Source organism: Flavobacterium sp. 20NA77.7 (assembly GCF_031326205.1).
Lineage (GTDB): Bacteria > Bacteroidota > Bacteroidia > Flavobacteriales > Flavobacteriaceae > Flavobacterium > Flavobacterium nakdongensis.
In genome coordinates, this window is the sequence record NZ_CP133721.1 from 57,672 (window position 1) to 519,044 (window position 461,373).

At 32.8% G+C, this 461,373-nt stretch carries 382 protein-coding genes and 10 tRNA genes (2 of these 392 running past the window's edge); 218 read left to right on the top strand and 174 right to left on the bottom strand.

Features of this window, described 5'->3' with window-relative positions; translation table 11 throughout:
- The 10 genes from RF683_RS00275 to uvrC form a co-directional block, all read right to left on the bottom strand.
- Positions 1-301, bottom strand: partial view of a TonB-dependent receptor gene (locus tag RF683_RS00275; protein WP_309532244.1) — the 5' end (the start) only. It extends 2,471 nt beyond the left edge of the window; 301 of the gene's 2,772 nt are visible here — the first part of the coding sequence; it begins with the start codon at positions 299-301; the stop codon falls past the left edge of the window.
- Positions 302-408: 107 nt separating this feature from the next.
- A complete protein-coding gene (pgi, locus tag RF683_RS00280; protein ID WP_309532245.1) occupies positions 409-2,049 on the bottom strand; it encodes a glucose-6-phosphate isomerase in 1,641 nt (546 codons plus the stop codon).
- 3 nt (positions 2,050-2,052) lie between these two features.
- A complete protein-coding gene (locus RF683_RS00285; protein WP_309532246.1) occupies positions 2,053-3,282 on the bottom strand; it encodes a M23 family metallopeptidase in 1,230 nt (409 codons plus the stop codon).
- Positions 3,283-3,301: 19 nt separating this feature from the next.
- Positions 3,302-4,225: a tryptophan 2,3-dioxygenase family protein gene (locus RF683_RS00290; RefSeq protein WP_309532247.1), complete on the bottom strand. Its 924-nt coding sequence runs from the start codon at positions 4,223-4,225 to the stop codon at positions 3,302-3,304.
- Positions 4,226-4,231: 6 nt separating this feature from the next.
- The gene (locus tag RF683_RS00295; protein WP_309532248.1) at positions 4,232-5,002 is read right to left on the bottom strand and encodes a DUF3108 domain-containing protein; all 771 of its coding nucleotides are present in this window, start codon (positions 5,000-5,002) and stop codon (positions 4,232-4,234) included.
- Between the two features lie 380 nt (positions 5,003-5,382).
- Positions 5,383-6,546: a 4-hydroxyphenylpyruvate dioxygenase gene (gene hppD, locus RF683_RS00300; RefSeq protein ID WP_309532249.1), complete on the bottom strand. Its 1,164-nt coding sequence runs from the start codon at positions 6,544-6,546 to the stop codon at positions 5,383-5,385.
- Positions 6,547-6,573: 27 nt separating this feature from the next.
- Complete coding sequence (locus tag RF683_RS00305) at positions 6,574-7,731, bottom strand: homogentisate 1,2-dioxygenase (protein WP_309532250.1); 1,158 nt, start codon at positions 7,729-7,731, stop codon at positions 6,574-6,576.
- A gap of 213 nt (positions 7,732-7,944) precedes the next feature.
- Positions 7,945-9,591 (bottom strand): amino acid permease, encoded by a 1,647-nt coding sequence (locus RF683_RS00310; protein WP_309533173.1) that lies wholly within the window; start codon positions 9,589-9,591, stop codon positions 7,945-7,947.
- 63 nt (positions 9,592-9,654) lie between these two features.
- Positions 9,655-11,907 (bottom strand): patatin-like phospholipase family protein, encoded by a 2,253-nt coding sequence (locus RF683_RS00315; protein WP_309532251.1) that lies wholly within the window; start codon positions 11,905-11,907, stop codon positions 9,655-9,657.
- Between the two features lie 3 nt (positions 11,908-11,910).
- Positions 11,911-13,704, bottom strand: a complete 1,794-nt coding sequence (uvrC, locus tag RF683_RS00320) for an excinuclease ABC subunit UvrC (protein WP_309532252.1) — start codon at positions 13,702-13,704, stop codon at positions 11,911-11,913.
- 125 nt (positions 13,705-13,829) lie between these two features.
- Here uvrC and RF683_RS00325 point away from each other — a divergent pair, with 125 nt between their 5' ends.
- The 3 genes from RF683_RS00325 (at position 13,830) to RF683_RS00335 (ending at position 15,390) form a co-directional block, all read left to right on the top strand.
- The gene (locus RF683_RS00325; protein WP_309532253.1) at positions 13,830-14,393 is read left to right on the top strand and encodes a 5-formyltetrahydrofolate cyclo-ligase; all 564 of its coding nucleotides are present in this window, start codon (positions 13,830-13,832) and stop codon (positions 14,391-14,393) included.
- 68 nt (positions 14,394-14,461) lie between these two features.
- Positions 14,462-14,884, top strand: coding sequence for a hypothetical protein (locus tag RF683_RS00330; protein ID WP_309532254.1), 423 nt, complete (start codon positions 14,462-14,464; stop codon positions 14,882-14,884).
- Positions 14,885-14,937: 53 nt separating this feature from the next.
- On the top strand, positions 14,938-15,390 hold the full coding sequence (locus RF683_RS00335; RefSeq protein WP_309532255.1) for a septal ring lytic transglycosylase RlpA family protein: 453 nt from the start codon (positions 14,938-14,940) through the stop codon (positions 15,388-15,390).
- 11 nt (positions 15,391-15,401) lie between these two features.
- On the opposite strand, the gene RF683_RS00340 is transcribed toward RF683_RS00335, so the two are convergent.
- Positions 15,402-15,869: a CYTH domain-containing protein gene (locus RF683_RS00340; RefSeq protein ID WP_309533174.1), complete on the bottom strand. Its 468-nt coding sequence runs from the start codon at positions 15,867-15,869 to the stop codon at positions 15,402-15,404.
- 90 nt (positions 15,870-15,959) lie between these two features.
- On the opposite strand from RF683_RS00340, the gene dinB reads away from it, so the two are divergent.
- The gene (dinB, locus tag RF683_RS00345) at positions 15,960-17,036 is read left to right on the top strand and encodes a DNA polymerase IV (protein WP_309532256.1); all 1,077 of its coding nucleotides are present in this window, start codon (positions 15,960-15,962) and stop codon (positions 17,034-17,036) included.
- On the opposite strand, the gene RF683_RS00350 is transcribed toward dinB, so the two are convergent.
- A complete protein-coding gene (locus RF683_RS00350; RefSeq protein WP_309532257.1) occupies positions 17,033-17,725 on the bottom strand; it encodes an SIMPL domain-containing protein in 693 nt (230 codons plus the stop codon). The genes dinB and RF683_RS00350 overlap by 4 nt on opposite strands.
- Before the next feature lie 156 nt (positions 17,726-17,881).
- On the opposite strand from RF683_RS00350, the gene lepA reads away from it, so the two are divergent.
- Together lepA and RF683_RS00360 are read left to right on the top strand one after the other, a co-directional pair.
- A complete protein-coding gene (gene lepA / locus RF683_RS00355; RefSeq protein ID WP_298659188.1) occupies positions 17,882-19,678 on the top strand; it encodes a translation elongation factor 4 in 1,797 nt (598 codons plus the stop codon).
- Positions 19,679-19,786: 108 nt separating this feature from the next.
- Positions 19,787-23,968, top strand: a complete 4,182-nt coding sequence (locus tag RF683_RS00360; RefSeq protein ID WP_309532258.1) for a T9SS type B sorting domain-containing protein — start codon at positions 19,787-19,789, stop codon at positions 23,966-23,968.
- 49 nt (positions 23,969-24,017) lie between these two features.
- Here the strand turns inward: RF683_RS00360 and pyk are convergent, their stop codons facing one another.
- From pyk to RF683_RS00385, 5 genes are all read right to left on the bottom strand, one after another.
- A complete protein-coding gene (gene pyk / locus RF683_RS00365; protein WP_309532259.1) occupies positions 24,018-25,448 on the bottom strand; it encodes a pyruvate kinase in 1,431 nt (476 codons plus the stop codon).
- A 3-nt stretch (positions 25,449-25,451) separates the two neighbouring features.
- On the bottom strand, positions 25,452-25,928 hold the full coding sequence (locus RF683_RS00370) for an IPExxxVDY family protein (RefSeq protein WP_309532260.1): 477 nt from the start codon (positions 25,926-25,928) through the stop codon (positions 25,452-25,454).
- Between the two features lie 103 nt (positions 25,929-26,031).
- A complete protein-coding gene (rnc, locus tag RF683_RS00375) occupies positions 26,032-26,784 on the bottom strand; it encodes a ribonuclease III (RefSeq protein WP_309532261.1) in 753 nt (250 codons plus the stop codon).
- A gap of 3 nt (positions 26,785-26,787) precedes the next feature.
- Positions 26,788-28,041, bottom strand: coding sequence for a beta-ketoacyl-ACP synthase II (gene fabF / locus RF683_RS00380; protein WP_309532262.1), 1,254 nt, complete (start codon positions 28,039-28,041; stop codon positions 26,788-26,790).
- 199 nt (positions 28,042-28,240) lie between these two features.
- The gene (locus tag RF683_RS00385; RefSeq protein WP_188621718.1) at positions 28,241-28,477 is read right to left on the bottom strand and encodes an acyl carrier protein; all 237 of its coding nucleotides are present in this window, start codon (positions 28,475-28,477) and stop codon (positions 28,241-28,243) included.
- Positions 28,478-28,715: 238 nt separating this feature from the next.
- On the opposite strand from RF683_RS00385, the gene purN reads away from it, so the two are divergent.
- The 5 genes from purN (at position 28,716) to RF683_RS00410 (ending at position 33,309) form a co-directional block, all read left to right on the top strand.
- A complete protein-coding gene (gene purN, locus RF683_RS00390; RefSeq protein WP_309532263.1) occupies positions 28,716-29,297 on the top strand; it encodes a phosphoribosylglycinamide formyltransferase in 582 nt (193 codons plus the stop codon).
- 2 nt (positions 29,298-29,299) lie between these two features.
- Entirely contained in the window at positions 29,300-29,779 is a 480-nt protein-coding gene (rnhA, locus tag RF683_RS00395) for a ribonuclease HI (protein ID WP_309532264.1), read from the top strand.
- Positions 29,780-29,830: 51 nt separating this feature from the next.
- Positions 29,831-30,289 carry an SsrA-binding protein SmpB gene (gene smpB, locus RF683_RS00400; RefSeq protein WP_309532265.1) on the top strand — a complete coding sequence of 153 codons (459 nt, stop codon included), beginning with the start codon at positions 29,831-29,833 and terminating at the stop codon, positions 30,287-30,289.
- Positions 30,290-30,377: 88 nt separating this feature from the next.
- Positions 30,378-31,304 carry a PfkB family carbohydrate kinase gene (locus tag RF683_RS00405; RefSeq protein ID WP_309532266.1) on the top strand — a complete coding sequence of 309 codons (927 nt, stop codon included), beginning with the start codon at positions 30,378-30,380 and terminating at the stop codon, positions 31,302-31,304.
- 106 nt (positions 31,305-31,410) lie between these two features.
- Positions 31,411-33,309: an amidophosphoribosyltransferase gene (locus RF683_RS00410; RefSeq protein WP_309532267.1), complete on the top strand. Its 1,899-nt coding sequence runs from the start codon at positions 31,411-31,413 to the stop codon at positions 33,307-33,309.
- Positions 33,310-33,572: 263 nt separating this feature from the next.
- On the opposite strand, the gene tyrS is transcribed toward RF683_RS00410, so the two are convergent.
- The 4 genes from tyrS to RF683_RS00430 form a co-directional block, all read right to left on the bottom strand.
- Positions 33,573-34,877 carry a tyrosine--tRNA ligase gene (gene tyrS / locus RF683_RS00415; RefSeq protein ID WP_309532268.1) on the bottom strand — a complete coding sequence of 435 codons (1,305 nt, stop codon included), beginning with the start codon at positions 34,875-34,877 and terminating at the stop codon, positions 33,573-33,575.
- Positions 34,878-34,902: 25 nt separating this feature from the next.
- Entirely contained in the window at positions 34,903-37,323 is a 2,421-nt protein-coding gene (locus tag RF683_RS00420; RefSeq protein WP_309532269.1) for an efflux RND transporter permease subunit, read from the bottom strand.
- Positions 37,324-37,385: 62 nt separating this feature from the next.
- A complete protein-coding gene (locus RF683_RS00425) occupies positions 37,386-39,605 on the bottom strand; it encodes a carboxypeptidase-like regulatory domain-containing protein (RefSeq protein WP_309532270.1) in 2,220 nt (739 codons plus the stop codon).
- A 108-nt stretch (positions 39,606-39,713) separates the two neighbouring features.
- Complete coding sequence (locus RF683_RS00430; RefSeq protein WP_309532271.1) at positions 39,714-40,322, bottom strand: superoxide dismutase; 609 nt, start codon at positions 40,320-40,322, stop codon at positions 39,714-39,716.
- Between the two features lie 107 nt (positions 40,323-40,429).
- Between RF683_RS00430 and RF683_RS00435 the strand changes: the two genes are divergently transcribed.
- From RF683_RS00435 to RF683_RS00450, 4 genes are all read left to right on the top strand, one after another.
- Positions 40,430-43,576 (top strand): UvrD-helicase domain-containing protein, encoded by a 3,147-nt coding sequence (locus RF683_RS00435; RefSeq protein WP_309532272.1) that lies wholly within the window; start codon positions 40,430-40,432, stop codon positions 43,574-43,576.
- Between the two features lie 18 nt (positions 43,577-43,594).
- Positions 43,595-44,785 carry a glycine C-acetyltransferase gene (gene kbl / locus RF683_RS00440; protein WP_309532273.1) on the top strand — a complete coding sequence of 397 codons (1,191 nt, stop codon included), beginning with the start codon at positions 43,595-43,597 and terminating at the stop codon, positions 44,783-44,785.
- A gap of 122 nt (positions 44,786-44,907) precedes the next feature.
- A complete protein-coding gene (locus RF683_RS00445) occupies positions 44,908-46,311 on the top strand; it encodes an OmpA family protein (protein ID WP_309532274.1) in 1,404 nt (467 codons plus the stop codon).
- 63 nt (positions 46,312-46,374) lie between these two features.
- Complete coding sequence (locus RF683_RS00450) at positions 46,375-49,161, top strand: PD-(D/E)XK nuclease family protein (protein ID WP_309532275.1); 2,787 nt, start codon at positions 46,375-46,377, stop codon at positions 49,159-49,161.
- A gap of 1 nt (position 49,162) precedes the next feature.
- Here the strand turns inward: RF683_RS00450 and RF683_RS00455 are convergent, their stop codons facing one another.
- Positions 49,163-49,945 (bottom strand): alpha/beta fold hydrolase, encoded by a 783-nt coding sequence (locus RF683_RS00455; RefSeq protein WP_309532276.1) that lies wholly within the window; start codon positions 49,943-49,945, stop codon positions 49,163-49,165.
- 256 nt (positions 49,946-50,201) lie between these two features.
- On the bottom strand, positions 50,202-51,494 hold the full coding sequence (locus RF683_RS00460) for an aminopeptidase P family protein (RefSeq protein WP_309532277.1): 1,293 nt from the start codon (positions 51,492-51,494) through the stop codon (positions 50,202-50,204).
- Between the two features lie 100 nt (positions 51,495-51,594).
- Between RF683_RS00460 and RF683_RS00465 the strand changes: the two genes are divergently transcribed.
- From RF683_RS00465 to RF683_RS00485, 5 genes are all read left to right on the top strand, one after another.
- The gene (locus RF683_RS00465) at positions 51,595-54,189 is read left to right on the top strand and encodes a VPS10 domain-containing protein (RefSeq protein WP_309532278.1); all 2,595 of its coding nucleotides are present in this window, start codon (positions 51,595-51,597) and stop codon (positions 54,187-54,189) included.
- A 166-nt stretch (positions 54,190-54,355) separates the two neighbouring features.
- Entirely contained in the window at positions 54,356-55,285 is a 930-nt protein-coding gene (locus RF683_RS00470; RefSeq protein ID WP_309532279.1) for a succinate dehydrogenase cytochrome b subunit, read from the top strand.
- A gap of 6 nt (positions 55,286-55,291) precedes the next feature.
- The gene (locus RF683_RS00475) at positions 55,292-57,301 is read left to right on the top strand and encodes a fumarate reductase/succinate dehydrogenase flavoprotein subunit (RefSeq protein WP_309532280.1); all 2,010 of its coding nucleotides are present in this window, start codon (positions 55,292-55,294) and stop codon (positions 57,299-57,301) included.
- A 53-nt stretch (positions 57,302-57,354) separates the two neighbouring features.
- Entirely contained in the window at positions 57,355-58,113 is a 759-nt protein-coding gene (locus RF683_RS00480; protein WP_298660976.1) for a succinate dehydrogenase/fumarate reductase iron-sulfur subunit, read from the top strand.
- A 257-nt stretch (positions 58,114-58,370) separates the two neighbouring features.
- A complete protein-coding gene (locus tag RF683_RS00485; RefSeq protein WP_309532281.1) occupies positions 58,371-59,138 on the top strand; it encodes an amidohydrolase in 768 nt (255 codons plus the stop codon).
- Positions 59,139-59,143: 5 nt separating this feature from the next.
- Here the strand turns inward: RF683_RS00485 and RF683_RS00490 are convergent, their stop codons facing one another.
- Both RF683_RS00490 and RF683_RS00495 read right to left on the bottom strand, forming a co-directional pair.
- Entirely contained in the window at positions 59,144-60,748 is a 1,605-nt protein-coding gene (locus RF683_RS00490) for an Ig-like domain-containing domain (protein ID WP_309532282.1), read from the bottom strand.
- Positions 60,749-60,826: 78 nt separating this feature from the next.
- Complete coding sequence (locus tag RF683_RS00495) at positions 60,827-61,531, bottom strand: ComF family protein (RefSeq protein WP_309532283.1); 705 nt, start codon at positions 61,529-61,531, stop codon at positions 60,827-60,829.
- 41 nt (positions 61,532-61,572) lie between these two features.
- Between RF683_RS00495 and RF683_RS00500 the strand changes: the two genes are divergently transcribed.
- Positions 61,573-62,382: a hypothetical protein gene (locus RF683_RS00500; protein WP_309532284.1), complete on the top strand. Its 810-nt coding sequence runs from the start codon at positions 61,573-61,575 to the stop codon at positions 62,380-62,382.
- 47 nt (positions 62,383-62,429) lie between these two features.
- On the top strand, positions 62,430-63,971 hold the full coding sequence (locus tag RF683_RS00505) for a glycine--tRNA ligase (protein ID WP_309532285.1): 1,542 nt from the start codon (positions 62,430-62,432) through the stop codon (positions 63,969-63,971).
- A gap of 66 nt (positions 63,972-64,037) precedes the next feature.
- Here the strand turns inward: RF683_RS00505 and RF683_RS00510 are convergent, their stop codons facing one another.
- Together RF683_RS00510 and thiL are read right to left on the bottom strand one after the other, a co-directional pair.
- Complete coding sequence (locus RF683_RS00510; RefSeq protein WP_309532286.1) at positions 64,038-64,583, bottom strand: hypothetical protein; 546 nt, start codon at positions 64,581-64,583, stop codon at positions 64,038-64,040.
- 69 nt (positions 64,584-64,652) lie between these two features.
- Positions 64,653-65,699: a thiamine-phosphate kinase gene (thiL, locus tag RF683_RS00515; RefSeq protein ID WP_309532287.1), complete on the bottom strand. Its 1,047-nt coding sequence runs from the start codon at positions 65,697-65,699 to the stop codon at positions 64,653-64,655.
- Positions 65,700-65,818: 119 nt separating this feature from the next.
- On the opposite strand from thiL, the gene RF683_RS00520 reads away from it, so the two are divergent.
- The 12 genes from RF683_RS00520 (at position 65,819) to RF683_RS00575 (ending at position 96,740) form a co-directional block, all read left to right on the top strand.
- Positions 65,819-67,567, top strand: a complete 1,749-nt coding sequence (locus tag RF683_RS00520; protein ID WP_309532288.1) for a helix-turn-helix transcriptional regulator — start codon at positions 65,819-65,821, stop codon at positions 67,565-67,567.
- A 283-nt stretch (positions 67,568-67,850) separates the two neighbouring features.
- The gene (locus RF683_RS00525; protein ID WP_309532289.1) at positions 67,851-68,405 is read left to right on the top strand and encodes a hypothetical protein; all 555 of its coding nucleotides are present in this window, start codon (positions 67,851-67,853) and stop codon (positions 68,403-68,405) included.
- On the top strand, positions 68,402-73,915 hold the full coding sequence (locus RF683_RS00530) for a beta strand repeat-containing protein (protein ID WP_309532290.1): 5,514 nt from the start codon (positions 68,402-68,404) through the stop codon (positions 73,913-73,915). Before RF683_RS00525 ends, RF683_RS00530 begins: the two co-directional genes overlap by 4 nt.
- Positions 73,916-73,926: 11 nt before the next feature.
- A complete protein-coding gene (locus RF683_RS00535) occupies positions 73,927-74,571 on the top strand; it encodes a hypothetical protein (protein ID WP_309532291.1) in 645 nt (214 codons plus the stop codon).
- 17 nt (positions 74,572-74,588) lie between these two features.
- Positions 74,589-76,025 (top strand): PA14 domain-containing protein, encoded by a 1,437-nt coding sequence (locus RF683_RS00540; RefSeq protein WP_309532292.1) that lies wholly within the window; start codon positions 74,589-74,591, stop codon positions 76,023-76,025.
- A 359-nt stretch (positions 76,026-76,384) separates the two neighbouring features.
- A complete protein-coding gene (locus RF683_RS00545; RefSeq protein WP_309532293.1) occupies positions 76,385-77,284 on the top strand; it encodes a fibrinogen-like YCDxxxxGGGW domain-containing protein in 900 nt (299 codons plus the stop codon).
- A complete protein-coding gene (locus tag RF683_RS00550) occupies positions 77,272-78,567 on the top strand; it encodes a phage tail protein (RefSeq protein WP_309532294.1) in 1,296 nt (431 codons plus the stop codon). Before RF683_RS00545 ends, RF683_RS00550 begins: the two co-directional genes overlap by 13 nt.
- Positions 78,568-78,570: 3 nt before the next feature.
- Complete coding sequence (locus tag RF683_RS00555) at positions 78,571-80,163, top strand: hypothetical protein (RefSeq protein WP_309532295.1); 1,593 nt, start codon at positions 78,571-78,573, stop codon at positions 80,161-80,163.
- Positions 80,164-80,172: 9 nt separating this feature from the next.
- Positions 80,173-81,453, top strand: a complete 1,281-nt coding sequence (locus tag RF683_RS00560; protein ID WP_309532296.1) for a tail fiber domain-containing protein — start codon at positions 80,173-80,175, stop codon at positions 81,451-81,453.
- A gap of 8 nt (positions 81,454-81,461) precedes the next feature.
- On the top strand, positions 81,462-83,060 hold the full coding sequence (locus RF683_RS00565) for a discoidin domain-containing protein (RefSeq protein WP_309532297.1): 1,599 nt from the start codon (positions 81,462-81,464) through the stop codon (positions 83,058-83,060).
- A 140-nt stretch (positions 83,061-83,200) separates the two neighbouring features.
- Positions 83,201-95,839, top strand: coding sequence for a LamG-like jellyroll fold domain-containing protein (locus RF683_RS00570; protein WP_309532298.1), 12,639 nt, complete (start codon positions 83,201-83,203; stop codon positions 95,837-95,839).
- A 16-nt stretch (positions 95,840-95,855) separates the two neighbouring features.
- Complete coding sequence (locus RF683_RS00575; protein WP_309532299.1) at positions 95,856-96,740, top strand: PorP/SprF family type IX secretion system membrane protein; 885 nt, start codon at positions 95,856-95,858, stop codon at positions 96,738-96,740.
- Between the two features lie 47 nt (positions 96,741-96,787).
- Here the strand turns inward: RF683_RS00575 and RF683_RS00580 are convergent, their stop codons facing one another.
- The 3 genes from RF683_RS00580 to pyrH all read right to left on the bottom strand — a co-directional run bounded on the left by RF683_RS00580 (position 96,788) and on the right by pyrH (position 98,637).
- Positions 96,788-97,216 carry a regulatory protein RecX gene (locus RF683_RS00580; RefSeq protein WP_309532300.1) on the bottom strand — a complete coding sequence of 143 codons (429 nt, stop codon included), beginning with the start codon at positions 97,214-97,216 and terminating at the stop codon, positions 96,788-96,790.
- A gap of 120 nt (positions 97,217-97,336) precedes the next feature.
- The gene (gene frr / locus RF683_RS00585) at positions 97,337-97,900 is read right to left on the bottom strand and encodes a ribosome recycling factor (protein ID WP_309532301.1); all 564 of its coding nucleotides are present in this window, start codon (positions 97,898-97,900) and stop codon (positions 97,337-97,339) included.
- Positions 97,901-97,929: 29 nt separating this feature from the next.
- The gene (gene pyrH, locus RF683_RS00590) at positions 97,930-98,637 is read right to left on the bottom strand and encodes a UMP kinase (RefSeq protein WP_309532302.1); all 708 of its coding nucleotides are present in this window, start codon (positions 98,635-98,637) and stop codon (positions 97,930-97,932) included.
- A gap of 222 nt (positions 98,638-98,859) precedes the next feature.
- Here pyrH and RF683_RS00595 point away from each other — a divergent pair, with 222 nt between their 5' ends.
- The gene (locus RF683_RS00595; protein ID WP_309532303.1) at positions 98,860-99,465 is read left to right on the top strand and encodes a thioredoxin family protein; all 606 of its coding nucleotides are present in this window, start codon (positions 98,860-98,862) and stop codon (positions 99,463-99,465) included.
- Positions 99,466-99,467: 2 nt separating this feature from the next.
- Here the strand turns inward: RF683_RS00595 and RF683_RS00600 are convergent, their stop codons facing one another.
- Genes RF683_RS00600 through RF683_RS00620 form a run of 5 tightly spaced genes read right to left on the bottom strand, consistent with a single transcriptional unit; the run spans position 99,468 to position 102,801 of the window.
- Complete coding sequence (locus RF683_RS00600) at positions 99,468-100,088, bottom strand: YiiX/YebB-like N1pC/P60 family cysteine hydrolase (RefSeq protein ID WP_309532304.1); 621 nt, start codon at positions 100,086-100,088, stop codon at positions 99,468-99,470.
- Complete coding sequence (gene truB, locus RF683_RS00605) at positions 100,078-100,776, bottom strand: tRNA pseudouridine(55) synthase TruB (protein ID WP_309532305.1); 699 nt, start codon at positions 100,774-100,776, stop codon at positions 100,078-100,080. The genes RF683_RS00600 and truB overlap by 11 nt, the downstream gene beginning before the upstream one ends.
- The gene (locus tag RF683_RS00610; protein WP_309532306.1) at positions 100,776-101,585 is read right to left on the bottom strand and encodes an undecaprenyl-diphosphate phosphatase; all 810 of its coding nucleotides are present in this window, start codon (positions 101,583-101,585) and stop codon (positions 100,776-100,778) included. The genes truB and RF683_RS00610 overlap by 1 nt, the downstream gene beginning before the upstream one ends.
- A gap of 54 nt (positions 101,586-101,639) precedes the next feature.
- Complete coding sequence (locus RF683_RS00615; protein ID WP_298658359.1) at positions 101,640-101,876, bottom strand: DUF3098 domain-containing protein; 237 nt, start codon at positions 101,874-101,876, stop codon at positions 101,640-101,642.
- Positions 101,877-101,925: 49 nt separating this feature from the next.
- Complete coding sequence (locus RF683_RS00620; protein WP_309532307.1) at positions 101,926-102,801, bottom strand: cell division protein FtsX; 876 nt, start codon at positions 102,799-102,801, stop codon at positions 101,926-101,928.
- Positions 102,802-102,918: 117 nt separating this feature from the next.
- On the opposite strand from RF683_RS00620, the gene RF683_RS00625 reads away from it, so the two are divergent.
- From RF683_RS00625 to RF683_RS00645, 5 genes are all read left to right on the top strand, one after another.
- Positions 102,919-104,616, top strand: a complete 1,698-nt coding sequence (locus tag RF683_RS00625) for a hypothetical protein (protein ID WP_309532308.1) — start codon at positions 102,919-102,921, stop codon at positions 104,614-104,616.
- Positions 104,617-104,619: 3 nt separating this feature from the next.
- On the top strand, positions 104,620-106,149 hold the full coding sequence (locus RF683_RS00630; protein ID WP_309532309.1) for a toxin-antitoxin system YwqK family antitoxin: 1,530 nt from the start codon (positions 104,620-104,622) through the stop codon (positions 106,147-106,149).
- Positions 106,150-106,323: 174 nt separating this feature from the next.
- Positions 106,324-109,410 (top strand): leucine--tRNA ligase, encoded by a 3,087-nt coding sequence (locus tag RF683_RS00635; protein ID WP_309532310.1) that lies wholly within the window; start codon positions 106,324-106,326, stop codon positions 109,408-109,410.
- Positions 109,411-109,538: 128 nt separating this feature from the next.
- The gene (locus tag RF683_RS00640; RefSeq protein ID WP_309532311.1) at positions 109,539-109,724 is read left to right on the top strand and encodes a hypothetical protein; all 186 of its coding nucleotides are present in this window, start codon (positions 109,539-109,541) and stop codon (positions 109,722-109,724) included.
- Positions 109,725-109,807: 83 nt separating this feature from the next.
- Positions 109,808-110,497 (top strand): zinc metallopeptidase, encoded by a 690-nt coding sequence (locus RF683_RS00645; protein WP_309532312.1) that lies wholly within the window; start codon positions 109,808-109,810, stop codon positions 110,495-110,497.
- 59 nt (positions 110,498-110,556) lie between these two features.
- On the opposite strand, the gene RF683_RS00650 is transcribed toward RF683_RS00645, so the two are convergent.
- Positions 110,557-111,927, bottom strand: a complete 1,371-nt coding sequence (locus tag RF683_RS00650) for a saccharopine dehydrogenase family protein (RefSeq protein WP_309532313.1) — start codon at positions 111,925-111,927, stop codon at positions 110,557-110,559.
- Between the two features lie 148 nt (positions 111,928-112,075).
- Here RF683_RS00650 and RF683_RS00655 point away from each other — a divergent pair, with 148 nt between their 5' ends.
- Both RF683_RS00655 and pckA read left to right on the top strand, forming a co-directional pair.
- Positions 112,076-112,459, top strand: coding sequence for a DUF423 domain-containing protein (locus RF683_RS00655; protein WP_309532314.1), 384 nt, complete (start codon positions 112,076-112,078; stop codon positions 112,457-112,459).
- 73 nt (positions 112,460-112,532) lie between these two features.
- Positions 112,533-114,158 (top strand): phosphoenolpyruvate carboxykinase (ATP), encoded by a 1,626-nt coding sequence (gene pckA / locus RF683_RS00660; protein WP_309532315.1) that lies wholly within the window; start codon positions 112,533-112,535, stop codon positions 114,156-114,158.
- 69 nt (positions 114,159-114,227) lie between these two features.
- Here the strand turns inward: pckA and RF683_RS00665 are convergent, their stop codons facing one another.
- Complete coding sequence (locus RF683_RS00665) at positions 114,228-114,986, bottom strand: uroporphyrinogen-III synthase (protein ID WP_309532316.1); 759 nt, start codon at positions 114,984-114,986, stop codon at positions 114,228-114,230.
- A 12-nt stretch (positions 114,987-114,998) separates the two neighbouring features.
- The gene (locus tag RF683_RS00670) at positions 114,999-115,664 is read right to left on the bottom strand and encodes a DUF4271 domain-containing protein (protein WP_309532317.1); all 666 of its coding nucleotides are present in this window, start codon (positions 115,662-115,664) and stop codon (positions 114,999-115,001) included.
- A 98-nt stretch (positions 115,665-115,762) separates the two neighbouring features.
- Between RF683_RS00670 and RF683_RS00675 the strand changes: the two genes are divergently transcribed.
- From RF683_RS00675 to RF683_RS00685, 3 genes are read left to right on the top strand one after another with little or no spacing between them, the layout of a single operon-like run.
- Positions 115,763-116,485: a polyprenol monophosphomannose synthase gene (locus tag RF683_RS00675; protein ID WP_309532318.1), complete on the top strand. Its 723-nt coding sequence runs from the start codon at positions 115,763-115,765 to the stop codon at positions 116,483-116,485.
- 9 nt (positions 116,486-116,494) lie between these two features.
- Complete coding sequence (locus tag RF683_RS00680; RefSeq protein ID WP_309532319.1) at positions 116,495-117,838, top strand: dihydroorotase; 1,344 nt, start codon at positions 116,495-116,497, stop codon at positions 117,836-117,838.
- A gap of 38 nt (positions 117,839-117,876) precedes the next feature.
- Positions 117,877-118,206 carry a DUF4296 domain-containing protein gene (locus tag RF683_RS00685; RefSeq protein ID WP_309532320.1) on the top strand — a complete coding sequence of 110 codons (330 nt, stop codon included), beginning with the start codon at positions 117,877-117,879 and terminating at the stop codon, positions 118,204-118,206.
- A gap of 1 nt (position 118,207) precedes the next feature.
- Here the strand turns inward: RF683_RS00685 and RF683_RS00690 are convergent, their stop codons facing one another.
- Entirely contained in the window at positions 118,208-119,203 is a 996-nt protein-coding gene (locus RF683_RS00690; RefSeq protein ID WP_309532321.1) for an NAD-dependent epimerase/dehydratase family protein, read from the bottom strand.
- Positions 119,204-119,740: 537 nt separating this feature from the next.
- Here RF683_RS00690 and RF683_RS00695 point away from each other — a divergent pair.
- The 6 genes from RF683_RS00695 (at position 119,741) to RF683_RS00720 (ending at position 125,572) form a co-directional block, all read left to right on the top strand.
- The gene (locus RF683_RS00695; RefSeq protein WP_309532322.1) at positions 119,741-120,862 is read left to right on the top strand and encodes a DUF262 domain-containing protein; all 1,122 of its coding nucleotides are present in this window, start codon (positions 119,741-119,743) and stop codon (positions 120,860-120,862) included.
- A gap of 1 nt (position 120,863) precedes the next feature.
- Positions 120,864-121,352, top strand: coding sequence for a HEPN domain-containing protein (locus tag RF683_RS00700; protein ID WP_309532323.1), 489 nt, complete (start codon positions 120,864-120,866; stop codon positions 121,350-121,352).
- A gap of 99 nt (positions 121,353-121,451) precedes the next feature.
- Positions 121,452-121,763 (top strand): hypothetical protein, encoded by a 312-nt coding sequence (locus RF683_RS00705; RefSeq protein ID WP_309532324.1) that lies wholly within the window; start codon positions 121,452-121,454, stop codon positions 121,761-121,763.
- Positions 121,764-121,879: 116 nt separating this feature from the next.
- On the top strand, positions 121,880-123,313 hold the full coding sequence (asnS, locus tag RF683_RS00710; RefSeq protein WP_309532325.1) for an asparagine--tRNA ligase: 1,434 nt from the start codon (positions 121,880-121,882) through the stop codon (positions 123,311-123,313).
- A gap of 174 nt (positions 123,314-123,487) precedes the next feature.
- Complete coding sequence (gene rpoN, locus RF683_RS00715; protein WP_309532326.1) at positions 123,488-124,954, top strand: RNA polymerase factor sigma-54; 1,467 nt, start codon at positions 123,488-123,490, stop codon at positions 124,952-124,954.
- A gap of 156 nt (positions 124,955-125,110) precedes the next feature.
- Positions 125,111-125,572 (top strand): hypothetical protein, encoded by a 462-nt coding sequence (locus RF683_RS00720; RefSeq protein ID WP_309532327.1) that lies wholly within the window; start codon positions 125,111-125,113, stop codon positions 125,570-125,572.
- Here the strand turns inward: RF683_RS00720 and RF683_RS00725 are convergent.
- The 8 genes from RF683_RS00725 to RF683_RS00760 form a co-directional block, all read right to left on the bottom strand.
- Positions 125,560-126,246: a porin family protein gene (locus RF683_RS00725; protein ID WP_309532328.1), complete on the bottom strand. Its 687-nt coding sequence runs from the start codon at positions 126,244-126,246 to the stop codon at positions 125,560-125,562. The two genes, RF683_RS00720 and RF683_RS00725, sit on opposite strands and share 13 nt — an antisense overlap.
- Before the next feature lie 16 nt (positions 126,247-126,262).
- Positions 126,263-126,350 (bottom strand) — tRNA-Ser (locus RF683_RS00730).
- Complete coding sequence (locus RF683_RS00735) at positions 126,349-127,335, bottom strand: asparaginase (protein WP_309533175.1); 987 nt, start codon at positions 127,333-127,335, stop codon at positions 126,349-126,351. The genes RF683_RS00730 and RF683_RS00735 overlap by 2 nt, the downstream gene beginning before the upstream one ends.
- 46 nt (positions 127,336-127,381) lie before the next feature.
- Positions 127,382-128,524: a 1-acyl-sn-glycerol-3-phosphate acyltransferase gene (locus RF683_RS00740; RefSeq protein ID WP_309532329.1), complete on the bottom strand. Its 1,143-nt coding sequence runs from the start codon at positions 128,522-128,524 to the stop codon at positions 127,382-127,384.
- A gap of 58 nt (positions 128,525-128,582) precedes the next feature.
- Positions 128,583-129,350: a TatD family hydrolase gene (locus tag RF683_RS00745; RefSeq protein ID WP_309532330.1), complete on the bottom strand. Its 768-nt coding sequence runs from the start codon at positions 129,348-129,350 to the stop codon at positions 128,583-128,585.
- Between the two features lie 8 nt (positions 129,351-129,358).
- On the bottom strand, positions 129,359-130,360 hold the full coding sequence (locus RF683_RS00750) for a LuxE/PaaK family acyltransferase (RefSeq protein ID WP_309532331.1): 1,002 nt from the start codon (positions 130,358-130,360) through the stop codon (positions 129,359-129,361).
- A 91-nt stretch (positions 130,361-130,451) separates the two neighbouring features.
- Positions 130,452-132,344, bottom strand: a complete 1,893-nt coding sequence (locus RF683_RS00755; protein WP_309532332.1) for a T9SS type A sorting domain-containing protein — start codon at positions 132,342-132,344, stop codon at positions 130,452-130,454.
- A gap of 100 nt (positions 132,345-132,444) precedes the next feature.
- Complete coding sequence (locus RF683_RS00760; protein WP_309532333.1) at positions 132,445-132,777, bottom strand: T9SS type A sorting domain-containing protein; 333 nt, start codon at positions 132,775-132,777, stop codon at positions 132,445-132,447.
- Between the two features lie 257 nt (positions 132,778-133,034).
- Between RF683_RS00760 and gdhA the strand changes: the two genes are divergently transcribed.
- The gene (gene gdhA, locus RF683_RS00765; RefSeq protein ID WP_309532334.1) at positions 133,035-134,378 is read left to right on the top strand and encodes an NADP-specific glutamate dehydrogenase; all 1,344 of its coding nucleotides are present in this window, start codon (positions 133,035-133,037) and stop codon (positions 134,376-134,378) included.
- Between the two features lie 182 nt (positions 134,379-134,560).
- Here the strand turns inward: gdhA and RF683_RS00770 are convergent, their stop codons facing one another.
- The 4 genes from RF683_RS00770 to RF683_RS00785 all read right to left on the bottom strand — a co-directional run bounded on the left by RF683_RS00770 (position 134,561) and on the right by RF683_RS00785 (position 137,463).
- Entirely contained in the window at positions 134,561-135,199 is a 639-nt protein-coding gene (locus tag RF683_RS00770) for an HD domain-containing protein (RefSeq protein WP_309532335.1), read from the bottom strand.
- A 42-nt stretch (positions 135,200-135,241) separates the two neighbouring features.
- Positions 135,242-136,231, bottom strand: a complete 990-nt coding sequence (locus RF683_RS00775) for an acyl-ACP desaturase (RefSeq protein WP_309532336.1) — start codon at positions 136,229-136,231, stop codon at positions 135,242-135,244.
- A 2-nt stretch (positions 136,232-136,233) separates the two neighbouring features.
- Positions 136,234-136,968 (bottom strand): lysophospholipid acyltransferase family protein, encoded by a 735-nt coding sequence (locus tag RF683_RS00780; RefSeq protein WP_309532337.1) that lies wholly within the window; start codon positions 136,966-136,968, stop codon positions 136,234-136,236.
- An 84-nt stretch (positions 136,969-137,052) separates the two neighbouring features.
- On the bottom strand, positions 137,053-137,463 hold the full coding sequence (locus RF683_RS00785; protein WP_309532338.1) for a BrxA/BrxB family bacilliredoxin: 411 nt from the start codon (positions 137,461-137,463) through the stop codon (positions 137,053-137,055).
- Positions 137,464-137,610: 147 nt separating this feature from the next.
- Between RF683_RS00785 and RF683_RS00790 the strand changes: the two genes are divergently transcribed.
- A complete protein-coding gene (locus RF683_RS00790; RefSeq protein ID WP_309532339.1) occupies positions 137,611-138,423 on the top strand; it encodes a hypothetical protein in 813 nt (270 codons plus the stop codon).
- Here RF683_RS00790 and RF683_RS00795 read toward each other — a convergent pair.
- Positions 138,420-139,565 (bottom strand): lycopene cyclase family protein, encoded by a 1,146-nt coding sequence (locus tag RF683_RS00795; RefSeq protein ID WP_309532340.1) that lies wholly within the window; start codon positions 139,563-139,565, stop codon positions 138,420-138,422. The genes RF683_RS00790 and RF683_RS00795 overlap by 4 nt on opposite strands.
- Positions 139,566-139,648: 83 nt before the next feature.
- Between RF683_RS00795 and RF683_RS00800 the strand changes: the two genes are divergently transcribed.
- The 4 genes from RF683_RS00800 to RF683_RS00815 all read left to right on the top strand — a co-directional run bounded on the left by RF683_RS00800 (position 139,649) and on the right by RF683_RS00815 (position 146,569).
- Positions 139,649-140,032, top strand: coding sequence for a hypothetical protein (locus RF683_RS00800; RefSeq protein WP_309532341.1), 384 nt, complete (start codon positions 139,649-139,651; stop codon positions 140,030-140,032).
- 63 nt (positions 140,033-140,095) lie between these two features.
- Positions 140,096-144,427 (top strand): CusA/CzcA family heavy metal efflux RND transporter, encoded by a 4,332-nt coding sequence (locus tag RF683_RS00805; protein WP_309532342.1) that lies wholly within the window; start codon positions 140,096-140,098, stop codon positions 144,425-144,427.
- A 95-nt stretch (positions 144,428-144,522) separates the two neighbouring features.
- Complete coding sequence (locus tag RF683_RS00810) at positions 144,523-145,644, top strand: efflux RND transporter periplasmic adaptor subunit (protein WP_309532343.1); 1,122 nt, start codon at positions 144,523-144,525, stop codon at positions 145,642-145,644.
- 106 nt (positions 145,645-145,750) lie between these two features.
- Positions 145,751-146,569 (top strand): ZIP family metal transporter, encoded by an 819-nt coding sequence (locus tag RF683_RS00815; RefSeq protein WP_309532344.1) that lies wholly within the window; start codon positions 145,751-145,753, stop codon positions 146,567-146,569.
- Between the two features lies 1 nt (position 146,570).
- On the opposite strand, the gene RF683_RS00820 is transcribed toward RF683_RS00815, so the two are convergent.
- The 3 genes from RF683_RS00820 to RF683_RS00830 all read right to left on the bottom strand — a co-directional run bounded on the left by RF683_RS00820 (position 146,571) and on the right by RF683_RS00830 (position 149,923).
- Complete coding sequence (locus tag RF683_RS00820; protein WP_309532345.1) at positions 146,571-147,407, bottom strand: hypothetical protein; 837 nt, start codon at positions 147,405-147,407, stop codon at positions 146,571-146,573.
- A 170-nt stretch (positions 147,408-147,577) separates the two neighbouring features.
- Complete coding sequence (feoB, locus tag RF683_RS00825; RefSeq protein ID WP_309532346.1) at positions 147,578-149,683, bottom strand: ferrous iron transport protein B; 2,106 nt, start codon at positions 149,681-149,683, stop codon at positions 147,578-147,580.
- Entirely contained in the window at positions 149,684-149,923 is a 240-nt protein-coding gene (locus RF683_RS00830) for a FeoA family protein (protein WP_309532347.1), read from the bottom strand.
- Between the two features lie 129 nt (positions 149,924-150,052).
- On the opposite strand from RF683_RS00830, the gene RF683_RS00835 reads away from it, so the two are divergent.
- The 4 genes from RF683_RS00835 (at position 150,053) to RF683_RS00850 (ending at position 152,802) form a co-directional block, all read left to right on the top strand.
- The gene (locus tag RF683_RS00835) at positions 150,053-150,787 is read left to right on the top strand and encodes a metallophosphoesterase family protein (protein WP_309532348.1); all 735 of its coding nucleotides are present in this window, start codon (positions 150,053-150,055) and stop codon (positions 150,785-150,787) included.
- A gap of 76 nt (positions 150,788-150,863) precedes the next feature.
- A complete protein-coding gene (locus RF683_RS00840) occupies positions 150,864-151,439 on the top strand; it encodes a PhnA domain-containing protein (protein WP_309532349.1) in 576 nt (191 codons plus the stop codon).
- A 243-nt stretch (positions 151,440-151,682) separates the two neighbouring features.
- Positions 151,683-152,114, top strand: coding sequence for a hypothetical protein (locus RF683_RS00845; protein WP_309532350.1), 432 nt, complete (start codon positions 151,683-151,685; stop codon positions 152,112-152,114).
- A gap of 76 nt (positions 152,115-152,190) precedes the next feature.
- The gene (locus RF683_RS00850) at positions 152,191-152,802 is read left to right on the top strand and encodes a hypothetical protein (RefSeq protein ID WP_309532351.1); all 612 of its coding nucleotides are present in this window, start codon (positions 152,191-152,193) and stop codon (positions 152,800-152,802) included.
- A 153-nt stretch (positions 152,803-152,955) separates the two neighbouring features.
- Here RF683_RS00850 and amaB read toward each other — a convergent pair whose 3' ends face one another.
- From amaB to RF683_RS00865, 3 genes are all read right to left on the bottom strand, one after another.
- On the bottom strand, positions 152,956-154,509 hold the full coding sequence (amaB, locus tag RF683_RS00855; protein ID WP_309532352.1) for an L-piperidine-6-carboxylate dehydrogenase: 1,554 nt from the start codon (positions 154,507-154,509) through the stop codon (positions 152,956-152,958).
- A gap of 96 nt (positions 154,510-154,605) precedes the next feature.
- Positions 154,606-155,136 (bottom strand): 3-hydroxyanthranilate 3,4-dioxygenase, encoded by a 531-nt coding sequence (locus tag RF683_RS00860; protein WP_309532353.1) that lies wholly within the window; start codon positions 155,134-155,136, stop codon positions 154,606-154,608.
- Positions 155,137-155,194: 58 nt separating this feature from the next.
- Positions 155,195-156,292, bottom strand: a complete 1,098-nt coding sequence (locus RF683_RS00865; RefSeq protein WP_309532354.1) for an endonuclease/exonuclease/phosphatase family protein — start codon at positions 156,290-156,292, stop codon at positions 155,195-155,197.
- Positions 156,293-156,513: 221 nt separating this feature from the next.
- Here RF683_RS00865 and RF683_RS00870 point away from each other — a divergent pair, with 221 nt between their 5' ends.
- From RF683_RS00870 to RF683_RS00880, 3 genes are read left to right on the top strand one after another with little or no spacing between them, the layout of a single operon-like run.
- Entirely contained in the window at positions 156,514-159,285 is a 2,772-nt protein-coding gene (locus RF683_RS00870) for a TonB-dependent receptor (RefSeq protein ID WP_309532355.1), read from the top strand.
- 11 nt (positions 159,286-159,296) lie between these two features.
- A complete protein-coding gene (locus tag RF683_RS00875) occupies positions 159,297-159,917 on the top strand; it encodes a choice-of-anchor J domain-containing protein (RefSeq protein ID WP_309532356.1) in 621 nt (206 codons plus the stop codon).
- Between the two features lie 9 nt (positions 159,918-159,926).
- Positions 159,927-161,225 (top strand): DUF5689 domain-containing protein, encoded by a 1,299-nt coding sequence (locus RF683_RS00880; protein ID WP_309532357.1) that lies wholly within the window; start codon positions 159,927-159,929, stop codon positions 161,223-161,225.
- Positions 161,226-161,269: 44 nt separating this feature from the next.
- Here RF683_RS00880 and RF683_RS00885 read toward each other — a convergent pair whose 3' ends face one another.
- On the bottom strand, positions 161,270-162,085 hold the full coding sequence (locus tag RF683_RS00885) for an NAD-dependent epimerase/dehydratase family protein (protein WP_309532358.1): 816 nt from the start codon (positions 162,083-162,085) through the stop codon (positions 161,270-161,272).
- The gene (locus RF683_RS00890) at positions 162,086-162,436 is read right to left on the bottom strand and encodes a hypothetical protein (RefSeq protein WP_309532359.1); all 351 of its coding nucleotides are present in this window, start codon (positions 162,434-162,436) and stop codon (positions 162,086-162,088) included.
- Between the two features lie 178 nt (positions 162,437-162,614).
- Here RF683_RS00890 and RF683_RS00895 point away from each other — a divergent pair, with 178 nt between their 5' ends.
- Positions 162,615-162,983, top strand: a complete 369-nt coding sequence (locus tag RF683_RS00895) for a four helix bundle protein (RefSeq protein WP_309532360.1) — start codon at positions 162,615-162,617, stop codon at positions 162,981-162,983.
- A 77-nt stretch (positions 162,984-163,060) separates the two neighbouring features.
- A complete protein-coding gene (locus RF683_RS00900; RefSeq protein WP_309532361.1) occupies positions 163,061-163,381 on the top strand; it encodes a single-stranded DNA-binding protein in 321 nt (106 codons plus the stop codon).
- 44 nt (positions 163,382-163,425) lie between these two features.
- Here RF683_RS00900 and RF683_RS00905 read toward each other — a convergent pair whose 3' ends face one another.
- From RF683_RS00905 to metG, 3 genes are read right to left on the bottom strand one after another with little or no spacing between them, the layout of a single operon-like run.
- The gene (locus RF683_RS00905) at positions 163,426-164,049 is read right to left on the bottom strand and encodes a chloramphenicol acetyltransferase (RefSeq protein ID WP_309532362.1); all 624 of its coding nucleotides are present in this window, start codon (positions 164,047-164,049) and stop codon (positions 163,426-163,428) included.
- On the bottom strand, positions 164,046-164,732 hold the full coding sequence (locus RF683_RS00910; protein WP_309532363.1) for an HAD family hydrolase: 687 nt from the start codon (positions 164,730-164,732) through the stop codon (positions 164,046-164,048). Before RF683_RS00910 ends, RF683_RS00905 begins: the two co-directional genes overlap by 4 nt.
- Before the next feature lies 1 nt (position 164,733).
- On the bottom strand, positions 164,734-166,836 hold the full coding sequence (gene metG, locus RF683_RS00915) for a methionine--tRNA ligase (RefSeq protein ID WP_309533176.1): 2,103 nt from the start codon (positions 166,834-166,836) through the stop codon (positions 164,734-164,736).
- A gap of 97 nt (positions 166,837-166,933) precedes the next feature.
- On the opposite strand from metG, the gene RF683_RS00920 reads away from it, so the two are divergent.
- The 3 genes from RF683_RS00920 (at position 166,934) to RF683_RS00930 (ending at position 168,960) form a co-directional block, all read left to right on the top strand.
- The gene (locus RF683_RS00920; RefSeq protein WP_309532364.1) at positions 166,934-167,830 is read left to right on the top strand and encodes a S66 peptidase family protein; all 897 of its coding nucleotides are present in this window, start codon (positions 166,934-166,936) and stop codon (positions 167,828-167,830) included.
- 39 nt (positions 167,831-167,869) lie between these two features.
- Positions 167,870-168,232: a YraN family protein gene (locus tag RF683_RS00925; RefSeq protein ID WP_309532365.1), complete on the top strand. Its 363-nt coding sequence runs from the start codon at positions 167,870-167,872 to the stop codon at positions 168,230-168,232.
- Between the two features lie 65 nt (positions 168,233-168,297).
- On the top strand, positions 168,298-168,960 hold the full coding sequence (locus RF683_RS00930; RefSeq protein ID WP_309532366.1) for an aspartate kinase: 663 nt from the start codon (positions 168,298-168,300) through the stop codon (positions 168,958-168,960).
- A gap of 22 nt (positions 168,961-168,982) precedes the next feature.
- Here RF683_RS00930 and accC read toward each other — a convergent pair whose 3' ends face one another.
- From accC to pdxA, 6 genes are all read right to left on the bottom strand, one after another.
- Positions 168,983-170,332 carry an acetyl-CoA carboxylase biotin carboxylase subunit gene (gene accC, locus RF683_RS00935; protein WP_309532367.1) on the bottom strand — a complete coding sequence of 450 codons (1,350 nt, stop codon included), beginning with the start codon at positions 170,330-170,332 and terminating at the stop codon, positions 168,983-168,985.
- A gap of 111 nt (positions 170,333-170,443) precedes the next feature.
- Entirely contained in the window at positions 170,444-170,917 is a 474-nt protein-coding gene (gene accB, locus RF683_RS00940; protein ID WP_309532369.1) for an acetyl-CoA carboxylase biotin carboxyl carrier protein, read from the bottom strand.
- A 36-nt stretch (positions 170,918-170,953) separates the two neighbouring features.
- Positions 170,954-171,949 carry a beta-ketoacyl-ACP synthase III gene (locus tag RF683_RS00945; RefSeq protein WP_309532370.1) on the bottom strand — a complete coding sequence of 332 codons (996 nt, stop codon included), beginning with the start codon at positions 171,947-171,949 and terminating at the stop codon, positions 170,954-170,956.
- 150 nt (positions 171,950-172,099) lie between these two features.
- Complete coding sequence (gene rpmF, locus RF683_RS00950) at positions 172,100-172,294, bottom strand: 50S ribosomal protein L32 (protein WP_014389594.1); 195 nt, start codon at positions 172,292-172,294, stop codon at positions 172,100-172,102.
- Positions 172,295-172,300: 6 nt separating this feature from the next.
- Positions 172,301-172,840, bottom strand: coding sequence for a YceD family protein (locus RF683_RS00955; protein WP_309532371.1), 540 nt, complete (start codon positions 172,838-172,840; stop codon positions 172,301-172,303).
- 83 nt (positions 172,841-172,923) lie between these two features.
- Positions 172,924-173,973, bottom strand: a complete 1,050-nt coding sequence (gene pdxA / locus RF683_RS00960) for a 4-hydroxythreonine-4-phosphate dehydrogenase PdxA (protein WP_309532372.1) — start codon at positions 173,971-173,973, stop codon at positions 172,924-172,926.
- A gap of 46 nt (positions 173,974-174,019) precedes the next feature.
- Between pdxA and RF683_RS00965 the strand changes: the two genes are divergently transcribed.
- Positions 174,020-174,607 (top strand): riboflavin synthase, encoded by a 588-nt coding sequence (locus RF683_RS00965; protein WP_309532373.1) that lies wholly within the window; start codon positions 174,020-174,022, stop codon positions 174,605-174,607.
- 36 nt (positions 174,608-174,643) lie between these two features.
- Here the strand turns inward: RF683_RS00965 and RF683_RS00970 are convergent.
- Together RF683_RS00970 and mce are read right to left on the bottom strand one after the other, a co-directional pair.
- Positions 174,644-174,717, bottom strand: a tRNA-Ile gene (locus RF683_RS00970).
- A gap of 135 nt (positions 174,718-174,852) precedes the next feature.
- A complete protein-coding gene (gene mce / locus RF683_RS00975; RefSeq protein ID WP_309532374.1) occupies positions 174,853-175,257 on the bottom strand; it encodes a methylmalonyl-CoA epimerase in 405 nt (134 codons plus the stop codon).
- Between the two features lie 101 nt (positions 175,258-175,358).
- Between mce and rbfA the strand changes: the two genes are divergently transcribed.
- The 3 genes from rbfA to RF683_RS00990 are packed head-to-tail and all read left to right on the top strand — an operon-like array spanning position 175,359 to position 177,470.
- Positions 175,359-175,751: a 30S ribosome-binding factor RbfA gene (rbfA, locus tag RF683_RS00980; protein WP_309532375.1), complete on the top strand. Its 393-nt coding sequence runs from the start codon at positions 175,359-175,361 to the stop codon at positions 175,749-175,751.
- Position 175,752: 1 nt separating this feature from the next.
- The gene (locus RF683_RS00985; RefSeq protein ID WP_309532376.1) at positions 175,753-176,952 is read left to right on the top strand and encodes an ABC transporter permease; all 1,200 of its coding nucleotides are present in this window, start codon (positions 175,753-175,755) and stop codon (positions 176,950-176,952) included.
- Entirely contained in the window at positions 176,949-177,470 is a 522-nt protein-coding gene (locus tag RF683_RS00990; protein ID WP_309532377.1) for a nuclear transport factor 2 family protein, read from the top strand. Before RF683_RS00985 ends, RF683_RS00990 begins: the two co-directional genes overlap by 4 nt.
- Before the next feature lie 12 nt (positions 177,471-177,482).
- On the opposite strand, the gene RF683_RS00995 is transcribed toward RF683_RS00990, so the two are convergent.
- Positions 177,483-178,433: an NAD-dependent epimerase/dehydratase family protein gene (locus tag RF683_RS00995; RefSeq protein WP_309532378.1), complete on the bottom strand. Its 951-nt coding sequence runs from the start codon at positions 178,431-178,433 to the stop codon at positions 177,483-177,485.
- Positions 178,434-178,605: 172 nt separating this feature from the next.
- On the opposite strand from RF683_RS00995, the gene RF683_RS01000 reads away from it, so the two are divergent.
- The 26 genes from RF683_RS01000 (at position 178,606) to RF683_RS01125 (ending at position 203,632) form a co-directional block, all read left to right on the top strand.
- Positions 178,606-179,223, top strand: coding sequence for a hypothetical protein (locus RF683_RS01000; protein ID WP_309532379.1), 618 nt, complete (start codon positions 178,606-178,608; stop codon positions 179,221-179,223).
- Between the two features lie 48 nt (positions 179,224-179,271).
- On the top strand, positions 179,272-182,628 hold the full coding sequence (gene mfd, locus RF683_RS01005) for a transcription-repair coupling factor (protein ID WP_408733685.1): 3,357 nt from the start codon (positions 179,272-179,274) through the stop codon (positions 182,626-182,628).
- A 120-nt stretch (positions 182,629-182,748) separates the two neighbouring features.
- The gene (gene porW, locus RF683_RS01010) at positions 182,749-185,364 is read left to right on the top strand and encodes a type IX secretion system periplasmic lipoprotein PorW/SprE (RefSeq protein WP_309532380.1); all 2,616 of its coding nucleotides are present in this window, start codon (positions 182,749-182,751) and stop codon (positions 185,362-185,364) included.
- Between the two features lie 2 nt (positions 185,365-185,366).
- Complete coding sequence (locus tag RF683_RS01015) at positions 185,367-185,723, top strand: bactofilin family protein (protein WP_309532381.1); 357 nt, start codon at positions 185,367-185,369, stop codon at positions 185,721-185,723.
- Between the two features lie 155 nt (positions 185,724-185,878).
- The gene (locus tag RF683_RS01020; RefSeq protein WP_309533178.1) at positions 185,879-186,031 is read left to right on the top strand and encodes an AtpZ/AtpI family protein; all 153 of its coding nucleotides are present in this window, start codon (positions 185,879-185,881) and stop codon (positions 186,029-186,031) included.
- Between the two features lie 4 nt (positions 186,032-186,035).
- A complete protein-coding gene (locus tag RF683_RS01025) occupies positions 186,036-186,416 on the top strand; it encodes a hypothetical protein (RefSeq protein ID WP_309532382.1) in 381 nt (126 codons plus the stop codon).
- 103 nt (positions 186,417-186,519) lie between these two features.
- Entirely contained in the window at positions 186,520-187,692 is a 1,173-nt protein-coding gene (atpB, locus tag RF683_RS01030; protein WP_309532383.1) for a F0F1 ATP synthase subunit A, read from the top strand.
- A gap of 75 nt (positions 187,693-187,767) precedes the next feature.
- Positions 187,768-187,959: an ATP synthase F0 subunit C gene (gene atpE, locus RF683_RS01035; RefSeq protein ID WP_298658448.1), complete on the top strand. Its 192-nt coding sequence runs from the start codon at positions 187,768-187,770 to the stop codon at positions 187,957-187,959.
- A 78-nt stretch (positions 187,960-188,037) separates the two neighbouring features.
- Complete coding sequence (locus tag RF683_RS01040; protein WP_309532384.1) at positions 188,038-188,538, top strand: F0F1 ATP synthase subunit B; 501 nt, start codon at positions 188,038-188,040, stop codon at positions 188,536-188,538.
- A 3-nt stretch (positions 188,539-188,541) separates the two neighbouring features.
- Positions 188,542-189,075, top strand: a complete 534-nt coding sequence (atpH, locus tag RF683_RS01045; protein ID WP_309533179.1) for an ATP synthase F1 subunit delta — start codon at positions 188,542-188,544, stop codon at positions 189,073-189,075.
- A 25-nt stretch (positions 189,076-189,100) separates the two neighbouring features.
- Positions 189,101-190,675 (top strand): F0F1 ATP synthase subunit alpha, encoded by a 1,575-nt coding sequence (atpA, locus tag RF683_RS01050; protein WP_309532385.1) that lies wholly within the window; start codon positions 189,101-189,103, stop codon positions 190,673-190,675.
- Between the two features lie 72 nt (positions 190,676-190,747).
- Positions 190,748-191,602 (top strand): ATP synthase F1 subunit gamma, encoded by an 855-nt coding sequence (gene atpG / locus RF683_RS01055; protein ID WP_309532386.1) that lies wholly within the window; start codon positions 190,748-190,750, stop codon positions 191,600-191,602.
- A gap of 94 nt (positions 191,603-191,696) precedes the next feature.
- Positions 191,697-192,125, top strand: a complete 429-nt coding sequence (locus tag RF683_RS01060) for a GNAT family N-acetyltransferase (RefSeq protein ID WP_309532387.1) — start codon at positions 191,697-191,699, stop codon at positions 192,123-192,125.
- A gap of 72 nt (positions 192,126-192,197) precedes the next feature.
- Positions 192,198-193,664 (top strand): lipopolysaccharide biosynthesis protein, encoded by a 1,467-nt coding sequence (locus tag RF683_RS01065; protein WP_309532388.1) that lies wholly within the window; start codon positions 192,198-192,200, stop codon positions 193,662-193,664.
- The gene (gene dut / locus RF683_RS01070) at positions 193,664-194,098 is read left to right on the top strand and encodes a dUTP diphosphatase (RefSeq protein WP_309532389.1); all 435 of its coding nucleotides are present in this window, start codon (positions 193,664-193,666) and stop codon (positions 194,096-194,098) included. The genes RF683_RS01065 and dut overlap by 1 nt, the downstream gene beginning before the upstream one ends.
- Positions 194,099-194,223: 125 nt before the next feature.
- Positions 194,224-195,237 carry a sugar nucleotidyltransferase gene (locus RF683_RS01075; RefSeq protein WP_309532390.1) on the top strand — a complete coding sequence of 338 codons (1,014 nt, stop codon included), beginning with the start codon at positions 194,224-194,226 and terminating at the stop codon, positions 195,235-195,237.
- Between the two features lies 1 nt (position 195,238).
- On the top strand, positions 195,239-196,549 hold the full coding sequence (locus RF683_RS01080; protein WP_309532391.1) for a tetratricopeptide repeat protein: 1,311 nt from the start codon (positions 195,239-195,241) through the stop codon (positions 196,547-196,549).
- A gap of 4 nt (positions 196,550-196,553) precedes the next feature.
- Positions 196,554-197,324: a lipoprotein insertase outer membrane protein LolB1 gene (locus RF683_RS01085; RefSeq protein WP_309532392.1), complete on the top strand. Its 771-nt coding sequence runs from the start codon at positions 196,554-196,556 to the stop codon at positions 197,322-197,324.
- A 68-nt stretch (positions 197,325-197,392) separates the two neighbouring features.
- Positions 197,393-198,667, top strand: a complete 1,275-nt coding sequence (locus RF683_RS01090) for a murein hydrolase activator EnvC family protein (protein WP_309532393.1) — start codon at positions 197,393-197,395, stop codon at positions 198,665-198,667.
- Between the two features lie 20 nt (positions 198,668-198,687).
- The gene (locus RF683_RS01095; RefSeq protein ID WP_309532394.1) at positions 198,688-199,383 is read left to right on the top strand and encodes a Bax inhibitor-1/YccA family protein; all 696 of its coding nucleotides are present in this window, start codon (positions 198,688-198,690) and stop codon (positions 199,381-199,383) included.
- 84 nt (positions 199,384-199,467) lie between these two features.
- A complete protein-coding gene (gene dusB, locus RF683_RS01100; protein WP_309532395.1) occupies positions 199,468-200,472 on the top strand; it encodes a tRNA dihydrouridine synthase DusB in 1,005 nt (334 codons plus the stop codon).
- 102 nt (positions 200,473-200,574) lie between these two features.
- On the top strand, positions 200,575-201,528 hold the full coding sequence (locus tag RF683_RS01105; protein ID WP_309532396.1) for a 2-hydroxyacid dehydrogenase: 954 nt from the start codon (positions 200,575-200,577) through the stop codon (positions 201,526-201,528).
- A gap of 88 nt (positions 201,529-201,616) precedes the next feature.
- On the top strand, positions 201,617-201,958 hold the full coding sequence (locus RF683_RS01110; protein WP_309532397.1) for a TM2 domain-containing protein: 342 nt from the start codon (positions 201,617-201,619) through the stop codon (positions 201,956-201,958).
- Positions 201,959-202,006: 48 nt separating this feature from the next.
- Positions 202,007-202,411 (top strand): DUF2752 domain-containing protein, encoded by a 405-nt coding sequence (locus RF683_RS01115; protein ID WP_309532398.1) that lies wholly within the window; start codon positions 202,007-202,009, stop codon positions 202,409-202,411.
- Between the two features lie 2 nt (positions 202,412-202,413).
- Positions 202,414-202,860 (top strand): hypothetical protein, encoded by a 447-nt coding sequence (locus RF683_RS01120; protein WP_309532399.1) that lies wholly within the window; start codon positions 202,414-202,416, stop codon positions 202,858-202,860.
- A complete protein-coding gene (locus RF683_RS01125) occupies positions 202,844-203,632 on the top strand; it encodes a M48 family metallopeptidase (RefSeq protein ID WP_309532400.1) in 789 nt (262 codons plus the stop codon). The genes RF683_RS01120 and RF683_RS01125 overlap by 17 nt, the downstream gene beginning before the upstream one ends.
- Positions 203,633-203,669: 37 nt before the next feature.
- On the opposite strand, the gene RF683_RS01130 is transcribed toward RF683_RS01125, so the two are convergent.
- The gene (locus RF683_RS01130) at positions 203,670-205,460 is read right to left on the bottom strand and encodes a lysophospholipid acyltransferase family protein (RefSeq protein ID WP_309532401.1); all 1,791 of its coding nucleotides are present in this window, start codon (positions 205,458-205,460) and stop codon (positions 203,670-203,672) included.
- 190 nt (positions 205,461-205,650) lie between these two features.
- On the opposite strand from RF683_RS01130, the gene RF683_RS01135 reads away from it, so the two are divergent.
- From RF683_RS01135 to RF683_RS01145, 3 genes are all read left to right on the top strand, one after another.
- The gene (locus RF683_RS01135) at positions 205,651-206,415 is read left to right on the top strand and encodes an exodeoxyribonuclease III (protein ID WP_309532402.1); all 765 of its coding nucleotides are present in this window, start codon (positions 205,651-205,653) and stop codon (positions 206,413-206,415) included.
- 40 nt (positions 206,416-206,455) lie between these two features.
- Complete coding sequence (locus RF683_RS01140; protein WP_309532403.1) at positions 206,456-207,421, top strand: OmpA family protein; 966 nt, start codon at positions 206,456-206,458, stop codon at positions 207,419-207,421.
- A gap of 129 nt (positions 207,422-207,550) precedes the next feature.
- Positions 207,551-208,588 carry an aldo/keto reductase gene (locus tag RF683_RS01145; RefSeq protein WP_309532404.1) on the top strand — a complete coding sequence of 346 codons (1,038 nt, stop codon included), beginning with the start codon at positions 207,551-207,553 and terminating at the stop codon, positions 208,586-208,588.
- 1 nt (position 208,589) lies between these two features.
- On the opposite strand, the gene radA is transcribed toward RF683_RS01145, so the two are convergent.
- The 5 genes from radA to panC are packed head-to-tail and all read right to left on the bottom strand — an operon-like array spanning position 208,590 to position 213,333.
- Positions 208,590-209,951, bottom strand: coding sequence for a DNA repair protein RadA (radA, locus tag RF683_RS01150; RefSeq protein WP_309532405.1), 1,362 nt, complete (start codon positions 209,949-209,951; stop codon positions 208,590-208,592).
- Position 209,952: 1 nt separating this feature from the next.
- The gene (locus tag RF683_RS01155) at positions 209,953-211,095 is read right to left on the bottom strand and encodes an alpha/beta hydrolase (RefSeq protein ID WP_309532406.1); all 1,143 of its coding nucleotides are present in this window, start codon (positions 211,093-211,095) and stop codon (positions 209,953-209,955) included.
- Positions 211,096-211,126: 31 nt separating this feature from the next.
- Positions 211,127-212,092, bottom strand: coding sequence for a lysylphosphatidylglycerol synthase transmembrane domain-containing protein (locus RF683_RS01160; protein ID WP_309532407.1), 966 nt, complete (start codon positions 212,090-212,092; stop codon positions 211,127-211,129).
- Positions 212,093-212,094: 2 nt separating this feature from the next.
- Positions 212,095-212,445, bottom strand: a complete 351-nt coding sequence (gene panD / locus RF683_RS01165) for an aspartate 1-decarboxylase (protein ID WP_298657774.1) — start codon at positions 212,443-212,445, stop codon at positions 212,095-212,097.
- A 42-nt stretch (positions 212,446-212,487) separates the two neighbouring features.
- Positions 212,488-213,333 (bottom strand): pantoate--beta-alanine ligase, encoded by an 846-nt coding sequence (panC, locus tag RF683_RS01170; RefSeq protein ID WP_309532408.1) that lies wholly within the window; start codon positions 213,331-213,333, stop codon positions 212,488-212,490.
- A gap of 102 nt (positions 213,334-213,435) precedes the next feature.
- Between panC and RF683_RS01175 the strand changes: the two genes are divergently transcribed.
- The 10 genes from RF683_RS01175 (at position 213,436) to RF683_RS01220 (ending at position 224,827) form a co-directional block, all read left to right on the top strand.
- Positions 213,436-214,242, top strand: a complete 807-nt coding sequence (locus RF683_RS01175) for a glycogen/starch synthase (protein ID WP_309532409.1) — start codon at positions 213,436-213,438, stop codon at positions 214,240-214,242.
- 53 nt (positions 214,243-214,295) lie between these two features.
- Positions 214,296-216,107 (top strand): DUF4270 domain-containing protein, encoded by a 1,812-nt coding sequence (locus tag RF683_RS01180; protein WP_309532410.1) that lies wholly within the window; start codon positions 214,296-214,298, stop codon positions 216,105-216,107.
- 2 nt (positions 216,108-216,109) lie between these two features.
- On the top strand, positions 216,110-217,957 hold the full coding sequence (gene glmS / locus RF683_RS01185) for a glutamine--fructose-6-phosphate transaminase (isomerizing) (RefSeq protein ID WP_309532411.1): 1,848 nt from the start codon (positions 216,110-216,112) through the stop codon (positions 217,955-217,957).
- A gap of 151 nt (positions 217,958-218,108) precedes the next feature.
- Positions 218,109-219,620 (top strand): F0F1 ATP synthase subunit beta, encoded by a 1,512-nt coding sequence (gene atpD, locus RF683_RS01190; protein WP_309532412.1) that lies wholly within the window; start codon positions 218,109-218,111, stop codon positions 219,618-219,620.
- A 76-nt stretch (positions 219,621-219,696) separates the two neighbouring features.
- On the top strand, positions 219,697-219,978 hold the full coding sequence (locus tag RF683_RS01195) for a F0F1 ATP synthase subunit delta/epsilon (protein ID WP_298658108.1): 282 nt from the start codon (positions 219,697-219,699) through the stop codon (positions 219,976-219,978).
- Between the two features lie 91 nt (positions 219,979-220,069).
- Positions 220,070-221,221: an aminotransferase class I/II-fold pyridoxal phosphate-dependent enzyme gene (locus RF683_RS01200; RefSeq protein WP_309532413.1), complete on the top strand. Its 1,152-nt coding sequence runs from the start codon at positions 220,070-220,072 to the stop codon at positions 221,219-221,221.
- A gap of 12 nt (positions 221,222-221,233) precedes the next feature.
- On the top strand, positions 221,234-221,635 hold the full coding sequence (locus tag RF683_RS01205; RefSeq protein WP_309532414.1) for a putative signal transducing protein: 402 nt from the start codon (positions 221,234-221,236) through the stop codon (positions 221,633-221,635).
- An 87-nt stretch (positions 221,636-221,722) separates the two neighbouring features.
- Positions 221,723-222,340 (top strand): dethiobiotin synthase, encoded by a 618-nt coding sequence (gene bioD / locus RF683_RS01210; RefSeq protein WP_309532415.1) that lies wholly within the window; start codon positions 221,723-221,725, stop codon positions 222,338-222,340.
- A gap of 70 nt (positions 222,341-222,410) precedes the next feature.
- Positions 222,411-223,688 (top strand): adenosylmethionine--8-amino-7-oxononanoate transaminase, encoded by a 1,278-nt coding sequence (gene bioA / locus RF683_RS01215; protein WP_309532416.1) that lies wholly within the window; start codon positions 222,411-222,413, stop codon positions 223,686-223,688.
- Positions 223,682-224,827: a beta-ketoacyl synthase N-terminal-like domain-containing protein gene (locus RF683_RS01220; protein ID WP_309532417.1), complete on the top strand. Its 1,146-nt coding sequence runs from the start codon at positions 223,682-223,684 to the stop codon at positions 224,825-224,827. The genes bioA and RF683_RS01220 overlap by 7 nt, the downstream gene beginning before the upstream one ends.
- A 26-nt stretch (positions 224,828-224,853) precedes the next feature.
- On the opposite strand, the gene RF683_RS01225 is transcribed toward RF683_RS01220, so the two are convergent.
- From RF683_RS01225 to aspS, 16 genes are all read right to left on the bottom strand, one after another.
- On the bottom strand, positions 224,854-226,221 hold the full coding sequence (locus tag RF683_RS01225; RefSeq protein WP_309532418.1) for an NADH-quinone oxidoreductase subunit N: 1,368 nt from the start codon (positions 226,219-226,221) through the stop codon (positions 224,854-224,856).
- A 12-nt stretch (positions 226,222-226,233) separates the two neighbouring features.
- Positions 226,234-227,664: a complex I subunit 4 family protein gene (locus RF683_RS01230; RefSeq protein WP_309532419.1), complete on the bottom strand. Its 1,431-nt coding sequence runs from the start codon at positions 227,662-227,664 to the stop codon at positions 226,234-226,236.
- A 6-nt stretch (positions 227,665-227,670) separates the two neighbouring features.
- Positions 227,671-229,545: an NADH-quinone oxidoreductase subunit L gene (nuoL, locus tag RF683_RS01235; RefSeq protein WP_309532420.1), complete on the bottom strand. Its 1,875-nt coding sequence runs from the start codon at positions 229,543-229,545 to the stop codon at positions 227,671-227,673.
- A gap of 7 nt (positions 229,546-229,552) precedes the next feature.
- The gene (gene nuoK / locus RF683_RS01240) at positions 229,553-229,870 is read right to left on the bottom strand and encodes an NADH-quinone oxidoreductase subunit NuoK (RefSeq protein WP_298655978.1); all 318 of its coding nucleotides are present in this window, start codon (positions 229,868-229,870) and stop codon (positions 229,553-229,555) included.
- Between the two features lie 2 nt (positions 229,871-229,872).
- Positions 229,873-230,376 carry an NADH-quinone oxidoreductase subunit J family protein gene (locus RF683_RS01245; RefSeq protein WP_298655979.1) on the bottom strand — a complete coding sequence of 168 codons (504 nt, stop codon included), beginning with the start codon at positions 230,374-230,376 and terminating at the stop codon, positions 229,873-229,875.
- Between the two features lie 2 nt (positions 230,377-230,378).
- Entirely contained in the window at positions 230,379-230,924 is a 546-nt protein-coding gene (locus RF683_RS01250) for a NuoI/complex I 23 kDa subunit family protein (protein WP_309532421.1), read from the bottom strand.
- Between the two features lie 11 nt (positions 230,925-230,935).
- On the bottom strand, positions 230,936-231,967 hold the full coding sequence (gene nuoH / locus RF683_RS01255) for an NADH-quinone oxidoreductase subunit NuoH (protein ID WP_309532422.1): 1,032 nt from the start codon (positions 231,965-231,967) through the stop codon (positions 230,936-230,938).
- On the bottom strand, positions 231,967-232,986 hold the full coding sequence (locus tag RF683_RS01260) for an NADH-quinone oxidoreductase subunit G (RefSeq protein ID WP_309532423.1): 1,020 nt from the start codon (positions 232,984-232,986) through the stop codon (positions 231,967-231,969). Before RF683_RS01260 ends, nuoH begins: the two co-directional genes overlap by 1 nt.
- A gap of 4 nt (positions 232,987-232,990) precedes the next feature.
- Positions 232,991-234,355: an NADH-quinone oxidoreductase subunit NuoF gene (nuoF, locus tag RF683_RS01265; protein WP_309532424.1), complete on the bottom strand. Its 1,365-nt coding sequence runs from the start codon at positions 234,353-234,355 to the stop codon at positions 232,991-232,993.
- A gap of 4 nt (positions 234,356-234,359) precedes the next feature.
- Positions 234,360-234,890, bottom strand: a complete 531-nt coding sequence (locus tag RF683_RS01270; RefSeq protein ID WP_309532425.1) for an NADH-quinone oxidoreductase subunit NuoE family protein — start codon at positions 234,888-234,890, stop codon at positions 234,360-234,362.
- 4 nt (positions 234,891-234,894) lie between these two features.
- Positions 234,895-236,130 (bottom strand): NADH dehydrogenase (quinone) subunit D, encoded by a 1,236-nt coding sequence (nuoD, locus tag RF683_RS01275; RefSeq protein WP_309532426.1) that lies wholly within the window; start codon positions 236,128-236,130, stop codon positions 234,895-234,897.
- Positions 236,131-236,140: 10 nt separating this feature from the next.
- Positions 236,141-236,662, bottom strand: a complete 522-nt coding sequence (locus RF683_RS01280; protein ID WP_309532427.1) for an NADH-quinone oxidoreductase subunit C — start codon at positions 236,660-236,662, stop codon at positions 236,141-236,143.
- Positions 236,663-236,664: 2 nt separating this feature from the next.
- Positions 236,665-237,216 carry an NADH-quinone oxidoreductase subunit B gene (locus RF683_RS01285; protein ID WP_309532428.1) on the bottom strand — a complete coding sequence of 184 codons (552 nt, stop codon included), beginning with the start codon at positions 237,214-237,216 and terminating at the stop codon, positions 236,665-236,667.
- A 13-nt stretch (positions 237,217-237,229) separates the two neighbouring features.
- A complete protein-coding gene (locus RF683_RS01290) occupies positions 237,230-237,595 on the bottom strand; it encodes an NADH-quinone oxidoreductase subunit A (protein WP_309532429.1) in 366 nt (121 codons plus the stop codon).
- Between the two features lie 176 nt (positions 237,596-237,771).
- Positions 237,772-237,972 (bottom strand): cold-shock protein, encoded by a 201-nt coding sequence (locus RF683_RS01295; protein ID WP_298655265.1) that lies wholly within the window; start codon positions 237,970-237,972, stop codon positions 237,772-237,774.
- Between the two features lie 73 nt (positions 237,973-238,045).
- Entirely contained in the window at positions 238,046-239,800 is a 1,755-nt protein-coding gene (gene aspS / locus RF683_RS01300; protein ID WP_309532430.1) for an aspartate--tRNA ligase, read from the bottom strand.
- 137 nt (positions 239,801-239,937) lie between these two features.
- Between aspS and RF683_RS01305 the strand changes: the two genes are divergently transcribed.
- The 5 genes from RF683_RS01305 to RF683_RS01325 all read left to right on the top strand — a co-directional run bounded on the left by RF683_RS01305 (position 239,938) and on the right by RF683_RS01325 (position 246,878).
- Positions 239,938-240,927 carry a TlpA family protein disulfide reductase gene (locus RF683_RS01305; protein ID WP_309532431.1) on the top strand — a complete coding sequence of 330 codons (990 nt, stop codon included), beginning with the start codon at positions 239,938-239,940 and terminating at the stop codon, positions 240,925-240,927.
- Positions 240,928-241,025: 98 nt separating this feature from the next.
- Positions 241,026-242,015, top strand: a complete 990-nt coding sequence (locus RF683_RS01310) for an aspartate-semialdehyde dehydrogenase (protein WP_309532432.1) — start codon at positions 241,026-241,028, stop codon at positions 242,013-242,015.
- Positions 242,016-242,064: 49 nt separating this feature from the next.
- Positions 242,065-242,358: a hypothetical protein gene (locus RF683_RS01315; RefSeq protein WP_309532433.1), complete on the top strand. Its 294-nt coding sequence runs from the start codon at positions 242,065-242,067 to the stop codon at positions 242,356-242,358.
- A gap of 171 nt (positions 242,359-242,529) precedes the next feature.
- Entirely contained in the window at positions 242,530-244,740 is a 2,211-nt protein-coding gene (locus RF683_RS01320) for a TonB-dependent receptor (RefSeq protein ID WP_309532434.1), read from the top strand.
- Between the two features lie 83 nt (positions 244,741-244,823).
- Positions 244,824-246,878, top strand: coding sequence for a prolyl oligopeptidase family serine peptidase (locus RF683_RS01325; protein ID WP_309533180.1), 2,055 nt, complete (start codon positions 244,824-244,826; stop codon positions 246,876-246,878).
- A 59-nt stretch (positions 246,879-246,937) separates the two neighbouring features.
- On the opposite strand, the gene mtgA is transcribed toward RF683_RS01325, so the two are convergent.
- Together mtgA and RF683_RS01335 are read right to left on the bottom strand one after the other, a co-directional pair.
- Positions 246,938-247,669 carry a monofunctional biosynthetic peptidoglycan transglycosylase gene (gene mtgA / locus RF683_RS01330; RefSeq protein ID WP_309532435.1) on the bottom strand — a complete coding sequence of 244 codons (732 nt, stop codon included), beginning with the start codon at positions 247,667-247,669 and terminating at the stop codon, positions 246,938-246,940.
- Complete coding sequence (locus RF683_RS01335) at positions 247,670-248,782, bottom strand: NAD(P)/FAD-dependent oxidoreductase (protein WP_309533181.1); 1,113 nt, start codon at positions 248,780-248,782, stop codon at positions 247,670-247,672.
- A gap of 113 nt (positions 248,783-248,895) precedes the next feature.
- Between RF683_RS01335 and RF683_RS01340 the strand changes: the two genes are divergently transcribed.
- The 5 genes from RF683_RS01340 (at position 248,896) to RF683_RS01360 (ending at position 250,642) form a co-directional block, all read left to right on the top strand.
- Entirely contained in the window at positions 248,896-249,291 is a 396-nt protein-coding gene (locus tag RF683_RS01340) for a hypothetical protein (protein ID WP_309532436.1), read from the top strand.
- An 89-nt stretch (positions 249,292-249,380) separates the two neighbouring features.
- Positions 249,381-249,641, top strand: coding sequence for a hypothetical protein (locus RF683_RS01345; RefSeq protein ID WP_309532437.1), 261 nt, complete (start codon positions 249,381-249,383; stop codon positions 249,639-249,641).
- Positions 249,642-249,924: 283 nt separating this feature from the next.
- Positions 249,925-250,047 carry a hypothetical protein gene (locus RF683_RS01350; RefSeq protein WP_309532438.1) on the top strand — a complete coding sequence of 41 codons (123 nt, stop codon included), beginning with the start codon at positions 249,925-249,927 and terminating at the stop codon, positions 250,045-250,047.
- A 176-nt stretch (positions 250,048-250,223) separates the two neighbouring features.
- Complete coding sequence (locus tag RF683_RS01355; protein WP_309532439.1) at positions 250,224-250,418, top strand: hypothetical protein; 195 nt, start codon at positions 250,224-250,226, stop codon at positions 250,416-250,418.
- Positions 250,415-250,642, top strand: a complete 228-nt coding sequence (locus RF683_RS01360) for a hypothetical protein (protein ID WP_309532440.1) — start codon at positions 250,415-250,417, stop codon at positions 250,640-250,642. Before RF683_RS01355 ends, RF683_RS01360 begins: the two co-directional genes overlap by 4 nt.
- A gap of 62 nt (positions 250,643-250,704) precedes the next feature.
- Here RF683_RS01360 and RF683_RS01365 read toward each other — a convergent pair whose 3' ends face one another.
- On the bottom strand, positions 250,705-251,424 hold the full coding sequence (locus RF683_RS01365) for a DedA family protein (protein ID WP_309532441.1): 720 nt from the start codon (positions 251,422-251,424) through the stop codon (positions 250,705-250,707).
- Positions 251,414-252,655, bottom strand: a complete 1,242-nt coding sequence (locus RF683_RS01370; protein WP_309532442.1) for a dicarboxylate/amino acid:cation symporter — start codon at positions 252,653-252,655, stop codon at positions 251,414-251,416. The genes RF683_RS01365 and RF683_RS01370 overlap by 11 nt, the downstream gene beginning before the upstream one ends.
- Positions 252,656-252,775: 120 nt before the next feature.
- Here RF683_RS01370 and RF683_RS01375 point away from each other — a divergent pair, with 120 nt between their 5' ends.
- Together RF683_RS01375 and RF683_RS01380 are read left to right on the top strand one after the other, a co-directional pair.
- Entirely contained in the window at positions 252,776-254,674 is a 1,899-nt protein-coding gene (locus tag RF683_RS01375; protein WP_309532443.1) for a S9 family peptidase, read from the top strand.
- Between the two features lie 30 nt (positions 254,675-254,704).
- On the top strand, positions 254,705-255,916 hold the full coding sequence (locus RF683_RS01380) for a BaiN/RdsA family NAD(P)/FAD-dependent oxidoreductase (protein WP_309532444.1): 1,212 nt from the start codon (positions 254,705-254,707) through the stop codon (positions 255,914-255,916).
- Positions 255,917-256,038: 122 nt separating this feature from the next.
- Here RF683_RS01380 and RF683_RS01385 read toward each other — a convergent pair whose 3' ends face one another.
- A complete protein-coding gene (locus RF683_RS01385; protein ID WP_309532445.1) occupies positions 256,039-256,515 on the bottom strand; it encodes a TspO/MBR family protein in 477 nt (158 codons plus the stop codon).
- Between the two features lie 92 nt (positions 256,516-256,607).
- Between RF683_RS01385 and mvaD the strand changes: the two genes are divergently transcribed.
- The 11 genes from mvaD to RF683_RS01440 all read left to right on the top strand — a co-directional run bounded on the left by mvaD (position 256,608) and on the right by RF683_RS01440 (position 271,144).
- On the top strand, positions 256,608-257,693 hold the full coding sequence (gene mvaD, locus RF683_RS01390) for a diphosphomevalonate decarboxylase (RefSeq protein ID WP_309532446.1): 1,086 nt from the start codon (positions 256,608-256,610) through the stop codon (positions 257,691-257,693).
- A gap of 57 nt (positions 257,694-257,750) precedes the next feature.
- Complete coding sequence (locus RF683_RS01395) at positions 257,751-258,689, top strand: mevalonate kinase family protein (RefSeq protein ID WP_309532447.1); 939 nt, start codon at positions 257,751-257,753, stop codon at positions 258,687-258,689.
- Positions 258,690-258,764: 75 nt separating this feature from the next.
- Positions 258,765-259,685 carry a geranylgeranylglycerol-phosphate geranylgeranyltransferase gene (locus tag RF683_RS01400; RefSeq protein ID WP_309532448.1) on the top strand — a complete coding sequence of 307 codons (921 nt, stop codon included), beginning with the start codon at positions 258,765-258,767 and terminating at the stop codon, positions 259,683-259,685.
- Positions 259,686-259,792: 107 nt separating this feature from the next.
- A complete protein-coding gene (locus RF683_RS01405; protein ID WP_309532449.1) occupies positions 259,793-260,647 on the top strand; it encodes a pseudouridine synthase in 855 nt (284 codons plus the stop codon).
- 56 nt (positions 260,648-260,703) lie between these two features.
- Positions 260,704-261,153, top strand: a complete 450-nt coding sequence (locus RF683_RS01410) for a DUF6252 domain-containing protein (protein WP_309532450.1) — start codon at positions 260,704-260,706, stop codon at positions 261,151-261,153.
- Between the two features lie 153 nt (positions 261,154-261,306).
- A complete protein-coding gene (gene dnaE, locus RF683_RS01415) occupies positions 261,307-265,815 on the top strand; it encodes a DNA polymerase III subunit alpha (protein ID WP_309532451.1) in 4,509 nt (1,502 codons plus the stop codon).
- Positions 265,816-265,943: 128 nt separating this feature from the next.
- Positions 265,944-266,261 carry a thioredoxin gene (gene trxA, locus RF683_RS01420; protein ID WP_309532452.1) on the top strand — a complete coding sequence of 106 codons (318 nt, stop codon included), beginning with the start codon at positions 265,944-265,946 and terminating at the stop codon, positions 266,259-266,261.
- Between the two features lie 122 nt (positions 266,262-266,383).
- The gene (locus tag RF683_RS01425) at positions 266,384-267,322 is read left to right on the top strand and encodes a DUF58 domain-containing protein (RefSeq protein ID WP_309532453.1); all 939 of its coding nucleotides are present in this window, start codon (positions 266,384-266,386) and stop codon (positions 267,320-267,322) included.
- A gap of 85 nt (positions 267,323-267,407) precedes the next feature.
- Positions 267,408-267,481, top strand: a tRNA-Asp gene (locus RF683_RS01430).
- 305 nt (positions 267,482-267,786) lie between these two features.
- Complete coding sequence (locus RF683_RS01435; protein ID WP_309532454.1) at positions 267,787-270,492, top strand: DUF7619 domain-containing protein; 2,706 nt, start codon at positions 267,787-267,789, stop codon at positions 270,490-270,492.
- Positions 270,493-270,670: 178 nt separating this feature from the next.
- Complete coding sequence (locus RF683_RS01440) at positions 270,671-271,144, top strand: hypothetical protein (RefSeq protein WP_309532455.1); 474 nt, start codon at positions 270,671-270,673, stop codon at positions 271,142-271,144.
- A gap of 2 nt (positions 271,145-271,146) precedes the next feature.
- On the opposite strand, the gene RF683_RS01445 is transcribed toward RF683_RS01440, so the two are convergent.
- Positions 271,147-272,073 (bottom strand): hypothetical protein, encoded by a 927-nt coding sequence (locus tag RF683_RS01445; RefSeq protein ID WP_408733686.1) that lies wholly within the window; start codon positions 272,071-272,073, stop codon positions 271,147-271,149.
- A gap of 53 nt (positions 272,074-272,126) precedes the next feature.
- Here RF683_RS01445 and ruvC point away from each other — a divergent pair, with 53 nt between their 5' ends.
- The 5 genes from ruvC to RF683_RS01470 all read left to right on the top strand — a co-directional run bounded on the left by ruvC (position 272,127) and on the right by RF683_RS01470 (position 275,962).
- Entirely contained in the window at positions 272,127-272,705 is a 579-nt protein-coding gene (gene ruvC, locus RF683_RS01450) for a crossover junction endodeoxyribonuclease RuvC (protein ID WP_309533182.1), read from the top strand.
- 4 nt (positions 272,706-272,709) lie between these two features.
- Positions 272,710-273,924 carry a radical SAM family heme chaperone HemW gene (hemW, locus tag RF683_RS01455; RefSeq protein ID WP_309532457.1) on the top strand — a complete coding sequence of 405 codons (1,215 nt, stop codon included), beginning with the start codon at positions 272,710-272,712 and terminating at the stop codon, positions 273,922-273,924.
- Positions 273,925-274,030: 106 nt separating this feature from the next.
- Positions 274,031-274,789: a cyclase family protein gene (locus tag RF683_RS01460; RefSeq protein WP_309532458.1), complete on the top strand. Its 759-nt coding sequence runs from the start codon at positions 274,031-274,033 to the stop codon at positions 274,787-274,789.
- Positions 274,790-274,797: 8 nt separating this feature from the next.
- On the top strand, positions 274,798-275,157 hold the full coding sequence (locus tag RF683_RS01465) for an MmcQ/YjbR family DNA-binding protein (RefSeq protein WP_309532459.1): 360 nt from the start codon (positions 274,798-274,800) through the stop codon (positions 275,155-275,157).
- 130 nt (positions 275,158-275,287) lie between these two features.
- Positions 275,288-275,962: a PH domain-containing protein gene (locus tag RF683_RS01470; protein ID WP_309532460.1), complete on the top strand. Its 675-nt coding sequence runs from the start codon at positions 275,288-275,290 to the stop codon at positions 275,960-275,962.
- A gap of 36 nt (positions 275,963-275,998) precedes the next feature.
- Here the strand turns inward: RF683_RS01470 and RF683_RS01475 are convergent.
- Positions 275,999-276,071 (bottom strand) — tRNA-Phe (locus RF683_RS01475).
- A 101-nt stretch (positions 276,072-276,172) separates the two neighbouring features.
- Between RF683_RS01475 and RF683_RS01480 the strand changes: the two genes are divergently transcribed.
- The 6 genes from RF683_RS01480 (at position 276,173) to pth (ending at position 281,754) form a co-directional block, all read left to right on the top strand.
- Entirely contained in the window at positions 276,173-276,904 is a 732-nt protein-coding gene (locus RF683_RS01480; protein ID WP_309532461.1) for a type III pantothenate kinase, read from the top strand.
- Positions 276,901-278,157 (top strand): hypothetical protein, encoded by a 1,257-nt coding sequence (locus RF683_RS01485; RefSeq protein ID WP_309532462.1) that lies wholly within the window; start codon positions 276,901-276,903, stop codon positions 278,155-278,157. Before RF683_RS01480 ends, RF683_RS01485 begins: the two co-directional genes overlap by 4 nt.
- A gap of 10 nt (positions 278,158-278,167) precedes the next feature.
- Entirely contained in the window at positions 278,168-278,713 is a 546-nt protein-coding gene (gene lptC / locus RF683_RS01490; RefSeq protein WP_309532463.1) for an LPS export ABC transporter periplasmic protein LptC, read from the top strand.
- A gap of 16 nt (positions 278,714-278,729) precedes the next feature.
- A complete protein-coding gene (locus RF683_RS01495; protein WP_309532464.1) occupies positions 278,730-278,921 on the top strand; it encodes a hypothetical protein in 192 nt (63 codons plus the stop codon).
- 77 nt (positions 278,922-278,998) lie between these two features.
- Complete coding sequence (locus RF683_RS01500) at positions 278,999-281,110, top strand: peptidylprolyl isomerase (RefSeq protein WP_309532465.1); 2,112 nt, start codon at positions 278,999-279,001, stop codon at positions 281,108-281,110.
- A 77-nt stretch (positions 281,111-281,187) separates the two neighbouring features.
- Entirely contained in the window at positions 281,188-281,754 is a 567-nt protein-coding gene (gene pth / locus RF683_RS01505; RefSeq protein WP_309532466.1) for an aminoacyl-tRNA hydrolase, read from the top strand.
- A gap of 50 nt (positions 281,755-281,804) precedes the next feature.
- On the opposite strand, the gene RF683_RS01510 is transcribed toward pth, so the two are convergent.
- Positions 281,805-284,519: a zinc-dependent metalloprotease gene (locus RF683_RS01510; RefSeq protein WP_309532467.1), complete on the bottom strand. Its 2,715-nt coding sequence runs from the start codon at positions 284,517-284,519 to the stop codon at positions 281,805-281,807.
- Positions 284,520-284,639: 120 nt separating this feature from the next.
- On the opposite strand from RF683_RS01510, the gene RF683_RS01515 reads away from it, so the two are divergent.
- Both RF683_RS01515 and bioB read left to right on the top strand, forming a co-directional pair.
- Positions 284,640-285,578 (top strand): bifunctional riboflavin kinase/FAD synthetase, encoded by a 939-nt coding sequence (locus RF683_RS01515; protein WP_309532468.1) that lies wholly within the window; start codon positions 284,640-284,642, stop codon positions 285,576-285,578.
- Position 285,579: 1 nt separating this feature from the next.
- The gene (gene bioB / locus RF683_RS01520) at positions 285,580-286,665 is read left to right on the top strand and encodes a biotin synthase BioB (RefSeq protein WP_309532469.1); all 1,086 of its coding nucleotides are present in this window, start codon (positions 285,580-285,582) and stop codon (positions 286,663-286,665) included.
- A gap of 33 nt (positions 286,666-286,698) precedes the next feature.
- Here the strand turns inward: bioB and RF683_RS01525 are convergent, their stop codons facing one another.
- Together RF683_RS01525 and RF683_RS01530 are read right to left on the bottom strand one after the other, a co-directional pair.
- The gene (locus tag RF683_RS01525; RefSeq protein WP_298656198.1) at positions 286,699-287,961 is read right to left on the bottom strand and encodes an aspartate kinase; all 1,263 of its coding nucleotides are present in this window, start codon (positions 287,959-287,961) and stop codon (positions 286,699-286,701) included.
- Positions 287,962-288,039: 78 nt separating this feature from the next.
- Entirely contained in the window at positions 288,040-288,519 is a 480-nt protein-coding gene (locus tag RF683_RS01530) for a GNAT family N-acetyltransferase (RefSeq protein ID WP_309532470.1), read from the bottom strand.
- 208 nt (positions 288,520-288,727) lie between these two features.
- On the opposite strand from RF683_RS01530, the gene fbp reads away from it, so the two are divergent.
- From fbp to RF683_RS01550, 4 genes are all read left to right on the top strand, one after another.
- On the top strand, positions 288,728-289,729 hold the full coding sequence (gene fbp / locus RF683_RS01535; protein ID WP_309532471.1) for a class 1 fructose-bisphosphatase: 1,002 nt from the start codon (positions 288,728-288,730) through the stop codon (positions 289,727-289,729).
- A 63-nt stretch (positions 289,730-289,792) separates the two neighbouring features.
- Entirely contained in the window at positions 289,793-290,386 is a 594-nt protein-coding gene (locus RF683_RS01540; RefSeq protein ID WP_309532472.1) for a HupE/UreJ family protein, read from the top strand.
- A gap of 13 nt (positions 290,387-290,399) precedes the next feature.
- On the top strand, positions 290,400-290,831 hold the full coding sequence (locus tag RF683_RS01545; protein ID WP_309532473.1) for a deoxycytidylate deaminase: 432 nt from the start codon (positions 290,400-290,402) through the stop codon (positions 290,829-290,831).
- A complete protein-coding gene (locus RF683_RS01550; protein ID WP_309532474.1) occupies positions 290,824-292,389 on the top strand; it encodes a S41 family peptidase in 1,566 nt (521 codons plus the stop codon). The genes RF683_RS01545 and RF683_RS01550 overlap by 8 nt, the downstream gene beginning before the upstream one ends.
- 15 nt (positions 292,390-292,404) lie before the next feature.
- Here RF683_RS01550 and RF683_RS01555 read toward each other — a convergent pair whose 3' ends face one another.
- Both RF683_RS01555 and RF683_RS01560 read right to left on the bottom strand, forming a co-directional pair.
- On the bottom strand, positions 292,405-292,599 hold the full coding sequence (locus RF683_RS01555; RefSeq protein WP_309532475.1) for a hypothetical protein: 195 nt from the start codon (positions 292,597-292,599) through the stop codon (positions 292,405-292,407).
- 18 nt (positions 292,600-292,617) lie between these two features.
- Complete coding sequence (locus RF683_RS01560; RefSeq protein ID WP_309532476.1) at positions 292,618-293,190, bottom strand: MarC family protein; 573 nt, start codon at positions 293,188-293,190, stop codon at positions 292,618-292,620.
- 97 nt (positions 293,191-293,287) lie between these two features.
- Here RF683_RS01560 and RF683_RS01565 point away from each other — a divergent pair, with 97 nt between their 5' ends.
- The 6 genes from RF683_RS01565 to RF683_RS01590 all read left to right on the top strand — a co-directional run bounded on the left by RF683_RS01565 (position 293,288) and on the right by RF683_RS01590 (position 302,077).
- Positions 293,288-293,854 (top strand): DUF3109 family protein, encoded by a 567-nt coding sequence (locus RF683_RS01565; RefSeq protein WP_309532477.1) that lies wholly within the window; start codon positions 293,288-293,290, stop codon positions 293,852-293,854.
- A 269-nt stretch (positions 293,855-294,123) separates the two neighbouring features.
- Positions 294,124-295,101, top strand: a complete 978-nt coding sequence (locus RF683_RS01570) for a ribonucleotide-diphosphate reductase subunit beta (RefSeq protein ID WP_309532478.1) — start codon at positions 294,124-294,126, stop codon at positions 295,099-295,101.
- Positions 295,102-295,150: 49 nt separating this feature from the next.
- Positions 295,151-297,541 (top strand): ribonucleoside-diphosphate reductase subunit alpha, encoded by a 2,391-nt coding sequence (locus RF683_RS01575; protein WP_309532479.1) that lies wholly within the window; start codon positions 295,151-295,153, stop codon positions 297,539-297,541.
- Positions 297,542-297,618: 77 nt separating this feature from the next.
- A complete protein-coding gene (locus tag RF683_RS01580; RefSeq protein WP_309532480.1) occupies positions 297,619-297,843 on the top strand; it encodes a hypothetical protein in 225 nt (74 codons plus the stop codon).
- Between the two features lie 78 nt (positions 297,844-297,921).
- Positions 297,922-299,265, top strand: coding sequence for a deoxyguanosinetriphosphate triphosphohydrolase (locus tag RF683_RS01585; RefSeq protein ID WP_309533183.1), 1,344 nt, complete (start codon positions 297,922-297,924; stop codon positions 299,263-299,265).
- Positions 299,266-299,353: 88 nt separating this feature from the next.
- Positions 299,354-302,077 carry a T9SS-dependent M36 family metallopeptidase gene (locus RF683_RS01590; RefSeq protein WP_309532481.1) on the top strand — a complete coding sequence of 908 codons (2,724 nt, stop codon included), beginning with the start codon at positions 299,354-299,356 and terminating at the stop codon, positions 302,075-302,077.
- Between the two features lie 67 nt (positions 302,078-302,144).
- Here the strand turns inward: RF683_RS01590 and RF683_RS01595 are convergent, their stop codons facing one another.
- Together RF683_RS01595 and sppA are read right to left on the bottom strand one after the other, a co-directional pair.
- Positions 302,145-304,724 (bottom strand): AsmA-like C-terminal region-containing protein, encoded by a 2,580-nt coding sequence (locus tag RF683_RS01595; protein ID WP_309532482.1) that lies wholly within the window; start codon positions 304,722-304,724, stop codon positions 302,145-302,147.
- Between the two features lie 97 nt (positions 304,725-304,821).
- Positions 304,822-306,594 carry a signal peptide peptidase SppA gene (gene sppA, locus RF683_RS01600; RefSeq protein ID WP_309532483.1) on the bottom strand — a complete coding sequence of 591 codons (1,773 nt, stop codon included), beginning with the start codon at positions 306,592-306,594 and terminating at the stop codon, positions 304,822-304,824.
- A 149-nt stretch (positions 306,595-306,743) separates the two neighbouring features.
- Between sppA and folK the strand changes: the two genes are divergently transcribed.
- Complete coding sequence (gene folK, locus RF683_RS01605) at positions 306,744-307,889, top strand: 2-amino-4-hydroxy-6-hydroxymethyldihydropteridine diphosphokinase (protein WP_408733687.1); 1,146 nt, start codon at positions 306,744-306,746, stop codon at positions 307,887-307,889.
- 163 nt (positions 307,890-308,052) lie between these two features.
- On the opposite strand, the gene RF683_RS01610 is transcribed toward folK, so the two are convergent.
- Entirely contained in the window at positions 308,053-308,580 is a 528-nt protein-coding gene (locus RF683_RS01610; protein ID WP_309532485.1) for an RNA methyltransferase, read from the bottom strand.
- 222 nt (positions 308,581-308,802) lie between these two features.
- On the opposite strand from RF683_RS01610, the gene mutS reads away from it, so the two are divergent.
- The 4 genes from mutS to RF683_RS01630 all read left to right on the top strand — a co-directional run bounded on the left by mutS (position 308,803) and on the right by RF683_RS01630 (position 312,208).
- Positions 308,803-311,370, top strand: coding sequence for a DNA mismatch repair protein MutS (gene mutS, locus RF683_RS01615; protein WP_309533184.1), 2,568 nt, complete (start codon positions 308,803-308,805; stop codon positions 311,368-311,370).
- A gap of 140 nt (positions 311,371-311,510) precedes the next feature.
- Positions 311,511-311,583, top strand: a tRNA-Gly gene (locus tag RF683_RS01620).
- A gap of 26 nt (positions 311,584-311,609) precedes the next feature.
- Positions 311,610-311,695 (top strand) — tRNA-Leu (locus tag RF683_RS01625).
- A gap of 147 nt (positions 311,696-311,842) precedes the next feature.
- Positions 311,843-312,208, top strand: a complete 366-nt coding sequence (locus RF683_RS01630; RefSeq protein ID WP_309532486.1) for a DUF1508 domain-containing protein — start codon at positions 311,843-311,845, stop codon at positions 312,206-312,208.
- A 63-nt stretch (positions 312,209-312,271) separates the two neighbouring features.
- Here the strand turns inward: RF683_RS01630 and RF683_RS01635 are convergent, their stop codons facing one another.
- The 3 genes from RF683_RS01635 to RF683_RS01645 form a co-directional block, all read right to left on the bottom strand.
- Entirely contained in the window at positions 312,272-312,472 is a 201-nt protein-coding gene (locus RF683_RS01635; protein WP_309532487.1) for a hypothetical protein, read from the bottom strand.
- Between the two features lie 138 nt (positions 312,473-312,610).
- Positions 312,611-314,767 (bottom strand): S46 family peptidase, encoded by a 2,157-nt coding sequence (locus tag RF683_RS01640; RefSeq protein ID WP_309532488.1) that lies wholly within the window; start codon positions 314,765-314,767, stop codon positions 312,611-312,613.
- Positions 314,768-314,778: 11 nt separating this feature from the next.
- Complete coding sequence (locus tag RF683_RS01645; RefSeq protein ID WP_309532489.1) at positions 314,779-316,041, bottom strand: 3-deoxy-D-manno-octulosonic acid transferase; 1,263 nt, start codon at positions 316,039-316,041, stop codon at positions 314,779-314,781.
- Between the two features lie 143 nt (positions 316,042-316,184).
- On the opposite strand from RF683_RS01645, the gene RF683_RS01650 reads away from it, so the two are divergent.
- Complete coding sequence (locus RF683_RS01650; RefSeq protein WP_309532490.1) at positions 316,185-317,315, top strand: DegT/DnrJ/EryC1/StrS family aminotransferase; 1,131 nt, start codon at positions 316,185-316,187, stop codon at positions 317,313-317,315.
- Between the two features lie 51 nt (positions 317,316-317,366).
- Positions 317,367-318,386, top strand: coding sequence for a UDP-glucose 4-epimerase GalE (galE, locus tag RF683_RS01655; RefSeq protein WP_309532491.1), 1,020 nt, complete (start codon positions 317,367-317,369; stop codon positions 318,384-318,386).
- Positions 318,387-318,427: 41 nt separating this feature from the next.
- On the opposite strand, the gene RF683_RS01660 is transcribed toward galE, so the two are convergent.
- The 8 genes from RF683_RS01660 to RF683_RS01695 all read right to left on the bottom strand — a co-directional run bounded on the left by RF683_RS01660 (position 318,428) and on the right by RF683_RS01695 (position 324,582).
- Complete coding sequence (locus RF683_RS01660) at positions 318,428-318,679, bottom strand: hypothetical protein (RefSeq protein ID WP_309532492.1); 252 nt, start codon at positions 318,677-318,679, stop codon at positions 318,428-318,430.
- A gap of 75 nt (positions 318,680-318,754) precedes the next feature.
- The gene (gene fabD, locus RF683_RS01665; protein ID WP_309532493.1) at positions 318,755-319,624 is read right to left on the bottom strand and encodes an ACP S-malonyltransferase; all 870 of its coding nucleotides are present in this window, start codon (positions 319,622-319,624) and stop codon (positions 318,755-318,757) included.
- A 66-nt stretch (positions 319,625-319,690) separates the two neighbouring features.
- Positions 319,691-319,903, bottom strand: coding sequence for a putative antibiotic biosynthesis monooxygenase (locus RF683_RS01670; RefSeq protein WP_309532494.1), 213 nt, complete (start codon positions 319,901-319,903; stop codon positions 319,691-319,693).
- The gene (locus RF683_RS01675; protein ID WP_309532495.1) at positions 319,887-320,309 is read right to left on the bottom strand and encodes an AtaL-like protein; all 423 of its coding nucleotides are present in this window, start codon (positions 320,307-320,309) and stop codon (positions 319,887-319,889) included. The genes RF683_RS01670 and RF683_RS01675 overlap by 17 nt, the downstream gene beginning before the upstream one ends.
- Before the next feature lie 9 nt (positions 320,310-320,318).
- Positions 320,319-321,032: a pirin family protein gene (locus RF683_RS01680; RefSeq protein ID WP_309532496.1), complete on the bottom strand. Its 714-nt coding sequence runs from the start codon at positions 321,030-321,032 to the stop codon at positions 320,319-320,321.
- Positions 321,033-321,046: 14 nt separating this feature from the next.
- Entirely contained in the window at positions 321,047-322,216 is a 1,170-nt protein-coding gene (purT, locus tag RF683_RS01685; RefSeq protein ID WP_309532497.1) for a formate-dependent phosphoribosylglycinamide formyltransferase, read from the bottom strand.
- A 43-nt stretch (positions 322,217-322,259) separates the two neighbouring features.
- Positions 322,260-323,447 carry a pyridoxal phosphate-dependent aminotransferase gene (locus RF683_RS01690; RefSeq protein WP_309532498.1) on the bottom strand — a complete coding sequence of 396 codons (1,188 nt, stop codon included), beginning with the start codon at positions 323,445-323,447 and terminating at the stop codon, positions 322,260-322,262.
- A gap of 37 nt (positions 323,448-323,484) precedes the next feature.
- Positions 323,485-324,582, bottom strand: coding sequence for a fatty acid desaturase family protein (locus RF683_RS01695; protein ID WP_309532499.1), 1,098 nt, complete (start codon positions 324,580-324,582; stop codon positions 323,485-323,487).
- A gap of 101 nt (positions 324,583-324,683) precedes the next feature.
- Here RF683_RS01695 and rsmG point away from each other — a divergent pair, with 101 nt between their 5' ends.
- Complete coding sequence (gene rsmG / locus RF683_RS01700; RefSeq protein ID WP_309532500.1) at positions 324,684-325,304, top strand: 16S rRNA (guanine(527)-N(7))-methyltransferase RsmG; 621 nt, start codon at positions 324,684-324,686, stop codon at positions 325,302-325,304.
- 34 nt (positions 325,305-325,338) lie between these two features.
- Here rsmG and pruA read toward each other — a convergent pair whose 3' ends face one another.
- From pruA to gldB, 11 genes are all read right to left on the bottom strand, one after another.
- Positions 325,339-326,964 carry an L-glutamate gamma-semialdehyde dehydrogenase gene (gene pruA / locus RF683_RS01705; protein ID WP_309532501.1) on the bottom strand — a complete coding sequence of 542 codons (1,626 nt, stop codon included), beginning with the start codon at positions 326,962-326,964 and terminating at the stop codon, positions 325,339-325,341.
- A gap of 131 nt (positions 326,965-327,095) precedes the next feature.
- Positions 327,096-327,482, bottom strand: coding sequence for a Co2+/Mg2+ efflux protein ApaG (apaG, locus tag RF683_RS01710; protein ID WP_309532502.1), 387 nt, complete (start codon positions 327,480-327,482; stop codon positions 327,096-327,098).
- A gap of 55 nt (positions 327,483-327,537) precedes the next feature.
- Complete coding sequence (locus tag RF683_RS01715) at positions 327,538-328,779, bottom strand: type IX secretion system plug protein (protein ID WP_309532503.1); 1,242 nt, start codon at positions 328,777-328,779, stop codon at positions 327,538-327,540.
- A gap of 38 nt (positions 328,780-328,817) precedes the next feature.
- On the bottom strand, positions 328,818-329,588 hold the full coding sequence (locus RF683_RS01720) for a class I SAM-dependent methyltransferase (protein ID WP_309532504.1): 771 nt from the start codon (positions 329,586-329,588) through the stop codon (positions 328,818-328,820).
- Positions 329,585-330,406 carry a type I methionyl aminopeptidase gene (gene map, locus RF683_RS01725; RefSeq protein ID WP_309532505.1) on the bottom strand — a complete coding sequence of 274 codons (822 nt, stop codon included), beginning with the start codon at positions 330,404-330,406 and terminating at the stop codon, positions 329,585-329,587. Before map ends, RF683_RS01720 begins: the two co-directional genes overlap by 4 nt.
- Positions 330,407-330,439: 33 nt before the next feature.
- Positions 330,440-331,846: a TolC family protein gene (locus RF683_RS01730; protein WP_309532506.1), complete on the bottom strand. Its 1,407-nt coding sequence runs from the start codon at positions 331,844-331,846 to the stop codon at positions 330,440-330,442.
- The gene (locus RF683_RS01735; RefSeq protein ID WP_309532507.1) at positions 331,824-333,179 is read right to left on the bottom strand and encodes an HlyD family secretion protein; all 1,356 of its coding nucleotides are present in this window, start codon (positions 333,177-333,179) and stop codon (positions 331,824-331,826) included. The genes RF683_RS01730 and RF683_RS01735 overlap by 23 nt, the downstream gene beginning before the upstream one ends.
- 2 nt (positions 333,180-333,181) lie before the next feature.
- Positions 333,182-334,840, bottom strand: coding sequence for a peptidase domain-containing ABC transporter (locus tag RF683_RS01740; protein ID WP_309532508.1), 1,659 nt, complete (start codon positions 334,838-334,840; stop codon positions 333,182-333,184).
- Positions 334,841-334,844: 4 nt separating this feature from the next.
- On the bottom strand, positions 334,845-335,519 hold the full coding sequence (locus RF683_RS01745) for a TetR/AcrR family transcriptional regulator (protein WP_309532509.1): 675 nt from the start codon (positions 335,517-335,519) through the stop codon (positions 334,845-334,847).
- Positions 335,520-335,815: 296 nt separating this feature from the next.
- The gene (gldC, locus tag RF683_RS01750) at positions 335,816-336,154 is read right to left on the bottom strand and encodes a gliding motility protein GldC (protein ID WP_309532510.1); all 339 of its coding nucleotides are present in this window, start codon (positions 336,152-336,154) and stop codon (positions 335,816-335,818) included.
- Between the two features lie 47 nt (positions 336,155-336,201).
- Positions 336,202-337,164, bottom strand: a complete 963-nt coding sequence (gldB, locus tag RF683_RS01755) for a gliding motility lipoprotein GldB (RefSeq protein ID WP_309532511.1) — start codon at positions 337,162-337,164, stop codon at positions 336,202-336,204.
- A gap of 77 nt (positions 337,165-337,241) precedes the next feature.
- Between gldB and nadE the strand changes: the two genes are divergently transcribed.
- On the top strand, positions 337,242-338,057 hold the full coding sequence (nadE, locus tag RF683_RS01760; protein ID WP_309532512.1) for an NAD(+) synthase: 816 nt from the start codon (positions 337,242-337,244) through the stop codon (positions 338,055-338,057).
- Positions 338,058-338,133: 76 nt separating this feature from the next.
- Positions 338,134-338,763 (top strand): response regulator transcription factor, encoded by a 630-nt coding sequence (locus tag RF683_RS01765; RefSeq protein WP_309532513.1) that lies wholly within the window; start codon positions 338,134-338,136, stop codon positions 338,761-338,763.
- Positions 338,764-338,768: 5 nt separating this feature from the next.
- Here the strand turns inward: RF683_RS01765 and dnaG are convergent, their stop codons facing one another.
- From dnaG to RF683_RS01790, 5 genes are all read right to left on the bottom strand, one after another.
- Positions 338,769-340,748, bottom strand: a complete 1,980-nt coding sequence (gene dnaG / locus RF683_RS01770) for a DNA primase (RefSeq protein WP_309532514.1) — start codon at positions 340,746-340,748, stop codon at positions 338,769-338,771.
- Between the two features lie 134 nt (positions 340,749-340,882).
- Positions 340,883-341,926, bottom strand: a complete 1,044-nt coding sequence (locus RF683_RS01775; protein ID WP_309532515.1) for a cell envelope integrity TolA family protein — start codon at positions 341,924-341,926, stop codon at positions 340,883-340,885.
- Between the two features lie 22 nt (positions 341,927-341,948).
- Positions 341,949-342,638, bottom strand: coding sequence for a hypothetical protein (locus RF683_RS01780; RefSeq protein WP_309532516.1), 690 nt, complete (start codon positions 342,636-342,638; stop codon positions 341,949-341,951).
- The gene (locus RF683_RS01785; RefSeq protein ID WP_309532517.1) at positions 342,625-343,191 is read right to left on the bottom strand and encodes an RNA polymerase sigma factor; all 567 of its coding nucleotides are present in this window, start codon (positions 343,189-343,191) and stop codon (positions 342,625-342,627) included. Before RF683_RS01785 ends, RF683_RS01780 begins: the two co-directional genes overlap by 14 nt.
- A 98-nt stretch (positions 343,192-343,289) precedes the next feature.
- Positions 343,290-344,270: a polyprenyl synthetase family protein gene (locus tag RF683_RS01790; RefSeq protein ID WP_309532518.1), complete on the bottom strand. Its 981-nt coding sequence runs from the start codon at positions 344,268-344,270 to the stop codon at positions 343,290-343,292.
- 104 nt (positions 344,271-344,374) lie between these two features.
- On the opposite strand from RF683_RS01790, the gene RF683_RS01795 reads away from it, so the two are divergent.
- Positions 344,375-345,262, top strand: coding sequence for a hypothetical protein (locus RF683_RS01795; protein WP_309532519.1), 888 nt, complete (start codon positions 344,375-344,377; stop codon positions 345,260-345,262).
- 55 nt (positions 345,263-345,317) lie between these two features.
- Here RF683_RS01795 and rlmN read toward each other — a convergent pair whose 3' ends face one another.
- Positions 345,318-346,358, bottom strand: coding sequence for a dual-specificity RNA methyltransferase RlmN (gene rlmN, locus RF683_RS01800; protein WP_309532520.1), 1,041 nt, complete (start codon positions 346,356-346,358; stop codon positions 345,318-345,320).
- Positions 346,359-346,448: 90 nt separating this feature from the next.
- On the opposite strand from rlmN, the gene RF683_RS01805 reads away from it, so the two are divergent.
- Positions 346,449-347,090: an O-methyltransferase gene (locus tag RF683_RS01805; protein WP_309532521.1), complete on the top strand. Its 642-nt coding sequence runs from the start codon at positions 346,449-346,451 to the stop codon at positions 347,088-347,090.
- Here the strand turns inward: RF683_RS01805 and RF683_RS01810 are convergent.
- The 5 genes from RF683_RS01810 to RF683_RS01830 form a co-directional block, all read right to left on the bottom strand.
- The gene (locus RF683_RS01810) at positions 347,074-347,640 is read right to left on the bottom strand and encodes a phosphatase PAP2 family protein (protein ID WP_309532522.1); all 567 of its coding nucleotides are present in this window, start codon (positions 347,638-347,640) and stop codon (positions 347,074-347,076) included. The two genes, RF683_RS01805 and RF683_RS01810, sit on opposite strands and share 17 nt — an antisense overlap.
- Before the next feature lie 3 nt (positions 347,641-347,643).
- The gene (gene tatA / locus RF683_RS01815; RefSeq protein WP_309532523.1) at positions 347,644-347,976 is read right to left on the bottom strand and encodes a twin-arginine translocase TatA/TatE family subunit; all 333 of its coding nucleotides are present in this window, start codon (positions 347,974-347,976) and stop codon (positions 347,644-347,646) included.
- A gap of 116 nt (positions 347,977-348,092) precedes the next feature.
- On the bottom strand, positions 348,093-350,360 hold the full coding sequence (locus tag RF683_RS01820; protein WP_309532524.1) for a M1 family metallopeptidase: 2,268 nt from the start codon (positions 350,358-350,360) through the stop codon (positions 348,093-348,095).
- 2 nt (positions 350,361-350,362) lie between these two features.
- A complete protein-coding gene (locus RF683_RS01825; RefSeq protein ID WP_309532525.1) occupies positions 350,363-350,863 on the bottom strand; it encodes a DUF6702 family protein in 501 nt (166 codons plus the stop codon).
- Complete coding sequence (locus RF683_RS01830; protein WP_309532526.1) at positions 350,856-351,644, bottom strand: hypothetical protein; 789 nt, start codon at positions 351,642-351,644, stop codon at positions 350,856-350,858. The genes RF683_RS01825 and RF683_RS01830 overlap by 8 nt, the downstream gene beginning before the upstream one ends.
- A gap of 83 nt (positions 351,645-351,727) precedes the next feature.
- Between RF683_RS01830 and pepE the strand changes: the two genes are divergently transcribed.
- Positions 351,728-352,435: a dipeptidase PepE gene (gene pepE, locus RF683_RS01835; RefSeq protein WP_309532527.1), complete on the top strand. Its 708-nt coding sequence runs from the start codon at positions 351,728-351,730 to the stop codon at positions 352,433-352,435.
- Between the two features lie 28 nt (positions 352,436-352,463).
- Here pepE and RF683_RS01840 read toward each other — a convergent pair.
- Positions 352,464-352,539: transfer RNA gene (locus tag RF683_RS01840), tRNA-Gly, on the bottom strand.
- A 34-nt stretch (positions 352,540-352,573) separates the two neighbouring features.
- Positions 352,574-352,646, bottom strand: a tRNA-Gly gene (locus tag RF683_RS01845).
- A gap of 130 nt (positions 352,647-352,776) precedes the next feature.
- Between RF683_RS01845 and RF683_RS01850 the strand changes: the two genes are divergently transcribed.
- A complete protein-coding gene (locus RF683_RS01850) occupies positions 352,777-353,217 on the top strand; it encodes a GNAT family N-acetyltransferase (protein WP_309532528.1) in 441 nt (146 codons plus the stop codon).
- A gap of 4 nt (positions 353,218-353,221) precedes the next feature.
- Entirely contained in the window at positions 353,222-354,823 is a 1,602-nt protein-coding gene (locus RF683_RS01855; protein ID WP_309532529.1) for a L,D-transpeptidase family protein, read from the top strand.
- Here RF683_RS01855 and RF683_RS01860 read toward each other — a convergent pair.
- Positions 354,812-355,519 (bottom strand): murein L,D-transpeptidase catalytic domain family protein, encoded by a 708-nt coding sequence (locus tag RF683_RS01860; RefSeq protein WP_309532530.1) that lies wholly within the window; start codon positions 355,517-355,519, stop codon positions 354,812-354,814. The genes RF683_RS01855 and RF683_RS01860 overlap by 12 nt on opposite strands.
- Positions 355,520-355,772: 253 nt before the next feature.
- Between RF683_RS01860 and RF683_RS01865 the strand changes: the two genes are divergently transcribed.
- Positions 355,773-358,208 carry a DUF5916 domain-containing protein gene (locus tag RF683_RS01865; RefSeq protein WP_309532531.1) on the top strand — a complete coding sequence of 812 codons (2,436 nt, stop codon included), beginning with the start codon at positions 355,773-355,775 and terminating at the stop codon, positions 358,206-358,208.
- Between the two features lie 81 nt (positions 358,209-358,289).
- Positions 358,290-359,810, top strand: coding sequence for a 2,3-bisphosphoglycerate-independent phosphoglycerate mutase (gpmI, locus tag RF683_RS01870; RefSeq protein WP_309532532.1), 1,521 nt, complete (start codon positions 358,290-358,292; stop codon positions 359,808-359,810).
- 40 nt (positions 359,811-359,850) lie between these two features.
- Here the strand turns inward: gpmI and yihA are convergent, their stop codons facing one another.
- Positions 359,851-360,468 (bottom strand): ribosome biogenesis GTP-binding protein YihA/YsxC, encoded by a 618-nt coding sequence (gene yihA / locus RF683_RS01875; protein WP_309532533.1) that lies wholly within the window; start codon positions 360,466-360,468, stop codon positions 359,851-359,853.
- A gap of 42 nt (positions 360,469-360,510) precedes the next feature.
- Complete coding sequence (locus RF683_RS01880; protein WP_309532534.1) at positions 360,511-361,266, bottom strand: alpha/beta fold hydrolase; 756 nt, start codon at positions 361,264-361,266, stop codon at positions 360,511-360,513.
- 334 nt (positions 361,267-361,600) lie between these two features.
- On the opposite strand from RF683_RS01880, the gene mraZ reads away from it, so the two are divergent.
- From mraZ to RF683_RS01955, 15 genes are all read left to right on the top strand, one after another.
- The gene (gene mraZ, locus RF683_RS01885) at positions 361,601-362,071 is read left to right on the top strand and encodes a division/cell wall cluster transcriptional repressor MraZ (protein ID WP_309532535.1); all 471 of its coding nucleotides are present in this window, start codon (positions 361,601-361,603) and stop codon (positions 362,069-362,071) included.
- A complete protein-coding gene (gene rsmH / locus RF683_RS01890) occupies positions 362,058-362,954 on the top strand; it encodes a 16S rRNA (cytosine(1402)-N(4))-methyltransferase RsmH (protein ID WP_309532536.1) in 897 nt (298 codons plus the stop codon). The genes mraZ and rsmH overlap by 14 nt, the downstream gene beginning before the upstream one ends.
- A gap of 13 nt (positions 362,955-362,967) precedes the next feature.
- Positions 362,968-363,327 carry an FtsL-like putative cell division protein gene (locus RF683_RS01895; protein ID WP_298655964.1) on the top strand — a complete coding sequence of 120 codons (360 nt, stop codon included), beginning with the start codon at positions 362,968-362,970 and terminating at the stop codon, positions 363,325-363,327.
- The gene (locus RF683_RS01900; protein WP_309532537.1) at positions 363,318-365,300 is read left to right on the top strand and encodes a penicillin-binding protein; all 1,983 of its coding nucleotides are present in this window, start codon (positions 363,318-363,320) and stop codon (positions 365,298-365,300) included. The genes RF683_RS01895 and RF683_RS01900 overlap by 10 nt, the downstream gene beginning before the upstream one ends.
- Positions 365,301-366,764 (top strand): UDP-N-acetylmuramoyl-L-alanyl-D-glutamate--2,6-diaminopimelate ligase, encoded by a 1,464-nt coding sequence (locus RF683_RS01905; RefSeq protein ID WP_309532538.1) that lies wholly within the window; start codon positions 365,301-365,303, stop codon positions 366,762-366,764.
- 18 nt (positions 366,765-366,782) lie between these two features.
- Positions 366,783-368,003, top strand: a complete 1,221-nt coding sequence (gene mraY, locus RF683_RS01910) for a phospho-N-acetylmuramoyl-pentapeptide-transferase (protein WP_309532539.1) — start codon at positions 366,783-366,785, stop codon at positions 368,001-368,003.
- A gap of 1 nt (position 368,004) precedes the next feature.
- Entirely contained in the window at positions 368,005-369,336 is a 1,332-nt protein-coding gene (gene murD / locus RF683_RS01915; RefSeq protein WP_309532540.1) for a UDP-N-acetylmuramoyl-L-alanine--D-glutamate ligase, read from the top strand.
- Between the two features lie 8 nt (positions 369,337-369,344).
- Positions 369,345-370,700: an FtsW/RodA/SpoVE family cell cycle protein gene (locus RF683_RS01920; RefSeq protein WP_309532541.1), complete on the top strand. Its 1,356-nt coding sequence runs from the start codon at positions 369,345-369,347 to the stop codon at positions 370,698-370,700.
- Positions 370,701-371,789 carry an undecaprenyldiphospho-muramoylpentapeptide beta-N-acetylglucosaminyltransferase gene (gene murG / locus RF683_RS01925; protein ID WP_309532542.1) on the top strand — a complete coding sequence of 363 codons (1,089 nt, stop codon included), beginning with the start codon at positions 370,701-370,703 and terminating at the stop codon, positions 371,787-371,789.
- Between the two features lie 31 nt (positions 371,790-371,820).
- The gene (gene murC, locus RF683_RS01930) at positions 371,821-373,158 is read left to right on the top strand and encodes a UDP-N-acetylmuramate--L-alanine ligase (RefSeq protein WP_309532543.1); all 1,338 of its coding nucleotides are present in this window, start codon (positions 371,821-371,823) and stop codon (positions 373,156-373,158) included.
- A gap of 69 nt (positions 373,159-373,227) precedes the next feature.
- Complete coding sequence (locus RF683_RS01935) at positions 373,228-373,950, top strand: cell division protein FtsQ/DivIB (RefSeq protein ID WP_309532544.1); 723 nt, start codon at positions 373,228-373,230, stop codon at positions 373,948-373,950.
- A gap of 12 nt (positions 373,951-373,962) precedes the next feature.
- On the top strand, positions 373,963-375,327 hold the full coding sequence (gene ftsA, locus RF683_RS01940; RefSeq protein ID WP_309532545.1) for a cell division protein FtsA: 1,365 nt from the start codon (positions 373,963-373,965) through the stop codon (positions 375,325-375,327).
- A 29-nt stretch (positions 375,328-375,356) separates the two neighbouring features.
- Positions 375,357-377,342: a cell division protein FtsZ gene (ftsZ, locus tag RF683_RS01945; RefSeq protein WP_309532546.1), complete on the top strand. Its 1,986-nt coding sequence runs from the start codon at positions 375,357-375,359 to the stop codon at positions 377,340-377,342.
- A gap of 168 nt (positions 377,343-377,510) precedes the next feature.
- Complete coding sequence (locus tag RF683_RS01950) at positions 377,511-377,960, top strand: GatB/YqeY domain-containing protein (RefSeq protein ID WP_309532547.1); 450 nt, start codon at positions 377,511-377,513, stop codon at positions 377,958-377,960.
- Positions 377,961-377,977: 17 nt separating this feature from the next.
- Positions 377,978-378,051, top strand: a tRNA-Arg gene (locus RF683_RS01955).
- An 84-nt stretch (positions 378,052-378,135) separates the two neighbouring features.
- Here RF683_RS01955 and rpe read toward each other — a convergent pair.
- The 8 genes from rpe to RF683_RS01995 form a co-directional block, all read right to left on the bottom strand.
- Complete coding sequence (gene rpe, locus RF683_RS01960; protein WP_309532548.1) at positions 378,136-378,795, bottom strand: ribulose-phosphate 3-epimerase; 660 nt, start codon at positions 378,793-378,795, stop codon at positions 378,136-378,138.
- A gap of 136 nt (positions 378,796-378,931) precedes the next feature.
- The gene (locus RF683_RS01965) at positions 378,932-379,795 is read right to left on the bottom strand and encodes a sigma-70 family RNA polymerase sigma factor (protein WP_091466213.1); all 864 of its coding nucleotides are present in this window, start codon (positions 379,793-379,795) and stop codon (positions 378,932-378,934) included.
- Between the two features lie 140 nt (positions 379,796-379,935).
- A complete protein-coding gene (locus tag RF683_RS01970; RefSeq protein ID WP_309532549.1) occupies positions 379,936-382,086 on the bottom strand; it encodes a polyribonucleotide nucleotidyltransferase in 2,151 nt (716 codons plus the stop codon).
- A gap of 134 nt (positions 382,087-382,220) precedes the next feature.
- Positions 382,221-382,490: a 30S ribosomal protein S15 gene (gene rpsO, locus RF683_RS01975; protein ID WP_309532550.1), complete on the bottom strand. Its 270-nt coding sequence runs from the start codon at positions 382,488-382,490 to the stop codon at positions 382,221-382,223.
- A 98-nt stretch (positions 382,491-382,588) separates the two neighbouring features.
- On the bottom strand, positions 382,589-383,881 hold the full coding sequence (locus tag RF683_RS01980; RefSeq protein ID WP_309532551.1) for a DASH family cryptochrome: 1,293 nt from the start codon (positions 383,879-383,881) through the stop codon (positions 382,589-382,591).
- Complete coding sequence (locus RF683_RS01985) at positions 383,878-385,413, bottom strand: cryptochrome/photolyase family protein (RefSeq protein ID WP_309532552.1); 1,536 nt, start codon at positions 385,411-385,413, stop codon at positions 383,878-383,880. The genes RF683_RS01980 and RF683_RS01985 overlap by 4 nt, the downstream gene beginning before the upstream one ends.
- Positions 385,414-385,442: 29 nt before the next feature.
- On the bottom strand, positions 385,443-386,831 hold the full coding sequence (locus tag RF683_RS01990) for a cryptochrome/deoxyribodipyrimidine photo-lyase family protein (protein WP_309532553.1): 1,389 nt from the start codon (positions 386,829-386,831) through the stop codon (positions 385,443-385,445).
- A gap of 165 nt (positions 386,832-386,996) precedes the next feature.
- Positions 386,997-387,449, bottom strand: a complete 453-nt coding sequence (locus RF683_RS01995) for a GAF domain-containing protein (protein ID WP_309532554.1) — start codon at positions 387,447-387,449, stop codon at positions 386,997-386,999.
- A 72-nt stretch (positions 387,450-387,521) separates the two neighbouring features.
- Here RF683_RS01995 and xrtF point away from each other — a divergent pair, with 72 nt between their 5' ends.
- The 9 genes from xrtF (at position 387,522) to RF683_RS02035 (ending at position 395,726) form a co-directional block, all read left to right on the top strand.
- Positions 387,522-388,082, top strand: a complete 561-nt coding sequence (gene xrtF / locus RF683_RS02000; RefSeq protein ID WP_309532555.1) for an exosortase family protein XrtF — start codon at positions 387,522-387,524, stop codon at positions 388,080-388,082.
- Positions 388,069-388,512 carry an exosortase F system-associated membrane protein gene (locus tag RF683_RS10265; protein ID WP_408733688.1) on the top strand — a complete coding sequence of 148 codons (444 nt, stop codon included), beginning with the start codon at positions 388,069-388,071 and terminating at the stop codon, positions 388,510-388,512. Before xrtF ends, RF683_RS10265 begins: the two co-directional genes overlap by 14 nt.
- Before the next feature lie 30 nt (positions 388,513-388,542).
- A complete protein-coding gene (locus tag RF683_RS02005) occupies positions 388,543-389,361 on the top strand; it encodes a restriction endonuclease (protein ID WP_309532556.1) in 819 nt (272 codons plus the stop codon).
- A gap of 10 nt (positions 389,362-389,371) precedes the next feature.
- Positions 389,372-390,727, top strand: coding sequence for an MBL fold metallo-hydrolase (locus RF683_RS02010; protein WP_309532557.1), 1,356 nt, complete (start codon positions 389,372-389,374; stop codon positions 390,725-390,727).
- 40 nt (positions 390,728-390,767) lie between these two features.
- Positions 390,768-391,187: an HYC_CC_PP family protein gene (locus tag RF683_RS02015; protein ID WP_309532558.1), complete on the top strand. Its 420-nt coding sequence runs from the start codon at positions 390,768-390,770 to the stop codon at positions 391,185-391,187.
- Positions 391,188-391,250: 63 nt separating this feature from the next.
- Complete coding sequence (locus tag RF683_RS02020) at positions 391,251-393,479, top strand: TonB-dependent receptor (RefSeq protein ID WP_309532559.1); 2,229 nt, start codon at positions 391,251-391,253, stop codon at positions 393,477-393,479.
- 133 nt (positions 393,480-393,612) lie between these two features.
- Positions 393,613-394,002: a heavy-metal-associated domain-containing protein gene (locus RF683_RS02025; protein WP_309532560.1), complete on the top strand. Its 390-nt coding sequence runs from the start codon at positions 393,613-393,615 to the stop codon at positions 394,000-394,002.
- Between the two features lie 42 nt (positions 394,003-394,044).
- Positions 394,045-394,524: a DUF1761 domain-containing protein gene (locus tag RF683_RS02030; protein ID WP_309532561.1), complete on the top strand. Its 480-nt coding sequence runs from the start codon at positions 394,045-394,047 to the stop codon at positions 394,522-394,524.
- A gap of 56 nt (positions 394,525-394,580) precedes the next feature.
- Positions 394,581-395,726, top strand: coding sequence for a GNAT family N-acetyltransferase (locus tag RF683_RS02035; RefSeq protein WP_309532562.1), 1,146 nt, complete (start codon positions 394,581-394,583; stop codon positions 395,724-395,726).
- A gap of 29 nt (positions 395,727-395,755) precedes the next feature.
- Here RF683_RS02035 and RF683_RS02040 read toward each other — a convergent pair whose 3' ends face one another.
- On the bottom strand, positions 395,756-397,669 hold the full coding sequence (locus tag RF683_RS02040; RefSeq protein WP_309532563.1) for an ABC-F family ATP-binding cassette domain-containing protein: 1,914 nt from the start codon (positions 397,667-397,669) through the stop codon (positions 395,756-395,758).
- 64 nt (positions 397,670-397,733) lie between these two features.
- Here RF683_RS02040 and RF683_RS02045 point away from each other — a divergent pair, with 64 nt between their 5' ends.
- Positions 397,734-398,129, top strand: coding sequence for a DUF983 domain-containing protein (locus RF683_RS02045; protein ID WP_309532564.1), 396 nt, complete (start codon positions 397,734-397,736; stop codon positions 398,127-398,129).
- Here the strand turns inward: RF683_RS02045 and RF683_RS02050 are convergent.
- From RF683_RS02050 to topA, 7 genes are all read right to left on the bottom strand, one after another.
- Entirely contained in the window at positions 398,126-399,193 is a 1,068-nt protein-coding gene (locus RF683_RS02050) for an NAD(P)/FAD-dependent oxidoreductase (protein WP_309532565.1), read from the bottom strand. The genes RF683_RS02045 and RF683_RS02050 overlap by 4 nt on opposite strands.
- A 66-nt stretch (positions 399,194-399,259) precedes the next feature.
- Positions 399,260-400,156: a type IX secretion system ring subunit PorN/GldN gene (gene porN / locus RF683_RS02055; RefSeq protein WP_309532566.1), complete on the bottom strand. Its 897-nt coding sequence runs from the start codon at positions 400,154-400,156 to the stop codon at positions 399,260-399,262.
- A 16-nt stretch (positions 400,157-400,172) separates the two neighbouring features.
- Positions 400,173-401,723 carry a type IX secretion system motor protein PorM/GldM gene (porM, locus tag RF683_RS02060; protein WP_309532567.1) on the bottom strand — a complete coding sequence of 517 codons (1,551 nt, stop codon included), beginning with the start codon at positions 401,721-401,723 and terminating at the stop codon, positions 400,173-400,175.
- A gap of 62 nt (positions 401,724-401,785) precedes the next feature.
- On the bottom strand, positions 401,786-402,421 hold the full coding sequence (gene porL / locus RF683_RS02065; RefSeq protein ID WP_298659437.1) for a type IX secretion system motor protein PorL/GldL: 636 nt from the start codon (positions 402,419-402,421) through the stop codon (positions 401,786-401,788).
- A gap of 55 nt (positions 402,422-402,476) precedes the next feature.
- The gene (gene porK / locus RF683_RS02070) at positions 402,477-403,865 is read right to left on the bottom strand and encodes a T9SS ring complex lipoprotein PorK/GldK (RefSeq protein WP_309532568.1); all 1,389 of its coding nucleotides are present in this window, start codon (positions 403,863-403,865) and stop codon (positions 402,477-402,479) included.
- 133 nt (positions 403,866-403,998) lie between these two features.
- Positions 403,999-405,144 (bottom strand): formimidoylglutamase, encoded by a 1,146-nt coding sequence (locus tag RF683_RS02075; RefSeq protein WP_309532569.1) that lies wholly within the window; start codon positions 405,142-405,144, stop codon positions 403,999-404,001.
- Between the two features lie 6 nt (positions 405,145-405,150).
- Positions 405,151-407,637: a type I DNA topoisomerase gene (gene topA / locus RF683_RS02080; RefSeq protein WP_309532570.1), complete on the bottom strand. Its 2,487-nt coding sequence runs from the start codon at positions 407,635-407,637 to the stop codon at positions 405,151-405,153.
- Between the two features lie 267 nt (positions 407,638-407,904).
- Here topA and RF683_RS02085 point away from each other — a divergent pair, with 267 nt between their 5' ends.
- The 8 genes from RF683_RS02085 (at position 407,905) to groL (ending at position 417,282) form a co-directional block, all read left to right on the top strand.
- Positions 407,905-410,586 (top strand): DUF7619 domain-containing protein, encoded by a 2,682-nt coding sequence (locus RF683_RS02085; protein WP_309532571.1) that lies wholly within the window; start codon positions 407,905-407,907, stop codon positions 410,584-410,586.
- A gap of 151 nt (positions 410,587-410,737) precedes the next feature.
- On the top strand, positions 410,738-412,189 hold the full coding sequence (miaB, locus tag RF683_RS02090) for a tRNA (N6-isopentenyl adenosine(37)-C2)-methylthiotransferase MiaB (RefSeq protein WP_309532572.1): 1,452 nt from the start codon (positions 410,738-410,740) through the stop codon (positions 412,187-412,189).
- A gap of 76 nt (positions 412,190-412,265) precedes the next feature.
- Positions 412,266-413,534, top strand: coding sequence for a sigma-54 interaction domain-containing protein (locus RF683_RS02095; RefSeq protein ID WP_309532573.1), 1,269 nt, complete (start codon positions 412,266-412,268; stop codon positions 413,532-413,534).
- Between the two features lies 1 nt (position 413,535).
- Positions 413,536-414,039, top strand: a complete 504-nt coding sequence (locus RF683_RS02100; protein WP_309532574.1) for an LptE family protein — start codon at positions 413,536-413,538, stop codon at positions 414,037-414,039.
- A gap of 4 nt (positions 414,040-414,043) precedes the next feature.
- Positions 414,044-414,838 (top strand): tetratricopeptide repeat protein, encoded by a 795-nt coding sequence (locus RF683_RS02105; protein WP_309532575.1) that lies wholly within the window; start codon positions 414,044-414,046, stop codon positions 414,836-414,838.
- Between the two features lie 6 nt (positions 414,839-414,844).
- On the top strand, positions 414,845-415,186 hold the full coding sequence (gene secG, locus RF683_RS02110; protein WP_309532576.1) for a preprotein translocase subunit SecG: 342 nt from the start codon (positions 414,845-414,847) through the stop codon (positions 415,184-415,186).
- Between the two features lie 142 nt (positions 415,187-415,328).
- A complete protein-coding gene (locus RF683_RS02115; protein WP_309532577.1) occupies positions 415,329-415,604 on the top strand; it encodes a co-chaperone GroES in 276 nt (91 codons plus the stop codon).
- 52 nt (positions 415,605-415,656) lie between these two features.
- On the top strand, positions 415,657-417,282 hold the full coding sequence (gene groL, locus RF683_RS02120) for a chaperonin GroEL (protein ID WP_309532578.1): 1,626 nt from the start codon (positions 415,657-415,659) through the stop codon (positions 417,280-417,282).
- Between the two features lie 56 nt (positions 417,283-417,338).
- On the opposite strand, the gene RF683_RS02125 is transcribed toward groL, so the two are convergent.
- The 6 genes from RF683_RS02125 to RF683_RS02150 all read right to left on the bottom strand — a co-directional run bounded on the left by RF683_RS02125 (position 417,339) and on the right by RF683_RS02150 (position 425,339).
- Complete coding sequence (locus RF683_RS02125; protein WP_309532579.1) at positions 417,339-418,061, bottom strand: hypothetical protein; 723 nt, start codon at positions 418,059-418,061, stop codon at positions 417,339-417,341.
- Positions 418,062-418,068: 7 nt separating this feature from the next.
- On the bottom strand, positions 418,069-418,839 hold the full coding sequence (locus RF683_RS02130) for a DUF2490 domain-containing protein (protein ID WP_309532580.1): 771 nt from the start codon (positions 418,837-418,839) through the stop codon (positions 418,069-418,071).
- Between the two features lie 32 nt (positions 418,840-418,871).
- A complete protein-coding gene (locus tag RF683_RS02135) occupies positions 418,872-420,500 on the bottom strand; it encodes a SulP family inorganic anion transporter (RefSeq protein ID WP_309532581.1) in 1,629 nt (542 codons plus the stop codon).
- Between the two features lie 18 nt (positions 420,501-420,518).
- Entirely contained in the window at positions 420,519-422,390 is a 1,872-nt protein-coding gene (locus RF683_RS02140; protein ID WP_309532582.1) for a proton-conducting transporter transmembrane domain-containing protein, read from the bottom strand.
- Between the two features lies 1 nt (position 422,391).
- Positions 422,392-424,893 (bottom strand): YbcC family protein, encoded by a 2,502-nt coding sequence (locus tag RF683_RS02145; protein WP_309532583.1) that lies wholly within the window; start codon positions 424,891-424,893, stop codon positions 422,392-422,394.
- Between the two features lie 68 nt (positions 424,894-424,961).
- A complete protein-coding gene (locus RF683_RS02150) occupies positions 424,962-425,339 on the bottom strand; it encodes a hypothetical protein (RefSeq protein WP_309532584.1) in 378 nt (125 codons plus the stop codon).
- A gap of 115 nt (positions 425,340-425,454) precedes the next feature.
- Between RF683_RS02150 and RF683_RS02155 the strand changes: the two genes are divergently transcribed.
- The 3 genes from RF683_RS02155 (at position 425,455) to RF683_RS02165 (ending at position 427,912) form a co-directional block, all read left to right on the top strand.
- A tRNA-Met gene (locus RF683_RS02155) sits at positions 425,455-425,527 on the top strand.
- A 496-nt stretch (positions 425,528-426,023) separates the two neighbouring features.
- A complete protein-coding gene (locus tag RF683_RS02160; protein ID WP_309532585.1) occupies positions 426,024-426,884 on the top strand; it encodes an RHS repeat-associated core domain-containing protein in 861 nt (286 codons plus the stop codon).
- Positions 426,884-427,912 carry a WD40/YVTN/BNR-like repeat-containing protein gene (locus tag RF683_RS02165; protein WP_309532586.1) on the top strand — a complete coding sequence of 343 codons (1,029 nt, stop codon included), beginning with the start codon at positions 426,884-426,886 and terminating at the stop codon, positions 427,910-427,912. Before RF683_RS02160 ends, RF683_RS02165 begins: the two co-directional genes overlap by 1 nt.
- A gap of 390 nt (positions 427,913-428,302) precedes the next feature.
- Here RF683_RS02165 and RF683_RS02170 read toward each other — a convergent pair whose 3' ends face one another.
- The 4 genes from RF683_RS02170 to RF683_RS02185 all read right to left on the bottom strand — a co-directional run bounded on the left by RF683_RS02170 (position 428,303) and on the right by RF683_RS02185 (position 444,433).
- Positions 428,303-429,310 (bottom strand): PorP/SprF family type IX secretion system membrane protein, encoded by a 1,008-nt coding sequence (locus tag RF683_RS02170; RefSeq protein ID WP_309532587.1) that lies wholly within the window; start codon positions 429,308-429,310, stop codon positions 428,303-428,305.
- Between the two features lies 1 nt (position 429,311).
- Positions 429,312-440,795, bottom strand: a complete 11,484-nt coding sequence (locus RF683_RS02175) for a PKD-like domain-containing protein (protein ID WP_309532588.1) — start codon at positions 440,793-440,795, stop codon at positions 429,312-429,314.
- A gap of 145 nt (positions 440,796-440,940) precedes the next feature.
- Complete coding sequence (locus tag RF683_RS02180) at positions 440,941-441,573, bottom strand: response regulator transcription factor (RefSeq protein ID WP_309532589.1); 633 nt, start codon at positions 441,571-441,573, stop codon at positions 440,941-440,943.
- Positions 441,574-441,577: 4 nt separating this feature from the next.
- Positions 441,578-444,433, bottom strand: a complete 2,856-nt coding sequence (locus tag RF683_RS02185; RefSeq protein WP_309532590.1) for a two-component regulator propeller domain-containing protein — start codon at positions 444,431-444,433, stop codon at positions 441,578-441,580.
- A gap of 276 nt (positions 444,434-444,709) precedes the next feature.
- On the opposite strand from RF683_RS02185, the gene RF683_RS02190 reads away from it, so the two are divergent.
- The 7 genes from RF683_RS02190 to RF683_RS02220 all read left to right on the top strand — a co-directional run bounded on the left by RF683_RS02190 (position 444,710) and on the right by RF683_RS02220 (position 459,980).
- Positions 444,710-445,120: a hypothetical protein gene (locus tag RF683_RS02190; RefSeq protein ID WP_309532591.1), complete on the top strand. Its 411-nt coding sequence runs from the start codon at positions 444,710-444,712 to the stop codon at positions 445,118-445,120.
- 148 nt (positions 445,121-445,268) lie between these two features.
- Positions 445,269-447,014: a sensor histidine kinase gene (locus tag RF683_RS02195; protein ID WP_309532592.1), complete on the top strand. Its 1,746-nt coding sequence runs from the start codon at positions 445,269-445,271 to the stop codon at positions 447,012-447,014.
- 2 nt (positions 447,015-447,016) lie between these two features.
- A complete protein-coding gene (locus RF683_RS02200; RefSeq protein ID WP_309532593.1) occupies positions 447,017-447,664 on the top strand; it encodes a response regulator transcription factor in 648 nt (215 codons plus the stop codon).
- A 222-nt stretch (positions 447,665-447,886) separates the two neighbouring features.
- Positions 447,887-455,512, top strand: coding sequence for an HYR-like domain-containing protein (locus RF683_RS02205; RefSeq protein WP_309532594.1), 7,626 nt, complete (start codon positions 447,887-447,889; stop codon positions 455,510-455,512).
- A gap of 25 nt (positions 455,513-455,537) precedes the next feature.
- Positions 455,538-456,467, top strand: coding sequence for a PorP/SprF family type IX secretion system membrane protein (locus RF683_RS02210; RefSeq protein ID WP_456305792.1), 930 nt, complete (start codon positions 455,538-455,540; stop codon positions 456,465-456,467).
- Complete coding sequence (locus RF683_RS02215) at positions 456,418-458,427, top strand: OmpA family protein (protein WP_309532596.1); 2,010 nt, start codon at positions 456,418-456,420, stop codon at positions 458,425-458,427. The genes RF683_RS02210 and RF683_RS02215 overlap by 50 nt, the downstream gene beginning before the upstream one ends.
- Positions 458,428-458,504: 77 nt before the next feature.
- Entirely contained in the window at positions 458,505-459,980 is a 1,476-nt protein-coding gene (locus RF683_RS02220) for a hypothetical protein (RefSeq protein WP_309532597.1), read from the top strand.
- A 97-nt stretch (positions 459,981-460,077) separates the two neighbouring features.
- Here RF683_RS02220 and RF683_RS02225 read toward each other — a convergent pair whose 3' ends face one another.
- A protein-coding gene (locus RF683_RS02225; protein ID WP_309532598.1) for a DUF642 domain-containing protein crosses the window boundary here: on the bottom strand, positions 460,078-461,373 show its final stretch. It continues 4,677 nt past the right edge of the window; 1,296 of the gene's 5,973 nt are visible here — the last part of the coding sequence; its start codon lies off the right edge, out of view — the gene reads right to left on this strand; its stop codon occupies positions 460,078-460,080.

Consider the following 461,373-nt stretch of genomic DNA (forward strand, 5'->3'; position numbering starts at 1 on the left):
AAGACGTGTTAGATTGTAGGGAAATAGATCCTAAGTCTTGACTACCTGAGAATGCATATTCTTTTGCATCAAAACCGATAAATGAAACTACAAGAGTTCCTTTACTTTCTTTAGAAGTAATTTTAAAACTTCCATTCTCTGAAGTCAATACAGAAATTGAACTTCCTTTTACTTTTACTGTAGCGCTAGCTAAAGGTTTGTTAGCATCATCAACTACTGTACCAGTTACAGTTGTTTGTGCAATTGCCATTGATGAAAACATCATTACCAATGCGAAAAACAAAAAGTTAATTTTTTTCATGTTGTTAGTTTAAAAATTTTCAGCAAAAGTAGTATAATTTTTTTAATAAATGTTAACTTAATATTAACAAAAAAAAATCAAGCGGGAAGGCTTGATTTTATTGGTATCTATTTCGTTTTAAACCGTTTAATTAGCTGTTTAGTAGAACTGTCATGGGCGCTAATTTCTTCCGATTCGATGTCTTTTAACACGGAATTAGCTAATTGTTTTCCAAGTTCAACGCCCCATTGATCATAACTATAAATGTTCCAAATAACACCTTGCACAAAAATTTTATGCTCATAAAGCGCCACTAATGCACCTAAGGTTTCAGGTGTTAATTTATCAATTAATAAGGTATTGGTAGGTTTGTTTCCTTCAAACACTTTAAAAGGAATTAATTCTTTAACTTGTTCCTCTGTTTTGCCTTGTGCTTTAAATTCGGCAATAACTTGTTCTTTTGTCTTACCCATTAGTAAGGCTTCGGTTTGTGCAAAGAAGTTAGACATCAATTTATTATGATGGTCTTGTTCACCATATAAAGGATGTATGAAGCCTATAAAATCAGTGGGAATTAATTTTGTTCCTTGATGAATTAATTGGAAAAACGCATGTTGGGAATTGGTACCAGGTTCTCCCCAAACTATTGTTCCTGTTTGATAATTTACAGGCTGACCATTTCTTGCTATTGATTTTCCATTACTTTCCATAATACCTTGTTGCAAGTAAGGTGCTAGTTTTTGTAAATATTGGGTATAAGGAATCAATGCTTCTGTTTCGGCACCAAAAAAATTATTGTGCCAAATGCTTAATAAAGCTAATAGTACAGGAATATTTTTGTCAAACGAGGTTTCTTTAAAATGGGAGTCCATTTTAGTTGCGCCTAGCAATAGTTTGTCAAAATTGTCAAATCCTACAGCGAGTGCTATTGAAAGTCCAACGGCACTCCATAGTGAAAATCTTCCGCCAACCCAGTCCCACATTGGAAAAATGTTGTCAGGGGCAATTCCGAATTCGGTAACTTTTTCTAGATTTGTAGAAACAGCAACAAAGTGTTTAGCCACATCTTCTTGATTTGCGTGTTGTAAAAACCATTTTCTTACGGTTTCTGCATTTGTCAACGTTTCTTGGGTAGTAAATGTTTTTGAAGCAACTACAAATAGTGTTGTCTCAGGATTTATTTTTTTTAGAATTTCTTGTACATGATCTCCATCTACATTAGAAATAAAATGGGTTTGTAAAGAAGACTTGTAAAATTGTAACGCTTCTACAATCATGGCTGGACCTAAGTCAGAACCGCCAATACCAATATTCACGACCGTAGTAAAAGATTGGTTTGTATAGCCTTTTCTTGCTCCAGAAAGCACTTCATTTACAAATACTTTCATTTTGTTTTTAGTATGCTGAATGTCTTCTGTAATATTTGTTCCATCAACAATGAACGACTCATTAGAAAAACTTCGTAAAGCCGTGTGTAGTACAGCTCTATTTTCTGTTTCATTTATTTTTTCTCCAGAAAAATAACTTGATATGGCGTTCTTTAGTTCTACTTCTTCTGCTAGTTGAAGTAATAAGTTAATCGTTTCTTGCGTCCAATTGTTTTTTGAATAATCGACAAAAAAATCTTCCCATTCAATTGAAAATTTAGCCGCACGATTGCTGTCGTTTTGAAATAATTCTTTTATTGATTGTTTTTTTTGTTCGGCATAATGATCGTTTAATTTCTTCCAAGCGGTCGTTTCTGTGGGATTAATTTTTGCTAAAGCCATAGTTTATTCTTTAAAGGTTTTTGAGGAAATATCGTCTAGTTCTTTTTTTAGTGGTTTAATATAGGTTAAATAAGCTCCCTTTTGTTTTTTAGACATGGGTTCGGTATTTGGTAATTTTAGTCGAAGTGGATCTACTTGTACGCCATTTTTCCAAAAGCGATAACACACGTGAGGTCCAGTGGCTAATCCCGTACTTCCTACACGTCCAATAATTTGTCCTTGCGAAACACGTTGTCCTTGTTTCACTAAAATTCTGGACATATGTAAATACTGTGTTGCATACATGCCGTTATGTTTAACTTTTACAAAATTACCATTACCTGCAGTGTAGCCTGTTTTTTCAACAACACCTGTAGCGGTAGTTTTTATAGGTGTACCGTGTGGGGCAGCATAATCTGTACCGTTGTGTGCTTTCCATCTGAGCTGAACGGGGTGAAATCGCATACGGGTAAAACGAGAAGTTAGTCTAAAATAGTCTAAAGGCGCTTTTAAAAACATGTTTTTTAGTCCTTTTCCTTCGTCGTCGTAGTAGTCAAATTTTTTATATTTTTCGTCTAATTTGTATGGAAACGCATAGATTTTTTTGCCTTTATATTCAAAGTAACAGGCTTCAATTTTATCTACACCTAAATATTCTCCATTTTGAAAATATTTTTCCTGAATGGTTACGGCAAATTTATCTCCTTTTTGAATTTTAAAGAAGTCAATCGTGTAGGCATAGATTAGCGCTAATTGATTAGCTAAAGTAGCACTTACCTTATTTCTTTCTAATGTTTCTGACAATGAGCCGTCAAGAGCTGCCGCCACCGTTCTTCGTTTTGTAATGGTTGGTTTTTGTTTCAGTTGAACAACAATACTGTCTCTTAAATCGACTACTAAATAATTTGTTTTGTCTTGCACATAGACTAAAGCTTTGAGTGCTTTTTTATTTTTTTTATCGGAAAAAGTGAAAATAGCTTTACCCGCCCGAATGTTTTTTAAATTAAATGTGTCTTTAATTTTTTCAGTAACATCATGAATTTTTAAGCTGTCAGGTAAGCTGTAGTTTTCTAAAATGGTGCTAAACGTATCTCCTGCGTGCAAGGTATCGGTAACCACTGAAAAATCATTAAAAGTAAAGCCGAAATCTTTAATTATGGGCTCTTTTTTAATTTTTTTAGTTGTGTTAGTTTCACTTTTTTGATTGCAAGAAACGCTTAATAAAGCTAGAAAAATGTAAATTATATAGTTCAATAGTTGTCCCTCCTTGTTTTTATTCGCCCCAGTTGTCTAATTCTTCTTTAGTCCATAATTCAGGGAAAAATATTCTTTTTTGGTATTTTGGAAGCATGTATTTTTTCCAATCACTTCCGCCAGTTGCTTCACCCGTACCATGTCCGCTTTCAATATATTTTTTAGCCGCATTAAAATGGCCCATTACCCATGTAATATTTACGGTTTTGTCATAGTGTCTCATGGCAGCAACTAATTCAGGGTTTTTTTGATCTTCTTCGGGAAGTTGCTTGAACTTTTTCCAAATATTTATAGTATTATACGTTTCCATATGTCGTAAAAATTCGGCTTTGTATTTGCGTTCAAATTCGAGAATTAAATAACTTTTTTCGCCTGTTTGATAATCTTTTCCAGCAGCTTGCCAATACAAATGTTCAAATGCATGTTCGTAAGGTGTATTTCTGTCAATGGTTGCTCTAAATCTATTGTCAATAAGATTGATTAAGTCTGTAGATGAAAATTCTATTAAACGGTATTGTGCGCTTTGAAAGCCACTTGCAGGAGTTAAAGTGTTTCTAAATTTCATGTATTGTTCTACCTCCATTCCGTCTCCCATAATGTCAAAAGAAGTAGTAAGCATGTCAAAATATCTAGAAATACGTCGCATTTTTTCTGTAAAGAAAGCCCTAGTCAATGTGGTGGCATGGCACACTTGTTCAATTTCCCAAAGAATCATTTTGAACAACAATTCATTGACTTGATGGTACATTACAAACACCATTTCGTCAGGCAATGTGGTTCTTTGTATTTGAAGGTTTAGTAAGGCGTCTGTTTGAATATAATCCCAATATGTAATGGGTTTTGCCCAAAGCAATCCTTCTAAATGCGTGGCTGTTTTTTGATTGATATTTTTGAATTTTTCATCTAAAAGATCAATTTTTTCTTTTATCTCAGGTGTTAACATGCTGTGTTATTTAAATTTTATAGGATGCTTCAGTCCTTTATATTCTTCTAAATCTGCTTTTAATGAACCTACAGCCAAGCTTGCTTTTATTCGAACAGGAATTTTATTATTGTCGTCTGATATCCAAACGGTTAAACTTTCTTCTTCTTTAAAAACTCTTCCCGCTTGAACGAAAGGTTTAAAAACCATACAATTGATGTCTCCAAATTTAGTGTTTATATTTTCTTTACCAATAAATTTTAGTTTAAATTTAAAGGTTTCATCGTCAAAAAACATATCAATGGAAATAGATTCGTCAATTTTTAGTTCGTCTACTTTTGGATGATTTCTTAAGTGATAAAAAGAAGAAATGATGTCTTGAACTTCTTCCGGGACTTTAAATGTTTTTTCAGTATTGTTTTTATAGTCTTTTACCAAAACGGTGTTATTTGCTTGGTTAAAATACCCTTGCTGATTTTTAGTATAGCCTCCTTCGTTAATTTTTCTAATAAAAACATAAGGTTTGTTGGTTTCTTTGTCAAAATAACTTTCATAATTATCGTCTACTTTGAAAAAAAATTTTGTCATTCCTGTTGTATAACCCTTTCCTATAACATGATGCATTTTTTTGCCAGCTAAAGTCGCATCTTTTACTTCTAATGTTGCATGACCAGCATTTACCAAACCATAATGTATGCGAAATTTAAGAAATTCACCTATTGAATAGGAGTCAATTTCTTCTGTGTTGAAAGAATTTATTAGAATAAATAGGATGGAAAGCGAAAAAATTCTTTTCATTTTTTAGTTGTTTATTGATTATAAACACGTATAAACAATTATTGTTCCAAAAGTACAAAAACAAAAAAACTCAGTCAAAATAAATGACTGAGTTTTTATGCTATTAACCAACCAAAAAACTATAAATTATGAAAAACTTATAACAATATGAGTCTACTACCTCTCAGATTGCGAATGCAAAATTAGGTTCAATGTTGTGAAAAATTCAACAAAAATTCAACTTTAACACTTTTAACAGAAAAATAATTGAAATAATTGCTTAAAATTTAATAATACAAAAAAATAATTAAGAATTTTTGTAAACTTAACAATAGAGGTTGTTTTAAATATAACAAAAAAAGGCTAAAAAATTAAATTTTAGCCTTTTTTCTGTTCATAAATTATAATGTTCCTCTCAATTCTTGTTCGCGTTCAATAGATTCGAACAGTGCTTTGAAGTTACCGGCACCAAATCCTTTTGCCCCCATTCGTTGTATAATTTCAAAGAACAACGTTGGTCTGTCTTCTACGGGTTTGGTAAAAATTTGCAATAAATATCCTTCATCATCCGCATCAATCATAATTCCTAATTTTTGAAGTTCAGTAATGTCTTCTTTAAACTTAGACATGTGGTCTTTTAATCGTTCAGGAATTGCATCATAATAGGCTTGAGGAGGAGTGCTTAAAAATTCAATTCCTCTTTCACGCATTTTTGCAACAGTAGAAATAATATCATCAGTAGCAACTGCAATATGCTGTACCCCTTCATCTTCATAAAAATCTAAGTATTCTTCAATTTGTGATCTTTTTTTACCGTTAGCAGGTTCATTAATTGGAAATTTTATTCTACCATTCCCGTTACTCATTACTTTAGACATCAAAGCAGAATATTCGGTAGTAATTTGTTTGTCATCAAAAGATAAGAAATTAACAAATCCCATCACGTCTTCAAACCATTTTACAGCTTCATTCATTCTGTTCCATCCTGTGTTTCCAACCATGTGATCAATATATTTTAAACCAACTGGTTCAGGGTTATACTCTGATTTCCATTCGTTATAACCTGGTAAAAATACGCCGTTATAATTTTTACGTTCTACAAAAATAAAAACGGTTTCTCCATAGGCACCATAGATACCCGCACGAATAACTTCTCCGTTCTCGTCTTTTTCTACAGTTGGTTCAAAGTAAGGTTTTGCACCGCGTTTCGTTGTTTCTTTAAAAGCATTTTTTGCATCTTCAACCCAAAGCGCAATCACTTTTACTCCGTCACCATGTTTTTTTACATGTTCTCCAATAGGTGAATTGCTGTTTAATGCGGTTGTTAAAACTAAACGAATTTTGTCTTGTTTCAATACATATGATGCGCAGTCTTTCACTCCTGTTTCTAATCCTGCATAGGCTAAAGATTGAAAACCAAAAGCGGTTTTGTAAAAATGAGCCGCTTGTTTTGCGTTGCCCACATATAGTTCCACATAGTCTGTTCCTAATAAAGGTAAAAAGTCTTGTGCTCCTTCAAATATTTTTTCTAAGCCGTATTCGACTGATTTTATTTCTTGTGACATTTTTTTAATTTTTTGATGATTTAGATTTTAATCTAACCAAGATTGATAATATTTTTCATCTGCTATTTTCATAGCCTCTTCTGTAACCATTAAAGGTTTAAATGTGTCAACCATAACTGCCAATTCTTGCGTTTCAGTTTTTCCAATACTTCTTTCAACAGCTCCTGGGTGTGGACCGTGCGGAATGCCTGCTGGATGTAATGAAATATGACCCGCTTCAATGTCGTTTCTGCTCATGAAATCACCATCTACATAATACAACACCTCATCGGCATCAATATTACTATGATTGTATGGTGCAGGAATAGATTGTGGATGATAGTCATACAACCTTGGCACAAAAGAGCAAATTACAAACGCATCGGTTTCAAATGTCTGATGAATAGGAGGTGGCAGATGAATTCTTCCTGTAATTGGTTCAAAGTCATGAATAGAAAAGGCATAAGGATAATTATAACCATCATATCCAACAACATCAAATGGATGTGTGGCATAGATCATATCAAAAATTTCATCTTTCTTTTTGATTTTTATTAAGAAATCTCCTTTTTCATTATGTGTTTCTAATTCTTCAGGACGACGAATGTCTCTTTCGCAAAAAGGCGAATGTTCTAGTAATTGACCAAACCAATTTCTATATTGTTTAGGCGTGTAAACAGGTCTTCTGGATTCTACTATGAATAGGCGGTTGTCTTCTGTGTCGAAGTCTATTTTATAAATCATTCCACGTGGAATAACCAAATAGTCACCATATTTAAAATCTAGATTTCCTAGCATGGTTCTTAATTTTCCCGTTCCTTTATGGATGAAAATCACTTCGTCAGAATCTGTGTTTTTATAAAAATAATCTGTTGTTGATTTTTTTGGTGCGGCCAATACAATATGGCAATCAGCATTAGTCAACACTATTTTTCTACTTTCTAAAAAATCGTCTTGTGGCGCTACTTGAAACCCTCTTAGTCTGTAAGACTGAATATTGTTTGCTTTCGCAATTTTTGGAGCTACATCATATTGTTTTTTTATTTCTTTGACTTGTGTAGGTCTATGTTCGTGATACATGTTGGTTGACATTCCGTCAAAACCAATAGTACCAAACAATTGTTCATAATATAAGTCGCCATTTTCTTTTCTAAATTGAATATGGCGTTTATGAGGAATTGTTCCTAATTTATGATAAATAGGCATGGTTTTTTTGTTTAAAAGGTTAAAGTCTAAAAGTTTAAAGCTATTCTAAAAACTTTACTCAATAATCAACAAAAGGCATCTCATTCAGGATTTCTCTTGATGAGGAATTTTAAGTAGGCTAATAAATCTTTATAAATAAGAGGCATAGATTTATTTTAGTGTAACAAATATCGGAAAAAAAATAAAAAAGCCACTAAAAAGTGGCTTAATTTTTTATGATTCTTTTTCAAGATTTGAGTGGCGTTTACTATATAATAAATATACTATAATACCAAACGAACCCCATATTAAAAAAGTATACCAAGTTTCAGTTCTAACCTGAGTCATTAAAAATATATTAAAACAAACACCTAAAGTTCCCACAACATATACGGCAGGAGTTTTATAAGGTCTTTCTAATTCTGGTTTTTTTACTCTAAGAACCATAACTGCCATACACACCATTGCAAACGCAAGTAAGGTTCCCATAGAACACATTTCAGAAACTTTTTCAATAGGTGTTAACGCTGCTACAATAGAGATTATTAACCCTATTAGAATGGTGCTTTTATGTGGAGTTAAAAATTTAGGGTGTAAATCTTTAAAAAACGAAGGAAGTAGTCCGTCTTTAGACATTCCTAAAAATATACGTGTTTGTCCTAACATCATTACTAACATTACCGACATTAAGCCTGCAGTTGCAGCTACTGTAATAAGTAAAGTTGCCCATTTTAAACCAACACCACTAAATGCAGAGGCCACTGGCGCAGCTTTATCTAATTGGTCAAAACGAACCATTCCGGTTAATACTAAAGAAACTAATATATATAGTACGGTACAAATAATTAAGGAAGCAATAATTGCAAAAGGTACATCTTTTTTAGGATTAATAGCTTCGCCCGCTTGAGTGGAAACGGCGTCAAATCCAATATAAGCAAAGAATACAATCGTTGCAGCAGTAAGTACACCGCCAAATCCAAAATTAATTTTTTCTACTCCATCAACTATTGTTGTGGTTTCTTCAGGAATGAAAGGCACCCAATTAGTCGTATCGATATAAAAAGCTCCTACAATGATAACAAATAACACGACTGCAATTTTTATGATTACAATGATATTGTTTGTTTTTGCAGCTTCTTTAATCCCTTTAACTAGGATAGCAGTAATTAACCAAGTAATTAAAAATGCAGGAAGGTTAAAAACCAATCCAGATAAGTCTATAGAAGAATAATGTTCTGCAAATTTAGCCACTCCTTCGCCCGTAGCAAAGTTTTGAAAATCTTTAAGGGAAGTCAAACTTTTAAAAGCACCAGCAAATTCTGCGTTTGCAAATGCACTTTTTATTTGTTCAAACGTAGCATTTGTATGAGTAGCAAGGTACTCTTTTACTGCATCTACTGCTTTTGCATGATTTAATTTTTCTACGGCTGTTGCCTTATCAGATAATAAACTGAGGGGAAGTCTTACGTGAAAAAGACCTAATAATTTGGTGAAATATCCACTCCAAGCTACCGCTACGGTTGTGGCTCCCATCATGTATTCTAGAATTAAATTCCAACCTATGAACCAAGCAAAAACTTCTCCAATAGTACCATAAGCATAGGCATATGCCGATCCTTCTACGGGAAGTACAGAGGCAAATTCTGCATAACAAAGAGAAGCAAATAAACATCCAATACCGGCAATTACAAAAGACAAAGCTAATGCTGGCCCTGCATAATCGTGAGCAGCAATACCCGTCAATGTAAAAATTCCACCTCCAATAATTGCTCCAATTCCTAATGAGGTAAGTCCCCATCGTGTAAGAACGCGATTTAAACCGCTTTTTTTCATGTCTGCTTCAAATGCTGAAACAGGTTTTACTCTCCAAATTGACATAATTTTAGTTTTTTAGTTTTCAAATATATGATTTTTTAATAAAAAATAAAGATTTTAAAAAAGGGTTTAAAAAACAAAACCTAAATTAAACCATAAATTATTGTTTCCTGTTTCTGGGGACCAACTGTATTTAATCTCAATGGGGCCAATAAATGACTCATAACCATAGCCAAAGGCAAAACCAGAATAGGAAGGACGGTTAATCCAATCTTGGGTAGCATTAAAAATAAAATTTCCAATATTTGCTGCGTTATAGGAAAAATTGACATGATTTTTTCTGTAAAATTCATGATCAACCGTTGCAGAAGTTTTTACATAACTATTTCCTAAAATGCTTAAATAGTTGTAACCATAAAAAGATTTTATATTATTTACCTCTCGAAAACCATACCCGCCAAATACAAAATCAAAATAAGGAGAACTGTTGGTGCCTATTTTGCTTCCTCCTTCAGCTTGCACTAAAAAAGATAGCTTTTTTAAGGGAGAAAATGCAATACCAAAATCAAATTTACCTATGGAGAAGCGATCAAAATTTCCAGAATAATCAGACGAGTAAACAAAGGTTTTAAAGTTGCTTTTTACGTACCAGCCTTTAGTGGGAAAATATTTTTTATTAAAACTGTCGTGTGTAATGTTTCCAAAGAAAGATAAATAATCACTATTCTCAATAATACCATTATTTATTGAAAAATTTTGTGTTTTCATTTTTAAATGCTGCCATTCTGTTCCTAAACTTATGGTGAATTTTTTTGAAAAAATTGTTTGAATAAAAAATTGATTACTTAAACTACTATAATCTAAATTAATAGTCCGTAAGTCGGGACTATTAAATAATTGGCTAATCCCAAAATCACTTGAGATGTTTTTGTTAAAAGTTACAAAACTTGAATTGAAACCTACGCTCCAATAAAATCCATTATCGATAAGGTAATTTAAATCATATCTAAAATTGTCGCCTAATATTAAATCGACTGAAAAAACGTCATTTTTAGAAATAATTTTCTTTTGTGTTATATTTATTAACGCCCCACTTTTAAAAAAATCGTCATAATGTAATCCGAATTTTAAAAACGTATTGACCGGATTTTCTTTAAGTTCAAAGTTTAGGTTTTCGGCATCAAAATGGTATTTAATGGAGCTAAAATTTTGGGTAGCGGTTAAGTTTTGAATTCCTTTTTGAAATTCTGAATAGTTAATTTTAGAGTTAGAGCGAAGTTTTAATTTACCCAGTAAATAAGCACGAGTGTAGTTTTTAGTTTCATTAAAGTTAATTTCCTTTATTGAAAGGACTTTGTTTTCATTAACTAAGTCAGGTTTTTTATATTCTTTGTTTTGAAGTAAAATCAATTTTTGAATCTGTTTTTTAGCTTCAGTCTCTCCTATAGTTATAATTTTTTTTCCATCATCGAAAGATAAAACCGAAAATCCATTAATATTGGGTTTAATATAAATATCTGTCAGCTTTAATTTATCTTGCATTTTATCAAGTGTACTAAAATTTGAAATTTGCAATAAAATAGTGGTTACTCCATTTAAATCTTTTCTTGTTTTTAACTCATCTTGTACATCAACTCCAATAATATAATCTGCTCCTGCAGCTTTTAAATTTTCTATGGGATAATTGTTTTTAACCCCTCCGTCAATTAATAATTTATTATCAATTTCTATAGGATTAAAAAGAGAAGGAATAGCCCCGCTAGCTACAAGCGCTTGGGCTAACACGCCTTTGTCTAAAATAACTTCTTCACCATTTTCAATGTTTGTTGCCATACAAAAAAAAGGAGTAGGTAGTTTACTAAAATCACTAATATTTCTTACGTGATAGGTAAGTTGTGATAATAAGTTGTAGTTATACATTCCTTTGGATAAGGCGCTAGGCGTTCCTAGTTTTAATTTATTAAAAGGAAGTGTAAACGCGTAGGTTTCGTCATTTCTTTTTTCGAAAAATGATTTTGAACTTCTAGGAATATAATCTTGAATAAGCGCATCAATATCTATAGTAGTGAAAATAGAATCGAGTTGTTTTGCGTTGTACCCTGATGCATATAAACCACCTATAATAGCTCCCATACTTGTACCGCCGATATAATCAATTTTTATACCTAATGAATCAATTACTTTTAAAACACCAATGTGAGCCAGTCCTTTTGCTCCACCACCAGAAAGCACTAATCCAATTTTTGGTTTTTTTAAAGTTTCTTGTGCGTTTCCGCTTAAAGGAAAAAGGAAAAAGGAAAAAATAAAAAGACATACATAAAGATAGCATTCACAACAGTGAACCTTTTTTTTGTTTCCTCTATTCTCTTTTTGCTTTAGCATATATTATTCATTTTTGTAAAAGTCGGAAATTTTTTTGGCTTTTGAAACACCTACAACTTCAGAAATTTGTTTTTCTGTTGCTTCTTTAATTCTTTTTACACTTTTAAATTGTTTTAAAAGGGTAATCATTGTTTTTTCTCCAATACCAGGTATGGTTTCAATACTTGTTTGAAGTGCGGCTTTACTTCTTTTATCGCGATGATGTGTAATGCCAAATCGATGCGCTTCATTACGTAAATGTTGAATAGTTTTCAGTGTTTCTGATTTTTTGTCTAAATACAACGGAACAGGATCTTCGGGATAAAACAACTCTTCAAGGCGTTTAGCAATACCTATAATGGCTATTTTTCCTCGAAGTTCTAATTGTTCTAAACTTTTTAGCGCAGCAGACAATTGCCCTTTACCTCCATCAATAATAATAAGCTGAGGCAAAGGCTCGTTTTCTTCTAGAAGACGCTTGTATCTTCTGTAAACCACTTCTTCCATAGACGCAAAATCATTTGGTCCTTCTACTGTTTTTATATTAAAATGGCGGTAGTCTTTTTTGCTTGGTTTACCGTCTTTAAAAACTACGCAAGCCGAAACAGGGTTTGTTCCTTGTATGTTTGAGTTATCAAAACACTCAATGTGTCTTGGCTCTACAGAAAGTCTTAAATCTTTCTTCATTTGAGCCATTATGCGATTAGTGTGCCGGTCTGGATCAACAATTTTAATTTGTTTTAATTGGTCTAATCGAAAATATTTTGCATTGCGCTCAGATAAATCTAAAACGGCTTTTTTATCCCCTAATTTAGGTACATTAATTTTTATATTTTCTCCTAAATCAATTTCAAAAGGGACTACTATTTCTCTTGAAGTTAACTGAAAACGTTCGCGCAATTCAATAACCGCTAAAGGCAATAGTTCTTGGTCAGTTTCATCAAGTTTTTTCTTTAATTCTAAGGTATGTGACCTGATGATGGCCCCGTGTGAAATTTGAAGAAAATTAACATATGCCATGCTTTCATCTGATACAATGGAAAACACGTCAACGTTTGTAATTTTTGGATTTAAGATAGTTGATTTGGCTTGGTAATTTTCTAAAATTTCTATTTTTTCTTTTATTTTTTGCGCTTCTTCAAACTGCATATTGACAGCTAATTGTGTCATTACATTTTTAAAATCCTTAAGACTTTCTTTAAAATTTCCTTTTAAAATTTCACGAATCGCTTGAATTTGATTTTGATATTTGTCTAATGATTCATAACCTTCACAAGGTCCTTTGCAGTTGCCTATATGGTATTCTAAACATACTTTGTATTTATGACTATCAACGTTGTTTTTTGATAAATCATAGTTGCATGTTCTGAGGGGGTAAAGTTCTTTAATTAATTCTAGAAGCGTATTTACAGTTTTGAAATTTGTATAAGGGCCAAAATATTCCGAACCGTCTTTAATCATTTTTCTTGTCGAAAAAACGCGTGGAAATGGTTCTTTTTTAATGCAAATCCAAGGATAGGTTTTGTCGTCCTTTAATAATACGTTATAGCGAGGTTGTAATTTTTTGATTAAATTATTTTCTAATAAAAGCGCATCCGTTTCGGTAGGAACCACGATGTGTTTAATGTGCACAATTTTTTTTACTAGTACTGCTGTTTTGTAGTTATCATGCTGTTTTGTAAAATAAGATTGCACTCTCTTTTTAAGGTTTTTAGCTTTTCCTACATATAAAATCTTACCTTCTTTGTCATAGTATTGGTATACACCCGGACTGTCGGGTAAAGTTTGAATTTGAAGTTCTACGGGATTAAGCGTCATGAAAAAGAGTTATTTCTTTTACAAATTTATAGAATTTAAATCTAAACGTGGCTAACTATTTTTAAAAAGGTTCTTCATTTAGTTTAGGTATAATTTTAGTACATTCGCAAAAAGGAGTCTTAAAAATGATTAAAAAAGAAGTGAGACAAAAGTATAAATTGTTGCGACAAGAATTGCCTACAGACCAAGTAGAGGAAAAGAGTTTAGCAATTGCTAATCAAGTATTACAACTTGACTGTTGGGATAAAACCACCTACCATATTTTTTTACCCATTGTTTCGCAAAAAGAAGTTAATACAGAATATATATTGCAAATATTAGCAGGAAAAGATAAAAATATAGTGGTGTCTAAAGCCGATTTTGAAACTAGAGAAATGACACATTTTTTATTGACCGATGCTACTAAAATTAAAGAGAATCATTATCAAATTCCAGAGCCTGTTGATGGTATTGAAGTCCCAAGTTATAAGATAGACGTGGTGTTCGTCCCTTTATTAGCATATGATGGAAAAGGAAATAGAGTAGGTTATGGAAAAGGATTTTATGACAAATTTTTAGCTTCTTGCCGGCCCGATTGTATAAAAATAGGCTTGTCTTTTTTTACACCAGAACAATCCGTTGAATCGGTTGATTTATTGGATGTTAAACTTGATTTTTGTGTTACACCAGACACCATTTATCGTTTTTAACAGTTGTTTCAAACAGATCATATAAATATATTTTACTATATTTGTTCATAACCCTTAAAAATTAAACTATGTTACAAATGTTTCATTCTACAATAGCTTATGCGGTTTTAGCATTGTTATTGGTTTCCACAATTAATGCCTTTATGGGTATTTCAGCAAAAAGAAATTTTACAAAAAAAGACAGAAGTTTAGCTTTAGTAGCGTTAATTTTTAGTCATATTCAATTGGTTGTTGGATTAGCGCTTTGGTTTAATTCTCCTGTTGGTAAAGCAGCTTTAGGACAAATGTCAAATCCTGCATTAAGATTAACAGCTATGGAGCACCCGTTAATCAATATTATTGCACTAGTACTGATTACAATAGGTTGGTCAAAACATAAAAAAGAAGAAAGCAGTAACGGAAAATTCAAGAAAATTGCTTATTTATATGCTATAGGTTTAGTGCTGATCTTATCAAGAATTCCATGGAATTTATGGTTTCCAGCGTCTTAAATTAAATTTCTTTTACGTTCGTTTTTGTGCGCAAAATGCCTAAACAGTTTAAAATGAAAAAATTAGTATATATACTTCCATTACTTTTTGTGTTCTTTCAACAAAAGGATAAAGTAAAAACAACGACTGATGCTCAAAAATCTGGAGTGAAAATAGTTGTAGATACGATTAAAAAAGACACCTTAAAAGCAGTTGAAAAACTAGAGATGTACCATAAAGGCGCTCACGCATCTTATTATGCTAATCGATTTAATGGAAGACGTACGGCAAGTGGTGTTAGGTTTAGTAATAAAGGGCTTACTTGTGCGCATCGAAAATTGCCTTTTGGAACCAAGTTAAAAGTAACAGGAGTAAAAACAAAAAAGGTTGTTTATGTTACGGTTACTGATAGAGGACCTTTTCACAAGAATCGACACATTGACTTAACAAAAAAAGCTTTTGACATGATAAAGCCAGCGTCATATGGCGGCCACATTGAAGTGGATATTGAATTAGTTAAGAAATAATAAAAAGCCTTTTACCATTCCGTAAAAGGCTTTTCACTTAAATAGGCATTGTAGTAACGCTCATCATGGGTTACTTCTTCTCCAAGCCAACTTGGTTTTTCAAAATTTTCGTCGGCAGTTGTAAGTTCTATTTCTGCAACAACCAAACCTTTATTTGCCCCTTCAAACACATCCAGTTCAAACACATGTGTTCCTTTTTGAATGGCATAACGTGTTTTTTCAATAACTCCTTTTTCGCAAAGCAAAAGTAAGGCCTCGGCTTCATGTAATTGAATTTCTTTTTCCCATTCAAAGCGAGTAGTGCCCGTGGCGTCACTTTTTCCTTTTATGGTTAAATAGCCTTTATCGTTTTTTATTCGAACTCTAACCGTGCGTTCAGGATTACGATTTAAATACCCTTGCGCTATTTTGGCTTCAGCATATGCTTCTGAAATACCCGCTAAAGAAGTAACTAAAAATTTTCGTTCAATTTCTTGCATCTTTTTTAAATCTAAAAAATCAAAATAACGGAAAAAATTAGAATAAACAGCTGTTTTTATACCTAAAAATTTCTGTAATTTGTGCAACTTATGGAAGTTTTACAACGAAAAATAATACATATTGACATGGATGCTTTTTATGCTTCTGTGGAGCAACATGATTTTCCAGAATTAAAAGGAAAACCCATTGCGGTAGGTGGAAGCGAAGTGCGAGGTGTAGTAAGCGCTGCCAGTTATGAAGCACGAAAATTTGGCGTAAGAAGCGCCATGAGTGGCGTGCAAGCTGCTCGTTTATGTCCGACATTAATTTTTGTAAAACCCCGTTTTGACAGGTATAAAGAGGTTTCAAAACAAATTAGAGAAATTTTTTTAGACTATACCGATTTAGTTGAGCCGCTTTCGCTTGACGAGGCCTATTTAGATGTTACCGAGAATAAAAAAGGCAATCCTAGTGCTTCTTTACTTGCCCAAGAAATTAGAAATAGAATTTTTGAAAAAACCGGATTAACTGCTTCAGCAGGGATTTCAGTTAATAAATTCATTGCAAAAATAGCTAGCGATTACCATAAACCCAATGGACAAAAAACGGTTTCTCCTGATGAGGTTGAAACGTTTGTTGAACAGCTTGATGTTAAAAAATTTTATGGAATAGGAAAAGTTACGGCTGAAAAAATGTACCAACTGGGCATTTACACGGGTAAAGATTTAAAAAGCAAAACACTTGACTATTTGGAACAACATTTTGGCAATAGTGGGCAGTCCTATTATAATTTATCGAGAGGGATTAGTTACAGTCAAGTAAAACCAAACAGAACGATTAAATCGATAGGTGCTGAGCGAACCTTTAATGAAAATTTATCTTCAGAAATTTATATGGAAAGCCGTTTGGAAAACATTGCCCATGAATTAGACAGACGGATAAAGAAATATAAAATTGCAGCTAAAACAATTACACTGAAAATAAAATATTCTGATTTTACACAGCAGACAAGAAGTAAAACACTCGCTTATTTTATTGCCGATCAAAGTTTAATCTTTGATACGGCTAAGGAATTATTATATCAAGAAAAATTAAAAAATTCTGTACGCTTGTTAGGCATTTCTTTGTCTAATTTAAATACCAATCAAAAAAAGCAAGTGGTGGTACAATTGAAATTTGAGTTTTAGTCATTAATTTCTGTTTCTAATGATACCCTAACAATATATTCAATAAGTTGGCCGCTTGAACTAACACCCCTTCCGCCCATTGCTTTTCCATAGGTTTCAAATTCATTGTGTTCAGTAGAATATTTTTCTTCATGAGCACTGCTATTTGTGCTCATCCGTTTGATGCTGCCTGTTTTGATGTTCGCACTTGTTGCCAGTCTTTTTGTAATGTCTATAGCGTCTTTAACTGCAAGGTCTTGTGCTTGTTTTAATAAATCTTCCGAATTAGTGTTAAAATAAGAAACAGTTTGAATTTTATTGAATTTTGTTTTTAAAAGTTCTTCCGTTACATCTTGCATTTTGGTTAAATCTAACAAGGTAAAAATAATTTTTTGAGAAGATTCAAACCCTACAAATACTTCTTTACTTGTTTTGTTGTCCCATTTGTAAGATTTATTTGTGGCAATGAGACTTACTTTTATGTCAGTTGTGTCTTTAACGTATTTTTTTATGCAATTTTTTACTGCTTCAGTTGTTTTTTGATTTTCGGTTACAGCCTCTCTAAGTGTGGGCTTTATGTGTTCAAGCTGTATGGTTAAGGTCGCTGCATTTGGAAAAGCAGAGGTTTTACCTAGTCCATTCACTTGAATGGTTTTTTGGGCGAATGTGAATTGCGTAGCTAAAAGAATAAGGAAAACGAGTTTTTTCATAAAAGTTGTTTTTTTATTGTAAACGAAATGTAACTATTTATATTGTGGTTTTGTATAAAATATAATTTCCTTAAATCGGGTAAATCGTCTATATTTGCAGATTAATAGCTTCTATAAGCTGCTGGTAACATTTGAACTTGATATTCGATTTGAATAATGAAACACATTAGAAATTTTTGCATAATTGCACACATTGATCACGGAAAAAGTACGCTTGCTGACAGATTACTTGGAGCAACTCAAACGGTAACTGCTCGTGAAGAGAAAGCCCAATTGCTTGACAACATGGATTTAGAGCGTGAACGTGGTATTACCATAAAAAGTCACGCCATTCAAATGGAGTATACTTACAAAGGTGAGCAGTATATTCTAAATTTAATTGACACTCCTGGTCATGTGGATTTTTCATATGAAGTATCTCGTTCTATTGCTGCTTGCGAAGGTGCTTTGTTAATTGTTGATGCCGCCCAAAGTATTCAAGCGCAAACTATTTCAAATTTATACTTAGCATTAGAAAATGATTTAGAAATTATCCCTGTATTAAATAAAGTAGATTTGCCTTCTGCTAATCCTGAAGAGGTGAGTGATGATATTATTGATTTACTAGGGTGCAAACTTGAAGATATTATTCATGCTTCTGGAAAAACAGGTTTTGGTGTAGAAAATATTTTAGCTGCTATTATTGAAAAAATTCCTGCTCCTAAAGGAAATAAAGAAGAACCATTACAAGCTTTAATATTTGATTCTGTTTATAATCCATTTAGAGGAATTGAAGTTATTTTTCGTGTAGTTAATGGTGAAATCAAGAAGGGTCAAAAAATTAAGTTCATGGCTACCGGGAAAGAATATTTTGCTGATGAGGTAGGAACGTTAAAACTGAATCAAGTACCCAAGGAAAAAGTATCAACAGGCGATGTTGGCTATTTAATATCAGGCATTAAAGAAGCGAAAGAAGTAAAGGTGGGAGATACCATTACTGACGCTAAAGAACCTACTCAAAATATGGTTTCTGGTTTTGAAGATGTAAAACCAATGGTGTTTGCTGGTATTTATCCTGTAGATACAGAAGATTATGAAGAGTTAAGAGCATCTATGGAGAAACTTCAATTGAATGATGCTTCATTGGTTTTTACAGCAGAAAGTTCGGCTGCCTTAGGTTTTGGTTTCCGTTGTGGTTTCTTAGGAATGTTACATATGGAAATTATTCAAGAACGTTTAGAACGTGAGTTTAACATGACTGTTATCACTACTGTTCCGAACGTTTCCTATTTGGCTTATACTAAAAAAGAACCTGAAAAAGCTATTGTAGTAAACAACCCAAGTGATTTACCAGAACCAAGTAAGTTAGACCGCGTAGAAGAACCCTATATCAAAGCAACTATTATTACGAAATCTGATTTTGTGGGTAACGTAATGAGTTTGTGTATTGAAAAAAGAGGATTGATTACAAATCAAACATATTTAACTACAGAGCGCGTGGAGTTAAATTTTGACATGCCTTTGGCAGAAATTGTATTTGATTTTTATGACCGCTTAAAAACGGTTTCTAAAGGATATGCTTCTTTTGATTATCACCCAATAGGCATGCGTGAATCTAATTTAGTTAAAATGGATATTTTGCTGAATGCAAATCAATTAGACGCTTTATCTGCCTTAATTCATGCTGACAATGCCTTTACCATAGGTAAAAAAATGTGTGAAAAATTAAAAGAATTAATTCCTCGTCAGCAATTTGAAATACCTATTCAAGCTTCGATTGGAGCAAAAATTATAGCACGAGAAACTATAAAAGCTTTACGAAAAGATGTAACAGCTAAATGTTATGGTGGAGATATTTCGCGTAAGAGAAAATTATTAGAAAAGCAAAAGAAAGGAAAAAAACGCATGCGACAAGTAGGTAATGTTGAAATCCCGCAAGAAGCATTTATGGCGGTATTAAAACTGAATGACTAAACAGGTGTTAAAAAAAGTTAAAAATAAAATAAAACTAATTTTTATTTACAAAACCTAAATTTAACATAATAAATTTATTACATTTATACAGAAAAATAGTTAGATGTAATGAATGGGATGAAAAAGTTATGGATAGGTTTTTTTCTTTGTTCTTTTTCTGTTTATTCTCAAACAGTTAGTGTTGATGACGTATCTTATTCTTCGTCACAATTAGTGAGTTTATTACTAGGTAATTCTTGTGTTGAGGTTTCAAATATTAGCACTTCTTCTCCTCAATCGGTTGCTTTTTTTACAAACAACGGCTCTAGTTTTCCTATTAATCAAGGTATACTTATAAGAAACGGCATTGCAACTCACACACAGGGACTTTATAGTGGCTCTAATTTAAGTAGTCAAATCAATACAAATAACGATGCGTATTTACAAAATTTAAGTAATTCTGTTGGACAAACGGCTTCTATAACAGACGTGGGGTTTTTAGAATTTGATTTCATACCCCTTTCAAGTACGTTTAGCTTTGATTTTTTATTTGCCTCAAATGAGTATGGCCAATACCAATGTGGTTTTAGTGATGTTTTTGCATTTGTATTAACGAATTTAAGCACTGGCGTTTCAACAAATTTAGCCGTTATCCCTGGCACCTCAACACCTGTGACGGTAAAAGACATTAGAGATGCCGCTTACAATGCTGCATGTGCCTCTTCAAATTCAACTTTTTTTAGCGTATATAACCCAACGAATGTAGTAGCTTCAACTATTAATATGAGAGGGCATACAGTAGTAATGAATGCATCTTCAAACGTAATTCCTAATACGCCTTATAAAATTAGACTTGTTATTGGAGATTATAATGATTCGGGATATGACTCAGCAGTATTTTTAAAAGCAGGTAGTTTTACAACAACATTAAATTTGGGATCAGATAGAATTATTTGTAATGGAGATACGTTTACCTTAAATACTAATTTAGACACCTCATTTTCTTATACTTGGTATTTAAATGGCACCCAAATTAATGGCGCTACCAATTCTTCTTATCAAGTAACACAATCAGGCACGTATACTGTAGAAGCTACAAAGGGCTCATGCATTATTACAGACACTATAGTCTTTTCTGATTTGGCAGTTTCAAATCCCATGAATTTACAAACATGCAATACGGGCGCTGCCGTTTATAGTTATGATTTAACTGTAAATAATGAGACACAATTAGGAATAGATCCTGCGACGTATGATGTTTTTTATTACGCTTCTTTAGCTGATGTTGCAGCTAATACTCCTATTGGCACACCTAATGCTTTTTCAAGTATTGGAGGGGAAATCGTTTATCTTAAAATAAAAAACGTTCAAACGGGTAACTTCTGTGACGCTGTTTATTCTTTTTTATTACTTGTAAATAATGTTGCCACTGCCACTCAGCCTGCTACAGTTAATTTATGCGATAATTCGACCACTATAAACTATACACTTAATGCTTTAGATTTAGAAGTTTTAAACGGATTACTTCAAACAAATTACACCGTATCGTATTATGCTACTCAAGCAGAAGCGACTACCGGAATGAATCCAATTACCGTTTTGACAATTTCAGCAGGAACTACAACTGCAACCGTTTATATTAGAATGCATGACAATTTAAATCCAAATTGTTTTGATACAACTTCGGTCAATTTTACAGTAAATCCGTTACCACTAGTTTCTGATTTTCCTGACCCTATTGAATGTAGTTCTTTTACCTTACCAGTTATAGAACATGGAGAATATTATTCGGGCACAGGGGGCACAGGGATCCATTATAATCCTGGCGATGTATTAACTAATGGAGGAACGTATTATATTTATTCAGGACCTGATACTTCTGGATGTACAAATGAGACTACTTTTACATTATTCTTGATAGATGAATATCAATTAGCTTTAAACAATTGTGGTACGTTTACAGTTCCTTTTCCACCATTCAATATTGGTGCTTTTTATACGGCTTCAGGTGGGCCTTCAGGCGGAGGAACATTAATTGCCCCAGGTACAGAATATGTGAACACAACACAAACAAATCAAACGCACGATCTTTATTATTACGCTGAATTAGACGGTTCTTTTTGTAGAGATGAATTGTTTACTATAAATGTTCGCCCTATTCCTTTAGTAGATGACCCTGCAGATGTTATTACTTGTGATTCTTATCAATTACCAGCGTTAGTGAATGGTTCTTATTTTTCAGGCACTGGAGGAACGGGAACACCTCTTTTTGCAGGACAATTCATTACATCTTCACAAACGGTTTATGTGTATGCAACAAATGGTTTTTGTTCAAAGGAAAATTCGTTCGAAGTAAAAATTGTAGACACTTCTCTCTACACTACTATTCATGCTTGTGGCCAATATATATTGCCCCCCATTACTTTTGGAGGTTATTTTACACAGCCATTGGGAGGCGGCATTGCAGTAAATCCTAGTATGCCTATAACAAATTCTCAAGCGATTTATTATTTTGCTACTACCACTACTTTGCCTAATTGTACAAACAATCTAAAATACGATATTATTATCCACGAACTACCTTTAGTTGATACGATTACAAGCGGCACATTTTGTGGGCAATTTATTTTACCGCCATTAACAAATGGAGTATATTTTACCTTACCTGGGGGACCATCAGTCGTTGGGCAAACCCAACTTTTTGCGGGACAAATAATTGATTTAACGGGCACACATTTAAATCCTGGCACATATTATATTTATAAGTCTCCAGACGCGAATGGATGTGCTAATCAATCTGCTTTTACTATAAATTTAAATCCCTATCCATTAACAGACGGCGTGTTAGACAGAGTCGTTTGTGTTCCTTATTCAATCCCAACACCTACTAATGGAACCATTTATACTTTGCCAGGCGGTCCAAATGGAGGAGGAAGCGCTGTGCAATCAACAGATGTTTTTTCAGAGACCAAAACATTTTATTTATACAATATTGTTCCAGCGACGGGTTGTGAGATAAATAAGCCCTTTACGGTTACTTTTGGAGGGATAAATCTTCCTAATTACCCAGATGTTTTTGTTTGTGAATCACAGAATTATATGTTGCCCGCTTTGTCACATTTGCCCCCCACACCTGTGAACTATTCAATAGGGTATTATTTTAATCCGGGCGGAGTTAACCCTGTTCCTAATGGATTTGTTTTTAATTCTCCTAATACCGACATTACTATTTATGTATATGCAAAAAATGGCGATAGAGTTATTTGTACACAAGAAGATAGTTTTGTTGTTCATGTTTCTCAAACACCATCATTACCAATGCTTGTTACCTTTAATGAATATTGTGGCAGTTATACACTACCACCTTTACCTACTGGAAACTTTACCGTTGGTTATTATACGCAATCAGGAGGAAACGGGTTAATTAATCCTTCAGATTATACATTTTCTACTCCTGGTAATTATATTATATACATGTATGCAACCGCAATTAATAATGTAAATTGTTATGACGAAAAACCAATTACATTTACTATACACCCTTTACTAGAAATTGATTTACAAGATGGTTTTATTTGTGTAAATCCATATACAAATGAAACGCTACAAAATTATACAGTAGATACGGGATTGAACAACGCTCTTTTTACCGTAAATTGGTATCTTAATGGAGCTTTAATTAGTACAGGACCAAGTTTTACAGCTAATCAAGCGGGCATATATGATGTTAAATTTATTAAACTAACCCCCGAGAGCGGTACAGATTGTAATTATCACGACACAACGGTTACTGTAACGGCCTCCAGCGCTGCTATTGCTTCATTTACAGTAAGTTCTGCTTTTGAAGAAGAAGCTTATATTCAAGTAAATGTTACGGGAGGCTATGGACAATATAGTTTTCAGCTACAATACCCAGATGGATCACTAGGTGCTTTTCAATCAAATACTATTTTTTCGAATTTAGAATCAGGAACGTATTATGTTTGGATTAGAGATGATTTAGCGGGATGCAATAGTGTAAAAATTGGACCAATACACATTATTAATTATCCCTTGTTTTTCACTCCAAATGGAGATAGTTATAATGATTTTTGGAACATTTGGGATTTGAAATATCAACCAAATGCTACTATTGCTATTTTTGATAGATATGGTAAATTAATTAAACAATTTTCTCCAGCAAAACAAAGTTGGGACGGCACATATAATGGTAAAAATTTACCGTCTACAGATTATTGGTTTACTGTAGAATATTTTACAGACGACAATCAAAAGGTTATTTTTAAATCACACTTTACTTTGAAGAGATAAAAAAAGGAGGCAAATTTTGCCTCCTTTTTTATGTATAGTATAAAATTTATTATTCCATTTCAGAAACACGAAGTGTATTTACCATTCCTTTGTTTGCAATTGGCATCGCTGCAAGGTTGATAACCATGTCGCCTTTTTTAACGTATTTTTTCTCTTTACAAATCTGATTAATTTCTTCAATGGTATCGTCAGTGCTTACAAATTTATCATAGTAAAAAGCCCTTACGCCCCATAATAAATTTAGTTGGGTTACAATTCTTTTGTTTGATGTAAACACTAAAATATGAGATTTTGGTCTCCAAGCAGAAATTTGAAAAGCAGTATATCCACTGTTTGTTAATGTTGTGATTGCTCTAGCATTAATATCATCGGCCATTAATGCCGCATGAAAACATACAGATTTTGTAATAAATCTTGAATTTCTAATGTTTGGCGCATTATGAGGAACTTGAATTAAAGAAGAGTCTTCTACACTTTGAATAATACTTGACATGGTTTCAATAACTTGAACAGGATAATTTCCTACTGAAGTTTCTCCTGAAAGCATTACAGCATCTGCTCCATCCATCACAGAGTTTGCTACGTCATTAACTTCAGCACGTGTAGGCGTTAAGCTTGTAATCATAGTTTCCATCATCTGTGTAGCTACAATTACAGGAATACGAGCGGTTTTTGCTTTTAGAATTAATTTTTTTTGAATTAGAGGCACTTCTTGCGCAGGCACTTCTACCCCTAAATCACCTCTAGCTACCATTAATCCGTCACAGTTTATGACAATTTTATCAATATTTTCAACTGCTTCTGGTTTTTCTATTTTAGCTACAATCGGAATTTTATGATCTGAATGTTTAGCAATAAGGTCTTTTAAATCTTGTAAGTCTTTTGGTGTTCTTACAAATGATAATGCAATCCAATCTACATCATTTTCAATTGCAAAAATGGCATCTTGAATGTCTTTTTTGGTTAAAGCAGGTAAAGAAACTTTTGTATTAGGAAGGTTAACTCCTTTTTTAGATTTTAAGGGACCACCTTGAATTACTTTTGCAACAACTTCTGTTTTTTTATCTGTAGCAACAACTTCAAATATTAGTTTTCCATCGTCTAATAAGATACGTTCACCTGGATTTACATCTTTTGGAAATTCTTTGTAATTCATATAAACTCTTTCTGCAGTACCTAAAACGTCTTCTGCAGTAGTAAAAGTAATGATGTCGTCTTTTGATACAACAACGTCTTCTTTCATTACACCCACTCTAAGTTTTGGTCCTTGTAAGTCAGCTAATATGGAAGTTGTATATCCAAATTCATCGTTTAATCCTCTAATGATATCTATTCGCTCTTTTACATCTGAATAATCAGCATGAGAAAAATTGATTCTGAAAACATTTACACCTGCATTTATCATGTCTTTTATCACTTCTTTAGAGCTACATGCAGGGCCTAATGTGGCAACAATTTTTGTTTTTTTACTCGTATGCATTTTTTAAAAAATTAAATTGTTAATTGATTTTATATTTTCTGCATCTACAATATATGTTGTAGAAATCTGGTTTATTTCACTTATTTTACGTATCACTTTTTTAGTATCAAACCGATAATCTAAATTTTCAATTTTCAACAAATAATCGGCTTTTTTTAATTCAGGAATTAAGTGCATTTGTAAAGCAAAAGCTGTTTCATTGAACAAACCAATATTTAGTTGTTCTGAAGCAACAGCTGTTTTATTTGCTAATAAATTCCATTCTAAATCATGTTTACTGTCATCATAACAGAACCAAGAAAAAACCCCTATTCCCTCATTTGATTTTATAGAAATTTCTTTTTGACTTTTTGACAAGGAAAGTTCTAAAGTTTTATTAATATGAAAAGCTAGTTTATAGTCCTCTAGAGAGGTATGAATGGCAATTAACTCAAAATCACTTGAGTAAAAATCATCAATTGTAAGTTTTAAGTTTGCCATTTATATGAAATAATCGTAAAGATATAATATATAAATCTTAGAAATGTAAAAATTTAACGACTAAATTGCAAAAAACAAAATTCAAACGTTTTAGTTAATAAATTTAATTGTTTTTTCTTGAAATTTTTTCTTGAAAAGCAAAGTAAGCTCTTTGTGATGCTTTTTCTTCGGCTTTTTTCTTGGATGTTGCTCTAGCCTTGCCCACCACTTGTTCGTCAAAATATAATTTTACCCCAAAAAACTTTCCCCCTTCATTTCCATTGTCTTCATAAATGTCATATCGGAAGTTTATTTTTTCTTTCTGACACCATTCAATAATTAAGCTTTTATAGCTAATTACTTTGCCTTCTAATTTTGAAATATCAACATATCGTTTAATAATTTTTTGTGCAATAAATTGTTCACAATACCCATACCCTCTGTCTAAAAATATAGCTCCAATAAACGCCTCAAAAATATTTCCATGTATGTTTTCGCCAAAATGTTGTGGACTTACTTTGCTTTCTACAAATTGAATTAAATTAAAGTCTCTGCCCAATTCATTTAAATGCTCTCTACTCACTATTTTAGAACGCATTTTTGTTAAATAGCCTTCGTCTCCTGTAGGGACTTCTTTGTACAAGTGAGCCGCAATAACACTACCTAGCATGGCATCGCCTAAAAACTCTAAACGTTCATAGTTAATTTGGTTTCCTTGTGCATCTGTTTTATTTGTAGATCTATGTGTAAATGCTTGTTCATAATAGTTTAAGTTTAGAGGAGTAAACCCAAGAATAGCACTAATTTTATCAAAAAAAACCCCATCTTGATTAGAAGAAGGGGACTTTTTAAATATTTTTTTAATGATTTTTCGCATGTATTATTCCTCTAATTTTTTGAATAAAACACAAGCATTATGTCCGCCAAAACCAAAAGTGTTACTCATAGCCACTTTAATATTGCGTTTTTGAGCCACATTAAGGGTTAAATTTAATGAAGCATCAATATTTTCGTCAAATGTTGTATGGTTAATTGTTGGAGGAATTATTCCGTGTTTCATCGCTAAAATGGAAGCAATAGATTCAATTGCTCCTGCCGCACCTAACAGGTGACCTGTCATTGATTTAGTCGAATTTATGTTAATTGTTTTTGCATGTTTACCAAAAACAGCATTTATTGCTTTTAGTTCGGCTACATCACCTAGAGGCGTAGAAGTTCCGTGCGTATTAATATGGTCTACATCTTCTGGTTTCATACCAGCGTCATCTAAACAATTTTTCATTACAGCAATAACGCCTATTCCTTCAGGATGTGGTGCGGTTAAATGATACGCATCAGAAGACATTCCGCCTCCGCCAATCTCACAATATATTTTTGCGCCACGTGCTTTTGCATGTTCATATTCTTCAAGTACAAGAGCTCCTGCGCCTTCGCCTAAAACAAATCCGTCTCTGGTCGCATCAAAAGGTCTTGAAGCGGTTTCAGGAGAATCATTTCTTGTCGATAACGCATGCATTGAATTAAAACCACCCATTCCAGCAATAGTAACTGCCGCTTCTGATCCGCCAGAAACTACAACATCACACATGCCTAAACGAATGTAATTAAATGCATCTATTAAGGCGTTTGCCGAAGAAGCGCATGCTGAAACCGTAGTATAGTTTGGCCCCATAAACCCATTTCTCATAGAAATATGAGCAGGTGCAATATCAGCAATCATTTTTGGAATAAAGAAAGGGTTAAATTTTGGTGTTCCATCTCCTTTTGCATAATAAAGCACTTCGTCTTGAAAAGTCTCTAAACCGCCAATACCAGCACCCCAAATCACACCAACTTTATATTTATTAATTTTTTCTAAATCTAAATTAGAATCTTTTATTGCTTCATCACTGGCAACAATAGCATATTGTGCAAATTTATCTAATCTTCTAGCTTCTTTTCTATCGATATATTCTTCGATATTAAAGTTTTTTACCTCACAAGCAAATTTAGTTTTATGCTTTTCCGTATCATAATATGTTATTGGCGCAGCGCCACTTTTTCCGCTAATTAAACCTTGCCAATACTCCTCAATGTTATTGCCAATAGGAGTTAATGCTCCAAGTCCTGTTACTACTACACGTTTTAACTGCATAAAAAAAGTTTTAAGTTATATAAAAAAAACCCATAGTGCTTTTAAGAATAGTTAAAAGAAACAATGGGTATTACATAATGTCTTATTTAATATGATTGTAATACAATCAATTGTTTTTACAAATCTATAAAAAAGATTTTTAAAAACAGAAACAAAATAACAACATCCATGAGAAAGATTCTCACGGATGATTGTGTTATTATTTCTTAGCTTCTTCGATGTAAGAAATTGCTTGACCTACAGTAGAAATGTTTTCAGCTTGATCGTCTGGAATTTGAATATCAAATTCTTTTTCGAATTCCATGATAAGTTCCACAGTGTCTAATGAATCAGCACCTAAATCGTTAGTGAAGCTTGCTTCTGCTACAACTTCGTTTTCGTCAACACCTAATTTGTCCACGATAATCGCTTTTACTCTTGATGCAATGTCTGACATAATCTTGTAATTTTAGTTTTAATTTGTTGGCAAAAATAAAAAACTTTATTTTAATACAACATTTTTTAGACGTAAATCTCCAAACGAATTTATAAAAAATCTGGTAGCACCTTAAATTTTCTTGTTTTTCGGCGTATTTTTAAATTTATTTTTTTTCTTTTGCGTAATGAAAAACAGTAGAATTTTATAGTTTTTCTATGATTTCAAAGCTACTAATTAGAGAAAAAGCATCATAAAAATGAAAAAAATCGTACTTTTTGCTTCTGGAAATGGAACGAATGCTGAAAACATCATGAATTATTTTAATCATTCTGCTGAAGTTAAAGTAGTTGGCGTTTTTTCAAATAATGAGCAAGCAAACGTAATAGAACGAGCTAAAAAATTTTCTGTTCCGTGTTTTGTCTTTTCCAAAACTGCATTGCAAAATGACGACGTTTTAAATGAATTAAAAAAAACAGATCCTGATTTAATAATATTAGCAGGTTTTTTACTAAAATTTCCTTCCCATATTATTGACCAATTTCCAAATAAAGTGATTAATATTCATCCAGCATTATTGCCAAATTATGGAGGAAAAGGCATGTATGGTATGCATGTTCATCAGGCAGTTTTAGCAAATAAGGAAAAAGAGACAGGAATAACTATTCATTATGTGAACGAACATTTTGACGAAGGAGAATTTATATTTCAGTCCCAAGCTAACATTGAAAATTGTACTTATGCAGAAGAAATTGCTCAAAAAGTACATGAGCTTGAAATGAAACATTTTCCATCTATAATCGAAGATTTGTTACGTAAAAATAATTTTTCAAACCGCTAATCATGCAAAACCAAGTTTATTTATATACAGATGGCGCCGCAAAGGGAAATCCTGGGCCTGGAGGATATGGAGTTTTGTTAGAGCTAGCAGGTTCGTCTTATAAAAAAGAGTATTATGAAGGATTTAGACGCACCACAAATAACAGAATGGAATTGTTAGCCGTAATCGTTGGTTTAGAAAAATTAAGAAAACCTAATACACAGGTTTTGGTTGTTTCTGATTCTAAATATGTAGTTGATGCGGTAGAAAAAGGATGGGTTTTTTCCTGGGAAAAAAAATATTTTTCGGGGAAAAAGAACTCTGATTTATGGATGCGTTTTCTTAAGGTGTATCGCAAACATCAAGTTAAATTTCAATGGATTAAAGGGCACAACAATCACCCTCAAAATGAGCGTTGCGACCAGCTTGCCGTCATGGCTTCTCAACAAGAAAAATTAGCGGTAGACGCATTTTATGAAAGAGAAGAAGAAAAATTGCTATAACTAATTTTCTTCATTTGCAATCTTCCTAATTTTGTTCATACCTTTGCCTCGATGCAAAAAACAGTAAACATACTTAATAAGCGTGCTAAATTTGATTACGAAATTCTCGAAACCTATTCGGCTGGAATTGTATTAACAGGCACCGAAATTAAATCTATTCGTTTAGGAAAAGCCGGAATTGCAGAGAGTTTTTGTGAATTTCATGGAACAGAATTGTTTGTGATTAATTCCCATATAGAAGAATATGCTTTTGGCACACATTATAATCACAAAACTAAAAGTGAACGCAAATTACTTTTAAACAAAAAAGAACTTAAAAGTTTAAACAAAAGCATTCAAAATAAAGGTTTAGCAATTATACCCTTGCGTTTGTTTACTAATGATAAAGGCTTGGCAAAATTAGATATTGCGCTTTGTAAAGGAAAGAAAAACTACGATAAAAGAGAATCTCTAAAAGAGCAAGACACAAAAAGAGATCTTGACAGAATTAAGAAAGAATATAAAAAATAAAACAGCGTTCTTTTTAACTTCCTTATAAATCCATTTTGAACTTTACTGCCTAAAATGTATCTTTGTCGCTTATTTCAAATTAAACTAAATGAGCAAATTATTAATTGTTGGAACAGTAGCTTTTGATGCTATTGAAACACCTTTTGGAAAAACAGATAAAATTTTAGGAGGCGCAGGAACATTTATAGGGCTTTCTGCCTCATTTTTTAATGTAGATTCGGCGATTGTATCTGTGGTAGGAGAAGATTTTCCACAAGAATATTTAGATTTATTACAACAAAAAAACATCAATATAGAAGGAATAGAAGTGGTTAAAGGCGGAAAAACGTTTTTTTGGAGCGGACGCTACCACAATGACATGAATTCTCGTGATACACTAGCTACTGAGTTAAATGTGCTGGCAGATTTTAATCCTGTTGTTCCACAAGCTTACAAAGATGCTGAAATAGTTATGTTGGGCAATTTACATCCTTTGGTACAATCTAGCGTTTTGAATCAAATGACGCAAAAACCAAAGTTAGTGGTATTAGACACGATGAATTTTTGGATGGATTGTGCATTACCCGAATTACTTGACGTGATGAAACGTGTAGATGTAATTACAATTAATGATGAAGAAGCACGACAATTATCGGGCGAATATTCATTAGTAAAAGCAGCAGCTAAAATTCATACTATGGGACCTAAATATGTTGTGATTAAAAAAGGAGAACACGGTGCATTATTGTTCCATAACAAAGAAGTGTTTTTTGCACCAGCGTTACCGTTAGAAGAAGTTTTTGATCCAACAGGAGCGGGAGATACTTTTGCAGGTGGTTTTTCGGGCTACATTGCTCAAACTGGCGATACGTCTTTTTCAAACATGAAAAACGCAATTATTTATGGATCTAATTTAGCATCTTTTTGTGTAGAAAAATTTGGAACACAAAGAATGGAGCAATTGCAAAAAGAAGAAGTGTTGAGTAGATTACAACAATTTAAATCATTAACACAATTCGAAATAGAATTAGAATAGAAAAATATGCCTCGATTTTTCGGGGCTTTTTTTATACCTTTACACAAAGAAATAACTACAGCAACTAAACCAAATTTGACCCAAATTCAAATTAAACACAACAACAATGAGCGACGCTATTAAACACGAATGTGGAATTGCTTTACTTCGACTACTTAAACCATTAGAGTATTACAAACAAAAATATGGTACTGCTTTTTATGGCATACAAAAAATGTATCTCCTCATGGAGAAACAACATAATAGAGGTCAAGATGGAGCAGGTTTTGCAAGTATAAAACTTGATGTAGAACCAGGAGAACGATACATAAGTCGCATTCGTTCTAATCAGTCTCAACCTATTCAAGATGTTTTTGACCAAATTAACCAACGCATCAACGAGGAATTAGTAAATAATCCTACGTATCAAGATAATGTAGCGTTACAAAAAGCAAATATACCTTATGTTGGGGAGCTTTTTTTAGGGCATGTGAGATACGGAACTTTTGGTAAAAATAGTATTGAAAGTGTACACCCATTTTTACGTCAAAATAATTGGATGCATAGAAACTTAATTGTGGCTGGAAATTTCAACATGACAAATGTTAAAGAACTATTTCAAGATTTAGTTGAGGTTGGACAACATCCTAAAGAAATGGCAGATACAGTTACTGTTATGGAAAAAATAGGTCATTTTTTAGATGATGAGGTAACCAATTTATATCTAGATTGTAAAAACGAAGGTCTTACAAAACAAGAGGCTTCTCCAGTAATAGCCGAACGATTAAATATTGCTCGAATACTTAAAAGAGCTTCTAAAAACTGGGATGGCGGTTATGCAATGGCTGGGTTACTAGGTCATGGAGATGCTTTTGTGGTAAGAGATCCGGCAGGTATAAGACCAGCATACTATTATCATGATGACGAAATTGTTGTTGTGGCTTCGGAGCGACCAGTTATTCAAACGGTCTTTAATGTACCTTTTGAAAAAGTGGAAGAATTAGAAGCAGGTGATGCTATTATTGTTAAGAAAAACGGAACGGTTTCTTTTGAAACAATTAGAGAATCGGGAGTAAAAAAAGCGTGTTCATTTGAACGTATTTATTTTTCTAGAGGAAGCGATGCTGAAATTTATCAAGAACGAAAATTGTTAGGTAAATATGTTTTTCCAAATGTGTTAAAAGAAATAAATAACGACATTTTAAATTCGGTGTTTTCGTATATACCAAACACAGCCGAAACTTCTTTTTACGGTATGGCCGAAGCAGCTCAAAAATTTCTAGATGAGCAAAAAGTAAAAACTATTATTGAGAGAAGAAACACATTAGACGAAGCAGGATTAAATGCTATTTTAGGTGAAAAAGTACGCACAGAGAAAATTGCCATTAAGGATGTAAAATTGCGAACATTTATAACTGAAGATAGTAGTAGAGATGATTTAGTTTCACATGTTTATGATGTAACGTATGGTGTAGTAAAACCAACAGATAATTTAGTTATTATAGATGATAGTATTGTTAGAGGCACTACATTAAAGAAAAGTATTATTAAAATTTTAGATCGTTTAAACCCTAAAAAAATAGTAATTGTTTCTTCGGCACCTCAAATTAGATATCCAGATTGTTATGGTATTGATATGAGTACATTAGAAGGTTTTATAGCTTTTAGAGCTACATTAGAACTTTTAAAAGACACAAATCAATATCATATTGTAGATGAAGTGTATCAAAAAGCAAAGGCACAACAAGGCCTAAAAGACACCGAAATTGTAAATTATGTAAAAGAAATTTATGCCCCATTTACAGACGAACAAATTTCAGATAAAATGGCAGAAATGCTTACATCACAAGATATAAAAGCAAAAATTAAAATTATTTTTCAAAAGGTTGAAGATTTGCATAAAGCGTGTCCAAAAAACCTAGGAGATTGGTATTTTACAGGAGATTATCCTACATCAGGCGGAAATAGAGTGGTAAACACTGCCTTTATTAATTTTTATGAAGGAAATGATGCTAGAGCGTATTAAAAAAGGAATAAAACAGCGTAATTTTAATTAAAAACATGCAGTTTAACGATTTTTTAAGTAGTACAACAATTTTTTGTACAAGCAATCTAAAAATAGTTATACTTTAGTACTACCAGAAAATTAGTAGGTTAAGTTTTATGGTAGATTTGGGGCAAAAGGGTGAAACTAAGGTTTCACCTTTTTATTTTTAAATACTTTTCTTTTTATAAAAAAGGCCGTCTTTTACAAAACAGCCTTTCTTAAAATAAATATAAAATCTTTTTTTATTCTATTTTCAAAAGGTAATAATTCTTTTTCCCTTTTTGTAACAATACAAATTTATCATTAAGTAAATCGGCTGTGCTAATTGTGTACGATTCTGTAACTTTTTGTTTGTTCACAGAAATGGCATTTTCTTTTAATGCTCTTCGTACTTCACTATTTGAAGCTAAAAAACCATTACTCGCAAAAGCTTCAATAATTCCATAACCCGCTTCAATCTCTTTTTTTGCTACAATAGCTTGGTCTACGCCATCAAAAACAGCCAAAAATGTTTGCTCGTTTAACGATTTTAAATCTTCTGTGGTAGCATTTCCAAACAAAATAGATGAAGCTTTAATAGCATTTTCTAATTCTTCTTTACCATGAATCATGATGGTCAATTCTTCTGCAAGTTTTTTCTGTACTATGCGTAAATGTGGCGCTTCTTGATGGGCAAGAATAAGGGATTCTATTTCTTCTTTTGGTAAAAAAGTAAAAATTTTAATATATTTTTCAGCATCAACATCTGTAGTGTTTAACCAAAATTGATAAAACTCGTAAGCCGATGTTTTATCCGCATCTAACCAAATATTCCCTTTTTCAGATTTTCCAAATTTTGAACCGTCTGCTTTAGTAATTAACGGACAAGTCATGGCAAAAGCTTTGCCTTCTTTGTCGGTATCTACGCTCATGCGTCTAATTAATTCTGTTCCGGTTGTTATGTTTCCCCATTGGTCGCTACCGCCCATTTGTAACAAACAGTTGTGCGTTTTATATAAATGGTAAAAATCATAGCCTTGAATTAATTGATAGGTAAATTCTGTGAAGCTCATACCATCTCCTGTTTCACCAGACAATCGTTTCTTTACAGAGTCTTTACTCATCATATAATTAACGGTGATACGTTTACCAATATCTCTAGCAAATTGAATAAAAGAAAAGTCTTTCATCCAATCATAATTGTTTACAAGTACAGGAGCTTGTGCATCTGTAGCATTAAAATCTAAAAATTTAGAAAGTACACGTTTTATACCTTCCACGTTATGGTTTAACGTTGTTTCGTCTAACAAATTACGCTCATTAGATTTTCCTGAAGGATCACCAATCATACCAGTTGCACCACCTACTAAAGCATAAGGTTTGTGGCCAAAATTTCGTAAGTGCATTAATAATATAATCGGTACTAAACTACCGATGTGTAAAGAATCTGACGTTGGATCAAAACCAATATATACAGAAGTAGGTTCTTTTAGTAATTGCTCTTCTGTTCCTGGCATAATATCGTGTACTAAACCACGCCATTGTAATTCTTCGACTAAATTTTTCATTTTATTTCGTATTTATTCACAAAACTTATATAGGTTCTTTTTCAATCTCTTTTTCAATCTCAGCATCATCAACAATAATGTCGAGAGTAGGTTCTTTTAGTTCTTGTTGGTTTGCCAAGGTTTTATTTAACGAGAGCACTAAACTAGGCAATAAAATTAAATTAGTCAACATGCCAAATAAAAGTGTAATAGAAACCAACCCGCCTAAAGCTATTGTTCCGCCAAAATCGGATAAGGTAAACACTGAAAAACCAAATAACAATACAATAGAAGTATAAAACATACTTGGACCTTCTTCTTCTAGTGTTTTAAAAATGGATTTCTTTATTTTCCAATTGTTTAGTTTTAATTCTTGACGGTATTGTGCGAGGAATCGAATAGTATCATCAACAGATAATCCAAAGGCGATTCCAAAAACTAATATGGTTGATGGTTTTATAGGAATGCCTAAATAACCCATTAATCCTGCAGTTGAAAGTAAAGGAAGTAAATTAGGTATCAAGGCAACTAAAATCATTTTAAACGAACGGAATAAAAAGAAAATTAAACCAGCGGTTAATAGTACAGCAAAAATTAAAGATTCTATCAGATTGTCTAAAAGATAACTTGTTCCTTTTTGAAACAATAATGCTTTTCCTGTAATGGAAACCGTATAACGTTCTTCGGGAAATAATTTAGTTATTTTTTCATTTAATTTTTCTTCTATTTTTTTCATTTCGTCTGTTCCTACTTCTTTCATAAAAGTTGAAATTCTACCATATCGACCTGTTTTATCTACATAGGTTTTTAAGGGATTATCTGCCGTATTTTTTGATGCATTTTTTAAGTAAGGCAAAATAAAAGCCTGTTCTTGTGAATTGGGCAACGCATAAAAATCAGGATTTCCATTATAGTAGGCTTGTTTAGCATATTTGACTAAATTAACTACAGAAACAGGTTTTGAAAGTTCAGGAATTTCTTCAATAGCTTGTTGCAATTCGTCCATTTTTTTCAATGTACTCATTTTCATTACACCTTTTTTATGTTTGGTGTCAATCATAATCTCTACTGGTAATACACCATTGAATTCTTTTTCAAAAAAGCGAATGTCTTCAAAAAAAGCAGTTCCTTTTGGCATATCTTCTAATACACTGCCTGAAATCTTCATTTCATACACCCCTATAATTCCTGCAATTAGAACAATAATAGCTACAGAATACACCTTAACATTATGGTACTTTACTTGTCTAATAATCCAATCTCTGAAACCTACTAAATAATTTCGTTCTAAATGCTCCAAATGCTTTTCTTTTGGAATCGGCATGTAACTGAAGAAAATAGGTATTACAAATAAACTAAGTACAAACAAAGCCATAATATTTATGGATGTAACAATACCAAATTCTTTAAGTAAATCATTGTTTGTAATAATGAATGTAGCAAAACCCACAGCTGTTGTCACATTAGTAATAAACGTAGCGGTTCCCACTTTGGTTAATACACGTTGAAGCGCTTTTGCTTTGTTTCCATGAGCTCTAGCTTCTTGATGGTATTTATTGGTTAGAAAAATACAGTTTGGAATACCAATAATTACAATTAATGAAGGCACTAAAGCAGTAAGAACGGTTATTTCATAGCGCAACAATCCTAATAATCCAAACGACCACATTACCCCAATCAGTACAACAAAAATAGCCATTAAAGTAGTGCGAAATGACCTAAAAAAGAAATAAAAAATTAAAGAGGTTATGAATAAAGTAGCCCCAATAAACAAACTTATTTCACTAATAATAGCTTGTGCATTAAGCGTTCTAATATAAGGCATTCCCGAAACATGTAAATCAACACGTGTTTTTGCTTTAAAAGTTTCAATAGCGGGAAGTAATTTTTTTAATACAAATTCTTTTCGAGCAGGTTTGTTAACAATATTCTTTTTTAAATAAATGACACTTCGTATTGTGCCTGTCTTTTTGTTAAACAATAAACTTTCATAGAAAGGCAATTCTTTAAACAAAGTCTCTTTTTTAGTATTCAAATAACTAATTTGGCCTACTTTTGAAAAATCAATAAAAGGGTTAAGTTCAAAAGACTGTGTGCTGTCATTTTTTACTAATTGTTTCAGTTCTTTGAAGGAGACAACCAGTTCAACTTCTTTGTTTTTTTGAATGGAAGTCATCATGTTGTTCCATTCTTTAAAATTTTTAATTGTAAAAACAGCTTCTTTATTAACGGCCAGTACAATTACATTACCTTCTTCGCCAAAAGTTTTTAAAAAGTTAGCATAAGCTATATTGTCTTTGTGATCATCTGGAAGTAGATTCGCTTCTGTTTGTGTAAAACGAATGTATTTCCATTGGGAAGCCATAAAAACTGTAAAAGCAACAATTAGTACAATTACCCAAATACGGTTTCTTAAAAGTTGGCGTGCAACAAAATTCCAAAAGCTAGTGTTTGACCACTTTGACATGCTAAAAAAAATTAAGAGGCAAAGGTAAGAATATTTGTTAGAATATGAAGTAGAAAAACAGACTACAGCCCTAAATTCAGCGTAAAAGAAATTTTCACAGCCAAGTTGTCTTCAAATCGTGCAAGTTGGTAAGGGCCGTAGCGGTAATAAGCAGAAAGGCCAAAACCTTTAAATATATTTTGTAATTCTAACCCGCTTTCAAAAAAACCTTTTTCCATTGTTTTAAACACAAGACCTTGGTGCAATTCAGGATTTGACAAGCTCCCAAAAGCCACTTTGCTTCCTAATACTAGTGTGGGTTTGCAATTTTTAGCTAGCATAAGTTTGTTGAAATAATGTTTCAATTGAAAAAAGGCATATTTGTCTGAAAAAAATTCATTAAAATACATCGTTTCAAACGCGGTTTTACTCGCAAATATAACACGCTGAATTAATCTAATTTTATCTAAATTATTAGGCGCCACACTATATAAATGTGAGAGAGGCGTGTTTCCAAAACTCATTCCGCCTTGCCATAAAAAAGTGGTTTTTTGACCCGAAATAAATTTTGTTTCTTGTTGGATACGTAAATCTATTTTGGTAAAATTTAATTCGTTTTCTAATATGTTTGGAATCGATTTCGTAAGCTGTACAATTACTTTAGGATAATTTTTTTCCACTTCTATGATTTGTTGCGGGCTTTGTAAAAATCTACTTTTTGGAGACCATTCAAAACTAGCGTTAAATAAGGTCAAATTATATAATTTATAAGGTTTTCCATTTGCTATAAACGTATACTCAAAGAGAGGATTAACCCTTGATTTTGTTAGAGACAATACGGTTTCAAGTGTGGGTATTGCCTTTGTTTCATAAGAAAACGTATAATTTTGATAATTGTAAAACGTGGAAATATTAAAAGGGCGTGGATCGTATAGTTTATATTTTTTGGAATCAACCAAAAATGTAATATCTGCAAATTCGGTTAAATCATCTGTAAAAGAACTAGTTAGCCAAGAGTCTGAATTTTTAGAGACTCGAAAAGAACCTCCAATTTGACTCTTAAAAACACCGTCTTTTGTTCCATAAGCACCATAACCAAATAGTTTAAAAGAGTGAAATAATTTTTCATTTGTTGACAATCCTAAACCCATTCTAAATCCTTCATAATTATTATATTTTAATAATTCACGAGCTCGAATATCAAATATTCCAATAGGAATTTGCCCGTTTATTAATTTTTTCCCAAAATAAATTTTTTGTTCAATACGTTCATTGGTCACTAAACTGTCTAATGATTTATAGGTGTTTAAAACACGTGAATCTATAGTGTCTGTTTCAAAAAATCGTAAAAAGGAAGCATTATTTGTAACGGCATTTTTTGCTATTTGAATTGCATATCGTTGTGTAGTTGTTGAAGGCAAAAAAGTATAGTCTAAATATTTTCTCGAAAGCGTAAAAAATAAATCTTGTGTATAATCATATTTTTCGCTGTTGCCATTTTTGTTGTTTTCAAAGCGAATGGTTTCCCCTAAAATAGCTATATTATATTTGTTAACGCCTTTATTTACTTCTAATTTTTGTGTTTTAGGTAACCAAATTTTTTGTGTTTTTTCACAAAAATAGGTTGTCGTTGCTCTAATGTTTATAATTCCTTTAATTATAAAAACAGATTTTTGAATTCCAAAAGTTTCTTTGTCCAAAAGAAAGTACCCCGAAACGGTGTTGTTTTTTTGTTCTTTTAAACTTGAAAAATTAAGCTTAATACTGGAGGTAAAATTAGGATCAATAGTCAATAAATAGGACTTATTTTTACTAAAGTACAAAGGGTTTTTAATGGTAAAAGTTAAAAATTTTAAATGCTTTTTGCTCCATTCAAAAGGGATAAACTCTTGTCCCATTAATTCATAAATGGGTTGTTTTAATCCTGCCATTTTTAATCCTAAAATTTCTTCTTTTTTGTTTGTGTTTTTAACAGAAACATTTGATACTTTTTCAAGCAGATATAAATGTTGCTTCGTTAGTAAGTTTTTAAATTTAAAACCCGAAGAATCTATGGTAAATTTGGTGTGTTTTTTGTTTTTGAAAAGAGTGTCAATTGTACCATTAATTGAATCAGGATGTGCAGATATTATCGATTTTTCGTAAAAAGAATACGTAAAATTTCGAAGTTTTTTCTTTTGAATTGCCTGTTGTTCTTTTCCTTTTTTAACTAATGTTTCTATGGCTGTTTTTTTAGAAGGGTAGTCTTCTTGAGCAAAAAACACAAGAGGAAACAACAGAAAATAGCTAATAAGAAACCGCATCAATACTATATTGGGAATAATTAAGACTACAAAAATAGGTATTATTCTTTGGATGTGTTATAAAAATAAAAAAGTCGCTAATTAGCGACTTTTTTACTATTTTAGTTATTATTTTTCAACTGCAAATCTTCGAGCAACTTCTGTCCAATTAATTACGTTAAAGAAAGCTTCAATATAATCCGGTCTCCTGTTTTGATAATTTAGATAATACGCATGTTCCCAAACGTCTAAACCTAAAATTGGCGTTCCTTCACAAGCAATACCTGGCATTAAAGGACAATCTTGATTTGCAGTGCTGCATACTTCAAGTTTTCCACCTTTATGCACACACAACCAAGCCCATCCTGAGCCAAATCGCGTAGCAGCAGCTTTTGCAAATTCTGATTTAAACACTTCAAACGAACCAAAATCTCTTTCAATAGCTTCTAGTAAATCACCTGTTGGCAATCCCCCTCCGTCCGGAGACATAACAGTCCAAAAAAGGTTGTGGTTGTAAAATCCACCCCCATTATTTCGCACAGCAGTGTTGTTCATGTCTAAATTAATTAAAATGTTTTCAATGGTTTTACCTTCTAAATCGGTGCCTTGAATAGCTGCATTTAAATTTGTAGTATAAGCATTGTGGTGCTTAGTATGGTGAATTTCCATTGTTCTTGCATCAACATGTGGTTCTAACGTATCATAAGCATACGGTAATTGTGGTAATTCAAAAGCCATAATATATTATTTTAAGGATTAATTATTTTTTTCAAATTTATAAATTTAACTTTGGAAATAAAAATAGAAAGAGTTAATTGTTTAGATAAGTTTTTTATAAAAAATAGATGAGTTTTAAAGTTTATAACGCTTCGGCGGGTTCTGGAAAAACCTATACCCTTACTAAAGAGTATATAAAAATACTCTTAACCGCACCTTCAAATGATAAATATCGTCGTATTTTAGCCATAACCTTTACTAATAAGGCGGTAGAGGAAATGAAATCTAGAATTGTAGAAAGCTTAATTGCCTTTAGCAAAGAGGTCGTTTCAGATCAAACGGATTCGTTTATGAAGGAAATTTCTACGGAAACAGGAATTAGTTTGCCAGAAATTAAGGAGAAAACAAAAAAAATTGTAAAAACAATTATTCACAATTATGCAGCTTTTGATATTTCTACAATAGATAAATTTACACATAGAATTATACGAACATTTACCCATGATTTAAATCTTCCTGCCAATTTTGATGTTACTTTAGAAACAGACACATTGCTCAGGAATGCAATTGATACCGTAATTGCAAAAGCCGGTGACCAGGAAGATTTAACAAATGTATTAGTTTCTTTTGCAAAAAGTAAAGCAGATGATGATAAGAATTGGGATGTAACCCTTGATTTATATGCTGTTTGTAAATTATTGTTAGTCGAAGAACATTTTTTTAATTTTAATCAACTACAAGAAAAATCAATTGAAGATTTTAGTAAAATTACTTCAAAGATTAAAGAAAAAACAGAAAGTCATAAACAAAAAATTAAAGAAATTACTGGAAGTATTCTTGAGGATTTTGCAACCAATCAATTAACGTCTGATGATTTTTCAAGAAAAACATTCTATAACCATGTAATTGCTTTAAATAAAAATGGAAGAAAAATAGATGACTACGATTATGTGTATACTAAAGCTATAGAAGTACCAAAAAAGTCCAATAAACAAGAAGTCATAGAATCACTTAGTTCTTCTTGGAAAGAAAAATTAAAAATTATATATACATTAAGTTATAAAATTGATTTATATGAATTAGTAGCATCAAATCTTGTTCCTTTATCTTTAATTAATACCGTTTATCAAGAGTATAAAAAACTGCAAACTGAACAAAATGTATTGTCTATTTCTGACTTTAATGCCATTATTCATAATCAAATTAAAGACCAACCCGCCCCTTTTATTTATGAACGACTTGGTGAAAGGTATAGACATTATTTTATTGATGAGTTTCAAGACACATCAGAAATGCAATGGCAAAACTTCATTCCGCTTATTGATAATGCATTAGCAAGTGAAGAATTAGATGGCACAAGAGGTTCGTTAATGATTGTGGGCGACCCTAAACAATCTATTTACAGGTGGAGAGGCGGGAAAGCCGAACAATTTATAGAGCTAAGCACCGCAGCAAATCCGTTCTCTAATGATGTTAAAGAAGTAAAAAATTTAGAAACTAATTATAGGAGTTATGATGAAGTCATCCGTTTTAATAACGACTTTTTTGAAAATATTGCCAATGAATTTTCAAACGAAACCTATAAAAATTTATATACCACCACAGCTACACAAAAAACAACTACTAAAAAGGGAGGCATAGTTTCCATTCAGTTTTTAGAAGATAATGATTTATTTGAAGAGGATTTTGAAGACGATGCCCTAACCGAAAAGGATAAAAAATACTTAAGCAAAACGCTTGAAACAATTGAAAAAGTTGTTAAAGAAGGGTTTACGTATCAAGACATCGTTTTGTTGACAAGAAAAATAAAACATGGAATATTATTAGCTAATTATTTGACAGAAAAAAACATTCCTATTCTTTCATCTGAAACCCTTTTAATTCAAAATGCTTCAGAAGTAAAATTTATCATTAATTTTTTAGCTTTCTTGAATAGCTCTTTTGATCAAGAAGCACGAATTAATTGGTTATATTTTGTGGCTTCCAATACAGTTAAAAAAGAAGAAATACATCAATTTTTAATTGAGGCTAAAGAGTTAAACGAGTTAGATTTAGAGGTGTTTTTAGCTCATAAAGGATATAGCTTTTCATTTGAAGCGGCACGAAAAAAATCGCTTTATGAAGCGGTTGAAACAATTATTGCTGTTTTTTTGACCCATAAAGCAACTAGTTCATACGTGCAGTATTTCTTGGACTTAGTACTTGAAAGAGATATGAAATATCAATCTAGTATTACCGATTTTTTAGAATATTGGGAACGAACAGGGTTTAAACAAAGTATTCCTTCTCCTGATGGTGTTGAGGCTGTACGTATAATGACTATTCATAAATCGAAAGGACTGGAATTTCCAGTAGTTATTTATCCTTTCGCAGATGATAACTTAAGACCCATTGATCCTAAAGTATGGATTCCATTAGATGAAACAGACATAGGGTTGTCACAATCTTTAGTACAGAAAAATAAAAAGTTGGAACAAATTAATACACAGACTAAAGAAGTGTATGACATAAAAACACAAGAGGAGCTATTAGACATAATAAACGTTTTATATGTCGCTTTAACAAGAGCTAAAGAACAATTGCACATTATATCTAGTTTTAAAGTAAACAAAGAAGGGGAATTAGTAAATCAAAATGCGCTATCTTCATTTTTTACGAGTTATTTAACACAAAAAAGCCTATTTAATCCACAACAATACTTATATGTATTTGGAAATCCTACACGAATTTCAACACCCGAACCATTTTTACAAAATCAACAAACAATTCAAAACGTCGCGGAGCATTTAGATTTTAGTTCTGTTAAAATCGCAAAAAAGGAAGCGTTAATGTGGGGGACACATCAACAAGAGGCTATTGCTTTTGGAAATATTTTACATGAAATTATGGCAAATATTACGTCAAAGACAGCCATAGAAGTTGCAATACATAAAGCTGTTGAAGAAGGCGTATTGCTTGATTCACAAAAAGAAATTGTTGAAGAAAAGGTGTTAAAAATAGTAAACCACCCCGATTTGTTAGAGTTTTTCAATGAAAATTATTTGGTACTTAACGAACGAACAATTGTTTCAAATGGAGAACCAAATGTAAAACCAGACCGAGTAGTTATTCATGAAAATCAAGCGTTTATTTTAGATTATAAAACAGGAGATTACCAAGAAAAACACGAAAGACAACTCAATAATTATGCACGAATTATAGAAAAAATGAATGTTAAAGTCGCAAAAAAAATATTGGTTTATATTGATGAAGATATAAAAATAATACATTTGTAGTGAAAATAAAAGAATACTATGTACGGGAAAATCAAACAACATTTACAAAACGAGTTAACTACCATTGAAGAAAATGGGCTGTATAAAAAAGAACGTATTATTACGTCTCCACAAGGTGCAGAAATAACTGTTAACGGTAAAACGGTATTAAATTTTTGTGCAAATAATTATTTAGGCCTTTCTTCACATCCAGAAGTGGTTCAAGCAGCAAAAGACGCTTTAGATTCTCATGGTTTTGGTATGTCTTCTGTTCGATTTATATGTGGAACACAAGATATTCATAAACAATTAGAAAAAGAAATTGCTGATTTTTATGGTACTGAGGATACTATTTTATATGCAGCAGCTTTTGATGCTAACGGCGGCGTTTTCGAACCCTTATTAGGAGAGGAAGATTGTATTATTTCCGATAGTTTAAATCATGCTTCAATTATTGATGGCGTAAGGTTGTGTAAAGCGGCGCGCTACCGCTATGAGAATAATAACATGGAAGATTTAGAACAACAATTAATACAAGCCACACAAGCAGGCCATCGTTTTAAGTTGATTGTAACTGATGGTATTTTCTCAATGGATGGCTTGGTCGCTCCTTTAGATAAAATTTGTGATTTAGCAGACAAATATGATGCCCTTGTTATGGTAGATGAATGTCATGCCGCTGGATTTATTGGTAAAACAGGAAAAGGAACCTTAGAAGCAAAAGGCGTGATGGGGCGTGTAGATATAATTACAGGAACATTAGGTAAAGCATTGGGAGGTGCAATGGGAGGCTATACAACAGCAAAAAAAGAAATTATTGAAATTTTAAGACAAAGGTCTAGACCTTATTTATTTTCAAATTCATTGTCTCCAGCCATAGTGGGCGCATCTTTAAAAGTGTTTGAATTGTTAAAAAAAGACACAAAATTACGTGACCAATTAGAGTGGAATACCAATTATTTTAAATCAGGTATGAAGAATGCAGGGTTTGATATAATTGATGGAGATTCTGCAATTGTACCTGTTATGCTATATGATGCCAAATTATCTCAAGAAATGGCAGATGAATTATTGCACTTGGGTATTTATGTAATTGGTTTCTTTTTTCCAGTTGTTCCTAAAGGAAAAGCAAGAATTAGAGTGCAACTTTCAGCAGCACACACACAAATACATTTAGACAAAGCAATTGAAGCGTTTACTATTGTAGGTAAAAAATTAGGAGTTATTTAACCTAAATCGCGCAAATATCTTTTAAAATAAGGAAAAAATACACAATTGTTTTGCGGATTACAAAAAACGTCTTACTTTTGTGGCAATTATTTAACATGCATTTTAATTAAATTAATAAAAGTATGAAACATCTTAACAAACTTTTTGCTGGAGTTTTATTATTAGCAGGTTTAGCTACTAATGCTCAAGACAGCACAAACCCATGGGCGGTATCATTTGGTGTTAATGCAGTTGACACTAAAGTTAGCGCTTCAGACCCTCTTAAACAACAATTTTCAGAATTCTTTAATGTTAAAGACAATTGGAACATTGTTCCTTCTGTATCTTACTTTTCAGTTTCTAAGTATTCTGGAGATGGATTTACTTTTGGTTTAACAGGATCTTTTAACAAAATTACTAGATGGGTAAACAAAGTGCCAAATACTGGAAACTCTTATGAAGTGGTTAATCCAGGGAACTTAAATTACTATGCTATTGATGGAACTATAAGTTATAGTTTTATGAATATGTTAAAATCTAAAGTAATTGAACCATCTGCTCACATTGGTGGAGGGTATACATTTTTAGGTGATGCTTCTGCAGGAACTTTAAATGGAGGTTTAGGTTTAACTTTTTGGTTCGCTAAAAATGTTGGTCTATCATTCTCTTCAACTTACAAACATTCATTTGATGATACAAGAGTTGCTAATGCTGATATTCCTACTCACGTATTTCACCAAGCAGGTATAAAATTCAAATTTGGTGCTAAAGACACTGATAATGATGGTGTTATTGACAAAGAAGATTCTTGCCCAACAGTTGCTGGTTTAGAGGCTTTCAAAGGTTGTCCTGATACAGATTTAGACGGTATTCAAGATTCAGAAGACACTTGTCCTACTGAAGCTGGAACTCCAGAAATGAATGGTTGTCCTGATAGAGATGGTGATGGTGTTGCTGATGGTAGCGATGCTTGTCCAGATGATGCTGGTATCAAAGTTTTAGGAGGATGTCCTGATACAGATGGTGATGGTGTTGCTGATAAAAATGACAAATGTCCTTCAGTTAAAGGAGATAAAGCTAATGGCGGTTGTCCATGGCCAGATACAGATGGTGACAAAGTTTTAGATAAAGACGATAAATGTCCTACTGTTGCTGGAACTGTTGCTAACAATGGTTGTCCAGAAGTATCTGAAGATACAATGAAAAAATTAAATGATTATGCTAAAACTATCTTATTTGATAGCGGTAAAGCATCATTCCAAAAACAAACTATATCTGTATTACAAGCTATGGTGGCTATCTTAAAAGAATATCCATCTGCTAAGTTTGCTTTAGAAGGTCATACAGATTCTGATGGTAAAGACGCAATGAACTTACAATTATCTAAAGATAGAGCTGCTGCAGTTAAATCTTTCTTAATTGAAAATGGTATCGCAGCTGATAGATTATCATCTGAAGGATTTGGAGAAGCTAAACCAGTTGCTTCTAATAAAACTAAAGCTGGTAAAGCACAAAACAGACGTGTAGAAGTAAAATTAGTAAAATAATTATATAACAAATAAATTTTAAAACGTCCCGAATTTTCGGGACGTTTTTTTTATATTTATACCATGAATAAAACATTTCTTGGTACAATAGCAGCTCAACTAGTAACGCTACCTTTAGAGGAGTTACAAAATAGTATTGTAGTTTTGCCCAACAAAAGGGCTAAACTTTTTTTATTAAAGGAATTAAAAAAGCATACAAACGCTACTTTCTTTGCCCCACAAATAATAAGTATTGAAAACTTAATTGAGTCAATAGCAGGTTTAAGAACTATAGATGCTATTGAGTTATTATTTGAGTTTTATAATGTATATTTAGATTTAGTAGAACAGACTTCTGCCCAAGATTTTGAATCATTTTCAAATTGGGCTAAAACACTTCTTCAAGACTTTAATGAAATTGACCGGTATTTGTTAGATCCAAATGATTTGTTTGAGTATTTATATGAAATAGAACGAATAAAACATTGGACCCCAAATTTAGAAAAACAAACAACGTTAATTGAAAATCAACTGATTTTTTGGAAAAAATTGCCAGATTATTACCAAGCATTACAATCGCATTTAGAAGAAAAAAATCTCGGTTATTCAGGTTTAATTTATAAAAAAGCGGTTCAAAATTGTACCGCTTTTATAGCCAATATAGAAACTGAAAAATATATTTTTGCGGGGTTTAACGCACTAAATAAAGCAGAAGAAATACTTATTCAAAAACTTATAGAATCAAATCACGCTACAATTTATTGGGATATTGACAAAACGTTTCTTGAAGATGATTTTCATGATGCAGGTTATTTCATTAGAAAAATTCAAAAGACATGGCAAGTTTATTCAAAAAAACCTTTTAATTGGATTGTAGATGAATTTTCAAAAGAAAAAAATATTGAAATAATTGGCACGCCAAAATCTATTGGCCAAGCAAAAATTGTAGGTTCTATTGTTGAAAACATTCTCAAAGAGTCACCTAATCTTGACCAAACAGCTATCGTATTGGGTGAAGAAAAATTAGTTATTCCAATACTGCATGCGCTTCCAAAAGAAGTTGCAAATTTAAACATCACTATGGGGTATTCTAGTAAAAATAACCCCGTTCAAATTTTAATTCACAAATTATTTAAGTTGCATTGTAATGCACAAGCGCGTAATGCAAAGCAAAGTGTTTTTTATTACAAAGAATTGTTAGAAATACTTAATAATCCATTACTAACACCTATAATTAATGGAACTAAAATTATTCAAGCTATACATGCTTCAAACAGTACTTTCATAACAGCAACTAAATTAGAGGATTGGTTTAAACGCTTTAATGGAGATGCTCAACAAGATATTTTTCAACTTCTTTTTTTGAATTGGACGAATTCAACGGGAGAAATTTTAGCTAAGTTACAGCAATTGTTACTTCGTTTAAAAGAAAGTTTGTCTTCTGCAAACGAACAAGATAAAATAACGCGAGCATTTGTTTTTTCGGTATATACAATCATTCAAAAGATAACTAATTATTATCAAAAATACCAACGAATAGAGTCTTTAGAAGCACTTTTTTCATTGTACAAACAAGTTATTGATCAAGCCGAAGTTTCTTTTGAAGGAGAACCTTTAATCGGCTTACAAATTATGGGAATTCTTGAAAGCAGAACGCTAGACTTTGAAAACGTAATAATAACATCATTAAATGAAGGGAAATTACCAGCAGGTAAAGCAACACAATCATTTATTCCGTATGATGTGAAAATTGAAAAAGGCTTACCAACTTATAAAGAAAAAGATGCTATTTTTACGTACCATTTTTATAGATTATTACAAAGGGCAAAAAATATTTATTTGCTTTACAACACCTATTCCGAAGGTTTAGACGCTGGAGAAAAGAGTAGATTTTTGACTCAGTTAGAAATTGAAAAACAACCGCTGCATCATTTAAAAACAACCTATTATAATGCATATTTGCCAGATAAGGTAAGTGCGCCTATGGAAATTATTAAAACGAATGCTATTCTTGAAAGGCTAAAAGAAATTGCTACAGATAAAGGTTTTTCTCCTTCTTCGTTAACAAATTATCTTCGAAACCCTATTCAGTTTTATTACCAACGAATATTAGGTATTAAAGAAGCAGATGAGGTTGAAGAAAGTATAGCTGTAAATACATTAGGAACAATTATTCATGAAGTTTTAGAAAAAATGTACCACCCTTTTGAAGGAACAAATAAACAAGTTCATACTTCAGACGTCGATATAATGATTCAGAATATTGAAACCATAACGTTAGAAAAATTTAGTGAAGTTTATAAAGAAGGAGATATAAAAAAAGGAAAAAACTTGATAGCTTTTGAAGTTGCGAAACGCAATGTGTATAATTTTTTACAACAAGAAAAAAGCCATATTGAAAACGGTGATGAGTTATTTATTTTGTCTTTAGAACAGCCACATGAAACTATAATTGAACACCCAAGTTTGCCATTTTCTGTAAAAATTGCCGGAAAAGTAGATAGAATAGAATTAAGAAACAAAACCGTTAGAATTATTGACTACAAAACAGGAAAAGTTGCTGCCAATTCATTAAAAATTAACACTTTTGAAGGATTGACATTAGATTTAGCACATGATAAAATTATTCAATTATTGTGTTATGCTTTAATGTATTCAAACAATCCGTTAGTAGAAGGATGTTTATTAGAAGTTGGAATTATTTCTTTTAAAAATATGAAAGCTGGATTTATGCCTTTTGGTTTTGGCAAAGGAAGAGGCGTTGTTGCTGAAACTCAAATTTCAAATGAAATACTTGATAATTTTAAAGAAGAGTTAGTGTATTTGATTAATGAAATATTGAATAAAGAATTGTCTTTCAAAGAAAAATAAATTATAGTTCTTTTAAAAAACTGAGTACCAATTGTTCAACTTCTTTTTTGTTTTCAATATGACTCATATGTCCATCGTTTAATGTAATTAATTTAACAGCTGTATCTTTAATTTGTTCGATGTTTTCAGCATACGCAAGTACAGGGTCTTTTTTTCCAAGCACAAGCGTAATAGGGTAAGGGGCAAAATGCAAAATAACTTCTCTATCTTTTCTTGTTTTCATTCCTTCTTGAGCAGCAATTATTCCTTGTAAAGGAGTTTTTAGTGCTTCGTTTCTTACCCACTCAATTTCGTTAGTTAGCTTTTCTCTGTTTTCTTCACTAAACAAATTAGCAATTGACATTCTTACAGCCGCAACATAGTTTTGCTTAACAGCCTTAATAGCGCGCGTTCTATTTGCTATACGTTCATCGCTATCTGCTCTTGAGGTGGAATTTAGCAACAGCAACCCTTTCATCATTTCGGGGAATAGTTCTGCAAATGCTAAGGCTACATAGCCCCCCATAGAATGTCCAATGAATACTGATTTTCTAATTTTTAATTCGTGCAGTACAAAATGAACAGCATCGGCCATGTCTTCCATGGTATGCATATAACCTAGATTGTCGGTTTGTCCATGACCTAATAAATCGATACAAACTACACGATATTTTATTTCTAACACAGGCGCTAAGTAATTCCACATGGTGCTATTTTCTAGAAAGCCATGTAACAAGACCACTGCCGTTCCTTTTCCTTTGTCGGTATAGGCTATTTTCGTGTTTTTGAAGGTTGTGGTTTTCATATATACAAAGGTAAAGGTTAAACGTAAATTTCGAAACCTTGGAACCAAAATTTTTTCACGAAGTACGCAAGAATAATATTTTTAAACATTTTGTCATTTCGACCTAAGGAGACTCGAGCGAAAGCGAATAGATGAATAAATCATATTATCTGCATGCGTTATGTGATTCTTCCTGTGTCGGAATGACAAGTTTGAACATAAAAAAAACGGCTCACTTTCGCAAACCGTTTTTTTTCTTTTATTATCTTTTCTCTAGTTAAGCATTCATAATTGATTCAATTTCATCTGCCTCAATAGGAATAGTTGCCATTAGATTGAATGGCTCACCTGTTTGTTGGATAACCACATCGTCCTCTAATCGAATGCCAAAACCTTCTTCAGGGATATAAATGCCAGGTTCTACAGTAAATACCATATTTGCTTGCATAGGTTCATGAAGCAATCCATAATCATGTGTGTCCAGTCCTAAATGGTGAGAAGTACCGTGCATAAAATATTTTTTATAAGCAGGCCATTCAGGATTCTCATTTTGTACATCTGCTTTATCAATAAGTCCTAAGCCTAATAATTCTGACGTCATAATTTTGCCTACTTCCACATGGTATTCTTTCCATAAAGTACCCGGAACCAATAGTTTGGTAGCTTCATTTTTAACGTTTAATACTGCGTTGTAAACGGCACGTTGCCTGTCTGTGTATTTACCAGAAACAGGAATTGTTCGGGTTAAATCACTTGAGTAGTTTGCGTATTCGGCACCTACGTCTAGTAAAAGCAAATCGCCAGCTTTACATTCTTGATTGTTTTCTATATAATGTAATACATTGGCATTATTTCCAGAAGCAATAATAGGCGTATAAGCAAAACCTTTAGAACGATTTCTTATAAATTCATGAGCAAATTCGGCTTCTATTTCATATTCTGTCACCCCAGGTTTTACAAAATTCAAAATACGTCTAATCCCTTTTTCAGTTATGTTACATGCGTTCTGAATTAAATCTAATTCAATTTGGTCTTTTACCGAGCGAAGACGTTGCAAAATAGGGTTCGATTTTTCTACTTTATGTGCAGGATATTCTGCCTTCCACCATTTAATAAATCGGTCTTCACGAGTTTCGGTTTCTACTGATGAACGATAATGCTCGTTCGTATTGATGTACATCGTATCAGCATACATCATTACTTCTTTAAGAATTTTTTTGAAATCTTGTAACCAATATACCGATTTAATGCCTGCTACTTCAAAAGCTCTTTCTTTCGTTAGTTTTTCACCTTCCCAAACAGCAATATGCTCATTAGTTTCTCTTAAAAATAAGATTTCTTTTAAATGTTCATAGGGCGCATTAGGGAATAATAATAAGATGCTTTCTTCTTGATCTACACCGCTCAAATAAAAAATATCACGATGTTGTGCAAAAGGCAGTGTGCTATCAGCAGATACAGGATAGATATCGTTCGAATTAAAAATTGCCACGCCATTCGGCTTCATTTGAGCCATAAAGTTTTTACGATTTTTAATAAAAAGTTCTCGACTAATTGGTAAATATTTCATTAAAACAAGTGTTATTAAATACAGACTTCAAAAATAATAACTTTCAAACGAAAAGTTGTCAAATTATTCTTTTAATTTTGAAGAAATCAAATAATATAAAATGAAAAAGCTATTTGTTCTATTCTTTATTTTAAATTCATTCCTTTCCGTATCACAAGAAAGTAATTTTCAAGCATTGAAATTTCAAAATATTGGCCCAACAATTATGAGTGGCCGAGTGGTTGACGTAGCTGTCAATGCAAATAATCCAACAGAATTTTATGTGGCGTATGCTTCAGGTGGTTTATGGTACACCTCAAATAATGGTACTAGTTTCGAACCCGTTATGGACAGTGCTCCAACGCAAAATATTGGTTGTGTAGCGGTTGATTGGGAATCGGGTTTAATTTTGGTTGGAACAGGTGAAGTGAATTCTTCTCGTTCATCTTATGCGGGAATTGGTGTTTTGAAATCTACAAATAAAGGTAAAACATGGACAAATATTGGTTTAACAGATAGTCATCATATTTCTAAAATTTGGATAAATCCGAAGGATAATAACGAAATTGTTGTGGGCGTTTTAGGTCATCTGTATTCGAAAAATGATGAGCGGGGAGTATTTAAAACTACAGATGGAGGAAAAACATGGAAAAAAACCTTGTTTATTAATGATGAAACAGGAATTATTGATATTAGTTTTGCTCCTAGCAACCCTAAAATAATGTTTGCCGCAGCTTGGGAACGGGAACGAAAGGCGTATAATTTTAAAGGAAATGGAAGTAATTCTGGAATTTATAAAAGTGAAAATTCAGGCACAACTTGGGTAAAAATTGAAGAAAATTCAGGGTTCCCAAGTAATAAAGGGATAGGAAGAATTGGTTTAACTTCTTTTAGTGAAAATATAACTTATGCTATTGTTGATAATCAAAACGTAAGACCAAATGCTACAGGTAAAATGCCAAAAGACGCTAATGCCGCCTTGTTTGAAGCTGAAGTTATTGGTGCTGAAATTTATAAAACCGTTGATAAAGGAAAAGCGTGGACAAAAACACATGATAAATTTATTAATGATGCTTTTTATTCTTACGGCTATTATTTTGCAGATATTACGGTAGATGAATCGGATGAGAATAGACTTTATATTTCGGCCGTTCCTCTTTTGTTTTCTAACGATGGCGGAAAAACCTTCGCGTCATTAAGCAAAGACAACGTTCATTCAGATCATCATGTATGTTGGATAAATCCAAAAAAACCTAACCACATAATTAATGGAAATGATGGTGGAATAAATATTACTTACGATAACGGAGAACATTGGATAAAATGTAACAATCAAGCGGTTGGGCAATTTTACGCAGTTAACGTGGACGATAAAGAAAACTATGAAGTATATGGCGGGTTACAAGACAATGGAGTTTGGGCAGGCCCAAATAATTATGTACACAATGTAGAATGGGTACAAAACGGAAAGTATCCGTATGAATTTTTAAGCGGAGGAGATGGGATGCAGGTTCAAATTGATACACGAACAAATCAATTGGTATACACAGGCTCTCAATTTGGTAATTACACAAAAATTAATAGAAATACTGCAGAAAGAGATTATATTACCCCTCGAGCAGAAAAGAAAGAAGAACCTTATCGATTCAACTGGCAAACACCTATTTTGTTGTCTTCTCATAATCAGGATGTTGTATATTTGGGTGGCCAATATGTTTTTCGTTCCATGAATCAAGGCAAAAAATGGCAAAAAATATCACCAGATTTAACCAAGGGGAAAGTAGAAGGAAATGTTCCTTTTGGGACAATTACCTCTTTAGCGGAAAGTACATTTAAATTTGGACAAATTATTGTTGGGACGGATGACGGAAATATTTATATAACTAAAGATAGCGGAGAAAATTGGACAAAAGTTTCGTCTAATTTGCCACAAAATTTATGGGTTTCTCGAGTGCGTTTTTCTAATTTCAATAAAAATCGTGTATATGCAACATTAAACGGATATAGAAACGACGATTTTACTACTTATGTATTTGTTTCTGAAGATTTAGGCCTTACATGGAATTCATTGACGGAAAAATTTAATGAAAATGCAGCCAATGTAATTTTAGAAGATACGGAAAATGAAAATATACTTTACTTGGGAACAGATAACGGTCTTTTTATTTCGATAGATAAGGGAAAAATCTGGCAAGATTTTTCTTCAGAAATACCAAATGTTGCTGTTCATGACTTAGTGATACAAAAAAGAGAAAAAGATTTAATTGTAGCTACTCACGGACGTTCTTTATATAAATTGAATATTTCAAATCTACAGCAAATAGATGAAAACAATAAATTATTTAAAACGGAAGAAATAGTTTTTTCAAAAAACTGGGGAAATAAAAACTATTCTTGGGGTAAAGAAAACACACCAAACGTTGAAATTTGGTATTATGTAAAAGAATTTACAAATCCTATTTTAACAATAAAAAATAAAGAGGGAATCGTTGTTTTTACCCATCAAGGCAAAGCTGAAAAAGGAATGGTTAAATTAGATTTTGATTTAAGTATTGATGAAAAAATGAAGACCAGCATTGAAAAAAAGAACACTAAAATTAAAATTAACCAAGCAGATAATAAAAAATATTATTTACCAATTGGAAAATATACAATTGAACTTGAAGCTAATGGAAAAAAAGAATCCCAAATCTTAGTAATAAAAGAAAAAAATTAACTTTTGTTTGAAATTTTTATCAAATTAGTTCTTAAACTATTGATATTCAACAAAAGTTAAACTCATTTAAAATCATTATAAATTATATCTAAAAGGTTGTAAGTTCTACTTATAACCTTTATTTTTGCTTGGTTTTATATATTTCAAATTAACAACAACTATAATTATGGCAAAATCGGCATTTTTAAAGTCATCTATCGCAAAAAAATATTGGATGGCACTAACAGGATTGTTCTTATGCTTGTTTTTGGTAGGACACTTATTGGGTAACCTACAATTACTAGCAGGTAGAAGTACAGAAGCTGCATTGCAATTTAATAAGTATGCTTTATTCATGACCTCAAACCCTGCAGTAAAAGTACTTTCTTATCTAACGTATCTTTCAATTCTGTTTCATGCAATTGATGGAATCTTATTAACAATTCAAAACAAAAAAGCTAGACCAGTAGCTTATGCTAAAAAGGATGATGCTGCAAGCAGTAATTTTTCTTCTCGAAACATGGCTGTGTTAGGAACATTAATCTTGGTTTTCTTAGCTACACATATGGTTAACTTCTGGGCAAAAATGCATTTTGATAAAAAAATGCCGTTACAAATGATTTCAGCAGAAAACATGGGGCAAAAAGTTAATTTTATTGTTTCAACAAATAATGGATTGGCTGGTAACGATGCTTTTTTAGGTAAATTTATTCCAGAATCTGCTATTGATGGTAAATATTATTTTATTGAAGGAAATGTAGTTTATTTACAAAGAGAGTTTAAAGACGTTAATGATGGTAATAAACTTAAAAAAGAAAAAATTAAGATTGCAGAAGGGTACAAAGATTTACATAAAATTACGGTTGACTTCTTTAAAAGTAAAGGAAAGCTGTTTAGTGTTATCCCAAATGAAGGATTAGTATTTACAATTTTTTATGTATTTGCTATGCTTGTTTTAGGATTCCATTTATGGCATGGTTTTCAAAGTGCCTTCCAGTCATTAGGCGTAAATAATAAATTTACACCCGCTATTAAATTATTTGGAAAAGCGTTTTCGGTTTTAGTACCTTTATTATTCGCTGTTATTCCAGTTTATATTCACTTTATACTAAAATAAAAACATATGGCATTAGATTCTAAAATACCTCAAGGTCATATTTCTCAAAAATGGACAGACCATAAAGACCATCTTAAATTGGTTGCGCCAAATAATAGACCAAAAATTGACGTTATCGTTGTAGGTACAGGTTTAGCTGGTGCTTCAGCAGCTGCATCTCTTGGAGAGATGGGGTACAACGTAAAAGCATTTTGTTTCCAAGATTCTCCTCGTAGAGCACATTCAATTGCCGCTCAAGGAGGAATCAATGCAGCAAAGAATTATCAAAACGACGGAGATAGTATCTACAGATTATTCTATGACACCATTAAAGGAGGAGATTATCGTGCTCGTGAGGCAAACGTTCACCGGTTAGCAGAAGTTTCAGGTAATATCATAGATCAATGTGTAGCTCAAGGTGTTCCTTTTGCTCGTGAATATGGTGGTTTATTAGATAACCGTTCATTTGGTGGAACACAAGTACAACGTACATTTTATGCTGCAGGTCAAACAGGTCAGCAATTGTTATTAGGTGCTTATTCTGCTTTATCAAGACAAATTGGGCTTGGACGTGTAAAAATGTACAACCGCCACGAAATGTTAGATATTGTTAAAGTTGATGGAAAAGCACGTGGTATTATTGCACGTAATTTAATTACAGGCGAACTTGAAAGACATTCGGCTCATGCCGTAATTATTGCAAGTGGAGGGTATGGAAATGTTTATTTCTTATCTACTAATGCAATGGGAAGTAATGTTACCGCGGCTTGGAAAGTACACAAGCAAGGCGCTTATTTTGCAAATCCTTGTTTTGTGCAAATTCACCCAACATGTATACCTGTTCATGGAACCAATCAATCTAAGTTAACATTGATGTCAGAGTCATTGCGTAATTCAGGTCGTATTTGGGTGCCAAAAAATATTGAAGATGCAGAAGCAATTAGAGCAGGTAAATTAAAACCAACCCAAATTACAGAAGAAGATAGAGATTATTTCTTAGAAAGACGTTATCCTGCTTTTGGTAATTTAGTTCCAAGAGACGTAGCTTCACGAGCAGCAAAAGAGCGATGTGATGCTGGGTATGGAATTGAAGCAAATGACACAAATGAAGGCGTATATTTAGATTTCTCTACTGAAATTAAAAATAAAGGAAAACAAGCAGCTTATGCCCAAGGAAATCATAACCCATCTGAAGCAGAAGTAATCGCTTTAGGTAAAAAATGGGTAGAAGAAAAATATGGAAACTTATTCCAAATGTATGAAAAAATTACAGCGGAAAATCCATATGAAACACCAATGAAAATATATCCAGCAGTACATTATACTATGGGAGGTGTTTGGGTTGATTATAACTTAATGTCAACTATTCCAGGTTGCTTTGTTGCAGGAGAGGCAAACTTTTCTGATCACGGAGCAAATAGATTAGGTGCTTCTGCATTAATGCAAGGCTTAGCAGACGGTTATTTTGTATTACCATACACCGTTTCGAATTATTTAGCAGACGAAATTAGAACAGGAAAAATTTCTACTGATTTACCAGAATTTGTGGACGCAGAAAATAATGTTCGTCAAACTATTGATAGATTCCTTAATAATAACGGGACAAAATCTGTTGATTATTTCCACAAAAAATTAGGTTTAATTATGTGGAATAAAGTTGGTATGGCAAGAAATGAACAAGGCTTGAATGAAGCAATAAATGAAATTGCCGAATTAAGAGAAGCATTTTACAATGATGTGTATGTACCAGGTTCAGCAAACGAATTAAATCCAGAATTAGAAAAAGCACTTCGTGTAGCAGATTTTCTAGAACTTGGTCAATTAATGGCAAAAGATGCTTTATTACGAAAAGAATCTTGTGGAGGTCATTTCCGTGAAGAATATCAGGATGCAGAAGGAGAAACATTACGCGATGATGAAAACTTTTCATATGTAGCGGCATGGGAGTACCAAGGAAGTGACGCAAGTAATTCAGAACTTCACAAAGAAGAATTGAAATACGAGTTCATTAAAATAGCTGCAAGAAATTATAAATAGTAATTGAAGATGTTAAAAAATGAAATTTTTAAACATCACTAAAAATAAAAGTTATGGCATCTAAAAATATTAATATTAAATTAAAAGTTTGGCGTCAAAAAAGCGGACAGACTAAAGGAAAATTAGAAGATTATACCTTAAATAATGTTTCTACAGATAGTTCTTTTTTAGAAATGATGGATCAATTGAACGAACAATTGATTAATGAAAAGAAAGAACCAATTGCATTTGATCATGATTGTCGTGAAGGAATTTGCGGAATGTGTTCTATGTTTATTAATGGTAGAGCTCATGGTCCGGATTCTGCAGTTACAACTTGTCAATTACACATGCGTTCGTTTAAAGATGGAGACACAATTTATGTAGAGCCGTTTAGAAGTAAAGCATTCCCGGTAATTAAGGATTTAGTAGTTGACAGATCAGCTTTTGATAGAATTCAACAAGCAGGAGGATTTGTTTCTGTGAATACTTCTGGAAATACTATCGATGCAAATGCAACACCAATTCCTAAAGCAGATGCAGATAAAGCCTTTGAAGCAGCAGCATGTATTGGATGTGGTGCGTGTGTAGCAACTTGTAAAAACGGTTCAGCCATGTTGTTTGTTGGAGCTAAAGTTTCTCAGTATGCATTGTTGCCTCAAGGAAAAGTAGAAGCAACTAACCGTGTATTAAACATGGTACGTCAAATGGATGAAGAAGGTTTTGGAAATTGTACCAATACTGGAGCTTGTGAAATTGAATGTCCAAAGGGGATTTCTCTTGAAAATATTGCTCGTATGAATAGAGAATATTTAAAAGCAAGTTTAAAGTAATTACATACAATATTTGTATAAAAACGCATTCAATCGAATGCGTTTTTTTGTTTCATATATGTTAATGTGTGAAAAAGTATTTTTTTTTTAGTATTTTTAATTATAAATTTTTAGCCTATAAAATCGCCATTAACAAAAAGTTTGCGCAAGCAATTTAAAATCATCGAACACAAATGAAAACAACAAAATTGTGAGATAAACACAAATGAAAATAAAGCGATACCATATAACCTTAAAAAAACAATAAATATTTACATATGAAAATTGCATTACTTCAGTCTGAATTAGTTTGGGAAAATGTCCAAGCAAACCTAGTACATTTTTCAAAACAAATTCAAGCAATTACAGAGCAGGTAGAATTGATTGTATTGCCTGAAATGTTCACTACAGGGTTCACTATGAATCCAGCGAATTGTTCTGAAACAATGGATGGTGAAGTCATGAAATGGATGAAAAAAATTGCTCAAGAGCGACAAGCAGCAATAACCGGAAGTTTAATAATTAAGGAACAAGACACTTATTTTAATCGACTCATTTTTGTTTATCCCAATGGAGAGTATAAGTTTTATAATAAACGACACTTGTTTGCGCTTGCAGGAGAAGATAAAGTATATGGTAAAGGAAATGAAAAAATAAGTATTGATTATTTAGGGTGGAAAATATGCCCTTTAATCTGTTATGATTTACGATTTCCAGTTTTTTCTAGAAATGTAGAAAAATTCGATTTGTTGATATATGTAGCCAGTTGGCCCGATGTTAGAATTCAAGCTTGGGATATACTTTTAAAGGCTAGGGCAGTTGAAAATCTTTCTTATGTTGTTGGCGTAAATAGAGTAGGAGAAGATCAAAATAACTTATTTTATCCAGGACATTCTCAGGTTATTGATCCATTAGGAAATTACCTTATTGAGCCTTATGAAAAAGAGATGTGCAAAATTGTTAATTTAGACAAAGAAAAACTTCAAGAAATTCGTTCCAAGCTAAATTTTCTGGATGATAAAGATGAATTTACACTTAATTTGTAGACATGTTAATTAGTTAATTCAAATTCTTGGTCAACATCCCAATTAGCTCTTACGTCAATTTTTCCAGGCATATAAAAGAGTGGTTCAGGTTGTCTTTTTTCTAATAAATTTCCTGTATCCCATTCTTTATTCTTGTTTTCATCATAATAAATCCTAACAGTATAGAGACTTGGTTTTATGGACTCAAAGAACACAGAGGTTTCCTTTTCACAATAGGCTGTGCCTACAACGGTTTTGTCGTCTGCTAATAGTTCTACAACAAACGGAAATTTTTTACAATTCTTTAAACGAAGATTTAAATTGCCATAATCACTTAATTGCCCCGAAGCAAAAGTAAATTTTAAGGAATCATTTTTAGATTCATAAATGTCTTCAATTGCATTTGGAAATAGCTTAAGCGTATAGTTTTCATTTTCTTCTTTATCAAAAATTAATTCTACTTCCTGATTGTAGGTATTTATCTTTGTTGAAAAAGTTACTTTGCTAGAATCTTTTCGAATTAAATGAATAAGCGATTCGTTAATTTTTTTTATGGGTGTAGATGTTTTTAATTTTGGCAAGTCTTTATAGGTATTATGTGTTGCGTCCTTTAATGTAATTAATAAAGAATCAGCTTCTTTCAGATTATTAATTTTTACATTATAAGTTTTGCTATATGACTCTCTTTCTATCAAAACAGCAATCGAATCTTTTATGTTTTTTGGGATAAATAGTTGAAGGGTGTCTTTATTTTCTCCAGGATGTCGAGTATGTAGTAAAGGTTCTACAACGCCATTTTTCTTATAAGATATTTTTAGGTTTTTAGGATCTCCTTCAAAGCCTAAAAATAGTTTATTATTTGATTCTTGTGTAGGTTTAAATGTTTTTAATGGCTGTTTTTCTTTAAACAATTTTAGCGTATATTGTTCTTTACTAGGCAGTTTGATAGGTTCTTTTAAAAAAGCAATTTTTTCTGATTTTGCTTGGAATTTAAAATCGTTGTTTTTGTCTTTTAGCGCTGCAATATAATAGGTCCCTTCTTTTATATTTTCAAGTGAAAAGGAAGTGTTTTTTTCTAACGTATTGGTTACATAAACGGGCACATCTTTATAAATTGTAGAATCTTTAAATGTAGTTGCTTCATATAACATTACATTTACAAAATCTTCCGTGTTTTCTTCAAAAGCGTCTTCAACTTTTCCTATTACTTTTAAAGAATCTACGTAGTTTCCTGTAGAAAAAACATATTTAAATTGTGAGTAAGGGTTTCCTTCATTATAGTCAGTAATACTTTGTCCAAAATTAAAGCTATAAGTTGTATTTGGTTTTAAAGAATCTAAAATTTCAATGGCAATATATTTACTAGCACTTCCTTGAGGTGTGATGTTTGGCTTTTTAGCCATAGGAGGCGAAATAATAAGTTGCTTGTTAATGTCCTTGATTTTTATGTATTCACTAAAATCAATTCGAATGGTTTTTCCAGTAAAATTAGTTTGGTAATTCTTCGGATTACTTTTTACAATTTCAGGCGCAATAGTATCTTTTGGACCACCTGTTATATAGCCTCTTTTAGCACAACCTACTAAAAGTGCTGAAAAAAGAAGCGTTACTATAAAAGAGTGTAATTTCATTTGTTATTACCTATAATCTTAATTAAAAACGCAAAGTAACAATTATAATTAGAGCAAACATAATGATTTAAAAAAAAATTATGATTGTGCATAGGCAATTGTTAGGATACTTACAGTAGCATTAGGAATTTTTAATAATTCTTTTGCGCACGCTTCTATAGTTGCTCCACTTGTAATTACATCATCAACTAGCAAAAAATGAGGAGCAGAAAACTCATAAGGTATTCGAACAGCAAATAAACTTTGTTTTATAGCCGCTCTTTCTGTTTTTGATTTTTTAGTCTGTGACTTAGAATAGGTATTCCTATATAACACGTTTTTTTCTAAAGGGATGTCTAATGCTACTGCCAAACTTTCACAAAAGGCATCAATTTGATTATACCCCCGTTCATGGAGGCGTTTTTTATGAAGTGGAACAGGGATAAGATGTGTGACGTTTTTTATTCTTTCAAAATCTTTTAATTCTTCAGCATATAATGCCCCTAAAAAAGTTCCAATTTCTTGCTTGTTTTTATATTTGAGATTATGAATGAGGTTTTGAACAATCCCCGATTTGTGAAAATACAACATCGATATACAAAATGAAAAAGGCAGTATGCCATAAAACTTTCTATCTATTTCATTTATTTGCGTTTCGTGATGAAAAGTATAAGGTAATTCATGTAAACATGAAGTACAAATGATAGCTTCTCCTTTTACTAATAGCTTATTGCACCCGTTGCAAACATCTGGATAGATAAGTTTTAACAGATTTTCTTGTATTTTATCGAAAAAATTAAACATAAATAAAGATAATAGTATACTTTAGATGAAAATTTTGTTTCATGCCACAAAAGAAAAACAATTCTTATCGACTTGTTATATTGATTTTATTGTTATTGTTGTTCCTTTTATTATTTAAAAATTATAAAGATAATAAAAGAGCAGATGAATTACAAAGCAGTTTAAAACAAGAAAGTTATCTTACACAAACACAATTAACAGAAATGCTTAAAAAGTATGACTCTGTATTAGTGATGTATAACTCTGTGGATGAAAGTTTGTCGCAAATTAGTGAGCAAAATAGTAAAAAGGAGGCTTCTCAAATACAATATGTTAACCCTACAAATTTGAAACAAGTTAGCTGCCAAATAGAAACAATTAAAGATTCAATAGGAAAATTAACAGAACGCTTAAGATTGCTAGAAAAATTTAAGGTAACTGCAAAAAAAACAAACCCTACCGATTTTGTTAAAACACCCATCTCTAGCCATTTAGTAGTTTCAAATATTCAAGCAAGAGGGGTTAAGTTTTTAAAAGATAATACGCTTAGTTCTGATAAAAAAGACATTGAACAAATAAGAGTTTGTTTTACAATAGATAAAAATGACCTTGTGGATAAAGGTGATAAAGAGATTTTTGTTCAAATTGTTAATCCAAAAAATCAGATAATTTCAGTAGAAAAATTGAAATTTGAATACAATAATGTGATCTTAAATTACAGTAAAAAAGTCAAATTCTTCTATGGGCAACAAACCACAGATGTTTGTTCGTATGTAGACCTTGAAAAAAGTAAAATTTTTAAAGGAAGATACATCATTAACATCTATTCAGGTGTAGATAAAATTGGAACAACTATCTTCAATTATAATTAATCTCGAAATTCTTTTAATATTTCCTTTCCTATCGTTATTTTTGCAACATGGCAAAACAAGAAGATTTATTTAAAAATGTAATTTCGCACGCAAAAGAATACGGATTTATTTTTCCGTCAAGCGAAATTTACGATGGTTTAAGCGCAGTGTATGATTACGCGCAAAACGGGGTAGAATTAAAAAAAAATATACGTGAATACTGGTGGAAAGCCATGGTTCAAATGCATGAAAATATTGTAGGTATTGATGCTGCAATTTTTATGCATCCAACAACATGGAAAGCTTCTGGTCATGTAGATGCTTTTAATGATCCGTTAATTGATAATAAAGACTCCAAAAAAAGATATCGTGCCGATGTGTTGATAGAAGATTATTGCGAAAAAATTTATCAAAAAGCACAAAAAGAAATTGACAAAGCCCGCGAGCGTTTTGGCGAGACATTTGATGAAGCACAATTCATTGCAACAAATCAACGAGTAGTAGAATATTTAGCTAAAAAAAAGACCATTCTGGAGCGCATGGCAAAAGGATTAGATTCAGGTGATTTAGCAGATGTAAAAGCGCTTATTGAAGAATTAGAAATCGCTTGTCCAGAATCAGGTTCAAGAAATTGGACAGAAGTGCGTCAATTCAATTTAATGTTTGGCACAAAATTAGGTGCTTCGGCCGATTCAGCAATGGATTTGTATTTAAGACCAGAAACCGCACAAGGTATTTTTGTTAATTTTTTAAATGTACAAAAAACAGGCCGCATGAAAATTCCATTCGGAATTGCTCAAACCGGAAAAGCTTTTCGTAATGAGATTGTAGCGCGCCAGTTTATTTTCCGCATGCGTGAATTTGAACAAATGGAAATGCAGTTTTTTGTTAAGCCAGGCGAAGAAATGAAATGGTATGAATACTGGAAAGAGACACGCTTAAAATGGCATTTATCATTAGGTTTAGGCGCTTCAAATTATCGTTTTCATGATCATGAAAAATTAGCCCATTATGCAAATGCCGCGGCTGATATTGAGTTCAATTTTCCGTTTGGATTTAAAGAACTAGAAGGTATACATTCTCGTACCGATTTTGACTTGAAAGCACATGAACAATATTCTGGTAAAAAATTACAATACTTTGACACTGAAGAAAACAAAAACTACGTTCCTTACGTTGTAGAAACTTCAGTGGGACTAGACAGAATGTTTTTAGCTGTTTTTTCAAAATCATTACAAGAAGAAACCCTTGAAGACGGTTCAACACGAATAGTTTTACGTCTACCTTCGGTATTAGCACCAACCAAAGCAGCTGTTTTACCGTTAGTTAAAAAAGACGGTTTACCAGAATTGGCAAAACAAATCGTAGAAGATTTGAAATGGGATTTCAACGTAGCTTATGATGAAAAAGACGCAGTTGGAAGACGTTACAGACGACAAGATGCGTTAGGAACACCATTTTGTATTACAGTTGACCATCAATCTTTAGAGGATAAAACGGTAACTATTCGTCATAGAGATACTATGCAACAACAGCGTGTATCGATTTCTGATTTGAGACAATTGATTTCAGACGAAGTTTCTATGCGAAACTGGTTGTTGAAAATGTAATTGAAAGAACTTAGTATAAATAAAAAAAACCAAATTTCAGTTTAGAAATTTGGTTTTTTTATTTATTTAAAAACGATATCCTATACTTAAATCACCTCTTAAAAATGCATCAGGTGCATACGTATTATTACCTAATGTTCTGCCTACTCCAAAAAGTGTTTCTAGAACAAAACCGGAATGATTTACCCATTTTTTACCAACAGATAGGCCTAAAACGCCTACTGTAAATTTTTTACTTTCATAGGTGTTATTGGAAAAATTAGTACTTACCACATAGTTATCTCCAGATGCAAATTTACCAAACCCTTCAACAAAGAAACCTTTTGCGCCATATTCTTGTGTTTCTTGAAAATAAAAACGAGCAAAAGGAGTTATTGAGAAATTTTCATACCAATCATTGTTTTGTTGAAAATCAATGAGAACAGAGGAACCAAAAGTAAAGTCTTTGGAATAGATATATTCATAAGTTCCCTCTAAAATAGGTCCGGCTAATAATTTAATTGCCCCTACTTTTATTTCATGCTTTTTGGTGTCTAATGATTTGTTTTCTTTTTCTTGAGCAAAAGTAAAAAAGCAGCATAAAAAAGGAATAACTAAAAAATAATGTTTCATAGATTAAATTTTAAATAATTTGTATAAAAATAGGATAAATAGTTTAATCTAAACAAGGTTCACAATAATTTAACTTTCTATTGCATTCCATCCTCTGGCCTTTAAAGTAATTTGTGTATTTGCTCTTGTTATTAAATGGGCTCCTTCACTTTCGGCTACCATATGACCAATAACGGTAAAATTAGGGTTGTGTTTAATTTTTTCAAAATCGGTCATTTTTATTGTGAAAAGTAATTCATAATCTTCTCCACCATTTAACGCAATAGTAGTGCTATCAATATTAAATTCTTCACAAACATTGATTAATTGAGGATCAATTGGAATTTTTTCTTCATATAAGTGGCAACCCACGTTACTTTGCTTACACAAATGTAAAATTTCTGATGACAAGCCGTCAGAAATATCAATCATTGATGTAGGTTTAATTTCTAATTTTTCAAGTAATTCTTTAATATCATTTCGAGCTTCTGGTTTTAATTGACGTTCTATTAAGTAGGTGTAGTCGTCTAAAACAGGCTGGTTGTTAGGATTAACTTGAAACACTTGTTTTTCTCTTTCTAATACTTGTAAGCCCATATAAGCAGCCCCTAAATCACCCGAAACAACAAGTAAATCAGTTTCATTAGCTCCATTTCTGTAAACAATATCTTCAAATTTAGCTTCCCCAATTGCAGTTATACTAATAATCAAACCCTTTTGTGAAGATGTTGTATCTCCGCCAATGACATCTACTTGATAACGATTTGCAGCTAAAGTGAATCCCTCGAAAAGTTCTTCAAGAGCTTCTAATGGAAATCTATTCGAAACAGCAATAGAAATTGTAATTTGAGTTGGGACACCGTTCATTGCGCATATATCAGAGATATTAGCTACAACAGCTTTATACCCTAGATGCTTTAAAGGCATGTAGCTTAAATCAAAATGAACACCTTCAATAAGTAAATCTGTGGAAATAAGAACTTTATTTTTTGAAAAATCCAAAACAGCAGCATCATCCCCAATTGCTTTTAAGGTGCTTTTTTGATTAATTTGAAAATGTTTTGTTAAATGATTAATAAGTCCAAATTCACCTAGCTCACTTAATGACGTTCTTTTTTGATTTTTATCTTCTAGCATGTCTTTTTTTTGCAAATATAGTAAATGTGGTGCGCAAATACTTTCTTTTTCTTAATTGTAGGGATGCAAAATAGATATAATCAAGTTTCATTATATTTGTAAAGTTAATTTGAGTGAACATGAAAATCTTACTAATGTTGTTTCTTTCGTTGTTACTTTCCCAATGCACGAATAAGCACGAAAAAGCTATTGTATCCCATACTGATATAGAGCAAAAAATCAACGCTGCAGCAAAAATTACAAATCCAAAACAAGCGATTAGACAATATATAATTTTACTTGAAGAAGCTAAAAAAGCAAAGAATGTTAACGATGTTTTTAACTGTGAATTTCAATTAGGTAATTTATATTACAGTGAAATGAGATATAGTGAAGCTATTAAGCATTGGCTTTCAGCATATAATAAGACAGATAGATTAAACAAGTTAAACAAACAAAAAGCGCCTGGTTTACAAACAAATATTGGCGCTTATTATATGGGAGTTGGTTACATAAAAACAGCTATCTCTTATTTTTTACAGGCAAGAAAAACAATGGACAAACTAGGTGTAAAGGATGATAGTCATTGGAAAAATTACATTAATTTAGGCGTAGCATACATGCAATTAGAACAATATGATTATGCAGCTCTACAGTTTGAAAAAGTTGATAAAAATTTTTCGCCTGTAATTACATTTTTATATTTTCTCAATACAGCTAAACTAGCTGCCCTTCAAAACAATGCTTCAGAATTTTATACTAAAATTGAAAAAGCGGCAACTTTGTTAAAGCAGAATTATTTATATCAAAATGTATTCGAAGAAGTGCAGTTAGAATATTATGTTAAATTTAACGATAAACAACGTGTTCTACCAATTTTAAAATTATATTTAAACGGATATACTCAAAAATCTCTATATACAAAATTGTTGTTAAATAAAGCTTCACTGTGTGTTTATGGAAATTTAATTGAACCCATTGATAAGTTAAATTTATATTTTAATCAAGTAAAGCAAGATGCAGATTGGTATCAAACCATTTTGTTTTATGAAGTTCAAGCAAGTTATTACAAAACTAAAGGAGATTATGAAAAATATTCAACATTTTTAGTAAAAGGCCATGAGGTTGAAAATAAATTAAGACAAGTAAATAATAATTTATTGCTTCAAGATTATGAGTTAATTGCTCAGCAAGATGAATTTAAAGCAGAAAATAAATTGTTAAAAGCGGAAAATGAATTAGCCTCTGAACGCTTACAGACTCAAAAATATATGATTTATATTTTTATTGTTTCTATTTTGTCTGCTATAGGCCTATCTGTTTTGCTTTATAAAAATGTAAAAAAAGCACGAAACCTAAAAGAGATTGAACTGCAAATTGCTAAATCTTCACTAGAGCAAACACAAATTAAACAAAAAGAGCTTCAAAAACAGTTAGAATTTCAAGACTATAAACTGAAAGATGTTGTGAAGAACAGCAAAAAAATTGCAGTGCTTAAAAAGCAGATAGAAGCATTTTTAAAGGATTTAGAGAATAACATTTTAGAATCAAATCAAAGACTAGAATTTAAAAAAGCAAAAGTAAGTATTGATGCTTTTTTTGCTAATTATACGGACTTGGCCGTTATAGCCTCTGCTACTGAAAATTCATTAATAAAAATCCAAAATCTTCAAATTTATTTTCCTCAATTAAATGAGAAAGAGGTTCAGGTTCTTGCTTTAATTATTAATAATTTTACAAGCAAAGAAATCGCGATTTTACTTTCAAAAAGCGAGAAGACCATTGAGTATGTTCGAACTCAGATTAGAACAAAACTTGAAATTAGCACAGAAATACCATTGTTAGCAGCCGTTAACAAAATCTTAAACAATCAAAATGCAAATGTGTAATTAATATTGTTGGGCTAAAAAACGTACAAAAAAATGTGTATTTTATGTGTATTATTAATAATTTTACTATACATTTGCCTGGTTAAAAATTAGCTTGTTAATCATTGGAAACAAACGAGTTTAATTTTTTGTTTGCTATTCTATTTATTAAGATAAAATAATAGGTATAGCATGTTTGTGTAATTAACAGTTCCTCAAAATAATTATAATGATGAAAAAAGTATGCCTTGCACTTATTTTTTTAATTTCTAGTGCAATTTACGCTCAGGGAGTTTTTTTTAAAATGGGAAAAAATTTTACTTCGTTTTCTTATAAAAACACAACACCTTTCACAGATAAAATAAAAATTAACGGAACCGGAAGTACCTACGAACTAGGTTATGCTATGCCATTAAAAAAATTTAAAGATTTTTCTTATTTAGGAAGTATTACCTTAAATGATTACAATGCCACAGGAGAATCTGATTTAAATAATTTAGACTGGAAAACGTCATATATTGGAATTCAAAATGTTGTTGATTACCGTTTTTATGATTCGTTTTATTTTTTCATTAGCGCACAAGCAGGTTTAAACTTATCCACCATCCTTTATGGAAAACAACAATTAAACAATTCGACTTATAATTTAACTAAAAATAAAGATTTTTCAGGTATAATTTTACAACCAGTAGTTGGTATTAATGCTAAATATTATATATCGAAATCAGGGTTTCTAAGTCTAGGATGCAACTTCACAAAAAGTATTTCACTTAACCCTACACCAGAAAAAGTTTCATTCAATACATTCCAAATTTTATTTGGAGGTTATTTCGATTTGATAAAAGATAAACATTTATGAGAAAATTATTTTACTTTTTAGTATTTTCCACATCATTTTTTTATGCACAAACAAGTGGAATTACATATCAAGCAGTAATTTATTATCCTAGTGGACAAAATGTTCCAGGAGTAAATATTCAAAACAGCCCAATGGCAAATAAGCCTGTTTGTTTACAATTTGCTTTGTTAGATAATTTATCGCAGGTAGAATATCAAGAGACAATTCAAACAACCACAGACGCTTATGGAATGGTTAACTTAGTAATTGGTTCTGGAAATCAAACGGGAGGCTATGCCAGTTCATTTAATGCAGTTGTTTGGAATACAACGAATAAATCATTGAAAGTAGAGCTAGATGCTAGTGGATCTTGTCAACAATTTATGTTATTAAGCAATAATCCGCTTTCGTCTGTCCCATTTGCTTTTGCTTCTGTTACAGCAAATAATGTTTCAGGAGTAGTTGCTGTCCAAAATGGAGGGACCGGAGCCACAAATGCGACAGATGCTAAAATTAATTTAGGTTTAGGTAATGTTGACAATACATCAGATTTAAACAAGCCTATTTCAACGGCTACACAAACAGCATTGGATACAAAAGAGAATACGGCAAATAAATCGACTACTACAACCTTAGGTACGAGTGATGTTTTATTCCCGACACAAAACGCAGTAAAAACTTATGTAGATACACAAGTAGCATCAGCAACTATTCCAGACGCTACTTCTACTACTAAAGGTAAGATACAATTATCGGGAGATTTAGGAGGAACGGCTGCTTCGCCAACAGTTCCAGGATTGGCAACTAAAGAGAATACGATTACCGCTGGTACTACTGCTCAATATTATAGAGGAGACAAGACATGGCAAACGTTGGATAAGACTGCTGTTGGTTTAGGTAATGTTGACAATACATCAGATTTAAACAAGCCTATTTCAACGGCTACACAAACAGCATTGGATACAAAAGAGAATACGGCAAATAAATCGACTACTACAACCTTAGGTACGAGTGATGTTTTATTCCCGACACAAAACGCAGTAAAAACCTATGTAGATACACAAGTAGCAGCAGCAACTATTCCAGATGCTACTTCTACTACTAAAGGTAAGATACAATTATCGGGAGATTTAGGAGGAACGGCTGCTTCGCCAACAGTTCCAGGATTGGCAACTAAAGAGAATACGATTACCGCTGGTACTACTGCTCAATATTATAGAGGAGACAAGACATGGCAAACGTTGGATAAGACTGCTGTTGGTTTAGGTAATGTTGACAATACATCAGATTTAAACAAGCCTATTTCAACGGCTACACAAACAGCATTGGATACAAAAGAGAATACGGCAAATAAATCGACTACTACAACCTTAGGTACGAGTGATGTTTTATTCCCGACACAAAACGCAGTAAAAACCTATGTAGATACACAAGTAGCAGCAGCAACTATTCCAGACGCTACTTCTACTACTAAAGGTAAGATACAATTATCGGGAGATTTAGGAGGAACGGCTGCTTCGCCAACAGTTCCAGGATTGGCAACTAAAGAGAATACGATTACCGCTGGTACTACTGCTCAATATTATAGAGGAGACAAGACATGGCAAACGTTGGATAAGACTGCTGTTGGTTTAGGTAATGTTGACAATACATCAGATTTAAACAAGCCTATTTCAACGGCTACACAAACAGCATTGGATACAAAAGAGAATACGGCAAATAAATCGACTACTACAACCTTAGGTACGAGTGATGTTTTATTCCCGACACAAAACGCAGTAAAAACCTATGTAGATACACAAGTAGCAGCAGCAACTATTCCAGACGCTACTTCTACTACTAAAGGTAAGATACAATTATCGGGAGATTTAGGAGGAACGGCTGCTTCGCCAACAGTTCCAGGATTGGCAACTAAAGAGAATACGATTACCGCTGGTACTACTGCTCAATATTATAGAGGAGACAAGACATGGCAAACGTTGGATAAAACTGCTGTTGGTTTAGGTAATGTTGACAATACATCAGATTTAAACAAGCCTATTTCAACGGCTACACAAACAGCATTGAACACAAAAGAAGATATAGCTAATAAATCTATTGATGTTACAATAGACGGCGCTTCTGATGTGAAATATCCATCTGTAAAAGCAACAAAAGATTATGTTGATTCTCAAATAGCAGCAGGCGTTGTAGATGCGACACCAACCGTAAAAGGTAAAGTTCAATTATCGGGAGACTTAACAGGTTCTGCCGCTTCCCCATCGGTAGCTGCGGGGGCAATTACAACAGCCAAGCTTGCTAATGATGCAGTGACTTCAGCAAAAATTACAGACGGAACAATTGTAGTGGGAGACTTAGCAGACGATGCAGTTGAAACAGCGAAGATAAAGAATGCTAATGTAACTACAGCTAAGTTGGCGGATAATGCGGTTACTACAGCAAAAATTACAGATGCCAATGTAACAGATGCTAAATTAGACAAGTCTAATATTCCCTTAAGTGGATTTGCAGCAGCAGCAGCAGCTGTTGATTTAGGTTCGAATAAATTAACAAATGTAACAGATCCTACATCGGCACAAGATGCTGCGACGAAGAATTATGTAGACACTTCTATTTCGACAAACGCTACACCCGATGCGACACCAACCGTAAAAGGTAAAGTTCAATTATCGGGAGACTTAACAGGTTCTGCCGCTTCCCCATCGGTAGCTGCGGGGGCAATTACAACAGCCAAGCTTGCTAATGATGCAGTGACTTCAGCAAAAATTACAGACGGAACAATTGTAGTGGGAGATTTAGCAGACGATGCAGTTGAAACAGCGAAGATAAAAGACGCAAATGTAACTACAGCTAAGTTAGCGGATAATGCGGTTACGACAGCAAAAATTACAGATGCCAATGTAACAGATGCTAAATTAGATAAGTCTAATATTCCCTTAAGTGGATTTGCAGCAGCAGCAGCAGCTGTTGATTTAGGTTCAAATAAATTAACAAATGTAACAGATCCTACATCGGCACAAGATGCTGCGACGAAGAATTATGTAGATACTTCTATTTCGACAAACGCTACACCCGATGCGACACCAACCGTAAAAGGTAAAGTTCAATTATCGGGAGACTTAACAGGTTCTGCCGCTTCCCCATCGGTAGCTGCGGGGGCAATTACAACAGCAAAGCTTGCTAATGATGCAGTGACTTCAGCAAAAATTACAGACGGAACAATTGTAGTGGGAGACTTAGCAGACGATGCAGTTGAAACAGCGAAGATAAAGAATGCTAATGTAACTACAGCTAAGTTAGCGGATAATGCGGTTACGACAGCAAAAATTGCAGATGCCAATGTAACAGATGCTAAATTAGACAAGTCTAATATTCCCTTAAGTGGATTTGCAGCAGCAGCAGCAGCTGTTGATTTAGGTTCGAATAAATTAACAAATGTAACAGATCCTACATCGGCACAAGATGCTGCGACGAAGAATTATGTAGACACTTCTATTTCGACAAACGCTACACCCGATGCGACACCAACCGTAAAAGGTAAAGTTCAATTATCGGGAGACTTAACAGGTTCTGCCGCTTCCCCATCGGTAGCTGCGGGAGCAATTACAACAGCAAAACTTGCTAATGATGCAGTGACTTCAGCAAAAATTACAGACGGAACAATTGTAGTGGGAGATTTAGCAGACGATGCAGTTGAAACAGCGAAGATAAAAGACGCAAATGTAACTACAGCTAAGTTAACGGATAATGCGGTTACGACAGCAAAAATTGCAGATGCCAATGTAACAGATGCTAAATTAGACAAGTCTAATATTCCCTTAAGTGGATTTGCAGCAGCAGCAGCAGCTGTTGATTTAGGTTCGAATAAATTAACAAATGTAACAGATCCTACATCGGCACAAGATGCTGCGACGAAGAATTATGTAGATACAAAAGCATCAGACATTACAACTTTAGCAGACGGCAAGATATATGTAGGAAATGCTTCAAATGAAGCAACAGAGGTAACCCCAACAGGAGATGTAACGATGACAAATGCAGGCGTTACGGCTATTGGTACTGGTAAAGTAACTTCTTTAAAAATATTAGATGGGACAATTGCTGTAACTGACATTGCTAATGATGCAGTTGAAACAGCGAAGATAAAAGACGCAAATGTAACTACAGCTAAAATTGCAAATGATGCTATTACAACTACTAAAATTACAGATGCTAACGTGACTTATGCTAAAATACAAAACGTAAGTGCTACAGACAAAGTTTTAGGGCGCGTTAGTACAGGTGCTGGAACAATTGAAGAAATTGCAACTACTGGAACAGGTAATGTTGTTCGTGCCACATCGCCAACTTTAGTAACGCCAAACTTAGGAACTCCCTCGAATCTAGTATTAACTAATGCTACTGGTTTACCGTTAACAACTGGAATTACAGGAATTTTACCGGAAGCTAATGGGGGAACTGGTTCTTCTACTAAAAATTTTGTGGACTTAACAACTGATCAAACTATAGCTGGAGTAAAAACCTTTTCGGGGAGTTCAACTATTGTGAATCAAAATTTAACGGTTAATGCTGCAGGTACAACAGGTCAAGGAATTATATTATCAGACGATGGGGATATTGTAGATAATAATGATGGAGCCGCAACATTTCGTTTCACTGGAGGGGTAAAAATTAATAATGGTAACGGAAGTGCAGGAACTACAACAAAAATAACTTTAGCTAATAATGGAAATATTACAGCTTCAGGAGGTGTTACAGGAAGTCAATTAACTTCAACTGTTGCTATAGGAACAGCACCCTTGGTAGTAACATCAACTACACCTGTGGCGAATTTAAATATTGGAGGAAATGCAGCAACGGCTACAAAACTTGCCACTACAAAAAACATCAACGGCGTAGCATTTGATGGTAGTGCTGATATTACAATTGCAGCAGCAGCAGGAACTTTGACAGGAACGACCTTAGCATCTAATGTGGTAAGTTCAAGTTTAACTAGCGTGGGCACAATAACAACAGGTACTTGGAATGGGACGACCATTGCGATTGCTAATGGGGGCACAGGTCAAACCACTAAAACAGCAGCTTTTGATGCTCTGTCGCCAATGACAACCTCTGGAGATATTATCTATGGAGGGACAAGTGGTACAGGAACACGTTTAGCAAAAGGAACTGATGGACAAGTATTAACTTTATCAAGTGGTGTACCAACATGGTCATCAGGGGTTTCTACAATCACATCTAAAACGGCAAGTTATACATTAACTATAAGTGATAATTATGTAATTGCATCCTCAGGATCGGGTATTACTTTTACTTTACCTACCGCAGTTGGTAACACAGGAAAAGAATTTACTATTAAAAACATTAGTTCTAATGTGGTTACGATAGCAACAACAAGCTCACAAAAAATTGTTGTAGACGCAGCAAATAATACAGCTACATCTGCTACATTAGGAATAGAAGCTTCTAATAACTGGATTCGCGTTATTTCTGATGGGACACAATGGATCGCATTCAGATCATTATTCTAATAAAGGACAGTATGAAAAAATGGATAGTAATAATAGTATTGTGTTTGGTATTCTATAAAGGAAGTGCCCAAACCGGTATTGGTACTACTACACCAAACGCTTCAGCAAAGTTAGAGGTTTATGCTACTGATAAAGGATTTTTACCACCTAGAGTAGCTTTGACTGCAACAAACACTGCAGGACCTATAACTTCACCTGCCACAGGTTTGCTAGTTTATAATACAGCAATATCAGGAACAGTTCCAAATAATGTAGCTCCAGGTTATTATTATTGGAACGGATCGACTTGGATTGCGATAATTGGCACTACAACGGTCAGTAGCATAACGGGAAATGGAACCACAAGCACGTTATCTAATTTTAGTTCAGCGATGAACGATCAAACAGGAACGACCTATACTTTAACGAATGCGGATAATGGCAAAGTACTCACTTTTTCAAATGGAAGTGCTATTACTGTTACCGTTCCTTCTTTATCAGTAGGATTCAATTGTATGATCATACAAAAAGGAGCTGGGCAGGTGAGTTTGTCACCTTCTGGAGTAAATATATTAAACAGATATAATTTCACCAAAACAGCAGGTTCGTATGCTATTATGAGTTTGGTTTGTATAGAAAATAACAAATACATTTCGTCAGGCGATATGTCAAATTAGTATTGGGTATGAAAAAAATGCTTATCCATATAGTATTGTTTTGTTATATAGGTGTTCAAGCACAAATTTTGACGCCTTATCAGCCGGTACAGAAACAGCCCCGTGTGCAATTTGATTACTGGGTAATGAATACCCATGCTGGCAATGGATCTCCATCTCAATATCCAGTGACACCGACAACTAGATCCGAGATGGATAACATTTTCAATTCCACTAATTCTAATACCACGGTATATCAGACTGGAAAAACCAACTCAGCTAAAATTTTAGATTGGCAAAACGCGTCTGAATTAAGCACTATTGGGATTAATTTACCTAATGGGGGTAATTATTTTGCTTTCAAAATACAGGGTACTTTTATTCCTCTTGAGTCAGGAAATTATACGTTTACTTTAGAATCGGATGATTCTAGTGATTTAACTATTGAAGGGACTCCTGTCATTTCTACATATTCAGCTCAAGCACTACCCTCTTTAGGAACTCATACTGGTGCCATTAACTTAACCGCTGGAAAAGCTTATGCCTTTGAAGTGCGCATGCAACAAGGATCAGGAGGGTTTGGGTTACGTTTGTATTGGAAATCCCCTTTTCAAAATAGCGTACCAAGTTACTACTCAAGTGTACTTCCTGTCTCAACCTACTACCAAAGCTGGACACAAAATGTACAAGAGATAATTACAACTCCTTATATGGATGGCAGTTCTGCAGCACAAGCAGCACCTAGTGCGAAGTATATTCAAACGGCTTTTGGTAATTACAACGATGGTGTTTATTGGATTAATTTGCCCTATGTAGGACCTACCCAAGTCTATTGTTTATTGAACCCAGCAACTGATGGAGGTGGTTGGATGATGGCTATGAAAGCAACTACTGGAACAACATTTAATTATTCTAGTTCGTATTGGACAACTGCTAATACTTTAAATACAAGTTATTTGGATCGTGGTAATGCAGATGCTAAGTTTAATACCATGAATTATTATTACGCTAAAGATATTATGGCATTATGGCCAGATATTTCTTGGAATTATGGTTCAAGTACAACAGGAGGTAGCCTAAATTTGAATGGGACCTATAACGTTTGGTGTTGGCTTCAAAATAATTTTAATAATGGTATTCGAATAACTCCTATCAATTTTTTTAGTTCAGCAAGTAATTTATTTTTTGGTGACGCTAGTAATTTTGCAGGAAAAGGGACAGCTTTTTCATCTCAGGTTGATGTACGCTTCTATGGATTTAATTATAATTTGAATGCAATGGGAACTAATAGATGGGGTTTTGGGTGGAACGAAAACGGAGGAGGCTTGTATCCTAATGGGAATCAGGCTTCAAATGATGTGTATACGGGTATAGGTATGGCGTATGGAAATTATTCTGCAGGCGATTTCATTGCTTGTTGTGCAAACACTACAGGAATTAATAGAAGTGCCAGAGTAGAAATTTATATTCGATAATATGAGAAAGATATATTTATTAGTGGTCTTCTTAGGTTTCGTTAGCGCTGCCCAAACGTATAGCGAGATAACAAATCCATCTAGCCTAAAACTTTATGCAAAGCTGAACATTTCCTTCTCTCAGTTAAAAAGTACCAATCATAGTGATGATGATGTTTACTCACAAGGAGTATCAATACGTTTTAGTAAGATTAAACCCCAATGTTTAAATACAAATTATTTAAAGATTTTTGGTGAAATTCTAACAAGTTCCCTTAGTAGAGAAATTAGGATTAACCCTGGAATGAACTCACAAAGTAGAACCGCAATAAAAAAAACAATAAATGAGAAGTAAAATGCTAAATTGTATGTGCATATGCATGTTATTTCTGTCAATACCTTCTTTATTTTCACAGACGGCTACAACGACTATTGGTCCTATAAATTTTAATTTGACTTCTGCTTGGACAATACCAACTCAAGTTGCAAATGGAGTAACCATACAGGACGGACATACAATAAATGTAGGAGATAGCAAAGTATTCTACAGCAATCGAATTGATTTTTCAGGTACAGGCAAATTGGTTTTAAATGGTACAGGCAAATGGCAACCTGGACCAGTAATTACAAGTTTAAAAAATTGCAAAGAAATAATTACGTATTATCCCATGTCGCCTTCAGGGCAATATACCATTGATCCAGATGGAATAGGAGTTTTACCTAGCATATCTTGTTATTGTGACATGACTACTGACGGTGGAGGATGGACATTAGTATTGAATTATTTGCATCGTGGAGGAACAAATCCTTCGCTTTTAGTTAAAACAAACAATCTGCCTTTATTAGGCTCAACCGTTTTAGGCACTGATGAATCAGGTTCGACAACCACTTGGGGGCATACTTCTCCAACTTATTTAAACGCCTTCAGTTTTACAGAACTTCGTTTTTATGGAGCTACATCGGGTCATAGTAGAATAGTTCACTTTAAAACAACTCATGCAAATACTATATCCTATTTTAGAACAGGTTCAGGTAGTATGTCAGGAATTAATAGTAGTTATTCTGCATTAGTTTCTCATTCGGCTTATATTCCTAATAGTGCTGTAAGTAATTTTGCAAATGAAGGGAATTTGGCTATGACCAATTTCCCATTTTGGTTGGGAGCTAATTACCATTGGGGGATAAAAGGTCAAGATTACCGATGGGAAGTAGATGATTATGCAGCAAGTATTGGGAATGGATATCAATTTCACACCTACAATCAGATATGGATACGATAATAAAAACAATTAAATTAGCAGTTGTAGTATTATTTATAAATATTAGTGCGGCTCAAACGGGTATTGGTACTACAAATCCTGATGCTTCAGCAAAGTTAGACGTCTATGCAACTAACAAAGGTTTTTTGCCGCCACGTGTAGCATTAACAGCTACAAATTCAGCGAGTCCTATAACAAATCCTGCCAATGGTTTAATGGTATTCAATACGTCAACTGCAGGGTCAAGTCCGTATGCTGTTGAACCGGGTTATTATTTTTGGGATGGAAACGGACAAAAATGGGTGAGTATTGCAGCAAGTATTGGAAATGTTCAAGCACAAGCGGTGTTCAGATCAACTTCCAATACCACCGCAGGAGCCGCAGTTTCTTCTTGGAATTCTCGTTTCAACAACCTTTCTTCTGGAGACCTAATTGTGAGTTCAAATACTACCTTTGCGCTTTCCAATGGAATTTACAAATTAGAATGGGGGCTTCCTCACCAACAAACAAATACTTATAATGCTATGCAATTGCAAGAATATACAAGTGGTGTTTGGAATGCTTGGATGAATGATGGGAATCTTGGAAATATTGCAAATGGAGGAGGGACGGATTGGGGAGGTACGACTTTTATGACCGATATAATAGATTGCAGTGCATCCACACGCACCTTGAGATTTACAAATAGTGATGGTTATCGAAATTTGTATTACGGAGCATTTTTTACGATAACTAAATTAAATCCAAGCAGTACAACCTCCATCAATTCAGGTTCTAATGGACAAGTTTTAACCACTAACGGAAGCGGTGTAGCCACATGGGGTACTGTTCCCCCAGCGGGTGTCATCATGGCTTTTGCAGGGAGTACTGCTCCAAGCGGTTATTTAATTTGTGATGGCTCTGCGGTGAGTAGATCAACCTATGCTAATTTATATGCCGTAATTGGGACTACCTATGGTGCAGGCAACGGAAGTACTACTTTCAATTTACCCGATTTGACCGGTCGGGTTCCTGTAGGTAAAAATGCAGGTACATTTGCAACATTGGGTTCAAAAGGAGGTGAAGAAACTCATACAATGACTGTAAATGAGATGCCTGCACACAAACATACAACCTCTGTTAACTCTGCAGTGGAAAATCCTTCAATTGGTGGATATGCAGTTGGGGCACAATCCATGTTTTTTGGTACAGATAGGGGCGGTACAACTAGAAATTGGGATACTGCCATGCAAAATACTGGCGGAGGTGCTGCATTTAATGTTCTGCAACCTTATACCGTTTTAAACTACATAATTAAGTATTAGTAAATGAAAAAAGTATTTTTAAGTTCTCTATTGCTAGTCATTACAAATTGGTCCTTTGCTCAAACTGGTATTGGTACTACAAATCCTGATGCGTCAGCAAAATTAGAGGTAAGCGCTTCAAACAAAGGATTTTTACCTCCTAGAGTAGCATTAACAGCTACAAATTCAGCGAGTCCTATAACAAATCCTGCCAATGGTTTAATGGTTTTTAATACGGTTACTGCTGGGACTAATCCTTATCAAGTAGTGCCTGGTTATTACTATTGGGACGCTACAGGACAACAATGGGTGAGTTTATCTACCACTGTGGGGAACGTTCAAAATCAAGCCATATTTAGATCCTCTTCGAATACTATTGGATATACGGTTGTTTCAACTTGGGACGCACGTTTTAATAATATAGCGGCGGGTGATTTAACGGTGACTTCTAATACTTCTTTTGCACTTTCTAATGGGGTTTATAAAATACAATGGGGTTTGCCATACCAATCCTCTCAAACATATAATGCAGTACAATTACAAGAAAATGTTAGTGGTACTTGGGGTGCCTGGAGAGGTGATGCCAATCTAGCAGGTTTAGCTAATGGTGGAGGTACAGATTGGGGAGGGACAACTTTCATGACAGACTATATTGATTGTAGTACTGCTACTCGAACGTTACGTTTATATAATCCCGATTCACGTACGCTCTATTATGGTGCCTCCTTTATTATCACAAAGTTAAATCCATCGATAACTACCTCTACCACTGCAGATAATTTAGGGAATCATACCGCTACTAAGAATATCCAGCTTTCAGGGAATTATATTTCAAATGATGGCGATAATGAAGGGATCAGAATTACTAATAATGGACAAGTTGGTATTGGTACGAGTACACCAGTTGTACCTTTGGATGTAAATGGAGCAATAAATGCGAGTACTTTAAGTTTGTCTAATTCTTCTTCGGGAGCCTCGCTAACATTAAAAAATGGAGACGCTGCGGCAGCATTTAATGATAATGCACAGATTAAAATGGGTTGGGCTGGTAGTTCAGCAGGAACAAGCCAATACGCACAATTCATTCACACTAGACATAATGCAGGAACCACCGAAAATGCTATTGATTTTTATTTATCAAATGGTACAGCTAACAATACAATTACATCTGGATCTACAAAAGCCATGTCAATTGAAAGTCCAGGCAATTTGACCGTTGCTGGTAAAATTAACCTGACTGATCCAACAGGGAACGTGGCAGTAAAAGCAGCTGGGTATGTTAATGCAGGATCATTTGTAACACTAGATAATATAAAAGCAACTGTCGCAACTAGCGGAAATAGAGGTTTATGTATTGCGACCACGTCAGGGAGCATCGTCACTTATATGTCTGGCACCTATGGTATGACAGGAGGTAGCAGTGGTGGTGCATCAAATACAGCTATAACGTTTAATACCTCTTTATCCTCATCTATTTTTGGTTGGAGTTTTGGAAGTGTTGGGGATACACCAGTGTATTACATGAATGACACAACGAATAATAGATTTTATCGTATCACATTAATGATTGGTTACGGATTTAATAATAACTTTATTGCTATTGAACGATTATTTTAATATTGCTATATGAGATTAACTTTTCGACACATTTTTTTAATCCTAAGTTGTGGGATTATTTCGGCACAATCTGGAGTTGGAACCACTACTCCTATTAACAAATTTCAAGTGGAAACTACTACGGCAGATCCTGCTTCTTCAGGGTCAGCCTCAAACGGAAATTTGCGTTTAAGCGGGACATCTGGTTCACATGTGCTTGATTTTGGATTAAGTAGTTCATCTACTTTTTCATGGATTCAGGCACGTTCAAAATCTGCATATGGTACAAATTATAATCTTCTATTAAATCCAAATGGTGGAAATGTAGGAATTGGAACATCAAATCCAACAGCAAAACTTAATATTGTTGGAGGAGGCGTACGCATTTTTTCTGGAATTGGAAATAACGTATCGCGGCCAGCAATTAATACAACTGTGATTGGGAATTATGAAATAAGAGGTGTTGGTTCTGCGGGAACTGCATCACAAGCAGATGGAGGTGATGATGGTTTTTTACGTTTATCTGCAGGGGGAGGTACAAATTCAAATACTCAAGCATCAATTGATATTTCGGGTTTTTCATCAGTTGCCGATATGAATTCTAATGTTTTATTTCGAACTACAGGAGTAGAACGAATGAGAATAGATAATTCGGGCAAAGTTGGAATAGGTACCCTTAATCCTTCAACAACACTAACTGTCGGGATGTCTGACGGCACCGTAAGCGGAGAAATCACTTTAAATCCTTCTAATTCTGCTAATGAAGGAGGTCAGCTTACATTTAAAAAGTCTATAACGAATAGCACTTATGATTGGACGATAGATCAAGTAGGCGATGCTACTAGTCCACGGTTTAGAATATTTCCTGGAGGAGCAGAAACCAATGGAATAGTAATAAAGGAAAATGGTTATGTGGGTATAGGGAATGCTAACCCTACAACTAAATTGTATGTTAATGGCGATATAACAGCTAATTCTGTAGCCGGAACTTCTGATGCTCGTTACAAAACCAATATAAAACCCGTAACGGGTGCCTTAGAAAAAGTAAAAGCGTTACAAGGAGTTTATTTTAACTGGAATCAAAAAGCATTTCCTCAGAAGGAATTTGGCAATCAAGTAGAACTTGGATTTATTGCTCAAGAAGTAGAAAAAATTGTACCTGAGGTAGTAACAAAAGAAATAAATAATGAAGAGTATAGAGCAGTGAAGTACGATAAAGTTGTAGCATTATTAGTTGAAGCAATAAAAGAACAACAGAAACAGATAGATGAATTGCAAAAAAAAGTAAAAGAATTGTCAAAAAAAAACTAAATAAGTAAATGAAACAGAAACTGTTTATACTCTTTTATTTTTTTGGTTTAGTAATGAATGGACAAATGATTTCTGTACCATCTTCATTGACAATTGAAGCAAATACAGCAAATACAGATGCGGGGAATTTTGTAATCAATTGGGCAAACAACACAGATAATTTGTTAATTAGTTTAAGCTTAGAATATCAAAACGGTGCTACCTTAAGTTTTCCAACTACAACAGGTCTAACGCGTAATTATGGATACTCCTCATGGACTAATGTTACTAGTATTGTTTTTTATGGAACTCGAGATTATATTAACGCAGGTTTAGCCGCAATGACTATTTCAATCGGGAGCATAAAAACGGCAGTTAAAATTAATATTGAAGTATCCCAATACGATTCTAGTTATGTATACAATCCAGTAAATAAGCATTTTTACAAATTTATAAGTGGTGCAGTAACATATACAAATGCAAAAGCAGGTGCAGCTGCACAGCCTTCATTTAAAGGAAAAACACCTTATTTAGCCACTATTACCTCTCAGGCAGAAAATGATTTTATAAATAACAATCTTTCTTATACTAATATTTGGGTAGCTATGTCGGATGCTGCTACCGAAGGGCGGTGGGTTTATGATGCTGGACCAGAAGCAAACACTAATTTCTGGAATACATCGGTGGCTGGGGTAACCAATACCACATATACATCATATGCATCAAATGGAACAACTGTATCTAGTCAATATTCCAATTGGTGTTCGGGAGAGCCTAATAATTCAGACGGTTCTAGAAATGGAGAGGATTGTATTGTGGCTAAATCGGGTGGGGCTACTTGTTGGAATGATTTAGCGGATGGAAATACAGGTAGTGTAAGTGGTTATTTAGTAGAAATTAGTGCTGATTTTCCAGCAGGTTCAGACTATACAGGAGTGTATTCAGCTTATGTGGTACATAATAATGATATGGCATTTACCTTAAATTCAACAAGTACTTTAACAACAAGTACTATTTCTAATTTACCTAATTTGTATGGGGGGCTACAGGTCAATAACGGACATACAGTTACAGTACCATCAGCTACCACAGTGAACTCTAATAAAATTGTTTTTTCAGGTACCGGTAAAATGGTTTTTACAGATGCTACAAGTAAGTGGACTCCGGGTACGGCAAGTACTACTAATACATTTACGCATAGTCCTGCTACGAATGCAAATCCTACTTACTGGTCAGCTTCAAGTGTTTGGGTAAATGACCCTTTTAATGGAGGAGCTAGTTATCCTCATTATTCGCCATGGATTAATTCATACCAAGGTTGGTCTGCGGGGGTAAACGATTATAATCAATATATTGTTCTTAGTTATAGTACACCGGTTTATATTACAGGAATTGTAACACAAGGCAGAGCTAATAGTGCTCAATGGGTAACAGCGGGAACAATAGAGGTTAGTTCAGACGGAAGTACTTGGAGAACTATACTAACAAATACATCTTTAAATTCAGATCAAACTACCATAAAAACCATATTGTTTCCAAATGTAGAATATGCACAATACGTTAGAGTAAGACCAACTAATTGGTATAATCATATCTCTATGCGTTTAGGTTTGTTAATCAAACAATAAGATTTTTAGTAAAAGCTCCTTTTTTATTTCTAGTTTTTAAAAATGTGTAAAAACAAATACACCTTAAAATGTGTAAAAATTGTATTTTGTACTTGTTTTTTAAGTATATTTGCGAAATTTTCACAATAAAAACGATTACGATGAAAAATACATTTTTCTCAAAAATTCTCAAACAATTATTGTTTATTAGTGTATTGTTAACTTTTGGTTTTTCTCAAGGTCAAACTAAACGAGTGTTGGCAAATTGGATGGGAGGTAATGCTTCTTCAATTTCTTTTCCATACAATGGGGATTATTCAAATCCTATAACTAATGGTTGCAGTATGAATTACTCGGGTATTACACCACAAAATGATAATAGGTTTTTTTTCACTGCAAACCCTTCTTCAACTTTAAATACTAGTACAAGTCCCTACATTTCATTTACAATAAATGCTGGGTCAAGTTCGATTGATTTGGATCGAATAGTATTTCAGTCTTATGCTGGTGCTTCATTAAATACATCATTAAGATATAGTGTTGATGGATATGCTAGTAATCTTGGAAGCATTACAGCTAACGGGAGTAGTTATTCACTTACTTCAGTTGATTTAAATTCTTTAGCTAATATTTCAGGAACAGTAGAATTTAGGATGTATTTTTATGGGAATGCCTCGGCTACAAGTATTATGTTAGGAAGTACAGGTTCTGCATATTCCTCTGTAGATGGTACACCTAGTTCCTATGGACCAACTCCAGTTGCTCCGCCAACGGGGTACTCTTGGTCATCAGTTTCTTTTTGGTATAATTACTTCGCTCCAGTAATTACAACTAGTTCAAGTTTAACTACCTTTTCAAAATGTACTGGGCTAGCATCAAACGCACAAACATTTTCGGTTTCAGGAACAAATTTAACTTCAAATATTACTATTGCCGCTTTAACAGGTTATGAATATTCTTTAGACGGTATTACCTATACTTCAACTCTAAATATTTCTCCAAGTTCAGGTTCAGTAGCTTCTACACCTGTTTATGTTCGTTTAACGACGGCAAGTACAGGCTCTCCTTCCGGTAATATTTCTATAAGTGCAACAGGGGCAACAACTCAGACAATAGCGGTAACAGGAGTAGTTAACTCTTTACCAACTATAACAATAGGAAGTGTTTCAAATGTTTTTCAATCGGCAACATCTTTTATTATTCCATATACAGCAACAACCAACTCCCCAACACTATATTCAGTTTCTGCAGGAACCAATGCATTAAGTGGGTTTACTCCTGTTTCTGATGTAATATTTTCAGGTAGTTCAGGAAATTTAACGGTTCCAATTCCTACTAATAGTGCGCTTGGAACGTATGATTTTGTATTAAAGGTAAAAAATGCAACAACTTTATGTGAAAGTACTTTAGTTAATTTTACTATGAAAGTTGCTACTGCACCACCAACTATTACGTCTTTTTCGCCAATAAGTGGAGCTGTTGGATCTACAGTAACGATTACTGGTACAGGGTTTAATACTACGGCAACTAATAATATAGTTTCTTTTGATGGAGTGTCAGCGACAGTTACATCAGCGACAGCAACTTCATTAAATGTAACAGTACCTTATGGTACAACTGGGTTTTCAAAGATAAAAGTATTGAATACAGCAACAGGAATTGCCTACTCTAAGGGTTCTTTTTCGACTACTTTTCATAATGGAGGTTTTGGAAATGGAGATTATAACTATGGTACAGGCACTTTTAATGGTGCAGTAACTTTTACAACAGCTGCTTCTTGGCAAACAACAGCTGATTGGAAATCAATTAATCTTTTGGTAGATTATAATAATGATGGTTTTCCAGATTATACGTCTATGTCTAACAGTTCTTCAAGTATTTATATTTACAAGAATACGATAACGACTCCAGGCACTACAGTATCTACAAGTACATTTTCTACAACTGCAGTAACATTAACGGCAACTACAACCCCTTCGGCTATTTTTTCGGAGGATATTAACGGTGATGGGAAAATGGATCTTATTGTTCCAACGGGAAGTTCTATAGATATTTTTATCAATACGTCTTCGGCAGGCACAATTAGTTTTGCAACTAAACAGACATTTACATTAGCATGTTCTAACAGAGTTCGTTTTGTTGATATAAATAAAGACGGTATGCTTGATATATTTAGTTATTCTGGAGCGGCTTTCAAATATTTATTAAATACAAGTACTCTTGGGGCAGCTACGATTAATTTTGGTACATCTATTTCACTTACTACAGCTACAACACCATTAGATTTTGACATGGCTGATTTTAATAATGACGGATACTTAGATATATTATTTTCATATGCTAGTGGATACTATATTTCTTTAGGATCTAATACTGGTTTTGGTGTATTTACTTCAAATGCAAGCTCTTTTTCGTCAGGAAATATAGTTAGTGGAGATCTAGATAACGATGGAGATATTGACTTTGTTGTAAAAACTTCGACTAGTGCGATTAATTATTTTACCAATAATGGTTCAGGGGTATTTACAAGTTTAAGTTCTAGTGTTGGAAGTCCTTCAGGTATTTTAAATGGTTTTGATTTAGCGAATTTTAACGGAGATGCCTATCCAGAAGTTTATTCGTCTAATGCTAATTCAGGACCCTATATTGCTATTTTTAACAACACTACAACAAGTAATACTTTAAGTTATGCAAATTCAACTAATGCTTACTCTTCTTCAAACCCTATGGGGCTAAAAGCGACCGATGTAAACGGTGATGGGAGACCAGACATTGTTGCTCCAGGATATTACAACACAAGTTATTATGTGAATCAAAACATTATAGGAATTCCGACAATTTCTTCATTTACTCCTACTTCTGGAAGTGGGGGCACTTCTATTACAATTACAGGAACTTATTTTACAGGTACAACCGATGTTAAATTCAACGGTATTTCTGCTACGTCATTTACGGTTAATAGTTCTACTTCAATTACAGCCATTGCTCCGATTGGCACAACAGGAACTGTACAAGTAATAACTCCAGGCGGCACAGTAACAAGTGCATCAAATTTTACTTATTCACCAACAATAGTAAGAACTGGAACACTGACTGCATTTTCAAAATGTTCTGGTTCTGTTTCTGCGGCTCAAACATTTACCGTTTCTGGAACAAATTTAACCGCAAACCTTGTTGTTGCAGCATATACGAATTTAGAATATTCATTAGATGGCACTACATATTCTTCAACGCTTTCAATAACACCTACCTCTGGTACAGTAGCAACAACGACAATATACGTTAGAATGACAGCCGCTAGTGCATCTTTGACTACAGGTAATATATCAATTACTTCAACAGGCGCTACGAATCAAACTATAGCAGTATCTGGAACGGTAAGTATTGTTACCGCAATTTCAGCTCATCCCTCTACTGCATCTCAATCAGTGTGTCAAGGTGCCACTTTGACAGCGCTGACTGTAACAGCAAGTGGGACAAGTTTAACGTATCAATGGTATTCTAATACTATAGCTTCTACAACTGGTAGTACTTTAATTACTGGAGCCACAAGTGCATCCTATACTCCGACTAATTCAGTGCCTTCTACATTTTATTATTATTGCGTAGTTACAGGTACATGTGGTACATTAACTTCCAATTTTTCTGGACTAATTACTATAAATGAAACACCTGTTGCAGGAACAGCAACTATATCTGCGACAAATATTTGTCCTGGTAACACGGTAACTCTTTCTTTAACAGGAAACACAGGAAGCATTCAATGGCAATCATCACTAAATAACAGCACTTGGAATAATATTACTGGAGCAACAACTGCGACTTATACGACTGCTGCATTAACTACAACAACGTATTATAGAGCCGCTATTACTAGTGGCGTTTGTACAGTAGCAAATAGTAATGTTCTTACAGTTACTGTTCCAACTGCCCCTTATCCATTTGATAGAGCTGTTAATTTTACTTCTGGAGGTCATTTAACAAAAGCAGCAGGAACTTCAATCAATTTAACGAATTGGACTGTTGAAGCTTGGATTTATCCAACAGCATGGAATTATCTTGCAGGGATTGTAAGTAAACGAGATTTTCAATTCATGACAAATTCAAATGGCGCACTCTCAGTGATGATAGAGCGTGACTGGTCATGGGAATTAACAACGACCGCAAATAATGTTGTTATATTAAACAAATGGCAACATGTTGCCGCTAGTTATAATGCTACTTCTAAAGTGGTTAAAATATATGTTAATGGAGTTTTAGTACACACATTTACACGTGGTCAATCTTTTGTTCCTGATTTTAATAGCTATGATTTTAAAGTCGGATATAATAATGGTATCGGGAATGGAACACCTAATCGAACTTTTGCTGGAAATATTGACGAAGTTAAGGTTTGGAATACTGTAAGAACGGATGCCGAAGTTGCTTCAAATTTTGCCACACAATTAATTGGAAACGAAAGCGGTCTAGTAGCTTATTACAAGTTTGATCAAGGTGTTGGGGGCGCAAATAATACTGCCATTACAAGTTTAATAGATGCAACAGCAAACGGGAATCATTTGACACCAGCTTCTTCTTCCCCTGTATATGCTATGACTGGTGCAACAAATAATATTGTTCAAGCTGGTCCTGCGATTTTAACTTCGCCAAACATTTGTTTAAATGCAACAACAACCTTAACTCATACAGTTTCTGGCGGAACTTGGTCTACTTCAAATGCATCAATTATTTCTATTGATTCAAGTACAGGCGCAGCAACTGCTAATGCAGAAGGATCAGCTACTATTACCTATTCATTCACAGATAACGGTTGTAATTATTCTAGCACAAAAGTATTTTCAGTTTTAGGATTACCTGCAATTACAACACAACCAGCCGCTACCGCCCAAAACATTTGTTTAAATGGAACAGCTACGGCACTTTCTGTAACTGCAACAGGTGCTGGTTTGACGTATCAATGGTATAAAAATATAACTGCGTCTAATACTGGTGGGACTTCAATTTCAGGAGCAACTAGTGCAAGTTACACACCGCTTAGTACAACAGCCGGAGAGGCTTACTATTATTGTATTGTAAGTGGTACTTGTACACCAGCTGTAACAAGTAATGTCTCTGGATTAATAAAAGTGTACGCACCTTCTGTGGCGGGTACCATTAGTTCTTCTGTAACAAGTATTTGTGATTCAGGATCAACAACATTAACATTAGCAGGAAATACAGGAACTATTCAATGGCAACGTTTTGATAATCCAGTTTGGACTGATTTGTCAGGAGAAACAAATACAACATATACGACACCAATTTTAACTCAAAATACAGTTTACAGAGTAGTTGTAACAAACGGACTTTGTTCAAGTGTCACAAGTTCTGATTTTACAGTTCCAGTAAATACTTCACCATCAGCTCCAACTTCCACAACTACAATAAACTATTGTCAAGGCGCCACAGCTACAGCTTTAGTAGCTACTCCAATTAGTGGTTATTCGTTACAATGGTATACTACTGCGACAGGTGGCACAGCGAGTACAACTGCCCCAACACCATTGACCACTTCTGTTGGATCAACGATTTATTATGTGAGTCAGAAACAAAATTCTTCTACAGTCACAACAACAACAAGTGCGGGTGTTACGGCAAGTTATGTTTCTGGACTCACTTTCGGACAAACATTTCAAGTAAGTACTACTAGCAGAATAAATTCATTAGCTATTGGTCAAATATTTGCATATTCACCTGTAATTAATCTTAAAATTTATAATGGATTTGGTGGAGCATTATTGGGAAGTGCAGATGCAACTATGACCGGATCAGGTTATTTTAATCCTATATTCACATTTGTAAATTCAAATATTGTTTTAAATGCGAATCAAACATATTATTTTGAAGTAACTAGTACTAATAGTGTCTCAATATATTTGATGTCGGTAAAAAACAATACAACCCCTACAGGTGTCTTGTATCAAAATAATGTTGCAAATTCAGCATTAGATTTTGATTTTACATTGACATCAACCTCTATTGCTAACCCATGCGAAAGCCCACGAACGGCTATCACAGTTAATGTAAACGAAGTTCCAACCATTTCAGGTATTCAAAACATGACGGTTGGGGGTAGTACAATTACTTTAACAGGTTCTGGTACACCAGACAACACAACACCTTGGACTTCATCAAACACTGCTGTGGCTACTATTACTTCTTCAGGAGTAGTTAATGCAGTAGGAGGTGGTACTACTACCATAACTTATTTAACAGCTAGTGGCTGTTCTAAAACAGCGATGCTTCGAGTTGTCGATTGCTCGCAACCTTTTGGAAATGCTTTAGCTTTTGGTGTAGGTTCAACTGCAGCCACTGCTGATTTTGTGAATATTCCTTCTAGAATATTTCCTACTCAATCCGTAGCTAATTTTACGATTGAAACTTGGATAAGACCCGCTGCTTCTGATATAATGTCTGGAACTCCTGGAAATAGTTGGTTGTCCTTTTTAGGGTATACAGGTACAAAAAGAAGTCCATCAATATATATAACCAATAATGGGGTTTTACATGCGTCTTGGTCTGAAGGCTCAACATTAATCGGAACGCCAGTTTCTGCTAGTAGTCCAACTTCCTTGGTAGCTAATAAATGGACTCACGTAGCTTTAGTAAAAGACGGAACAACTATGCGTTTATTCGTTGATGGTATCCAAATCCAATCGATAACTTGTGCGGCAAATTTAGATCTTCCAGATAATGCCTATTGGTTAGGAAAATCGGATCAACAATTTAGTGGAGCATTAGACGAGGTTCGTTTTTGGTCAACGACTCGTACTCAAGCTCAAATTCAAGCTACTATGAATGCCGAGTTAGCTGGAACAGAAGCAGGTTTATTAGCCTATTTTGACTTCAATGAAGGTATTGCTGGTGGAACAAATACATCTATTACTTCGATTATTAACAAAGCAAATAATACTTTAAATGGTACCTTAACTAATTTTACAAGAACTGGAACGACATCTAATTTTGTTGGAAATTCAGTTTCAAGTAGTGATATTACAGGTGCAGCAACAATTTGTGGTAATACTACTGCACAGTATACACATCAAATTCCTGGAGGAACTTGGTCGGTATCTAATGGAGCTACTGCTACTATAAGTACCTCAGGATTACTTACTGCCACAACAAATGAAAATATAACCTTATCTTATACATACGCGTTAAATGGCTGTTCGTTTACAGCAACAAAAACAGTTGCGATAAATTCTCCTGCTGCTCCTGTGACCAATACCACAATTAATTTATGTCAAGGCGCCACAACTTCGGCATTAACGGCAACGGCTTTATCCGGTCATACGCTTCAATGGTACACAGTTGCTACCGGAGGAACGGCTAGCTCTACAGCGCCTACACCAAGTGTAACTACTTTGGGTACAACAATGTATTATGTAAGTCAAAAAAACAACACAACGAATTGCGAAAGTGCACGAACAGCAATTACGGTTACTATCAATGCAGTGCCTACAATTTCAGGTGCACAAAGCATAACTGTAGGAGGTACACCACTTCAATTAACAGGCTCAGGTACAGCAGATACTTTAACGCCTTGGACTTCTTCCAATACAGCGGCAGCAACTGTTTCATCAACAGGAGTGGTAACTGCAGTTGGGGCAGGATCCACTATCATAACCTACACTGCTGCTAATGGTTGTACAGCAACCGCAGTAATTAGTGTCGTAGACTGTAGCCAACCATTTGGTAATGCATTACAATTTGATGGGGTTGATGATTCGTTTTCTACCGCTTCTAATTTAAGTGCTTTAAATATTACCGGTAACATCACGCTTGAAACTTGGATTAAGTTTGATCAAGTTCATTCAGATTATGTAAGAGTTATAGGGAAAGGAGATAATTCGAATAGAACATATGGCCTATGGTTAGGAACAAATGGCAAATTATTGTTTCAAATTTGGAGTAGCTTTGGTTCAGGTTTAGGTTTAGAAAGCACAACAGCTTTACAACCGGGTGTTTGGTATCATATTTCGGCAACAAGAAGTGGAAATACAGCCAAAATTTATATTAACGGTATCGAAGATGCTTCTACAAGTACAACTGTAACTCCACAAACTAATACCCTCCCTTTAACGGTTGGTTATGGGGGTATACATACATGGTTAAAAGGAGCTTTAGATGAAGTAAGAGTTTGGAATGTTGCCCGTTCGCTTTCTCAAATTCAACAAGGCATGTACAATGCATTAGTTGGAAATGAAACAGGACTAGTAGCATATTATGACTTCAATCAAGGAATTGCAGGAGGTAATAATTCAACTATTAATGCAGCTCTTGATAGAACTACGAATGTTCTTCACGGTACGTTAACCAATTTTGCCAAAACAGGAACGGCATCAAATTTTGTTGGAAATACAGCAGCTAATTTTGTAATTACAGGTGCTGCAACCTTATGTGCTAATAGTACTTCACAATATACACACCAAGTATCTGGCGGAACCTGGTCGTTATCAAGTGGTGCTAATGCAACCATTAGTACATCAGGATTGTTAACGGCTGCAGCCAATGAAGATATTACGGTATCGTATACTTATGTGGTTAATGGTTGTACATTTATTGCTACAAAAGCAGTATCAATTGTAACACCTGCGATAACGGTTCAACCCTCTACAACCTCACAAAACGTATGTGTTAATGGTATAACAGCAACACTTGCAGTTACGGCTACGGGATTAAATAATACATACCAATGGTATAAAAATACAACAGCTTCAACTACAGGAGGAACATTGATTACGGGAGCTACAAACTCTGTTTATATGCCTTCTAACACATTAGTTGGTACAACATATTATTATTGTGTAGTGAGCAATACGTGTTCGTCACCTATGACTTCTAATGTTTCGGGAGCAATTACTATTTCTCCTGTTTCAGTAGCAGGAACAATAACTGGTACAACTTCTATTTGTAGTGGTGCTACAACCACATTAACACTTTCGGGTAATGTTGGTACTATTCAATGGCAACGTTTTGACAATCCTGTTTGGACTGATTTAACAGGTGAAACAAATACTTCATTTACAACACCAGTACTTACTCAAAATACAACTTATAGAGCGGTGGTTATTAGTGGTTATTGTTCTTCTGCAATGACTTCAAGTTTCAATGTAGTTGTTAATCCGCTGCCTGTAATTTCAGGAACAACTTCTGTAGGTACAGGAGAATCAATAACGCTTTCAGCTACAACTACGGCTGCAAGTTCAAATGCATGGGTTTCATCAAATACTGTGGTAGCAACGGTATCTAATATGGGTGTAGTAACGGGATTAACAACGGGTACTACAACTATTACATATACAAATAATAACGGCTGTTCAGATACTGAAATAATTACTGTAACATTAGGCACAACAATAGCACCGGTTTTAACATCTCCTGTTACAAATACAACAGGTGCTACCACATTAAATTTTAATTATACATTACCCGAACCACCATTAGCAGGTTCTGTTGCTTTAATTTTTACACCAACAGGTGGTGGTACACCAATTCTTTGGACAATGACAAATGCAACTTCTGCTACCTTTAGTTATGTGGTAGGGACTAATCCAACCACACTTCCAAATGTAGTTTCAGGTACAGCGCTAGGATTTACAACATATGATGTAACGCTAATTTATCAAGATGCATTTAGTAACCCAGCAACATCAGTTACTAATACTAATATTCAAACATTAGCACCACCAAGTATTAGTTTTGCCAATACTAATTATACAGGTATAATCAATCAATCAATAGCAATCCAAACAGTAAATGCAGGAGGAGGAATGGTTACTTATTCTATTTCCCCAATATTACCTACAGGATTAAGTTTAAATACAGCAACTGGAGTAATCTCAGGAACTCCAACTGTAACGTTAGCACAAACTTCGTTTACAGTTACAGCTACAAATGCAGCAGGTACTGATTCAGAATCATTTAATTTATTTATTGATGCGGATACAGACGGCGATGGAATAGGAAATGCGACAGATACAGACATTGATGGCGATGGAACAGCTAATGGACAAGATACAAATCCTACAAATCCATGTATTGGATATAATTCTAGTACAGCTAGTTCAACTTGGCAAACAGCAGATTGTGATGGGGATGGTATTCTTAATGGATCAGACGCAGATGTTGACGGGAATGGAACAATTGATAATGGTACGGATATAGATGGAGACGGAATAAATGATGCGAATGATCCAGATATTGATGGGGATGGTATTCCTAATGGAGCTGATTCAGATCCAGATGGTAATGGAACTATAAATAATGGTCCAGACACTGATGGTGATGGTATTAATGATGCGAATGATCCAGATATTGATGGCGATGGTATTCCTAATGGAGCTGATTCAGACCCAGATGGTAATGGAACTATAAATAATGGTCCAGACACTGATGGCGATGGTATTAATGATGCGAATGACCCAGATATTGATGGCGATGGCATTCCTAATGGCGCAGATGCTGACGCAAATGGTGATGGCACTATTGATAATGGTGCTGTTGATACAGATGGAGATGGAATTGTAGATGGAGCAGATAGTGATGTGAATGGAGACGGAGTTATTGACAATGGCCCAGATACAGATGGTGATGGTATTAATGATGCGAATGACCCAGATATTGATGGCGATGGCATTCCAAATGGTGCTGATGCAGATCCAGATGGAGATGGAACTATTAATAATGGCCCAGATACTGATGGAGATGGAATAAATGACGCTAATGACCCAGATATTGATGGCGATGGAGTTCCAAATGGTGCTGATGCAGATCCTGATGGTAATGGAACTATTAATAATGGCCCAGATACTGATGGTGACGGAATAAATGATGCCAATGATCCAGATATTGATGGTGATGGGATACCAAATGGTGCTGATGCAGATCCTGATGGGGATGGAACGATTAATAATGGCCCAGACACTGATGGCGATGGTATTAATGATGCAGCCGATGCAGATCCTGATGGTAATGGAACTATTGATAACGGTCCAGACACTGATGGCGATGGTATTAATGATGCTAACGATCCAGATATTGATGGCGATGGCATTCCAAATGCAGCCGATGTTGACCCAGATGGAAATGGTACAAACAACAATGGTACTGATATGGATGGTGATGGTATTAATGATGCAAATGATCCAGATATGGATGGAGATGGTATTCCGAATGGAGTGGATAATTGTCCAAACATTGTGAATCCTTCAGTTATAACTCAACCAAGCTCACAAGTAGTAAATATTTGTCCAAACGGTACACCACCAACATTAACGATTCAGGCAAATGGACAACAATTAGAATACCAATGGTATGTGAATACAATAAATTCCAATGTAGGAGGAACACCAATAACAGGCGCGACAAGTACATCATTTGTACCAAGTAATGCTTTGGTTGGACCTCATTATTATTATGTAGTTGTTAATGGTACTTGTGGAATGTCTAAGTCTGAAGTTTCTGGAGCAATTACAGTTCAAGATATTACATTACCAACAGTTGTTACACAAAACATTTCGGTTGCATTAAATGCTTCAGGGACAGCGACCATTACGGCAGCACAAATTAATAATGGTTCAACAGATAACTGTAGTATTGCCTCGGTGACAGTTAGTCCATCATCTTTTACGTGCGCAAATATTGGAACTAACACAGTTACTTTAACCGTAACAGATGGAAATGGAAATGTAAATACAGGAACAGCTACGGTAACTGTAACAGAAAGCACATTACCAACAGTTGTTACACAAAACATTTCGGTTGCATTAAATGCTTCAGGGACAGCGACAATTGCGGCAGCACAAATTAATAATGGTTCAACAGATAACTGTAGTATTGCCTCGATGACAGTTAGTCCATCATCTTTTACGTGCACAAATATTGGAACTAATATAGTTACTTTAACCGTAACAGATGGAAATGGAAATATAAATACAGGAACAGCTACGGTAACTGTGACAGATACTATTTTGCCAACAGTTGTTACACAAAATGCATCTGTAACATTAAATGCTCAAGGAACCGCAACAGTAACAGCAACTCAAGTGAATAATGGTTCATTTGATAATTGTAGTATAGCAACCATAACTGTGTCTCCAAGTTCATTTACATGTGCTAATATCGGAACCAATACTGTAACGGTAACCGTAACGGATGCTAGTGGTAATGTAAGTTCAAGTACTGCAATAGTAACAGTTGTTTTAGATAATTCTATATCAGCAAATAATGATTTAGATGCTATACCAGACAATTGTGATGATGACGATGATAATGATGGAATTTTAGACGTGAACGATAACTGTCAATTTATTGCAAATCAAGATCAATTAAATACAGATAATGATACGATGGGAGATATTTGTGATCCAGATGATGATAATGATGGTATTGATGATGTGTATGATAACTGTCCAAAATCGTATAACCCTTATCAAGAAGATAGAGATAACGATGGGCAAGGAGATAGTTGTGATACCATAGAAATTAACGTCTCTGATGCTATTTCACCAAATGGCGATGGAATTAATGATACATGGGTAATTTATAATATTGAAAATCATCCAAATGCTGTAGTAAAAGTGTTTAATAGATGGGGTAAAGAAGTATTTAAAGCAAGACATTACCAAAATAATTGGGGAGGTGAATTTGGAACAAATACGGAGACTTTACCAGAAGGCGGATCATATTACTACCAAATCGATTTGGATGGTGACGGATCAATAGATAAAGATGGTTGGTTATATATTTCAAGAAAATAAAATAAATCTAATGAAGATGAAAAAAATAATATTTATGAGTTCGGGATTACTAGTTTTATTGACTAGTAATCTTTGGGCGCAGCAAGAAAGTATCTTAGCGTTCTATAAAACACACTTAAACTTGGTAAATCCTGCGGTTGTAGGTGTAGAAGAAGAAACTATTTTTACTTCAACAGTAAGAAAACAATGGACAGGTATTAAGGACGCACCTGAAACACAGGCTGTTTCCTTTATGACACCATTAGAAAACAATTTAAGTTTTGGTGTTTCGGTAATTCGTGACAAGGTGTTTATAGAAACGCAAACTTATATGTCAATTGATTTTTCGTATAAAGTAAAATTAAATGACGATTTAGATTTATTTATGGGCGTAAAAGCGGGAGCCAACAACTATGAAGTAAATACTTCAGGATTGCAGACTTACAATATAGCTTCGGATCCAAGTTTAGGAAATATTTCAAGAATGCATCCAAATTTTGGAGTAGGATTCTATTTAAAAAACAAAGATTATTTTGTATCGTTATCAACGCCGAAAATGTTAAGTTCAGAACGAGCTAAAAATGTGGAAGGTTATGGCACAGTAACAACAGACAGAACCCATATTTATTTAAGTGGAGGATATACCTATCAAATCAATGAAGAGGTTACGTTTTCTCCCTCTTTTATGTTTAGATATGTAAATGGAGCTCCTTTGTCAACAGATTTTACAGCAGCTGTAAACGTAAGCGAGTTAGCTGATTTTGCCTTAACGTACAGAACAGATAATGCTATTGCCGGAATGACGTTGTTTAAAGTAAATAAAAACTTTAAATTAGGATATGCTTATGAATACATTACAAGCAAAGACTTGTTGGGGAGAGCAAATGGCACACATGAATTATTGTTAAGGTATCAACTATAATTCTATTCCATATAATTAAAAAAGCCTGAGAATATTTTCAGGCTTTTTTAGTTGTCAAACTCTTTTAGTTTGTCATAAATTAAATAAGGCTCAAAACCTTTTCTAAGTAAATAATCTACAAATTTTTTATTTTTCTTTTGTCCTTTGCGTTCTTTTATAGTTAACCAATGTTTTTCAGCAAGGGCATTAAAACGAGTAATATACGCTTCTGAATCAATTTCTTGAAGCGCTATTTCAATCAATTTTGAAGAAATATTTCTAAATTTTAATTCTTGAATAATTCTATTTTTACCCCAATTTTTATAGTTATGCTTACCTCTGACAAAACTTTTAGCAAACCGTTCTTCATTAATAAAATTATGTTCAATTAGGTAAATTAAAAGTTGTTCTTTTTCCGCGGCAGTTAATTTAAAGCTGTATAGTTTTTCTTCTACTTCTTTGTAACACCTTTCTTGATACGCACAATAGTATTCCATTTTGCTCTGAATTTGCAACAACGTAAAAGTTATATTTGGAGATGTTTTCAATAGAGATGTAGCGTTATATATAAATCAAAAAGGCTAGTAAAACCAGCCTTGTTATTTTGTAAATTATACCTAAACTTTCATGATTTCGGCTTCTTTTCCAACTAATAAATCATCAATTTTTTTAATATAACTATCTGTTAATTTTTGAATGTCTTCTTCGGCTTTTTTACAAACGTCTTCAGAAGTTCCTTCTTTTTCTTCTTTCTTGATGTCGTTGTTAGCGTCTTTTCGGGCATTTCTAATCCCTATTTTAGCTTCTTCAGCTTCGGCCTTTGCTTGTTTTACTAAATCACGTCTGCGCTCTTCAGTCAATGCTGGAATGTTAATAATAATATTATCACCATTGTTCATTGGGTTAAGCCCTAAATTAGCAATCATAATAGCTTTTTCAATAGGCTGTAACATGGTTTTTTCCCAAGGCGTTACAGTTAATGTTCGAGCATCAGCAGCATTAATATTTGCTACTTGTGATAAAGGCGTTTGCGAACCATAATAATCAACAAAAACACCACCTAACATTTGAGGAGATGCTTTTCCTGCTCTAATGTTTAAAAATTCTTTTTCTAAATGCGCAATAGAACCATTCATCGATTCTTTAGCGCTATCAATGATAAAGTTAATTTCTTCAGTCATCTTGTTATGTTTTTAAATCGTATTTTTATTTAAATAGTTACTGTTGTTCCAATGGTTGCACCTTCACACACTTTTAATAAATTTCCAGGTTTGTTCATGTCAAAAACAATAATTGGAAGTTTGTTTTCTTGACTCAATGTAAAAGCTGTAGTATCCATTACATTAAGACCTTTAGCAAGTACATCTTCAAAAGAAATGTAATCAAATTTAACAGCATTACTGTCTTTTTCTGGGTCTGCTGTATAAACACCATCTACTCGTGTGCCTTTTAAAATTACATCGGCATGCACTTCAATTCCTCTTAAAACAGCAGCCGTATCGGTAGTAAAATAAGGGTTTCCTGTTCCGGCACCAAATATTACAATTCTTCCTTTTTCTAAATGACGTGTAGCTCTTCTTTTAATATAAGGTTCGGCAATAGATTCAATTTTAAGTGCGGTTTGAAGACGTGTTTGCATTCCTGCGTCTTCAAGAGCGCCTTGTAAAGCCATTCCATTAATGACAGTAGCTAACATGCCCATGTAGTCACCTTGCACACGATCCATTCCACTACTAGCACCCGCTAATCCTCTAAAAATATTTCCACCACCAATAACAATGGCAATTTCAACACCTTTATTGTGTATTTCTTTAATTTCGGCAGCATAGGCAGCTAACATTTTAGGATCAATACCATATTGTTGATCACCCATTAAAGCTTCGCCGCTTAGTTTGAGAAGAATTCTTTTGTATTTCATAGTATGAAGGTAATTTCTTTGCAAATATACTATTTATCCAAGAAAATTATAAAAATGTAAAAAATAAACTTTAATGGTAAAGTATGTGCCTCTTTAGCCAGATTCAAAATCATATTGTTGTGTACTATTTTGCCACAAATTTTGGTAACATTTATTACGGGAGTTTATTTTTGAAAACCGTATTTTTGATTTAAATTTAAAACAGTTAAATTAATTTTGATAATGAAAAAAGAAATAGAACAAAGTTTGTTACACAGCTTTACGTATCCAGAATATAGAGCCCATATTGCACAATTATTAACAGAAGGAATGGCCACGGGTCATGAACAAAATGCAGATTTGGTTCATTATTCGGAGTTAAATCAGGCAAGAATGCATCGATTAGACAAAACGATTCAAGTACTACCAGAAGTTGTCGATTTTTTTTCAAAATTAACAATAAAACAACTATGGGTAGTCTTAGCTGAAGGTTGGTGTGGCGATGCCGCTAATTGCATTCCTGTTTTGCATAAAATAGCGGAAGGAACTTCTTTAATTGATATGAAAATTATTTTGAGAGATGATAATGATGCGGTAATGCAACATTTTTTAACTAATGGCGCTAGAGCAATTCCTAAATTACTCATACTCGATGCTGAAACTTTAAACGTTATTGCAAATTGGGGTCCAAGACCTGAACCAGCAAAACAGTTAATCCTTGACTATAAAGCAACATATGGCATTGTGGATGAAACGGCTAAAATAGAATTGCAAAAATGGTACTTACAAGACAAAGGAATTGCTATTCAAAATGAGATTTTAAAAATCTATGAGCAAATACACGTATAATTTTATTTAATTGTTCCAATAATAGTCAACTTATCAGAAGTGGAAATGCCCCCAGGGTTACAGCCTAGTTTTCCTTCGGGTATTTCTATTTTTAATTGTGCATAATACGCAACCCAAACAGGAAAAAATGAATTAGTTTCAGGAGATTTAAAAGTCATGGGTTGTAACTCAAAAAAAGAAGCGCCATAAGCGTTCAAAAAAGCATCGTAAATCAACTCCGAACAATAATAGCTTCCATTATTATATAAATAAGCATCATCATACGGCATGCCTATTTGTAAAAGAGTAAAAGCAATGGCATTTGGAATATATTTTCTGTATTTTCGTTTTAATCTACCTACAAACATAGGCGAATCGGTATAGTTTGAAAATACATCTAAAGGCGTCATTTTTACTGCTTTCCCCGAGGCTTCTAATACAAAAGTGCTATCGTTTTTTATATAAATCAACCCCATATGGCTAAAGTCCTTACCTTGATACCCTTCAGTTACTTCGTTTATAGCATCACATAACGGCCCACAATTCATCGATTGAAATAGTAAATCACCTGTTTTAAGCCGTTTAACTTCTTGACTAAAAACAAGTTGCGAAACAATAATAAAAAATAAAAACCTATAGTTCATGTTGTAATTGATTTACAAATTCTATGGGACAAAAGGCTTCAGAAACAGTGTAATTGCCAATTTTCGTTCGGCGCAAAGCCGTTAAATGACCTCCAGAGCCTAATGCCTTTCCAAAGTCAAAAGCCAAAGAGCGAATATAGGTTCCTTTACTACATGTTATTCTAAAATCAATCTCAGGTAAAGCTATGCGCGTAATTTCAAATTCGTAAATGGTCGTTTTTCTTGCTTTAATTTCAACATCTTCTCCCGCACGAGCATGTTCATATAAGCGTTTTCCATCTTTTTTGATGGCAGAAAAAACAGGAGGTTTTTGATCAATTTCTCCCATAAATTCTTTTGTGATTTCAAAAATTAACGCTTCTGTAATATGTTCGGTTGAGAATCTGGCGTCAATTTCGGTTTCTAAATCGTAGGAAGGTGTTGTGGCACCAACAAAAATTGTTCCTGTATACTCTTTTTCTTGCGCTTGAATTTCTGTAATTTTTTTAGTGAATTTTCCTGTGCAAATGATTAACAAACCTGACGCTAAAGGATCTAAAGTGCCCGCATGTCCAATTTTGAATTTTTTTGGCAATTCAAATTGGCGTTTTAAGGCATATTTTAATTTATTGACTGCTTGAAAAGAAGACCAAGTTAATGGCTTATCTATGAGTAGTATCTGTCCTTCTAAAATAGATTCGGTGTTCATTATTTTAGAAAATTAAAATAAACTAATAAAAGAAACCCTGCAATAATTCTGTACCATCCCCAAGGTTTAAACCCATATTTTTTTATAATTTCTATAAAAAATTTGATGGCTAAAACCGCAACAATAAAAGCTACCACATTACCAATGATAAACATTTTTGTGTTTTCCGATGATTTTAAAATGAGTTCATACCCTTTCATTTGAGTATCTTCATACGTTTTAATAAACGTCGAATAGCATGTTACAGCTAACATGGTAGGAACGGCTAAGAAAAATGAAAATTCAGCAGCGGCTTGTCTAGTTAAGCCTTGTTGCATACCGCCAATAATACTTGCAGCACTTCGGCTTGTTCCCGGCATCATGGCTAGGCATTGCCAAAAACCGATGGTAATTGCCTTTTTGAACGTAATATCTTCTTCTTTATGTATAGTAGGATTTGTAAAAAAACGATCTACAACTAATAAAATAATGCCTCCTATAATTAAAACTATTGCAATAGGAGTTGGATGTTCTAGTACAGTTTCAATTTTTTCGTCAAATAATTTTCCTAAAATTAAGGCAGGAATGACGGCAAATCCTAATTTTAAAAAGAATTGGAATTTAGTAAAGTCAAAAAACTTACGCCAATACAATACAACTACAGCTAAAATGGCTCCAAATTGAATAGACACTTGAAATAATTTTGTAAAAGCTTCCTTTTCTATTCCAAAATAGGAACTCGCAAAAATCATATGTCCCGTTGACGAAACAGGTAAATATTCCGTAATACCTTCAATAATGGCAAGAATGAGAGCTTGAAGTAAATCCATTTATTTAGTGTTTAGTGAATTGTGAAGAGCGATTAACCAGACAAATAAGTCTAATTACTTTTTACTTTTCACTAAAATCGAATAAATAGTAATTCCAAATCCTAGTAAAACAACTGTTGGTGCTAAACGAATTCTTCTAAAATTAAAAACATCTTCATTAAACACATTTGGGTCTTCATTGGCACCACCGCTCATTAAAATAAAACCTAAAGCAATAACGGCTAATCCAATTAATAAAAATTTATAATTTTCTTTCCCAAAAAGAAATTCAGATTTGTTGTTGTTTTCCATGTTATATTTTTTAAAATTCACTGCCTTGTAACTAGTCAATAGTTCTTTACTAATACAAGTCGTCTGTTCTTAAGTTTAAAAATCGAGTGGTGGCAAAAAATGTACTGATAAAAGTAATAAGCACACCAACAAGTATTACGCCTAAAGCAATACTAACAAAAGACACCACGTCTTTGGCAATGCCAAGTGTTGGGAACAAACTGTCTACATATAACCAAGCAACTAATAACGAAATAATAGCTAAAACAGAACCTGCCAAACCTAGTAATATGTTTCGTATGATAAATGGTTTTCTAATGAAAGATTTTGTTGCGCCTACCATTTGCATAGTTTTAATGGTAAAACGATGTGAATAAATTGATAATCGAATGGAACCATTGATAAGCAACATAGCTATAACAGTTAAAACGCCACTAATGATTAATATCCAAAAACTTATTTTTTCAACATTTTCATTTACTAAATCCACTAATTCTTTAGGATATATAACATCAGAAATGTAAGTGTTTCTTTTGAATTGCATTTCAATTTTTTTAATTTCTTCTGAAGTAACATAATCGCCTTTCAAGTGAATATCAAACGAATTTTGCAACGGATTAAACCCTAAAAATTCTTTAAAATCTTTACCCACAATATCTACATTATTTTTAGCAGCTTCATCTTTAGTGATAAAATCATATCTTTTTACAAACTTTGCATTTTTTAATTCGGTATCAAACTGATTTAATACCGTATCATTTGCTTCGTCTTTAAAATAAACATTCATAGGAATGTTTTCTTTAAAGTCGTTTGATATTTTTTCCGAATTAACAACGAAAAGCCCTAACGCTCCTAGTAAAAACAATACTAAAAAGATACTGAATACTACTGAAAAATAAGAAGAAATAAGCCTTCTTCTTTGATATTGTTCAAATGATAATGCCATAGGTATAAAAATATTATGCCGTAAAAATACTAAAGAAATTTTGTTTACACAGAATATAACAACAAAGTTTTAACTTTAGTATTATAAAATGTATTTTTGTTTATTAAATTCTCTGCCATGAAATTCAAAATCAATCTGATTTTTTTTATTTTTTTACTAAATATAGGTTTCACCTTTGCACAAGAAATTGCAATACCCTATCGCGATGGCAACAAATGGGGTATGTGTAATCAAGAAGGTGAAATAATTATTATACCTAAATATGACAAACTCGAATTTCAGCAAGATTATTCTATAAACCATGAAATAGTAATTCCAAAAATCAAAGATAAACGGGGGTTAATTAGCAATGGACGTGTGTTATTTGAAGCAATTTATGAAAATGTGTATGAAATAAATGGCATTTATGTCTTGGTTTCAGAAAATAACAATGTAAAACAAACGAACATTGTAACTCTAGAAGGTAAATCCATTTTAAAAAAACCAATAATTCAAATTATTAGTTCTGAAACCTGCAATGCTTCTTCTACACTTTTTCATCTTTTAAATGCAGATTTTACAGAGAGTGTTTTTATTTATGATAGTCACACAAAATCTATCGCTTGTTGGCTATATGAAGATTACTATTCTATTAGTATTTTAGAAAGACAAAATAACATGAAAGGTGTTGTTTTTGCTCTGAAAAAAGCTAAAACCGACGCGTTAATTATTGAGAATTGGGATTTTTCTAAATTACCAAAAGAAAAAATAAAAACAAAACTGACATATAAAACAGAACGGGATTATTTCAACCGTTTTGTAGAAAAGTCACATACCTATTCTGATACCTATGGAACCGGTTCAGGAACCGGTTCAGGCAATTATCGCTACGATGAAGTAGTTGTAATGGAAGATAGAAGGGGCGATCCCATTTATGATGTACAAGCAGCAGAAGTTCCACCAATAGCACACGACGGCTCAAACACTTATACGCCACCAACGTATTATACACATTCTTTTAAACGAGTGGATAATCAACTAGTATTTGAAAAATCAAATCAATACAATTCAAAAGAGCTAAAAAAAAGTATTCCTGTAGATTTGAAAATTCCTATATCAGCAATTGAAATTAAAAGCTATTACAATACAACCCGACATAATGATACGATAGATAATTATCAAAATTTTATTATTTATAAAAAAAGAAATAAACAAGGACTATTATTTACTTCTGATAGTAAGCAAGCTGTTGAATTTGATACAATCTGTAAAACATTTGTAACTTTAAATAGTTATAGCGATGCTTCTTCCGAGGTTGTTTTTATTGTAGGCCAAAAAGAGGCCAAAACCAATCATATTAAATATAGTTTTTATTCTAATATAAAAGGGTTGCTTTTTCCATTCCAATACGACGAGTTATTACCTCTAAAAATGTATACTAATCAAGGGAACATTTCCTATCAGTCGAGAATAGGTAAAAAAATTGGCATTGTTCAAATGAACGGCAAGGAGTTATTAATGCCTCAATATGATGAGATAAAACAATTACCACAATCGTCATCTGGACATGTTACTAAATTGTACCAATTGAGGAGAAATAACAAATTTGGAATAATTTTCCAAAACACTAATACACAGAAAATCGAAGTAATTGATGCTGTTTTTGATTATGAAATAGGAGAAATTTATTTGAATTATCCAAAGACTGAATATAAAAAATCAACAGAATTAAATGCGACCGTCTCTCCAAAAATAACCCTTTTGTCTTTAAAAGATAAATACGGAAATTTAAAAGGCTATGCAAATAGTAATGGCACATTGTATTATAAAAATTAAATTATGAAACAACTATTTATCTTTTCTATGTTCTTAATTTCAAGTGTTTTAATGGCTCAAAATGCATATATAAACAATGAATATGATATAGAAATCAGAATGCCCGATATAAGAAATATGGCTAGTTTCTTTTATAGCGAATGGGAGTTAGATCCAGCAGATATGTCAAATAAATTAACGGATGTGGAAACATTAAAAAAGTCAAATAAGCAAACTAATATTCGTTATGACATCACTAAAAATAGATTAGAAGGTACTGTTGTTAAGGTGTATATAAATTCAAAAATTTATTCTGAGGCAACGTATAAAAATGGTCTTTTAGAGGGTAAAAAAACAATCTATCATGTAAATGGATCTACTTTTCAAGAGATGGATTTTAAAAATGGAAAAGCAAATGGTGTTTGTAATATTTATGATGACCAATATCATTTAGTTATTGAAACACACTACAAAGACAATATTAAAAATGGAATTCGCCGTTATACGTATCCAAATTACGACAAAAAAATACTGGAAGGGAATTATGTAAATGGAAATTTAGTGGGAAATTTAAAATTTTATGAAGGTAAAAATCTTTATATTTTACCTAATGATTTTAAAAAAGGCAACGTACAGCGTTTTGTAAATGATAAATTAGTTACCGAATACAGCATTATTAATACTAGAGAAATTCATGGAGATGCTAAAGTCTATAATTATGATACGGGAACTTTAAGTGTGAAAATTCCATATTATCTAGGTAAAAAACACGGATTTGTAGAGTTTTATAATGCAAAAGGAGAAATCACTTCAACATATGAATACCGATTTGGAAAAAAAATAGGCGAGCATAAAACATTTTCTAATGCTAAAAAACTACTTAAAGAAGAATACTATGACCAGCAAGGATTAAAAACCGGAACTTGGAAAAATTACAATGCGGGAGGAGAAATTGAACGCGAACAAAATTTTAAAAATGACAGTTTGAATGGCCAAGTTATAAATTATAAAAATGGGAAAATAACGAGTGTAACAACATATAAAAACAACAAAAGAAATGGTTATATTCTTTATAATAAAGACAATAATTTAAAATCTTCAGAAGCGATTTATGAAAATGAGGAATTGGTAAAAGAAACAGCATATTATGCTAATCAAGCCGTTTTTTATATTCATGAAAAAGATACAAATACGGGGCTTTATAGCATAAAATATTACGATAAAGCTGGAAAACTGTTGCATGAAAATAAATACAACACTAAAAAACTCCCAGTTGGAATTAATAAGTTTTATACCCTTAAAGATGATGAGCCTACCTCAACTAATGAAACACATTATGATGCAAATGGCAGAAAAATTAAATATATCTATAAAATGTATGGTGGAGGTGTCGTGGAAACGAATTATAGAAACGAAGTAATGCATGGTGTAAAAATTATTTTTGACGAAAAAACAAATACCGAAAAAAGAGAATATTATTACGAATCGCAAGGAAAGTCTAAACTAGTAACAAAGGAAGAGTTCGAAAGCCTTATAAAAGCAGAAAACAAATAGCTTTTTTTCAAACTTTCAACTTTGATATATAAAACGTAAATTCGCAACCGAATTTTTGTTTCAAGTTTAAGGTTTCAAGTTTTATATGACTTAATCACTTTTAACCTGAAACCTAGAACAAATGACTTGAGCTTGCGAAAGCATGAGGGCATTAAAAAATAATAAGAGCGACGAATGAAATACCACCACGAAAAAATCGAAGCCAAATGGCAACACTATTGGGCAGAAAACCAAACTTTTGCTGCATCTAATCAATCGGAAAAACCTAAATACTATGTATTAGACATGTTTCCATATCCATCGGGAGCGGGGTTGCACGTTGGGCATCCGTTAGGGTACATTGCATCAGATATTGTAGCGCGTTATAAAAGACACCAAGGTTTTAATGTGTTGCATCCGCAAGGGTATGATTCATTTGGGTTACCAGCTGAACAATATGCGATTCAAACAGGGCAACATCCTGAAAAAACTACGCGTGAAAATATTGCCCGTTACCGCGAACAATTAGATAAAATTGGGTTTTCGTTCGATTGGAGCAGAGAAGTTCGTACGTCAAATCCAGACTATTACAAACATACACAGTGGATTTTCATACAATTATTCGAATCTTGGTACAATAAAAACTCGGATAAAGCAGAAAGCATTTGCGCCTTAATGCAAGAATTTGAGAAAAACGGAAATACACAAGTTAATGCCGTTTGTGATGATAACATCACTTCGTTTTCTGCAGCCGAATGGAACGCTTTTTCATCTGAACAACAACAAAAAATCTTATTACAATACAGATTAACCTATTTAGCCGAAACCGAAGTAAACTGGTGTCCTGCTTTAGGGACCGTTTTAGCGAATGACGAAATCGTAAATGGCGTTTCAGAACGCGGCGGCCATCCAGTTGTTCGTAAGAAAATGACTCAATGGAGTATGCGAATTTCTGCATATGCGGAGCGATTATTACAAGGTTTAAATGATATCGATTGGAGTGAATCCATCAAAGAATCACAACGAAATTGGATTGGTAAATCAGTCGGAGCAATGGTTTCGTTTAAAGTCAAAAGTCAAAAGTCGGAAAGTCAAACACAATCTGAGTCTTTAGACTTTAGACCTTCGACCTTCGACCATATCAATGTGTTTACGACTCGCCCTGATACGATTTTCGGAGTAACATTTATGACATTAGCACCCGAACACGAATTGGTGGCACAAATTACTACTCCAGAACAAAAAGCAGCGGTGGAAGCTTATGTAGAAGCCACAGCAAAACGTTCAGAAAGAGAAAGAATGGCCGATGTAAAAACCATTTCAGGAGTATTTACAGGCGCATATGCCGAACATCCTTTCACAAAAGAACCTATTCCAATTTGGATTGGCGATTATGTCTTGGCGGGTTATGGAACAGGTGCTGTTATGGCGGTTCCTTGTGGCGATGAACGTGATTATGCTTTCGCGAATTTCTTCAAAGGAACACACGGAATGCCAGAAATAAAAAATATTTTCAACCAAGATATTTCAGAAGCGGCTTATGGTGAAAAAGGCGGATTCGAATTGGTAAATTCTGATTTCTTAAACGGATTAGATTACAAAAACGGAACGAAAAAAGCCATCGAAGCTTTAGAAAAAATAGGTGCAGGAAATGCTAAAGTAAATTACCGTTTACGCGATGCTGTTTTCTCTCGTCAACGTTATTGGGGCGAGCCTTTTCCAGTATATTATGTGAATGGTTTACCACAAATGATAGACAAAAAACACCTGCCAATTGTGTTGCCAGAAGTAGAAAAGTACTTACCCACAGAAGACGGGCAACCGCCATTAGGAAACGCAACTATTTGGGCTTGGGACGTTGAAAAGTCGGAAGTAGTGAGTTGTGAGTTGATAGATAACGTGAAAGTTTTTCCTTTAGAATTGAACACGATGCCAGGTTGGGCAGGTTCTTCTTGGTATTGGATGCGTTATATGGATGCGCAAAATGAAAACGATTTTGCAAGCGAAGAAGCATTAAACTATTGGCAAAATGTAGATTTATACATTGGTGGAAGCGAGCACGCAACCGGACATTTATTGTATTCTCGTTTTTGGAACAAATTCTTAAAAGATAGAGGTTTCGCCCCAACAGAAGAACCCTTCAAAAAACTAATTAATCAGGGAATGATTTTGGGAATGAGTGCGAAAGCATATATTTTAAAGATTAATATTATTTCCAAAAATGATGAAGAATATAAAAAAGAAGTTAATGATTTTGTAAATAATTATAAACAGTATTATATATCTGCAACTTATTCGGCATTATTAAAATCTGAAGATTATATCAAATTAAATCAATTAGGAAATGATTTAATAGAAAAGGTAATGAATATATTAATTAGAGACTTTTCCTTTAAAACAATTACTAAAGACGATATTTTATTAAAAATTGATAGTGAAAGTTCAATTAATATTGATTTGATATATGTTGAGGAAAATGGAAATTTAAGAACAATTGATTTTGAAAAGATAAAAAAATCAGAAGACTTAAGATATTCTAAATTAGAGGTTAACTCAATAATGGGAATGGATAATAAATTTCATTGCTTTTCAGAAGTAGAAAAAATGTCAAAATCAAAATACAACGTAGTCAATCCAGATGATATTTGTAATGAATACGGTGCCGATACGCTACGTTTGTATGAAATGTTTTTAGGGCCATTGGAACAAGCAAAACCTTGGAATACAGCAGGTATTACAGGGGTTTACGGTTTCTTGAAAAAATTATGGCGTTTGTATTTTGATGATAACGGTTTAGTTATTGTAAACGATGAACCAACAGCAGAAATGTATAAATCGTTACATAAAACTATCAAAAAAGTAACCGAAGACATTGAGAATTTCTCATTTAACACATCGGTTTCTCAATTTATGATTTGCGTGAATGAATTACAACAATTAAAATGCCATCACAGAGCCATTTTAGAACCATTAGCCCTTTTAGTTTCTCCTTACGCGCCTCATATCGCTGAAGAATTATGGAGTGCTTTAGGTTATGAAGGTTCTATTTCAAGGGTTTCTTTTCCAAAATTTGAAGAAAAGTATTTGGTAGAATCTGAAAAAGAATACCCAGTTTCATTCAATGGAAAAATGCGTTTCACGATTAAATTACCATTAGATTTAACCGCTGCTCAAATTGAAGAAATCGTAATGGAAGATGAGCGCACACAAGCACAATTACAAGGCAGAACGCCTAATAAAGTGATTATCGTTCCTGGTAAGATTATTAATTTGGTGGGGTAATTTCACCACAATTTTGTCTTTTCGACGTAAGGAAAAATCACAACCTTAAAAAAATCCCAAACCTAAAAGTTTGGGATTTTTTTGTAACATTTTTCATTTTTTACGTATAATAAATAAATATTAAAGTAATGAAACAACACGAAGTTCACATTTTGAAAAAGAGCACGGGTTTTGGAAGTACCAAAGATGAGTTAGCAAAACAAGTTGAGTTATTTCTTAATAAAAAATCGGCAGCAGGTTATGAAGTCATTAATGTGTCGTTTACTTATTTTGAGGCACAAGAATTGATTGCATTTGTTACCATTTGTAAATAAATGCCAACTTGTCATTTTAGGTTGAAAATTTAAAATGGCCTATAATTTGCTACTTTTTAAGTATAATTTTAAAAAAGACAACTATGTTTGATACAGGTTCTATGTTAATAGGTGTAGTAATGATGTTGATTAGTTGGTTGGTATCTAGTAGATTACAATCAAAATTCGATCATTATTCTAAGGTTTATTTGCGAAATGGCATGTCAGGTGCCGAAATCGCTGAAAAAATGCTTCACGATCATGGTATATATGATGTAAAAGTAATTTCGACACCTGGGCGATTAACAGATCATTACAATCCAATGGATAAAACAGTCAATCTATCAGAAGCCGTGTATGGTCAACGAAATGCTGCTGCTGCTGCCGTTGCCGCTCATGAAGTTGGACATGCCGTTCAACATGCACAAGCATACAGTATGTTAGAATTACGCTCTAAATTAGTGCCCGCGGTACAAATTTCTTCTAGTTTGGTGCAATGGGTTTTATTAGCTGGAATATTGATGATAAATACATTTCCTAATTTATTATTAATAGGAATTGTGCTGTTTTCTGTAACTACTTTATTTTCAATTATTACGTTACCAGTTGAATATGATGCAAGCAATAGAGCTTTAGCATGGTTAAAAAACAAGAACATGCTAGGGCAAGAAGAATATGCAGGAGCTGAAGATTCATTGAAATGGGCAGCAAGAACGTATTTAGTAGCAGCTATTGGTTCTATAGCAACGTTATTGTATTATGTAATGCGATATGTAGGTGCGAGTCGTGACTAGCAAGATAAAAAGTACGCTCAAGGTCAATCCTGAATTTGGGCGTACTCCTATTAAAGATACTAATTTTCTACATTTAAAGGGTTGTAGCCTAAATAAGGCACTTCCATTTCGTTGAAAATAACGCCATACGTTTCAAGTTCTTTCAAAACAGGTTCATATACTTCTTTACCAATAGGCAATTGTACCCCTGGAGTTGTAATTTCTCCCTTAAGGATTTTTAAAGTTGCAATAGCTACAGGAAGTCCTACTGTTTTTGACATGGCAGTATAAATTTGGTCATCACCTATGCAAACCATAGTAGCATCGATTTGCTTTTTCTCACCGTTTAATTCGTAACCAAATTTGTGATACATGACTATCATGTCTTTGTCATGTGGTTGTAACGTCCATTTTTCCGTTAATATTTTTTCTAATATTTGAGCAGGAGTAGCATTTTTTAAGCCTACTATTTTATCAGAACGGAATAAATCTAGTTCAACTAGTTTGTCCCATATGATATCGTCTTGGTCAATTTTTTGTGCATGTCTCAATTTAATTTCTACAGTATCAGTAGGATGATAAGGTAAAAAAGAATTGGTAAATTCTCTATACGTCATGTGTTCCGAATCTTCCATGGTATACGTGTCATCTGTCATGCCCAGTTGTACTAAAATATCCCAAGCTCTTGAGTAGCCCACTCGTCGTATGGTTCCTCGGTAACAAGTCAAGGCTTCATCTAAACCATATACACTTCTATATTTCAACGAATCTCTATTGGCATAGGCTTCAAATCTACCAAAACCATCTACTTCTAAAAACTCTGTTCTTCTAAATAATTTTGAATAAGGAATGTATTTATATTTTCCTTCTTGAATAAATTTTGCCGCGCCACCTTGACCTGCCAATACTACATTTCTTGGATTCCAAGAAAATTTATAATTCCATAAATTAGTATCGCTCTCAGGAGCTACTAATCCGCCACAGAATGATTCAAAAAGAATAATGTTGCCACCTTTAGCTCTAATTTCGTCTAATACTTTCATCGCACTCATGTGATCAATACCTGGGTCAAGCCCAATTTCATTCATTAAAATTAGATTATTAGCTTTAGCCTCTGCGTCTAGTTCTTGCATTGCTGCACTAATATAGGATGCTGTTACCATGTGTTTTTTAAAAAAAATGCAATCTTTAGCTACTTCAATGTGCAAGTGAGCGGGCAACATAGAAACAACAATATCTGCATGTTGAACAGCATTTCTTCTCGCTATTTCATCAAAAATATCTAACACAACAATCGCGGCATTAGGATGTCCATTTGCTTTTTTCTTAGCTAATTCTTCAGACAAATCGGCTATAGTAATATGTAGTTTTTCTGCGTCAGATTTGTCTAAAAGATATTTTATGAGTGAAGAAGCTGATCTTCCTGCTCCTATGATTAATATATTCTTCATTTACTCTATTTTTATTAGCTTGAAAATGTGTTTTGTGATTATTATAACACGAAGATAGTGAAATGTTATATTTATAAAAAACACTTCGAATAAAAATAGCAAAAAAAGAAATTTAAGTTCAGTATCTTTGTAATTAAATGGAGAAAAAATGGAGAAAAAGATAATATTGGTTGGATTGCTTTTAGGAGTAATAGCTATAGTATTAGGGGCTTTTGGCGCACATGCTTTAAAAAAAACACTAACGGCAGCACAGTTAGTCTCTTTTGAAACGGGTGTAAAATATCAAATGTATCATGCGCTATTCTTGGTTTTTGTTGCATCTACATCCTTTTTTAATACGAATGAAAAGACAATTGCTTTTTATTTGACTCTTTTTGGCATATTGTTTTTTTCAGGTTCAATTTATTTGTTGACAACGGCAAGCATTACAGGAATAAAAACAAAAATTCTAGGGCCAATTACGCCTATTGGAGGAATGTTACTCATTAGTGCTTGGGGCTATCTAATTTTCAGACTTTTAGCTAAAAAATAACTATTTTCAAGTTGAATCTGAAAATTAATTTATAATTTTGCACTTTTAAAACAACAACATAACTCATTTAATTATGGATACATACGCCCAATCTACGAAATCGATTTCGTTAGAAAAATATGGAATCAAAAATGTCAAAAAAATCGTTTACAATCCTTCCTACGATTTACTATATAATGAAGAACTTAGCACATCGCTTCAAGGTTATGAAAAAGGGCAACTTACAGAATTAGGAGCGGTAAATGTAATGACGGGTGAATTTACAGGTCGTTCTCCAAAAGATAAATATATAGTAAAAGATGCTGTTACAGAAAACACGATTTGGTGGAATTCTGATAAAGCAGCTAACGACAACAAGCCCATTTCACCAGAAACCTGGAATGCCTTGAAAGAAACTACTGTAACACAATTGTCTGAAAAGCGATTGTTTGTGGTAGATGCGTTTTGTGGTGCCAATGAAAATACGAGATTAAAAGTCCGTTTTATTATGGAAGTAGCTTGGCAGGCACATTTTGTAACCAATATGTTTATTCGTCCTACTGAAGATGAATTAGCAAACTTTGGAGAGCCAGATTTTGTTGTTATGAATGGCTCGAAAACCAGTTTTAAAGAATATGCAGCACATGGATTAAATTCTGAAGTATACGTAGCTTTTAATTTATCTGAAAAAATGCAATTGATTGGAGGAACTTGGTATGGTGGTGAAATGAAGAAAGGTTTGTTTTCTATGATGAATTACTACTTGCCTTTACAAGGAATTGCGTCTATGCATTGTTCGGCTAACAAAGGAAAAGACGGAGATGTGGCTGTGTTTTTTGGTTTGTCAGGGACAGGGAAAACAACCTTGTCAACGGATCCAAAACGTGAATTAATTGGAGATGATGAGCACGGATGGGACAATGATGGTGTATTTAATTTTGAAGGAGGTTGTTATGCAAAAACAATCGATTTAAGTGCTGAAAATGAGCCAGATATTTATGGCGCAATTAAAAAAGATGCACTTCTTGAAAATGTTACTGTAGATGCTAATGGAAAAATAGATTTTATAGACGGTTCAGTAACACAAAATACACGTGTTTCGTATCCTATTTATCATATTCACAACATTGTTAAACCTGTTTCAAAAGCAGGACATGCTACAAAAGTAATTTTCTTAACTGCAGATGCGTTTGGTGTGATGCCTCCTGTATCTAAATTAACTCCCGAACAAACAAAGTATTATTTCCTTTCAGGTTTTACAGCTAAATTAGCTGGAACAGAAAGAGGGGTTACACAACCTGAACCAACTTTTTCGGCGTGTTTTGGAAAAGCATTTTTATCCTTGCATCCCACAAAATATGGAGAAGAATTAGTTAAGAAGATGGAAGCACATCACGCAACGGCTTACATGGTTAACACAGGATGGAACGGAACAGGAAAACGTATTTCTATAAAAGATACACGTGCTATTATTGATGCCATTTTAGATGGTTCAATTGAAAAAGCAACTACTAAAGTAGTGCCAATTTTTAATTTTGAAGTTCCAACAGCGCTACATGATGTTAATTCAGCAATTTTAGACCCAAGAGACACGTATGCAGATGCAACCGAATGGGAAACGAAAGCAACAGATTTAGCCTCAAGATTCATTAAAAATTTCGTTCAATATACAGACAACGAAGAAGGAAAATCTTTAGTTGCAGCCGGACCACAATTGTAATTTAATGTACTACATAAAAAAGCCCAAAGTGAAAACTTTGGGCTTTTTCTTTTTGATGTATGTGTACTATTATTTTCCTTTATTTACTTCTGCAACATATTTTTCAAGAGCACCTGTCATTGATGGTGTACCTGGAGCTGGAGCCATAATGTCAATGCGAAGACCGTGATCTAAAGCTTCTTTTTTAGTTGTTTCTCCAAAAACAGCAATTCTTGTGTCGTTTTGTTTAAAATCTGGAAAATTCTTAAACAAAGATTTAATTCCTGTCGGACTAAAAAACGCTAAAATATCATAATAAACATCTTTTAAATCAGATAAATCACTCATTACGGTTCTGTAAAATATACCTTGTTTCCAATCTACTTTTAGGCCGTCTAATGTTTGAGGAACATCTGCATTTAATTGGTCCGTATTTGGTAATAAGAATTTTTCGTCTTTATATTTTTTAATTAAAGGTGTTAAATCTGCAAATTCTTTTGGCCCCACATAAATTTTACGTTTTCTATACACCACATATTTTTGAAGATAAAAAGCAATAGCTTCAGATTGACAAAAATATTTTAAGTCTTCAGGTACTTTATAGCGCATCTCTTCAGCTACTCTAAAGAAATGGTCTACCGAATTTTTACTTGTAAAAATAATAGCAGTAAAATTATTTAAATCTATTTTTTGTGCCCTAACCTCTTTTGCCGAAACGCCTTCCACGTGAATAAAAGGTCTAAAGTCAACTTTAACCTTCAATTTGTTTTGTAGTTCATAATAAGGGGAATTTTCCACCTTTGGCTCTGGTTGTGAAACCAAAATAGTTTTCACTTTTAAATTTGACATATCTAACAAATACTATTTTTTTGTTATCCAATAATACATGAAATAATATGGTGCTATTTCAAGGGTGCAAAGATACAAAATAAAATAAAATAATTTGCCTAAGATTAATTTTTGATAGGTCTTAATTAAAAAATAATACGTGATGAGGTTATATATGACAAAAACAGCCAAAATAATATAAAATGCAACTTGTAAAGGAGTGTGATTGTAGTATAAAATAATATTAACAGGTAATAATAGTAATCCAAAAAAAGCTCTATAATTTACTTTTACCAAATTAAATTGATCTACAAATCCTTCTGCATTTAATGTGTTCCCAATGATTTTTTCAATTAAGAATTTAGATAAAATAAAAACAAATAAAAAGGTAATAATTTGAATGAATGTAATGTAATTTGAAAGTTCTGAATACCCAAAATAGCTTAAAAGTAATAAGATGAAGAATGAAAATGAAATAAGTTGAATAACAAACATAGAAACCGTAAACCAGTTTAATAAATTACTGGTGTCTTTATAAATCTTGTGATATTTATCGGAAACACCAATTTTTATAAATTCATTAAAACGAACTTCAAACACCGTTTTGTTTGCGGCAATAATTACCAAAGCTAGTATAAACAACACAGTTGCCCAATCTTTGCTAATTAAAATTCGTTCGCTTAATAGTACTACATTCATAATGCAAATGTAGCAAAAAATAGTAGTACCAATAATTATAAAATTATTAAGATATTTAAAATAAAAATAGCTTAATTTTGTGCCACAAATAAAAGTATATGTCCGCAGGAATTGTAATTATCCCCACGTATAATGAAATTGAAAACATAGAACGCATTATCCATGCGGTGTTTCAGTTGCCCTCTACCTTTCATGTATTAATTGTAGATGACAATTCGCCAGATGGCACAGCTTCAAAAGTTAAAGAATTACAAAAACAGTATACGGACAAACTTTTTTTAGAAGTTAGAGAAAAGAAAGCAGGTTTAGGAACGGCTTATGTGCATGGTTTTAAATGGGCTTTGCAACATGATTATCCGTTTATTTATGAGATGGATGCCGATTTTTCACATAATCCAACTGATTTAGAAAAATTATACACTACTTGTCAAAATGGAGCTGATTTAGCCATTGGGTCAAGGTATTCACAAGGTGTAAATGTGGTCAATTGGCCCCTAAGTAGAGTATTGCTTTCTTATTTTGCTTCGGTATATGTGCGTTTGATAACAGGTATGAAAATTCATGACGCTACGGCTGGCTTTGTTTGTTACAAAAGACAAGTACTAGAAGTGATTGATTTAAATAAAATAAAATTTGTAGGCTACGCGTTTCAAATTGAAATGAAATACCGCGTTTTTGTCAAGAAATTTAAAATACAAGAAGTACCTATTATTTTTACAGACCGCACATTAGGCGAGTCTAAAATGAGTGGAGCTATTATAAGAGAAGCCGTGTTTGGCGTGTTACTATTACGCATAAAAAATATTTTTAAAAGTTTATAAAATCCCCATATGAGTACCTTTTTAATTAAAAATGCTAAGATTGTAAATGAAGGCAAAACCTTCGAAGGTGATGTATTAATTGAAGATGAACTAATTACTCAAATTGACACAAGCATTAGCGCAAAACCCAATTATACGGTTTTAGACGCAGAAGGGAGTTATTTATTGCCAGGTGCGATAGACGACCAAGTGCATTTTAGAGAACCTGGGTTAACACACAAAGGGACAATCGCTTCGGAAAGTAGAGCAGCCGTGGCAGGTGGAATTACTTCATTTATTGAGCAACCTAATACAGTTCCAAATGCTGTAACGCAAGAATTATTAGAAGACAAGTATCAAATAGCTGCGACATCTTCTTATGCAAATTATTCGTTTATGATGGGCGGGACTAACGATAATTTGGAAGAAATTCTCAAAACAAACCCTAGAAACGTTGCGGGCTTGAAGTTGTTTTTAGGCTCGTCAACAGGAAATATGTTGGTTGATGATCAAGAAACGTTAGAAAAAATATTTTCGTCAACAAAGCTTCTCATTGCGGTACATTGTGAAGACGAAGGTACAATTAAAGCTAATTTAGCCGCCTATACAGCAGAATTTGGCGAAGATATTCCTGTAACAAAACACCATTTAATTAGAAGCGAAGAAGCATGTTACTTATCTTCATCAAAAGCCATTGAATTAGCTAAAAAAACAGGTGCGCGTTTGCATGTTTTTCATTTGTCAACTGCAAAAGAAATGGAATTGTTTACCAATAAAATTCCGTTAGAAGAAAAACAAATTACGGCCGAAGTATGCATACATCATCTGTGGTTTACAGACGAAGATTATGCAACAAAAGGTAATTTTATTAAGTGGAATCCAGCGGTAAAAACAGCAAAAGACAAAGACGCTCTTTGGAAAGCATTGTTGAATGACACCATTGATGTCATTGCAACAGATCATGCACCACATACGTTGGAAGAAAAAAATCAAAAATACACAAAAGCACCTTCGGGAGGACCATTAGTGCAACATGCTTTAGTTGCATTATTTGAAGCGCATTATCAAGGGAAAATTTCGGTTGAAAAAATAGTAGAAAAATTTTGCCATAATCCAGCAAAAATTTTCAAAATAGAAAAAAGAGGTTTCATTCGAGAAGGCTATTATGCCGATTTAGTTTTGGTACAACCGCAACAACCTTGGACCGTTAAAAAAGAAAATATTTTATATAAATGTGGTTGGTCGCCATTTGAAGGAGTTAATTTTAAAGCACGTATTTCGCATACCTTTGTAAATGGCAAATTAGTGTATCAAAACGGAAAAGTTAAAGAAGTAGTAGCAGGTAAAAGATTGCTTTTTGATAGAGAGAAATAAATTGCGAATTATCAATTATGAATTATGAATTATCAATTATGAATAAAACAGTCTGGATAGTTAGCGTTATTTTATTGTTTTCATGCACAAGCAATCCTGTGTCAAAACCCAAAAATTTACTTGATGAAGACACCATGGTTGCTATCATGTATGATGTAGCCGTACTTCAAGCAGCATCAGCAAATGCACCAGACCAATTACACCAAAAAGGGATTGACGCCAAAAATTTTATTTATAAAAAATACAAAATTGATAGCGCTACCTATCATCAAAACAGCCGTTATTATGCAGGCGATGTAAAACACTACAAAAAAATGTATAAAAAAGTATTGGAACGTTTAGAGCAAACTCCAACTACAAAACAATGAATTACCGATGTTTTTCAGCTAATGCCGTTAGGTAGTGTTTCATTGGCAAAAAAGAAAACGAAAAAGTAGCTTGCAATTTCCCTGAATCCAAATAGCTTTTATCGTATAACGCTAAGGCTGTAGCATGTGTCAAGAGTCGTTTTTTGGCAAAAAAAGTTCCTAAAAACCAATCCACTTTCCATAGCAAACTCGTTAACCAAGGTTTTGCTTCTATAGTTGGCTTTTTAACCTGAAGCGCAGTAGCTAACGTATCAAAAAGTTCTTTGTAGGTCCAGTTTTCAGCTACCACAATAAAACGTTCGCCAGTACTATTGCTGTTCATTGCGGCCAACATACTTTTTACTACATCTTCCACCGCAACAATGCCTACAGTTCCTTGCGTATAAAAAGACATACCTTTTTTTATCTTAGAAAAAAATAAACTACTCCCCGAAGTATAAAACCCATCACCAAAAATAACTCCGGGATTGACTACCACTACGTTTAAACCTTCTTGTTGGCCTCGCCAAACTTCTAGTTCGGCACCATATTTCGTAATGGAGTAATCACTGTGAATGAGCTCCATATTTCGTTCAGTCTCCTCAGTAACACACCAGTTTGCAGTGTTGCCCGCGCCAAGCGTAGCAATAGAACTCACATGGCATAATTTTTCTACATCGTGAGCCAAACACAAATTTACCACATTTGCCGTGCCAATAATATTCGTTTGATACAACGCGCTTTCGTCTTTAGGGTCAAAAGAAATCAGTGCCGCACAATGATACACCTGCGTTACTCCTTGAAACGCTTCTTCTAGTTTAGGGATGTCTAAAATATCAGCTTCTACCCACTCTATTTTTTCAAAAGATGCCGTTAAGCCTTGCGTAGCAAACAAATTATAAACATGTTCTTTTTTAGCAGCATTGCGGTAAATGGCACGTACAGCTTTACCTTCTTTGGTCAACTCAAGAAGTAAATGAAACCCAACTAAACCCGTAGCGCCTGTAACTAAAATCATGTTGTAAAAGTACAGAAAAAATGCTAAATAATTTGTCAATGAATTAATTTGAAAATTTGGAAGTGTTTTTCCCATTACCCATTCCTCGTCACTTCGAGTAGCAAAGCGTATCGAGAAGCCAATCTAAAAGTAAAGAGTGAAAAGTTTAAATTACGATATAAAATTAACGAATTTTCAAATTTTCAAATTAATCCATTACCCTCCGTCACTTCGAGTAGCAAAGCGTATCGAGAAGCCATCACCCAAAACAACCACATCTTTATGCGTATTGTAAGTTTAGTACTAAAATATTAGGTTTGAAAAACAAATGAGTTAATCAAAAAAATGCGAATTTTTGATAGGTAATCGCAATTTTCGTATAGTAGTTATAAAATAAAGAAATTAGTTTTGAGCTATCTTAATAGATCAAGATACTCAAATTGTATAGAAAAAAGCGAAATAAAACGTTCGCCAATTATGCAAAAAGGTGATAGTAGTTTCGCATATATACAAGTTGGCGGTAATTTTATGAAAACCGAAATTTAAAAAATATAAATTATGATTGAAGAAGAAAATAATATTGAAAATTTAACAGAAGAAATAAACGATGATTATGTAAATGATGATTTATATAATATTAATTCTTGGGGTGCAGATTATTCATTTCGAGAATTAATCTCAATGTATGATGACGGTGATTTAGAAAAACCAGAATTACAAAGAAAATATGTTTGGGGTAAACCAGAAGCAAGTAGATTTATAGATTCTGTTCTTCTTGGGCTCCCAATTCCGAGTATATTTCTCGCAAAAACTCACGATAATAAGATGTTAATTATTGACGGTTACCAAAGGTTAATGACTATTTATGATTATATGAGAGGAATATGGTCAGGTGATAATAAAATATTTCGATTATCAAATATTCCTGAAAAAATAAATAATCGTTGGAGAAATAAAGCATTTACGGAGTTATCTGATACAGAACAAAGGAAAATTAAAACGACAACAATTCACGCAATAATTTTTGAACAGAAATCACCAATTGATGGTGACACAAGTTTGTATCAAATTTTTGAGAGAATTAATACAAGTGGAAGAACTTTAATGCCACAAGAAATTAGAAACTGTGTTTATCAGGGCAAATTTAACTCATTACTTTTTGAGTTAAACATTAATTTACAATGGAGACACTTATTTGGTAGTGAATTAGAAGACCCAAGAATGAGAGATTTAGAATTCATTTTAAGATATTTCAGTTTAAATACTGATTTTATAAGAAATTATCCAAAATCAAACATTTCGTTAAAAAAGTACTTAAATGAGTTTATGGGTAGCAAAATTAATAATACTGATGATGCAATAAGTCATTTTAGAAATGATTTTTCGCAAACAATTAACAGTGTTTACAATACTTTTGGAGATAATGCTTTTTATAATGTTCAATCTACAGATTTAACGACAATTAGAAAAAGATTTTATCCTACAATTTTTGATGCTATTATGATTTCTACATCAATTGCAATTAAACAAGGTGTTGATGTTTCAACTTCAAGTGAAAAAAGAAGATTAAATTTACTAAAAGACATAAATTTTAGAAAGTATATTTCTGAAGGAACTATGCAAACAGAACATATTAATGGAAGAATAAATCTTGCTTTAAACTATTTATACGATTTATAATATGAATAATTTAGTTGCAAAACAAAGCATTGACGATTGTAGTCTGGAAATGGAAGAGATTCAAAAAATTATTGATGTTTTTGGTCAATCACATTCTATTGTTCCATATTTAACAAATTATGCAATAGTAAAGTGTTGCGGAACTATAGAAAACACATTCAAAGCAATTTTATCTGACTTCCATAACACATTACCTATCCAAGCAAAAAATTACATAGAAACAACTTTTACAAACAGTTCTATGAATCCAAGTAAGGAAAACATCTGTAAAAGTTTAAAAAGATTTGATGAAAATTGGAATACTGAATTTAAACATAAACTTGATTTAGAGCCGAACAAATCGCAAATTGATAGTTCACTAAAATCATTAAATGATGCTAGAAATGAATTCGCACACGGAGGATATCCTAGAGTTTCATTTGGTAGTGTAAAAACATATTTTCACGATTCAAAAAAAATAATTGAAATAATAGACGATGTTGTTAAATAATAAAAACTGCTTACAACAGCAGTAATCGTTTAACAACACTTTCATTTTAAAGAATCAAAACATTAAAATAACAATCTTAAGGAAAAACAGAAAAGAATTATGAAAAAATACGCAATCTTAACTTATTGGGCAAAAGGTACGTCAAACGGAACAGCACCTGATGGTAATGGTCCAGCAAGATTAAACGAAGGTCTATATAATTCGTCGCATAAAATGAGTGACAATACTGTTGCAGATTTAATACGAAATGAAGAAGGGAAAGTTATTCAATTTATTTCTCAAGTTGATGCTCTAAATTATTGTATAAAGCTTGGTTGGAATTTGGAACAAACACTCTTTGAATCTCACGAAGGATTCAATTCAAGAGACCCATATAGTAGTTATATTTTTATTTTATCAAAACAAGAATAATTAAAAACGCCCACACTTTCATTACCAACAAAATCCCTTTGATTTGTGCGAAGTAACATTTCAAAAACTCAAATTTTAGCCCTATATTTGCATTTTAATGCATATACAAACTTACAATGAGCCACATTAAAATTGTTGATTTAGTAAACAACACTAAAACGTTGCAGGAAGTAACCGCTAAAGGGTGGGTGCGTACATTTAGAAATAACCAATTCATAGCGTTGAACGATGGTTCAACCATACAAAATATACAGTGTGTCGTAGATTTTGAAAACACACCAGAAGAAATTTTAAAACGCATCACTACAGGTGCCGCTGTTTGTGTAAAAGGGACGCTAGTAGAAAGTCAAGGTGCTGGGCAAAAAGTAGAAATACAAGTATCAAAAATTGAAATTCTAGGCGACTCAGATGCCGAGAAATTTCCGATGCAACCCAAACGTCATTCGCTGGAGTTTTTAAGAGAAAATGCCCATTTACGTGTGCGAACCAATACTTTTGCTGCTGTAATGCGTGTGCGTTCGGCATTATCATTTGCGGTGCATAGCTATTTTCAGCAAAAAGGTTTTTTCTATGTCAACACACCCATTATTACAGGTTCAGATGCAGAAGGAGCAGGCGAAATGTTTCAAGTAAGCGCCTTGCCTTTTGACAATACACCTCGTACCGAAGAGGGAAAAGTAAACTACAAAGAAGATTTTTTTGGCAAACAAACCAACTTAACCGTTTCAGGTCAGTTAGAAGCTGAAACCTATGCCATGGCATTGGGTCAGGTGTATACGTTTGGGCCGACATTTAGAGCGGAAAATTCAAACACCTCACGTCACTTAGCAGAATTTTGGATGATTGAGCCCGAAGTAGCTTTTAATGATTTAGACGCTAACATGGATTTGGCTGAAGATTTTATTAAGTATGTGGTTAACTATGCCGTGGATAATTGTACAGATGATTTGAAATTTTTAGAGGATAGATTAGCACAAGAAGAAAAACAAAAACCACAAGCCGAGCGTAGCGAAATAACCTTGCTTGAAAAATTAAATTTTATCTTAGAAAATAACTTTAAACGTGTTTCGTACACCGAAGCTATTGATATTCTTAAAAATAGCAAACCAAATAAAAACAAAAAATTCCAATACCTTATTGAGGAATGGGGTGCCGATTTACAAAGTGAGCACGAGCGTTTCTTAGTAGAAAAACATTTTAAATGTCCGGTAATTTTATTTGATTATCCAGCAAAAATAAAAGCATTTTATATGCGTTTAAATGAAGATGGAAAAACTGTACGTGCTATGGATATTTTATTCCCAGGCATCGGCGAAATCGTAGGAGGTTCACAAAGAGAAGAACGTTTAGACGTCTTGGTTGAAAAAATGAAGGCTCTAGGTATAGATGAAGAAGAATTATGGTGGTATTTAGACACAAGAAGATTTGGTTCGGCAGTTCACTCAGGTTTCGGATTAGGTTTTGAGCGTTTGGTATTGTTTGTTACAGGTATGACAAATATTAGAGACGTAATTCCATTCCCGAGAACACCACAAAACGCAGAATTCTAAAAAATAGTTGTTTCAAGTTTCAGGTTGTCTTTGTTAAGCAACTTGAAACCTGAAACAAAACAAAATTAGAATTTGAAAATTTAAAATTCAACTTAAAACCAGATAAAGGTAGAAGCTTGACTTTCGACTAGAAAAACTTTCGACTTTCGACTAGAAAAACTTGAAACAAAAATAATGTTAAAACACAGTTTACAGTTTAAATTATCTCAAAAATTATCTCCTCAACAAATACAGTTGATGAAGTTAATTCAATTGCCGCTACAAGCTTTTGAGCAACGCTTGCAAGAAGAGTTAGTTGAAAACCCAGCGCTTGAAGGCGGTATGGACGAGCAAGTAGATTCTTTTGATGAGTATGATAATACGGATGCTGATAACTATGACGACTATGATAACGACCATATCGATACAGGCGATATTAACATTGACGAGTATTTAAGCAATGATGAAACACCCGATTATAAATACCAAACCAATAATTATAGCGATGATGATGAAGATAAATCCTTACCCATTGCTGCGCAAATCAGTTTTCATCAAGATTTAGTAAACCAACTCAATACGTTTATCTTGTCTGATGAAGACAGAGAAATCGCCGAATTTTTAGTGGGAAGTATTGAAGATTCGGGATACATTAGAAGAAGCATTCAAGACATCGTTGATGATATGGCGTTTACTCAAGGAATTTATACGGATGAAAAAGCAGTGGAACGCGTACTTCAAATTGTACAACAGCTCGAACCTTCTGGTGTAGGGGCAAGAGATTTGCAAGAATGTTTACTGATTCAATTGAAGCATAAAACACCAACCGATTCCATTCAATTAGCAGCGCTAATTATAGAAAAACAATTTGAAGCATTTACCAAAAAGCATTATGACAAATTGCTTCAAAAATTTGATATTTCAAAAGACCAATTAAAAAAAGCCATTGACGAAATAGAAAAGCTAAATCCAAAACCAGGAGGAAGTTTTGACAGCAGTAGTAGAACGGTTGAGCATATTGTCCCAGATTTTACTATAAAAGTAGTAGATGGCAAATTAGAGTTGTATTTGAATGCTAGAAACGCTCCTGAATTGCATGTTTCAAAGGAATATCAAGACATGCTTCAAACGTATAAAGATACTGGAGATAAATCAGCTTCGCAGAAAGATGCGGTACAGTTTATTAAGCAAAAATTGGATTCGGCAAAATGGTTCATTGATGCCATTAAACAACGTCAGGAAACCTTATTGGTTACCATGAATGCCATCATGCATTTTCAATATGATTATTTTTTAGATGGTGAAGAAGCCCGTTTGAAACCCATGATTTTGAAAGATATCGCAGATAAAGTGGGCTTAGATATTTCAACAGTTTCTCGTGTAGCAAATAGTAAATACGTAGATACGCCGTATGGCACAAAATTGATTAAAGAATTCTTTAGTGAGGCCATGAAAAACGATCAAGGCGAAGATGTATCTACAATCGAAATTAAAAAAATTCTTGAAACAGTTATTGCTGAAGAAGATAAAAGCAAACCACTTCCCGATGAAGATTTGGCACAAATTTTAAAAGAAAAAGGATATCCTATTGCCAGACGTACCATAGCCAAGTATAGAGAACAGTTAGATATTCCCGTGGCACGTTTACGAAAAAAAATATAGCAATTGTTACAGCCGAAACATTTTTTAGTACCCTTTTCCTATGTTTTTCACCCTATTTTTAGTTCTATATATGGGGCACTTTTCTTTTTTCTTTTCACAAGTACTTTTTCGCATACGCTTGCTTTTTATGTGACCTTTCTACAAATTTGTGTTTATATGGTAGTTTTACCGCTATTGTTTTATGCTATTTTACGAACAACAAAAGCCATACATTCTTTTACCGAAGCCAGTTTACAAGAACGAAAAAAGCCAATTTTTATACAATTGGTATTGTTTTATGCCTTAGTTAATTTTGGCATTGTAAAACAAACATTCCCTGAACTCCATTTGTTTTTTATAGGTGGTTTTGTGAGTACGTTTTTAGTACTGGCGGTAACAACATTTGGGTATAAAGCAAGTCTTCACATGATAGGAATTGCTTCATTGTTTCAGTTTGTACTTATGTTTTCTAGTTATTTTAATCTTGATACTACGTACACGGTAGCGTTTCTTATGATTTGCATGGGCTGTGTCGCTTCGTCTAGATTATATCTAAAATCGCACACACCTCTTGAATTAATTGTAGGAATGCTAATTGGAATCGTGCCCCAATATTTAGTTTGGTTTTACAGAATATAAAACTGAAAACCAAGATTAAACGAATTCATTTTTAGGGGTTCGTCTACAAGGGTTGCATTTTTAAATATTGGTTTTAGCGCATAGTAAGCGTAAATATTAATGGTATTGTATCCCATTGTAATATAGGGCCCTACGATAACTTTATTCAAATCGGGATTGTTTTTAAAGGTATATTTTTCAGTAAAAGTATCAAAAGAAGACTTACTGCCTACTAAATAACTTATTTTAAAACCGGTATAAATGCGCCAAAATTTATGTGATTCGGGTGTTGAATTTCGCCATCTCACTTCAAGAGGCAATTCTAGATAATGCAATACTAATTTATTATTTGTATTTTCTCCAATATATGAATAATAGGTAGCGTCTAAAGCGTCAAAATATTCTATTTGTATGTTTTGTTTTAAATTATTATACGAATAGCCTAGTCCAGTAGCAATTGCCCACGTTCTTTTTTTGTTTAGCGGCATATCTCTTAAAAAGCCAAAAGTGATACCAGAGGAAAAACCATTTTGAGCAAAATCGGAAGGGGTATTTTTGACTAAATTATAACTCAAAGAAGCATAAAATTGATCTTCTCTGTATAGCGAATCTATGACAGAAACTGTTTTTTCTACTGGAGTTTGTTGTGCCAATAGAAATAAAGGAAAAAGTAAAAAGAAATGAATTTTCTTCATGATTATACTTATTTTGCAGAGAGGAAGGGATTCGAACCCTCGATGCCCTTTTGGAGCATACACACTTTCCAGGCGTGCGCCTTCGACCACTCGGCCACCTCTCTAGTTAATTTCGCTTATTTCGCCTCTTAATGAGGTTTCAAAAACGGTTTTAAATTCTTGTTTTTCAATATTTTGACCCAACAAATACATTAATTTTGTAATAGCTGCTTCTGTGGTAATATCTCCCCCTGAAATCAACCCGAGTTCTTTTAATTTGGTACTCGTTTCATAAGTTCCCATAATAACACTTCCTCCACTGCATTGGGTAACATTCACAATATATAACCCTTTGTCAATCGCCTGCTTCAATTCGTTGATAAACCAATCGTGTAAAGGTGCATTTCCTGCGCCATAGGTTTCTAATACCACACCTCGTAAATCAGGTATTTGCAATACAGAACGCACAACGTGTTGATTAATACCTGGGAAAAGTTTTAAAATAAACACATGATCATCAAAGGATTTATTGACTTTTAAAGGTAAGGATTTTTCACCAACAAACAACGCTTCTTGATTGACTTTTAAATGCACCCCTGATTCTGCTAATTCTGGAAAATTAGGTGAGGTAAAAGCATTAAAATGTTCGGCGCTAATTTTGGTTGTTCGGTTGCCTCTATATAATTTATATTCAAAATATAAACACACTTCTTTGATGATGGGTTTCCCATTTTCTTGCAACGATGCAACTTGAATAGCTGTTATTAAGTTTTCTTTTGCATCGGTGCGTAAATCGCCTATAGGGAGTTGAGAGCCTGTAAATACAACGGGTTTTTCTAGATTTTCTAGCATAAAACTCAACGCAGAGGCACTGTAAGACATCGTATCTGAACCATGAAGTATGACAAATCCATCATATTTTGTATACTGGGAGGCAATTATTTCGGCCATTTTTTCCCAATCTTCAATTTGCATAGTTGAAGAATCAATAGGATGTTCAAATGAAACGGTTTCAATACTACAATCTAGTAATTTTAATTCAGGAATACCTTTTACTAATTGGTTAAAATCAAAAGCTTTCAACGCACCCGTGTCAGCATCTTTCACCATTCCGATGGTGCCGCCTGTGTAAATTAACAATATGGCTGGTTTTTGCTTAGACAGGTTCAATGGTAGTATATTTTAATTTATTGATAACCGGATTGGCATACATAGCTAAAAAACTCTCTTTTTGTTTAGCATCATCTGCATTGATTCGCAGTTCTAAACGACGCTCAAACAATTGTTTTTCTTTTTCCGTGTATTTTGAGCTATAGATTGAGGTAGCATGCAACAAATCATAGGCAATAAAATTGGTAGGCCAAAGTTTGTAGGATTGCAAGATAGAATCGTCAATTACTTGTGCTAGGGCTTGTATTTGCTTGTTGGCATTATCTGTCGCTGCTTTTATAGTGTCAATTTCATGATTAAGGCAATCGCCCACATGAATGTGAATGCGTTTTTTTTGTCCAATAATACCACTTAATAGCGTAATAAAATCTTCGTTTTTTTCCTTAATATAAATTTGATCGTTTGCTTCTGCCATGAGTTGAGGCATTTTCAAAGCGTCTGTGGGATCATATTCATAGGAAATAGAAACAGGAATCAACTTAATTTTTTTGAAAAAATCCATCGTATTTGCTTCGTCAGAAGCCATTGCTATCATTTTTAAAACACCTTGGTGTGTAGCGTCATTGCCGTCTTTGGTTCTTCCTTCTCGCTGCGCAATCCATACCGAACGATTTTCACGAGAAATTAAATGATACATATATTCGGCAAGTAATTTTGAACTTTGTAATAACTCACGAGGCGGTAAATTACGTTGCACTAAAAAATTCCTATTTAATTTAGATAATTTAAGTAGAAAATCCTTTTTTACTAAATTATCTCCAATAGCCGACGCAGTCATTACCAAACCATGATCAAATAAACACACATTTAATAAGGAAGTGTCTAATATAATATCACGGTGATTAGAAATAAAAAAATAAGCAGTATTTGGCTCTAGTTTTTCAAATCCAGAAGTTGTTAATCCATCAGAGGTTGTTTCAATGATTTTTTTAACCGCCTGATACGCAAAATTGATTTGAAAATCTCTAATGGAGTGTGTACGAAGCAGTTGCTCTTTCCAAATAGATTCCTCTACATCTGGATAAGCAAATTGCATCATCGCTTTCATCATTGGATGCTGTATGGCTTCGCGTAAAGCACCATTTACTTCAGCATCATAATAAGGACGTATTTTATCAAATTTGGACATGCTCTATTTTCTACATTACAAAAAAACAAAAAAAAAGGGAAATAGCAATTATTTTCTGCTAAAATCCGAACACTTCTTTTGAATTTTCTGTAGTGATGCGAGCAATTTCTTCTACAGGAAGTTGATATAGAGTAGCTAATTTTTCGGCAATTAGAGTAATATAACTGCTTTCATTTCTTTTTCCTCTGTGCGGGACTGGGGCTAAATAGGGAGCGTCTGTTTCTAATACAATATGTTCTAACGGAATTTCGTGTAAAAACTGATCTATTTTGCCGTTTTTAAAAGTGGCTACACCGCCAATTCCTAATTTCATACCACAAGCTATAGCACGCAAAGCCTGATTTTTATCTCCCGTAAAACAATGAAAAATTCCAACTAAATCAGGGCCTTTTTCTTGTTCCAATATTTCAAAAATTTCATCAAAAGCGTCTCTGCAATGGATATTTATGGGTAACTTGTATTTTTTGGCCAATTGAATTTGGTGTTGAAATACCAATTGTTGTTCTTTTAAATAGGTTTTATCCCAATACAAATCAATGCCAATTTCGCCAATGGCTGCAAATGTTCGAGCAGCGAGTTCTTTTTCAACATGTGCTAATTCTTCTTGATAATTTTCTTTTACATAGCAAGGATGCAATCCCATCATTAAAAAAACATGTTGAGGATATTGGTTTTCCAAGGCATACATGTGCGAGGTATAACTACTGTCAATGGAAGGCACAAATAGTCTGCTGACGCCTTGGCGAATAGCGCGTGAAATCATTTCGTCTCTATCGTCATTAAATTCTTCTGAATATAAGTGCGTATGTGTGTCTGTAAATTGCATACTATCGTTTATTCAATTAATAAATTACAGCCTCTAATGTCGCTGTTGTCAAATCTGCCTAATACCTCAAAGGTTTGATTGGTATATTTTTTTCCAAGGTCTTGTGTGGCAATAAAGGAACACGAATTTAGGTTTGCTAAATCAATCACATTAATTCCTCCCGTTTTTCCATATCCTTCATAACTTAATGCGTCTTCAGTGTCTCGTATCAAAACGTCCATCCACAGGGGGCATTCAAAAATACCATTTCCTAGTGAATAGGCTTGTGAAAGGAGTTCCGTCATGCCATATTCTGAATGGATGCACTGCACGCCAAATCCTTCACATAGTTTTTGGTGTAATTCTTCTCTAATTAATTCTTTGCGTTTTCCTTTCATGCCTCCTGTCTCCATTACGATTAAAGATTTTCCTATTTCATGAAGAGGGAATGAATGCAATGTTGCATATTCAATTAAGTCCAATAGAGCATAGCTAACTCCAATAAGAATAACATTTTGTCCTTCTTTATTTAGTTTTTCAATTTTTTGTAAAAGGTCATTATAATTATTCAAATAAAATCCTGAATCTTCATGGTTGCTACTTTGAATTAAATCTTCAACCATATAAATTAAAGATGAGCCCTCTCGTTCTAAATAAGAAGGCAAAAGTGCTAATACACAATAATTTTCAATAGTTCCATAAAAGTTTGAAAAACCTAAGCGATAACTCATTTCATACCAACTCACATCTGTTACTAAATGTTTGCTAGGTTGCATGCCTGTTGTGCCGCTGCTCGTAAAAATCTGTTGTACGGGCGCGTTTGAACTTAATATGGTATGACTTTTAAAAAATTGTATCGGTAAAAAAGGGATATCTAGTACGCGTTTTACATGCGCAGGTGTTTTTTTTAAATGAGTACAAAAAGAATGGTACACTAAATTGTTTTCGTATTGGTAACGAAAAATTTTCAGTGTCATTTTTTCAAATTCTTTTTTTGAAGCAATAGAAAAGATATCTTCTTGTGTAATCAAGGTGTTTAATTTTATGCAAAAATAAAAAAAGCATCAACATGGTGTTGATGCTTTTAAGATTATTATGTTTGTTTTTACAACAAAACTAGGATTAATTTGTAATCATTAATTTTTTAGAAGTTGTTTTACCTTCTTCAGTAACCGTTACTACATATACGCCAGAAGTTAATTCTGAAACGTTAACTGCATTATTTGTTACAGTAGTATTTAGCACTTGCTTTCCTACGATATCATAAATAGTTACGTGTACATTGTTGTTTAAAGCTGTTTCCACATATAACGTACCTCCTTTAACTGGATTTGGATATAATTTTAATCCGTCAATTTGAGAGAAAGAATCGTTACCTAATGTAAAGTTTAATGATGTATCAATTGTTAATTCATCAATAGATAACGCTGTTGGAGTTAATGTTGCAGAATCTTGTCTAAATACAAAACCTCCAATACCACTAATTGCTGTAGTAGGCGTGTAAAGCGCTGTAGGAGAAGCTGTTCCTCCAATTGTAGGATTTACACATAAAAACACTTGATTATTAGCAAAATCATAACCAAGAACTAAATACTGTGTTGTTCCTGTATTGTATAAAGTAGTATCCCAAACCGCATCGGTAGTAGCTGCACCAATTCCATATTGAATTTGTGTGCCGTTTTTTCTAACCCATAGTCTCGCATTCGTTAGAGTGCTAGCATTGTCAGTTAATATTGCAAAATAAGCGCCTGTTAAATCAGTAGTAATACCTGTAATATCTGTTACAGAAACCAACATTCTTGCATTAATTGTTCCCGTAGTTGTGTTTGTAAATAAAGTTTTTGATTCTGCTCCAGCACCTCCAAAAGTGATTAAATTTCCAGATGAAGTGATACCTGTATAACTTAAGTTTCCTGTTGCAGTTACAATGTTATCTCCGGTATTTAATATACTCCATTTTTGTTCTCCATTTAAAGAGTTGCCAACCGTATATGGAAATGAATCAGTGAAAGGTAATGTGTTTACTGGTTTGCATTCAGGAGCCGTAATGGTTTTTACGATGTTACATCCTCCAGAAATTGTTAATGTATTATTTGTGCCTTCTGTTACACCAGAAATAATAATATTACCAGTTGCCGATGTAGAAGGGTTATCTCCACTAATTGTTCCAGTAGTAGCACTTAGTGTATATGTTGCCGTTCCACCACCAGTAAAAGGTATGGTTGTGGTATATGTATCTAATGATAATGTTGTAGCATCACAAGATCTTGTTTCAGCGTTTAAAACTAAACTGCAAGGAGCAGCGTTAAACCATGTTGAATAAATTCTTATACCATCAACAGTTATGTTTTGTGTCGTTGCATATTGTCTTAAGAAGAACCCAGATGCACTTGCTGGCACAGTTCCTGAAGTGGTAACTTCTGGAGCGCCTGCTGCTGCTTCAGTAGCAGGAATACCTGCTGCTTTAATCCACATACTTGCATTTCCAGTTGTGGTTACATCATATTTTACAATTATAAGATAAGTTGTATTTAAATCAAAATCTGTAGGAGTTGTTGCATACACACTGGTACTTGTATTTGATAATCCAAAATTAATTTTTCCAGTAGTAGCTGAAGGTTTAACATATACTCGATTACTAAATGTTGTTCCTGAAGACAATAACCCTGCGAAATAACCCGCATCTCCAGAGGCAACATTAACTAAAAAGGTGTAATATAAACTTCCAGAAGTAACACTAGCTGAAAAATTTTTGTTTATATCTTCTCCATTGTTATCAAGTCTTGCAGCGTTACCAACAACAGCACCAGTAAATCCTGTTGTGCCTGAATAGCCAGTATACGTTAAACCATTAGAAGCGCCTACATCAACAGCAGCTGTCCCTCCACCACTAAAAGCTGTCCAGCCATTTGCGCTTAATAGCGCATTGTCAGCGTAATTAAAATCTTCTGAAAATATTTGTCCAAAACTAGTTACTGAAATTAGACAAGTAAGTAAAAAGTAAATTTTTCTCATGTTATAACTATTAAATTTTTACAAAGATAAAAAATAATAGTTTGCTAAGACACAAGTATTGCGTAAAGTTCGTGTAAAGTTACTAACAAAAAAAGGTTAATTAATTGACAATGAGTTTTCTGGTGGCAGAAGCGTCGCCTTCTTTAATTTTGATAATGTATACGCCCGGGTTTAGTGCGCTAATGTTTAATTCTCTGGTATAAAGCATAACATCGATTACTTTTTTACCCAATACATCAAAAATTTCGACTTTTTTTTCTAAATTTTGACGAGAAATAATAGTTACTTTTCCGGTATTGTTTGGATTTGGATATACACTTAGCCCTTCAATAGTTGGGTCTTGTGAACGCGACACATTGTTTCTGCTTTCTTGCGCAATAGCTAAGAAAGAGAAGCATAAAAAGAATACTAAACAAATGTAATTTTTCTTCATTTGGTAACGTTTGTGGTGTAAAGTTAGTAAAATAAATCAATTAGTATGCCAAAAAACAAAAAATTTAGAATATATATGCCGTTGTTTTTTTCTGAAAACGTTTTCGTATAAATTACATAATTGCAAAATTTTAGACTCATTTTTAAGTCTTCAATTTGAATTTGATAAAAAAAGCATTAAATTTTTGTTATATTCTTCGAAAATTTTATGATAAAATGTATATTTGTCCTCAGAAAATTTTACTAAAAAAATATATTATGAGTCAAAGTGTTAATGCATTTTTAGAAGCAGTTGCTAAGAGAAATGCCAACGAGCCAGAATTTATGCAAGCCGTAAGAGAAGTAGCTGAAACAGTTATTCCTTTTATTGAAAAAAATCCTAAATACCAAGGAAAAATGCTTTTAGAGCGTATGGTGGAACCAGAAAGAGTAATTATGTTTAGAATTGCTTGGATTGATGATGCAGGAAATACACAAGTGAATAGAGGATTTAGAATTCAAATGAATTCTGCTATTGGACCCTACAAAGGAGGAATTCGTTTTCATCCTTCTGTAAATTTAAGTATTTTAAAATTCTTGGCTTTTGAACAAGTATTTAAAAATTCATTGACAACGTTGCCAATGGGTGGTGGAAAAGGTGGTTCTGATTTTGATCCAAAAGGAAAATCTGACAACGAAATCATGAAGTTTTGCCAAGCATTTATGACCGAACTACAAAGACATATTGGTGCGGATACGGATGTTCCTGCAGGAGATATTGGTGTAGGTGGAAGAGAAGTAGGATACATGTTTGGTCAATATAAAAAACTAAGAAACGAATTTACAGGGGTATTAACAGGTAAAGGTATTAGTTTTGGTGGTTCATTAATTCGTCCGGAAGCAACAGGTTATGGTGATGTGTATTTTGCACAAAACATGTTAGCTACAAAAGGACAAAGTTTTGAAGGTAAAACAGTAGTCGTTTCTGGTTCAGGAAATGTAGCGCAATATGCTATTGAAAAAGCAACACAATTAGGCGGAAAAGTAGTAACAGCTTCAGATTCTTCTGGATATATTTATGATGCAGACGGAATTACTACAGAAAAATTAGCTTACATTATGGAAATTAAGAATGTAAGATATGGAAGAATTAACGAGTATGTAGCAAAATATCCAAATGCTAAATTTGTTGAAGGAAAACGCCCATGGGAAGTAAAATGTGACATCGCATTACCATGTGCTACTCAAAATGAGTTAAATGGAGAAGAAGCAAAAATGTTAATTGCTAATGGATGTATATGTGTGGCAGAAGGCGCAAATATGCCTTCTACTCCAGAAGCCGTTGAAACATTCATTGCTGCTAAAATATTATTTGCTCCAGGAAAAGCGTCAAATGCAGGCGGTGTGGCAACTTCAGGATTAGAAATGTCACAAAACTCATTACGTTTAAGCTGGACAAGAGAAGAAGTAGATCAAAGATTACACAAAATCATGAGTGATATTCACGAAGCTTGTGTAAAATATGGTACAGAAGCTGACGGATTTGTGGACTACGTGAAAGGTGCAAATATTGCAGGTTTCGTAAAAGTAGCAGATGCTATGTTAGCGCAAGGTGTAGTATAAAAAATACTTCAAACAATAAAAAAGCAGTGTTCTTCTAGAATGCTGCTTTTTTTTGTCAACAATGAGTCAATGTACCAATGAGCTAATTTGAAAATTTGAAAATTCAACTTGAATCAACAAAAAAACTTGAAATTTGAAACAAATCTTTCAGACTTTTGACTTTCATGCTTTCAACTAAAAAATCACCCATTCCATTCGCTATAAAATTGGTTTAAAAATAATTCCATAAAAGCATGTCGTTCTGCGGCTATTTTTTTACCTGTAGGCGTATTCATTTTGTCTTTTAACAACAATAATTTTTCATAAAAATGATTAATTGTTGGTGCAGTAGTATTTTTATATTCTTCTTTACTCATGCTAAGATTTGGGTTAATTTCTGGATCATAAATGGCTCTATTTTTAAATCCGCCATAATTAAAAGTTCTAGCAATTCCTATGGCTCCAATTGCATCAAGTCTGTCTGCATCTTGAACAATATCTAATTCGATAGATTGAAATTTTTGTTCAAAATTACCGCCTTTAAAGGAAATGTTTTCAATAATAGCAAGCACGTGCGCTATCGTTTCTTTGCTTACATTTTCTTGTTCCAAGAAATTTTTAGCGGTTTTTGGGCCTATGGCTTCATCGCCGTCATGAAATTTACTATCAGCAATATCATGAAGTAAAGCGGCTAATTGTACCACTTCAAGATCACATTTTTCTTCCTTAGCTATTAGTAGTGCGTTTTTATACACGCGTTCTATATGAAACCAATCATGGCCGCCTTCCGCATTTTCTAATTGTTTTTTTACAAAAAGTACTGTCTTTTCTAGTAGTGTCATAATAATAAAAATCCTTTCACAAAGGAAAGGATTTTTATTGAATTATTTTACTAAAGCAGGTTGTACCCATTTAAAAATAAATGTTTCATCAGGAATACTTAGTCTTTCAGAAATTCGTTTCATTCTGTTTGGAAGATTCATGATAAAATCTCTTGCTTTTTCTGCTTCATCCGTTAAGCCAGTAATTTTATCTATTTCCCATTTCTGAATTAATTTTTGCATGATATCCACATAATCCGCTGCCGTATACACGCCTAATTTTTGCGCAGCATTTGAAAAATGTTCAAAAGCAGTACTAATTTTTTCTCCAGATTCTCTTAAAAAATGAGCCGGCATTGTAATTTTTAACTTTAACATATATTGAAAAGCTAGCATCATCTCGCTTGGATCTACTTTAAAAATTTGAGTAACAAATTCACTATAGGCTAAGTGATGACGCATTTCGTCACCAGCAACTAGGTTGCATAATTTATGTAATTTTTTATCACCATAATTTTTTGCAATTTGCGCCACCCTATTGTGTGAAATATAGGTTGCAAGCTCTTGAAAACTGGTATACACAAAGTTTTTGTAGGGATCTCTACCTGTGCCAATGTCAAACCCATCGTTAATTAAATGATGAGTCGTTTGTTCTACTTCGCGCATATTCACTCTTCCAGAAAGATATAAATATTTGTTTAACACATCGCCATGTCTATTTTCTTCTCCTGTCCAATGACGAAACCATTTGCTCCAACCATTTTTGCCTAAATTGTTAACACCTTCAATTTCCATCAGCCAAGATTCATAAGTGGGCAATGCTTCTTCTGTAATAGTATCTCCTACTAATACAACCCAAAATTCATAAGGTAAGTCTTTTGCAATTTCTCTTAATTCGGTAACTTCATCTAAAAAATTTTCAGTACCAGAATGAGGAAGTAAGTCGGTGGGTTGCCAAATTTTTTCTACTGGGATTAAAAATTCTTCCATGAAATAATCCACTTTTTTTTCTAGAAGTTGCATTACTTCAAGGCGTACATTTTTTATAGACATGTTTAGTTTTTTATATGTTTTGTTATTGTTTGTTCTGTTTTTTCAAAAATTTCTTCAAAGCTGTAGTCTCCTATTTTTAGCGCTTCATGCATGTGAAATTCAATGTTATTTCCTAGTCCTAACGGAAATTGTCCGAAACGCGTCATTTTCCAGGAATTATTTATCGTAACCGGAAGGAAATAGGCATCAGGCGCATACTTGTATAACATTTTTAACCCATTTACAGCAAATGGTTTGGGTTGTCCTGTTTTACTTCTTGTTCCTTCAGGAAAAATAACTACGGAATAGTTTTTTGTATTAACTAATTCGGCAATTTTTTTTATTTCTGGAAGGGCTTGTTTGGGGTCTTTTCTATCAATTAAAGCCGAACCACCATATTTTAAATTAAATGACACGCTTGGAATCCCTTTACCTAATTCTTTTTTGCTGATAAATTTTGGGTGCCAATTTCTCATAAACCAGATATAAGGAGGAATGTCATATAAACTTTGGTGATTTGAAACGATTATTAGAGGAACATTTTTTGGCACACTATCCAAACCTTTAATAGAATAAGTTGTTCCTAAAATATGTGTACTTCTAACTAAAAACCAATTCAATATTGCTACACTCCATCGGTGTGCTTCATACCCAAATTGGTTGTAACATACCCATTGGATAGGATGAAAAAAAACTAACCAAAAGCCAAAAACCAAATAATACAAAAGGGAAATGGGGATAGAAATAATTTTTTGCATGCTTCTAATTTTTTTCAAAGATATTTTATAAAAAAACAAAAACCATCAATTTTGATGGTTTTTATAGTATGCTAGCATAGAAAACTAACAAAATTCGTTGTAAGCGTCTTTTAAATTTTCAGCTATTAATTCTGCTGGACGGCCTTCAATGTGATGTCTTTCGAGCATGTGTACTAATTCGCCATTTTTAAACAAAGCCATACAAGGCGAAGAAGGAGGAAATGGGAACATGTGTTCTCGTGCTTTATCAACCGCTTCTCTATCTACTCCTGCAAAAACGGTTACTAACTGTGTAGGAACTTTAGCGTTGTCTAAACTCATTTTTGCACCTGGACGCGCATTTCTTGCTGCACAACCACATACTGAGTTTACAACTACAAGAGTTGTACCTTCTTTTGCTAAGGCTTGTTCTACATCGTTAGCAGCATATAATTCTTGGAAACCTGCATCTGTTAACTCAGCACGCATTGGTTTTACTAATTCTTCTGGATACATAATTTTAAGTATTAATAGTACAAAGGTACTAAGAAATTTAGTTTTACAGAATTTACAATTCATAAAGATTTGTTATTGTTTTATGATTAGGACTTCTGCGTTTAATTAGACATCAAAAATTTATGTAAGTTTGTCAAAATTAATTTTATGTTTAAAAGAATTTTGTTTTTCGTTTTGGTGGTTAATTTTTGCTTTTCCCAAAAAGAAGTTGAAATTGAGACAGTTGTTGTAAAAAGAATACCAAAAATTGACAACATTCTTAAAAAACTTCAAAAGCAATTGGTAAAAAATTGCGACACTACAACCCAATCCTTTTTATTGCGACAAGTGAACTTGCAAAATAGCGATACTATTATTTTTAGAAACGAGGAACAAGTAATTAAAATTAATGCGTTGGATGGAAAATTTACTAAAAAAAATAGTATTGAAAATAAGAATAATTGGTTTACCAAAGTAAAAGAAACGTTCAAATTATATGACGCTTCTGAATCTCCAATTGGCTGGATTTCAGGCTTTCCTATTCGAAAAAATTTAACTGTTTCAAAATTTGATTTTTTAGTCAACAGCAAAAATTATATGTATGAAGTGGAATGGACAGCCGATAATAGCATTGAAGTTAAGTTTGAAACACCTGGTTTTTATAAAGGACGTTTTGTTGTAGATAAAAATTATAATCTACTGCATTTAGAATATGAAACCACTGTACCGTATCCTTTTTATTACACTAGTGCGGAGAGTGTAGGGAAGTATCATAAATTTACCTCCAGTTGGATTTATCAGCGTGAAAAAGTCAGTTTAGATTTTGCTGTAGTGAATAAAAAAATGATACTTACTGCTCTTTCTATAGAAGAAAAATTGCGAGATTTTCTATTTAATCGTTATGATAAAGAGGGTGTAATTTTTACGGATAGAACTAATTTTACCACTTCAATAGAATTGCAAAATAAGCTCAGCCGTTAAAATCCTTTTACGATTCGTTTTGCAAGTGCTTTTATAAATAATTTTTTTGGACACATCCAAATCACTTGCAAGTCTTCCCAAAAAGAAGTCTCTTCATCTAAAAATTTGAAAATTAAAGGTGCATTTTTACGCTCAAAAAGGGCATTAAAAATAGATTTTCCGTGTTGGTTGGTCTCAAATAAAATGTCAATTAATAATAAATCATAAAACCAAAAGCGATTTTTTTTGTATAATTTTCTAAAATCTGTACCCTCCATAATGGCTTTGGCTAAAGGTTTAGATTTTTTCATGGAATTTTTGAAAGTAAAACCAGTGCTTGCTTTCGTCCATCCGCCAGCCGAACCAATATGTATAATGTTTTTTGTGTTATGTTTCCAAAAGGGATAAGAGGTCATAGGAATGTTTCCGTGTTCTTTTTCAAGAATTTCATAGTCAGTTACACCTAATTCTTTTAAATACTGTTGAATAGCTTCTTCATATTCTTCCTTCTGTAATAGATCTTTCGAAAAAAGGGTATATTCTACCAATGCTTCTGTGCTTGACTGTGGTAAAATGTACATGAATCGTGTAGTCTGTTTTTGTTTGACAGAAAAATCCATAAAAGTGGCACATTTTTCTGTAAAAACAGGTTCTTTCGTTTTTACAAACCAACCTATAAAATGTTGTTGTACCAAAGGATACCGCGATTGAGAAGTTACCCAATTGGAATGAAATACACTATTCATAATTTTAGAACATGAGTAAGTGGCTTTTGTTGTTTTAACCATACATCTATTTTGTTCTTCAAAAAAATCAAGCACTTTTTCGTTGCTAAATTCTATGTTATGATGATTTTTAAGTGTTTCATGTATGGAAGCATAAAAAGCCTGACTTCGAATCATTTTATAGTGATAAGGCGTAAGCGGAAGTAGGTTGTTGAGTTGTTCTGTTTTGAACCAAACTTGATCCCATTTTTGAGAAGAAATTTCATTAAAAGTAGTATTTGAATCCCAAAAACACCACGTTCTGTCGTTTGTGTTTTTTGTTTCACTATCTATAACTAAAATAGTGTAAGACGCACATGATTTATTTTTTACTAACTCAGAGAGTGTTAGTAAAGCAGCTAGACCTCCGCCTGTAAAAATAATATCGTAGTGCTTCATGTTTTTTTTGTAAAAATAAGGTTTAAATTATTTAAGAAAAAATTAATGTTAATTACTTTAATTATTTTTTAACTTTGTAGCAAATGAGAAAATATATAGCCATAGCCTTAGTAAGCATTTATGTGTTTTCAATGACTGAAGTACATCAGTTGTTGAAAACGCCCTTATTAGTGGAACATTATTTAGCTCATAAAAACACTAATAAAGAATTGTCTTTACTTTCCTTTTTAGAAATGCATTATTTAAACGGCAGTCATATGGATGCAGACAGTACGCACGACATGCAATTACCTTTTAAAAATATGCAAGACAATCACCCTAATGTGGTTGTTACACTACCAAATGACTTCTTTTTTTTTGAAATAGTACCTAGTATAAAACAGCATGGTTCTATTATTGTGAGTAAAAGTCAAGTTTTAGAATCAAATTACCTGAAATCTATTTGGCAACCGCCAAAAATTGCTTAATAACAATACACAGACTATAGTGCTGTCAACTTTTTAATTGTTAATAAATTAAGCAAAAATTCTATGTTAAATAAAATTATTGAGTTTTCTGTAAAGAATAAACTCATCATTGCATTATTTACTTTCGCTCTAATTGGATTTGGAATATATAATGTACAAAAATTACCTATTGATGCTGTACCTGATATTACAAACAATCAAGTACAAGTGATTACCATTGCACCTTCTTTTGGTGCAACCGATATTGAACGATTAATTACTTTTCCGATAGAGCAAGTCAATACTAATATTCCTGGCTTAAAAGAAATTAGGAGTTTTTCACGTTTTGGCCTTTCGTTGGTTACTATTGTTTTTGAAGACGATGTAGATGTTTATTGGGCCCGACAGCAAGTGGCAGAACGATTGCAGCAAGTGCAAAGTCAGCTTCCACAAGGCATGGGAACACCCGAGTTAGGTCCTGTTTCTACTGGTTTAGGAGAAATTTATCAATATGTTGTTCGCGCCAAAAAAGGCTATGAAAAACAATATAACGAAACAGAATTGCGCATCATTCAAGATTGGATTGTAAAAAGACAACTTTTGGGCGTTAAAGGAGTTGCAGAAGTGAGTAGTTTTGGAGGTAAATTAAAACAACTAGAAATTAGTATTCAGCCAAATAAACTTCATGCTAATGGCATTACAATTACTGATGTTTTTAATGCACTAGAGAAGAACAACCAAAACACGGGGGGCGCCTATATTGAAAAAGAAGCCTCTGTTTTATTTATTCGAAGCGAAGGATTATTTACGTCTAAAGAAGATATTCAGAACACACCGATAGAAACACCGTCAAAAATACCTTTGTTAATTAAAGATGTTGCCGAAGTAAAAGACGGTTTTGCTACACGATATGGCGCCATGTGTTATGATGATAAAGGAGAAGTTTCTGGAGCAATTGTAATGATGCTAAAAGGGGCTAACAGTAGTGAAGTAATTAAAAATGTAAAGGAGCGGATTCAACAAATTCAAAAAACGCTGCCCGAAGGTGTTGTTGTTGAACCTTTTCTTGACCGCACTAAAATGGTAAATAATGCCATTGGAACGGTAGAAAAGAATTTACTTGAAGGTGCACTTATCGTTATTTTTGTTTTGGTTCTTTTTTTAGGAAATTTTAGAGCGGGTTTACTCGTAGCGTCGGTAATTCCGTTAGCGATGCTTTTTGCCATTATTATGATGAATATATTTGGCGTTAGCGGCAATCTGATGAGTTTAGGCGCGTTGGATTTTGGTCTTATTGTAGATGGAGCCGTAATTATTGTGGAGGCAGTCGTACATCAAATTTTTATCCATCATAAGAAAGAAAATGCCGTAGCATTAACGCAAGAAAATGTAGATAATGAAGTAAAATCTTCTGCTAAAAAAATGATGAATAGCGCTGTTTTCGGTCAAATAATTATATTGATTGTCTATTTGCCTATTTTTTCTTTACAAGGTATAGAAGGAAAAATGTTTAAGCCAATGGCACAAACAGTTGCTTTTGCATTAATAGGGGCTTTTATTCTCTCATTAACCTATATTCCGATGATGAGTGCACTTGTCTTGAAAAATATAACCTACAACCCAAAGCATTTTTCAGAACGAATGATGACGTATCTAGAGCGAATGTATCAAACTAGATTAATACAGGCACTGCAAAACAAAAGAAAGATACTACTAATTACAGGCTTTACATTTATTACAGCACTTATTAGTATGAGTCAATTAGGAGGTGAATTTATTCCTGCATTAGAAGAAGGAGATTTTGCGGTAGATACACGCGTACTTACAGGTAGTAACATATCCACAACCATTGCTGCCACACAGAAAGCCGCTCATATTCTAAAAACCCAATTTCCTGAAGTTGAAAAAGTGGTAACGAAGATAGGAAGTGGAGAAGTGCCCACAGATCCTATGCCTATGGAAGCCAGCGATATGATGGTTATTTTGAAGGATAAAAGTGAATGGACTTCAGCCAAAACGTTTAATGAACTATCCGACAAAATGAGTGCAGCATTAAAAGCAGTGCCAGGAATTACAGCAGGCTTTCAGTACCCCGTACAAATGCGCTTCAACGAATTAATGACAGGAGCAAGACAAGATGTTGTTTGTAAACTATATGGTGAAGATTTAGATACATTAGCTAAATATGCCGCAAAAATTGGAAAAATTGTACAGACGGTTGAAGGAGCAAAAGATGTATATGTAGAACCAGTTGGAGGTATGCCTCAGGTCGTTATTACTTATAAACGCGCAGTTATTGCTCAGTATCACTTAAATGTAGAGGCAATTAATAAAGTAGTAAATGCTTCATTTGCAGGACAAAGTAGCGGGTTGCTTTTTGAAGGAGAACGAAGGTTTGATGTTGTTGTACGTTTACAAGCAGATCAAAAACAAAATGTAGAAGACATTCAAAATGTATTGATTCCTACTTCTACAGGCATTCAAATACCACTACACGTTGTGGCAGATGTAAAGATAATCAATGGACCAAATCAAATTCAAAGAGAAGATACCAAAAGAAGAATAGTTGTAGGCTTTAACGTTCACGAAAGAGATGTACAGTCTTTAGTTGAAGAGATGAAAACTAAGGTAGAACAAAAAATCAAATTTCCAGCGGGTTATTATATCACGTATGGAGGAAGCTTTGAAAATTTAAATGCGGCAAAAAATAGGTTAATGATAGCCGTACCAGTATCGTTGTTATTGATATTTTTAATGTTGTATTTTGCCTTCAAGTCTGTTAAACAAGCTTTACTTATTTATACGGCCATTCCATTATCTACTATTGGCGGTATATTGTTTTTAGCGGCAAGAGGGATGCCTTTCAGTATCAGTGCAGGCGTTGGTTTTATTGCGCTTTTTGGTGTAGCCGTTTTAAATGGGATTGTATTAATTGCCGAATTTAATGCACAAAAAAGAAACGGACTAACTGATGTAAAAGAAATCGTTTTACACGGAACAAAAAAGCGATTAAGACCTATACTCATGACAGCTTTTGTAGCTTCATTGGGCTTTTTGCCTATGGCTGTTAGCAATGGTGCAGGAGCTGAAGTTCAAAGACCTCTTGCAACAGTAGTAATTGGTGGTTTATTAATTGCTACTTTTTTAACTTTATTCATTTTACCAATATTGTATATGCTTTTTGAAAAAAAATCAACCATAAAACTTCCAAAAAACGGGATCACTACCTTAGTTTTATTATTTTGCTGTATGGGTTCTGCCCAAACTAAAATTACACTTAAACAGGCTTTAGAACAAGGAATTGCTACTAATCTTACCATTAAAAATGAGAGCCAACGAGCCGAAGCAACTAAGGTTTTAATCAAGTCAGCTAATGAAATTCCTGCGTTAAATATTGTTGGAGAATATGGCCAATTGAATAGCGCTTACAACGATAATCGAATTGGAATTACTCAAAACATTAGCTTCCCATTTTTAAATGCAAAGAAAAAAAATTGGTTTCAAGCACAAAGTGAATTGGCCATACTCAATTACAAAGTTGCTGAAAATGAACTAAAAAGAAGCATATCCCAAACGTATTATGATTTGATTTATGTTGTAGAACGAGAAAAAGTTTTACAACACACAGACTCTATTTATAAAGAGTTTTTAAGTAAAGCAAAACTTCGTTTAAAATTAGGCGAAACAAATCATTTGGAAAAAAACGGTGCCGAATTAGCGGTAGCTAAAATAGCAGCCGACAGGAGACGAAACCAAGAACAAATATTTGAATTGCAGCTTCAATTACAGTATTTGTTACAAACAAAAAATTTGTTTTTACCGGATTATTCTGATTTAAAAATAGCATCGGCAGATGTAACTGATTTTCTGTTAAAAAACAGTCAGCTTCAACGACTTGAAAAAGAAAAAATAGCAAATGAAGCCGCTATAAAAGTTGAAAAAGCCTCTCTAATACCTGAAATTACTGCCGGATATTATAGTATGACAATGAAAGGGATGGGCGCAGATGAAGTGTTGTATTCAGGAAGTAACAGGTTTCAATCATTTCAGTTAAATCTTGGAATTCCAATTTTCACAGGGGCTAATAAAGCAAAAAGAGAAGCCTATAAAATACAGGGTGAAATTTTAGAAAATCAAATGGTTTTACAAAAAAAGGAACTTGAAAATAGTTTGCAAACTTTTGAAAATAAAAGACAAAATGATGAATTAATTTTAAAGAATTATGAAGATAACGTATTGCTAGGGGCAAAATCTATGATTACCACAGCGACTAATCAAATGCTAAAAGGCCAAATTAATTATATGGAATGGTCATGGATTATGAACCAAGCCTTAGAATCAAGACTGGATTACTTAGATAAGGTAAAATCCTATAATGATGGAATTATTCAAATATTATATCAAACTATAAATTAAACATAATGAAATCGCCATACACAAAAACGGTTGTATATAAACACCCATGAAGAAAGGCGAAAATATATCCTTTAAAAACAAATAAATATCTACATATGAAAAATATATATGCTTTATTGTTAGTTGTTTTTGTTTTTGGTTGTCAATCAAAAAACGAAACAACAACAGAAAAAAAAGTTGATGAAAACCAAATTACATTAACCGCAAACCAATTTAAAAATGCCAATTTGACTATTGGTACTTTAAAAGAGCAAGCTATTCACACTACATTAAAAGTTAATGGAAAGATTACACTTTCTCCACAAGCTATTGCTAGTGTGAGTATGCCGTTAGGAGGTTATATTAAGGAAATAAAAGTTATGCCGGGCATGTATGTAAATCAAGGGCAAATTTTAGCAGTTATTGAAGACCAATCCTATGTGCAGCTACAACAAGAATATTTAAGTATGAAACAACAATTAGCTTTTTCATCTAAAGATTACCAACGTCAGAAAGAGTTAAATGCCTCACAAGCTAGTAGTGATAAAACGTATCAATTAGCCGAGAGTGAATATACTAAGAACAAAATTACCTTAAAGGCGTTGTCTGAAAAATTGAAATTGATTGCTATTAATCCGAATAATTTAACTGAAAAAACAATTTCTAAATCAGTCTGTATTAAAGCTCCAATTAGTGGAATGGTTACTAAAACAGGGGTAAATATTGGCAAATATGTAACAGCTACAGATGAACTTTTTCAGATAATGAATGCGAAAAGCATGTATGCCCAATTGCATATTTTTGATAAAGATGCAGCGTATTTATCTATTGGTCAAAAGGTAAAAGTATATACGAATGCCCAGCCTGATGTTGTTTATAATTCTACAATTCAGTATGTGAATAAAAGTTTTGACAATTCAAACAATGCTATTGAGGTGTATGCAAAAATTGTTAATTCAACAGGTAAATTAATTCCAGGAAATTATGTAAATGCCCAAATCGAATTAAGTAATAATCATGCTTATGTGATAAATGAGGACGCAATTGTCACTTTTGAAAATAAAAACTATTTATTTGTGGTTCAAAACGATCAATCGTATAAGATGGAAGAAGTAAAAGTGGGTATTACATCGGAAGGAGTTACAGAAATTTTGAATTCAGAAGCCTTTTCAGATAAAAAAATAGTAACTAAAAATGCCTATACTTTATTAATGGTTCTCAAAAACAAGGAAGAATAATTGCTATATGTATCAAGCCTCAATAGTTGAAGTTTTATAAATAAATCTTAAATTTTATTTAAACGAAATATAATTTCTTTACTTTGTATCATCAAAAAAGGAAGAAATGTATCAAGATTTAATTGCTTATTTAGAGCGTATTGACCCTGTTTTAGCAGCCCTTTATGCTACTACTTTTACGTGGTTAGTAACTGCTGCTGGCGCTTCATTTGTGTTCTTTTTTAAAAACATGAACCGAATTGTATTAGACGGTATGCTAGGTTTTACAGGTGGTGTTATGGTTGCGGCAAGTTATTGGAGTTTACTTTCGCCAGCGATAGAAATGAGCAAAGGAGAGGGATTTGTAAAAGTTATGCCAGCAGCAGTTGGATTTCTATTAGGCGCACTATTTTTATTTGCATTAGATAAAACATTACCCCATTTACATATTAATTTTAAAGAAACAGAAGGAATAAAGTCTCCTTGGCAACGAACTACTTTATTAGTTTTAGCCATAACCTTACACAATATTCCAGAAGGTTTAGCAGTAGGTGTTCTGTTTGGCGGCGTGGCAGCAGGAATTCCAGAAGCTTCTATTGCAGGAGCGGTAACATTAGCTATAGGGATTGGGATTCAAAATTTTCCAGAAGGAATTGCGGTTTCTATGCCTTTACGAAGAATGGGGATGAGTAGAAGAAAAAGTTTTATGTACGGACAATCGTCTGCTTTGGTTGAGCCAATCGCAGGTGTATTAGGTGCTGTTGCAGTAACATTTTTTACACCTATATTGCCTTATGCTCTTGCATTTGCCGCAGGAGCCATGATATTTGTAGTGGTAGAAGAAGTAATCCCCGAAACACAACAAGATAAGAACACAGATATAGCTACACTTGGCTTTATAGGAGGCTTTATCGTAATGATGAGTTTAGATGTTGCACTTGGGTAGTTTAAAAATATAATCCACCTCCAAGGGTTAAATAATTATAATTTGGAGAGGCTATTTTTAAATTTTCATATCCCATGGAAAAAAAATAATTTTTTTTATGATATTTTCCTTTAAATTCAAATGAATTTACGGGTTTTCCATTGATTTTGCTCCATTGCATAGCGCTCGTGAAGCTCATGTTTTTAAAGGCAAAAAAAGCCGTATGTAGTCCATAAGAGAAACCTGCTTTATTCACGTCTGATGCTATATAACTTGAGCCAATTGTCCAGCCTAGATTAAATTTCTTAAATCGTAAACGGTCATATGCAATAGAAAAATGATAAAGCTGTAAATTAGATAGGCTATTGGTAAATTGATTTTTTTCTACTAATACTCTATAATCGCCTTGTATATAAAAGAATTGAAAAGGATGCCATTTTGCTTTGAAATGATTTCCAAAAGAAGAGCTAGTGCTATACAAAAAATGGTTTTCGAAGTCAAAACGCATGTTGTTTTTTGATTCAGAAACATCGTTTATTTTTACATAATCACCTGAAGCTCCATCAGCATATGGATAAGAAGAAAGATTATTGTATAAATGAGTTTCAGTTCTATAATCGCCAATAGTAGTATATAAGCCCGTATAAAAAAATAATTCTAAAAAAAAGCCACCAATTCCAAAATGATTATTCGAATTTGATGCGGAACGTGAGGTGTTAGAGGAATTAGTCGTAGTACTAGTAGTGCTAGTTGAGGTATTATTTGATTTTAATTCGTTTTTCGACTTGTCAATTTTTTGAGCAAATAGCGCTGTTTGTAAAGAAAGTAAAACAACAATAGCGAGTATTTTATGCTTCATAAACTTAGTTTTTCTTTTTTTGATTCAAAAATTATGCCGACTACTTACAATCACAATTTTCACCGCATTTTTTTTCAGTATGTTTTTTTTTGAAAAAGAATTTTTTCAGCAAAAAGACGATGGCTAAAAGCAAGGTCACATACACTAAAATTTCTTGTATCATGATTATGTTATTTTAATAATTGATAAGCAATTAAAGCAACTACATAAGCAAATCCACTCATGCCTATTAATTGTGCCAAAGGCCATTTCCAAGAATTAGTTTCTTTTTTCACTATAGCTAATGTACTGATACATTGCATGGCAAAAGCATAAAATAAGAGTAAGGATATTCCTGTTGCAAAATTGAATATTTTTTCACCTGTTTCTGGGTTTATATCCGCTGCCATTTTATGTTTAATGGTAGCGTTGTCTTTACCTTGACTACCCACACTATAAATGGTGGCTAGTGTGCCAACAAAAACCTCTCTAGCGGCAAATGAACTCACGATTGCAACACCAATTTTCCAATCATACCCTAATGGTTTTATCACGGGTTCAATCGATTTTCCCATGTAGCCAATATAGGAATGTTCTAGCTTGTATTCGGCTACTCTGTCAGGAATTACGGAAGGATTAATAGGAATAGCGCTTGTATATACTTCCTGTTCAATAATTTCTTGTGCCTTGTCAAAGTTTTCGTTTGGTCCATGAGAACCTAAAAACCATAAAATAATGGATAAGGCTAAAATAATTTTTCCCGCTCCAGTTATAAAGGCTTTTGTTTTTTCTAATACGTTTATGGCAACGTTTTTAAACATAGGTATTTTATAACTAGGCATTTCTACTACAAAATAAGATTTACATTGTAATTTTAATACTTTGTTTAATATATATGCCGAAAGTATAGCCATGATAAAGGCTATAAAATACAAACTCATCAGTGTAAGTCCTTGTAAACTAAGTCCCCACACTCTTTTTTCTGGAATAATGAGTGCAATAAGTATGGCATAAACGGGTAACCTTGCAGAACAAGTAATGAGCGGTGTAACTAGAATTGTTACTAATCGTTCTTTCCAGTTTTCGATATTTCTAGCGCCCATAATAGCAGGAATAGCACAGGCTGTACCCGAAATTAGTGGTACAATGCTTTTTCCTGATAATCCGAATTTTCGCATAATTTTATCCATCAAAAATACTACCCGACTCATATAACCGCTTTCTTCTAAAACAGAAATAAACAGAAATAAAAACGCAATTTGAGGAATGAAAATAACAATGCCTCCAATTCCTGGAATAATGCCATCAGACACTAAGTCTGTAAATTTTCCAGCAGGCAAGCTTTCTCTGGCATATGCGCTTAAATTGGCAAATGTATTATCTATAAATTCCATAGGTATGCTACTCCAATCAAATATGGATTGAAAAATGAGTAAGAGAATGCCTAGAAAAATAACATAACCAAAAAATTTATGGGTAAGCACACGGTCTAATTTGTTTTGAATGTCTGTTGCTTTTGTTTTGTCAATTCTTTGGCCAATTTTTAAGGTATCATTAATGAATTGGTATCTTTTTATGGTTTCTTTTTGTTGTAATTTTTTTAATTCGGCGTGGGTTTTTGTAAATGAACTTTGAATTGCATTTCGTTCCAAGTTTAAAAAATTCACATCTTGTGTAATGACTAACCAAAGTTTATAGAGTAATTGATTTGGAAATGCTTTTCTAAGTTTATTAAAATAGTCAGGATCTATTGAACTGGCATGTAAACAAGGTTCAGTAGATAAATTTTTATAGTTTAAAATCAATTCTTTTAAATAGTCAATACCAATATTTTTTCGCGAACTGACTAAGGCAATTTTTGTTTTTAACTCACGCTCTAATTTAGGAATATCAAGCTCTATACCTTTTAATTTCATGCGGTCAATCATGTTAATGACAAGTAACGTAGGTATTTCAAGATCTTTAATTTGTGTAAAAAGCAGTAAGTTTCTTTTTAAATTTTCTACTTCAGTAACTACAATAGCTACGTTTGGAAAATCTACATCGTTTTTATTTAAAAGCAATTCAATAACTACATTTTCATCAATAGAACTTGCATTTAAACTATACGTGCCGGGTAAGTCGATAATGTGCGCTTTGACAGTTTCATTTAATTTAGTAACCCCCATTTTTTTATCTACTGTAATTCCAGGGTAGTTTCCCACTTGCTGATTTAACCCTGTGAGTTGGTTAAATACAGAAGTTTTGCCCACATTTGGGTTACCTATTAGCGCAACTTTTATACTGTTTTTCCCCATTTATTGCAGTGATTCTATGTGAATGTAAATATAAGAGGCGGTACTTTTTCTAATAGCAACCTTTGCATCATTAATGGTGAAAAAAAAAGGATCGCCTAATGGAGCAATTTGTATTAATTCAATATTATTTCCAGGAAGACAGCCCATTTCTATCAATTTCAATGGAATTTCATTGATATCAATAGCACTTATTTCTGCTTTTTGGCCTTTGATTAATTGACTTGCGTTATATTTTTCCACAGCCTTATTTAGATTGAATTAAAATACAAATGTACGCAATTGTAGCCACAATATCCTAACATTTATCATCTTTTTACTTGTTTACTAAATTCGTACATTCGTAGCCAATAGATTTAAAACAATACAGTCATGCGCACATTAGTTATAGGCGATATACATGGAGGATACAGAGCCCTTTTACAGGTGCTTGAACGAGCAAATGTTACAGCAACAGACCAATTGATTTTTTTAGGCGATTATGTTGATGGTTGGAGTGAATCTCCACAAGTTATTGATTTTTTGATGGAATTAAACCAAATACAATCTTGTGTTTTCTTAAGAGGAAATCACGATGAGTTGTTGTTAGACTATTTAGAAGTAAATGTTGAAAATATTGACGAAAATTTGTGGTATAAACATGGAGGTAAAACAACAGTTGTAGCTTATTCTACTGTTTCAAAAGAAAAAAAAGCTACCCATATTGCCTTTTTGAAACAGTTAAAAAATTATTATCTCGACGAAAAAAACAGACTATTTGTTCACGCGGGGTTTACTAATTTACAGGGTGTAGCTTTTGAGTATTTTCCTAAGCTGTTTTATTGGGATAGAACCTTATGGGAAACGGCTTTGGCTTTAGATGAAAAATTAGAAAAAACAGATTTGTTATACCCAAATCGTTTAAAAATCTATTCTGAAATATTTATTGGGCACACGCCTACTACACGTATTGAATCCATGAAGCCTGTGCAAAAAGCCTGCGTTTGGAACATCGATACAGGTGCTGCTTTCAAAGGGAAACTCACGCTTATGGATGTCGACACTAAAGCATTTTGGCAAAGCGATTTGTTGCCCGATTTATATCCAGATGAAAAAGGACGAAATTAATTGCTTTTTTTTATGTCATCTTATTACAATTTATACCTTTGTCTCAAATTTTTATAGTAAGTAAAATCCATTCAAAATGAGTGTAATAGAAAGAAAACTAAAAGACCGTAGTGGTTCAGTATGTGAAATTAGTGGTACAGAACATGATTTGGTTGTTTATGTATTGCCGCCAACAAATGAAAGAACGGTTGAAAATAGTGTGTTAATTGCAAAACACTTAAAAGACCAAATTGAAAACCCAGAAACCATGAATGAAAACGATTGGAGAGGTTTGTCTGATAGCATGTGGAACGAACATTTACCGGTTCAAATTTTATCTTGGCGCATGCTAGCCCGCTTGAAAAATAACGATTTACTAGACATGATGTACCTAGATGAAGAAGCACTAGAATGGGCAAAAGCAACAGGTGAAGGCGAGGAGGAAGACGAAAATAAAATTGTACACAAAGACAGTAATGGTGCCATTTTACAAGATGGTGACTCGGTAGTATTGATTAAAGATTTAGATGTAAAAGGCGCAACTTTTACTGCAAAACGTGGAGCAGCCGTGCATAACATTAAATTAGTTTGGGACGACGCCAACCTTATTGAAGGTAGAGTAGAAAACCAAAGTATTTATATCTTAACGCAATACGTGAAGAAAACGAAGTAATTTTCAATGTGTCGATGTGACAATATGCCGATGTGGCAATGTGATAATAGAAAACCCTGCAAATTTGAATTGTGGGGTTTTTCTATTTCATGCAAGTTTTTTTTTTGACCTTGTAGGCATAAATAAATTGATGTTATAAAAAAAGATAAAATTATTTCAGTAGCTTTGTTTTAAAGTCGCTTGAGGGAACGGAATACAATTCAGCGCGATCGGGTTTCCGCATAACAATACTAACACTGATTAATGGAAACAATATTTGATATTATATCATTAACGCTTTTGACAGCACTATTTATAAGCCCATTTTTTATTATTTGGTGGCTTAATAGACTTGCTATTCGTTACAAGTTTATAATCTATTTGACAATTGGTGTCTTGACAACAGCTATTATTTTTTTAACTTTTGGGTGGTGGGTTGACATTTCTGACCAAATGCTTTTGGAACATTATGGATATGATTTCGACGCAATGAACTACACCGAAAGATTTGGAAAAGTATCTCCTGAAAATATGGAACGAGTAAAAAATCTTGAAATGAGCATAATGGGAATAGGTTGGCCATTAAAAGTAATTTTGACTTACATTTTTTATTTTCCGTATATATTAATTGTATATTTATTGACTTATTTTTTTAATAAAATACGACTAAGAAAGCAAACAAAAACGAATAAGTGAAAAAGATTTGGTGTATCTTTACTATATAATAAGATATCAGTTTGAAAGTTTTGGGTTTAACTAGTGGGGAGTAATTATGAAAATTGAAAATAAAAAAGATAATCATATAAAAATCAATAATTTCATATTGAGAGTGATTTTAGTTTTTCTTTGTGGGATTAATTTTTCTTGTTCATCTTTTAAAACCGTAGAAGACAATAAAGAAACATTATACTTAACTAAAGAAAATATTAATTTACTTGATGGAGTTTATTTGAATAATGCTGAAATTAAAGGATTTACAACGGATTGTTTTTGGGGTAAGATTTATACAAATAAAGAGTATGAGTCGGTTTATGAATTGGTATATGAACAAAAAAAGCCCTATTTTATTAAATTAAAAGCATTGAATGAAAAACAAATTCAGATAACAATTTATGTTGATAATAAATTTCTAAAATCATTTGTTCTTAAAGGGAAATTAAAAAATGGATATTTTGAACAAAGCAGAAGAATTTATATTATTCCTATGGTTATTTTTAATATGTATCATAACTCGAAATTTAGAATTGGAAAACTTAAAAACGAGAATGTAATTACAGACTATAATGAAAAATCTTTTGCACACTATGTATTTGAATTTAAGAATAATAGTCAAAATTTATTGAACATTGAACATATAAAATTGAAAAATGATACAATAAAATAATTACTGCCAATAGCATTTCCTTAATTTGATGTTTCTAATACAAAGTAAATTTAAAATTCTTTTAACATAAAAAAACCCTGCAATCGTCTTGCAGGGTTTTTCAATATCCAAAAAGTAACTAATTACTAATTACCTTTCACTAATCACTTAATTTTACAAATCAAACTTAATGCCTTGTGCTAAAGGTAAGTCAGTGGTATAATTAATCGTATTAGTTTGTCTCCTCATATACACTTTCCAAGCATCAGAGCCAGATTCACGTCCGCCACCTGTTTCTTTTTCACCACCGAAAGCACCGCCAATTTCCGCACCAGAAGTACCAATATTAACGTTTGCAATTCCACAATCTGAACCAGCGTGCGATAAAAATGCTTCAGCTTCTCTTAAATTATTAGTCATAATAGCAGAAGATAATCCTTGTGCCACATTGTTTTGCATTTCAATAGCTTCATGTACATCGCCACTATATTTTAATAGGTATAAAACGGGTGCAAACGTTTCGTGTTGTACAATGCTAAATGAATTTTTAGCTTCTGCAATGGCAGGTTTTACATAGCAGCCACTTTCATAACCAGCGCCAGTTAATACACCGCCTTCAACTAAAATTGTTCCTCCTTCGGCTACTACTTGTTGCAATGCTTTGTTATATAATGCAACAGCATCTGTGTCAATAAGTGGGCCCACATGGTTGTTTTGGTCTAGTGGATTTCCAATACGCAATTGTCCGTAAGCGGCAACTACAGCATCTTTAACTTTATCATAAATACTTTCGTGAATAATTAATCTTCTTGTCGATGTACAACGTTGACCAGCAGTTCCCACAGCGCCAAACACGGCACCTATAACAGTCATTTTTATATCTGCATCTGGCGTTACAATGATTGCATTGTTGCCACCTAATTCTAGCAATGATTTACCTAAACGACCAGCAACTGTTTGCGCTACAATTTTACCCATTCGTGTTGAGCCTGTTGCAGAAACTAAAGGCACACGAGGATCTTGTGTCATCAATTCGCCTACTTTATAATCGCCATTTATGATGCAAGAAATCCCTTCTGGCAGGTTGTTTTCTTTTAATACTTCAGCGATAATATTTTGACAAGCGATAGAACATAATGGTGTTTTTTCAGATGCTTTCCACACACAAACATCTCCACAAATCCAAGCTAAAGCTGTATTCCATGACCATACAGCTACAGGAAAATTAAAAGCAGAAATAATTCCTACTACACCAAGTGGGTGGTATTGTTCATACATTCTGTGGCCAAAACGTTCAGAATGCATAGTTAAACCGTGTAATTGACGAGATAAGCCTACAGCAAAATCGCAGATATCAATCATTTCTTGAACTTCGCCTAAACCTTCTTGATAAGATTTCCCCATTTCATAAGAAACTAATTTTCCAAGAGGTTCTTTATAATATCTTAATTTTTCTCCAAATTGACGTACAATTTCACCGCGTTTCGGCGCAGGCATTACTTTAAACGTTTTAAAAGCTGCTGTAGCCGCTTCCATAACTTTTTCGTAATCTGCTGCTGTAGTTGTTTGAACAGTACCAATTAAAGCACCATCAACAGGTGAATAAGAAGAAATTGTAGTTCCGTTTGCAAACCAATTCGAACCTGTTGAGGTTCCTAAGTTTGTTGCTTTTACACCTAATTTTTCAAGTGCTTCGGTAATTCCGAATTGTGAGGCTATTGTTGACATTGTAACTTTTTTTTAAAATTTTGTTATAAATAATGTATTGCAAATGTATGCTTTTTTAGTTAGTTTTTTAAATTGAAAGTTGTAATCTAAATGCTTCTAAAGATATTTTGGATTTGTTTCCATGATAGTGCCACATTTTTTACAGGTTCTTTTTTCTTCAGACGAATAGAAATCTTTGAAATGAGGAAGAAAATCAGTTTCGATGTCTTTTAATTCAAAATAGACTTCGTGTAAGTTGTGGTTACACGTGTCACAAAACCAAAGTAACCCGTCTGTAAAACCTTTTCCAGCTCTTTTTCTTTCGATAACTAGACCTATAGAATCAGCACTTCTTGAAGGCGAGTGGGGGATTTTTGCAGGGTGTAAATACATGTCGCCTGGTCCAAGTTCCATGGCTTTTTTTTCACCATTTTCTTGAATGTAAACGGTAATATTGCCTTCTAATTGATAAAACAATTCTTCCGTTTCATTGTAATGGTAGTCTTTTCTCGCATTGGGTCCTGCAACAAGCATTACAATATAATCTTCAGATTCTATATACAAATTTTTGTTTGCTACAGGAGGTTTAAGCAAATGTTTATTTGACATTAACCATTCGTTCAAATTAAAGGGTTTAGCGGTAGCCATATGTAATGATTTTGACTATAAAGATAAAAAAAATTCCCGATTTCTCGGGAATTAAGTATTAAGGTTTAATTTCTTTTATTAAGTAAATATAAGAAGGGAAATGGTCTGAAAATCCGGGTTCAATGGAAGAATTTCTTAAGGCATACCCTTTATACTGACCTGTTTGTTGTATCATGAAAGGTTTGTTGAAAACACCCATTTTCCAGTAGCGCCATGAACTGTAGTCTTTTCTTAAAAGCGGTTCAGAAATAATGATTTGGTCAAAAAAGTCCCAAGCATCTCTGTGAGCTAGCGTTCCAATTCCTTTATTCATCATTTTTTCGGCAGGATTGTAAAGTCCTAAGGGTTTAACTTCTTTTTCATCTCCTTTTGCCCCAAGTACTTCTTTGATACTTTTGTTAAAAGGTCCGTCGTTTAAATCCCCCATGGTAAAAATTTTAGCATTTGGATTGATAGCCTGCAAGGAATCTATAATTTTCTTATTTAAAGCAGCAGCAGCTTCACGTAATGGACTACTTCTTTTTTCACCACCTCTTCTTGACGGCCAGTGATTTACAATAAAATGCATTTCTTCACCATCTAATAAACCGGTCATTAAAATTTGGTCGCGCGTGTAAATTCTTTTAGTTGTGGCGTCCACAATATTGTCGTCTGTGTCGTCAATTTTTTCTTTTTCTTTGTCTTTAGCTTTTTTATCTGTATTGTCTTCCGTAATAATTAAAGGGAAGTTTTTAAAACTTGTGGGTGTAAAATGTTTCTTTTGGTAGAGAAAACCACAATCAATACCTCTCATGTCTGGTGAATCAAAATGAATTACACCATAATTTTTATCTGCAATTTGTGGGTTTTTAACCAAGTCTTCTAATACCGTTCTGTTTTCTATTTCGGCTACACCAATTACAACTGGCGAATTGGTAGGGTTTTCACCAGTTCCAATTTGTGAAATGACACGAGCCATATTGTTTAATTTTTTAAGATAATTTTCTTTGGTGTAAATAAAATCTTCGTCGTTTTTATAAGGATCGTTGATGGTATCAAACAAATTTTCTAAATTATAGAAAGCAATAGTGTTAATTGCAAATTTTTTTTCTTGTGCTTGTCCAAAGGATAGACAAATTAAGCAGCTAAAAAGAATAAAAAAAGATTTAATTTTCATGGTTTAAAGGTGTTGTTTTTTTAAATAGTATAGTATTTTATGCTTGTAAAAGGTTTACGCTGAACGTTTTGGTGTTAAAAATTCTAGATTTATTCTAATTTTTAGTTTTTTTTAACAAATTCAGTTCCAAAGGTAAATAATTATATTAAATTATTGTACATTTGTTCGCATTTAGTTTTTGTAAACTAAGTGCAAGTTATAGTATTAATTTATAATTAAGTATGAAAAAACTTGCATTAAGTCTCTTATTTTTATTTCAAGCTGTTTTAGTAATGGCTCAAAATCATTCAACTGTTAAAGGTAAAATAGTTGATTCTAAAACGCAAAATCCGCTTGGTGGCGTAAAAGTAATGGTTCAGTTAACCGAACAATCTGTTGCTACAAATAATTTAGGTGAATTTCTTATTAAAGAAGTGCCCGTAGGACAACAAATTTTAGTAGTTTCTCAAAATGGATACATTGCACAAAATTATCCTATTGAAGTTGCAGAAAAGCAAATTTTAGATTTAGGATTAATTTTATTAGAAGAAGATATTACTTCTGAACAGCAATTGAGTTTAATTACAATTACAGAGAACGACTTAGGCGATGATAATAGTGGCTCGGAAAGTACTGCTGGTTTATTACAATCTTCAAGAGATGCTTTTCAACAAGCAGCAGCTTTCAACTGGGGACAAGCTCGTTTTAGAATGAGAGGTTTAGACAACGCATATGGAACTACCATGATTAATGGCGTGGTAATGAATAAAATATATGATGGCAGACCACAGTGGAGTAACTGGGGTGGGTTAAATGATGCTACACGTAATCAAGAATTTACATTGGGTTCTTCTCCTTCAGATTATACTTTTGGAGGTATTTTAGGAACGCAAGAAATTAATACTAGAGCTTCTCTGTATAGAAAAGGAAATCGAATTTCTTTTTCGGGGACAAACACAAATTATTCTTGGAGAACAATGGCTACTGCCAATTCAGGATTAATGAAAAATGGTTGGGCTTATAGCATTTCTGCTTCAAGAAGATGGGCAAAAGAAGGGTTTTTTGAAGGAACAGATTATGCGGCAAATTCCTTTTTTGCAAGTATTGAGAAAAGATTTAATGATAAACACAGTTTAAATTTCACAAGTATTTATGCTCAAAATAGCAGAGGAAAATCATCTCCGAATACAACAGAAGTAAACAACATTAAAGGATTCAAATACAATTCGTATTGGGGTTGGCAAAACGGAAAAAAACGTAATTCAAGAGATAAAGATATTGAAGAGCCAATTTTAATGTTAACGCATTATTGGAAACTTTCTGACAAAACTAATTTAACTACAAATGTAGCTTATCAGTTTGGTTCAGTAGGAAATACAAGAATTGACTACCAATTAGCTAATAATCCAGATCCTACGTATTATAAAAGATTGCCAAGTTACTATTTAAATTTAGGTGATCAAGCAAATGCAAATTTAGCATTGCAAAATTTTATGGCAGACGGGCAATTAGATTGGAATGCCATGTATATTGCTAATCAAAACTCTGTTTATTCAGGTAGAAGTTCTTATGCTTTATATGAAGATAGAACAGATGATAAACAATTAACAGCTAATTCATTCATTTTCTCTGATTTGTCAGATAACATCAAATTAAATGCAGGATTGAGTTTTAAAAAATTAAAGTCTCATAATTTCCAAAACATGCTTGATTTATTAGGAGGTCAATATTTCTCAGATGTAGATCCTTTTTATACGGGTGACGCTACACAATCGGACTTAAATAATCCAAATAGACAAGTTGTAGTTGGCGATACATATGGTTATAATTACAATTTAAACGCAAATGTAATTGATGCTTTTACACAGTTTAAATTTTCGTATAAGAAAGTTGACTTTTATTTAGCACAATCTTTTTCAAGAAGCGAATACCAAAGAGAAGGACTATATAGAAATGGAATTTATGCCAACAACTCTTTCGGAAAAAGCACAAAAAAGACGTATGAAAACTTTGGCTTTAAAGGTGGTTTAACATATAAAATTACAGGTCAACATTTAATAGACTTTAATGGAGCTTATATGACAAAAGCACCAGGAATGAGAAATGTGTTTTCTAATGCAAGAATCAATAATAATATTACAGATAATTTATCTAGTGAGTCCGTTGCAAGTGTTGATGCTTCTTATATTATTAGAACACCAAAATTCAAAAGCAGAATTACAGGGTATTTTTCTAAAATTCAAAATGCAGCAGATTTAGCCTTTTTCTATGGGGAAGGTTTATTTGATGAAGCATCTGTAGGGGCAGGAAATGAAGATTCATTTGTAAGTGAAATAGTTACAGGAATAGACAAACGAAATATGGGTATCGAATTAGGTATGGAATATCAAATTACTTCTACCATTAAAGCTACATTAGCAGCAACGTATGGAGAATATATTTATGCTAATAATCCTAATTTAAAAGTAAATGATGATGCACAAGCATCGTTAACGAATACAAATCCGGTAACAGACTTTGGACAAGCTTATTTAAAAGGATATAGAGTGGGCGGTTTACCACAACAGGCTGCTTCATTTGGTTTGGAATATAGAGATCCTAATTTCTGGTGGATTGGTGCTAATATTAACTACATAGGTGGAAATTACATTGATATTTCAAATATATTACGTACACAAAACTTTGTAGTAAATCCTGCAGATGGTTTAGGGTATCCGGGAGCAACACCTGACGTAGTTAGAAATACATTGAAACAAGAGAAATTTAACTCATTTAATTTGTTAAACCTTACAGGTGGAAAATCTTGGAAAATTGATAACACAACTGTTGGTTTCTTTGCCTCTATAAATAATGTATTAAATACTATTTACAAAACAGGTGGTTTTGAGCAATCAAGAAAAGCAACCTTCCCAGATTATCAAGCAGATTATGCTAATGGTACACCCTCATTCGGACCTAAATATTTTTATGGCTACGGAAGAACGTACTTCTTAAATGTATATGTTAATTTTTAATATAAGTCACAATGAAAAATATAACTAAAAGACTAACACTATTTGTTTTTGCAGCTATAACTTTAGTCGCATGTACAAAGGAAGAGGATGTAGCTATTGCACCTTTTAAAGCATTGATTTTTTCTCAAAATTTTGAAACACATCCCTATGGAAGTGGTGCAACAGAAATTCCAATTAGTTTAACTGGCTGGGTAAATTACAACACGTCTAGTACTAGAACATGGAGTTGTAAATTGTTTAGTAACAATCGTTATGCAGAATTTTCTTCGTATTATTCTGCTGCAGGAACAACAGATAATACATGGTTAATTTCTGCGCCTTTAGATTTTACAAAAACTTCTAATGAAACTTTACTGTTTTCAACTAAAACAAGATTCTCTAATGGTGCTCAATTAAAAGTATATGTGTCTACTAATTATGATGGCACACAAGCAGGTATAGCTACTGCAACTTGGACGCAAGTAAACGCAGCCATGCCAATCGCGGACGATGTTTCTACCCCAAGTGGAGTACTAAATTTAAGTGCTTTTGAAGGTACAAATGTTAGAATAGCATTTAAATATGAAGGAAGTAAGTTGACAAATAAAACGACAACATTCCAAATAGATGATATTAAATTATATGAAAATTAATCAGTTATTATGAAGAACTTAAAAATAGTATTCAGTACCCTATTAGTTGTCACTTTATTTAGTTGTGTAAATAGTGACGATTACAATGCTCCAGATTTATCAGGAGATTGCAGCACATTAACGGCTACTAAAACAGTACAACAAGTTAAAGCGACAGCTACAACTACGGCGCAACAATATGTAAATGATGACATCATTGAGGCATATGTTACTTCAAGTGACGAAGGAGGAAACTTCTATAAATCGATTTCTATGGTTTCTGTAGATGGTGTTCAAGGATTTTCTATTCCTGTAGATGATTATAACTTATATACAAAATATGAACCAGGAAGAAAAGTATATATTAAGTTAAAAAACAAATACTTTGCTAACACTACAAATACAGCTTCTTTTGATATTGGAAATTTATATAATGCAACTCAAATTGGAAGATTATCAGGAGTAGAATATGAAGAGGTTATTAAACGTGGATGCGCTAAAGTTGATGAGTCAGTTATTTTAAATAGCTTATCAATTCCTGCTGCAAAAAACAATGCAAATATTAATAAATTAATTGAATTAGATGCGGTTCAATTTGCGGATGAGTCTTTAGGAAAAACATATTATGATGCTACGTTAAATAGTTTAGGCGGCGCAACAAATCATATTGTTAAAGATGCTGCAGGAAATTCAATTATCGTTAGAATTAGTGAATTTGCAAATTTTGCTGCTAAATCAGTAGCTTCTGGTAATGGTAAAATTAGAGGAGTATTAACAAAATATGGCTCTGATTACCAATTCATGGTACGAACAGAACACGATATTCAATTAACTTCTCCTAGAGTTGTACCTTTATTTGAAGAAACATTTACCACTAATTTTCCTAACTGGACAAAGTATAGTGTAACAGGAGCTCAAGTATGGACATTGGATACTACGTATGGTAACCCAGGATCTTGTGCCAAAATGTCGGGTTATTCAGGAGGGAATCTTGCTAATGAAGATTGGTTAGTATCTCCAGCAATTAGTTTAGCAAATATTTCAAACGCTACATTAACTTTTGATACGGCAACTAAATTTGCTGGGAATGCATTACAAATTTATATTTCAACAAATTATAATGGCTCAGCAAATCCTAATACCGCAACATGGACACAAGTAAACGGAACATTGTCGCCAAGTACAGGCAACTATGTTTGGACTGCTTCTGGACCAATAAATATTTCTTCTTTCGCAGGGAATACTATTTATGTTGCATTTAAATATACATCTACAACAACTGCAGCTGCAACGTGGGAAGTAGATAATGTTAAGATTATTGGACAATAATTTATAAAATAAAACAGTAAAAAAGCCACTTTTAAGTGGCTTTTTTATTTGATTACCTTAAAAGTGTAATTTAATTCCTTTTCTATTTTTTTAGATAGAATATGCTTGCCTTTACTTGCTATTTTTTCTTCAAAAATGGGATTTCGAATTCCTAGTTCTTTAGCTTTAGCTGTATAGTAAGCCCTTCTAGTAAGGGTATTAATGCCTGATGCCTGATAAACTTCATTCCATTTTTCTTCTGCAAGTATTGTTTCTATAATTCCAATACAATCCATTTGATGAATTAAATTGATAGGTGCATCTGGATTTGGAATGGTTTTATGCTGTAATTGATTTATCGGATTTCTGTCTTCTCCTATTAATCCACCAAAACGAATTACAGTAGTTTTAAAATGCGGATTCGATTGTAAAAGTGTTTCGGCAATAGCTAATTGTTTGCCGCTTTCCGTATCTGGATTTGGTATCGTTTCTTCAGTGATTTCTACAATCGGAAAACGGTCTCCAAATACTGAAGTAGAACTCACAAAAAGAACTTTCTGAATCCCTGATTTTTCGATAAATCGAATTAATGTTTTTACTTTATTTACAAATGTCATTTCCTCTAAAGTCGAGTTGACTTTTCTCAAACCTGGTGGAATAGCAATTAGTAGAACATTCGTTTCATTCAAAAACTCTTCAACAGTTCCAATAATTTGATGTGCTTCTAATTGAATTTGAAAAGGTAAAATTCCAACATTTTTAAAGACTTCTAATTTGCTTTTAGAAGTCGTGGAGCCTTTTACTTCATAACCTTTTAAAAGCAATGATTTAGCTAAAGGTAAACCGAGCCAACCGCAGCCGAGTATCGAAATTGTTTTCATTTAGGCTTCTTTTTTGACTAATACATACTGTTCATTTTCTATTTCCATATAGCCATAATCATAAACGAAATAATAGGTATTGCCTGTTTTTGTTTTTAATATGGAAGTAAATAATTCAAAATCAAATCCTTTATTACTCATTTTATTTCGAGTTGTTTTGGTTTTGCCTTCTGGATTTAATTCGCAAAGAATACGATAATTTTTACGCAATTTGTTATTAATGTTGCGCATCATGTTATTTTGATCTTTGTTCATTTTGTTATTAAAGGCATTACGACAGCCATCTGAACAAAACTTTTTATCTTCTCGGCCTATTATTTTATCGCCACATTCTAAACAGGTTTTTGACATAATTGCTTTTTTTTCAAATATACAAAATTTCCGTTTACAAACGCTTACAAATAGTTACAACCGAAAGTAAATAACTAACTACCGAATAGCATATTTTTTTTGCCACATCTTTGCACTGTCGAAATGAAAGAGTGATGAGTCACAGTTTTCAGTCACAGTTTTCAGAAAAATTAATAAAATGGATTTCAAAAAATTATTAGCCTATCAAAAAGCTTTTTCATTAGCTATGGAAATTAAAAAAATATCTGATTCATTTCCAAAAGATGAAAAATACGCATTAACAGATCAAGTTAGAAGATTGTCAAGAAGTGTATGTGCCAATATCGCAGAAGCTTACAGAAAAAGAAGATATATAAATCATTTTATAAGTAAGCTGACCGATTCTGATGGTGAAAATTCTGAAACTTCCGTTTGGTTAGATTTTGCTTTAGAATGTAATTATTTATCAAAGTCTCAATATGTTGATTTGGTAAATAAGTCGGAAGAAGTTGGTAAAATAATTAATTATATGATTTTAAATCCAACAAAATTCGGTTGTAAATCATAAATTAAATGACTGAGACTGAAAACTGCGACTGCGACTAAAAGAGTAACATAATTATTAACATTAAATATTTACACGCCATGAAAAACAGAGTACAATTAATCGGACACGTAGGACAAGAACCAGAAGTTAAAACAATTAACAACAAGAAAGTAGCAACGCTTACTATTGCTACAAATGATTTTTATTACAACGAAAAAGGAGACAAAGTAGAACAAACCGAATGGCATCGTGTAACGGCTTGGGGTAAAACAGCAGAGATCATTGAAAAATATGTTACTAAAGGGAAAGAAATTGCTGTAGAAGGGAAATTAACCCACAGAAATTATGACGATAAAGACGGAAACAAACGCTATGTGACTGAAATTCTTGTAAGCGAATTGTTGTTGTTAGGGAAGTAATTCTTTAAAATTTTGGTTCTATAAACCACTGAGCAATCAGTGGTTTATTTATTTAACTCCGTTTGTAAAATTTCTATAAATAACCCCATATGGTATCCATCAATCAGTCCATGGTGTGCCATTACTGCCATAGACATTGTTTTTTGCCCATTTTCATCTATTAATTTTCCCCATGAAACTTTTGGACAACTATCTGGTAACGTATAACTTCTAGAATGGGTTAGACCTGTAAAGTTAATCCATGGAATTGCTGAAAAATGAATAATATTTCCGGGGAATTCCCGTGTAAAAAGCCCAGGTGTTACTTGAATGCGTTTAATTTCAGTTTGTACAATTTTAGTAAATTCATGAATATCTGAGTTAAACTTCATAAATGAAAAGCCAAACGTTTTATCTTCACGCATAATCGTGGAAGAAGCATCTATTTCGTCATAAAGTACCACTTCGTTTTCTTCTATTCGATACCTGAAATTTTCCACTTGATTAACCGCAGCAATCGTTTTATGTAAATAATAAACAAAAAACGGAATTTGAATGGCTTTCGCTTTTTCATAAGCAATAGTCATATCTATAGGTGTGGTAATTCCAAAAAACGGCTCTTCAAAAGTTGAAAAAAATTCAAAGTGCTCTTTACGGTTCCAAGTAGCGAGGTCTATTGTTTGTTTCATTTTAGTAAGGTTAAAATTTCAGTAATTTGGGTAACGGATTTGAAATTTTTATGTTCAATCTCAAAATCAATTTTTTCGTATTCCCAAGTTGTGTGATAAGGGATATGAATAGCGTGTCCGCCAATTTTTAACACAGGCAAAACATCTGATTTTAAGGAATTTCCAATCATTAAAAAATCTTCTGCTTTGCAATCTAAACGACCTAACATTTTTTCGTAATCAAATTCGGTTTTATCGCTCATCACTTCAATATGATGAAAAAAAGCGCCTATTCCAGAATCGTGAAGCTTACGATGTTGGTCTTTTAAATCGCCTTTTGTAGCTACGACCAATTTATATTTTCCTTGCAATTGTTCTAAAACAGCAGTGATATTTGGAAGTAATTCTACGGGTTTTTGCAATAAATTTTTTCCAATAGCTAAAATTTGCTCAATTCCTTTGCCCGAAATTTGATGATTAGTCAATTCCAAAGCCGTTTCAATCATCGATAATGTAAACGCTTTGATACCAAAACCATACAACGGCAAATTATTGACTTGATGATTTAAAATTAAACCTAAAATTTCTTGATGTGACGCATAATCTTGAAACAACACACAAAAGCGTTCTTGTGCCTCATCGAAATAGGGTTCGTTGTGCCAAAGGGTGTCGTCTGCATCAAATGCGATTACTTTAGGGTTCATACTAAGAAATCATCGCACCATTAATTACACCTTCCGTACCTGTACTGAGCGTTGTCGAAGTATCTGGATTTACGAAAACCAATTTACCTTCTGCAGTATTGGTTAATAATAACATACCTTCACTTTCCACACCACGTAAAGCTCTAGGGGCTAAGTTAACTAAAACTGTTACGCGTTTTCCAATAACTTCTTCTGGCATAAAATGCTCTGCAATTCCAGAAACGATGGTTCTTACATCAATTCCGGTATCTACTTTTAAGACCAATAATTTGTTGGCTTTCGGCATTTTTTCGGCTTCAATAATCGTCCCGATTCGTAAATCTACTTTGGCAAAATCTTCAAAAGTGATGATTTCTTTTTGAGGTTCCATAACTTGTGCTGAGTTTATCGAAGCATTGGCTGTTTTAGTTGCTTCTAATTTATCTAATTGTTTTTGGATTTCGGCATCTTCAATTTGGGCAAACAAAATTTCCGCTTGACCAATTTGATGCCCAGGTTTTGTTAAAGACCAATTTTCAAATTCTAAATTCCAATTATTGACTTTAATCTGTAAAATGTTGCACAATTTAGCAGATGTAAACGGTAAAAACGGTTCAGAAAGTATCGCTAATGCAGAAGCAATTTGCAATGCTATATACATTTGCGTTTGTACTCTTGCCGGATTTTCCTTAATCATTTTCCAAGGTTCTTCGTCGGCTAAATATTTATTCCCTAAACGGGCCACGTTCATTAATTCTACTAATGCTTCTCTGAAACGGTAACGTTCAATTGAACTTGAAATCACTGCTGGATAAGCTTTTAGTTCGGCTAATGTTTGCTCGTCAACTTCCGAAAATTCGTTTGGAGCAGGAACAATTCCGTTGTAATATTTATTGGTTAATACCACCACACGATTGATGAAATTTCCAAAAATCGCTGCTAATTCATTATTATTTCTCGCTTGAAAATCTTTCCAAGTGAAGTCGTTGTCTTTCGTTTCTGGCGCATTTGCCGTTAATGCATAACGTAACGAATCTTGTTTTTCTGGGAAATCTTGTAAATATTCGTGTAACCAAACTGCCCAGTTTTTAGAAGTCGATAATTTATTTCCTTCTAAATTCAAAAATTCGTTTGCAGGAACATTATCTGGTAAAATATAACTTCCTTCTGCTTTTAACATCGCTGGAAAAATAATACAATGGAATACGATATTGTCTTTTCCAATGAAATGAACCAATTTTGTATCGGCATCTTTCCAATAAGGTTCCCAATCTTTTCCTTCGCGAGCTGCCCATTCTTTGGTTGCAGAAATGTAACCAATAGGCGCATCAAACCACACGTATAATTTTTTTCCTTCGGCACCTGGAACAGGCACATCAATTCCCCAATCTAAATCACGTGTTACGGCTCTTGGTTCTAAACCACCATCCACCCATGATTTTACTTGTCCGTACACATTCGGTTTCCAATCGTTTTTATGACCTTCTAAAATCCATTCTCTTAAGAACGATTCGTAACGATTTAAAGGTAAAAACCAGTGTTTTGTCGATTTTAATATAGGCGTTTCACCAGTAATAGTCGATTTCGGATTGATTAAATCGGTTGCATTTAAAGTCGAACCACATTTTTCACATTGGTCGCCATACGCTTCTGGGTTGTCGCACTTTGGGCAAGTTCCAGTAACGAAACGGTCTGCTAAGAATTGGTCTGCTTTTGCATCGTATAATTGTTCGGTAGTTTCTTCAATGAAATCACCGTTATCGTACAGTTTTTTGAAAAATTCCGAAGCTGTTTTATGATGAATTTCCGAGGAAGTTCGGGAATAATTATCAAAAGAAATCCCAAAATCTAAAAACGATTGACGAATAATTCCGTCATATTTATCAATTACTTCTTGTGGCGTGATGCCTTCTTTTTTAGCTTTCATTGAAATCGCCACACCGTGCTCATCACTTCCGCAAATGAAAGCCACATCTTTTCCTTGTAATCGTAAATATCTTGCATAAATATCAGATGGCACGTAAACACCTGCTAAATGTCCAATGTGAATAGGGCCATTTGTGTAGGGAAGTGCCGCAGTAATCGTATATCTTTTTGTTTCGCTTTGCGTTGGATTTTCAAACATATCGTCATTAAATTTAATGCAAAAATAATTCATTTGACAGGAATAGACGAATTTTTCTATTCAAATTCCTTATTTTTGAATTCTTATTGAATTTTATATGATTACACCACCATTTTTAAAGGCTGAAGATACCGTTGCACTTGTTTGTACGGCGCGTAAATTTTTTCCTGAAGACGCAAAACCAGCTATTGATTTATTAGAATCTTGGGGACTAAACGTAAAATTGGGAACCACAATAGGCTTAGATAATTTTCAATTAGGAGGTACTGATTCCGAAAGAGCGGCAGATTTTCAAACTCAATTAGATGATGAAAACGTAAAAGCAATTTGGTGCGCTCGAGGTGGATATGGAACGGTGAGGATTATAGATGCGTTAGATTTTACAAATTTCAAGCAACATCCTAAATGGATTATGGGCTTCTCTGATGTAACCGTTTTGCATAGCCAATTAAATGTAGAACGTGTAGCGTCTTTACATTCCATAATGCCATTTACGGTTCCAACCGCACCTGAAGAAGTAAAAGAAACTTTGCGAAAAGCACTTTTTGGCGAAACGATTTCATATATAATTCCTTCGAAAAATTATGATGTTAAAGGAACTGCTTCGGGTGAATTGGTTGGAGGCAATCTTTCTATTTTATACAGTTTATTAGGTTCAAAATCAGCAATAAGTACAAAAGATAAAATTCTATTTATAGAAGATTTAGACGAATATTTGTATCATATTGACCGAATGATGTATAATTTAAAACGTAATGGTTATTTCGAAAATGTAAAAGGAATTATAGTAGGAAGTATGACGGATATGCACGATAATGAAATTCCATTTGGGCAAAATGAAGTGCAAATTATTACAGATATTGCTAAAGAATATCATATTCCATTTGCTTTTGATTTTCCTGCGGGACATCAATCGGATAATCGAACTTTGATTCTTGGTAAACATGTAGATTTTGAAGTGAATGAAAAAGAAATAAAACTTCAATTTATATAAAATTGGCAAATCGACACATTGAAATTGACACATTATAAAATGGCAAATCATAACGATTTAGGAAAAAAAGGGGAAGAAATCGCGGTAGATTTTTTAAAGCAAAACGGCTATGAAATCTTAGAAACAAATTGGACGTTTCAGAAAGCAGAAGTTGATATTATTGCACTTAAAGGTAGCGTATTGGCGGTTGTGGAAGTAAAAACGCGTTCAAGTTTAGATTTTGGTTTACCGCAAGATTTTGTGAAACCAAAAAAAATAAAATTGTTAGTTAAAGCCATAAACGAATATGTTATTTCACGGGATTTAGATGTTACAGTACGGTTTGATATCATAGCTATCCATGCTACTGCTAACGAATTTTCTATTGAGCATATTGAAGAAGCATTTTATTACTTCGATTAGTATTTACAACATTAAGTTATATTTGTAACAAAATTAGTATATTTGCAAAAATAAAATCTAAACACATGAAAACAGTAGCTTCCGTTGTAGAACAATATTTAAAGACAAAACCGTTTTTATTGAGTTCGTTGTCAGAAGGAATTATTAATTTAACTTCTTTGGCAAGAGTTATTATGCCTGAAATAGAAATTCATTTAGGGAAAGATATTAAACAAGGTGCTGTTGTGATGGCATTGAAACGCATTTCTGAAGAATTAGATTTTAGAATAAGTCATAAAGTTTCAAAAGTTTTACAAAATATAGGGGAAATAACTGTTCGTTCATCTTTAACAGATTATACCTTTATTACTTCAGATTCATTATTAGATAATCAAGCTAAACTTATTTCGGAAATCAACAAATTAAAAGACGTGTTTTATACTTCTTCACGAGGGGTTAATGAAACGAATATAGTAGTTAGTTCTTCTGTACATGCATTAGTAGAAAATCTGCTCAAGACAGAAAAAGTGCTAAATAAAAAAGAAAATTTATCTTCAATAACGGTTAAACTTCCGCAAGAAAATGTTTCTGTACCAGGGGTTTATTATTATATATTTCAATCATTAGCTTGGGAAGGGGTTATTATTAATGAGGTTATTTCCACTACTAATGAGTTTACAATTATTGTAGATGAAAATCAAATAGATATTGCCTTTAAAGTAATGAAAGACATAAAAAAAATAAGCTAATCATTGATTAGCTTATTTTTTGTTATTCTGCAGGGTCATCCATAACCCAAGATTCCATAAATTTAGTTGTATAGTTTCCTGCAACATAATCAGGATGATCCATTAACTGTCTATGAAAAGGAATAGTAGTTTTGATTCCCTCTATATAGAATTCATCTAAAGCGCGTTTCATTTTGCTAATTGCTTCTTCTCTTGTTTGAGCAGTAGTAATCAATTTAGCAATCATTGAATCGTAATTAGGTGGTATAGTATAACCAGCATAAACGTGAGTATCTAAACGAACACCATGTCCTCCTGGCGAATGCAATACAGTTATTTTGCCTGGTGAAGGTCTAAAATCATTGTAAGGATCTTCAGCATTAATACGGCATTCAATAGAGTGTAACTGCGGGTAATAATTTTTTCCTGAAATAGGCACACCCGCTGCTACTAATATTTGTTCACGAATTAAGTCATAATCCACTACTTGTTCAGTAATAGGATGTTCTACTTGAATACGTGTGTTCATTTCCATGAAGTAGAAATTTCTGTGTTTGTCTACCAAAAACTCAACTGTTCCAGCGCCTTCATATTTAATATATTCTGCTGCTTTTACGGCTGCATTACCCATTTTTTCTCTTAATTCAGGAGTCATGAACGGGGAAGGTGTTTCTTCCGTTAATTTTTGATGGCGACGTTGTACAGAACAATCTCTTTCTGAGAGGTGACAAGCTTTTCCAAATGAATCCCCAACGACTTGAATTTCAATATGTCTTGGTTCTTCAATTAATTTTTCCATGTACATACCGTCGTTTCCGAAGGCAGCACCTGCTTCTTGACGAGCACTTTCCCAAGCTTTCTCTAAATCTTCTGGTTTCCATACCGCACGCATTCCTTTACCTCCACCTCCAGCAGTAGCTTTTAGCATAACAGGATAACCAACTTCTTTAGCTAATTTTTGCGCTTCTTTAAAATCTGCAATAATTCCTTCAGACCCAGGAACACATGGCACGCCAGCTGCTTTCATAGTTGCTTTTGCAGTTGCCTTATCTCCCATTTTGTCAATCATTTCAGGAGAAGCTCCAATAAATTTGATGTTATGTTCTTGACAAATTTTAGAAAACTTTGCATTTTCTGATAAGAAACCATATCCCGGGTGAATTGCGTCTGCATTTGTAATTTCTGCAGCAGCAATGATATTAGCCATTTTTAGGTAAGATAAGTTACTTGGTGCAGGACCAATACAAACGGCTTCATCGGCAAATTTTACGTGTAAACTTTCTGCATCAGCAGTAGAATATACCGCAACAGTTTTAATGCCCATTTCTCTACATGTTCGTATAACACGTAGTGCAATTTCACCTCTATTTGCTATTAATATTTTTTTAAACATGTTTTTTTAATTAGATAATTAGACAATTTGTCAATTAGACAATTATAAAGAAAGAAACTTTCTAAATTCTTGTCATCCTGAGCTACGTCGAAGGGCTAACTTCTAACTTTTTTATGATGGGTCAACTAAAAACAAAGGTTGGTCAAATTCTACTGGTGAAGAATCATCTACCAATACTTTTACGATTTTACCTGAAATTTCAGCTTCAATTTCATTGAATAATTTCATAGCTTCTACTACACACACTACATCTCCTTTTGAAATTGTACTGCCAACTTCTACAAAAGGTGCTTTGTCTGGTGCAGGTTTTCTATATAAAGTACCAATCATTGGCGATTTAATTACCACATATTTTGAATTGTCTTCTTCTGCTGGAGCTGCTGGAATTACCGGCGCATTTGCAGCAACAGGAGCAGCAACTTGTTGTACGGGTTGAGCAACAGGAACGTGTTGAACATAAGTTGATTCAGTTCCTTCTGAAGTGGTTTTAATGGTAATTTTAAAATCATCCATTTCTAATTTAACCTCTGTAGCACCTGATTTAGCTACGAATTTAATTAGGTTTTGAATTTCTCTGATATCCATAATATTGAAATTTGTAGTTTAGTTTGTTTGTTATTTTTATTTATTATAAGCCCATTTTAAATAGATAGCTCCCCATGTAAAGCCACCACCAAAAGCTGCAAAGATGATATTGTCTCCTTTTTTGAAAAGATGTTCAAAATCACATAGTACTAAAGGTAGTGTAGCAGAGGTTGTATTGCCATATTTTTCAATATTTACTAATACTTTTTCGTCTTCTAATCCCATTCTACTTGCCGTGGCATCGATAATTCGTCTATTAGCTTGATGTGCTACTAGCCAATTGATATCGTCTTTTGACAAGTTATTTCGTTCCATGATTTTTTCACTCACATCTGCCATTCCAGAAACAGCATATTTAAATACCGTTTTACCATCCTGAAAAACATAGTGTTGTTTGTTATCTATTGTTGCTTGACTAGGGGGTAAGATAGAACCACCCGCTTCAATTTTTAAATATTCTCTTCCGATGCCGTCGCTTTTTAACAGTTCATCTTGAACACCTAGGCCTTCATGATTTGGTTCTAATAAAACAGCACCTGCACCATCTCCAAAGATGATACAAGTTGCACGGTCTGTATAATCAATTATTGAAGACATTTTGTCGGCTCCAATTAATAATACTTTTTTATATTTTCCAGAGGCAATATAGGCCGAGGCATTTGATAATCCATATAAAAAGCTAGAACAAGCGGCGTGTAGGTCAAACGCAAACGCATTAACAGCTCCAATTTGAGTTGCTACATATACCCCTGTTGAAGCTACAGGCATATCAGGCGTTGCAGTTGCCATGATCACCAAATCGATTTCTTTGGGGTCTAATTGTGCTTTTTCTAATAAATTTTGAGCGGCTTTTATGGCAAGGTATGAAGTGCCTTTTCCTTCTTCTTTGAGTATTCTTCTTTCTTTAATGCCTGTTCTTGAAGTAATCCATTCGTCATTAGTGTCTACCATAGATTCTAATACTTGGTTAGACAAGACAAAGTCTGGGACATAAGAACCAATGGCTGTAATTGCGGCAGTAATTTTATTCATAAATAAATAATTTTCTTTGCAAGAATTCATTGCGAAAAGCGGTGGAAATTACAAAAAAATTTCCAAAACTAACCTATATTAGTAAAGATAATTGGCTATTAAATAAAAAAACTCTCACAGCGTGAGAGTTTCTCAATATTTTTCTATTACTTAAGCTACAGCTTCAGTTTTGTCAATTACTACTTGACCTCTATAATACATTTTACCTTCATGCCAATAAGCTCTGTGGTATAAGTGTGCTTCACCTGTTACTGCACAAGTTGCAATTTGAGGAACTGACGCTTTGTAGTGTGTTCTTCTTTTATCTCTTCTCGTTTTCGACTGTCTACGTTTAGGATGTGCCATTTTATTCTATTTTTTATCCGTTAATAGTTTTTTTAAATTTTCCCATCTAGGGTCTATATCTTCAGTTTCTTTTATTTCTCTTTCTGTTGGAGCGTACTTTTCTAATTGTACTAATGCATCAGATTGTAGGGTTCCATCCTTAACGCCTGGATGTGTTTTTTTTGTAGGAACAGACAATACAATCATTTCATACACATATTGTGCAATATTTACTTGAAATTCACCATGAGGCAAAATGATAAAACTTTCATTTTCGTCATTAAACTCATCACCAAATTTTACTATAAGATTTAATTTTCCTTTAATAGGTAAATCAAAATCTTCATTCGTTAAATCACAAGGAACATTTACTGTTCCTGCGTGTGAAAAATGAAGTTCAAGCATAGTGCTTTTCTTCTCTAACAGTAATTTTACTTTGATTTCAGAATGGTTAAATTCTTCAAAATCAAAATGCTTAAAGAACGTATCGTTTACTAGAAACTCAAACTGGTGTTTGCCTAATTTTAATCCAGAAAATTGAACTAAAAATTCTTTCATATTGTCCATAACAACAGCTTTTCCTTTTCTTTTAAGGTGTGCAAAGATACAAAAATATTGTAAATACAATACTTTTACATACTTTTTTTTAATTATTCTTTACTAGCGCTAATTTTTAATGGATTGTGCGTTAGTTCATTATATTCATTTCTATTTTTAAAAATATCTATAGCACTATATACAGCTTCTCTAAATGAGCTTTCGTGTGCTACATTTTTACCAGCAATGTCAAAGCCTGTGCCATGGTCTGGTGACGTTCTAATTTTAGTAAGGCCTCCTGTATAGTTAACCCCTTCGCCAAAAGATAATGTTTTAAAAGGGATTAATCCTTGGTCGTGATACATGGCTACTACAGCGTCAAATTTTGCGTGTTGATTTGAGCCAAAAAAACTATCTGCCGCAAATGGACCAAAAACTTGAATGCCTTTTTTAAATAAACGTTCAAGCGTGGGTTTAATAATTTCAGCATCTTCTTTGCCAATAACACCATTGTCACCACAATGCGGATTAAGACCTAAAACGGCAATTTTTGGTTTATTGATTCTAAAATCTTTACGTAAAGTTTCGTTGATTGTATTGATTTTTTGTTCAAGCAATGCAGGTGTAATGTGTTTGTTCACTTCTTGTATAGGGACATGGTCTGTAACCAAACCTACTTTAATATCTTCATGAATCATAAACATTAAAGCATCACCTTCTAATTGTTCGTTAAGGTAATCTGTATGTCCTGCAAATTTGTAATTCTCAGCTTGAATGTTGTATTTATTAATGGGCGCAGTTACGAGTACGTCAATTTTATTGTTTTTTAGTGCTTGTGTAGCCGCTTGAAACGATTTGATGGCATACGTGCCAACAGCGTCATCAAGTGTGCCAAATTCTACATTTACCCCTTCACGCCATACGTTTAATACATTAATTTTGCCAAGTACGAGTTGGTCTAATTTGTCAATTCCGTGTATATTAGCAGTAAGGTTAAATGTTTTTTTGAAAAAAGAAACAATTTTTGCATTGGCAAAAATAACAGGTGTGCATACCTCTAGCATTCTAGAATCTTCAAAAGTTTTTAGAATTACTTCTGGTCCAATTCCGTTCATATCTCCAATAGAAACCCCAACAATGATATTTTCTGAATGTTTTACCATTTTTTCTTTTTATTTTTGATGCAAATTTATAAAATATTTACGTGATATGTTTACAGGAATCATAGAAACCTTAGGAATAATTGAAGAGATTACAAAAGAAGACGGAAATATTCATTTAAAAGTAGCGTCTGCCATTGCTTCTAAATTAAAGATTGATCAAAGTGTAGCGCACAACGGCGTGTGCTTAACGGTAATTCAATGCGATGAAAAAAGTCACGTAGTAACGGCCATACAAGAAACCATAAATAAAACAACTTTAGGGACTTGGAAAGTAGGCGATGTAATTAATTTGGAACGCGCTATGAAACTTGGCGACCGACTTGATGGGCACATTGTGCAAGGACATGTAGATCAAACCGGAGTGTGTACTTCAATAGAAGAGGCTAATGGAAGTTGGATATTTACCTTTCAGTATGATGCCAGTTTGACGAATATTACCATTGAAAAAGGTTCTATTACGGTAAACGGAACGAGTTTGACAGTTGTAAATTCTGAACGCAATCGCTTTAGCGTGGCAATTATTCCTTATACTTTTGAGCATACTAATTTTAAAACTATACAAATAGGTACAAGAATTAATCTAGAATTTGATGTAATAGGGAAGTATGTAGTAAGGTTGACTTCTTTAAGATAAAAAAGCCCTACATTTCTGTAAGGCTTGATTTTGTTGTGGTCCCACCTGGGCTCGAACCAGGGACCACCTGATTATGAGTCAGGTGCTCTAACCAACTGAGCTATAGGACCGGTTTGCTTCACAGATGTTCGTTCTGTATGTAGCGAATAAAACCTTAGCTTTATTTGGAGGTGCAATATTACTGCTTATTTCTTTTTACTGCAAATTTTTTTACTGCTTCTTTTATATTTTCTACTAAAAGATTGCTATTCAGCGATTTCTTGACATAGCTCTATCAACACGCCGTTTGTTGTTTTTGGATGTAAAAAGGCTACTAATTTGTTATCAGCTCCTTTTTTTGGTGTTTCGTTTAAAACCGTAAAACCTTCTTTTTGTAAGCGTTCTATTTCGGTGTAAATGTTTTCTACATCAAAAGCAATATGATGAATGCCTTCACCTTTTTTCTCTAAAAATTTTGCAATTGGGCTGTCGGCATTCGTAGCTTCTAAGAGTTCAATTTTATTAGGGCCATTCTTAAAAAAAGAAGTTTTTACACCTTCACTCGCTACTTCTTCTTCTTTGTAAGGGGGGTGTCCAAATAGTTTTTCGAAAAGAGTATTTGATTCGTCTAAATTTTTAACTGCAATTCCTATATGTTCAATTTTTCTCATCTTGTTATTTTTTGTAAAATTATAAAATTAAATAGAATACAAAATTTCAAAAATCTAAAATCGGTCATCTTCAATCAAAAATCTTATTGTATTTTTGCCACATGGAAACAAATAGACAAAAGAAAATAGGAACCTTATTACAAAAAGATTTAGTAGATATTTTGCAAGGCGAAGTGAGAAAAAACGCCCTTTCAAACTTACTTATTTCTGTTTCAAAAGTAAATGTAACTTCCGATTTATCCATTGCTAAGGTATATTTAAGTATTTTTCCTTCAGATAAAGGCGCAGAATTGTTAACAGCTATCAAAACAAATGCTCCTTTAATCAAACACGATTTAGCTCAACGCGTAAGACAACAACTAAGACGCGTCCCAGAGTTAATTTTTTATTTGGACGACAGCTTAGATTATATCGAAAAGATTGATAATGCTTTAGCAGGGAATGAAAATCCTATAGAAAACCCCGACCTTTTAATCAAAAGAAAAAAATCATAATTTGAACTTCCCATTTTACATAGCAAAACGATATGCGGTTAGCCTAAGTAAAAGTACAGCTATTAACGTGATTACTGTAATAGCTTCATTGGGGATTATTGTAAGTGCCATGGCTTTGTTTGTGGTGCTTTCTGTTTTTAGTGGATTACGTGAATTTAGTTTAAGTTTTTCAAATGCTACGGATTCTGATTTAAAGGTTGAACCTATCTCTGGCAAGAATTATTTTATAACGCCTGGACAAATTCAAGCATTAAAAAACTACAAAGGCATTACGAGTTACAGCACTGTGATAGAAGAGCGTGCTTTGTTTTTTTATGACCAAAAAGAACAAGTGGCTCAATTAAAAGGGGTAGATACTCGATTTAATAGCGTGAATGATTTTCATAAATACTTATTTGCAGGCTCTTGGATTGAACCACAAACTAATGAGGTTGTTGTAGGAGCTGGAATAAGTAGGAGGTTAGCTTTAGGCTTATTTGATTACAATCATAGATTAGAAGTGTTTGTGCCTAAACCAGGTAAGGGGTTAATTGAAAATCCAGATGAAGCTTTTAGTAAAGCAGGATTAGTAGCATCGGGAATTTTTCAAGTGAGCGAAGATGTGGACGACAAGTATATTTTTTGTGATATAAACTTGGCGCGTGAGTTACTGCGTTTTCAACCGAATCAAGTAACGTATGTAGAGGTTAAAATAGCGCCTAATTATTCAGAAGCTGATGTTGTTGCCCAACTTCAATCCATTTTTAATAATAAAGTTAAAGTAAAAAATAGAGCACAATTAAATGATGCGTTGTATAAAATGTTAAATACAGAAAATGTGGTGGTGTATTTAATTTTTACTTTAGTGATAATTATTGCCTTGTTTAATCTTATAGGCGCTTTAATTATGATGATTATTGAAAAGAAAAATAATTTAAGAACCCTTTATTTTTTGGGTACAGAACTTAAACATTTGAAAAATATTTTTCTTTTTCAAGGCAATATCATAACTGTTTTTGGTGGATTACTAGGTTTGTTGTTAGGGATGGGTTTAGTAGCATTACAACAACATTTCGAATGGATTATGATTTCGCCCTCATTGCCTTATCCAGTAAAATTTGAATTAAAAAATTGTATTATTGTTATCCTTACTATTTTAATTTTAGGGTTTTTAGCCTCTAAAATTGCAAGTAGTACGGTATCTAAAAAATTAGTAGAATGAGAAAATTAATACCTGTTGTACTAGGCGTACTTCTGTTTGGATGTAAATCACAGCAAACTACTCAAGAGGATAAAAAATTAGCTAGGTATGAAATTGATTTGCTATTAAATTCATGGCACAAAGCAGCTGCAGAGGCTAATTTTAATGATTATTTCAATGCCTTGACAGATGATGCAATTTTTATTGGAACAGATGCAACAGAAAACTGGAATAAACAGGAATTTATCTCGTTTGCAAAGCCTTATTTTGATAAGGGTAAAGCTTGGAATTTCAAAGCTTTAGAAAGACATGTCTATTTTTCTTCGGATATGAAAATGGCTTGGTTTGATGAGTTATTAGATACCCATATGAAAATTTGTAGAGGAAGTGGTGTTTTAGTTGATCAAGGAAATGGTCAGTGGAAAATAAAACACTATGTACTGTCTATGACTATTCCAAATGAAAATGTTGATGAAATAGTGAAAGCAAAATCTATTTTAGAAGATAAAGAAATTGAAAAATTAAAAAAAGGGAAATAATCCCTTTTTTAGTTATAGACCGTTTTTTTTTAAGTTTTTGAACATGTCAACCGTCATGTTTTCAATGTCAAAATCATTTTTCCAACCCCAATCTTCTCTAGCAGCAGAATCGTCAATACTTGCAGGCCAACTGTCAGCAATTTTTTGTCTAAAATCTGGTTCATATGTAATCTTGAAATCGGGATAATGTTTGCTAATTTCTTCAGCTAATTCTTTGGGTGTAAAACTCATCGCAGCTAAATTATACGAAGATCTAATTTTTATAGCGTCTGCATCAGCTTGCATGATTTGAATCGTAGCTTTTATAGCATCGTCCATATACATCATCGGCAACGCAGAATTTTCCGCTAAAAAACTTGTGAATTTTCCGTCTGTAATTGCTTTGTGATAAATATCAACTGCATAATCAGTTGTTCCGCCACCTGCTTCTGTACTCCAACTAATCAGACCAGGATAGCGAATGCTTCTAATGTCTACACCATATTGTTTGTGGTAATACTCTGCCCAGCGTTCGCCTGTTTGTTTTGAAATTCCATACACTGTACTCGGCTCCATAATCGTATATTGCGGTGTATTATGTCGAGGTGTTGTGGGTCCAAAAACAGCGATACTTGATGGCCAAAATATTTTTTTAATTTTTCCTGCTTTCGCTAAATTGAGCACGTGAAACAAAGAATTCATATTTAAATCCCATGCAAATGCAGGATTTTTTTCGGCTGTTGCAGAAAGTAAAGCTGCCATTAAATAGACATCGGTAATATGATATTTTTCTATTAAATGTTCAATTTGATTATAGTCTAACGCGTTTACTACTTCAAATATACCATTCTTAACCACATCATTTTCTAGTTTTCTAATGTCTGAAGCAATTACGTTTTCTACCCCATAAGTACTTCTTAATTTTGCAGTTAGCTCGGTGCCAATTTGACCACAAGCGCCTATAATCAATATTTTGGTTTGCATAGCCTTAGTTTTTCTATCACAAATATAAATAATTAGCAATAAATAAAGGGAATTTTGACACATATTTTTAAAATTCTCAACTAATGCTAGTAAAAATTGTCAAAAATATATTTAACGGAATTTTCTGAAAAATATCCCGAACATTTGTAAATTTGCTTTTTATTATATAAAAATGAATCACACTATAAAAAGTAGCCTATTTGTTTTAGCAACTCTTCTTTTTTTGGCTTGTAAGCAAGAAGATGAGCAGCAACTTTTAGTCGAAATGGAACAAAAAAATGCATTGGTTTTTGCTCAGGTTAATAAAGCTTGGACACTTACTATACCGGTGGCTACTCCAACTGTTCAAATGGAATTGAATAAATGGAAAGAATGGCAAAGTTTTGAACAAGAACTAAAACAAAAACCTCAAGCATCGATTAGTGCTTTTAAATTAAAAGTTCAAAATTTAGCAAAAAAATCAGATAGCTTGCATTTGTCCTTGCCCGCTTTGCTCAATAAACCTCAGGTAAGAAGTAGATTAGTAGCCATGCAAACAAAAATACAAGCATTAGACACCTATTTTTCTTTAGATGTACTTCCAAAAGAGAAAGTAGAAACCTTAATTCTTGCCATTAATAAAGAAATTGTTGCTTTTTACGCACAGTGTGAAGAAATTGTCATTAAAAATAACATTCCACTTGAACTAGGTGAAAAGGAAATGATTAATGCACTAGATACAACTAGAAATGCTAAGAATGTCAATTTTGATGAATTAGAAAAACAAGAAGTAAAAAACAAGAAGGACTAAGTATAGAGATACAAGTCTGTTTTATTACTTTTTTTCAAAACAAGTACTTTGAGTAAAACAACTATAATAAACACCTATGAACAGTTGCCAAAAATAGCGCAACTAGCAGCATCATTACCTAACAGAGGAAAGTTTAACGCGACAGGTTTAGTGGGTTCGTCACTTTCTTTTGTAGTTCATGCCTTATTTAAAAAATCAGAACTTCCATTTTTAGTCGTGTGTAACGATAAAGAAGAAGCGGCCTATTATTTAAATGATTTAGAGCAATTAATTAATGATCAAGATGTATTGTTTTACCCAGGTTCATACAGAAGACCTTATCAAATAGAAGAAACAGACAATGCAAATGTATTGCTTCGTGCTGAGGTGCTAAATCGTATTAATTCTAGAAAAAAACCAGCCATTATTGTTTCGTATGCAGAAGCGATTTTTGAAAAAGTGGTGACTCGAAAAGAACTAGAAAGAAATACCTTAAAGGTTAATATAAACGATAAATTATCAATCGATTTTATTAATGAAACCTTATTTGAATATAGTTTTAAACGTGTTGACTTTGTTACTGAACCAGGTGAGTTTTCGGTTAGAGGTGGAATTATAGATGTTTTTTCCTTTTCAAATGATGTTCCGTACCGTATTGAGTTTTTTGGTGATGAGGTAGATAGTATTCGTACGTTTGATGTGGAAACCCAACTCTCCAAAGAAAAAGTCAGTAAAATAACCATTATTCCAAATGTGGAAAATAAACTGTTGGAAGAAAAAAGAGAAAGTTTTTTAGACTACATTAACGAAAAAACCGTTTTAATTTTACAAAATACAGGATTTATTGGCCAACAATTAAATCGATTATTTGAAAAAGCAACAGAAACATTTTCAAAATTAAATACTGAAATTAACCACGCTACTCCTGAAGAATTATTTGTAAATGAAGCCGCTTTTTTAAAAAAAGCATTAGATTTTTCAGTCATTGAATTGGATAAAAATCCTGTTTTTAAAACAGAGAAAACTATCACATTTCACACCTTACCACAGCCTTCATTTAATAAACAATTTGATTTATTGCTTCATAATTTGCATAATAACGAAGCAAATGGTATTAAAAATTATTTGTTTTGTTCCAATGCTAATCAAGCCAATCGATTTAAAGAAATTTTTGCAGATATTGATGAAGAAAATCATGAACAAACAACGAATAAATATCAAGCCGTTGTATTTCCATTGTATCAAGGTTTTATAGACGAAGAACTTCAAATAGCGTGTTACACAGACCATCAAATTTTTGAACGTTACCACAAATTTTCAATCAAAAATGGCTATTCAAAAAAACAAACCATAACACTTAAAGAATTAACTTCATTAGCCGTTGGAGATTATGTTACGCATATAGATCATGGCATTGGTAAATTTGGAGGATTACAAAAAATTCAAGTTGAAGGCAAAACCCAAGAAGCCATAAAATTAGTTTATGCAGATAACGATATAGTGTACGTAAGTATTCATTCATTGCATAAAATTTCAAAATATAATGGAAAAGACGGTGCGCCGCCTAAGATTTATAAATTAGGAAGTAATGCATGGAAAGCACTCAAACAAAAAACAAAAGCCCGAGTTAAACATATTGCGTTTAATTTGATTCAATTGTATGCAAAAAGACGTTTAGAAAGAGGATATGCTTTTGGACCCGATACGTACATGCAAAAAGAATTAGAAAGTTCGTTTATTTATGAAGACACACCAGATCAAATAAAAGCCACAGCAGATGTTAAAATGGACATGGAAAACGACAGACCTATGGACAGATTGGTTTGTGGCGATGTTGGTTTTGGAAAAACAGAAGTAGCCGTAAGAGCAGCTTTTAAAGCGGTTGACAATGGTAAGCAAGTAGCTATTTTAGTACCCACAACGATTTTGGCTTACCAGCATTATAGAACGTTTTCTGAACGCTTGAAGAACATGCCCGTAACGATTAATTATTTGAATCGTTTTAAAACCGCTAAACAAAAATCTGAAACGATCAAAAACTTGGCAGAAGGAAAAGTTGATATTATTATTGGTACGCATCAATTGGTAAATAAAGATATTAAGTTTAAAGACTTGGGATTACTTATTATAGATGAAGAACAAAAATTTGGCGTAAATGTAAAAGATAAATTGAAAACCATTGCACCGAATGTAGATACTTTAACATTAACGGCAACACCTATTCCTAGAACGTTGCAATTTTCATTAATGGCTGCTAGAGACTTATCGGTTATTTCTACACCACCACCAAATAGGTATCCTGTAGAGACTCACGTAATTAGATTTAATGAAGAAGCTATAAGAGATGCAGTGTCTTATGAAATTGAACGTGGCGGTCAAGTATTTTTCATCAATAATAGAATTGAAAACATAAAAGAGGTTGCCGGAATGATTCAGCGATTGGTACCAAATGCTAAAATAGGTATTGGTCACGGTCAAATGGAAGGTAAAAAACTAGAAGAATTAATGTTGGCGTTTATGGAAGGCGAGTTTGATGTATTAGTAGCTACAACAATTATTGAAAGCGGTTTAGATGTACCAAATGCGAATACTATTTTTATCAATAATGCCAATAATTTCGGATTGTCTGATTTACACCAAATGCGTGGTCGAGTAGGTAGAAGTAATAAAAAAGCCTTTTGTTATTTTATTACGCCTCCTTATTCGGCCATGACTGATGAAGCTCGAAAAAGAATTCAGGCATTAGAACAATTTAGCGAACTAGGAAGTGGCTTTAATATTGCTATGAAAGATTTAGAAATTCGAGGTGCAGGTGACTTATTAGGAGGCGAACAAAGTGGATTTATCAATGAAATCGGTTTTGATACGTATCAGAAAATCATGAACGAAGCCATTGAAGAACTAAAAGAAAATGAGTTTAAAGAGCTATATCCAGAAGAAGCGGATGTAGAAACTAAAGAATTTGTCAAAGAAATTCAAATTGATACTGATTTTGAATTGCTATTTCCAGATGAATACATCAATAACATTTCAGAGCGTTTAAATTTGTATAATGAATTAAGCACTATTAAAACCGACGTAGAATTACAGGCTTATGAACAGCGATTAATTGATCGTTTTGGAGCATTGCCAAAACCTGCTTTGGCGCTGTTAAATAGTGTCCGAATTAAATGGAAAGCAGCCCAATTAGGTATAGATAAGCTTATTTTTAAACAAGGAAAAATGATTGGCTATTTTTTAGGCGATCAACAAAGCGATTTTTATCAAACGCAACGTTTTATGACCGTACTAAAATTTGCACAGCAAAACCCAATGCTTTGCAAAATCAAAGAAAAAGAAACTAAAAATGGCCTGCGTTTACTCATCAGTTTTGATAATGTAAAATCAGTAAACAAAGCCTTAGAATTGATTACTAGTGTTGCGTAATTTCTCTTTGAATAAATTGTTAAACCCATCAAAATACTTTTTTTTATCAAAAAATAGCTTATTTTTACGCTTTGATATACTAAAATATAACTTTGTAAGTTAGTACTAAAAACAGTAAAATTGAAAGTAATTCGTTTAAAATATATCTATTTTGCTTTTGCATTTTTTTTCTTGTGGGCTTGTTCTACCAAGAAGAACAACTTCGCTACCCGAAATTTCCAAGCACTAAATACTGAATATAATGTTTTGTATAATGGTGGTGTGGCCCTTGATAAAGGAATGGCGGAGGTCAACGCAAATTACAGTGATGATTTTTGGGAAATTCTTCCCATAGAACGCATGCAGCCACAACCTGAAGAGTCAAAATCAGACGAAAACACAGCAAAATCTAAAAATCCAAATTTTGAACGCGCTGAGGACAAAGCAACTAAAGCCATTCAAAAACGTTCCATGAATATTGGCGGGTATGAGCGAAATCCTCAAATTGATGAGGCTTACTTAATGCTAGGCAAAGCAAGATATTATGAATACAGATATTTGCCTGCTCTTGAAGCGTTTAATTATATTCTGTACAAATACCCAACAAGTAACAATGTGTATCAAGCTAAGGTTTGGCGTGAAAAAATAAACATTAAAATGGACAACGAGGTTTTAGCTATTAAAAACCTTAAAAAATCATTAAAAGACACCCGATTAAACGGGAAAGATTTAGCAGATATTCAAGCAGTTTTAGCAGAAGGCTATATCAAAATAAATGCGTTAGATTCTGCTGTTACGTGTATTAAAGTAGCTAAAAAAGAAACTAAAGTTAATGAAGAAAAAGCAAGATATGCCTTTATCTTAGGACAATTATATGAGAATTTACAATATAAAGATAGTGCTTTTGCTGCTTTTCAAGAAGTGATTGATTTAAAAAGAAAAGCACCAAAATCGTATACCATTTATGCACACATCAAACAAGCGGGTCAATTTGATGTTGAAAAAGGTGATACGTTAGCTTTTCATAAAAAATTTGATAAATTTATTGAAGACATAGAAAATAAACCTCATTTAGATGTATTATACCATCAAAAAGGGAAATTTTATGAGGCAAAGAAAAATGAAAAACAAGCCATTCTTTTTTACAATAAGTCTAATAAAACCCAGCCTAAAAACACCTATTTAACGGCTTCAAACTATAGAAATATTGCTACAATATATTACAGCAAGCAAAATTTTCATTCAGCCAAAAAATATTTCGATTCTACCTTAGTCGTTTTAAAACCCACACACAGAGAATACAAGCCCCTCAATAAAAAAAGAAATACCTTAGTTGATGTGGTTAAATACTTAGATATTTGTAATGCTGCTGATAGTATTGTTCAAATTTCTAAAATGTCTGAGGCAGAAAAAACAAAATATTTTAAAACGTATATAACCCAGTTAAAGACAAAAGATTCTTTAAAAGCAAAAGCTGAGTTGGATAAACAAACGGCAGCAAAATTGGCGTTGGATACGAAGCAAAACGATTTTACCTCTATTGATGACACAAAAAAACAGCCCATGCAAGCGCAACCTATTGCTGCGGTAAAAGGTGATGTGTTTCAAAGTACGTTTTATTATTACAATGCCGTTACAGTAGCACAGGGAAAAATTGAGTTTCAAAAAAAATGGGGGACGTTTGATTTGGTTGACAATTGGAAATGGGCAAAAAAAACAACAAGTTCAGACACACAAGATGTTTCTGACGTAGCAGATACACCAGATAAGAGTGATGAGGGTAAAGCATTGGATGCTAAAGAATCCAACCCACAATATACCACAGCATTTTATTTGGAAAAATTACCTAAAAATCAAAAAGTAATTGACAGTTTGCAAATTGAAGCCAATGATGCGCGTTTTAAAGTAGGCGAATTATTTAAAGAAAGCTTAAAAGAGTCGGCACTAGCTACATCAACATTTGAGACACTTTTGCGTAATAATCCGCAAGCGAAATTGATTTTGCCAACGTATTATAATTTATACCAGTTGTATGCAGGAACAAATACTGAAAAAGCAACGTATTACAAAGAAAAAATTATTTCAGAATTTCCAAATAGTAGGTATGCGGCTATGTTAACGCATACAAACGCCAAACAAACCGAAGTTGATGCCGACACCGAATTTAATTTGTTGTATAAACAAGTCGAAGAAGGGCAATTCAGGGAGGCTTATGTTGCTATTCAACCGTTGATTAAAAAATATGACGGCGATGAGCTAAATGCAAAATTTGATATGCTAAATGCAAAAATTGAAGCTCGATTATTTGGTGTGGAAGCCTATAAAAAAGCACTTCAAAAAGTGGTTAAAGAGTATCCTAAAAATGAAGAAGCAAAACGAGCAGCCACTATTTTAGCTTCTGAAATTCCACAGTTAGAAGCATTTAATTTTGGCAAACCCTCTCGTACTTATAATTTAGTGTTTGTTACGAGTTATCCAAACGAAGCAACACATAAACAGCTCTTACAAAAATTGAGTAAATTTGTAAATGACTCAGGTAACAAAGAGTTATTTGTGTCAAATGACATTTATGATTTAGATAAAAATTGCATTGTTATTCATGGTTTTATAACAGACGATTTAGCTAAAGCAAGTTATGCCTATTTAAAACTTCAAAAAGAATATAAAATTAAAGATGAAGCATATGTAATTTCAAATGAAGACTACAAAGTGATTCATGTAAAGAAAAATTTAGAGACTTTAATTTTAAAAAAATAAACATGTTTGATAAGAATTCAAAGTCAGATTATGCCTTACTCGGACGAACAAATCGAATCGTAGAAAACACGATTATGCATGGGGATATTACCTGTGCGGCTGATTTTAGATTAGACGGAGAATTGACAGGAAATATCACGTGTGAAGGCAAAATAGTTTTAGGTCCAAAAAGTAAAGTAAAAGGTACAATTACTTGTAAAAATATTGATGTTGAAGGTTGTTTTGAAGGGAAGTTAGATGTTGAAGAGTTATTAGCTATTCGAAAGACAGCTTCTATAAAAGGAGATGTTTTTGCTAGCAAACTTGCCGTTGAGCCAGGTGCTGTTTTTGAAGCCAGCTGTGAAATGCGTAACTTGTGAAGCATTCAACGAATACCAAAAAAATTATTAAGTCAGTAGTTAAATGAGAAATTTATAATTTCGAATTCAACCAATCCCAAGAAAAATCTAAAAAAATGAGTTCTAACGAAAAACAATCCAATAAATGGCTCATATTTCTTACGATTCCATCTCAAATGGGAGTTACAATTTTTCTATTTAAGTGGTTAGGCTCATTATTAGATGAAAAATTTCATGTACATTTTTTAATGAATATAAGTGTTGTCTTGGGAGTTTTTATTTCCTTATATTTAGTGAATGAACAGGTAAAAAAAATAAACAAATCATAGATAAATGAAGCTTTTAAAATCCGTTTTGTGGTTAACATGTATGTTCGTTGTTCTGTTGCTTTTCAGTTGGATAGGAAGTTATTGTTTTTTAAATCAGACTTCTTTTGTTCAAATGAGTCAAGTGTGTATGGGTAATTATGCGGTCAGTTTAGTTTATTTGTTTTTACACACATATTTTTATAAAACCAAGCCCTATGCATTTGGATTTATTGCTATGATTACCCTAACTATTAAGTTTGTACTAGCTTATGCTATTATAAGATTAATTTCAAATAGCTTGCAAGATCAGTTGTTTTTAAAATTCATATACTTTATCGTTTTCGCTGTTTTTATGATTGCAGATGTAGTGTATTCAGCAATTTTGCTTAATAGCACTAAAAAATAGATTTTATTTTAAAAGTTTTCTTTGATTACGCTTTGTGATTTTAATTAAAATTGTAATTTTGCAAAAAATTTTAGAAACCTTAAAATTTAAGATCAATTAAGTTATGGTGATTTTTAAAAAACCAGTCCATTTTATAGTTGCATTAGTGTTCGCTTTGGCGCCAGTTACAAACTTTGCAAATCCTTCAGAAGAAACTACTGCTCACGGCGCTCATGAAGCTCACAAAACAGAAGGCGCTACTCACGAAAAAGGACATGAAGAAGGTCACTCAGAGCCTACAGATATTAAGTCTCAAATTAAAGCTTTCACCAAACACCACGTTTTAGATTCTCACGATTTTTATTTATGGTCTGATAATAAGGAAGGAAAACATTTTGGTTATATTCCCTTACCAATTATTTTATGGGATAATGGTTTACAAGTATTTTCGTCTTCAAAATTTCATCATGGAGAAAGTGTTGCTGAGTCGAATGGTAATTATTATGTATTGAATCATCATGATGGTAAAATATATAAAACAGATGCTAAAGGAACGTTAACTGAAGATGAAAAAACAGGTCATCCAACAAATGTTAGACCAATTGATTTTTCAATAACTAAAAGTGTAGTATTTATTATCATTACCGCTTTAATCATGTTTTTCTTGTTTTCTTCATTAGCAAAATCATACAAGAAAAATGGAGGTATTGCTAAAGGAGCTGGAAGAATATTTGAGCCATTGGTAGTTTTTGTTCGTGATGAAATTGCTATTCCTAATATTGGTGAAAAAAATCACAAGAAATATATGAGTTATTTGTTAACTATATTTTTCTTTATACTATTCCTAAATGTTTTTGGTTTAACGCCGCTTGGAGTTAATGTTACTGGTAATTTAACCATTACGTTCTCGTTAGCTATATTAACTTTTTTAATTACAAATTTAACAGCTAATAAAAACTATTGGGGACACATTTTTTGGATGCCAGGGGTTCCAAAATTAATGCGAATAGTATTGGCGCCAATCGAATTATTAGGTGTAGTAATTAAGCCGTTCTCATTAATGATACGTTTGTATGCAAATATTTTTGCAGGACACATTGTGTTAATGAGTATTATCGGGTTAATGTTTATTTTTAAAAGTTGGTTAGGAAGTTCACTATCTTTCGGTTTAGCATTTGTACTGTCTTTACTTGAGATTTTAGTTGCCTTTTTACAAGCTTATATTTTCACTATGTTATCTGCACTTTATTTTGGTTCTGCCAATGAAGAGCATCATCATGAAGAAGCGCATCATTAATAGTGAGTTAGAAATTAGTGTTTTAAATTCTAATTTCTTAATTATACATAGAATGTTTAATTTAATATATATATTATGACAGGTTTAAATTTTATTGGAGCAGGATTAATTGTTATCGGAGCAGGATTAGGTATTGGTAAAATTGGTGGTTCAGCAATGGACGCAATTGCACGTCAACCAGAAGCTTCAGGAAAAATTCAAACAGCAATGTTGATTGCTGCTGCCTTAATTGAAGGTATTGGTTTCGCAGCATTATTTGCAGCGTAATTAAAAACTCAAAACAATAGTTGCAACGGTTGGTTGTAACTATTGTTTTATTCATTAAAAAAAGTAAAAACACATATAATGGAAAAATTAATAAATCAGTTTGAGTTCGGATTGTTCTTTTGGCAAGTATTAATATTTGTTGGCTTAATTCTTTTATTGAGAAAATTTGCATGGAAACCAATTCTTGATGCAGTTAATGAAAGAGAAGAAGGAATAAAAGAAGCTATGCTTGCTGCAGAAAACGCAAGAAAAGAAATGATGGCTCTAAAATCTGATAATCAAAAATTATTAGATGAAGCACGTTCAGAAAGAGATGCAATGATAAAAGAAGCGACGGCTATTAAAGATAAAATGATTGCTGATGCAAAAACTGAAGCACAAGTGCAGGGCGCTAAAATGATTGAGCAAGCTAAAGCAACAATCGAAAGTGAAAAAAATGCAGCGGTTGCCGAAATCAAAAATCAAGTTTCTTCGTTGTCGTTAGAAATTGCTGAAAAGTTATTAAAAGAAGAATTAACTAACAAAGATTCTCAAACTAAATTAGTTGAGAAATTGTTAGGTGATGTTAAATTAAATTAATCAATCGTTATGTCAAGAGCTGCGATTAGATACGCAAAAGCAATTTTAGATATCGCTATCGTTAATAAAACGGCCGAGGCTGTAAATAACGATATGAAAGCTATTATTGCTGCAACTAGTGAGAATGCTGAACTAAAAGATTTTTTTGCAAATCCTACTATCAAGGGAGAAGTAAAATTAAATGTAGTAAAAGAAGTATTTTCATCAGTTCAAAATGAAACAAACGGCTTGTTTCAATTACTTTTAGCTAATAAAAGATTTGAAATTTTACCAGCAGTTGCTTCACAATATTTGGCACAGTTTGATAAAGCAAACGGAATTGAAACAGCGATAGTTACAACAGCTTTTCCAATTACTGCTGAAATTGAAGCGCAAGTTTTAAATAAGTTAAAAGAGTTCTCTAATGGAACGATTACCATTAAAAATGTTGTAGATTCGTCAATAATCGGTGGTTTTGTTCTTAGAATGGGAGACAAACAATATAATGCATCAGTTGCAAACAAATTGCAACAATTAAAAAGAGAATTTAGTTATTAATTTACCATTACTAATTATATAAAAAATGGCAGAAATAAAACCAGCTGAAATTTCAGCTATATTAAAAAAACAACTAGCTGATTTTCAATCAGGAGCTACATTAGAAGAAGTAGGTACAGTATTACAAGTAGGAGACGGTATTGCTCGTGTTTACGGATTGTCAAATGCACAATATGGTGAGTTAGTACAATTCGATAACGGATTAGAGGCTATCGTTCTTAACTTAGAAGAAGACAATGTTGGGGTAGTACTTTTAGGTCCATCTACTGGAATCAAAGAAGGTTCAACTGTTAAAAGAACAGGAAGAATTGCTTCTTTAAAAGTAGGTGAACAAATGGTAGGCCGTGTAGTTGATACATTAGGAAATCCAATTGATGGTAAAGGTCCTATTGGTGGAGAATTATATGAAATGCCTTTAGAGCGTAAAGCACCTGGGGTTATTTTCCGTCAACCGGTAACAGAACCATTACAAACAGGTATTAAAGCTATTGACGCCATGATTCCTGTAGGACGTGGACAACGTGAATTAGTAATTGGTGACCGTCAAACAGGTAAATCATCAGTTTGTTTGGATACTATTCTTAATCAAAAAGAATTTTATGATGCTGGTGAACCAGTATTCTGTATATATGTAGCTATTGGACAAAAAGCGTCTACAGTAGCAGGTATTGCAAAAACATTAGAAGAAAAAGGCGCAATGGCTTATACCGTTATTGTTGCTGCAAATGCTTCTGATCCTGCTCCAATGCAAGTATATGCGCCTATGGCAGGAGCAGCTATTGGAGAATATTTCCGTGATTCAGGACGTCCTGCATTAATTATTTATGATGATTTATCTAAGCAAGCAGTTGCTTATCGTGAAGTATCGTTATTATTAAGAAGACCACCAGGTCGTGAGGCTTATCCTGGAGACGTATTTTACTTACACTCTCGTTTATTGGAAAGAGCTTGTAAAGTAATTAATGACGATGAAATTGCTAAGAACATGAATGATTTACCAGAGTCTATCAAAGGAATCGTAAAAGGAGGAGGTTCATTAACAGCTTTACCAATTATTGAAACACAAGCAGGAGACGTTTCGGCTTATATTCCAACAAACGTAATTTCGATTACAGATGGACAAATTTTCTTAGATGGGGATTTATTCAACTCTGGGGTTCGTCCTGCAATTAACGTAGGTATTTCGGTATCTCGTGTAGGAGGTAATGCACAAATTAAATCTATGAAAAAAGTATCTGGTACGTTAAAATTAGACCAAGCTCAATTCCGTGAGTTAGAAGCGTTTGCAAAATTTGGTTCTGATTTAGATGCAGTTACTTTAAATGTAATTGAAAAAGGAAAACGTAACGTGGAAATCTTAAAACAAGGTTTAAATGACCCGTTTCCAGTAGAAAATCAAACCGCAATTATTTATGCTGGAACTAAAAATTTATTAAGAAATGTTCCTGTAAATAAAGTAAAAGAATTTGAAAAAGATTATTTACAATTCTTAAACTTAAAACATAGAGATACTTTAGATGCTTTAAAAGCTGGTAAATTTGATGATGCTATCACAAATGTATTAGAAGAAGCTGCAAAAGAAATTTCTGCAAAATATTAATTCAAGTGTAAAGTAAATAGTAATTAGTTAAAAGCTTATTACTATTTACTTATTACTATTTACTAAAGTAAAATGGCAAACTTAAAAGAAATACGTAATAGAATTACATCCGTATCGTCAACGATGCAGATTACTTCTGCCATGAAAATGGTTTCTGCCGCAAAGCTTAAAAAGGCTCAAGATGCTATTACGGCTATGCGTCCTTATTCTGAAAAGTTAACAGAACTAATTCAAAGTTTAAGTGCTTCTTTAGAAGGAGATGTAGCTTCAAAATACACGACTCAAAGAGAAGTTAAAAAAGTTTTAGTAGTTGCTATTACTTCAAATAGAGGTTTGTGTGGAGCACTTAATTCAAATGTTTTAAAACAAGCTAGGCTTCTTGCTGAGCAATATGGTCATGACAATGTAGGTATTTTTGCTATTGGTAAAAAAGCTAATGATGGTTTGCATAAAACAAATTTTGTTGTTGCAAATAGAAGTGATATTTATGATGATTTGACTTTTGAAAATGCTGCACATATAGCGGACTCATTAACTCATTTATTTATAGATGGTGAATACGATAAAATTGAATTAGTGTATAATCAATTTAAAAATGCAGCTACACAAGTTGTAGTAACAGAGCAATTTTTGCCATTAGCACCTATTCAAGGGTCAACAACAACATCAGATTATATTTTTGAACCATCCAAAGTAGAAATCGTTATGGAGTTGATACCAAAATCATTACGTACACAATTGTATAAAGCAATAAGAGATTCATTTGCTGCAGAGCATGGTGCACGTATGACGGCTATGCATAAAGCAACCGATAACGCAACAGAATTAAGAGATCAATTAAAATTAACATATAATAAGGCGCGTCAGGCCGCAATTACTGGAGAGATTTTAGAAATTGTAGGCGGTGCAGAAGCTCTTAACAGCTAATCATTTTCAAAATTGTTAATTATAATTCTTATAGATTAAGTCCCGATTTATCGGGACTTTTTTTTAACTTTGAAAGATACAAAAATCAAGTATAATGAATGTATTGCGATGCACTTCTTTTGAAGACTTGGCTTCAAATTACCTTGTAATCAAACAATTGTATGATGCGACTTTTACCTATGAAAAATATTGTTCGTTTCTTCCTGAAATGATTTCAAACGGATATAGCCAAGTTGCTCTATATGATAAAGAAAAATTAATTGCGGTTTCAGGATATTGGATTAATACTAAACTTTATACAGGGAAATATCTTGAAATAGATAATTTTATCGTAGACAACGCTCATCAATCAAAAGGAATTGGTAAACTATTAATTGCTGAAATTGAGAAAATAGCTCAACAAAATAAAGCTAAGGCTATTGTATTAGATGCATTTACAACTAATTTCGGTGCGCATAAATTTTATTTTAACCAAGGTTATGTGCCTAAAGGATTTCATTTTGTAAAGTTTATAAATGAATGAAAAAACTATTAATTACTCATTTGATATAAAATAAATCCAAAGATTAACTATTTTTGTTAAAAATATCCCGATTTGACAGCCTATAAAAATTTATTCAAGCAAACAATAATATATGGTATAGCTACCGTTTTGCCTCGTGTAATTAGTTTTTTACTCGTGGGTTTACATACTCAAATGATGCCAAAAATATCGTATGGTGAAATTACTATTTTACTGTCTTATATGATATTTTTTAATGTGATTTTGTCTTATGGAATGGAAACTACTTTTTTTAGATTTTACCACAAAGAAACTCAAAAAGACGAAGTAATCAGTACCGCTTCAGTTTCTATTTTTTGGAGTTCAATTTTATTTTTATGTGGCGCCTTATTGTTTCAAAAAACCATTTCAAATTATTTAGAAATAAATAAAGAATATGTTAATTATGCTATTTGGATTCTTGCGTTAGACGCTTTGGTAATCATTCCTTTCTCAAAATTAAGAGCAGAACAACGTCCTATTAAATATGCGACAATTAAAATCGCAAATGTATGTATTAACATGCTCTTGAATATTTTTCTTTTGGCTATATTGCCAAAATTAGCGATAGCTAATCCTACAGGATTTTGGAGCAGTATTTATGTGCATGATTACCAAATAGGGTATGTATTTCTAGCTAATTTAATGGCGAGTTTGTGTACTTTTTTGTTTTTTATACCAAATTATATTCAGTCTAATTGGTTATTTAATCCTATACTTTGGAAGCAAATGATGCGGTATGGTTGGCCTATATTGTTTGCGGGCTTAGCTTTTGGTATAAACGAGCACTTTGACAAAATATTATTAAGTAAATTATTGCCCGAATCTATTGCAAAGGCTGAAGTGGGTGCGTATGCTGCGTGTTATAAAATAGGCTTGTTTATGGTGCTATTTAGAACGGCATATACACTAGGAATAGAACCTTTTTTCTTCAGTCAAGCAGGAAACAGTAACGCACCTCAAACGTACGCTACTGTAACTAAGTATTTTGTAATCTTAGGTTCGTTAATTATGTTAGTAGTTATTGTTTTTGCAGATGTAATTAAATTCTTTTTAGTACGTCAACCCGAATATTGGGAAGCTATGTCTATAGTTCCCTTAATAATAATAGCCAATTTCTTTTTGGGTATTTATACCAGTTTATCGGTTTGGTATAAACTAATTGATAAAACCATAATTGGCGCTTATATTTCGGTAGTGGGAGCGGTGCTCACCTTACTTTTAAATTATCTTTTGATACCAACAATGAGCTATATGGGTTCTGCAATTGCTACACTTGTAGCGTATGGTTCCATGATGCTTTTTTCTTATTTTTTAGGCAAAGAAAAATATCCAATTCCTTTTGAAATGAATAAAATAATGGCCTATTTAGGCGTGTCTATAACATTGGCATGTTTGTCTTTTTACATTGATATTTTTAGGAAAACATATATTTTTGGTATATTAGCCATTCTAGGTTTCTCCTTTTATATTTATAAAAATGAGAAAGATGTAATTTTAAAAACGTTTAAACTAAAATAATGCAAATTAAAATTATCAATACCTCACAACACGAATTGCCAAACTACGAAACTATTGCTTCGGCAGGAATGGATTTGCGTGCCAATTTAACCGAATCAATTAGCTTAAAACCGTTAGAAAGAACATTAGTAAAAACTGGGCTTTTTATAGAATTACCAATTGGTTATGAAGCGCAAGTGCGACCAAGAAGTGGTTTGGCAATCAAAAAAGGAATTACAGTACTTAATTCACCAGGAACAGTAGATGCAGATTACAGAGGCGAAATAGGTGTTATTTTAGTAAATTTATCAAATGAACCTTTTGTAATTGAAAACGGTGAACGTATTGCACAATTAGTAATTGCTAAACATGAAAGAGCAGAATGGCTAGAAGTTAACGAACTATCAGAGACATCTAGAGGTGCTGGCGGTTTTGGTAGTACGGGAGTGAAATAGAGCCCCCTAACCCCCAAAGGGGGAATGGACAAAATTGCATATATAGTTTATAAAAAATGTTGAATTCATAAAATCCTATTGACCCCTAATAGGAATTTGCCCCCTTTGGGGGTTAGGGGGCTTATATGAAAATAATAGTACCCATGGCAGGTCGTGGTTCACGTTTGAGACCACATACATTAACAGTTCCAAAACCATTAATTCCTATAGCAGGAAAACCAATAGTACATAGATTAGTAGAAGATATTGCCAAAGTAATCCAACATAATATTGAGGAAATAGCTTTTATTATTCATAAAGATTTTGGTGTAAAAGTAGAGCAAGATTTAATTGCAATTGCTGAAAAATTAGGCGCAAAAGGAACAATTTATTACCAAAACGAAGCCTTAGGAACAGCACATGCAATTATGTGTGCCAAAGAATCGATGTCTGGACCAGTTGTAATTGCTTATGCAGATACACTTTTTAGAGCCGATTTTTCGTTAGATACTTCAGCAGATAGCGTTATTTGGGTAAAGCAAGTAGATGATCCAAGTGCGTTTGGTGTAGTGCAATTGAATGAAGCAAACGAAATTGTTGATTTTGTAGAAAAGCCAAAAGAATTCATTTCAGATTTAGCTATCATAGGAATTTATTTCTTTAAATCAGGTGAAAAACTTCGCGAAGAATTGCAATATTTATTAGACAATAACATTCAAAAAGGGGGTGAATATCAATTAACCGACGGTTTGGAGAATATGAAACAAAAGGGCATGAAATTTGTACCTGGAAAAGTAGATGAATGGATGGATTGCGGAAATAAAAATGTAACTGTAGAAACTAATTCTAGAATGTTACAGTTTATTGCTCAAGATGCTGAAGAAAATTTGATTGCTCAAGATGTTCGAATTGTAAATTCAGAAATCATTCCACCTTGTTTTATTGGACAGGGCGTAAGCTTGATTAATGCTATTGTTGGGCCGAATGTTTCTTTAGGAGCACATTCTCATATAGAAAACAGCAAAATAAAAAATAGCTTGATACAAACGCATTCACATATAAAAAATGCTAAATTAGACAACGCCATGATTGGGAACCATGTTCATTTTGATGGCGAATTTACAAGTATTAGTTTAGGCGATTATAGCACATTAGAATAATATGATTCGACTTTTAATTTTTTACTTCATTACAACCATTTCATTTGCTCAAGTTAATCCTGAGGAGGCAGACTTGGCTATAAATGAATTGGAAAATAATTTCTATGAAGCACTAAAACAAAAAAGTATAGAAAACTATGACAAAGCCATTATTTCTCTAGAAAAATGTTTAGAGAAAGATCCTAAAAATGCGGAAGTTTATTATCAATTAGGAACCAATTTTTTGGCACAAAAAAAATATTTGGATGCCGAACAAAATTTTCAAAAAGCAATTGATATCACGCCTAATCAAAGATGGTACTGGAACGGCTTGTATGATGTGTACTACCAAACAAGAGCTTATGAAAAAGCCATTCCAATTGTAGAAAAATTAGTTGGTTTTGACATAAATATGAAAGAAGATTTGGCTTCACTCTACATGAATACAAATCAGTTTGAAAAAGCTAAAAAAGTAATTGACGATATAGAAAACACCACCAATTTGTCTAAAACAATGGAGTTGTATAAAATGCAAATTCAAGCGATGCAGCGTCAATCAAAGCCACAAGTAGAAACGTTAGTACAAGCTATTGTTGACTTTCCTAAAGTGGAACAAAATTATTTAGATTTAATTTACACCTATTCGGTTGCTAATCAAGAAGATAAAGCATTTGAAATTGCCAAAAAATTAGCTATAGAATTACCCACATCTGATATGGCACATGTGAGTTTGGTAAAGTTTTATATCGCTCAAAAAAACACAGAATTAGCTACAGAATCATTTAAAAGAGTGAGTAAAAGTGCTAAAATTGATAGTAAAATTAAGCATAGAGTATTAAATGAATTTTTAATTTTTGCCACTCAAAACACGAGCTTATATAACGAAATAGATCAAGTTCTAGTTTATTTTACGAATGATTCGGGATTAGACGTGTATAAAGAATTGGGTAAATTTTTTTATAAAAAAGAGCATTATCTTTTAGCTGAAAAATACCTAGAAAAAGCCCAATTAAATCCTGAAATGATGGATTTACTTTTAAATGTCTATGATTTCAATCAGTCTTTTGATAAAATGGCTAAGTCTGCCACACAATGGATTGATTTATATCCCACAAAAGCGAATCTCTATTATTATGCTGCCAAAGCAACTAATAAATTGAAAAAGTTTAAACAAGCGAAAGAATTTTTAGACTTAGGCATGGATTATGTAGTAGAAGATAAAAATTTAGAAGCAGGTTTTTATAAACAATATATGCTTGCTGCAGACGGGTTATCAGACCAAAAATTAAAACAAGATTTTCAAAAAAAATTAGACCAAATCAACACGAAATAAATACATGCGACACATCTCAATTTATATAGTAACCGCTTTTATCTTACTTTCTTGTAAGCCAAAACAGCTTGTTGTAGCAGAGCAAGCCGCTAAAGAAGATAACAAGTCTATAGAAGTCATTCAAAAACACTATGAAAATAAATTAGTTTTTGAAACAGCTTCAATTCGCACAAGTGCCTCGTATCAAGACGCTAAGCAATCTTTAAGCATTAATGCCGATTTAAGAATTAAGAAAGATGAAATCATTTGGATTAATTTGAAATTTTTAGGTTTTCCAGCAGCAAAAGCATTCATTACGCCAACACGTGTGAGTTATTATGAAAAAATAAACAATACCTATTTTGATGGCGATTATTCAACATTATCTAAATGGTTAGGCACGGATTTAGATTTTAAAAAAGTGCAAAATTTATTATTAGGCCGACCTATAGATAACCTTACTAAGGAAGTGTTTCTTATGCAAATTGTAGATAATTTATTCCAACTAAAAAATAAGAATACTGCACAAACTCAAAAAACATTTTCATTTGAGAGTGGTAATTTTTTATTAAAAAAACAAGTGGTTAGTCAGCCAGTTAATCAAAGAAGTGTAACGGTTACTTATCCAGCCTACCAAAACATAGAGACCACTTTTTTACCAACAGGAATTCAAATTGAAGCTATCCAAAAAGATGCCGTTAAAATAGATTTAGAATATAAAAAAATTACCTTTAACGAAAATTTAACCTACCCATATGAAGTACCAAATGGGTATAAACAAATAATAATTGATTAAATTCGCAAAAAAATAGTTTTTATAACAAATGTTTATAATTGGTTTTTAAAAACAATAATTAGTAAAAAATGAAAAAAATATTTCCTATACTTTTTGTTTTATTGTTCTCTTTTATGTCTTATGCACAAGAAGATGAGCAACAAAAATTAGAAAAAAGAAAAGAACAATTACAACGTGAACTCGAAGAAAAAAGAGCACGTTACTTGGCTGAAAAAAAGAAGGAAAAAAATGTTTTGAAAGAAATTGCAAAACAAGATGAGCAAATAAAAATTAGTGAAAAAATCATTAATACAATTTCTAAACAAACCCGTTTGTTAAGCGATGATATTTATTTGACACAATTAGAAATCAATAAAATGAACAAAGAGCTAGTGGTCATGAAAGAAGACTATGCTAAAATGATTGTAAAGTCATATAAAAGCCGCTCAGATCAAAGTAAAATTATGTTTATTTTGTCTTCAAGTAGTTTTTTACAAGCCTACAAGCGTATTCAGTATATGAAACAATATGCAGGATACAGAAAAATGCAAGCCGAAGAGATAAAAATCAAACAACAAAAATTAGCCGGAGCTGTTGAACATTTGCAAGGAAAGAAAAAAGAAAAAGAAGTGGTTTTGGTAGAAAACACGAAAGCAAAGCAAGAACACGAATTACTTAAAAAAGAGAAAGTACAAACGGCAAAACAAATTCAGAAAGGCAAAAAAGAGTTAGCCGCAGAAATTGAAAAAATTAAAAAAGAGTCTAAAGATATTGACCGAAAAATTAAAAAAATGATTGCCGATGCTATTGCGGCTGCTAATAAAAGAAATGCAGAAAAAGCAAAAGCGGCAGCGGCTGCCTCAGGAAAGACAACGACAACGACAACCACAAAACCTGTTGCCGTTTCTTCCACAAAAATTGATTTAACACCAGAAGGACAAATTGCTTCAGATAATTTTAAATCAAACAAAGGAAGATTACCTTGGCCAGTGGAAAAAGGTTTTATTTCGTTGGGTTATGGAGATCAGGCGCATCCTGTTCATAAGAATTTAACTATTCATAACAGTGGAATAGACATCACAACAGATGCAGGTGCCTCAGCAAGAGCTGTGTTTTCAGGCGAAGTGACTAATATTCAAGTGAGTCAAACAACAGGAACCTATACGGTTTTGGTTATTCATGGGGACTTTTTCACGGCGTATAGTAATTTAAGTTCGGTATCCGTGAGTAAAGGACAAAAAGTTAGCGCAAAACAGGCATTAGGTAAAATTAAAACAAATGCTTCTGGCGCCACAGTGTTAAAATTTTTAGTAAACCAAAATACAACAACCTTAAATCCTAAATCTTGGATTGCACCAAAATAAAAATCAAAAATTAATAACCTATGGAATCAAGACAATTTACAGAAGAACAAATCAAAATTGAACAGGCAAACTTTATTGCTAAAGTGTACGGCTGGATGTCTGCGGCACTCGTACTTACAGGATTGACCGCATGGTATGTAGCACAAACAGAAGAAATTATTTTAGCATTAATATCCAATAAAATTTTATTTTATGGCTTATTAATTGGTGAAGTCTTATTAGTAGGGTATATTTCAAAAGCATTACCTACTATGAATGTAAATACAGCTAAAGCCTTATTTTTCTTATACGCTATAGCTAATGGCGTTACGCTTTCTTTGATTTTTGTAATTTTTACAGCAAGTTCTATTGCTTCTTCATTTTTTATCACAGCAGGAACTTTTGCCGTAATGAGTGTGTATGGCTATTTTACAAAATCAGATTTAACCTCAATGGGAAAAATTTTGATGATGGCCTTAATCGGATTGATAATTGCTTCCATTGCAAATATATTTATGGAAAGCAAAATGTTATATTGGATTGTTTCTTATGCAGGGGTTTTCATTTTTACAGGGTTAATCGCTTATGATACCCAAAAAATTAAAGAAATGAACATTATTGGCAACGAAGGAACGGACGAGGACATTAAAGAATCGTTAGTAGGAGCATTAACCCTTTACTTAGATTTTATCAATTTGTTTTTATTTATTTTACGAATTTTCGGAGATAGAAAATAAAAGACAAGGCGAACTTCGGTTCGCTTTTTTTATTCTTTTTTAGGAATGACTAAAAATAAGTACTTTTGCCAAAAAAATAATTAAATGGTCAAAATAGGCAACATCATTTTACCCGAAAACCCTTTACTACTTGCTCCTATGGAAGACGTGAGTGATCCGCCTTTTCGTAGGTTATGTAAAATGCACGGCGCTGATTTAATGTATTCTGAATTTATTTCCTCAGAAGGGTTAATTCGAGATGCCATGAAAAGTAAAATGAAATTAGACATTTTTGACTATGAACGACCAGTAGGCATTCAAATTTTTGGAGGTGATGAAGAAGCGATGGCATTGTCTGCAAAAATTGTAGAGGCCGTTCAGCCCGATTTAGTAGATATTAATTTTGGATGTCCTGTAAAAAAAGTAGTGTGTAAAGGTGCAGGTGCAGGCGTATTGAAAGATATAGATTTAATGGTGCGACTCACAAAAGCAGTTGTAAAATCCACCCATTTGCCCGTAACGGTAAAAACACGCTTGGGTTGGGACGAAACCTCAATTAATATTGATGAAGTAGCCGAGAGACTACAAGATGTAGGTATTCAGGCACTCACTGTTCATGCCAGAACGAGAGCACAAATGTATAAAGGACATTCAGACTGGACGCATATTGCTCGAATTAAAAACAATCCACGTATTCACATTCCAATTTTTGGCAATGGAGACATTGATTCCCCAGAAAAAGCATTGGAATATAAAAATAAATTTGGTTTAGACGGCATGATGATTGGCCGAGCCGCTATTGGTTACCCATGGATTTTTAATGAAATTAAACAATTTTTCCAAACAGGAGAACATTTAGCACCCCCTACAATTGCAGATAGGGTTGAAGCGGCTAAAAATCATCTAATTTGGTCAATGGAATGGAAAGGCGAGCGTGTAGGAATTGTAGAAATGCGTCGTCATTATACCAATTATTTCAAAGGCATTCATGGTTTTAAAGAATACAAACAAAAATTAGTTACTACAGATGGTTATAACGATTTATTTGTTGTTTTTGACCAAATAAATGAAGTGTATGCCAATTATGATATCACAACTATAGGCCATTAACCCAAATTAGTTTAATTGAATATTATGTGTTGAGATGGAGCAAATTAAGTTTGTTTTTACATCAAATAATTTTCCGTAAATTCACAACGTAAAAACGATTACATGCAACATTTATCCGAAATAAAAATACTTCATTTAGACACCAATCATCCGTTACTTTGGGAGCAGTTAGAACAAGTTGGATTTACAAATGAAGCGGATTACACTTCTACAAAAGAGGAAGTAGAAGCTAAAATTCATCAGTATCAAGGCATTATCATTCGTAGTAGATTTAAAATTGATCAGACATTTTTAGATAAAGCCACCAATTTGCAATTTATTGCCCGTGTGGGAGCGGGCTTGGAAAGCATTGATTGCGAATATGCCCAACATAAAAACATTCAACTTATTGCTGCGCCCGAAGGAAATAGCAATGCCGTAGGTGAACACGCATTAGGGATGTTATTAAACCTTTGTAATAACTTAAATAAAGCCGATAGAGAAGTCAAACAAGGGCAATGGAATAGAGAAGCAAATAGAGGTTTTGAATTAGAAGGAAAAACAGTAGGCATTATTGGTTATGGCAATATGGGTAAATCGTTTGCCAAAAAATTACGTGGTTTTGATGTAAAAGTGCTTTGTTATGATATTTTACCTCAAGTTGGAGATGAATATGTTACGCAAGTTTCTTTAGAAGAACTACAGGCTAAAGCTGACATCTTGAGTTTACACACACCATGGACGCCCGAAACAAATAGAATGATAAATTCAGAATTTATTAATCAATTTAAAAAACCTTTTTGGTTCATCAATACGGCAAGGGGCAAAAGTGTGGTTACAGCCGATTTAGTTCAGGCTTTACAAACAGGTAAGATTCTAGGAGCAGCACTTGATGTTTTAGAATATGAAAAACTGTCTTTTGAAACGCTGTTTGAAGCAGAAACTCCTGAGCCACTCAAATATTTAGCACAAGCTTCTAATGTGCTTTTAACCCCTCATATTGCAGGTTGGACAAACGAAAGTCATATAAAATTAGCACAAACCATTGTAGATAAAATTATAAACAACTATAAATAAATGCAGAAAAGTTGTACGTTTTTTATTTTTATAAATAATTTTTCTATATTCGTAAAACAAACTAATAACTAATTAAACTATAATTAAAATGGATGCAAACAAAGTAGACATGTTCATGATGTCAAACACAAAGTATTTTGAAGGTCATAATTTACACGCAATCAGAGAGCGTTTATTAGCTCTTGATGATGATAAATGGCCAATGATTCAAATGGTTCAATATAAAGATCCTACAACAGCTTTATTAATCTCAATTTTTGCTGGAGCTTATGGTATTGATAGATTTTATATCGGCGACACAGGTATGGGTGTAGGTAAATTATTGACTTGTGGTGGATTAGGTATTTGGGCTATTGTTGATTGGTTTTTAATCCAAGGGGCTACAAAACAAAAAAACTTAGAGCGTTTTAATCAAGCTATGATGTACTAAAATAAAAAGGTTGCCTTTTGGCAACCTTTTTAAAAACGATTAATAGAAATGAAGAGAAACCAATTGTATATTTTTCTGTTAATTGTTATTGGATTAGGATATTGCTGGCTGATTTATTCAAGTACAAATCATTCAACCACAAAACCTTTAGGTTGTTTTTTTAAAAAAATAACTAGATATCCTTGTCCTTCTTGTGGCACAACAAGATCCGTGTCGCTTCTTTTTCAAGGAGATTTTTTCCAAGCGTTGTTGTTAAATCCGTTTGGAATTATTGTATGGATAGCCATGTTGGTAATTCCTATATGGATTGTTATCGATTTCAGTAAAAAATCAGCCAGTTTTTATGCTTTTTATAAGGCCGCTGAACGATATATTTCTAAAAAACCAATAGCTTTATTTTTAATCCTGTTGGTGTTACTAAATTGGTATTGGAACATTAAAAAAAATATTTAAGTATGATTTCAAACACAACTTTTTATTACAGGCCAAATGAATCGGAATTAGAGCGAGCATCCAACAGTTACTTAATGTCATTAGTTGCTGTTATTGGAGGATTGCCTTTGCCTATTTTAAATTTATTAGCCTCTATTTTTTTCTATTTAGGGAATAGAAAAAGCACGCCATTTGTGAAATGGCATTGCACACAAAATCTTTTATCTCAATTTGGGTTGTTTTTTTTAAACAGCACAGGGTTTTGGTGGACGGTTTCCATAATATTTGATGACGAAAAAGCTACAAACGTATATTTTGGATATATGATTGCATTAGTACTTTTTAATATTGTAGAATTTATTTCAACTATCATATTGGCTTCTAGAACAAGAAAGGGAATTCATGCCCAATTATTTTTTTTCAGTGATATTGCTAATTTAATTGTGAAGAAAGATGAAAATTATAAGTAAAGCACTCGTAGTGTATGGGAGTTTCTTTTTGTGTTGGTTTTTATTAGCACAATTAGATTATGTTTCTTATTTTGAGATTGAAAAAAATAAAATTTTTGCAGAAGACAAATTAGGCGACATCATTTGGAACGAAATGGAACGCAAAGAAGATGTTATTTATGACGATAGTACTGTTCGCGTCTTAGATTCTTTACTAAAGCCTTTGTGTGAAGCAAATGCTATTGAGAGAGATAGTTTAAAAGTACATATTGTAAAAAATAGTCAAGTTAATGCTTTTGCAATGCCCGATAATCATTTAGTAGTATATACCGGATTGATTGAAGCGAGTAAAAATGAACAAGCATTGTTAGGTGTTTTAGGTCATGAAATAGCACATATAGAAAAAAACCATGTAATGAAAAAACTATCTAAAGAAATTGGTTTTTCAGTATTGGTTTCTTTAGCTACTGGGGCAAATGGCACTCAACTAGCGAGTGTGATTAATACCCTTACTTCTTCTGCGTATGATAGAAGTTTAGAGCGAGAAGCAGACATGGAGAGCGTAAGATATATGTTAAAAGCATCAATTGACCCTCGTCCTTTTGCTGATTTTATGTATGATTTATCGTTAGACAATGAAATACATAAGTATACTTATATTGTTACCACGCATCCAGAATCAGCTGACAGAGCAAAGTACATTCTCAATTATTTGAAAGGGAAAAAGATTAAATCAAAACCGATATTAACTAAAGAAGCATTTGAGAAATTTAAAACGAATGTTTCAAACTAAAAAGAATATTTTATACTAAAAAAGGCTAATCAACTGATTAGCCTTTTTCTTTTCGCTCTAATTCTGCTTGAAATTCTTCCATAACAGGTTTTACGGTGCTTTCTGGTAAATCGGCAATTCGAATATACATTAAACCATCTACAGAGTTATTAAAAAGTGGATCTACGTTAAATGCCACTACACGTGCATTTTGTTTGATGTATTTTTTAATAAGTACAGGTAATCGTAAACTCCCTGGTTCTACTTCGTCAATGATTTTATCAAATTTATTTAAATCGGCCTCCGTTTCATTGAATACAAAATCTTTGTCGGCGTCTTTTAGTTTTACTTTAAATTCTTTTTTAGGATGCACATATTGTGCTACATAAGGATCATAATAATGTGACTTCATAAATTCAATCATCAGCGATTTTGAAAAATCAGAGAATTGATTACTAATACTTACGCCACCTATTAAATATTTATGTTCAGGATGTCTTAAAGTGGTGTGAACAATTCCTTTCCAAAGTAAAAAGAGAGGCATAGGTTTTTGTTGGTATTCCGAAATAATGAATGCTCTGCCCATTTCAATAGATTGACTCATCATACCATGCAACTCAGGTTCAAAACGGAACAATTCATGTAGATAAAAACCTTCTATACCGTGTTTTTTATAGATATCATCTCCAAGTCCCATTCTGTAAGCGCCAGCAATCATTTGAGCCTCGTCGTCCCATAAGAACATATGGTGGTAATATTGATCATATTTGTCCAAATCAATCGCTTCATTAGTACCTTCGCCCACTTCTCTAAAAGTAATTTCTCGAAGGCGGCCAATTTCATGTAAAATATTCGGAATTTTTTCAGCTGTCGTTAAAAAAACTTGGTAATTTTTACTTTGCAACAACCTGAAATCACCTTCTTTTAAAGCATTTATTTCTTCAATAATTTCACTATGATTTGCTGGTTTTACAATTTGCTTAGGAGGCTTTGGAATAGAAAGCTTAGGCAATTGTAATTTACTTTCTTCTTCAAAAGCATGAGAAAGCATGTAGGTTTTTCTGCGTAAGAATTCACAAAAATCAGATATTTCAGGATATTCTGCCTGTTCTGCAACTGAAATTGGCTTACCAATTCTAACTTTAATTACTCTCTTTTTTTGTGTTAATAATTCACTAGGTAATTTTGCCGTTCGTAAGGTGTCATTGATTTTAGAAAGCGTATAAAATAATTTACTGTTTTGTGCATGAAAATAAATAGGCACAACGGGCACATTGGCTTTTTTTATTATTTTTATAGCACCTTCTTCCCAAGGTTTATCTACAATAAGTTTACCGTCTTTGTAGGTAGATACTTCACCTGCAGGAAAAATTCCTAAGGGTTTTCCGTCGCTCAAATGTCTTAATGTTTCTTTGATGCCTACTACGCTTGATTTGCTATCCTTGTGATTCTCAAAAGGATTAACCGGCATAATATAAGGCTTCATAGGCGCTATGCGATGCAATAAGAAATTGGCAATGATTTTAAAGTTAGGCTCGCGTTCTAGCATTAATTTTAAAAGCAAAATACCATCTATGCCTCCCAAAGGATGATTTGAAACTGTTATATAAGGACCTTCTTTCGGCAAACGTTTTAAGTCTTCTTCGGGAATTTCGAATTTAATTTGAAATTCATCTAAAATAGCATTTAGAAATTCTAATTCACTCAAATGTTTGTGTTTGTCGTAGATTTTATTGAGTGTAGATATTTTTAGCACTTTCATTAGCAACCAGCCTGAAAATGTTCCTAAAAAACCATATTTATCCGTATTTATTACTTTGGCTACTTCTTTAGCAGTAACTAATCCCATTTAGTACAAATTTATGCAAGAAACAAAGATACTAATTCTAATCAATTTGAAAGCGATTTAGTACATTAATCACAAATTAATCACAAATTTTTAATTTTTTTCAATTAACTATGATTTTTTTATAAAATGGGCTACATTTGAAAAGTATTTTTTGAATATAATTAGTAATTTTGAACATTTCCCAATCCGAATGAAGATAATTTCATATAATGTAAACGGTATTAGAGCTGCAATTACAAAAGGTTTTTTAGAATGGTTGCAACAAGCCAATCCCGATGTAATTTGTCTGCAAGAAATTAAAGCAACAGAAGATCAAATTCCTAAACTAGAAATAGAAGCAGCGGGCTATCCGTATCAATATTATTATCCAGCTCAGAAAAAAGGCTATAGTGGGGTGGCTATTTTATCAAAAATAGCTCCGAAAAAGATAGTTTTTGGTACAGGAATTGATTATATGGATTTTGAAGGAAGAAATGTGAGGGTTGATTTTGATGAGTTGTCGGTGATGAGCTTATATTTACCATCGGGAACAAATATAGAGCGATTAGATCATAAATTTAAGTATATGGACGATTTTCATAACTATATAGTAAAATTAAGAAATGAAGTTCCTAACTTATTAGTTTGTGGTGATTATAATATTTGTCATCAAGCAATTGACATTCATGATCCTATTAGAAATGCAAAAATTTCTGGATTTCTACCCGAAGAGCGTGCTTGGCTAGATCAATTTATTACTAGCGGTATGATTGATACATTTCGTCATTTAAATAAAGAACCCCATCAGTACAGTTGGTGGAGTTATAGAGCAAATGCACGTGTTAATAATAAAGGTTGGCGTATTGATTATTGTTTAGCAGCCGAACCATTAAAAGATAAAATAAAAAGAGCTTTAATTTTGCCAGAAGCAAAACATTCCGATCATTGTCCTGTTTTTGTCGAAATTGAGTACTAACCAACCAAATAAAAAAATAACGTCTTATTAAATAAAAAGTATGATTAAGAAAATTGTATTAGTAGCCACTTTAATGGCACTTTCAACCTCTTGTGTAACTAAAAAAGTGTATCAAGATTTAGAAAATAAATTTGCAGATCTTAAAAAAGAGCGCAACGCTTTAGCAGATGAAAATGAAGAATTGAAAAAGGATAAAAGCAATCTTCAATCTGATTTAGATAAAGTAAAAGCGGAAGCTGATAAATGTAAAACAGAACGTGATAAGTTAGCAGCGGATTATGCGGCTACCAAGAAAAGTTTAGATAATTTGAAAGCCTCTTATGCTGCTTTAGAAAAAGATAGTAATGAAGCATTAGAAGTTAATATTAAGAAAAATAGAGAATTATTAGCTGAATTAGAAGCCAAACAAAAAGCATTAGCTTCAGAGCAGGAAAAATTTAACAAAATCAAAAAAGATTTTGAAACAAATGCACAACGATTAAAAGAGTTAGAAGATTTAATTGCTGCAAAAGAGGCAGGAATGAAAAAACTAAAAGACGCTTTGTCAAAATCGTTGAAAGCGTTTGAAGGTAAAGGTCTAACCGTAACTGAAAAAGACGGAAAAGTATATGTTTCAATGGAAAACAAATTGCTTTTCGAATCAGGAAGTTGGACAGTTGGTGCTGAAGGAAAAAAAGCCGTAGATTTAGTAAGTAAAGTATTAGCTGAAAACCCAGAAATTTCTGTTTTAATTGAAGGGCATACAGATAATGATAAAATTACAGGAACGATTGGTGGAGGTGTAGAAAACAATTGGGATTTATCAACAAAACGTGCGACAGCCATAGTTACTATTTTAACGGCTAATCCAAAAGTAAACAAATCTAATATTACGGCTGCAGGAAGAAGTGAATATGCACCATTAATGACAAACGAAACAGCAGAAGGAAAAGCGAAAAATAGACGAATAGAAATTATCTTAACACCTAAATTGGACGAAATTTCTAAATTGTTAAATGAGTTGTAATGTACATTTTTGTCATTTAATGACAACATCATATTTTTCAAAAAAAATAAAAGTTCGAAGAATTTCTTTGGACTTTTCTTTTTTTAATATACTCTACTACTTGTATCTTTGTATCTTTGAAACTTAAAAATGAACTACACAACATTACCACATACCAATTTAAAAGTCAGTGAAATATGCCTCGGTACCATGACTTTTGGAAATCAAAATTCCGAAGCCGAAGCGCATTTCCAATTGGATTATGCCATTGAAAGAGGTATAAATTTTATAGATACTGCCGAAATGTATCCTATTGGAGGTAACGCACAAATTTTTGGAAGTACCGAAAAATTTATTGGTACTTGGTTGGCAAAAAACAAACACAAACGCCAAGATTTAGTTATTGCAACAAAAATCGCAGGACCAAACAGAGGCTTAGATTACATTAGACAACCATTAGATTTTTCTGAGAAAAGCTTAACGGAAGCCGTTGAATTGAGTTTAAAAAATTTGCAAATTGACTGTATTGATTTGTACCAATTGCATTGGCCTGAGCGTATCATGAATATGTTTCAAAAAAGAGGTTTAGAAAAAATAGATTCGCAATGGCAAGATAATATATGTGAGGTATTAACCGTATTTGATGCGTTAATAAAGCAAGGAAAAATTAGACACATCGGTATTTCAAATGAGAATCCGTGGGGCTTGATGAAGTTTTTAAATGAAAGTGAAAAACATGGATTGCCAAGAATTGCCACGATTCAAAATCCTTATTCATTATTAAATAGACTATTTGAGGTTGGGCTTTCTGAAATTTGTATGCGTGAGCAAGTAGGTTTATTAGCGTATTCACCTTTAGGGTTTGGATTTTTATCGGGTAAATATTTAAATGGATTTCCAGAAGGTTCTAGAATGAAATTATTTCCGCAGTTTACACGTTATACAAATGAAAATTGTTTTAAAGCCACTAAGTTATACCAAGAGTTAGCAACCTCTCTACACTTAACTTTGACCGAATTAGCTATTGCGTTTGTACAGCATCAATCTTTTGTTACATCAACGATAATTGGCGCAACTTCAATAGTTCAATTAGAAGAAAATATCAATGCATTTGAAGTCCGATTAACAAATGAAGTTATTGCAGAAATTGATAAAATTCAAGAGTTAATACCTAATCCAGCGCCATAGATTATCCAAACAATTCACTTACCAAATCTTCAATTTTTGCAACTAAACGCACATCAATTTTAAAATCTTTTGGTGAGATTTTATTATGTTTAGAAACAAAAATGGTTGAAAAACCTAGTTTTTCTGCTTCTTGTATACGTTGTTCCACTCGGTTTACAGGTCTTATTTCCCCCGTTAAACCTACTTCTCCAGCAAAACAAAAATCTTTATCAATTGTAAGGTCTTCATTAGATGATAATATAGCTGCCACCACAGCTAAGTCAATCGCAGGATCATCAACCGTAATACCTCCTGTAATATTTAAAAACACATCTTTAGCACCTAATCTAAATCCGGCTCTTTTCTCTAATACGGCCAATATCATATTCAGCCTTTTTAAGTTGTAACCTGTAGTACTTCGTTGAGGTGTTCCATAAACGGCAGAACTAACTAAAGCCTGAATTTCAATTAGTAACGGGCGCATGCCTTCTAAAGTTGTAGCAATTGCTGTGCCAGAAAGATAGTTGTCTTTATTCGATATAAGTATTTCAGATGGATTTGCCACTTCACGCAAGCCATTGCCTTGCATTTCATAGATGCCTAATTCGGCAGTAGAGCCAAATCTATTTTTTAAAGAACGAAGTATACGGTATACGTGGTTGCGGTCCCCTTCAAATTGCAATACAGTATCTACCATATGCTCCAAAATTTTTGGTCCTGCAATGGTGCCGTCTTTTGTGATATGACCTATTAAAATAACAGGAACATTCGTTTCTTTAGCAAATTTAATGAGTTCGGCAGTACATTCTCTAATTTGAGAAATACTTCCTGCAGAAGATTCAATATAGTCTGTTTGTAAGGTTTGAATAGAATCTATGATTACTACTTCTGGTTCTATTTCTTCTATTTGTCTAAAAATATTTTGTGTTTTTGTTTCTGTTAAAATGAAGCAATTTTCACTTTGATGTGCCATTCGTTCGGCACGCATTTTTATTTGTTTTTGACTTTCTTCTCCAGAAACATAAAGCGTTTTATAAGGTAATTTTAGAGATATTTGTAATAACAGTGTGCTTTTTCCAATTCCAGGTTCACCCCCTAATAAAGTCAAAGAACCAGGTACGAGTCCACCGCCTAAAACACGATTCAATTCGTTGTCGGTAGTATTCATTCGAATTTCTTCGTTAGCACTAATTTCTTTTATTCGTAAAGGCTTAGGTGCTTTTAGAGTGGTGTTTGATTGCGAGCGCCAAGCTTGTTTTTCTTCTTTTTGGATAACTTCTTCGGCAATTGTGTTCCATTGTTTACAAGAGGTGCATTGTCCTAACCATTTAGAAAAGTTGGTGCCACAATTTTGGCAATAAAAAGAGGTTTTAAGTTTTGCCATTTTATTTGGATTGTTTTAGCGCGTCTGCACGTTCCAACAAGTAGTTTTTTGTTAAATGCCCAATTTCTTGTTGAGAATATCCCTTTTGATACTCTTTAATAGCCTTGCTTAAGTCGCCCGTTTTTTCATAAAACAAGGCTTTTTCATACGTGCCCAACATAGTTTTTGGATATTGTTTAGTAGCATACTCAGAAAGAGATTCTAATTCGGCATAAGCTTTATTCTTTAAAATAGCGGCTTCAATTGCTTTAAAATCAGATAGTCGTGGTTGTACTTGTATGCCAAATTTTTGTTCAATGACTGTGTATTTATCTATCAAATATTTTGTATAGCCGCTTTCTAGGGTTAAAATTTTATTATTGAATTCTGCTTTTGAAATGGGTTGATAGCCTTCAAAAATAAAATATAATGCATTTGGAATAGCTTTTGCTACAAGTGAATAATGAGAAGTATTGTTTAATATATCGTATTGGTAATATAAATTAGGTTTTTTATTGTTTTTTACGACATCGTCTACTTTTTTTGTGTTTTCTTGAATTTCTTCTAAATCCCCAGTAGATGTGGTATGATAATAAAAAATGCGTTTTGGCAAGGAAGTTAATCGGTCCGCAAGGCGATCTTCCATTTCAGGCGCCATTTCAGGAGAAATGCTAATATAGGCATTAAAAATCGGTTCATCTTTGTACAAATAGCAATTTAAAAATCCCGCCGTTGTGTCGTGTCCCGCAATCATTCTAAAAGGAAGGGTACGGTATTTTTTTTCTACAAATGGAATAAGTTCAGACCCTATAAATTCAAAAAAGCTGGCTCCTGTTTTTGTTGGAAATCCATTATCATCATATTCACTATCGTTAAAACGGGTTTCTCCATAATTTTGATGGATAGCAACGATTATCATTTCGGGTAAATCGTCCCAATAGGCGCCGTATTTTAAAATTCCTGAAAAAGGATCTAGTAAATATTCTCCATCTAAAAGATAAAGAACGGGATATTTTTTACCCACATTTTTTTCATAAGATGTAGGAAGTAAGATACTAAAATTACGTTTTTCATTTAATTTTTTTGATTCAATAGTTTCTTCTACTTTTTGACTGAATGCGAATAACGTAGTGAATGCAAAAACTAAGATAAGTTTAAGTTTCATTTTTTTGGGTTTAAAATAGATTAGCAAGTTACTACTTTATTTTTTTATTTAAAATAGGCAGTAATAAATAAGACGATAATCCTAAAAAAATGGTAAGTAACGTTTGTGAAGTCCATACTAGCCATCCAAAAGCCGTTCCTACGTCTTTTGAAATGCCATATAATGAGAAAATCATCGCGATAGCAAGTGGGTAAGCACCTAGACCGCCATTAGTAAAACCTACGGCAATACTGCCAAATACAAATCCCATAACGACTACGTCAAAACTCATACTTGCTGTTTCTGGTAGCGCATAAATGGTTACATAAAACATCATTAAATAGGAAAACCAAATAAAAAATGAATGAAAAATATAGTTCCATTTGTCTTTCATTTTATAAATACTTTGCATACCTTCTAAAAGCCCTGAAAGTTTTTCTTTTAATTTGATAATGATTTTCCACTCAGCATAAATCCATAAAAGGATAAATCCGACTCCCGCTAACACGCCTAATGCTATAAACAATAGAATTTTTTCAATAGAGATTTTTTCACAAATAAAAGCGTAAAGTTTTTCAAACTGAAGAACAAACGCTAATCCAACAAATAGTAAGAATAGTAATAAATCTACAATTCTTTCGGCTACTATGGTTCCAAAACCTTTGTCAAAAGGCACGTTTTCATATTTTTTAAGTAAGGCAGCTCTAGAAATTTCTCCTGAACGTGGAATAGTTAAATTAACTAAGTAAGACACACAAACGGTTAAAAAATCATTTTTAAAATGCGTTTGATAGCCTAAATGGTTCAATGAAAATTTCCATCGATAAGCTCTTGACCAATAGCCAAAAAGAGAAATAAGAAGTGATAAATAGATGTATAAATAATCCGCCTTTTGAAAACAAATTTTTATTTTTTGTAATTCTTCAGAACTTAATGTAGTATATTGATAGTAAATAATACCTAACCCTAGAAAGAGAGGAATAATTAAACTTAAAATTTTGCGAATAGAAGCTTTCAAAATTAAGTAAGCGAATTGTCTTTTTCGTTAGGAAAAACTAACCACGGTTTAAATGTTTTGGCCTCTTCAAAATCAAGTAATGCGTAAGAAATAATAATAATTATATCTCCTCTGTGCACCTTTCTCGCAGCTGGACCATTAAGTGTAATTTCGCCAGAATTTCTTGGGCCTTTAATAGCATATGTTTCTAGACGTTCGCCGTTATTTATGTTGACAATATGTACTTTTTCTCCTTCAATTATGTTAGAGGCTTCCATCAAAGCTTCGTCAATAGTAATGCTGCCAATATAATTTAAATCGGCACCAGTCACCGACACACGGTGTATTTTAGATTTTACTACTTGTATTTGCATGTTGCAAAGTTAAATAAATGATTTAAAAAAATAATAGGTTTTTTAATAAAAAGGTAGATTATCAATAAGTCGGATATTTTCAATAAATACAGCAATAAAGCCTCTATATTTTTGAGATGCTATTTTTTCATCAATTGACACTAAAGTTTGTTCGTCTGCAAGGGTAAAATACTCTAATGTGAAATTTGGATTTGAATTGAAAATACTCTCCACCCATGTTGTTGTTTCTTGAACAGTATGAGTTTGAAAAAACTGTTTCGCTTCAGTTAGTGTTTGAAATATAATAGCTGCCTCTTTTCTTGCTTTTTCCGAAAGGCGTTCGTTTCTTGAACTCATAGCTAAGCCATTAGATTCTCTGTGAATGGGGCAACCTATAATGGTTACATTGAGGCGGTGCTTTTCAACTAATTTTTTTACGATTTGTAACTGTTGAAAATCTTTTTCGCCAAAATAAGCATTTTGAGGTAAAACAATTTCAAATAATTTTTTCACAATAGTGCCCACTCCGTCAAAATGACCTGGTCTATGTTTGCCTTCCATCTGAAATTCTAATCCATCAAAATCATAGTGAAAAGATTGCATTTTACCTTCATAAATATCCTCAACCGATGGTGCATAGACAATTATATTTGAAGAGATTTCGCGAACTAATTTTAAATCATTCTCTAATGTTCTCGGATAATTGTGTAAATCTTCGAGGTTGTTAAATTGGGTTGGATTTACAAAAATGCTAAGCACGGTAAAATCATTTTCAAGTAAAGATTTTTTAAGCAAAGATAAATGACCTTCGTGTAAAGCCCCCATTGTGGGTACGAAACCAATTTTTCTTCCTTTTCGTAGAGATTCTAGAAAAGTTTGCAAAGCATTTTTTGTATTAAATAAGTGCATGTCAAGTCTAAATGAATTGCAAACTTACTATTATTAGTGCATAAGTCCATAAAAATTTGTAAATTTGCGAATTGAAAATACAAATACTAATATTTTTTATTTATGACTGATAAGAGGATATTGTATGTATCATCTGAAGTAGTGCCATATTTGGCTGAAAATGAGGTGTCGTTACAATCATATGAGTTGCCAAAAATTATTAATGAATTAGGAGGGCAAATTAGAATTTTTATGCCTAGATATGGTAACATTAATGAAAGGAGACATCAATTACATGAAGTGATTAGGTTATCAGGGATGAATCTTGTTGTAAACGATATGGATATGCCTTTGATAATTAAGGTAGCTTCTATTCCAAAAGAAAGAATTCAGGTTTACTTTATTGATAATGATGAATATTTTAAAAGAAAAGCCACTTTTTCTGATGAAGAAGGAGTGTTATATCCTGACAATGATGAACGTGCTATATTTTTTGCAAAAGGAGTTGTTGAAACGGTAAAAAAACTAAATTGGGTTCCTGATGTTATTCATGTACATGGTTGGATGGCTTCGCTTTTACCTGTCTATTTAAAGCATTACTATAAAGATGAAGGGATTTTTGAAGATACAAAAATCATTTCTTCAATTTACAATCAGTCATTTGATGGTACGTTAGACGTGGAACTTATTAAAAAATTAGCTTTTGATAATCTTCCAGAAGATGCTATTGCTTTATATGAAAGTCCAACGTATGAAAATTTAATGAAAGCAACTATTCTTCATTCTGATGCTATATTAGTAGCGTCTGAAGAATTGTCCTCAGATTTAACAAAATATATAGAAACATCAAAAAAACCTTTTTTACCTTTCGAGCCTAAAGAAAGTTTTAAAGAAACCTACATCAATTTTATAAAAAAACAGGTTTTATAACAAAAGCAAATTTGCTTTATAGTTTAATTAAAAAGGACACATTACTAAATTTTATGATGAAAACATATTTTAAAATTCTATTTCTATTTTTAGCATTCATTTTTATTTCTTGTGATAAAGAATTTAATACTGTTGGTTCAGATTTAATAGGAGATGAGCATTTTGTTCATGATGTAGATGAAACGGCAACAATTAAAGCTTATACCGTTCCTACAGGTGAGGTGCAAACAAATAATTTACCAACAAATCCTCTAGGAATTTACGAAAATGACGTTTTTGGTACAACCAAAGCAAATTTTGTTACACAATTAACTTTAAGCACAGGAAATCCAGATTTTGGGACTAACGTGCAAATTGAAAATGTAGTTTTATATATTCCTTTATTCAGCACGGTAGCTACAAGTTCAACAGACGGATCAAAAACATATACATTAGATTCTATCTATGCTAAAAATTTTATTTTAGACCAACATATCGATGATTTAGATGATAAAAAATTTAAATTAAGTGTTTATGAAAATGGATATTATTTAAATACTACTGATCCAAACGATGATTTTTTATCCAATCAAAAATTTTATTCCGATTTAGATGCTACAATAAATACATGGAAAAAAGGGCATGATGGCAATGGAAATTCTGTTGCAAATGGAATGAGATTAAATGATAGCCCAAATGCTTCACAAAATGATCAATTTTATTTTAATAAAAACGAAATTATTGTTTATAAAAGAAAGTTAATAAACGGAAATTATGTTTATGTAGATGCTAATGATGTCCAATTAGCTGATCAAAATGATGTGTCGGTAAGAGTAGTTAAAGAACGTTTAGCACCTGGAATTTATTTGGAATTAAATAAAGAATATTTTAAAAAGAAAATATTACAGGCGTCTTCCGCTAATATTTATAACAACAATGCATTTAAAGAATATTTTAGAGGGTTGTATTTTCAAACTGAACAAATATCTGGCGTAGATCCTGCTATGGCTATGTTAAACTTTTCAAATGCTAAATTGAATATTGATTACACTTCCATTTCTACTGGAGCAACAGACGCATCATCAAAAACTTTTACTATAACAATGGGAATCAATGCTGGGGCAAATACAGTATCCTTACAACAAAACAATTTTAGTTCCGATTACATAACTCATTTAGGTAGCGCTTCAAATGATATATCTCTACCAAATAATACGGTTTTAGGTCAAAATGCTAATTTATATTTAAAAGGGGGTAAGGGCTCTGTTGTATATATTGATTTGTTTGGGAATAACAATATAGATGCATATGGAAGATCTGCTGAGTTAAGGCAATATAGAGAAAAAGGATGGTTAATAAACGATGCTTATCTTACGTTCTTTATTGACCAAAATAAAATGGCGGCTTTGGAAAAATCAGAAGAACCTTTACGATTATATTTATTTGATGCTACAAATCAAAAAGCATTAATTGACTATACTTTTGATACATCTACAAATACGAATGTTAAAAAAAGTAAAGTTGTACATGGCGGAATTATTGAAGTCGATGCAAACGGAAAAGGAACACAATACAAAATTAGAATTACAAATTATATCAATAACTTGTTTAATAGCAAAGAAGTGGATGCTTCTAAAGATATAAATAAAAATGTAAGATTAGGCTTGTGTATTTCTGAAACGATTGCGACAACCTCAAATTATTATTATAAAACAAGTAAGAACTTGCCTAATTTCCAGTCTCAAACAACTGGTCAGGTTCAAGAAGTGAAATATTTCCCAGCTGCATCTATAATGTCTCCTATGGGAACAGTTCTTCATGGAACAAATGCTACTGACGCAGCTAAACGATTAAAGTTAGTTATAAATTATACAAAACCAAATTAAATATGTGTGGAATTGTAGGTTATATTGGTCATAGAGAAGCGTATCCAATTATTATAAAAGGATTAAAAAGACTTGAGTACAGAGGATATGATAGTGCTGGTGTGGTTTTGTATGATGGAAAGGATTTAAAATTAGCTAAAACAAAAGGAAAAGTTTCAGATTTAGAAGCACGTGTTTCAAAAGAAATTACAACAAATGGATCTATTGGTATGGGTCACACGCGTTGGGCGACACATGGTGTCCCAAATGACGTGAATTCTCATCCTCACTTATCAAATTCGGGAAATTTAGTGATTGTTCATAATGGAATTATTGAAAATTATGAGCCATTAAAAAAAGAATTAATTAAAAGAGGTTATACGTTTAAATCAGATACGGATACGGAAGTATTAGTAAATTTAATTGAAGAAGTTCAAAAAAAAGAGAAATTAAAACTTGGGAAAGCTGTACAAGTAGCTTTAAATCAAGTAGTAGGTGCTTATGCAATAGTTGTGTTTGATAAAAACAAGCCTGACGAATTGGTGGCAGCACGTCTAGGTTCGCCTTTAGCAATTGGAATTGGAGAAGAAGAGTTTTTCATTGCGTCTGACGCATCACCTTTTATTGAATATACCTCAAATGCCATATATTTAGAAGATGAAGAAATGGCAATTATTCGCCTTCATAAACCAATGAAAGTGCGAAAAATAAAAGACGATTCATTAGTAGATCCATATATTCAAGAACTTCAAATGAATTTGGAGCAAATAGAAAAAGGTGGCTATGAGCATTTTATGCTCAAAGAAATTTATGAACAACCTAATGTAATTAAAGATACGTATAGAGGTAGATTATTGGCAAACAAAGGCATTATTCAAATGTCGGGTATCGAAGATAATTTAGAAAAATTTTTAAATGCAAAACGGATACTAATTGTTGCTTGTGGCACTTCGTGGCATGCAGGATTAGTGGCTGAATATATTATAGAAGAATTTGCTAGAATACCCGTTGAGGTAGAATATGCTTCCGAATTTAGATACAGAAACCCAATTATTAATAAAGACGATATTGTAATTGCTATTTCCCAATCAGGAGAAACAGCAGACACGTTAGCCGCAATCAAATTAGCGAAAGAAAATGGCGCTTTTGTTTTTGGAGTTTGTAATGTTGTAGGATCTTCTATTTCAAGAGAAACACACGCTGGAGCTTATACACATGCAGGGCCAGAAATTGGCGTGGCGTCTACTAAGGCGTTCACGACACAAATTACAATATTGACGCTTATTGCATTGCGTTTAGCAAAAGCAAAAGGCTCAATGAATCATGCCGATTATCAAAGGTATTTATTAGAATTAGAAATGATTCCTGAAAAAGTACAAGAAGCGCTGTTGACAAATGAATCGTCAAAAGCTATTGCATCTATTTATAAAAATGCTACAAATTGCTTGTATTTAGGAAGAGGATATAATTTTCCAGTTGCCTTAGAGGGTGCTTTAAAACTAAAAGAAATATCGTATATCCACGCTGAAGGGTATCCGGCTGCAGAAATGAAACACGGACCTATAGCTTTAATAGATGAGCAAATGCCAGTAATAGTAATTGCACCAAATAAAGGACATTACGATAAAGTTGTGAGTAATATACAAGAAATTAAATCTAGAAGTGGTAAAATTATCGCTGTGGTAACGAAAGGAGATACTCAGGTTAAAGAATTAGCAGATCACGTTATTGAAATTCCAGAAACTTCAGAAGCATTAACACCGCTATTAACCACAATACCATTGCAATTATTATCCTATCATATTGCGGTATTAAGAGGGTGTAATGTGGACCAGCCTAGAAATTTAGCAAAATCCGTTACAGTAGAATAAAAAAATTAAAGCGAAATGATTCATTTCGCTTTTTTATTTGTAAAAAAATTCAAAAATAAATTGCAAAATTAATTCTAAAAAAACTATCTTTGCACCCGAAAAAACATGATTTTTTTCAACTCTAAATAGCTATTAAATAAATACATAAGCAATGTCTAAAGTTACAGGAAAAGTTGCACAAATTATTGGACCAGTAGTAGATGTAGTGTTTAACACTGCAAATGCAGAGCTTCCAAAAATTTATGATTCATTAGAAATTACTAAAAAAGACGGTACTAAATTAGTATTAGAAGTACAATCTCACATTGGTGAAGATACCGTGCGTACTATCTCAATGGACTCTACTGACGGTTTGTCAAGAGGTACAGAAGTGGTAGCTACAGGAGCGGCAATTCAAGTGCCAATTGGGCAAGAAGTGTTCGGTCGTTTATTTAACGTAATTGGTGATGCAATTGACGGATTAGGTAATTTACCTAAGGAAGGGTCAAATGGTTTGCCAATTCATAGACCAGCGCCAAAATTTGAAGATTTATCAACTTCTACAGAAGTTTTATTTACAGGTATTAAAGTAATCGATTTGATTGAGCCTTATGCAAAAGGAGGAAAAATTGGTTTATTTGGAGGTGCTGGAGTAGGTAAAACGGTATTGATTCAGGAGTTAATTAATAATATTGCAAAAGGTCACGGAGGTTTATCAGTTTTTGCCGGTGTAGGTGAAAGAACACGTGAAGGAAATGACCTTTTAAGAGAAATGTTAGAATCAGGTATTATTAAATATGGTGACGATTTCATGCACTCTATGGAAAATGGAGGATGGGATTTGTCTAAAGTTGATAAAGCAGGAATGAAAGAATCTAAAGCTACTTTCGTTTTTGGACAAATGAATGAACCACCTGGAGCACGTGCACGTGTAGCCTTATCAGGTTTAACTATCGCTGAATATTTCCGTGATGGAGCAGGAGATGGACAAGGTAAAGACGTACTTTTCTTTGTTGATAACATCTTCCGTTTTACACAAGCAGGATCTGAGGTATCTGCGTTATTAGGTCGTATGCCTTCTGCAGTAGGTTACCAACCAACACTTGCAACAGAAATGGGTGCAATGCAAGAACGTATTACGTCAACTAAAACAGGTTCTATTACTTCTGTACAAGCTGTATATGTACCTGCCGATGACTTAACTGACCCTGCACCTGCAACAACGTTTGCTCACTTAGACGCAACAACAGTATTGTCTCGTAAAATTGCTGAATTAGGTATTTATCCTGCAGTAGATCCATTAGATTCTACTTCACGTATTTTAGCTCCAGAAATTTTAGGTGATGACCACTATAACTGTGCACAACGCGTAAAAGAAATTTTACAACGCTACAAACAATTACAAGATATCATTGCTATCTTAGGTATGGAAGAATTATCAGAAGAAGATAAATTAGTTGTATCACGTGCTCGTAGAGTACAACGTTTCTTATCACAACCTTTCCACGTAGCTGAACAGTTTACGGGTATTCCAGGAGTACTTGTTGATATTAAAGATACTATCAAAGGATTTAATATGATTATGGACGGTGAACTAGACCACTTACCTGAAGCAGCATTCAATCTTAAAGGAAGTATCCAAGATGCTATTGAAGCAGGAGAGAAAATGTTAGCAGAAGCTTAATTTAGTATTCAGTATTCAGTCACAGTATTCAGTTACTTGCTAATCACTAATTACTAATCACTAATCACTAAGAAATATGATTTTAGAAATAGTATCGCCAGAGGCAACGTTATTTAAAGGAGAAGTTACTTCAGTAGCTGTTCCTGGAGTTAATGGTGAGTTTCAAATGCTGAATAATCACGCACCAATAGTGTCAATTTTAACAAAAGGAAGTGTAAAAATTAATGCTTCTCAAATTTCAATTGATCCCGTGCATGAAGCTAAATTTACGAAAGTGAATCAGCAAAATTATTGGTTGCCTATTCAATCAGGAACCCTAGAAATGAAAGACAATAAAGTAATAGTATTAGCCGACTAATTCGTTATTTTATTTCAAATATAAATCCCATAGTGTAAATCTCTGTGGGATTTTTTATTTTTGATGGCTAAACTTTATTTGCTGCTTTATTATGAAACTTCCTCATTCACTTCAAGAAAAATTAAATTTAAGGGTCCAAAAACAGGCACTAAGAAGTCTTTTGCTTCATAGTGAAGAGATCGATTTTTCATCTAACGACTATTTGGGTTTTGCTAAAAATGAAGAAATATTTGAAGCAACGCACAAATATCTAGTAGCTAATAACCAAAAAATTAACGGGGCAACTGGTTCCAGATTAATTTCAGGGAATCATAATTTATATGTTGTTACTGAAAAATATATTGCAGAGTTTCATCAATCAGAAGCAGCTTTGATTTTTAATTCGGGGTATGATGCTAATGTAGGGTTTTTTAGCGCTGTGCCGCAAAGAAATGATGTTATTTTATATGATGAGTTGTGTCATGCTTCCATTCGTGATGGCATACAAATGAGTCACGCTAAATCGTATAAATTTCAGCATAACGATTATGAAGATTTGGAAAACAAAATTATCAAACTTCAAATCCAAAATGCCAAACAAGAAACAATTTATATCGTAACAGAATCCGTTTTTTCTATGGATGGTGATACGCCTAATATAGAAAAATTAGTCCAACTTTCAGAAAAATTTAAGGCACTCTTAGTTGTAGATGAAGCGCATGCTTTAGGTGTGTTTGGAGAAAAAGGTGAAGGTGTAATACAATCGCAACAATTTCAAAATAAAGTATTTGCCAGAATTATGACGTTTGGTAAAGGCTTGGGTTGTCATGGTGCGGCTATTTTAGGAAATGCTGATTTAATAGAATATTTAGTTAATTTTGCTCGAAGTTTTATTTATACAACCGGACTTTCCCCTCATTCGGTTGCGACAATTTTAGTAGCGTATCAAAATTTAAATCAGTCGACTGAACTTCAAAAATTAAAAGATAATATTAGTTTTTTCAATCAGCAAAAACAGTTTTTAGGAGTCAAGCCACTTTTTGTATATAGTAAATCGGCGATTCATTCGGCTATACTTCCCGGTAACCATAAAGTAAAAAAAATAGCTTCTCAATTACAAGAAAAAGGATTTGAGGTGAAACCTATTTTAGCACCAACCGTTCCAGAAGGTCAAGAACGATTGCGGTTTTGTTTGCATTCATACAATACTGAAAGAGAAATGCAAGAAGTTTTGTCAGCATTGAGTAATTTTGTATTTGATTAATCCTCTTTATATATGTCAAAATTCCAACAAATCGCAACTTATCAATATTCATTAGAGGCTTATTTAATTAAAGGCAAGTTAGAATCTGAAGGTATTGAAGTGTTTTTGCAAAATGAAAATACAATCAATACAGATCCATTATTGAGTAATGCTTTAGGCGGGGTAAAAGTATTTGTACATTCAGAAGATGTACTAAAATCAAGACAAATTTTAGATTCTATTCCAAAATACGCTGTTGATAATAAAGGCGAATTATTATCTTGTCCTAACTGTGGTTCTCAACATGTCAATATGGTTACCACTATTAAAGATGTTAAATCGTTTTTAGCATTTATATATGCTTTGTTTACTTTATCCATGCCCTTATTTACGAAACAAAGGTATAAGTGCGAAAGCTGTCATTTTGAATTTTAGTTTTAGATACACAGATTTAAAAAAAATTAATAGATATTTTTAAGAACCTTGTGAAATCTTTGCGAACTTTGCGGTTAAATAAAAAAAATGAAAGTATTTATTACAGGAATAGGAACAGATGTTGGCAAAACAGTTGCTTCTGCCATAGTAGTTGAAGCATTAGAAGCAGATTATTGGAAACCCATACAGGCAGGAGATTTAAATTTTTCAGATTCCGATAAAATAAAATCCAAAATCTCAAATTCAAAATCTCAAATTTTAACAAATGCATATGCCCTAAATACTCCAGCAAGCCCTCATTTAGCTGCAGAACGAGACGGAATTACCATTGATATTAAAAAAATTAAAGAACCCAAAACTACAAATCATTTAGTTATTGAAGGTGCAGGGGGGATATTGGTTCCATTAAATGAAGAACATACAATTTTAGATTTAATTCAACCTGACTATAAGGTAATTGTAGTTTCTCGACATTATTTAGGAAGTATTAATCATACCTTATTGACTATAGAAGCTTTAAAAAGTAGAAATATTCCTGTGGCAGGGATTATATTTTCAGGGGATGAGCACGCTTCTACTGAACAAATTATACTTGCTAAAACAAATGTTCCTATGATAGGTCGTATAGAACAAGAGCCTTATTTTGATAAAAATGTTGTATGTTATTATGCCGATTTATTTAGAGATAAGTTGCTGAAATTATAAATAAAAGCTAGGACTTTAATACCTTTGCATTCAGAATAATTTAAATCTCTGAATACAAATCTCAATTTTCATGACGCTTTCAGAAAAAGATAACCTCTATAATTGGCATCCTTACACTCAACATCAGTTGCAGTCAAACTTTCCAGCTATTGTTAAAGGAGAAAATGAGTTTTTATGGGATGAAAATGGCAAACAATACATAGACGCAATAGCCTCATGGTGGGTCAATCCTTTTGGACATGCTAATCCTTTTCTTGCACAAGCAATTTACACACAATTAACAACATTAGAACACGTATTATTTGGTGGCTTTACACATAATAAAGTGGTAGAACTTGCTGAAAAATTAGTCCAAATTTTACCCTCTAATCAAAAGAAATATTTTTATTCTGATAATGGTTCTACAGCTGTGGAAGTAGCTATAAAAGCTTCGCTCCAATATTTTTATAATAAAGGCATAAAAAAGAATACAATAGTTGCATTTGAAGATGCTTTTCATGGTGATACATTTGGCGCAATGGCTGTAAGTGGTATAGGTTTATTTACGGAAGCTTTTCAAGACGCTTTACTTCATGTTATTCGAATACCTGTTCCTGTAAAAGGAAAGGAAGAAGAATCTAAAAAGGCATTACAAAAAGCACTAGCTGAAAATGAAGTGGCTGCATTTGTCTTTGAACCCCTAGTTTTAGGCGCAGCTGGAATGGTCATGTATGAAGCGTCAGTATTAGACGAATTACTAGAAATTTGTAAAAAAAACAAGGTTTTTACTATTGCAGATGAAGTGATGACGGGTTTTGGTAAAACAGGGAAATTATTCGCTTGTGACTATTTGAATATGCAACCTGATATGATGTGTCTGTCAAAAGCATTAACGGGAGGTACAATTCCTATGGCAATTACTTCGTTCACACAAGAAATTTTTGATGGTTTTATAAGCGAAAACACGAATCATGCTTTTTTTCATGGGCATACATTTACAGCAAATCCCACAGGGTGTGCAGCGGCTTTGGCAAGTATTCATTTATTAGAACAACCTGAAACTAAAAAAAATATAGATCGTATTCATGCAAATCATCTAGTTTTTGAACACAACATACGATTAAATAACAATGTTGCTGCTACGAGAGTGAAAGGAATTATTTTTGCTTTAGAAGTTAAAGTAGCCGAAAAACAAGCCTATTATGGTGCATTAAGAAATAAGCTATATGATTTTTTTATAACTAATGGTGTTATTTTACGTCCCGTTGGTAATACTATTTATATTTTACCCCCTTATTGTATTTCAGATGAAAGTTTACATACGGTTTATGAATTAATTGAAAAAGCGTTAAATGAAGTAGTATGTTAAAACAACCCGTTTATATTCATTCGTTGGCTTCTATTTCAGCATTAGGCAGTTCTAAAGAAGAAGTTTGGAAAAATTATTTACATCCAAAAGCATTATTTAGCACTTTGGAAGCAAATGAAAAGGACTATTTGGTTTCAAAACTTTCAATTGAAGACAATGCGTACCTGACAAAAATTGCTTTAGAATCAAAATATAAACATATAGATAAAACTGTATTATTAGGATTAGCCGTTGCCCGAAAAGCAATTTCACAAATAGAAATAGGAATGCCAGACCTTGGCGTAAATTTTAGTTCTTCACGGGGCGCTACATCTTTATTTGAACAGTATTTTGAAGAATTTTATACGACTAAAAAAGTAACTACTTATACTTCACCTGCTACTACATTAGGAAATATTTCAAGTTGGATTGCGCATGATTTACAAACTCGAGGCCCAGAATTATCACATTCTATTACGTGCTCTTCAGGTTTACATAGTATTTTAAATGCTATTGCGTGGTTGCAAGCAGGTTTAGTTCATTCTTTTTTGGTAGGTGCCAGTGAAGCACCACTAACTCCGTTTACGTTAGCTCAGTTAGAAGCTTTAAAAGTTTATACACAGGAAAAAAATGATTTGCCTTGTAGAGCATTAGATTTTGAAAAGACTAAGAATTCGATGGTTTTAGGCGAAGGAGCTGTAGCTATTGTATTGTCTCTAAAAGATTCAACTTATTTAGCAAAAATAGTGGGTATGGGCTATGCTACTGAAGTATTGTCTAGTGCTACATCAATTTCTTCTGAAGCCGAATGTTTTCAAAAGTCTATGAAAATGGCTATTGGCAATTTACCACTTGAATCTATTGATGCGATTATCATGCATGCGCCTGGAACTATTTTAGGAGATCAATCTGAGAGAGAAGCGATAGTAAAAGTATTTGGACAACAACAACCCTTACTTACGTCAAATAAATGGAAAGTTGGGCACACTTTTGCCACTTCTGGGTTATTAAGTATAGAATTAGCAATTTTAATGCTTGAAAAGCAACAATTTATTTCTTCTCCTTTTTATCCACAGCAAATAAGTAAACCCTTGAAAAGAATTTTAGTAAATGCGGTTGGTTTTGGAGGGAATGCAGTAAGTATTTTGATAGAAAAATAAAAGCCTCAATTTCTTGAGGCTAATCTTTATACTAAATTCAGAACGTAATCTGGGAATAAGCCAATAAGCACAAGTAAAACTGTAGCTACTATACCCACGATATAATATTCAGAATGGTTTGCTAATTCATTATCTTCTGACTCTTCTTTCATATACATAGCAATAATTACTTTGAAATAATAAAAAACAGCTATCATAGAGTTAATAATGGCAAATATAGCTAAGGCTAAATACCCATCTTGAATAATTTGTCCAAGAATAAATAATTTGCCAAAAAATCCCGCTAAAATTGGTATTCCAGCCATTGACAACGTAGCAATTGTCATAATAAAGGCCATTAAAGGCGATCTTTTTGCTAAGCCGTTAAAATTTTCAATTTTACAATTGTCTTCTTTTTTAGTAACAAATAAAACTACTGAAAATGCGGCTAACCCAGCAATTGCATACGACAGGGTATAAAACAGTAAATTGTTTTGTGCATGCTCAATGTTTAAAAGTGTCATAAGCATAAATCCAGTGTGAGAAATACCAGAATAAGCTAAAATTCGTTTTAATTTTTTTTGGCGTAATGCCATTACATTACCGAAAAACATGGTTGCAATGGTAACTACCACAATTACTTCTTTGTACTCATCGTACATATAGGTGTTTAATATTCCTACTAATTTAAAGAATGAGGCCATAGCTGTTACCTTTGCTAAGGTGCTCATTAAAGCTGTTACTTGTGTAGGTGAGCCTTCATATACATCGGGAGCCCAAAAATGCATTGGGGTAGCAGCGACTTTAAATAACATGCCTATAGTTAATAAGATGACACCGATATAGAACCAATATTCCGTAGTAGCTGATATAGATGCCTCACGCAATGTTGGCACATCAAACGCACCCGTAGCGCCATACAACATGGCAATACCAAACAATAAAATACCTGAAGCAAATGATCCCATTAAGAAATATTTCATTCCAGCTTCATTACTTTTTATGTTTAAGCGATCACTTCCTGCTAACACATAAAGACCAATGGACAAGACTTCAATTCCTAAAAAGAACATGGAAATGTTATTAAAACTTACCATCGCTACAGCCCCTGAAAGCATAAATACTTTAATAGAGATAAAGTCTGATACTTTTGAACTTTTAGCGTAGCTAGGTGCACTTAAAAGAACTAAAAGCGCAGTTAGTAATATAAATAAACTTGAAAACACATTAGCATATGAATCCATTACTATCATAGATTCATAACCTTGTATTTGGGGTAAGTTATGGGTAATAGTTAAACCAAACAACGCCATAAGCGAGACAATGGTTATAGGAATAATAACTTTTCTTAAGTTAATTATTTCTAATAATAAACAAAGTATCCCGATTCCTACTATAGCTATTAATGTACTCATTTCTAGTGATTCTTAGTTAATTTGGTTTAATATATTTAGTAAACTTGGTTTAATTAAATCAATTATGGGCTGTGGAAATAGACCAAAGAAAATGGTAGTACCAACAATAATTAATAAAACTAAACTTTCTGAAAAAGTAATTTCTTTAAATGCTTTTGTGCTTTCGCCCAGCATACTTTTTTGGAACATGCGCAACATATAAAAAGCACCTAAAATGATAGTAGTACCCGCTACAACTGCATACCAAACGTTTACTTTAAATAAACTATAAAGTAAATTAAATTCTCCAATAAAGTTAAAGGTTGTAGGCAAGGCAACAGAGGCTAATACTACAATCAAGAATAATGAAGCAAATTTGGTTGCTTGAGTTCGAATGCCTCCCATTTCATTTATGGAATAAGTTTGATATCTATTATAAATAATTTCAATACAATAAAATAAGGCTACAATAATTAATCCATGCGAAAGCATTTGTAACACTGCCCCTTGGAACCCTTCATAGGTTAAAGAATATAATCCTGCAGCAATTAATCCTACGTGAGAAAGTGATGAATAAGCTAAGAATTTCTTGCTGTTTTTTTGTTTTAGTGTTAGGATAGCGCCATAAATTATGCCAGCAATACATATAGAAACAATAATAGGTACGTGTGCCTTTGCAGCACCATCAGACAATGGTAATTGCCATCTTAATATACTATATAATCCCATTTTAAGCATAATACCAGACAATAGCATGGTGCCAATTGCTGGCGCTTTACTATACGTATTTGCTTGCCATGTATGGAAAGGTATTATAGGAATTTTAATCGCATAAGCCAAAAAGAAAGCTAAGAAAATATATGTTTTTTCAGTACCTGTTAGCGATAAGGCATATAATTTATCAATGGCAAAACTTGCACATTTACTATACATGTAGATAAATGCTATTAACATAAATAATGAACCAGCAAAAGTATAGATGAAAAATTTTAAGATTGCTTTTCTGCGTTCTTCAATTTCACCATTACCCCATCGTAAGGCAATAAAATAAATTGGAATTAAAGCAATTTCCCAGAAAATATAATACACTAATCCGTCTGCGGCTAAAAAAGTACCAGCCATGGCTGTGCCCATTACTAAAATTAATGCATAGATTGATTTTTCGTTTTCAAATTTTGTGATAAAACCTGTTCCAATAATTAGAGGTAACAAACCTGTTGTTAATAAAAGCATGGCTAATGCCAATCCATCAACATGCAAGGCAAAAGTAACTTCAGGCATACTTAACCACGGCAAATTTACATTTAAGTTTTCACCTGCTAAAAAATTAGTTAAAGCTAAAATTGTCAAGGCAAAAGCACCTAGACTAAAAGCAATTGCTACTCTTGAAGCCCATTTGTTTCCTGAAAAGTAAGTGAAAATCGCACCTACTAGTAAAACTATTAATACAATACTTATATTCATTACTCTTTATTGACGATTTAAAAATAAATAAAACAAAAAACCACAAATTCCTAAAATAAAAGCGAACAAATACACGCCAATATTTCCATTTTGAATTCTTTTCCCTTGCAGCGATAAGCCATAAGCAATATTAGCTGTTCCAAATACTAGCTTAGAAACAAAACGCTCTACATATTTTTTGCAAAATGCAGATAAGGCATAAATTGGTTGTACAACAATAGCCATGTATAATTCATCTAAATAGAATTTATTTGCTAAAATTTTATGTAAACCTTGTGCTTTTTCATCTGCTTCAGGAACTTGTTTTTTATTGATGTACATACTATAAGCAATACCAATACCGATTAAAGCACCCGCTGTTGCGAGACCCATTAGCATATAGGCGGTGCCATTTAAATGATGTGCTTCATGTCCTTTAAATAATGGTGCTAAATAATGATTTAACCAATTACTTCCAGGTAAATTAATTACTCCGCCAATTGTTGCTAAAACCGCTAAAATTACTAATGGAATTGTAATTAAAGCTGGGCTTTCATGTAAATGATGTTTTTGTTCTTCCGTTCCTCTAAATTCACCAAAGAAAGTAAGAAATATCAATCTGAACATGTAAAAAGCAGTCATAATAGAAGCAACTGAGCCTAAGACCCATAAAATAGTATTATGATGGAAAGCGGTTAATAATATTTCATCTTTTGACCAAAATCCTGCAAATGGAAAAATTCCTGAAATAGCCAAAGTAGAAATCATCATGGTCCAAAATGTAATAGGCATACTTTTTTTAAGTCCGCCCATGTTTCGCATATCTTGTTCGCCATGTAAGGCATGAATCACAGAACCTGAACCTAAGAATAAACATGCTTTAAAGAAAGCGTGAGTTATAACGTGAAAAACAGCCACTTCATAAGCGCCTAAACCTAAGGCTAAAAACATTAACCCTAATTGTGATACGGTTGAATAAGCCAATACTTTTTTAATGTCATTTTGAACCAAACCAATGGCAGCAGCAACTATAGCTGTTATTGCACCAACGATAGCAATTACCGATTTTACATCTGGTGTGAGCTCAAATAAGAAATTCATTCTTGTAATCATGAATATACCAGCCGTTACCATCGTAGCTGCGTGAATCAATGCCGATACAGGTGTTGGTCCAGCCATTGCATCGGGTAACCAAGTGTAAAGTGGTAATTGTGCTGATTTTCCCGTAGCACCAATGAATAAACAAAGCGCGGCAACTGACAATAGAGCAGGAGTAATTACATTAGTACCTAAAGCGGCTTTGATTTCCATAAAATCTAATGTATTTAAATAGAAACCTAATACAAAAATTCCAATTAAGAAACCTAAGTCTCCTATACGGTTCATAATGAATGCTTTTTTAGCCGCATCATTATACTCTTGGTTTTTATACCAGAAACCGATGAGTAAATAAGAGCATAAACCTACACCTTCCCAGCCTATAAACATGATTAATAGGTTGCTTCCTGCTACCAATGTAATCATAAAGAAAATAAACAAGTTCAAATAAGAAAAGAACTTATGCATATTTTCATCATCATGCATATAGCTAATAGAATATAAGTGGATTAATGAACCTATTCCAGTAACAAATAATAACCATAAAACAGATAATTGGTCAAAAAGAAAATCAAAATTAACTTTAATTTTTCCTAATGTAAACCAATCTGCTAAATGAAATTTTGGAATTGTTTCACCAGCATTGATTTGAGAAAACAAACAAAGCGTACATAAAAATGATAGTACTACAGCTACTGTTCCAATACTTCCTGATAGGGTTTTACCTAGCATCTTTCCGAAGAAAACGTTGATTAAAAAACCAACTAAAGGCGCAAATAATAAAAGTAAAATAGTTGTCTCCATTAGCTGATTATCCTTTTAAATTTTTTAAATTATCAATGTCAATATTTCCAATATTTCTAAAAATAGAAACTAGAATTGCTAGTCCTACAGCTACTTCTGCTGCAGCAACTGCCATTGTAAAAAACACAAATACTTGACCACTTGGATCTTGATGGTAAACCGAAAAAGCAACAAGTAGTAAGTTTACTGCATTCAACATAATTTCAATAGACATGAACATAATAATGGCATTACGTCTATATAATAAACCAAAGGCTCCAATACAAAATAGCAGCGCAGCTAAAATGATGTAATTTTGAATACCTATTTCTTGTAATACATTCATAGTTATATTTTTTCTTCTTTTTTAGAAATTAATACTGCACCAATCATAGAGACTAGAAGTAACACAGAAGCAAATTCAAATGGAACTTGATATTCGTTTAGCAATACTTTTCCCAATACTTTGATGGACTGAAAATCTTCACCTGTAGTTGTATAATCTAGCATTTCTGGTTGTGCAGATTTTAGAGCAGCAATTAATACAACGCCAAGTACACAAGTCGAAATTAAAGCAGCAAATACAGTCCATTTAGGCTTAGAGGTTTCATCTTCTTTGTTTAAGTTCATTAACATTAGAGTAAATAGTAATAATACCATAATGGCACCTGCATATACAATAACATGAACAACAGCTAGAAATTGTGCATTAAATAACACATAGTGTCCTGCTAAGGTGAAGAAACATACCACTAAATAAATAGCGCTATGAATGGCATTTTTACTGTAAACAGTTAAAAAAGCTGTTCCTAGTGTTATTGCCGATAATATATAGAAAACAATCTCTAACATAATTAATTAATAGTATTTGTTACTGTATTTTGAATAGCCATTTCTAGAGGCATGACTAATTTATCTTTGCCATAAATGAAATCTTCTCTGTCATAATCTGCTTTTACAATTTTCTTTGATTTGGTTAAATAGATAGCTTCTTTTGGGCAAGCCTCTTCACATAAACCGCAAAAAATACAACGCAACATGTTGATTTCATAAATTTCAGCATATTTTTCTTCTCTGTACAAGTGTTTTTCTTCAGGTTTGCGTTCTGCAGCCTTCATAGTTATAGCTTCTGCAGGGCAAGATAAAGCGCATAAACCACACGCAGTACATCTTTCTTTGCCTTCATCATCGCGCATGAGCATATGTTGTCCTCTGTAAACCGGACTAAAAGCACGAACTTCTTCTGGATATTTTATGGTTACTTTTCTTCTAAATAAATGTTTAATTGTGGTTAACAATCCTTTGATAATTGCCCACAAATACATTTTTTCAATAAAAGTCATTTCTTTGTTAGAAACTACTTTTTTTCTTCCCGATAATGATAGTTGTTCTACTGACATAATCCTTTATATTATTTAAATACAACCATTACAATTCCAGTAACAATAATGTTAATTACAGCTAATGGTATTAATATTTTCCATCCTAAATGCATCAATTGGTCATATCTAAATCTTGGAATCGTCCATCTTACCCACATGTAAAAGAAGATGAAGAAACAAAGTTTAGCAAATAGAGATAAAAAGCCTAATAAAGCAGCAATGTTTACGCCCCAATTTTCTGATACCCAATTCATACCCGGGAAATGATAACCACCCAAAAACACTATAGCTAAAATAGTTGATGAAATAAACATATTAGCATATTCTGCAAATAAATAGAATCCCATTTTCATAGATGAATATTCGGTATGGTAGCCCCCAATTAATTCTGATTCACATTCTGCTAAATCAAAAGGAGTTCGGTTTGTTTCTGCAAATGAACAGACTAAGAAAATGATAAATGCTACAGGTTGATATAAAATATTCCAACCATTTTGGGCTTGGTATTCTGTAACTTCTTTAAGGGATAAAGAACCTGTCATCATCAATATGGCAATCATAGCTAATCCCATGGCTACCTCATAAGAAATCATTTGAGATGACGCTCTAACTGCTGACATTAAGGAGTATTTGTTATTTGAAGCCCAAGCTCCAATCATGATGCCATACACACCTATTGATAGTACGCCAAAAATATATAAGATAGATACATCAATATCAGTTGCTTGTAAAAGAACGGTTCTGCCAAATACTTCGATTTTATCTCCCCATGGAATAACTGCACTTGTAATTAAAGCCGTACTCATCGCAATTCCTGGGCCTAAGATGAATAAAAAGCGGTTAGGTGTATTTGGAAAAAATTCTTCTTTTGAAAATAATTTAGCTCCATCAGCAAGCGGTTGTAATAAACCACCCCAGCCTGCTCTGTTTGGTCCAACTCTGTCTTGTAAAAACGCAGCTACCTTTCGTTCTGCCCACGTTGAATACATCGCCATTAACATTGTTAAAGCAAAAACAGTAACTATGATTACACTTTTTTCAATAATAAATGCGCTTTCCATTAGTTATCTTCTTTTTTAAGTGGAACTCCAGCCATACTAATTTTTTTTCGGTCTTCTTCTCGACCAAACAAAATGTGACTTTCTGTATTAATTTCTACTTTGTCTAGTTCTCTAGTGTAGTTATTTTGATTGATTACAGAATCTTTTTCAAATTTTCTTGGTCCTTCAATTACCCAATCAGATACCTCTTTTTTGTCAAAACGACAGGTGTTGCAAATAAATTCTTCTACTTCACCATATTCATCTTTTCGACCAGTAACACGTTGAATTTCGTTTCCAAACATCCAAACCGTAGTTTTACCACAACATTTGTCGCAATCTCTATGTGCATTGTAAGGTTTATTAAACCAAACTCTTGATTTAAAACGGAATGTTTTGTCGGTTAAAGCTCCTACAGGGCAAACATCAATCATATTACCCGAAAATTCATTGTCAATAGCCGCTGAAACACAGGTAGAAATTTGAGCATGATCGCCTCTATTTAATACGCCATGTACACGTCCATCTGTAAGTTGGTCTGCAACCTGAACACAACGTTGGCATAAAATACAACGATTCATGTGGAGTTGAATTTTATCGCCTATATTTTCAGGTTCAAACGTTCTTTTTTCTTCAATGAAACGTGTTTGGGCTTTACCATGTTCAAAACTCAAGTCTTGTAGATTACACTCACCTGCTTGGTCACAAACAGGACAATCTAAAGGGTGATTGATTAACAAAAATTCAGTTACTGCTTTTCTAGCTTCGGTTACTCTTTCCGATTTTTTACTATTAACTTCCATACCATCCATACAGCCTGTAACACAAGAGGCCACAAGTTTTGGCATAGGTCTAGGGTCTGCTTCGCTACCTTTGCTTACTTCTACAAGACAGCAACGACATTTTCCACCACTTCCTTTTAATTTTGAATAATAACACATGGCTGGTGGCACTAAATCACCACCAATCATACGAGCAGCTTGCAGGATGGTTGTTCCTGGTTCTACTTCTACGCTTTGTCCGTCTATGGTTACTTTCATTTGTTTATACAGTTTGATTACTTACTAGGTGACGAACTTTTTCAAATGGTTCATGCACAAAGTGATCTCTATTTTTTATTTTTTCTGGGAATCGTATGTGGTATTCAAATTCTTCTCTAAAATGGCGAATTGCTGCAGCAACTGGCCAAGATGCAGCATCTCCTAGAGGACAAATAGTGTTGCCTTCAATTTTACTTTGAATACTTAATAATAATTCGATATCTTCTTCACGACCGTGACCATTTTCGATACGATGTAATACTTTTTCTAACCAGCCAGTTCCTTCACGACATGGGGTACATTGGCCACAACTTTCATGGTGGTAAAATCTTGAGAAATTCCAAGTGTTTCTTACAATACAAGTGGTATCATTATAAACGATAAATCCTCCAGAACCTAGCATTGAACCTGTAGCAAAACCGCCATCAGATAACGATTCATAAGTCATTAATCGATCTGTTCCTGCAGCAGTTTTATAAATTAAATGAGCAGGTAAAATAGGTACTGATGAACCTCCAGGAACTAAAGCTTTTAAAGGTCTATCATCAATCATACCGCCACAATACTCGTCTGAATTGATGAATTCTTCAACAGAAACACCTAATTCAATTTCATACACACCAGGATTTTTAATATGCCCTGAAGCAGAAATTAATTTGGTACCTGTTGAACGCTCAATACCAATTTTAGCATATTCAGCACCAGAATTTAATACAATCCATGGCACTGCTGCAATGGATTCTACATTATTAACTACTGTAGGGTTAGCCCACAAACCACTGATTGCTGGGAATGGAGGTTTTATACGAGGATTTCCTCTTTTTCCCTCTAATGATTCAATTAAAGCTGTTTCTTCACCACATATGTAGGCACCAGCACCACAGTGTACGTGAAGATCTAAATCATAACCCGAGCCCTGAATATTTTTTCCTAACCATCCAGCAGCATATGCTTCTTTTATTGCTCGTTCTAGGGTTTTAAAAACCCACATATATTCTCCTCTAATATAGATATAGGACAAGTTTGCACCCAAAGCATAACTAGCAGTTATCATTCCTTCAATTAAAAGGTGAGGAATGTATTCCATTAAATAACGATCTTTGAACGTGCCTGGTTCAGACTCATCTGCATTACAAACTAAATGTCTTGGTTTACCAGATTTTTTATCGATAAAACTCCATTTCATTCCTACAGGAAATCCTGCTCCACCTCGACCTCTTAGACCTGAAGTTTTTACTTCTTCAGTAACTTCATCAGGAGTCATTTTAAATGCTTTTTCCACTGAAGTGTATCCTCCGTTTTGACGGTAAACTTCATAGGTTTTGATACCCGGAATAGTTATTTTTTCTAATAATATTTTTCTCCCCATGGTATTATTTATCGTGTAAGGTTATTTTACCAGCTTTACAATCTTCAATCAATTGGTCGAATTTTTCTTTAGATAATTTTTCGTGATAGAAATCACCTAATTGTAACATAGGTGCATATCCACAGGCTCCTAAACATTCAACACCAACAAATTGAAATAATCCGTCTTTAGAAATTTCACCTTCTTTAACGCCTAATTTTTCACAAGCGTAATCCATTAAATCTTCTACACCACGAGTAGCACAACAAGATGTTCTACAGAATTCGAACATATATTTTGCAACGGGTTTTGTATTAAACATGGTATAAAAAGTAACTACTTCATAAACCTCAATAGGTTGAATTTCTAAAATTTCTGCTACTTTGTTTTGCAAATCAACACTCAACCAATTATCATGAGCATCTTGTACTTCATGTAATACAGGGATTAAAGCAGATTTCTTTTTATCGGCAGGATAATGACCGATCAATTCATTAATTCGAGCCATTAATTCTGGCGTGATACTAATATTTTGCGTTGCGTTTGATACTTCCATTTTTTTAAGCGTCTAATTCGCCAGCGATTACGTTTAAACTTGATAATATTGCAATTGCATCTGAAAGCATCGCTCCTTTTATCATTTCAGGATAGGCTTGGTAATAAATAAAGCAAGGTCTTCTGAAATGTAAACGATAAGGGGTTCTACTTCCATCGGTTATTAAATAGAATCCTAATTCTCCATTACCACCCTCTACTGGATGATACACTTCAGCAACTGGGACAGGAACTTCTCCCATAACAATTTTAAAGTGATAAATTAAGGCTTCCATGTTGTTATATACATCTTCTTTTGGTGGAAGATAATAATCGGGTACATCTGCGTGATAAGGACCTTCAGGTAATTTGTCTAAGGCTTGACGAATAATTTTTAGGGATTCCCAAACTTCTGCATTTCTAACACAGAATCGATCGTATGTGTCCCCTGATTTACCTACAGGCACGTCAAATTCAAAATCTTCATAAGAACTATAAGGTTGTGCTATACGGACATCATAATCTACGCCAGCAGCTCTTAAATTTGGACCTGTAAATCCATAACTAATTGCTTTTTCAGCAGAAATTGGACCTACATTTACCGTTCTATCAATAAAAATTCTGTTTCTTGTAAATAGACTTTCAAATTCTTCCCATGCTTTAGGAAATTCTTCTAAGAAAGTATTTAATTTTTCAAATGCAGCGGGACTCCAATCTCTTTCAAAACCACCTATTCTACCCATGTTTGTAGTTAAACGAGCGCCACAGATTTCTTCGTAGATTTCATAGATTTTTTCACGAAATTGAAACACATATAAGAACCCAGTATATGCTCCTGTATCTACACCCAAAATTGAATTACAAATTAGGTGGTCTGCAATACGAGCTAATTCCATTACAATAACACGTAAATATTGTGCTCTTTTTGGGACTTCGATATTAAGTAATTTTTCTAATGTCATCCACCAAGCCATGTTGTTTATTGGTGACGAACAATAGTTCATACGATCGGTTAAGGGTGTAATTTGATAAAACGGACGATTTTCGGCAATTTTTTCAAAAGCTCTATGAATATAGCCTATTGTTGGCTCTGCATCAAGGATTCGTTCACCATCCATTAAAAGGATATTCTGAAAGATACCATGTGTAGCAGGGTGTGTTGGACCAAGATTTAGAATAGCTAATTCACTTCCATCTTCATTATGACGCTCTTCTATATATTTGTAATAGCGATGATCTGCTGGTAATACTACTTTCCCCATTTCTTAAAAATTAAGCATTATTGATTGTTCTTCCGAAGAAACGGTCATCTTTATCTGTTCGTCCAGAATCTTCCATTGGGAATTCTTTTCTTAGTGGGAACGATATCATTTCGTCCATATTTAATATGCGGCATAGATTTGGGTGTCCATCAAAATGAATTCCATAAAAATCATATGTTTCTCTTTCTTGCCAATCGGCCGAAAGGAATAAATTTGAAACAGTTTCAATATGTGGGTGTTCACCACTTAAAAAAGCTTTGATTCTAATTCTTTTGTTTTCAAACCAATTGTGCATGTGATAGACCACACAAAATTGTTCTTCCACAGGGCTTTCTGGATAGTGTACCCCACAAACATCTGTTAAAAAATTAAAATTTAAAGAAGGATCTTCTTTAAGATATCTCATTACTTCAACAATAGAAGGTGATTCCACTTCAAAAACGAACATATCATATTCAGTTCTAAAGTGTTTCACTTTTTCTCCAAAAGTGTCTTGTAATTTATTTTGTATGTCTAATGATTCTAAAGCCATTATTACTCTATGTTATAGGAAGCTAGTAATTCTTTATATTCTTCAGAATTTCTTCTGCGTGTTGATTCGTTTTTCACTAATTCTTGTAATTGCATTACGCCATCTACAATTTGTTCTGGTCTTGGTGGGCATCCTGGAACATATACATCCACAGGTAATACTTTGTCAATTCCTTGTAGTACAGAATAGGTGTCAAATATTCCTCCTGATGAAGCACAAGCACCTACTGCAATAACCCATCTAGGTTCTGACATTTGTTCGTATACTTGTCGTAGTATAGGCGCCATTTTTTTGGAAATAGTCCCCATAACTAATAACATGTCTGCTTGACGTGGAGAGAAACTCACACGCTCTGAACCAAATCTTGCCAAATCATAATGTGAGGCCATAGTTGCCATAAATTCAATTCCACAACATGATGTAGCAAAAGGTAGAGGCCAAAGCGAATTAGCACGAGCTAAACCAATAACTTGGTCAAATCGTGTCGCAAAAAATCCTTCTCCTTGAATTCCTTCAGGAGCATCTGCCATTTTAACATTTTCTGATTTTTCCATTTTTTGCAAATATTTATTCCCACACTAATGCTTTCTTCTTAATAACATAGAAGAAACCTATTAGCAATAAGATCATGAAAATTCCCATTTTTACTAATCCATCAATTCCCATTTCTTTAAAATTAACGGCCCATGGATACATAAATATAACTTCTACATCAAATAATACAAAAAGTATGGCTACTAAGAAGTATTTTACAGAGAAAGGTATACGTGCGTTACCTACGGATTCGATGCCGCATTCAAAACTTTTATTTTTATTTTCGGAAGATCTTTTTGGTCCTAATAAATTGGAAATCAATATAGTTCCTCCAACAAATCCTACAGCAAGCAGTACCTGCATAAAGATGGGTATAAAATCGTGTTGTGAAGTTTGCATTTTTATGCCATTTTAAATGAGCCACAAAATTAATTTGTCTATATGTATTATCAAAATTTTATACCTAAATACGAAACATATTTTGGTAAAATATGATTATTTAAATTCAATCTAAATAATATTGAATAAAGGCATAAAAAAAACGCTCCGTTTAGGAGCGTTTTTCAGGTAATAAATTAATCGTTTATGATGACTACATTAGTTGCTACAATTCCTTTTCTACCTTCTTCTTCTTCGTAACTTACGCGGTCTCCCTCGTTTAAATTGTCTACTTTAATTCCTGTTACGTGTACAAAGATGTCTTTGCCTGTTTCTTCGTTAGTGATGAATCCAAAACCTTTAGATTCATTGAAGAATTTTACTGTTCCTGTTTGCATTATTATGCGTTTAAAATAATTAATAATGCTCAAATATAGTCATTTAGAATTACTATCCAAGAAAATGTTGTAATTATTTTAAAATATTCAATTTAATATGCAATTCATCGAGTTGTTTTTCATCTATAAAAGAAGGTGCATCAATCATTACATCTCTTCCAGAATTATTTTTAGGGAATGCAATAAAATCTCTGATTGTTTCTTGTCCGCCAAGTATTGCTACTAATCTATCTAAACCAAAAGCTAATCCTCCGTGTGGTGGTGCCCCATATTGAAAAGCATTCATCAAAAAGCCAAATTGATTTTCTGCTTCTTCTTTCGTAAAACCTAACAATTCAAACATTCTAGCTTGTAAATCTTTATCATGGACACGAATAGAACCCCCACCAATTTCATTACCATTTAACACCATGTCATAGGCATTGGCTCTAATTTTTCCAGGCTCAGATTGCAGTAAATGCAAATCTTCAGGTTTGGGAGAAGTAAATGGATGATGCATAGCATGATATCTTTTACTTTCTTCATCCCATTCTAACAAAGGAAAATCTACAACCCATAAGGGAGCAAATTCATCCGGTTTTCTTAAACCTAATCGGTTGCCTAATTCCATGCGCAATGCGCTCAATTGTGTTCTTGTTTTATCTGCTGGTCCTGATAAAACTAAAATTAAATCTCCTGGTTTGGCACCCGTTAGTTCTGCCCATTTTTTTAAGTCTTCTTGGTCATAAAATTTATCCACGGAAGATTTAAGCGAACCATCTAATTCATATTTACAGTACACCATTCCGCTTGCTCCAACTTGAGGGCGTTTTACCCAATCAATTAACCCATCAATTTCTTTTCTGGTAAAAGCGGCGCAATCTGGAACGGCAATACCTACTACTAATTCCGCAGCATTAAATACACCAAAATCTTTATGTTGAGCCACGGTGTTTAATTCCCCAAATTTCATTCCAAAACGAATATCTGGTTTGTCATTACCATAGGTTTTCATGGCGTAGTCATACGTTATTCTTGGAAACGTAGCAACATCAATTCCTTTTATTTCTTTAAGTAAGTGACGGGTAAGTCCTTCAAATGTGTTTAGTATGTCCTCTTGTTCTACAAAAGCCATTTCACAATCAATTTGTGTAAATTCTGGCTGTCTGTCGGCTCTTAAGTCTTCATCGCGAAAACATTTCACAATTTGAAAATATTTATCCATTCCACCCACCATTAACAATTGTTTGAAAGTTTGTGGCGATTGTGGCAAAGCATAAAATTGTCCTTCGTTCATTCTACTCGGCACTACAAAATCACGAGCACCTTCAGGTGTAGATTTTATTAAATAAGGCGTTTCTACTTCACAAAAATCTAAATCAGAAAGGTATTTTCTTACCTCCATGGCTACTTTATGACGGAATAATAAACTGTTTTTAACAGGATTTCTTCTGATGTCTAAGTAACGGTATTTCATTCTAATGTCTTCACCACCATCTGTTTCATCTTCAATAGTAAAGGGCGGAAGTTGCGCTTCATTCAAAACAACTAATTCGGTAACAAGTATTTCTATATCTCCAGTTGGAATGTTTTTGTTTTTAGATTCACGTTCAATCACAGTTCCTTTTACTTGTATAACAAATTCTCTACCAAGTGTTTTTGCTTTTTCGAATACATCTTTCGCAGTTCTACTTTCATCAAAAATTAATTGGGTAATTCCATAGCGATCTCTTAAATCAACCCAAATCATAAATCCTTTATCACGAGATTTTTGCACCCAACCGGCAACGGTAACTTCTTGACTGATGTGTGATGCATTTAATTCACCACAAGAATGACTTCTGTACATTTCTATTATTTTTTTGCAAAAGTATAATATTTTTAATTTTTTGTGGTTGTATTAATTAATAATCTTAACAAGAATTTTTAATTTAGTATGCTAAAAAAAATTATTTTTACACTTTAAATAAATCTAAATCGACACAAATGAAAAACAAAATCACATTTTTTGGGACATTAGTGGTTACACTTTTCTCTCTTACCTCTTTTGCACAAGCAAAACTTACAATCAACATGTTAAATAAGCCCTCAGATACAATATATGTAAGAGGAAAAGGGTTTAACCAGATGATTGTTGCAGATAAAAAAGGAACTTTTAGCGCATCATTTGCTGTCACAGATGGATTTTATAAATTAGATACAGGCGAACAGTATGCGGATTTATATTTAACAAATAAATCAAATTTAAAAGCAACATTAGACTATTCTAAATTTGATGAAACCTTAAAATTTGATGGAACAGATGCTGCAGAAAATAATTTTTTAGCACAACAAACGCTAACACAAGAAGCGGATATGGAATTATTATTTACAGCAACTGACGAAGCAGATTTAACTAAAAAAAGTGAAAATTTTAGAAGTAATGTTATGAACAGATTAGCTTCTAATTTGAATGCAGATTTTGTTACTAAAGTTAAAGAGTCTACTGAAAAAAATATTAAAGGAATTACTGAATATATTAAAAGTTCTTTAGAGGTAAAGAAATTGAACGGTTCTGTTTCACCAACATTTGCGTATGAAAATGTTGAGGGTAAAATTATTAAATTAGAAGATTTTAAAGGAAAATATGTCTATGTAGATGTTTGGGCAACATGGTGTGGTCCTTGTAGAGCTGAAATTCCACATTTGAAAAAAGCAGAAGAGGCTTTTCATGGAAAAAACATTGAATTTGTCAGTATTTCTGTTGATGTGCTTAAAGACAAAGAAAAATGGAAAAAATTTGTTACTGAAAAACAATTAGGAGGTGTACAAGTGCTAGCAGATAAAGATTGGCGTTCCGATTTTGTAACAGGATATAAAATTCAAGGAATTCCAAGATTTATTTTAATTGGCCCTGATGGAAAAATTGTGAATGCAGATGCACCAAGACCTTCATCTTCTGAATTAACAAATTTATTAAATACTATAGTAAAATAATAGAGCTGCCTTCGGGCAGTTTTTTATTTACTAACAAATAAATTGATTAATGTTGACTATTTCTTTTTAATTTTGCACAACTTTAAAATTTATATAAAATGAAAGTAGCCGTAGTAGGAGCCACAGGAATGGTGGGAGAAGTTATGTTACAAGTTTTAGCAGAACGAAATTTTCCAGTAACAGAATTAATTCCTGTTGCTTCAGAAAAATCTGTTGGAAAAGAAATCACTTGGAAAGGGAATACATATAAAGTAGTAGGTTTAGCAACAGCCGTTGAAATGAAACCAGAAATTGCTTTGTTCTCTGCTGGAGGTGATACTTCAAAAGAATGGGCCCCAAGATTTGCGGCTGCAGGAACAACAGTGATTGACAATTCGTCAGCGTGGAGAATGGATATTACCAAAAAATTAGTGGTTCCAGAAATCAATGCTTCAGTGCTTACTAAAGAAGATAAAATTATTGCCAATCCTAATTGCTCTACCATTCAAATGGTAATGGCATTAGCGCCTTTACACCAAAAATATGGTATCAATAGAATTGTTGTTTCTACTTATCAATCCATTACAGGAACAGGAGTTAAAGCGGTTCAGCAATTAGAGAATGAATACAAAGGCATACAAGGCGATATGGCATACAAGTATCCAATCCATAGAAATGCTATTCCACAATGTGATGTGTTTGAAGAAAATGGATACACTAAAGAAGAAATGAAATTAGTTCGTGAAACTCAAAAAATTCTTGGAAATGATGCTATTCAGGTAACTGCAACCGCTATTAGAATTCCAGTAGTAGGAGGACATAGTGAAGCCGTTAATGTAGAATTTACTAAAGATTTTGATGTTAACGAAGTGCGCAATTTACTGCACCATACCCCAGGTGTTACGGTACAAGATAATTTGGACACTTATACTTATCCTATGCCAATATATGCTGAGGGTAAAGACGATGTATTTGTAGGTAGAATTAGAAGAGATGAAAGTCAACCTAACACATTAAACATGTGGATAGTAGCCGATAATTTAAGAAAAGGAGCGGCCACAAACACGATTCAAATAGCAGAATATTTAGTAGCAAATAGTTTAGTGTAATTAAATGAAATACAAGTATGTAAAGATTAATTTTTTAGTACTGATAGTAATGATATTTGCCATTTGCTATCAGTCTTTACATATTTTTATAGATGAAGCACATCATCATCTCCAAGCAAAACATTCGAACAATGTAAAAACAATCGCTTACAAAAAGCTATACACAGAGAAAGAAGAATGTCCAGTCTGCGAATTTGAGTTTGCTGCATTTCTTTCTTCAGAAATTTTTACATTTAAATTCATAAATCTTCAATCCAAATTCCATTTTATTGACAACTATATTTCTATAGTTAAAGAAAAGGAGTTTTTATTTTATTCTCATAGAGGTCCACCTTTAGTTTAAGTTTTTTTATTTTGAACTTGTTTACTTCGTCAATTCGTAAGCTCGGGTCAGAATCGAATAAATATTGCAGCCACTTATTACACAGATTGACAGGGATTTTTAAAAATCCTTATTAATCCTATAAATCTGTGGCAAGAAATAGCAATTTAAATCAATAAAATTTAAACGTATATGAAAAAATATATTTTTCTCATCTTTTTGATGAGTTATTCGTTTGTGGCATTTGCTCAAAATTCAGTTTTTGGGACACTAAAATCAGAAACCAATAAACCAATTATAAACGCAAAAATTACCGTTTACGAATCTAATAGTTATACATTTTCAAATCAGAACGGAGATTTTTTACTTACAAATATTCCTGTTGGAACATGCACTTTACTTATAGAAAAAGAAGGATTTGAAATAAAATCAGAAACATTTCAACTTGCGGTTAATGAAAACAAAAAAGTTGAAATTACGTTACAAACACATGCACATCATATCGATGAAGTACTTGTTTCTTCTGTTTTTAATAAGACACAAAAAGAGAATGTCATGAAAATAGATCATTTGACATTAAAAAATTTACAGAGTCAAGGAGTCGTTAATCTCTCGGATGCTTTAGCTATTCATCCTGGTGTAAGTCAAATAGCAACAGGTAATTCTATTGGCAAACCCATTATTCGAGGCTTGAGTGGCAATAGAGTTTTGACCTATGCGCAAGGCATTCGATTAGAAAATCAACAATTTGGAGAAGAACATGGTTTAGGATTAAATGCAAATGGTTTAGAGAGTGTAGAAATAATTAAAGGTCCGGCTTCATTGTTATATGGCTCTGATGCTATGGGTGGCGTGCTCTATTTTAATCCAGAAAAGTACACCATGAGTGGAAAAACAAATATGGAATTAAATCAAATTTTTCATTCTAATACACAAGGGTCCAATACTTCTTTTAGTGTTAAATCGTCATCGGACTCGTTTAAATTTTTGTGGCAAAATAACTATACTACATATGCCGATTATAAAACACCAAATGGCGAATCTGTTGTTAATACTCGATTTATTGAGAAAGATATTAAATTAGGCACGGCGTATGAAACATCAAAATATACGGCAGATTTACGCTATAATTATAATTATTTAAATCTAGGATTGCCAGAACGTAATCTGGTTGATGTACAATTTAGAACGCCTTTATTTCCAAGTCAGCGTATTGATAATCATATATTGAGTTTAAATCAAAAAATATTTTTTACTAAGTCACGTTTAGAGTCAACAATTGGTTATGTTTTCAATAATAGAAAAGAAATTGAAAGTCCAGATGAGGTAGCGTTAAACATGAAGTTAAAAACATTTAATTATAATATACGCTATTATTTACCAACTTACGGTAAGTTTGAAAATATAATTGGTATCCAAGGACTGCATCAAAAAAATATGAATTATGGAGCAGAACGCTTAATTCCAGATGCAGTGATGTCTGATATTGGTCTTTTTGCAACAACTCAGGTTAATTTTTCCAAAAATGTGCTTCAGCTCGGTTTACGTTACGATCAAAGAAAAATAAATGCTTCAACTTTTGGCGAGGAAGGCGAAGAGGGATTTTTTCCTACCGTAAATAGAAAATTTGAAAGTTTTAATGTTGCATTTGGCGTAAAATCAAAATGGAATGACGCAGTTGTTACAAGATTTAATGTAGCAACAGGATTTAGAGCGCCAAATTTAGCCGAACTAACTTCAAATGGGGTACACGAAGGTAGCAATCGGTATGAAATAGGTAATGTTGCCTTGAAAAACGAACAAAATGTGCAATTTGATTTAAATGTTGATTACACAAAAGAGCACTTTGATTTTTTTGTTAATGGTTTTTATAATCATATTACGAATTACATTTTTATTCAACCAACGGGTACTGAAATTGATGGTAATGTCGTTTACAAGTACACTCAAAACAATGCCGCTTTATTTGGTGGCGAAGCAGGAATACATTTTCATCCACATCCTTTCGATTGGTTACACATAACGAGTAGTTATGAAATGGTTATTGGCCAACAAAGAGGTGACTTAAATTTGCCTTTACTTCCCGCTAATGTTTGGAAAAATAATTTTAAAGCTAGTTTTAACATCAATTCAACGTTCAAAAATGCATATGTATTTGTGCAAGCAAATTATACATTGGCACAAAACAGAATCAGCAGCTTTGAAACGCCTACACCTGATTATTTACTTCTCGGTTCGGGTATAGGAACCGATGTGCATTGGAATAAAGTAAATTTTAAACTGTTTGTATCGGGGACAAATGTTTTAAATAAAGAATATATTGCCCATTTGTCAAGATTAAAATCTGAAGCAATGTATAATATGGGACGGAATGTAATTTTTGGTTTAAATTTTAGTCTATAGATTTAGTATATTTGTGATTCATAATTAAAAAATTGAAAATGAAAAATATTATTTTACTCACAACACTATTAGCCTCATCAACAATGATAGCTCAACATTCTATTCAATATCCAAAAACAAAAAAAGCAGCACATAAAGATGTTTATTTTTCTAATGAAATTGAAGATCCTTACCGCTGGTTAGAAGACGATAGAAGCGTTGAAACCGAAAATTGGGTAAAAGAGCAAAATAAGGTAACATTTAGTTATTTAGATCAAATTCCTTTTAGAAATCAACTAAAAGAGCGTATGCAAAAGCTGTGGAATTATGAAAAAATTTCAGCGCCCTTTAAAGAAGGAAAATATACTTATTTTTATAAAAATAACGGCTTACAAAACCAGTCTGTATTATATAGAAAAGATAATACAGGAAAAGAAGAAGTCTTTTTAGATCCAAACTCATTTTCAAAAGACGGTTCAACTTCTTTAGCGGGACTTAATTTTACCAATGATGGAAAACTAGTTGCTTATTCAATTTCAGAAGCAGGAAGCGATTGGCGAAAAGTAATTGTCATGAATGCCGAAACAAAGGAAATCATTGGCGATACATTAGTCGATATCAAATTTAGTGGTGTTTCCTGGTATAAAAATGAAGGGTTTTATTATTCGAGCTATGACAAACCAACGGGAAGTGAACTTTCTGCCAAAACAGACCAACACAAACTATATTATCATAAATTAGGTACAAAACAGTCATTAGACAAAGTCGTTTTTGGTGCAGATTTTAAAAGACGTTATGTAGGAGGCTCAGTAACTGAAGATAATCGTTATTTAATAATTACGGCTGCAAATGCTACAAGCGGAAATGAATTATATGTAGTTGATTTAAACAAACCTACTTTTGTAATTCAAACGCTTATTGATTACATGAACTATGACTATGATGTAGTAGATAATAAAGGAAATTTATTTTTTATTAGTACAAATGAAGATGCACCTAATAAAAAGTTAATTGCTTTAGACGTAACGAATCCCGTTAAATCAAATTGGAAAACAATTATTCCAGAAACAAAGAATGTTTTATCTATTTCAACAGGAGGAGGTTATATTTTTGCACAATACATGAAAGATGCTTTGTCATTTGTTAAGCAATACAACTATGATGGTACTTTAGTAAGAGAAATTAAATTACCAGGAATTGGAACAGCTAGTGGTTTTGGGGGCAAAAAAGAAGCAAAAACACTGTATTTTTCTTTTACAAATTATGTAACACCTGGAACAACCTACGCATATAATGTTAGCAATGGGGAATCGACTATTTATCAAAAACCTAAAGTCGATTTTAATTCCGAATTATACACTTCTGAACAAGTATTTTATCCTTCAAAAGACGGTACAAAAATACCTATGATTATTACATACAAAAAAGGCCTAAAACTAGACGGCAATAATCCTACTATGTTATACGGTTACGGTGGTTTTAATATAAGTGTTACACCATCATTTAGTATTGCCAATGCGGTTTGGCTTGAAAATGGAGGTATATATGCTGTCGCAAATTTAAGAGGTGGAGGCGAGTATGGAAAAGAATGGCATGACGCTGGCATTCAACAAAAAAAACAAAATGTATTTGATGATTTTATTGCAGCTGCAGAATACTTAATTCAAAAACAATATACATCTTCAAACTTTTTAGCTATTTCCGGAAGATCAAATGGTGGGTTATTAGTTGGTGCATGTATGACACAACGCCCCGATTTGTTTAAAGTTGCCTTACCAGGTGTTGGGGTATTAGACATGTTACGTTACCATACATTTACAGCAGGTGCGGGTTGGGCATATGATTATGGAACAGCAGAGCAAAGTCAAGAAATGTTTACCTATTTAAAAGGCTATTCACCTGTACATAATGTAAAAAACGGAGTTGCTTATCCAGCGACGTTAGTTACAACAGGTGATCATGATGATAGAGTAGTACCCGCACATAGTTTTAAATTTGCGGCTAATTTACAGGAAAAACAAGCGGGTTCCAATCCAGTATTAATTCGTATTGATGTAAATGCTGGTCATGGAGCGGGAAAATCTGTTAGTTCTACTATAGCAGAATTTGCAGACATGCAGGCTTTTACCTTATATAATATGGGAATAAAAAAGTTGTAAATAAATACGATTTATAAAATACTATTTTAAAACCTGTAAAGTCACTTTTACAGGTTTTTTTAATAACTTAATTTAGTCATTAAAATAAAACGTGCAATTTTAGCTTTTCTAGTATTGATGTAGCCACTACCGCTATTGGGTTTATACTTTCTTGGATTAGGTAATATGGCAGCAATGCCTGCAGCTTGTACACGAGTTAAACTTTTACAATCTTTTCCATACCAATGCTGACAAGCGGCTTCGGCTCCATAGACACCATCGCCCATTTCGATGCTGTTTAAATACACCTCCATGATGCGTTCTTTTCCCCAAATGATTTCAATAAGTACTGTAAAATAGGCTTCAAGCGCTTTTCTAAAATAACTTCTTCCTTGCCAAAGAAATACATTTTTTGCAGTTTGTTGCGAAATCGTACTTCCGCCCTTTAATCGTTTTCCTTTAAAATTACCCATAGCTGCTTTTTGCATCGCTTTAAAGTCAAAACCGCTATGGTGGCAAAAGTTACCATCTTCACTCGCAATTACTGCTTTTTGAAGGTTTTTAGAAATTGCTTCAATGGGCACCCAAGTGTGTTTTGTTTCTATATCTTTCCCATCAAATGAATTTTCAAAATGCCTTATCACCATTAAGGGTGTAAAAGGAACGGGTACAAATTTATAGAGGATGACAAAAAATAAACTGATGATATTAAACCAAAGAATTGTTTTCCAAATCAATTTGAATATTCTTTTTTTTAAAGACACTTTCCCTTTTGTAGGCGTTGATTTTGTGTTTGATTTTGTAGCTGCCATTTATATTAAATCTGCTAATTCTTTACCAATTAAACTTCCTATTGCTACACCCATTCCGCCCATTCTAACACCACAATATACATTGTTGCTAAGTTGTTTTACAATCGTTTTTTTTTGTAAACCTACTCCCATGGTACCACTCCAGCGATGCGCAATTTTATAAGGTGTATCTGGCAAAATTACATTTTTTAAAACATCTTCCAAATGTTGCTGAATCAATTCGGTGGTGTCTAATGAGGTTGTTGTTTCACCATCAATATCTAAATTGCGTCCGCCACCTATTAAAATGCGATTATTTATATTTCTAAAATACGTGTAACCTTTATCAATATGAAACGTGCCTTTAATGTTTAAATTCTCAATAGGTTCAGTAATTAATACTTGCGCACGAGCAGGTAATACTTCATTATTAGTTAATTCACGAGCAAATCCGTTAGTGGCAAAAAGTAATTTATGCGTAGTAAAGGAAAGGTCGTTTGTGACCACTTCAACGCTGTCATTTCCTTCTGTGTAGGCGCTCACGGTTTGATTGTTTAAGATAAGAATTCCATTTGCAATTGCTTTTTTAAGTAGCGCCTCCATCATATTACCTGTATCTAATTGCCCTTCAAACGAGTTAACTATAAAGGAGTCAAAGCAGTTTTTAAATTGAAAAGGGTTGTTTTGTATATGATAAACGGGTTCTTTAAACAAGGGTTTAACCAATTGGTTAATTTTTGGAATACTGTGTACACACGTTTCAAAAGTACTTTCGTTTTTGGTTAAAAAAACTTCATAACCACCATATGGTTTATAGTCAATCGTTTTGTCGCCTAAGTTTTTTCGAAGCAATTGCAGTCCTTCGTATCTTTTTTGTATCAATTGGAATACTTCTTCTTCAGAATGTGTTTTTAAGTCGTCAAGAATCTCGGAAATACTGCCAAAACAAGCAAAACCTGCATTTTTTGTGCTTGCTCCTTGGGGTAAAATCCCTTTTTCAAGTACTAAAATTTTGGCAGCAGGGTATTTTTCTCTCAGTCGCAAAGCGGTGTGTAACCCTACAATGCCACTACCCACAATAGTGAAATCTACCTGCGTAAACCAATTTTTAAGTTCCCAATAACTGAGTTGCATGTACATTTATTTAGAATGTAAAAATAAGAATTTGTTTGACGTATCGTATAAAAATACTAAATTGCGTTATCAATAGGGTTTTCTTAAGCAAGCAAAATCAATAAAAGTAGCCAATGATACAATTAAATTTGAAAAAGATTTTTATTATTTTATTTTATTCATGTTTGATAAGTGCACAAAACAACACAAATCAGAATTTAGAAAAAGAACTATTAAAGGTAAAAAATCAAGCCTTTTGTGATTGTTATTATCAAGCTACTACAAATGAACCTGTAAAATATAAAGATGGTTCTACCTACATACAGCTAATAAATTTAAAAGGAGAATATATTTTTCAAAATGAAGATTATTCTAAAATGATAACGGATTGGAATAAAAAAGAGTATAAATCTTATGATTCTAATAATAATTTATATTTAATGAAATGTTTGGATTTTTATAACAGCGAGGAGTTAAAAAAATTTATTAATTCAATAAGAGAGAATGAATTAAGATTAATGAAAAACTAATTTAATCCCCACTGCCTCACGGTTCCTTTCGCGTGGTAACGCAGAAAATAAATTTTGGCAAGATTTAGTTAAAACAATTACAAAACAAAATGGAGAAAATAAAAATAAAAACAGTTTTATATTTATTAGCTTTTATAGGGTCGTTAATAATAGAATATTATCTAATTGGACTATCTTTTTTTGTTTTTTTTGGGAAAAAGAGAACTATTGACTACTCTGGAATTTCTTATTTAGATTATTTGATGATTTTTTTAGATACTTTTGTTTTTGTATTAATTATTATCTTTTTTTATAAGTTTATTAGAAGTACAAAAAAATCTGATAACTTAGATATGTCCTCTAACGGATAGCGACCCCCGCTCCCGCGCGAATCTTTCGCGTGGTTCTAAATAAAAACTGATTTTATTATATTTGATAAAAAATCAGATATGAGTAGAAATTATAAATGCCCGATAGCGCGGATTTGCACACGAACGAAGTGAACTGGTGAAGTAATAGATAGAAAGAAGAAAAATCAAGAAAAAGGACACAACAATTAATCTAAATATAACTATTATGAATTATCTATTAGCATTTTGTAATCTAATTTTAGGCATATATATATTGTATTATGTTTATAAAAAACCTTCTCCTATGTCAAATACAAATTTCAAAGGTTACATCGGAGGTGTTGGTTTTGTTTACGTAGGTATTATGGGGCTTTTGGGTAAAATGGATTTAATTCAAATATTTAAGGATATTTTTAACATAAAATAAATACCCTATAGCGCGGATTTTAATCCGTGCCCACAAAGTGAAAACAAAAAACAGCGACCCTGATGGCGCGGATATGTCATCTAACAGATAGCCCCGCTCCGTAAAGTCGGCAGAATTTGCTGAGGGTTAAACCCTAATAAAACAAACCTAGCTTTTGCTAGACAAATAAAATAACAATGAAAAAAATAGAGTTTTGGGCAAAGGCTTCAAATTATTCAATTGCTATATGCGGTGTAGTTTTGATTGCCAAAATGTTTTTTAGAAAATACCTTGAAAATATTATTGTCCCTGTATTGTTTGTAGGCGGAATTGCATTAATTGTATTCATTTTTTCGGAATTAATGAAGTTTATTTTAAAAAGAAAGGCATGAAAAATTATTGGAAGCGATTTAGCGATTTAGATAAAGGATTAACAGTGTTCTTTATGATTAATCTTTTTTTGGATATTCTCAATAAAAATATTTTAAACTCAGTAATACCGATTGAAATAGTAGGCTATCTGTTTTGGCTTAGTTTGGGATTGTTTTTAGGATTTAAGTTATGCAAATATGAGTATAGTCGCACATTAAGAAAACAATCAGAAGAACAAAAATAATAAAACAAAAAACCAGCATCTCGTGCTGGTTTTTTTATTGTCTTTTATTATTCACTTTTCAATTAGTTATTCTTCCTTGCTCTTATCGCTTTCATCACTAGTGGAAAGGTAGTAATGGCAATGAGTAGTAATACAATAGTTTCAATGTGTTGTTTGAGGTCAATATTAAATTTGGTTAAAAATAAATCATATAAAAAATGACCTGCAAAAACAAGAGAAAATGACCAAAGTAGCGAACTTATAACATTATAAAGCATAAACTTGCTTTTCTTCATGTGTACAATTCCCGCAATAATAGGTACAAATGTTCGTACTACTGGTAAAAAACGGGCAAAAACAATAGCTTTTCCACCATGTCTTTCAAAAAATACTTGTGACTGTTCTAAATATTTTTTCTTAAATAAAAGGCCATCTTTTTTTTGATATAAGCCTCTTCCACTTGTGGCACCAAACCAATATCCGAAAATATTTCCAATAATTGCCGCTAATGCTATGGCTAATGCTACTACGGTAACGTCAGAATAGGTATCTGGAATAAAGCGTAAGGGTGCAGCTAATTTTTCAGCATAAATACCCGATAAAAAAAGTAAACTATCTCCTGGTAAAAAAAAGCCAGCAAATAAGCCTGTTTCTGCAAATACAATAAAAAGTACCATGTAAATTCCAATAGGAACGCCACTATATTCTAATGTAATGTAAAATTCAGGGTTAAAAAGCTGTGTCCATTTAAATTTTTGGTCTGTTTCTACAGCTTGAATAATAGTGTTAAAATTAAATTTCATGTCGCTCTGGTTTGGTTTCCCATTTGTCAATTACACTTGTAGCCAAAGCATTTCCTAACACATTTGTCATACTTCTTGCCATATCACAAAAATGGTCAATTGGTAAAATTAAGGCGATACCTTCAGGAGGAATTCCAAACATAGCACAGGTTGCTACGATTACAATTAAAGAGGCTCTTGGCACGCCTGCAACACCTTTACTGGTGAGCATTAATATTAATAACATCGTAATTTGTTCACCTAAATCTAGCGGAACATTATACACTTGAGCAATAAAAATACTTGCAAAAGTCATGTACATCATACTCCCGTCAAGGTTAAATGAATAACCTAAAGGTAAAATAAACGAAACAATTTTTGGTTGGCAACCAAAACGTTCTAACTCTTCTACCATTTTAGGAAATACCGCCTCGCTACTCGTGGTAGAAAACGCAATTAATAACGGACTTTTTATTCTTTGTAATAAAGTAAACAATCGTTTGCCAAGAATTAAATAGCCTAAAAGCAATAGAACAATCCATAGAACAAGAATGCCAACTAAAAAGGCACCTAAATATTTTGCATATAACGTAAACACTTCAAAACCATGTTTTGCAATAGCACCAGCTACAGCTCCTAATACACCTAAAGGTGCTGTCCACATAATATAAGTTACCATTTTTAGTACCACATGAGCTACAGCATCTAAAAGTTTAATGATAGGCTTGGCTTCTTTTTTGCTAAATGCACCTAATGCAAGTCCAAACAATATGGAAAAAATAACAATTTGTAGAATTTCATTGTGTGCAAATGCTTCAAATAAACTCTTTGGAATAACATGATTAACAAATTCCTCTAAGGAAAATTCATGGGTTTTTTCAACCAATTCTTTAGCTCCTGACGTGTCTCTCAAATCAATATTTGTACCTTTTCCTGGTTCAAAGAAATTAACTAAAAGCATACCTAATAATAGCGATATGGAAGAGGCAGATAGAAACCATATCATCGCTTTTCCTCCTACACGACCCACCATTTTCATATCGCCCATTTTAGCAATCCCAACAACCAAAGTAGAAAAAACCAATGGCGCAATGATCATTTGTACCAAACGAATGAAAATTGTACCTAGTAATTTAATGTTTTTAGAAAAAGATGGAATAGCATCAGGAAATTGATAATGGATAATGCCCCCAAGAACTACACCAACAAGTAGTGCTATAATGATGAGTAAGAAAAGCTTATTGTTTTTCATGTGTAAAATTTGATTTTAATAAAAGTACTATGTTGTGTAAATAAATTTATTTGTGTGTGAAAATACACATTTTTTTTTAAAAATGTACTACTTTTAGCATCGTATTTAAATTTTTTAAAAATGAAAAAATATATTTTACTCGTTATCAGTATGATTAGTATTACTACATCCGCACAAGAGATTTTAACGCCAGAAAAACTTTGGCAGTTAGGCAGAATTAATCCATTGGGAATGACCAAAGATGGCAAAAACATACTTTTTAAAGTAGGCATTCCAAGCATTCAAGAAAATAAAATTGTCTCTACTACGTATACTATACCTGTAAATGGAGGCAAGGCGGTGCAAATTGTTTCTGCGGAAGGGTTAATACACGATAAAAATGTATCAAAAGACGGAACCAAAAAAATATTTGATAAAGCGGTAAAAGTGGAAAAATTATTAGGAACAGATTTGTATCCTGAATTAACTAGAACAACCGCACAAGTATATTCAGAATTAGATTATCGCCATTGGGATACGTATAATGATGGCACGCATAATCATGTGTTTTATAAAGATTTGGTATCGGGTAAAGAATTTGATATTATGCCTGATGAGCCTTATGACGCTCCTCAAAAACCACATGGAGGAGATGAAGACTATACTTGGTCGCCCGATGGTACAAAAATCATTTATGTATGTAAAAAATTAGCCGGAACGGCTTATGCAAAAAGCACAAATACCGATTTATATGAATATGATTTAGCAACTGGTAAAACAGTAAATTTAACACCTACTAATAAAGGATACGACACACATCCTCTTTTTTCACCTTTGGGTGAATTATCTTGGTTGCAAATGAAACGCGATGGTTTTGAAGCGGATAAAAATGATATTATAGTAAGACACAATACTATTGATGTTAATTTAACCGAAAATTGGGACGGTACTGTTGATAGTTTTGTATGGTCTAAAGATGGGTATGAAGTCTTTTTTATAGCTCCTGTAAAAGGCACAAAACAACTCTTTAGTGTTGCATATATTGGAGTTTCTAAAAATGCACATAAAGTAATTCAACTTACAGATGGCGATTTTGATGTTAATGGAATTGTTGGTTTTACTGAAAATTCAGTAGTAGTATCAAGAACAGATCACAACCATGCAGCAGAGATTTTTTCTTTTGATTTAAAAAAGAAAGATTGGAATCAACTCACACATGTAAATGATGAAGCCTATGCAAAAATCGGAATGTGTACATCAGAAAAGAGATGGGTAACGACCACAGATGGAAAAAAAATGTTGGTTTGGGTTATTTTACCACCTAATTTTGATAAAACAAAAAAATATCCAACGCTTTTATATTGTCAAGGCGGACCACAAAGTGCTTTAACGCAATCGTATTCATTTCGTTGGAATTTTCAATTAATGGCTTCGCAAGGGTACATTATAGTGGCACCAAACCGAAGAGGTATGCCAGGACATGGTGTAAAATGGAACGAACAAATTTCGGGAGATTGGGGCGGACAAGTCATGGACGATTATTTGTCAGCCATTGATGATATCACTAAAGAATCGTATGTAGATAAAAACCGTTTAGGTGCTGTGGGTGCTAGTTATGGTGGCTATTCGGTATTTCAATTAGCAGGAATTCATAAAAATAGGTTTAAAACATTTATTTCTCATTGTGGTATTTTCAATACAGAAAGTATGTATGGCACAACAGAGGAAGTCTTTTTTACAAATTGGGATGCAGGTGGTGCCTATTGGGAAAAAGAGAATAAAACAGCGCAAAAAACCTACAACGAATTTAATCCTATTAAGTTAGTAAACAATTGGAATACCCCGATACTAATTATTCAAGGGGGGAAAGATTATCGTGTGCCAATAGGACAAGGTCAAGAAGCATTTCAAGCGGCGCAATTAAAAGGAATTAAGAGTAAGTTTATATTGTTTCCAGACGAAAACCATTGGGTATTAAAACCACAAAATGCTTTAGTATGGCAAGGGGAATTTTTTAAATGGTTGAAAGAAACGTTATAATAAGTCAAATAATTAGGTAATCTATAACGTGTGAATCATTTCGACATCATTATTATTGGCGGAGGTGCAGCCGGATTTTTTTCAGCTATTAATATAGTAGAAAAAAATCCGAAACTTCGTGTTGCTATTTTAGAACGTGGAAAAGAATGTTTGTCTAAAGTCAAAATCTCTGGTGGTGGTCGTTGCAATGTAACTCATGCCTGTTTTGTGCCAAATGATTTGGTTAAGTTTTATCCGCGAGGTGAAAAAGAACTGAAAGGCCCTTTTCATCAGTTTTGCTCGGGAGATACGATAGAATGGTTTGAAAAACATGCTGTCCAACTTAAAATTGAAGAAGACGGCCGAATGTTCCCTGTTTCAAATTCTTCGCAAACTATTATAGATTGTTTTGAAAAAGAAGTTCAAAAATTAGGTATACAAGTCATTACTTCTCAAAGCGTTCAGTCGTTATTTCATAATGGAGAAATTTGGAAAATAGAAACACAAAACAATTCGTATAAAGCGAAAAAATTAGTTATAGCAACGGGTAGTAATCCTAAAATTTGGGAACTGTTTCATAAATTAGGACATACTATTGTTTCACCAGTTCCATCACTTTTTACATTCAATATCAAAGATGCTCGAATAAAAGATTTAATGGGTGTTTCTGCTGAGGTTTCGGTAAAAGTAAAAAACAGCAAATTAGTCGCTTCTGGGCCCTTATTAATTACGCATTGGGGAATGAGTGGTCCTGCCATATTGAGACTTTCTGCTTGGGGAGCTCGAGAATTATTTGATACAAATTACCAATTTGCCATTCAAATTAATTGGTTAAAAGACCAAAATTTTGATGAGGTTTTGGCGATGCTTCAAGAATTAAAAATAGAAAATGCCAAGAAAAATTGTGCTAAATTTTCTCCTTTTGCGTTGCCAAAACGACTTTGGGAAAGTATTTTAGAGGCTGCTACTATTTCTTTTGAAACGAAATGGGCCGATTTAACTAAAAAACAACTCAACAAATTAGCCGAAGAACTTACAGTAGCAACCTATCAAGTGAATGGTAAGAGTACGTTTAAAGAAGAATTTGTAACCGCAGGTGGTATTGATTTAAAGGAAATCAACTTCAAAACCATGCAAAGTAAAATTTTACCTAACCTCTTTTTTGCAGGCGAAATACTAAATATTGATGCAATTACAGGTGGATTCAACTTTCAAAATGCTTGGACGGGAGGGTTTATTATTGCTGAAAATATTATAAAATAATTTCTTTAACCACAAAGTACCCTAATTGTTCACCAAGAACACTAGGTTTCTTAATCTCAATAGTATAAAAAACTTAGCGAAACTTTGCCTTTACTTTGAGTTACTTTGTGCAACCAACCTACCTATCTATTCAAAAACCAAATACTCCAAGTCAATATACTTGCAAAAGAAACCCAAGCTATATAAGGAAGGAGTAAATAACCCGCATTTTTGTTAATGGGTTTAAATTTTACATAGGTTTCATAAATCATTAATAAAAGTAAAATGACTTCAACTGCTGCTAAAAACAAATTTTGAAGGCCAAAAAATAAATACGACCACAATGCATTAAGAGCCAATTGAATAACAAAAAATTTCAAGCCTTGTTTTACTTCTTTCTCTTTCGAATTAATTTCGTTCCAAATTAACCCTGCTGCAATTCCCATAAAAATGTAAAGCGTTGTCCAAACCGGTGCAAAAATCCAATTTGGCGGATTAAATATAGGTTTTACAAGTGTCGGATACCAAGTAGTTATAGACGATTGTGTGACCTTTCCAGACAAAAATCCAACAACTAAACAAATTGTAACACAGTAAATAATTCGAAGGTATTTTTGCATTTCTTTAAAATTTTAATCAAAGATAGTAAAACTTCTGCTTCTGATTTCTAAGTTCTTACTTTCCTTTTTTATCTTTGTCAAAAATTGCAACGATGTTCACAGAACAAGATTTTATACAAACAAATTTTTCTACCATAGATAAAACTGCTTTTGCGTGGAGTGCGCCAAGCAATATCGCCTTAGTAAAGTATTGGGGTAAAAAAGAAAACGGGGAGCAAATTCCAGCTAATCCATCAATTAGTTTTACCTTAAAGCATTGTAAAACGATCACATCCGTAGAGGTAAAAAGAAAAGAAATGAATGAATCGTTTTCTTTTGATTTGTTGTTTGAAGGGCAACCTAAAGAAGAGTTTAAACCAAAAATTCAAAAATTTTTAGAACGAATAGAACGGTTCTGTCCTTATTTGAAAAATTTTCATTTAGTAATTGATACAAAAAACACATTTCCTCACAGTTCAGGCATAGCGTCATCTGCATCAGGAATGGCGGCATTAGCAATGAATATCATGAGTCTTGAAAAAGCGCTTGTTCCAGCTATTTCAGACGATTATTTTTATGCAAAAGCTTCTTTTTTAGCACGTCTAGGAAGCGGAAGTGCTTGTAGAAGTATAAAAGGAGAGGTTGTAACTTGGGGAGAAAACCAAAGTATAAAAGCAAGTTCCGACTTGTTTGGTGTAGCATTTGAATCGTTACATGAAAATTTCAAACAGTATCAAGACACTATATTGCTTGTAGATAAAGGAGAAAAAGTGGTATCGAGCACACTTGGACATGATTTAATGCATGGGCATCCTTATGCCGAACGAAGATTTGAGCAAGCACACGACAACCTAGCTGCATTAAGCACAATTTTAAAGGAAGGTGCAATTGAAGACTTTATTAAAATTGTTGAAAGTGAAGCATTGACATTACATGCCATGATGATGACATCCATGCCTTATTTTATATTAATGAAACCTAATACGCTTGAAATTATTACCAAAATTTGGCAGTTTAGAAACGACACTAAGTTTCCTGTTTGTTTTACATTAGATGCAGGTGCGAATGTACACGTTTTATATCCAAATAATGTAAAAGAGAAAGTGTTGCAATTTATTAAAGATGAATTAGTTGGCTATTGTGAAAATGGTCAGTATATTTGTGATGAAATTGGGAAAGGTGCCACTTGTTTAAAATAATTTGTATCTTTACACAAAACAACTGATTACTAAATACTGTAAACTGTAAACTAAAAAATGAAAGGACCGCTTTTTTATTCAAAAATATTACTCTTCGGAGAATATGGAATTATACAAGATTCAAAAGGTCTTTCTATTCCCTATAATTTCTATAACGGGGCATTAAAAACAGATGCTAATCCTTCAGAAGAAGCTAAAAAATCAAATGAAAGTTTAGTAAAGTTCACGGTTTATTTACAGCAATTGCAAAAGAATCAGCCTTCATTGGTTTCTTTCAATTTAGAAGCGTTGCAAAAGGATGTTAATGCCGGAATGTATTTTGATTCTAGTATTCCTCAAGGCTATGGAGTAGGAAGTAGTGGCGCTTTAGTAGCAGCCATTTATGATAAGTACGCATATGATAAAATCACTGTTCTAGAAAATTTAACTCGAGAAAAATTACTGCAATTAAAATCTATTTTTGCTCAAATGGAATCTTTTTTCCACGGCAAAAGTTCAGGTTTAGATCCGTTAAATAGCTATTTAAGTTTGCCTATTTTAATTAATTCCAAAGATAATATTGAACCAACTGGTATTCCAAGTCAATCTACTTCTGGGAAAGGAGCCGTTTTTTTAATTGACTCAGGAATTGTAGGTGAAACCGCGCCTATGGTAAATATATTTATGGAAAACTTAAAAGACAAAGGTTTCCGTAATATGTTAAAATCTCAATTCATTAAATATACGGATAAATGTGTGGAAAATTTCTTGCATGGTGATGTTAAAAATTTATTCCAAAACACAAAAGAATTATCAAAAGTAGTTTTAAATAATTTCAAACCAATGATTCCAGAACAGTTCCACCAAGTTTGGCAAAAAGGAATTGATACTAACGATTATTATTTAAAATTATGTGGTTCTGGCGGTGGTGGCTATATCTTAGGTTTTACCGAAGACCTAGATAAAGCAAAAGTTGCATTAAAAGACTATAAATTAGAAGTTGTATATCAATTCTAAAATCAAAATTTCAAGTTTAGGAATTTTATTTCAATTTATTCGTTAAACTTAAACCTTAATCTTGAAACCAATTCCATGCTCAATCGCAAAACCAAAATACTGCTCACTAAAATCTTGAGTTTTTTCTCTGTAGTGCGTGGCTACAATATTTTTGTTATTGCATTGGCACAGTATTTAGCTGCTATTTATATTTTGGCTCCCGAAAAAAGAGCACTTGACGTTTTGTTAGATTGGCGCTTGTTTTTATTAGTAATGGCTTCTACGTTTGCCATTGCTGGAGGGTATATTATCAACAATTTTTATGATGCAAAAAAAGACATCATTAACCGACCAAAAAAATCCTATTTAGACCGTTTGGTAAGTCAAAAAACCCAATTACAAGTTTATTTTACGCTTAATTTTATTTCGGCATTATTGGCTTTTTTTGTATCGTGGCGAGCTGCCATTTTTTATTCCGGTTACATTTTTTTGCTTTGGTATTATTCACATAGGTTGAAAAAATATGTAGCAATAGGTAATCTTTCCGCCGCTCTTTTAGCGGTACTTCCTTTTTTTGGGATTTTGTTGTATTTTAAAAATTTTTATCAGGTAATTTTTGTACATGCCACCTTTTTGTTTCTTATTATTTTAATAAGGGAAATGATTAAAGATTTAGAAAATATATCAGGAGATTTAAGTAATGATTACCAAACATTACCAGTTATTTTTGGCGAAAGATTCACTAAATGGTGTATCACATTTTTATTAGCTTTAACACTAGTTCCTGTTTATTTTTTAGTTACCATTTATGAGGTAGGTTACATGGATACCTATTTTTATTGCAGTTATTTTTTCTTGCTTTTTTTCCTATGGAAATTATGGTGTGCAAGCCAAAAGACAGCTTACATAAAATTGCACATTCTACTAAAATTAATTCTCGTTGCAGGTGTAATTTGTATTATTCTAATTAAACCAACTGTTCTTGAAAACGGACAAAAATTATTGCTTAAAAAGTAATATAGGGCTAATAGAAATAGCTTTTTTGTCCAAATAAAAAAAAGATTCTGATTTCTAAACTCTAAATTCTAATTTTAAACAAGTACTTTTGCAAAAAAATAAAACCTATGAGAAAAGCATCTGGAGACAAAAGAAAAGGAAAAGTTTCGGAACCTAAAAAAACAGAAACGGCAAAATCTTTTTCTAAAGATAAAAAGCCTTTTCAAAAATTTACTAAAACCACAGATAAACCAAAAGCTACACCCAAAAAGGAATCTGACGAATTGCGTTTAAATAGATATATTGCAAATTCGGGAGTTTGTAGTAGAAGAGATGCAGATATTTACATTCAGAGTGGAAATGTAAAAGTAAATGGAGAAGTGATTACAGAAATGGGCTATAAAGTAAAGCTTACGGATGTTGTCAATTTCGATGGAGTAGTCATTACACCTGAAAAAAAAGAATATATTTTGTTGAATAAGCCTAAAAATTTCTCTACAGAAAAGAACGAATTAGGCGCAACAAATGTGCTGAATTTAGTATATAGCGCAACAAAATCAAAGATTGAACCTGTGGGAAGAATGGATAAAACTACAACAGGATTGCTTCTTTTCACAAATGATACAGAAATGGTGAAAAAATTTACTTCGCCAAATCAACGTTCTTCCAAATTATATCAAGTATCATTAGATAAAAACTTGAAATATGAAGATTTAGAGAAAATCCAAAATGGAATTCACATTGACGGGCATAAAGTATATGTAGAAGAAATTACCTATATCGAAAATCAGCCTAAAAGTGAAATTGGTGTAAAAATGAAAACAGCGAATGTGAAAATTGTACGAACTATTTTCGAACAATTAAAATATGATGTTATTAAATTAGATCGAGTGATGTTTGCGGGTTTGACTAAGAAAAATTTACCAAGAGGAAATTGGAGATTTCTAACGAGTCAGGAAATTATTAATTTGAAAAACAGTTAAAAAATAATTGAAATTAAAAAAATAATGCTATTTTTGATTTTAAATAAGTACAAAAAATGAAAAAGTTATTCTCTCTAGTTGCCGTTTTGTTTGTGTTTCTTTCTTGTCAACAAGAAATAAAAACAAGCACACCTTCTTTTCAAGCAGAAAAAGACAACGTATTTTGGAGAGCTAAAGATGCAAAAGTAAACTACAATTCTAATGGTTCAATCACAATTAGTGCTTATTCTTCATATGAAATTGTAACACTTACGCTGCCTTCTCCAAACCCAGGAACATATACATTAGGAGTAGATACAAATTCATATGCAACCTATACCTACACTCTAAACGGTATCACAAAACATTATGAAACTGGGGTGAGTATAGGAAATGGACAAGTTATTATTAAACCAAGTACGGCTCCCGGAACATTTACAGGAACATTTAGGCTTAATGCTGAAGATGAAGACGGAGAAGTCATCAACTACAATAAAGGTGTTTTTTATCAAATACCCGTTTTTTAATACATACTTGAAAATATACCATAACCACTTCAAAATGAAGTGGTTTTTTGTTTTTGTTAATAACTAAAATTGGCTCAAAAAAAGAAAAATTGTATTTTTGAGAACTTCCTTTTTTTAGGATTTTTTTTTAATCATAATATCTTTTGACGCCTTATGTATTTAATTTTTGATACGGAAACTACGGGATTACCTAAAAGTTGGTCTGCACCTATTACAGATACTGATAATTGGCCACGTTGTGTACAGATAGCTTGGCAATTGCATGACGAAATGGGTAATTTAGTTGAACATCAAGATTATTTAATACGTCCTGAAGGGTTTAATATTCCATACGATGCCGAACAAGTGCATGGTATTTCTACAGATTTAGCAACTGCTCAAGGTATTTTGTTAACCGAAATGCTTGAAAAATTTAATGTTGCCTTGTCAAAAGCATCTTATGTGGTGGGACAAAATGTTGGTTTTGATATTAACATTATGGGTTGTGAATTTCACAGAGCAGGACTACAAACGCCTTTATTGGGCATGAATGTTTTGGATACCTGTACTGAAACTACCGCAGAGCTATTGCGTTTACCAGGAGGGCGAGGAGGAAAGTTTAAATTACCTACTTTAACAGAGTTACATGAATATCTTTTTGGACAAAAATTTTCAGAAGCTCATAATGCTACTGCCGATGTGGAAGCAACAACTCGTTGTTTTTTAGAATTAGTAAAACGCGGTACTTTTTCCGAAAACGAGTTGCCAGTTGATGCAGATTATTATAGAAGATTTAAAGAACAAAATGCTTCAGTTATACAGCCCATAGGATTAAAACATAGTAACTTAAAAACAGCTTCTGAAGCTTTAAAACAAAAATTAAAAGAGCAATTATCCGAAGGAATTAAATTAAGTTCGGAAGAACGAATAGATTTAACAAACATTTCTTTTGCTCATCTTCATAATCATTCTCAGTTTTCTGTTCTGCAATCAACAATTTCTATTCCAGCGTTAATACAAAATGCAGTAAAGCATAAAATGTCAGCAGTTGCATTAACCGATATTGGTAATATGATGGGTGCTTTCCAATTTGTAAGTGGTATCTTGACACATAATAAAACGGCAGAATTAAAAAATAAAGAAGCCATCGAAAAAGGAGAAGAACAAACAGAGACCATAATCAAACCAATAGTAGGTTGTGAATTTTTTGTATGTGAAAACCGTTTAGATAAGACTAAAAAAGACAATGGTTATCAAGTCGTTTTTTTAGCGAAAAATAAAAATGGCTATCACAATTTGGCCAAACTAGCTTCTTATGCTTATACAGAAGGAATGTATTATGTGCCAAGAATTGATAAAGATCTTGTCCAAAAATATAAGGAAGACATCATTGTTTTAACAGGAAGTTTATATGGCGAAGTTCCTAATAAAATTCTAAATGTTGGCGAAAATCAGGCTGAAGAAGCCTTGTTGTGGTGGAAAGAACAATTTGGCGAAGATTTGTATATAGAAATTATGCGTCACAATCAACAAGATGAAGATGCTGTAAATCAAACCTTAATACAATTTTCACAAAAACATGCTATTAAGTTAGTTGCAACTAATAACACCTTTTATATAGCTAAAGAAGATGCAAATGCACATGATATTTTATTGTGTGTAAAAGATGGCGAAAAACAAGCTACACCTATAGGTAGAGGTAGAGGCTATAGATACGGATTACCTAATCAAGAATATTATTTCAAGTCGGCAGATGAAATGAAACAGCTATTTGCTGATTTACCAAGTGCTATTATTTCAATTCAAGAAATTATTGATAAAATCGAAATTTATTCCTTGTCACGAGATGTGTTGCTTCCAAAATTTGATATTCCTGCAGAATTTCAAGTGGCAGAAGACTTAACAGATAAAGGTGTGCGTGGAGAGAATAGTTATTTAAGGCATTTAACCTATAAAGGAGCCGAACAACGTTATGGTGAAATTACAGAAGAGATTAGAGAACGTTTAGATTTTGAATTATTAACTATAAGTAATTCGGGCTATCCAGGGTATTTTTTAATTGTACAAGATTTTATTGCCGAAGCTCGTAAAATGGGAGTATCTGTAGGTCCGGGACGAGGTTCTGCCGCTGGTTCTGCCGTTGCTTATTGTTTAGGAATTACAAATATTGACCCCATTAAATATGATTTACTTTTTGAGCGGTTTTTAAATCCAGATAGGGTATCTATGCCAGATATTGATATTGATTTTGATGATGAAGGAAGAGGTAGAGTTATGGACTATGTTATTCAAAAATATGGAGCTAATCAAGTGGCGCAAATTATTACCTATGGTAAAATGGCAACAAAATCTGCTATTAGAGATACAGCAAGGGTCTTAGATTTACCGCTTTTCGAAGCAGATAAATTAGCAAAATTAATTCCAGGAATGATGCCAGGAAAATGGAATTTAGCAAGATTTTTATCAGAAAAAGAGGAAGAAGTAAAAAAAGTGCTTCGTAGCGAAGAATTTGATAGAGTTAAAGAATTAATAGGTATCGCAAGCGAACGTAATTTGTCAGGAGAAACCATTCAACAAGCAAAAGTTATTGAAGGGTCTTTACGAAATACGGGTATTCACGCTTGTGGAGTAATCATTACACCAGATGATATTACAAACTTTGTACCAGTAACTACTGCAAAAGACTCCGATTTGTATGTAACTCAGTTTGATAATGCAGTTGCAGAAAGTGCAGGTCTGTTGAAAATGGACTTTTTAGGACTAAAAACTTTAACGTTAATAAAGGATACTGTTAAATTAGTAAAATATAAAAAAGGAATTGACTTAGATCCAGACAATTTTCCTATAGACGATAAAAAAACCTATGAATTATTTCAAAGAGGTGAAACAGTAGGTATATTTCAGTATGAGTCCCCAGGAATGCAAAAATATATGAAGGAATTAAAGCCTACAGTTTTTGCAGATTTAATTGCGATGAATGCATTATATCGTCCGGGACCTTTAGAATACATTCCAAGTTTTATCAAGCGTAAAAACGGGGAAGAGTCTATAGTGTATGATTTAGATGCCTGTGAAGAATATTTAGCAGAAACCTATGGCATTACCGTTTACCAAGAGCAAGTAATGCTTTTGTCCCAAAAATTAGCAGATTTTTCGAAAGGTGATGCTGACGTTTTAAGAAAAGCAATGGGTAAAAAAATGCTAGATGTGCTTGAAAAAATGAAGTCTAAATTTATTGAAGGGGCTGTTAAAAAAGGACATCCAGAAGATAAATTAGAAAAAATTTGGAAAGACTGGACAGCATTTGCACAATATGCTTTTAATAAATCACATTCTACTTGTTATGCTTGGATTGCTTACCAAACGGCTTATTTAAAAGCCCATTATCCAGCAGAGTATATGGCAGCTGTGCTTTCAAATAACATGAATGATATCAAGCAAGTTTCTTTCTTTATGGAAGAATGTAAACGAATGGGATTAGAAGTATTAGGACCAGATGTGAATGAGTCATTTTATAAATTTACAGTAAATGATAACAACGCTATTCGTTTTGGAATGGGTGCCATTAAAGGTGTAGGTGAAGGAGCTGTACAAACAATTGTACAAGGAAGAAAAGAGGCTAAGTACCGTTCTATTTTTGATTTGGCAAAACGAGTAGATTTACGTGCGGCTAACAAGAAAGCTTTTGAAAATTTAGCTTTAGCAGGAGGATTTGATTGTTTTGAAGGAACGCATAGAGCTCAATATTTTCACACTGAAGGTGATGGAATTTCGTTTCTTGAAAAAGCAATGCGATATGGAGCAAAATATCAAGAAAATGAAAATTCATCACAAGTAAGTCTTTTTGGTGAAGCGGCAGATGTGCAAATTCCAGAACCTGTTGTGCCTCCATGTGAAGATTGGAATACTATGGAAAAGCTGGCTAGAGAAAGAGAAGTTGTTGGGATTTACATTTCAGGCCATCCTTTAGATGATTACAAATTTGAAATGAAATATTTTTGTAATACAAGATTAGAAGCCTTCAAGTCATTAGAAAGTTTAGTAGGTAAAAATTTGTCTTTTGGAGGAATTGTTAACGATGTGCAACATTTGACAGCTAAAAATGGTAAAGGTTGGGCTAAATTTACAATAGATGGGTATGACGAGTCTCATGAGTTTAGAATATTTGATGAGGAATATTTAAAATTCCGACATTTTTTGGTTCAAAATACTTTTGTGTACATGAAAGTAGGTATAAAAGAAGGTTGGACAAACAGAGAAACAGGAAAAAAATCAGATCCAAAAATAGTATTTACCCACGCGCAATATTTACAGGATGTATTGCGAGATTTTGCTAAAAAATTAACGATTCAACTCCCAATAGAAGAGTTAAAAGAACAATTATTGCAGCAATTAAAAGATTTATTTCAAACACATCAAGGAGAATTTAATGTGAATTTTGAAATTCTTGAATTAGAAAAAGTAAAGCGTCAAGTAGAACGAAAAGCTGAATTTGATGAAGAATTTATTTCAGATGAAGAAGAAAGTTCAGAGATTTTAGTTGTTGAAAGTCAACTGGAAGAAATTGAGGAAACGATTATAAAAAATAAATTAGAAATGCCCTCTAGAAAATTAAAAATTGCCATTTCAAGGCCTCTTTTAGAAGAATTAGAAAAAAAACAAATCCATTTTAAATTAAATTAAGTAGCACATAAAATTTAATGATGTGTAAATAGTTAAAACAAATAGAACGTATAAGTTCAAAAAAAATAATTAGTTATCTTTGCATTAATAATATTTAAAAAACATTAAACTTTTAAACAAAAATATATATGGCATTAGCAATTACAGATGCTACTTTTGAAGAAGTGGTATTACAATCAGACAAACCAGTAGTAGTAGATTTTTGGGCAGCTTGGTGCGGACCATGTAGAATGGTAGGTCCGGTTATCGATGAAATCGCAACAGAATATGAAGGCAAAGCAATAGTAGGTAAAGTAGATGTTGATGCAAATCAAGAATTTGCAGCTAAATATGGTGTAAGAAATATTCCGACCGTTTTGGTGTTCCAAAAAGGAGAAGTTGTAGGAAGACAAGTAGGAGTGGCTCCTAAGAAAACATATACAGACGCTATCGATGCTTTGTTGTAATAGCTAAAAAAGAAAAAAATGAAAGGTTCAACGAGAGTTGAGCCTTTTTTTTATTTATCATCTTTTTCCATTTGCCCTTCACCATTTGCATAAAATAAAAAATCTTTGTTACCTTTGAAATTATGAATTTAGATACCCAAATTGAAAAAATAGCAAGTTTTAAGCATTTAGCACTTTTAGCTAATCAAATAGTTGAAGGTTTTCTTTCGGGTATGCACAAGTCTCCTTTTCACGGTTTTTCGGCCGAATTTGCAGAGCATAAAACATACAACCAAGGAGAAAGCACAAGACATATTGATTGGAAATTATTTGCTAAAACAGACCGATTGTATACCAAACGCTATGAAGAAGAAACAAATTTGCGTTGTCATTTAATTATAGATAATTCATCATCAATGCATTATCCGCAATTACAAGCGCAACAAAATTTTTATGAAAATAAAATAGGTTTTTCTGTTTTAGCTTCGGCGGTTTTGATGAATTTATTAAAAAAACAACGAGATGCTGTGGGCTTAAGTGTTTATTCTGATACATATGAATATTATGCGCCCGAAAAAGGAAGTGAGCGCCACCATAGCATGTTGCTTAATCAATTTGAAGAATTATTAACAACTTCTAAAAAGTCAAAGCAAACCGATTCTATTTCTTTTTTACATCAAATTGCAGAAAATATTCACCGTCGTTCTATGATTGTTCTTTTTACAGATATGTTTCAAAAAAATACGTCTAAAGAAGATCAAGATAAATTATTTAAAGCACTACAGCATTTAAAACACAATAAGCATAAGGTTGTTTTGTTTCATGTGTATGATGAAAAAACCGAATTTCTTTTCGATTTTGACTCTACACCTAGAAAATTTATTGATACAGAAACGGGAGAAGAAATTAATTTGTTTGCAGAAAATGCGAAGGAAGCTTATGAAAAAGCCATGCATGAATATTTTTATACTATTCAACAAAATTGCACGGCTTATCAAATAAAATATGTTCCTGTTTCTGTAGGAGAAAATTTCGAAAAAATAATTACTACATATTTAGTTGAAAAACAGAAGTTTGGCTAATTCAATATTGCTTTTTAGTGTTTTTTACAGAAAAATGTTTGTAGATATAAAAAAGTGTTCTATATTTGCACTCGCATTAAAGCAAGGTTTGGTAGTTCAGTTGGTTAGAATACATGCCTGTCACGCATGGGGTCGCGGGTTCGAGTCCCGTCCAGACCGCTAAAATTTGGGAAGCATTCTGAGAAATCAGAATGCTTTTTTGCCCAAAAAAAGCATCAAAAATAGTTGTGTTGTTTAGCCTAGAAATAGGCGCGGTTTAGTAGTTAGACCAATGAAAAGCTCTCCAGACTTGGTAGGGCTTTTTTGATTTTTATGTTTGTTTATATCACTTTAGCACAGAAAAGGTGTATTTCATAGGTTTTTTTTTCATTTAATCTTGTTTTTTAACAAAGATGTTTTTTTTATAGATAATTTACTTATATTTAGCCACTTAATATTTCAATTAGAAAATTAAACTCCCTAAAATGAAGAAAAAAATACTTTTATTATTAGTGCTTTTAAATGCGGTTATAACTTCTTTATATGCGCAATGCACAACCCCTAGCAATGTTTTTGTTTCAGGAATAACAAATAATTCTGCAACAATTTCATGGGTGCAAAACACTACATCTGCTGATTATAACATTCAATTATTTATGAATGGTGTAACAGCTGGTACTTTTGCAACTCAAACAAGTCCTTATGTTCTAACTGGACTTCCATGTGGAGTTACTTGTTCGATTCAAATTGTAGCTGTTTGTGCGACAAACGTAATAAGCAATCCAAGCACGTCAGTTACTTTTACAACTTTGCCTTGCCCGCCACAATTTGGTCAGCCTCAAAACATGACAAATTGTGTGGTGAATGGTTTTGGTTGTTTTGATTTAGCTACTAATACGCCTGTAATTTTAGCAAATCAGCCATCAAATCAATATACAGTAACTTATCATTCTTCTCAAGCCGATGCAGTTTCAGGTGTTAATCCACTAGTGAGTCCACATTGTGTAAATCAAGGTACATATACAGTTTATTCAAGAGTAACAGAGATTTCATCTGGGAATATGATGCAAGTTAGTGGTTTTACAATAAATGCTGTTGATTATCAAGTTATGCCAGCATTAAATCCTATGGTGCAATGTGATGATAATAACGACCAACAAGTAATTTTTGATTTAACGACTTCACAAGCAGTAATTAATACAAATAATGTCTTAGTGTATTATCCAACTTTAACTGCTGCACAAAACCAAGTAAATCCCTTAACACCAGCTACTAATTTTGTAGTTCCTGTTTCAGCATCAAATAGTACTATTTTTATTAGAGAAATTATTGCTAATGAATGTGATAAAATATATCCAAGAACAGTTTTCGCGCAATCTAATTGTAATTTGGCTTCATCTTGTGCAAATGCTAATTTATTGTGTAATTCATTAGGGATTCCTTTTTCTAATACGATAAGTGCAGCAAGTACTGGTTCAGCAGGATGTTTAGGTTCAACACCGAACCCAACATGGTTTTATTTGCCAATCAGTACTTCTGGAAATATTAATTTAGTAGTAACACAAGGAAATAATGCGCCAAGTTATAATAATTTGGATATTGATTACGTGGTATACGGGCCATTTACAAGTGGCACTACAAGCTGTAATTTAGTGAGCACAGCTAACATTGTTAGTTGTAGTTATTCTGCTTCTCCTACAGAATATCCATATATTCAAAATGCACAAGCGGGACAATATTATTTAATGATGGTAACTAATTTTTCTAATCAAAATGGTTTTATCACTATTAATAATTTGTCTACTACAACAGGCGTTATTAACTGTACTGGTTTTTCATTTAATGCCTTCTTAGATGCAAATAATAATGGAACTAAAGATTCTGGCGAGATTAATTTCCCATTAGGTAAATTCACTTATGAAAAGAATGATAATGGAGTAGTTCATAATGTAATTGCACCAACAGGAATGTTTAGCATTTATGATAATGTACCAACTAATTCATATGATGTGTCTTATGTAGTAAACCCATCCTATGCAGCGATGTATAACGTAAATCCTTCACAATTTTTAAATCTAACACCAACAGGAGCTGGAATGACCACTTATTATTTTCCTGTTACTTCGGTTCAAAATTATAATGATATAGGTGTAGCTGTTGTGCCATTTAATGCACCAAGACCCGGATTTAATTACATCAATAGAATAGTGTATACAAATCTAGGAAATCAAACAATTGCCTCTGGAACAGTTACATTTACAAAACCAGTAGCAGTATCTATTGTTTCTACAAATCCTGCAACAACTAGTACACCTACAGGATTCACGTATAACTTCACAAATTTATTACCTTTTGAAGTCCGAATAATTGATGTAATAATGGCTGTGCCAACAATTCCAACAGTTAATGCTGGAGATTATTTAGTGAGTCAAGCTTCAATTGTTCCTACAACGGGTGATGTCGTGCTTGAAAATAATAGTAATACTTTAACGCAATTAGTAGTGAATGCTTACGATCCAAATGATAAAATGGAATCTAGAGGGCCACAAATTTTATATTCAAGTTTTACATCAAATGATTATTTGTATTATACAATTCGTTTTGAAAATACAGGTAACGCCAGTGCAATTAATATTCGTGTAAACGACATGTTAAATAGTAAATTAGATGAAACTACCTTAACAATGATAAATTCTAGCCACGCTTACGAATTAGATAGAGTGGGTAGAGAATTGAATTGGAAATTTAATAATATTCAATTGCCCGTTTCAGTAGCTAATACTACTATTGGTAAAGGATATGTAACTTTCAAAATTAAACCTAAACCAGGATATGCAGTAGGGGATATTATTCCAAATGCAGCGTCTATATATTTTGATTACAACCCTGCAATTATAACTAATACGTTTACCACAGAGTTTGTAGCTGCTTTATCGGCTGCATCATTTGAGAATGAAGAGTTTGCTATTTATCCAAATCCAACAAATGGTATTTTTACTATTCAATCACAATCAAATGATTCAATTTCTGAAGTAAAATTATATGATTTGTTAGGCAATCAAATACTAGTTAAAAAGCCAACACTTTCTTCTGTAGAATTAGATTTAACATCTTATGCTGATGGCGTTTATATTGTAGAAGTCACTTCTTCAGATGCTATCAAAACCATTAAGAAAGTTATTAAAAATTAATTTAAGCCCCGAAAGGGGCTTTTTTATTTTAATAAATTATAAATCAAATGAAATGAAAATATAAATTTGTATTTTTGTTAAAATTTTTATCATTGAATCAGCTTAACAATATGTTCAAAATCCAATGATTAAAAAGGGGATACCATGTGTTACCTCTAAAAAATAAAAATTTCAACATATGAATAAAAAATTTTTAGCTTTTTTTATTTTCTTTATGTTTCAATCGTGTCAGCTTTTTGATAAAAAAGTGCCTGATGAAAAACAACTTTTGAATCAAGAATTAAAAAAAATTGATTGGAAAAATGTAGATGAATGGCCCACTTTTGTTCAATGTGACTCGTTAGCAGACAAAGAATCACAAAAAATGTGTTTTTATAATTTGCTTTCTTCTCAATTACAAGAAAAATTACAAGATGATAGCATTGCAAAATTACTTCCTAATATAGACTCTATTCAGGTAAAAGTTACTATTTTTTCAGATGCAAAAGTTTCATTTGAACCTATTTTAAATGATTCACTTGTTGTTAATAGACATCAATTAGATAGTGTTTTTCAATTGCGCTTAGCATCTTTTCCAGCAATTCAGCCTGCATTAAAAAGAGGGATGCCTGTTAAAACAGAATTACAATTACCTATTGTATTACATAAATAAACTTACTCTATATTTGTTTTTTTAAATGTTAAGACAAAATAACTTCCAATACAAACTGGAATTACCACATTAAAAAACCACATAAATGTTGAGATAAATAATACTACAACCTCACTTACATGTATTTTATCAAAAAACCATAACGCAACACTGCCTTTTACTACAAAATCTAAAAATTGAAACGAAGGCAAAGATGAAGCAATAAAATAAACCGCACTTATCGTTGCTAGTAAGGTAAAATAATCTGCAGTTACTCCAAAAAGTATAAATAATAAATAATATTGATGCATGAGTAAAGCATATCTTCCTATAGCTAGAAGAATATTTTTAGTATGCATTTTTTTTGGCAATTCATTAATTTTTTGAATTAAAACAGAAACCGAATAGTTTTTAATAGTAACATTTTTAATAAAGAATAGAAAAACAATACTCAAAACTATAATAAATAAAAGCACCATTGCCCACTTATAAAATCCCAAATAAATTAAACTTAGTAGCCCAAAAATAATGGCTAAGAGCATTTGAATACCGTTGCAAATTAAATTTAAAAAGATAATTTTTTTGGTATTTTGTTTCTTATAATACATTGCCTTTCCTGCATATTCTCCTATTCCGTTAGGCGTAAATAATCCCGCTGTAAGAGCAGCAAGCACTTGTTTGCAAGACTCGCCAATAGTAATAGCACTAACGAAAGAGGCTAAATTTTGCCATTTTAAAATTTCTAAAAAACGGTTCCCAAAACTAAAAAGAAAGAGAATTATTAACCAAAAAACAGACAATCGAGAGCGCAAAATAGAATGAAATTGTGACCAATTCATTTGATCATTTTCGCTCAGTTTACTATAAATAAAATAAAAGGCTAAACAAACTATGGTTAGTTTGATAAAAAATGTGAGATATTGTTTAGCTTTGTGTGGAATCAAAATCATGTTGCAAAGAAACAAAACTTTTAATGGGAAACCTCAAACTGGAAACTATAAAATTGGCAAACGAGCGTATCATATTAGGTATTGATCCTGGAACCACCATAATGGGTTTTGGTTTGATTAAGGTGGTCAATAAAAAAATGGAATTTTTACAATTGAATGAATTGATTTTATCTAAATACGATAATCATTATCAAAAGTTAAGAGTCATTTTTGAACGAACAATTGAATTAATTGACACCCATCATCCAGATGAAATTGCTATTGAAGCGCCTTTCTTTGGCAAAAATGTACAATCGATGTTAAAATTAGGACGTGCGCAAGGTGTAGCTATGGCGGCTGGACTTTCACGAGATATTCCGATTACCGAATACGAACCTAAAAAAATAAAAATGGCAATTACAGGTAATGGAAATGCGAGTAAAGAACAGGTGGCTAAAATGTTACAACAATTGCTAGGCTTGAAAGAATTGCCAAAAAACCTTGACTCAACTGATGGTTTAGCGGCGGCTGTTTGTCATTTTTTCAATTCGGGAAGAGTGGAAATAGGAAAAAGTTATACGGGTTGGGATGCTTTTGTGAAACAAAATGAAAAAAGAATAAGCCCCCCAACCCCCAAAGGGGGAGCAAAATAACTAAATGGTTAATTCTGAACAAAACAATATCGTTTTTTACAACTCCTCCCCTTTGGGGAGGCTGGGTGGTGCTGGCATATACATCCACATACCATTCTGCAAACAAGCGTGTCATTACTGCGATTTTCATTTTTCGACTTCACTAAAGAAGAAAGAGGAAATGGTTTTGGCATTGGCCAAAGAAATTGAACTGCGAAGCAAATCCATCACTCATCACCCATCACCCATCACCGAATCAATAGAAACCATTTATTTTGGTGGAGGAACGCCAAGTATTTTAGAAATTTCGGATTTGAAATTTTTGATTGATGAGGTATATAGAAACTATAAAGTTGTTGAGAATCCAGAAATCACTGTTGAAGCCAACCCAGATGATTTAAGTAATGAAATAATTCGTCAATTAGCTGATTCACCTGTGAATCGTTTGTCTATTGGAATTCAATCGTTTTTTGAAGACGATTTACAGTTGATGAATCGCGCGCATAATGCAGAAGAAGCAAAGAAATGTCTTGAAATCGCCACGCAACATTTCGATAATATTTCCATTGATTTGATTTACGGAATTCCTAATATGTCCAATGAAAAATGGTTAGAAAACATTCAAACTGCCTTGTCTTTTGGGATACCGCATATTTCGAGTTATGCTTTAACCGTAGAACCCAAAACAGCTTTGCATACGTTTATTCAAAAAGGAATCATTCCACAACCAGATGATGAAGTGGCTGCAGCGCATTTTCAAATTTTGGTAGATAAACTTTCAGAAAACGGATTCATACATTATGAGTTATCTAATTTTGGAAAAGAACATTATTTTTCCAAAAACAATTCGAGTTATTGGTTGGGCAAAAAATACATTGGCATTGGACCTTCTGCACATAGTTATGATGGACAAAATAGAGGTTGGAATGTTTCAAATAATGCATTATACATCAAATCGATTCAAGAAAATAAATTACCAATTGAAACCGAAACATTAACCAAAACAGATCGTTATAATGAATACATTATGACGGGTTTGCGCACGATTTGGGGCGTTTCATTGGAGAGAGTTGAGCGAGAATTTGGCGAACGTTATTTACTTTATTTGTTAGATCAATCTAAAAAATATATACAATCTGAGCATTTAGTGCTAACAGGGGACAAATTAACAACCACAAAAAAAGGAAAGTTTTTGAGTGATGGAATTGCAAGTGACTTGTTTTTACTAAATTTGGAGTAACTTAACCGCAAAGAACGCAAAGAATGAACAATGAAAATACTTAGCTTTGTAAACTTAGTGAAAAATTTTTCGTCCTGAAGCTTCGGGATTTGCGTTTAAAAAAATTATGAAAGCAACAATTAATAACATACAAATCGATTTATCAAAACCTATTGATATTTCCATACCATTGACTAATAATGAGCAAAATCCAATTGCTTGGTATCAAAACGTGCCTGAAATTGAACCGGTAACCATGGGTGATTGGATAGGGAAAGTTTCGGAAGGAAAATCATCAACCAATTTCAATAACATTTTCTTCAACCCGCATGCACATGGAACGCATACGGAGTGTTTAGGGCATATTACCCGTGAATTTTATTCCATAAATCAATGTTTGAAACAGTTTTTCTTTACTGCAGAACTGATTTCGGTGGAACCAAAAAGCATTGGCGAAGATTTAGTCATTACTAAAGAACAAATTGAAAATGCTTTGGGTACAACTATACCACAAGCTATCATTATTAGGACATTGCCTAATCTGGAAACTAAAAAGCATCTGAATTATTCGAATACAAATTCACCTTATTTAGAAGAAGCGGCTGCCATTTTTATCAGGGAAAAAGGAATTCAGCATTTGCTCATTGATTTACCAAGTGTTGATAAAGAACGTGATGAAGGAAAATTATTGGCACATAAAGCTTTTTGGAATGTGAGAGACATCAATAAAGTTAATGATGATGCCCGATTTAATTGCACGATTACCGAAATGATTTATGTAGACGAAAAAATAAAAGACGGAAGCTATATCTTAAACTTGCAATTCGCCTCGTTTGAAAATGATGCGAGTCCGAGTAAGCCGGTTTTGTATAAAATTGAAAAGTAATTACCAAAATGAACATTCAACAATTATATGAGTTCTGTTTGAGCAAAAAAGGCGTCACCGAACATTTTCCGTTTGATGAAGATACATTAGTATTTAAATTAGGTGGAAAAATGTTTTGTTTGACCTCATTATCCGATTGGGAAAAAGGAACACCAAGTTTAAATTTAAAATGTGATCCAGAACGTGCTTTGGAACTTCGAGCCGAATATGAAGCTATAGAGCCAGGCTATCACATGAGTAAAATACATTGGAATACTATTCATTTCCAAAGCGATGTTTCCGATAAAATGATGTGCGAATTGATTAATCATTCCTACGACCTTGTTTTCAAAAGTTTAACGAAAAAAGTGCAACAAGAAATTTTATAACGTCACTTCGAGTAATTTTGATTTTTTTTCAAAATTGTATCGAGAAGAAGAAAATTAGGCATTACTTTTGTGATTGTTTCCTGCAAGGTTTTCAAAACCTTTTGGTATAAATAAAAATTTGAAATAAATTATGATAGACAACTTAAAAAAAATATTAAACGAAGATCAAGATCCAAAAGCGATTGAAAAAATTACTTCAAAATTGGAGAATCTTTTGATGTCAAACGAGGAAGTAGGGTATATTGCGGTTCAAAAAAAACCAGCTGTAACCATTCTTCCAGATAGCATAGTAGTGACTAATAAACGTATTATCTTGTGTAAGCCTAAAAATTTAGGATTATCTATGGAGTTTATTGATTATGATTGGGATGATATTGCAGGTTCTTTTGTAAAAGAAGGAATATTAGGTGCCGATTTTACCTTTACCACTAATTCAGATTTAACGCATACAGTTGATTATTTACCAAAAAATCAAGCCCGAAAATTGTATACTTATGCGAAAGAGCAGCTAGATATTTTAAAAAATGGACCTAAGTTAGCTGAAATAAAAACAGCAGACGAAAATAATGTAGAAGAAGTAGTTGCGGAAGAAGTTACACATTTAGCAGAAATTCTACCCGCAACAAGTTTGGTTCAAGATACAGAGGTTGAAGTGCCAATTACACAAGGTGAAAGACCTTTAACAGAATTATCAAAAGAGGAATTGTTTGAAAAATTACAGAATTACAAAAAGCTTTTGGATAATGGGTTAATCTTGCAAGGTGAATACGACCGATTAAAAAATGAAATTATAACTTATTTATAATAAAAAAAACCACTCATATGAGTGGTTTTTTTGTCGTGGTACCTCCAGGAATCGAACCAGGGACACATGGATTTTCAGTCCATTGCTCTACCAACTGAGCTAAGGTACCCATTGCATTTAGCGAGTGCAAATATAGAATCATTTTTATTATTTCCAAAATAAAAAAATAAAAAAATCTATTTTGTACCTTTGCGCCTTTAATTCTTTAGTATGCTATTAACCGTTGATGTTGGAAATACCTTTGTTAAAGTAGCTGTCTTTGAAGAAGTTGAGTTGGTTGATAAATTTGTTTTTGAGCTAGAAAAGGCAAAATATAATTTTAAAACTATTTTCACTACTTATCCTCAGGCATCAAAATTAATCTATGCTTCGGTAGCTACTGTTGAACCAGCATTGCTTACATGGCTTCAAGAACGAGTAGAAGTCTACTCTTTGTCTCATCAGAGTTCTTTTCCTTTTGTAAATACCTATCAAACACCTGAAACTTTAGGTATAGATAGGATGGTGCTTGCTGCAGGTGCAGTATTGAAATTTCCACAAAAAACATGTTTGATAATAGACGCAGGTACATGTATTACATACGATTTGGTCACCTCAAATGGGGTTTATGAAGGAGGAGCTATTTCTCCAGGTATTGCATTAAGATATGGGTCTTTACATGATTATACGGCAAAGTTACCCCTATTACAAGCTACATATTTTCAAAATGAAGTAGGAAAAACAACAAATGAGTCTATACATGTGGGTGTAGTTCATGGTGTTTTAAATGAAATTGAAGGGTTTATTTGTAAATATTCTGTTAATTATCAGGATTTAACAGTAATTTTAACAGGAGGAGATGCTAATTTTTTGGCTAATCGATTAAAAAGCACCATATTTGCCGATGAAAATTTTTTATTAAAAAGTTTACATAGTTTACACATATATAGTTTAGAGAAATGATTAAAAAAATTGTATTAGGAGTTTTAGTTCTTTTGAGTAGCCAACTTTTTTCGCAAGAAAACACAGCTTCCCCTTATTCGTTTTATGGTTTAGGTGACGCACGATTCAAAGGAATGAATGATGTAGTGTCAATGGGTGGCTTAAGTGTTTATTCAGATAGTATTCATTTGAATGTTTTAAACCCAGCATCGTATGCTAATCAAATGCTTACAAGTATTCAAATTGGAGGTACATCGTCATTTTATAAATTAAAATCAAGTGTAGATTATGAACAAGCAAAAAAAACAACACTTGATTATCTTGTAATTGGTCTTCCTTATAGTAAAAAATTAGGTTTTTCTTTAGGATTATTGCCTTACTCTGCAGTAGGTTATAGATTAGTTAAGAATCAATATACAGGAGATGTTTTAACGCAATCAAACGTTTATAATGGAACAGGTGGTGTTAATAAAGTTTATTTTGGAGCAGGATACCAATTAACTTCAAAATTAAGTTTTGGTGCCGATTTCCAATATTTATTTGGATCAATTGATACTAAATCAATTCTATTGTTAAACGGAATACAATATAGTACGAGAGAGTTAAATAATTCTGTTGTATCGGGTGTTGCCTTTAATACAGGATTAATTTATAAAACAAAAGTGTATGCTAAATATACGTTAACTACAAGCTTGACTTTTTCGCCTGAAACAAAATTAAATTCTGTAAATACAAGAAATACCGCTACAGTAACATTTAATAGTGCAGGGGCAGAATTAATTGCTAATTCACAAGAGGTTGTTGTGCCAGATTCAAAAATGAATATTCCGTCTAAGTTAGCTTTAGGTGCGGGCTTAGGAAATAGAAAGTGGTTTATTGGTGCTGATTATACTCGAAGAGGAACAAGTACTCAAACCAATCGTTTTGACAATTATAACAATGTGAGATATGAAAATTCTTCAAAAATCGCTATTGGGGGCTATTTTATTCCAAAATTTGATTCGTTCCAAAGTTATTTCCAACGCGTAACTTACAAAGCGGGTTTTAGATATGAAAACACAGGTTTGTTAATTAATAATACATCTATAAAAGATAAAGCAGTAAGTTTTGGCTTTGCTTTCCCAATTACTGGAACTTTTTCTAGTATTAATATAGGTTCTGAGATTGGTAGTAGAGGTACTTCAAGCAACGGATTGATTAAAGAAAATTATTTTACAATCAACATTGGACTAATGTTTAGTGATAAGTGGTTTAAAAAGAATTTATATAACTAAGTATATATCTATGAAAGTGCAATTTGTACGTTTTTTTAGTCTTTTCTTGCTAGTTGCTTTGTGTAGTTGTGAAAGTAATTTAAAAGACGTACAAAATATTTATAAAACAACTTTTGTAGCTACTGGTGAAGCCGATTCTATAAACTTGAAATATACAGATTCAGGCCAAGTAAAATCTACGTTACAAAGCTTGAAAATGTTAGATTATTCTACTGCAAAAAACCCATTTGTTGAATTTCCAAAAGGCATTTTAGTTACGCTTTATGATGCTAATCATCGTACAACAACCGTAAAGGCAGATAAAGCAATTTCCTATAAAAAAACGCAAGTAATTGATTTAATAGGTAATGTGAAAATTGTTACCCATGACGGAAAAATTTTAGAAACAAATCAATTGTATTTTGATCAAAAAAATGAATGGTTTTTTACTGAAGAACCTTTTAAATTTAACGATGGTCAGGGCGGTTTCTTGGAAGGTGTAGGGATTGATTTTAGCAAAGATTTCAAAGTATTCAATATGCAAAATAATGTGGGACAAGTAAATAATCTTGATTAATAAAAAAATAAAAAATATGAAATGGTTAACGTATTCACAGTATCTATATTTGCTAGCAGGATGTGCTTTTTTTGTTAGTGTTATATATAAATTCATCACAAATCAAGATTTTGGTTTGCAAGCTATAATTGCTGCAGCTTTTATTATCATGTTCTTTGTGAGAAGAAAATTTGTAAAAAGATTAGAAAAACATCAAAAAAATCAATAAAAAATACACGTTTCTATTTTATTATTTAATAGATAGTTGTATTTTCGCCCTCTGAATAAAAAATAATCAATATAAAAATGGCAATTTTATCTAAAATTAGACAGCGTTCTATTTTGCTAATCCTAATTATTGCGTTAGCATTGTTTTCATTTGTACTTGCAGATGTAATTAAAAGTGGTGGATTTAGCGGAAATTCTAATCAGGTAGGTTCTATTAATGGAACAGACTTGGATTATCAAGAATTTATGCAAAAAGTAAGTAATGTTGAAAAACAACAACAAGGAATCAGCACTACACAAGCTATTAATTCGGTTTGGGAACAAGAAGTTAGAAAAGTAGTATTGAATGAACAATATGATAAAATAGGTCTTGTTTTAGGAAAAGATCAAATTATGGGTGTAATTAAAAATCATCCACAATATTCTCAAACACCTCAGTTTTTAAATGCGGCTGGTAAATTTGACGAAAAAAAGTTTGAAGAATATATCAAATCATTACAAAATTCTCAAGATCCTACAATTTGGTCTCAATGGTTAACTTTTGAGAAGGATATTCAAGAATATGCCAAAGAACAAATGTATACTACTTTAATCAAATCTAGTGTATACACTACTAAAGTTGAAGGTAAAGTAAAATATGAAAGAGAAAACAATAAAGTAGATTTTGATTATGTTTCTGTCGCTTATTCAACGGTAAGTGATGATCAAGTAAAAGTTTCTGACGAAGAAATTATTGCTTACATGAATAAAAATCCAAAAAAATACAAATCAGATCCAACAAGAGCTCTTGAATTTGTAGTTGTAGACAATAAACCTTCAAAAGAAGATGAAGCGGCTATGAAATCTAAAATTGATGGATTAGTAAAAGGAGGAATTGTTTATAATGCTAAAACAGGTAAGAACGATACTATTCCAGGTTTTGCTTCAGCTAAAAATATTGCAGAATTTGTAAATTCAAACTCAGATTTAAAATTTGACTCAACGTTTGTAGCTAAAAAAGATTTGTCGCCAGAATTTGCTGAACAATTATTTTCTTTAGTTCCAGGTCAAGTTTTTGGGCCATATATTGAAGGAGGATACTATAAGTTGTCTCGTTTAGTAGGTAGAAAACCAAATTCAAGCGCAAAAGTAAGTCATATTTTAGTTGCTTATAAAGGCGCTATGCAAGCAGCTCCAACAATTAAGTTAACTAAAGAGCAAGCAAAAGCAAAAGCAGAGGTTTTATTAGCTCAAGCGATTGCTGCACCTGCAAACTTTGCTATGTTAGCGATGACAAACTCAGATGACCAAGGTTCTAAACAAAATGGTGGAGTTTATGATAATGTAGTGCCAGGTCAAATGGTTAAACCTTTTGATGCCTATTTGTTTAGTAGCCCAATTGGAAAAGTAGGGTTGGTTGAAACAGATTTTGGTTTCCACGTAATGCGAGTTGATGCAAGAAATGATGCCATTTCACTAGGAACTGTGGCATTAAAAATTCAACCTTCAGAAAAAACAGAAAATGCAAATTACGACAAAGCAAATAAATTTGAATCAGATGCTAATGCACAAGGTATGGAGAAAGCAGCAAAAGCTTCTGGTCTTACAGTAGCTCCAGTTACTAGTGTAAAAGCATATGATGAAAATATCAACGGATTAGGTATTCAAAGAGGTATTGTTACTTGGGCGTTTAATAACGAAACAGAAGAAGGTACTATTAAAAGATTTGATATTCCTCAAGTTGGATTTGCTATTGTTCGTTTAAAATCGAAAAATGATACTGGCTTATTGCCTTTAGATGTTGCAAAACAATCTGTTGAACCCTTAATTAAAAATGAGAAAAAAGCTGAAATTATCAGAAAGAAAATGACTGGCACTACATTAGAAGCGGTATCAAAATCTTCTGGTTCTTCTATATTGCCAGCGGTTGCTTTGTCATTAGCAAATCCTGTGGTTCCAAATTTAGGTTTTGAACCTAAAGTAATAGGAACTGCTCTTGGATTAGCGTCTAATAAAACATCAAAATTAATTGATGGAAATATGGGTGTATATATGGTAAGAACAAAAACCATAGTAAAAGCACCAGTTGTGAAAGATTACAAATCTCAAATTGATCAATTAAATCAGCAAACTAAAGGCGGAGCTTCTTATAGAGTTATTCAAGCCTTAAGAGATAAAGCAGAAATTAAAGATAATAGAGGAAGATTATAAAATCTTTTTATAGATAATTAAAAGGACTGAGTTTTTATTCAGTCCTTTTTTTATTTTTGTAACATAATAAAGTTGTAATGAAAAAGTTTTTGATAGTAGGCCTAGGTAATATTGGCGCTGAATATGTTAATACAAGACATAATATTGGCTTTAAGATATTGGATTATTTTGTAAAGAAAGAAAATCTTTCGTTTGAAACGGTAAAGCTAGGAGAACGTGCTGAATATAAAATAAAAGGCCGTACAATCGTTTTTATTAAGCCAAATACTTATATGAATTTAAGTGGCAAAGCGGTGCAATATTGGTTAGATAAAGAACATATTGATAAAGAACAATTATTAGTTATAACGGATGATTTGAATTTGCCTTTTGGAAGTATAAGAATTAAATCAAAAGGCTCTGATGGAGGGCATAACGGATTAAAAAACATACAATTAGTGTTAAACACAACTGAATATCCTCGATTTAGATTTGGAATCAGTGATGCTTTTAAAAAAGGACAACAAATAGATTATGTTTTAGGAGAATGGGATGAAGAAGAAAAAGAAAAATTAAAAGAGCGTTTAGAGGTAGCTTCAGAGATTATAAAGTCCTTTGCTTTAGCAGGAATGAATAATACCATGAATCAATTTAATGGAAAATAAAAAAGTCCCAATTTAGTTGGGACTTTTTTTATATTTTGAAAGTTTATTATTTACTCAATGATAATTTTCTTAACTTCTTTTCTTTCGCCATCTTTAACTGTTACAAGATAAATACCTGTTTCAACATTAGATAATTGAATAGTTTGATTAAATAATGAACTATTATTGAAAGACTTCATGTAAACTTCTCTTCCTCTAATATCATGTACCATAATTTCAATAGTATTTGAAGATTGTGAAGTAAAGTTTACCGTAAAGTTACCATTGTTTGGATTTGGATAAATTGAGAAATTCTCAAGTCCAAAACTTTCGTTACTAAGCGGTGTCAATGTTTGAGAACATATTTCAATAGACCAATCCCCAACTGATCCTGTATCTCCATTATAGTAATCTGCGGCTAATAATGTCCATGTTCCGTTAGAAGGTTTTCCATTTAAAGTGCTTAAAGCAGTTGCTGGACCAAATGTTCCAGTAGTGGCTGTACATCCAGTAGTTGGAACTACCGCATTTCCGTCAGAATATACGTATACTAAGTCTGTTGGAGTATTATCACAATTTCTATTCCATAATATTACTTGAGTTGCATCTGGATGATTCATAGCGATTACTAAGTCTTCAATATAGCTATGGTTAACAATTCCAAGTGTTACATTGACGTCAGAAATAGTAACGTTTGTTGGAACACTAATTGTTTTGCTAGCAACAGCTCCGGGAGTATTAGCTCCTGTTCCGTCGGGTACTGCAATTATAGTATTATTAGAATAAGTGTTGCAATTGTCTGTTACAACATATCCAATAGCAAAATCTTTTGAATTTACATTAAAGAAAGCGTTTCCATTTGCTTTTACCATAAATCTGCAAAAAGCTGCAGGTGTAGCTGGTAAAGTAACTGCTTCAGATCCATCATTTGGAGTATTCGCTAATAATGTTGTCCATGTTGAACCTCCATTAGTAGAAAGTAGAATATCAACATTAGCACCGCCCGTTAATGCATTCGTGTTATTTACTAACCAAGTAACCGTTTGAGATGAACTAACAGGATATGAAATACCGGTAGTGCTTTGAGATGTAACCGTTAAAGGACCTTTTGTATTATCTACCGTTACACTTGTATTGGCAAAATTCGTTTGACCGCCATTTGCTACATTATCTCTTACAGTAAGTCTAAAGTTTAATGTTCTTGCATTAGAATTAAGTGCTTCTACTAAACAATCTGTTCCTGCTGTTGTAGTAGAACCATTTAAAACAGAAGCCATTCTAGGAAAGTATCTTGTAGGTGATGTTGTTGGGGGATATGATCTAAAGTTTGGGCCAGCTGTTTTTGTCGCTGAAGCTGGGCTTCCAGTTGTTAATTGAGCTGTTGCAGAAGCATCATCATATTGTTCCCAGCAGTATGTTAATGATCCTCCTCCTGCATCAGTTGCAGAACCCGTTAACATAAATGGTGTGCTTTTAGGAATTGTAAAAGAAGCGCCTGCATTTACTACGGGTGCACTATGTGTTAAAGCAACAGATGTTGGACAAGTTTTAGAAGCCATATTACTTTGTACTTGTGCAATACTCCCTGCATGAAAATAGTCGTCTGAGTGAGGTTGAACATCATAACTAGTAATACCAGCATATCCCATGATAGTTGATCCAGATCCTACCTCATAATTTACAGAGTTATTTTCTATACTATGAGTAAACGTATGATTAGCACCAAATTGGTGTCCCATTTCATGTGCTACATAATCAATATCAAAATTGTCCCCTGCCGGAATAGCATCAGCAGGAGAAGTAATTCCACTTCCTTTAGAGCCATTTACACAAACACAGCCAATGCAGCCGGCGTTACCACCACCACCAGATGCTCCAAATAAATGACCAATATCATAAGTAGCTTCTGTAATAGTTGCTGTTAAATTTGCTTGTAGTTCAGCGTTCCAATTTGCCATATTTGCTGCGTCTGAATAAGGGTCTGTAGCAGCATTATAATAAATAACACTACTTGAATTTGATGTAATATTCATGTGAATGGCAAAATCTTTTTCAAAAACACCATTTACACGAGCCATAGTTGCATTATAAGCAGCTAATACAAGTGATGATTGAGAAGCGCTTGTTGCTCCAAAATAAGCGGCATATTCTGCAGTACAAGATAAAGCAAGTCTAAACGTTAGTAGTGTAGTAGTACTATTTCTGTTAACTTCATTTAAGTTTCTTCCTAATTCTTGAGTGATTGATTGCTCTGCAGTTGAACATGTAAAAGGTAATTTTCCTTTTGTTCTTTGAGAATTATATACAGCATAAATTTTTCCATCTTCTGAAAAAGGCTCCATAAATTCATTTTTTTTGTCTGCTCTGAAAACCATTGTTTGCATTCCTTTTGGGTCAATGCTTAAACGAACTTGGGCATAAGTATCTTCAATTCCTATACCAACATACGAACGAATTTCAGGAAATTGAGCTTGCAATTGAGCGTCAAAATTTGAAGCCTCAAACATTTTGAAATGTTCAAGTTTACCTTCAGCATTTGGTAATGCTATTATTACTCCATTAGCATTTGGAGCGAACCTGTCTTGTGCATTTGACAATGCTTGCTTAATTGAAGATAGGTCAAGTTTAAACAAAAGATAGTTTTCAGGAAAAGTACTTCTTGTGGCAGTTTTTGTAATTGCCATATTCTTTTCGCCAACTACTGATGTCCATGCTTTCTCGGTTTGTGCAATACCACTAAATGCAGTAAACACAGAGAAAATAGAAAAAAGTAAAGTCTTTCTCATTATTTGGTTGGTTTAAATTTAATTAACAAATATAATTTTTTTTTTTAAATAAAAAATTTACAAGCTGTCATTTTAGTAAATTTAACATTAAAAATTTACTTTTGCAGTAAAATTAAATCCTTGAAAGTATTTTCAAATATAGGCGAGTTTAAAACTCAGAAAAAAACAATTGTTACCTTAGGTACTTTTGATGGTGTACATAAAGGACATCAAGCTATTCTTGCGCATTTAATTGATAATTCAAAAAAAGAAAATTTAGAAAGTCTTGTACTTACCTTTTTTCCGCATCCACGTGCTGTCATTTCAGAAACGTCAACGTTAAAATTGTTAAATACGATTGCTGAAAAACAAGAATTATTTTCAAAAATAGGAATAGATAATTTTATTATCCATCCATTTGATCATACTTTTTCAGAATTGACCCCCGAAGAATTTGTAAAGCAAGTGTTAGTAGATCAATTTAATGTGGCCAAGATAATTATTGGATATGATCATAAATTTGGCAAAAATAGAGCTGCCGATTTTAATGATTTGAAAGCATTTGGTGCTAAATTTGGCTTTGAAGTGGAAGAAATTTCTGCCAAACAAATAAATGCTATAGCAATAAGTTCAACAAAAATTAGAATGGCTTTACAAGAAGGAGACATTGAGTTGGCTAATCAATATTTGGGGTACCCTTATAAGTTGTCTGGAAAAGTGCTAAAAGGAAATCAATTGGGGAGAACTATTGGGTTTCCAACAGCTAATATATACCTCACGGAAACCTATAAATTAATACCAAAAATTGGTGTGTATGTGGTTGCTGTTTATGTTGAAAATAAAGCATATTATGGCATGATGAATATTGGCAAAAGACCAACTATTGATGGACAAAATTTGTTAATTGAAGTGCATATATTTAATTTTGAAGAAACAATTTATGATGCTTCAATAAAAGTACATATGTTGAAAAAGTTAAGAGACGAACAAAAATTCGAATCTTTAGAAATTTTGAAAAATCAATTACACCAAGATAAAATAGATGCATTAGCCTATATTAGTAAATTAAAAGTAAAATAATATGAGTATTACTAAGCATAACTGGACCACCGAAGAAATAATGGCTATTTATAATAAGCCATTAATGGAATTATTATATGAAGCGGCTACTATTCATAGAGAGAATCATGACCCAAATGTAGTTCAAGTTTCTACTTTATTATCAATAAAAACCGGAGGATGCCCAGAAGACTGTGGGTATTGTCCGCAAGCTGCAAGATATCATACAGATTTAGAGGGCAATGATTTAATGTCTGTAAATCAAGTAAAAGCACAAGCCTTAAGAGCTAAATCATCGGGTTCTTCAAGAGTGTGCATGGGAGCTGCGTGGCGCAATGTAAAAGACGGGCCTGAGTTTGACCAAGTGCTTGAAATGGTACGAACAATTAATAAACTTGACATGGAAGTGTGTTGTACACTGGGCATGTTAACCGAAAATCAAGCACAACGCTTAGCAGAAGCAGGTTTGTATGCCTATAATCATAATTTAGATACTTCTGAAGAGTATTACAAAGAAGTAATTTCTACAAGGGGTTTTGAAGATCGTTTACAAACAATTGACAATGTTAGAAAAACAAATGTCACTGTTTGTAGTGGTGGAATTATTGGAATGGGCGAAAGCATAGAAGATAGAGCAGGTATGTTAGTGGCTTTAGCTACGTTAAATCCACAACCAGAATCAGTGCCAATTAATGCTTTAGTTGCTGTTGAAGGCACACCGCTTGAAGAACAAAAACCAGTTGAAATTTGGGACATGATTCGAATGGTTGCTACTACACGTATTGTAATGCCAGAAACACAAGTAAGACTCTCGGCAGGAAGAACAGAAATGAGTAGAGAAGGACAAGCGCTTTGCTTTTTTGCAGGAGCCAATTCAATTTTTGCGGGAGATAAATTATTAACTACGCCAAATCCTGATGTAAATGAAGACATGAAAATGTTTGAATTACTGGGGTTACAACCACAAAAACCATTTATCAAACTAATGCAACCACAAACGGTTGAAGCAGAAGATTCTAAGTTTCAAGCATTAGGCGAAAAACCAAAATGGTCAAGACCTGGCCATACTATTGAACGAAATATAGAAGCTTCCCAAAAAGCTAAATAATAAAAAAAAGTCCGAAAATTTTCGGACTTTTTTTTATTCTGTTACTAATTGTAATGTTTCTCGACTGATTTGTTTTACTAAAATATGTTTGTTTTTTTCTACCATTTCGGCTGCAGCCTTATCAAAATGTCGAATCGTGTACAAAGATACATTTTCGTTGTAAGCTACTTTAAATTGTTTTGACAATATAGCTTTCAATTCTTGAAATTTATTGAATTTATCTTCCACACAAATAGAAAAACTGATGGCTGTGTTTTGTATTAAGCTCACTTTTATTTTATACTGATGCAATAAACGGAAAATTTCACTTATGTGTTCTTCCATAATAAATGAAAAATCAATAGAGGAAAGTGAAAGTAAAATTTGATTTTTTTTCACAATAAAACAAGAAGTTCGTGGTTCTAAATCCACACCTTTACTCACTTTTGTTCCTGGTAACGTAGGGTTAATAAATGATTTTACAAATAGCGGAATTTCTTTTTTCTGTAAGGGCTGTAATGTTTTTGGATGAATTACACTTGCACCATAAAAGGCTAATTCAATTGCTTCTTTATAGGATATTTGGTTGAGTAATATGGCGTTTTCAAAATACCTTGGATCAGCGTTCAAAACACCAGGTACATCTTTCCATATCGTAACGCTTTCTGCACCTAAACAATAAGCAAATATAGCAGCTGTATAATCTGAACCTTCACGACCTAGTGTGGTAGTGAAATTATTTTCATCTGCACCTAAAAACCCTTGTGTAATGAAAAGCGTTTTCTTTTTATTGATTTTACTAATGTTTTTTTGTGTTGCTTCCCAGTCAACAAGGGCATCTCTGTACGTCGCATCTGTTTTGATAAAATTTCTAACGTCTAGCCATTGATTACTTAATCCACTATGGTTAAAATAACAACTTATTAAAGTAGTAGAAATGATTTCACCGTAACTTACAATTTGGTCATACACAAAATTATAGTTGGGCGATTTGTTCGAAGTTAAAAAATAGCTTAAATCTTCAAAATGTTTGTTTACTGCTGAATAGGTTTCTTGAAAATGAGGGTGTTTTTCGTCGCCATATAAATCCAAAATGATTTCTATATGGTATTTTTTACAATCTTGTAAAGATGATTTTAACTCTTTCGATTTTTCAAAATAATTTTTTACGACAATTTCTAACGCATTCGTGGTTTTACCCATTGCAGAAACAACCAGCAAAACATCTTCATGGCCTACCGTTTCCAGTACTTTAATTACATTTTTAATTCCTGCAGCGTCTTTTACAGATGCACCACCAAATTTGAATAGTTTCATAGGTAGATAGTTATTTTTTTAAAGGTCATATGGTGTTTGCTTGCAAACAAGTTTGTTTATGTTGATTTCATACTGTATTTAAATCATTGTTTTGGTAATAAATTTTTGAATGCCGTTCTCATCCATTTGTACTACCCGCCAATCATCTAAAACCTTTGCACCACTTTTTTTATAAAAATCAATCGCATGTTGGTTCCAGTCTAAAACAGCCCATTCAATCCGGCGCACTTGTTGGTTGTAGCCTTCGTTTATCACAGCCTCATATAATGCTTTTCCCGCCCCTGTACCTCGTTTAGCTTGGGTTACAATTAAATCTTCTAAATGAATGGTACGGCCTTTCCAAGTAGAATACCTGTAATAATACAAAGCCATACCTATAAGTTCTCCCGCTTCTTCCGCTACAAAAGTGTAAAAAGAAGGTGCATCTGAAAAACCATCTCTTACTAAATCGTCAACAGTTAGCACAACGGCATCAGGCTCTTTTTCAAAAGTAGCCAATTCTTTTATTAAATGCAACACGGCTGGCATATCGGCAGCTATTCCTTTTCTTATTTTCATTTTTTAGAGCTATTTCCCGCTTTACATTACAATCTTTTTGTTTCTAAAATAAACAAAAAGGATTTCCATTTCAATCGGGGCTAAAATTAGTATTTTCAATAGAATACTCCTGCAAAAATAAACAACTAATAACAACTTTTGAAATTAATTTTATTATAAAACAAATTTAACGATATTTGCATGAAATAACAACGCAAACGTTTTCGTAATGACAGAAAAAAACACAACTCTAGGCGAATTTATCATTGAAAATCAAACAGCCTTTCAATATTCTTCTGGTGAATTGTCCCGAATTATCAACTCCATAAGGTTAGCTGCAAAAGTGGTAAATTACAAGGTAAATAAAGCAGGATTGGTTGATATTGTTGGTGCAGCAGGGGATCAAAACATTCAAGGTGAAGACCAACAAAAATTAGACGTATACGCCAATGAAGTGTTTATTCAAACGTTAATTAATAGGGAAATTGTTTGCGGTATTGCCTCAGAAGAAAACGATGATTTTATTACTGTAGCTGGTAGCGATAACAGCCACAATAATAAGTATGTAGTTTTAATGGACCCGTTAGATGGATCGTCTAATATAGATGTAAATGTTTCGGTGGGTACAATATTTTCGGTATTTAGACGCGTTACGCCAATTGGAACACCGGTTACTTTAGAAGATTTTTTACAACCTGGAATCAACCAGGTAGCGGCAGGATATGTGATCTACGGCACATCTACCATGCTGGTTTATACAACAGGGCATGGCGTAAATGGTTTTACATTAAATCCTGCTATTGGCACATTTTATCTCTCACATCCCAATATGAAATTTCCAGAAAAAGGAGCTATATATTCGGTCAATGAAGGTAATTATATTCATTTTCCACAAGGAGTAAAAGATTATATTAAATACTGCCAGTTAGAAGAAGAAGACCGTCCTTATACGTCAAGATATATAGGAAGCTTAGTGTCCGATTTTCATAGGAACATGATAAAAGGTGGCATTTACATTTACCCTACGAGTTCCAAAGCACCAAAAGGAAAGTTGCGTCTATTGTATGAATGCAACCCTATGGCTTTCATAGCTGAACAAGCAGGGGGTAAGGCTTCAGATGGTTTTGGGCGCATTATGGAAATTCAACCTACAGAACTACATCAGCGTGTTCCTTTTTTTGCAGGTGTAAAACACATGGTTGAAAAAGCGGAAGCATTTATGACAAAATAAAAGCGGAAGCCATTTTTTATTTTCAAAAAAAATGGTAAGTTTGAATGCACTAATTTTTAATTTATGGATGCATTCTTCATTTATGTAAACATGGGTATTAATCATGTACTTGATATCAAGGGCCATGACCATGTATTATTTTTATTGGCATTAATTAGTCCGTATGCATTTAAAGACTGGAAGCGTATCCTTTTTTTAGTAAGTATTTTTACTGTAGGACATACACTTGCTTTAGTTTTATCGGTATACAATGTAGTATCTGTAAAAGCTTCTTTAGTAGAATTCCTTATTCCTGTTACAATCTTAATTACGGCTTTATTTGCTTTATTTACGGCTGGCAAAACTACTAAAAAAGAAAGTGTTACTTTTGTAGCTGGTGTAACGTTGTTTTTTGGACTCATTCATGGATTAGGTTTTTCAAATTATTTTAAAACCATCATGATAGGCACACCTAGTGAAAAAGTACTTCCACTTATGGAATTTGCGCTAGGTATAGAAGTCGCTCAACTCATTGTTGTGATAATAGGTTTAATTTTAGCTTATATTGCCCAAGCTGTATTTAAGTTTTCTAAACGAGAATGGGGATTAATAATTGCATCATTTATCATAGGAGCTGTTGTACCTATGCTAATTGAAAATGAAATTTGGTACAGTTAAAAACTAATTTAACGTGAAAGCAGAAAAAAAAGAAAAATACGATAAGGCTTATTTACGAATAGCAAAAGAATGGGGTAAACTTTCTTATTGTGAAAGAAAACAAGTGGGCGCTATTATAGTAAAAGACAAAATGATTATCTCAGACGGTTTCAATGGTACCCCAAGCGGGTTTGAAAACTGCTGTGAAGACGAAGCACATTTTACAAAATGGTATGTTTTGCATGCCGAGGCGAATGCCATCTCAAAAGTGGCTCGTTCTACACAATCCTGTGAAGATGCTACATTATATATTACACTTTCTCCCTGTAAAGATTGTAGTAAATTAATTCATCAGTCTGGCATTAAGCGTGTGGTGTATTTAGAAGAATATAAAGATACTTCAGGCGTTGATTTTTTAATAAAAGCAGGAATAGAAGTCACACTTATCAATAACTTAGATGAGTAAACCTAATTCAAAAATCTATTTACCTATCCTTTTTGCGCTACTTTTCGCCTTAGGTTATATATTAGGTAGAAAGTCAAACGGTTTACAAATAGATAGTTTATTTAACGCTTCAAAAGGGAAGCATAAAATAAATAGATTACTCGATTTAATTGATCGAGAATATGTAGATGAAGTCAATACAGATTCTATTGTAGATGTAACGGTAAATGGTATTTTAGAAAAATTAGACCCACATTCTGTATATATACCTAAAAGCCAGTTGGCGCAAGTTACAGAAAGTATGGAAGGAAATTTTGTGGGTATAGGAATTAATTTCTATATGTATAAAGATACGCTTACGGTCCTTCAGCCTATATTAAATGGTCCTTCATACAGAGCCGGTATTCAAGCGGGTGACCGAATTTTAGTAGCAAATAATAAACAGTTGTTTAACAAAAAACTGACTAACGAACAATTATTCACCATATTAAAAGGTGAAATGGATACAAAAGTAAACTTACTCGTGTATCGAAAAGCAGAAAAACGAAAATTTAATGTAACTATTTCTCGCGCAAAAATACCTGTAAAAAGTGTAGAAATTGCGCTTATGCTTCAACCTAAAAAAGGCTATATCAAGGTAAATCGTTTTGCTGAAACCACGTATTCCGAATTTCATCAAGCATTAGTACAGTTAAAGCAGCAAGGTATGACCGAAGTTATAGTAGATTTAAGGGGTAATGGTGGGGGTTATTTAGAAATGGCAGTAGCCATGGCAGATGAATTTCTGAAAAAAGACGAATTAATTGTCAAAACCAAAAATAGAGCTAAGCACGAAGAACGATCTTTAGCTACCGAAAAAGGAATTTTTGAATCAGGTAAAATTTCAGTTTTAGTAGATGAAAATTCGGCTTCGGCAAGTGAAATTTTTGCAGGCGCTATTCAAGATAATGATAGAGGAAGTATTATAGGTAGACGAACATTTGGTAAAGGATTAGTACAAAAAGAAATGAAATTAGATGATGGCTCAGCAGTACGACTAACTGTAGCCAGATATTATACACCTTCAGGGCGAAGCATTCAAAAACCCTACTCAGATAAAAATTATTTTAATGAGTTTGAAAAACGCTCTGTTACGGGCGAATTGTATCAAAAAGACAGTATAAAAGTTGTAGATAGTTTGCGATATAAAACTAAAAAAGGCCGAATTGTCTATGGCGGCGGGGGTATTATTCCTGATGTTTTTGTGCCATTATCTGCTTCACATGATGAGGAAGGACTGGCGTTGTTACTTCAAACCGATTTTATCAATTATTTTGCTTTTGAAAAAGTAGATGCAAAAAGAATGTATTTTAAAAAGTTTACGCAACCTACTTTGAAAAAAGAAATTTATGAAAACCCATTGTACTTTAAACAGTTTCAAGGCTATGTAACACAAAATGGGTTTTCATTTACTCTTGTCAAACACAAAACAGAAGTCTTAGATTATTTATACGCTGCGTTTACCAAACAACTTTTTGGAGATAAAGCCTATTATCAAATCGTGTTACCAAAAGATAAAATGATTAAAAAAGTTTTATAAAATTAATACTTCAAACTATTTCGTTTTTTCGTCAACTTTTTTAGCTAATCGGTATAAGATTACAATAATGATAGCACACAAAGCTGCTACAATTCCTATTAAGGCAACTGTACTTTCGCCTTCCAAAGGATGATTAATGTCAACTTTCATTGCATTTATAGCAATTGTTACACAAGCTATTATACTAATGATATATGAAAAAATTTTCATTTTTATAGAGATATAAAATTAAACAAATAAGCCTTTTACATTTGCAGCAAATAATTTTACAGCAATGGCCAATAAAATAACACCAAATATTTTTCTAATAATTCCTAATCCGTTGTTGCCTAACAAGCGTTCTATTTTGCCAGAAGATTTTAAAACAGCATAGACCACTAATACATTAATTAGAATGGCAACAATAATATTAATTTTGTCATACGCGGCACGTAAAGATAATAAAGTAGTCATAGTTCCTGCGCCAGCAATTAAAGGAAAAGCAATTGGAACAATAGATGCCGTACTTGGATTATCTTCTTTGTATAAACGAATACCTAAAATCATTTCGAGAGCTAAAAAGAACAAGACAAATGAACCCGCTACAGCAAATGAATTAGCATCGATGCCTATTAATTTTAATATTTCCTCACCTACAAATAAAAAAGCAATCATGATAATAGCTGCTACCAGCGTTGCTTTCTCTGATTGAATGTGTCCCATTTTACTTCGCAAATCAACAATAATAGGAATACTTCCCACGATATCAATTACCGCAAACAAAATCATACTTATCGTAAAAATATCTTTCCAATCAAACATGTGTTTTTTTGGCAAAGATAAGTATTCCTTTTCAATAGTAATAATTAGGAATACACTTCAAACTTTTTAAGTACATTTGCAACCTAATTTTTACCGAATGTTTCAATTACATAAAACAATTGTATCTGAAGAAATACTAGAAAATGATTTTGTATGCAATCTTGCTGCTTGCCAAGGTACGTGTTGTGTAGATGGCGATGCTGGTGCACCACTTACTCAAGAGGAAACAGAAATACTAACGCGTATCTATCCAAAAGTAAAACCTTTTTTAAGACCAGAAGGCATACAAGCTATTGAAGAACAAGGTGCATTTGTAATAGGCGAAGACGGCGAGTTTGAAACTACGCTTATTGATGGAAAAGATTGTGCATATGTTATTTTTGATGGCAAAACGGCTTTATGTGGTATAGAACAAGCTTACAATGAAGGATTGGTTGATTGGAAAAAACCCGTTTCGTGCCATTTATATCCTATACGTGTAAAAGAATACACGGATTTTGCTGCTGTTAATTACCATAAATGGCATATTTGTTCTGATGCGTGTTCGTTAGGTAAAGAATTGCAAGTGCCTATTTATAAATTTGTGAAAGAAGCCTTAGTAAGAAAATTTGGCCAACAATGGTATGACGAATTAGAAAAAGTTGCTGCAGAATTAAAAAAATAAATTCCTAAAAAATACATCTAAAAAACGTTCAAACGAGTTGATTTTTCAATTGGTTTGAACGTTTTTTGCGTCTTTAACTTAAAATATAAAACACTGAAAATCAAATATATATGTTTAAGTTTTTAAAAAGTGGGTTTTTTGCATTTTGTTAAAAACTTTGCCCGATTGTGAATAAGTTTGTCTTTTGTTTTTCAGGATAATTGACAAACTTTGTAAACCCCAAATAAAAGAATAAAAAATACAATTAAATTAATAAAAATCAAACCGTTATGTCAGTAGTTGAACCCATTTTGCAAGAAAACAAAGATAGATTTGTTATTTTTCCTATTAAACACCACGATATTTGGAGTTGGTATAAAAAACAGGAAGCTTGTTTTTGGACAGCAGAAGAGATTGATTTACATCAAGATATTACAGATTGGAGTACAAAATTAAATGACGATGAGCGTTATTTTATCAAACATATTTTGGCATTTTTTGCAGCTTCAGACGGTATTGTTAACGAAAATTTAGCTGAAAATTTTGTAAGTGAAGTGCAATATTCAGAAGCAAAATTTTTCTATGGGTTTCAATTAATGATGGAAAATATTCATTCAGAAACCTATTCGTTATTAATTGACACGTATGTTAAAGACGAAAAAGAAAAAAATATATTATTTAAAGCCCTTGAAAATTTCCCAGCCATCGCTAAAAAAGCAGATTGGGCGTTAAAATGGGTTGATTCTCCAAATTTTGCAGAACGATTGATTGCGTTTGCAGCTGTAGAAGGCATTTTCTTTTCAGGTGCATTCTGTTCGATTTATTGGTTAAAAAAACGTGGTTTAATGCCTGGATTAACGTTTTCTAATGAATTAATCTCTAGAGACGAAGGTATGCATTGTGATTTTGCTGTTCATTTACACAATAATCATTTGGTAAATAAAGTTTCAAAAGAAAGAATCACAGAGATTATTACAAATGCACTTGACATAGAACGTGAGTTTATTACAGAGAGTTTGCCTGTGAGTTTAATAGGTATGAATGCGAAACTTATGACGCAATATTTAGAATTCGTTACAGATAGATTATTGGTAGAATTACAATGTAAAAAAGTGTATAATGTTACAAATCCATTTGATTTTATGGATATGATTTCGTTAGAAGGAAAAACAAATTTCTTTGAAAAAAGAGTAGGTGAATATCAAAAAGCAGGTGTCATGACTAATGAGTCTGACGAAAATAAATTTAGTTTTGATGCTGATTTTTAATCACTATCAAAAAAAGAAACTATATTAAATTAAAATAAAAGAATAAGTTATGTTTGTAGTAAAGAGAGATGGACGAAAAGAACCGGTTTCATTTGATAAAATTACCGATAGAGTACGAATTTTATGTTATGAGCTAAATGAACTTGTAGACCCTGTTAAGGTGGCTATGCGAGTAATTGAAGGTTTATATGACGGAGTTACTACATCTGAACTTGATAATTTGGCTGCTGAAACCGCCGCTTCAATGACGGTAACACATCCAGATTATGCGCAATTAGCCGCTCGAATTGCCGTGTCTAACTTGCATAAAAATACTAAAAAATCGTTCTCGGAAACCATGATAGATTTATACCATTATGTAAATCCAAGAACAGGGAAAAAATCACCACTTTTAGCAGATGATGTTTATGAAGTGGTTATGGCAAATGCTGAAAAATTAGACTCAACAATCATCTACAATCGAGATTTTAATTATGATTATTTTGGTTTTAAAACGTTAGAACGTTCCTATTTATTAAAAATAAATGGAAAAATTGTAGAAAGACCACAACATATGTTAATGCGTGTTTCAGTTGGTATTCATTTAAATGATATTGATGCGGCTATTGAAACGTATGAACTCATGTCTAAAAAATATTTTACACATGCAACGCCTACGCTTTTCAATGCCGGAACGCCAAAACCTCAAATGTCTTCATGTTTCTTATTAACCATGAAAGATGATAGTATTGAAGGTATTTATGATACGTTAAAACAAACAGCAAAAATTTCTCAATCTGCGGGTGGAATTGGCTTGTCTATTCATAATGTTCGCGCTACTGGTTCTTATATTGCAGGAACAAATGGTACGTCAAATGGGATTGTACCGATGCTTCGCGTATTTAATGATACGGCTCGCTATGTAGATCAAGGAGGAGGAAAAAGAAAAGGTAGTTTTGCTATTTATGTAGAACCTTGGCATGCAGATATTTTCGATTTTCTTGATTTGAAAAAAAATCATGGAAAAGAAGAAATGCGTGCACGTGATTTATTCTACGCGATGTGGATTTCTGATTTATTCATGAAACGGGTAGAAGCAGATGCAACTTGGACATTAATGTGTCCAAATGAGTGCCCTGGTTTATATGATGTCTACGGAGAAGAATTTGATAAATTATATGAATCTTATGAAGCTGCAGGAAAAGGTAGAAAGACTATAAAAGCTCGTGAACTTTGGGAAAAAATTCTTGAATCTCAAATCGAAACAGGTACACCATACATGTTATACAAAGATTCGGCAAATAGAAAATCTAATCAGAAAAATTTGGGAACTATTCGTTCGTCAAACTTGTGTACAGAAATTTTAGAATACACATCTGAAGATGAGGTAGCTGTTTGTAATTTAGCTTCTATTTCGTTGCCAATGTTTGTAGAAAACGGAGCATTTAATCACCAACATTTATATGATGTAACAAAAAGAATTACACGTAATTTAAATCGTGTAATCGACAGAAATTACTATCCAGTAGAAGAAGCTAAAAATTCTAATATGCGTCATAGACCTGTAGGACTTGGTGTGCAAGGTTTAGCAGATGCTTTTATTTTATTGCGTATGCCTTTTACTAGTGACGAGGCGAAACAATTAAATCAAGATATATTTGAAACCATCTATTTTGCAGCTGTTACAGCTTCTATGGAACTTGCAAAAGAAGAAGGTCCGTACTCAACATTTAAAGGGTCTCCAATTTCTAAAGGAGAGTTTCAATATAACCTTTGGGGATTAAAAGATGAAGATTTATCAGGAAAATGGGATTGGACTTCATTACGAAAAGAAGTAATGAAACATGGTGTGCGCAATTCTTTATTATTGGCACCTATGCCAACGGCTTCTACTTCACAAATTTTAGGAAACAACGAAGCATTTGAACCCTATACTTCAAATTTATATACAAGACGTGTGTTGTCAGGCGAATTCATTATTGTTAATAAACATTTATTACAAGACCTTGTTCAATTAGGTATTTGGAATGAAGATTTGAAACAAGAAATTATGCGAAACAACGGTTCTATTCAAAATATAACTTCTATTCCTCAGCACATTAAAGATTTATACAGAACAGTATGGGAAATGAGCATGAGGGATATTATTGATATGTCTCGTCAAAGAGGGTATTTCATTGATCAATCTCAATCTTTGAATTTGTTTATGGAAGGCGCTACAATTTCTAAGTTAAATTCGATGCATTTCTATGCGTGGAAATCGGGGCTAAAAACAGGAATGTATTATTTACGCACTAAATCAGCTGTGAATGCTATTCAATTTACGGTAACTCAACAACAAAAAGCCGAACCAACGGCTGTAGCGATTGAACCAGAAGAAATGACAGCAGAAGAATTTAGAGCCATGATTGAACGTTCTAAAAACGCAGGCCCCGAGGATTGTGAAATGTGTGGATCATAAATAATAAGTAAAATAAAATAAATCATAAAAAAGCAGTTTTCTAAGGGAAACTGTTTTTTTATTCAAAGAATTAAATTATGTCGAAAGAAAAAAAAGGTGTTTATACCGGAATTATGGAACAAGATGCAGCGGGGAATTTTTTCTGTGGTCCCTATTTGTTGGATTATAAAAATGCAAGTAGTAATTTTAAATTAGGTGATGAAATAAATATTAAGACTATTATTGAAAATCCTAGTGATAAAAGTTACGAGCAATATCCAAAAAAATCAAATGTTTTTTTTAAAGCGAATAAGAAAGAATAAAATCGTTTTTTATAAATTTTTTACCTTCATCCTTTTACGTATCTTCGTAAAAGTAACTTCTTAAATTTATTTCCTATGATGCATTGGGAACAATTATTATCGCTAAAAAGACAGGGTGATACTAGTAAAAGACTTAGAAAAGAACAAGACGATACGAGATTAGGCTTTGAAGTAGATTATGATCGAATAATTTTTTCTTCAGAATTTAGAATTTTACAAGATAAAACCCAAGTTATTCCTTTGTCAAAGACCGATTTTGTTCACACACGCTTAACGCATAGTTTGGAAGTTTCTGTCGTAGGAAGGTCTATAGGAAGGTTAGTAGGGAAAAAAATCATTGAAAAATATCCTCATTTAAAAGAGGTACATGGCTACCAATTAAATGATTTTGGAGCCATAGTTGCCGCTGCCTGTTTAGCTCATGATATTGGGAATCCTCCCTTTGGACATTCAGGAGAAAAGGCCATAGGAGAATATTTTGCAACAGGGAACGGGCAAAAATATCAAACACACGTTACAACTAAAGAATGGCAAGATTTGGTTGATTTTGAAGGTAATGCAAATGGATTTTCCATTCTAACTTCAAGTAGAGAAGGTGTTGAAGGCGCTTTACGACTCTCCTATGCTACATTAGGAACTTTTATGAAGTATCCAAAAGAAAGTTTGCCTAAAAAACCTACGAAAGCTATCTGTGATAAAAAATATGGCTTTTTCCAGCAAGATGTTGCATTTTTTAAAGAAGTAGCGCAAGAACTAGGATTGCTTCCTAATAAAGAATTACCAGATATAGGTTATGTAAGACATCCTCTAGCTTATTTAGTAGAAGCAGCTGACGATATTTGTTATACCATTATTGATTTTGAAGATGGAATCAAATTAGGCTTGATTGAAGAAGATTTTGCCTTAGAGTATCTAATAAAATTGGTCCAAAAATCTATTGATTCAAAGAAATATAAGGAGTTAATAACAAAAGAAGATAGGATTAGTTACCTCCGGGCATTAGCTATTGGAAGTTTAATTAATGATGCGGTTTCAATTTTTTTAGAAAACGAGAAAGCAATTTTACAAGGTGAGTTTAATGTGTCATTAATGGATAAAAGTCAGTACAAAGCTCAAATTACAGATATTATTAATCTTAGTGTTAAAAATATTTACCAATCTAAAGATGTTATTGAAAAAGAAATTATTGGTTATAAAGTAATTCACACTTTATTGGATACTTTTATTACAGCGTATGTAAATAACATTAACAATAAATGTACTAATTTTGATGTTTTAGTGTTAAACTTATTGCCAAAAAAGTATAAAAATTCACAATCTACGGTTTACTTACAACTATTAAATATTTGTCAGTTTATTTCTCTTTTAACAGATGGAAAAGCTATTGAAATGTATAAAATCATTAGTGCTACTAAAATATAATTGTGTTAAAATTATAAATTACTTTAAAAATAGCTTTGAAATAAACTATAAAATATTAATTTTGAGGCTACAACCAAAAACTTAACTTATGAAGAAAAATCTACTTTACGTTTTTTTATTGATTAGTTTTTTAGGATTTTCTCAGGAATCTGTGCAAAAAATCCAAGCGTATATCAATGAAAATAAAGCAAAATTACATTTGAATGCCAGCGAATTGAATCAATGGCAAATTGAAAGTGAAACCAGCTCAGAAACTACAGGAATTACTAATTATCTAGTAACTCAAACCTATAATGGGATAAAAATAGATAATTCATATATTTATTTTTGGATTAAAAACGGAAAAATTGTTAATGAGCCAGAAGGTTTTATTACCGATTTAGCATCAAAAATCACAACTACTACCCCTGGTTTAAATGTAGTAGCCGCTTTTTCAACTGCATTGACAAAAATGAATGAGCAGCAAATAACTACGTCTATTATAGAAACAAATAAAAATAAATACAAACTAACAAATGGTCTTCTAACAGAAGATCCAGTTAGTGCTGAATTGGTTTATTTTCCAAGTCAAAATGGAAGTTTAATATTAACATGGTCTTTTGAATTTTACTCTCAAAATGCACAGCATTTATGGAAAATTAAAGTAAATGCTACTAATGGAGATGTTTTAGAGAAATTTGATTTGACACATAATTGTAGTTTTGGACCAAGACATAATCATGCTACGTGTATGAGTGGTGTAAAAACTAAAAACATTAGTTTTTCATTATTTAAAAATAATCAATCAGCGATGTTGTTAACCCCAGGAACAACTAATTATAGAGTCATTCCTTGGAATTACGAAAGCCCATTTCATACTTCTCGACAGTTAATTACAAATCCGGAAGCAACAACCGCTCTTGCACCATTAACGAATGCAGCCTCTCCAAATGGTTGGCATAATGCAAGTACTACTATTGGTGGTACAACAACTACTTATAATTATACAAGAGGGAATAATGTCTTTGCTTACTCAGATTATACAAATGCAAATCCAGCATCACCCACAACTTATGCGCCTGCTTCAGCAGGAACGTATCCTAGTTTAACATTTGATTATACATATGGAGGTAATGCAGTGGCAGCCACTACTTATATCAATGCCGCTATCACAAATTTATTTTATATGAATAATATGATGCATGATTTGTGGTATCAATATGGATTTAATGAAGCGAATAGAAATTTTCAAGCACAAAATCTTGGAAGAGGTGGTTCTGGTAATGATGCTGTAAATGCGGAGGCCCAAGACGGTTCTCAAGCAGCTACACCAACTTTAAATAACGCTAACTTTTCTACTCCATCAGATGGTTCTAAGCCAAGAATGCAAATGTATGTATGGAATTCTAAAAAACCTTCTACGTTGCTTGTAAACACAGGTACATTAGCAAACACATCGTTTAATGTTATTGATAATTCTTTCAATCCAGGACATGTCAATTTACCAGTTGCACCCGCTACTTTAACAAATACTATTGTTTTAGTTGATGATGGTACTCCTGATACTTCAGATGCTTGTGAAACAATTATAAATGCTGCTGCGGTAAATGGCAAAATAGCTGTGATTAGAAGAGGTACATGTACATTTGTTAGTAAAGCGTTAATGGCTCAAAATGCAGGTGCAATTGCGGTAATTATTGTTAATAATACAGCAGGTTATGTTGGTATGTCAGGAGCAGATGCAAACATTACAATACCCGTAGTAAGCATGAGTCAAGCAGATGGAGAAGCATTAATTGCAGCATTAGCTTCGAGTTCTATTAGTGTTAGTATTTCAACTCCTGAAATTTATGTTAATGGAGATGGTGATTTTGATAACGGAGTAATAGCTCACGAATATACACATGGTATTTCAACTCGACTAGTTGGTGGGGGGGCAGGACTTAATTCTGCCGAACAACCAGGAGAAGGCTGGTCTGATTGGGCATGGTTAATGATGCAAATAAAACCAGGCGATACTAGAAATGATGCAAGAGGAATTGGAACTTTTGTTTCTAATCAGGCTATTACAGGGCCAGGCATTAGAGAATTTAGATACTCTACTGACATGACTGTGAATCCACATACTTTTGGTGATACTAATGATCAATGGTTTACAGATTCAAGTGGTATTGACCAAATAGATGTTCATGGTTTAGGGTCTATATGGTGCGTTATGTTATGGGATTTAGCTTGGGATTATATTGATAAATATGGTTATAATTCCAATCTTTTTAATGGAACGGGAGGAAATAATAAAGTTATGCGTTTAGTAATTGATGCAATGAAATTAACACCTGCAAATCCTACTTTGATTCAATGCAGAAATGCACTTATTCAAGCAGATTTAGCAACAACAAATGGTCAAGACTATTGTTTGATTTGGCATGCTTTTGCAAGAAGAGGTATGGGAGTTAATGCAACTTCAGGAGCAAATTCGGGAGTAGCAGGTGTTCAAGATCAGGTTGAAGATTTTACTGAGCCAATTCCTGGTTCAACAGCAGCTACAGGTTCAAATTGCACCATGTTGGCGGCTAACTATTACCAAAATAATGATTTATTTAATATTTATCCAAATCCTACAAATGGAAATGTAAATATTCAAATTCATAATTATTCAGGCGCTTTACAAGTTAAAGTATATGACTTAAATGGTAGACAAGTGTTCACTCAAAACATTTCAAATTTTGAGTTATCTCACTCTCTTAATTTAGGTAATTTAACTACTGGGGTGTATGTTTTAAAATTAGAAGGAGAACAACTAAATCATACACAAAAAATTATTATTAAGTAATTTAATAAACCATATTAGTATTACAAAAAAAGCCCTGCTTTAGCAGGGCTTTTTTTGTAATATATTGTTACTTTTTCTTTTTAAAGAAATTATTAATACCATCTTTTATTCCATTAGTTATTTTATCTTTTGGGGTAGTTTTAATAGAGTCATTTGATGTATTCTTTTTAGTATCATTTAGTACATTCGAAAGAATGTTAGTTCCTTCGTTTAGTAGCTTTTCTTTCTGCATTTTAACCAATTGTGTAGCTAAATTAGTTGTAGCTTGTTTTATATCAGTACTGATTTTAGGATTTTGAAATGTTCCAGTTAATAATGCATTCACAGGAACGTTCTCAATTTTTTTAGAAGCATTAGGTGTTAATTTAGTAATTAAATTTCCAATTTCTTTGCCTAAATATTTAGCTGGAACATCAAATTTTAAATTATAATTGATTGTTTTGTCAAACCCATGCGTTCCCATAATTTGAACAGCTATATCATTTTGTTTAATAGTAAAAGGTTTAACATTAACCTTCCCGTTTTTGAATAATAAAGAGACTTTTACATCTTTTAAATTCATGTCTTTTAAGTCTATAAAAGAAGCTGTATTGTCTAATTCTGTCAGCAACTTAGAATTGTTTTTATTCAAGGATCCAGATAGAATACTACTCATTAAATTCCCAGACAAGGTATTCACGTTTGGCAACATGGTTTTATTTAATGTTCCATTTAATTTAATAGTTGAGTTCAATTTCCCATTAATAACATCAGCAATTGGAGCAATAGTTTTTAGGGTATTCATAGCACTAAAGGTTTGACGAATATCTACTTTATTAAGCCCTAAGTTCATGTCAAAAGTTGGAATCTTACCTTTTGTGGAAACCAAGCCATTCAATTCAAGTTTACCACTAAATACATCCATTTTTAAATTGCTTAATTTTACTGATTCATTTTTTACAGTTACACTACCCGATACGTTTTTTAAATTTAAATTATCATAAATAACCGTTTTGGCTTTAGCGGTTAATGTACAGTCTAAGAAACTTGGAATTTTAACTGCTTCTGTCTTTTTGTCTCCGGTCTTTGTTTTTATGGTTGTAGGCATCATAAAATCAGCTACTGCAAAAGTGTTTGAGTTTAGATTAAAGGTTCCTTTTAATATTTGATTCTTAAATAAGAAACCATATAAGTTTTCTATCATTCCTGAAACATTTACATCTGATTTCCCTGTTTTTAAATTCAATTTAGTCAAATTTATTTTTGAAGGATTAAATACCACATCAGCAATTGAAATGCTTACCGGTTTTGCCATTTCCGAACCTGTATAATTGAAGCCAGTTAAGGTAATTCTTCCCGAGTTTTTAATATTTTGGTATTGATTGGTTGCTATAGATTTCATATCAAAAGCGGTTTTCACATCTGCTTTTAAAATTCCATTTAGGTTTTTTTCTAATTTTATGGGATAAGCCTTAGAAACATTTGCTAAATTGATTCTACCTTTCAATTCCGCATTTACCACTGCATTTTCAACTATATTTTTAACTGTAGCTTTAGCATTAAAAACATCTTGGTCAATTGCAAATCCAACATTAGCAATATTGATATACGTATCATTAACTATTCCGGATTCATTAATAATATGTGTATCAATGTTGATGTTTTTTACTGTTTTGGGTAAGTCTTTATAATGGAAAGAAGCATTGTTAGAAGCCATTTCAATATCAAATTTTGGCACTGTGGTTTTAGTTAATTCACCATTTACTTTTCCTGTTACTTCAAATTTTCCTGTGGTTTCAACACCTTCTAAATTTCCAGCATATTGTTCAGGAATTAGAGCTAAGAAGTTTTTAAATTCTGAACGGGGTGTTTTAAAGGCTAAATCATAAATCTGACCTTTTTCTACCATTTGAATGTAACCATTAAATTCAAGAGGTAGTTGATTAATCAGTGCCTTATTCTCTTTAAATGTATACTTGCTGTTTTTTAAATCAATTCCTAAAATAGCATCTAAAGAAACTTTAGTGTTTCTTAAGAAATTTGACTTATCAATATTAAAACTCATATTAGCCTTTGTTTTGGTCTCCAAATCTAATTTGTCCTGTGCCAAATTTCCTTTTCCTTGATGATAAATACTATCTAAAATTAATTTCATTTTAGAACTTTCATCAAGATAAGTGAATTTTAAATTTTCAATATCATATTTTTCAATATCTAAGCTAAAAGGCTTGCTTTTTGATTTGCTTTTTTCAGGTTTTTTATTCTTTAAAGCAATGTCATAGTTGCCGACACCATCTTTGTTGAAAATGATTTTCAAAATTGTATTTTCCGTTGAAAAACCATCAATTTTCATAGGTTTATTTTCACCATGAAATAACTCTGAAATACCCATTTTAAGATTGATTTTTTCAGAATAAACTAAAGTATCTCCATCAAATGGTGCACGATTAATAACACATATTTTAGCTATAGAAACGGTTGCTTTTGGAAAATCTTTTAAGAGACTAACGTTTACGTCTTCAAGTGTTACACGGGCGTTAACATTTTCATTTAATGAGGCAACAATTTTTTCTTTGATTTGTTTTTTAAATGCAAAAGGAATAATTGCAAGTATAACTATTAGAGTCAGTAAGGTAATACCTGACCATTTTAAAATTTTTTTAAACATAGTATTTTGTTTTAGATTTTTGAGCATACAAATTTACAACTTATACTAGCAAAAAAAGCGCCAAACTTAAGTTTGGCGCTTTCTAATTCAAAAAAATCTAAAAATTAATATCGAAAGGCATAATGGCTTGTACACCTTTTCGTTTTTTCATCTTTCTAATTTTATCAATTAGTAGGTAGTTTTCTTCACCTAATTCTTCTTTAAGCATTGCTTCTTTGGATTGATATAGCTTTGCACCTGCTAAGCCTTCTAAAAATTCATTGAAATTCTTTTCATACTCAGGATAATTTTCTACTCTATATGAGTTGCTTTTACCCAAAGTGGCTGCATGTTTAATAGCTGCTTCTAAATTCCCTATTTTGTCAACTAAACCTAATTTTAAAGCATCTGAACCTGTCCAGACTCTTCCTTGGCCAATAGCATCAACTTGAGCAAATGTCATTTTTCTACCTGTTGCCACTCTAGTTACAAATGTTTTATAAATAGTTTCAATTCCTTCTAAAGCAAATGTTTTGTAATTATCAGAAATAGGTTCAAAAGGAGTATATCCATTTGCATTTTTGTGTGTGCTAACTTGTTCGGCGTTAATTCCCATTTTAGTTGCAAATTCACTCATGTTTGGCAACATGCCAAAGACGCCTATAGAGCCCGTTATGGTAGTTGGTTCAGCAAAAATTGCATTTGCACCACACGCAATGTAATACCCTCCCGAAGCGGCTAAATTACCCATTGAAACGACTACAGGCTTTATTTTTTTAGTTAATTCAATTTCTCTCCAAATTAATTCTGAAGTTAAAGCGCTTCCTCCCGGACTATCTACACGTAGCACAATAGCTTTAACATCTTTGTCTTCTCTTGCTTCTTTTAACGAACGGTTAATTGAACCTTCTCCTATGTAATCTACATCACCTTCACCGCCATTAATTTCACCTTGTGCATAAATCACAGCAACAATATCATCTTTTGTAAGGTCGTCAACATTGATTGCGTTTTTGGAAGCATAATCTGTGATGGAAACTTTTTCATACTCATCTTTAGCTAACACTTTTAATTTTTGTTTTAAAAAAGCGTGGTATTCATCTTCATAGGCTACTTTATCAACTAATTTTTGTTCTAATGCCATTTGAGGCGTCCTAGCGCTCAAATTGTCTGCAATTGTATTAAGTTGGGCAAGTGTTATGTTTCTGCTTTTTGCAATATCTTTAGCAATAGTTTTCCAAATGGAATTCAAAAGAACAGTAAGTTGTTCTCTATTTTCTGGGCTCATTCCTTGTGCTAAAAAGGGCTCAACAGCACTTTTAAATTTACCATGGCGAATAATTTCCATTTTTAAGCCCGTTTTGTCTTGAAAATTTTTAAAAAATAACACTTCCGTTCCTAATCCTTTTAAATCAACTTCTCCTGCTGGATTTACAAATACTTCATTAGCAACAGAATTAATGTAATATTCTTTTTGAGTGAAATAATTTGCATACGCGTAAACAAACTTTTCAGATTTTTTAAAATCTTCCAATTGATCTCTTAACTCTTTACTTTGAGCTAAACCTAGTAGTGATTGGTTGTTTAGAATTGAAATCCCTTTAATTTTATTGTCTGTTTTGGCGTTTTTTATCGCGTTAAGCACTTCTATAAAACCAATTTTTTCTTTTCCGGCTAAGATAGTTTGTAAGGGGCTTTCATCTTTGTATTGACCCGCATAATCAAATACAATTTTTGATAAATCTATCTCGATGACAGAATTATCGTTAATTTTTATTTCATCTTCACTACTGCTAAAAGCAGCGCCAATACCAATTAAAATAAAAAAACTAAGCACACAGAATAAAAAAATTCCCACTACAGTTGCAAATACATTCTTTATAAAATTCATTTTTATTATATTTTTATTACTACACTATAGGTAGTAAAAAGTGTTAAAAAGTTACATGTTCATAACTATTTATTTTTTCATCAAAATCTAACTAAAAATGTTTGTTATTTTGCAACATTGACAAAAAGCTATTTTATATAAGTAATAAAGTGAATTTACAGCAACCAATATACCTTTCGTTAGGCACAAATATGGGGGATAAACTTAAAAACCTCCAAACGTGTGTGGACTTGGTGCATCAAAAAGTAGCAACAGTTATTGAGGTTTCTTCGGTTTACGAAACACCTTCATGGGGGTTTGAAGGGGCTAATTTTTATAATTGTATAGTATTAGTTCATTCGTCAAAATCACCACAAAAAATTTTAACCAAAATTCTAAAGATTGAAAAAGAATTAGGTAGAATTCGTCAAGATGCACCTGGTTATACCCCAAGAGTTATAGATATAGATATCATTTCATATGGTTCGGAAGTTATCAATATGCCTCAGTTACAACTTCCGCATCCTCAAATGCAACGTCGAAACTTTGTTTTACATCCTTTGCAAGAAATTGCGCCTGCTTGGATACATCCTGAAAATCAAATAGGTATCGACACGTTGTTGTTTGACTGTGATGATGCTTCCGAGATAAAAAAAACAGCAACATTGATAAGTCCGTTGCAAAGAATAGTTTGGGATGATTTAAAATACATAGCAATTGAAGGAAATATTGGCGCTGGAAAAACAACATTGGCAGGAAAAATAGCTGAAGATTATAATGCTAAATTGGTCTTGGAGCGTTTTGCAGATAATCCATTTTTGCCTAAGTTTTACAAAGATCAGAATCGTTATGCCTTTCCATTAGAGATGTCTTTTTTAGCCGATAGATACCAACAATTAACAGATGATTTAGCGCAATATGATTTGTTTAAAGATTTTGTACTAGCGGATTATCATATTTTTAAATCGTTGATTTTTGCTAAAGTTACCCTGCAAGAAGACGAATTTAGGTTATATAAAACGATGTTTGATATCATTTACAAAGAAATGCCAAAGCCTGATTTGTATGTATATTTATATCAAAATACCGATAGACTTTTGACAAATATTAAAAAAAGAGGTAGAAGCTATGAGCAAGAAATACCTGCAGCATATTTAGAAAAAATTAACCATGGTTATCTAGATTATATTAAAACACAAACTGATTTAAATGTTTTAATCTTAGACGTTTCCGATTTAGATTTTGTAAAAAATCAAGAAGATTATGTGTTTTTGTTGAATGAGATTAATAACAAAATTACATTAGCACGCGGATAAAACTAATGCCATTCAATACTGATTTAACGGATTTTTTGCCCAAACTTATCATACTGAAAGCGTCTCTTTTTACTTAATTAAACCCGAATTTCGCCAATCATAACAAATTCATGGCGTTCTTTGCGAAAAAACTTCGTGTCTTTGTGTTTAAATAATAAGATTTCTATTGAAGCTTCTGAAACAAATCCCAAATCACAATTCCTGCACTTACAGAAATATTCAATGAATGTTTGCTTCCTAATTGTGGAATTTCAATTACACCATCCGATAAATTAATAGCTTCTTGAGAAACTCCTTTTACTTCATTGCCAAAAATTAAAGCATATTTGGTTTCGGCGTCGGGCATAAATTCATTTAACATAACCGCATTTTCGGTTTGTTCTATTGACCAAATGTGCACGTTTTCTGCTTTCAATTTTTCAATTACGCTCAGTATGTCTTTCGCATATTCCCAAACAACTGTTTCTGTGGCGCCAAGTGCCGTTTTGTGAATTTCTTTGTTGGGCGGAGTAGCCGTTATTCCACATAAATAGATTTTTTCAATTAAAAAAGCATCAGAAGTTCTAAAAACAGATCCAATATTGTGCAAACTTCTAATGTCGTCTAAAATCACTATGATAGGTGTTTTTTGTGCGGCTTTAAATTCGGATAGACTTTTACGTTCTAATTCTGCGTTGGCTAATTTTCTCATGGTACAAAGATAAAATTTATTTACCAATGTGTCAATAAGCCAATTTACCACTACTTCATTGCCAGATTAGTCTTTGTGTTAAATTTGATAGCGTATAGTGGTGTTATTTTCATTTTGAAGTTGCGCTTGAAAAACGTATCTTCGCCTTATATAAAATAAAACATTGTGGCAAAAAAAGCAGCTTCTGAATTAAAAGAAAAGACATCAAAAGAAACCCCTTTGATGAAACAATACAATGAAATCAAGGCAAAATATCCTGATGCATGTTTGTTATTTAGAGTAGGGGATTTCTATGAAACATTTGGTTCAGACGCCATTAGAGCTTCTCAGATTTTAGGAATAACATTAACTAAGCGAGGAAACGGAAGTGAAAGCGAAACGGCGCTAGCGGGTTTTCCTCACCATTCTTTAAACACGTATTTGCCTAAACTAGTTAAAGCGGGGCTTCGAGTAGCTATTTGTGACCAATTAGAAGATCCAAAGATGACGAAGACGATCGTTAAACGTGGCGTGACAGAGTTGGTTACGCCAGGAGTTGCGATGAATGACGATATTTTACAGGCCAAAACAAATAATTTCTTAGCTTCTATCCATTTTGGTAAGAAAAATATAGGTATTGCTTTTTTAGATGTTTCTACGGGAGAATTTTTAACCGCACAAGGTTCAGAGGAGTATATTGATAAATTATTGCAAAATTTTAGACCAAGTGAAATATTGGTCACAAAAAATCATAAAACGACTTTTAAAACCGCATTTGGAGAAGATTTCCATGCTTTTTATTTAGAAGATTGGATTTACAAAGAAGATTATGCATTTGAAACTCTTACAAAACATTTTCAAACGAATTCTTTGAAAGGGTTTGGTATTGAAGAAGTTATGGAAGGTGTAGTTGCTTCAGGGGCTATTTTATATTATTTGTCTGAAACGCAGCATAACAAAATACAACACATAACCACTATTCAGCGTATTGCAGAAGATGCTTATGTGTGGATGGATAAGTTTACTATTCGCAATTTAGAATTATACCACAGTACAAATCCAAATGCAGTTACCTTACTTGATGTAATTGATAAAACATTATCCCCAATGGGGTCACGTTTACTAAAAAGGTGGTTGGCTTTGCCTTTAAAAGATCTTGTCAAAATTAAGGCTAGAAATGAAGTAGTAGCGTATTTAAAATCAAATCAAGAAGAGTTGCAATTTATACAATATCAAATTAAGCAAATTTCCGATTTAGAACGATTAATTTCTAAAGTAGCCACAGGGAAAATTTCGCCTCGAGAGGTACTTTATTTACGCGATTCATTACAAGCTATTTTACCAATTAAAGAAAAGGCATTAAGCGCAAAGAATGAAGCGTTAAAAATTATTGGTGATGGCTTACATGCTTGTGAATTATTGCGCGAAAAGATTGATACTACTCTACAAGAAGATGCTCCGGTTGCAATTAATAAAGGAAATGCCATAGCAATAGGTGTACATCCCGAATTAGATGAATTACGTGCTATTTCCACAACAGGAAAAGGGTATTTAGAAGATTTAGAACGAAGAGAAAGCGAACAAACAGGCATACCGTCATTAAAAATATCGTTTAATAATGTTTTTGGCTATTATATTGAAGTGCGTAATACACACAAAGATAAAGTGCCTGAAAACTGGATAAGAAAACAAACATTAGTTAATGCCGAACGCTATATTACGGAAGAATTAAAAGAATATGAATCTAAAATATTAGGTGCAGAAGAAAAAATTCAACAATTAGAGAATTTACTTTTTGAGCAATTGGTGAGTTGGATGTCAACCTATATTAAACCTGTTCAGTTAAACGCTCATTTAATTGCGCAGCTTGATTGTTTACAGTCTTTTGCTCAAATGGCTATTGAGAATAATTACGTGCAGCCAGAATTAGATGATTCACATGATTTACTTATTAAAGAAGGGCGTCATCCCGTAATTGAAAAACAGTTGCCTCCAGGAGTGCCTTATATTTCTAATGATGTTGTTTTAGATAGAGAAGCACAACAGATTATCATGATTACGGGGCCAAATATGTCGGGTAAGTCAGCTATTTTAAGACAGACTGCTCTTATTGTTTTGTTAGCTCAAATGGGAAGTTTTGTACCTGCCGAGTCACTAAAGCTAGGACTTGTAGATAAAATATTTACTCGAGTAGGAGCAAGTGATAATATTTCTATGGGTGAATCTACCTTTATGGTAGAAATGAACGAAACAGCCTCTATATTAAATAATATTTCAGATAGAAGTTTGGTGCTTTTAGATGAAATTGGGAGAGGAACATCTACTTATGATGGCATTTCAATTGCTTGGGCTATTTCAGAATATTTACATGAACATCCAAGTAAGCCAAAAACATTATTTGCGACGCATTATCATGAGTTAAATGAAATGGAAGTTATTTTTGATCGCATTCAAAATTATAATGTATCTGTCAAAGAATTGAAAGATACGGTATTATTTATTAGAAAATTAGTAAAAGGAGGAAGCGCACATAGTTTTGGTATTCATGTGGCAAAAATGGCGGGAATGCCTCAAACAGTTATACAAAAGGCTCAAAAATTATTAAAAAAATTAGAAAAAAATCATTCTGCAGAAGAATTGTCAGGCAGTCTCACAGGTCAAGAAGAAATGCAGTTAAGCTTTTTTCATTTAGATGATCCTTTATTAGAAGAAATTAAAGACGAATTACTTACATTAGACATTAATACACTTACGCCTGTTGAAGCATTAATGAAGTTAAATGAATTGAAACGTATTGTTTCAAAAAAATAATTTTTTATAAAATAGTGTAAGTCAAACCATTAAAAAAAAGTTTCTTTTTTTTTCTGAAAGTACTTGCAAAGAAAAAAATATGTGCTATATTTGCACTCGCAATACCGCTAAAGTATTGCACGTTCTAATTAAAACGCAATGCGAAAATAGCTCAGTTGGTAGAGCGCAACCTTGCCAAGGTTGAGGTCGCGGGTTCGAACCCCGTTTTTCGCTCAACACTACCAAATTAAGATATATTAGCTCGAGTGGTGGAATTGGTAGACACGCTGGACTTAAAATCCAGTGAGCAGTAATGTTCGTGCGGGTTCAAGTCCCGCCTTGAGTACAAAAAGCTTCAAACTATGTTTGAAGCTTTTTTTGTTATACCTACTTATGTTTGTTGTTTATAACTTCTCATTTTTTCTATAGTTTAGGTTTGGAAATCTATGTTTTTTGGAGGTTATTTGGTTTTTTATTTTGGATTTAAAAAAGTATGGGGACTTACGTAATTAGTAAAAGGCTAAATGGAATGTATAAATATGAGTTTACTTCAAGAAAAGGTAAAACTATTTATACGAGTAATGATTTTGAGTTGCGTTTTGAATGTGAGGCCGAAATAGAGGCTATCAAAGAAAATGTAGAAGAGTTAATTTTTCTTCGGTTTAAATCTCCCAAAGGAAAATATTATTTCAAAATTATACTTAACAAAAAAGAGGTAGCCAAAAGCCGTCTATATACTACACAATTATTGATGCAAAAGGGGATTGATGAAATTTTGCGTTCGGCAATACTTTCAGAAATTTTAGATTTTTCCTCATCCGATACTATTTTTCCTCCAGCTGAAGCCATTTTTGGATAGGATATAAAATAAAAAAATCCCGACTAAGTCGGGATTGATTTCTTTTCGAAAAGAAGTATCTAATTATTTTTTTACTTCTTCTTTAGCTGGTGCAGCAGCAGCAGCAGTAGTGTCAACAGCAGTAGTGTCAACAGCAGTAGTATCAGCTACAACAGCAGTAGTATCTACAGCAGTTGAGTCAGCAGCTGGAGTTTCCTCAGCTTTTTTGTTACAAGAAACTAATACTGCAGCAACGAATGCTAAGCTTAAAACAACTTTTTTCATCTTACTAAATTATAAAGGTTAATTATTAATTCGGAGCAAAGATATAAATTTTTTAATACGACCGCTATTTTTTTTCATCTTTTTTTTATTTTTTTACAACTTACCCCTTATTTTTTACACTTAAACGATTTCGTTAATTTATTTTTTACCTTTTTTATTGGTAGGATAGATGATTTTCAGTTCGTTGATTAAATTTTTTGCCCCTGCAAATTTATCTATGATGAATAATACATAACGCGCATCTACCATAATGTTTCTGCAAATTTCTGGACTATAATAAATATCACTCATGGTGCCTTCCCAAACTCGGTCAAAATTTAAACCTATTAAGTTGCCATTCGCATCTAAAGCTGGACTACCAGAATTTCCTCCTGTAGTATGATTTGTAGCAATAAATGCTACTGGCATTTTACCATTTTCTGCATAAGGACCAAAATCTTTTGTGTTGTATAAATCAATTAGTTTTTGTGGTACATCAAATTCATAATCACCAGGTACATATTTTTCCATTACACCATCTAAATACGTAACAGGCATGTATTCTACTGCGTCAGATGGTTTGTAGCCTTTTACTTTTCCGTAGGTTACACGTAATGTGGAATTGGCATCAGGAAAAATTCGAGCAGATTTTGGACTTAATTCCATAATTGCTTTCATATAGGTGCGTTGTAATGCAATGTTTTTCAAATTTAATTCATCATACTTTGGAGCTACATTTTTGTTGTATGCGTCTGCCATGCTTTTTACTAATTGATAGCCTGCATCTTGATTTAGTTTTGCAAGTACACTTGAAGCATCTCCATTTAATAATTCTTTAATCCCTTGATAAGAAGTTAATTTTGAATTTTTATAAATAGATGTGGTAGCTGCTATCGCATCGATGTTCTTGATTGATTCTGGTAAAAATTGTTGTGGTGATTTTTTGGCATAAATAGCAATAAGTTTTTCAAAAACTTTTTCATCAACAGTAGCATTGTAGTCGCCATATAAGCTTTCAAAGCCTTTTACTAAGTTGTTTTTTCGGTCGTTAAACGCTTGCTCACCTTTAGTGGTATACACTTGTTCTAATTGATATAAACGGTAACCAAATGCTAGTAATTCTGTATTTCGCATAACTATTTCAGTGAAATAATCTCTAGCAATCGCATATTCTTTAATAGCTGCATAATTTTGCTTAAATTCATTTAAAACATTTCCATATTCAGCCTGCTTGCCCGCTTTTTCAACTTTAAGTAAAAAATCTTTTTCAAAATTTTGTTTGAATTGTACCGCGTTCGATTTTTTTAAACCTTTTGTTTCACCAATCCATTTTTTCCAATAGTTAGCAATGGAAGCGTATTTAGAAGCATATTGAATTTTAATAGCTTGATCTTTACGCATAAAGCCATCTTGTACTTTTAGGGCAATGTCACGCACTTCAATTTTAGCTGGGTTTAAGTCGTTTACGATTTGTTCCACCGCATTCGAAGGTAAGTATTCTTGTGTTTTACCTGGATAACCCATTACCATTGTAAAGTCTCCTTCTTTTATTCCTTTGGCAGAAATTGGGAAAAAGTGTTTCGGTGTATACGGCACATTGTCTTTTGAGTATTCTGCCGGTCTGTTATTTTTGTCTGCATATACTCTAAATAGCGAAAAATCGCCTGTATGACGAGGCCATACCCAGTTGTCAGTGTCTGAGCCAAATTTACCTATAGAGCTTGGAGGTGCACCAACTAAACGAATGTCTTTAAAGTTTTCAACAACGAAAAGTAAATATTGATTGCCATCATAGAAAGAACGTACTAAAATATCTTGCCAAGTTTCTTTTGGATAAGACTTCGTGATAGTTGCAATATTTTCTTGAATTTTCTTTTGCTTATCTGCTTCTGTAGGCAATGAGGTTACACCGTCAAATATTTTTGTCGTTACATCATCAATTTTTACAACAAATGTTACGATAACGCCAGGATTAGGGAGTTCTTCTTCCATTTTATATGCCCAAAACCCATCGGCTAAATAATCATGTTCTACTGTTGAGTGATTTTGTATGTTATCATAACCACAGTGGTGATTTGTAAGTAACAACCCTTTTGAAGAAATTACTTCTGCCGTACACCCTCCATTAAACTGAGGAACAGCATCTTTTAATGACGAGTTGTTGATTGAATAAATTTGGTCGGCTGAAAGTTTTCCTCCTAAGGTTTTAATTTCATTTTCATTCATTCCTTTTAATAAAGAAGGAACCCACATGCCACCTTGCTGTGCATTGATTTGTGAAATAAATAAGATTACTAATAGACGTACTAATTTCATATATATAAATTTTAGTTTTTACTAATTTGATTGCTAATTTTGTCAGTTGCGCCTGCATTCATTTGCACAAAAGTACGACAAATGTGCCCTTTTTCTAATCGCTCGTCTTCATTTTGAAGTAATTTATCAATTATTTCTTTTAATTGATTTTGATTTTTTATAGAAATACAGCCTCCTAAGTTTACTAATGCCGTTGCTTCTGTAAAATGAGAATAATTAGGACCAATTACAATAGGAATGCCAAAAGTGGCAGGCTCTAAAATATTATGAACACCTGGATTTCCAAAACCACCGCCAACGAATGCAATATCGGCATAACTATAAATTTTAGTGAGAATACCGATAGTGTCAATGATGAAAACTTGAATTTCTTTCATTTTGTCTTTTTGACCCATAAATGAAATCTCATTTTTATATTCTGAATATAAAATTGTTTTTTTTCTTAATTGCGATTTGAGATTTTTAATTTGATCCCCTTTTATGTTGTGAGGCGCAATTACAAATTTTATATTTTTAGCACTTGTATTGATATAGTTAAGTAACATTTCTTCGTCTTTTGGCCATGAACTTCCAATGACAATTATTTTTGTGTTAGCAGTACAAAACTCATCCATAAAATCAAGCGAATTATCTCTTTCTAAGATGTTCATTACTCTATCAAAACGGGTATCTCCTGAAATCATTACATTTTGATAACCTAAACGTTGAATTAAGGTTTTAGAATTTTCATTTTGTACAAAAAAATAACTAAAAGCCTCTAATGCTTTTCTATAAAAACCGCCATACCATTTAAAAAAAGCTTGATTTTTTCTGAAAATACCTGAAACTAAAAATGTTTTAATTTGTAATTGTTTAAGCTCGTTCAGGTAATTGGGCCAAAATTCATATTTAATGAAGAAAACCAAATCGGGGTGAACGGCTTTGATAAAATTATGCGCATTACGTTTTGTATCTAAAGGTAAATAAACGGTTACATCAGCAATAGTATTACTTTTTTTAACTTCATAGCCCGAAGGCGAAAAAAAACTGACTACTATTTTATGAGAGGGATATTTTTTTTTAATGGCTTCTATGATAGGTAAACCTTGTTCAAATTCCCCTAAAGAAGCCGCATGAAACCAAATTGTTTTGTCTGAAGGAGTTATTGCTTCTTGTAATTGATGAAAAACAACTTTTCGACCTTCCATAAAAAGTTTTATTTTCGGGTTAAAAAGCGCTATCAACCTAAGAAATTGAGCGGCAAAATGTACTACTAATTGGTATATAATTAACATGTTGGCAATAATCTATTTGCGAAAATACAGTTTCTTTATGAAAATTCATTGCCAACTTATCAATTATTAGCTATTTTTGTTCTGTTTAAAAGTGAAATCAATATAAAACTTTTAAATTCACCACTTTATAATCGTATTTTTAAATGAGAAAACTACAAATGGTTGACTTAAAAAGTCAATATGATAAAATTAAAGATCAAGTTAATGCTTCTATTCAAGAAGTTTTAGATACTACTACTTATATTAATGGTCCATTAGTACATCAATTTCAGGCTGATTTAGAAAGCTATTTAGGTGTAAAGCACGTTATTCCTTGTGCAAACGGAACAGATGCTTTGCAAATTGCAATGATGGGACTAGGTTTGCAACCAGGAGATGAAGTAATCACTGCCGATTTTACCTTTGCAGCTACGGTTGAAGTAATAGCCCTTTTACAATTAACACCTGTTTTAGTGGATGTAGACATGAATAATATGAATATTTCACTTGAAGGTATTCGTAAAGCTATTACACCAAAAACGAGAGCTATTGTGCCCGTACATTTATTTGGACGTGTAGCTAATATGGATGCGATTATGGAAATTGCTAACGAGTATAATTTATTTGTGATTGAAGATAATGCTCAAGCCATTGGCGCTACTTATACGTCAAAAGACGGTTCTAAAAAGAAAGTAGGTACTATAGGCCATGTGGGAGCAACATCATTTTTCCCGTCTAAAAATTTAGGTTGTTATGGTGATGGAGGTGCGATTTTTACAAATGATGATGCGTTGGCTCATACCATTAGAGGTATTGTAAACCATGGCATGTATGTGCGTTATCATCATGATGTAGTGGGTGTAAATTCGCGCTTAGATAGTATTCAGGCTGGTGTTTTGAAAGCTAAACTACCGCATTTAGATACGTATAATAAAGCACGTCAAGATGCAGCAAGAAAATATTCATTAGCCTTAGGTTTAAATGCTAATATTTGGGTTCCAACAATTTGTGAAGCATGTGATTGTCATGTTTTTCATCAATATGTAATTCGAATTTTAAATGGAAAACGCGATGGGTTGTTAGACCATTTACAAGTAAAAGGGATTCCATGTGCCATTTATTATCCGATTCCGTTACACAGTCAAAAAGCATATGCAGATACGCGTTACAAAGAAGAGGATTTTCCTGTAACCAATCAATTGGTTAAAGAAGTAATTGCATTGCCGATGCACACAGAACTCGATGATGAGCAAATAAAATTTATTACGGACGCTATTTTAGAATACGTTAACTAGTTTTCAGCCTCAGAACTGTTAACTGTGACTGCGACTGATAACTAATTGTATATGAGAGTACTTGTTACAGGAGGATTAGGTTTTATAGGCTCTCACACTGTTGTGGAGTTACAAAACGAGGGTTTTGAAGTGGTTATTATTGACAATTTATCTAATTCAACAATGGATGTTTTGGGTGGAATTGAACGCATAACGGGTAAAAAACCGCTGTTTGAACAAATTGATCTCCGTGATAAATTAGCCGTTCAACATTTCTTTTCAAATCACCAAGACATTTCAGGAGTGATTCATTTTGCGGCTTCAAAAGCTGTGGGCGAGAGTGTTGAAAATCCATTGTTATATTATGAAAATAATATTAGTTCATTAGTATACTTATTACAAGAATTACAAAAAAAGCCAGAAGCTCATTTTATTTTCAGTTCCTCTTGTACAGTTTACGGTCAAGCTAAAAAAATGCCAATTACCGAAGACGCTCCTATTCAAGTAGCCATGTCGCCTTATGGTAATACGAAACAAATAGGGGAAGAAATAATTTTGGATGTCGCAAAAGTGAGTAATTTTAAGTCTATTTTATTACGTTATTTTAATCCAATTGGCGCACATCCATCTGCAGAAATCGGTGAATTACCGTTAGGTGTCCCACAAAATTTAGTTCCGTTTATAACTCAAACAGCAATCGGACTTCGCGAGAAATTATCGGTTTTTGGCAATGATTATCCAACAGCTGATGGAACAGCTATTCGAGATTATATTCATGTAGTAGATTTAGCAAAAGCACATGTAGTGGCATTAAAACGACTGTTATATAACAAAAATTTAGAAAAAGTAGAGATATTTAATTTAGGCACGGGAAAAGGGAGCTCTGTTTTAGATGTTATAACCGCTTTTGAGAAGACTACTGGACAAAAATTGAATTATCAAATTGAAGGACGAAGAGCAGGTGACATTGTTGAAGCCTATGCTGATACTCAAAAAGCTAATAAAGTATTAGGCTGGAAAACACATTTAACTCTTGAAGATGCCTTGCGAGATGCTTGGCGTTGGGAGAAAAAAATAAAAAATACTAATTGATTATATACAAAAAGGCTATCTATATAGATAGCCTTTTAAATTTACTTTTTAGCGGATTCTTTTAATTTATCAGCTGCTTCTTCAAGTTTATCAGCGCCTTTTTTCATAGCATCTGCTGCTTTAACTTTTGTAGAATCAACTGCTTTTTCTGCTTTTAATTTAGCACTATCCACCGCTTGTTCTACTTCTGCACCTACTGCGTCTGATGCATCTACTACTTTGTCTTTAGTTTCGTCTTTACAAGAAACTAATAGGGCAGCTACTACAACTGCACTTAAAATTGCTTTCTTCATGTTGTTTTGTTTTAATATTACTATTTGGGTTTTTACTAAAAAAGCAATTGCAAATTAAGTGCCAAAGTTTTTATGTTAGGCAGAAATTGTTTCTATTTCTTTGTTAATTTTATTTACTAATCCTACTAGTACTTTACCTGGTCCCACTTCAGTGAAACTTGTAGCGCCATCACTAATCATTTGATTAACAGATTGAGTCCATTTAACTGCACCCGTTAGTTGTGAAATCAAATTACTTTTAATTTCAGCAGGATTTGAAACAGCACTAGCGGTTATGTTTTGATACACAGGGCAAGTTGGATTAGAAAAAGTTGTTGCTTCAATGGCAGCGGCTAGTGCTGAACTTGCTGGTTCCATCATTGGCGAATGAAATCCACCACCTACAGGTAATATAAGTGCGCGTTTTGCTCCTGCTTCTTTCATTTTTTCGCAAGCTAATTCTACTGCTTTATATTCGCCCGAAATTACTAATTGACCTGGACAGTTATAATTGGCAGCCACTACAATACCATCAATTGAAGCACAAATATCCTCTACGATTTTATCTTCTAAATTTAAAACAGCGGCCATTGTAGAAGGCTTTATTTCGCAAGCTTTTTGCATAGCTAAAGCTCTTTGAGAAACTAATTTTAAACCATCTTCGAAAGATAAAGCCCCATTGACAACTAATGCGGAAAATTCGCCTAATGAATGCCCCGCTACCATTTCTGGTTTTACCTCTAAAACTTTAGCTAAAATTACTGAATGTAAAAATACCGCTGGTTGCGTTACTTTGGTTTCTTTTAATTCTTCAGCGCTACCTTCAAACATGATATCTGTAATTCTGAATCCTAAAATATCATTAGCCTTTTCAAAAAGTTCTTTAGCTAAAGGGGAATTTTCATATAATTCTTTACCCATGCCTGTAAATTGTGCGCCTTGACCAGGGAATATGTATGCCTTCATAAATTTTGTTTAAAGTTTAAAATTTTTTCTAAAATACAAAAATAGTATTTTATTGTAAATTCAGTATTATTTGTTTAGCCAATTCCCTAATAAGTTTCTCAAAAAAGGGAGTAAAACAAATACCATTAAAGGCACTAATATTCCAGTCATGAGTAATGTTTTAAGAGGCAGCGGAAAATTTTTAATATAATCTCCAATTAAAAAACTAACAATGGTTATTGTTGGGTAAATAGCTAGCCAAACCATTACGGCAAATTTCCATTTAGGTGGTTGTTTCATTGTTATTTTCTATAAATTGTTTCGTTTTTAACACAGCATTTTTCACTAATTCCTGATTGTTAATTTCAGTTAATTCTACTTTGTCTTTCCAATTAATTGTAAACGTTAATTCTGTTTCGTTTTCAGAAATATATTTACAATCATTATCAACATAGCCTTCCATAGTTGGATGTTCTAATAAAAGGAATCGAATTTTGTAAGGGATAAATGTAATTTTTTCTTTTAAAATTGTACTGTTTTCTGCACTTGTTACGGTCATTTGACGTAAAACAAAATCAGGATTTTTTTCAAAAATATTGACATTACTTACACCAGGAACAAAATTTTCAGGATGCTCTATTTTTAGGAGCAACTGCTTCCACACTTTTTCAAGTGATCCATTAACGATTGTTGAGTAATATACCATTTTATTCTATTATTGCTCCATTGGGATTTCCATGATTAAAAATTTCGAATCAGTAGTGGCTTTAACTTCAATTTCATTTGCTTCCCAAATTCCTATAGCATCTCTTTTTTCTAGTTTTTCTCCATTTACTTCAATTTCACCTTCAATATTCATGATGTAAAAGCCGTTTCCCTCTTTTTTTAATGCTAATTTACTTGCGTAACTTTTGTCAAAATCACTCAAATAAAACCAAGCATCTTGATGAATCCAGACTCCTTCATCTTCAGGATTGGGAGATAAAATTTGTGCAAAATTATTTTTTTGTTCGGTTTTGTCTAAAGTTATTTGTTGGTAACGAGGCGTTACATTATGGTATTTTGGAAATAACCAAATTTGAAACAATTTTGTATGTTGATCATGGTTTGGATTGAACTCACTGTGTTGAATTCCCGTACCAGCACTCATTACCTGAATGTCTCCACTTTTTATAGTAGAAGCATTTCCCATACTATCTTTGTGAGCCAAATCGCCTTCTAGGGGAATAGTAATAATTTCCATATTATCATGCGGATGGGTTCCAAAACCCATGCCAGCGGCTATCGTATCATCATTTAATACACGTAACATTCCAAATTGAATTTTCTCTGGATTGTACCAACTGGCAAAACTAAAACTATGGTATGCGTTTAACCAACCATGATTAGCATGGCCTCTTTCGTTTGCTTTATGTATGATATATTTCATTTACAATGATATTTTTATTTATTTACAACTACTATAGAAGCATTACTTTTGGCACGTTCTACAATTTTTTCTATATCTGTTTCAAAATTGTCATGTGTAAGCGCCACACCCATTCTTCTGTAAGGACGAGATGTAGGTTTTCCAAAAATTCTAAAATCTGATTTTGGCTGACTAGCTAATGCTTCAATTCCGGTATAAGACGGATTTGTTGAATTTTCTTGAGCTAATATAACTGCACTTGCGCCTTGTCTTTCCAATGTAATTTCTGCAATAGGTAAACTTAATATAGCGCGTAAATGCAACTCAAATTCATTGAAGTTCTGAGTTCCGGCTAAAGTAACCATACCTGTATCGTGAGGTCTAGGAGACAATTCGGAGAAGTATACCCCTTCATTTGTTAAGAAGAATTCTACGCCAAATATTCCAGCGCCCCCTAATGCTTGTGTCACTTTTTCTGCCATGTATTGTGCTTCCGCTAAATCTTTTTCAGAAACACTGGCAGGTTGCCAACTTTCTTGATAGTCACCACGCTCTTGTCTGTGTCCAATTGGTGCACAAAATAGGGTAGGTAAACTGTTGTTTTGAGTAACGGTTAGTAAAGTAATTTCTGAATGGAAGTTTACAAAAGCTTCTACAATTACTTCTACAATATCACCACGAGAACCTTCGACTGCATAATTCCACGATTTTTCAATATCTTCTTCTTTTTTAATAGTAGATTGTCCTTTTCCAGAAGAGCTCATTAATGGTTTTACTACACATGGAATACCTACTTCGGTAATTGCTTTTTCTAATTCTTCTTTGCTAGTTGCGTAACGATAGGTCGCTGTTCTAAGGCCTAAATCTTTTGCAGCTAAATCACGAATAGCTTTTCTATTCATTGTAAAATTAGCGGCTTTTGCAGAAGGCACAACCTTTATGCCTTGTTTTTCATAGTCATAAAAACGTTCAGTTCTAATGGCTTCAATTTCTGGTACAATAAAATCGGGTTGGTATTTAGCAACTATAGCATCTAATGCCTCGCCGTCTAACATATTAATTACTTCAAAGGTATCAGCAACTTGCATGGCCGGTGCATTTTCATAACTATCTACTGCAATACAATATTGACCTATGCGTTGTGCGGCAATTACAAATTCTTTTCCTAATTCTCCAGCACCTAAAAGGAGTATTTTTTTCTTCATACGATTTTAATTAAAAACCCCGAGTTTCCTCAGGGCATAAATTTTATTGCAATGCTTCTTTGATTCTTTTGATGGCTTCTTTTAGCTGGTCTTCACTGGTTGCATAAGATAATCGAATGCAATTAGGATTTCCAAAAGCATCTCCTGTAACTGTTGCTACATTTGCCACTGCAAGTAAATACATGGCAAAGTCATTTGCATCTTTTAGGAGTTGACCTCTTAGTGTTTTTCCAAAATAATCGGAAACATCTGGGAAGAAATAAAAAGCGCCTTCTGGCATGTTTAATTTAAATCCTGGTATTTCAGAAAGTAACTCATAGACTAATTTTCTTCTATTTTTAAAGGCATCAACCATGTAGTGTATAGCGGAAGGATTTGCTTCAACAGCAGCCTTAGTAGCACGTTGCGCAATTGAACTCGCAGCACTAGTTACTTGCCCTTGCATTTTTGTACAAGCTTTAGCTATAAATTCTGGCGCCCCCATATATCCAATTCTCCATCCTGTCATAGCAAACGCTTTTGCTACACCATTTACTGTAATTGTGTTGTTTTCCATGCCAGGAATAGAACCTATAGAACAATAATTGCCCGTATAATTGATATGTTCGTAAATTTCATCCGAAACGACATAAATTTGAGGATGTTTTTTTAAGACTTCAACTAATGCTGTTAATTCTTCTTTGCTGTAAATAGACCCTGATGGATTACAAGGAGAACTAAACCACATCATTTTTGTTTTTGGTGTAATAGCTGCTTCTAATTGTGCTGGGGTAATTTTGAAATTTGTATCAACCGAAGTTGGAACTTCTACAGGTACTCCTCCAGACAATTTTACAATTTCATAATAAGAAACCCAATAAGGAGCAGGTAAAATAACTTCATCACCTTCATTAAGCATGACTTGTGCAATGTTATAAAGAGATTGTTTTGCACCTGTTGAAACTACAATTTGATTTGGCATGTAGTGTAAATTATTGTCACGTTTAAATTTTGTGGAAATAGCTTCTTTCAAATCTACGTATCCATCAACTGGTGGATAAGCAGAGAAATTATCGTCGATGGCTTGTTTTGCAGCAGCTTTAATAAAATCAGGCGTATTAAAATCAGGTTCACCCAAGCTTAGACTAATAATATCTTTTCCTTGTGCTTTTAGTTCTCTTGCTAAAGCTGCCATGGCTAACGTTTGTGAAACGGCTAGATTGTTAATTCTGTCAGATAAAATGTTGTTCATTGTTTGGTATTCGTAGTTAAAATATATAGTTGTCTTGTTAAGAAGCAAGTTGTGGTTTTTGTCCTAATTCTTTTAAATGCTTGAAATGAGATAAAATTGCTGCTCTAGTAGATTTAAATTCATAGTAAGGCAAATTACATTCTTTGGCAGTTTGCTTTACAATTTCTCCAATTTTACCATAGTGAATGTGACTAATGTTTGGAAAAATATGATGTTCAATTTGATGATTTAATCCGCCAGTGTACCAATTAATTAACCAGTTTTTAGGTGCAAAATTTGCTGTAGTGAACAATTGATGAACAGCCCAAGTGTTTTCCATTTCACCAATCTCATTCGGTTCAGGGTTTGTTGTGTCTTCCACAACATGTGCTAATTGAAATACCACACTTAATATAAGTCCAGCAGTATAATGCATAACTGCAAAACCTAAAACAACTTTCCACCAAGTGATGCCTAACACGATTGGAATTGCAATCCAAATAGAAAAATAAATTACTTTAGTTATGATTAGTGTCGTCCAACGAATAGAGGGGCTTTTGAATTCACCATAAGACAATTGTCTTTTTAGATAGCGTTTCATTTGAAGAAAATCAGTTGTGATTGCCCAGTTAAATGTTAATAAGCCATATAAAAAAACCGAATAATAATGTTGAAATTTATGGAAGCGATGCCATTTTGATTTTTTACTAAATCTTAAAACGCGCCCTGCTTCTAAATCTTCATCATGACCTAAGATATTTGTATAAGTATGGTGCAATACATTGTGTTGTACTTGCCAATTATACACATTGCCTGCTAAAATATAGATGCTTCCCCCCATGATTTTATTGAGCCAATTCTTTTCGGAATACGCACCATGGTTACCGTCATGCATTACATTCATTCCTACTCCCGCCATACCAATACCAATAACAATATTAAGTAAAATGTATGCCCAAAAAGGCATCTCCAGCGCTAATAAAAAGAAGTAAGGAGCTAGAAATATTGAAAACATGATGATTGTTTTCAAGTGTAATTTCCAGTTGCCTGTTTTTTTAAGATTATTTTCTTTAAAGTATTCGTTTACACGTTTATTTAATGTTCTAAAAAATTGCGTTTTGTCAATTTTTGCAAATACAGGAGTTTGACTTGCCATATGATTTATTTTTGTTTCAAATGTACTAATATTTATCTAAAAAAATAAGTATAAATTGTTAGTAATATAAAAACTGTATTTTTGCATAAAATTTTAATACTTTGGAACAGATTTTTACTTACTTTCCTGATTTAACAGATATACAGAAAGAACAATTTGCTAAGTTACATGCTTTGTACACAGATTGGAACGCTAAAATAAATGTGATATCAAGAAAAGATATTGAAGAACTTTATACGAGACATGTGTTACATTCTTTAGGGATTGCAAAAGTAATGTCATTTGAGTCCGGGGCAAAAGTGATGGATGTTGGTACAGGTGGAGGATTTCCGGGGATACCATTAGCTATTTTATTTCCTGAAACTTCTTTTTATTTAATTGATGTTATTGGAAAAAAAATAAAAGTGGTCAATGAAGTAGCAGCAGGTTTAGGACTAAAAAATGTAAAGGCAGAACAAAAAAGAGCTAATTTGGTCACCGAAAAATTTGATTTCATTGTGAGTAGAGCCGTAACAAATATGCCAGATTTTGTAAGTTGGGTAACCGGAAAACTAAATCAGGAACAAAATCATACGTTAGCTAATGGTATATTATACTTAAAAGGGGGTGATTTAGCTGAAGAATTAAAGGGTTTTCCAAAAGCAACGCAATATAATTTATCGGATTTTTTTAAAGATACGTTTTTTGAAACGAAGAAAGTAGTGCATTTGCCTTTAAAATAAAAAAAGCCCAAATATGTGGGCTTTTTAATGTTTCTTATTTTAAAAATGGATACCTGTAATCAACGGGTGTTACAAATGTTTCTTTTATAGTTCTTGGTGAAACCCAACGTAATAAGTTTTGTGCAGAACCCGCTTTGTCATTTGTTCCCGAAGCTCTTGCGCCACCAAAAGGTTGATTGCCTACTACAGCACCTGTTGGTTTGTCGTTAATATAAAAATTACCCGCACTATTTTCTAAGGCTTTTGCAGCTTCTTCTATAGCATACCTGTCTTCGCTAAACACAGCTCCAGTAAGAGCATATTCAGAAGTTTCATCAATTAATTGTAAAGTGTTTTTCCAATCCTTGTCTTCATAGATATAAACCGTTAAAACAGGTCCAAATAATTCCGTTTCCATCGTTTTATATTTTGGATTAGTTGTTAAGATAATAGTTGGTTCAACAAAATAGCCAACAGATTTATCATAGCCACCACCATAAATAATTTCTGCATCAGCATCATGTTTTGCTTGTTCTATATAATAAGCTAATTTGTCAAAAGAACCTTCGTGAATAACGGCTGTAAAGAAATTACTCATATCTTCAGGAGATCCCATTTTGATAGTTGGAATTTCTTTATCAAATTCAGCTTTTATGGCTGGCCACAAACTTTTTGGAAAATAAGCTCTTGAAGCAGCACTACATTTTTGTCCTTGAAATTCAAAAGCTCCTCTAATGGCATTTGCTGCAACTTGTTTAGGATTTGCACTTGGATGCGCAATTATAAAATCTTTTCCTCCAGTTTCACCTACAATTCTTGGATACGTTTTATAGTAGTGAATATTACTGCCAATTTTTGACCAAATTTCTTTAAATACAAACGTAGAACCTGTGTAATGAATTCCAGCAAAGTCTGGGTTAGCTAAAACAGTGTCAGTAATCATTACTGGATCGCCAAATACAACATTAATTACTCCATTTGGTAACCCAGCTTCTTTAAAAATATCAATAATCACTTTAGCTGAAAACACTTGACTATCACTTGGTTTCCATACTACTGTATTTCCCATCATGGCAGCACTTGCAGGTAAATTTGCAGCTATAGCTGTAAAGTTGAAAGGGGTAACTGCATATACAAAACCTTCAAGTGGTCTGTATTCTACTTTGTTCCAAAACTGAGAATCTGAAGTAGGTTGGTCTTTATAAATTTGTGTCATGAATTCTACATTGAAACGTAGAAAATCTATCAATTCACAGGCAGCATCTATTTCTGCTTGATGAATCGTTTTTGATTGCGCAATCATTGTAGCAGCATTAATTTTAGCTCTATAAGGACCGGCAATTAATTCGGCTGCTTTTAAAAAAATGGCAGCTCTATGTTCCCAAGCTAAGTTTGCCCAAGCTGTTCTTGCGTCTAAAGCGCTAGTAATAGCTAGTTCAATATGTTGTTTTTCTGCTAGGTGATATGTGCCTACAACATGTTTATGATGATGTGGAGCAGACATAGTTCTAGTATTTCCTGTTTTTATTTCTTGGTTGCCAATGTATAAAGGCACCTCAATAGATGAATTCCATAATTCTTTGTAAGCGACTAATACTTTTTCTCTTTCTGGTGTACCGGGAGCATAACTTTTTACTGGTTCATTAATGGCTTTCGGAACGTTAAAAAATCCTTTAGGCATAGTGTATGTTTTTAGTTAATTTAAATTATCTATAATGAAACCGCACTTTTTGCAAGAATGGTTAAAGTTGATGTAAAATTACAAAGGATTTTCTGAATAATTGATAAAAAAAGAAAGAAAACTCGTTTGATTTAATTTAGGGCAAATGGTGCGCATAATTTGAATGCAGGAATAAGTACTTGAAAGGTTTTTGTAGTATTTAAATTTATCATTTTGTAAAATCCTTTCATAGCTCCAATAGGAGAGGCTAGTAAACACCCAGATGAGTAACTGTGTTTTTCGCCTGGTTTTATTACAGGTTTTTTGCCAATAACTCCTTCGCCATCTACTACTTCTGGATTGTTTAACGAATCAAAAATTTCCCAATGTCTTGAATTTAGTTGAACCAAATCTTTACTATGATTTTCGATAGTAATAAAATAACTGAAGGCATAGTGTAGCTTGTAGTTTTTAAAGTAAGTACCTTCAAAACTAGTTGAAACAGATATTTTTATACCGCTTGTTATTTGATAAACCATATTTGGTAAAATATATTATTAAGTCAAAGTTACTAAAAAATGATTAACTAAAATGTTAATTTTTTATGTCAATACTACTTCCATTTCCTATGCCAATGATTCGGTCATATCTATCGGCAGGTCCTTTGTAATAAACCAATATCATGTAGTTATTTTCTGTTTGAAAGAAATTACCATCTATAGCATTTTTTTCATCGATAGTGCCTTTATCATCTACTAAAACATATTGATAATTTGTAAATCCTTGTTTTATAAGTAATGCTTTTTCAAAACGTTTGGATTCATTATTGTAATCCATTTTGTTTTCTGGTATTATAGCATAGTTATTAAACATTCCGTTGATATAAATTGCTTTTTCTAATGGGTTAGTATCTGTAATTAACGAAAAGTAAACCCAACAATAATCAGATTCAATTGCAGGATTAGTAACATTATAGTTTGTTACTAGAAAATTTCCATTAATATCAGGAAAATAAGTGTAAATTTTATTTTTTCTAGCTTCGTTTGTGTATAAATGGGTGTTATAAATATCTCCAGTAGTTACTCTAAATACTGAATTTGAAGCTCCTCGCACATTTTTATTTTCAAAATTTAAAAATTCATTACCGCCCCAAAATTGGGTTTCTTTATTATAACGATAGATGAGTTGCGTGCCAATTGTATATTGAGGTTTGATGTTATAAATAGCATTGTTGAATTTTCCATTTTGAAAAACAGCTACTTTTATATTTCGTTCAGGATTTTGTAAAATTTTATTTTGATAATCAATTATAAATTCAACATTTTGTTTTTGTTGAACGGTCTCTAAATCTCTAGATCTTCGAATAGTAACTCCTACTGCTAAAGTATCTTCATATATAGATAATTTTCTTGAAAAAACTAAATTATTCTCAGAATCAAAAACTTTTACCATATAGTTTCCGGTTTTAATAATTTGATTGAATTTATTTGGGAAACTAATTGTATAGTGGGAATAAATTTGAAGACAATTTAATGAATTGAGATAATTTTGAATCCGTTGATTGTCCAATCCAGCTAAGTATTCGTTTTTTAAAAGTACACTTGGTGTCCAATCATAATTAAAATGTTCTATAGTATAATAATAATCGGCTTCGTTTCCATACAAATCATCAAATTGTAATTCGAAAGCATCTCCTAATCTAAAAAAAGGTATCACATTTGTGTTGTTTTGAACAAAAGTGACCGTTTTAATATTGTAAGGCGGAAGCGTTTCGGTTTCTTGTGCGGTAACAAAAAAACTTACTAAAAAGTAGAAAATCAGTAATTTATTCTTCATAAAAGAGTATAATTTCTATAAAGGTATAAAAAACTAATTTATTTTGTTACAATTGGAAGAATTTCTCCCTTTGCTAAACAATAACGTTCTACTAATTCTGGAGCTAAGACCTTTGTATAATCCACTTCATCTACTTTAAAACCAATGCTTCTCAATTTATCAAAGTAATCTCTACCATAAATACGCACGTGATCATATTGACCAAAAATTTTAGCCCGCTCTTTTGGATCGGTAATGCTATCGTCGGCAAAAGTGGTCTCTCTTGATAAATCTTGAGGTATTTGAAAAATACCTGTTCCACCTGGTTTTAAAACACGATATAATTCTTGCATAGCTTTCGTATCGTCTGGAATGTGTTCTAATACATGGTTACAGAAAATAATATCATATTGATTATCTTCAAAAGGTAAATTACAAATATCTGCTTTTACATCTGCTAAGGGAGAAAACAAATCGGTAGTTGTGTAATCTAAATTTGCTTGTTTCTTGAATCGTTTGTAAAACTCTTGTTCGGGAGCAAAGTGCAATACTTTTATTTTTTTAGTAGAATTGAAAAAATTAGTTTCATTTTTTAAATATAACCATAATAAGCGATGTCTTTCTAGCGAAAGGGTACTAGGTGACAATACGTTATTTCGCTGTGTACCATAACCATAAGGTAAAAACATGCGAAAGCTCTTACCATCAATTGGATCGGTAAATCGATTTCCTTTTAACAAAAAAGCTATAATTGGACGTACTATAATACTTACTCGAATCAAAAGTGGACGAGGAATAGTGTTTAAAATAAATTTGAATATTTTTTTCATGCTAAAACAAATGGTTTTTCTCTTAATCCCTCCTCTTCATTGCTTGTAATTCCTAACGCTTCATAGATGTAGGCAAAGGTGGAGAGCAATTCAGGTTTGCCATTCACAATGGCTACATCATGTTCAAAATGTGCACTTGGTTTATTATCTGCGGTTGTAATGGTCCATCCGTCTTTGTGTTGTTTGATATTTCTAGTGCCCATATTAATCATCGGTTCAATAGCTATTACCATGCCGTTTACGAGTTTTTTGCCTCGTCCTCGTTTGCCATAATTAGGCACTTCTGGATCTTCGTGCATTTTTCTTCCTAAACCATGACCACATAATTCTCTTACTACACCATAGCCATGACTTTCACAATAGTTTTGAATGGCATAACCAATATCTTCAACACGATTACCCACTTTTGTTTCTTTAATGCCAATATAGAGTGATTCTTTAGTTATTTGAAGTAATTTTTTTGTTTCTGGAGCAACTTCCCCTACTTCAAAAGTATAGGCGTGATCTCCATAGAATCCGTTTTTTAATGCGCCACAATCAACAGAGATAATATCGCCTTCTTGTAAAGGAATATCATTTGGAATACCATGAACCACTTGAGTGTTTGGGCTCATACAAAGTGTGTTTGGAAATCCATACATGCCTAAAAATGCAGGTTCAGCGCCATGATCTCGTATAAAAGTTTCGGCTAATTTATCTAGATATAAAGAAGTAACACCAGGTTTTATTTCTTTGGCAAGCAGACCTAATGTTTTAGAAACAATTAAGGCACTTTCGCGCAGTAATTCTATTTCTTCAGCGGTTTTTAGTATAATCATCTTTGTTGAAATTGTGTCAACAAAAGTAAAAAATTAATCTGGATTTGCTAGAGTTTTGAATAATTCTACGTGTGATTGTAAAAATCTGTTTTCTATAGAAATTTTATTTAACTGCGCACTTACTAAGTTATTTTCTCTCGTATTAATTAAAAATAATGAGCTTTCGCCCGCATTAAACAACTTTTCTTCTGCATTAAGTAGGGCAGTATTAGCAGCTACAAGTTCTGATATGATATTTTTTTGTTTTGCAACCGTATTTATTTCATTTTGTTGTGCTTTTACTTTGTTTGTAAGTTGAATTTTAGCTAGTGATAATTCGAATTCTTGTGCTTGTATTTTTTGTTTGGCTAGTTTTAGCGCCCCTCTTTCTTTTCTTAAAAAAATAGGAAAATAGGCGTTTATTCCAATTTTATTATCTTGAAATCTATAATTAGAAAAATAAGTTGGTTCAGAAATATAGGAATATCCTACATCTAATTTAGGCAATAGCATGTTTGCTTTTAATTTTTTATCTATACTAAGTAGCTCTATTTTTGTTTCAAGTGCATTAATTTTAGGATGATTATCTAATGAAAAATTTGAAAGCTGTAAGCCATTTGTTTTTAAACTAGCACTAATTGATTCTTGTAAACTTACATCAGGAACAAGTTGGTCATCTAATTCTAAAGGTAAATTATCTGTTGTCCAAAGGAAATTTGCCAATTCTAATTTTGATTTTAGTAATTTAAACCGTGATTCTTCAAGATTTAGTTGCCTGTTTTTTAGTGTAATTCCTGCTTCTACACTATCTATTGCCGGTTTATCACCTTGTTCAATTAATTTTTGAACACCGTTTAGACGAATTTCTGCATTTTTTAAATAGGCTTCATATAATTTAACTTCGTCATAATTTTTTTTCCAATTAAAATAGGCTAATGACGCTTCGTATAGCACTTCAATGGCTTGCATTTTTTGTTCGGCTTGACTTAATTTTATTTGAGATTTTGCTTTTCTCAAATCAGCCATTCGTTGGTTAATTACTAAACCTTGTAGTACGGGAATAGTTATTCCAACTGATGTTAAACCAGAATTTGGCAAGCTCTGTTCGGGATTTAAGTAAAGGCCTTCATTGTTTTCAAATGCTGCTTTTAATTCTATACCATACCAAGTTGGAATTTTAAAAGTACCATTAAAAATAGAATAATAGGAATTTCCTTTGAAATTTTTTGAATTAAAATCAGCCTCAATTTTTGGATCAAAAGCACCTCTAGCTTGAAGTAAATTTGCCTGCGCTTGACTGATTTCTAAATTGGCAATTTTTACTAAAGGATGGAACTTTTTTACAAATCCTAAATATTCGTCATAGGTAAATACTGTATTTTGTCCAAACGAATAATTGAACATACAAATACTTAGTAAAACAAGTAGAATAGTTATATTATTTTTTATCTTTAGTTGCATTTTTTTCACTTTTAGATTGATAATAATTAGGCGGGAAACCATTAAGCGTTCGCCATATTTCATACCAAATTGGCACATTGTTAAGTAAAGCTAACGTTTGTGCACCAGAGCCTATACTTAATTGTTCTGGCCATTTCTTATCTTCAGGGTCGGGTGCAATTAATACTCTATATTTTCCATTTTCACTTATGTAATTTTCTATTGCTACAATTTTTCCTCCAAATGTCCCATACGACATGCCTGGCCATCCTGAAAATACTATTGTAGGCCATCCATCAAACCAAACACGCACTTTTTCGCCTTTTTTGATGAGTGGAAAATCCATAGGTGCAATAAAAGTTTCTACTGCAATATCATATTTAGAAGGCATAATACTTACAATAGCGGTCCCTTCTTTAATGTTTTCTCCAATTCCAGATTGAATAGCTCTATTTACATATCCATTTTGTGGTGCAGTTATGTAATACATACCATTTCTAATTTTATAATTGGCATATTGATTTTTTAACTTGTTCACTTGTGCTTCAGTATCATATTGATTGCTCATTGCTGTAAATTGATCACTTTCCGCTTTTGATTTTTTCTCATAATATTCTGCGTTAATTCTGTTTAATTCAACTTTTGCATTGATTAATTCATTTTTACTAGCTAAAAATTTATTTTCTTGCGTAATTATTTTAGCATCAACTTCTTGAAGTTTTAAACGCTTTTCTTCAACATCTGTTAATGGTTTTAGTCCGTCTTTATTTAGTTGTACTGCACGATTATATTGCGTTTTTGCTATTTTTACTTGCGTTTTAACTGCTTCTAAATCCATACTGTCGCTTTTGATTTTGAGCAAAGCTTGTTGAACTTTATTTTTGGCTTGTTGAAATTTTAACTTTCGTTCATTCTCTATAGCCCCAATTTGATTAGATAGCGAATTGATTTTTCCATCATAAGAAGTAACTGAACGTTTTTTTGCTTCCATTTGTGCTTTAGTGTTTTCCACTAAATTAGGGTCTAAATAATCTTCTTTAATTTCAGAAATAAACACTATGGTATCACCTTTTTTTACAAAGTCGCCTTCTTGGATGTACCATTTTTCAATTCGTCCCGAAATTAATGATTGAATAGTTTGAGGCCGTTGATTAGGTTTTAAAGTAGTAACAGCACCTTGGCCAGAAATATTTTGAGTCCATGGTAGAAATAAAATAAGAATACCAAATACTAAAAAACCAATCAGTATTTTATTTAATATTTTATAATGCGGTCTATTTTTTAAATCCTGAATAGTTTTAAATTGATTCAGTTTTTCTGTTTCAGGTTTATTGTATTGAGATAGATTTAGCATAATTAGTTGTGTTTGAGGTCTTGAATTAATACTCCATTTTTCATGATGAGCTCTCTATCTAATTTAGATTGCCATTGTTTATTTTTTGATGAAACTATTAAAGTCCAATTGTTTTTAGAATTTGTTAGATAATCAATGACTTGAATAGCTGTTGCTTCATCCATTTTGTCTGTTGGGTTTTCTAAAAATAAAATTTTAGGGTTACTTAATATACATCGTGCAACTATGATTTTTTGTGCATTTGAAGAAGACAATCTTCTTCCGTCAGAAGTTATCATTGTATTTAAGCCATCGGGGAGTGTTTTTATCAACGGTATTAAATGTAAATTTTGTAAAACTTCTTTAAGTTCATTTTGATTTACTTCTCTTCCAAATGTAATATTTTCATAAATTGTTCCTTCAAAAAGCGTTTCGTTTTGTGTTATGCTAGCTATGTAGGTTCGGTATTGATTTAGGTTTATTTTATTAAATGTATCATCATTGATATATAAATTTCCAGAAGTAGGCGAAATATGTCCTGCGAGTAATCTCATTAAAGTTGTTTTGCCAGAGCCATTGTCTCCTGAAATTAATATTTTTTCACCTTGATTAATTACTATGTTTATGTTTTCTAAAACGGCATCAGTAGCATTCGGATAGCTGAAAGAAACTCCGTCTGCGTGTAAAGAGATAGCATTATAAACCTCTTCGTTCGTTTTGTCGCTTTCTCGTTCAATCGGTAATTCTGTTACGTGTCCAATTTTTTCAATAGAAGTTAATACGTCATAAAAAGTTTCTAATCCTAAAATAATTTTTTCTACCGAATTAATTACCAAAAGAATAATAATTTCTGCAGCTACAAATTGGCCAATATTCATTTGTTGGTGAAGTACTAAAAAACCACCAATTAATAACAAACAAGCTGTTATAATTGTTTTAAATATAATTAAGTGTGAGAATTGTCTTTTTAATACTGCAAAGTGACTTTCACGATGTTTTAAATACGCATCTACTAATCTATCATTTTTAGTTAATCCAAATTGGAAGTGCGTTTCTTTTTTAAATGATGTACTGTTTTTTGCTAATTCTTGAAGCCAAGCCGCTACTTTGTATTTATATTTTGATTCGTTAAGACTTGTGTCTAATCCTTTTTGATAAGAAAATTTGAAAATTATATATAGTAAAAAAACAAGTAAAATTCCAAATAATATAAAAAATGAATGGTATAATGAAAGTAAAAGTAAACCAAAAATAATTTGCAATAAAGCAGCTGTAAAATCAATTAATAATTTTGAAATACCTTTTTGTAATGTTAAGGTATCAAAAAATCTATTGGCAAGTTCTGGGGGGTATTGATTGTAAAATGCTTCAAATTTAATTTTAGGAATTCTAAAAGCGAATTCAAATGAAGAACGAATGAAAATTTTTTGCTGTAAATTTTCTGTAATACGCAATTGCATTAATGATAAAACACCTACAAATGCTACTCCTATTACAACCAAAATCACTAATAAAATCCAAGAAGCACTAACTCTTCCAGCTTGTAAAAAGTTAATAATAGCTTGAATTCCTAATGGTAATGATAAGCTTACTAAACCAGAAAATATAGCATAAAAAAATATTTGAATAATATCTTTTCTGTCTAATTTCAAAATATTGTAAAGTCGTTCAAGTGGTTTCATATAGTTATTGTTTTAGACTATTTAGTATTAAATCTGTGTAAAATAATGTTGGACTTATTTGTTCATTGCAATTTGTAATTGATTTTAGATGTTCTTTTAAAAAATGTTGATGAAGAGCACCTTCTATAACCGTTGAAATTAAGCTTTTTGCATAAGGATAATCAGGGTTAATATCTTTAACCATCTCACAAATTCTATTTATTATTCTCTTGTATATTAAAAAATATCCTTCTTTGTTTTCTTTACCAATAGCTTTTGTGTGCAATGTTTTTGTAAATTCTTCAATGATTATTTTATTAAGCAACGCTTCATTAATATGATCAGTATTAGTGTCGTCTTCAATTTTTTCAGTAACAATTTCAATAGCCTTTTTTAATTTTTCTATTTTATTTTCCATATTTTGGGTTGAAAAAACAAGACGGTATTCTATCCAACTCCAATACCATGATGATAAATAGACTAATAACTTGTGTTTGTTCTCAAAGTATCTGTAAATAGAACTTTCATTTGAACCAATACGTTCTCCCAATTTTTTAAATGTATATTCTTCAAACCCTATATCATTAATTAAGATTATGCTTTCCTGGATAATTTTTTTCCCAAGAGATGAAGACTCTGGGTCTTTTACAAAGGTTTTCTCATTTACTTTTATATGTATCGAATTTAATAGACTGTCCATTTTTTAATATATTTTTATGCAAATATAATAGTAATACTATTAAAAAAGAAATATTAACTTTTATTTATAATTTGTTAGAGAAAGTTTAGCGCGATAAGTTGTAATTTATTTATTGGTTTTAAATTTGCAAAAAAACTGGAGACAAGTAAAAATATAACGGCGGAAGAATTCGTTAAAATTGTTTATTTAAAGGTAGGATGTTTGCATAAGCGCCAACTATTACTGGTATAATAGTTGGTGTTTAGTTTAATAAATTAAAGTGCTATTGCTAGAAGCTATTTATAGGAATGAAACTTTTAGTTGCTTTGGTTTTTTAATTCTAATTTTTCGGCAAAGTAATCACAAAAATCATTCATTGTTGCCGTCATTTTATCATCTCCTGTTGCGCGTTGAAAGGTATCTGTCATGGCTACTAATGTTTGATGAAAAAAAAGTTTCATTTCATCCACAGGCATGTCTTTTGTCCATAAATCGATACGAAGCGTTTCTTTGGCTTTAGCATCCCAAATAGATAGTAATATTGTTTTAGCTTCCTCTTGTTCTACTCCGCCGTCAAGGGCTGTCCAAGTTAGTGTTTCGGGAATATGATTTTCGTCTAAGTTTATATTTATTTTAATTTCGGATGATTTGCTCATTTTCTATATGTATTTAGTTTTTAGGAACTATTGATAGTTATTAGGTGTTATTTTTTTGGTTTGTATTTTGAATTATTGAAAATTTCAATAGGTTCTGTTTTTAACAATTGATCTATCGTAACATTATTGTTTTCCATATAACTCCTTACAATTTGCCAGCCTATCCATTGTCCAATTCGTCCTGGCGATTCCCGATCGATTTCTTCATAAAATTTAGTAAAAGGAGCCTCTTCTATAAAGCGTTGGTAATTCTTAATATTGTTGTCATACAATAATTTTTTTTCGATAAGATAACTCCACATCTGAGCCTCATTTTCTTCACACCATTTGTATTGCTGAGGTGTATAACCTATCTTTTCATAATCTTTAGATTCCGGAATTAAAAGATCTTTTAAATAATGCAACTTACCAAAATAAATCATTTCGCTTATCAAGGTTTTATCTTGTGAGGGAAGTATTTTTCTAAAAGCAAAATTTGTTACTAAATCAGGTAATATTTGATTAGATTCCAAGTTTTGTTTTTGGTAGGCAGCAAAAACGTCATAAAATTCATGAGATTTTCCTAAATAAGTGTCTAGCGAAATGAATATGAAATCGTTTGTGTATAATGCTTTTTTATCTAAAATTACTTCATTTACAAGTGTAATTACCCGAGGTGTTTTTTCTTCTGGAAAATAATATTTAACACGACTTACAAGCATTTCAATTTGATCTTCTAGTGCGGAAGTATTTGCGAATTTTTTTTCAACTTCATTGTTTAAAGCTATAAAATACTTGTCTTTTAATTTATTGGTCCATGTGGTGTCTGGAAATTGACTTGGAAACAAAAAAGGATATTCTTTTTTTAATGTATGTAATGATTCAGTCGTGGCATGGGCATACATGTTGTCAAATCGTTCTATGTCTAAATTTACTGTTTTTTTTATAGAAACAGCTTCTTCTTTGGCGTCGTCTTTTTTACAACCAACAAGCACTATTAAACTTAACAAGCAAAGAATAAATTTTTTCATCTTTATATTTTTAGTAATTTTATCAAAAAATTCCGCTACAAATATATAACTTAAATGTCTAAATAATAGTGTATAAAATGCCAAAAACTTTTACTGTTACACAACTTCAACAAATAAACACTTATATTGTTACCTGGTTAAAAAATTATGCTACTAACGCAAAAGTTAATGGCTTTGTAGTAGGTATTTCTGGAGGAATTGATAGTGCATTAACTTCTACATTATGCGCACAAACGGGGTTGACTACATGGTGCGTGGAAATGCCTATTCATCAGGTGGAAAGTCATGTAAATAGAGCAAATGAACACATTGATCAATTAAAAAAAAGATTTCCGAATGTAAAGAATACAAGGGTAGATGTAACACCCATTTTTGAGTCTTTTAAAACAGAAGTACCACATACGGCTAACGAGCCTTTATTACACTTAACTTTTGCAAATACAAGAGCTAGATTGCGCATGACTACTTTGTATTATATAGCAGGAATAGAAGGCTGTTTAGTAGCAGGTACGGGCAATAAAGTGGAAGATTTTGGTGTAGGCTTTTTTACAAAATATGGAGATGGGGGAGTAGATATAAGTCCGATTGCTGATTTGCTTAAAAGTGAAGTTAGGCAACTGGCTGCTTATTTAGACGTTCCTAAAAGTATATTAGATGCCAAACCTACAGATGGGTTGTTTGGAGATGACCGAAGCGACGAAGATCAACTAGGTGCAACATATGATGAATTAGAATGGGCTATGCAAGCCTTAGAGAATAATGTAACCAGTTCTCAATTTACTGAAAGAGAATTAAAGGTGTTTGAAATTTTTAAAAGATTGAATGTGAATAATCAACACAAAATGCAACCCATTCCTGTTTGTTTAGTGCCTAAATCGATGAAAGAAATTTAATGTTGTCTTTTTAATTATTTTTTTATTAAATTTGTAGCTGTATTTCCCACTTTTACAATAATTTAATTAGTAAAAAATGATTTCTATTTGTATAGCAGACAATTCCCCGGTGGTTCATCAAGGAATTAAGTCTTATTTTGTCCCAAACACAGAAGTAAGCATCAATGCTCATGTTAAAAACTATAGCGACTTAAAAAAATCGCTTTCAAAAGGAAAAATTGATATTGTTCTTTTGGATGTAGAGCTTAATGGTTTAAATAGTATTATAACATTAAGGAGCTTAGTGAACGAATATGCGAACGTGAAATTTATAATTTTCACCAATGTAGCAGAATCTCTTTATGCACCACCAGCAATTAAATTTGGTGTAAAAGGATATGTGTCTAAAAACATTGAGCTTCCAGAATTAGAAAAAGCTATTTTGAAAGTAGCAGGAGGAACTTCTGTTTACAGTGAAGAAGTGAAAGCAGCTATTGCTTTCATCAAAAAAACTAAAAAAGAGGATAGGTTATTTAAGAAATTATCTTCTCGAGAAATTGAAGTGCTTAAATATTTTAATGACGGAAAGAAAAATAAAGAGGTAGCAAAAATCTTAAATCTAGATGAAAAAACAATAAGTACGTATAAATTAAGATTGTTGCAAAAATTAAATGTAACTAACTTGGTTGATTTATTGAAAAAAGCTAAAGATTTAGCTATTATATAAAACGATTAAAATCGTGCTAAAACGCGACCTAGGTTTTTTGCAATCAATTTGGTAAGACCTAGATAATCCTTAATATTCGTTAATAATTCAGAATTATCTTCAGCACTATTTGAGGACACTGATTTTTTAGTGTCCTCAATTATTTTATGTACTAAAAACCATCGTAAGGTTAATAAAGTTTCATTAACATATTGAGCGATATTTTCCTCTTTTGGTTTTACAACAATTTGCTTGGTCTCCCATTTGTGTAAAGCATCACGTTCTTCAAGCATTAATATATCGGTAATTTTCTCTGCAATTTCTGCTTGTACTTGTGATAAATATTTGTCTATTTCAAAAAGTTCGTTTTGATTATGATACTGAATTAAATCATCATAAATGTTTTTGAAAATAGGATTTGTTAATTCTACTTCGTCAACTTGCAAAGCCAAATAAATTTTTTCGGAAACCTTACGTGTATTTATTTCTTTTATTTCTTCCAATTCACCCTTGTCATTTTCTAGCATGAAAGATTCTTCAAAGTCAACTACCTGATTGCCATATAATAACAGAATTTCTATTATTTTTTGTTCTAATTCATATTGAATGTCAATTTTTGAAGGAACTAATTCGTCATTGTTTTTTAAGACTTCAAACGCTTTTTTCTCTTCGGTAAACTTTTTAGAAGCTTCGGCTAGTTCTTTTTTGCCAATTTGAGCAAGTGTATTGTAAAGTACTTCTTCTGAAATATCCATTATTCTTGAACATTCCTGAATGTATATTTCACGCTTTATTCTATCAGCAATTTTAGAGATACTATTGACCATATCCCTAATCATTTCCGCTTTTTTAATAGGGTCGTTATTGGCTTCTTTAATTAATAAAGAGGCTTTAAATTGAATAAAATCTTTTGCATTATCTTGAAGATAGGCTTTTAATTCTTCAAAAGAATGTGATTTTGCAAAACTATCAGGGTCTTCGCCATCAGGAAATGTACACACCTTAACGTTCATACCAGCTTCTAGTATGAGGTCAATACCTCTTAACGAAGCTCGTAATCCAGCTGCATCTCCATCAAATAAAACCGTCATGTTAGAGGTCAGTCTACTTACAAGTCTTATTTGATCTGCTGTTAAGGCAGTTCCTGAAGAAGCCACTACGTTTTCAATGCCACTTTGATTAAACTGAATCACATCGGTATAACCTTCTACTAAATAGCAATTGTCTAGTTTTGCAATGGCTTGTTTAGCATGATAAATACCATATAAAACTTTACTTTTATGGTAAATTTCGCTTTCAGGGGAATTAAGGTATTTGGCTGCTTTTTTATCATTTGTCAATATACGTCCCCCAAACCCAAGCACTCTGCCACTCATGCTTTGTATAGGAAACATTACTCTGCCTTTAAAACGGTCAAAACTTTTTTCTTCTTCAGCTTTTACGATAGTCAGACCTGTTTTTTCTAAAAATTCTAGTTGATAGCCTTTGCCAAGTGCTTCTTTAGTTAAGGCATCCCAAGAGTCAGGCGAATACCCTAATTGAAATTTTTCAATAGTTGCCGTTGTAAAGCCTCGTTCTTTAAAGTAAGAAAGCCCAATAGCTTGTCCTTCATCTGTTTTAAGCAAGGTTTTATGAAAATAATCTCGTGCAAATTCAGAAACCAAATACATGCTTTCTTTTTCGTTTGCTTTTTCTTTATCTTCATCTGTTTCTACTGTTTCTTCTATCTCGATATTATATTTAGTGGCTAAATATCGAATGGCTTCAGGATAGGTATAATGCTCGTGTTCCATTAAAAAGGTGACTGCATTTCCACCTTTGCCTGAGGAAAAGTCTTTCCAAATTTGCTTCACTGGTGAAACCATAAATGAAGGTGATTTTTCATTTACAAACGGACTTAGCCCTTTTAAATTAGAGCCGGCGCGTTTTAATTGAACAAAATCGCCAATTACTTCCTCTACACGAGCAAGGTCAAATACTTTTTCTATGGTTTCTTTAGATATCAAATTAACTGTTTAGGAGTGGCAAGTTACAAAGTTTTTGAATATTATACCTACAAGCTTTTAAAAACCTTGTAGGAAAACAAAAAAAGTATCCCATTGCTGAAATACTTTTTAATGTGCTATAAGCTAACTCAGGTTTAATTCCAATCAAAACGAATGCCCATTGAAATATTATTTTGTTTGATTGCATTATCCGTAAAAACAGGATTTAAATCATATTTTACATACAGCGAAGTTTGTTTGTAGCCAATATAACTACTTACGCCATATACAAAATCATTAACATTAAAATCGCCTTTTGTTTTTTCAGTTACTTCATTTCCGTCAATTTCATAACATATTTTTTGTTTTGTTTTCAAGTTGAATCCAGCAAATCCTCCTATTCCTAAACGAAGTCCTTTGTGCGAACGAAATATTTTTTTGTCATTAACAGTATTTGTTTTAGAAAAATCAATTTCAAAATGCATAGGAAAAACTAAGTTTACATTTCTTAGTTTACTCATTTTTAAATCGCCATTAAATGCTACTAATCCAGTTGTTTGACCATTTGTGGCAAAAATTCTGTTTTGCGTTGGGTTTAATTCATTATACATTACTGAAAAACCATATTTAAAATGAGCCAAATTGCTTTGGTTAGATAAACGGGTATTCCATGTATAGCCCCATTCGTAAAAATTTGAACGTAAAAAATAAAAATCAGAATGTGCTAAGTTTCCGTCCGATAAAACATTGTTTGCTCCAAAAGCAAATACTGTTTGACCAGTTGTACGCTTTTCACTTGTATTAGCGTATTTTTTTCCATTTTTATAGCCTCCTGGAATTGAAATAGAATATTTCCCTTTTAAAGAGTCACCTACTACTTCTTCTACATGTTCATTAACTAATTCTCTTAGTTTAGCTTCTTCCGCGGCTACTTTAGTTTCAATATTTGAAGCACGTTCTGTAGCTATTTTAGCTTTTATTTCCGCTCCTTTTTCTTTTGTAATTTTACCTTCTTCTATTTGCTTGTCAATAGCCTCAACTTCTTCTTTCAAAGCTCTTTTTTCCTCTGTTTTAATAGTTGTAATGTTTTGTGCAATTTCTTTGGCACGTGTTTCAAATGTTTTCGTCTTTTCTTGAGCAACTAATTTTCCAGCTACTGAAATAATTGCAATACTGATGTAAAGAATAATTTTGTTCATTTTGTGTCAATTTAGGTTAATTTTATTCGTAATTTCTATTAGCAAACGCAGATTTTGCTTCTTTAAATTTTTGCAATGCTTTTTCTTTAAACGTTTGATTTAATTCATTTTCTACACTAGAAAGCAGTTCGTTAGCATTCACTTTTACAGCAGGTTTGAATGTTTTTGTTGTTGTTGACATTGCTTTTCTACCTTCAACTTCAGCTAATAAACGTTCTGGGGTAATGTAGCTATAGCTTTTTTGTTCTGTTGTTGAGATCGAACTAATTTCGTTGGTTTGTTCTAGGTTATTGTTTACCAGTTGAGGTAAATTATTTTTAATTTCAGTCTTATTTTGGCTACTAGTTGAAGAACTATTTATTGCCTCATTTGTTCTAAAAGTACTCGTTGCTAATTTGGTAGTCGATGTATTTATTTTGCTCTCAATTCCATTTTTTCGGGTAAGGTTTTGTTCATTTTTTTGAACAATAGAAGTTTTGCTTTGTTGCTGAAACGGCTTTTCATTTGTGTTTTGGTTGTAAAAAAAATACCCTATTGAACTAAAAAGAAGTAAAGAAGCCGCAATAGGTAGCCAATAATTCTTTTTAGTTGTTTTATTATTTTCTCTAACAGCTAACATAGCATCTAATCTATCCCACGAAGATTCAGACGGAGTTATGGTTCTGTTTTGAATTGATTTTTTTAGCTGTTTTTCAAAATTATTTAGTGCCATTTTGTACGTTTTTATAATTTTTCAGTGCTTCTTGAAGCATTTTTCTAGCATGTGCTAATTGTGATTTTGATGTGCCTTCGGCAATTTGAAGCATTTTAGCTATTTCTTGATGTTTTAAACCTTCTATTACATAGAGATTAAAAACCATTTTATACCCGGTGGGTAAATTATCTATCAGCTCTTGTATTATTTCTGTTGAAAATACTTCTCCATCATATTCTTCTTCTTCTGTTGTTTTCCAATCTTCTAGTTCTATATGACTAAATGTATTTTTTTTACTTCTCAAAAAATCAATACACTCATTAATCATAATTCGTTTAATCCAGCCTTCAAAACTGCCTTTATGTTCAAATTTTTTCAAATTTGTAAATACTTTCATAAACGCGGTAAGCATAACATCTTCGGCATGATGAACATCTTTGATATATTGCCTGCAAACGCTTAACATTTTTGAAGCATATTTTGTGTACAATTGATGTTGTGCTTGCCGATTATTAGCTATCGCAAGTGAAATCAGTTGTGCTTCTTCATAATGTAAAGCAATTACTTTCATTTAAAAATTTTACGCTTTATTATATAGACGGAAGAAACAAAAAAAGGTTGTATGGGTTTTGTTTTTTTATTGTCATTGAGTAGTGACATTGCTATGTACTATATTTTTCTTTCAATGACATAATTCACCATCAAAACAAGACTTTCTTTATAAATACTTTCGGGGAAATCTTCTATGAGTTTTAGTGCTTCTTGTTGAAATTGTATCATCTTTTGTTCTGCATAGTGTAGTCCGCCATGTTGTTTTACAAAATCAATAACTTCTTTTACCCTTTTTTTATCTTTATTGTGGTTTTTTATGGAATTAATGAGCCATGATTTTTCTTTTGAGCTACAATTGTTTAAGGTGTATATTAAAGGTAAGGTCATTTTTTGTTCTTTAATATCTATACCTGTAGGTTTGCCAATAGCATCATCAGTGTAATCAAATAAATCGTCTTTAATTTGAAATGCCATACCGATGAGTTCGCCAAATTTTCGCATTTTTTCTATTACTATTTTGTCTTCTGGAGCAACAGCACAAGCGCCTAGTGAACAACAAGCGGCAATTAAGGTAGCCGTTTTTTGACGAATAATTTCGTAATAAATGGCTTCAGTAATATCGAGTCTTCGGGCTTTTTCTATTTGTAGTAATTCACCTTCACTCATTTCTCGTACCGCTACAGAAATTATTTTTAATAAATCAAAATCATTATTATCAATTGAAAGTAATAATCCTTTTGATAATAAATAATCACCAACTAAAACTGCAATTTTATTTTTCCAAAGGGCGTTAATAGAAAAAAATCCTCTTCTTTTGTTGCTATCATCCACTACATCATCATGAACTAATGTTGCAGTATGAATTAACTCAATCACAGAAGCTCCTCTGTACGTTCTGTCGTTAACAGTGCCGCCAGAAACCATTTTTGCAGTTAAAAACACAAACATAGGACGCATTTGCTTCCCTTTTCTATTTACAATATAATGTGTAATTCGATTAAGTAAAGCTACTTTTGAGGACATGGCTAAATGGAATTTTTTTTCAAAAAGTTCCATCTCAAAAGCTATAGGTTCCTTTATTTTTTCTGTGATTTTCATTAGGTCAAATATACTACACATTCAAGGATTAGAAAAATATTTTTTCTACATTAAACCTTTTTCTTATATTTGAATCTAATACTCTGAAAACTAAATTTTTAATTATGAAAAAAATAGCAAAATTTTTAGCGCCAATTTTTGTTTTGGTAGCCTTTTTTGGATGTGAGAAAGACAATGTAACTTCTACAGATTCATTAACTTCTGACGATGCGTTGGTAAGTGCCAAAATTGACATAGCTAGTGATGATGTATCAAACATTGTCGATCAATTATTTGACAATATAGATGGTAGTACTATTGCTTATAGAGGTGTAAACAATGATAATTCTGTATTTTCAAATTGTGCTACAATTACAAGAGTACCCGCTTTTGGAACAGCAATTACACCAGGAACACAAGTTACAAAAACGATTGATTTTGGCACAACAGGTTGTCAATTGAACAATGGTAATATAGTAAAAGGAAAAATTATTATTAGTTTTGTTTTTCAACCAACTGCAGTGTCACATACCGTGACGTATACGTTTGATAATTTTTATCATAACAACATTAAGTTTGTTGGTACAAAAACATTTACTCGTACCATGACTGCGGCAACAGCCACCACGGCTCCACATCCAATTGTAACGATGTTGTTAGATATGACGATTACGATGCCAAATGGTGATGTTTATACTCGTGTAGGATCAAGAACTAGAGAAATGATTGAAGGGTTTGATACACCACAGGTTTTTGCAGATAATATATATAAAATCACAGGTAACTGGAATACAACACATCCTAATGGTTCTGTGCAAACAGCTACTATTACAACTCCATTAAGAGCTAGAATGAGTTGTTTAGCCGTAAATAAACCATTATTGGTGTTAGGGGTAATTACTTTTGTAAAAAATAATGTAACAGCAACGTTAGATTACGGGAATGGTGATTGTGACAATACAGCTGTGTTTACAGTTAATGGTAATTCGTATACTATTATTATTGGAAACTAAAATGAAAATTTTAGTATAAAATATAAAAAAGGAGTGCATTTGCACTCCTTTTTTATTAGGATTTATTAGCTAATTGACCGCAAGCTGCATCAATGTCTTTCCCTCTGCTTTTTCGTACTTTTACAATAATGCTGTTTTTTTCAAGTGCAGCTATATAGTTTTGAGTAGCTTGTTCACTAGCTTGTTGAAATAAGCCATCATCAATTGGGTTGTATTCTATCAGATTTACTTTGCAAGGCACATATTTACAAAATTTGACTAATGCATCTATCGAAGCTTTATCATCATTAATACCTTTCCAAATTACATATTCATACGTTATTTTACTTTTGGTTTTTTTGTACCAATATTCTAATGCTTCTTTTAATTCAGGTAAAGGGAAACTTTTTGTAAAGGGCATAATTTCGTTTCTTGTTTCTTCGATAGCTGAATGAAGCGAAACAGCGAGTTTAAATTTTACTTCGTCATCTGCCATTTTTTTTATCATTTTTGATACGCCAGAAGTAGAAACCGTTATTCTTTTTGGAGACATACCCAATCCGTCTGTTGAGGTTATTTTTTCAATGGCTGCCATTACGTTGTTGTAATTCATCAATGGTTCGCCCATGCCCATAAAAACAATATTTGACAAGGGGCGATCGTAATATAATCGACTTTCATTGTCAATAGCAACTACTTGATCGTATATTTCATCTGGGTTTAAATTGCGCATTCTTTTTAATCGAGCTGTTGCACAGAAATTACAATCTAAACTACATCCTACTTGACTAGATACGCAGGCTGTGGTTCTTGTATTTGTTGGAATTAAAACAGATTCTACCACTAAATCATCGTGAAGTCTTACTGCATTTTTCACGGTACCGTCTTCACTTCTTTGCATCGTATCCACTTTGATATGATTAATTACAAAGTTCGTTTCAAGCATAACACGTGTTTCTTTAGAGATATTTGTCATGCTTTCAAAAGAATGTGCTTTTTTATGCCAAAGCCATTCGTAGATTTGGTTTCCACGGAAAGCTTTGTCACCATTGGCAACAAAAAAATCTCTTAATTGCTCTTTTGTCAAGGCACGGATATCTTTTTTCTCTGTTTGCATGTTGCAAAAGTAATGAATTTAGAAATTAGAATTCAGAATTTAGAAAATAGATGAGCTGTAATTTGTATTTTTGTCAAAATTTGATTTAACATGCATTTTATATCGGAAGAGTTAGAAAATTACGTGGCACAACATTCACAAGTTGAACCTGAATTATTGGTCAAATTAAACAAAGAAACGCATCAAAAAATATTGCAACCTAGAATGTTGAGTGGGCATTTTCAAGGGAGAGTGTTGAGTATGTTGTCAAAGCTAATTAGGCCTCAGGCTATATTAGAAATTGGAACCTATACAGGCTATGCAACCTTGTGTTTAGCGGAAGGTTTACAACCCGGAGGTACACTTGACACCATTGATGTCAATGAAGAATTGGTTGATTTTCAGAAAAAATATTTTGATGCTTCAATTTATAAAACGCAGATAATTCAACATTTAGGTAATGCAATTGATATAATACCAAAATTGAATAAGCAATTTGATTTAGTATTTATTGATGCAGATAAAGAGAATTACATTCATTATTTTAATTTAGTGGTACCAATGATGCCATCAGGAGGTATTATCTTGTCTGATAATGTGTTGTGGAGTGGAAAAGTTTTGGAAGAATTAAAGCCGAATGATAAAAGCACAAAAATATTAACTACGTATAATAAACTACTAAATGAAGATGATAGAGTTGAAACCGTTTTACTGCCTATCAGAGATGGTTTAACTGTTACTCGGGTGAAGTAACAATTTTTCTATTTAATTTCAAATAGAATTGGTAAAATAGATATCCAGATAGCAGCCCAACGGCATAACCTGAAATAATGTCTAATGGGAAATGGAGTCCAAGGTATATTCTGCTATAGGCAAATACTAACGGAAAGCAGAAAATTAAATAGACGTATTGATAATGCTTTCTTAATAACAAAAATAGGAAGGTCATAGACGCCATAGAATTTGAGGCATGACCCGAAAAATAACTAAAGGTGTCGCTGCTTTTAACAATTCGGATCAAATGTTTAATTTCTATATCATTACATGGTCGAAGACGTTGCACAAAATTTTTGATTAATTCCGTAAATTCATTTGTAACAGTTAGCATAACTGCAATTGTTACTAACGCTACTAAAAAAGCTTTTAATCCAATTTTTTTATAAAGTATAACGGCGAGAACTAAAAAAAAAGGAGTCCAATGTAGTTGTTTGGTTACTAATAACCAGAAATCATCGTATGCTGAGCTTCCAAGATTGTTTAGAAAAATAAAAAGCTGTTTGTCTAAAGCAATAATTTTATCCATGAGTTACATTTGTCGCTTAATAGGGCCACTAAGATTTTCGAATTCTTCTTTTATTTCAGTAACTGGGTTTTGAAGTTCAACTGGATTTAAGGTGTTGTTCATGCTCTCTTTTGCTTGTGCAATCTCTTCTTGAATTCCTCCTGTCATAGTTTTTATATCTAAACCATTTTCCTCAGCTCCTTTTTGAATTTCGTGTTTTATTTCATTTGTGGCATGTTTTAATTGTGCCATACCTTTTCCTAATGTACGTGCAATTTCTGGGATTTTATCTGATCCAAAAAGCATTAATATTACGACAAGAATTAAAAGTAATTCTCCACCACCTATTCCAAACATAATTTTCGGTTTTAGAAGTACAAAGTTAGTAAAAGTTAGAAGTTAGAAGTTAGAAGCTGGTAATTTTTTTATAAAAAAAGCGAAATTGAATTTTCAATTTCGCTTTTTAAAAAGATTTATTTTTTTTCCATTTGGTCAAACTTAGAAGTGGTATCTTGTTTTGGCCAAGCATTGTTTGAAGTATCAATGTCTGCTGTTTCAAGTTTTGGATCTACTACAATTTTAAGTACTTTCTTTTCTGTAGCAAAAATTCTTTTTACCGTATCGTTATTTCTTCGCCAAATTTGTGCTGGAAATTTTTGAATTTCAGAAGTGCCATCTTCAAATTGTAATTCTGTAATAATTGGCATAATCATTCCTCCTGGTTTTTCAAATTCTACTTCGTAAAAGAATTTAGGATTTTTTAAGGCAGCTCTTTCTTCAGCATTGTATTTTTTGTTTAAAAATTCTGCTAAAGGTTGTATTTCATTGCTATCAAATGCTTTTTTTCTTTCAGCTTTTAATTCAGTTGCGTTTTCAGGGTATAAGTAAATTATTGGACCATTGTCGCCTGTTCTTCTACCTCTTCTGTTTACCGATTGAGATGTTTCTTTTGCATTTCCTTCAGATACAAAATATTGAGTTACATTTTTTACCCCAATATCTACAAAATCAGTTGAATAAAACCATCCTTTCCAAAACCAATCCAAATCTACTGCTGAAGCGTCTTCCATAGTTCTAAAGAAATCTTCTGGAGTTGGGTGTTTAAATTTCCATCTATTCGCATAGGTTTTAAAGGCATGGTCAAAAAGTTCGTGTCCCATAATCGTTTCACGAAGAATATTTAATCCAGTTGCGGGTTTACCATACGCATTAGCTCCAAAATTATAAACTACATCACCATGACTCATAATTGGTTCTAAATACTGTTGATTTCCTTTCATATAAGGAACGATTTTTTTAGCAGGACCTCTATCTGTTGGGAAATTAGGGTCAAATTCCACTTCGGTTAAATATTCTAAGAATGTATTTAACCCTTCGTCCATCCATGTCCATTGTCTTTCGTCTGAATTAACAATCATAGGGAAGAAGTTGTGTCCTACTTCATGAATAATTACACCTAACATGCCATATTTAACACGATCACTCACTTTTCCATTTTCATCTGGACGACCAAAATTCCAGCAAATCATTGGGTATTCCATGCCTTGGTCTTCTGCAGAAACAGAAACCGCTTTTGGATAAGGATAATCAAAAGTATATTTAGAATAGGTTTTTAAGGTATGCGCTACCGCTTTAGTAGATAAGTCTCCCCATAGTGGATTAGCTTCTTTTGGATAGATAGAAATTGCCATTGGTTTGTTATTACCAATTTTAACAGCCATTGCATCTAAAATGAATTTTCTTGAAGTTGAAAAACCAAAATCACGTACGTTTTCAGCTTTAAATTTCCATGTTTTTTTTGCAGTTGCAAATCCTTTTTCGCTAGCTTCCGCTTCTTGCTGTGTAACGATTACTACGGGTTTGTCATAAGTGTTTTCAGCTAATTCCCATCTTTTTACTTGTTCAGCGGTGAAAACTTCAGTTCTGTTTTGTAATACCCCTGTTCCTTCCATAATATGGTCTGCAGGAACCGTAATGTTTACTTCATAATCACCAAATGTTAAAGCAAATTCGCTTCTTCCCCAAAACTGCATGTTTTGCCAACCTTCTACGTCGCTATACACACACATTCTTGGATAAAATTGAGCCATTACATACAAACGGTTACCATCAGGAAATTGTTCAAATCCGGATCTGCCATTATTTGCAGAACCTTGATAATTAACAATGTTGTACCACCATTTAATGAAAAAAGTAATTTTTTCACCTTTTTTAAGTGCTTTAGGTAAATCAATACGCATCATGGTTTGATTGATAATGTGCTTCATATCATTGCCTTTAGCATCTTTTACATAGTCAATATTAAAACCACCTTCAAATGGCTTTTCCATGTATTTTGATGCAAAACTTGCTGAACTTGTATTTGGAAAAATAGACTGATTATCAATCAGTGGGGTTTGTGAATCAGGTTTTTCTATGTTTTGATCCAGTTGCACCCATAAATAGTCTAATGCATCAGGTGCATTATTATAATACGTAATGGTTTCTGAGCCATAAAGACGCGCTAATTTATCATCTAATTCAAGATTGATTTTGTAGTCGGCTTTTTGTTGATAATAAGCAGGTCCTGGGGCTCCAGAAGCACTTCTGTACATATTTGGAGTCGCCATCTCGCTATACATTTGACTAAACTTATTTTTGTCATAATGTCCAGCTTCTCTTTTAACTTCTTCTTTTTTAGTTTCTTGTGCTCCAGCAATAAGAGTTAAAAGCATGAAAACTAATGCGATAGATTTTTTCATAATTAAAAGTTTATCTTTTGATAGTTGTTAGTATTAGTAAACAAAAGTGTTTTTTTGTTACCATTATTGTTCAAATGTACTAAATTTTGTTGTTCGCTAAAAATATCTGTTAAAATTGTATTGGTGAGTTCAAAAGATTTTAACTTTTCTGAAAAAGATATCTTTATGTAACATATAACTATATTGTCTTCTTGTTCTTTAGTTAATAAAGTCAGCGTTTGATTTTTGTTGTTGAGTTTAACCAAAAATCGTTCCTTGATATACTCCTCAATATACTTGTTAGTATTTGCAATTTCATCTTTGGTAGTAATATAAAAATGTTTGTTATGTTTTTTTTGTAGTGCTTTTTCTAAGTCATCAATAAATAACCGCGCTGTAATTTGAACACTTTTTTTTTCTTTAAAATAATCTACTTGAAAAACCCCTACATAAAATTTGTGTACTGAAAATCCACAAATCAATACTAGCGTACAAGTTGCAATAAGTAATTTTAATTTATTCATTTTTTTTGGGCTCATTAGCCGTTTTGATTTCTTCCCCCGTTTTGATTTCAGGTTCTTTTAATTTTAAATATTCAGTTGCTAATTCACTGAGTCTAAAAGCCACTTTTGTTTTATTTTTTATTTTTACGGCTTCAACGAGTTCTTGATCTTCCACGATGTAAAAAATAAAACCATCTGTATATTCTGCGGGGATTTTTAATATTCCAATTAAATAGTCTTTTTCAAAAGTAGTATTTATTTTGGTTTGTAAAAACTCTTTTCGTTCTATTTCTAATTCTTTTTTCAACTGTGCTGTTCGTCCTGTAATCCAATTTATTAATGGATCAACACCCACCGCTAATCCTTGATTGAAAATATTTCCTACATCGCCAGCGGTTTTTAAACGTCGTTCTGCGGGGGTGTATTTTTTTTGACCCTTAGGAACTAATCCTAAGGATTCTGCAGAAATATCTGAATTAGTAATCATAATTTCTTTAATATGCTTGGTATGAATGGCTAGTTTAATAAAAAGTAAGTCGTTTTTAAAATCCTTTGCGCTTACGATATGCTTTTTAGCTTCTAAGTGTATGGCACTAAACATTAGCGTATCTTTTATTTTTGCTTTTATAGAAAAATAACCTCCATTTGATGAAATAGTGTTACTTTTGTTTGATAAATTTACAATAGTAATTCCATCTGTATCGTTGGTTTCAACGATAATTTTTCCTTTTATAATGGAATCGTTCTGACTCCAACTCGTAGTACAGAAAAATAAGATGGTAAATAATGTAAATAACCTCAATGTATAATTTTTTGTAAAAATAAAATAACTGCATTGATTTCAATAATAAAATTTTGTTAAGAATATTACTGAGTAAACAAATTATGAAGAAAATTATCATTGCTAGTACTTCAACACTCTATAATGGTGCATATTTAGATTACTTGTTGCCTGAACTTCGAATACATTTTAAGGAGGTTAAAGAACTTATTTTTATTCCCTTTGCAAGACCTGGTGGAATTTCTTATGACGAATATACAGCTAAAGTGAGTAGTTTTTTTGCTAATTTAAACATTCAAGTAAAGGGAATTCACGAATTTGAAAACCCCAAGCAAGCAATTGCAAACGCACAAGCCTTATTTACTGGAGGCGGCAATACATTTGTCTTGGTTGATATGCTTTATAAATATGACTTGTTTGAAAGTATTGCGGAATCAGTGAGCAAAGGCGTGCCTTATTTAGGGACAAGTGCGGGGAGTAATATTTGTGGTTTAACCATGGGAACAACAAACGACATGCCTATTGTATGTCCTCCAAGTTTTAAAACATTAGGGCTTGTTTCATTTAATATTAATCCACATTATTTAGACCCTGTTGAGGGCTCAACTCATATGGGCGAAACTCGTGAAACTCGCATAAATGAATTTCATTGCTATAATCCACAAGCTGTTTTAGGATTACGAGAAGGGAGTTGGCTCGAGGTTATTGGAGATACAATCACTTTAAAAGGAAATCTTACAGCTAGATTGTTTCAGCAAGGGAAAGAACCAATAGAACTAGAATCTGGTACTGATTTGAGTAATTTAAAATAAAAAAAGCCTCAATATTGAGGCTTTTTTATGGAGCGGAAGACGAGGGTCGAACTCGCGACATTCAGCTTGGAAGGCTGACGCTCTACCAACTGAGCTACTTCCGCATGGTAGATTTTTTATATTTTCAGTAAAATTTAGAGCGGAAGACGAGGGTCGAACTCGCGACATTCAGCTTGGAAGGCTGACGCTCTACCAACTGAGCTACTTCCGCATTCTTTTATTTGTGGGTGCAAATATAAACCCAAATTTGTTTCATTTGCAAATATTTTTTAATAAAATTTTTATGTAACTTTATTTTTTTAAAATATCCTCGTGTAAAAACGTAGTAATTAAACAATTAAATGAATTTACAAGTAAAAAAAATCCCTTTCAATAAAACTTTTGCTGTCCGACATCCTGTATTGAGAGCAGGTAAGCCTGTAGAAACGTGTTATTTTGAAGGAGATGAATTGCCTACAACAACTCATTTTGGACTTTTTTTAGAAGAAAAATTACTTGGCGTATTATCAGTTTTTAAAAATGAATGTCCAATCATAGAAAGTAAAAAAGCTTATCAATATAGAGGAATGGCTATTTTAGCACCTTATCAAAATAAAAAGTATGGTGTACTTTTACTTGATGCAGCAAATACTTGGGTAGCGGAAGAGCAAGGTGATTTAATTTGGTTTAATGCTCGAGAAAAAGCGATTGGTTTTTATAAACGAAACGGATTTACAATCTTTGGTACTGTTTTTGACATAGCCAATATAGGCCCACATGTTTTAATGTTTAAATACCTGTAAAATAATGTACAAAAATCTAAAATATTGCCTATTGCTTTTTTTAAGCACCACTTTTTTCTTAGCTTCTTGTGTGAAAAGTAAGGAAGAAGGTGCAGAAGAAAAAAAAGACATTTATGATTCTATACACAAAGTTACCATACATGTTATGCCTGACGATATTTTAGAAGAAGAATCAGATAGTATTAAAAAATATTATGCTGCATTTGATGGATATGAAATTTGGTATGACCGAGGAAATAGAGAGGATTTAATTGCTCAAATCGAACAAGCAAAAGTAGAAGGGCTTAATCCTGAAGATTATAATTTATCTGAGATATATGCTCAAGAAGTTGTAAGAGATTCGTTAAAAAAAGAGGATTTACTCCACTATGATGTTTTGCTGACTAAAACTTTTGAAAAACTTGCTACCCATTTTTATAAAGGTAAATTAAATCCAAAAGAAATATATTCAAATTGGGATTTGTTTGAAAAAAGAGTGGCTATTTCATCAGTGCTACATCAGGCTATTTCAGAAAAGGGAGTGACTGCAACCCTTCAAGGCTTGTTGCCAAAACATCAAGAATATCTCAATTTAAAAAAGGCATTAGTTGAAATAGATAAATTTGCAGATATTACATTTGATTCGCTCCGTTTTTCTAAGAAAATAGTTTTGAATGATACGGTTCCATTAGTAATAAAAATTAAAAAACGACTACAATATTGGAACGACTACAAAAATAAAGATTCTGTTTTTACAGCTATATATGATACGGTTGCTTTCAGAGCTATGAAAAAATTTCAATTGCGTCATGGCTTATTGGCAGATGGAATTATTGGAGCCGGCACAATAAAGGCTTTAAATTATTCTAAAGGAACAAGAAAAAATCAAATACTTGCTAATTTAGAGCGTTGGCGTTGGTTTCCTTCAGATTTTGGTACAAATTATATTCTAATCAATTTACCTGCATTTGAATTAAATTATGTATCTAATAAAGACGCGTTAGCCACACGAAGAGTAGTGGTGGGAAGACCAAAAAGAATGTCTCCTATTTTGTCGTCAAAACTGTCAAATTTTGTGTTAAACCCGACATGGACAGTGCCACCAACGATTATTAAGGAAGATTTGTCGGTGGAAGCAGCTAAAAACAGATCTTACTTTTCAAGGAGTAGAATAACTATTTATAATTCTAAAAATCAAGAAGTTTCTCCAGCTCTTTGGAACGCATCAAAATCAAATAATTATAGATATGTGCAAAAACCCGGATATACTAATTCATTAGGAATTGTTAAGTTTAATTTTCCAAATTCCCATTTGGTGTATCTGCATGATACGAATCATAGAGAACTTTTTAGTGTTAGTCAGCGAGCATTAAGTTCGGGGTGTATTCGGGTAGAAAATCCATTAGCTTTGGCTAAACAGATTTTGCATTTACAAGATGGCGAACGTTGGCAAACTTCAGAGATTGATTCCATAATCAAAAAAGAAAAAACCTATACTATTAAAGTAAAAGAACCTGTTTTTGTACATATTTTATACTGGACAGCAACCTATAAAAATAATAAAATGTGTTTTAAAGACGATATGTATAATTTGGATAAAAAACTATACGAAAAATTAAGAAGTTAGTTCTTTTCTCAATTGTTCTTTTCTTGACGAATGATGTATGTATAAAACAGATTGATTTTTGATTGTTTCAATAAGCGTTTTAGTAATCGCTTCAGGAACAGCTGGGCAGCCTTGACTTCTTCCTATGTAGCCTTGAGATTTTGCTAATTGATGATTTACATAACTAGCACCATGTATCACCACCGCACGCGCTCTAGCTTTATCATTTACGCCATATTCTTGTCCGTCTAGTTTTAAAGATAAGCCATGTTTTCCTATATAGGTTTCGCCAGTTAAATAGAAACCTAAGCTACTTTTAAAAGAATTGATTTCGTTTGAAAAAGAGTGAGCAAATTCTTTTCCTGAATTCATTCCGTGAGACACTAAGGATTGTAAAATGATTTTATGTTGAGCCATATCAATTACCCACATACGTTCTTTTGTTGAAGAAAGGCTAAAATCTACGATTGTTAATAGTTCGTTTTTGATTTTTCCAGCGCATTTAAAAGTTTCATATCCCTCAAAAGCTAATTCAAAACTTTCATAATTAGGTAACTTGTAACATCCGGCATCTAATTGATCATAAAAAGATTTACAAACAGTATGTGCTTCATTTTTAGTGTTAAGAGCTAAAGAAGCAACGGAATGATCTGCTTTTAGTGTAGATTCAGTGGCTAAAAAGCTAAAAATTAATAAAGCAAATAATTTGTAAGTCATTGATCAATTATTGGTTACGTGTTTTTTTGAGTTGAGTCAAATTTATATATTAATTCAAATAAAACAAATAAAAAGATGTATTTTAACGAAAAAAAATGCTTTTTAACGATGTTATCCTGCATAAAGATGTGTAAAATGTGTATTTTTCAAATAATAAGGTCCTTTTTTCTTAGTCATTTCATTTTTTTTTAATTTTTTTGCAAGTTGAAAAGATTGACCTAAAAAAAAAATCAATCAAATCGTAATTTCCCCAATGACTAAAAAAAATATTTTACAACTGATTTTATTTTTTGTAACAACTTCGCTTGTTGCACAGGAAGGTCAAATAGCATTTGAAAAGAAAAAAATCAGTGCTTCTAGAGTAAATACTATACTTAAAATAGATGGTGTTTTAGATGAGGTAGAATGGAAAAATGCAGCTATTGCAAAAGATTTTTTTGGTTTTGAGCCTGAAAATGGCAAACCTGAACCCGATACACTTCGTAGCGAAATTAAAATCCTTTATGATGATAACGCATTATATATAGGTGCTATATTGTATGACAATCACCCAGATAAAATTCTTAAAGAGATTACAGAGCGCGATAATTTTGGTACATCAGATTTATTTGGAGTATTTATTAATGGTTTTAATGACGGTCAGCAAGAATACAGTTTTTTTGTAAATGCCGCAAATGGACAGTCAGATTGTATTCGAACTGGCCAAGATGGGGAAGATTATACTTGGGATGCTATTTGGCACAGTCAAGCAAAAATCACAGAGAAAGGTTGGGTAGTTGAGTTAAAAATTCCGTACGCTGCTATTCGATTTTCAAAATTGGAGAACCAAATTTGGGGAATTAATTTCTTTAGAGAAGTAAGACGATTGCGTTACAAATACACGTGGAATAAAGTAAATAATAGAGTGGGTACTTTTACACAACAAGCTGGATTATTAGAAGGGATAAGTAGAATTAAAACCCCTACTAGATTATTTTTAATACCTTACTCATCTTTTTATTTAAATAGTCCTTCACAAGAAAAAGCAGAGGGAACACTTAAAGGAGGTCTTGATTTGAAATATGGATTATCCGATGCATTTACTTTAGATGCTGTTTTGGTTCCAGATTTTGGTCAGACAAAATTTGACAATCAAATATTAAATCTAGGCCCTTTTGAACAAGTATTTAATGAAAACAGACCTTTTTTTACAGAAGGTACAGATTTATTTAGTAAAGGAAATTTGTTTTATTCTAGACGAATTGGAGGCGCGCCAAGCAAACAGCCCGAAGTAATTACTTTTGAAGAAGAAGTTGTGGATATGCCTAAAAATGTCCAACTTGTAAATGCCTTAAAAATTTCTGGACGCACTAAAAAAGGCTTAGGTATAGGTGTGTTAAATGCAGTAACAGATAAAACAGAAGCTACCATTCAAAATTTGAATACAGGTGAATTTAGAAAGGAAGTTGTAGAGCCATTAGCAAATTATAATATTACGGTCTTTGATCAACGCTTCAATCAGAATTCTTCGGTTTCATTTATAAATACTAACGTAACAAGAAGCGGTTCTTTTAGAGATGCAAATGTGTCTGCTTTAGCCTTCAATTTGAATACTAAAAAGAATACATATAATGCTACAGGAGCACTAAAGTATAGTTTTGTTAGTGATTTAGTAGATTTACCAAATAAGAAAGGTAAGGTAGCAGAATTATATTTATCCGAAACAACAGGTAAATTTAGATACTCTGTAGGAGGTAATTACGTGTCTAAAGATTTTGATGATAATGATTTAGGGATCAATTTTCAAACAAATTATTATTCATTAAATGGAAATATAAATTACCGAATATTAAAAGCAACTGATAAATTGAATGCTTTTAGAGTAAATTTAGGTTGGTTTTCTCAGTTTCATAATGAGTCCAACTATTTGCAAGAACAAAATGTAAGTTTTAGTTTAAATATTACGGACAAAAAAAATCATTCTTACGGATTTAATGCTTATGCGAGATTGTTTGATGTGCATGATTATTATGATCCAAGAATTGAAGGTCGTTATACTATTTTTCCAAAATATTATAATTGGTCGGCTTATGTTTCAACAAATTATAATAATAAATTTGCTATTGATGTAAATCCTTGGATTGGTTTTGCAGAATCAAAAGGATGGTGGTTTGTGGGATATAATTTTAGTCCACGATACCGTTTTAATGATCGTTTTATGTTGATTTTTAGTAATACGCTAAGTTTAGAATATAATGATTTGGGCTGGATAGATTATTATGTTTATGATGCCATTTATGCAAGAAGAAACAAAAAGACAATAGAAACTGGTTTAGAAGGTAAATATTCTATTTCATCAAAAATGAATTTTAGATTAAATGCCAGACATTACTGGTCTTATGCTGAAAATACATCTACTCATTTACTGCAGGAAGATGGTTCTACCATACCTTTTGAATATTTAACAAATAAAAATTCGAATCTTAATTTATGGAATTTAGATTTGTCTTATAGTTGGTGGTTTGCCCCAGGGAGTCAAATGACAGTTTTGTATAGAAATAGCTCTTCAAAGTTTAAACGAGAAATTGATGACAGTTTACCAAGAGTTTTTATGGATGTAATGAGTAAAGATATGCTTAACCACACGTTTTCTATTAGCATTAGATATTTTATCGATTACAACCAAGCAAAGCATATTTTCAAAAAATAATCTTTAGGAAATCCTTTTCGTTAATAAGATTTTAGTTCTTGCATCTAAAAATTCCGTAATTTCGTTACAAATTAAATTCAGATGAATAAGAAAGTAATATTAATGATTTTAGACGGTTGGGGGCATTCTCCAGACCCTAAAGTTTCAGCGATTGATAATGCAAATACACCTTTTATTGATTCATTATACAAAAATTATTCTAATGCCGAATTAAGAACGGACGGTCTACATGTTGGTTTGCCTGAAGGACAAATGGGAAACAGTGAAGTAGGACATATGAATTTAGGCGCGGGTCGCATTGTATATCAGGATTTGGCTAAAATTAATTTAGCTGTTCAAAACAATACCATGGCAAATGAACAATCTTTAAAAGAAGCTTTTGAATATGCTAAAACAAACCATAAACCCATTCATTTTCTAGGATTAGTTTCAGATGGTGGCGTACATTCACACACCTCTCATTTAAGAGGCTTAATAGATGCTGCTACAAACAGTGGTGTAACAAATATGTTTGTACACGCATTTACAGACGGACGTGATGTAGATCCAAAATCGGGTAAAAAATACATTGAAGATTTAGAGGCTTATTTAGCTGCAAAACCCGCAAAATTAGCTTCTGTTATTGGAAGGTATTACGCAATGGATAGGGATAAACGTTGGGAACGTGTTAAATTAGCTTATGATTTAGTAGTTCATGCAACCGGTGAAAAATCTACAAATTTTGTAGAAAGTATACAAAAAAGCTATGATGAAAATACTACGGATGAGTTTATTAAGCCAATTGTAAAAGTAGATGAGGCTAATCAACCTATCGCAACAATTAAAGAAGGTGATGTTGTACTCTTTTTTAACTTTAGAACGGACAGAGGACGAGAGTTAACTGAAGCCTTGTCTCAACAAGATTTTCACGAACAGAACATGCACAAGTTAAACTTGTATTACGTAACCATGACAAATTATGATGATACGTATCAAAATGTACATGTAATTTATGATAAAGAGAATATTACACAGACGTTAGGTGAGGTACTGGCCAATGCAGGCAAAAAACAAATCCGAATTGCCGAAACTGAAAAATATCCTCATGTAACTTTTTTCTTTTCCGGAGGTAGAGAGGAACCCTTTGAAGGCGAAACAAGAATTTTAAAAAATTCACCTAAAGTTGCAACTTATGATTTACAGCCCGAAATGAGTGCTTTTGAATTAAAAGATGCCTTAGTTTCAGAACTTAAAAAAGAGGAGGTTGATTTTTTGTGTTTAAATTTTGCCAATGGCGATATGGTAGGCCATACAGGGGTTATGGAAGCTGCTATTAAAGCTTGTGAAGCGGTTGACGTTTGTGTAAAAGAAATAATTGAAACGGCTTTAGGGCATAATTACACCACAATTGTAATTGCAGATCATGGTAATTGTGAAACAATGATAAATCCAGATGGTTCGCCAAATACAGCACACACAACAAATCCTGTACCTGTGATACTGGTAGATAACGACAAAAATTTGAATATAAAAAATGGTATTTTGGGTGATGTAGCACCCACAATTTTACATTTAATGGGTATAGAAAAACCTAACGTGATGACGCAACAGTCATTGGTATAAATTATTCCTGCAAGGTATGTGTAAGTCCCTTGTAGGAATATTAAAAATCACTTCCTGAATAGATGTCGTTATTTACATTTTCAATATAATTTAAAACACCCTCTTTACCTGTCCCTTCTTCAGATGAGGTAATAAAGTATTGAGGCATCTCTTCCCAGTCGTTAGCTAGAAGGTGTTTTTTGTAAGCAGCAACATTTTTTTGAACCTGAGTTTTTCCTAATTTATCTGCTTTTGTAAAAATTAAGCAAAAAGGAATCCCGCTTTCTCCTAAATAATTAATAAACTCTACATCTATTTTTTGAGGTTCCAAGCGGCTGTCGATTAAAATAAATGCACAAACTAATTGTTCTCTTGTTTCAAAATAATCGGTAATAAATTTTTGAAATATTGCTTTTGTTGATTTTGAAACTCTTGCATAACCATAGCCAGGTAAATCCACTAAAAACCAATTTTTATTAATCAAAAAATGATTGATGAGTTGAGTTTTTCCTGGTCTAGCAGAAGTTTTCGCTAGTTTTTTATGATTAGTAAGCATGTTAATAAGTGAAGATTTCCCTACATTTGATCGTCCTATGAAGGCATATTCAGGCAATCTGTCTTTTGGACACTTAGCGGCATCTGAGTTACTAATTATAAATTCTGCTGAGTTTATTTTCATTATTTATACCTCAAAGAGGTCTATTAATTTAAAAGTAGTTTGTTATAGTTTTTTTTCTGTTAACCATTCAAATAAAATTTCATTGAATCGATCTGGGTGTTCCATCATTGCTGCATGTCCACATTTGTCAATCCAATATAAAGTAGAATTGGGTAAAAGTTTGTTAAATTCTTCAGCCACTTCGGGAGGTGTAACTTTGTCTTGTTTGCCCCAAATAATACAAGTTTGTGTGTGCATTTTTGGCAAATCTTTAGCCATATTATGACGAATAGCACTTTTAGCAATTGTCAATGTTTTTATTAATTTAATGCGATCATTTACCGTTGCAAAAACTTCATCAACTATTTCTTTTGTTGCTACTTTTGGATCATAAAACACATCTTCACTTTTCTTTTTAATGTACTCATAATCACCTCTTTTGGGATAGCTTTCGCCCATGCCACTTTCATACAATCCAGAACTTCCTGTAATAACTAGCCCTTTAACAAGTTCAGGATATTGTTTAGAAAAATATAAAGATATGTGACCGCCAACCGAATTTCCTACTAAAATAACTCGTTCAAATCCCTTAAAAATAACAAAATCTTTTACAAATTTTGCAAAAGCTTTTACATTGGTTTTTAATAAACTTTGTGAGTATAGAGGCAATTCTGGAATAACAACTTTATATCCTTTGTCAGGAAAAAAATTAGCTAACCCTTCAAAATTACTTAATCCTCCCATTAAACCATGGAGAACAATAATTGGCGTACCTTCTCCTGCTTCAGAATAGGTATATTTTTTTTCTGTCTTTAACATCTTTATTTCTACGTAAACAATATTCTATAAAGGCAAATATACTATTTATTAACCGATTTTAATAATTTGTTTTATAATCTTTTCTTTTGAGTAATATGGTTCTAAATCGCTAGTTTTCAACACTTATTAACTAGTTTTTTCTAAGTATTAATATATAAGTCGCTATGTTTCATGTATGAAAACCCATTAAAATTGTCGATTTCATAGGGTTTTTAAAAAAAAATAATTTTCAAGTATTAACAAAGTGGTAAAACTTATTAACAAAGTGGTATTTTGTGGTAAAAAGTGGTAAATAATTTCTAATTTTGTCTCACTATCTAATAAGATGTACGAGATGAATTCATTTTTAGGAACATACGAATGTAAAGTCGATAGCAAAGGCAGGCTTATGATACCTACGTCGCTTAAAAAGCAGTTGGGTGATTTAGAGGCTGGTTTTGTATTGAAGCGTTCTGTTTTTCAACCTTGTTTAGAATTGTATCCCGTTGCAGAATGGAATAAGGTGATGGCTAAGATTAATAAGTTGAATCGTTTTGTGAAAAAAAACAATGATTTCATTAGAGCTTTTACTGCGGGGGTTAAAATGGTGGAAATTGATGCTACAGGACGTTTATTGATTCCTAAAGATTTGGTTCAATTTTCAAGAATTGAAAAAGACATTGTCTTGTCATCTGCAGTAAATATTATTGAAATTTGGGATAAAAACTTATATGAAAATGCAGTTGAAGGGGCTATGGTTGATTTCGCTGATTTGGCTGAAGAAGTAATGGGTAATCAAAATGATGAGGTAGATGGAATATCATAATCCAGTATTATTAAAAGAAACGGTTGATGGGTTAAACATTAAACCTGATGGAATTTATGTAGATGTTACTTTTGGAGGTGGGGGTCATTCTAGAGAAATAGTAAATCGTTTGGGTGAACACGGAAGGCTGTATGCTTTTGATCAAGATGAAGATGCTTTGAGAAACGTGATTGATGATAAGCGATTTGTTTTGATTAACGAAAATTTCCGATTTATAAAAAGATTTTTACGTTTTCATAATGTAAAAAAAGTAGATGGAATTTTAGGAGATTTTGGGGTTTCATCACATCAATTTGATGAAGCAGAAAGAGGTTTTTCTACCCGTTTTGATGCTACTTTAGACATGCGTATGAATCAAAAAGACACCTTGTCAGCCTATGAAGTAGTAAATGAATATGAGGAGAAAGAATTAAAAAGGGTCTTTGTGGAATTTGGAGAATTGAAAAATGGAGGCGCCATGGCAAATGTAATTGTCAATTCCCGAAAAGAGAAACCAATTAAAAATACAGAGCAATTAAAACAAGTTTTGGCTAAGTTTTTACCTGCTCATAAGAGTAATAAAATTTTAGCGCAAATCTATCAAGCCATTCGAATTGAAGTAAATCAAGAAATAGAAGTCCTAAAAGAATTTTTAGAACAAACGGAAGATTTATTAGTGTCAGGTGGTCGTTTAAGTCTTATTTCGTATCATTCGTTAGAAGATAGATTGGTGAAAAGATTTATGAGAAATGGGTTGTTTGAAGGTGAACCAGAACGTGATTTTTTTGGAAATTACGAAGTACCATTTAAAACTATTGAAAAATTAATTGTACCCACCGTAGAAGAAATAGAAAGAAATAATAGGGCTAGAAGTGCTAAGCTTCGAGTAGCAGAAAAAAGATAATAAATAATATAAATTGAAAACAGAAAATAACATATACAGTTTATTAAAGGCAAAATTCTTAATTGAGGATGATGCATTAAAAACATGGAAGTTTATCTTGTTTTTGTTTGTATTAGCTATGTTGATGATTGCGTTTAATCATAATTATGACGAAAAAAACTTTAGAATTTCTAAATTAAATAATGAAGTTAAAGAATTGCGTTCAAAATTTGTTGATACACGATCAGAATTAATGAAATTAAAAATGGAATCTTCTGTAGCGAAGAAAATGGAGCCAAGAGGAATTGTTCCTTCATCGGTTCCTCCAAAAAAGATAGTGATTCTTAGACCAAAAGAAAAAAGTTTTTTTGAAAAGCTAAAAATATGGGAGTAAAGAAAGAAAATACAACCTCTTATAGATTATTTACAGTTGCAGCAATACTAATTTTTATGTCTATTGCCGTTTCTGTGAAGCTTTTTAATATTCAATGGGTTAATGGTCAGTATTATAGAGAATTAGCCAAGGAACGTTCTGTTCATAATTTTGAAATTCCAGCAAATAAAGGAAATATTTATTCTGTTGATGGAAGTTTATTAGCTACATCAATACCTGAATATGCTATTTATTTTGATGCTATTTCTCCTTCTGATGAAAATTTTGAGAAATTCTTAGTGCCCTTATCCACAGAGTTGTCTAAATTCTTTAAAAAACCGGCAGGCTATTATCAAAGTGAATTAAGAAAAGCCAGAGTAACAAAAAACAGGTATTTTCTAATTGGTAAAAAATTAAGCTTTACGCAATACATGACAGTTAAAAAGTTCCCGCTTTTTAAACTAGGACCTTATAAAGGCGGTGTTATTACCGAACAAAAAACAGTTAGAAAATATCCAGTTGGGCAAATTGCAAATCGCACCATTGGTTATGAAAAAGATGGAAATCAAGGAAAAGGGCTAGAGTATGCATTTCGTAAGTATTTAAATGGGAAAAGCGGCCATAGATTGATGCAAAAAATAGCAAAAAATCAGTGGAAACCTATCCATGATGCTAATGAATTAGAACCATTAGATGGTTATGATATTGTTTCTACAATTGATGTGTATATTCAAGATATAGCACATCATGCTTTATTAAAACAATTAGAACAATACAAAGCAGATCATGGTTGTGTTGTGGTTATGGAAACTCAAACTGGAGAAATAAGAGCAATAGCTAATTTAGGCAGAAAAAAAGATGGGACATATTCTGAGATTGATAACTATGCTATTAAAGAGTCTCACGAGCCTGGCTCAACATTTAAATTAATGGACTTAATTGCATTGTTAGATGATAAAAAAGCAGATACAAGTTCAGTCTATAATTCAAACGGAGGTGTAATTTATATACACAATAAACCCGTTAAAGATTCTAATAAACATGGATATGGGAGTATATCTTTAGCGAGAGGTTTTGAAGTGTCTTCAAATACAGTACTTGTTCAAGCTACTTACAAAGCTTATAAAGACAATCCTTGGCAATTTATTAATAGAATTAATAGTTATGGATTGAATAAGAAAATGGGACTTCAAATCAAAGGTGAAGGTCAGCCTGTAATTCACCAGCCTGGTTCAAAGTTTTGGTCGGGGACAACGTTGCCATGGATGGCTTTTGGGTATGGCGTTTCTATGACACCTTTACAAACCTTGTCTTTGTATAATGCTATTGCAAATAATGGTAAAATGATGAAACCATTTTTTGTAAAAGAAGTAAAAGAGTGGAATAACACTATTAAAAAATATGAACCAGAAGTTATTAATCCGAAAATATGTTCAGACGAAACCCTGGCAAAAATTAAGAAAGTACTTGAAAATGTAGTTAAAAAAGGAACGGGTAAGGGTTTATATTCAGCTGATTTTTCAATGGCGGGTAAAACAGGTACAGCGCAGGTTAATTATAATACACCTGATATGTATTATGCCTCTTCGTTTGTAGGTTATTTTCCTGCAGACCATCCAAAATATTCGTGTATTGTTGTAGTACATAAACCCGATAAAACAGTAGGGTATTATGGGGCAGATGTTGCGGGTCCTGTTTTTAAAAGAATTGCGCAAAAAATATTTACAGACGTGCCATCTACAAATAAGTTTGAATCTGTTAAGGTAAAAAATAAAAAGCAAGAGGTTGACTACGCTACCTATTATTCTAAATCGCAAGGAAATGCCACTCAAATTCCTGATGTAAAAGGAATGCCAGGTATGGATGCTATCTCAATTTTAGAAAATTTAGGGTTGAAAGTAAAAGTAACAGGTATTGGTAAAGTAAAATCACAATCTATAGCGCCAGGAACTAGTTTTAAGAAAAACCAAGTAATTACATTAGAATTGTCATAAATGAAAATAGCTAAAGACATATTATATAAAGTGCCCATTGAAGCCGTGCATGGTTCAACAAGCATTACTATAAATAAGATTGAATTTGATTCTAGAAAGATAGAATTAAATGATGTCTTTGTAGCTATAAAAGGAGTACTATCAGACGGACATTTATTTATTGAAAAAGCAATTTCATTAGGTGCCAAATTAATAATCTGTGAAACGTTTCCAGCGGTCTTTACAGAAGGCGTTACTTATGTTAAAGTTATCAGTTCAAATGCGGCATTAGCACATTTAGCCGCTAATTACTATGATAATCCTTCTTCAAAATTAAAATTAGTAGGCGTTACAGGTACAAACGGAAAAACGACAATTGCATCATTGCTGTATCAATTATTTAAAAGAGCAGGGTATAAGGTAGGATTGCTATCTACAGTTAAAATTGTAGTTGATGAAACAATTTATGGTGCTACACATACTACCCCAGATTCGTTAACTATCAATCATTATTTAAACGAAATGGTTGAAACAGGTTGTGAATTTTGCTTTATGGAAGTAAGTTCTCATGGTATTCATCAAAAACGAACAGAAGCTTTGTGTTTTGAAGGCGGTGTATTTACTAATCTTTCTCATGATCATTTAGATTACCACAAAACATTTGCAGAATATAGAGATGTTAAAAAAGAATTTTTTGATCATTTGCCTAAAACAGCTTTTGCATTAACAAATGCAGATGATAAAAATGGCGCAATAATGCTTCAAAATACACATGCTCGAAAAAAAACGTATGCCTTAAAAAGTTATGCCGATTTTAGAGCCCAAATATTAGAAAATCAATTGTCAGGATTGTTACTAAAAATTAATAATGATGAGGTTTGGGTAAAATTAATTGGCTCATTTAATGCGTATAACGTTTTGGCAATATATGGTGTGGCGCTTGAATTAGGTTTGGAAAATGTAGAAGCTTTACGTTTACTTTCAGAATTAGAAAGCGTTTCTGGGAGATTTCAATATTTTATTTCTGATACAAAAATCACTACGATTATCGATTATGCGCATACGCCAGATGCATTGGAAAATGTATTAAAAACAATAGAAGATATTCGTACAAAAAATGAGCAACTTATCACAGTTGTGGGCTGTGGCGGAGACAGGGATAAAACGAAAAGACCAATTATGGCAAACATAGCTTCATCATTAAGCAATACAGCCATATTTACATCGGATAACCCTAGAACCGAAGATCCGCAAACTATTATTGATGAAATGGAGGCAGGTGTAGAAGGACAAAATTTTAAAAAAACAGTATCTATTTTAGATAGAAAGCAAGCTATTAAAACCGCTTGTCAACTAGCAAAACCAGGCGATATCATTTTAATTGCAGGTAAAGGTCATGAAACATATCAAGAAATTAATGGAGTGCATCAGGATTTCGATGATTTAAAAATTGCCAAAGAACTCATACAACAATTAGGAAAATAATTACTAAAAAACGAAAATATGTTATACTACTTTTTTAAATATTTAGATAAAGCATTTGATTTTCCGGGCGCAGGAGTGTTTCAGTATATCACTTTTCGTTCAGGTTTGGCTATTATTTTATCTTTGTTGATTTCTACTATATACGGTAAAAAAATTATCAACTTTTTAAGAAAACAACAAGTTGGAGAAACAGTTCGTGAATTAGGATTAGAAGGACAAACTCAAAAGGCTGGCACACCAACAATGGGTGGAATTATTATTATTCTATCTACATTAATTCCTGTATTGCTTTTGGCAAAACTTGATAATATATACATCATATTATTGTTAATTACTACAGTTTGGATGGGCTTAATAGGCTTTTTAGACGACTATATTAAAGTTTTTAAAAAAGATAAAGAAGGACTAAAAGGTATCTTTAAAGTAATAGGTCAAGTTGGATTAGGCATCATTGTGGGAACGGTATTGTATTTTCATCCTGCTGTAACAATAAAAAAAGAGCTTTCTGTTGAAAAACAAGGTATACACAGCGTTATAAAAACAACTTCACCAGAAGTAAAGTCTACAGAAACTACCATTCCATTTTTAAAAGATAATACGTTTGATTATGCAGAAGTGCTTTCGTTTATGGGTGATGGATATGAAAATTATGCCTGGTTAATATTTATACCTCTAGTGATTTTTATCATCACAGCGGTTTCAAACGGTGCCAATTTAACAGATGGAATTGATGGCCTAGCAGCAGGAACATCAGCCATCTCTGTACTTGCATTAGGTATTTTCGCTTTTATTTCAGGAAATATTATTTTTTCAGAATACCTGAATATTATGTATATACCTAATTCAGGAGAAATGACCATTTATATTGCTGCTTTTGTAGGATCGTTGATTGGATTTTTATGGTACAATACCTATCCAGCAACAGTTTTTATGGGCGACACAGGGAGTTTAACTATAGGAGGAATCATAGCCGTTATTGCTATAGCAGTTAGAAAAGAATTAATGATTCCTGTTTTATGTGGTATTTTCTTGGCTGAAAATTTATCAGTTATGTTGCAGGTTAGTTATTTTAAATACACAAAGAAAAAATATGGTGAAGGGAAACGCATTTTTTTAATGTCGCCTTTACACCATCATTATCAAAAGAAAGGCTATCATGAAAGTAAAATTGTTACTAGATTTTGGATTGTTGCCATTTTATTAGCCATTTTTTCATTGGTATCCTTAAAACTAAGATAATATGAGATTAGTAGTTTTAGGTGGAGGCGAAAGCGGAGTGGGTACTGCCATATTAGGTAAGAAAAAAGGCTATGATGTTTTTGTGTCCGATTTTGGTAAAATAAAAGAAAATTATAGAGAAGTTCTTTCAAATAATGGAATTGCTTGGGAAGATGAAAAACATACTGAAGCATTAATTATGAATGCGGATGTGGTTATGAAAAGCCCTGGTATACCAGATAAAGCACCAATTGTAAAAAAATTAAAAGATGCTACAATTCCAGTAATTTCTGAAATTGAATTTGCAGCACCTTTTACAGAGGCTATAACTATTGGAATTACTGGTAGTAATGGAAAAACTACTACTACTTTGTTAACGTATCATTTGTTAAAACAAGCCAATTTAAACGTTGGACTGGCAGGTAATATTGGAAAAAGTTTTGCTTGGCAAGTAGCCGAAAACAAACACGATGTGTATGTGTTAGAATTAAGTAGTTTTCAATTAGATGGAATTTCAACATACAAACCACATATTGCTATAATTACAAATATTAGCCCAGATCATTTAGATCGATATAATTATGATTACAATTTGTACATCGATGCAAAATTTAGAATAACAATGAATCAAACAGCATCTGATTATTTAATTATTGATGCAGATGATGAGGCCATTTCAAATTGGCTTCAAAAACATACAATTAAGGCAACTACAATCCCTTTTTCATTAACTAAACAATTAGATTTTGGAGGAAGTGTAGATGCAAACAACATGAATATAAACCTAAACCAAGATATTTTTACTATGCCAATTCACCAACTTGCACTAGAAGGAAAACATAACGTAAAAAACGCTATGGCAGCAACAACAGTTGCACAATTAATGAAAATAAGAAAAGAAACAATCAGAGAAAGTTTGACGAACTTTCAAGGCGCTGAACATAGATTGGAAAAAGTTTTAAAAATTCAAAATGTACAATACATTAATGATTCAAAAGCTACTAACGTAAATGCCACTTTTTTTGCATTGGACAGCATGACAACACCTACTGTTTGGATTGTAGGCGGTGTCGATAAAGGAAATGATTATGATGAGTTAATGCCGTTAGTGAGAGAAAAAGTGCGTGGTATTATCTGCTTAGGAGTAGATAACAAAAAATTAGTAGAAAAATTTGAAAATGTCGTAGAAGTTTTAGTTGAAACTACTTCCATGAACGAAGCAGTCAAAATAGCAAACAAAATAGCAGAAAAGGGAGATACCGTTTTATTGTCGCCTGCTTGTGCAAGTTTTGACTTGTTTGAAAATTATGAAGATAGAGGGCGTCAATTTAAGCAAGCTGTTCAAAATTTATAAGTAAAGAAATGGAAAAGTTTAAATTTCTTAGAGGAGATAAAACCATATGGGCTATGATTGCCTTGTTGGCTATTGCTTCTTTTTTGCCTGTGTATAGTGCCAGTACAAATTTGGTGTATACAGTTAGTGAAGGAAAAGCATCTACTTTAGGATTTTTAGTCAAACATTTGGCACATATTTCCATTGGATTATTAATAGTATTTATTGCACACAAATTTCATTATGAAAGGTATAAAAAGTTTTCTTTATTAGGAATGCCTTTGGTAATACTTTTGTTGGCTTATACCCTTTCGCAAGGAAAAGTAATAGGTGGTGCCAATGCAAGTAGATGGATAGAAATTCCGTTTATAGGTTTTTCATTTCAAACGTCAACATTTGCCTCTACTATTTTAATGGTATATGTGGCTAGAACGTTAGCAAAAATGCATAATACATCTTATACATTTCAAGAATCGTTGTTAAAATTATGGTTCCCAGTTGGAGCGGTATTAATTTTCATTTTACCATCAAATTTTTCCACAGCAGCATTAATTTTTGTTATGGTCTGTATGTTGGTTTATGTAGGCCAATATCCTTTAAAGTATTTAGGTTATATTTTTGGTTTAGCGCTAATAGGTATTTCTTTGTTTGTTTTGTTGTATATGGCTTTTCCAACAAATAAATATTTTAGTAGGGTTTCAACGTGGAAAGCACGTGTAGAACGATTTTCTACCGATAAACCTGATGAAGATGATTACCAAATTGAAAAAGCTAAAATAGCCATTGCATCTGGTAAAATTCAAGGCCTAGGTCCAGGAAAAAGTGTGCAAAAGAATTTTTTACCACAATCGTCTTCCGATTTTATTTTTGCAATTATCGTTGAAGAATATGGAATGATAGGAGGGTATGCTTTAGTATTCATATATATGATTTTATTTTTCAGATTTTTAGTCAGGTCAAATAAAGCGCCAACACTATTTGGAAAATTATTGATAGTAGGACTTGGTTTTCCTATCATATTTCAGGCATTTATTAATATGGGTGTAGCAGTAGAATTATTACCCGTTACCGGACAACCTTTACCCTTAATAAGTAGTGGAGGTACATCCATTTGGATGACTTGTTTGTCTTTGGGTATTATTTTAAGTGTTACTAAAAAAGAAGATGAAATAGCCGCTGATTTATTAGAAGAAAAACAAAGAGAAGAAGCCCTTCAGCGTCTTGTTGAAAGAGAAGTAACAATAATGAATGAAGAGGGAGTAGATGTAAACCAGCAAAAAATGGAGGAAATGAAATACTCAATTAGAGAAGAATTAAGTAAAGATGAAGGAGATAGTTTGTATAACGGACAAAATCCTATGAACAGCGTAAAAAATAAAGAATAAATGAAACAACCAAAATTCATAATTAGCGGAGGCGGCACTGGAGGACATATTTATCCTGCAGTTGCTATTGCCAACGAATTAAAAGCACGTTTTCCAGAAGCGCAATTCCTTTTTGTGGGTGCGCAAGATAAAATGGAAATGCAAAAAGTGCCTCAAGCAGGTTATGAAATTAAAGGATTGTGGATAGCAGGTTTGCAACGAAAAGTAACGTTTCAAAACATGTTATTTCCTGTAAAATTAGTTTCAAGTTTAGTAAAATCATTTTTTATTTTAAAACAATTCAAACCTGATGTTGTTATAGGTACAGGCGGTTTTGCAAGTGGAGCGGTTTTAAAAGTAGCTTCTGTGTTAGGGATTCCAACGGTTATTCAAGAGCAGAATTCATACCCGGGAATTACAAATAAATTACTAGCTAAAAAAGCCAATGCTATTTGTGTAGCGTATGAAAATTTGGAACGATTTTTTCCAAAAGAAAAACTTATACTAACAGGCAATCCAGTGCGACAAGATTTATTAGTTCAAGCTAGCAAGAGTGAAGCGAATACCTATTTTAAGTTCGATGAATCTAAAAAAACAGTATTGGTTTTAGGCGGAAGTTTAGGCGCAAGAAGAATCAATCAATTAATTGAAAAAGAATTAGATTTTTTAGTAGCACAAAATTGTCAAATCATCTGGCAATGCGGTAAATTGTATTTAAATGATTATTCAAAATACAACGATAATAAAAATGTTCAAGTGGTAGCTTTTATTGATAGAATGGATTTAGTGTATGCGGCAGCAGATATCATTATTTCGCGTTCTGGTGCTTCATCGGTTTCGGAATTATGTATTGTGGGTAAGCCTACGATTTTTATTCCATCGCCCAATGTGGCAGAAGATCATCAAACGAAAAATGCCAAAGCACTTGCAGATAAAAAAGGAGCAATCCTACTAAAAGAAAACGAATTGAATGAAAAATTTGAAACAACATTTTCAGATATAATTTCAAATGAAAATTTGCAAATAGAATTAAGTCAAAACATAAAAAATTTAGCGAAACCAAACGCAACAAAAGATATTGTTGAAGAAATTATCAAGCTAATCAACTAAACAAATTAACAGTTAAACAATTTAACTAGAAATGAACCTAAACCAAATACATAACGTCTATTTTATCGGTATCGGAGGCATCGGTATGAGTGCTTTGGCTCGTTATTTTCAATATATCGGAAAAAATGTAGCGGGTTATGATAAAACCGAAACGCAATTAACAGACGAGTTGCAAGCATTGGGTTTAGCCATTCATTTTGAAGATAATATTAATTTAATTCCAAAAGATTTTTACTGTGAAAATACCTTGGTAGTGGTAACGCCTGCTGTTCCTGTTTCTCATTCAGAGTGGAATTATTTTGTAGAACGAGAATATACCATTAAAAAACGCGCCGAAGTATTAGGATTAATTACCAAAGACACTTATTGTTTTGCGGTAGCGGGCACACACGGAAAAACAACAACATCAAGTATTTTAGGACATGTTTTGTATGAAAGTGGAGTAGATGTTACTGCTTTTTTAGGCGGAATTGTTGAAAATTATAATTCTAACTTAATTGGCTCGGGAAAAACGGTTACCGTTGTTGAGGCAGATGAGTTTGACCGTTCATTTTTGCATTTACATCCAAATGTTTCTTGTATAACCTCTATGGATGCAGATCATTTAGATATTTATGGCGATGCAGCACATATTGAAGAATCTTTTAGGGAATTTGCAGCCAAAACTTCAAAAGAAAATTTATACATCATAAAAGGATTACCTCTTGAAGGAATAACAATAGGAGTATCAAACGATGCTGATTTTTCGGCACATAATATTCGTATCGAGAATGGCTTTTATGTGTTTGATGTTAAAACTCCAACGGAATTAGTGCAAAATGTAAAATTTGGTTTACCTGGGCATCACAATTTAACAAATGCATTATTGGCTTTCGCAATGGCAAAATCCTATGGAGTTTCAAATGATAAAATCTGCGCTGCTTTAGCTAGTTTTAAAGGTGTTAGACGTCGTTTTTCATTTCAAATACGAGAAGAAAACAGAGTGTATATTGATGATTATGCACACCATCCTACTGAGATAAATGCCGTTCATCAGGCAGTTCGTGAATTGTATCCCGGAAAGAAAATTATAGCTGCTTTTCAGCCGCATTTGTTTAGTCGAACCAAAGATTTTGCTGATGGTTTTGCCGAAAGCCTAGCAAAATTTGATGAGATAGTATTACTTGAAATTTATCCAGCAAGAGAATTGCCAATTGAAGGAATAAATTCAACTTGGTTGTTAAATAAAATTAATAATCCAAATAAAAAATTAGTAGATAAAAAAGAATTGATACAAGTTTTTAAACATTCAAATGCAACTGTTTTTGTAACCATTGGAGCAGGTGATATTGGTGAAATGGTTAAAGATATTAAGAAAGAATTGATGTAATAAATTTGTTGATAAGTAGCGCTAAATTGGCTATTTTTCAGTTAAATAAAAAGATAAAAAAACAAGCAAATGAAAAGGTTAAATTGGCAAAATATTCGTTTAGTTTTACTCCTACTTTTGGTAGTGTTTTTATATTCTTTTGCTTTGCAGAGAAATCAACAACGAAAAATCGACAACATTAGAATTGATTTTCAAGGGGATAGTAAAATGTTTTTAACACATCAAATGGTTAATAACTTGTTAATACAAAATTTAAAACAGGCTTCTACATATAAAAAAGAACAATTAGATTTGAAGTATCTAGAAAGTGTGTTGCAAAAGCATCCATTTATCGAAAAAGCAGAGGTTTTTACTTCTGAAGACGGAATGTTAATAACTAAAATAAAACAAAGATCCCCAATCGCAAGAGTTATTAACGATAACCGAAATTTTTATGTTGATAAAAACGGTAGCGTTTTTGAAATGTCTGATGTTTATTCGGCAAGAGTGCCTCTTGTTAAAGGAAATGTAAGCGGTCATTTTAAAAAGGGTTTTGCGAAAACATTTAAGGCAATTAATGAAGATGATTTTTTGAAGAAAAATATAATTGCTGTCGAAATTTTTGATAATGGAAGTATGAAAATGTTCACAAGAGAACATAATTATGAAATTGTTTTTGGAAGGCCAATTTTAATTGATAAAAAATTTAGAAATTATAAAGCATTTTATCAATACGCACAAAAAGACACACTGTTAGATAAATATAAATCAATAAATTTAATGTTCACACAACAAGTTGTGTGTTCAAAATAAAAGAATAGCATTATGAGTAAAGAAAGTATTGCAGTAGGATTAGACATAGGTACAACAAAAATTGTAGCTATGATTGGCAAGAAAAATGAGTATGGTAAATTAGAAATTCTTGGGGTAGGTAAATCGAAAAGTTTGGGTGTACACCGAGGAGTTGTTAATAATATTACTCAGACTATTCAATCTATTCAACAAGCGGTTGCTGAAGCAGAAAATAATTCAGGTTACAAAATTAATGATGTAGTGGTGGGTATCGCTGGTCAACATATACGCAGTATTCAACACAGCGATTATATTAGTAGAAAAAATCCAGATGAAGTGATTGGTGAGTATGACATTGATTTGTTAACGAGTCAAGTGCAAAATTTAGCCATGCTTCCTGGAGAAGAAATTATACATGCTTTACCTCAAGAATTTAAAATTGATGGTCAGGCAGAAATAAAAGAACCTGTGGGGATGTATGGAGGCAGAGTAGAATCTAGCTTTCATATCGTAGTAGGGCAAGCGGCTTCTATTCGAAATTTAGGTAGATGCGTTAAGAGTGCAGGATTAGAATTAACAGGTTTAACTCTAGAGCCATTGGCTTCGGCGGATGCTGTTTTGAGTCAGGAAGAAAAAGAAGCTGGTGTAGCATTGATTGATATAGGTGGTGGAACAACAGATTTAGCTATTTTTAAAGACGGTATTATCAGACATACAGCAGTGATTCCTTTTGGTGGAAATGTAATAACTGATGATATTAAAGAAGGTTGTTCAATTATCGAAAAACAAGCGGAGTTATTAAAAACCCGTTTTGGTTCGGCTTGGCCAGGAGAAAATAAAGACAACGAAATTGTTTCAATACCAGGTCTTAGAGGAAGAGAACCAAAAGAAATTTCATTAAAAAACTTGTCAAAAATTATTCATGCAAGAGTAGTAGAAATTATTGAACAAGTATATGCCGAAATAAAGCAATATGGACACGAAGAGCCAAAGAAAAAATTAATTGCAGGAATTGTTTTAACAGGAGGTGGTTCGCAGTTAAACCATATAAAGCAGTTAGTAGAATATATTACAGGAATGGATACAAGAATAGGGTATCCAAATGAGCATTTAGCAGGAAATTCTGATGACGAACTTTCTAGCCCCTTATATGCTACCTCAGTGGGTTTGGTTATGGAAAGTTTGAGAAATAATTTGCATAGTGCTACTCCATTTGTGGAAATGAAAAAAGAAGAGCCTGTAGTGGTTCAAAAACCTACAGAGCAACCTATTCAGAATGAAACGGCTTTAGAAGAGGAAGTGCAAACGGCACCTCAACAAGAAGAGCCACAAAAAAGAAGATATGATTTTAATAATCTTCTTGGAAAAATTAAAGAGTTTTTAGACAACGCAGAATAAAAATAGTTACAGAATAAAAAGCCAAATATATGGAGAGCAACAACGAATTTGGAAACATTACTTTTGATTTACCTAAAAATCAGTCAAACGTAATTAAAGTTATCGGAGTAGGTGGCGGCGGAAGCAACGCTATCAACCACATGTTTAAACAAGGTATCATAGGTGTTGACTTTGTAGTTTGTAATACAGACTCACAAGCCTTACAAAGCAGTCCAGTGCCAAATAAAATTCAGTTAGGGGTTAACTTAACAGAAGGATTAGGCGCAGGTGCAAAACCAGAAGTAGGCCATCAGGCAGCCCTTGAAAGCATTGAAGAAATTGAAAAAATGCTAGACGCTAATACTAAGATGGTATTTATTACCGCTGGTATGGGCGGCGGAACAGGTACAGGTGCAGCTCCGGTAATTGCTCAATTGGCTAAAGAAAGAGGCATTCTAACTGTAGGTATCGTAACTATTCCATTCCAGTTTGAAGGTAAGTCTAGATCAGAACAAGCGTTAGCAGGAGTTGAAAGATTAAGAAAACAAGTAGATTCTTTAATTGTTATTAATAATAATAAATTAAGAGAAGTTTATGGCAACTTAGGTTTCAAGGCAGGGTTCTCCAAAGCTGATGAAGTATTAGCTACGGCTTCTAAAGGTATCGCAGAAGTGATTACAAATCACTTAACAATGAATATTGACTTAAAAGATGCTAAAACAGTTTTAAGCGATAGTGGTACTGCTATTATGGGATCTTCTGTTGCTGAAGGACCTGAAAGAGCTAAAAGCGCTATTGTTGAAGCGTTAGACTCACCCTTATTAAATGATAATAAAATTGCTGGTGCCAAAAATGTATTGTTGCTTATCACGTTTGGTTCTAACGAAATTACTATCGATGAAATTAGTGAAATCAATGAATATATTCAATCTGAAGCAGGTCACAACGCAAACATCATTATGGGTGTGGGTGAAGATGAAAAACTAGGCGAAGCTATTTCTGTAACAGTAATTGCAACGGGGTTTAACATTGACCAACAAATCGAAATTGTAAATGCTGAACCAAAAAAAATTATACACACACTAGAAGGTGAACAAAAGGCAGTTCATAATTTAACACCGCAAGCAGTGCTTTCTGCAACGCCTGTTAATGAACCTATTGTAGAAGAGCAAATCGCACCTGTAGCAAAGGAAGTACTTCCAGAAACGGAATCTAGAATTGTGTTTGATTTAAATGAATTTGAAGTAGAAACACCTCAATTCGTTCAAGAGTCAGTTTCTGAGTTAGTACCAACAACAGATTATTTAAGAAGTATTGATGTAACTTTTGAACTAGTAGCTCCACAAATTCAAATAGAAACACCAGTTGCACAAACACTTCAACCAATCGCACAAGAATTTGAAATTATTAGTTCTCAAGTAAGAGAAATTGAAGTAGTTGCACCTGAATTTGTTAAAGGAAAAGAAGAAGAAATTTCATTTTCATTAGATTTATTCGATACAAAATCTGTGGAAATGCCTGTAGAAAATACAGTCGTTTTTGATTTTTCAAATGAAGTAAACCAAATGAGTGTTACAGAGCCAGTTCAAGTATTGCCTGTTACTGAAATGAATGAAAACGGCATTATTCGTTATTCTCTAGAAGAAGAAATTGAAATGGTTGCCGAACCCGTAGCTGAAGTAAATAAAGTGGTAGAGCCTATTGAAGCAGAATTAAACTTTACAGTAAAACAAACAGAAGTGGCTTTTGATGCTCCTCATGCATTAGATAATTCTCCCTTAGAAATGTCTATTGAAGAAACACTAAAAGCAAGAGCAGAGGAACGAAAAAGAAAATTAAAAGACTTTAATTATAAGTTTAATAATCCTGGACGTATAGATGAGTTAGAAAAAGAACCTGCTTTTAAACGATTAGGAATAGATGTAACAAGCATGCCAAATCAAAACCAACAATCGAGAATGTCATTAGGACTTGATAGTAATGACGATGTGCAGTTGCGTTCAAATAATTCATTTTTACACGATAATGTAGATTAATCATTGTAAATTATATAATGAACTAGAAAACCTGAAAATAATCTTTCAGGTTTTTTTATTACTTTTGCCTTTTAAGGACCTTATTCCAGCTATTCACTATATTCCCAATAAATTGGGAGATGTCGCTACTATCTGGGGTAGAATTAACTAACATATAAATCTAAAAATATGAGCTTAGAATCAAAAATAATGGAGCACATGAAAGAAGCTATGAAAGCAAAAAACACAGTTGCTTTGGAAGCTTTAAGAGCTATAAAATCAGCTATTATATTAGCTAAAACAGAATCGGGAGCTACTGATACTTTATCGGAAGAAGATGAAGTAAAAATACTCCAACGATTAGTAAAACAAAGAAAAGATAGCGCTACTATATTCACAGAACAAGGTAGAACTGACTTGGCCGAACCAGAATTGGCTCAAATTGCTGTCATTGAACAGTTTTTACCCGCTCAGTTATCAGAGGTAGAAGTAGAAGCGGTAGTTTCTAAAATTATTTCAGATGGTGGCTTTTCAGGTATGGCAGCAATGGGACAAGTTATGGGACAAGCGTCAAAAGTTTTAGCAGGTCAAACCGACGGAAAAACTATTTCCACTATTGTTAAAAAACTTTTAGGATAAATTAATCTAAGTTTTAAGGCCTCGTAGCTCAATTGGATAGAGCACTGGATTTCGGCTCCAGCGGTTGGGGGTTCGACTCCCTTCGAGGTCACAAGTTTTCTTGTTTTGCTGTCATCTCATAAAAAAACCACTCTCTTAATGGAGTGGTTTTTTTATTATATCTTACCTATATTAATTACTTAGTAATCGCTTTTAAATCAGCGATAGTGGCAATAGAATCTTTAGCACTAAAAACATAGCTACCAGCCACTAAAATATCTGCGCCCGCTTCGGCCAATTGTTTGGCATTTTTATTTGTTACACCACCATCAATCTCAATAAGCGTATTTGCTTTATTTCTGCGAATCATTTCTTTTAATTGTGCTACTTTATCATAGGTGTGTTCTATAAAAGATTGCCCACCAAAACCAGGATTAACACTCATAATACATACCAAGTCAATATCTTTAATAATATCTTCTAATAGTGCCACAGGTGTATGTGGGTTCAGTGCAACTCCAGCTTTCATTCCTTCGGCTTTTATAGCTTGTATAGTACGATGCAAATGTGTACATGCTTCATAATGAACAGTTAAAACGTCAGCACCTAGTTTTTTAAAACTACTAATGTAGCGATCAGGATCAACAATCATTAAATGAACGTCTAAGCTTTTTTTTGCATGTTTTTTTATGGCTTCTAAAACAGGCATTCCAAAAGAAATGTTAGGCACAAAAACACCATCCATAATGTCAATATGAAACAAATCTGCTTCGCTTTTATTAACCATGTTGATCTCTTTTTGGAGATTTGCAAAATCTGCTGCTAAAATAGAGGGCGCTATTAAGGTGTTTTTCATGGGTTTGTTGTTAATTTAATTTTTCAGGTTATTAGTTAGGCTAAAGTGCAAATATAAATAAAGTTGTTTGTAGGAAAAATTATTTTAGTGTTAAAAAAAATCCCGACAAATGCCGGGATAAATTCTTTGGATTTTATTAACCCAAGTATGTTTTCAAGATTTTACTTCTCGAAGTATGTTTTAATCTTCGGATTGCTTTTTCTTTAATTTGACGAACACGTTCGCGAGTTAGGTCAAAAGTTTCACCAATTTCTTCTAACGTCATCGGATGTTGATCACCTAAACCAAAGTACAAACGAACGACATCTGCTTCTCTTGGCGTTAAGGTTTCTAACGCACGTTCTATTTCTGTTTGTAAGGATTCGTGGATTAACTCTCTATCTGGATTTGGAGATTCTCCCGAACGCAATACGTCATATAGGTTAGAATCTTCTCCTTCAACTAATGGTGCATCCATGGATAAATGACGACCAGAATTTTTCATTGATTCTTTTACATCATTTACGGTCATGTCTAATTCCTTGGCAATTTCTTCTGCAGAAGGCGGACGCTCATTAGATTGTTCTAATAAAGCATACATTTTGTTGATTTTATTGATAGAACCAATTTTGTTTAAAGGCAAACGAACAATACGAGATTGTTCTGCTAAAGCTTGCAAAATAGATTGACGAATCCACCAAACGGCATACGAAATAAATTTGAAACCACGTGTTTCATCAAAACGTTGAGCTGCTTTTATTAAGCCTAAGTTTCCTTCGTTAATTAAATCAGGAAGGGTTAATCCTTGATTTTGATATTGTTTTGCTACAGATACGACGAAGCGTAAATTAGCTTTGGTTAATTTCTCTAAAGCACGTTGGTCACCAGCTTTGATACGTTGTGCTAAATCAACTTCTTCATCGGCAGTAATTAAATCTACTTTGCCTATTTCTTGTAAGTATTTGTCTAGTGATGCAGTTTCACGATTGGTAACCTGCTTAGTAATTTTAAGCTGTCTCATTATGTGGGTCTCCTTACTTTTTGTTATTTCTTAATTGTTATACGTATGAAGTTATAAAAAAGTTACAGTAGAATGAAAAAAAATAAAAAATCCCGATAACTTTAACACTATCGGGATTTAAACTATTTAAAAAAATAAGATTATGCTTTTGGAGCGTCATCTTTTTTATCTTCTCTTGGTGGGCGAGGTAATAATTGTTTACGAGACACTTTCTCTTTGCGCGTTTTAGAGTCGATACCTAAGTATTTTACCATAAATACGTCTCCCATATTTACTACATCCGTAACGTTTTCTGTACGTTCCCATGCTAATTCAGATACGTGTAATAACACTTCGTTTCCAGGCGCTGCAGTATATTCTACAACCGCACCAAAATCAAGCATTTTGATTACTTTTACCTCATAAGATTCTCCTATCGTTGGTTTAAAGATAATTGAATCAATTTTAGCCAATACTGCTGCAATTCCGTCTGGATCTGTTCCTAAGATTTCTACAACGCCTTGTTCGTCAACTTCATTGATAACAATAGTTGTACCAGTAGCTTTTTGTAATTCTTGAATTACTTTTCCACCAGGACCAATTAAAGCGCCAATGAATGCACCAGGTATAGTTCTGGTGATAATTTTTGGTGCGTGTTTTTTAACATCTTCTCTTGGAGTAGCAATAGTTTCAGTAAGTTTACCTAAAATATGTAAACGTCCGTCACGAGCTTGACCTAAGGCTTGTTCCATAATGTCATAACGCAATCCTTCGATTTTGATATCCATTTGACAAGCTGTTATACCGTCAGCCGTTCCCGTTACTTTAAAATCCATGTCTCCTAAATGATCTTCATCACCTAAAATATCAGATAGTACAGCAAATTTCTCGCCGTCAGTGATCAATCCCATAGCAATACCAGAAACTGGTTTTACCATTTGTACACCCGCATCCATTAAGGCCATCGTTCCAGCACATACGGTTGCCATAGAAGAAGAACCGTTAGATTCTAAAACTTCAGAAACGATACGAATAGTGTAAGGACAATCTGCAGGTACCATATTTTTTAACGCACGTTGTGCTAAGTTTCCATGACCTACTTCTCTTCTTGAAGTTCCTCTTAAAGGTTTTGCTTCACCTGTAGAAAAAGGAGGGAAGTTGTAGTGTAAATAGAATTTTTCTTCACCTTGTTCAGATGGAGAATCAATTTGATTTGCTTCTCTAGATGTTCCTAAAGTTACGGTTGCTAAAGCTTGCGTTTCTCCACGTGTAAATATAGACGAACCGTGTACAGATGGTAAATAATCTGTTTCACACCAAATAGGTCTGATTTCAGTTGTTTTTCTACCGTCAAGACGAAGTCCTTTTTCAAGGATTACGTTACGAACGGCTTCTTTATTTGTTTTGTAGAAGTATTTAGAAACTAAATCTCCATTTTCTGCTAATTCTTCTTCTGTAAATAATGCTTTTACCTCTTCTTTTACCGCAGCAAATTTTTCAGTTCTTTCGCTTTTTCCTGAAGCTTCTTGTGCAATAGCATAGCATTTATCGTATGCTGCAGCTTTTACTTTTTTATAATACGCTTCATCTTCTTTTTCACCTTCATATGTTCTATAAGCTGGCGAACCTACAGCAGTTCGTAAGCGTTCTTGTGCTTCAATTTGAACTTTGATAGCTTCGTGGGCAAATTTAATTGCTTCCACCATTTCGTGTTCTGAAATTTCTTTCATTTCACCTTCTACCATACAAACAGAATCTTTAGAAGCACCAATCATCATATCGATGTCAGATAATGCTAATTCTTCTCTGCTTGGGTTGATTACAAATTTTCCATCAATACGCGCTACACGTACTTCAGAAATTAGGTTGTAAAACGGAATGTCAGAAACAGCTAAGGCAGCTGATGCAGCTAATCCCGCTAAGGCATCTGGCATTACATTTTCGTCATGAGACATTAACTGAATCATAACTTGAGTTTCTGCGTGGTAATCGTCTGGGAAAAGTGGACGCAATACACGGTCTACTAAACGCATAGTCAATACTTCGCTGTCACTTGGACGTGCTTCTCTTTTGAAAAAACCACCTGGAAAACGCCCAGCAGCGGCAAATTTTTCACGGTAATCTACCGTAAGTGGTAAAAAGTCTACGCCTGGGTTAGAAGTTCTTGCTGAAACGGCTGTTGCTAATAGCATACAGTCTCCTAAGCGAACAACTACCGAACCATCGGCTTGTTTGGCTAATTTTCCTGTTTCGATTGAGATGGTTCTTCCATCGCCTAAATCGATAATTTCTTGGGTTGCTTTAGGAATCATAAATTAAATTCTTAATTAAACAAAGGGTTTAGTTGTGTTGTTGTTGTGTTGTTGTAGTTGTAAGTAACCCAATGAAAAACCAAACTTTGTCTGTCTTTTTTTGTAAACAAAAAGGGGCACAAAGCCCCCTAAATTTATTTTCTGATGTTTAACGTTTTCAGAATCTCACGATATTTGTTGATGTCTTTTTTCTTTAAGTAGTCTAAATGACTTCTTCTTTTACCTACCAACTTTACTAACGAACGCTCCGTATTATAATCATGACGATTCTTTTTTAAGTGCTCTGTTAAGTGATTGATTCTGAAAGTAAACAATGCAATTTGTCCTTCTGTTGAACCTGTGTTTGTTGCAGCACCTCCGTGCGTTACAAAAATTTCTTCTTTTTTCTCTTTAGTTAAATACATGCTAATATTTTTTTAAATAATTATTATGTAGATTGAGTTGTCCTCAATACGGGTGCAAATTTACAATTAATTTTAAAAAATACAAGTGAATAAAGATTTTATTTTAACCATAGGTTTCGGTATTCCATTTTTTTGTCATACTCGTTTGCTTGTTTTTCGATATTAAAAAAACGATGACCTCTAGGATCATTGCCTACGCCAGCAATGTAAGCCCAGTTTCCCCAATTGCTTGAAACATCATAGTCAATTAGTTGTTGTTCAAAATAGGCAGTACCTATTCTCCAGTCTAAATTAAGTTCATTACAAAAATAACTTGCTACATTTTGACGCCCTCTATTACTCATAAATCCTGTTAATTTGAGTTCTATCATGTTAGCATTGATAAAATCGGATGAGGTATTTCCATTTATCCAATCTGCAATAAGTGTAGCATTTGTATTGGTATTCATTTTTTTATTTTCTTTAATTCCTGATGAAATAAAAAATTTGGTTTGGTGTTTTTTAAACATAAATCTAAAATAATCACGCCACATCAATTCAAAAATAAGCCAATAGGTTGAAGAATTACTTCCAAAAAGTGTTTCATATTTTTTTACTTCAAAGTATATCGTTCTTGCCGAAATGCAACCTAAAGCCAACCAAGGTGAAAATTTTGATGAATAATCTGCACCCACCAATCCGTTTCGGGTTTCTTTGTAGGTTCCCAACGCTTTTGTTTCATAGAAGAAATGATTAAGTCTATTCAAGGCTTCTTTTTCGCCTCCTTTAAATTGTAATACACTTCTTGAATCTAGTGGTGTCAATTCTAAACCAAGTTCAGTTATTGTTGGAATTTTTGTTTGAGGAAGTACTGGACTCTTAATTTGAGTTGGTTGTGCTATACAAGGTCTTATTTTTGATTCTTTTTCTGTTTTTTTTCTAAAGTCTGTAAAAACATCTGGAATCGTTTTTATTGAAAAAGGCAAATCTTCCGCATGATATAATGTACTGGTACTTATAGCTTCAAATTCACATTTTAATTTAAATAGTTCTTCTTGTACTTTTTGTTCTGTTTTTTTCTCTTCAAATGCAATTTCTTTCTTTGCATATACTTTTTGTACTTTAAATTCTTTTACAATTTTAGGGATTTCTGTTTCTGGTTTTCCTTTTAAAATGACTAAAGTACTTCCAAGTTTTTCTAGGCTGTTTTTTAAATCTTCTAGTGCTTCGAGTAAGAATTGTGCCCTAAAGCTACCTGTTTTTTTAAAACCATATTTAGTTTCTTTGAAATGTGATTCATCAACACAGTATATAGGAATAATACATTCACTTTTTTCTAAAGCTTTAACAAGTGTTTCATTATCTGTAATTCTCAAGTCGGTTTTAAACCATACAATTGCTGTTTTAATCATAGTTCATTTACTTTTTTTAAATAATAAGCTGCTTGACTGAGTAGTGCTGTTTTTTCTTCAGATTTCATTTTGTCCCACACTTTATACATCATTGCAATTCTTGGATTAGTTCTAAGTAAATTTTCATTTCGATTGTAAAAGTTCCAATATAAACTATTAAAAGGGCATGCTTTTTCACCTGTTTTCACTTCTTTTTTGTAAAAACAAGTTGAGCAATAACTACTCATTTTATGTATATATGAAGACGAACTTACATAAGGTTTTGTTCCTACAATACCACCATCTGCAAATTGGCTCATTCCTCTTGTGTTTGTTAGTTCAACCCATTCAAATGCATCTATATATATACCTAAATACCATTGATCAACTTCATCAGGATCTGTTTCTGCTAAGAGTAAAAAATTTCCAGTAATCATTAAGCGCTGAATATGATGTGCATAGGCATAATGAAGGGATTGTTCTATCGCATCTCGAACACAATTCATTTTTGTTTTTCCTGTCCAAAACCAATGGGGTAATTTATTTGAGTATTTAAAATAATTAAGATGAGCAAATTCAGGCATTTTTGCCCAGTAAACACCTCTCATAAATTCTCTCCATCCTAGAATTTGTCTCACAAACCCTTCAAGTTGGTTGTAGCTAATTTTTTCTGGATTAGCGTTCCAAGCTTCAACAGCCGCAGTAATAACTTCTAATGGGGAAATTAATTTGACATTCAAAGCAAAAGAAAGCCTAGAATGATACATAGACCATAAATTAGGTACCATGGCATCTTGATAATCTCCAAAATAGCCTAAACATTCTGAAATAAAAAAATGGAGTAATTGTAAAGCCTGGTCGCGGTTTATTGGCCATAATAGTTTTTTTTCATCAATTTCTCCAATAAATGTAATACCTGCTTTTTTGATTTCTGTTACAATTTCAGAAACATCGTTGTTAAAAATATACGGTTGAACAGGCACATGATTTTTAGGTAATTTTTTTCTATTATCCTGATCATAATTCCATTTTCCTGTCAAAGGTTTGTCGCCTTCCATCAAAACATGGTGTTTTTTACGCATCATTCGATAAAAGTTCTCCATGATATAGGTTTTTTTGCCATTAAAAAATGTGGCTAACTCGTTTCTTTCGCTAAAAAAATGCTCTGTATCGCATGCTTTTGAAGGAATTGAGATTGTTTTACAAAGTTCTTGTACGTGTTGGTCTACTCTATATTCATCGGGGAGTTGATATTCAAAATATGAAAATTGGTAAAGTTCAATTAGTTGTTTGATGTTTTTTTCAAAAGAATGTAGATTGTTTTCATCATTTATTTTGATGTATAGTACGTGATGATTTTTAGCGGTTAGTTCAGAAGCAAAATTTCGCATGGCGGCAAATATTCCTGCAATTTTTTGAATGTGATGCTGTACATAGTCTGTTTCACTTCTTACTTCCATTAACACATACGTAGTTGCATCGTTTTTTTCTTGAAACCATGAATGATTGCTATTTAACTGGTCGCCCAAAACAAGACGTAAAATTTTATGCATTTTAGAGGTGCTATTTTTTATATTACTATTTAATTTGGATTTGAAACATGCTTTTGTAAAACTTTCTGAGCCTCATATTTTACATCACTTTTCTTCTTAAAATTCCAAATGATATCACTTGCATATTTTCTTGTTTTTTCTATATCTACAATAGGCTCAGGATAATCTTTGCCTATGATACAATTGTAAAATTGTTGTTCAATTAGGTTCATCTCCCATGGTTTGTGTATGAGATGAGGAGGAATGTCTTTTAGTTCAGGAACCCATTTTTTAATAAATATACCTTCGGGATCATGTTCCTCAGAATTTTTGGTTGGATTATAAATTCGAATTGTATTGATGCCCGTAACTCCAGCTTGCATATGTATTTGAGGGTAGTGGATGCCAGGTTCATAATCTAAAAATTGTCTGGCTAAAAAATGTAATTCTCTCCAATCTTGCCAAAGGTTAAAAACAAAAAACGAAACAACTAAAGCGCGCATTCTAAAATTAATATATCCAGTTGTAGTCACGCATCTCATGCAGGCATCCACTATAGGTACACCTGTTTTTCCCTCTTGCCACGCTTGTATGAATAGGTCGTTTTTAGGTTTATTTAATTGGTCATACGCTTTATTTATGTGTTCAAATTCCATTGTACATTCATCTTCAAACTTTTGAATAAAATGACAGTGCCAATGCAACCTTGATATAAAATTTTTAAGCGCTCTTTTATTTTCCGAATTTTCGTAGTGTTGTAGTGTATATTGATATACCATTCTCATACTAATGTTGCCATACGTAAGATATGGGGAAATTCTACTACATCCAGTTCGACTTAATTCTGGTTTTGATATGTGTTTGCTATAATTGACATGTCTATTTGTAATGAAATCTGTGAGATAGCGCCAAGCCCAATATTCTCCACCTTGTTGAAAATTTTTATTTCTTTGTGTAATAGATTTTGGTAAGGGAAGGCCTTTATTTAGTTCGTAAAAATCAACGTCAAGTAAGAACGTTTTTAATTCATTTTCACCAATTATTTTTGGTATAGATGTCATTGTTTTTTCCCATCGTTCAGTCCAATTTTGTCTAGATTTTAATTTTCTGATGATTCCATTGGTTTGAAATTCCCTCCATTTAATATTGTTTTCAGAAAAAAAGGCACTCATATTTAAGTCTCTGTCATAGCTTAATTTATTGCCAATTTCTTGATGGGAGAAAACAGTGTCAATTTCAAATATAGAAGATAAATCAGCAAAAACATTTATAGCTTCGCGATGAAAAATATAAATTTTTGAATTAGAATTTTTAAATTGATGTTGTAAATCTTGTAGCGATTCATAGATAAAGCGCCAATGTCTTTCATCTGAATCGTCATATTGCATCAAAGAGGGTTCAAAAACATATAGGCATAGTAAAGGCAATTCACTTTTCATTCCCTGAAATAGTGCCTCATTATCTACTATACGTAGGTCTCTTTTAAACCAGAGTATATTGATTTTTGTTTGACGCAATTGTTTAATGTATTTAAAAAATAATTAAACAAAATTACATAAAAAAGTAGAGTTGTTTTAAAAAAAATTTGTTAAAAGTACTTGTTTTTAAAAAAGTGTAGCGACTTGCGCAGTAATAAATTCTAAAAATCGTTCATCTTCTACTGTAAATGGGTTTAGAACATGGCTGTCAATATCGATTTGACCTATATTTATTCCGTTTGCAAATATTGGTACTACAATTTCAGATTTTACAGTAAAACTACAAGCAATATAATTATCTTGAGCTGAGACATCAGGGACTACAAAATTTGTATTAGATTCAGCTACTTGGCCACAAATCCCTTTACCAAAAGGAATCACAGTATGATCAGTAGGTGCGCCTACATAAGGCCCTAGGTGTAAGGTCTTCGTGTCATGGTTAGCAAAATAAAACCCTACCCAGTCATAGTATTCGATAGATGTAGATAGTAAGTGACATATTTGTTGAAGTTTTTCGTTTCTTTCAATAGGGCTTGTTACAATAGAAATTACTTTTGGTTTTAATGCTTCGAATACCATAATTAAATTTTTATTGCAAAATTATGTGTTTATTCGTCTCGAAAAATTATATTTTTGTTAAAAATTAACGCTTTGAAACAATTAGTAAATGAACACCGTTCCTTTTTGCTCTTTTTAGTAAAATTTTTAGTATTTTATTTAAGCATGACAGGGGTATATAGTTTTTTTTTAGGACAATATAACACTCAGACTAATGAAGTAGATGCTATTACAACTGATGTGGCAAAACGTACATATGATTTGTTAGTGTTTTTTAATCAAGAAGCTGTAATTCAAAAGCATCCTAGTCAACCTGCTTACAAAGTCTTATTTCATCAAAATTATGTGGCACGAATAGTAGAGGGATGCAATGCTTTCAGTGTAATAATTTTATTTACATCTTTTATTGTTGCTTTTTCATCTACTTGGAAAAAAACAATAGCATTCATTTTTGTAGGGGTATTGCTCATTTATGGATTAAATATTTTTAGAATAGTTTTATTAACACTAGGGTTGTTTTATTATCCTAAATCAAAAGAACTTTTACATGACGTCGTTTTCCCATTAGTTATCTATGGTGTTGTTTTTGTTTTATGGATTTTTTGGGTATTTAAGTTCTACAATGCAAAAACTAAAGTGAATGAAACAGAATAGAACTAATTCAATCCGAAGACTTGTTCAATTAATTTTTGCTTTACTAGTACTAATTTGTATTAGAATATTTCAAAATGAACTATTTTATGATCCATTTATTTCTTTTTTTAAAGCTAATTTTCACAATCAAAGAATTCCTGATTATGATACTTTTAAACTTATAATGAGTTTATTGTTAAGGTACGCATTAAATAGTTTTTTTACTATTTGGATTTTACATCTTCTTTTTAAATCAGCCTCCATTATAAAATTTACTTCTTTACTATTAGGGGTATTTTTTATAGTATTTACGTCTCTTTTTTTTCTTATGTTGCACAATGATTCTAATCCAAATTATTTGCTTTTATTTTATACTAGGAGATTTTTAATTCAGCCTTTGTTTTTGTTTTTGTTTGTACCTGCATTTTATTATCAAAAAATATTGAAATAAATGTTGTAACTTTATAGAAATGTTTTGGCTATGAGAGTTACAAAATTTTCTGGAGAGTTAGTAGATTATGAACAAGATAAGTTAATTAGTTCATTGAAAAAATCAGGTGCTACGGTTGAAATGATTTCAGAAATACTAAATAAAATCGAGCCACAATTATATGATGGTATTCCGTCTAAAAAAATTTATAAATTAGCCTTTCAGAGTTTAAAAAATTTTTCAAATGTACACGCAGCTCGTTATAATTTAAGAACAGGCTTATTAGCGTTAGGACCTGCTGGGTTTTATTTTGAAAAGTATATTGCAAAGGTTTTTCAGATGTTGGGTTACCAAACGGAGATTAATATAATTCTTCACGGAAAATGTGTTTCACATGAAATAGATGTGCTACTCCTTAAAAATCAAAAAGTAACAATGATAGAGTGTAAGTTTCATTCAAGTAATGATGCAAAATCAGATGTCAAAATTCCCATGTACATTTTGTCTCGTTTTAATGATTTAAAAGATAAAAAGTTTCAATTATTCAAATCTTCACGAGCTATTGATGCATGTTTAATTGTTACAAATAATAAATTTACTGAAGATGCTTTACAGTTTGGAAAATGTTCAGGAATAGAAATGCTCAGTTGGGATTATCCTTTAAAAGATGCATTACGGGATATTATTGATCGATTAAAAGTTTACCCAATAACTTGTTTAACAACATTAACACAAGTAGAAAAAGATAAATTACTAGCAGTAAATATTATTACAATTCAAGATTTAATCGATGATAGTAGTTGGTTAGAAAAATTGGAATTAAGTAAAAATAGAATAAGAAGAATATTAGCAGAGGCAAATCAACTTTAAAGAAAAGATAATGAAAATACATTTTTTAGGAGCTGCAGGGACAGTAACTGGATCAAAAATTGTTATTCAAACTAATGGTTTAACAGTATTAGTTGATTGCGGCATGTTTCAAGGATTAAAAGCATTAAGAGAATTAAATAGAGGGTCATTAGAAGTAGCGCCAGCAACTATAGACTATGTAATAGTAACACATGGTCATTTGGATCATTGTGGATGGTTGCCAAAATTAGTTAACGATGGTTTTTCTGGGAAAATATTCTGTTCGCACCCTACAAAAGAAATTATACAATTAATTCTTCAAGATAGTGCTAAGATACAAGAAGAAGAGGCTGAAATGGCCAATAAATATAGTTATTCAAAGCACAATCCAGCTTTGCCTCTTTACACTACAGAAGATGTAGAAAAAGTAATTCCTTTGTTTAAAGTAGTTCTGCCTCACACAGAAATAAAACTAACTACTAACTCATGGTTTCGGCTTTTTTATGCAGGACATATTATTGGCGCTTGTTCGTTAGAATTGTATGTAGAAGGAAAGACAATTGTTTTTTCTGGCGATATTGGTCAAGATAATGATGTGTTAATGTTTCCACCTGAAAAACCTAAACATGCAGATTATATTTTTTTAGAGAGTACATATGGCAATAGAATTCATCCAAAAGATGATGTTTTATTTCAATTAGAAACGATACTAATAAATACTTATGCTAAAAAAGGAAATGTAGTAATTCCAAGTTTTGCAGTGGAACGTGTTCAAACGATAATGTACTTACTTTGGCAACTTAAAAAACAAAATAAAATACCTGATATTAAGTATGTTATTGATACTCCAATGGGTATTAGTGTTTTAGATGTATTTAAAAATAATACAAAATGGCATAAACTCACACCATCAGATATTGATGAAATGTGTGATATGTTTACTATGATTTCAAATTTTGAAGACACTATTAAGGCTATATATGATAAACAACCAAAAGTAATTATTGCCGCAAGTGGTATGATAACTGGGGGGCGAGTTTTAGCTTATTTAGAGCGCTATATATCAGAGTCAGAAAACACAGTTGTTTTAGTAGGATATCAGGCCGAAGGTACGCGAGGAAGAAGACTGCTAGAAGGAGAAAAAGAATTGAAATTTCACGGAAAATATTTTCCTGTTTTAGCAAATATTAGTTCAATAGAAGGGTTGTCAGCCCATGGAGATCAAGAAAATTTGATTCAATGGCTTTCAGAACTTGATGCCGCTCCTAAAAAAGTGTTTTTAATTCATGGTGAGAATATAGCTCTTGACGGATTAAGACTTAAAATTATAGATACCTATGGATATGTGTGCCAAATACCAACATTAGGTCAAGTAATTGATGTTTAAAATTAATATTCATTAAAGATTTATTTTTTATCTTTGTTCCATGATAATCAAAAAACATATAAGCATACTTTTAGCGCTATTTATTTTAATAGTAAATAGTAGCGCCAGCTTGGTGTTTCATTCTTGTCATGACGAAATCGCTTATGTTTCTATAAACTATCAAGATGCATCATTAGCCACTTCTGCTGATGAAAATTCTTGCTGTAGTCCCACAAAAGACGAAAATGACCCTGACGGTTGTTGTTCTAATCAAGAAATTAAAGTTGAGAAAAAGGTTGATTATTCGTTAGCAAATCAATTAAAAATAGTTTTTGAAGCAGTAGTTTCTATTTCAACTAAAATTCACTCAAACCCACAGCAAACATTACCGATAAGAATACAGGAGAATGTACATTATACTTTTGATTCTCATTCTCCTCCTTTTTACAAACTCTATTCTCAATTTGTTTTTTACGCTTAAATTTTAATGTTATTCTAGGATTTTTTATCCTTCTAGAACTTTGTTTAACATTAAAAATTAAGTATGTATTTAAGAATAATTTTATGGGTATTGTTACCTATATATTCCTTTGCTCAATCAAGTGTGATTGGAAAATTGGTCGATAAAAATAAACAGCCCATTTCAAACGCAAAAATTTATATTTTGGAACAAGGTAATACTATTACTTCTGATCAAAATGGTCATTTTTCACTTATTCAAGGAAGAAATCTGCATTTAACTATTGAAGCTGCAGGGTATAAAAAAACAACTATAGATCAGTCAACGGCAGTAGATTTTGAACTCCAATTGGAGAGAGTGCAATCTGAGCAACAGATAGAAACAGTTGTGGTGAAATCGCAACAAAAAAGTTTGAATCACAGCCAAAAAGCAATTTCAAATACCATTAATTTATCACAAAAAGAATTGCAAAAAGCAGCATGTTGTAATTTGTCGGAAAGTTTTGAAACGAATCCTTCCATTGATGTAAACTTTTCAGATGCTGTAACAGGTAATAAACAAATTAAAATGCTAGGTTTAACTAGCCCTTATATTTTGATGTCTGAAGAGAATATTCCTGCTATTAGAGGCGCGCTTCAAGCAAATGGTTTATCTTTTATTCCCGGTACTTGGGTAGAAAGCATCCAAATTACTAAAGGAGCTGGAAGTGTAACGAATGGTTTTGAAAGTATTTCAGGGCAAATCAATTACGAATTGGTAAAACCAATAAAAGAACCTCCATTTTTTACTAATGTATATGCGTCAAATGATGGCAGGTATGAAGTCAATACGCATTTTACTTCGCATTATTCCGATAAGTTAAGTAGTTCTTTTTTACTTCATGGTAACACAAGAAACCAAGTGAATGATATGAATAAAGACGGCTTTATGGATAATCCTTTGGGCAAACAAATTAATTTTATTAACCGTTGGCAATATAACAATGCAGAAAAAGGAGTAGTAAGCTTTTTAAATGTTAAGTATTTTAAAGACGAAAAAATAGGAGGTCAAATAGGTTATACTACTTCAAATACATCGTTATGGGGCAGTGATGTTGTCACTGATAAAATAGAACTTTCAAATAAAACGGGTTATGTTTTTCCCGATATGCCTTTTCAAAGCATTGGTCTCCAACAAGCTTTTCAATACAATAAACAAACAAGCAAATTTGGTTTAAATCAGCATAATATAGCCCATAAGAGTTATTATGCTAATTTATTATTTAATTCTATTATTAACAATACAAAGCATAAATTTATTACAGGAATTAATTTTGCCTTTGACCAATTTAAAGAAACAGTTGTTGTTAATTTTTCTAAAAAATATGATAGAATCGATACCTCTGTTGGAGTATATTTTGAATATACGTATGATAATTTAAATAATTTAAGCTTTGTACTTGGAGGAAGAGTTGACAATCACAATCGATTAGGCACATTTTTTACACCAAGAGCACATATTAAATATACTCCTTTTGAAAAAACGACCTTAAGGGTTTCTGCAGGAAGAGGAAAACGTGCAGCCAATATTTTTGCAGAGAACAGTAATTTATTTGCGAGTTCAAGGTCATTTATTATTCAAGATGAAGGTGGAAAATTATATGGATTGAATCCAGAAATTGCTTGGAACTATGGTGCAAGTCTAGTACAAAAATTTATGCTTTTTGGAAAACAAAATGAATTGGTACTAGATTATTATAAAACCGATTTTACAAATCAAGTAGTAATCGATTTAGAAAACCCTCAGCAAGTGCGTTTTTCTAATTTAAAAGGGCAAAGTTTTGCCGAATCTTTTCAGTTAGAATGGAATTTTAACATCATTACACATTTAGATATTCGTACGGCTTATAAATATTTAAATGTAAAGACAGATTATCAAACAGGATTGTTGGAAAAACCGTTACAGGCTAAACATCGTTTTTTTGCAAATATTGCCTTTGAAACACATATAAAAGAAAAGGGACAACAGTGGAAATTTGATGCTACCTTCAATTGGATTGGAGTACAGCGTTTACCAAATACGGCTTCTAATCCAAGTGTTTACCAATTAAATACCTATACAAAATCGTATAATTTAATTAATACACAAATCACCAGAACGTTTTCGAGTGTGTTTGAAATGTATGTTGGAGGAGAAAATTTAACTAATTTTAGACAGTCAAATGCTATTTTGGGTAATGATAATCCGTTTGGGCCTTATTTTGATAGTACTATGGTATATGGGCCAGTATTTGGAAGAATGTTTTATGCCGGAGTGAGATTTAAGATTAAATAAAAAAGTAAAAAGTAAAATTTATAATTATGAAATCGCCATAAACAATTACCAATGAAGATAGGCGAACCGAAACGAATTTGAACTGGCAAAACATGCCATATAATCTTAAAAACAAACAAATAATTATTTACATATGAAAAAATTAATTTTAATTGCTGTTATTGCTTGTTGCATGACAAGCGTTCAAGCACAAGAAGTAAAACATGATGAAGCCAAAGCATCAGAAACAAAACTTAATAAAAATAAGCAAATTACCATTGAAGTGGATGGAAGCTGTGGCATGTGTAAAAAAAGAATAGAAAAAGCAGCGTATTCGGTAAAAGGAGTAAAATCTGCCGATTGGCATGCAGACCACAAAGACATTCATTTAATCATTGATGAAACAAAATGTTCTGTAGAAGATGTGCAAAAAGCTATTGCAAAAGCCGGGCATGACACCGAAAAGATAAAAGCTACCGATGAAGATTATGCAAAAATTCATGGATGTTGTAAGTATAGAGAACATACAGAGACACATGAATAATTTTTTGTATATTTGAATTACTAACCAATTAAATTATTTATTATGCCAATTAATCCAATTGCATGCTTAATAGCTGCGTTTTCGACATTTTTAGTAGGTTTTGTATGGTATAATCCAAAAGTTTTTGGGACTATTTGGATGAATGAAACCGGCATGACCGAAGAAAAGGCACAAAAGAGTAATATGATTAAAATCTTCGGATTAACATTAGTATTTTCTCTTTTAATTTCATTTATGGTAGTTCCTATGATGGTAATTCATCAAATAGGGGCTGTTCAATTAGTGGGTGGTGATGAAACAAATGTTTCATTAATTGAGTTTTTAAAAGACAAAGGTGATGCTTTCCGAACATTTAAGCATGGCGCACTTCATGGTTTTATGGCAGGTGTTTCATTTGTATTACCTGTTATTGCTATAAATAGTTTATTTGAGCAAAAATCTTGGCGTTATATCCTTGTAACTGCAGGGTATTGGATTGTTTCATTAACAATTATGGGTGCCATTATTTGTGGTTGGAAATAATTTAACATTTATTTAAATAGCATTCGTCCTACATTTGTGGGACGAATTTTTTTATATTGGAAAATCTAACATTTAATATATATACTAGAACTGCTGACTTGCCTAATTCTTGGGATGAGGTTGCAAAAAGTAATCATTTTCTTCAAACACCTTATTTAAAAGTACTAGAAGATTCTGCGCCAACAAATATGCAATGTTTCTTCATTGGAATTTTTAAAAATTCTAGATTAATTGGTGTTTCGTTGGCTCAGTATCTTAATGTTCATCAACTAGAGTCTTTTGGTGAGCGAGAAAAGTGTTTTAAAACAACAATTCGTAATTTTATATTTAAAAATTTTGCTTCTCATGTACTATTTTTAGGTAATAATATGATTACGGGGCAAAATGGGTATGCGTTTTCTGAAGTTATAGATTTCTCTAGTATTAGTGATGTATTAGTTCAATCAGCTCAAACATTAGTAACTTATTTTAAAGAAAAACAGGTCAACATACATTTGGTTTCATTCAAAGATTTTTATGAAAATTGTTCGGTTGAATTGAAAGAACATCATTTTTCATCTTTGTATGAGTTTAATACGCAACCTAATATGATTTTTAATCTTCCTACATCATGGAAAACAGAATCTGATTATGTAGCGGCATTTTCAAAAAAATATAGAGATCAATTTAAACGCGCACATAAAAAAATTGAAGGTATAGAAGTGAGAGAGCTTGATGTAAACGAAGTAATTCATCACGAAGAAGCTATTTATAACCTATACCATTATGTGGCCCAAAATGCACCATTTAACACTTTTTTCTTAGCCAAAAATCATTTTTCAACATTTAAAAAACAGTGTGGCAGTCGTTTTAGAATCTGTGGTTATTTTTTTGAGGGGAGATTAGTAGGATTTCATTCTTTATTACTAAACGACAACGTATTAGAGACTTATTTTTTAGGCTATGATGAGACCCTTCAAAAAGAAAAAATGTTATATTTAAACATGTTGTATAACATGACTAAATTTGGCATAGAGCATGGTTTTGAAAAAATTATTTTTGGTCGAACAGCCTTAGAAATAAAAAGTTCAATCGGTGCAACGCCTGTACAAATGTCGGGATTCATTTATCACACAAATGCTATTGTAAATAAATTGATTCCAAAATTATTTAAACGATTAGAGCCTGAAACAGCTTGGCAACAAAGACATCCGTTTAAATAGTTTATATTCAAAAAGTAAAATGGTAGATATTAGCTCTCAATTTCCATTTGAACCGTTTCCCATTCTTCCATTAATTGATTCAGTTCTTTCTTTTTCTTTTCATAGGCACCAAAGAACGTAACATCTTCCATCAGTTTCTCATAGTTTTTAGCTAAATTTTCATCATCTTTTGCTATTTCTTTCTCCAATTGTTGAATTTGACTTTCAATTTTAGAAAGTTTGTTCTGCAATGTTTTTTGTGCTTTTTGTTCTTCGTAACTTAAATTTTTAGTTGCAGTTTGTTGAGTAGGGGGTGGTAGCTTTACATCGTCTTTCTTCTCAATTTCGCGCATATTTTGAGCGTTACGTTGTTCTAAGAAAAAATTAATATCACCTAAATATTCTTTGATTTTTTGGTCTTTAAATTCATAAACGGTATTGGCCATTCCTTGCAAAAAATCACGGTCGTGTGAAACGAGTAGCAGTGTGCCTTCAAATTTTTGAAGAGCGGCTTTCAATACATTTTTAGATTTAATATCAAGGTGGTTTGTAGGCTCATCCATTACTAAAACATTGATGGGCTGCAATAATAATTTACAAAGTGCTAAACGATTACGCTCCCCTCCCGAAAGTACTTTTACTTTCTTTTCTACATCATCGCCTCTAAATAAAAAAGCACCTAACATGTCGCGCACTTTACTTCGGTTAGAGTCTAGAGCAGCTTCTAACATTGTGTCAAGCAAGGTTTTTTCGCCATCTAAGTATTCTGCTTGATTTTGTGCAAAATAGCCTAATTGCACGTTATGTCCTAATTTGATAGCTCCTTCAAATTCAAATTCTTTTACAATTGCTTTGATAAATGTAGATTTTCCTTGGCCATTTTGACCCACAAAGGCAATTTTACTGCCACGCTCTACTAGCAATGAAATATCTTTTAAAATTGTTTTTTCGCCGTATGCTTTAGTAACGTGTTCGGCTTCTACAACCACTCTTCCAGGTGTAATAGACACAGGAAATGAAATATTCATAACCGAATTGTCGTCTTCATCTACTTCAATACGTTCTACTTTATCCAGTTTTTTGATTAAAGATTGTGCCATCGAAGCTTTTGAAGCTTTCGCTCTAAATTTTTCAATTAACTTCTCTGTTTCTTCAATTTTCTTTTGCTGATTTTTTTGGGTAGCCAATTGTTTTTCTCTTATTTCTTCTCGAAGCACCAAATATTGTGAATATGGCTTGTTGAAATCATAGGCTTTTCCCAACGAAATTTCAATAGTTCTATTGGTTACATTATCTAAAAACATTTTATCGTGTGAAACAATCACAACAACCCCAGGAAAATTTTTAAGGAAGCTTTCAAGCCAAATAATACTTTCAATATCTAAGTGGTTTGTAGGTTCATCTAAAAGTAAAATGTCATTTGATTGTAATAGCAGTTTGGCTAATTCAATACGCATACGCCAACCGCCAGAAAAAGTATCTGTTTGGTTATCAAAGTCTTCACGTTTAAAGCCTAAACCTAATAAAATTTTCTCTGTATCGCCTACATAATTGTACCCGCCTAAAATTTCATAATGGTGTTGAACATCACTTAATTGTTCAATTAATTCAGAATAACTTTCGGTTTCATAATCTGTTCTAGTGGCTAATTGATGATTGATTTCATCAATTTTTAATTCTGCTTTTTTGATTTCTTCAAATGCTTGATACGCCTCATCTAATACAGTTCTTCCTTTTACAAAATCAATATCTTGACGCAGAAATCCAATTTTAACTTCTTTTTCAGTAGCAATGCTACCACTATCTGGTTTAACATCGCCTGCCAAAATTTTTAACAAGGTTGATTTTCCTGCTCCATTTTTACCTACTAATCCCACGCGATCACCCGCGCCAAGTCTAAAGGTTATTTCTTCAAAAAGATAAGTTCCCCCAAAGGAAACAGATAAATTATGTATGTTTAGCATAATATGTAACAAATGTGACGCAAAAATACTATACTTATTTTACCTTTGTATAAAAAAAGAGAAAATGTTTGGTAAAGGTTCAAAATTAGCGAGTATCATTAAAGGTACTTGCCCTCGTTGTCAAGAAGAAAGTATGTATGAGGATGCTAATCCGTTTAATGTATCAAAAACCTATGCTATGCATGAAACATGTTCACATTGTGAATTACGCTATGCTATTGAGCCTTCTTTCTTTTATGGAGCAATGTATGTGAGTTATGGTTTAGGTGTTGCTTTTGCTGTAGCAGCGTTTATTATTTCGTATGTTTTCATTGGAACAACATTAAAAACTGCATTTATTGCTATTATTGCTACATTAATTGTTTTTATGCCTATAATGATGCGTTTATCTAGAAATATTTGGATAAACATGTTTGTCAGTTTTGATAAAAATTGGAAAGAAAAGAAAACTAAAATTTAGGACTTTAGTAATCCCAATTTTCTATAAATTCGAAGAATATCTACTTCTTTGTCTAAGGATTTTCCATTTTCAATAAAGGCGTATAATTTTTTTGCTAAATAAGGTGCAAACATAACGCCTCGTGTGCCTAGGCCATTGAGTATAAATAAATTCTCTTTTTCAAAATGCTTTCCTACTAAGGGTCTTCTATCTTTGACCGTTGGTCTAATGCCTGCATAATGTTTCACTACCGTAAATGGACAAGAAATTAATTCTTGTAGTTGTGTTGTTAATTCATTTAGACCTTCTTGTGTAGGTTCAGTTTCCTTGTCTTGCCAATTATAAGTAGCGCCTACTTTATACCTATCATTTCCTACTGGTAAAATAAAAATACTTGCATTAATAATTTTAGTAAGCTTTAATTCTGGAGCATGAATTAAAAGTAATTCGCCTTTTGTTCCGTCTAATGGAAGGTTGTTAAAAAAGGGGTTTTTGTGTAAGCCAAAACCTTCTGCAAAAACAATATGTTTTGCCTTATAGTGTTTATAAAATAACTTAGCGTCATGCCATTCAATTTTGTCATACTCAAAGCTAGTTTCTTCTAAGGCATTAATTTCTTTCAAGTAGGCTGTGTAAAAATATTTATATCCAACGGTGTCTAAAAAGCCCGTGTAGTTTACTTTGCCATACTTATACGGTGCTTGTATAGCTTCATTTGTATAGTTTTCTAAAGTAGGGTTGAGGTAGTTTGTTAAAGAGGGTTTATCTGAGGCCGTGAACCAATTATTTTGTTCTTCAATAGAATTAAATTTTCTTAATAAAGGAATTTCATGTAAAAAGCTACGGTTTATTTTTTTTTCAATTTTTTTATAAAAGGGTAGGACTAAATCAAGTTGTTCCTGTGCTTGCCATACTTCACTAAACCGTTTCAGTACTACGGGATTGTAAAGTCCGCCTGCTACTAGAGTAGAATTTTGTGAGTTATTGTCAAAAACTACTATAGTTTTTCCATTGCTGATGCAGGTTTCGGCGAACGAAATACCAGCTAGACCAGCACCCACAATTAAATAATCTACTTCTATCATGCTACAAAAATAAAAAACTCCTGCTAATAGCAGGAGTTTTTTTATATGTATTGGAGAAAATTTTTATTAGTAATTCCACATGTCGTGTTCGAAGTTGCGGATTTTTTCTTTTACTCTTTCAGATTCTAATAACTGCATTAAAGAGTTTTCTTTCATATAGTCTTTGATTTCTCTATCACCATATACGTTTTCTTCAAGGTAAATAGTACCGTTAAAGCGACGTGCATTTAATAAATGGTCAAAAGTGAAAGGCATAGATGAGTTTCTATCATTAAAGGCTTTTGCTCCGTGTAGTACATCTCTCGCTGCTGGGAAATAAATCCAGAATAAATCGATATACTCTTTTGTAGCCTCATTACCCATAGTATAAACATCTGGAACAACTGGGCAAATACCTAATAAACGGTATTTTAATTCGCCTTGACGTTTGTCAAAATACCAGCATCCTTTTACTCTATAACCAGCTACATCAATAGGTTTAATTTCGGTTTTTACAATAAATTCTGGAGAAACTGATTTTGCACCCGAGTTTAATTCTTCAATACCTTGATCTAAAGTATCGATAAAAACTAAAGATTTTTCAATTTCTTCATATGTTTTTTTCGCTGTAAAATAACCAGAATCATAAACTTCTGTGATTTTTTTGTCTTTGATGGCATTCATTAAAACAGCATATAGAGGTTTTCTATCTGCGCTTAATTCTACTCCCTCATCAACAGGAAAATATAATGGGAAGTTTACTCTTTGATTGATATCAATCAATTCCCATACAGTTTTGCTCATAAACATGTCTCTATCGGCTACATAACCGTAAGGTAGAGGCTTGTCATTATCCGCGTTTAGTTCTGCTTGTGTTTTTTTACCAATCTCGTCTGGAGTCTTGGCATTTAACAAGTTAGACTGTGCAAAAATGCTACTGCTAACACATACTAAAGTTACTATTAAAAAATTTCTCCAATTCATTTTTTATTTTTTTAAATTATTGTACTTCAAAGGTACAAGGCGATATGTTTCTTGGTTGTTGATCAATACCAATAAACTCAGCTTTAATTTCAGAAATAGTTACGACATCACCTCTACTTGCTTTTTTAAGCGCCGAGATAGCAGAACTGTTTAATTTATTACCAGAAACAACTACAGTAGGTGAACCTGGAACTTTGATGTTAAATTGTTTTACACGTACTTGTACTGGGAAATCAAATTCTACCATTTCCGCGGTTACTGTACTGATTTCTAAACTTGATTTAGGTCCTTTTGCAGAAACCTCACCACGAATTTTACCAGTAGGCGCAGGTAATCCTTTAACACGGAAATTTTGACTACTAGTAACTGGTTTGCCATCAGGTAATTTACCTGTAACCGTAATGGTTACTGATGTTCCTGATGGTCTAAGTATATAGGCTCCTGGTTTTCCTGCAGAACGCATACCTGGAGCGCTAGCAGTAACCTTGTCAGCCGATATACCTGGGATAGAAACAGAAATAGGGTTATCTACACCTCTATATACTAAGTTCATTTTATCAGCAGATACAATAGCTTGATTAGGTTTTGGAACTACTACATATTTACCTTCAATAGCAATAGGCACAGGTTTGCCATCTTCAATAAAGGTAAATTTACCTGTAATGTCTTTTTCACCAACAGAACCAGCACCCATTTTAAAAATAGCTTGACCGTTTTCAATTGAAGTACTTGCTCCATTTACTACTACTGATTGAGGTACTGTAGATTCGTCATAACGACCTAATACTACTCTACCTGTAACTTGTTCGCCTTGGAAATATGCATTTTTATCCATTACTACAATAGCTTTGTAGTTTTTCATAGATGCTGCTTGCGCATTTGTATTACCAATTAAGGCATTGTATAAATCTTGTTCTGTTTTTTTAACATCGTTTTGCATAGCTGTTAATTTAGCTACAGTAGCAATTGCAGGGAAACCTTTGAAGTTATAATCTAAATATTTAGATTTTATTCCTTCTCCATTAGTTACATCTACTGTACTAAATCTTTTCTCTAAATCATCCATGATGAATTTATATTTCACATCATTTCCGATAGCAGCTTTAATGTCTGCTCTAAATTTATCAATAGCTCCTACAATCTCTTTTCCTCTTGGAGAATACCCATCACCTTCAAACCAATCTTCGTCAATCGTAGATTTGTCCATGGCTTCATAAGGTAATTTTCCTTTATTTGGACCATCTTCTTCAACTTCAAATTTTGAAGTAACTTCTGTTTTTACTGATTCAATGAACTTATAGAAATTCTCAATAATAGGTTTTATTTGTTTTGCTTTTTCATAAGGCACGCCAAATTGTGCTTTATTTTCTTCAGCTTTAGACTCTAACTGCATGTATAAACTTTCGTTATAGTCTTTAGAGAAAGCATTCACACTTTGGAATTTTTCGTTCATTAATCCGAAAGCTGATAATACTTCTTTTGACATGTTAAGTGCTAACATGGCGATGAAAACCAGATACATCAGGTTAATCATCTTCTGTCTAGGGGTTAATTTTCCTCCTGCCATTTTTCTTTCTAATTAGTTAAATTGTTAATAATTTTAGTTTTAATTTATAACGATAAAACTAATTATCCTTTGTTTTGCATAGCAGAAAGCATACCACCATAAACAGCGTTTAATGATGAAATGTTTGATGTCATTGATTGCATTTGCTCTTTTAATTTTTCTGCATTTTCAGCAATTTGAGCATTTGCATCTGCGTTTTTCTGAGCACCGTCTAATTGTGCTTTATATAAATTGTTTAATGCTTCTAATGAATTGGCAGCATTAACCATTTCGTCTGCGTATTTCTTTTGTGAAGCGATAGCGTCAACAGTAGGAGCAATATTTTTAGCAGCACCTTCAAAGTTTTTAATGCTATTGCTTAAGCTAGACATTAATTCACCATCAATTTTAGCATCTTTTAATAAGTTGTCTAATTTTTGTGATAATAACCCTTGAGCTTCACTTGGATCTTCTTTTTTAGCTGATTTTGGTTTTGCTTCACCACCTGCTAATTCTGGATATACTAATGACCAGTCTAATTCTTTTTCAGGTTTATCAAAAGCCGATAATCCAAAAATTAATGCTTCTGTACTTAAACCGATAATAAGCATTAAACTTGCTCCTGGCCAGTGCATTAATTTGAATAAAGCTCCAACAATTACAACTGCTGCACCCATACCATAGGTGAAATTCATAACTCTAGGTGATAATAGTCCCATAATAAATAATTTTAGTTAGTTAAGTTAATATAATTTTTAAAAAATTGGTTTTTAATTATTTTCTTCTTCTGCCGTTTCCGGTTGCTTCTGTTCCCATGTAATCTTGAACAGTTCTAAATCCGATGTAACTTCTTGCCGAATCTCCATATTCAAAATCACGTGTTGATACTTGTAAAAAGAACGCTACGTCTTTCCATGAACCACCACGAATTACTTTTCTTTGGTTTTTCATGTCAGCTACATTAGGATTCATTGTTGAAACAAATTCATATGCACCCGCATCATAAGAAGACTGTGTCCATTCTGAAACGTTTCCAGCCATATTATATAAGTTGAAATCGTTTGGCTCAAATGATTTAGCTTCTACAGTGTATAATGCACCATCAGCAGCATAATCTCCTCGGTTCGGTTTAAAGTTTGCTAAGAAACAACCTCTGTCATTTTTAGCATACGGTCCACCCCAAGGATAGGTTCCTGATTCTACACCGCCTCTTGCAGCATATTCCCATTCTGCTTCTGAAGGTAAGCGGAATGAATTTACTTGGTCTCTTCCTTTTAATTTTTTTACATATGCATTTTTATACATGGTTCTCCAAGCACAAAATGCTCTTGCTTGATTCCAATTTACACCTACTACTGGATATTCTGCATACGCTTGATGCCAGAAATAGTCATTGTGCATTGGTTCGTTATAAGAATATGACCAGTCTTTAATCCAAACTGTTGTATCAGGGTAAACTTCGATAGGAGGTGTTTCCTCAAAGAAATTTTTACGCCCTTTTTTCTTAACCGCTTTATTTAAGTCAACTTGGTTGTATTTGAATTTTAATTTTCTAACGTCAATCGTTTTTAACCCATTAAACGATTCTGCGTCTGGCAAATACATAGAGTCCATTACTTCAACGTAATGTTCATCTGGGTATTTTTTAGTTTCTTTGATTAATTTTACTTTTTTGTTCAATTTTCTGAACGCATAGGGATCGTCATCTGTACCTAAACTATAATAGTTGTCATACATATATTTGTCATATGGCGTCATCTTAGCAGGATCTACATCTGCAAAAGCAAAATCACCAATGCTGCCTGTTTTGCTTCCTTTACCGCCTGGTTTTATACCTTGCTCTTCAGCAGTTACAGCTAGTCTTGTTCGGATAGTAGAGTCCTTTACCCATTCTACAAATTGACGGTATTCACTATTTGTGATTTCTGTTTCATCCATGTAAAACGAACGCACAGTTACTGTTTTTGTAGGGGCATCTTGAACATTTGCCACGTCATCATCTGACTTACCCATTATAAAAGCACCACCAGGGACAAGGGTCATTCCATATGGCTTTTCTGAATGCCATTTTTTACCTTTAACTCCTACAAGCTCTCCTTTGTCGCCCTTACCACAGCTTACAAGTAAAGCTAGTGTTGCTGATAATAATACTAATTTTTTCATATAAAATTGGGTTAATAACTTTATTTATTTGAGGCCGTAAACCTATTTAATTATTTTGACATATACAATAGTTCATGAAAAAAAATCATAAAAAAAGTGTTTTTTGTCGATTTTCTTAACACATTTATCGAGTTTATAAATAGCTTTTTCGATGTGCTTTCCACCATCTTTCGGGTATTTCATCTTGACAAGCAGCTAGGTAATCCTCATGTGTACAAGGTAATAACGTATGATTTGTTGTTTTATTGTATTTGTTTTTTATACTAATTTCTATCCACCATCTTTCAGATCGATTACTTTTATAAAAAACTAATTCTTCTTCTTCTACTAAAACAATATACTTGAGGTAGTTAGATTTGTCTTCAAAAGGATATTCTAGTGAACGGTAATGATGCCCTTCAATAAAATACCAGATAATTTGTGCAATTAAATGAAATTCATTGGAACTGTACAAATGATTAAAAATACCAAAAGCACTTACTTTATCACTGATTCCTGCATAGCGTGCTAATAAGCATATTTCTCTTCCGTCAAAGCCATTTGGAAAAAAGGAAACGTTGTTTCCAGAATCAGCACTTTTAACCGCTTGTAAGTCTAAACTAATTAAATCCGCATCTCTGAATACTGGCTCTACAACTGCTGGATTTTTTATGATTTCACCTAAGCGAAAAGCGTCAAAGTATAATTTTTCAGCTAAATCAATTTCTTCTTGTGAATTATAATAGGTTTGATACCCTATATTACTATAATTAAATAAGTTAGTAGGTTCTTCAACAATTATTTTAGATAAATATCCATTTGATTCTTTACCATTTTCTTTTGCAAAATCAAATTGGTTGTCAATAGCAACAAGATTAACCATCTGTTCTAAATGGTCATACGCTCTGTACATAGCAAATGTTAAATCTTGCGATCCTCCAATAATAATGGGTATGATTTTTTTCTTAATTAAGGCTTCACAAATCGTTTTTATTACAAAATAAGTGTCAGTTAAAGATTCTCCTGCAACAACATCACCTAAATCTGCAATACTTTTTTGCCAATTTCCAGGATACAATGTGTAAAATTGTTTTCTGAAGCTATCAAAACTAAAGTCTTCATTAGTTAACGCTGCTCCTCTATTTTCATTAACACAAATTAGTGCTAGACTGCATAAGTCTAAATTAGGAAAGTCAGTACTTGTGTGCATTACAACCTTTTTACCTAATGATTGATTAGACAAACTTTCAACATAGTTTACTATGTTTTCTGAAACGGGTTGTAAAAATTCAAAAGCCATAAAAGGTTATTTCTTTTTAGTAGTTGTTTTTTTTGCTGTTGCTTTCTTTGCAGGTGTTTTTTTATCTAGTATTTCTTTAATTTGTTCCAAAGATAATTTGGCAACATCTACATCTTTACTCAATTCTATTTTGATTTTGCCTTTTAGAATTATAGATTTTCCCCATCGCGCTTTTTCTACTCGTATGCCTTCGGCTGGCCAATCGTGAATTATTTTATCAATGTCTTTTTGAATTTTTTCTTCAATTAACTCATTTAAATCTGTTTGTGATAATTGGTCAAAATTATATTTTTTATTCACATTAATAAATAAGCCATTCCACTTGATAAAAGGTCCAAAACGACCTACTCCTTTTTGTATGGGTAGATTGTTATAAGTGCCAATAGGTGCATCGGCTTGTTGCTTTTCACCAATTAATTCTTTAGCGCGTTCTAATGTTACGTCTAGTGGGTCTTCGCCTTTTGGAAGAGAAATAAATTGTTTGCCAAAACGTACATAGGGGCCAAATCTACCATTGTTTACTTCAATGGTTTCCCCGTCAAGTTCTCCTAATGTTTTAGGTAGTAAAAAAAGATTCAGTGTTTCCTCTAGTGTAATGGTGCTTATGTTTTGGTCTGCCCGTAAGCTTGCAAATTGTTTTTCGGTATCATCAGCTTCTCCTATTTGTGCCATTGGACCAAATTTTCCTAATCTTACACTTACTTGTTTTCCTGTTTTCGGGTCTTTACCTAATATACGCTCGCCTGTTTCTCTTTCGGCATTGTTTTCAACATTTGATACAATCGGGTGAAAATGATTGTAAAAATCACGCATCATTTTACTCCAATCTTCTTTTCCTTCAGCAATTTCGTCAAAATCTTGCTCCACTTTTGCGGTGAAATTGTAATCTAAAATGGTTTCAAAATTTTTAACTAAGAAGTCATTAACGATTCCTCCAATATCTGTAGGAACTAATTTCCCTTTATCAGAACCAAATGTCTCTTTTAAGTGAGCAGATTTAAGTTCGCCATTTTTTAATATTAATTGGGTATACTTTCTTTCTGTTCCTTCAAAACTTCCTTTTTCAACATAATTTCTGTTGATTATGGTTGAGATAGTTGGAGCATACGTTGAAGGTCGCCCAATACCTAATTCTTCTAGTTTTTTTACTAAAGAAGCTTCTGTATATCTTGAAGGAGGTCTACTGAAACGTTCGGTTGCAGAGATGAAATTATTTATTAATTGTTCATTTATTCTTAACGCTGGTAACATGCCTTCTTGTTCATCATCATCATCGTCATTTCCTTCTAAATACACTTTAAGAAAACCTTCAAATTTGATTACCTCACCGGTTGCTACAAATTGTTCATTATGAGAAGATGCATTGATTTTAACATTTGTGCGTTCTAAGGCTGCATCACTCATTTGGGAAGCAATTGTTCGTTTCCAAATCAAATCATATAAACGCGCTTGGTCTCTATCCAGATCAACTGTATGACGACTCATGTCTGTAGGGCGAATCGCTTCGTGAGCTTCTTGAGCCCCTTTTGATTTAGTTGAAAAATTTCTTGGTTTACTAAATTCGCTACCATAATAGGAAATAATTTCCGCTTGTGCAGCTGCCATTGCTTCTTGAGAAAGATTTACACTATCTGTTCTCATATAGGTAATTAATCCGGCTTCATACAAACGTTGTGCAATTTGCATGGTAATCCCTACGGGTAAGTATAGTTTTCTCGCTGCTTCCTGTTGTAATGTCGAAGTTGTAAAAGGTGCGGCAGGTGATTTTTTTGTGGGTTTGGTTTCTAAATCAGCCACTTTAAATGTTGCGGCGCTGTTTTTTTCTAAAAAAAGTTTTGCTTCTGCTTGTGTAGTGAAATTTTTAGCTAATTTAGCTTTAACTACTTTTCCAGCTTCATTTGTGAATTCTGCCGCTATGGAAAAACTTGCTTCCGCCTTAAAGTCTTGTATTTCGCGTTCACGTTCTACAATTAAACGAACCGAAACAGATTGTACTCTTCCTGCAGATAAGCCGCCTTTTACTTTTTTCCATAAAACAGGTGATAATTCATATCCTACTAAACGGTCTAAAACTCTTCGAGCTTGTTGTGCGTTAACTAAATTATAATCAATACCTCTTGGATTTTCAATCGCTTTTTGAATGGCTGTTTTGGTGATTTCGTGAAAAACAATACGTTTTGTTTTACTTTTATCTAGTTTTAATTCTTCGGCTAAATGCCACGCAATGGCTTCTCCTTCACGGTCTTCATCGGAAGCTAACCAAACCATTTCTGCATTTTTAGCTAAATCTTTTAATTTTTTAACTAATGCTTTTTTATCTGAAGAAACTTCATATTTTGGTTTAAAGTCATTCGCCACATCTACCCCAATCTCTTTTGAAGGTAAATCTGCAATGTGCCCATAACTGGACTCTACTTGATACTCTTTACCTAAAAATTTTTCGATAGTTTTTGCCTTAGCTGGCGACTCCACGATGACTAAATTCTTTGCCATTTTCACTTTTTTGATGCGACAAAAGTAGAAGTTTTTTTTTAGATACATATATAGGTGTGTTTTTTTTATTTTTAAAATTGTTTTTTTGTAGAAAAAAAATTACATTTGTTTTATTAATTTAATTATATGAAATAGCCATAACAAACTCGTTTGCTTGTAATTGAAAATCATCGAACACGAATGAAAACAATAAAATTGTGAGATAAACACAGATAAATAAAAAGGCGATAACATATATGACCTTTTATAAATAAAATTTTACACATTATGAAAAAATTTAACACATTATCGTTTCTTTTTCTTGTAATAGTTACACAAGCACAAATAGTAAATATCCCGGATGCTAATTTTAAAGCAAAGTTGTTGCAAGCTAGTTCTTCTAATACTATTGCTTCCTCACAATCACCTGTTTATAATGCTACTGATGGAACTTTGTCTGTAACATCATATAACAACATAGACGCCAATAATGACGGAGAAATACAAGTAACAGAAACACAAGCTATAAAATGGTTAAATATTGAAAATTCTTCAATTTTAAACCTAACAGGTTTAGATGCTTTTATAAATTTGCAGTATTTGGATTGTGGTTTTAATCATTTAACCACCTTAGATGTTTCCGGTTTAACAAATTTGCAGCAATTGTATTGTTCTCAAAATCAATTAACCTCCTTAAATGTTTCGGGCTTATCGAATTTGCAGTATTTGAGTTGTGGTAATAATCAATTAACCAGCTTAAATGTTTCAGGCTTATCGAATTTGCAGGATTTGAATTGTGATTCTAATCAATTGACCACCTTAAATGTTTCAGGCTTATCGAATTTACGGAGATTGGATTGTAGTACTAATCAATTGACCACCTTAAATGTTTTAGGTTTATCGAATTTGCAGTCTTTGGGTTGTAGTACTAATCAATTAACCTCCTTAAATGTTTCGGGTTGTACGAATTTGCAGTATTTGGATTGTAGTGGTGATCAATTGATCACCTTAAATGTTTCCGGTTGTACGAATTTGATAAGGTTGTATTGTAATTTTAATGAATTAACCAGTTTAGATGTTTCCGGTTTAACAAATTTGCAGCATTTGTTTTGTTATCAAAATCAATTAACCACCTTAAATATTTCGGGTTGTACGAATTTATCTTCTTTGAGTTGTGCTAATAATCAATTAACCAGCTTAAATGTTTCGGGCTTATCGAATTTGCAGTATTTGAGTTGTGGTAATAATCAATTAACCAGCTTAAATGTTTCGGGTTTATCGAATTTGCTACATTTGTTATGTTATCAAAATCAATTAACCTCCTTAAATGTTTCGGGTTTTACGAATTTGCAGTCTTTGAGTTGTGCTAATAATCAATTAACCAGCTTAAATGTTTCGGGCTTATCGAATTTGCGGACTTTGTTATGTTTTTCTAATCAATTGACCACCTTATTTATTAATAACGGAAATACTAATTGGCAAGATTTGGTTTTTTCAAGTAATCCTAATCTTCATTATATATGTGCAGATGAAGAAGATTTAATCTTAGTGCAAAACAAAATCAATCAATATGGTATGGGGTCAACCTGCCATGTAAATAGTTATTGTAGTTTTACACCAGGTGGCACGTTTTATACAATTAATGGCAATAACCGTTTAGACAGTAATAATAATGGATGTGATGCCAGTGATGGTTTGTATCGAAATTTAAAAATTAATATTACTAATGGTACACAATCAGGGAGTTTAATTGCTAATGAGGCAGGAAATTATTCTATTCCAGTTCAAGCAGGTACTCACACGCTTACTCCTGTGTTTGAAAACCCAAGTTATTTTAACGTTAGCCCAGCAACTACAACGGTAAGTTTTCCTTCGCAAAGTAGTCCTTTTGTTCAAAATTTTTGTATTACGGCTAATGGAGTGCACCACGATTTAGAAGTTACAGTTGTTCCAATTGGGGTAGCTCGCCCAGGTTTTGATGCGGCATATAAAATTGTATATAAAAACAAAGGCAATCAAATTGAAAATGCAAGCTTAACCTTTGGTTATAACGATAATGTTATGGATTTTATTAACGCTTCAGTTGCTACAACTAGTCAGGTTGTTGGGCAATTATCTTGGAATTTAGGTAATTTAGCGCCATTTCAATCCGGAACAATTACTGTGAGTTTTAATCTGAATACACCTATTGAAACGCCTCCGTTAAATGCTGGAAATGTTCTTGCTTATACTGCTACAATATCACTAATTGCTATTGATGAAACACCTACTGATAATGCGTTTACTTTAAATCAAACCGTTGTTAATTCCTACGATCCAAATGATAAAACGTGTTTAGAAGGACCAATAATTAATCCTTCAAAAATAGGCGATTATGTTACCTATCAAATTCGTTTTGAAAATACGGGTACTTTTCCTGCACAAAACATTGTAGTAAAAGATATGATTGATACCGCGAAATTTGATGTTTCTATGTTACAAATAATAAATAGTAGTCACACTTGTTACGCAAAAATCACAGGTAACAAAGTAGAATTTATTTTTGAAAATATCAACCTACCTTTTGCAGATGCTACAAATGATGGGTATGTAGTGTTTAAAATTAAATCGTTGCCAACTTTAACAGTGAACAGTACGGTTAGTAATTCGGCTTCTATTTATTTTGATTATAATTTTCCAATTATAACCAATACGGCTACTTCTACCTATCAATTGTTAAATGCTAATAGTTTTGTTTTTGAAAATGAATTTGCTTTATATCCAAATCCGGTTAAAGACAATTTTGCGATTAAGACTAAAAATAGTTTAGAAATACAATCTTTGGAAATTTATAATACATTAGGACAAATAGTGCTAGCTATTCCAAGATTTTCAGAAAATGTCGATGTTTCTTCACTACAAAGAGGCACGTATTTAGTAAAAGTAAATACCGAAAAGGGTAGTAGTGGTGTCAGGATAATTAAAGAGTAATTAAAGGAAAGCAATTCGAAAGAGTTGCTTTTTTTATTAAATTTTGTTAAACTGACGCTGACAATTTGGCAGATAGTAAAATTTAGTACTATCTTTGCTTTCTTAATTTTTGAAAACAAAGTTTTTCGAAAATAAAATTATAATACGGATTATGGAAGAAAAGATAATTGAAGAAAATAAACAAGGAACAAGTTTAGTTACCGATAAAAAAGAAACCAATCAAAAGAAATTATTCATTGAAAGCTACGGTTGTCAAATGAATTTTTCTGATAGCGAAATTGTGGCTTCTATTTTGTCTGAACAAGGCTATAATACAACTCAGAATTTAGAAGAAGCGGATTTAGTATTGGTTAATACGTGTTCTATAAGAGATAAAGCAGAGCAAACAGTTAGAAAACGTTTGCAAGAATACAATGCCATCAAAAAAATTAATCCAACTATGAAAGTGGGTGTTTTAGGATGTATGGCAGAGCGTTTGAAAGAGAAATTTTTAGACGAAGAAAAAATTGTAGATATGGTTGTGGGACCAGATGCCTACAAAGATATTCCTAATTTGTTGAAAGATGTTGATGAAGGTCGCGATGCCATTAATGTTATTCTTTCAAAAGAAGAAACCTATGGAGATATTCAACCAGTTCGTTTAAGCAGTAATGGTGTTTCTGCGTTTGTTTCGATTACCCGTGGATGTGATAACATGTGTACGTTTTGTGTAGTTCCGTTTACCAGAGGAAGAGAACGTAGCCGCGAGCCAGAGAGCATTGTTCAGGAAATTCAAGATTTATGGGATAAAGGCTTTAAAGAAGTTACGTTATTAGGCCAAAATGTAGACAGTTATTTATGGTATGGAGGAGGCTTAAAAAAAGATTTTGATAAAGCTTCTGATATGCAAAAAGCGACTGCGGTTGATTTTGCGCAATTGTTAGATAGATGTGCGTCTCAATTTCCAAAAATGCGTTTTCGTTTTTCTACTTCAAATCCACAAGATATGCATATTGAAGTGATTGAAGTAATGGCAAAGCATCACAATATTTGTAAATATATTCACTTGCCTGTACAATCTGGAAGTACCAGAATTTTGGAGGCAATGAATCGTCAACATACTAGAGAAGAATATATCGCTTTAGTTGATAAAATATATGAAATCATTCCTGATATTTCTTTATCGCAAGATATGATTGCTGGTTTTCCTACAGAAACAGAAGCAGACCATCAAGATACATTAAGTTTAATGGAACATTGTAAGTATGATTTTGGGTTTATGTTTGCCTATTCTGAAAGACCAGGAACATTAGCCGCCCGAAAAATGGAAGATGATGTTCCTGAAACGGTTAAGAAAAGAAGATTAAATGAAATTATAGATTTACAACAAAAAATGGCTTTAGAACGTACTAAACGTTTTGTAGGTCAAGTAGTGGAAGTGTTAGTAGAAAAAGATTCAAAACGTTCAGATAAGCATTGGTCGGGTAGAAATTCACAAAATACAGTTGTTGTTTTTCCCAAAGAAAATTATAAACCAGGGGATTTTGTAAATGTTAAAATTACAGATTGCACCACTGCAACATTAATTGGAGAAGCTGTTGGTTATTCTGAGCGAATGAATTAAATTTATTTTAAGTTTCACGTTTAATAGTTTCATGTTAACTTTTTAAACCTGAAACCTGAAACTTTAAACTAAAAAAATGGAATCAGTTCAAAACATAAAACAACGCTTTGAGATTATTGGGAACGATCCCAAATTAAATCGAGCTGTAGAGAAAGCAATGCAAGTTGCACCTACAGATATTTCTGTATTGGTTACAGGTGAAAGTGGTGTAGGTAAAGAAAGTATTCCAAAAATTATTCATGCACTTTCTCATCGCAAACACGGCAAATATATAGCTGTAAACTGTGGCGCTATTCCTGAAGGAACAATAGATAGCGAGTTGTTTGGACATGAAAAAGGATCCTTTACAGGGGCTACATCTGCTCGAGAAGGGTATTTCGAAGTGGCTAATGGGGGAACTATTTTTCTTGATGAAGTGGGTGAGTTGCCCTTAACGACTCAAGTAAGATTGCTTCGTGTGTTAGAAAATGGTGAATTCATAAAAGTTGGTTCTTCTCAAGTCCAAAAAACAAATGTTCGAATAGTAGCGGCTACAAACGTTAATATGATAGAAGCCATTGAAAAAGGAAAATTTAGAGAAGATTTATATTATAGGTTGAGTACAGTAGAAATACAACTACCTGCACTTCGTGAACGTAAAGACGATATTCATCTTTTATTTAGAAAATTTGCAGCCGATTTTGCACATAAATATAAAATGCCGCCAATCAAATTATCGGAGGAAGCAGTCCGTTATTTATTGCATTACAGATGGAGTGGAAATATTCGTCAGTTAAGAAATGTAGCAGAGCAAATATCTGTATTGGAAACGAATAGAGAAATAGGATTAACTACGTTACAATCGTATTTACCAGAAAATGAAAAAAGTTTACCACAAGTTGTAGGCGAAAAGAAAAGTGCAAGTGATTTTAGTACAGAAAGAGAAATTTTGTACAAAGTCCTTTTTGATATGAAAAATGATTTGAATGACTTGAAAAAACTCACATTAGAATTAATGCAAAATGGCGTGGCTAAAGTTCAAGAAACGAATAAATCATTGATTCAAAAAATATATGGCACAACTGACGAAAAAAATACTATTTTTGAAGAACGAAATAAAATGCAATTAGTACCCGTTGAAGAGGAAATAGAGCAAGAGGAATTTCATGATGAAGATGAAGAAAATGGGAATTACTTATTCGCCGAAGCCATAGAGGAAGAAGAAACACTGAGTTTAGAAGCTAAAGAATTAGAAATGATTAAGAAAGCTTTAGAAAAAAATAAAGGGAAACGAAAAGCCGCAGCAGATGAATTAGGTATTTCGGAGCGCACCTTATACAGAAAAATTAAACAATTTGACTTGTAAAATGAAATCGTTAAAAAAATATATAGTACTTGCGTTGTCACTCACATTAGTTGGATGCAACGTAAAATATAATTTTACAGGTACTGGAAAAATAGATGCTAAAACATTTCAAGTAAATTATTTTCAAAACATGGCAGACATTGTTGAGCCAGGAATTGAGCGAACATTTACACAAAAATTACAAAATACCATTCTAAACCAAACGAATTTAAATTTGGTTTCCACTAATGGCGATTTACTTTATGAAGGTGAAATTGTAGAATACAGGATTACACCTATGGCAGCTACTTCAGAACAACAAGCAGCACAAAATAGAATGACAATTACAGTCAATGTGAGGTATTCAAATAAAAATAAAGAAGACGATAACTTTGAAAAAAGATTTTCATTTTTCTTCGATTTTGATGCTTCGGTTCTTCCTGCAACAATTCTAAACAAGGCTCTAGACGAAATTTATGAGCGTATTACACAAGATGTCTTTAATGAATCTTTAGCAAAATGGTAAGATAATGAGCAGTAACGATTATTTATATCTTCTTAATAACTCTCGAGGCATCAATGATAAACAAACATTGTTGTTAGAAACGATTGTTAATGAATTTCCTTTTTTCCAAAGTGCAAGAGCGTTGTATTTAAAGGGCTTATACAATCAAGATAGTTTTAGATATAATTATGAGTTAAAAAAAACAGCGGCTCATACCACAGATAGAAGTGTGTTGTTTGATTTTATCTCGTCAGATGATTTTAAAGTTTTTCAAAAAGAAAATTATGACCGCATTCAAGCTGCCTTGCAAAGTATTGAAGTTAATGAGTTTGAATATGTTGAAGATACTACCACGTCAGAAGTTCGCTTGACGGCTTCGGAAGACGCTACTATAACTTCACAAGCTGAGAAAAGGTTAGAAATAGGAAAGCCTTTAGCATTTGAAAAAAATGAAACCCATTCGTTTAATGAATGGTTACAATTGTCAAAATTTACACCCATTGAGCGAGTAGAAGCTGAAAAACCTTCGCAAAATAAATTAGAGATTGAAAAAAAATTCGAACTAATTGAAAAATTTATTGAAGCCAGTCCAAAAATTTCTCCAACAAAAGAATCTTTGCCAGAGCCTATAAATATTGCTAGAAGCAATGAAACATCTTCGTCAATAATGACCGAAACATTAGCAAAAATATATTTGGAGCAAAAAAAATATGCTAAAGCTATACAAGCTTATGAAATATTAATTTTGAAATATCCAGAAAAAAGTAGTTTCTTTGCAGACCGAATTAAAGATATAAAAATTTTACAACAAAATAATTAACAGAAAATGATACCATTTACAATTTTTTTAGCACTAATAGTAATTGTTTGTTTTTTATTAATCCTAGTGATTATGGTTCAAAACCCTAAAAGTGGCGGATTATCTTCATCTTTTGGAGGAGGAGGTCAATTAGGAGGCGTTCAAAAAACAACAGATTTCTTAGAAAAATCAACTTGGGTTTTGGGAGGTGCTTTAATCGTATTGATTTTATTATCAAGCTTAAGTACATCAAGTGGAAATTCTGGTTCAAAATTAGTAGAAGATGCTGCTTCAAAACCAGCACCAGTACCTACTACAGCGCCAGCTAATACACCCGCTTCAAAACCAGCAACAGATCCTGCTAAATAAATACGGATTAGTATATGATATAAAAATGCCAGCCTGTCAGTGCTGGCATTTTTGTTTTCAGTAAAAATGGCAGAAAATTATTTTGGCACAATTTCTGAAAAAAAGAACTCGTAATTAATTATTAACTTAAAAATATAAAAATATGTCGTTAAACATTCAACCACTTTCAGACAGAGTAGTTATTGAGCCAATAGCGGCAGAAACTACTACTGCATCTGGTATTATTATTCCAGATACGGCTAAAGAAAAACCACAAAAAGGAACTGTAGTTGCAGTTGGTAACGGAAAAAAAGACCATACTATGACTGTTAAAGTTGGCGATACTGTTCTGTATGGTAAGTATTCTGGTACTGAACTTAAGTTAGAAGGAAAAGATTATTTGATTATGCGTGAAGAAGAAATCTATGCAATTATTTAATCATAGACTAAACAATAACTTTTAAACGTTAAACATCTAAAAAAAAATTAAAATGGCAAAAGATATTAAATTCGATATAGAAGCACGTGACGGATTAAAACGTGGTGTAGATGCATTAGCTAATGCGGTAAAAGTAACTTTAGGACCAAAAGGAAGAAATGTAATAATTAGCAAATCTTTTGGAGGCCCAACAGTTACAAAAGATGGGGTTTCGGTTGCTAAAGAAATTGAGTTGCAAGATCCATTAGAAAATATGGGCGCTCAAATGGTGAAAGAAGTTGCCTCTAAAACAAATGATTTGGCAGGTGATGGTACTACAACAGCAACAGTTTTAGCACAAGCTATCGTAAAAGAAGGATTAAAAAATGTTGCAGCAGGCGCTAATCCAATGGATTTAAAAAGAGGAATTGATAAAGCTGTAGAAGCAATTGTTGACCAATTAGGAAAACAGTCAGAAGCGGTAGGAGATTCTTCTGAAAAAATTAAACAGGTTGCATCTATTTCAGCAAACAATGATGATACTATCGGTGAATTAATTGCTACTGCTTTTACTAAAGTAGGTAAAGAAGGTGTAATTACCGTTGAAGAAGCAAAAGGGACAGATACGTATGTTGATGTTGTAGAAGGTATGCAATTTGATAGAGGTTATTTATCGCCTTACTTTGTTACCAATGCTGATAAAATGATTGCAGAGTTAGATAATCCATACGTATTACTTTACGATAAGAAAATATCTAATTTACAAGAATTACTTCCTGTACTTGAGCCAGTAGCACAATCAGGTCGCCCATTGTTAATTATTGCAGAAGATGTAGATGGTCAAGCATTAGCAACATTAGTAGTAAATAAACTTCGTGGTGGACTAAAAATTGCAGCAGTTAAAGCTCCCGGTTTTGGCGACAGAAGAAAAGCAATGCTAGAGGATATTGCTATTCTAACTGGCGGAACTGTAATAGCTGAAGAAAGTGGGTATGCATTAGAAAATGCGAGTTTAGATATGTTAGGAACAGCAGAAACGATTACTATTGATAAAGACAATACTACAATTGTTAATGGTAAAGGAGATGCGGAACATATTAAAGCACGAGTAAATCAGATTAAAGCACAAATGGAAACTACAACTTCTGATTATGATAGAGAGAAGTTACAAGAGCGTTTGGCAAAATTAGCAGGAGGCGTTGCGGTATTATATGTTGGTGCTGCATCTGAGGTAGAAATGAAAGAGAAAAAAGATAGAGTTGATGATGCATTACATGCTACTCGTGCTGCAGTAGAAGAAGGAATCGTTGCAGGTGGAGGTGTTGCTTTAGTTCGTGCAAAAGCTATTTTAGATAGCATTAAAGCTGAAAATATGGACGAGGCAACAGGAATTCAAATAGTCAATAGAGCAGTAGAAGCTCCATTAAGAACTATTGTTGAAAATGCAGGAGGAGAAGGTTCTGTGGTAATTGCTAAAGTTTCTGAAGGAAAAGGTGACTTTGGCTATAATGCAAAATCTGGTGAATATGTAGATATGCTTAAAGCAGGTATTATTGATCCTAAAAAAGTAACTCGTGTAGCTTTAGAGAATGCAGCTTCAGTAGCAGGTATGATTTTAACTACTGAATGTGCTTTAATTGATATTAAAGAAGATTCCCCAGCTATGCCAATGGGAGGAGGAATGCCTGGAATGATGTAATCAATAACTATTTGATTTATAATTAAAAATCCCCGATTTAATCGGGGATTTTACTTTTACGGATTATATGTTAATTCAAAAACTAGGGATTTATTGGATAAACTATTAAAAGTAGGTAATTGATACCCGCCCGAAAGTATTAAATCTTTTTTTAAGTAATAAGCACCCCCAATTACAAGTTCTCCAAGGCTGTGTTGACCAGAAATAAAATCAGATTGGAATACTACTTTTTTATGAATGATACTTTTTTCTATCCCGGAATGAATTCCTAATCCATTTTTTGAATAAAGTCTTTTCCCTTCTCCTACAAATGAATCAGTTGCGTAATAAATTCCTGAGGTTATTTTTAGTCCTATAGCTTCATTTTTAAAAACACTATTTAAATAATAATAGCCTCCATTCTTTTTAGTGCTACTTATACTTATTCCTTGCTGTATTCCTGCTGCTAAACTAAATTTTTCATTTAAGGCAATTTTTTTTTGCGCATTAACCATCAAAAAAGGGGAATAGGGAGCAATGTTACTTGTAAAAAATGAATAAGTAATCTTTTGTTTTTCAAAATTTAAACCTATTACATTTAAACCTATTTCATAATTATTTCCTAAACCTAAATCAAATGTTGTGTTATTTTGAATTACATCAGATGCAATATTTATCTGATGTTGGATAAATATTTTATTCTTTTCAGTAATATCTGAACTAGGAACATTAAAATAATTTTGTTGAGCATGTATGCTAATTCCTGATAAAATAAATAAAAAACTAATTATTCTTTTCATTCTGTAACTATTTTTTTCTATACCAATCAAAGAAAGTTAGATAGGATATTCTTAATGTGGGATTGTCCTCTTGAATAGTGTTTGTATAATTCCAAACGTGTTGTTGAATATAACTTAATTGAATTTGATTGTTTTTGTTAATATTATAACCAATACCGCCTATAATTCTATTTTGATTAAATAAAGTTTCACCCGCATTACTTCCTATATTTAAAAAGGCTTCATCGCCAATTGTTGCAAAAATTAATGTGTTCTTATCTTTTTTTATCACAGGAATGGTGCACGAAATCATATAGCGCAAACGGTTTCTATAATCATAATGATCTATATAATATAGATTTGTATTGTTATCTTTTACAGCAATACCTACAAATCTATTTTCATCTCTAAGTCTATGAGTAAGCTTTACGCTTTTTATAAAATGAGAATAAGTTCCTTGAATCCAAATGTGGTTTTCGGGAATTGATGTTTTATTTAAAGCAGGGCTACCATACACATAAGTATTATAGTGACTGTATCCCACGCTTCCTATAATTTTTTTGTTAAATTGATAATCAAGAGAGGGTCTTATAAACCATTGTTGTTTTTCATTTAATCCATCTGCATATCGCATAGTAGCTTCAAGTGTAAACGAGGTTTTTTCGCTTAACATATTTTTACCAACATAATGAAACCAAAGGTCATTATAACTGGTTTTTACTTGACTAAATGCAATATGTGGGCATAACAAACCTATCAGCCCAATGAGAGCTAATAGGTAATATAAGTTCTTTTTCATTTTTAATTAAATTTTAAGTGCAATTAAAAATCCTAAAGATTAGAAGATTTATTTTTTCTACCCGCTAATTCATGTGAAGATAATGGTTGATGTTTCTCTAGTCCTTTAATAGTAACGGTACCATTATCAATACTTTCATAATCATGTTTAAACAAGTGTAAGCTTTCCATCACAGAGTGGTCTACTAGTTTTGTTTTTTTCAAATCAATAGTAACATTAAAGCCTGTTGGAATAGCGTCTAATTTACTTTTAATTCCTAAATAGTTCGTAAACACTGCAGCTTTATCTATTTCAATTAAATAGTTGTTTCCTTCAAATGAAACTAAAGTAGGCGCTTTAAATAAAGAAGAAACAGGGGTTCCATTAACCACATGTATAATTATTTTCAAAAGCATACCAGCAGCTATCCCCACTAATAAGTCTTCAAATAAAGTTAATGCGATGGTAACCAAAAAAATAGCTAATTGTTCTTTTCCAATATGGAATGTGTGTGCAAATTCTTTTGGATGTGCTAATTTAAATCCTACGCCAATTAACATAGCAGCTAATGCTGGTTTTGGAATTAAATCGCTAAAAGAAACGGCTAATACTAAAAATAATAAAATAAATAATCCATGAAAGAAGTTTGCCCAACGTGTTTTGCCACCATTATTAACATTTGCAGATGAACGAGCTACTTCTGAAATCATAGGTAAACCACCCAATATTCCAGCAAAAATATTACCAATTCCTACCGCAATTAAATCTTTATTGTAATTAGACTTTCTTTTAAAAGGATCTAACATGTCAATTGCTTTTACAGTTAGTAGTGCTTCTAAGCTTCCAACTAATGCAAACATAATAACATATTTAATAAAGGTTCCAGTTTGTGATAAACCACCAAAGCTAACATTTACAGCTAAAATATCTATTAATCCTTTTCCGAAATGAACAAAATATTTTGGAATGCCTTTGTCATCTACTATATTTTGTAAACCTAATGCAAATGATAATGGAATTGAAACTAATAAAACAATTACTGGTGCTGGAATTTTTTTAGCAAAGTTGTTTTTTAACATTGGCCACCCAAAAACAATCAGTAAACTTACTAAGCCTACAAGCATTGCTGTAACATTTGGATGTGACAACGTATTTGGAATAGCACTAATTAATTCTAAAGGTTCAACCATTGGTTTTCCTTCAGGTGTTAAAGGGTTTTGACCTAATAAACCATGAATTTGTTTACTGATAATGATGATTCCAATTGCAGCTAACATGCCGTGTACAGCAGAAAGTGGAAAGAAATCACTCAGTTTTCCGAATTTTAGTAGCCCAAAAAGTACCTGTAAAATGCCAGCTACAACTACCGCTCCTAAAGCGTATTTCCAACCTTGTTCGCCACCGCCAAATTCTGCTACAGATCCTGCAACAATTACAATTAATCCAGCAGCGGGACCTTTAATAGTTAAAAGTGAACCAGCAAAGAAAGACACGATAATACCGCCTATAAGTGCGGTTATTAAACCATAAATAGGTTCGAAGTCTGATGCTTGAGCAATACCCATACTTAGAGGTAATGCTAATAAAAACACTAAAAATCCTGATAGTGCGTCAGCTGAAAAGTTTTCTTTAAGTCCAGCTAATCCGTCAGCTGGTATATATTTTTTAATTTTTGAATTCATATGTTGAATGTTTTTTAATTAAGATGATTTATAAGGTAATTCATGATAGGTTTTTATGTGAGGACCTAAAAATAAGCGTGTATATATTCTCACTCCAGCAATCCCTGACACGACAAAACTACTTGCTACAAAAAACGCTAATAAAATTTGTGTGCTTTCAATGTGGCTAAACAATAAGTCTTCGCCAATGAATGTTGAGGTAATAGGAAAACCTGTTACGCCTAGGGCAGCTAATAAAAATAAAAAAGCAAATTTTGGATGTTCATATACATGTCCTAAATATTGATTTAATAGAATTCTTTTTTCTAATTTTTTTAATTTTAATAAAGCTAGATATCCTAAAACTCCAGCAATCAAAATACCTGTGATATACATCGTTACTTCAAAAAAATCTATTTTTTCATTAAACAGAATAGCTAAAACAATCCAAAAGTGATTAAATACAATTAATAACCAAGCTACAAAAGGACTTTTTCGTTCTGAAAAAGATTTGAATACAAATACTAAACCGATAAAGGCAAATATTTCAGGTAGGAAATCTTTAACTTGAACAGGAATTTCTTTTTGAAAGATATAAAACAACACTCCAATGAAATAAGTGGGTAAGAAAAACAAAATAAGCTTTTTAAAATTAAGAAAGTCAAGTGATTTACCTATGATTTTTAATGGTCTCCAAAGTAAAAAGTTAATTAATTTTTCTAAATTAAATTCTTTAACACTCCAAATGTACAAGGCATATTCAAATTTCTTTGGTAGTGAATCTTCAAAAGTATGTTCTTTAGGTTGAAAATTATAAAATTGCTCTCTAATCAAGTAACTTACAACAGAAGGCGACACTAACAATTGGTATGTTCTTAAAAATGCATTTCCTGCAAAGTGGAACAAGGCCAAATTATCAAAACCTAATGCAATTTCGATAAAAATTAATCCAATTTGTGATATAGAACTATAAGCCACTTGACTTTTTACCGAAGACTGTACTCTTGCCATAAATGAGGTTAAGATACTTGTTACAAGTCCCATTATACCAATGGCAATTCGAATTGAAGTTTGATGTTCCCAAAAAGGAAATGTGCGTAACATTAAGAATACACCTAAATGAACCGATAAGGAACCATAAAAAATAGCACTCGATGGCGTAGGTCCTTCCATCGCTCTTGGCAACCAAGAGGAAAAAGGCACTTGTGCAGATTTTACAGCAGCTGCACAGGCTATACAAAGCGCAACAAACGAGCCAATTAAGGTGTGATTTTGCAAATGTTCACTAACTAATTCGTAGCTATGTAATTTCATAAACGTAATGTTTTCATGAAATAAGTGATGACTTGCCCACATAGCTAAAATAATACCCACATCACCAATTCTATAAATAGAAAAGACTTTAAATGCGTTTTTAACAGGCAAATAACGTTCTCTATAAAAAGCAATTAACAAGAAAGATGAAATTCCTATGATTTCCCAACCAATAAAAAGGGTTTCAAAATTACCTGATAGAATGGCTAAATTATATCCAAAAAAGAAGAATAAAACGGTCATAAAAAAACGTTTATACCCTTTTTCTCTGTGTAAGTAATACCTGCTGTATGTTGTTATCATTGAGGTTAATAACGCGCCTATAAACAAATAGACAGCGGTTACTTTATCAAAGAAAAAATCTATAAAAAACTCATAATGAGTTGTTTTTACAACAGATAATTCCATTAAATTAAGATTATGTGCACCATTACTTATCCAATAAATGATGAAGGCACATAATGTTACAAGTTGCGTAACTACGGTTCCAAAAGCCGTCCAAGACAAAAGAGATTCTCTTTTTTCTGGAAGCCAAAAACTGATAAAAAACCCAGCTAATGGAATCAAAATAAATACTAATAAAAATTCATTTGTCATCTTAGTTCGTTTTATCAATTAAACATATAGCTAAATTTTCACTACTTGTTTGTGTGTAAGGTAATGTATCTGATAGTGTTTTTATAGGCACTTCAATAGGGTGGTATAGCTCAAATTTTTCATTTTCAAAACGATATAATTCTCCGTCATTAGGATTTAAGACTACTAAATTTACCCATTGGTTACAAAACCATTCATATGTAGCAGGGTTTTTTGTAATAGCATAGTTGACGGCTTCAGGTGTATGCTCTACAATAATTAATAAACGCACAGGGTCATGTACTTCTATCATTTGACTAGGAAGTCCAGGACGTAAGTCACCATCAATTCCATTTGCAACGCCTATAAGCCCCATAACATTGTGTGGTAATTTTGAACCAGCGCCAAGTTTGTGGTTGTCAACTCTAGAGAAATAATATTCTAAATTAATTCCGCCACCTACGGGTGCTACTGCGCCTAAAATACCAGCCAAATAATCGCCAACAGGATCTACTCGATAATCAAAAGAATTAAGGAAAGATCTACGATCTAAAAATAATTGTTCGGAAACAATTCTTCTTCCTACAATACACATCGCATTTGTGGCGTGATTTAATTCGGGTCTAGGTTCAAATAGCGATACAGAACGATTTCTAATCTTATCATGAATAGTACTGATAGAATCATTTGAATTAATCGTGTCAAATCGTCTAGATCTTTCTTGCGCGTTTCTATCTAAAGCTTTTGCGAAAATTGTTTTATAATGATGATGATGTCCTGCATTAATTTCATTTAACAATTCTTCATCATAAAAGGCAATTTCGTCCCTTGTGGTATCATGTAATGCAGGAACAAATTGTGTGGTTTCCGGAATGGTAATACCTCTTTCTTTTAAAAGCTGTCTTACGCCTTGATGATTTGCAGCAAAACTTAATACTTTTGCGTTTACCGAACTTGGTCTTCCACAACAAGCTCCACAATCATATCCTGCAAAATGCGTATTGTTAACACTTGTAGCGCCATGCCCAACTACATAAACAATAGGCGCAAAATTAGTTACCAAGCCTATGCTTTTTAATAAGCCTTCAACCCGATTAGTCATTTCTTCAATAGTAAATCCCACTTGAAGTCCATCAATTGTTTCATTTGCATCTTCATTTTCAATAATCAATTTAGATTTTTTATTGAGATGTTTAAATGAAGAAGTAGTTGCCGGAGACATACTTGGTTTAAAAATATTTAAAAATAGTTTTAAAGCGGCTGTAAATCCTAAGGTTTGACTAATTATCCAGCCAAAAAATAAAGAGTGTGATTGCTTATGATAATGCAAATCATTTGCTTTTTTCTTTTTTCTTGGCAATTCTTTAATTAAATATTTTGGCGTAACAGGTGCAGGGCATAATTTCGTAAAAAACTTACCATTTACGGGTTGGTAGTAAAATTCAAAATTAAAAAATGCAGCTGTACCAAAAGTTTCTGCTTTTGGTTCTAAAAATTCAATGTGTCTTCTAAAAGAACATTCTCTATCGTCCATACAAAAGAATCCTTGAAATTTTGGCGTTTTTGTTACGTCAGATTTTTTAGGGGAATTTTTAAGACCATAAAGCACTTGATTGTAAAAACTCCATTCATAGGCTTCTTGCCATAGTGCTAGCACATCGAAATATTCAGAATAGGTTGCTTTGGCGAATAAATTTTCAGCGTCAAAATCAACTTTTGTAGCTAATGGCGCCCAATTTTCACCAAACTTTTTATCCAATGCATCTATTTCTAATAGTAATTCAAAGACAATTAATTCACGAAGTGTTATTTTTCTTTGATCTAATAAGGAGGTAGGATTATGTTCTAAAGTAGCCACCATTCCGCTCCAACCTGGATGTGAAAATTGCTGATCAAATAGATAATTTTCAAAATACAAGTCATTTCCTACAAGGATATGTAGTAATTCTGAAACGCTTTTATCTTCATGGAGAAATTTTTTAGCTCTAGGTGTTTCTAAAAAACTTGTAATTCCATTTTTGTCTAATTCTTTTAAGGAAGCTAAAAATCCTTTTTGATGCACAGGGAAGGGCCACATAGAAATCCCTTGGTCTAAGTAGCTACAAAGGATTCTAAATAATAAACCATGTGTAGATTTCTCTAAGTTAATGGCATATTTTAATTTCCAGTTGGCACGTAATTTTCCAATTTTTGGATGATTTGATTCGTCATAAACTTGTTGTGTAAGTTTATCTAACCATAGTGTTGCATGTGTTTCACCTTTTCTTTTTGATAAAATGGAAAGTAAAATATTCTTATCAATTGAACCTTCAGTGTATAGTTTTCTGAAGTCATAAAGAGATAAAAATGTTTTATAACCAAATAGTTCTGAAGCTTCTTGTAGCGCTTCAAAAAAAGGTTTGTCTTGAAAAGCATGCAACGTATTGTGATGCACGAAATCTTTAAGCGGATTTTGCGCAGGCAAATAGTGAGCTAATTTGTGAAGAATATCGTCTTCAACAAATTTCAATACATCTGTTTTCATTTGATTTTATATAATTAATTTATTACGTCAATGCATAAATATTTAAGCATTGTGTGAATGGAATTTAATTATATGATATGAAATTTCCAATTGCAAAACAAATCATACAGCGGTACTTTATGTTTTAAGCTGAAATGTGAAAATGCATAATTGGATTTTTTTGCAGTAAGTAAGTAACAATGATCTAAATTAAATTCTAAATCATCATAAAATAAATCAAATTCAATTTCAAATTCAGGTTCTGTTTCATCTAAAACAGTGTCGTTCTTTTTTGAGGAAAGAGGTGCCTTCTGTATTGTGGAATTGAAATAGTTTTGTTTAGAAACAAATGTTGATGAGGTGTCCTTTTTTTGGGCATTAAAATCAACACTATATGATAATGCGCTTATCGCCCAAAGGAGGGGAATAAGGAACAACAATACAAATATATTTTTCTTGTTTTGCATATCATTTTTTAGTTGAGCAAATGTACTATTATTTTTTGCTTTCTGATAAATTTTAATAATTTTTTAATATTTACTTGTAGTAGTCATAAAATGTTGTATATTTGCACTCACAAATCGCGGGATAGAGCAGTAGGCAGCTCGTCGGGCTCATAACCCGAAGGTCACAGGTTCGAGTCCTGTTCCCGCTACTAAAAAATTTTTTTTAAAACATTGAAAATCACGGTTTTGGATACTTTCAAAGCCGTTTTTTTATGTCCGAAATTATTCATATTTTAATAAACGTAAACGAAACCGTAAACGTTTTTGATTTGAAACCACTAAAATTTTTTTCAGAACACTCTAAGTCTCCGATACAAACAATCGTTAGCGCAGAAATTTTTCTGTGCATTTAACATAACCATAAAGTATAACAACAAAAAGCAAAAGGGATTAAAAAAATTAGTTTTGCACCTTATAAAAAAGCTAATGTAACAACAGAAACAGCTAAAAGTAAGACAGCAGCCCCTACAATAACGGCAGAAAACGCTTCAAGAATTTACTTTTTCCATAACGACCACTTAGGGACAAGTACAATTTTAACAGACGGTAGTGGCAATCCTTATCAAATCGAAGATTCATCGAACTCCTATAAAAAAAATAAAATAAGTGAGATAATTTTTCTTAAATTTGCCTTTTGGAGAGACTATGTTTGAGCAGCACAGCTATACAGAAGATTACAATAACCCATATAAGTTTAATGGCAAAGAATTAGACGAGGAAACCGGTTTTTACTATTATGGAGCGAGGTATTATGACCCTAAAATTAGTGTTTGGTTAAGTGTGGATCCGTTAGTCGAAGAAACTATGGATTCTTACGGGTATTGTTATCATAACCCAATTAATTTAGTTGATCCTGATGGAATGAAACCTAAACCATTTCCTAAAATGAATTTAGGCTCAACTTATTACTATAAATGGAGATATAATAATTTTATTTATCGAAATCCTAATTATATTAAGCAACATCCGGAATTTCTTAAAAACAATTATTATTTAAATTATGGTCATAAATATATAAATCGTTTTACAAATGAAACAAATAAACAGTTATCTAAACAAGGTAAGCAATGGCTAGTAAATGCTCGTAGAAATCTACAAGTAGCTATTGAGGATAAGTTAAAAGCTGATCCTACAATTGAGTTGAGAAACGGAGGAAACGATTTTAAAGAATTTGCTTTTAAATCACACGTAGGTGCCTATTGGAATGCTGGTTTGTATAAATTAAATACTGTTGATTTAGTCGCCATTGTACTTACACCCAATTTTAAAGACCTTACCAGTGAGGATGGTATGAAACAGGCAACTGAGATGATGGGTAAGTTAACCGATTATTGGTTAGACAATCCAAAGGAAGGGTTAAAAAGAGGGGCTGAATTATTGGCTAATCAAGATAAAATAAAGGCTATGGTTACAGCAAAAGCTATAAGAGAAGGTATAGACCCTGATAAGGCAATGCCAATACTTGATAAAATAATAGAAAAAATCCCAACCATAAAAACAGACTAATGAAAAAGCTTATTGTTTTAAACAGCTTGTTTTTACTCTTGTTTGGTTGTAAAGACGAAGCGAATATGATAAAATGTAAAGGAATACCCGATGTAAATCAAGCGTTTTCTTATATGTATTTCAAAACAGAAAATGAAGGATATTTGTTTGGTACTTATACAGAATATGAAGAATTATCGGAAAAGGAATTAGAAAATCCAAATAATATTCCCAAATCAACAGACGAGGCAACCATTTACAAAACCACCGATGGTGGAAAAAATTGGAAAAAAATAGACTCAATTTTAAACTATAAATATTTTGACATAGCAACTGTGTTTAATAATGATGTTTATATTTTAAGAAGTGACGAAAGAGAAGATTTTAAATTCAACATAACACAATTCAATATCTTAAATTATAAAGTTAAAAATTTAAATGAAATAAATCCTATATCATCATTATGGAATGATAATGAGAAAGTTTTTTATACAAATAATTGGAATACTATAAATTTATATTCTTTGGATAACAAACAAAGAGTTGATAGTGCTAAAATTAAAGATTATGTCTTGTTTGGTTTAAGTTTAAAAAGCATGTCTTATGCTATTTTTAGTGATAAAGAGAGAACATATTTTGGAGACATTAATAAAACAAATCAGGAAATCAAACTACCCATTAAGCCTAAGAATCTTGCGAAACAGGATAAGAATACTATTTTAATTGCGGGCAACACAATGAATGATGATAATGAAATTTCTTTGGTTAGCTATGATGTAAATACAAAACAATCGAGAGCAATTAAAAAATTTAAAAACTACTCTATTGTAGAAAACTTACAATCTAATGATAAAGCAATAATAGGATTTATTGGAAATATTAAGGGAGCATTTACAGAATATGATTTACTCTATAGTTTAGACAAAGGAAAAACTTGGCAAATCAAAAAACTAGATGAACCTAATTATGTTCGTCCGAGTTGTCTAATTAATAATATTGTATACATCTATAGCGGTGGTGCAAGAATGCAAAAAATAGTATTATTATAGGATTGGTAGTGTTTCAGATTTAGGGTAATGTAACAGATTTAGTGATGAACACTTTTAAGGTGTTTAATGAGTTGATAATCAATAAAAATTAAAAATAATTGTAAAAAAGATGAGCTATATAGTTCATCTTTTTTTATGTTTAAAGGGCTTAAATCAAATAAAATGGAAAAAAATGACACCTCGTGTATAACTTCGTTCTGTTCGTTTTAGGCTCGGGTCAGATTTAGTAATAACCCTCCGCTCCCGCACGAAATGAAATTCGACGAAGTCAATCTGTGTGGTAAGTAATAAAAAGCAAGAAGCTACAACGATAAAAAGTTGTGGTTTTTGGCTACAAATATGTATCAAAGTACAAATTGTAGTATTATTTATTTAAGAATAAATATACTTTTAATTCACGGAATAATTTGGACAACCAAAGCATTTTCTGGCTTCTACATCAAATTGGTAAACAAGTCCAAGTTCAAAAACACCTCCTGTTTTTCCTATTTTTGTAGTATTCATGTCATAAGAGAACCCAATTTTAAAGTTTTCATATTGCAAACCACTAAATATGTTTATTGAAGTCAAAAAATGCCCCGTTGGTGTTTTTTTCATAGGATTAAGAGCTGTTGTAGCACCTATGATAAAATTATTAAAAATTAAACTACTCCCTATGTCTAGTCGGTTGTATTCTGCTTGTTTCATAAAATTAGCCGTTACCATCATTCTGGTTTCATAAGGGAACAAAGTGGTATCTAAGTAATCGGCTAGTTCAAATTCATATCCAGCATTTACATTAAAAAACATGTCTAAAGGAATATTTCCTTCTTGAGCCATAGAAATATTCGGTTTGTTGAGGTGTTTTATAGCCGTTCCAAACCATAGATTGTCATTGTAAAACAATAAACCTGTAGAAATATCAATAAAGTGAATGCGATTGTTTAAACGCAAAGGATCTATACTTTGTGGCGCAATAGTTTCATTTGTAATGTTGATTTGGTCTCTTAGAATTACATTTTGGAAACCAAAACTTTTACTGCCATAGCCTATTTCAATTCCAGGTCTAAAAAACCAATCATAGCCTAATTCTACTCGGTAGGCATAATTAAAGTTGGCCTGTAAAAAATCATAACCTGTAAAAGATTCTCTATGGTTTAAAAAATTGACACCTATGCCACTATTTGCATTTTCTGCCCAAGTACTAAAATAAGCATAATCGGTATCTACTTTAAGATTCAAATCGGGCCATTGAGTACGATGAATAATTCCTGCACTTGTGGTTTCAAGAAAACCTGTAAATCCAGGATTAATAGTTTCGGGGACTAAGAAATATTGAGTAAAAATAGGGTCTTGAGCTTTACTTTCAACACTCAAAAGCGTTAATATTAAAAGAAGTATATATTTTAAGTTCATCATATTATTTTATAAGTACAAATGGGCCGTTTTCATAAATTATTTCTCCATAAAAAGTAACACCAGAAACTTTATAATAATAGTTTCCGTTTTCAGCAGGTATGCCATTTATGGTTCCATTCCAGCCAATTAATGTATCACCGTTTTCAGAATAAATTAAATTGCCCCAGGTGTCATAAATAGACATTTTAATATTTTTTAAACCTTCAAATACAGGTCCAAAAGTATCGTTAATTCCATCTTGATTTGCCGTAAAACCACTTGGCATCATTAATTTATAGCCTTTATTTATATGAAGTGTAATGATATGTGTAAATACACAACCTAAAGGATAAGTGACAGTTTGTGTTACAACATAACTGCCTTCTGCCGTGTAAATATGTGTAGGATTTTCTTCAGTTGAATAGATTCCATCACCGAAATTCCAAGCGACACTTACAAAATTGCCCGTCGCTGTATTGGTAAATTGAATAGGGTCATTTATTGAGTATGTCCCATAAGTCGTAAAGGCGAATGAATTTTGGGTAAAGCCAGCATTGCCAATTATTGGGTTTGTAATAGTAACGCTTTGTGAGGTTGTACAGCCAATAGCATCTGTTATTGTTACAGTAATTAGACCATTTGATGTAGTTGTCATGAATTGATTATTGGCTCCAGAAACTGTTCCGCTTGACCAATTTATGGTAAACGGAGGCACACCACCTGTTACATGAGCTTCAAACAAGTTAATTACTGTACGAGTCGTACAATTCACTTGAGTGTTTTGATCCAAAATGAGCGTTAATGGCAAAGGTCTTGAAACGGAATAAGAAGCCGTTTTTATACAGCCTCTACTATCAGTAACTATAACCGAATAATTTCCGTTAGTTATGTTTGTTAAATCTTCTGTTATTGCTCCATTTGACCAAGAATACGTAAATGGAGGTGTTCCTCCAGAAACTATTAAATTAATGGCTCCGCTATTTGGATTTAAACAGTCTAACGCATTTTGTACAGTTGCGTTTACTATTAATGGTTGAGGTTCAACAATTATAAAAGTCCTATTTATGTAACAAGGTGTTCCATCAGAAATTAAAACGGTATAGGTTCCCGGGCCTAAATTATTTCGTACCGTTCCCGATGTACTACCATCACTCCATGTTAGTGTTACAGGTGCTTGTCCGCCAATTAAATTTAAATTGATGCTTCCATTGTTTGCTCCATAACATGAGATGTTTGTTACCACCGGATTTATAGTAAAAATAGGTGCTTCTTGAATTACTATGGTAATAGGTTTGGTACAACCATTAGCATCTGTTATAATTATAGTATAACTTCCTGCAGCTAAATTGTTTTGATAGAACCCAGTAGCTAGATTACTCCAATTAGCTTGATAAGGTGCTGTACCGCCCGTAACGTTTAATAAAATAGAGGCATTGTTAGCGCCATAACAAGTAATTTCAGTTATCGTAGGTGTAATGACAATATCATTAGGTTGCGATACTACTAAACCAGTTACTGTTTTGGTTCCGCCATTAGCATCGGTTACTAAAACAGAATAGGTTCCTGCTACTAATCCTGTAAATTGAGGATTTAAATTGGTGGAGTTTGTAATGGTTTGAACGATTACATTTGAGCTGTTCAATAATGTATAATCATATGGACTAATGGATTCTTGCGTGATTTGAATACCTATTGCCCCATTTGAATTACCAAAACAAATTAAATTAATAGTTAATGCAGGATCTTGTTGTACTAAAAGTTCAGGAGGTTGCGTAAGCGTAAATGTTAGTACAATAGGTGCACAATAGCCATCATTTATAGTTACAGTATACGTTCCGGCAAATAAACCTGTTAAGTCTTCGGAGGTAGCAGTAAATCCGTTAGGTCCTACCCAATTATAGGTATAGGTTCCGGAACCACCAGCAACCGTTAAATTAATTGTTCCATCATTAGCACCAAATACACTCACGTTATAACCATTATAGTTAGACATGACACCTGAAGCTGTAAATGTAGGATTAACCGTAATAGTATAAAAAGTATTATTTCCAGTACACGAGTTGCCATTATTTGTGAAAGTTGCGGCAGCAGTATAGGTAATTGTTAATGGTGCATTGGTTGAATTGACTAAAGTTTGTACAGGAATGGTATTCGTTCCCGAAGCAATTGCACCACTAATTCCTGGAGGAATAGAAGCTGTCCAGGCAAAAGTTATGTTACCAGGCAATGAAGATGATAAAGTTACTTGACTTGTTGCTGTATTGTTACAAATAATTTGATTGGCCAAATTGAAAAGTACATCTGGTTTTGGATATACATCAATTGTGATTGTAAATGGTGTACCTACACAACTTCCAGCTGTTGGTGTTACGGTATAAATTAGCGTTTGTATTGAGCTACTTAAATTAGTTAATACTTGACTAATCTGATTGCCTGAACCCGCACTTGCTCCTGAAATATTCGTATTTGTACTTATCGTCCAAGTATAGGTTGTTCCTGCTGGTACAATGGTACTTGCATTTGGAGTGCCGTTTATAGGTGCAACAGTAAATCCTTGTTCGCTACAAATTACAAACGATTGGTTTTCAATTGCAGGTCTCGGTTTTACAGTAATGGTGTAATTGTATATACTACCTGCACAGGCAGAAGCATCGTTAGTTGCCGCTACAGCTGCGTATGTTATGGTTATTGGTGCATTCGTAGTATTTACTAAAGTTTGAGCAGGAATGGTACTGGTTCCTGAAGTTGTTACTCCTGTAATTCCTGTAGGTTGCACAGCTGTCCAAGAGAATGTTGCACCAGAAGTGGTACTACTTAAATTGACTAGAGCAGAAGTATCTCCTGAACAAATGGTTTGATTGGTAGGTGAGAAGCTTATCGCAGGGCTAGGATTTATAGTTATAGTAAAAGTTTCAGCTGTTCTTGCACATCCATTAGCTGTTGCAATAACTGATATTGTTGCAGTAATAGGTGCTGTTGTGCTATTTGTTGGTGTAAACACAGGAATATTTCCAGTTCCAGAAGCTACTAAGCCTATAGCTGGATTGGAGTTTGTCCAAGTGTATGTAGTTCCAGCGACTCCATTGGTTAATACAATTTCAGTAGTTGGTACTGCATTACAATAGGTTTGATTGGTAAGTCCTAATGTAGTTGGTGTTGGATTAACGGTTACTGTAATAGTAAAAGGTGTTCCAGCACAAACACCAGAAGTTGGTGTAACAGTATACTCTAAGGTAGCAGGTGCTGTTGTAGTATTGCTTAGTGTTTGGCTAATAGTTGCTACACCTGTTGCTTGACTTGTTCCACCTGTTATAGCCCCTAAAGGATTGCTTACAGGTGTTGTCCAGGTATAGGTTGTACCGCTTGGTACAATGTTACCACTACCGTTAGTTGGTGTTACTGTAAAAGCAGTTCCCGAACAAATAGTTGGAGTAGTAGCTAAAATAGTTGGTTTTGGACTTACCACTACGGTTATTGTAAAAGTACTTCCCACACAATTACCAGTATCACCTGAAGTTGGTGTAACGGTATAAGTTATGGTTTGAGGTGTATTCGATGTATTGGTAAGTATTTGGCTAATGGTACTAATTCCAGCAGTAGTAGAAGCACTTGCTCCTGTGATATTTGCATTTGTACTAATAGTCCAGGTATAAGTTGTTCCAGCAGGTACAATAGTAGCTCCGCTATTAGCTGGCGTTACAGAGAAAGCTGTTTCTGAACAAATAGCAGGATGTGTTACATTAGCAATAACTGGTTTAGGGTTCACGCTAATAACAACGGTAAAAGTACTTCCTGAACAACCATTGAAGCTAGGAGTAACGGTATAGGTAGCCGTTTGTACTACATTAGTTGGGTTAACAAGTGTTCCACCAATAGTTGTTTGATTAACCCCAGCAGCCCCTCCAGTAATCCCACCTGTAACGATAGGTGCACTCCAAGAATAAGTAGTTCCTGTAGGAATGCTATTTAAGGTTGAATTAGCTGGTGTTATTGAAAACGTACCGCCACTACAAATAGCGTTAGTAAAACTTTCCGTAATGCTTGGTCTCGGTTTTACAGTAATAGTGTAATTATATATACTTCCTGCACAAGCGGAAGCATCGTTAGTTGAAGCTATAGCTGCGTATGTTATGGTTATTGGTGCATTCGTAGTATTTACTAAAGTTTGAGCAGGAATGGTATTGGTTCCTGAAGTTGTTACCCCTGTAATTCCAGTTGGTTGCATAGCTGTCCAAGAGAATGTTGCACCAGAAGTAGTACTACTTAAATTGACTAAAGCCGAAGTATCCCCTGAGCAAATGGTTTGATTAGCAGGCGAGAAGCTTATCGCAGGGCTAGGATTTATAGTTATAGTAAAAGTTTCAGCTGTTCTTGCACATCCATTAGCTGTTGCAATAACTGATATTGTTGCAGTAATAGGTGCTGTTGTGCTATTTGTTGGTGTAAACACAGGAATATTTCCAGTTCCAGAAGCTACTAAGCCTATAGCTGGATTGGAATTAGTCCAAGTGTATGTAGTTCCAGCGACTCCATTGGTTAATACAATTTCAGTAGTTGGTACTGCATTACAATAGGTTTGATTGGTAAGTCCTAATGTAGTTGGTGTTGGATTTACCGTTACTGTAATGGTAAAAGGTGTTCCAGCACAAACACCAGAAGTTGGTGTAACAGTATACTCTAAGGTAGCAGGTGCTGTTGTAGTATTGCTTAGTGTTTGGCTAATAGTTGCTACACCTGTTGCTTGACTTGTTCCACCTGTTATAGCCCCTAAAGGATTGCTTACAGGTGTTGTCCAGGTATAGGTTGTACCGCTTGGTACAATGTTACCACTACCGTTAGTTGGTGTTACTGTAAAAGCAGTTCCCGAACAAATAGTTGGAGTAGTAGCTAAAATAGTTGGTTTTGGACTTACCACTACGGTTATTGTAAAAGTACTTCCCACACAATTACCAGTATCACCTGAAGTTGGTGTAACGGTATAAGTTATGGTTTGAGGTGTATTCGATGTATTGGTAAGTATTTGGCTAATGGTACTAATTCCAGCAGTAGTAGAAGCACTTGCTCCTGTGATATTTGCATTTGTACTAATAGTCCAGGTATAAGTTGTTCCAGCAGGTACAATAGTAGCTCCGCTATTAGCTGGCGTTACAGAGAAAGCTGTTTCTGAACAAATAGCAGGATGTGTTACATTAGCAATAACTGGTTTAGGGTTCACGCTAATAACAACGGTAAAAGTACTTCCTGAACAACCATTGAAGCTAGGAGTAACGGTATAGGTAGCCGTTTGTACTACATTAGTTGGGTTAACAAGTGTTCCACCAATAGTTGTTTGATTAACCCCAGCAGCCCCTCCAGTAATCCCACCTGTAACGATAGGTGCACTCCAAGAATAAGTAGTTCCTGTAGGAATGCTATTTAAGGTTGAATTAGCTGGTGTTATTGAAAACGTACCGCCACTACAAATAGCGTTAGTAAAACTTTCCGTAATGCTTGGTCTCGGTTTTACAGTAATAGTGTAATTATATATACTTCCTGCACAAGCGGAAGCATCGTTAGTTGAAGCTATAGCTGCGTATGTTATGGTTATTGGTGCATTCGTAGTATTTACTAAAGTTTGAGCAGGAATGGTATTGGTTCCTGAAGTTGTTACCCCTGTAATTCCAGTTGGTTGCATAGCTGTCCAAGAGAATGTTGCACCAGAAGTAGTACTACTTAAATTGACTAAAGCCGAAGTATCCCCTGAGCAAATGGTTTGATTAGCAGGCGAGAAGCTTATCGCAGGGCTAGGATTTATAGTTATAGTAAAAGTTTCAGCTGTTCTTGCACATCCATTAGCTGTTGCAATAACTGATATTGTTGCAGTAATAGGTGCTGTTGTGCTATTTGTTGGTGTAAACACAGGAATATTTCCAGTTCCAGAAGCTACTAAGCCTATAGCTGGATTGGAATTAGTCCAAGTGTATGTAGTTCCAGCGACTCCATTGGTTAATACAATTTCAGTAGTTGGTACTGCATTACAATAGGTTTGATTGGTAAGTCCTAATGTAGTTGGTGTTGGATTTACCGTTACTGTAATGGTAAAAGGTGTTCCAGCACAAACACCAGAAGTTGGTGTAACAGTATACTCTAAGGTAGCAGGTGCTGTTGTAGTATTGCTTAGTGTTTGGCTAATAGTTGCTACACCTGTTGCTTGACTTGTTCCACCTGTTATAGCCCCTAAAGGATTGCTTACAGGTGTTGTCCAGGTATAGGTTGTACCGCTTGGTACAATGTTACCACTACCGTTAGTTGGTGTTACTGTAAAAGCAGTTCCCGAACAAATAGTTGGAGTAGTAGCTAAAATAGTTGGTTTTGGACTTACCACTACGGTTATTGTAAAAGTACTTCCCACACAATTACCAGTATCACCTGAAGTTGGTGTAACGGTATAAGTTATGGTTTGAGGTGTATTCGATGTATTGGTAAGTATTTGGCTAATGGTACTAATTCCAGCAGTAGTAGAAGCACTTGCTCCTGTGATATTTGCATTTGTACTAATAGTCCAGGTATAAGTTGTTCCAGCAGGTACAATAGTAGCTCCGCTATTAGCTGGCGTTACAGAGAAAGCTGTTTCTGAACAAATAGCAGGATGTGTTACATTAGCAATAACTGGTTTAGGGTTCACGCTAATAACAACGGTAAAAGTACTTCCTGAACAACCATTGAAGCTAGGAGTAACGGTATAGGTAGCCGTTTGTACTACATTAGTTGGGTTAACAAGTGTTCCACCAATAGTTGTTTGATTAACCCCCGCAGCAGCACCAGTAATCCCACCTGTAACGATAGGTGCACTCCAAGAATAAGTAGTTCCGGTAGGAATGCTATTTAAGGTTGAATTAGCTGGTGTTATTGAAAACGTACCGCCACTACAAATAGCGTTAGTAAAACTTTCCGTAATGCTTGGTCTCGGTTTTACAGTAATAGTGTAATTATATATACTTCCTGCACAAGCGGAAGCATCGTTAGTTGAAGCTATAGCTGCGTATGTGATGGTTATTGGTGCATTCGTAGTATTTACTAAAGTTTGAGCAGGAATGGTATTGGTTCCTGAAGTTGTTACCCCTGTAATTCCTGTAGGTTGCACAGCTGTCCAAGAGAATGTTGCACCAGAAGTAGTACTACTTAAATTGACTAAAGCCGAAGTATCCCCTGAGCAAATGGTTTGATTAGCAGGCGAGAAGCTTACCGCAGGGCTAGGATTTACCGTTATGGTAAATGATTGTGATGAGCCAGGACAAGCAGGTGATCCGTTTGAAAACGAAGGAATAACTGTTATGGTAGCGGTAATTGGATTAGGAGTTGTGTTAGTTACATTGAACGCATTGATAGTTCCAGAACCCGAAGTTGCTAAACCAATAGCCGGGTTTGAATTTGTCCAGTTATAAATAGTACTTCCTCCTGTAGTATTAGTTGAAAATGTAACGGCTGTCGTGCTTGTTCCGTTACATAAAACTTGATTAGAAATTGGATTTACTTGTCCAGTGGGGTTTACAGTAATTGAAAATGTTGTTGTTGCGCCTGTACAAGTTATACTGTTGTTAGTATAACTTGGCGTTACAGTAATAGTAGCAATTACTGGACTTGTTCCCGTATTTATAGCTGTAAAGGCACTGATGTTTCCAGTTCCCGATGCGGCTAATCCAATACTTGGCATATCATTGGTCCAGGTATAAGTTGTACTTCCACCAGTATTTGTAGTTGTAAAATTAATTGCAGCTAATGTTCCACCATTACATACAGTTTTATTCGTTACAGTACTTACTCTTGCAGAAGGATTGACAAGTATAGTAAAAGTTGTAGATGTTCCAGCACAATTAGTTGTATTAGCAAAAGTAGGCGTTACAGTAATAGTAGCAGTCACAGGAGCAGTGCCATTATTTATAGCCGTAAATGAGGGTAAATTGCCAGTTCCCGATGCTGCTAATCCTATTGAAGATGTGTTATTTGTCCAATTGTAAGTTGTTGTTCCTCCTGTGTTATTCGTTGAAAATAAAATTGCAGAAACCGTATCGCCATTACAAAATGTACTATTTGGAACAGTATTTACTTGGCCTTTCGGATTGATAGTTATTGTAAATATTTTAGCGGGGCCAATACAGTTTGTTCCTCCATTCGCAAAAGTAGGTGTGACTGTTATAGTTGCTGTTATTGGGCTAGTAGTATTATTTATAGGAGTAAAAATTGGAATATTTCCTGTTCCTGAGGAGGCTAAACCAATTCCAGTTGTGTCATTAGTCCAATTATAAGTAGTAGTTCCAATTGTATTTAGGGTTGAAAAGGTAATAGCTGTTGATGCTGTTCCTGCACAAAATACAAAGTTGTTTGGTTGAGTTACTTGTGCAGTTGGATTTACAGTAATTGTAAATGATTTAGAGATACCTACACAACTTACATTACCATTTGTAAAAGTAGGCGTAACTGTAATACTTGAAGATATTGGAGCTGTACTTGTGTTTGTTGCTGTAAATGAACCAATATTTCCATTTCCTGAAGCTACTAAACCAATAGCTGTATTTGTACTAGACCAATTGTAAGTGGTGGTTCCGCCTGTATTTATCGTTGTAAAATCAGCAATGGTAACAGAATCACCATTACATACCACCTGTCCTGGAATTGTATTTACTTGTCCTTTTGGATTTACTGTAATTGTAAACGTTATTGGTGTACCAGGGCATGAAGTAGCTCCACTAGTATTAAATGGTGTTACTGTAATGGTTCCAGTAATTGGACTTGTTCCAGTATTAGTGCCTGTAAAGTTTATAGTGGTAGTTCCAGAAGCTATAAGTCCGATTGTAGGATTACTATTTGTCCAAGAATAATTTGTTGCATTGGTGCCAGAAAATGAAATAGGTCCCACACTTCCATTATGACAAACCACAACATCAGAAATAACATTTATTGTTGGAGTAGGAATAACAGTTATAGTTACAGTGTCTGTTTCTGGATTACAAGGTCCTGGAGGGTCATTTGTAGTCAGTGTTAAAACAATAGTTCCTATAAATCCAGCAGGGGGAGTATAAGTACTTGTTAAACTATTGACATCGGAAAATGTACCACCATTTGAAGATGTCCAACTTCCCGTTGAAGCCGCTCCGCCTACAATTCCATTTAATTGTAAGGAGCTATTTTGACAAACAGGATTGTATGTGCCCGCTTCTGCGGTGGCTTGAGCATTAACAACTACTGGAAATGAAATTGTTTTGAAAGGGCAAGGACCTGCAGGATCAGCAGAGGTCAATGTAAAAGTTATTGTTCCTGTATAATTTATTGGAGGTGTATAGGTAGGAGATAAAGCTGTTGCATTTGGCGAAAATGTTCCCCCTGTAATTGAAGCCGTCCAAGTTCCAGTAGTTGCGCCACCAGAAATTGAACCGGTTAATGGAATACCTGTGTTTAAACAAGTAGCACTAGGTCCAGATGCTGTAATTTGCACTGCTGGATTAACCATAATACTGCTGGAAAACGTATTACTACCACATTCATTGGTTAGTGTCAAAGTATAGTTATAAGTGCCGGCTGTAGCAAAAGTAACTATGGGACTACTAGATGTTGTACTAGAAATAGAGGTAGGAGGTGTACTACCAAAATCCCATAAATAGGTAACCGCTTGCGTAGCATAGCAATTAAAAACGGTTGGATTTAAGGTTAAAGTAGTTCCTTCACAAATAGTTTGTGTAGTTAGTGTAGTTCTAGGTTTGTCTTTAATAGTTATGGTTCGTGTTTTTACATTAGGTTGACACAAGGGTCCAGCCACAGCGCTTTGTAAAGATGTGGTTAGTTGTACGGTATAAATACCTGCACTTGTAAATGTAATTTCCGGTTCAAATGAAGAGGAAGTTCCTGAGGTAAAACTCCAACCTGGATTGGTAGCGTTAGGACAGCTTTCAGGATTAGTATGTGTTACTTGCCAACTATAAACATTTGTATTTGAGCATCCTGGTAAACTTGATAAATTATCTAAAGCTACGGTTGTAGGCGCACACCCTGTTGTTGGACTTAATGTAAAATCAGCAATAACTTCAGGGTTAACACAGATGGTTTGTGTTTCAGATGTAATTCCACAAGTGTTGGAGCCTGTGTAAAGTGTTATTGTGTAAGTTCCAGGCGTATTAAAGGTCACGTTTAATTGACCAGCAGTAGTTGGTAACCACGCACCTGAATTATTTGGTTGACCATTATTGTAACCAAAGTTTTCGCTAGCAGAAATAAAGGGATTAGCAATTAATGTCCCAGAAGTAGTTACAGGAATATTTCCTGAAGGCCCTACAACAGTCCAATATTTTCTATAATTACTTGTACAGGTGTACGTTGGTGCTCCACCAATATTAGAGCCGCCGGTTGTGGTGTCATTGAAAACAACAATAGTGCCCTTGCAAATTGTATTTGCACTTGGGGTTCTTGTGAAGTTAGCATCTGGTGGAGTTTGAATATTAATAGGACCAAATGCACTACTCGTAGTTCCACAAGGGTTAGAAACTGTTATTGATGCTTGAAATGAATTTGGATAAAGCGTTCCATTTATGGTTGAATTTATACCACAAGAAGTTGTAGTGTAATTATGTGTATAACTTGCAGGCGGCGGATGGTTAAAAACTACTGGGGGACTACCATCATTTACTTGAAAGGTATAAGTAGTATTTGGACTATTTTGAGCTCCCGGTAAAATATTATAGGTTACACTTCCGGGCGAACAAAGCACAGGAATACCTCCTGGGTTTATTGTAGCAGTTGGACTAGCTCCTACGTATATATTGTAATTTTTTATTGTTGTACACCCCGACGGGTTAGTAATGGTATAAGTTAAGGTGTATGTACCTGAATTTTGATAAAAATGAAACGTTTCGGGAAGATTTGCTCCTGTATACGTGTCACTTTGACTATCTCCCCAATTGAAAATATGTTGTGTTGTTGAAGTGGTATTGGTCGAATTCGTTGTAAATGAAAAAAGTCCTCCATTTGTGTTTGCATCACCTGAACAATAAGTAAAATATTGGTTGCCGTTAAATGTAGATGCTCCCCAAAAATTCCCATCCACTAGTTGAATAACAGCAACACTAGCAGGACTATTTAATACCACCACATTTACACTACTACTCGAACCACCAATAGTTAATGTAGTAGTAAAATTTCCAGGAGTATTGTAGGTAATAGTATGCGGACCTACTGAAGTTGAAGATGTAGTAGTTCCTCCAGGGAAAGACCAAGCGTATGTTGGGTTAGTGCCTACGCCCGTTGATGTGTTTGTATACGTAATTGCTTGACCTTGACAAATAGTTATGGTACCACCTATTGCAGCGGGATTAGTGGTAAAACTAACTGCTACTAAATTATTTTTTTTTGAAAGGAGATGGTTTACTGATTCAGAGTTATAAGCCTCTGATGTATAAGTTCCAAGATTATACATCACAAAAAACCATAACAAACGATTAACAATCAGTTTATTAATTTTACTAGTTTTTATTTTCATTAAAAAATTATTGTTTTAGGGAAATGCATGAAAACAATAATTAAGTAAAAACATTCGTCTTACTACTTAACACTAATTTTCCTCACAAAATTAAGAAAATAATCTGAGAAAAAGTTAGGAAATAAAATTTCTGTTTATGAGAAAATTATAAATTAGGTTTTTGAGTCTTTGTTCCTGATACTAAGGAAATTAATTCTGATTTACTATTAATTTTTAATTTTTTATAAATACTTCTGATATTCATTCGAACAGTATCAAGGGAAATATTATGTCGAGTAGCAATTAATTTATATGAAAGTCCATCAATAATTCCATTTGCAACATCTGTTTCTCTTTTGGTTAAACTCTCTAGATGATTTTTTTGTTTTTGGAAAAAATCGAATACTTTTCTAGCAATTTTTGGCGTCATAAAAGCACCGCCATTACTTACAGATGCTAATACTTCTTCTAGATATTCAAAAAAGTTCTGCTTGTCGATGTAGCCAACGGCACCTTGCTTTAATGCAGATAAAATTACATCTGTTTCATCCTTTATAGAATTAATAACTATAGCTACATTAGGATGTTTGTCTAAAATTGGAATAATTGCATCTAGGCCATTCATTTCAGGCATTACTAAGTCAAGGAGAATGATGTCTGGTTTCGATTTTGCATTTAAAAACTCTATTGGATTTAGATAATATTCTTCGCAAATAAATCCTTCTAAATTGTTTACTGCATTCACTTGAAGTTTTGCAAATACAGCATCATCTTCAATTACTATAACTTTATAATCCATAGTTTTAATAAATTTTAAAATAGAGTGTTATTTTGAAATTAGTTTCTGTTTTTTCGACAAAAACATCTCCATTATTTCTTTTGGTTCTTTTTTTAATATTGCCTAATCCATTTCCAGAAGTATTGTCAAAATCAAAATTAGTACCATTTTCGGTGACGCTAATATACAAATTTTTATTGTTTTCAGTAATTGATAGTGATACTTCGGTTGCGTTGGAATGTTTTATGATGTTATTTGAAATTTCATACAAGCAGAGTTTTACATCTCTATAAAGCCCAGATAATATTTCTTGTTTTTTATTTCCTTTAAAATCAGCTGTAAATGTAATATTTTTTATCGATAAAGATTTTTGATACACTTCATTTGTTTCATCATACAATTCAATAATTGGTTTTTTGCCTGCATTGATAGTGTTTATATAAATTCGTAAACCAAAATTAGCCTCATTTAAATATTCTATAATTTGTTTACGTGTTTCTGAATTGATTTCGTTTTGTGATTTTGTCAATAAAGTAGTTCTAGATAAAATAGTGCCTATTTCATCATGTAAATCCATTGATATTTGCTCATAAATAGCATTTTTAGCTTTGTTTTTCTTTATGTTAAGAATAGCAACGTATGTAACTAAAAAGATTACTAAAATAAAAATGAGTATGCTAAAATTTGTGGATTTATAAAATTTTTGAGTAACTATTACTTTTAAATCGTCAAATGTAATTAGGCGACCATATTCATCAAATCCTCTAATGTTAATTTTATAATAATTATGTGATAATCCGACTAAGTCAAAATAGCCTCGTCCTTTTAGATTTATCCAAGGACCATTATTTATTTTGTATTCAAAGTTAGATTTTGAAGGATTAATGTTTTTTGTTGTAGTTAAATAAACTCTTGAAAAATAATTATTTTCATCATAGCTAAATTCTCTGTTTTTTTCAAATTTTGAAAACAATGTATCCTTATTTGTAAATAAATGAATACCAGATATTACGCCATTTTTCTTGAACGAATTGAAAGGAATTTTTTTTGGATTAATAATGTCATAGCCGTTTAATCCTCCAAAAATAAGTTTGCCATTGTTTAATTTAGCTCCCGATTTGAAATTAAATTCTTCATTAATTAACCCGTTGTTTTTTTGAAGTCGAATGAAAACGTTGTTTTCGTAGTCATAACCGCTAATTCCACTAAACGTACTAGTCCAAATTTTATTGTTATTATCTATTTGAATGGATGCAACTTTTGGATTGGAAAAAAAGTTTAGGGAAACATGCCGTTTTCTTTTGTAGGTTTTTAAGTCAAGTACATCCATACCTTTATCATGACCAATCCAGGCTAAATTTCTACTATAGTCTATACAAATGTCTCCAACTATTGAACCTGTTAAGGATTTCTCATAAGATAAATTTTTGATAATTTTATGTGTTTTACAATCTACTATATATACGCCGTTATCTGTCCCAATTAGTAATCTTTTATTGACTTTATCTTTGACAATAACTTTTGTCATGTTGTTAGGAAAGGGATTTCTAATATAATATTGCTTATTTGTTCCATTTTTAAAGTAACACACATACTCATATCCTCCTACGTAAATTAAGTCTTCGTCTTTGTCATAGTATAAGGCACAATATAAACTGTAGTCATATTTTTCTTCGGCACTCAGTTTAATTTTTTTGAATTTTAGTAATTTATTGTCATAAAACAATAGTCCTTTTCCTTCTGTTGCAGCATAATACCCATTTTCTGTTTTTATGGCATCATAAATTGAAGTAGCGGGACCTGGTAAAACATTAAATTTTTTAAAATCATATTTTACTATTGCGGGATTTCCAAACAAAAAAAGTTGGTTTCCCTCTTCTAGTATCTTTCGTCGCACTCTAAAATATTCACTAGATACAGGGTAGTCATTTGTGAGGTTTTCTAAAATAGCATTTGGAATGGTTATTTCTATAAGACCTTTATTTGTGGCAATATAGATTAAATTTCTGTTAGAAATTTGAATTTTTCTTAGTTCAATGTTCTTGTCATTAGTGTATTCAATTTCGTTTAGCTCCCCAGCTTTAAAATGAATTAATTTTTTATTTCCTAATATATAATAGTATTCATTATTAGAAATAAATTGTATATCACTTACCACCGTTCTGTTTAGGTTTTTTGGAACAGAAATTTTAGAAATTTTATCTTCTTTGATTGTATAAGGGTAGCTTAATCCTATGTAATATAAATTAGTGTTAGAGATGTCAAATCTTTCTTTGTAGCCTCCTGGATAAGACTGTTGGTTTGAAATTTTTTTGAACTCATTATTCTTATATATAAATATACCTGTGTTTGGTACGGATACATATAAGTATTTGTTGTAACTAATGCTTCCAATGTTTACTTTGGTATTTATCTTGTCATTCAATAATGGAATTTTTCTGATTTGTGTTTTTCCATTTTTGATGATTTTAACGGTGTTACGAGAGGTTAATAAATACGTAGTATCTTTCTTAAGATATATATCGTCTACATTTTCAGTAGAAATTAAGGTGTATTCAAAATTAGATAGATTCAAGGAAATACAGCCTTTTTCATTGTATATGATATAAAGTGCATTATTAAATAAAATTAATTTTCTAATGCTTCTCTTGTTAAACGAAGGATTTTTTATTTTTATATCAATAAAATTAATACCATCAAATTTTTTCAAACCTACATCGGTTCCTAGCCAAAAATTACCTTCTTTATCTTTAATAATATCATTTACGCCGTTGGCATTTAATCCGTTTTCAATAGTGTAGAGAATAGATTCTCTTTTTTGACCATAAGAGAAGGATGAGTTTAAAAAAAAGGCAATAATAAAAAGTTTAAAAAATCTCATTTTTTGTAGTAATAGTAAGGTAAAAGTAATAAAATAATTTTTATAAATAATAAATCATTTGATTGGTTGATGTTTCAAAATATAATTATTTTATTAAAATCATTTTAAAAATAATAAAAACTTAAATAGTTTATGTTATTGTTGCTTAATTTATAACATATTAACAAATATAACAAAAATATGTTTTTTGTATGTTTTTTATTTTGTAAGTTTATATCGACAATGAGATTCGTTTTGTTGCAGCCTCAAATATATTAACCATTAATTATAACTACTATGAAAACAACTGTACTTCTTATATTGTTTTTAGTGTCAAGTTTACACGCTCAAAAATCAAATGAAATAAAATATTATAATTATGGTAAAAACGGAATTGAATTTATTGTAAAAGAAGCTGGTGGAGCGACTATTATTATTAGTACGTTTAATGCACGCCCATCTATAAAAGATGAAGTGGCATTAGGAGTATTGCGCTATTTTGATGAAAAACATCCTAAGAATGGTGAAAAAATAAAAATTGAGACAAAAGAAGCAATCGTTGAAGGTACTTTTAATGTAATTTATAAAGAAAATCTAATTTCTATAGAGTTTCATTATGAAACAGTTATTTGGTTTAAAAAAGGACTTAAAGAAGTTTATGATAATCCAGAAGGGTTTAACATAAAGAATATATTGGTTGAAAATTAAAATGTTAATATGTAATTTATTTTTGTTTATGTCGTTTTTTATTTACAACTTTGTGCGCTTTACAATTAAAGTGTAGAATTTTTCTTTTCATAGAAGTTGTGAATGAATTACTTATACAGCATATAATTTTAAGCGTCTAATTCCCCTAATGAAAAAAATCATTTCCGATTTTAAATCTTTAAATTTTAAACATAGAAAAGTAATTCACTTTTCATTACTTTTTTCTATTGTACTTTTTCAAATATTATTGTTTACAGCCGTTTATAACGAATTTTATAATGAATCAAAATTAACGACTATAGAAAATGATTTGAAGTATGCCAATCGATTAAAAAAACTATCTGAGAATTCAAAAGCTAATTATAGTAAAGCACAAAGAAATCTTCATGAATTTTTAAAGACTAAAGATGTGTTCTTTTTAAAAGAGTACAATTCTAATTTAGGATATTTGAATTCTAATCTTGATAGTTTAGCTACTTTTTCTAAAGAAAATAAACAATTTGTCGCTTTTCAAAATGTTCAGCATTCCTCAAGCGAATCTGAACAAAAACTCCAAGCAGTTATCGATTCGTTATTGCAAATTGATATTGCACCTAATACAAAATTAGAATCTGATTTATTTAAATTAAATCAATTTGATTATAGCGATATCTTAAATAGCGTAAATGTAGAATCGTCTGTCAAGGTTGACAGTGTTAAGAAAAAAGGGTTTTTCAATCGCTTAGGTAAAGCCATTGCCGGTAAAGTAGATGTTCAAAAAGAAAAATTGAACGTCTTGGTTACTATGAAATTTGGTAACAAAGTAAGCACAGGCAATGTGCAAGAGCAGTTAGCAAATGCTTTTAAAAATACAAACGCCTATTATGTAAAAGAGTTTGATATTTTAAAGAAAAATATTGCTAATTTAAAAAATCAAGATGCGGCATTTATTAAACGAAATGAAGAATTGTTAAATTATAGTAACTTATTATTAGACAGCTATGAAAGTACAATTAATGGATTTAAAAATGTTGTTTCAAAAAAGTATGATAAACAATACCAAACAAATAAAACTATTAGGCGTTTTTATATTTTTGGACTAATAATTGGTGTAGTTATAGTTTCTATAATTTTGTTCTATTTTACTAGAATGGCTTTTGAATATGAACATCGTTTGTCAAAAGCAAATCAAATTATTTCTGAAAATTTACGTTTTAAAAATAGAATAGTGGGCATGATTAGCCACGAAATACGGTCGCCTTTAAGTATCATTTCAATTTATAGTAAAATGATACTATCAAAAATCAAAGATGAAGGGATTCAAAATTTATTTAGCGCGATTCAGTTCACAACCAATTCTTTGACATTGTTGTCAAACCAAATTTTAGACTTTTCTAAGAATGAAAACAAGAAATTAACACTAAATAAAAAAGAGTTCAATCTTAAATTGGAGCTGTCAGAAATCATGAAAACTTTGGCTACTCTTGTTGAAAATAATGAAAATAAACTACTTGTTGAAAATAACATTCAAAAACAATATATAGCTCATTCAGATGTTGTAAAATTATATCAGTTGTTTTATAATATTATAGGAAATGCAAATAAATTTACTACGAAAGGTCTTATTAAAGTAATCATACAGGCTGTTGAGTTATCTCCATCAAAAATAAATTTTGAAGTGGTTGTAGAAGATAATGGTAAAGGGATTTCTAAGTCCGACATTGAACATATTTTTGATAACTTTTATCAAGGAATTGTTGAAGAAAAAATACATAACTTTGGCGCAGGATTGGGGTTAAACTTATGTAAAGAACTTGTGGAATTGTTTCAAGGGAATATACATATATCAAGCGATATTAATAAAGGAACCAAAGTAACTTTTAATTTGTTATTTAAAGTCAGAACATCAGAATAATTATGATAAAAGATAGTGAATATAGTTTTTTAGTTGCAGATGACCACAGTATTATTAGAAATGGTTTGTGTTTATTAATTAATGATACATTTAGCAAAGCAAAGGTAACTCAAACCGAGTCATTTGACGATATTTTAAGAGTAGTAAAAGATGTTAAGCTTGATTTGCTTATATTAGATATAAATTTTCCTGAAGGGAATAGTTTAAGTCTTATTCCAACGCTTAAAAAATTACAACCTTCAATGAAAATACTCATCTTTACTTCCTATGATGAAGAGGTATATGCACTACGATTTTATAGTGCGGGTGTTGATGGATATTTGTCAAAGTTAAGTTCCCCAGATCAAATTGAGCACGCACTGCTAACTATTTTAAAAGAAGGAAGATATGCAAGTGATACCATCAAAAATAAAATATTAAATAATTATTTATTTAATAAGTCAGCAAATCCTTTAGATGCTTTGTCGGACAGAGAAATGGAAATTGCTAAATTAATGGTGCAAGGGCTTGGAAATTTGGAAATTTCTAATGTGCTAAATTTAAAATCTACAACTGTAAGTACTTATAAATCAAGAATATTTGAAAAATTATCCATTGATAATTTGTCTGCTTTAATTAATGTTTTTAATATTCATAATATATTGAATTAAAAGTTTGTAGATATAATTCTACATGATCTCCAAAATACTACTACAAATTTTATCTAATATACTTTTTACCTTTGAATTTTAATTTTAAAATTCAACAGATTATAATCATTTAACATTTAGTTGGTTAAAGCTAAAATACACACCAACATGTGTGTTTAATAATGTTAATCTTATAGAAATTGTTTAGTATATTTGCACACTTTTATTTAACAAAGTAAAATAATGAAAATAGAATTTATTGGATTCCCCAAAAAAGCAAGAACTTTTATTTGCTTTCTCTTATTTATAAATACATTTATTTACTCACAATGTAATACTACTAATTTCACAGTTACTAAAACGAATGGAACGTGTTTTTCAAATGCATCTATAACTGTAAATGTTCCAACTTCGACAGATTGTTCGGCTTGGGTAGCTGTTATTACTAGACCAGCTGATGGTTTTTCTACTCAATTAAATATTCCTACTATAGGCGGTAGTGTTACTTTTACTAGTTTGCCCCCAGGAAATTATAACGTTTCGCTTTCTAATGGTTTTACTACGTTAAATTATGCTAGTAATCCAGTAGTAGTTTCAACGTCGTATGTGAATATGAGTATTTCTGCTACATCTAATCCTCCAACTTGTCAAAATTCTGCACCTGGATATGCTCCCAATGGGACTTTAACAATAACTGTAGCAAACGGTACGGGAATAGGACCTTTTGTATATACATTAACTGCTTCAAATGGTACTCAAACCGCTACAAGTTCAAATAGAGTTTATACTTTTTTGAATGTTCCAGGAGGAGAAGTTGTTGGTATTTCAGTTACTGATCAAGCAGGAGGTTCTCCTGGGTGTTCTGTAACTTCTACACAATCTCCAACAACTGCGACAAATACAGCAGCAATAATGGCTTTTAATGATAGACCATTTAATTATGAAAGGGATTGTTCAAATCCTACATCTAGTTGTAATAATGTAAACTTATTTGTTAATATTAAAAATTTAAATGCTACCAAACTTGCAATTGTTCAACAACCGGGTAATGCAACAATAACAATAGCAGGCAATACATATAACCTAACTTATTTATCTGGTTCTGCTCGATTTAAATATGACCCCGTTGCAACAGGTGGGCCACAATTAGTTAATGGTACAGTAATAACTACCACTTTTTTTGATGGATGTAATACTATATCGAAAACGAGTACGGTACAAATGAATGATACGTTTCTTTCTGCTAATCCAACAACTCTTACAAATACTTCTAATTGTACAGTTTCTTATAGAATTCAGCTTTTAGGAGATCAAGATGTATCTGGAGGAAATGGTTTTGTTGATAGAGCAGTTTATTTTTGTCAACAAAACACCATTTTATTTGAAAGAAGAATTTCGACATCTCCAGATGTATGGCAAGTAGTGCCTAGTACAGATATTACACCAAATCCTTCAGCCTCTACTAATCCTCTAGGGGTAAATATAGGTGTCGCAATTCCGTCTGCAGGAACTAATTTTTTTGTTAATCAACCAGGATATTATCGTGTAACCGTTTCAGATGCTTGTCATTCGGTACAGCGTTTTGTAAATGTAGTTTCAACAAATCCTTTTACAAATGTATCTGCAGCTCAAACTACTTCTGTTTTACAGGGAACTTCTGCAATTAAAGTAAGTTTTAGTGGTTTACCGCCATTGACATCTCCTGTAAAAGTTAAAATTACTAGAGTAGACGGACAAACTAGTATGACTATTAATCCGACTCAGCCTGCATATTTGGCAGGTACTTACACAATTAATTTTCCAATAGAAAGAAGTGTTGGTTATCCTGTAAATGCTACTTATATTCAAGACTTACCTTTAGGACAGTATATTGTTGAATTATCTGATGGCTGTTCTGCTTCCACTGGTTTTACAAAAACAATAAATGTTAATTTAACCAATGCGGTATCATATAACCCGCAGTTTTCTGTTACTACAGGGTGTATAGGCTCGAATAGCATTTCTTATAATATGAATCCTGTTAATTCGCCTAATTCTGATAATCAAGTACGATTGTATACTGCTAATAGTAATGGAAGTTTAGGAACTTATCTACAAATATCCCCTTCTGGTTCTTTGTCAGGTTCGTTTTTAAATTTAAATTCTGGAAATTATTATATTCAATTTGGTAATATCAAATCAGAAGCTATGGGAGGAGGAGCTTTCTATTCTGCAGCAATGAATAATATGGGCCCATGGCAATATTTAGTGCCAATAACTATTCAGCCTTATCAAGATATTACGGTAGCAACAGTTACTTCCTTTTGTGATATTGGTAACACCAATTCCGGAATCATATTAACGCAAGTTACGGGAGGTAATATAGTTTATCCTATTACTTTTCAATTATTTTCTGTTTCAAATCCCACTACTCCTTTACAATCAGCTACTTTTCAAAGTTTAGTTGACGCGGTTGCTTTTGAAGATGTATCTGTTGGTAATTATTTTGTTAGGGTTACAACTGCTTGTTATTCGGTCGATACAAATGTAACATTATCTACTTCAGGAACAGTTCCTCAGGCAGAAGTTAGTAATCCAGTTATTTGTCCTGGAAGTCCAACTACAGTAGCAATTATTGCAGCCTCTCAAAATTTATTTGATGTAACATGGTCGGCAAATGGACAAGTTGTAGGTACGGGAATGCCAATTACATTAGCGCCTACAGTAACCACTACTTATACAGCAACTTATACATTGAAGAGCATCTATGGTTGTACTAATAGTCCCGTTTATACTTCGAATGTAACTGTTACAGTTACACCTAATCCAAATTTAGGACTTGCTGTTTCCGATATTAATTTATGTGATGGTTCTGCACCAAGTGTAACCATTTCAAATACGCAAAGTGAATTTACATATGAAATAGTTAACTCAAATGGAACTTCTTTTTCACCTCCTTTATTAGCAAATGGTAACGGAGGAAGTTTAACCATTGCTATTCCTAATACGATAACATTAACTGCTGGCCAAGTATTAAAAGTTAAATCCACTAATGGAAATGCAGGTTGTACAGGATTGTTAACGGATGTATGTAATGTTTTAAATGGTACTTTTAATATTACTTGTCCAACTTTTCCTTTATCTTCTGTGCAATGTTATGCGGATTTACCTTCTCAAACATCTTATACAATTTCACAATTTCAAGCATTAGGTAATGGTGATGGAATCATTAATGTTGTAGGATGTGGGGTTATTGAAATTACAGCTACAAACGGTCCAAATCCAGGTTGTAATGCAAATGCAATTAGAACATATACTATTACTGAATATGCCGATCCAAATAACAATGATGTAAGAGATGCAGGAGAAAATACTATCTTACATACAACTAATTGTACTCAGACAATCAATATTAACGATACTACAGCTCCTACTATCACTGGAACTTTATCAGTTTTAAATGTATCTGGACTTCAACCTTTAATTACTAACGCTATTGCTTTATCTACAACAAATCAAGTTGTAGTAAATTCATTAAGTACATTAGACTTTTTAACTGTTACAGGTGGTGAAATGTATGGTCCAAGTATCGTATCAAGTCCTGTTATTGCTAGTGTTGCAAAATTAAATAACAACCAGTGGATATTTGCTTGTTGGAATGGAAGCGGAGTGCTTTACACTAAAATGGTATTAGTAGAGTTTTCAATAATATCAGGTCAATTACATGCAAAAATAGTTCAGTCAAAATACACAACTTCAAATTCTGTTTCGAGTGCAGCAAGTATTTTAGCTGCCTGGAATGCTTCAAGTACAACTACTTCTCCTTCACCAAATGCATATGGTGTAAGGTTTGTAACTTTATCATCACTTGCTTGCGATGTTTTATCATCACCAGCAGCAATGACTACAGTAGCGGCATTAGAAGCAGCAGGCTTAACGATATCAGACAACTGTACTACAGATGCTAATTTAGTTGTAACGAGTGTAGATGGCACAGCTACAGGTACGTGTCCAATTACATTTACAAGAACTTACACAATAAAAGACGCTTGTAACAATGCTTCAACAGCTACTCAAATTATCAACATCAACGATACAACTGCACCAGTTGTAACAGGTACATTACCAGCAGTAAATGCCACTGGTTGTGCTATCGCAGATGCCCCAGCAGCAATGACTACAGTAGCGGCATTAGAAGCAGCAGGCTTAACGATATCAGACAACTGTACTACAGATGCTAATTTAGTTGTAACGAGTGTAGATGGCACAGCTACAGGTACGTGTCCAATTACATTTACAAGAACTTACACAATAAAAGACGCTTGTAACAATGCTTCAACAGCTACTCAAATTATCAACATCAACGATACGACCGCGCCAGTTGTAACAGGTACATTACCAGCAGTAAATGCCACTGGTTGTGCTATCGCAGATGCCCCAGCAGCAATGACTACAGTAGCGGCATTAGAAGCAGCAGGCTTAACGATATCAGACAACTGTACTACAGATGCTAATTTAGTTGTAACGAGTGTAGATGGCACAGCTACAGGTACGTGTCCAATTACATTTACAAGAACATATACAATAAAAGACGCTTGTAACAATGCTTCAACAGCTACTCAAATTATCAACATCAACGATACGACCGCGCCAGTTGTAACAGGTACATTACCAGCAGTAAATGCCACTGGTTGTGCTATCGCAGATGCCCCAGCAGCAATGACTACAGTAGCGGCATTAGAAGCAGCAGGCTTAACGATATCAGACAACTGTACTACAGATGCTAATTTAGTTGTAACGAGTGTAGATGGCGCAGCTACAGGTACGTGTCCAATTACATTTACAAGAACTTACACAATAAAAGACGCTTGTAACAATGTTTCAACAGCTACTCAAACTATCAACATCAACGATACAACTGCACCAGTTGTAACAGGTACATTACCAGCAGTAAATGCCACTGGTTGTGCTATCTCAGATGCCCCAGCAGCAATGACTACAGTAGCGGCATTAGAAGCAGCAGGCTTAACGATATCAGACAACTGTACTACAGATGCTAATTTAGTTGTAACGAGTGTAGATGGCGCAGCTACAGGCACGTGTCCAATTACATTCACAAGAACCTATACGATTACTGATGCTTGTAACAATACAAACACAGCTACACAAACAATTAATATCAACGATACGACTGCACCAGTTGTAACAGGTACATTACCAGCAGTAAATGCCACTGGTTGTGCTATCGCAGATGCCCCAGCAGCAATGACTACAGTAGCGGCATTAGAAGCAGCAGGCTTAACGATATCAGACAACTGTACTACAGATGCTAATTTAGTTGTAACGAGTGTAGATGGCACAGCTACAGGTACGTGTCCAATTACATTTACAAGAACATATACAATAAAAGACGCTTGTAACAATGCTTCAACAGCTACTCAAATTATCAACATCAACGATACGACCGCGCCAGTTGTAACAGGTACATTACCAGCAGTAAATGCCACTGGTTGTGCTATCGCAGATGCCCCAGCAGCAATGACTACAGTAGCGGCATTAGAAGCAGCAGGCTTAACGATATCAGACAACTGTACTACAGATGCTAATTTAGTTGTAACGAGTGTAGATGGCACAGCTACAGGTACGTGTCCAATTACATTTACAAGAACATATACAATAAAAGACGCTTGTAACAATGCTTCAACAGCTACTCAAATTATCAACATCAACGATACGACCGCGCCAGTTGTAACAGGTACATTACCAGCAGTAAATGCCACTGGTTGTGCTATCGCAGATGCCCCAGCAGCAATGACTACAGTAGCGGCATTAGAAGCAGCAGGCTTAACGATATCAGACAACTGTACTACAGATGCTAATTTAGTTGTAACGAGTGTAGATGGCGCAGCTACAGGTACGTGTCCAATTACATTTACAAGAACTTACACAATAAAAGACGCTTGTAACAATGTTTCAACAGCTACTCAAACTATCAACATCAACGATACAACTGCACCAGTTGTAACAGGTACATTACCAGCAGTAAATGCCACTGGTTGTGCTATCTCAGATGCCCCAGCAGCAATGACTACAGTAGCGGCATTAGAAGCAGCAGGCTTAACGATATCAGACAACTGTACTACAGATGCAAATTTAGTTGTAACGAGTGTAGATGGCGCAGCTACAGGTACGTGTCCAATTACATTTACAAGAACTTACACAATAAAAGACGCTTGTAACAATGCTTCAACAGCTACTCAAATTATCAACATCAACGATACGACCGCGCCAGTTGTAACAGGTACATTACCAGCAGTAAATGCCACTGGTTGTGCTATCGCAGATGCCCCAGCAGCAATGACTACAGTAGCGGCATTAGAAGCAGCAGGCTTAACGATATCAGACAACTGTACTACAGATGCTAATTTAGTTGTAACGAGTGTAGATGGCACAGCTACAGGTACGTGTCCAATTACATTTACAAGAACGTATACAATTACAGACGCTTGTAACAATGCTTCAACAGCTACTCAAATTATCAACATCAACGATACGACCGCGCCAGTTGTAACAGGTACATTACCAGCAGTAAATGCCACTGGTTGTGCTATCGCAGATGCCCCAGCAGCAATGACTACAGTAGCGGCATTAGAAGCAGCAGGCTTAACGATATCAGACAACTGTACTACAGATGTTAATTTAGTTGTAACGAGTGTAGATGGCGCAGCTACAGGTACGTGTCCAATTACATTTACAAGAACATATACAATAAAAGACGCTTGTAACAATGCTTCAACAGCTATTCAAATTATCAACATCAACGATACGACCGCACCAGTTGTTCAAACAACAATAGGATCTTTAAATATTTCATTAGAATGTTCAGATGTTACTGGAATAGCAAGTGCTTTAGCACAATTACCTTCCGCTACTGACAATTGTTCGGTACCAATACTACATTTAGTAAGTGATGTAACGACGGGGGATGCGACTTGTTCTAATGCTTATGTTAGAGTTCGAACATGGAATTTTACAGATTCTTGTGGAAATACAAGTATAAATTTTGTACAAACGATTACTGTTCAAGATACAACAGCTCCTATTTTTTCAGGTACGTTGCCTCAAGATGTTACTTTAGAGTGTAATCAAACTATTCCTTCGGTACAGTCTTTAACAGCAACTGATACTTGTGGAGGTAATGTAATAGTTACTTTTGCAGAACAAACAATTGCAGGTTCTTGTCCTAATAATTATACTATTTTTAGAACATGGACAGCAACAGATGTATGTGGTAATTTTGCCACCCATATACAAGAAATTATTGTTCAAGATACCACACCTCCTGTTTTTGTAGGAACTTTACCAGCGTCTGAAATTTATGCAAAATGTGAAGGCATTCCAGTTGCTCCGATATTAACAGCTACTGATAATTGTGGTACACCAATAGTAAGTTATAATGAAGTTAGAATTGATGGAGATTGTACAAATAAATATAGATTAGATCGAACGTGGACGGCAACAGATGCTTGTGGAAACGAAACAGAGTTTAAACAAACGGTTTATTTAGCTTGTTACGTGACGCCATTCAATGCATTGTCTCCCGATGGTGATGGATTGAATGATACATTTATTATTGAAGGACTTGAGTGTTATCCTAACAATTCTGTAGAAATATTTAATAGATGGGGTGTTAAGATTTTTGAAGCCTCATTCTATGATAATGTAAATACAGTATTCAGAGGTTTATCTGATGGAAGGGTAACCATTTCACGAAATGATAAATTACCTACAGGAACATACTATTATGTTTTAAAATATGAATATGATTTGTATGGAAGAGAAAAAGAAAATATTGAAAAGACAGGATATATTTATATTCAAAATGAATAAATTAATCATGAATAAAGTAATTAGAATGAAAGAAACATTAAACAAACTTATATTACTAATGTTGTTTATGTTTTTAGGAGTTACTTCGGTAGAAGCACAACAAGATTCCCAATTTACGCAATATATGTACAATACAATAAACGTGAATCCCGCGTATGCTGGTTCAAGAGGAGTATTGAGCGTTTTTGGGATGTATAGAGCACAATGGGTTGGATTAGACGGAGCGCCTACAACTAGTGCGGCTTCAATACATTCACCCATTAATAATTCACATGTAGGTTTAGGTCTTTCAATTCTAAAAGATGAAATAGGCCCTTCAGATAGAAAAACTATTTCGGCAGACGTTTCCTATTCGGTTCAAACTTCAGACACTTATAAACTATCTTTTGGATTAAAAGGTTCAGCTAGTTTATTAAATGTAGATTATACTAAGCTTACTCGATATGATTTAAATGACCCCAGATTTCAAAATAATATTGATAATCAATTTTCACCAAATATTGGAGCAGGAGTTTATTATCATTCCGATAAATTGTATGCAGGAATTTCCGTTCCTTTTATGTTAGAAACAAAACATTTTGACGATAATGCATCTTCAGTAGCTAAAGATGGCCTACATTATTATTTTATTGGAGGATATGTATTTGATTTGTCTGAGACAACAAAGTTTAAACCTGCTTTTTTAATTAAATCAGTTAAAGGAGCACCACTTCAAGCTGATTTAACTGCAAATTTCATGTTTAATGATAAATTTGTAGTAGGTGGGGCTTGGCGTTGGAGCGCGGCATTTAGTGGTTTGGTTGGTTTTCAAGTGAATAGCAATTGGTTTATAGGTTATACTTATGATGCAGATACAACTAAACTAGCTAATTACAATTCTGGGTCACATGAAGTTTTTTTAAGATATGAATTTAGAGGAAAACAAGAAAAAATTGTTTCACCAAGATTCTTCTAATAAGATAAAAGGTATGAAATTTAAAAATAAGCTTTTCGTTTGTATTGTTTTATTTAGTTTTTTTGGTGTTGCACAAGAAGTTCAACTTAAAAAAGCGAATACCAACTATGAACAATTTCAATATGTTGATGCAATCAAAACGTATGAAAAGGTTGCTGCAAAGGGGTATAAATCAGTAGAGCTATTCAGTAAATTAGGAGATTCCTATTATTTTCAATCAAATTTGAAAGAAGCGAATAGATGGTACGAACAGCTTTTTGCACTTAAAGAAAATGTAAATTCAGAGTATTATTTTAGATATGCACAAACCCTGAAAGCTGTTGGTAAGTATGAAAAAGCAGACCTAATGATGTCGGAATTTAATAAATTAAACAGTTCTGATTTACGAGCAATTTTAGCAAATGAGCAGGTTAATTATTTAGAAGAAATTAAGAAAAATTCAGGTAGATACCGTGTGCAAAATGCAGGTATAAATTCTGCATATTCAGATTATGGCACGTCGTTTTATAAAAACACACTTGTTTTTACATCAGCAAGAGACACAGGCGGTGTTTTTGTCAAAAAACATAATTGGACCAATCAATCATACACAAATCTTTATGGGGCATTAATTACAGATAATGGAAATCTTTCGGAGCCCGTAAAATTTTCCAAAAAAATTGATTCAAAGTATCATGAGTCTACACCTGTTTTTACAAACGATGGTATGACAATGTATTTTACACGTAATAATTTTTTAAATGGTAAAAAAGGGAGAGATAGCGAAAAAACTATTTTATTGAAAGTATACAAAGCCACTAAAAATGGAGATACTTGGGAAAATATAACCGAATTACCATTTAATAGTGATGAATATAGTTGTGCACATCCCGCATTAAGTCCAGATGAGAAAACCTTGTATTTTTCGTCTAACATGCCGGGTACAAAAGGATTATCAGATATTTTTAAAGTTGCAATTCTTGAAAATGGTAATTTTGGAACTCCTGTAAACTTAGGTGATAAAATTAATACAGAAGCGAGAGAAACATTTCCTTTTATTTCTAACAAAAATGAATTGTATTTTGCTTCGGACGGACATCCAGGATTAGGCGGATTAGATGTGTTTATAACGCAATTAAATGAAGACGGCACCCATGGAAAGATTAAAAATGTAGGTGAGCCTGTGAATAGCAATGCAGATGATTTTGCTTTTATTATGGATACAGCTACAAAAAATGGTTTCTTTAGTTCAAATAGACAAAGAGATAATTTAGGTTTTGATGATATTTATAAATGTACAGAAACAATACCTGTTCCAAAAGATTGTCAACAAGCGCTAACGGGTTTAATTACTGATGGAGAAACACAATTACCAATAGAAGGAGTTAAAGTAGTGTTGTATGATGCAAACTATGTTAAAATGGATGAAGTACGTTCTGATAAAGAGGGTAAATTTGATTTTGGTTCAGTTGATTGTGAAAATAAATTTAGAATCCGCACAGAACTTAAAGAATATTCACCCAATGAAATAGCTGTCTTTACACCTAAAATTTCGGGTACTACAGATACTAAAATTAGTTTAACGCCTTTACTACAGCCATTGAAAGTAGGTAGAGATTTAAGAAGAACATTAGGAATTGAAATTATTTATTTTGATTTAAATAAAGCTACTATACGTCCAGATGCAACCGTTGAATTAGCTAAAATATTAGAAGTAATGAAACAATTTCCCGATATGGAAATTGATGTTAGATCACATACCGATAGTCGTCAAACAGCAAAATATAATTTAAATTTATCCGAAAGAAGAGTAAAAGCTACGATACAATGGTTAGTTGAAAATGGCATAGAAGCTAAAAGACTAACCGGAAGAGGCTACGGCGAATCGCAATTGGTTAATCATTGTGAAGACGGTGTTAAATGTACAGAAGAAGAACACCAAGCCAACAGAAGAAGCGAGTTTATAATTACAAAATTGTAATGGGTATACCTTGTTAGCTTTTTGAATATTAGCTATATATTCTCCACATTTATTTTTAAGGTAATCAAATAGTATTAATGGCTACTAAAAACACAATATTTAATATTATTAAATCGTTGTCAATGAATGAGAAAAGATATTTCAAAATTTATTGCAAACAACATGTGTTAAATGGTCAAAATAAATATGTGTTGTTGTTTGATTTAATAGATAATCAGTATTTTTTTGATACAGATTTTATTAAAAAAGAGCTTAATAAACATAGTTATTCCATAAAAAATTTTTCGTCAGATATTAATTATCTCACAAAAATTTTATTAAAGTGTTTAAATGAATTTCATTCAGAAAAAACCTCTGATTTGAAAGTAAAACAGAATTTAATCACCATTGAAATTTTATTTTATAAAGGCTTGTATGAAGAATGTTTACAATTAATTTCAAAAACTAAACGCATTAGATTAGCCAATGAAAATAAAAATTTGTTGTCTGACTTATTGAATTGGGAAAAAAAATGTGTGGGATATTCTAAGGGTTTACCACATGCTATTGAGGTAAATAATAAATTAGATATCTATTTTGATGATTTAAAAGAAAAAAAAGTAATAACAGATTTGTATTATAAAAGCTATAATTACAAAAACAATATAGGTAAAATTTCACCAGAAGCTCTTGTTGCTGAGTTTAAAAGTGCAGTATTAATTCCATTAGAAGAACAAAAATTTTCTCTTAAAACCTTGCAGTCAAATGTGTTTTACAACTTGATTTATGCTAATTATTTTAAGGTAAATAATGATAAAGAAAGTGAATTAACTTATTTAAAAAAGGTTTCTTTACTATATGAGAACAATGAAGAGTATAAATTTGAAAACCCCCTTGATTTTATATCGATATATATAAGGATAATAGATATAAATAAAAAGAAAGATACTTCAATTTTTTATGCAGATTTGGCAAAATTAAAAGGCTTTACTAACATTATTAGTCTGCAGAATAAAGTAGCTGAGGAAAGGATATTTTTACATGCAAATCAATTAGAATTAGAGCATTTACTCTATATAAATAAGACTAAAGAAGCATTTGTGATATTAGACTTGCTTAAGGCTGCTTTATTAGAAAAAAGATATACGGTAGAGCCTTATTATATCATTTCAACCTATTATTTATTTGCGGCGGCATATCTTTCAATCAAAAATTTCTCATTAGCTCTAAAATATATAAATACGATTCTAAATGAATATCAATTTGTGCAACATCCAAAGTCATTTATACAAGCTGAATTTTTAAATATTGTAATACATTATGAATTGAAAAATTATTTTCTTGTCCTTAAGTTTATTGCTCAATTACAAAAAAAATATAAATCAAATTTCAGATTTAGCTATTTTGAATTAGAAATATTAAAGGTGATTACTAAAGTAGCTAAAAATCCACATATTGTTAATGAGAAAGTAGTTTTTACCAAACTTAAAAATGAAATATATGAGAAATTTGAATTGTCGCAATTAGTGAATAATAATTATTTAAAATATATTATATCAAAAACTTCGGCTTAATACAATATTTTTAGTTTTTTGGCTTAAAACAAGTATCTAATATAAACAAAAAAGGCTGTCTAGAAATAGACAGCCTTTTTATTAATAAATAGGTTATTTAGTTTTTAATTAAACGTTGTGATTTACTATTTTCACCTTGTTTAACAACTACATTATAAATACCGCTTGGTAAATTAGAACCTATGTTAATTGAATTTAGATCTTCTTTCTTAACTATTTTAGTTTCAATAGTTCTTCCTTGAATATCATAAATACTAATCTCAATAGCGTTACCACTATCAGATACAATATTAACAGAGAATGCATCAACAGTAGGATTTGGATATAATATTACATTATAATTTATTACTGTTTCTTTTCCTTTGTTTTCATCATTTTGTCTATTAATAACATAATTACATTCATTAACTACAAACGTTGATGAAGTTAGAGTTGTACCATTATTTAAAGTAACTGTAACAGAATAATTACCTGGTTGATTTACAGAAATAATTGGGTTTGTAGATCCATTTGACCATAAATAACTAACAACATTATTGTTGTTTAATAAAGATAGGGTAGTAGATGAACCATTACAAATCTCATGATTACCAACAATAACTGCACTTGAATTAGCACAATCATAGTAATTTAAATTAATGTCGTCAATTAAATTACCAGCTCCAGGACTATTACCTGTCAATCCTTCAATTTTTACCCTTACTTTAGTTTGGTTTACAGCACTTGTATAATTAGCTGTGATTTTTTTCCAAACATTGTAAGTAGCAGTAGAATTAAATGAGTAAATATTAGTATTAGTAATAGGATCGTAAAGAGTAACTTTAATAGATTCAGTAGAAGTTGTACGTCCTCTAAACATGAAACTCAATTGTAGTGTTTTATTAGTTAATACAGTTACATCTTGATAGATTTTACCATAAGTACTTCCATTTAATTCAATATATTGACTTCCGTTTGGTATTGGAATATTCAATACGTTTTTATGTACTTCAATTTTATTTCCATCAACTAAGTTAGTCCAATTTGGAACTGAAACTGTATTCCAAGAAGTTGTTATTGCAGGGTTCTCAAAAGATCCATTAGTTAAAAGGTTATTTGAACTTGGACAATAACCAGGTGTGCATGCAGAAGTATTCACGATAATTTGTTTTACTACACTACAACCATTAGGATTTGAAATAGTTACAGAATAAGTGCCTGAATTTGTTACAGTGATTGAAGCTGTTGTAGCTCCTGTATTCCACAGGTAAGAAGTACCACCAGTAGCGGTTAATACACTAGAAGTTCCTGAACAAAACGCAGTAGTTCCATTAATTGTAGCGCTTGTTAAGAAGTCAGCAACTACAAACGGATCAGAAATACTGCTTGTTCCATTAGCAAAAGTAACCTTAAC

Excerpts from the sequence above, each read along its gene's own strand:
- RF683_RS01335 (WP_309533181.1), bottom strand. The coding sequence starts at position 248,782 with ATGCAACTCAGTTATTGGGAACTTAAAAATTGGTTTACGCAGGTAGAT.
- RF683_RS01060 (WP_309532387.1), top strand. The coding sequence starts at position 191,697 with ATGAATGTATTGCGATGCACTTCTTTTGAAGACTTGGCTTCAAATTAC.
- tyrS (WP_309532268.1), bottom strand. The coding sequence starts at position 34,877 with ATGAAAAATTTAGTCGAAGAATTACAATGGCGTGGTTTAGTACACGAT.
- RF683_RS01865 (WP_309532531.1), top strand. The coding sequence starts at position 355,773 with ATGACTAAAAAAAATATTTTACAACTGATTTTATTTTTTGTAACAACT.
- RF683_RS01175 (WP_309532409.1), top strand. The coding sequence starts at position 213,436 with ATGACTGATAAGAGGATATTGTATGTATCATCTGAAGTAGTGCCATAT.
- RF683_RS01110 (WP_309532397.1), top strand. The coding sequence starts at position 201,617 with ATGGATGCAAACAAAGTAGACATGTTCATGATGTCAAACACAAAGTAT.
- mraZ (WP_309532535.1), top strand. The coding sequence starts at position 361,601 with ATGAATTCATTTTTAGGAACATACGAATGTAAAGTCGATAGCAAAGGC.
- bioD (WP_309532415.1), top strand. The coding sequence starts at position 221,723 with ATGAAAGTATTTATTACAGGAATAGGAACAGATGTTGGCAAAACAGTT.
- RF683_RS00990 (WP_309532377.1), top strand. The coding sequence starts at position 176,949 with ATGAGAAAATTAATACCTGTTGTACTAGGCGTACTTCTGTTTGGATGT.
- mraY (WP_309532539.1), top strand. The coding sequence starts at position 366,783 with ATGTTATACTACTTTTTTAAATATTTAGATAAAGCATTTGATTTTCCG.
- RF683_RS01395 (WP_309532447.1), top strand. The coding sequence starts at position 257,751 with ATGAAAGGACCGCTTTTTTATTCAAAAATATTACTCTTCGGAGAATAT.
- RF683_RS01465 (WP_309532459.1), top strand. The coding sequence starts at position 274,798 with ATGAACATTCAACAATTATATGAGTTCTGTTTGAGCAAAAAAGGCGTC.
- RF683_RS01985 (WP_309532552.1), bottom strand. The coding sequence starts at position 385,413 with ATGCATAAAATTTTACGTCTTGTTTTGGGCGACCAGTTAAATAGCAAT.
- RF683_RS01795 (WP_309532519.1), top strand. The coding sequence starts at position 344,375 with ATGAAAAAAATAGCAAAATTTTTAGCGCCAATTTTTGTTTTGGTAGCC.
- RF683_RS00470 (WP_309532279.1), top strand. The coding sequence starts at position 54,356 with ATGGCAAAATCGGCATTTTTAAAGTCATCTATCGCAAAAAAATATTGG.
- RF683_RS01135 (WP_309532402.1), top strand. The coding sequence starts at position 205,651 with ATGAAGATAATTTCATATAATGTAAACGGTATTAGAGCTGCAATTACA.
- RF683_RS01780 (WP_309532516.1), bottom strand. The coding sequence starts at position 342,638 with ATGGCACTAAATAATTTTGAAAAACAGCTAAAAAAATCAATTCAAAAC.
- RF683_RS02185 (WP_309532590.1), bottom strand. The coding sequence starts at position 444,433 with ATGAGATTTTTTAAACTTTTTATTATTGCCTTTTTTTTAAACTCATCC.
- RF683_RS00505 (WP_309532285.1), top strand. The coding sequence starts at position 62,430 with ATGGCAAAACAAGAAGATTTATTTAAAAATGTAATTTCGCACGCAAAA.
- RF683_RS01565 (WP_309532477.1), top strand. The coding sequence starts at position 293,288 with ATGTTTCAATTACATAAAACAATTGTATCTGAAGAAATACTAGAAAAT.
- RF683_RS00785 (WP_309532338.1), bottom strand. The coding sequence starts at position 137,463 with ATGTATCCAGAAGAATTAGTAAAACCAATGCGTGCTGAGTTAACAGAT.
- panD (WP_298657774.1), bottom strand. The coding sequence starts at position 212,445 with ATGCAAATACAAGTAGTAAAATCTAAAATACACCGTGTGTCGGTGACT.
- RF683_RS01640 (WP_309532488.1), bottom strand. The coding sequence starts at position 314,767 with ATGAAATTAGTACGTCTATTAGTAATCTTATTTATTTCACAAATCAAT.
- nuoD (WP_309532426.1), bottom strand. The coding sequence starts at position 236,130 with ATGGGGAAAGTAGTATTACCAGCAGATCATCGCTATTACAAATATATA.
- RF683_RS01220 (WP_309532417.1), top strand. The coding sequence starts at position 223,682 with ATGTTAAAACAACCCGTTTATATTCATTCGTTGGCTTCTATTTCAGCA.
- RF683_RS02125 (WP_309532579.1), bottom strand. The coding sequence starts at position 418,061 with ATGAAAAGAATAATTAGTTTTTTATTTATTTTATCAGGAATTAGCATA.
- RF683_RS00735 (WP_309533175.1), bottom strand. The coding sequence starts at position 127,335 with ATGGTGAAAGATGCTGACACGGGTGCGTTGAAAGCTTTTGATTTTAAC.
- RF683_RS01500 (WP_309532465.1), top strand. The coding sequence starts at position 278,999 with ATGGCAATTTTATCTAAAATTAGACAGCGTTCTATTTTGCTAATCCTA.
- gdhA (WP_309532334.1), top strand. The coding sequence starts at position 133,035 with ATGAGTCAAAGTGTTAATGCATTTTTAGAAGCAGTTGCTAAGAGAAAT.
- RF683_RS00535 (WP_309532291.1), top strand. The coding sequence starts at position 73,927 with ATGAAAAAATGGATAGTAATAATAGTATTGTGTTTGGTATTCTATAAA.
- atpD (WP_309532412.1), top strand. The coding sequence starts at position 218,109 with ATGTCTAAAGTTACAGGAAAAGTTGCACAAATTATTGGACCAGTAGTA.
- RF683_RS01375 (WP_309532443.1), top strand. The coding sequence starts at position 252,776 with ATGAAAAAATATATTTTACTCGTTATCAGTATGATTAGTATTACTACA.
- rlmN (WP_309532520.1), bottom strand. The coding sequence starts at position 346,358 with ATGCAAACAGAGAAAAAAGATATCCGTGCCTTGACAAAAGAGCAATTA.
- RF683_RS00405 (WP_309532266.1), top strand. The coding sequence starts at position 30,378 with ATGAGCAAATTATTAATTGTTGGAACAGTAGCTTTTGATGCTATTGAA.
- RF683_RS02005 (WP_309532556.1), top strand. The coding sequence starts at position 388,543 with ATGAGAGTTACAAAATTTTCTGGAGAGTTAGTAGATTATGAACAAGAT.
- RF683_RS02115 (WP_309532577.1), top strand. The coding sequence starts at position 415,329 with ATGTCGTTAAACATTCAACCACTTTCAGACAGAGTAGTTATTGAGCCA.
- RF683_RS00450 (WP_309532275.1), top strand. The coding sequence starts at position 46,375 with ATGAATAAAACATTTCTTGGTACAATAGCAGCTCAACTAGTAACGCTA.
- accB (WP_309532369.1), bottom strand. The coding sequence starts at position 170,917 with ATGGATATCAGAGAAATTCAAAACCTAATTAAATTCGTAGCTAAATCA.
- pckA (WP_309532315.1), top strand. The coding sequence starts at position 112,533 with ATGGATACATACGCCCAATCTACGAAATCGATTTCGTTAGAAAAATAT.
- topA (WP_309532570.1), bottom strand. The coding sequence starts at position 407,637 with ATGGCAAAGAATTTAGTCATCGTGGAGTCGCCAGCTAAGGCAAAAACT.
- RF683_RS01690 (WP_309532498.1), bottom strand. The coding sequence starts at position 323,447 with ATGAACAACATTTTATCTGACAGAATTAACAATCTAGCCGTTTCACAA.
- RF683_RS02075 (WP_309532569.1), bottom strand. The coding sequence starts at position 405,144 with ATGGCTTTTGAATTTTTACAACCCGTTTCAGAAAACATAGTAAACTAT.
- RF683_RS00635 (WP_309532310.1), top strand. The coding sequence starts at position 106,324 with ATGAAATACCACCACGAAAAAATCGAAGCCAAATGGCAACACTATTGG.
- RF683_RS01595 (WP_309532482.1), bottom strand. The coding sequence starts at position 304,724 with ATGTTTAAAAAAATTTTAAAATGGTCAGGTATTACCTTACTGACTCTA.
- RF683_RS00570 (WP_309532298.1), top strand. The coding sequence starts at position 83,201 with ATGAAAAATACATTTTTCTCAAAAATTCTCAAACAATTATTGTTTATT.
- RF683_RS01350 (WP_309532438.1), top strand. The coding sequence starts at position 249,925 with ATGTCAAATACAAATTTCAAAGGTTACATCGGAGGTGTTGGTTTTGTT.
- RF683_RS01295 (WP_298655265.1), bottom strand. The coding sequence starts at position 237,972 with ATGCAAACAGGAACAGTAAAATTCTTCAATGAATCTAAAGGTTTTGGA.
- RF683_RS01730 (WP_309532506.1), bottom strand. The coding sequence starts at position 331,846 with ATGCAACTAAAGATAAAAAATAATATAACTATTCTACTTGTTTTACTA.
- RF683_RS01810 (WP_309532522.1), bottom strand. The coding sequence starts at position 347,640 with ATGGATAAAATTATTGCTTTAGACAAACAGCTTTTTATTTTTCTAAAC.
- mvaD (WP_309532446.1), top strand. The coding sequence starts at position 256,608 with ATGTTCACAGAACAAGATTTTATACAAACAAATTTTTCTACCATAGAT.
- RF683_RS00820 (WP_309532345.1), bottom strand. The coding sequence starts at position 147,407 with ATGAAGCATAAAATACTCGCTATTGTTGTTTTACTTTCTTTACAAACA.
- RF683_RS00880 (WP_309532357.1), top strand. The coding sequence starts at position 159,927 with ATGAAGAACTTAAAAATAGTATTCAGTACCCTATTAGTTGTCACTTTA.
- RF683_RS00510 (WP_309532286.1), bottom strand. The coding sequence starts at position 64,583 with ATGAAACATTATTTTTTAGTTATTCCTTTTTTATGCTGCTTTTTTACT.
- feoB (WP_309532346.1), bottom strand. The coding sequence starts at position 149,683 with ATGGGGAAAAACAGTATAAAAGTTGCGCTAATAGGTAACCCAAATGTG.
- RF683_RS00875 (WP_309532356.1), top strand. The coding sequence starts at position 159,297 with ATGAAAAATATAACTAAAAGACTAACACTATTTGTTTTTGCAGCTATA.
- RF683_RS00420 (WP_309532269.1), bottom strand. The coding sequence starts at position 37,323 with ATGTCAAAGTGGTCAAACACTAGCTTTTGGAATTTTGTTGCACGCCAA.
- RF683_RS01400 (WP_309532448.1), top strand. The coding sequence starts at position 258,765 with ATGCTCAATCGCAAAACCAAAATACTGCTCACTAAAATCTTGAGTTTT.
- rpoN (WP_309532326.1), top strand. The coding sequence starts at position 123,488 with ATGTTAAAACACAGTTTACAGTTTAAATTATCTCAAAAATTATCTCCT.
- mutS (WP_309533184.1), top strand. The coding sequence starts at position 308,803 with ATGAAACAATACAATGAAATCAAGGCAAAATATCCTGATGCATGTTTG.
- RF683_RS00350 (WP_309532257.1), bottom strand. The coding sequence starts at position 17,725 with ATGAAAAAACTCGTTTTCCTTATTCTTTTAGCTACGCAATTCACATTC.
- RF683_RS01245 (WP_298655979.1), bottom strand. The coding sequence starts at position 230,376 with ATGTTAGAGATTGTTTTCTATATATTATCGGCAATAACACTAGGAACA.
- RF683_RS00815 (WP_309532344.1), top strand. The coding sequence starts at position 145,751 with ATGTATCAAGATTTAATTGCTTATTTAGAGCGTATTGACCCTGTTTTA.
- sppA (WP_309532483.1), bottom strand. The coding sequence starts at position 306,594 with ATGAATTTTATAAAGAATGTATTTGCAACTGTAGTGGGAATTTTTTTA.
- RF683_RS01775 (WP_309532515.1), bottom strand. The coding sequence starts at position 341,926 with ATGAACAAAATTATTCTTTACATCAGTATTGCAATTATTTCAGTAGCT.
- RF683_RS00945 (WP_309532370.1), bottom strand. The coding sequence starts at position 171,949 with ATGAATAAAATTACTGCCGCAATTACAGCCATTGGTTCTTATGTCCCA.
- RF683_RS02160 (WP_309532585.1), top strand. The coding sequence starts at position 426,024 with ATGTTTGAGCAGCACAGCTATACAGAAGATTACAATAACCCATATAAG.
- RF683_RS01660 (WP_309532492.1), bottom strand. The coding sequence starts at position 318,679 with ATGAAGAAAGCAATTTTAAGTGCAGTTGTAGTAGCTGCCCTATTAGTT.
- RF683_RS00525 (WP_309532289.1), top strand. The coding sequence starts at position 67,851 with ATGGGAAAAAATTTTACTTCGTTTTCTTATAAAAACACAACACCTTTC.
- RF683_RS01860 (WP_309532530.1), bottom strand. The coding sequence starts at position 355,519 with ATGACTTACAAATTATTTGCTTTATTAATTTTTAGCTTTTTAGCCACT.
- murG (WP_309532542.1), top strand. The coding sequence starts at position 370,701 with ATGAAACAACCAAAATTCATAATTAGCGGAGGCGGCACTGGAGGACAT.
- RF683_RS00755 (WP_309532332.1), bottom strand. The coding sequence starts at position 132,344 with ATGAGAAAAATTTACTTTTTACTTACTTGTCTAATTTCAGTAACTAGT.
- secG (WP_309532576.1), top strand. The coding sequence starts at position 414,845 with ATGATACCATTTACAATTTTTTTAGCACTAATAGTAATTGTTTGTTTT.
- RF683_RS01880 (WP_309532534.1), bottom strand. The coding sequence starts at position 361,266 with ATGTTAAAGACAGAAAAAAAATATACCTATTCTGAAGCAGGAGAAGGT.
- RF683_RS01290 (WP_309532429.1), bottom strand. The coding sequence starts at position 237,595 with ATGCAAACTTCACAACACGATTTTATACCCATCTTTATGCAGGTACTG.
- RF683_RS01270 (WP_309532425.1), bottom strand. The coding sequence starts at position 234,890 with ATGGAAGTATCAAACGCAACGCAAAATATTAGTATCACGCCAGAATTA.
- RF683_RS01645 (WP_309532489.1), bottom strand. The coding sequence starts at position 316,041 with ATGTTAATTATATACCAATTAGTAGTACATTTTGCCGCTCAATTTCTT.
- RF683_RS01260 (WP_309532423.1), bottom strand. The coding sequence starts at position 232,986 with ATGAAAGTAACCATAGACGGACAAAGCGTAGAAGTAGAACCAGGAACA.
- RF683_RS01920 (WP_309532541.1), top strand. The coding sequence starts at position 369,345 with ATGGAAAAGTTTAAATTTCTTAGAGGAGATAAAACCATATGGGCTATG.
- RF683_RS00385 (WP_188621718.1), bottom strand. The coding sequence starts at position 28,477 with ATGTCAGACATTGCATCAAGAGTAAAAGCGATTATCGTGGACAAATTA.
- nadE (WP_309532512.1), top strand. The coding sequence starts at position 337,242 with ATGCCAAAAACTTTTACTGTTACACAACTTCAACAAATAAACACTTAT.
- nuoL (WP_309532420.1), bottom strand. The coding sequence starts at position 229,545 with ATGGAGACAACTATTTTACTTTTATTATTTGCGCCTTTAGTTGGTTTT.
- RF683_RS00640 (WP_309532311.1), top strand. The coding sequence starts at position 109,539 with ATGAAACAACACGAAGTTCACATTTTGAAAAAGAGCACGGGTTTTGGA.
- RF683_RS01950 (WP_309532547.1), top strand. The coding sequence starts at position 377,511 with ATGAGCTTAGAATCAAAAATAATGGAGCACATGAAAGAAGCTATGAAA.
- RF683_RS01385 (WP_309532445.1), bottom strand. The coding sequence starts at position 256,515 with ATGCAAAAATACCTTCGAATTATTTACTGTGTTACAATTTGTTTAGTT.
- atpA (WP_309532385.1), top strand. The coding sequence starts at position 189,101 with ATGGCAGAAATAAAACCAGCTGAAATTTCAGCTATATTAAAAAAACAA.
- RF683_RS00465 (WP_309532278.1), top strand. The coding sequence starts at position 51,595 with ATGAAAAAGCTATTTGTTCTATTCTTTATTTTAAATTCATTCCTTTCC.
- accC (WP_309532367.1), bottom strand. The coding sequence starts at position 170,332 with ATGTTTAAAAAAATATTAATAGCAAATAGAGGTGAAATTGCACTACGT.
- RF683_RS00560 (WP_309532296.1), top strand. The coding sequence starts at position 80,173 with ATGAGATTAACTTTTCGACACATTTTTTTAATCCTAAGTTGTGGGATT.
- RF683_RS01195 (WP_298658108.1), top strand. The coding sequence starts at position 219,697 with ATGATTTTAGAAATAGTATCGCCAGAGGCAACGTTATTTAAAGGAGAA.
- thiL (WP_309532287.1), bottom strand. The coding sequence starts at position 65,699 with ATGCTAGAAGATAAAAATCAAAAAAGAACGTCATTAAGTGAGCTAGGT.
- RF683_RS01155 (WP_309532406.1), bottom strand. The coding sequence starts at position 211,095 with ATGAAACTTAAACTTATCTTAGTTTTTGCATTCACTACGTTATTCGCA.
- murD (WP_309532540.1), top strand. The coding sequence starts at position 368,005 with ATGAGATTAGTAGTTTTAGGTGGAGGCGAAAGCGGAGTGGGTACTGCC.
- amaB (WP_309532352.1), bottom strand. The coding sequence starts at position 154,509 with ATGTCAACAATAGCCTCACAATTCGGAATTACCGAAGCACTTGAAAAA.
- RF683_RS01495 (WP_309532464.1), top strand. The coding sequence starts at position 278,730 with ATGAAATGGTTAACGTATTCACAGTATCTATATTTGCTAGCAGGATGT.
- RF683_RS01205 (WP_309532414.1), top strand. The coding sequence starts at position 221,234 with ATGTCAAAATTCCAACAAATCGCAACTTATCAATATTCATTAGAGGCT.
- pgi (WP_309532245.1), bottom strand. The coding sequence starts at position 2,049 with ATGGCTTTAGCAAAAATTAATCCCACAGAAACGACCGCTTGGAAGAAA.
- RF683_RS00500 (WP_309532284.1), top strand. The coding sequence starts at position 61,573 with ATGCCACAAAAGAAAAACAATTCTTATCGACTTGTTATATTGATTTTA.
- RF683_RS00965 (WP_309532373.1), top strand. The coding sequence starts at position 174,020 with ATGTTTACAGGAATCATAGAAACCTTAGGAATAATTGAAGAGATTACA.
- RF683_RS01990 (WP_309532553.1), bottom strand. The coding sequence starts at position 386,831 with ATGAAAAGTGAATTGCCTTTACTATGCCTATATGTTTTTGAACCCTCT.
- RF683_RS01900 (WP_309532537.1), top strand. The coding sequence starts at position 363,318 with ATGGGAGTAAAGAAAGAAAATACAACCTCTTATAGATTATTTACAGTT.
- RF683_RS01000 (WP_309532379.1), top strand. The coding sequence starts at position 178,606 with ATGAATCACACTATAAAAAGTAGCCTATTTGTTTTAGCAACTCTTCTT.
- kbl (WP_309532273.1), top strand. The coding sequence starts at position 43,595 with ATGTACGGGAAAATCAAACAACATTTACAAAACGAGTTAACTACCATT.
- RF683_RS00840 (WP_309532349.1), top strand. The coding sequence starts at position 150,864 with ATGAGTGTAATAGAAAGAAAACTAAAAGACCGTAGTGGTTCAGTATGT.
- RF683_RS01460 (WP_309532458.1), top strand. The coding sequence starts at position 274,031 with ATGAAAGCAACAATTAATAACATACAAATCGATTTATCAAAACCTATT.
- pyrH (WP_309532302.1), bottom strand. The coding sequence starts at position 98,637 with ATGAAATACAAAAGAATTCTTCTCAAACTAAGCGGCGAAGCTTTAATG.
- RF683_RS00325 (WP_309532253.1), top strand. The coding sequence starts at position 13,830 with ATGATTAAAAAAGAAGTGAGACAAAAGTATAAATTGTTGCGACAAGAA.
- apaG (WP_309532502.1), bottom strand. The coding sequence starts at position 327,482 with ATGGTTTATCAAATAACAAGCGGTATAAAAATATCTGTTTCAACTAGT.
- rpsO (WP_309532550.1), bottom strand. The coding sequence starts at position 382,490 with ATGTATTTAACTAAAGAGAAAAAAGAAGAAATTTTTGTAACGCACGGA.
- RF683_RS02200 (WP_309532593.1), top strand. The coding sequence starts at position 447,017 with ATGATAAAAGATAGTGAATATAGTTTTTTAGTTGCAGATGACCACAGT.
- RF683_RS00695 (WP_309532322.1), top strand. The coding sequence starts at position 119,741 with ATGATTGAAGAAGAAAATAATATTGAAAATTTAACAGAAGAAATAAAC.
- RF683_RS00610 (WP_309532306.1), bottom strand. The coding sequence starts at position 101,585 with ATGGATTTACTTCAAGCTCTCATTCTTGCCATTATTGAAGGTATTACG.
- rsmH (WP_309532536.1), top strand. The coding sequence starts at position 362,058 with ATGGAATATCATAATCCAGTATTATTAAAAGAAACGGTTGATGGGTTA.
- RF683_RS01200 (WP_309532413.1), top strand. The coding sequence starts at position 220,070 with ATGAAACTTCCTCATTCACTTCAAGAAAAATTAAATTTAAGGGTCCAA.
- RF683_RS01250 (WP_309532421.1), bottom strand. The coding sequence starts at position 230,924 with ATGTCAGTAGAACAACTATCATTATCGGGAAGAAAAAAAGTAGTTTCT.
- RF683_RS02215 (WP_309532596.1), top strand. The coding sequence starts at position 456,418 with ATGAATTTAGAGGAAAACAAGAAAAAATTGTTTCACCAAGATTCTTCT.
- gpmI (WP_309532532.1), top strand. The coding sequence starts at position 358,290 with ATGAATAAGAAAGTAATATTAATGATTTTAGACGGTTGGGGGCATTCT.
- RF683_RS00410 (WP_309532267.1), top strand. The coding sequence starts at position 31,411 with ATGAGCGACGCTATTAAACACGAATGTGGAATTGCTTTACTTCGACTA.
- RF683_RS00360 (WP_309532258.1), top strand. The coding sequence starts at position 19,787 with ATGAATGGGATGAAAAAGTTATGGATAGGTTTTTTTCTTTGTTCTTTT.
- RF683_RS01280 (WP_309532427.1), bottom strand. The coding sequence starts at position 236,662 with ATGGCTTTAGAATCATTAGACATACAAAATAAATTACAAGACACTTTT.
- RF683_RS02140 (WP_309532582.1), bottom strand. The coding sequence starts at position 422,390 with ATGACAAATGAATTTTTATTAGTATTTATTTTGATTCCATTAGCTGGG.
- RF683_RS01320 (WP_309532434.1), top strand. The coding sequence starts at position 242,530 with ATGAAAAAATATATTTTTCTCATCTTTTTGATGAGTTATTCGTTTGTG.
- RF683_RS02100 (WP_309532574.1), top strand. The coding sequence starts at position 413,536 with ATGAAATCGTTAAAAAAATATATAGTACTTGCGTTGTCACTCACATTA.
- RF683_RS00460 (WP_309532277.1), bottom strand. The coding sequence starts at position 51,494 with ATGAAATATTTACCAATTAGTCGAGAACTTTTTATTAAAAATCGTAAA.
- RF683_RS00425 (WP_309532270.1), bottom strand. The coding sequence starts at position 39,605 with ATGCGGTTTCTTATTAGCTATTTTCTGTTGTTTCCTCTTGTGTTTTTT.
- RF683_RS00455 (WP_309532276.1), bottom strand. The coding sequence starts at position 49,945 with ATGAAAACCACAACCTTCAAAAACACGAAAATAGCCTATACCGACAAA.
- RF683_RS00330 (WP_309532254.1), top strand. The coding sequence starts at position 14,462 with ATGTTACAAATGTTTCATTCTACAATAGCTTATGCGGTTTTAGCATTG.
- RF683_RS01650 (WP_309532490.1), top strand. The coding sequence starts at position 316,185 with ATGAGAAAACTACAAATGGTTGACTTAAAAAGTCAATATGATAAAATT.
- tatA (WP_309532523.1), bottom strand. The coding sequence starts at position 347,976 with ATGTTTGGAATAGGTGGTGGAGAATTACTTTTAATTCTTGTCGTAATA.
- RF683_RS01935 (WP_309532544.1), top strand. The coding sequence starts at position 373,228 with ATGAAAAGGTTAAATTGGCAAAATATTCGTTTAGTTTTACTCCTACTT.
- RF683_RS00435 (WP_309532272.1), top strand. The coding sequence starts at position 40,430 with ATGAGTTTTAAAGTTTATAACGCTTCGGCGGGTTCTGGAAAAACCTAT.
- RF683_RS00520 (WP_309532288.1), top strand. The coding sequence starts at position 65,819 with ATGAAAATCTTACTAATGTTGTTTCTTTCGTTGTTACTTTCCCAATGC.
- RF683_RS00745 (WP_309532330.1), bottom strand. The coding sequence starts at position 129,350 with ATGCAATTTACAGACACACATACGCACTTATATTCAGAAGAATTTAAT.
- RF683_RS00530 (WP_309532290.1), top strand. The coding sequence starts at position 68,402 with ATGAGAAAATTATTTTACTTTTTAGTATTTTCCACATCATTTTTTTAT.
- RF683_RS00795 (WP_309532340.1), bottom strand. The coding sequence starts at position 139,565 with ATGAAGCACTACGATATTATTTTTACAGGCGGAGGTCTAGCTGCTTTA.
- RF683_RS00600 (WP_309532304.1), bottom strand. The coding sequence starts at position 100,088 with ATGAACTATAGGTTTTTATTTTTTATTATTGTTTCGCAACTTGTTTTT.
- RF683_RS00480 (WP_298660976.1), top strand. The coding sequence starts at position 57,355 with ATGGCATCTAAAAATATTAATATTAAATTAAAAGTTTGGCGTCAAAAA.
- porK (WP_309532568.1), bottom strand. The coding sequence starts at position 403,865 with ATGAAAAAATTAGTATTATTATCAGCAACACTAGCTTTACTTGTAAGC.
- rnhA (WP_309532264.1), top strand. The coding sequence starts at position 29,300 with ATGCAAAACCAAGTTTATTTATATACAGATGGCGCCGCAAAGGGAAAT.
- RF683_RS02045 (WP_309532564.1), top strand. The coding sequence starts at position 397,734 with ATGTTTGGTAAAGGTTCAAAATTAGCGAGTATCATTAAAGGTACTTGC.
- RF683_RS01765 (WP_309532513.1), top strand. The coding sequence starts at position 338,134 with ATGATTTCTATTTGTATAGCAGACAATTCCCCGGTGGTTCATCAAGGA.
- RF683_RS01340 (WP_309532436.1), top strand. The coding sequence starts at position 248,896 with ATGATACAATTAAATTTGAAAAAGATTTTTATTATTTTATTTTATTCA.
- RF683_RS00670 (WP_309532317.1), bottom strand. The coding sequence starts at position 115,664 with ATGAATGTAGTACTATTAAGCGAACGAATTTTAATTAGCAAAGATTGG.
- RF683_RS00540 (WP_309532292.1), top strand. The coding sequence starts at position 74,589 with ATGCTTATCCATATAGTATTGTTTTGTTATATAGGTGTTCAAGCACAA.
- RF683_RS01570 (WP_309532478.1), top strand. The coding sequence starts at position 294,124 with ATGTCAGTAGTTGAACCCATTTTGCAAGAAAACAAAGATAGATTTGTT.
- hppD (WP_309532249.1), bottom strand. The coding sequence starts at position 6,546 with ATGTCACAAGAAATAAAATCAGTCGAATACGGCTTAGAAAAAATATTT.
- RF683_RS01325 (WP_309533180.1), top strand. The coding sequence starts at position 244,824 with ATGATAGCTCAACATTCTATTCAATATCCAAAAACAAAAAAAGCAGCA.
- RF683_RS01540 (WP_309532472.1), top strand. The coding sequence starts at position 289,793 with ATGGATGCATTCTTCATTTATGTAAACATGGGTATTAATCATGTACTT.
- RF683_RS01085 (WP_309532392.1), top strand. The coding sequence starts at position 196,554 with ATGCGACACATCTCAATTTATATAGTAACCGCTTTTATCTTACTTTCT.
- nuoF (WP_309532424.1), bottom strand. The coding sequence starts at position 234,355 with ATGGGGAGAAAAATATTATTAGAAAAAATAACTATTCCGGGTATCAAA.
- RF683_RS00580 (WP_309532300.1), bottom strand. The coding sequence starts at position 97,216 with ATGGAATACTATTGTGCGTATCAAGAAAGGTGTTACAAAGAAGTAGAA.
- RF683_RS00910 (WP_309532363.1), bottom strand. The coding sequence starts at position 164,732 with ATGAACCCTAAAGTAATCGCATTTGATGCAGACGACACCCTTTGGCAC.
- RF683_RS02105 (WP_309532575.1), top strand. The coding sequence starts at position 414,044 with ATGAGCAGTAACGATTATTTATATCTTCTTAATAACTCTCGAGGCATC.
- RF683_RS01820 (WP_309532524.1), bottom strand. The coding sequence starts at position 350,360 with ATGAAAAAATCTATCGCATTAGTTTTCATGCTTTTAACTCTTATTGCT.
- RF683_RS01745 (WP_309532509.1), bottom strand. The coding sequence starts at position 335,519 with ATGGACAGTCTATTAAATTCGATACATATAAAAGTAAATGAGAAAACC.
- RF683_RS01470 (WP_309532460.1), top strand. The coding sequence starts at position 275,288 with ATGATAGACAACTTAAAAAAAATATTAAACGAAGATCAAGATCCAAAA.
- porN (WP_309532566.1), bottom strand. The coding sequence starts at position 400,156 with ATGAATTGGAGAAATTTTTTAATAGTAACTTTAGTATGTGTTAGCAGT.
- rbfA (WP_309532375.1), top strand. The coding sequence starts at position 175,359 with ATGGAAACAAATAGACAAAAGAAAATAGGAACCTTATTACAAAAAGAT.
- RF683_RS01485 (WP_309532462.1), top strand. The coding sequence starts at position 276,901 with ATGATTAAAAAAATTGTATTAGGAGTTTTAGTTCTTTTGAGTAGCCAA.
- RF683_RS00615 (WP_298658359.1), bottom strand. The coding sequence starts at position 101,876 with ATGGAAAACAACAACAAATCTGAATTTCTTTTTGGGAAAGAAAATTAT.
- RF683_RS01715 (WP_309532503.1), bottom strand. The coding sequence starts at position 328,779 with ATGAAGAATAAATTACTGATTTTCTACTTTTTAGTAAGTTTTTTTGTT.
- RF683_RS00430 (WP_309532271.1), bottom strand. The coding sequence starts at position 40,322 with ATGGCTTTTGAATTACCACAATTACCGTATGCTTATGATACGTTAGAA.
- fabF (WP_309532262.1), bottom strand. The coding sequence starts at position 28,041 with ATGCAGTTAAAACGTGTAGTAGTAACAGGACTTGGAGCATTAACTCCT.
- aspS (WP_309532430.1), bottom strand. The coding sequence starts at position 239,800 with ATGTACAGAAGTCATTCTTGTGGTGAATTAAATGCATCACACATCAGT.
- rnc (WP_309532261.1), bottom strand. The coding sequence starts at position 26,784 with ATGCGAAAAATCATTAAAAAAATATTTAAAAAGTCCCCTTCTTCTAAT.
- RF683_RS00925 (WP_309532365.1), top strand. The coding sequence starts at position 167,870 with ATGGCAAATCATAACGATTTAGGAAAAAAAGGGGAAGAAATCGCGGTA.
- RF683_RS01805 (WP_309532521.1), top strand. The coding sequence starts at position 346,449 with ATGCATTTTATATCGGAAGAGTTAGAAAATTACGTGGCACAACATTCA.
- RF683_RS02145 (WP_309532583.1), bottom strand. The coding sequence starts at position 424,893 with ATGAAAACAGATGTATTGAAATTTGTTGAAGACGATATTCTTCACAAA.
- RF683_RS01550 (WP_309532474.1), top strand. The coding sequence starts at position 290,824 with ATGAGTAAACCTAATTCAAAAATCTATTTACCTATCCTTTTTGCGCTA.
- RF683_RS00775 (WP_309532336.1), bottom strand. The coding sequence starts at position 136,231 with ATGTCTATAAAAAATGTACGCCTTGAAGTAATGCAACTTCTAGAAAAA.
- RF683_RS00740 (WP_309532329.1), bottom strand. The coding sequence starts at position 128,524 with ATGTCCAAATTTGATAAAATACGTCCTTATTATGATGCTGAAGTAAAT.
- RF683_RS00810 (WP_309532343.1), top strand. The coding sequence starts at position 144,523 with ATGAAAAATATATATGCTTTATTGTTAGTTGTTTTTGTTTTTGGTTGT.
- RF683_RS00295 (WP_309532248.1), bottom strand. The coding sequence starts at position 5,002 with ATGAAAAGAATTTTTTCGCTTTCCATCCTATTTATTCTAATAAATTCT.
- RF683_RS02130 (WP_309532580.1), bottom strand. The coding sequence starts at position 418,839 with ATGAAAAAGAACTTATATTACCTATTAGCTCTCATTGGGCTGATAGGT.
- RF683_RS00865 (WP_309532354.1), bottom strand. The coding sequence starts at position 156,292 with ATGAAAATTAAATCTTTTTTTATTCTTTTTAGCTGCTTAATTTGTCTA.
- purT (WP_309532497.1), bottom strand. The coding sequence starts at position 322,216 with ATGAAGAAAAAAATACTCCTTTTAGGTGCTGGAGAATTAGGAAAAGAA.
- RF683_RS01585 (WP_309533183.1), top strand. The coding sequence starts at position 297,922 with ATGCATTGGGAACAATTATTATCGCTAAAAAGACAGGGTGATACTAGT.
- RF683_RS00665 (WP_309532316.1), bottom strand. The coding sequence starts at position 114,986 with ATGTCAAATTTAAAAGTGAAAACTATTTTGGTTTCACAACCAGAGCCA.
- RF683_RS01695 (WP_309532499.1), bottom strand. The coding sequence starts at position 324,582 with ATGGCAAGTCAAACTCCTGTATTTGCAAAAATTGACAAAACGCAATTT.
- RF683_RS00315 (WP_309532251.1), bottom strand. The coding sequence starts at position 11,907 with ATGCTAAAGCAAAAAGAGAATAGAGGAAACAAAAAAAAGGTTCACTGT.
- RF683_RS01445 (WP_408733686.1), bottom strand. The coding sequence starts at position 272,073 with ATGATTTTGATTCCACACAAAGCTAAACAATATCTCACATTTTTTATC.
- RF683_RS01785 (WP_309532517.1), bottom strand. The coding sequence starts at position 343,191 with ATGAAAGTAATTGCTTTACATTATGAAGAAGCACAACTGATTTCACTT.
- RF683_RS02010 (WP_309532557.1), top strand. The coding sequence starts at position 389,372 with ATGAAAATACATTTTTTAGGAGCTGCAGGGACAGTAACTGGATCAAAA.
- RF683_RS10265 (WP_408733688.1), top strand. The coding sequence starts at position 388,069 with ATGAAACAGAATAGAACTAATTCAATCCGAAGACTTGTTCAATTAATT.
- RF683_RS01675 (WP_309532495.1), bottom strand. The coding sequence starts at position 320,309 with ATGGTATATTACTCAACAATCGTTAATGGATCACTTGAAAAAGTGTGG.
- RF683_RS01345 (WP_309532437.1), top strand. The coding sequence starts at position 249,381 with ATGGAGAAAATAAAAATAAAAACAGTTTTATATTTATTAGCTTTTATA.
- RF683_RS00575 (WP_309532299.1), top strand. The coding sequence starts at position 95,856 with ATGAAAAAAATAATATTTATGAGTTCGGGATTACTAGTTTTATTGACT.
- RF683_RS01310 (WP_309532432.1), top strand. The coding sequence starts at position 241,026 with ATGAAAGTAGCCGTAGTAGGAGCCACAGGAATGGTGGGAGAAGTTATG.
- fabD (WP_309532493.1), bottom strand. The coding sequence starts at position 319,624 with ATGAAGGCATACATATTCCCTGGTCAAGGCGCACAATTTACAGGCATG.
- RF683_RS02040 (WP_309532563.1), bottom strand. The coding sequence starts at position 397,669 with ATGCTAAACATACATAATTTATCTGTTTCCTTTGGGGGAACTTATCTT.
- RF683_RS00900 (WP_309532361.1), top strand. The coding sequence starts at position 163,061 with ATGAAAAACAGAGTACAATTAATCGGACACGTAGGACAAGAACCAGAA.
- RF683_RS00550 (WP_309532294.1), top strand. The coding sequence starts at position 77,272 with ATGGATACGATAATAAAAACAATTAAATTAGCAGTTGTAGTATTATTT.
- lptC (WP_309532463.1), top strand. The coding sequence starts at position 278,168 with ATGAAAGTGCAATTTGTACGTTTTTTTAGTCTTTTCTTGCTAGTTGCT.
- atpG (WP_309532386.1), top strand. The coding sequence starts at position 190,748 with ATGGCAAACTTAAAAGAAATACGTAATAGAATTACATCCGTATCGTCA.
- porM (WP_309532567.1), bottom strand. The coding sequence starts at position 401,723 with ATGGCAGGAGGAAAATTAACCCCTAGACAGAAGATGATTAACCTGATG.
- RF683_RS00305 (WP_309532250.1), bottom strand. The coding sequence starts at position 7,731 with ATGCCTATTTATCATAAATTAGGAACAATTCCTCATAAACGCCATATT.
- RF683_RS02150 (WP_309532584.1), bottom strand. The coding sequence starts at position 425,339 with ATGCAAAACAAGAAAAATATATTTGTATTGTTGTTCCTTATTCCCCTC.
- lepA (WP_298659188.1), top strand. The coding sequence starts at position 17,882 with ATGAAACACATTAGAAATTTTTGCATAATTGCACACATTGATCACGGA.
- hemW (WP_309532457.1), top strand. The coding sequence starts at position 272,710 with ATGGTTAATTCTGAACAAAACAATATCGTTTTTTACAACTCCTCCCCT.
- RF683_RS00890 (WP_309532359.1), bottom strand. The coding sequence starts at position 162,436 with ATGTCAAAAACCTGTTTAGAATGTGGCGATAAAATAATAGGCCGAGAA.
- RF683_RS01630 (WP_309532486.1), top strand. The coding sequence starts at position 311,843 with ATGGGGACTTACGTAATTAGTAAAAGGCTAAATGGAATGTATAAATAT.
- RF683_RS01130 (WP_309532401.1), bottom strand. The coding sequence starts at position 205,460 with ATGGGATTAGTTACTGCTAAAGAAGTAGCCAAAGTAATAAATACGGAT.
- RF683_RS00920 (WP_309532364.1), top strand. The coding sequence starts at position 166,934 with ATGATTACACCACCATTTTTAAAGGCTGAAGATACCGTTGCACTTGTT.
- RF683_RS01015 (WP_309532381.1), top strand. The coding sequence starts at position 185,367 with ATGTTTGATAAGAATTCAAAGTCAGATTATGCCTTACTCGGACGAACA.
- RF683_RS00495 (WP_309532283.1), bottom strand. The coding sequence starts at position 61,531 with ATGTTTAATTTTTTCGATAAAATACAAGAAAATCTGTTAAAACTTATC.
- RF683_RS02180 (WP_309532589.1), bottom strand. The coding sequence starts at position 441,573 with ATGGATTATAAAGTTATAGTAATTGAAGATGATGCTGTATTTGCAAAA.
- map (WP_309532505.1), bottom strand. The coding sequence starts at position 330,406 with ATGATTATACTAAAAACCGCTGAAGAAATAGAATTACTGCGCGAAAGT.
- RF683_RS01855 (WP_309532529.1), top strand. The coding sequence starts at position 353,222 with ATGTACAAAAATCTAAAATATTGCCTATTGCTTTTTTTAAGCACCACT.
- RF683_RS01720 (WP_309532504.1), bottom strand. The coding sequence starts at position 329,588 with ATGAAAAAAATATTCAAATTTATTTTAAACACTATTCCTCGTCCACTT.
- RF683_RS01510 (WP_309532467.1), bottom strand. The coding sequence starts at position 284,519 with ATGAGAAAGACTTTACTTTTTTCTATTTTCTCTGTGTTTACTGCATTT.
- RF683_RS00335 (WP_309532255.1), top strand. The coding sequence starts at position 14,938 with ATGAAAAAATTAGTATATATACTTCCATTACTTTTTGTGTTCTTTCAA.
- metG (WP_309533176.1), bottom strand. The coding sequence starts at position 166,836 with ATGTTTGAAAATCCAACGCAAAGCGAAACAAAAAGATATACGATTACT.
- RF683_RS01555 (WP_309532475.1), bottom strand. The coding sequence starts at position 292,599 with ATGAAAATTTTTTCATATATCATTAGTATAATAGCTTGTGTAACAATT.
- RF683_RS01480 (WP_309532461.1), top strand. The coding sequence starts at position 276,173 with ATGCTATTAACCGTTGATGTTGGAAATACCTTTGTTAAAGTAGCTGTC.
- RF683_RS00885 (WP_309532358.1), bottom strand. The coding sequence starts at position 162,085 with ATGAAAACAATTTCGATACTCGGCTGCGGTTGGCTCGGTTTACCTTTA.
- miaB (WP_309532572.1), top strand. The coding sequence starts at position 410,738 with ATGGAAGAAAAGATAATTGAAGAAAATAAACAAGGAACAAGTTTAGTT.
- RF683_RS00905 (WP_309532362.1), bottom strand. The coding sequence starts at position 164,049 with ATGAAACAAACAATAGACCTCGCTACTTGGAACCGTAAAGAGCACTTT.
- RF683_RS01435 (WP_309532454.1), top strand. The coding sequence starts at position 267,787 with ATGAAGAAAAAAATACTTTTATTATTAGTGCTTTTAAATGCGGTTATA.
- RF683_RS01995 (WP_309532554.1), bottom strand. The coding sequence starts at position 387,449 with ATGGTATTCGAAGCATTAAAACCAAAAGTAATTTCTATTGTAACAAGC.
- RF683_RS00565 (WP_309532297.1), top strand. The coding sequence starts at position 81,462 with ATGAAACAGAAACTGTTTATACTCTTTTATTTTTTTGGTTTAGTAATG.
- RF683_RS01905 (WP_309532538.1), top strand. The coding sequence starts at position 365,301 with ATGAAAATAGCTAAAGACATATTATATAAAGTGCCCATTGAAGCCGTG.
- RF683_RS01525 (WP_298656198.1), bottom strand. The coding sequence starts at position 287,961 with ATGAAACTATTCAAATTTGGTGGTGCATCTGTAAAAGACGCTGCAGGA.
- RF683_RS01360 (WP_309532440.1), top strand. The coding sequence starts at position 250,415 with ATGAAAAATTATTGGAAGCGATTTAGCGATTTAGATAAAGGATTAACA.
- RF683_RS00895 (WP_309532360.1), top strand. The coding sequence starts at position 162,615 with ATGGATTTCAAAAAATTATTAGCCTATCAAAAAGCTTTTTCATTAGCT.
- atpB (WP_309532383.1), top strand. The coding sequence starts at position 186,520 with ATGGTGATTTTTAAAAAACCAGTCCATTTTATAGTTGCATTAGTGTTC.
- RF683_RS00655 (WP_309532314.1), top strand. The coding sequence starts at position 112,076 with ATGGAGAAAAAGATAATATTGGTTGGATTGCTTTTAGGAGTAATAGCT.
- RF683_RS00625 (WP_309532308.1), top strand. The coding sequence starts at position 102,919 with ATGAAATTCAAAATCAATCTGATTTTTTTTATTTTTTTACTAAATATA.
- RF683_RS00370 (WP_309532260.1), bottom strand. The coding sequence starts at position 25,928 with ATGGCAAACTTAAAACTTACAATTGATGATTTTTACTCAAGTGATTTT.
- RF683_RS01225 (WP_309532418.1), bottom strand. The coding sequence starts at position 226,221 with ATGAGTACATTAATAGCTATAGTAGGAATCGGGATACTTTGTTTATTA.
- murC (WP_309532543.1), top strand. The coding sequence starts at position 371,821 with ATGAACCTAAACCAAATACATAACGTCTATTTTATCGGTATCGGAGGC.
- RF683_RS00645 (WP_309532312.1), top strand. The coding sequence starts at position 109,808 with ATGTTTGATACAGGTTCTATGTTAATAGGTGTAGTAATGATGTTGATT.
- RF683_RS02210 (WP_456305792.1), top strand. The coding sequence starts at position 455,538 with ATGAAAGAAACATTAAACAAACTTATATTACTAATGTTGTTTATGTTT.
- RF683_RS00720 (WP_309532327.1), top strand. The coding sequence starts at position 125,111 with ATGGTAGTTTTACCGCTATTGTTTTATGCTATTTTACGAACAACAAAA.
- RF683_RS00705 (WP_309532324.1), top strand. The coding sequence starts at position 121,452 with ATGAAAAAATACGCAATCTTAACTTATTGGGCAAAAGGTACGTCAAAC.
- RF683_RS01980 (WP_309532551.1), bottom strand. The coding sequence starts at position 383,881 with ATGATTAAAACAGCAATTGTATGGTTTAAAACCGACTTGAGAATTACA.
- pth (WP_309532466.1), top strand. The coding sequence starts at position 281,188 with ATGAAAAAGTTTTTGATAGTAGGCCTAGGTAATATTGGCGCTGAATAT.
- RF683_RS00790 (WP_309532339.1), top strand. The coding sequence starts at position 137,611 with ATGTTTAAAAGAATTTTGTTTTTCGTTTTGGTGGTTAATTTTTGCTTT.
- RF683_RS02030 (WP_309532561.1), top strand. The coding sequence starts at position 394,045 with ATGCCAATTAATCCAATTGCATGCTTAATAGCTGCGTTTTCGACATTT.
- RF683_RS01180 (WP_309532410.1), top strand. The coding sequence starts at position 214,296 with ATGATGAAAACATATTTTAAAATTCTATTTCTATTTTTAGCATTCATT.
- pdxA (WP_309532372.1), bottom strand. The coding sequence starts at position 173,973 with ATGGTAAAACATTCAGAAAATATCATTGTTGGGGTTTCTATTGGAGAT.
- RF683_RS01125 (WP_309532400.1), top strand. The coding sequence starts at position 202,844 with ATGAAAATTATAAGTAAAGCACTCGTAGTGTATGGGAGTTTCTTTTTG.
- RF683_RS01285 (WP_309532428.1), bottom strand. The coding sequence starts at position 237,216 with ATGGAAAAATCAGAAAATGTTAAAATGGCAGATGCTCCTGAAGGAATT.
- RF683_RS01425 (WP_309532453.1), top strand. The coding sequence starts at position 266,384 with ATGAATTTAGATACCCAAATTGAAAAAATAGCAAGTTTTAAGCATTTA.
- panC (WP_309532408.1), bottom strand. The coding sequence starts at position 213,333 with ATGCACTTATTTAATACAAAAAATGCTTTGCAAACTTTTCTAGAATCT.
- dusB (WP_309532395.1), top strand. The coding sequence starts at position 199,468 with ATGGTCAAAATAGGCAACATCATTTTACCCGAAAACCCTTTACTACTT.
- ftsA (WP_309532545.1), top strand. The coding sequence starts at position 373,963 with ATGAGTAAAGAAAGTATTGCAGTAGGATTAGACATAGGTACAACAAAA.
- RF683_RS01145 (WP_309532404.1), top strand. The coding sequence starts at position 207,551 with ATGAACTACACAACATTACCACATACCAATTTAAAAGTCAGTGAAATA.
- frr (WP_309532301.1), bottom strand. The coding sequence starts at position 97,900 with ATGACTGAAGAAATTAACTTTATCATTGATAGCGCTAAAGAATCGATG.
- gldC (WP_309532510.1), bottom strand. The coding sequence starts at position 336,154 with ATGAGCAAATCATCCGAAATTAAAATAAATATAAACTTAGACGAAAAT.
- RF683_RS00690 (WP_309532321.1), bottom strand. The coding sequence starts at position 119,203 with ATGATTTTAGTTACAGGCGCTACGGGTTTAGTTGGGTTTCATTTACTT.
- RF683_RS01370 (WP_309532442.1), bottom strand. The coding sequence starts at position 252,655 with ATGAAAAACAATAAGCTTTTCTTACTCATCATTATAGCACTACTTGTT.
- RF683_RS02165 (WP_309532586.1), top strand. The coding sequence starts at position 426,884 with ATGAAAAAGCTTATTGTTTTAAACAGCTTGTTTTTACTCTTGTTTGGT.
- dnaE (WP_309532451.1), top strand. The coding sequence starts at position 261,307 with ATGTATTTAATTTTTGATACGGAAACTACGGGATTACCTAAAAGTTGG.
- RF683_RS02190 (WP_309532591.1), top strand. The coding sequence starts at position 444,710 with ATGAAAACAACTGTACTTCTTATATTGTTTTTAGTGTCAAGTTTACAC.
- RF683_RS02020 (WP_309532559.1), top strand. The coding sequence starts at position 391,251 with ATGTATTTAAGAATAATTTTATGGGTATTGTTACCTATATATTCCTTT.
- RF683_RS01140 (WP_309532403.1), top strand. The coding sequence starts at position 206,456 with ATGATTAAGAAAATTGTATTAGTAGCCACTTTAATGGCACTTTCAACC.
- RF683_RS00490 (WP_309532282.1), bottom strand. The coding sequence starts at position 60,748 with ATGAAATTACACTCTTTTATAGTAACGCTTCTTTTTTCAGCACTTTTA.
- RF683_RS00630 (WP_309532309.1), top strand. The coding sequence starts at position 104,620 with ATGAAACAACTATTTATCTTTTCTATGTTCTTAATTTCAAGTGTTTTA.
- RF683_RS01095 (WP_309532394.1), top strand. The coding sequence starts at position 198,688 with ATGGAATCAAGACAATTTACAGAAGAACAAATCAAAATTGAACAGGCA.
- RF683_RS02170 (WP_309532587.1), bottom strand. The coding sequence starts at position 429,310 with ATGATGAACTTAAAATATATACTTCTTTTAATATTAACGCTTTTGAGT.
- RF683_RS00685 (WP_309532320.1), top strand. The coding sequence starts at position 117,877 with ATGAATAAAACAGTCTGGATAGTTAGCGTTATTTTATTGTTTTCATGC.
- pyk (WP_309532259.1), bottom strand. The coding sequence starts at position 25,448 with ATGCATACGAGTAAAAAAACAAAAATTGTTGCCACATTAGGCCCTGCA.
- RF683_RS00445 (WP_309532274.1), top strand. The coding sequence starts at position 44,908 with ATGAAACATCTTAACAAACTTTTTGCTGGAGTTTTATTATTAGCAGGT.
- RF683_RS01355 (WP_309532439.1), top strand. The coding sequence starts at position 250,224 with ATGAAAAAAATAGAGTTTTGGGCAAAGGCTTCAAATTATTCAATTGCT.
- smpB (WP_309532265.1), top strand. The coding sequence starts at position 29,831 with ATGCAAAAAACAGTAAACATACTTAATAAGCGTGCTAAATTTGATTAC.
- gldB (WP_309532511.1), bottom strand. The coding sequence starts at position 337,164 with ATGAAAAAATTTATTCTTTGCTTGTTAAGTTTAATAGTGCTTGTTGGT.
- RF683_RS00475 (WP_309532280.1), top strand. The coding sequence starts at position 55,292 with ATGGCATTAGATTCTAAAATACCTCAAGGTCATATTTCTCAAAAATGG.
- porL (WP_298659437.1), bottom strand. The coding sequence starts at position 402,421 with ATGGGACTATTATCACCTAGAGTTATGAATTTCACCTATGGTATGGGT.
- mce (WP_309532374.1), bottom strand. The coding sequence starts at position 175,257 with ATGAGAAAAATTGAACATATAGGAATTGCAGTTAAAAATTTAGACGAA.
- RF683_RS01970 (WP_309532549.1), bottom strand. The coding sequence starts at position 382,086 with ATGATTCCTAAAGCAACCCAAGAAATTATCGATTTAGGCGATGGAAGA.
- galE (WP_309532491.1), top strand. The coding sequence starts at position 317,367 with ATGAGAGTACTTGTTACAGGAGGATTAGGTTTTATAGGCTCTCACACT.
- RF683_RS00800 (WP_309532341.1), top strand. The coding sequence starts at position 139,649 with ATGAGAAAATATATAGCCATAGCCTTAGTAAGCATTTATGTGTTTTCA.
- RF683_RS02220 (WP_309532597.1), top strand. The coding sequence starts at position 458,505 with ATGGCTACTAAAAACACAATATTTAATATTATTAAATCGTTGTCAATG.
- RF683_RS01530 (WP_309532470.1), bottom strand. The coding sequence starts at position 288,519 with ATGAAAATAAGAAAAGGAATAGCTGCCGATATGCCAGCCGTGTTGCAT.
- RF683_RS00700 (WP_309532323.1), top strand. The coding sequence starts at position 120,864 with ATGAATAATTTAGTTGCAAAACAAAGCATTGACGATTGTAGTCTGGAA.
- RF683_RS01410 (WP_309532450.1), top strand. The coding sequence starts at position 260,704 with ATGAAAAAGTTATTCTCTCTAGTTGCCGTTTTGTTTGTGTTTCTTTCT.
- bioB (WP_309532469.1), top strand. The coding sequence starts at position 285,580 with ATGAGTATTACTAAGCATAACTGGACCACCGAAGAAATAATGGCTATT.
- RF683_RS00955 (WP_309532371.1), bottom strand. The coding sequence starts at position 172,840 with ATGGACAATATGAAAGAATTTTTAGTTCAATTTTCTGGATTAAAATTA.
- RF683_RS01735 (WP_309532507.1), bottom strand. The coding sequence starts at position 333,179 with ATGCTAAATCTATCTCAATACAATAAACCTGAAACAGAAAAACTGAAT.
- RF683_RS00760 (WP_309532333.1), bottom strand. The coding sequence starts at position 132,777 with ATGAAGAAAAATTACATTTGTTTAGTATTCTTTTTATGCTTCTCTTTC.
- nuoK (WP_298655978.1), bottom strand. The coding sequence starts at position 229,870 with ATGAATGTATTACAAGAAATAGGTATTCAAAATTACATCATTTTAGCT.
- RF683_RS00930 (WP_309532366.1), top strand. The coding sequence starts at position 168,298 with ATGAAAACAGTAGCTTCCGTTGTAGAACAATATTTAAAGACAAAACCG.
- RF683_RS02095 (WP_309532573.1), top strand. The coding sequence starts at position 412,266 with ATGGAATCAGTTCAAAACATAAAACAACGCTTTGAGATTATTGGGAAC.
- dut (WP_309532389.1), top strand. The coding sequence starts at position 193,664 with ATGCAAATTAAAATTATCAATACCTCACAACACGAATTGCCAAACTAC.
- RF683_RS01090 (WP_309532393.1), top strand. The coding sequence starts at position 197,393 with ATGAAAAAAATATTTCCTATACTTTTTGTTTTATTGTTCTCTTTTATG.
- atpE (WP_298658448.1), top strand. The coding sequence starts at position 187,768 with ATGACAGGTTTAAATTTTATTGGAGCAGGATTAATTGTTATCGGAGCA.
- RF683_RS02085 (WP_309532571.1), top strand. The coding sequence starts at position 407,905 with ATGAAAAAATTTAACACATTATCGTTTCTTTTTCTTGTAATAGTTACA.
- RF683_RS00870 (WP_309532355.1), top strand. The coding sequence starts at position 156,514 with ATGAAAAAACTTGCATTAAGTCTCTTATTTTTATTTCAAGCTGTTTTA.
- RF683_RS01965 (WP_091466213.1), bottom strand. The coding sequence starts at position 379,795 with ATGAGACAGCTTAAAATTACTAAGCAGGTTACCAATCGTGAAACTGCA.
- RF683_RS00725 (WP_309532328.1), bottom strand. The coding sequence starts at position 126,246 with ATGAAGAAAATTCATTTCTTTTTACTTTTTCCTTTATTTCTATTGGCA.
- RF683_RS01580 (WP_309532480.1), top strand. The coding sequence starts at position 297,619 with ATGTCGAAAGAAAAAAAAGGTGTTTATACCGGAATTATGGAACAAGAT.
- RF683_RS02135 (WP_309532581.1), bottom strand. The coding sequence starts at position 420,500 with ATGAATTCAAAAATTAAAAAATATATACCAGCTGACGGATTAGCTGGA.
- mtgA (WP_309532435.1), bottom strand. The coding sequence starts at position 247,669 with ATGGCAGCTACAAAATCAAACACAAAATCAACGCCTACAAAAGGGAAA.
- RF683_RS01610 (WP_309532485.1), bottom strand. The coding sequence starts at position 308,580 with ATGAGAAAATTAGCCAACGCAGAATTAGAACGTAAAAGTCTATCCGAA.
- RF683_RS00835 (WP_309532348.1), top strand. The coding sequence starts at position 150,053 with ATGCGCACATTAGTTATAGGCGATATACATGGAGGATACAGAGCCCTT.
- RF683_RS01040 (WP_309532384.1), top strand. The coding sequence starts at position 188,038 with ATGGAAAAATTAATAAATCAGTTTGAGTTCGGATTGTTCTTTTGGCAA.
- glmS (WP_309532411.1), top strand. The coding sequence starts at position 216,110 with ATGTGTGGAATTGTAGGTTATATTGGTCATAGAGAAGCGTATCCAATT.
- RF683_RS00650 (WP_309532313.1), bottom strand. The coding sequence starts at position 111,927 with ATGAAGAATATATTAATCATAGGAGCAGGAAGATCAGCTTCTTCACTC.
- RF683_RS01680 (WP_309532496.1), bottom strand. The coding sequence starts at position 321,032 with ATGAAATATATCATACATAAAGCAAACGAAAGAGGCCATGCTAATCAT.
- RF683_RS00850 (WP_309532351.1), top strand. The coding sequence starts at position 152,191 with ATGAAAATTGAAAATAAAAAAGATAATCATATAAAAATCAATAATTTC.
- pepE (WP_309532527.1), top strand. The coding sequence starts at position 351,728 with ATGAAGAAAATTATCATTGCTAGTACTTCAACACTCTATAATGGTGCA.
- RF683_RS01025 (WP_309532382.1), top strand. The coding sequence starts at position 186,036 with ATGAAGCTTTTAAAATCCGTTTTGTGGTTAACATGTATGTTCGTTGTT.
- RF683_RS00620 (WP_309532307.1), bottom strand. The coding sequence starts at position 102,801 with ATGGCATTATCATTTGAACAATATCAAAGAAGAAGGCTTATTTCTTCT.
- RF683_RS00995 (WP_309532378.1), bottom strand. The coding sequence starts at position 178,433 with ATGCAAACCAAAATATTGATTATAGGCGCTTGTGGTCAAATTGGCACC.
- RF683_RS01365 (WP_309532441.1), bottom strand. The coding sequence starts at position 251,424 with ATGAAATTTAATTTTAACACTATTATTCAAGCTGTAGAAACAGACCAA.
- asnS (WP_309532325.1), top strand. The coding sequence starts at position 121,880 with ATGAGCCACATTAAAATTGTTGATTTAGTAAACAACACTAAAACGTTG.
- fbp (WP_309532471.1), top strand. The coding sequence starts at position 288,728 with ATGACAGAAAAAAACACAACTCTAGGCGAATTTATCATTGAAAATCAA.
- RF683_RS01075 (WP_309532390.1), top strand. The coding sequence starts at position 194,224 with ATGAAAATAATAGTACCCATGGCAGGTCGTGGTTCACGTTTGAGACCA.
- RF683_RS02015 (WP_309532558.1), top strand. The coding sequence starts at position 390,768 with ATGATAATCAAAAAACATATAAGCATACTTTTAGCGCTATTTATTTTA.
- RF683_RS00595 (WP_309532303.1), top strand. The coding sequence starts at position 98,860 with ATGAAAAAAGAAATAGAACAAAGTTTGTTACACAGCTTTACGTATCCA.
- pruA (WP_309532501.1), bottom strand. The coding sequence starts at position 326,964 with ATGCCTAAAGGATTTTTTAACGTTCCGAAAGCCATTAATGAACCAGTA.
- RF683_RS00340 (WP_309533174.1), bottom strand. The coding sequence starts at position 15,869 with ATGCAAGAAATTGAACGAAAATTTTTAGTTACTTCTTTAGCGGGTATT.
- RF683_RS01790 (WP_309532518.1), bottom strand. The coding sequence starts at position 344,270 with ATGAAAATCACAGAAAAAATAAAGGAACCTATAGCTTTTGAGATGGAA.
- RF683_RS01305 (WP_309532431.1), top strand. The coding sequence starts at position 239,938 with ATGAAAAACAAAATCACATTTTTTGGGACATTAGTGGTTACACTTTTC.
- RF683_RS01405 (WP_309532449.1), top strand. The coding sequence starts at position 259,793 with ATGAGAAAAGCATCTGGAGACAAAAGAAAAGGAAAAGTTTCGGAACCT.
- radA (WP_309532405.1), bottom strand. The coding sequence starts at position 209,951 with ATGGCAAAACTTAAAACCTCTTTTTATTGCCAAAATTGTGGCACCAAC.
- bioA (WP_309532416.1), top strand. The coding sequence starts at position 222,411 with ATGACGCTTTCAGAAAAAGATAACCTCTATAATTGGCATCCTTACACT.
- RF683_RS01080 (WP_309532391.1), top strand. The coding sequence starts at position 195,239 with ATGATTCGACTTTTAATTTTTTACTTCATTACAACCATTTCATTTGCT.
- groL (WP_309532578.1), top strand. The coding sequence starts at position 415,657 with ATGGCAAAAGATATTAAATTCGATATAGAAGCACGTGACGGATTAAAA.
- uvrC (WP_309532252.1), bottom strand. The coding sequence starts at position 13,704 with ATGACGCTTAATCCCGTAGAACTTCAAATTCAAACTTTACCCGACAGT.
- RF683_RS00770 (WP_309532335.1), bottom strand. The coding sequence starts at position 135,199 with ATGACACTACTAGAAAAGACAGTACTTTTTGTAAAAAAACAATTAGAA.
- RF683_RS01850 (WP_309532528.1), top strand. The coding sequence starts at position 352,777 with ATGAATTTACAAGTAAAAAAAATCCCTTTCAATAAAACTTTTGCTGTC.
- trxA (WP_309532452.1), top strand. The coding sequence starts at position 265,944 with ATGGCATTAGCAATTACAGATGCTACTTTTGAAGAAGTGGTATTACAA.
- RF683_RS00545 (WP_309532293.1), top strand. The coding sequence starts at position 76,385 with ATGTTATTTCTGTCAATACCTTCTTTATTTTCACAGACGGCTACAACG.
- RF683_RS01635 (WP_309532487.1), bottom strand. The coding sequence starts at position 312,472 with ATGAAAAAAGTTGTTTTAAGCTTAGCATTCGTTGCTGCAGTATTAGTT.
- RF683_RS01120 (WP_309532399.1), top strand. The coding sequence starts at position 202,414 with ATGATTTCAAACACAACTTTTTATTACAGGCCAAATGAATCGGAATTA.
- RF683_RS01230 (WP_309532419.1), bottom strand. The coding sequence starts at position 227,664 with ATGAATATAAGTATTGTATTAATAGTTTTACTAGTAGGTGCGATTTTC.
- RF683_RS01560 (WP_309532476.1), bottom strand. The coding sequence starts at position 293,190 with ATGTTTGATTGGAAAGATATTTTTACGATAAGTATGATTTTGTTTGCG.
- ftsZ (WP_309532546.1), top strand. The coding sequence starts at position 375,357 with ATGGAGAGCAACAACGAATTTGGAAACATTACTTTTGATTTACCTAAA.
- RF683_RS02050 (WP_309532565.1), bottom strand. The coding sequence starts at position 399,193 with ATGATAGAAGTAGATTATTTAATTGTGGGTGCTGGTCTAGCTGGTATT.
- RF683_RS01105 (WP_309532396.1), top strand. The coding sequence starts at position 200,575 with ATGCAACATTTATCCGAAATAAAAATACTTCATTTAGACACCAATCAT.
- RF683_RS02175 (WP_309532588.1), bottom strand. The coding sequence starts at position 440,795 with ATGAAAATAAAAACTAGTAAAATTAATAAACTGATTGTTAATCGTTTG.
- RF683_RS00805 (WP_309532342.1), top strand. The coding sequence starts at position 140,096 with ATGTTAAATAAAATTATTGAGTTTTCTGTAAAGAATAAACTCATCATT.
- RF683_RS01740 (WP_309532508.1), bottom strand. The coding sequence starts at position 334,840 with ATGAAACCACTTGAACGACTTTACAATATTTTGAAATTAGACAGAAAA.
- purN (WP_309532263.1), top strand. The coding sequence starts at position 28,716 with ATGAAAAAAATCGTACTTTTTGCTTCTGGAAATGGAACGAATGCTGAA.
- RF683_RS01590 (WP_309532481.1), top strand. The coding sequence starts at position 299,354 with ATGAAGAAAAATCTACTTTACGTTTTTTTATTGATTAGTTTTTTAGGA.
- RF683_RS01315 (WP_309532433.1), top strand. The coding sequence starts at position 242,065 with ATGATATTTGCCATTTGCTATCAGTCTTTACATATTTTTATAGATGAA.
- RF683_RS00860 (WP_309532353.1), bottom strand. The coding sequence starts at position 155,136 with ATGGCTACCGCTAAACCCTTTAATTTGAACGAATGGTTAATGTCAAAT.
- truB (WP_309532305.1), bottom strand. The coding sequence starts at position 100,776 with ATGAACACCGAATCTATTTTAGAAGGACAGATACTACTCATAGATAAG.
- RF683_RS00555 (WP_309532295.1), top strand. The coding sequence starts at position 78,571 with ATGAAAAAAGTATTTTTAAGTTCTCTATTGCTAGTCATTACAAATTGG.
- rpmF (WP_014389594.1), bottom strand. The coding sequence starts at position 172,294 with ATGGCACATCCTAAACGTAGACAGTCGAAAACGAGAAGAGATAAAAGA.
- rpe (WP_309532548.1), bottom strand. The coding sequence starts at position 378,795 with ATGAAAAACACCTTAATAGCGCCCTCTATTTTAGCAGCAGATTTTGCA.
- yihA (WP_309532533.1), bottom strand. The coding sequence starts at position 360,468 with ATGAAAATAAACTCAGCAGAATTTATAATTAGTAACTCAGATGCCGCT.
- RF683_RS00845 (WP_309532350.1), top strand. The coding sequence starts at position 151,683 with ATGGAAACAATATTTGATATTATATCATTAACGCTTTTGACAGCACTA.
- RF683_RS01825 (WP_309532525.1), bottom strand. The coding sequence starts at position 350,863 with ATGAATAAATTAAAATTACTTATTGCAACTTGTACGCTAGTATTGATT.
- RF683_RS00680 (WP_309532319.1), top strand. The coding sequence starts at position 116,495 with ATGAGTACCTTTTTAATTAAAAATGCTAAGATTGTAAATGAAGGCAAA.
- RF683_RS01440 (WP_309532455.1), top strand. The coding sequence starts at position 270,671 with ATGAATAAAAAATTTTTAGCTTTTTTTATTTTCTTTATGTTTCAATCG.
- RF683_RS01020 (WP_309533178.1), top strand. The coding sequence starts at position 185,879 with ATGGGAGTTACAATTTTTCTATTTAAGTGGTTAGGCTCATTATTAGAT.
- RF683_RS00675 (WP_309532318.1), top strand. The coding sequence starts at position 115,763 with ATGTCCGCAGGAATTGTAATTATCCCCACGTATAATGAAATTGAAAAC.
- RF683_RS00485 (WP_309532281.1), top strand. The coding sequence starts at position 58,371 with ATGAAAATTGCATTACTTCAGTCTGAATTAGTTTGGGAAAATGTCCAA.
- RF683_RS00290 (WP_309532247.1), bottom strand. The coding sequence starts at position 4,225 with ATGTTAACACCTGAGATAAAAGAAAAAATTGATCTTTTAGATGAAAAA.
- RF683_RS01115 (WP_309532398.1), top strand. The coding sequence starts at position 202,007 with ATGAAGAGAAACCAATTGTATATTTTTCTGTTAATTGTTATTGGATTA.
- nuoH (WP_309532422.1), bottom strand. The coding sequence starts at position 231,967 with ATGGAAAGCGCATTTATTATTGAAAAAAGTGTAATCATAGTTACTGTT.
- RF683_RS02205 (WP_309532594.1), top strand. The coding sequence starts at position 447,887 with ATGAAAATAGAATTTATTGGATTCCCCAAAAAAGCAAGAACTTTTATT.
- RF683_RS01670 (WP_309532494.1), bottom strand. The coding sequence starts at position 319,903 with ATGAAACAACCACCTAAATGGAAATTTGCCGTAATGGTTTGGCTAGCT.
- RF683_RS02195 (WP_309532592.1), top strand. The coding sequence starts at position 445,269 with ATGAAAAAAATCATTTCCGATTTTAAATCTTTAAATTTTAAACATAGA.
- RF683_RS01575 (WP_309532479.1), top strand. The coding sequence starts at position 295,151 with ATGTTTGTAGTAAAGAGAGATGGACGAAAAGAACCGGTTTCATTTGAT.
- RF683_RS00780 (WP_309532337.1), bottom strand. The coding sequence starts at position 136,968 with ATGCAAAAAATTATTTCTATCCCCATTTCCCTTTTGTATTATTTGGTT.
- dinB (WP_309532256.1), top strand. The coding sequence starts at position 15,960 with ATGGAAGTTTTACAACGAAAAATAATACATATTGACATGGATGCTTTT.
- RF683_RS02025 (WP_309532560.1), top strand. The coding sequence starts at position 393,613 with ATGAAAAAATTAATTTTAATTGCTGTTATTGCTTGTTGCATGACAAGC.